General features: G+C 39.7%; 434 protein-coding genes, 16 tRNA genes, 3 rRNA genes, 9 pseudogenes and 8 riboswitches (2 of these 470 cut by a window edge). Of the genes and pseudogenes, 322 read left to right on the forward strand and 140 right to left on the reverse strand.

Annotated features, from left to right (window positions below):
• Positions 1 to 543, forward strand: the 3' portion of a protein-coding gene (locus NYE63_RS03860; RefSeq protein ID WP_342604146.1) for an ABC transporter ATP-binding protein. It extends 1,206 nt beyond the left edge of the window; the window shows 543 of its 1,749 coding nt (coding positions 1,207-1,749); its start codon lies beyond the left edge, outside the window; the stop codon is at positions 541 to 543.
• Between the two features lie 83 nt (positions 544 to 626).
• Here the strand turns inward: NYE63_RS03860 and NYE63_RS03865 are convergent, their stop codons facing one another.
• From NYE63_RS03865 to NYE63_RS03885, 5 genes are all read right to left on the reverse strand, one after another.
• Positions 627 to 1,547 carry a DMT family transporter gene (locus NYE63_RS03865; RefSeq protein ID WP_342604147.1) on the reverse strand — a complete coding sequence of 307 codons (921 nt, stop codon included), beginning with the start codon at positions 1,545 to 1,547 and terminating at the stop codon, positions 627 to 629.
• Positions 1,548 to 1,839: 292 nt separating this feature from the next.
• Positions 1,840 to 2,184, reverse strand: a complete 345-nt coding sequence (locus NYE63_RS03870) for a hypothetical protein (RefSeq protein ID WP_342604148.1) — start codon at positions 2,182 to 2,184, stop codon at positions 1,840 to 1,842.
• Positions 2,185 to 2,197: 13 nt separating this feature from the next.
• The gene (locus NYE63_RS03875) at positions 2,198 to 2,728 is read right to left on the reverse strand and encodes an NAD(P)H-dependent oxidoreductase (protein ID WP_214747539.1); all 531 of its coding nucleotides are present in this window, start codon (positions 2,726 to 2,728) and stop codon (positions 2,198 to 2,200) included.
• Positions 2,729 to 2,746: 18 nt separating this feature from the next.
• Positions 2,747 to 4,366 (reverse strand): DHA2 family efflux MFS transporter permease subunit, encoded by a 1,620-nt coding sequence (locus tag NYE63_RS03880; protein WP_342604149.1) that lies wholly within the window; start codon positions 4,364 to 4,366, stop codon positions 2,747 to 2,749.
• A 40-nt stretch (positions 4,367 to 4,406) separates the two neighbouring features.
• Entirely contained in the window at positions 4,407 to 5,045 is a 639-nt protein-coding gene (locus tag NYE63_RS03885; protein ID WP_342604150.1) for an HlyD family efflux transporter periplasmic adaptor subunit, read from the reverse strand.
• A 323-nt stretch (positions 5,046 to 5,368) separates the two neighbouring features.
• Between NYE63_RS03885 and NYE63_RS03890 the strand changes: the two genes are divergently transcribed.
• The gene (locus NYE63_RS03890; RefSeq protein ID WP_342604151.1) at positions 5,369 to 5,827 is read left to right on the forward strand and encodes a MarR family transcriptional regulator; all 459 of its coding nucleotides are present in this window, start codon (positions 5,369 to 5,371) and stop codon (positions 5,825 to 5,827) included.
• Between the two features lie 59 nt (positions 5,828 to 5,886).
• Here the strand turns inward: NYE63_RS03890 and NYE63_RS03895 are convergent, their stop codons facing one another.
• From NYE63_RS03895 to NYE63_RS03910, 4 genes are all read right to left on the reverse strand, one after another.
• Positions 5,887 to 6,978 (reverse strand): aromatic acid exporter family protein, encoded by a 1,092-nt coding sequence (locus NYE63_RS03895; RefSeq protein ID WP_342604152.1) that lies wholly within the window; start codon positions 6,976 to 6,978, stop codon positions 5,887 to 5,889.
• A 304-nt stretch (positions 6,979 to 7,282) separates the two neighbouring features.
• Positions 7,283 to 11,758, reverse strand: coding sequence for a glutamate synthase-related protein (locus tag NYE63_RS03900; RefSeq protein ID WP_342604153.1), 4,476 nt, complete (start codon positions 11,756 to 11,758; stop codon positions 7,283 to 7,285).
• A 339-nt stretch (positions 11,759 to 12,097) separates the two neighbouring features.
• Entirely contained in the window at positions 12,098 to 13,387 is a 1,290-nt protein-coding gene (locus tag NYE63_RS03905; RefSeq protein ID WP_342604154.1) for a glutamate-1-semialdehyde 2,1-aminomutase, read from the reverse strand.
• Positions 13,388 to 13,531: 144 nt separating this feature from the next.
• On the reverse strand, positions 13,532 to 13,852 hold the full coding sequence (locus NYE63_RS03910; RefSeq protein WP_342604155.1) for a hypothetical protein: 321 nt from the start codon (positions 13,850 to 13,852) through the stop codon (positions 13,532 to 13,534).
• A gap of 150 nt (positions 13,853 to 14,002) precedes the next feature.
• On the opposite strand from NYE63_RS03910, the gene NYE63_RS03915 reads away from it, so the two are divergent.
• From NYE63_RS03915 to NYE63_RS03925, 3 genes are read left to right on the forward strand one after another with little or no spacing between them, the layout of a single operon-like run.
• Entirely contained in the window at positions 14,003 to 15,010 is a 1,008-nt protein-coding gene (locus tag NYE63_RS03915; RefSeq protein ID WP_342604156.1) for an ATP-binding cassette domain-containing protein, read from the forward strand.
• A 47-nt stretch (positions 15,011 to 15,057) separates the two neighbouring features.
• Entirely contained in the window at positions 15,058 to 15,849 is a 792-nt protein-coding gene (locus NYE63_RS03920; protein ID WP_342604157.1) for an ABC-2 family transporter protein, read from the forward strand.
• Between the two features lie 4 nt (positions 15,850 to 15,853).
• Positions 15,854 to 16,639 carry an ABC-2 family transporter protein gene (locus NYE63_RS03925; protein WP_048678294.1) on the forward strand — a complete coding sequence of 262 codons (786 nt, stop codon included), beginning with the start codon at positions 15,854 to 15,856 and terminating at the stop codon, positions 16,637 to 16,639.
• A 44-nt stretch (positions 16,640 to 16,683) separates the two neighbouring features.
• Here the strand turns inward: NYE63_RS03925 and NYE63_RS03930 are convergent, their stop codons facing one another.
• Positions 16,684 to 17,160 (reverse strand): acyl-CoA thioesterase, encoded by a 477-nt coding sequence (locus tag NYE63_RS03930; RefSeq protein WP_342604158.1) that lies wholly within the window; start codon positions 17,158 to 17,160, stop codon positions 16,684 to 16,686.
• The gene (gene metE / locus NYE63_RS03935) at positions 17,157 to 19,463 is read right to left on the reverse strand and encodes a 5-methyltetrahydropteroyltriglutamate--homocysteine S-methyltransferase (RefSeq protein WP_342604159.1); all 2,307 of its coding nucleotides are present in this window, start codon (positions 19,461 to 19,463) and stop codon (positions 17,157 to 17,159) included. The genes NYE63_RS03930 and metE overlap by 4 nt, the downstream gene beginning before the upstream one ends.
• A gap of 144 nt (positions 19,464 to 19,607) precedes the next feature.
• A riboswitch (cobalamin riboswitch) is annotated at positions 19,608 to 19,800 on the reverse strand.
• A gap of 243 nt (positions 19,801 to 20,043) precedes the next feature.
• Here metE and NYE63_RS03940 point away from each other — a divergent pair.
• From NYE63_RS03940 to perR, 5 genes are all read left to right on the forward strand, one after another.
• Complete coding sequence (locus NYE63_RS03940) at positions 20,044 to 20,463, forward strand: potassium channel family protein (protein WP_063234840.1); 420 nt, start codon at positions 20,044 to 20,046, stop codon at positions 20,461 to 20,463.
• Between the two features lie 62 nt (positions 20,464 to 20,525).
• Positions 20,526 to 20,996, forward strand: a complete 471-nt coding sequence (gene bcp, locus NYE63_RS03945) for a thioredoxin-dependent thiol peroxidase (RefSeq protein ID WP_342605675.1) — start codon at positions 20,526 to 20,528, stop codon at positions 20,994 to 20,996.
• Between the two features lie 11 nt (positions 20,997 to 21,007).
• Positions 21,008 to 22,129, forward strand: coding sequence for an aminopeptidase (locus NYE63_RS03950; RefSeq protein WP_342604160.1), 1,122 nt, complete (start codon positions 21,008 to 21,010; stop codon positions 22,127 to 22,129).
• Positions 22,130 to 22,264: 135 nt separating this feature from the next.
• On the forward strand, positions 22,265 to 23,209 hold the full coding sequence (locus NYE63_RS03955) for a D-2-hydroxyacid dehydrogenase (RefSeq protein ID WP_342604161.1): 945 nt from the start codon (positions 22,265 to 22,267) through the stop codon (positions 23,207 to 23,209).
• Positions 23,210 to 23,371: 162 nt separating this feature from the next.
• Positions 23,372 to 23,809 (forward strand): peroxide-responsive transcriptional repressor PerR, encoded by a 438-nt coding sequence (gene perR / locus NYE63_RS03960; protein WP_179086146.1) that lies wholly within the window; start codon positions 23,372 to 23,374, stop codon positions 23,807 to 23,809.
• Between the two features lie 95 nt (positions 23,810 to 23,904).
• Here the strand turns inward: perR and NYE63_RS03965 are convergent, their stop codons facing one another.
• On the reverse strand, positions 23,905 to 24,258 hold the full coding sequence (locus NYE63_RS03965) for a YgzB family protein (protein WP_101225973.1): 354 nt from the start codon (positions 24,256 to 24,258) through the stop codon (positions 23,905 to 23,907).
• Between the two features lie 175 nt (positions 24,259 to 24,433).
• On the opposite strand from NYE63_RS03965, the gene NYE63_RS03970 reads away from it, so the two are divergent.
• The 22 genes from NYE63_RS03970 to NYE63_RS04075 all read left to right on the forward strand — a co-directional run bounded on the left by NYE63_RS03970 (position 24,434) and on the right by NYE63_RS04075 (position 34,095).
• Positions 24,434 to 25,309: a nucleotidyltransferase-like protein gene (locus NYE63_RS03970; RefSeq protein WP_342605676.1), complete on the forward strand. Its 876-nt coding sequence runs from the start codon at positions 24,434 to 24,436 to the stop codon at positions 25,307 to 25,309.
• Positions 25,310 to 25,578: 269 nt separating this feature from the next.
• A 16S ribosomal RNA gene (locus NYE63_RS03975) occupies positions 25,579 to 27,129 on the forward strand.
• A 176-nt stretch (positions 27,130 to 27,305) separates the two neighbouring features.
• Positions 27,306 to 30,238, forward strand: a 23S ribosomal RNA gene (locus NYE63_RS03980).
• A 118-nt stretch (positions 30,239 to 30,356) separates the two neighbouring features.
• Positions 30,357 to 30,472 (forward strand): 5S ribosomal RNA (gene rrf / locus NYE63_RS03985).
• The 16S, 23S and 5S rRNA genes sit together here with 15 tRNA genes alongside, the layout of an rRNA operon.
• 9 nt (positions 30,473 to 30,481) lie before the next feature.
• A tRNA-Asn gene (locus NYE63_RS03990) sits at positions 30,482 to 30,556 on the forward strand.
• A gap of 5 nt (positions 30,557 to 30,561) precedes the next feature.
• Positions 30,562 to 30,653, forward strand: a tRNA-Ser gene (locus NYE63_RS03995).
• A 10-nt stretch (positions 30,654 to 30,663) separates the two neighbouring features.
• A tRNA-Glu gene (locus NYE63_RS04000) sits at positions 30,664 to 30,738 on the forward strand.
• Between the two features lie 15 nt (positions 30,739 to 30,753).
• A tRNA-Val gene (locus NYE63_RS04005) sits at positions 30,754 to 30,829 on the forward strand.
• A 103-nt stretch (positions 30,830 to 30,932) separates the two neighbouring features.
• Positions 30,933 to 31,006, forward strand: a tRNA-Met gene (locus NYE63_RS04010).
• Positions 31,007 to 31,011: 5 nt separating this feature from the next.
• Positions 31,012 to 31,087: transfer RNA gene (locus NYE63_RS04015), tRNA-Asp, on the forward strand.
• Between the two features lie 12 nt (positions 31,088 to 31,099).
• Positions 31,100 to 31,175 (forward strand) — tRNA-Phe (locus tag NYE63_RS04020).
• A gap of 7 nt (positions 31,176 to 31,182) precedes the next feature.
• Positions 31,183 to 31,258, forward strand: a tRNA-Thr gene (locus NYE63_RS04025).
• Positions 31,259 to 31,274: 16 nt separating this feature from the next.
• Positions 31,275 to 31,358, forward strand: a tRNA-Tyr gene (locus tag NYE63_RS04030).
• Positions 31,359 to 31,368: 10 nt separating this feature from the next.
• Positions 31,369 to 31,442 (forward strand) — tRNA-Trp (locus tag NYE63_RS04035).
• Between the two features lie 17 nt (positions 31,443 to 31,459).
• A tRNA-His gene (locus NYE63_RS04040) sits at positions 31,460 to 31,535 on the forward strand.
• A 35-nt stretch (positions 31,536 to 31,570) separates the two neighbouring features.
• Positions 31,571 to 31,645, forward strand: a tRNA-Gln gene (locus tag NYE63_RS04045).
• Positions 31,646 to 31,648: 3 nt separating this feature from the next.
• Positions 31,649 to 31,723 (forward strand) — tRNA-Gly (locus NYE63_RS04050).
• Positions 31,724 to 31,731: 8 nt separating this feature from the next.
• A tRNA-Cys gene (locus NYE63_RS04055) sits at positions 31,732 to 31,805 on the forward strand.
• Between the two features lie 8 nt (positions 31,806 to 31,813).
• Positions 31,814 to 31,894 (forward strand) — tRNA-Leu (locus NYE63_RS04060).
• Positions 31,895 to 32,215: 321 nt separating this feature from the next.
• Positions 32,216 to 32,476: a phage integrase SAM-like domain-containing protein gene (locus tag NYE63_RS04065; protein ID WP_342604162.1), complete on the forward strand. Its 261-nt coding sequence runs from the start codon at positions 32,216 to 32,218 to the stop codon at positions 32,474 to 32,476.
• 63 nt (positions 32,477 to 32,539) lie between these two features.
• Positions 32,540 to 33,019: a site-specific integrase gene (locus tag NYE63_RS04070; protein WP_342604163.1), complete on the forward strand. Its 480-nt coding sequence runs from the start codon at positions 32,540 to 32,542 to the stop codon at positions 33,017 to 33,019.
• A gap of 173 nt (positions 33,020 to 33,192) precedes the next feature.
• Positions 33,193 to 34,095 carry a hypothetical protein gene (locus tag NYE63_RS04075; protein ID WP_342604164.1) on the forward strand — a complete coding sequence of 301 codons (903 nt, stop codon included), beginning with the start codon at positions 33,193 to 33,195 and terminating at the stop codon, positions 34,093 to 34,095.
• Positions 34,096 to 34,477: 382 nt separating this feature from the next.
• Here NYE63_RS04075 and NYE63_RS04080 read toward each other — a convergent pair whose 3' ends face one another.
• Complete coding sequence (locus NYE63_RS04080) at positions 34,478 to 34,759, reverse strand: hypothetical protein (protein WP_342604165.1); 282 nt, start codon at positions 34,757 to 34,759, stop codon at positions 34,478 to 34,480.
• A gap of 1,302 nt (positions 34,760 to 36,061) precedes the next feature.
• On the opposite strand from NYE63_RS04080, the gene NYE63_RS04085 reads away from it, so the two are divergent.
• The 9 genes and pseudogenes from NYE63_RS04085 (at position 36,062) to NYE63_RS04125 (ending at position 48,066) form a co-directional block, all read left to right on the forward strand.
• Positions 36,062 to 36,265: a Bro-N domain-containing protein gene (locus NYE63_RS04085; RefSeq protein ID WP_342604166.1), complete on the forward strand. Its 204-nt coding sequence runs from the start codon at positions 36,062 to 36,064 to the stop codon at positions 36,263 to 36,265.
• Between the two features lie 372 nt (positions 36,266 to 36,637).
• Positions 36,638 to 36,958, forward strand: a complete 321-nt coding sequence (locus tag NYE63_RS04090) for an LPXTG cell wall anchor domain-containing protein (protein ID WP_342604167.1) — start codon at positions 36,638 to 36,640, stop codon at positions 36,956 to 36,958.
• Between the two features lie 58 nt (positions 36,959 to 37,016).
• The gene (locus NYE63_RS04095) at positions 37,017 to 37,637 is read left to right on the forward strand and encodes a class D sortase (RefSeq protein WP_342604168.1); all 621 of its coding nucleotides are present in this window, start codon (positions 37,017 to 37,019) and stop codon (positions 37,635 to 37,637) included.
• Positions 37,638 to 37,748: 111 nt separating this feature from the next.
• The gene (locus tag NYE63_RS04100) at positions 37,749 to 38,426 is read left to right on the forward strand and encodes a response regulator transcription factor (RefSeq protein ID WP_342604169.1); all 678 of its coding nucleotides are present in this window, start codon (positions 37,749 to 37,751) and stop codon (positions 38,424 to 38,426) included.
• A gap of 2 nt (positions 38,427 to 38,428) precedes the next feature.
• Positions 38,429 to 40,228, forward strand: a complete 1,800-nt coding sequence (locus NYE63_RS04105) for an ATP-binding protein (RefSeq protein ID WP_342604170.1) — start codon at positions 38,429 to 38,431, stop codon at positions 40,226 to 40,228.
• Between the two features lie 400 nt (positions 40,229 to 40,628).
• Positions 40,629 to 40,880: pseudogene (locus NYE63_RS04110) on the forward strand (IS4 family transposase); the annotation flags it as partial.
• 496 nt (positions 40,881 to 41,376) lie between these two features.
• On the forward strand, positions 41,377 to 45,456 hold the full coding sequence (locus NYE63_RS04115; protein ID WP_342604171.1) for a S8 family serine peptidase: 4,080 nt from the start codon (positions 41,377 to 41,379) through the stop codon (positions 45,454 to 45,456).
• Positions 45,457 to 45,670: 214 nt separating this feature from the next.
• Positions 45,671 to 46,918, forward strand: a complete 1,248-nt coding sequence (locus NYE63_RS04120) for a transcriptional regulator (RefSeq protein WP_342604172.1) — start codon at positions 45,671 to 45,673, stop codon at positions 46,916 to 46,918.
• A 653-nt stretch (positions 46,919 to 47,571) separates the two neighbouring features.
• Positions 47,572 to 48,066 carry a hypothetical protein gene (locus NYE63_RS04125; protein WP_342604173.1) on the forward strand — a complete coding sequence of 165 codons (495 nt, stop codon included), beginning with the start codon at positions 47,572 to 47,574 and terminating at the stop codon, positions 48,064 to 48,066.
• A 494-nt stretch (positions 48,067 to 48,560) separates the two neighbouring features.
• Here the strand turns inward: NYE63_RS04125 and NYE63_RS04130 are convergent, their stop codons facing one another.
• Together NYE63_RS04130 and NYE63_RS04135 are read right to left on the reverse strand one after the other, a co-directional pair.
• A complete protein-coding gene (locus NYE63_RS04130; RefSeq protein ID WP_342604174.1) occupies positions 48,561 to 48,803 on the reverse strand; it encodes a hypothetical protein in 243 nt (80 codons plus the stop codon).
• Positions 48,804 to 49,016: 213 nt separating this feature from the next.
• Positions 49,017 to 49,145, reverse strand: a complete 129-nt coding sequence (locus NYE63_RS04135; RefSeq protein ID WP_255264169.1) for a hypothetical protein — start codon at positions 49,143 to 49,145, stop codon at positions 49,017 to 49,019.
• Between the two features lie 288 nt (positions 49,146 to 49,433).
• Here NYE63_RS04135 and NYE63_RS04140 point away from each other — a divergent pair, with 288 nt between their 5' ends.
• From NYE63_RS04140 to NYE63_RS04210, 15 genes and pseudogenes are all read left to right on the forward strand, one after another.
• The gene (locus NYE63_RS04140) at positions 49,434 to 49,712 is read left to right on the forward strand and encodes a hypothetical protein (protein ID WP_342604175.1); all 279 of its coding nucleotides are present in this window, start codon (positions 49,434 to 49,436) and stop codon (positions 49,710 to 49,712) included.
• A gap of 90 nt (positions 49,713 to 49,802) precedes the next feature.
• Positions 49,803 to 50,009, forward strand: coding sequence for a hypothetical protein (locus tag NYE63_RS04145; RefSeq protein ID WP_098373663.1), 207 nt, complete (start codon positions 49,803 to 49,805; stop codon positions 50,007 to 50,009).
• Between the two features lie 726 nt (positions 50,010 to 50,735).
• Positions 50,736 to 51,284, forward strand: coding sequence for a signal peptidase I (lepB, locus tag NYE63_RS04150; RefSeq protein WP_342604176.1), 549 nt, complete (start codon positions 50,736 to 50,738; stop codon positions 51,282 to 51,284).
• A 185-nt stretch (positions 51,285 to 51,469) separates the two neighbouring features.
• Positions 51,470 to 52,039, forward strand: a complete 570-nt coding sequence (locus tag NYE63_RS04155) for a hypothetical protein (protein ID WP_342604177.1) — start codon at positions 51,470 to 51,472, stop codon at positions 52,037 to 52,039.
• A 611-nt stretch (positions 52,040 to 52,650) separates the two neighbouring features.
• Positions 52,651 to 53,178 (forward strand): RNA polymerase sigma factor, encoded by a 528-nt coding sequence (locus tag NYE63_RS04160; protein ID WP_191929516.1) that lies wholly within the window; start codon positions 52,651 to 52,653, stop codon positions 53,176 to 53,178.
• Entirely contained in the window at positions 53,162 to 54,313 is a 1,152-nt protein-coding gene (locus NYE63_RS04165) for a DUF4179 domain-containing protein (protein WP_342604178.1), read from the forward strand. Before NYE63_RS04160 ends, NYE63_RS04165 begins: the two co-directional genes overlap by 17 nt.
• Before the next feature lie 140 nt (positions 54,314 to 54,453).
• Positions 54,454 to 54,951 carry a GNAT family N-acetyltransferase gene (locus NYE63_RS04170; protein WP_342604179.1) on the forward strand — a complete coding sequence of 166 codons (498 nt, stop codon included), beginning with the start codon at positions 54,454 to 54,456 and terminating at the stop codon, positions 54,949 to 54,951.
• Positions 54,952 to 55,336: 385 nt separating this feature from the next.
• Entirely contained in the window at positions 55,337 to 55,519 is a 183-nt protein-coding gene (locus tag NYE63_RS04175; RefSeq protein ID WP_342604180.1) for a hypothetical protein, read from the forward strand.
• 222 nt (positions 55,520 to 55,741) lie between these two features.
• Positions 55,742 to 56,110, forward strand: a complete 369-nt coding sequence (locus tag NYE63_RS04180; protein WP_342604181.1) for a hypothetical protein — start codon at positions 55,742 to 55,744, stop codon at positions 56,108 to 56,110.
• Positions 56,111 to 56,391: 281 nt separating this feature from the next.
• The gene (locus NYE63_RS04185) at positions 56,392 to 56,865 is read left to right on the forward strand and encodes a GNAT family N-acetyltransferase (protein WP_342604182.1); all 474 of its coding nucleotides are present in this window, start codon (positions 56,392 to 56,394) and stop codon (positions 56,863 to 56,865) included.
• Positions 56,866 to 57,915: 1,050 nt separating this feature from the next.
• Positions 57,916 to 58,194 (forward strand): hypothetical protein, encoded by a 279-nt coding sequence (locus tag NYE63_RS04190; protein WP_342604183.1) that lies wholly within the window; start codon positions 57,916 to 57,918, stop codon positions 58,192 to 58,194.
• Positions 58,195 to 58,681: 487 nt separating this feature from the next.
• Positions 58,682 to 58,900 carry a hypothetical protein gene (locus tag NYE63_RS04195; protein WP_342604184.1) on the forward strand — a complete coding sequence of 73 codons (219 nt, stop codon included), beginning with the start codon at positions 58,682 to 58,684 and terminating at the stop codon, positions 58,898 to 58,900.
• A 273-nt stretch (positions 58,901 to 59,173) separates the two neighbouring features.
• A complete protein-coding gene (locus tag NYE63_RS04200) occupies positions 59,174 to 61,168 on the forward strand; it encodes a hypothetical protein (RefSeq protein WP_342604185.1) in 1,995 nt (664 codons plus the stop codon).
• Between the two features lies 1 nt (position 61,169).
• Complete coding sequence (locus tag NYE63_RS04205) at positions 61,170 to 61,805, forward strand: putative bacteriocin export ABC transporter (protein WP_056520936.1); 636 nt, start codon at positions 61,170 to 61,172, stop codon at positions 61,803 to 61,805.
• Between the two features lie 180 nt (positions 61,806 to 61,985).
• Positions 61,986 to 62,099 (forward strand): annotated as a pseudogene (locus NYE63_RS04210) (Fe3+ hydroxamate ABC transporter substrate-binding protein); the annotation flags it as partial.
• Positions 62,100 to 62,584: 485 nt separating this feature from the next.
• On the opposite strand, the gene NYE63_RS04215 reads toward NYE63_RS04210, so the two are convergent.
• Together NYE63_RS04215 and NYE63_RS04220 are read right to left on the reverse strand one after the other, a co-directional pair.
• On the reverse strand, positions 62,585 to 62,920 hold the full coding sequence (locus NYE63_RS04215) for a hypothetical protein (protein WP_342604186.1): 336 nt from the start codon (positions 62,918 to 62,920) through the stop codon (positions 62,585 to 62,587).
• Positions 62,921 to 63,036: 116 nt separating this feature from the next.
• Positions 63,037 to 63,165, reverse strand: a complete 129-nt coding sequence (locus NYE63_RS04220; protein ID WP_255264169.1) for a hypothetical protein — start codon at positions 63,163 to 63,165, stop codon at positions 63,037 to 63,039.
• Between the two features lie 273 nt (positions 63,166 to 63,438).
• On the opposite strand from NYE63_RS04220, the gene NYE63_RS04225 reads away from it, so the two are divergent.
• From NYE63_RS04225 to NYE63_RS04330, 22 genes are all read left to right on the forward strand, one after another.
• Complete coding sequence (locus NYE63_RS04225) at positions 63,439 to 63,858, forward strand: UPF0715 family protein (protein ID WP_342604187.1); 420 nt, start codon at positions 63,439 to 63,441, stop codon at positions 63,856 to 63,858.
• Between the two features lie 119 nt (positions 63,859 to 63,977).
• A complete protein-coding gene (locus NYE63_RS04230) occupies positions 63,978 to 64,211 on the forward strand; it encodes a DUF4083 domain-containing protein (RefSeq protein WP_342604188.1) in 234 nt (77 codons plus the stop codon).
• Positions 64,212 to 64,362: 151 nt separating this feature from the next.
• A complete protein-coding gene (locus tag NYE63_RS04235) occupies positions 64,363 to 64,878 on the forward strand; it encodes a hypothetical protein (protein WP_342604189.1) in 516 nt (171 codons plus the stop codon).
• A 157-nt stretch (positions 64,879 to 65,035) separates the two neighbouring features.
• Complete coding sequence (locus tag NYE63_RS04240) at positions 65,036 to 65,542, forward strand: DUF4367 domain-containing protein (protein ID WP_342604190.1); 507 nt, start codon at positions 65,036 to 65,038, stop codon at positions 65,540 to 65,542.
• Positions 65,543 to 65,689: 147 nt separating this feature from the next.
• Positions 65,690 to 66,193, forward strand: coding sequence for a VanZ family protein (locus NYE63_RS04245; protein ID WP_342604191.1), 504 nt, complete (start codon positions 65,690 to 65,692; stop codon positions 66,191 to 66,193).
• Between the two features lie 147 nt (positions 66,194 to 66,340).
• Positions 66,341 to 66,703, forward strand: a complete 363-nt coding sequence (locus NYE63_RS04250) for a DUF4181 domain-containing protein (protein WP_235566100.1) — start codon at positions 66,341 to 66,343, stop codon at positions 66,701 to 66,703.
• A gap of 191 nt (positions 66,704 to 66,894) precedes the next feature.
• On the forward strand, positions 66,895 to 67,089 hold the full coding sequence (locus NYE63_RS04255; protein WP_342604192.1) for a DUF6366 family protein: 195 nt from the start codon (positions 66,895 to 66,897) through the stop codon (positions 67,087 to 67,089).
• A 150-nt stretch (positions 67,090 to 67,239) separates the two neighbouring features.
• A complete protein-coding gene (locus NYE63_RS04260; RefSeq protein WP_342604193.1) occupies positions 67,240 to 67,494 on the forward strand; it encodes a hypothetical protein in 255 nt (84 codons plus the stop codon).
• 220 nt (positions 67,495 to 67,714) lie between these two features.
• Positions 67,715 to 68,065 (forward strand): PadR family transcriptional regulator, encoded by a 351-nt coding sequence (locus NYE63_RS04265; RefSeq protein ID WP_202317114.1) that lies wholly within the window; start codon positions 67,715 to 67,717, stop codon positions 68,063 to 68,065.
• Positions 68,052 to 68,873, forward strand: a complete 822-nt coding sequence (locus NYE63_RS04270) for a permease prefix domain 1-containing protein (RefSeq protein WP_342604194.1) — start codon at positions 68,052 to 68,054, stop codon at positions 68,871 to 68,873. The genes NYE63_RS04265 and NYE63_RS04270 overlap by 14 nt, the downstream gene beginning before the upstream one ends.
• Entirely contained in the window at positions 68,860 to 69,702 is an 843-nt protein-coding gene (locus NYE63_RS04275; protein WP_342604195.1) for a permease prefix domain 1-containing protein, read from the forward strand. The genes NYE63_RS04270 and NYE63_RS04275 overlap by 14 nt, the downstream gene beginning before the upstream one ends.
• Positions 69,703 to 69,839: 137 nt before the next feature.
• The gene (locus tag NYE63_RS04280; RefSeq protein WP_342604196.1) at positions 69,840 to 70,106 is read left to right on the forward strand and encodes a CPCC family cysteine-rich protein; all 267 of its coding nucleotides are present in this window, start codon (positions 69,840 to 69,842) and stop codon (positions 70,104 to 70,106) included.
• 200 nt (positions 70,107 to 70,306) lie between these two features.
• Entirely contained in the window at positions 70,307 to 70,807 is a 501-nt protein-coding gene (locus NYE63_RS04285; RefSeq protein ID WP_340889556.1) for a transcriptional regulator, read from the forward strand.
• On the forward strand, positions 70,797 to 71,177 hold the full coding sequence (locus tag NYE63_RS04290) for a hypothetical protein (protein ID WP_342604197.1): 381 nt from the start codon (positions 70,797 to 70,799) through the stop codon (positions 71,175 to 71,177). Before NYE63_RS04285 ends, NYE63_RS04290 begins: the two co-directional genes overlap by 11 nt.
• A 630-nt stretch (positions 71,178 to 71,807) precedes the next feature.
• Positions 71,808 to 71,996, forward strand: coding sequence for a hypothetical protein (locus tag NYE63_RS04295; RefSeq protein ID WP_342604198.1), 189 nt, complete (start codon positions 71,808 to 71,810; stop codon positions 71,994 to 71,996).
• 362 nt (positions 71,997 to 72,358) lie between these two features.
• Positions 72,359 to 73,504 (forward strand): D-alanyl-D-alanine carboxypeptidase family protein, encoded by a 1,146-nt coding sequence (locus NYE63_RS04300; protein WP_342604199.1) that lies wholly within the window; start codon positions 72,359 to 72,361, stop codon positions 73,502 to 73,504.
• A gap of 372 nt (positions 73,505 to 73,876) precedes the next feature.
• The gene (locus NYE63_RS04305) at positions 73,877 to 74,272 is read left to right on the forward strand and encodes a hypothetical protein (protein WP_342604200.1); all 396 of its coding nucleotides are present in this window, start codon (positions 73,877 to 73,879) and stop codon (positions 74,270 to 74,272) included.
• Positions 74,273 to 74,750: 478 nt separating this feature from the next.
• On the forward strand, positions 74,751 to 75,074 hold the full coding sequence (locus NYE63_RS04310; protein WP_328167720.1) for a hypothetical protein: 324 nt from the start codon (positions 74,751 to 74,753) through the stop codon (positions 75,072 to 75,074).
• 20 nt (positions 75,075 to 75,094) lie between these two features.
• Positions 75,095 to 75,289 (forward strand): hypothetical protein, encoded by a 195-nt coding sequence (locus NYE63_RS04315; RefSeq protein ID WP_328167721.1) that lies wholly within the window; start codon positions 75,095 to 75,097, stop codon positions 75,287 to 75,289.
• A gap of 37 nt (positions 75,290 to 75,326) precedes the next feature.
• Complete coding sequence (locus NYE63_RS04320) at positions 75,327 to 75,572, forward strand: DNA-binding protein (RefSeq protein ID WP_342604201.1); 246 nt, start codon at positions 75,327 to 75,329, stop codon at positions 75,570 to 75,572.
• Between the two features lie 89 nt (positions 75,573 to 75,661).
• Positions 75,662 to 75,868, forward strand: coding sequence for a hypothetical protein (locus NYE63_RS04325; RefSeq protein ID WP_328167724.1), 207 nt, complete (start codon positions 75,662 to 75,664; stop codon positions 75,866 to 75,868).
• A 39-nt stretch (positions 75,869 to 75,907) separates the two neighbouring features.
• Positions 75,908 to 76,219, forward strand: a complete 312-nt coding sequence (locus NYE63_RS04330; RefSeq protein WP_328167725.1) for a hypothetical protein — start codon at positions 75,908 to 75,910, stop codon at positions 76,217 to 76,219.
• 852 nt (positions 76,220 to 77,071) lie between these two features.
• Here NYE63_RS04330 and NYE63_RS04335 read toward each other — a convergent pair.
• The 3 genes from NYE63_RS04335 to NYE63_RS04345 all read right to left on the reverse strand — a co-directional run bounded on the left by NYE63_RS04335 (position 77,072) and on the right by NYE63_RS04345 (position 79,046).
• Positions 77,072 to 77,953, reverse strand: a complete 882-nt coding sequence (locus NYE63_RS04335; RefSeq protein WP_342604202.1) for a hypothetical protein — start codon at positions 77,951 to 77,953, stop codon at positions 77,072 to 77,074.
• Positions 77,954 to 78,126: 173 nt separating this feature from the next.
• Positions 78,127 to 78,417: a hypothetical protein gene (locus NYE63_RS04340; RefSeq protein WP_148357349.1), complete on the reverse strand. Its 291-nt coding sequence runs from the start codon at positions 78,415 to 78,417 to the stop codon at positions 78,127 to 78,129.
• Positions 78,418 to 78,842: 425 nt separating this feature from the next.
• Positions 78,843 to 79,046 (reverse strand): hypothetical protein, encoded by a 204-nt coding sequence (locus tag NYE63_RS04345; protein WP_214795694.1) that lies wholly within the window; start codon positions 79,044 to 79,046, stop codon positions 78,843 to 78,845.
• 462 nt (positions 79,047 to 79,508) lie between these two features.
• Here NYE63_RS04345 and glsA point away from each other — a divergent pair, with 462 nt between their 5' ends.
• Positions 79,509 to 80,459 carry a glutaminase A gene (glsA, locus tag NYE63_RS04350; protein WP_342604203.1) on the forward strand — a complete coding sequence of 317 codons (951 nt, stop codon included), beginning with the start codon at positions 79,509 to 79,511 and terminating at the stop codon, positions 80,457 to 80,459.
• Positions 80,460 to 80,535: 76 nt separating this feature from the next.
• Positions 80,536 to 80,712: a hypothetical protein gene (locus NYE63_RS04355; RefSeq protein ID WP_342604204.1), complete on the forward strand. Its 177-nt coding sequence runs from the start codon at positions 80,536 to 80,538 to the stop codon at positions 80,710 to 80,712.
• Here the strand turns inward: NYE63_RS04355 and NYE63_RS04360 are convergent, their stop codons facing one another.
• Positions 80,713 to 80,907 (reverse strand): hypothetical protein, encoded by a 195-nt coding sequence (locus NYE63_RS04360; protein WP_063235353.1) that lies wholly within the window; start codon positions 80,905 to 80,907, stop codon positions 80,713 to 80,715.
• Positions 80,894 to 81,415: a tyrosine-type recombinase/integrase gene (locus NYE63_RS04365; RefSeq protein ID WP_342605677.1), complete on the reverse strand. Its 522-nt coding sequence runs from the start codon at positions 81,413 to 81,415 to the stop codon at positions 80,894 to 80,896. Before NYE63_RS04365 ends, NYE63_RS04360 begins: the two co-directional genes overlap by 14 nt.
• Before the next feature lie 542 nt (positions 81,416 to 81,957).
• Between NYE63_RS04365 and NYE63_RS04370 the strand changes: the two genes are divergently transcribed.
• The 3 genes from NYE63_RS04370 to clpP all read left to right on the forward strand — a co-directional run bounded on the left by NYE63_RS04370 (position 81,958) and on the right by clpP (position 83,984).
• Positions 81,958 to 82,284, forward strand: coding sequence for a hypothetical protein (locus NYE63_RS04370; protein ID WP_342604205.1), 327 nt, complete (start codon positions 81,958 to 81,960; stop codon positions 82,282 to 82,284).
• 377 nt (positions 82,285 to 82,661) lie between these two features.
• Positions 82,662 to 83,369 carry a sigma-70 family RNA polymerase sigma factor gene (locus tag NYE63_RS04375; protein ID WP_342604206.1) on the forward strand — a complete coding sequence of 236 codons (708 nt, stop codon included), beginning with the start codon at positions 82,662 to 82,664 and terminating at the stop codon, positions 83,367 to 83,369.
• Between the two features lie 30 nt (positions 83,370 to 83,399).
• The gene (gene clpP, locus NYE63_RS04380; RefSeq protein WP_063235356.1) at positions 83,400 to 83,984 is read left to right on the forward strand and encodes an ATP-dependent Clp endopeptidase proteolytic subunit ClpP; all 585 of its coding nucleotides are present in this window, start codon (positions 83,400 to 83,402) and stop codon (positions 83,982 to 83,984) included.
• A gap of 89 nt (positions 83,985 to 84,073) precedes the next feature.
• Here clpP and NYE63_RS04385 read toward each other — a convergent pair whose 3' ends face one another.
• Positions 84,074 to 85,030, reverse strand: a complete 957-nt coding sequence (locus NYE63_RS04385) for an alpha/beta hydrolase (RefSeq protein WP_342604207.1) — start codon at positions 85,028 to 85,030, stop codon at positions 84,074 to 84,076.
• 341 nt (positions 85,031 to 85,371) lie between these two features.
• Here NYE63_RS04385 and NYE63_RS04390 point away from each other — a divergent pair.
• Positions 85,372 to 85,842 (forward strand): annotated as a pseudogene (locus tag NYE63_RS04390) (DUF6241 domain-containing protein).
• A 141-nt stretch (positions 85,843 to 85,983) separates the two neighbouring features.
• On the opposite strand, the gene NYE63_RS04395 reads toward NYE63_RS04390, so the two are convergent.
• Positions 85,984 to 86,877: a TauD/TfdA family dioxygenase gene (locus NYE63_RS04395; RefSeq protein WP_342604208.1), complete on the reverse strand. Its 894-nt coding sequence runs from the start codon at positions 86,875 to 86,877 to the stop codon at positions 85,984 to 85,986.
• Between the two features lie 31 nt (positions 86,878 to 86,908).
• Positions 86,909 to 87,898, reverse strand: coding sequence for an aliphatic sulfonate ABC transporter substrate-binding protein (locus tag NYE63_RS04400; RefSeq protein ID WP_342604209.1), 990 nt, complete (start codon positions 87,896 to 87,898; stop codon positions 86,909 to 86,911).
• A gap of 383 nt (positions 87,899 to 88,281) precedes the next feature.
• On the opposite strand from NYE63_RS04400, the gene NYE63_RS04405 reads away from it, so the two are divergent.
• Both NYE63_RS04405 and NYE63_RS04410 read left to right on the forward strand, forming a co-directional pair.
• Positions 88,282 to 89,049 (forward strand): ABC transporter ATP-binding protein, encoded by a 768-nt coding sequence (locus NYE63_RS04405; protein WP_342604210.1) that lies wholly within the window; start codon positions 88,282 to 88,284, stop codon positions 89,047 to 89,049.
• A gap of 28 nt (positions 89,050 to 89,077) precedes the next feature.
• Positions 89,078 to 89,902, forward strand: a complete 825-nt coding sequence (locus NYE63_RS04410) for an ABC transporter permease (protein WP_342604211.1) — start codon at positions 89,078 to 89,080, stop codon at positions 89,900 to 89,902.
• Between the two features lie 60 nt (positions 89,903 to 89,962).
• On the opposite strand, the gene NYE63_RS04415 is transcribed toward NYE63_RS04410, so the two are convergent.
• Complete coding sequence (locus NYE63_RS04415; RefSeq protein ID WP_342604212.1) at positions 89,963 to 91,189, reverse strand: ATP-binding protein; 1,227 nt, start codon at positions 91,187 to 91,189, stop codon at positions 89,963 to 89,965.
• 670 nt (positions 91,190 to 91,859) lie between these two features.
• On the opposite strand from NYE63_RS04415, the gene NYE63_RS04420 reads away from it, so the two are divergent.
• The 7 genes from NYE63_RS04420 to NYE63_RS04450 all read left to right on the forward strand — a co-directional run bounded on the left by NYE63_RS04420 (position 91,860) and on the right by NYE63_RS04450 (position 100,057).
• Positions 91,860 to 92,780 carry a glycerophosphodiester phosphodiesterase gene (locus tag NYE63_RS04420; protein WP_342604213.1) on the forward strand — a complete coding sequence of 307 codons (921 nt, stop codon included), beginning with the start codon at positions 91,860 to 91,862 and terminating at the stop codon, positions 92,778 to 92,780.
• Positions 92,781 to 92,936: 156 nt separating this feature from the next.
• Positions 92,937 to 94,076, forward strand: coding sequence for a zinc-dependent alcohol dehydrogenase (locus tag NYE63_RS04425; protein WP_342604214.1), 1,140 nt, complete (start codon positions 92,937 to 92,939; stop codon positions 94,074 to 94,076).
• A 368-nt stretch (positions 94,077 to 94,444) separates the two neighbouring features.
• Positions 94,445 to 94,897 carry a hypothetical protein gene (locus NYE63_RS04430; RefSeq protein ID WP_342604215.1) on the forward strand — a complete coding sequence of 151 codons (453 nt, stop codon included), beginning with the start codon at positions 94,445 to 94,447 and terminating at the stop codon, positions 94,895 to 94,897.
• A 234-nt stretch (positions 94,898 to 95,131) separates the two neighbouring features.
• The gene (locus NYE63_RS04435; protein WP_342604216.1) at positions 95,132 to 95,668 is read left to right on the forward strand and encodes a histidine phosphatase family protein; all 537 of its coding nucleotides are present in this window, start codon (positions 95,132 to 95,134) and stop codon (positions 95,666 to 95,668) included.
• 164 nt (positions 95,669 to 95,832) lie between these two features.
• The gene (locus NYE63_RS04440; protein ID WP_342604217.1) at positions 95,833 to 96,621 is read left to right on the forward strand and encodes an HAD family hydrolase; all 789 of its coding nucleotides are present in this window, start codon (positions 95,833 to 95,835) and stop codon (positions 96,619 to 96,621) included.
• A gap of 116 nt (positions 96,622 to 96,737) precedes the next feature.
• Positions 96,738 to 96,852, forward strand: a riboswitch (TPP riboswitch).
• A gap of 135 nt (positions 96,853 to 96,987) precedes the next feature.
• On the forward strand, positions 96,988 to 98,769 hold the full coding sequence (gene thiC / locus NYE63_RS04445; RefSeq protein ID WP_342604218.1) for a phosphomethylpyrimidine synthase ThiC: 1,782 nt from the start codon (positions 96,988 to 96,990) through the stop codon (positions 98,767 to 98,769).
• A 652-nt stretch (positions 98,770 to 99,421) separates the two neighbouring features.
• Positions 99,422 to 100,057, forward strand: a complete 636-nt coding sequence (locus NYE63_RS04450) for a spore coat protein (protein ID WP_342604219.1) — start codon at positions 99,422 to 99,424, stop codon at positions 100,055 to 100,057.
• A 106-nt stretch (positions 100,058 to 100,163) separates the two neighbouring features.
• Here NYE63_RS04450 and NYE63_RS04455 read toward each other — a convergent pair whose 3' ends face one another.
• From NYE63_RS04455 to NYE63_RS04465, 3 genes are all read right to left on the reverse strand, one after another.
• Positions 100,164 to 100,529 (reverse strand): carboxymuconolactone decarboxylase family protein, encoded by a 366-nt coding sequence (locus tag NYE63_RS04455; protein ID WP_342604220.1) that lies wholly within the window; start codon positions 100,527 to 100,529, stop codon positions 100,164 to 100,166.
• Positions 100,530 to 100,641: 112 nt separating this feature from the next.
• The gene (locus tag NYE63_RS04460) at positions 100,642 to 101,424 is read right to left on the reverse strand and encodes a cytochrome c oxidase assembly protein (protein ID WP_342604221.1); all 783 of its coding nucleotides are present in this window, start codon (positions 101,422 to 101,424) and stop codon (positions 100,642 to 100,644) included.
• Positions 101,414 to 101,932, reverse strand: coding sequence for a DUF2243 domain-containing protein (locus NYE63_RS04465; RefSeq protein ID WP_148357338.1), 519 nt, complete (start codon positions 101,930 to 101,932; stop codon positions 101,414 to 101,416). Before NYE63_RS04465 ends, NYE63_RS04460 begins: the two co-directional genes overlap by 11 nt.
• A gap of 131 nt (positions 101,933 to 102,063) precedes the next feature.
• Between NYE63_RS04465 and NYE63_RS04470 the strand changes: the two are divergent.
• From NYE63_RS04470 to NYE63_RS04505, 8 genes and pseudogenes are all read left to right on the forward strand, one after another.
• Positions 102,064 to 102,321 (forward strand): annotated as a pseudogene (locus NYE63_RS04470) (manganese catalase family protein); the annotation flags it as partial.
• A 180-nt stretch (positions 102,322 to 102,501) separates the two neighbouring features.
• Positions 102,502 to 103,482, forward strand: coding sequence for an NAD(P)H-quinone oxidoreductase (locus NYE63_RS04475; protein WP_342604222.1), 981 nt, complete (start codon positions 102,502 to 102,504; stop codon positions 103,480 to 103,482).
• A 204-nt stretch (positions 103,483 to 103,686) separates the two neighbouring features.
• Complete coding sequence (locus tag NYE63_RS04480; protein ID WP_342604223.1) at positions 103,687 to 104,454, forward strand: arylamine N-acetyltransferase; 768 nt, start codon at positions 103,687 to 103,689, stop codon at positions 104,452 to 104,454.
• 177 nt (positions 104,455 to 104,631) lie between these two features.
• Entirely contained in the window at positions 104,632 to 104,868 is a 237-nt protein-coding gene (locus tag NYE63_RS04485; RefSeq protein ID WP_342604224.1) for a hypothetical protein, read from the forward strand.
• 358 nt (positions 104,869 to 105,226) lie between these two features.
• Entirely contained in the window at positions 105,227 to 105,844 is a 618-nt protein-coding gene (locus NYE63_RS04490) for a hypothetical protein (protein ID WP_144480313.1), read from the forward strand.
• 383 nt (positions 105,845 to 106,227) lie between these two features.
• Positions 106,228 to 106,344 carry an anti-repressor SinI family protein gene (locus NYE63_RS04495; protein ID WP_342604225.1) on the forward strand — a complete coding sequence of 39 codons (117 nt, stop codon included), beginning with the start codon at positions 106,228 to 106,230 and terminating at the stop codon, positions 106,342 to 106,344.
• A 166-nt stretch (positions 106,345 to 106,510) separates the two neighbouring features.
• Positions 106,511 to 107,080, forward strand: a complete 570-nt coding sequence (locus NYE63_RS04500) for a YdhK family protein (RefSeq protein WP_342604226.1) — start codon at positions 106,511 to 106,513, stop codon at positions 107,078 to 107,080.
• 269 nt (positions 107,081 to 107,349) lie between these two features.
• The gene (locus NYE63_RS04505; protein ID WP_342604227.1) at positions 107,350 to 107,832 is read left to right on the forward strand and encodes a GNAT family N-acetyltransferase; all 483 of its coding nucleotides are present in this window, start codon (positions 107,350 to 107,352) and stop codon (positions 107,830 to 107,832) included.
• A gap of 668 nt (positions 107,833 to 108,500) precedes the next feature.
• On the opposite strand, the gene NYE63_RS04510 is transcribed toward NYE63_RS04505, so the two are convergent.
• Positions 108,501 to 109,337, reverse strand: coding sequence for an RMD1 family protein (locus NYE63_RS04510; protein ID WP_342604228.1), 837 nt, complete (start codon positions 109,335 to 109,337; stop codon positions 108,501 to 108,503).
• Between the two features lie 531 nt (positions 109,338 to 109,868).
• Between NYE63_RS04510 and NYE63_RS04515 the strand changes: the two genes are divergently transcribed.
• The 6 genes from NYE63_RS04515 to NYE63_RS04540 all read left to right on the forward strand — a co-directional run bounded on the left by NYE63_RS04515 (position 109,869) and on the right by NYE63_RS04540 (position 115,119).
• Positions 109,869 to 111,053, forward strand: a complete 1,185-nt coding sequence (locus NYE63_RS04515) for a glycosyltransferase family 4 protein (RefSeq protein WP_342604229.1) — start codon at positions 109,869 to 109,871, stop codon at positions 111,051 to 111,053.
• Positions 111,054 to 111,073: 20 nt separating this feature from the next.
• Positions 111,074 to 111,397 (forward strand): hypothetical protein, encoded by a 324-nt coding sequence (locus tag NYE63_RS04520; protein WP_342604230.1) that lies wholly within the window; start codon positions 111,074 to 111,076, stop codon positions 111,395 to 111,397.
• Between the two features lie 37 nt (positions 111,398 to 111,434).
• A complete protein-coding gene (locus NYE63_RS04525; protein WP_342604231.1) occupies positions 111,435 to 113,225 on the forward strand; it encodes a hypothetical protein in 1,791 nt (596 codons plus the stop codon).
• Positions 113,226 to 113,564: 339 nt separating this feature from the next.
• A complete protein-coding gene (locus NYE63_RS04530; RefSeq protein ID WP_342604232.1) occupies positions 113,565 to 114,050 on the forward strand; it encodes a PaaI family thioesterase in 486 nt (161 codons plus the stop codon).
• A gap of 197 nt (positions 114,051 to 114,247) precedes the next feature.
• Positions 114,248 to 114,703, forward strand: a complete 456-nt coding sequence (locus NYE63_RS04535; RefSeq protein ID WP_144480299.1) for a LytTR family DNA-binding domain-containing protein — start codon at positions 114,248 to 114,250, stop codon at positions 114,701 to 114,703.
• A complete protein-coding gene (locus NYE63_RS04540; protein WP_342604233.1) occupies positions 114,703 to 115,119 on the forward strand; it encodes a DUF3021 domain-containing protein in 417 nt (138 codons plus the stop codon). The genes NYE63_RS04535 and NYE63_RS04540 overlap by 1 nt, the downstream gene beginning before the upstream one ends.
• Before the next feature lie 216 nt (positions 115,120 to 115,335).
• Here the strand turns inward: NYE63_RS04540 and NYE63_RS04545 are convergent, their stop codons facing one another.
• Both NYE63_RS04545 and NYE63_RS04550 read right to left on the reverse strand, forming a co-directional pair.
• Positions 115,336 to 115,503: a hypothetical protein gene (locus tag NYE63_RS04545; protein WP_155726516.1), complete on the reverse strand. Its 168-nt coding sequence runs from the start codon at positions 115,501 to 115,503 to the stop codon at positions 115,336 to 115,338.
• A 71-nt stretch (positions 115,504 to 115,574) separates the two neighbouring features.
• Entirely contained in the window at positions 115,575 to 117,641 is a 2,067-nt protein-coding gene (locus NYE63_RS04550; protein WP_342604234.1) for a Na+/H+ antiporter, read from the reverse strand.
• A gap of 409 nt (positions 117,642 to 118,050) precedes the next feature.
• Between NYE63_RS04550 and NYE63_RS04555 the strand changes: the two genes are divergently transcribed.
• The 10 genes from NYE63_RS04555 to NYE63_RS04600 all read left to right on the forward strand — a co-directional run bounded on the left by NYE63_RS04555 (position 118,051) and on the right by NYE63_RS04600 (position 127,717).
• Complete coding sequence (locus tag NYE63_RS04555) at positions 118,051 to 119,577, forward strand: spore germination protein (RefSeq protein ID WP_342605678.1); 1,527 nt, start codon at positions 118,051 to 118,053, stop codon at positions 119,575 to 119,577.
• 53 nt (positions 119,578 to 119,630) lie between these two features.
• Entirely contained in the window at positions 119,631 to 120,818 is a 1,188-nt protein-coding gene (locus NYE63_RS04560) for a Ger(x)C family spore germination protein (RefSeq protein ID WP_342604235.1), read from the forward strand.
• Positions 120,815 to 121,036: a hypothetical protein gene (locus NYE63_RS04565; RefSeq protein WP_076367809.1), complete on the forward strand. Its 222-nt coding sequence runs from the start codon at positions 120,815 to 120,817 to the stop codon at positions 121,034 to 121,036. Before NYE63_RS04560 ends, NYE63_RS04565 begins: the two co-directional genes overlap by 4 nt.
• A 57-nt stretch (positions 121,037 to 121,093) precedes the next feature.
• Positions 121,094 to 122,194, forward strand: a complete 1,101-nt coding sequence (locus NYE63_RS04570; protein WP_342604236.1) for an endospore germination permease — start codon at positions 121,094 to 121,096, stop codon at positions 122,192 to 122,194.
• A 171-nt stretch (positions 122,195 to 122,365) separates the two neighbouring features.
• Positions 122,366 to 123,466 carry an endospore germination permease gene (locus tag NYE63_RS04575; RefSeq protein WP_342604237.1) on the forward strand — a complete coding sequence of 367 codons (1,101 nt, stop codon included), beginning with the start codon at positions 122,366 to 122,368 and terminating at the stop codon, positions 123,464 to 123,466.
• A gap of 109 nt (positions 123,467 to 123,575) precedes the next feature.
• Entirely contained in the window at positions 123,576 to 124,682 is a 1,107-nt protein-coding gene (locus NYE63_RS04580) for an endospore germination permease (protein ID WP_342604238.1), read from the forward strand.
• A 412-nt stretch (positions 124,683 to 125,094) separates the two neighbouring features.
• The gene (locus NYE63_RS04585; protein ID WP_342604239.1) at positions 125,095 to 125,868 is read left to right on the forward strand and encodes an extracellular solute-binding protein; all 774 of its coding nucleotides are present in this window, start codon (positions 125,095 to 125,097) and stop codon (positions 125,866 to 125,868) included.
• Positions 125,869 to 125,890: 22 nt separating this feature from the next.
• On the forward strand, positions 125,891 to 126,361 hold the full coding sequence (locus NYE63_RS04590; RefSeq protein WP_342604240.1) for a hypothetical protein: 471 nt from the start codon (positions 125,891 to 125,893) through the stop codon (positions 126,359 to 126,361).
• A 78-nt stretch (positions 126,362 to 126,439) separates the two neighbouring features.
• Positions 126,440 to 126,994 carry a sigma-70 family RNA polymerase sigma factor gene (locus NYE63_RS04595; protein WP_342604241.1) on the forward strand — a complete coding sequence of 185 codons (555 nt, stop codon included), beginning with the start codon at positions 126,440 to 126,442 and terminating at the stop codon, positions 126,992 to 126,994.
• Positions 126,995 to 127,717 (forward strand): anti-sigma factor, encoded by a 723-nt coding sequence (locus NYE63_RS04600; RefSeq protein WP_342604242.1) that lies wholly within the window; start codon positions 126,995 to 126,997, stop codon positions 127,715 to 127,717.
• A gap of 181 nt (positions 127,718 to 127,898) precedes the next feature.
• Here the strand turns inward: NYE63_RS04600 and NYE63_RS04605 are convergent, their stop codons facing one another.
• Positions 127,899 to 129,272, reverse strand: a complete 1,374-nt coding sequence (locus NYE63_RS04605) for a sigma 54-interacting transcriptional regulator (RefSeq protein WP_342604243.1) — start codon at positions 129,270 to 129,272, stop codon at positions 127,899 to 127,901.
• Between the two features lie 280 nt (positions 129,273 to 129,552).
• Between NYE63_RS04605 and NYE63_RS04610 the strand changes: the two genes are divergently transcribed.
• The 10 genes from NYE63_RS04610 to NYE63_RS04655 all read left to right on the forward strand — a co-directional run bounded on the left by NYE63_RS04610 (position 129,553) and on the right by NYE63_RS04655 (position 139,678).
• Entirely contained in the window at positions 129,553 to 130,572 is a 1,020-nt protein-coding gene (locus tag NYE63_RS04610; RefSeq protein WP_342604244.1) for an NAD(P)/FAD-dependent oxidoreductase, read from the forward strand.
• A gap of 23 nt (positions 130,573 to 130,595) precedes the next feature.
• The gene (locus NYE63_RS04615; RefSeq protein WP_342604245.1) at positions 130,596 to 130,844 is read left to right on the forward strand and encodes a ferredoxin; all 249 of its coding nucleotides are present in this window, start codon (positions 130,596 to 130,598) and stop codon (positions 130,842 to 130,844) included.
• An 88-nt stretch (positions 130,845 to 130,932) separates the two neighbouring features.
• Complete coding sequence (locus NYE63_RS04620; protein WP_063235396.1) at positions 130,933 to 132,015, forward strand: ring-hydroxylating oxygenase subunit alpha; 1,083 nt, start codon at positions 130,933 to 130,935, stop codon at positions 132,013 to 132,015.
• Positions 132,008 to 133,459 (forward strand): aldehyde dehydrogenase family protein, encoded by a 1,452-nt coding sequence (locus tag NYE63_RS04625; protein WP_342604246.1) that lies wholly within the window; start codon positions 132,008 to 132,010, stop codon positions 133,457 to 133,459. The genes NYE63_RS04620 and NYE63_RS04625 overlap by 8 nt, the downstream gene beginning before the upstream one ends.
• Positions 133,460 to 133,477: 18 nt before the next feature.
• The gene (locus NYE63_RS04630; RefSeq protein ID WP_342604247.1) at positions 133,478 to 134,560 is read left to right on the forward strand and encodes a tartrate dehydrogenase; all 1,083 of its coding nucleotides are present in this window, start codon (positions 133,478 to 133,480) and stop codon (positions 134,558 to 134,560) included.
• Between the two features lie 105 nt (positions 134,561 to 134,665).
• Positions 134,666 to 134,803, forward strand: coding sequence for a hypothetical protein (locus tag NYE63_RS04635; protein ID WP_342604248.1), 138 nt, complete (start codon positions 134,666 to 134,668; stop codon positions 134,801 to 134,803).
• A complete protein-coding gene (locus NYE63_RS04640; protein WP_342604249.1) occupies positions 134,790 to 136,547 on the forward strand; it encodes a CocE/NonD family hydrolase in 1,758 nt (585 codons plus the stop codon). Before NYE63_RS04635 ends, NYE63_RS04640 begins: the two co-directional genes overlap by 14 nt.
• Positions 136,548 to 137,114: 567 nt before the next feature.
• A complete protein-coding gene (locus NYE63_RS04645; RefSeq protein ID WP_342605679.1) occupies positions 137,115 to 137,288 on the forward strand; it encodes a DUF3311 domain-containing protein in 174 nt (57 codons plus the stop codon).
• Positions 137,285 to 138,769, forward strand: a complete 1,485-nt coding sequence (locus tag NYE63_RS04650) for a sodium:solute symporter (protein ID WP_283900915.1) — start codon at positions 137,285 to 137,287, stop codon at positions 138,767 to 138,769. The genes NYE63_RS04645 and NYE63_RS04650 overlap by 4 nt, the downstream gene beginning before the upstream one ends.
• Before the next feature lie 213 nt (positions 138,770 to 138,982).
• Entirely contained in the window at positions 138,983 to 139,678 is a 696-nt protein-coding gene (locus NYE63_RS04655) for a YjjG family noncanonical pyrimidine nucleotidase (RefSeq protein ID WP_342604250.1), read from the forward strand.
• Positions 139,679 to 139,768: 90 nt separating this feature from the next.
• Here the strand turns inward: NYE63_RS04655 and NYE63_RS04660 are convergent, their stop codons facing one another.
• The gene (locus NYE63_RS04660) at positions 139,769 to 141,067 is read right to left on the reverse strand and encodes an MFS transporter (RefSeq protein WP_342604251.1); all 1,299 of its coding nucleotides are present in this window, start codon (positions 141,065 to 141,067) and stop codon (positions 139,769 to 139,771) included.
• A 451-nt stretch (positions 141,068 to 141,518) separates the two neighbouring features.
• Here NYE63_RS04660 and NYE63_RS04665 point away from each other — a divergent pair, with 451 nt between their 5' ends.
• The 18 genes from NYE63_RS04665 to NYE63_RS04750 all read left to right on the forward strand — a co-directional run bounded on the left by NYE63_RS04665 (position 141,519) and on the right by NYE63_RS04750 (position 158,248).
• Positions 141,519 to 141,698, forward strand: coding sequence for an IDEAL domain-containing protein (locus NYE63_RS04665; RefSeq protein WP_063235405.1), 180 nt, complete (start codon positions 141,519 to 141,521; stop codon positions 141,696 to 141,698).
• A 282-nt stretch (positions 141,699 to 141,980) separates the two neighbouring features.
• Positions 141,981 to 142,109 (forward strand): hypothetical protein, encoded by a 129-nt coding sequence (locus NYE63_RS04670; protein ID WP_260359184.1) that lies wholly within the window; start codon positions 141,981 to 141,983, stop codon positions 142,107 to 142,109.
• A gap of 176 nt (positions 142,110 to 142,285) precedes the next feature.
• Complete coding sequence (locus NYE63_RS04675) at positions 142,286 to 142,606, forward strand: antibiotic biosynthesis monooxygenase (protein ID WP_342604252.1); 321 nt, start codon at positions 142,286 to 142,288, stop codon at positions 142,604 to 142,606.
• A gap of 976 nt (positions 142,607 to 143,582) precedes the next feature.
• Positions 143,583 to 145,052, forward strand: coding sequence for a CoA-acylating methylmalonate-semialdehyde dehydrogenase (locus NYE63_RS04680; protein ID WP_342604253.1), 1,470 nt, complete (start codon positions 143,583 to 143,585; stop codon positions 145,050 to 145,052).
• Between the two features lie 73 nt (positions 145,053 to 145,125).
• On the forward strand, positions 145,126 to 145,941 hold the full coding sequence (gene iolB / locus NYE63_RS04685) for a 5-deoxy-glucuronate isomerase (protein ID WP_342604254.1): 816 nt from the start codon (positions 145,126 to 145,128) through the stop codon (positions 145,939 to 145,941).
• Between the two features lie 22 nt (positions 145,942 to 145,963).
• On the forward strand, positions 145,964 to 146,941 hold the full coding sequence (iolC, locus tag NYE63_RS04690; protein ID WP_342604255.1) for a 5-dehydro-2-deoxygluconokinase: 978 nt from the start codon (positions 145,964 to 145,966) through the stop codon (positions 146,939 to 146,941).
• A gap of 32 nt (positions 146,942 to 146,973) precedes the next feature.
• Positions 146,974 to 148,884, forward strand: a complete 1,911-nt coding sequence (iolD, locus tag NYE63_RS04695; protein WP_342604256.1) for a 3D-(3,5/4)-trihydroxycyclohexane-1,2-dione acylhydrolase (decyclizing) — start codon at positions 146,974 to 146,976, stop codon at positions 148,882 to 148,884.
• Between the two features lie 16 nt (positions 148,885 to 148,900).
• Positions 148,901 to 149,788, forward strand: coding sequence for a myo-inosose-2 dehydratase (gene iolE, locus NYE63_RS04700; protein WP_342604257.1), 888 nt, complete (start codon positions 148,901 to 148,903; stop codon positions 149,786 to 149,788).
• A 16-nt stretch (positions 149,789 to 149,804) separates the two neighbouring features.
• Positions 149,805 to 151,223, forward strand: coding sequence for a sugar porter family MFS transporter (locus NYE63_RS04705; protein ID WP_342605680.1), 1,419 nt, complete (start codon positions 149,805 to 149,807; stop codon positions 151,221 to 151,223).
• A gap of 48 nt (positions 151,224 to 151,271) precedes the next feature.
• Positions 151,272 to 152,303, forward strand: a complete 1,032-nt coding sequence (locus NYE63_RS04710) for a Gfo/Idh/MocA family oxidoreductase (RefSeq protein ID WP_342604258.1) — start codon at positions 151,272 to 151,274, stop codon at positions 152,301 to 152,303.
• Between the two features lie 47 nt (positions 152,304 to 152,350).
• Positions 152,351 to 153,229: a sugar phosphate isomerase/epimerase gene (locus NYE63_RS04715; protein ID WP_053533868.1), complete on the forward strand. Its 879-nt coding sequence runs from the start codon at positions 152,351 to 152,353 to the stop codon at positions 153,227 to 153,229.
• A gap of 4 nt (positions 153,230 to 153,233) precedes the next feature.
• Positions 153,234 to 154,079 carry a 2-keto-myo-inositol isomerase gene (gene iolI, locus NYE63_RS04720; protein ID WP_342604259.1) on the forward strand — a complete coding sequence of 282 codons (846 nt, stop codon included), beginning with the start codon at positions 153,234 to 153,236 and terminating at the stop codon, positions 154,077 to 154,079.
• A gap of 40 nt (positions 154,080 to 154,119) precedes the next feature.
• Positions 154,120 to 154,974: a class II fructose-1,6-bisphosphate aldolase gene (fba, locus tag NYE63_RS04725; RefSeq protein WP_342604260.1), complete on the forward strand. Its 855-nt coding sequence runs from the start codon at positions 154,120 to 154,122 to the stop codon at positions 154,972 to 154,974.
• 111 nt (positions 154,975 to 155,085) lie between these two features.
• Positions 155,086 to 156,279: an MFS transporter gene (locus NYE63_RS04730; protein ID WP_342604261.1), complete on the forward strand. Its 1,194-nt coding sequence runs from the start codon at positions 155,086 to 155,088 to the stop codon at positions 156,277 to 156,279.
• A 121-nt stretch (positions 156,280 to 156,400) separates the two neighbouring features.
• Complete coding sequence (locus NYE63_RS04735) at positions 156,401 to 156,541, forward strand: hypothetical protein (protein ID WP_342604262.1); 141 nt, start codon at positions 156,401 to 156,403, stop codon at positions 156,539 to 156,541.
• A gap of 90 nt (positions 156,542 to 156,631) precedes the next feature.
• Entirely contained in the window at positions 156,632 to 157,645 is a 1,014-nt protein-coding gene (locus tag NYE63_RS04740; RefSeq protein ID WP_342604263.1) for a LacI family DNA-binding transcriptional regulator, read from the forward strand.
• A 332-nt stretch (positions 157,646 to 157,977) separates the two neighbouring features.
• Entirely contained in the window at positions 157,978 to 158,097 is a 120-nt protein-coding gene (locus NYE63_RS04745; RefSeq protein WP_342605681.1) for a hypothetical protein, read from the forward strand.
• Positions 158,078 to 158,248 (forward strand): hypothetical protein, encoded by a 171-nt coding sequence (locus tag NYE63_RS04750; protein ID WP_342604264.1) that lies wholly within the window; start codon positions 158,078 to 158,080, stop codon positions 158,246 to 158,248. Before NYE63_RS04745 ends, NYE63_RS04750 begins: the two co-directional genes overlap by 20 nt.
• 282 nt (positions 158,249 to 158,530) lie before the next feature.
• Here NYE63_RS04750 and NYE63_RS04755 read toward each other — a convergent pair whose 3' ends face one another.
• Entirely contained in the window at positions 158,531 to 159,934 is a 1,404-nt protein-coding gene (locus NYE63_RS04755; RefSeq protein ID WP_342604265.1) for a sigma 54-interacting transcriptional regulator, read from the reverse strand.
• A gap of 316 nt (positions 159,935 to 160,250) precedes the next feature.
• Between NYE63_RS04755 and speB the strand changes: the two genes are divergently transcribed.
• The 8 genes and pseudogenes from speB (at position 160,251) to NYE63_RS04795 (ending at position 169,268) form a co-directional block, all read left to right on the forward strand.
• Positions 160,251 to 161,249: an agmatinase gene (gene speB, locus NYE63_RS04760; protein WP_342604266.1), complete on the forward strand. Its 999-nt coding sequence runs from the start codon at positions 160,251 to 160,253 to the stop codon at positions 161,247 to 161,249.
• Between the two features lie 100 nt (positions 161,250 to 161,349).
• Positions 161,350 to 162,771 (forward strand): sodium:solute symporter, encoded by a 1,422-nt coding sequence (locus tag NYE63_RS04765; protein ID WP_342604267.1) that lies wholly within the window; start codon positions 161,350 to 161,352, stop codon positions 162,769 to 162,771.
• 44 nt (positions 162,772 to 162,815) lie between these two features.
• Positions 162,816 to 163,577 (forward strand): class II aldolase/adducin family protein, encoded by a 762-nt coding sequence (locus NYE63_RS04770; RefSeq protein WP_342604268.1) that lies wholly within the window; start codon positions 162,816 to 162,818, stop codon positions 163,575 to 163,577.
• A gap of 92 nt (positions 163,578 to 163,669) precedes the next feature.
• Positions 163,670 to 164,659 (forward strand): D-2-hydroxyacid dehydrogenase, encoded by a 990-nt coding sequence (locus NYE63_RS04775; RefSeq protein WP_342604269.1) that lies wholly within the window; start codon positions 163,670 to 163,672, stop codon positions 164,657 to 164,659.
• Positions 164,660 to 165,167: 508 nt separating this feature from the next.
• The gene (locus NYE63_RS04780; RefSeq protein ID WP_342604270.1) at positions 165,168 to 165,740 is read left to right on the forward strand and encodes a TetR/AcrR family transcriptional regulator; all 573 of its coding nucleotides are present in this window, start codon (positions 165,168 to 165,170) and stop codon (positions 165,738 to 165,740) included.
• A 60-nt stretch (positions 165,741 to 165,800) separates the two neighbouring features.
• On the forward strand, positions 165,801 to 167,228 hold the full coding sequence (locus NYE63_RS04785; RefSeq protein WP_342604271.1) for an MDR family MFS transporter: 1,428 nt from the start codon (positions 165,801 to 165,803) through the stop codon (positions 167,226 to 167,228).
• A gap of 242 nt (positions 167,229 to 167,470) precedes the next feature.
• Positions 167,471 to 168,517 (forward strand): annotated as a pseudogene (locus NYE63_RS04790) (alkene reductase); the annotation flags it as partial.
• A 229-nt stretch (positions 168,518 to 168,746) separates the two neighbouring features.
• On the forward strand, positions 168,747 to 169,268 hold the full coding sequence (locus NYE63_RS04795) for a topology modulation protein (protein ID WP_342604272.1): 522 nt from the start codon (positions 168,747 to 168,749) through the stop codon (positions 169,266 to 169,268).
• Positions 169,269 to 169,726: 458 nt separating this feature from the next.
• Here NYE63_RS04795 and NYE63_RS04800 read toward each other — a convergent pair whose 3' ends face one another.
• From NYE63_RS04800 to NYE63_RS04810, 3 genes are all read right to left on the reverse strand, one after another.
• On the reverse strand, positions 169,727 to 171,133 hold the full coding sequence (locus NYE63_RS04800; protein WP_342604273.1) for a M20 family metallopeptidase: 1,407 nt from the start codon (positions 171,131 to 171,133) through the stop codon (positions 169,727 to 169,729).
• A gap of 44 nt (positions 171,134 to 171,177) precedes the next feature.
• On the reverse strand, positions 171,178 to 172,437 hold the full coding sequence (locus NYE63_RS04805; RefSeq protein WP_342604274.1) for an amidohydrolase: 1,260 nt from the start codon (positions 172,435 to 172,437) through the stop codon (positions 171,178 to 171,180).
• A gap of 109 nt (positions 172,438 to 172,546) precedes the next feature.
• Positions 172,547 to 174,076, reverse strand: a complete 1,530-nt coding sequence (locus NYE63_RS04810) for an AbgT family transporter (protein WP_076368026.1) — start codon at positions 174,074 to 174,076, stop codon at positions 172,547 to 172,549.
• Between the two features lie 488 nt (positions 174,077 to 174,564).
• Here NYE63_RS04810 and NYE63_RS04815 point away from each other — a divergent pair, with 488 nt between their 5' ends.
• Positions 174,565 to 175,869 carry a hypothetical protein gene (locus NYE63_RS04815; protein WP_342604275.1) on the forward strand — a complete coding sequence of 435 codons (1,305 nt, stop codon included), beginning with the start codon at positions 174,565 to 174,567 and terminating at the stop codon, positions 175,867 to 175,869.
• A gap of 234 nt (positions 175,870 to 176,103) precedes the next feature.
• Here the strand turns inward: NYE63_RS04815 and NYE63_RS04820 are convergent.
• Positions 176,104 to 176,556, reverse strand: a pseudogene (locus NYE63_RS04820) (DDE-type integrase/transposase/recombinase); the annotation flags it as partial.
• A 154-nt stretch (positions 176,557 to 176,710) separates the two neighbouring features.
• Positions 176,711 to 177,943, reverse strand: coding sequence for a MerR family transcriptional regulator (locus NYE63_RS04825; RefSeq protein ID WP_342604276.1), 1,233 nt, complete (start codon positions 177,941 to 177,943; stop codon positions 176,711 to 176,713).
• A gap of 185 nt (positions 177,944 to 178,128) precedes the next feature.
• Between NYE63_RS04825 and NYE63_RS04830 the strand changes: the two genes are divergently transcribed.
• The 5 genes from NYE63_RS04830 (at position 178,129) to NYE63_RS04850 (ending at position 184,402) form a co-directional block, all read left to right on the forward strand.
• Positions 178,129 to 179,415, forward strand: a complete 1,287-nt coding sequence (locus NYE63_RS04830) for an FAD-binding oxidoreductase (protein WP_342604277.1) — start codon at positions 178,129 to 178,131, stop codon at positions 179,413 to 179,415.
• A gap of 13 nt (positions 179,416 to 179,428) precedes the next feature.
• Positions 179,429 to 180,901 (forward strand): aldehyde dehydrogenase family protein, encoded by a 1,473-nt coding sequence (locus NYE63_RS04835; RefSeq protein ID WP_342604278.1) that lies wholly within the window; start codon positions 179,429 to 179,431, stop codon positions 180,899 to 180,901.
• Positions 180,902 to 180,946: 45 nt separating this feature from the next.
• Positions 180,947 to 182,365, forward strand: a complete 1,419-nt coding sequence (locus NYE63_RS04840) for an MATE family efflux transporter (protein WP_342604279.1) — start codon at positions 180,947 to 180,949, stop codon at positions 182,363 to 182,365.
• Between the two features lie 44 nt (positions 182,366 to 182,409).
• A complete protein-coding gene (locus NYE63_RS04845; protein ID WP_342604280.1) occupies positions 182,410 to 182,691 on the forward strand; it encodes a cupin domain-containing protein in 282 nt (93 codons plus the stop codon).
• A 91-nt stretch (positions 182,692 to 182,782) separates the two neighbouring features.
• Positions 182,783 to 184,402: an amidohydrolase gene (locus NYE63_RS04850; RefSeq protein WP_342604281.1), complete on the forward strand. Its 1,620-nt coding sequence runs from the start codon at positions 182,783 to 182,785 to the stop codon at positions 184,400 to 184,402.
• A gap of 267 nt (positions 184,403 to 184,669) precedes the next feature.
• On the opposite strand, the gene NYE63_RS04855 is transcribed toward NYE63_RS04850, so the two are convergent.
• Together NYE63_RS04855 and NYE63_RS04860 are read right to left on the reverse strand one after the other, a co-directional pair.
• Positions 184,670 to 184,816 carry a hypothetical protein gene (locus NYE63_RS04855; protein WP_342604282.1) on the reverse strand — a complete coding sequence of 49 codons (147 nt, stop codon included), beginning with the start codon at positions 184,814 to 184,816 and terminating at the stop codon, positions 184,670 to 184,672.
• Positions 184,817 to 184,996: 180 nt separating this feature from the next.
• Positions 184,997 to 185,254, reverse strand: coding sequence for a hypothetical protein (locus tag NYE63_RS04860; protein WP_342604283.1), 258 nt, complete (start codon positions 185,252 to 185,254; stop codon positions 184,997 to 184,999).
• A 538-nt stretch (positions 185,255 to 185,792) separates the two neighbouring features.
• Between NYE63_RS04860 and NYE63_RS04865 the strand changes: the two genes are divergently transcribed.
• From NYE63_RS04865 to NYE63_RS04880, 4 genes are all read left to right on the forward strand, one after another.
• The gene (locus NYE63_RS04865; protein ID WP_342604284.1) at positions 185,793 to 187,091 is read left to right on the forward strand and encodes a hypothetical protein; all 1,299 of its coding nucleotides are present in this window, start codon (positions 185,793 to 185,795) and stop codon (positions 187,089 to 187,091) included.
• Positions 187,092 to 187,266: 175 nt separating this feature from the next.
• Positions 187,267 to 188,454: a M20 family metallopeptidase gene (locus tag NYE63_RS04870; protein ID WP_342604285.1), complete on the forward strand. Its 1,188-nt coding sequence runs from the start codon at positions 187,267 to 187,269 to the stop codon at positions 188,452 to 188,454.
• 12 nt (positions 188,455 to 188,466) lie between these two features.
• A complete protein-coding gene (locus tag NYE63_RS04875; protein WP_133352138.1) occupies positions 188,467 to 188,667 on the forward strand; it encodes a DUF3311 domain-containing protein in 201 nt (66 codons plus the stop codon).
• Entirely contained in the window at positions 188,664 to 190,187 is a 1,524-nt protein-coding gene (locus NYE63_RS04880; RefSeq protein ID WP_342604286.1) for a sodium:solute symporter, read from the forward strand. Before NYE63_RS04875 ends, NYE63_RS04880 begins: the two co-directional genes overlap by 4 nt.
• 174 nt (positions 190,188 to 190,361) lie before the next feature.
• Here NYE63_RS04880 and NYE63_RS04885 read toward each other — a convergent pair whose 3' ends face one another.
• Both NYE63_RS04885 and NYE63_RS04890 read right to left on the reverse strand, forming a co-directional pair.
• Positions 190,362 to 190,490, reverse strand: a complete 129-nt coding sequence (locus tag NYE63_RS04885; protein WP_342604287.1) for a hypothetical protein — start codon at positions 190,488 to 190,490, stop codon at positions 190,362 to 190,364.
• A 1,351-nt stretch (positions 190,491 to 191,841) separates the two neighbouring features.
• Entirely contained in the window at positions 191,842 to 193,185 is a 1,344-nt protein-coding gene (locus tag NYE63_RS04890; RefSeq protein ID WP_342604288.1) for an alpha/beta hydrolase, read from the reverse strand.
• A gap of 376 nt (positions 193,186 to 193,561) precedes the next feature.
• Positions 193,562 to 193,727: riboswitch (M-box (ykoK) riboswitch) on the forward strand.
• A gap of 283 nt (positions 193,728 to 194,010) precedes the next feature.
• Here NYE63_RS04890 and mgtE point away from each other — a divergent pair.
• The 5 genes from mgtE to NYE63_RS04915 all read left to right on the forward strand — a co-directional run bounded on the left by mgtE (position 194,011) and on the right by NYE63_RS04915 (position 200,042).
• Positions 194,011 to 195,369, forward strand: coding sequence for a magnesium transporter (gene mgtE, locus NYE63_RS04895; protein WP_342604289.1), 1,359 nt, complete (start codon positions 194,011 to 194,013; stop codon positions 195,367 to 195,369).
• Positions 195,370 to 195,854: 485 nt separating this feature from the next.
• Complete coding sequence (locus NYE63_RS04900; RefSeq protein ID WP_342604290.1) at positions 195,855 to 196,883, forward strand: NADP-dependent oxidoreductase; 1,029 nt, start codon at positions 195,855 to 195,857, stop codon at positions 196,881 to 196,883.
• Positions 196,884 to 197,260: 377 nt separating this feature from the next.
• Positions 197,261 to 199,207, forward strand: a complete 1,947-nt coding sequence (locus NYE63_RS04905) for an FUSC family protein (protein ID WP_342604291.1) — start codon at positions 197,261 to 197,263, stop codon at positions 199,205 to 199,207.
• A gap of 161 nt (positions 199,208 to 199,368) precedes the next feature.
• Positions 199,369 to 199,782 carry a YbjN domain-containing protein gene (locus NYE63_RS04910; protein ID WP_342604292.1) on the forward strand — a complete coding sequence of 138 codons (414 nt, stop codon included), beginning with the start codon at positions 199,369 to 199,371 and terminating at the stop codon, positions 199,780 to 199,782.
• A 186-nt stretch (positions 199,783 to 199,968) separates the two neighbouring features.
• Positions 199,969 to 200,042: transfer RNA gene (locus NYE63_RS04915), tRNA-Gly, on the forward strand.
• 424 nt (positions 200,043 to 200,466) lie between these two features.
• On the opposite strand, the gene NYE63_RS04920 is transcribed toward NYE63_RS04915, so the two are convergent.
• Positions 200,467 to 201,135 carry a phenylalanine--tRNA ligase beta subunit-related protein gene (locus NYE63_RS04920; protein ID WP_342604293.1) on the reverse strand — a complete coding sequence of 223 codons (669 nt, stop codon included), beginning with the start codon at positions 201,133 to 201,135 and terminating at the stop codon, positions 200,467 to 200,469.
• 105 nt (positions 201,136 to 201,240) lie between these two features.
• On the opposite strand from NYE63_RS04920, the gene queG reads away from it, so the two are divergent.
• From queG to NYE63_RS04960, 8 genes are all read left to right on the forward strand, one after another.
• Complete coding sequence (queG, locus tag NYE63_RS04925; protein ID WP_342604294.1) at positions 201,241 to 202,380, forward strand: tRNA epoxyqueuosine(34) reductase QueG; 1,140 nt, start codon at positions 201,241 to 201,243, stop codon at positions 202,378 to 202,380.
• 186 nt (positions 202,381 to 202,566) lie between these two features.
• Positions 202,567 to 203,424 carry an amidase domain-containing protein gene (locus tag NYE63_RS04930; protein WP_342604295.1) on the forward strand — a complete coding sequence of 286 codons (858 nt, stop codon included), beginning with the start codon at positions 202,567 to 202,569 and terminating at the stop codon, positions 203,422 to 203,424.
• 67 nt (positions 203,425 to 203,491) lie between these two features.
• Complete coding sequence (gene trmL, locus NYE63_RS04935; protein ID WP_342604296.1) at positions 203,492 to 203,980, forward strand: tRNA (uridine(34)/cytosine(34)/5-carboxymethylaminomethyluridine(34)-2'-O)-methyltransferase TrmL; 489 nt, start codon at positions 203,492 to 203,494, stop codon at positions 203,978 to 203,980.
• Positions 203,981 to 204,066: 86 nt separating this feature from the next.
• On the forward strand, positions 204,067 to 204,816 hold the full coding sequence (nfsA, locus tag NYE63_RS04940; protein ID WP_342604297.1) for an oxygen-insensitive NADPH nitroreductase: 750 nt from the start codon (positions 204,067 to 204,069) through the stop codon (positions 204,814 to 204,816).
• A gap of 303 nt (positions 204,817 to 205,119) precedes the next feature.
• The gene (locus NYE63_RS04945; RefSeq protein WP_342604298.1) at positions 205,120 to 205,968 is read left to right on the forward strand and encodes an ABC transporter ATP-binding protein; all 849 of its coding nucleotides are present in this window, start codon (positions 205,120 to 205,122) and stop codon (positions 205,966 to 205,968) included.
• Entirely contained in the window at positions 205,919 to 206,839 is a 921-nt protein-coding gene (locus tag NYE63_RS04950; RefSeq protein ID WP_342604299.1) for an iron-hydroxamate ABC transporter substrate-binding protein, read from the forward strand. Before NYE63_RS04945 ends, NYE63_RS04950 begins: the two co-directional genes overlap by 50 nt.
• A 66-nt stretch (positions 206,840 to 206,905) precedes the next feature.
• Positions 206,906 to 207,916: an iron ABC transporter permease gene (locus NYE63_RS04955; protein ID WP_342604300.1), complete on the forward strand. Its 1,011-nt coding sequence runs from the start codon at positions 206,906 to 206,908 to the stop codon at positions 207,914 to 207,916.
• Positions 207,913 to 208,920, forward strand: a complete 1,008-nt coding sequence (locus NYE63_RS04960; protein ID WP_342604301.1) for an iron ABC transporter permease — start codon at positions 207,913 to 207,915, stop codon at positions 208,918 to 208,920. Before NYE63_RS04955 ends, NYE63_RS04960 begins: the two co-directional genes overlap by 4 nt.
• Positions 208,921 to 209,002: 82 nt before the next feature.
• Here the strand turns inward: NYE63_RS04960 and NYE63_RS04965 are convergent, their stop codons facing one another.
• Positions 209,003 to 209,950 carry a response regulator gene (locus tag NYE63_RS04965; RefSeq protein WP_342604302.1) on the reverse strand — a complete coding sequence of 316 codons (948 nt, stop codon included), beginning with the start codon at positions 209,948 to 209,950 and terminating at the stop codon, positions 209,003 to 209,005.
• Positions 209,951 to 209,954: 4 nt separating this feature from the next.
• Positions 209,955 to 211,217, reverse strand: a complete 1,263-nt coding sequence (locus NYE63_RS04970) for a sensor histidine kinase (protein ID WP_342605682.1) — start codon at positions 211,215 to 211,217, stop codon at positions 209,955 to 209,957.
• Between the two features lie 435 nt (positions 211,218 to 211,652).
• Here NYE63_RS04970 and NYE63_RS04975 point away from each other — a divergent pair, with 435 nt between their 5' ends.
• The 3 genes from NYE63_RS04975 to NYE63_RS04985 all read left to right on the forward strand — a co-directional run bounded on the left by NYE63_RS04975 (position 211,653) and on the right by NYE63_RS04985 (position 216,881).
• On the forward strand, positions 211,653 to 212,642 hold the full coding sequence (locus NYE63_RS04975; RefSeq protein ID WP_342605683.1) for a glutaminase: 990 nt from the start codon (positions 211,653 to 211,655) through the stop codon (positions 212,640 to 212,642).
• 198 nt (positions 212,643 to 212,840) lie between these two features.
• A complete protein-coding gene (locus NYE63_RS04980) occupies positions 212,841 to 214,475 on the forward strand; it encodes an APC family permease (RefSeq protein ID WP_342604303.1) in 1,635 nt (544 codons plus the stop codon).
• A 510-nt stretch (positions 214,476 to 214,985) separates the two neighbouring features.
• Positions 214,986 to 216,881: a PrkA family serine protein kinase gene (locus NYE63_RS04985; RefSeq protein ID WP_342604304.1), complete on the forward strand. Its 1,896-nt coding sequence runs from the start codon at positions 214,986 to 214,988 to the stop codon at positions 216,879 to 216,881.
• Positions 216,882 to 217,083: 202 nt separating this feature from the next.
• Here NYE63_RS04985 and NYE63_RS04990 read toward each other — a convergent pair whose 3' ends face one another.
• Positions 217,084 to 217,221 (reverse strand): hypothetical protein, encoded by a 138-nt coding sequence (locus tag NYE63_RS04990; protein ID WP_342604305.1) that lies wholly within the window; start codon positions 217,219 to 217,221, stop codon positions 217,084 to 217,086.
• A 189-nt stretch (positions 217,222 to 217,410) separates the two neighbouring features.
• Between NYE63_RS04990 and NYE63_RS04995 the strand changes: the two genes are divergently transcribed.
• The 17 genes from NYE63_RS04995 to NYE63_RS05075 all read left to right on the forward strand — a co-directional run bounded on the left by NYE63_RS04995 (position 217,411) and on the right by NYE63_RS05075 (position 237,129).
• Positions 217,411 to 217,590, forward strand: coding sequence for a hypothetical protein (locus NYE63_RS04995; protein ID WP_063235975.1), 180 nt, complete (start codon positions 217,411 to 217,413; stop codon positions 217,588 to 217,590).
• A gap of 517 nt (positions 217,591 to 218,107) precedes the next feature.
• On the forward strand, positions 218,108 to 219,277 hold the full coding sequence (gene yhbH / locus NYE63_RS05000) for a sporulation protein YhbH (protein ID WP_063235976.1): 1,170 nt from the start codon (positions 218,108 to 218,110) through the stop codon (positions 219,275 to 219,277).
• A gap of 1,060 nt (positions 219,278 to 220,337) precedes the next feature.
• A complete protein-coding gene (locus NYE63_RS05005) occupies positions 220,338 to 220,505 on the forward strand; it encodes a hypothetical protein (RefSeq protein ID WP_342604306.1) in 168 nt (55 codons plus the stop codon).
• 314 nt (positions 220,506 to 220,819) lie between these two features.
• Positions 220,820 to 224,032, forward strand: coding sequence for a toxin Cry1Ac domain D-VI-related protein (locus tag NYE63_RS05010; RefSeq protein WP_342604307.1), 3,213 nt, complete (start codon positions 220,820 to 220,822; stop codon positions 224,030 to 224,032).
• Positions 224,033 to 224,214: 182 nt separating this feature from the next.
• Complete coding sequence (locus NYE63_RS05015) at positions 224,215 to 224,736, forward strand: hypothetical protein (RefSeq protein WP_342604308.1); 522 nt, start codon at positions 224,215 to 224,217, stop codon at positions 224,734 to 224,736.
• A gap of 635 nt (positions 224,737 to 225,371) precedes the next feature.
• Positions 225,372 to 226,709 carry a nucleotide sugar dehydrogenase gene (locus tag NYE63_RS05020; RefSeq protein ID WP_342604309.1) on the forward strand — a complete coding sequence of 446 codons (1,338 nt, stop codon included), beginning with the start codon at positions 225,372 to 225,374 and terminating at the stop codon, positions 226,707 to 226,709.
• Positions 226,710 to 226,766: 57 nt separating this feature from the next.
• Positions 226,767 to 227,450 carry a Wzz/FepE/Etk N-terminal domain-containing protein gene (locus NYE63_RS05025; RefSeq protein WP_342604310.1) on the forward strand — a complete coding sequence of 228 codons (684 nt, stop codon included), beginning with the start codon at positions 226,767 to 226,769 and terminating at the stop codon, positions 227,448 to 227,450.
• A gap of 69 nt (positions 227,451 to 227,519) precedes the next feature.
• Complete coding sequence (locus NYE63_RS05030) at positions 227,520 to 228,194, forward strand: CpsD/CapB family tyrosine-protein kinase (protein WP_342605684.1); 675 nt, start codon at positions 227,520 to 227,522, stop codon at positions 228,192 to 228,194.
• Between the two features lie 66 nt (positions 228,195 to 228,260).
• Positions 228,261 to 228,992, forward strand: coding sequence for a CpsB/CapC family capsule biosynthesis tyrosine phosphatase (locus NYE63_RS05035; protein ID WP_342604311.1), 732 nt, complete (start codon positions 228,261 to 228,263; stop codon positions 228,990 to 228,992).
• A gap of 26 nt (positions 228,993 to 229,018) precedes the next feature.
• Positions 229,019 to 230,830, forward strand: coding sequence for a nucleoside-diphosphate sugar epimerase/dehydratase (locus NYE63_RS05040; protein WP_342604312.1), 1,812 nt, complete (start codon positions 229,019 to 229,021; stop codon positions 230,828 to 230,830).
• Positions 230,831 to 231,075: 245 nt separating this feature from the next.
• The gene (locus NYE63_RS05045) at positions 231,076 to 231,660 is read left to right on the forward strand and encodes a sugar transferase (protein ID WP_342604313.1); all 585 of its coding nucleotides are present in this window, start codon (positions 231,076 to 231,078) and stop codon (positions 231,658 to 231,660) included.
• Positions 231,661 to 231,800: 140 nt separating this feature from the next.
• Entirely contained in the window at positions 231,801 to 232,424 is a 624-nt protein-coding gene (locus NYE63_RS05050; RefSeq protein ID WP_342604314.1) for an acetyltransferase, read from the forward strand.
• A 13-nt stretch (positions 232,425 to 232,437) separates the two neighbouring features.
• Entirely contained in the window at positions 232,438 to 233,598 is a 1,161-nt protein-coding gene (locus tag NYE63_RS05055; RefSeq protein WP_342604315.1) for an aminotransferase class I/II-fold pyridoxal phosphate-dependent enzyme, read from the forward strand.
• Between the two features lie 127 nt (positions 233,599 to 233,725).
• Positions 233,726 to 233,899: a hypothetical protein gene (locus NYE63_RS05060; RefSeq protein WP_342604316.1), complete on the forward strand. Its 174-nt coding sequence runs from the start codon at positions 233,726 to 233,728 to the stop codon at positions 233,897 to 233,899.
• Between the two features lie 84 nt (positions 233,900 to 233,983).
• The gene (locus NYE63_RS05065; RefSeq protein ID WP_342604317.1) at positions 233,984 to 234,181 is read left to right on the forward strand and encodes a hypothetical protein; all 198 of its coding nucleotides are present in this window, start codon (positions 233,984 to 233,986) and stop codon (positions 234,179 to 234,181) included.
• 815 nt (positions 234,182 to 234,996) lie between these two features.
• Positions 234,997 to 236,493, forward strand: a complete 1,497-nt coding sequence (locus NYE63_RS05070) for a helix-turn-helix domain-containing protein (protein WP_342604318.1) — start codon at positions 234,997 to 234,999, stop codon at positions 236,491 to 236,493.
• Positions 236,494 to 236,988: 495 nt separating this feature from the next.
• Positions 236,989 to 237,129 (forward strand): hypothetical protein, encoded by a 141-nt coding sequence (locus tag NYE63_RS05075; RefSeq protein WP_342604319.1) that lies wholly within the window; start codon positions 236,989 to 236,991, stop codon positions 237,127 to 237,129.
• A gap of 16 nt (positions 237,130 to 237,145) precedes the next feature.
• Here NYE63_RS05075 and NYE63_RS05080 read toward each other — a convergent pair whose 3' ends face one another.
• From NYE63_RS05080 to NYE63_RS05095, 4 genes are all read right to left on the reverse strand, one after another.
• A complete protein-coding gene (locus tag NYE63_RS05080; protein ID WP_342605685.1) occupies positions 237,146 to 238,327 on the reverse strand; it encodes an MFS transporter in 1,182 nt (393 codons plus the stop codon).
• A gap of 56 nt (positions 238,328 to 238,383) precedes the next feature.
• Positions 238,384 to 239,061, reverse strand: coding sequence for a FadR/GntR family transcriptional regulator (locus NYE63_RS05085; protein WP_342604320.1), 678 nt, complete (start codon positions 239,059 to 239,061; stop codon positions 238,384 to 238,386).
• A 604-nt stretch (positions 239,062 to 239,665) separates the two neighbouring features.
• Positions 239,666 to 240,997: an amino acid permease gene (locus NYE63_RS05090; RefSeq protein WP_342604321.1), complete on the reverse strand. Its 1,332-nt coding sequence runs from the start codon at positions 240,995 to 240,997 to the stop codon at positions 239,666 to 239,668.
• A gap of 634 nt (positions 240,998 to 241,631) precedes the next feature.
• Positions 241,632 to 241,805 carry a hypothetical protein gene (locus NYE63_RS05095; RefSeq protein WP_342604322.1) on the reverse strand — a complete coding sequence of 58 codons (174 nt, stop codon included), beginning with the start codon at positions 241,803 to 241,805 and terminating at the stop codon, positions 241,632 to 241,634.
• A gap of 78 nt (positions 241,806 to 241,883) precedes the next feature.
• On the opposite strand from NYE63_RS05095, the gene NYE63_RS05100 reads away from it, so the two are divergent.
• Positions 241,884 to 242,129, forward strand: coding sequence for a hypothetical protein (locus tag NYE63_RS05100; RefSeq protein WP_342604323.1), 246 nt, complete (start codon positions 241,884 to 241,886; stop codon positions 242,127 to 242,129).
• A gap of 228 nt (positions 242,130 to 242,357) precedes the next feature.
• Here the strand turns inward: NYE63_RS05100 and NYE63_RS05105 are convergent, their stop codons facing one another.
• The 3 genes from NYE63_RS05105 to galU all read right to left on the reverse strand — a co-directional run bounded on the left by NYE63_RS05105 (position 242,358) and on the right by galU (position 243,963).
• On the reverse strand, positions 242,358 to 242,495 hold the full coding sequence (locus tag NYE63_RS05105) for a hypothetical protein (RefSeq protein WP_342604324.1): 138 nt from the start codon (positions 242,493 to 242,495) through the stop codon (positions 242,358 to 242,360).
• Positions 242,496 to 242,689: 194 nt separating this feature from the next.
• Positions 242,690 to 242,830 carry a bacitracin ABC transporter ATP-binding protein gene (locus NYE63_RS05110; protein ID WP_342604325.1) on the reverse strand — a complete coding sequence of 47 codons (141 nt, stop codon included), beginning with the start codon at positions 242,828 to 242,830 and terminating at the stop codon, positions 242,690 to 242,692.
• Between the two features lie 272 nt (positions 242,831 to 243,102).
• Positions 243,103 to 243,963, reverse strand: coding sequence for a UTP--glucose-1-phosphate uridylyltransferase GalU (gene galU / locus NYE63_RS05115; RefSeq protein WP_342604326.1), 861 nt, complete (start codon positions 243,961 to 243,963; stop codon positions 243,103 to 243,105).
• A gap of 177 nt (positions 243,964 to 244,140) precedes the next feature.
• Here galU and NYE63_RS05120 point away from each other — a divergent pair, with 177 nt between their 5' ends.
• From NYE63_RS05120 to NYE63_RS05145, 6 genes are all read left to right on the forward strand, one after another.
• Positions 244,141 to 245,805 carry a DUF6044 family protein gene (locus NYE63_RS05120; RefSeq protein ID WP_342605686.1) on the forward strand — a complete coding sequence of 555 codons (1,665 nt, stop codon included), beginning with the start codon at positions 244,141 to 244,143 and terminating at the stop codon, positions 245,803 to 245,805.
• 15 nt (positions 245,806 to 245,820) lie between these two features.
• On the forward strand, positions 245,821 to 246,843 hold the full coding sequence (locus tag NYE63_RS05125; protein ID WP_342604327.1) for a glycosyltransferase family 2 protein: 1,023 nt from the start codon (positions 245,821 to 245,823) through the stop codon (positions 246,841 to 246,843).
• Complete coding sequence (locus NYE63_RS05130) at positions 246,803 to 247,258, forward strand: GtrA family protein (RefSeq protein ID WP_063235609.1); 456 nt, start codon at positions 246,803 to 246,805, stop codon at positions 247,256 to 247,258. The genes NYE63_RS05125 and NYE63_RS05130 overlap by 41 nt, the downstream gene beginning before the upstream one ends.
• Positions 247,259 to 247,568: 310 nt before the next feature.
• Positions 247,569 to 247,713, forward strand: a riboswitch (cyclic di-AMP (ydaO/yuaA leader).
• A gap of 138 nt (positions 247,714 to 247,851) precedes the next feature.
• On the forward strand, positions 247,852 to 249,678 hold the full coding sequence (locus tag NYE63_RS05135) for an APC family permease (protein ID WP_342605687.1): 1,827 nt from the start codon (positions 247,852 to 247,854) through the stop codon (positions 249,676 to 249,678).
• Between the two features lie 504 nt (positions 249,679 to 250,182).
• A complete protein-coding gene (locus tag NYE63_RS05140; protein ID WP_342604328.1) occupies positions 250,183 to 251,037 on the forward strand; it encodes a RhaT/GlcU family sugar-proton symporter in 855 nt (284 codons plus the stop codon).
• A gap of 15 nt (positions 251,038 to 251,052) precedes the next feature.
• Positions 251,053 to 251,838: an SDR family oxidoreductase gene (locus NYE63_RS05145; RefSeq protein WP_342604329.1), complete on the forward strand. Its 786-nt coding sequence runs from the start codon at positions 251,053 to 251,055 to the stop codon at positions 251,836 to 251,838.
• A gap of 79 nt (positions 251,839 to 251,917) precedes the next feature.
• On the opposite strand, the gene NYE63_RS05150 is transcribed toward NYE63_RS05145, so the two are convergent.
• On the reverse strand, positions 251,918 to 252,463 hold the full coding sequence (locus NYE63_RS05150; RefSeq protein WP_214751487.1) for an NAD(P)H-dependent oxidoreductase: 546 nt from the start codon (positions 252,461 to 252,463) through the stop codon (positions 251,918 to 251,920).
• 117 nt (positions 252,464 to 252,580) lie between these two features.
• A complete protein-coding gene (locus tag NYE63_RS05155; protein ID WP_342604330.1) occupies positions 252,581 to 253,534 on the reverse strand; it encodes a bile acid:sodium symporter family protein in 954 nt (317 codons plus the stop codon).
• 303 nt (positions 253,535 to 253,837) lie between these two features.
• Here NYE63_RS05155 and NYE63_RS05160 point away from each other — a divergent pair, with 303 nt between their 5' ends.
• The 4 genes from NYE63_RS05160 to cobT all read left to right on the forward strand — a co-directional run bounded on the left by NYE63_RS05160 (position 253,838) and on the right by cobT (position 257,110).
• Entirely contained in the window at positions 253,838 to 254,254 is a 417-nt protein-coding gene (locus tag NYE63_RS05160; protein WP_342604331.1) for an Rrf2 family transcriptional regulator, read from the forward strand.
• 114 nt (positions 254,255 to 254,368) lie between these two features.
• Positions 254,369 to 255,076: a nitroreductase family protein gene (locus NYE63_RS05165; RefSeq protein WP_342604332.1), complete on the forward strand. Its 708-nt coding sequence runs from the start codon at positions 254,369 to 254,371 to the stop codon at positions 255,074 to 255,076.
• 306 nt (positions 255,077 to 255,382) lie between these two features.
• Positions 255,383 to 255,931, forward strand: coding sequence for a signal peptidase I (gene lepB / locus NYE63_RS05170; RefSeq protein ID WP_342604333.1), 549 nt, complete (start codon positions 255,383 to 255,385; stop codon positions 255,929 to 255,931).
• Between the two features lie 132 nt (positions 255,932 to 256,063).
• Complete coding sequence (gene cobT / locus NYE63_RS05175) at positions 256,064 to 257,110, forward strand: nicotinate-nucleotide--dimethylbenzimidazole phosphoribosyltransferase (protein ID WP_342604334.1); 1,047 nt, start codon at positions 256,064 to 256,066, stop codon at positions 257,108 to 257,110.
• A gap of 73 nt (positions 257,111 to 257,183) precedes the next feature.
• Here the strand turns inward: cobT and NYE63_RS05180 are convergent, their stop codons facing one another.
• Entirely contained in the window at positions 257,184 to 258,587 is a 1,404-nt protein-coding gene (locus NYE63_RS05180) for a sigma 54-interacting transcriptional regulator (protein ID WP_342604335.1), read from the reverse strand.
• Positions 258,588 to 258,853: 266 nt separating this feature from the next.
• Between NYE63_RS05180 and NYE63_RS05185 the strand changes: the two genes are divergently transcribed.
• The 3 genes from NYE63_RS05185 to NYE63_RS05195 all read left to right on the forward strand — a co-directional run bounded on the left by NYE63_RS05185 (position 258,854) and on the right by NYE63_RS05195 (position 262,679).
• Positions 258,854 to 260,521, forward strand: a complete 1,668-nt coding sequence (locus NYE63_RS05185) for a thiamine pyrophosphate-binding protein (RefSeq protein ID WP_342604336.1) — start codon at positions 258,854 to 258,856, stop codon at positions 260,519 to 260,521.
• 597 nt (positions 260,522 to 261,118) lie between these two features.
• Entirely contained in the window at positions 261,119 to 261,325 is a 207-nt protein-coding gene (locus tag NYE63_RS05190; protein ID WP_342604337.1) for a hypothetical protein, read from the forward strand.
• Between the two features lie 577 nt (positions 261,326 to 261,902).
• Positions 261,903 to 262,679, forward strand: coding sequence for a hypothetical protein (locus tag NYE63_RS05195; RefSeq protein ID WP_342604338.1), 777 nt, complete (start codon positions 261,903 to 261,905; stop codon positions 262,677 to 262,679).
• 691 nt (positions 262,680 to 263,370) lie between these two features.
• Here the strand turns inward: NYE63_RS05195 and NYE63_RS05200 are convergent.
• From NYE63_RS05200 to NYE63_RS05220, 5 genes are all read right to left on the reverse strand, one after another.
• On the reverse strand, positions 263,371 to 264,552 hold the full coding sequence (locus tag NYE63_RS05200; protein ID WP_342604339.1) for a LysM peptidoglycan-binding domain-containing protein: 1,182 nt from the start codon (positions 264,550 to 264,552) through the stop codon (positions 263,371 to 263,373).
• Between the two features lie 298 nt (positions 264,553 to 264,850).
• Positions 264,851 to 265,687 (reverse strand): TIGR03943 family protein, encoded by an 837-nt coding sequence (locus tag NYE63_RS05205; protein WP_342604340.1) that lies wholly within the window; start codon positions 265,685 to 265,687, stop codon positions 264,851 to 264,853.
• A gap of 14 nt (positions 265,688 to 265,701) precedes the next feature.
• Entirely contained in the window at positions 265,702 to 266,580 is an 879-nt protein-coding gene (locus NYE63_RS05210) for a permease (RefSeq protein WP_342604341.1), read from the reverse strand.
• Positions 266,581 to 266,903: 323 nt separating this feature from the next.
• Positions 266,904 to 267,536 carry a DNA-3-methyladenine glycosylase gene (locus NYE63_RS05215; protein ID WP_342604342.1) on the reverse strand — a complete coding sequence of 211 codons (633 nt, stop codon included), beginning with the start codon at positions 267,534 to 267,536 and terminating at the stop codon, positions 266,904 to 266,906.
• A 110-nt stretch (positions 267,537 to 267,646) separates the two neighbouring features.
• On the reverse strand, positions 267,647 to 269,212 hold the full coding sequence (locus NYE63_RS05220; protein WP_342604343.1) for an MDR family MFS transporter: 1,566 nt from the start codon (positions 269,210 to 269,212) through the stop codon (positions 267,647 to 267,649).
• 275 nt (positions 269,213 to 269,487) lie between these two features.
• Between NYE63_RS05220 and proC the strand changes: the two genes are divergently transcribed.
• Both proC and NYE63_RS05230 read left to right on the forward strand, forming a co-directional pair.
• A complete protein-coding gene (gene proC / locus NYE63_RS05225) occupies positions 269,488 to 270,294 on the forward strand; it encodes a pyrroline-5-carboxylate reductase (protein ID WP_342604344.1) in 807 nt (268 codons plus the stop codon).
• Positions 270,295 to 270,379: 85 nt separating this feature from the next.
• Positions 270,380 to 271,747, forward strand: coding sequence for an FAD-linked oxidase C-terminal domain-containing protein (locus NYE63_RS05230; protein ID WP_342604345.1), 1,368 nt, complete (start codon positions 270,380 to 270,382; stop codon positions 271,745 to 271,747).
• 108 nt (positions 271,748 to 271,855) lie between these two features.
• Here the strand turns inward: NYE63_RS05230 and NYE63_RS05235 are convergent, their stop codons facing one another.
• The 7 genes from NYE63_RS05235 to NYE63_RS05265 all read right to left on the reverse strand — a co-directional run bounded on the left by NYE63_RS05235 (position 271,856) and on the right by NYE63_RS05265 (position 278,579).
• Positions 271,856 to 272,089 carry a hypothetical protein gene (locus NYE63_RS05235; protein WP_342604346.1) on the reverse strand — a complete coding sequence of 78 codons (234 nt, stop codon included), beginning with the start codon at positions 272,087 to 272,089 and terminating at the stop codon, positions 271,856 to 271,858.
• Positions 272,090 to 272,136: 47 nt separating this feature from the next.
• Positions 272,137 to 273,270, reverse strand: coding sequence for an alanine dehydrogenase (ald, locus tag NYE63_RS05240; protein ID WP_076367639.1), 1,134 nt, complete (start codon positions 273,268 to 273,270; stop codon positions 272,137 to 272,139).
• A gap of 171 nt (positions 273,271 to 273,441) precedes the next feature.
• Positions 273,442 to 274,263, reverse strand: a complete 822-nt coding sequence (locus tag NYE63_RS05245) for an EcsC family protein (RefSeq protein WP_342604347.1) — start codon at positions 274,261 to 274,263, stop codon at positions 273,442 to 273,444.
• Between the two features lie 49 nt (positions 274,264 to 274,312).
• The gene (locus NYE63_RS05250; RefSeq protein ID WP_342604348.1) at positions 274,313 to 275,569 is read right to left on the reverse strand and encodes a helix-turn-helix domain-containing protein; all 1,257 of its coding nucleotides are present in this window, start codon (positions 275,567 to 275,569) and stop codon (positions 274,313 to 274,315) included.
• A gap of 137 nt (positions 275,570 to 275,706) precedes the next feature.
• Complete coding sequence (locus NYE63_RS05255) at positions 275,707 to 276,705, reverse strand: inorganic phosphate transporter (protein WP_141993004.1); 999 nt, start codon at positions 276,703 to 276,705, stop codon at positions 275,707 to 275,709.
• A gap of 15 nt (positions 276,706 to 276,720) precedes the next feature.
• Positions 276,721 to 277,341, reverse strand: coding sequence for a DUF47 domain-containing protein (locus NYE63_RS05260; RefSeq protein WP_063235631.1), 621 nt, complete (start codon positions 277,339 to 277,341; stop codon positions 276,721 to 276,723).
• 239 nt (positions 277,342 to 277,580) lie between these two features.
• Positions 277,581 to 278,579 (reverse strand): inorganic phosphate transporter, encoded by a 999-nt coding sequence (locus NYE63_RS05265; RefSeq protein WP_342604349.1) that lies wholly within the window; start codon positions 278,577 to 278,579, stop codon positions 277,581 to 277,583.
• Positions 278,580 to 278,975: 396 nt separating this feature from the next.
• On the opposite strand from NYE63_RS05265, the gene NYE63_RS05270 reads away from it, so the two are divergent.
• Entirely contained in the window at positions 278,976 to 279,806 is an 831-nt protein-coding gene (locus NYE63_RS05270) for an aldo/keto reductase (protein ID WP_342604350.1), read from the forward strand.
• 475 nt (positions 279,807 to 280,281) lie between these two features.
• Positions 280,282 to 280,536 carry a GlsB/YeaQ/YmgE family stress response membrane protein gene (locus NYE63_RS05275; RefSeq protein ID WP_170946860.1) on the forward strand — a complete coding sequence of 85 codons (255 nt, stop codon included), beginning with the start codon at positions 280,282 to 280,284 and terminating at the stop codon, positions 280,534 to 280,536.
• Between the two features lie 265 nt (positions 280,537 to 280,801).
• Here NYE63_RS05275 and NYE63_RS05280 read toward each other — a convergent pair whose 3' ends face one another.
• Entirely contained in the window at positions 280,802 to 281,713 is a 912-nt protein-coding gene (locus tag NYE63_RS05280) for an RluA family pseudouridine synthase (RefSeq protein WP_342604351.1), read from the reverse strand.
• A gap of 232 nt (positions 281,714 to 281,945) precedes the next feature.
• Between NYE63_RS05280 and NYE63_RS05285 the strand changes: the two genes are divergently transcribed.
• Positions 281,946 to 282,365 carry a DUF5365 family protein gene (locus NYE63_RS05285; protein ID WP_342604352.1) on the forward strand — a complete coding sequence of 140 codons (420 nt, stop codon included), beginning with the start codon at positions 281,946 to 281,948 and terminating at the stop codon, positions 282,363 to 282,365.
• Between the two features lie 68 nt (positions 282,366 to 282,433).
• Here NYE63_RS05285 and NYE63_RS05290 read toward each other — a convergent pair whose 3' ends face one another.
• Both NYE63_RS05290 and NYE63_RS05295 read right to left on the reverse strand, forming a co-directional pair.
• The gene (locus NYE63_RS05290) at positions 282,434 to 282,904 is read right to left on the reverse strand and encodes a thioredoxin family protein (protein WP_342604353.1); all 471 of its coding nucleotides are present in this window, start codon (positions 282,902 to 282,904) and stop codon (positions 282,434 to 282,436) included.
• Positions 282,904 to 283,341, reverse strand: coding sequence for a disulfide oxidoreductase (locus NYE63_RS05295; protein ID WP_342604354.1), 438 nt, complete (start codon positions 283,339 to 283,341; stop codon positions 282,904 to 282,906). Before NYE63_RS05295 ends, NYE63_RS05290 begins: the two co-directional genes overlap by 1 nt.
• Before the next feature lie 202 nt (positions 283,342 to 283,543).
• Here NYE63_RS05295 and NYE63_RS05300 point away from each other — a divergent pair, with 202 nt between their 5' ends.
• From NYE63_RS05300 to NYE63_RS05310, 3 genes are all read left to right on the forward strand, one after another.
• The gene (locus tag NYE63_RS05300) at positions 283,544 to 285,091 is read left to right on the forward strand and encodes a GNAT family N-acetyltransferase (RefSeq protein WP_342604355.1); all 1,548 of its coding nucleotides are present in this window, start codon (positions 283,544 to 283,546) and stop codon (positions 285,089 to 285,091) included.
• 152 nt (positions 285,092 to 285,243) lie between these two features.
• Positions 285,244 to 286,974 (forward strand): phospho-sugar mutase, encoded by a 1,731-nt coding sequence (locus NYE63_RS05305; RefSeq protein ID WP_342604356.1) that lies wholly within the window; start codon positions 285,244 to 285,246, stop codon positions 286,972 to 286,974.
• Positions 286,975 to 287,152: 178 nt separating this feature from the next.
• Positions 287,153 to 287,683 carry an NADPH-dependent FMN reductase gene (locus tag NYE63_RS05310; RefSeq protein ID WP_342604357.1) on the forward strand — a complete coding sequence of 177 codons (531 nt, stop codon included), beginning with the start codon at positions 287,153 to 287,155 and terminating at the stop codon, positions 287,681 to 287,683.
• Between the two features lie 127 nt (positions 287,684 to 287,810).
• Here NYE63_RS05310 and NYE63_RS05315 read toward each other — a convergent pair whose 3' ends face one another.
• Complete coding sequence (locus NYE63_RS05315) at positions 287,811 to 288,053, reverse strand: YhdB family protein (RefSeq protein ID WP_048689737.1); 243 nt, start codon at positions 288,051 to 288,053, stop codon at positions 287,811 to 287,813.
• Between the two features lie 133 nt (positions 288,054 to 288,186).
• Here NYE63_RS05315 and NYE63_RS05320 point away from each other — a divergent pair, with 133 nt between their 5' ends.
• The 3 genes from NYE63_RS05320 to NYE63_RS05330 all read left to right on the forward strand — a co-directional run bounded on the left by NYE63_RS05320 (position 288,187) and on the right by NYE63_RS05330 (position 290,648).
• The gene (locus NYE63_RS05320) at positions 288,187 to 289,155 is read left to right on the forward strand and encodes a M14 family zinc carboxypeptidase (RefSeq protein WP_342604358.1); all 969 of its coding nucleotides are present in this window, start codon (positions 288,187 to 288,189) and stop codon (positions 289,153 to 289,155) included.
• A gap of 49 nt (positions 289,156 to 289,204) precedes the next feature.
• Complete coding sequence (locus NYE63_RS05325) at positions 289,205 to 289,525, forward strand: DUF3889 domain-containing protein (RefSeq protein WP_342604359.1); 321 nt, start codon at positions 289,205 to 289,207, stop codon at positions 289,523 to 289,525.
• A 241-nt stretch (positions 289,526 to 289,766) separates the two neighbouring features.
• A complete protein-coding gene (locus NYE63_RS05330) occupies positions 289,767 to 290,648 on the forward strand; it encodes a radical SAM/SPASM domain-containing protein (protein WP_063235641.1) in 882 nt (293 codons plus the stop codon).
• Positions 290,649 to 290,744: 96 nt separating this feature from the next.
• Here NYE63_RS05330 and NYE63_RS05335 read toward each other — a convergent pair whose 3' ends face one another.
• The gene (locus tag NYE63_RS05335) at positions 290,745 to 290,963 is read right to left on the reverse strand and encodes a hypothetical protein (RefSeq protein WP_342604360.1); all 219 of its coding nucleotides are present in this window, start codon (positions 290,961 to 290,963) and stop codon (positions 290,745 to 290,747) included.
• A gap of 236 nt (positions 290,964 to 291,199) precedes the next feature.
• Here NYE63_RS05335 and NYE63_RS05340 point away from each other — a divergent pair, with 236 nt between their 5' ends.
• From NYE63_RS05340 to NYE63_RS05365, 6 genes are all read left to right on the forward strand, one after another.
• Complete coding sequence (locus tag NYE63_RS05340) at positions 291,200 to 292,042, forward strand: MurR/RpiR family transcriptional regulator (protein WP_342604361.1); 843 nt, start codon at positions 291,200 to 291,202, stop codon at positions 292,040 to 292,042.
• Positions 292,043 to 292,105: 63 nt separating this feature from the next.
• Positions 292,106 to 293,260, forward strand: coding sequence for a M20 peptidase aminoacylase family protein (locus NYE63_RS05345; protein ID WP_342604362.1), 1,155 nt, complete (start codon positions 292,106 to 292,108; stop codon positions 293,258 to 293,260).
• Positions 293,253 to 294,047 (forward strand): GNAT family N-acetyltransferase, encoded by a 795-nt coding sequence (locus NYE63_RS05350; RefSeq protein ID WP_342604363.1) that lies wholly within the window; start codon positions 293,253 to 293,255, stop codon positions 294,045 to 294,047. The genes NYE63_RS05345 and NYE63_RS05350 overlap by 8 nt, the downstream gene beginning before the upstream one ends.
• 13 nt (positions 294,048 to 294,060) lie before the next feature.
• Positions 294,061 to 295,170 carry an o-succinylbenzoate synthase gene (gene menC, locus NYE63_RS05355; protein WP_342604364.1) on the forward strand — a complete coding sequence of 370 codons (1,110 nt, stop codon included), beginning with the start codon at positions 294,061 to 294,063 and terminating at the stop codon, positions 295,168 to 295,170.
• A gap of 139 nt (positions 295,171 to 295,309) precedes the next feature.
• Positions 295,310 to 296,389 (forward strand): hypothetical protein, encoded by a 1,080-nt coding sequence (locus NYE63_RS05360; protein ID WP_342604365.1) that lies wholly within the window; start codon positions 295,310 to 295,312, stop codon positions 296,387 to 296,389.
• A 170-nt stretch (positions 296,390 to 296,559) separates the two neighbouring features.
• The gene (locus NYE63_RS05365) at positions 296,560 to 297,975 is read left to right on the forward strand and encodes a SpoVR family protein (protein ID WP_342604366.1); all 1,416 of its coding nucleotides are present in this window, start codon (positions 296,560 to 296,562) and stop codon (positions 297,973 to 297,975) included.
• A gap of 147 nt (positions 297,976 to 298,122) precedes the next feature.
• Here NYE63_RS05365 and NYE63_RS05370 read toward each other — a convergent pair whose 3' ends face one another.
• The gene (locus NYE63_RS05370; protein ID WP_342604367.1) at positions 298,123 to 299,217 is read right to left on the reverse strand and encodes an NADH:flavin oxidoreductase; all 1,095 of its coding nucleotides are present in this window, start codon (positions 299,215 to 299,217) and stop codon (positions 298,123 to 298,125) included.
• A 147-nt stretch (positions 299,218 to 299,364) separates the two neighbouring features.
• Between NYE63_RS05370 and NYE63_RS05375 the strand changes: the two genes are divergently transcribed.
• The 4 genes from NYE63_RS05375 (at position 299,365) to arsC (ending at position 302,622) form a co-directional block, all read left to right on the forward strand.
• Positions 299,365 to 300,216: a LysR family transcriptional regulator gene (locus NYE63_RS05375; protein ID WP_342604368.1), complete on the forward strand. Its 852-nt coding sequence runs from the start codon at positions 299,365 to 299,367 to the stop codon at positions 300,214 to 300,216.
• A 290-nt stretch (positions 300,217 to 300,506) separates the two neighbouring features.
• Positions 300,507 to 300,854: a metalloregulator ArsR/SmtB family transcription factor gene (locus NYE63_RS05380; RefSeq protein ID WP_342604369.1), complete on the forward strand. Its 348-nt coding sequence runs from the start codon at positions 300,507 to 300,509 to the stop codon at positions 300,852 to 300,854.
• A 17-nt stretch (positions 300,855 to 300,871) separates the two neighbouring features.
• A complete protein-coding gene (locus NYE63_RS05385; protein WP_342604370.1) occupies positions 300,872 to 302,170 on the forward strand; it encodes an arsenic transporter in 1,299 nt (432 codons plus the stop codon).
• 32 nt (positions 302,171 to 302,202) lie between these two features.
• Positions 302,203 to 302,622 carry an arsenate reductase (thioredoxin) gene (gene arsC / locus NYE63_RS05390; RefSeq protein WP_342604371.1) on the forward strand — a complete coding sequence of 140 codons (420 nt, stop codon included), beginning with the start codon at positions 302,203 to 302,205 and terminating at the stop codon, positions 302,620 to 302,622.
• A 185-nt stretch (positions 302,623 to 302,807) separates the two neighbouring features.
• Here the strand turns inward: arsC and NYE63_RS05395 are convergent, their stop codons facing one another.
• A complete protein-coding gene (locus tag NYE63_RS05395) occupies positions 302,808 to 303,584 on the reverse strand; it encodes a SurA N-terminal domain-containing protein (RefSeq protein WP_342604372.1) in 777 nt (258 codons plus the stop codon).
• 695 nt (positions 303,585 to 304,279) lie between these two features.
• Here NYE63_RS05395 and NYE63_RS05400 point away from each other — a divergent pair.
• From NYE63_RS05400 to NYE63_RS05465, 14 genes are all read left to right on the forward strand, one after another.
• Complete coding sequence (locus NYE63_RS05400) at positions 304,280 to 305,272, forward strand: alpha/beta hydrolase (protein WP_342604373.1); 993 nt, start codon at positions 304,280 to 304,282, stop codon at positions 305,270 to 305,272.
• 806 nt (positions 305,273 to 306,078) lie between these two features.
• Positions 306,079 to 307,437 carry an aromatic acid/H+ symport family MFS transporter gene (locus NYE63_RS05405; RefSeq protein WP_342604374.1) on the forward strand — a complete coding sequence of 453 codons (1,359 nt, stop codon included), beginning with the start codon at positions 306,079 to 306,081 and terminating at the stop codon, positions 307,435 to 307,437.
• Between the two features lie 63 nt (positions 307,438 to 307,500).
• Complete coding sequence (locus tag NYE63_RS05410) at positions 307,501 to 307,956, forward strand: DUF3237 domain-containing protein (protein WP_342604375.1); 456 nt, start codon at positions 307,501 to 307,503, stop codon at positions 307,954 to 307,956.
• Between the two features lie 78 nt (positions 307,957 to 308,034).
• Complete coding sequence (locus tag NYE63_RS05415) at positions 308,035 to 310,245, forward strand: helix-turn-helix domain-containing protein (RefSeq protein WP_342604376.1); 2,211 nt, start codon at positions 308,035 to 308,037, stop codon at positions 310,243 to 310,245.
• 150 nt (positions 310,246 to 310,395) lie between these two features.
• Entirely contained in the window at positions 310,396 to 311,250 is an 855-nt protein-coding gene (locus tag NYE63_RS05420; RefSeq protein ID WP_342604377.1) for a 3-hydroxyacyl-CoA dehydrogenase NAD-binding domain-containing protein, read from the forward strand.
• Between the two features lie 20 nt (positions 311,251 to 311,270).
• The gene (locus NYE63_RS05425; RefSeq protein ID WP_342604378.1) at positions 311,271 to 312,047 is read left to right on the forward strand and encodes an enoyl-CoA hydratase-related protein; all 777 of its coding nucleotides are present in this window, start codon (positions 311,271 to 311,273) and stop codon (positions 312,045 to 312,047) included.
• Positions 312,048 to 312,209: 162 nt separating this feature from the next.
• Positions 312,210 to 313,385, forward strand: a complete 1,176-nt coding sequence (locus NYE63_RS05430; protein ID WP_342604379.1) for an acetyl-CoA C-acetyltransferase — start codon at positions 312,210 to 312,212, stop codon at positions 313,383 to 313,385.
• 242 nt (positions 313,386 to 313,627) lie between these two features.
• Positions 313,628 to 315,175: a class I adenylate-forming enzyme family protein gene (locus tag NYE63_RS05435; RefSeq protein WP_342604380.1), complete on the forward strand. Its 1,548-nt coding sequence runs from the start codon at positions 313,628 to 313,630 to the stop codon at positions 315,173 to 315,175.
• A 25-nt stretch (positions 315,176 to 315,200) separates the two neighbouring features.
• A complete protein-coding gene (locus NYE63_RS05440) occupies positions 315,201 to 315,620 on the forward strand; it encodes a thioesterase family protein (protein WP_342605688.1) in 420 nt (139 codons plus the stop codon).
• 4 nt (positions 315,621 to 315,624) lie between these two features.
• Positions 315,625 to 317,331: an acyl-CoA dehydrogenase family protein gene (locus NYE63_RS05445; RefSeq protein ID WP_342604381.1), complete on the forward strand. Its 1,707-nt coding sequence runs from the start codon at positions 315,625 to 315,627 to the stop codon at positions 317,329 to 317,331.
• Between the two features lie 161 nt (positions 317,332 to 317,492).
• Complete coding sequence (locus NYE63_RS05450) at positions 317,493 to 318,611, forward strand: cupin domain-containing protein (RefSeq protein WP_342604382.1); 1,119 nt, start codon at positions 317,493 to 317,495, stop codon at positions 318,609 to 318,611.
• 25 nt (positions 318,612 to 318,636) lie between these two features.
• A complete protein-coding gene (locus NYE63_RS05455) occupies positions 318,637 to 319,485 on the forward strand; it encodes a fumarylacetoacetate hydrolase family protein (RefSeq protein ID WP_342604383.1) in 849 nt (282 codons plus the stop codon).
• 88 nt (positions 319,486 to 319,573) lie between these two features.
• Positions 319,574 to 320,803 carry an NAD(P)/FAD-dependent oxidoreductase gene (locus NYE63_RS05460; RefSeq protein ID WP_342604384.1) on the forward strand — a complete coding sequence of 410 codons (1,230 nt, stop codon included), beginning with the start codon at positions 319,574 to 319,576 and terminating at the stop codon, positions 320,801 to 320,803.
• A gap of 69 nt (positions 320,804 to 320,872) precedes the next feature.
• Positions 320,873 to 321,430, forward strand: coding sequence for a hypothetical protein (locus tag NYE63_RS05465; RefSeq protein ID WP_342604385.1), 558 nt, complete (start codon positions 320,873 to 320,875; stop codon positions 321,428 to 321,430).
• Between the two features lie 68 nt (positions 321,431 to 321,498).
• Here NYE63_RS05465 and NYE63_RS05470 read toward each other — a convergent pair whose 3' ends face one another.
• The 3 genes from NYE63_RS05470 to NYE63_RS05480 are packed head-to-tail and all read right to left on the reverse strand — an operon-like array spanning position 321,499 to position 324,098.
• Positions 321,499 to 322,050 (reverse strand): VTT domain-containing protein, encoded by a 552-nt coding sequence (locus NYE63_RS05470; protein ID WP_342604386.1) that lies wholly within the window; start codon positions 322,048 to 322,050, stop codon positions 321,499 to 321,501.
• A 1-nt stretch (position 322,051) separates the two neighbouring features.
• Positions 322,052 to 322,729, reverse strand: coding sequence for a response regulator transcription factor (locus tag NYE63_RS05475; RefSeq protein WP_342604387.1), 678 nt, complete (start codon positions 322,727 to 322,729; stop codon positions 322,052 to 322,054).
• Complete coding sequence (locus tag NYE63_RS05480; protein ID WP_342604388.1) at positions 322,707 to 324,098, reverse strand: HAMP domain-containing sensor histidine kinase; 1,392 nt, start codon at positions 324,096 to 324,098, stop codon at positions 322,707 to 322,709. Before NYE63_RS05480 ends, NYE63_RS05475 begins: the two co-directional genes overlap by 23 nt.
• Positions 324,099 to 325,082: 984 nt before the next feature.
• Between NYE63_RS05480 and NYE63_RS05485 the strand changes: the two genes are divergently transcribed.
• Positions 325,083 to 325,559: an Lrp/AsnC family transcriptional regulator gene (locus NYE63_RS05485; protein WP_342604389.1), complete on the forward strand. Its 477-nt coding sequence runs from the start codon at positions 325,083 to 325,085 to the stop codon at positions 325,557 to 325,559.
• 37 nt (positions 325,560 to 325,596) lie between these two features.
• On the opposite strand, the gene NYE63_RS05490 is transcribed toward NYE63_RS05485, so the two are convergent.
• Both NYE63_RS05490 and NYE63_RS05495 read right to left on the reverse strand, forming a co-directional pair.
• Positions 325,597 to 326,148: a chromate transporter gene (locus NYE63_RS05490; protein ID WP_342604390.1), complete on the reverse strand. Its 552-nt coding sequence runs from the start codon at positions 326,146 to 326,148 to the stop codon at positions 325,597 to 325,599.
• Positions 326,148 to 326,735, reverse strand: coding sequence for a chromate transporter (locus tag NYE63_RS05495; RefSeq protein WP_342604391.1), 588 nt, complete (start codon positions 326,733 to 326,735; stop codon positions 326,148 to 326,150). Before NYE63_RS05495 ends, NYE63_RS05490 begins: the two co-directional genes overlap by 1 nt.
• A 274-nt stretch (positions 326,736 to 327,009) precedes the next feature.
• On the opposite strand from NYE63_RS05495, the pseudogene NYE63_RS05500 reads away from it, so the two are divergent.
• Positions 327,010 to 327,294: pseudogene (locus NYE63_RS05500) on the forward strand (gamma-glutamyltransferase); the annotation flags it as partial.
• An 11-nt stretch (positions 327,295 to 327,305) separates the two neighbouring features.
• Here the strand turns inward: NYE63_RS05500 and NYE63_RS05505 are convergent.
• Positions 327,306 to 327,443 (reverse strand): annotated as a pseudogene (locus NYE63_RS05505) (gamma-glutamyltransferase); the annotation flags it as partial.
• Between NYE63_RS05505 and NYE63_RS05510 the strand changes: the two are divergent.
• Positions 327,434 to 328,132: pseudogene (locus tag NYE63_RS05510) on the forward strand (gamma-glutamyltransferase); the annotation flags it as partial. The pseudogenes NYE63_RS05505 and NYE63_RS05510 sit on opposite strands and share 10 nt — an antisense overlap.
• Before the next feature lie 179 nt (positions 328,133 to 328,311).
• Here NYE63_RS05510 and NYE63_RS05515 read toward each other — a convergent pair.
• Together NYE63_RS05515 and NYE63_RS05520 are read right to left on the reverse strand one after the other, a co-directional pair.
• Positions 328,312 to 329,184, reverse strand: a complete 873-nt coding sequence (locus NYE63_RS05515) for an EamA family transporter (protein ID WP_342604392.1) — start codon at positions 329,182 to 329,184, stop codon at positions 328,312 to 328,314.
• Between the two features lie 640 nt (positions 329,185 to 329,824).
• The gene (locus NYE63_RS05520; RefSeq protein WP_342604393.1) at positions 329,825 to 330,037 is read right to left on the reverse strand and encodes a hypothetical protein; all 213 of its coding nucleotides are present in this window, start codon (positions 330,035 to 330,037) and stop codon (positions 329,825 to 329,827) included.
• A gap of 470 nt (positions 330,038 to 330,507) precedes the next feature.
• Here NYE63_RS05520 and NYE63_RS05525 point away from each other — a divergent pair, with 470 nt between their 5' ends.
• Together NYE63_RS05525 and NYE63_RS05530 are read left to right on the forward strand one after the other, a co-directional pair.
• The gene (locus tag NYE63_RS05525) at positions 330,508 to 331,182 is read left to right on the forward strand and encodes a response regulator transcription factor (RefSeq protein WP_342604394.1); all 675 of its coding nucleotides are present in this window, start codon (positions 330,508 to 330,510) and stop codon (positions 331,180 to 331,182) included.
• Positions 331,179 to 332,177 carry a sensor histidine kinase gene (locus NYE63_RS05530; protein ID WP_342604395.1) on the forward strand — a complete coding sequence of 333 codons (999 nt, stop codon included), beginning with the start codon at positions 331,179 to 331,181 and terminating at the stop codon, positions 332,175 to 332,177. The genes NYE63_RS05525 and NYE63_RS05530 overlap by 4 nt, the downstream gene beginning before the upstream one ends.
• A 22-nt stretch (positions 332,178 to 332,199) precedes the next feature.
• Here the strand turns inward: NYE63_RS05530 and NYE63_RS05535 are convergent, their stop codons facing one another.
• Together NYE63_RS05535 and NYE63_RS05540 are read right to left on the reverse strand one after the other, a co-directional pair.
• Positions 332,200 to 334,164, reverse strand: coding sequence for an ABC transporter permease (locus tag NYE63_RS05535; RefSeq protein WP_342604396.1), 1,965 nt, complete (start codon positions 334,162 to 334,164; stop codon positions 332,200 to 332,202).
• Complete coding sequence (locus tag NYE63_RS05540) at positions 334,161 to 334,907, reverse strand: ABC transporter ATP-binding protein (protein WP_342604397.1); 747 nt, start codon at positions 334,905 to 334,907, stop codon at positions 334,161 to 334,163. The genes NYE63_RS05535 and NYE63_RS05540 overlap by 4 nt, the downstream gene beginning before the upstream one ends.
• Positions 334,908 to 335,321: 414 nt before the next feature.
• On the opposite strand from NYE63_RS05540, the gene NYE63_RS05545 reads away from it, so the two are divergent.
• Entirely contained in the window at positions 335,322 to 335,684 is a 363-nt protein-coding gene (locus NYE63_RS05545; protein ID WP_342604398.1) for a group 1 truncated hemoglobin, read from the forward strand.
• Positions 335,685 to 335,757: 73 nt separating this feature from the next.
• Positions 335,758 to 335,988: an SMI1/KNR4 family protein gene (locus NYE63_RS05550; RefSeq protein ID WP_342604399.1), complete on the forward strand. Its 231-nt coding sequence runs from the start codon at positions 335,758 to 335,760 to the stop codon at positions 335,986 to 335,988.
• Positions 335,989 to 336,160: 172 nt separating this feature from the next.
• Here NYE63_RS05550 and NYE63_RS05555 read toward each other — a convergent pair whose 3' ends face one another.
• From NYE63_RS05555 to NYE63_RS05570, 4 genes are all read right to left on the reverse strand, one after another.
• Positions 336,161 to 336,439 (reverse strand): hypothetical protein, encoded by a 279-nt coding sequence (locus tag NYE63_RS05555; RefSeq protein WP_255264142.1) that lies wholly within the window; start codon positions 336,437 to 336,439, stop codon positions 336,161 to 336,163.
• 5 nt (positions 336,440 to 336,444) lie between these two features.
• The gene (locus NYE63_RS05560; RefSeq protein WP_342602057.1) at positions 336,445 to 337,392 is read right to left on the reverse strand and encodes an IS110 family transposase; all 948 of its coding nucleotides are present in this window, start codon (positions 337,390 to 337,392) and stop codon (positions 336,445 to 336,447) included.
• A gap of 427 nt (positions 337,393 to 337,819) precedes the next feature.
• Positions 337,820 to 338,608 carry a carbon-nitrogen family hydrolase gene (locus NYE63_RS05565; RefSeq protein ID WP_342604400.1) on the reverse strand — a complete coding sequence of 263 codons (789 nt, stop codon included), beginning with the start codon at positions 338,606 to 338,608 and terminating at the stop codon, positions 337,820 to 337,822.
• A 399-nt stretch (positions 338,609 to 339,007) separates the two neighbouring features.
• Positions 339,008 to 339,376, reverse strand: coding sequence for an MFS transporter (locus tag NYE63_RS05570; protein WP_342604401.1), 369 nt, complete (start codon positions 339,374 to 339,376; stop codon positions 339,008 to 339,010).
• A 213-nt stretch (positions 339,377 to 339,589) separates the two neighbouring features.
• Between NYE63_RS05570 and NYE63_RS05575 the strand changes: the two genes are divergently transcribed.
• From NYE63_RS05575 to NYE63_RS05610, 8 genes are all read left to right on the forward strand, one after another.
• The gene (locus tag NYE63_RS05575) at positions 339,590 to 339,772 is read left to right on the forward strand and encodes a hypothetical protein (RefSeq protein WP_342604402.1); all 183 of its coding nucleotides are present in this window, start codon (positions 339,590 to 339,592) and stop codon (positions 339,770 to 339,772) included.
• Between the two features lie 153 nt (positions 339,773 to 339,925).
• The gene (locus NYE63_RS05580; RefSeq protein ID WP_342604403.1) at positions 339,926 to 340,675 is read left to right on the forward strand and encodes a polysaccharide deacetylase family protein; all 750 of its coding nucleotides are present in this window, start codon (positions 339,926 to 339,928) and stop codon (positions 340,673 to 340,675) included.
• A gap of 143 nt (positions 340,676 to 340,818) precedes the next feature.
• Entirely contained in the window at positions 340,819 to 340,968 is a 150-nt protein-coding gene (locus tag NYE63_RS05585; RefSeq protein ID WP_342604404.1) for a hypothetical protein, read from the forward strand.
• A 260-nt stretch (positions 340,969 to 341,228) separates the two neighbouring features.
• Positions 341,229 to 342,569, forward strand: a complete 1,341-nt coding sequence (locus NYE63_RS05590; RefSeq protein ID WP_342604405.1) for an APC family permease — start codon at positions 341,229 to 341,231, stop codon at positions 342,567 to 342,569.
• Between the two features lie 26 nt (positions 342,570 to 342,595).
• A complete protein-coding gene (locus tag NYE63_RS05595; RefSeq protein ID WP_342604406.1) occupies positions 342,596 to 344,221 on the forward strand; it encodes an amidohydrolase in 1,626 nt (541 codons plus the stop codon).
• Positions 344,222 to 344,254: 33 nt separating this feature from the next.
• Positions 344,255 to 345,154: a carbon-nitrogen hydrolase gene (locus NYE63_RS05600; RefSeq protein WP_342604407.1), complete on the forward strand. Its 900-nt coding sequence runs from the start codon at positions 344,255 to 344,257 to the stop codon at positions 345,152 to 345,154.
• Between the two features lie 479 nt (positions 345,155 to 345,633).
• Positions 345,634 to 345,774, forward strand: a complete 141-nt coding sequence (locus NYE63_RS05605) for a hypothetical protein (protein WP_342604408.1) — start codon at positions 345,634 to 345,636, stop codon at positions 345,772 to 345,774.
• Between the two features lie 443 nt (positions 345,775 to 346,217).
• Complete coding sequence (locus NYE63_RS05610) at positions 346,218 to 346,829, forward strand: RraA family protein (protein WP_342604409.1); 612 nt, start codon at positions 346,218 to 346,220, stop codon at positions 346,827 to 346,829.
• Positions 346,830 to 346,906: 77 nt separating this feature from the next.
• Here NYE63_RS05610 and NYE63_RS05615 read toward each other — a convergent pair whose 3' ends face one another.
• The gene (locus NYE63_RS05615) at positions 346,907 to 347,776 is read right to left on the reverse strand and encodes a LysR family transcriptional regulator (RefSeq protein WP_342604410.1); all 870 of its coding nucleotides are present in this window, start codon (positions 347,774 to 347,776) and stop codon (positions 346,907 to 346,909) included.
• A gap of 219 nt (positions 347,777 to 347,995) precedes the next feature.
• Between NYE63_RS05615 and acnA the strand changes: the two genes are divergently transcribed.
• The gene (gene acnA / locus NYE63_RS05620) at positions 347,996 to 350,740 is read left to right on the forward strand and encodes an aconitate hydratase AcnA (RefSeq protein ID WP_342604411.1); all 2,745 of its coding nucleotides are present in this window, start codon (positions 347,996 to 347,998) and stop codon (positions 350,738 to 350,740) included.
• A gap of 155 nt (positions 350,741 to 350,895) precedes the next feature.
• The gene (locus NYE63_RS05625; protein WP_342604412.1) at positions 350,896 to 352,197 is read left to right on the forward strand and encodes a citrate:proton symporter; all 1,302 of its coding nucleotides are present in this window, start codon (positions 350,896 to 350,898) and stop codon (positions 352,195 to 352,197) included.
• Positions 352,198 to 352,400: 203 nt separating this feature from the next.
• Here the strand turns inward: NYE63_RS05625 and uraH are convergent, their stop codons facing one another.
• The 4 genes from uraH to NYE63_RS05645 all read right to left on the reverse strand — a co-directional run bounded on the left by uraH (position 352,401) and on the right by NYE63_RS05645 (position 357,383).
• A complete protein-coding gene (uraH, locus tag NYE63_RS05630) occupies positions 352,401 to 352,760 on the reverse strand; it encodes a hydroxyisourate hydrolase (protein ID WP_342604413.1) in 360 nt (119 codons plus the stop codon).
• A 9-nt stretch (positions 352,761 to 352,769) separates the two neighbouring features.
• Positions 352,770 to 354,263 (reverse strand): factor-independent urate hydroxylase, encoded by a 1,494-nt coding sequence (gene pucL / locus NYE63_RS05635; protein WP_342604414.1) that lies wholly within the window; start codon positions 354,261 to 354,263, stop codon positions 352,770 to 352,772.
• Positions 354,264 to 354,279: 16 nt separating this feature from the next.
• A complete protein-coding gene (locus tag NYE63_RS05640) occupies positions 354,280 to 355,605 on the reverse strand; it encodes a nucleobase:cation symporter-2 family protein (protein WP_342604415.1) in 1,326 nt (441 codons plus the stop codon).
• A 161-nt stretch (positions 355,606 to 355,766) separates the two neighbouring features.
• Positions 355,767 to 357,383: a PucR family transcriptional regulator gene (locus NYE63_RS05645; protein WP_342604416.1), complete on the reverse strand. Its 1,617-nt coding sequence runs from the start codon at positions 357,381 to 357,383 to the stop codon at positions 355,767 to 355,769.
• Positions 357,384 to 357,692: 309 nt separating this feature from the next.
• Between NYE63_RS05645 and NYE63_RS05650 the strand changes: the two genes are divergently transcribed.
• From NYE63_RS05650 to NYE63_RS05665, 4 genes are all read left to right on the forward strand, one after another.
• On the forward strand, positions 357,693 to 358,748 hold the full coding sequence (locus NYE63_RS05650) for a Rieske 2Fe-2S domain-containing protein (RefSeq protein WP_342604417.1): 1,056 nt from the start codon (positions 357,693 to 357,695) through the stop codon (positions 358,746 to 358,748).
• 198 nt (positions 358,749 to 358,946) lie between these two features.
• Positions 358,947 to 360,194 (forward strand): allantoate deiminase, encoded by a 1,248-nt coding sequence (allC, locus tag NYE63_RS05655; protein ID WP_342604418.1) that lies wholly within the window; start codon positions 358,947 to 358,949, stop codon positions 360,192 to 360,194.
• Positions 360,195 to 360,208: 14 nt separating this feature from the next.
• Positions 360,209 to 361,471 (forward strand): alanine--glyoxylate aminotransferase family protein, encoded by a 1,263-nt coding sequence (locus NYE63_RS05660; protein WP_342604419.1) that lies wholly within the window; start codon positions 360,209 to 360,211, stop codon positions 361,469 to 361,471.
• Positions 361,472 to 361,501: 30 nt separating this feature from the next.
• Positions 361,502 to 362,881: an allantoinase gene (locus tag NYE63_RS05665; protein ID WP_342604420.1), complete on the forward strand. Its 1,380-nt coding sequence runs from the start codon at positions 361,502 to 361,504 to the stop codon at positions 362,879 to 362,881.
• A 162-nt stretch (positions 362,882 to 363,043) separates the two neighbouring features.
• Here NYE63_RS05665 and NYE63_RS05670 read toward each other — a convergent pair whose 3' ends face one another.
• Genes NYE63_RS05670 through NYE63_RS05680 form a run of 3 tightly spaced genes read right to left on the reverse strand, consistent with a single transcriptional unit; the run spans position 363,044 to position 365,406 of the window.
• Positions 363,044 to 363,490 (reverse strand): PaaI family thioesterase, encoded by a 447-nt coding sequence (locus NYE63_RS05670; protein WP_342604421.1) that lies wholly within the window; start codon positions 363,488 to 363,490, stop codon positions 363,044 to 363,046.
• A 15-nt stretch (positions 363,491 to 363,505) separates the two neighbouring features.
• Positions 363,506 to 365,056: a cation acetate symporter gene (locus NYE63_RS05675; protein WP_342604422.1), complete on the reverse strand. Its 1,551-nt coding sequence runs from the start codon at positions 365,054 to 365,056 to the stop codon at positions 363,506 to 363,508.
• Complete coding sequence (locus NYE63_RS05680) at positions 365,053 to 365,406, reverse strand: DUF485 domain-containing protein (RefSeq protein ID WP_342604423.1); 354 nt, start codon at positions 365,404 to 365,406, stop codon at positions 365,053 to 365,055. The genes NYE63_RS05675 and NYE63_RS05680 overlap by 4 nt, the downstream gene beginning before the upstream one ends.
• Before the next feature lie 264 nt (positions 365,407 to 365,670).
• On the opposite strand from NYE63_RS05680, the gene NYE63_RS05685 reads away from it, so the two are divergent.
• From NYE63_RS05685 to paaX, 14 genes are all read left to right on the forward strand, one after another.
• On the forward strand, positions 365,671 to 366,999 hold the full coding sequence (locus tag NYE63_RS05685; protein WP_342604424.1) for an AMP-binding protein: 1,329 nt from the start codon (positions 365,671 to 365,673) through the stop codon (positions 366,997 to 366,999).
• A gap of 215 nt (positions 367,000 to 367,214) precedes the next feature.
• A complete protein-coding gene (locus NYE63_RS05690) occupies positions 367,215 to 367,454 on the forward strand; it encodes a ferredoxin (protein ID WP_342604425.1) in 240 nt (79 codons plus the stop codon).
• A 127-nt stretch (positions 367,455 to 367,581) separates the two neighbouring features.
• Positions 367,582 to 368,538, forward strand: a complete 957-nt coding sequence (gene paaA / locus NYE63_RS05695; protein ID WP_342604426.1) for a 1,2-phenylacetyl-CoA epoxidase subunit PaaA — start codon at positions 367,582 to 367,584, stop codon at positions 368,536 to 368,538.
• Positions 368,539 to 368,556: 18 nt separating this feature from the next.
• A complete protein-coding gene (gene paaB, locus NYE63_RS05700; RefSeq protein ID WP_342604427.1) occupies positions 368,557 to 368,916 on the forward strand; it encodes a 1,2-phenylacetyl-CoA epoxidase subunit PaaB in 360 nt (119 codons plus the stop codon).
• Entirely contained in the window at positions 368,906 to 369,706 is an 801-nt protein-coding gene (paaC, locus tag NYE63_RS05705) for a 1,2-phenylacetyl-CoA epoxidase subunit PaaC (RefSeq protein ID WP_342604428.1), read from the forward strand. Before paaB ends, paaC begins: the two co-directional genes overlap by 11 nt.
• 25 nt (positions 369,707 to 369,731) lie before the next feature.
• On the forward strand, positions 369,732 to 370,229 hold the full coding sequence (gene paaD / locus NYE63_RS05710; protein WP_342604429.1) for a 1,2-phenylacetyl-CoA epoxidase subunit PaaD: 498 nt from the start codon (positions 369,732 to 369,734) through the stop codon (positions 370,227 to 370,229).
• Between the two features lie 20 nt (positions 370,230 to 370,249).
• Entirely contained in the window at positions 370,250 to 370,555 is a 306-nt protein-coding gene (locus NYE63_RS05715) for an EthD family reductase (protein WP_342604430.1), read from the forward strand.
• Positions 370,552 to 371,328: an enoyl-CoA hydratase-related protein gene (locus NYE63_RS05720; protein WP_342604431.1), complete on the forward strand. Its 777-nt coding sequence runs from the start codon at positions 370,552 to 370,554 to the stop codon at positions 371,326 to 371,328. Before NYE63_RS05715 ends, NYE63_RS05720 begins: the two co-directional genes overlap by 4 nt.
• Before the next feature lie 10 nt (positions 371,329 to 371,338).
• Positions 371,339 to 372,112: an enoyl-CoA hydratase-related protein gene (locus NYE63_RS05725; RefSeq protein ID WP_342604432.1), complete on the forward strand. Its 774-nt coding sequence runs from the start codon at positions 371,339 to 371,341 to the stop codon at positions 372,110 to 372,112.
• Between the two features lie 23 nt (positions 372,113 to 372,135).
• Positions 372,136 to 373,653, forward strand: a complete 1,518-nt coding sequence (locus NYE63_RS05730; RefSeq protein WP_342604433.1) for an aldehyde dehydrogenase family protein — start codon at positions 372,136 to 372,138, stop codon at positions 373,651 to 373,653.
• Between the two features lie 120 nt (positions 373,654 to 373,773).
• A complete protein-coding gene (locus tag NYE63_RS05735) occupies positions 373,774 to 374,646 on the forward strand; it encodes a 3-hydroxyacyl-CoA dehydrogenase (RefSeq protein WP_148357223.1) in 873 nt (290 codons plus the stop codon).
• Entirely contained in the window at positions 374,643 to 375,851 is a 1,209-nt protein-coding gene (locus tag NYE63_RS05740; protein WP_342604434.1) for an acetyl-CoA C-acyltransferase, read from the forward strand. Before NYE63_RS05735 ends, NYE63_RS05740 begins: the two co-directional genes overlap by 4 nt.
• 68 nt (positions 375,852 to 375,919) lie before the next feature.
• On the forward strand, positions 375,920 to 376,696 hold the full coding sequence (locus NYE63_RS05745; protein WP_342604435.1) for an enoyl-CoA hydratase-related protein: 777 nt from the start codon (positions 375,920 to 375,922) through the stop codon (positions 376,694 to 376,696).
• Positions 376,697 to 376,781: 85 nt separating this feature from the next.
• A complete protein-coding gene (paaX, locus tag NYE63_RS05750) occupies positions 376,782 to 377,663 on the forward strand; it encodes a phenylacetic acid degradation operon negative regulatory protein PaaX (RefSeq protein WP_342605689.1) in 882 nt (293 codons plus the stop codon).
• Positions 377,664 to 377,739: 76 nt separating this feature from the next.
• On the opposite strand, the gene NYE63_RS05755 is transcribed toward paaX, so the two are convergent.
• A complete protein-coding gene (locus NYE63_RS05755; RefSeq protein WP_076367452.1) occupies positions 377,740 to 378,252 on the reverse strand; it encodes a gamma carbonic anhydrase family protein in 513 nt (170 codons plus the stop codon).
• A gap of 80 nt (positions 378,253 to 378,332) precedes the next feature.
• Between NYE63_RS05755 and NYE63_RS05760 the strand changes: the two genes are divergently transcribed.
• A complete protein-coding gene (locus tag NYE63_RS05760; protein WP_342604436.1) occupies positions 378,333 to 379,298 on the forward strand; it encodes a DUF561 domain-containing protein in 966 nt (321 codons plus the stop codon).
• Between the two features lie 185 nt (positions 379,299 to 379,483).
• Here the strand turns inward: NYE63_RS05760 and NYE63_RS05765 are convergent, their stop codons facing one another.
• Entirely contained in the window at positions 379,484 to 379,618 is a 135-nt protein-coding gene (locus NYE63_RS05765) for a YjcZ family sporulation protein (protein WP_063232361.1), read from the reverse strand.
• 216 nt (positions 379,619 to 379,834) lie between these two features.
• Between NYE63_RS05765 and NYE63_RS05770 the strand changes: the two genes are divergently transcribed.
• The 5 genes from NYE63_RS05770 (at position 379,835) to NYE63_RS05790 (ending at position 384,313) form a co-directional block, all read left to right on the forward strand.
• A complete protein-coding gene (locus NYE63_RS05770; protein ID WP_342604437.1) occupies positions 379,835 to 380,578 on the forward strand; it encodes a metallophosphoesterase family protein in 744 nt (247 codons plus the stop codon).
• Positions 380,579 to 380,676: 98 nt separating this feature from the next.
• Complete coding sequence (locus NYE63_RS05775) at positions 380,677 to 380,805, forward strand: hypothetical protein (RefSeq protein ID WP_257790334.1); 129 nt, start codon at positions 380,677 to 380,679, stop codon at positions 380,803 to 380,805.
• Between the two features lie 200 nt (positions 380,806 to 381,005).
• Positions 381,006 to 381,932, forward strand: coding sequence for a cation diffusion facilitator family transporter (locus NYE63_RS05780; protein WP_342604438.1), 927 nt, complete (start codon positions 381,006 to 381,008; stop codon positions 381,930 to 381,932).
• Between the two features lie 271 nt (positions 381,933 to 382,203).
• On the forward strand, positions 382,204 to 382,893 hold the full coding sequence (locus NYE63_RS05785) for a response regulator transcription factor (RefSeq protein ID WP_342604439.1): 690 nt from the start codon (positions 382,204 to 382,206) through the stop codon (positions 382,891 to 382,893).
• Positions 382,883 to 384,313 (forward strand): HAMP domain-containing sensor histidine kinase, encoded by a 1,431-nt coding sequence (locus NYE63_RS05790; protein ID WP_342605690.1) that lies wholly within the window; start codon positions 382,883 to 382,885, stop codon positions 384,311 to 384,313. The genes NYE63_RS05785 and NYE63_RS05790 overlap by 11 nt, the downstream gene beginning before the upstream one ends.
• A gap of 55 nt (positions 384,314 to 384,368) precedes the next feature.
• Here the strand turns inward: NYE63_RS05790 and spx are convergent, their stop codons facing one another.
• The gene (spx, locus tag NYE63_RS05795) at positions 384,369 to 384,764 is read right to left on the reverse strand and encodes a transcriptional regulator Spx (RefSeq protein WP_034314875.1); all 396 of its coding nucleotides are present in this window, start codon (positions 384,762 to 384,764) and stop codon (positions 384,369 to 384,371) included.
• A gap of 247 nt (positions 384,765 to 385,011) precedes the next feature.
• Between spx and modB the strand changes: the two genes are divergently transcribed.
• Positions 385,012 to 385,665, forward strand: coding sequence for a molybdate ABC transporter permease subunit (gene modB / locus NYE63_RS05800; protein ID WP_342604440.1), 654 nt, complete (start codon positions 385,012 to 385,014; stop codon positions 385,663 to 385,665).
• Between the two features lie 44 nt (positions 385,666 to 385,709).
• Here the strand turns inward: modB and NYE63_RS05805 are convergent, their stop codons facing one another.
• Together NYE63_RS05805 and NYE63_RS05810 are read right to left on the reverse strand one after the other, a co-directional pair.
• On the reverse strand, positions 385,710 to 385,889 hold the full coding sequence (locus NYE63_RS05805) for a GNAT family N-acetyltransferase (protein ID WP_342604441.1): 180 nt from the start codon (positions 385,887 to 385,889) through the stop codon (positions 385,710 to 385,712).
• Between the two features lie 50 nt (positions 385,890 to 385,939).
• Positions 385,940 to 386,092, reverse strand: coding sequence for a hypothetical protein (locus tag NYE63_RS05810; protein ID WP_342604442.1), 153 nt, complete (start codon positions 386,090 to 386,092; stop codon positions 385,940 to 385,942).
• Between the two features lie 111 nt (positions 386,093 to 386,203).
• On the opposite strand from NYE63_RS05810, the gene NYE63_RS05815 reads away from it, so the two are divergent.
• Together NYE63_RS05815 and NYE63_RS05820 are read left to right on the forward strand one after the other, a co-directional pair.
• Positions 386,204 to 386,695: a hypothetical protein gene (locus tag NYE63_RS05815; RefSeq protein ID WP_342604443.1), complete on the forward strand. Its 492-nt coding sequence runs from the start codon at positions 386,204 to 386,206 to the stop codon at positions 386,693 to 386,695.
• A gap of 198 nt (positions 386,696 to 386,893) precedes the next feature.
• Entirely contained in the window at positions 386,894 to 387,091 is a 198-nt protein-coding gene (locus tag NYE63_RS05820) for a cold-shock protein (RefSeq protein ID WP_028393295.1), read from the forward strand.
• 40 nt (positions 387,092 to 387,131) lie between these two features.
• Here the strand turns inward: NYE63_RS05820 and NYE63_RS05825 are convergent, their stop codons facing one another.
• The 4 genes from NYE63_RS05825 to NYE63_RS05840 all read right to left on the reverse strand — a co-directional run bounded on the left by NYE63_RS05825 (position 387,132) and on the right by NYE63_RS05840 (position 391,225).
• A complete protein-coding gene (locus NYE63_RS05825; protein WP_323602098.1) occupies positions 387,132 to 387,299 on the reverse strand; it encodes a hypothetical protein in 168 nt (55 codons plus the stop codon).
• Between the two features lie 121 nt (positions 387,300 to 387,420).
• Positions 387,421 to 387,858: a flavodoxin domain-containing protein gene (locus NYE63_RS05830; protein ID WP_307264073.1), complete on the reverse strand. Its 438-nt coding sequence runs from the start codon at positions 387,856 to 387,858 to the stop codon at positions 387,421 to 387,423.
• A complete protein-coding gene (locus tag NYE63_RS05835) occupies positions 387,830 to 388,882 on the reverse strand; it encodes a ribonucleotide-diphosphate reductase subunit beta (RefSeq protein ID WP_323602096.1) in 1,053 nt (350 codons plus the stop codon). The genes NYE63_RS05830 and NYE63_RS05835 overlap by 29 nt, the downstream gene beginning before the upstream one ends.
• Before the next feature lie 45 nt (positions 388,883 to 388,927).
• Positions 388,928 to 391,225 carry a ribonucleoside-diphosphate reductase subunit alpha gene (locus NYE63_RS05840; protein WP_342604444.1) on the reverse strand — a complete coding sequence of 766 codons (2,298 nt, stop codon included), beginning with the start codon at positions 391,223 to 391,225 and terminating at the stop codon, positions 388,928 to 388,930.
• A gap of 138 nt (positions 391,226 to 391,363) precedes the next feature.
• A riboswitch (cobalamin riboswitch) is annotated at positions 391,364 to 391,545 on the reverse strand.
• Positions 391,546 to 391,838: 293 nt separating this feature from the next.
• Between NYE63_RS05840 and NYE63_RS05845 the strand changes: the two genes are divergently transcribed.
• The gene (locus NYE63_RS05845) at positions 391,839 to 392,768 is read left to right on the forward strand and encodes a manganese-dependent inorganic pyrophosphatase (RefSeq protein WP_342604445.1); all 930 of its coding nucleotides are present in this window, start codon (positions 391,839 to 391,841) and stop codon (positions 392,766 to 392,768) included.
• Between the two features lie 99 nt (positions 392,769 to 392,867).
• On the opposite strand, the gene NYE63_RS05850 is transcribed toward NYE63_RS05845, so the two are convergent.
• The 3 genes from NYE63_RS05850 to NYE63_RS05860 all read right to left on the reverse strand — a co-directional run bounded on the left by NYE63_RS05850 (position 392,868) and on the right by NYE63_RS05860 (position 397,140).
• Complete coding sequence (locus tag NYE63_RS05850) at positions 392,868 to 393,014, reverse strand: hypothetical protein (RefSeq protein ID WP_342604446.1); 147 nt, start codon at positions 393,012 to 393,014, stop codon at positions 392,868 to 392,870.
• Positions 393,015 to 393,099: 85 nt separating this feature from the next.
• A complete protein-coding gene (locus tag NYE63_RS05855) occupies positions 393,100 to 394,557 on the reverse strand; it encodes a SulP family inorganic anion transporter (RefSeq protein WP_342604447.1) in 1,458 nt (485 codons plus the stop codon).
• A gap of 1,037 nt (positions 394,558 to 395,594) precedes the next feature.
• Positions 395,595 to 395,684, reverse strand: a riboswitch (cyclic di-GMP riboswitch).
• 244 nt (positions 395,685 to 395,928) lie between these two features.
• Positions 395,929 to 397,140, reverse strand: a complete 1,212-nt coding sequence (locus tag NYE63_RS05860) for an MFS transporter (protein ID WP_144477718.1) — start codon at positions 397,138 to 397,140, stop codon at positions 395,929 to 395,931.
• Positions 397,141 to 397,342: 202 nt separating this feature from the next.
• On the opposite strand from NYE63_RS05860, the gene NYE63_RS05865 reads away from it, so the two are divergent.
• Together NYE63_RS05865 and NYE63_RS05870 are read left to right on the forward strand one after the other, a co-directional pair.
• A complete protein-coding gene (locus NYE63_RS05865) occupies positions 397,343 to 398,650 on the forward strand; it encodes a citrate:proton symporter (protein ID WP_342604448.1) in 1,308 nt (435 codons plus the stop codon).
• A gap of 169 nt (positions 398,651 to 398,819) precedes the next feature.
• Complete coding sequence (locus tag NYE63_RS05870) at positions 398,820 to 399,452, forward strand: superoxide dismutase family protein (protein ID WP_342604449.1); 633 nt, start codon at positions 398,820 to 398,822, stop codon at positions 399,450 to 399,452.
• Between the two features lie 308 nt (positions 399,453 to 399,760).
• Here the strand turns inward: NYE63_RS05870 and NYE63_RS05875 are convergent, their stop codons facing one another.
• A complete protein-coding gene (locus NYE63_RS05875) occupies positions 399,761 to 400,726 on the reverse strand; it encodes a rhodanese-related sulfurtransferase (RefSeq protein WP_342604450.1) in 966 nt (321 codons plus the stop codon).
• A 141-nt stretch (positions 400,727 to 400,867) separates the two neighbouring features.
• Here NYE63_RS05875 and NYE63_RS05880 point away from each other — a divergent pair, with 141 nt between their 5' ends.
• The 3 genes from NYE63_RS05880 to NYE63_RS05890 all read left to right on the forward strand — a co-directional run bounded on the left by NYE63_RS05880 (position 400,868) and on the right by NYE63_RS05890 (position 402,575).
• Positions 400,868 to 401,884: a nitronate monooxygenase gene (locus tag NYE63_RS05880; protein WP_342604451.1), complete on the forward strand. Its 1,017-nt coding sequence runs from the start codon at positions 400,868 to 400,870 to the stop codon at positions 401,882 to 401,884.
• 17 nt (positions 401,885 to 401,901) lie between these two features.
• Positions 401,902 to 402,357, forward strand: a complete 456-nt coding sequence (locus NYE63_RS05885) for a GNAT family N-acetyltransferase (RefSeq protein ID WP_342605691.1) — start codon at positions 401,902 to 401,904, stop codon at positions 402,355 to 402,357.
• A 74-nt stretch (positions 402,358 to 402,431) separates the two neighbouring features.
• Positions 402,432 to 402,575, forward strand: coding sequence for a hypothetical protein (locus tag NYE63_RS05890; RefSeq protein WP_342604452.1), 144 nt, complete (start codon positions 402,432 to 402,434; stop codon positions 402,573 to 402,575).
• A gap of 47 nt (positions 402,576 to 402,622) precedes the next feature.
• Here NYE63_RS05890 and NYE63_RS05895 read toward each other — a convergent pair whose 3' ends face one another.
• The gene (locus NYE63_RS05895) at positions 402,623 to 403,201 is read right to left on the reverse strand and encodes a GNAT family protein (protein ID WP_342604453.1); all 579 of its coding nucleotides are present in this window, start codon (positions 403,199 to 403,201) and stop codon (positions 402,623 to 402,625) included.
• Positions 403,202 to 403,304: 103 nt separating this feature from the next.
• Here NYE63_RS05895 and NYE63_RS05900 point away from each other — a divergent pair, with 103 nt between their 5' ends.
• Positions 403,305 to 404,696, forward strand: coding sequence for a PLP-dependent aminotransferase family protein (locus tag NYE63_RS05900; RefSeq protein WP_342604454.1), 1,392 nt, complete (start codon positions 403,305 to 403,307; stop codon positions 404,694 to 404,696).
• Positions 404,697 to 404,763: 67 nt separating this feature from the next.
• Here the strand turns inward: NYE63_RS05900 and NYE63_RS05905 are convergent, their stop codons facing one another.
• Both NYE63_RS05905 and NYE63_RS05910 read right to left on the reverse strand, forming a co-directional pair.
• Positions 404,764 to 405,183, reverse strand: coding sequence for a MarR family winged helix-turn-helix transcriptional regulator (locus tag NYE63_RS05905; RefSeq protein WP_342604455.1), 420 nt, complete (start codon positions 405,181 to 405,183; stop codon positions 404,764 to 404,766).
• Between the two features lie 370 nt (positions 405,184 to 405,553).
• The gene (locus tag NYE63_RS05910; protein WP_342604456.1) at positions 405,554 to 405,757 is read right to left on the reverse strand and encodes a hypothetical protein; all 204 of its coding nucleotides are present in this window, start codon (positions 405,755 to 405,757) and stop codon (positions 405,554 to 405,556) included.
• A gap of 128 nt (positions 405,758 to 405,885) precedes the next feature.
• Here NYE63_RS05910 and ytvI point away from each other — a divergent pair, with 128 nt between their 5' ends.
• Positions 405,886 to 406,929, forward strand: a complete 1,044-nt coding sequence (gene ytvI / locus NYE63_RS05915; protein ID WP_342604457.1) for a sporulation integral membrane protein YtvI — start codon at positions 405,886 to 405,888, stop codon at positions 406,927 to 406,929.
• A gap of 344 nt (positions 406,930 to 407,273) precedes the next feature.
• Here the strand turns inward: ytvI and NYE63_RS05920 are convergent, their stop codons facing one another.
• The gene (locus tag NYE63_RS05920; protein WP_342604458.1) at positions 407,274 to 408,626 is read right to left on the reverse strand and encodes a hemolysin family protein; all 1,353 of its coding nucleotides are present in this window, start codon (positions 408,624 to 408,626) and stop codon (positions 407,274 to 407,276) included.
• 611 nt (positions 408,627 to 409,237) lie between these two features.
• Here NYE63_RS05920 and NYE63_RS05925 point away from each other — a divergent pair.
• The 4 genes from NYE63_RS05925 to NYE63_RS05940 all read left to right on the forward strand — a co-directional run bounded on the left by NYE63_RS05925 (position 409,238) and on the right by NYE63_RS05940 (position 411,671).
• Positions 409,238 to 409,810, forward strand: a complete 573-nt coding sequence (locus tag NYE63_RS05925; protein WP_342604459.1) for a YitT family protein — start codon at positions 409,238 to 409,240, stop codon at positions 409,808 to 409,810.
• Between the two features lie 94 nt (positions 409,811 to 409,904).
• Positions 409,905 to 410,621 (forward strand): FixH family protein, encoded by a 717-nt coding sequence (locus tag NYE63_RS05930; protein WP_342604460.1) that lies wholly within the window; start codon positions 409,905 to 409,907, stop codon positions 410,619 to 410,621.
• 92 nt (positions 410,622 to 410,713) lie between these two features.
• Complete coding sequence (locus NYE63_RS05935; RefSeq protein ID WP_342604461.1) at positions 410,714 to 410,878, forward strand: hypothetical protein; 165 nt, start codon at positions 410,714 to 410,716, stop codon at positions 410,876 to 410,878.
• 163 nt (positions 410,879 to 411,041) lie between these two features.
• Positions 411,042 to 411,671, forward strand: a complete 630-nt coding sequence (locus NYE63_RS05940) for a DedA family protein (protein WP_342605692.1) — start codon at positions 411,042 to 411,044, stop codon at positions 411,669 to 411,671.
• Positions 411,672 to 411,724: 53 nt separating this feature from the next.
• On the opposite strand, the gene NYE63_RS05945 is transcribed toward NYE63_RS05940, so the two are convergent.
• The 4 genes from NYE63_RS05945 to NYE63_RS05960 form a co-directional block, all read right to left on the reverse strand.
• Positions 411,725 to 413,056, reverse strand: a complete 1,332-nt coding sequence (locus NYE63_RS05945) for a hemolysin family protein (RefSeq protein WP_342604462.1) — start codon at positions 413,054 to 413,056, stop codon at positions 411,725 to 411,727.
• Positions 413,057 to 413,326: 270 nt separating this feature from the next.
• Entirely contained in the window at positions 413,327 to 414,436 is a 1,110-nt protein-coding gene (locus NYE63_RS05950) for a histidine kinase N-terminal domain-containing protein (RefSeq protein WP_342604463.1), read from the reverse strand.
• A gap of 236 nt (positions 414,437 to 414,672) precedes the next feature.
• Positions 414,673 to 415,560: a cation diffusion facilitator family transporter gene (locus NYE63_RS05955; RefSeq protein ID WP_342604464.1), complete on the reverse strand. Its 888-nt coding sequence runs from the start codon at positions 415,558 to 415,560 to the stop codon at positions 414,673 to 414,675.
• Between the two features lie 475 nt (positions 415,561 to 416,035).
• Positions 416,036 to 416,560, reverse strand: a complete 525-nt coding sequence (locus NYE63_RS05960) for a universal stress protein (protein ID WP_342604465.1) — start codon at positions 416,558 to 416,560, stop codon at positions 416,036 to 416,038.
• Positions 416,561 to 416,878: 318 nt separating this feature from the next.
• Between NYE63_RS05960 and NYE63_RS05965 the strand changes: the two genes are divergently transcribed.
• On the forward strand, positions 416,879 to 418,897 hold the full coding sequence (locus tag NYE63_RS05965) for a PBP1A family penicillin-binding protein (RefSeq protein ID WP_342604466.1): 2,019 nt from the start codon (positions 416,879 to 416,881) through the stop codon (positions 418,895 to 418,897).
• A gap of 442 nt (positions 418,898 to 419,339) precedes the next feature.
• Here the strand turns inward: NYE63_RS05965 and NYE63_RS05970 are convergent, their stop codons facing one another.
• A complete protein-coding gene (locus NYE63_RS05970) occupies positions 419,340 to 419,648 on the reverse strand; it encodes a hypothetical protein (RefSeq protein ID WP_342604467.1) in 309 nt (102 codons plus the stop codon).
• 194 nt (positions 419,649 to 419,842) lie between these two features.
• On the opposite strand from NYE63_RS05970, the gene iadA reads away from it, so the two are divergent.
• The 7 genes from iadA to NYE63_RS06005 all read left to right on the forward strand — a co-directional run bounded on the left by iadA (position 419,843) and on the right by NYE63_RS06005 (position 428,538).
• A complete protein-coding gene (iadA, locus tag NYE63_RS05975; RefSeq protein ID WP_342604468.1) occupies positions 419,843 to 421,018 on the forward strand; it encodes a beta-aspartyl-peptidase in 1,176 nt (391 codons plus the stop codon).
• A 274-nt stretch (positions 421,019 to 421,292) separates the two neighbouring features.
• Complete coding sequence (locus tag NYE63_RS05980) at positions 421,293 to 421,526, forward strand: hypothetical protein (protein WP_342604469.1); 234 nt, start codon at positions 421,293 to 421,295, stop codon at positions 421,524 to 421,526.
• A gap of 439 nt (positions 421,527 to 421,965) precedes the next feature.
• Positions 421,966 to 423,078 carry a pyruvate dehydrogenase (acetyl-transferring) E1 component subunit alpha gene (pdhA, locus tag NYE63_RS05985; RefSeq protein ID WP_342604470.1) on the forward strand — a complete coding sequence of 371 codons (1,113 nt, stop codon included), beginning with the start codon at positions 421,966 to 421,968 and terminating at the stop codon, positions 423,076 to 423,078.
• Positions 423,078 to 424,061 carry an alpha-ketoacid dehydrogenase subunit beta gene (locus tag NYE63_RS05990; protein WP_063232322.1) on the forward strand — a complete coding sequence of 328 codons (984 nt, stop codon included), beginning with the start codon at positions 423,078 to 423,080 and terminating at the stop codon, positions 424,059 to 424,061. Before pdhA ends, NYE63_RS05990 begins: the two co-directional genes overlap by 1 nt.
• Before the next feature lie 30 nt (positions 424,062 to 424,091).
• Entirely contained in the window at positions 424,092 to 425,372 is a 1,281-nt protein-coding gene (locus tag NYE63_RS05995) for a dihydrolipoamide acetyltransferase family protein (protein WP_342604471.1), read from the forward strand.
• Entirely contained in the window at positions 425,373 to 426,797 is a 1,425-nt protein-coding gene (gene lpdA, locus NYE63_RS06000; RefSeq protein WP_342604472.1) for a dihydrolipoyl dehydrogenase, read from the forward strand.
• Positions 426,798 to 427,158: 361 nt separating this feature from the next.
• Positions 427,159 to 428,538 carry an amino acid permease gene (locus tag NYE63_RS06005; protein ID WP_342604473.1) on the forward strand — a complete coding sequence of 460 codons (1,380 nt, stop codon included), beginning with the start codon at positions 427,159 to 427,161 and terminating at the stop codon, positions 428,536 to 428,538.
• A gap of 90 nt (positions 428,539 to 428,628) precedes the next feature.
• Here the strand turns inward: NYE63_RS06005 and hisC are convergent, their stop codons facing one another.
• Positions 428,629 to 429,741 carry a histidinol-phosphate transaminase gene (gene hisC, locus NYE63_RS06010; RefSeq protein WP_342604474.1) on the reverse strand — a complete coding sequence of 371 codons (1,113 nt, stop codon included), beginning with the start codon at positions 429,739 to 429,741 and terminating at the stop codon, positions 428,629 to 428,631.
• A 172-nt stretch (positions 429,742 to 429,913) separates the two neighbouring features.
• Between hisC and NYE63_RS06015 the strand changes: the two genes are divergently transcribed.
• Positions 429,914 to 430,381, forward strand: coding sequence for an Lrp/AsnC family transcriptional regulator (locus tag NYE63_RS06015; RefSeq protein ID WP_063232317.1), 468 nt, complete (start codon positions 429,914 to 429,916; stop codon positions 430,379 to 430,381).
• Between the two features lie 117 nt (positions 430,382 to 430,498).
• On the opposite strand, the gene NYE63_RS06020 is transcribed toward NYE63_RS06015, so the two are convergent.
• Positions 430,499 to 430,894 (reverse strand): carboxymuconolactone decarboxylase family protein, encoded by a 396-nt coding sequence (locus NYE63_RS06020; protein WP_207439707.1) that lies wholly within the window; start codon positions 430,892 to 430,894, stop codon positions 430,499 to 430,501.
• A 118-nt stretch (positions 430,895 to 431,012) separates the two neighbouring features.
• Here NYE63_RS06020 and NYE63_RS06025 point away from each other — a divergent pair, with 118 nt between their 5' ends.
• Positions 431,013 to 431,441 (forward strand): Lrp/AsnC family transcriptional regulator, encoded by a 429-nt coding sequence (locus NYE63_RS06025; protein ID WP_342604475.1) that lies wholly within the window; start codon positions 431,013 to 431,015, stop codon positions 431,439 to 431,441.
• A gap of 408 nt (positions 431,442 to 431,849) precedes the next feature.
• Entirely contained in the window at positions 431,850 to 432,782 is a 933-nt protein-coding gene (locus NYE63_RS06030) for a catalase family peroxidase (RefSeq protein ID WP_342604476.1), read from the forward strand.
• A 278-nt stretch (positions 432,783 to 433,060) separates the two neighbouring features.
• Here the strand turns inward: NYE63_RS06030 and NYE63_RS06035 are convergent, their stop codons facing one another.
• A complete protein-coding gene (locus NYE63_RS06035) occupies positions 433,061 to 434,731 on the reverse strand; it encodes an AarF/ABC1/UbiB kinase family protein (protein ID WP_342604477.1) in 1,671 nt (556 codons plus the stop codon).
• A 15-nt stretch (positions 434,732 to 434,746) separates the two neighbouring features.
• Positions 434,747 to 435,049, reverse strand: coding sequence for a hypothetical protein (locus NYE63_RS06040; RefSeq protein WP_289317606.1), 303 nt, complete (start codon positions 435,047 to 435,049; stop codon positions 434,747 to 434,749).
• A gap of 246 nt (positions 435,050 to 435,295) precedes the next feature.
• On the opposite strand from NYE63_RS06040, the gene NYE63_RS06045 reads away from it, so the two are divergent.
• Positions 435,296 to 436,045, forward strand: coding sequence for a glucose 1-dehydrogenase (locus NYE63_RS06045; protein WP_342604478.1), 750 nt, complete (start codon positions 435,296 to 435,298; stop codon positions 436,043 to 436,045).
• A 2-nt stretch (positions 436,046 to 436,047) separates the two neighbouring features.
• Here NYE63_RS06045 and NYE63_RS06050 read toward each other — a convergent pair whose 3' ends face one another.
• Positions 436,048 to 436,254, reverse strand: coding sequence for a hypothetical protein (locus tag NYE63_RS06050; RefSeq protein WP_305162802.1), 207 nt, complete (start codon positions 436,252 to 436,254; stop codon positions 436,048 to 436,050).
• Between the two features lie 88 nt (positions 436,255 to 436,342).
• The gene (locus NYE63_RS06055; RefSeq protein ID WP_144477736.1) at positions 436,343 to 437,134 is read right to left on the reverse strand and encodes a TIGR00266 family protein; all 792 of its coding nucleotides are present in this window, start codon (positions 437,132 to 437,134) and stop codon (positions 436,343 to 436,345) included.
• A 192-nt stretch (positions 437,135 to 437,326) separates the two neighbouring features.
• Between NYE63_RS06055 and glpK the strand changes: the two genes are divergently transcribed.
• Positions 437,327 to 438,817, forward strand: coding sequence for a glycerol kinase GlpK (glpK, locus tag NYE63_RS06060; protein ID WP_342604479.1), 1,491 nt, complete (start codon positions 437,327 to 437,329; stop codon positions 438,815 to 438,817).
• A 68-nt stretch (positions 438,818 to 438,885) separates the two neighbouring features.
• On the forward strand, positions 438,886 to 439,353 hold the full coding sequence (locus tag NYE63_RS06065) for a CBS domain-containing protein (protein ID WP_342604480.1): 468 nt from the start codon (positions 438,886 to 438,888) through the stop codon (positions 439,351 to 439,353).
• A gap of 53 nt (positions 439,354 to 439,406) precedes the next feature.
• On the opposite strand, the gene NYE63_RS06070 is transcribed toward NYE63_RS06065, so the two are convergent.
• The 4 genes from NYE63_RS06070 to NYE63_RS06085 form a co-directional block, all read right to left on the reverse strand.
• Positions 439,407 to 441,521 (reverse strand): penicillin-binding protein 2, encoded by a 2,115-nt coding sequence (locus NYE63_RS06070; RefSeq protein WP_342604481.1) that lies wholly within the window; start codon positions 441,519 to 441,521, stop codon positions 439,407 to 439,409.
• Between the two features lie 381 nt (positions 441,522 to 441,902).
• On the reverse strand, positions 441,903 to 442,256 hold the full coding sequence (locus NYE63_RS06075; RefSeq protein WP_342604482.1) for a hypothetical protein: 354 nt from the start codon (positions 442,254 to 442,256) through the stop codon (positions 441,903 to 441,905).
• Between the two features lie 74 nt (positions 442,257 to 442,330).
• Positions 442,331 to 443,449 carry a DUF2515 family protein gene (locus tag NYE63_RS06080; RefSeq protein WP_342604483.1) on the reverse strand — a complete coding sequence of 373 codons (1,119 nt, stop codon included), beginning with the start codon at positions 443,447 to 443,449 and terminating at the stop codon, positions 442,331 to 442,333.
• 89 nt (positions 443,450 to 443,538) lie between these two features.
• Positions 443,539 to 443,709 carry a hypothetical protein gene (locus NYE63_RS06085; RefSeq protein WP_155726444.1) on the reverse strand — a complete coding sequence of 57 codons (171 nt, stop codon included), beginning with the start codon at positions 443,707 to 443,709 and terminating at the stop codon, positions 443,539 to 443,541.
• Between the two features lie 508 nt (positions 443,710 to 444,217).
• On the opposite strand from NYE63_RS06085, the gene NYE63_RS06090 reads away from it, so the two are divergent.
• The 3 genes from NYE63_RS06090 to NYE63_RS06100 all read left to right on the forward strand — a co-directional run bounded on the left by NYE63_RS06090 (position 444,218) and on the right by NYE63_RS06100 (position 448,365).
• Positions 444,218 to 445,969 carry an ABC transporter transmembrane domain-containing protein gene (locus tag NYE63_RS06090; RefSeq protein ID WP_342604484.1) on the forward strand — a complete coding sequence of 584 codons (1,752 nt, stop codon included), beginning with the start codon at positions 444,218 to 444,220 and terminating at the stop codon, positions 445,967 to 445,969.
• Complete coding sequence (locus tag NYE63_RS06095; RefSeq protein ID WP_063232303.1) at positions 445,966 to 447,984, forward strand: ABC transporter ATP-binding protein; 2,019 nt, start codon at positions 445,966 to 445,968, stop codon at positions 447,982 to 447,984. Before NYE63_RS06090 ends, NYE63_RS06095 begins: the two co-directional genes overlap by 4 nt.
• Positions 447,985 to 448,116: 132 nt before the next feature.
• Entirely contained in the window at positions 448,117 to 448,365 is a 249-nt protein-coding gene (locus tag NYE63_RS06100; protein WP_063232302.1) for a type B 50S ribosomal protein L31, read from the forward strand.
• Between the two features lie 103 nt (positions 448,366 to 448,468).
• Here NYE63_RS06100 and metC read toward each other — a convergent pair whose 3' ends face one another.
• Positions 448,469 to 449,650: a cystathionine beta-lyase gene (metC, locus tag NYE63_RS06105; RefSeq protein ID WP_144477750.1), complete on the reverse strand. Its 1,182-nt coding sequence runs from the start codon at positions 449,648 to 449,650 to the stop codon at positions 448,469 to 448,471.
• Positions 449,647 to 450,759, reverse strand: a complete 1,113-nt coding sequence (locus NYE63_RS06110) for a methionine biosynthesis PLP-dependent protein (protein ID WP_342604485.1) — start codon at positions 450,757 to 450,759, stop codon at positions 449,647 to 449,649. The genes metC and NYE63_RS06110 overlap by 4 nt, the downstream gene beginning before the upstream one ends.
• Positions 450,760 to 450,845: 86 nt before the next feature.
• Positions 450,846 to 450,959: riboswitch (SAM riboswitch) on the reverse strand.
• Positions 450,960 to 451,285: 326 nt separating this feature from the next.
• On the opposite strand from NYE63_RS06110, the gene fumC reads away from it, so the two are divergent.
• Both fumC and NYE63_RS06120 read left to right on the forward strand, forming a co-directional pair.
• On the forward strand, positions 451,286 to 452,668 hold the full coding sequence (fumC, locus tag NYE63_RS06115; RefSeq protein ID WP_342604486.1) for a class II fumarate hydratase: 1,383 nt from the start codon (positions 451,286 to 451,288) through the stop codon (positions 452,666 to 452,668).
• Between the two features lie 109 nt (positions 452,669 to 452,777).
• The gene (locus tag NYE63_RS06120; protein WP_063232298.1) at positions 452,778 to 453,020 is read left to right on the forward strand and encodes a hypothetical protein; all 243 of its coding nucleotides are present in this window, start codon (positions 452,778 to 452,780) and stop codon (positions 453,018 to 453,020) included.
• Positions 453,021 to 453,078: 58 nt separating this feature from the next.
• Here NYE63_RS06120 and ugpC read toward each other — a convergent pair whose 3' ends face one another.
• Together ugpC and NYE63_RS06130 are read right to left on the reverse strand one after the other, a co-directional pair.
• The gene (gene ugpC, locus NYE63_RS06125) at positions 453,079 to 454,224 is read right to left on the reverse strand and encodes a sn-glycerol-3-phosphate ABC transporter ATP-binding protein UgpC (RefSeq protein WP_342604487.1); all 1,146 of its coding nucleotides are present in this window, start codon (positions 454,222 to 454,224) and stop codon (positions 453,079 to 453,081) included.
• A gap of 124 nt (positions 454,225 to 454,348) precedes the next feature.
• A complete protein-coding gene (locus NYE63_RS06130) occupies positions 454,349 to 455,233 on the reverse strand; it encodes a helix-turn-helix domain-containing protein (RefSeq protein ID WP_342605693.1) in 885 nt (294 codons plus the stop codon).
• Positions 455,234 to 455,434: 201 nt separating this feature from the next.
• On the opposite strand from NYE63_RS06130, the gene NYE63_RS06135 reads away from it, so the two are divergent.
• Positions 455,435 to 456,472 (forward strand): NAD-dependent epimerase/dehydratase family protein, encoded by a 1,038-nt coding sequence (locus tag NYE63_RS06135; RefSeq protein ID WP_342604488.1) that lies wholly within the window; start codon positions 455,435 to 455,437, stop codon positions 456,470 to 456,472.
• Positions 456,473 to 456,678: 206 nt separating this feature from the next.
• Here NYE63_RS06135 and NYE63_RS06140 read toward each other — a convergent pair whose 3' ends face one another.
• The 5 genes from NYE63_RS06140 to NYE63_RS06160 all read right to left on the reverse strand — a co-directional run bounded on the left by NYE63_RS06140 (position 456,679) and on the right by NYE63_RS06160 (position 460,577).
• Complete coding sequence (locus NYE63_RS06140) at positions 456,679 to 456,867, reverse strand: hypothetical protein (protein WP_342604489.1); 189 nt, start codon at positions 456,865 to 456,867, stop codon at positions 456,679 to 456,681.
• Positions 456,842 to 457,966, reverse strand: coding sequence for an iron-containing alcohol dehydrogenase family protein (locus NYE63_RS06145; RefSeq protein ID WP_342604490.1), 1,125 nt, complete (start codon positions 457,964 to 457,966; stop codon positions 456,842 to 456,844). The genes NYE63_RS06140 and NYE63_RS06145 overlap by 26 nt, the downstream gene beginning before the upstream one ends.
• Positions 457,967 to 458,028: 62 nt before the next feature.
• Positions 458,029 to 458,850, reverse strand: coding sequence for a MetQ/NlpA family ABC transporter substrate-binding protein (locus NYE63_RS06150; RefSeq protein ID WP_342604491.1), 822 nt, complete (start codon positions 458,848 to 458,850; stop codon positions 458,029 to 458,031).
• Between the two features lie 55 nt (positions 458,851 to 458,905).
• Positions 458,906 to 459,574 carry a methionine ABC transporter permease gene (locus tag NYE63_RS06155; RefSeq protein ID WP_342604492.1) on the reverse strand — a complete coding sequence of 223 codons (669 nt, stop codon included), beginning with the start codon at positions 459,572 to 459,574 and terminating at the stop codon, positions 458,906 to 458,908.
• Positions 459,561 to 460,577, reverse strand: a complete 1,017-nt coding sequence (locus NYE63_RS06160) for a methionine ABC transporter ATP-binding protein (RefSeq protein WP_342604493.1) — start codon at positions 460,575 to 460,577, stop codon at positions 459,561 to 459,563. Before NYE63_RS06160 ends, NYE63_RS06155 begins: the two co-directional genes overlap by 14 nt.
• A gap of 69 nt (positions 460,578 to 460,646) precedes the next feature.
• A riboswitch (SAM riboswitch) is annotated at positions 460,647 to 460,751 on the reverse strand.
• Between the two features lie 307 nt (positions 460,752 to 461,058).
• Between NYE63_RS06160 and NYE63_RS06165 the strand changes: the two genes are divergently transcribed.
• A protein-coding gene (locus NYE63_RS06165; RefSeq protein ID WP_342604494.1) for an MBL fold metallo-hydrolase crosses the window boundary here: on the forward strand, positions 461,059 to 461,373 show its 5' portion. 513 nt of this gene lie beyond the right edge of the window; the window shows 315 of its 828 coding nt (coding positions 1-315); the start codon lies at positions 461,059 to 461,061; its stop codon lies beyond the right edge, outside the window.

Consider the following 461,373-nt stretch of genomic DNA (forward strand, 5'->3'; position numbering starts at 1 on the left):
GATGGGACGGATATCCGTAAATATCAAGTCCGCAGCCTAAGAGATAAAATAGGAATGGTTCTACAGGATAATATCTTATTTAGTGAATCGGTTAAGGCCAACATCCTTATGGGAAGGCCTGATGCAAGTGATGAAGAAGTAGTTGAAGCGGCAAAGGCGGCGAATGCCCATGACTTCATCATGGGTCTAAAAGAAGGATATGAAACAAAAGTCGGGGAGCGGGGAGTTAAATTATCCGGAGGTCAAAAGCAACGGGTGGCCATTGCGAGGGTATTTTTGAAAAACCCGCCAATCCTTGTTCTCGACGAAGCCACATCCGCATTGGATTTGGAAAGTGAACACTATATCCAAGAGGCGCTGGAGATTTTGGCGAAAAACCGGACCACCATCATCGTGGCCCATCGATTATCGACCATCACCCATGCCGATCGGATCGTTCATATCGATAATGGGGAAATAACGGAAATGGGAACACACGAAGAACTTATGAAAAAGCAAGGGCATTATTACAACCTATTTCAAGTACAACAATTGGATTCTTAAGGAGAAAAGGTAAAACAATATACAAAAGAAGACCATTCCGCAAACGGGAATGGTCTTTCTTATTCTTGATCCGTGCATACACGTTATGAAATCCTTTTTTCATGCAGCGTTTTTTTCCTGTCAGGAAGGAATTGCGGAAGATGCTTAATTCCCTCAGGCAAGGCGATGCCGACGATGATCAAGCACATCCCGAACCATTGCAGTGACGTAACCTGTTCATTCAAGAAGATGACGGAAACGACCATCGCTGAAGGCAGCTCCGCTGCACAAAGAATCGTTCCAAGCCCGACACCCACTTTCGGCAAACTGACAGCAAAGAAAAAGAAAGGAACTAAAACACCCAAAGTGCCCAGCAGCAGACCATAGTACCATAGGTTCGTTTGGACAAGATTCGTAACAAGTGTAACGGGGTTAGTTGTGAATACAGCAGTCAGCATACCACCCGTTGCAATGAAAAACAGCCGTTTCATTGAAGATTCCCCAACTGCGAATTGAGAGTTGCAATACATATATAGAGCAAAAAGCACCGCAGACAATAGTCCGAACAATACGCCCTTTAAGCTTAGGGCAGATAGAGGCTGACCAAAAATCGCCCCTGCCAATAATGTCCCGATGAAGAGAACGAAAATGGCAATGAGTTTATTTTTATCCGGGCGTCTTTTATTTATGAAACTTTCAATAAGGACGCCTATCCAGGTAAATTGAAATAAAAAGACAACGGCAATCGAAGCGGGAAGCTCGGATACGGAAACGGCATATGCCTTTCCGACGAAAGTGGACATCATACCTGTGATTAAAAGTAATCCGGCACTCTTCCATGAAACTTTATATTTAAACGAAAAAAGAAATAACACGGAGACAATCAGCCAACCGACGAGGTATTGACTGCCGACCAGTTCTCCAGATGAATGGCCATCCATGAAGCCAAACTTGATCATGGTTGATAGTGTGCCATATGAGATTGAACCGATTAAGACCATTATGGAATACTTCAAAAGTTGCATATTTTTCACCCCTGTAAAAATAAAAATCGCCACCTGCCAAAAAGGCAAGTGACGAACGAAAAAAGGAAATCCTTTTAAAATTCCGTCTCTCAACAAAAGCTGAGTTTAAAAAAATGTTTGTGTTGCACTACCCTAGCTTAAAGTCTTTGTGAATATTTGTCAACCAGAAAAAAAGTTAAAGCCTGCACGTCGATCCCTAGTTTGAAGGTGGTGGCAGAGGTAAGAGAAGATCCTTTCATGGCATATAAAACAAAACCCCAAAAGGCAAATATGCCGAATGGGGGGGCGTGTTTCAATCGCCATTTTGCTGAAAGTCTTCCAATGTACCACGATATTCTTCGTCTTTCATTTTGCGAAGATTAGGCTTTTTTTCTGCAGTTGGCTCATCGTTAGGCTTATGATTGTGAAGCTTGGAAAGAGCCGAACGATAATCCTGATCTTTCATTTTCAATTCATCATTGTGTGTTGGGACGATGATTTCGGTAACGGGATCATCATCCGAAGAAGAAGCGGACTCTCCCGACGAGTTCTCTTTCTCGAGAACTGGCTTATCTTCAGGTGATAAGGCTCTGATATTGAATGTGATCAAGCCCGTAACCGCTAATATGGCAACGATGATAATTAGAATTATGCCCATTGAATCAAGCCTCCTAGAGCTCGTTTATGAATGAACGGGTGACATGGGCTACCCGTTTTCCTAATGCTTCTCCAAGCTGCAAGTCATTTTTGGTGATGTTGTCATCCACACCGGGCGGACAGCTTATCCCTACTCCATAGTAGGAACCATATAAGGCGTTTTCCGGGACAGTGCCGGGTAAGCCCACAATGATCATGCCTTGATGAAGCATAGGGGTGATTAAGTTCAGCATGGTAGCTTCGAGTCCGCCATGTACGGTGGCCGTCGTACAGAATACAGCACCCACTTTATTAATCAGCGCACCTTCCGCCCATAGATACCCAAGTTTATCAATCCATGCTTTCAAGCTCGAACTGATGGTGCCGAAATGACCGGGACAGCCCCAAATGATGGCATCCATTTCCTGAAGCTTATAAACATCCGCTTCGTTTACATGGTCAATGAGAACCTCAGCCCCAGGAACCGCAGCGGCTCCTTGAGCTATTGATTCGGCAAGTGCTTTCGTATGGTTACCTTCACTGTCGTAAACAACATAAATCTTCATTTTTATTCCCCCATTTCATTAAACCGATTTTTTTACAGGTGAAGGAAGCAAAGGTACATCCAAATGTTCTTGTTTAGCTTTTTTCATTGCTTTGTCCTTCCGAACGTCACGCAAAAACAGTGAGAGAACGATACCGGCAATTGCGAAGCCTGTTGCCCAAAAGAATGCATCATTGATTCCCATCACATTTGCTTGACCCTGGATTTGTGAAGAAATCAGCGACATGGCAGTTTCCTGTGCCTGTTCACTAGTTTGATTCATCGAACTCATGACGGATTGTACGATTGTTTGGAAATTCTGAACAAATCCGGGATCACTCGTACTCATTTCCGTTCCTAAAGCTGTTCCATGGAAAGAAGCACGGGTAGTATAAATGGTCGTCACGAAGCTAGTACCAATGGCTCCGGTTACTTGTTTCAGCGTATTGCTCATTGCCGTACCATGTGTATTCAAATGCTTAGGAAGCTGATTCATCCCAGCTGTCATGATCGGCATCATCAGTAAAGACATTCCAAGTGCGCGGATGGCATAGATGATGACCAAAGTCGAATAGGTTGTTTCCGTAGTCAATTTAGCGAATTCGAAGGTTGTGACGGCAGTAATCGCTAAACCAATCAGTGCTAATGGACGAGGTCCGATTTTGTCAAATAACGCTCCTGAAATGGGTGACATCACCATCATCACAAGGGCCCCGGGTAACATCAATAGACCGGATTGAACTGGTGTGAAGCCTCTTAAAGTCTGCAAATATATAGGCAATAAGAATATCCCGGTAAACATGGCCACTGTGACGATGGCGGAAATGATATTCGATAATACGAACATGTCATATTTAAATACACGGAAGTCGAGCATAGGTGTATCGGATTTTAGCTGTTGAACCACAAATAGGGTCAAAAGAATCAGCCCAATGATGATCGTTCCCAGAACGATGGAATCCGTCCAGCTTTTGGAACCTGCTTCACTGACACCGTATAGTAATGAAGCAACACCTAGCAAGGATAGAGAGGCGCCCATCAAATCCAATTTGATTTTCTTTGGTTCTGCTACATTACGCATACTTAAAAAGGCGAGTGTCATGACAATCATGCCTAATGGCACCATTGCGTAGAACATGACGCGCCAGCTATATTCCTGAATCACCCAACCTGATAAAGTCGGGCCGATGGCAGGGGCAAACATAATGGCGAGTCCAAAGATTCCCATTCCTTTCCCGCGCATTTCCGGAGGGAAGATGAAAAGGATGATCGTCATGACCAATGGCTGCAGGATCCCACCGCCAGCAGCCTGGATCAGACGGCCTGTAAGTATGACGGGGAAATTTGGTGCGATGCCGCAGATGAATGTCCCGACGGTGAATAGAAACATGGCAGCAAGGAATAAAATCCGCGTGCCAAACCGTTCTATTAAAAAAGCGGACAGTGGGATCAAGGCTCCATTCACGAGCATGAATCCAGTTGATAGCCATTGAATCGTAGTCGCAGCTACATTGAATTCTGCCATCATCCGCGGCATGGCGACACTAAGCAGGGTTTGATTCAAAATGACCATGAACAAACCTAGCATTAAGATAATTAACATGGGGGCAAACTGTTTCATTCCCTTGTTTTCGTTTACTGAGATGGTTTGAGAAGTCATTTATTGAAAAGCCTCCTTTCTGTATAACTGTGTAGCCGGTTTATTTAGTTGAAATTTTCACTTCTGCGTTCATTCCAGGCAGAACTTTATCGGATGGTGCTTTGATGGAAATTTTAACTGGTACTTTTTGAGTGACTTTCGTATAGTTTCCGCTGCTGTTTTGATTGCCCATCACTGAAAAGACAGACGTTGTGGCATAACCGATCTGTTCCAATGTACCTTCGAAGACAGTATCAGGATCTCCATCGATGATAATATCGACGCTGTCACCTTTTTCGATATCCTTCAATTTATTTTCTTCAATATTAGCCGTTATGGACAAATCATCCATATTGATGGTCTGAGCTAGCGTTTGACCCGCTTGAACAAGCTGCTCATCATGCACTTGTGCTTTAACGATTGTACCTTGTTCTGCGGTTTTTACTGCTTCTTTTCCGTCTAAGGTGGTTACATTGGCAACTTTGTCATCTTTACTAACACTGTCTCCTTCGTGTAAGTCCCAATCTGCTAGTTTACCGGCAGCGGGGGCAACGATTGTATACAGCTCTCCCGACACTTTCGCTTCATCCGTTTTAATGAAATTCGTGCTTTCATAATAGTAATAAGCCCCGCCGGCTAATACCGCTAATATAATAACCAAACCAATGACATTGATTAAAACTAAACGTCCTCTATTCACTTGTTTCGCCTCCAAAAAATATTGATGATGTATTCCCTTTGATTAACGTTCATTAGCTAGAAATGAACCCGCCTCCTATTCTAATGTTTATTTGTTAATTTTAATAAATATTAATTTTTATAAGTATTAATATTATTAAGTAAAGAGTTTACCAGTTTAATTATTTTTTGTCATGTAATTTATTCGGAATATTAGTGGGAAATAAATACAATAAAATGGTAAAAATTCGAATTTTTATAAGTTTTAAGGATATATGGAAAGTAAAGTTGACAATGGAATGTCATTTAATTAAATTTAAGAGGTAGGATTGTCCTATATAAGGAGTGAGAAGGCTGGATTTTAAATGGGAAGTAACTAATAGTATAGAAATGCAGATTTTTCGGATTAGGAAGAAGCTTAGGGCCATCGTAGCAAAAAATCTTCAGCCTTATGGATTAACGTCGCCTCAGTTTTTCATATTATTGATATTGAAAAAAGAGGGGTCGATCAAATCGACCAAGCTGGCTGACTTCTTAACCGTAAAGCCAAGTGCGATTACCGTATTTGTAGATAAGCTGGTCGAAATGGATTATGTGAAACGGCAGCCCTCTGAAAAGGATCGCAGGGTCATCAATCTTGAATTGAAAGAGGCAGGGGAAGCGATTTTGGGGAGAGTCCTTGCGGATCATAACCAATTGATGGGCAAGAACTTCAACTCATTCACAGAAGATGAGCTGCAGGATCTTTTGAAGAAATTGGATACGATTGAAAAGGCTGCTGATAAGAACCTTTTGGATGATTGAAGAGAGGGCATGCTCTAAATAGAGACGAAAAAAGACGGTTCCCGGGGAACCGTCTTTTTTTAATCTTCTTCATACTGGACAGATAATTCGTTATCTTCCTTATGGAAGGACTGAAAGCTGACGATCAGCTTTTCAAGATGTTCCAATTGTTCGTCATATTCTATGACTGCAGAAATCAATGGAACAAGGCGGGCAGATAGATGGCCCAGATTATCATGCATTTCGTCCACTTGATTCTGCTGTTCGAAAAAGTGGGCGAGCAGCTCTTTACGACTTAAACAATCCTGATCCCAATCTTCAATCTCCTCGATGGCCTTGATTTTTTCGATATGCAGTAATATCAACTGTTCATGCTTGCGGATCAAGGAATCAAGCTGCTGTAAGATACTCCGTTGGAAATCTTCAGGCATTTGATAGACTTCATTCTCGAATTTATGGACTCTCTTCAAGGTTTCAAACGCTTTTTTTGTCGTTATGATCATCTGCCGATAAACGACAAGCTTTCTTGCTTTAGCTACACTGTTCTTCTTGAAATATTCCCGTTCCTCTTTGTACATGGAATAGATATGTTCCAGATCGAGTAACTCCGCCTTCAATCGGCTGATGTCTTTTTTCAATAAAGTGTGTTCTGTAGCATGTCTTGTACTGATTCTGATCCATTTCAAGATGTCTTCCGTTACATCTGTAATGCGTGTATAAAGCTTTGCTTCGTACTTTGGAGGAATGAAAACCAGATTCACGATAAATGAAGAAACGATTCCAAGCAAAACGGATGAGAGACGAATAAAGGCAAAATTCAGGAATTCCCCGTCCTGGCTTTCCATGATGGCAATGACCGTCACGATGGAAAGGACAATCGTTTTATCCATTTTCAGTTTTAAATTGATGGTTATGACAACCATTACGGCAAGACCGATTATAAAAATATCATTTCCGAACAACAAAACGAAGGAGACAGCAACCAATGCGCCAATTATATTTCCTTGAATTTGCTCCAACACCGTTTGATATGAACGGTAAATGGTCGGCTGTATTGCAAAAATTGCAGCAATCCCAGAAAGGACAGGAGCAGGAAGGTTAAGCAGTTCCGATAGATAAAGCGCTAAAACAATTGCTATTCCTGTTTTGAGAATGCGGGCACCAAACTTCATATATGGGTTAATCCTTTCTTTGTGTTGTAATGGATCTGGTAAGAAAAGGCTCTATTTATATATAGGCTTTTACTTAAAGTTGTATTCTAACTTATTTGTTAGTACTTTACACTAAAATAAGAAGATGTAAACAAAAAGTAATATACAGGATTTTCCTAAGAGTTACAATAGCTAAAATCAAGTTTAATATATAAAGAAATGATAGGCAATTTCTTGATTGCTTTCAACTGTGATTTCCATCGGTTACTGGAAAAGGCTGATGCTCGAATTGAAGAGCATCAGCCTTTTTAATATATTTTCGGCATCACTCCGTGGAAACAGCAGGATCCGCCTGTTCTTTAACTGGAACGACTTGTATGAAGTGCTCTCCAGGATTTTGAAGCAGTGCCTCTAAGGAGGCCGCTTCTTCAGTTTGGCCATGATCTTTCAAGAGGGACGTGTATTTGCCAAGAAGTTCCGCCACGTCCTGCAGGCCTTTTGCGGATAGGGGCTCAATGGAAATCTTTGCCCCTTTCGCAACCCGATTCTTAATGACTTCTTTGGTTAATCCAGATTCAGGCTGTTGCCGTAAATAAACGACACCGCCTGTCATCCCAGCGCAAATCCACGGACCGGGATCACCGAGAACCAAACCTCTTCCATTTGTCATGTATTCAAAAGCGAATCCCTTAATATTGGAAGTTACCGCAATATTACCGTGTTCCTTTTCTGGAAGCGGTTGTTTCAATAAGCCACCAATGATCATATCCGCTCCGGAAAGCCGGATTCCCGCCCTGGCATCGGCATCACCTTGGGCAATGAGAAGACCATGCTGTGCACCGTAACCAAATCCCTTACCGACAGAGCCATTGTAGAACTTCCCATCTTTTCCAGGAGATTTAAAGATGGCAATATTTCCGCCAATCGATGTTTTGCCAATACCATCTTGGGCACCGCCATTCACGCTGATTGAAATTCCCTCCGTATTGTATGCCCCAAGACCATTACCCGGGATGGAACCATCCTGGTAGGATAAGTGAACGGGAGGAAGTTTTTTGTATGAACCATCCAATCTGCCCCTAACGCGGTGACAGGACACCCTGCTGCCGAGTACACGCTGCTCGGAAGTGATCGAGCTATAGCTACGGGATTGCTGCAGATCATCTACATGCGAATCCAGATATTCAGCGCCAACGGCTACCTGCATGGAGCCTTCATTCAAATATGCCGCCGTTTCTTTATGATGTGAGAACGGTGTTATATCCAGGTTTTTCAATAGATAGGTTAAATCCAATGATTGTTGACCTTTAACTTGCTGTAGCAAATCGGAACGTCCGACGATATCCTGAAGATTCTTCACCCCGAGTGATCCTGTCAAAGATTTGAGTTCTTTTGCAAATGCACTGAACATATTCGTTAATCCCTGAACGGCTAAATCAAACTTTCGTGGAACAAAACGGCGCAGCCCATGTTCTTTCGCCTGCGCTTCCGATTCAATTTGAGTGGCGATGCCCACATGGCAGGTATCAAGGTGACATCCGCGGCATGTTGTACAGCCGACGGCAATCATCGAAAGGGTCCCAAAACCTACACGGTTTGCGCCAAGCAGCATGACCTTCAATACATCCATCGAGCTTTTTAACCCACCATCAGCCCAAATTTCAACATTCTGACGAATACCTGACTCAAGCAGAGCATTATGGGCCGCTTTCACACCTATCTCAACTGGTAGACCGACATGTGCGAGTGCATGGATCCTGGCTGCACCCGTTCCGCCATCAAAACCAGATAGCGTTATGATATCTGCCCCAGCTTTTGCGACGCCGACAGCAATCGTACCAATGTTTGGAACGACCGGTACTTTGACGGCGACTTTTGCTTTGTCATTTGCCGTTTTCAGCTCATGGATCATTTGGGCCAAATCTTCAATCGAGTAAATATCATGGTTATTGGAAGGGGAGATCAAATCGGAACCGATTGTTGCGTTTCGGGCTTCTGCGATTTTCGCTGTGACCTTGGAACCGGGAAGGTGACCGCCTTCGCCAGGTTTTGCCCCTTGCCCAATTTTAATTTCCAATAGATTTGAAGAGTTCAAGAGTTCTGCATTAACACCGAAACGGCCGGAAGCGATTTGCTGTCCGCGGGATTTCGGGTACTTGCCCAGCATATCCTTGATTTCCCCGCCTTCACCATTCATGCTGATCATGCCTAACCTCTCGGCAGCTTCTGCATAGGCCCGGAAAGCAATCTCATTTTGTGAACCAAAAGACATGGAGGCTATGACGAACGGCATTTCCTGTTCGCCGACCGAAAGACTGACTTCTTCAGAAGGGATGGAAGCATCTGAAGTTTTTAATGATGTCAAGTGGCGGATCGCCGTAGGATTGGATTCTTCCTGTTCGGTGATCTTTTCACGATAAGCATCATAGTCCCCAGTTGAAGCAACTTCCCCGATAGACTTCCAAATTCTAGGGAATAAATGGAAGGTCTTTCCCATCCGTTCTTTTTCATTGCCGTAATCTGCTGCACGCTGGATGGCATCTGCCTTGATTTTATCAAAATTATAGTCCACATCATTGGATCCGAAGAAGTTAGCCACATTTAAATATTTCGCGATTTCCTCATGTAAACCGATGCTTGAGAAAAGCCTTCCATAGCCGCGCAGCTCATGAATGCCAATGGTGGAGATGACTTTCTCAAGCCCTTTCGTCAAGGAGTTATATAGATTGGTAACCCCCTTGAGGTCATCGGAAGCTAAGGAAAGGAACATATAATAGGGGCTGATTAAGTTGGCCCCAAGACCATAAGAAACGATGATATCATGCAGTGACCTTAGCGATGCTGAACGTAAAAGGATGGAACAATCACGGCGCTTGCCTGTACGGACCAACGCTTGATCGACGGCTGAAGTGACGAGGTGTGGATCAAGCCAAAGGTTGCCGTTTTGATGGGCAAGGGCATCATCCAAAACGAGGAGCGTTTTTCCTTCATCCACTGCATTGACACTTTCATCCGTAATCCTGGTCAAGGCATCCGTGATGTTTTCATCCTCTTTGAACGTGCTTGAAATGAAGTGCACGAGTTTTTGATCTTGGTTATATTTAATGAACTGATCATAGCTTGGCTGCGATACGATAGATGAACACTCATAACCCGTTGATCCTTCAATCAATAAGGGAGTCAGCAGCTCCGTAACCTTTCCAGCCTTATTCGCTTCGAAAAGGGAAGGACGTTTTCCGATGATCGTTCTTGTCGAGAAGTGCTCGGTTTCCCGGTCCCGGTCGATCGCTGGATTGGTTACAACGGCCACACTTTCCTTGATGAAATCAGCAATGTTGGTCCGTTGGGGGTTAAGTGCCGCCAGTGGCGCATCGTGACCAAGTGAACGAATGGGCTCAGCACCTTTTTCGGCCATCTGTTCCACTAATTGGACATGCTCCCTTTCCCACCCAAAGGCTTTATACTGCCCATTATGAATGGCTTGCGTGTTTGTCATGGAAACAACCTTTTCAAAAACTTGGGGCTGTAAGCGGACTCGGTCATTGGAAAGGACGAATCGATCATTGAAGAGTTCGAATACTTTATCCTGGTAATCCTTGTATGTGTACAATTCAATACGGTCGCCGTTCCATTTCAAACCTATTTTTTCCCCTGGACCCATCGGTTTCGGATCTCCGGTATATTCACTGGAAGGGATGATTCCTGGTTCGGAAGTGAACATATAGGATGATTCCGTTTCAATACTCCATAGTGGGCGCAAGCCTAAAGAGTCGACAGAGAACACGGCTTCATCGCCGAAACGGGAGATGATGCCTGCCGGACCTTGTGCAAAATGTCCCCATGCTTCCCTTAAATACGTATATAAGTCTTGTAAGTGCTCGGGATATTCCTTGATTTCATTGATGATTGGCGGAAACATAAGATCGACAGCTTCAAATAAAGAGTAGCCATGACGGCAGATGAAAGTTTCGATCGTCTTGTTTAAATCCTGTGAGTCGCTTCCATCTTTAGCGATGGGAACTCCGATCATTTTCGCTTCATCACGCAATTTGGCGATGGTATTGATTTCGCCATTATGACCAAGTACACTGAAAGGCTGGACCCGGAAGAAGCTTGATAGAGTATTAGTTGAAAAACGATTATGTCCCAGTGTCATGGTGGAGGCAGCCAAAGGATCGGCAAGATCAAGATAATAGGCAGGGAGCGTATCCCCAGCACCCATCACTTTGTATACCGCATGATGTTGGCTTAAAGATGCAACATGGATGAAATCACTTTTTTCGATGTCGGAAGTCAGCTCAAAAAGAACATTTGAAAGCTCCTGGTTGTTATTGATGGTGGAGGAACAGGCAAATTGCCAGAACACTGGGTCTTCTTGAATGGCAATCGGTCCCAATGCCTCGGAACGGTAGGCTTTATCTGTTTCGAATATCAATGAGAGACCATGTTGGAGCAGTTTCTCCTTAACTTCGATTTTTAAGTCGTTAGCTTCTGTTTTTTTGCTTAAAAATAAGTGGCCGACTATGAAGGAATCTTGATCGACGATGCTTGAATCGACATTTACCGCTTCAAGCTTCTTTTTCCATAGAGCCCGGGGAATATCGATATGGATGCCGGCGCCATCGCCCTCACCATTAATGAAGCCGCAGCGATGGTTCATTTTAACCAGGGCGTCGATACAGGCAAAGATGTTTTCGTTAGTAGGGATCTTCTTTTTTTCGATGCAGGAAACGATTCCGCAGGCATCATGTTCTTCCTTGTGAAATTCTTTGAATGTAGCAGGTGTCCATTGTTGGGCCATATATGTGGCTTGAATAAGGTTACCCTTATTCTCTGCCTTTCACCTCCTGTAGCATGTGTTTAATGGTGGGAATATTAGTAAACCCGAACAATAGTCCGAGTTTTGATAGATTGAAAGAAAGTGTATAAATGTATATAAATGTATCCATATCATATCATTTAAATATTCAGAAATCAATTTTTTATACAATAGGATGGATGCTGTGATTGATGGGATTTTTGTGAGAAGTGGCTTCAAATGCTAATATTAAAGATTTATTACAGGGGAATAAGAAACCCTCAAGATTGATGTACATCCTGAGGGTGTATAAAAAATGCATAATTATGCTGATTCGATTTATTATAATAGGTTTTTGAATGCATGTTCAACCGCTTTTAGAGTATAAGCGATATCATCATCCGTGTGAGCAATTGTCAAGAACCATGCTTCGTATTTGGACGGTGCCAAATTGATTCCCTGATTGAGCATAAGTTTGAAGAACTTAGCGAACATTTCGCCATCCGTATTTTCCGCCTGCTCATAGTTTTCAATTTTTTCTGTCGTGAAATAGATCGTCAATGCCCCTTTAAGGCGATTGATGGTGATCGGGACATTATATTGGCGAGCCGCTTTCAGGATACCTTCTTCAAGGATTTTTCCCAGCCGGTCAAGCTCATCGTACAGACCCTCTTCTTTAAGTACTTCTAAGCAAGCTATCCCGGAAAGCATGGAAGCAGGATTTCCTGCCATCGTACCTGCTTGATAGGCTGGTCCTAGAGGGGCGACTGTTTCCATGATTTCTTTTTTACCGCCATAGGCACCAATAGGAAGCCCGCCCCCGATGATTTTTCCAAGCGCGGTCAAATCGGGTTGAATTCCCAAGAAGTCCTGTGCCCCTCCATACATGAAGCGGAACGCTGTGATGACCTCGTCGAAAATGACGAGTGATCCGGCTTCGTGAGATAATGAAATGACTTCTTCCAAGAAGCCAGGGCTTGGTTCCACGATTCCAAAGTTGCCGACGATCGGTTCAACCAACACACCTGCAATTTCATTGCCCCATTTATCAAGTGCTTCTTTAAATGACTCGATATCATTGAAAGGTACCGTGATGACTTCTTGTGCGATGCTTTTTGGAACACCGGCAGAGTCCGGTGTACCTAGAGTGGACGGGCCGGAACCTGCAGCGACGAGAACAAGGTCGGAGTGTCCATGGTAACAGCCTGCAAACTTGATGATCTTATCGCGTCCTGTGTAAGCACGGGCAACACGGATGGTGGACATGACTGATTCGGTGCCTGAATTGGTGAATCGGACTTTATCCATGGATGGTATGGCTTCCTTCAACATTTTGGCGAATTTCACTTCATGTTTTGTCGGTGTGCCGTATAAAACGCCCGTTTCTGCCGCTTTAACGATAGCATCCGTGATATGTGGATGCGCATGCCCTGTAATGATCGGGCCATATGCAGCTAAATAATCGATATATTTATTGCCATCGACATCCCAGAAATAAGCCCCTTTGGCATGATCCATCGCAACTGGTGAACCGCCGCCTACGGCTTTGTAAGAACGGGATGGGCTGTTAACCCCGCCAACGATATGTTCCAATGCCTCTTTATGTAAAAGCTCCGAATTACTAAAATCCAATCTTAAAACCTCCTATAAATATAAACATATATCCTCTTAATCATAGCACTTTTCCGTCCGTAAATCTGGGGTGGAAGGCTGGTAAATGTGATTCGTCCCCTGATGGAACCGCTGCAGCCCTAGAAGCATCCGGATTCCGGGCCATCATTTTGTTTGGGAAATGGGGCCGCATCCCAAAACTTCGGTTATGAAAGTTAGAATGGCCAAGATGGTGGCAGGGTTTTCGATGTCGAAGGATTGGCGGTTCATTTCGCCCTGGGCTTGGTAATAGATTAGGTGACCGGTTCCTTTTTCTTCATTAATATGAAGGTGGAAACTTATGGGGGTGCTTTCGATCGATCCGCTGGAATCCCTTTGGATGACCTGGCATAACAATTCCCCGTATTCATCTTCATAAAGGAAGTCATATCGGAGGTCGATAACGACCTTTTCGATTTGGGATAGTAATAATCTTTTGATATTCATAGCATACTCGTCTCCTTTATATATGTATCTGGTACAACGATTATTTCTCCCTGAAAATGGTATATGGCATCCAAGCATTTTTATTGTCTAAAAAGGTTAGGTTGGATAAACTAATTCATTAGGACAAGAGATTACGGAGGATGTAACAGGATGAGTGATGCAATTCAAGTGAAACAGCTTCGGAAGGAATTTAAGTCGGCATCAAGCCGTAAAGGGCTAAAGGGTGCCTTCCGGGATTTACTTACCAGAAATTATAAAATCGTCCCTGCCGTCAATGATATCAATTTTACTGTAAAAAAGGGTGAGATGGTAGCTTATATCGGGGAAAATGGTGCAGGGAAATCGACCACGATCAAAATGCTGACAGGGATTTTGGAACCGACAGCAGGTGAAATCACGGTCAATGGCATGAATCCACATAAAGAAAGGGAAAAGTTCACTCAGACAATCGGAGTCGTATTTGGTCAGCGCTCACAGCTTTGGTGGGATATTGCGGTTCAGGAATCCTTTAGGCTGCTAAAAAAGGTCTATAAGGTAACGGATGAACAATATAACGATCATATGGAACATGTCATCAAGACGCTTGATATCGGACCTTTGCTGGACAAACCAGTGCGTAAACTCTCACTTGGTCAGCGAATGCGCTGTGAGCTTGCGGCAGCCTTGATCCACAATCCGCCTTTGCTGTTCCTAGATGAGCCGACGATTGGACTTGATGTACTCGTGAAAATGAAGATTCGTGAGTTCCTGAAAGAAATCAATGAAAAATATAATACGACAATCCTTTTGACTACCCATGATTTAGGAGACATTGAAGCATTATGTGAGCGCGTAATCATGCTTGATGAAGGACAAATCATTTATGATGGTGAATTGCAGAGTTTAAAAGATAACTGGGCTGAGGAAAAACAGATCCATTTTCAATTCCTCGAGCCGATCGAATTGAATGAATTGCAATCATTAGCGCTCCCATTTACCTCTAACTGGGTTTATGATGAGAAAAATCAAACATACATTGCCTTGTTAAAAGAAGAAAGTGATCATATTTCACAGCTTGTTTCGGCTGTCGTATCTCATTTTAAAATAAAGGACATCAAAATCCATGAAACTTCCATTGAAGAGATTGTTCGAAACATTTACGAAGAAGGCACTGTCTGATTTCTTATCATTAAGAAACAACGTGTCTATCAAGAAGGGGGAGGGCCATGGGGAAGTATCTTGCAATGATCCGCATGCGTTTTTTAATGATGCTTGCGTATCGAACGGATTATTATACCGGCATTTTAATTTATAGCATTAATATCGGTGCTTATTATTTCTTATGGAATGCGATATATGGAGAAAAAAGCTCCATCGAAGGACTTTCAGGTATGCAGATGACAACCTATGTCGCGGTTGCATGGATGGCGCGCGCTTTTTATTTCAATAATATTGACCGCGAAATCGCCACTGAAATTAAAGACGGCAAGGTCGCTATTGAAATGATCCGGCCTTATAACTATTTAGGGATGAAAACGATGCAAGGACTTGGGGAAGGGATATTCCGTTTCTTCTTCTTCTCGATTCCAGGAATGCTGCTGGTAGCTTTCATTTTTCCTATCGAATTGCCGCACGAGCCGGCTACGTGGGTGATATTCGGCATTTCCTTGGTGTTCAGCTTCATCATCAATACACAAATTAACTTATTGACGGGAATCACTACCTTTTTCTTATATAATAATGCCGGATTGATCCGGGCTAAAAGGGTTATCGTTGATTTATTTTCCGGTCTGCTGCTGCCTATCAGTTTCTATCCGATATGGGCGCAGGAAGTGATGAAATATTTGCCCTTTCAAGGGATCAGCTATGTACCAAGCATGATATTTACGAACGGGTACAGTTCAGGCGAAATTGGCATGGCGCTTTTACAGCAGTTAATTTGGTGCATCATTCTCATAATACCGATTCAGCTTTTATGGATAGTCGCAAAAAAACAGCTGATTATTCAAGGAGGTTGACGGGATGTTTTATGTATCGATGTTTTTTCAATATGTGAGTCAATATATGAAAACAAGATTGCAATATAGAGCCGATTTCTTCATGGAAATCCTATCTGACCTGCTGAATCAGGTCGTGAATCTGGTATTTATCTTAGTTGTTTTTGGACATACCCAATTTTTAAGCGGCTGGAGCCGTGAAGAAATCATATTCATTTATGGATTCTTCCTTATACCATTCGCCCTTTTTTCTGCCTTTTTCAACATCTGGGATTTTAATGACCGCTATATTGTCAAAGGTGAAATGGACCGGATATTAACAAGACCGATACATAGCCTGTTTCAAGTTATTTTAGAAAGAATCGAGCTAGAAGCGTTATTTGGTGTTGTCACCGGTTTGATCATTATATTCTATTCGGGGATTTCATTAGATCTGCAGCTTGCGTGGTATGACCCGATTCTTTTCATCATTTTTGCAATAGGAGGGGCCCTCGCTTATGCAGCCATTTTCGTTGCGATAGCAAGCATTGGGTTCTGGTCGGATGCGAAAACATCCATCATGCCAATGATGTACAATATCGGGAACTACGGGCGCTATCCTGTTGATATTTATAATAAGGTCATCCGTTTTGTCCTTACATGGGTGCTGCCATTCGCGTTTGTTGGTGTCTATCCGGCATCTTATTTCCTTAGAAAAGAAGAGTGGTATGCATATGCATTTGCCACACCTGTAATTGGGGTTGCCTTTTTCGTGATATCCGTTTTCATATGGAATCAGGGAGTGAAGAGGTACCGCGGGGCAGGGAACTAAAAAAAACCCCTTCAACATCATTCATGTTGAAGGGGTTTTTTTGTTTAGTTCCGTTTTTTCTTTCTTTTAATATATCTTGCTTGTGCTTGAGCATATTGCTGCTTTTCCTCTTCCGTTTCCGGTATGACCTGAGGTACGTTTGTCGGCTTACCGTCTTCATCAATGGCCAGCATCGTTAAAAAAGCGCGTGCCGTAAGCTGTTTTTCACCTGTTAAAAGGTTCTCACGCTCCACTTTTACGAATACCTCCATTGATGTGCGATGAGCACAGGTGACATAAGCTTCAAGGTTGATCGCATCCCCTGTCTTGATGGGGGCCAAAAAATCAAAAGAGTCGCTTGAAGCAGTCACAACGGGTTTTCGACAATGACGCATAGCTGAAATGCAGGCTATTTTATCAACATAGGCCATTACTTTTCCGCCAAAAATGGTATTGTGATGATTTGTATCCGGCGGAAAAACAAGGTCGGTTAAAAAAGTCCGTGACTGCTGTGTTGGATGGGAAACGTTCTTTTCAATCATTTGCCTGTTGGTTTAGCTAAAAGGTTTTCACGGACGATTTTTGCTGCTTCGACCATGTTTTTCAGGGAAGCGACGGTTTCCGGGATACCCCTTGTTTTCAGGCCGCAGTCGGGATTGATCCAAAACTGGTCTTTATCCAATACCTTGATGCCCCGTTCAATCATATCGACCATTTCTTCCACTGCCGGCACACGCGGGCTGTGAATATCATACACACCCAGGCCAATGCCTTTTTCATATGTTTTTTCCTCGAATGCCGAAGCAAGCTCCCCATGACTACGGGATGTTTCGATGGAAATTACATCGGCATCGAGGGAGGAGATGACATCCATGAAACTGTTGAAGTCGCAATAGCACATATGCGTGTGAATTTGGGTTGTATCCTCCACGCTTGATGTGGATATCAAGAATGAATTTACAGCCCAGTTTAAATACTCGTCGCGATCGCTTTTTTTCAATGGCAGACCTTCTCTAAGTGCAGGCTCATCAACCTGAATCATTTTAATTCCTGCGGATTCCAATGCAATGACTTCTTTTTCTAAAGCGAGCGCCAGCTGATAGCAAACATTCTCCCTGGAAATATCATCACGGACAAATGACCAGTTCAAAATTGTAACAGGACCTGTAAGCATTCCCTTTACCGTCTTCTTCGTAAGGGATTGTGCGTATACACTTTCCCTTACTGTCATCGGTTCGATGAAATGGATGTCGCCGTAGATGACTGGTGGTTTCACGCAGCGGGATCCATAGGATTGTACCCAACCCTTTTCTAGAAAGACGAATCCGCCTAACTTATGGCCGAAGTATTCAACCATATCCGTCCGTTCGAATTCTCCGTGAACGAGAACATCCAAACCGATTTCTTCTTGGATTTCGATCCACCTGCCGATTTCTTCGTTAACGAATGTTTCATATTGCGAAGCGGTCCATTCTCCTCTTTTGAATTTCCCGCGTGCTTGTTTAACTTCAAATGTCTGCGGAAAGCTACCGATCGTAGTCGAAGGAAGAAAAGGCAATTTGAAAAATTCCTGTTGTTTTTGGTAACGCTCTTTAAATGGAAGCTGACGGCCGGCGGTCCTGGTTTTAACCTTTTCGACATTGGAATGTACACTCCCATGATTCCGTGCATTTGAACTTGCTAACGTTTGAACCGTAAATTTATTTGCATCGACTTTTTCGGCGATTGCTTCAAAGCCTTGATTATTCCCTTTGACCAAGAGTGTGATTTCCTCAAGTTTCTCATCAGCGAAAGCAAGGGCCTCTTTCACTTCTTTTGAAAGGGCGGTTTCATTACGAACGGTCACTGGTACATGAAGCAGGGAACAAGAGGGCTGAATCCAAATTTGGTCTTCGGCTACCTTTTTCTTAAGTGTCTCGATCAATTGGATTTTTTTCGATAAATCAGATAGCCAAATATTTTTTCCGTCAATCACACCTGCAGCAAGCACTTTGTCCTTCGGGAAACCGAATGCTTCAAGATTACTTAGATTCTTCCCTTTATCATGTACAAAATCAAGACCGATTCCTTGGACTTGTAATTCGATGACTTCTTGATAATGTTCCACGGCATCAAAGTATGTTTGTAGCATGATGTTCAGGTTTGGTGCTGCTTCATTCAGTTTTTCATAGAGGTAAGTAACTGTCTGCATATCATCTTTGGAAATGGATGAAACAAGAGAAGGTTCGTCCATTTGAACCCACTTCACGCCTTCTTGCTCCAACTCCCGCAGGATTTGCGTGTATAGGGGAAGCAGGCTCAGGATGATGCCAGGGATTTCTTGTTTATTGAAGCCTTTGGAAAGGGAGATGAAAGTATAAGGTCCGATCAACACGGGCTTCGTTTCAATCCCTAGCTTTTCCTTGGCTTCCCGATATGCTGCAAGTGGTTTATTTTCTGTTAAAGTCAGCTGTGACAGTTTTAATTCAGGGACGATATAGTGATAGTTCGTATTGAACCATTTCGTCATTTCGGAAGCGACTTCATCATTGTTTCCGCGAGCCATTGAATAATAAACGGAAAGGGGAACGATTCCGCCTTCATAAGCTGAATAACGTTCAGGAACAAGACCGAACATGACGGACATATCCAGCATTTGATCATAGAAAGTGAAGTCGTTGACAGGAATGATATCTATGCCCCGTTTCTTCTGTTTTTGTAAGTTGCCTAAACGGATGGCTTTTAGTTGTGCCGTAAATTCTGCTTCATCGATTTTACCGGACCAGTAAGCTTCTAATGTACGTTTCCATTCACGATCTTCCCCGATTCGGGGGTAACCCAAACTACTGCTTTTCAAAATTCCCATCCTCCTAAATTCATTTGATTGAACAAAAAAAAAGCATCCCTAACCGTCAAAAGAGAAAGTTAGAAATGCTTAAAATAAAGAGGCATTCAGAATGCCCCTTACAATTATAAGGTCCCTAACACCTCCCTATCTCCCGTAGGTTAAAACAGTGTTGTCGAAATAGGCAGGTCTCCTGACTTAGGGAATATCATTAGCGGCGGGCCTTCCCGATCCTTTGATCAGTGGCATATTGGATGGCGCTAACATTCCCATTACAGTGGCGGGACCGTGCCGGAATTACACCGGACTTCCCTTTTAATCCTAATGAAAATTAGGAACCTATTTCCACATATGAAATTTTGCAAAACCTGCCTTGATAACTGTTTGCAGGTCAAAGATTTATAAAATAAAAACTATTATAAAAATTTAGACAATCGTAACATATCCGACCAAAAGGGTCAACATGGAAAAAAGATTCGGGAAAAGTAACCGTTAATTGGAAGTGGGGGAATAAGGATGAGGTCTGTTCCTAAAAAAGAATATATTGTTTGGACAGGGAGTATGTATAAAGAGAGTGGCGTTTTGAAATGGGGCGTGGGGGATGACTTTCTACATCTTGATTGCAGGAATCATTTTTTGTATGGTGATGAGCATTCGTACGTTATTTCTTGTTGAGTCGGGAGGAAAGAAATTTTCTCTGGAGGATATGCTTTGGCTTGGCAATTTATATGCGACGATATTAGTTGGGTTTGCACTGATTTATTTATTATACGAGCTTCAGAATCATTCGGTGATTCTTGATATGGGCAATCGATTGGATGGCACTTTCTATGAACAGTTGAAGACTTCTTTTTATTTTAGTGCGATGACGATGTTTTCTGTAGGGTATGGAGATATAGCCCCAATTGGCATGGGCAGGATGATAGCTACCATTCAGGCTTTCATCGGGTATACACTGCCGGCAGCGTTCGTGATTCGGACGGTGATCGATCTGGAGCAGAAAGATAGGAGGGATAAATGAAAGTTGTTTTTCTTTCGATTATTGGGTACTCTTACCATAATGAAAAAAATGGAGGGTTCAATATGACTGTTAAAATTGGAGAAACAGCACCTGATTTCAAACTCCCTGCAAACAATGGCGAAATGGTATCGCTATCGGATTTTAAGGGGAAATACATTGTTTTATATTTCTATCCAAAAGACATGACGCCAGGCTGCACGACGGAGGCTTGTGATTTCCGGGACCATAATGAGCAATTCGAGGAATTGAACGCGGTCATCATTGGTATCAGCCCAGATCCGGCGGCACGTCATGAAAAATTCATTGAAAAACATGGATTGCCTTTTCTGTTGCTGGCTGACGAAAATCATGAAGCGGCTGAATCATTTGAAGTTTGGCAATTGAAAAAGAACTTCGGCAAGGAGTATATGGGCATTGAACGTTCAACTTTCTTGATTGATAAGTCTGGTAAGGTAGTCAAAGAATGGCGTAAAGTAAAAGTCAAAGGCCACGTCGAAGAAGCGCTTGAAACTCTTCGCGACCTCGAAAAATAAGGGACAGGCAGATGAAGGATGAGCGAATAACGAAGCTTGCAGCCAGGCTGATTCATCATTCGATACAATTACAGCCAAAAGAGAGAATCCTCATACGGGGGCATATCAACACGAAACCATTATTGAAAGAGCTGATTGATGAAATATACAGAGTTGGTGCTTATCCATATGTAGAACTCGAAGACGATGAGATAAGCCGCCACCTGTTACAAGGGAATGTGAAGGAACAACTTGAAATATCTTCGCAATGGGCTTTGAAGAAATATAGGGATATCGATGCGGTCATCATCATCACAGGGGAAGAAAACGATGTGGAAATGAATGATGTTCCCATCGAGAGGCACCGTCTTCAAGGGGAGGCAATGAAATCTCCTACTCTTTTTTATGTAAACAACCGACGTTGGGTCTTACTTAATTATCCCACCAACGCATCGGCGCATAAAGCCGGCATGACCTTCGATAGGTACCAAGACTTCCTTTTGAACGTATGCACCATGGATTACGGGAAAATGGAGGCGTCCTTGAAACCGTTAAAACAATTGATGGAACGAACTGACAAAGTCAGGATCGTTTCACCAGAGACAGATTTGACCTTTTCCATCAAAGGTATGCCTGCCATCATATGTGCCGGAAAAAAGAATTTACCGGATGGGGAAGTTTTTACGGCACCCATAAAAGATAGTCTCAATGGAAGGATAGCCTTCAACACACCCACAACCTATGAAGGAATCACCTTTAGTGACATAGAATTAAACTTTAAAAAGGGAAAAATCATTAGAGCGACATCCAATCGTGACACTGAAATGAACCAAATTCTTAATATTGATGAAGGGTCCCGGTTTATAGGGGAGTTTGCAATTGGAATCAATCCATACATATTGGAACCTATGGACGATATCTTGTTCGATGAGAAAATAAGCGGGAGTCTACACTTGGCTCTTGGACTTGCCTATGAAGAAGCGGATAATGGAAACCGTTCATCGATACATTGGGATATGGTCTTGATCCAGCGTCCCGAATATGGTGGTGGTGACATCTATTTTGACGACGTCCTGATCAGAAGGGATGGCGTTTTCATTTTGCCGGAATTACATGCTTTAAACCCAAATTCTTTAAAATTAAGCCTTTTTTAATAAGGTAAGGCTTTTGTCCAACTCAAAAAGGGGACACCTGAATATGCTTTATTAAGGGAATACCTCCTCAGAGAAAGTTGCGCGGGACACATAGAGCCCGTGTTTTTTTATGTTAATTAAAAGGGAGAGATAAACATGTTAATACTTTCAACTGTCATTCCGAATGAAGTCATCCAAACGAAGATGATGGAAGCTTTTCCTGAATTGAACTTCATTTATCAAAAAGGATGGACGGATGGCCCGCTTCGTGAAGCGGAAATCTTAATTACATATGGTGAAGACTTAACTGAAGAAATCATTGAGAAAGCGGCGAACTTGAAATGGATCATGGTCATGAGTGCAGGGATGGAATTAATGCCACTTAAAGCCATTGAGGAACGTGGCATTCTGGTGACCAATGCAAGAGGCATTCATAAAATCCCAATGGCCGAGTATACGATAGGGATGCTTTTGCAATATGAAAAGAAATTGAAACTGCTAATGAAGAATGAAAAGGAAGAACTGTGGGATAGAAAGATTGAAGTAGGGGAATTGAATGGCAAGACTATGCTCGTTATTGGTGTCGGTGCAATTGGAGGGGAAGTGGCTCGTCTTGGGAAAGCCTTTGGGATGACGACGATGGGAGTGAACCGGAGCGGGAAACCAGTGGAATCCATCGATTACCTTTATACCATGGATAATTTATTGAAAGCCATACCGGGAGCCGATTATATCGTATCAGTCCTGCCGAGTACGGACGAAACGAAGGGCCTTTTGCAAAAAGAACACTTTAACGCAATGAAAGGATCTGCAGTATTCGTGAATATTGGCCGTGGCGACCTGATTAACGATGAAGTGTTGATCGAAGCCCTGGATGCCGGGGAATTGTCTCATGCCATCTTGGATGTATTTGATCCGGAACCATTAGGAAAAGGGCATCCGTTTTGGAAGATGGAGAATGTTACAGTTACACCGCATCTATCAAGTAAAAGCGGAGAATATTTACCAAGAACCTTTGCCATTTTCGAAAAAAACATGCGTGAATACATGAAAGCTGGAAAAGACTTCACCAACGTAATCGACTTATCTAGGGGATACTAAACTCAATGCAAAAATGGGAAAGATTCACTATGTTCATGAATAAACTAAAAAAGAATGGTTAAGCCATTGAATTATTGACAAATTCAACGCATAAAAGGTACACTATTTATAAATATTATAATTTAATAATTCATACTTAATGAGAAAAAGAGGTGGATGACGGTGTCTGAAGTTCAGTTAAAAGAAGCGTTGGATTCCTTAAAAGATACCGGTGTAAGAATAACTCCTCAACGCCATGCGATACTTGAGTATTTGATAAGCTCCATGTCCCACCCTACTGCTGATGATATATATAAAGCGCTGGAAGGTAAGTTTCCGAATATGAGTGTGGCAACGGTTTATAACAACCTACGTGTTTTTCGTGAGGTAGGTTTGGTAAAAGAACTTACGTATGGTGATTCTTCAGCAAGGTTTGATTTCGTGACGACGAATCATTATCACGTAATTTGCCAAACTTGCGGGAAAATTGTGGATTTCGATTATCCTGCATTGGATGAAGTCGAGCATTTCGCAGCACAAGTCACCGGTTTCAATGTTAGTCACCATCGAATGGAAATCTATGGCGACTGTACGGATTGTGCGAAAAAAGAATCGCATTAAAAAAAGTTCCTCCACTTGGTTGGAACTTTTTTTCATGTTATGAAGAAATGATACAATTGTTAAAGACTTCTTTAAAGGGAATTCAGCTAGCCGACCTAGTCATGCAGGCTTTTCCGGTTATATTTTTCGTTGAATTCTTCGCCTTCCAACTTTTTGTCAAGTGTCAATGGTTCTTCACAATGCATGCAAATATCTACACGCCCTAGTATTTTTGTAGGTTTGCCACAGTTAGGGCAGACAACCTGGATCGATTTTGTAGAAAGCATTCCAATCCAAAAATAAACGCCGGTGCTTGCGATTATGAATAAAAGGCCCAGACCCATGAAAATCGTCATGACAACAGGGTGCGTTTTGAAGAATAGCCCAAGGTACATTACGATAAAGCCAATGAAAATCAAACTCAAAGCAAAAGTACGTATTTTATTGATTTTGCTAGAATATTTAGCCATGGATTGTCCCTCCTAAAATATAACTTTAACTATAACATAAACAATGGATGGAACAAAAAAGAAATTAAGGATACATATTACTTTTGAATTGAATTGGTTTGGGGTAAGGGAAATAAGCAGGAAATTGAAGAGTTTTGTCGAAAGTCTAAAAAAAAAGGTTTTGGAGGAATTTATGATGGAAGATATCCTTCGCCCGATTTATCAAGAGCGAGCAAGTTTAAAATCTACACTTGGAATCTTGTTAATAGAAAAAAGAGATGATAATAGCCCGATTACCGATACATTTGACTACATTCTTTTTGTAATAGCAGACGAAGCCGAAGAGGCCGTGTTTTTAAAACATTACACTTACCAGGATAAAAAGGCAGCCTTGCATATCGTAAAGGAAGACCAGTTAAAAGAATGGCTTCTATTAGGGACGAACCGCAAAGTGGTTGACTGGATATATAACGGGAAGGTCCTTTTTGATCGGAATGAATATTTGGACCGTTTGAAAACTGAAATCCGGGAGTTCCCCTTCTATGGAAGGAAGTTAAAGATGGGGATGGAATTCGCAAAGTTAATTCGCAGGTACATGGATGGGAAAAGCTTCTTTGAAAAAGGCCATTATCTTGAGGCATACAACCATATCGTTCATTCACTGCATCACTTGGCCCGTTTGGAAATAATTGAACAAGGCTTTTATCCGGAGGTTACGGTCTGGAACCAAGTGAAGCATATGGAACCCGAAATCTTCAAGTTGTATAAAGAATTGATCAGCAGTGATGAAACTCTCGAAAAAAGATTGGAGCTACTATTCCTTGCTAGTGAATTTCTTATTTATTCGAGGACGAATGCAGGTTCACAGCATTTGGTTGAGATAATGGGGACGAAAGAAGATCCGTGGACGATTGCGGAGCTTATGGATCATCCGGAAGTTAAGTTTTATTCAGTCGACCTAGGTGTTTTATTGGAATATTTGATAGAGAAGAAGGTAATCGAAGTAATCAAAGCGGAGACAAAAGGGCACGAGGTATATCATCGGTTTTATCGGGTGTCAAAAAACTTTTAAAAAAATGCGATTTTATTGTTGACCATTAATAATATAGGTGTTATATTAATACATGTCGCTGCGGGACATCAGCTTTCGCAGCTTCATCAAAACAAAAAAAACTTAAAAAACATGTTGACAACAGAGTTGGAGACATGGTAAGATGTAAAAGTCGCTTACGAAGTAAACGACAACGAAATTGCTCTTTGAAAACTGAACAAAACAAAGCGCCAACGTTAAATTTTAAGTGAGCACACACTATCAAAAAGCAAATGAGCAAGTCAAACATTTCTTCGGAGAGTTTGATCCTGGCTCAGGACGAACGCTGGCGGCGTGCCTAATACATGCAAGTCGAGCGAATCGACGGGAGCTTGCTCCCTGAGATTAGCGGCGGACGGGTGAGTAACACGTGGGCAACCTGCCTATAAGACTGGGATAACTTCGGGAAACCGGAGCTAATACCGGATACGTTCTTTTCTCGCATGAGAGAAGATGGAAAGACGGTTTACGCTGTCACTTATAGATGGGCCCGCGGCGCATTAGCTAGTTGGTGAGGTAATGGCTCACCAAGGCGACGATGCGTAGCCGACCTGAGAGGGTGATCGGCCACACTGGGACTGAGACACGGCCCAGACTCCTACGGGAGGCAGCAGTAGGGAATCTTCCGCAATGGACGAAAGTCTGACGGAGCAACGCCGCGTGAACGAAGAAGGCCTTCGGGTCGTAAAGTTCTGTTGTTAGGGAAGAACAAGTACCAGAGTAACTGCTGGTACCTTGACGGTACCTAACCAGAAAGCCACGGCTAACTACGTGCCAGCAGCCGCGGTAATACGTAGGTGGCAAGCGTTGTCCGGAATTATTGGGCGTAAAGCGCGCGCAGGTGGTTCCTTAAGTCTGATGTGAAAGCCCACGGCTCAACCGTGGAGGGTCATTGGAAACTGGGGAACTTGAGTGCAGAAGAGGAAAGTGGAATTCCAAGTGTAGCGGTGAAATGCGTAGAGATTTGGAGGAACACCAGTGGCGAAGGCGACTTTCTGGTCTGTAACTGACACTGAGGCGCGAAAGCGTGGGGAGCAAACAGGATTAGATACCCTGGTAGTCCACGCCGTAAACGATGAGTGCTAAGTGTTAGAGGGTTTCCGCCCTTTAGTGCTGCAGCTAACGCATTAAGCACTCCGCCTGGGGAGTACGGCCGCAAGGCTGAAACTCAAAGGAATTGACGGGGGCCCGCACAAGCGGTGGAGCATGTGGTTTAATTCGAAGCAACGCGAAGAACCTTACCAGGTCTTGACATCCTCTGACAACCCTAGAGATAGGGCTTTCCCCTTCGGGGGACAGAGTGACAGGTGGTGCATGGTTGTCGTCAGCTCGTGTCGTGAGATGTTGGGTTAAGTCCCGCAACGAGCGCAACCCTTGATCTTAGTTGCCAGCATTCAGTTGGGCACTCTAAGGTGACTGCCGGTGACAAACCGGAGGAAGGTGGGGATGACGTCAAATCATCATGCCCCTTATGACCTGGGCTACACACGTGCTACAATGGATGGTACAAAGGGCTGCAAACCTGCGAAGGTAAGCGAATCCCATAAAGCCATTCTCAGTTCGGATTGTAGGCTGCAACTCGCCTACATGAAGCCGGAATCGCTAGTAATCGCGGATCAGCATGCCGCGGTGAATACGTTCCCGGGCCTTGTACACACCGCCCGTCACACCACGAGAGTTTGTAACACCCGAAGTCGGTGAGGTAACCTTTATGGAGCCAGCCGCCTAAGGTGGGACAGATGATTGGGGTGAAGTCGTAACAAGGTAGCCGTATCGGAAGGTGCGGCTGGATCACCTCCTTTCTAAGGATAATTACGAGAGCGCTTTTGTTTTGTTCAGTTTTGAATGAGTAATTCATTCAAATAAGAAAGACAAGCATCACGATGTGATGGATTCTTTCTGCTTTGTTCCTTGAAAACTAGATAATAGATAGAAGGCAATTAATTTTTTTCAAAGCATCTGTAAGATCTTTTTTAACGGTTAAGTTAGAAAGGGCGCACGGTGGATGCCTTGGCACTAGGAGCCGATGAAGGACGGGACTAACACCGATATGCTTCGGGGAGCTGTAAGTAAGCTTTGATCCGGAGATTTCCGAATGGGGAAACCCACTGTTCGTAATGGAACAGTATCTTTACCTGAATACATAGGGTACTGAAGGCAGACCCGGGGAACTGAAACATCTAAGTACCCGGAGGAAGAGAAAGCAAATGCGATTTCCTGAGTAGCGGCGAGCGAAACGGAATTAGCCCAAACCAAGAGGCTTGCCTCTTGGGGTTGTAGGACACTCAACATGGAGTTACAAAGGAACGGGGTAAATGAAGTGATCTGGAAAGGTCCGTCAAAGAAGGTAAAAACCCTGTAGTTGAAACTTCGTTCCCTCCTGAGTGGATCCTGAGTACGGCGGGACACGAGAAATCCCGTCGGAAGCAGGGAGGACCATCTCCCAAGGCTAAATACTCCCTAGTGACCGATAGTGAACCAGTACCGTGAGGGAAAGGTGAAAAGCACCCCGGAAGGGGAGTGAAATAGATCCTGAAACCGTGTGCCTACAAGTAGTCAAAGCCCGTTAATGGGTAATGGCGTGCCTTTTGTAGAATGAACCGGCGAGTTACGATTTCATGCGAGGTTAAGTTGATAAGACGGAGCCGCAGCGAAAGCGAGTCTGAATAGGGCGAATGAGTATGAGGTCGTAGACCCGAAACCAGGTGATCTACCCATGTCCAGGGTGAAGTTCAGGTAACACTGAATGGAGGCCCGAACCCACGCACGTTGAAAAGTGCGGGGATGAGGTGTGGGTAGCGGAGAAATTCCAATCGAACCTGGAGATAGCTGGTTCTCTCCGAAATAGCTTTAGGGCTAGCCTCAAGATGAGAGTATTGGAGGTAGAGCACTGATTGGACTAGGGGCCCCCAACGGGTTACCGAATTCAGTCAAACTCCGAATGCCAAATACTTATTCTTGGGAGTCAGACTGCGAGTGATAAGATCCGTAGTCGAAAGGGAAACAGCCCAGACCACCAGCTAAGGTCCCAAAGTATACGTTAAGTGGAAAAGGATGTGGAGTTGCTTAGACAACCAGGATGTTGGCTCAGAAGCAGCCACCATTTAAAGAGTGCGTAATAGCTCACTGGTCGAGTGACTCCGCGCCGAAAATGTACCGGGGCTAAACGTATCACCGAAGCTGTGGATTGACACCGTATGGTGTCGATGGTAGGAGAGCGTTCTAAGGGCGTTGAAGTCAGACCGGAAGGACTGGTGGAGCGCTTAGAAGTGAGAATGCCGGTATGAGTAGCGAAAGAAGGGTGAGAATCCCTTCCACCGAATGCCTAAGGTTTCCTGAGGAAGGCTCGTCCGCTCAGGGTTAGTCGGGACCTAAGCCGAGGCCGAAAGGCGTAGGCGATGGACAACAGGTTGATATTCCTGTACCACCTATACATCGTTTGAACGATGGGGGGACGCAGAAGGATAGGGTAAGCGCGCTGTTGGATATGCGCGTCCAAGCAGTTAGGCCGGAAACGAGGCAAATCCCGTTTCCATTAAGGCGGAGCTGTGATGGCGAGGGAAATATAGTACCGAAGTTCCTGATTCCACGCTGCCAAGAAAAGCCTCTAGTGAGATGTAAGGTGCCCGTACCGCAAACCGACACAGGTAGGCGAGGAGAGAATCCTAAGGTGTGCGAGAGAACTCTCGTTAAGGAACTCGGCAAAATGACCCCGTAACTTCGGGAGAAGGGGTGCTTTTTAGGGTGAATAGCCCAGAAAAGCCGCAGTGAATAGGCCCAGGCGACTGTTTAGCAAAAACACAGGTCTCTGCGAAGCCGCAAGGCGAAGTATAGGGGCTGACACCTGCCCGGTGCTGGAAGGTTAAGGGGAGAGGTTAGCGCAAGCGAAGCTTTGAACCGAAGCCCCAGTAAACGGCGGCCGTAACTATAACGGTCCTAAGGTAGCGAAATTCCTTGTCGGGTAAGTTCCGACCCGCACGAAAGGTGTAACGATCTGGGCACTGTCTCAACGAGAGACTCGGTGAAATTATAGTACCTGTGAAGATGCAGGTTACCCGCGACAGGACGGAAAGACCCCGTGGAGCTTTACTGCAGCCTGATATTGAATTTTGGTACAGCTTGTACAGGATAGGTAGGAGCCTGAGAAGCCGGAGCGCTAGCTTCGGTGGAGGCGTTGGTGGGATACTACCCTGGCTGTATTGAAATTCTAACCCGCGCCCCTTATCGGGGTGGGAGACAGTGTCAGGTGGGCAGTTTGACTGGGGCGGTCGCCTCCTAAAGAGTAACGGAGGCGCCCAAAGGTTCCCTCAGAATGGTTGGAAATCATTCGTAGAGTGTAAAGGCACAAGGGAGCTTGACTGCGAGACCTACAAGTCGAGCAGGGACGAAAGTCGGGCTTAGTGATCCGGTGGTTCCGCATGGAAGGGCCATCGCTCAACGGATAAAAGCTACCCCGGGGATAACAGGCTTATCTCCCCCAAGAGTCCACATCGACGGGGAGGTTTGGCACCTCGATGTCGGCTCATCGCATCCTGGGGCTGTAGTCGGTCCCAAGGGTTGGGCTGTTCGCCCATTAAAGCGGTACGCGAGCTGGGTTCAGAACGTCGTGAGACAGTTCGGTCCCTATCCGTCGCGGGCGCAGGAAATTTGAGAGGAGCTGTCCTTAGTACGAGAGGACCGGGATGGACGCACCGCTGGTGTACCAGTTGTCTTGCCAAAGGCATAGCTGGGTAGCTACGTGCGGACGGGATAAGTGCTGAAAGCATCTAAGCATGAAGCCCCCCTCAAGATGAGATTTCCCATGGCGCAAGCTAGTAAGATCCCTGAAAGATGATCAGGTTGATAGGTCAGAGGTGGAAGCGTGGCGACATGTGGAGCTGACTGATACTAATAGATCGAGGACTTAACCAACGCTTTAAAAAAATGAAATACCTTCTTATTATCTAGTTTTGAAGGAATGAAAATTTCTTCTTGCATTTTCTCAAAAAGACGTTATAATAATATATGTCTTGAAAAAATGTAAACATTGTTTGGTGACGATAGCGAAGAGGTCACACCCGTTCCCATTCCGAACACGGCAGTTAAGCTCTTCAGCGCCGATGGTAGTTGGGGGTTTCCCCCTGTGAGAGTAGGACGTCGCCAAGCTGATATTGTTCCGCAGTAGCTCAGTGGTAGAGCATTCGGCTGTTAACCGAACGGTCGTAGGTTCGAGTCCTACCTGCGGAGCCATTATTGGAGAGCTGTCCGAGTGGCCGAAGGAGCACGATTGGAAATCGTGTAGACGGGTAACCCTGTCTCAAGGGTTCAAATCCCTTGCTCTCCGCCATTTTATACCTGGCCCGTTGGTCAAGCGGTTAAGACACCGCCCTTTCACGGCGGTAACACGGGTTCGAATCCCGTACGGGTCACCATTTAGACAACATATTGGAGGATTAGCTCAGCTGGGAGAGCATCTGCCTTACAAGCAGAGGGTCGGCGGTTCGATCCCGTCATCCTCCACCATTTTTCAATAAGATCAGGTTGTTTCTCTTTAACGGATTGATTACTCAACTCATTGAAACGCTCAACACGAAAACTTGATGCATAATAGCAACATTATTACCGTCGCGGGGTGGAGCAGTCCGGTAGCTCGTCGGGCTCATAACCCGAAGGTCGCAGGTTCAAATCCTGTCCCCGCAATCTATGGTCCCGTGGTGTAGCGGTTAACATGCCTGCCTGTCACGCAGGAGATCGCGGGTTCGATTCCCGTCGGGACCGCCATTTTTATTGTTTGGCTCAGTAGCTCAGTCGGTAGAGCAAAGGACTGAAAATCCTTGTGTCGGCGGTTCGATTCCGTCCTGAGCCACCATAGTAGTGCCGGTGTAGCTCAACTGGTAGAGCAACTGACTTGTAATCAGTAGGTTGGGGGTTCAAGTCCTCTTGCCGGCACCATGTTTCATCCATATGCGGAGGGGTAGCGAAGTGGCTAAACGCGGCGGACTGTAAATCCGCTCCTTCGGGTTCGGCAGTTCGAATCTGCCCCCCTCCACCATTTTTCTTACAGGGGTATAGTTTAAAGGTAGAACAGAGGTCTCCAAAACCTCCAGTGTGGGTTCGAGTCCTACTACCCCTGCCAATTTCAATCCTATAATGGCGGTTGTGGCGAAGTGGTTAACGCACCTGATTGTGGTTCAGGCATTCGTGGGTTCGATTCCCATCAGTCGCCCCATTTAATAAAACATGATATAATGATTACAACGTTAATGGGCTATAGCCAAGCGGTAAGGCAACGGATTTTGATTCCGTCATGCGAAGGTTCGATCCCTTCTAGCCCAGCCATATGCGAAAGTAGTTCAGTGGTAGAATACAACCTTGCCAAGGTTGGGGTCGCGGGTTCGAATCCCGTCTTTCGCTCCAAAAACGTTGGCGGCATAGCCAAGCGGTAAGGCAGAGGTCTGCAAAACCTTTACCACCGGTTCGATTCCGGTTGCCGCCTCCAACAAACATGCCGGTGTGGCGGAATTGGCAGACGCGCACGACTCAAAATCGTGTTCCTCTGGAGTGCCGGTTCGACCCCGGCCACCGGTATCAAAAGAAGTTGCCTTAAATTCGGTGACGTCAGCGTTCTCTACTTCGGTAGGGAACGTTTTTTATTTGCGTAAATTACGCGACTCGACGTAAATTATCGTGCGCAGTCAATCGTGTGCGTAGTATCGCTAACTAATCGGAATGAGGCGATATTTATGGCACGTCGTAATAATCAACTTAATCAACGCGAAATGAAAGTTATCCAATCCGAAGTAATCCACGATAGTTTCAACTTTGACGAACTCTTCATGCTATTCCTTCAAGACGGAAATCTGCGTAATTTGCGTCCTCATACATTAACCCTATTACTCTAACAAATTAATGTCGTTTAGAAAGGCGTTAGAAACGCTAGAACTCGGCACAACGCCGGCGAAGATTAAACCGGATCATATTAATCAATTTATTATCTACTCGAAGGATGTTCTGGAGTTAAAGATAGTTTCGATTAATACACGGCTTAGGGCAATAAGAGCGTTCTTTAATTTCGCGTATAAGCACAGCTATATCTCGAAGAATCCCTTCGTTAACATTCAGCTACTTAAAGACCGGCGGACTGTTATAGAAACGTTTACTCGCGAGTAAATACATAAGCTACTTAAATCTACAGACTTAAGGACTTTTACTGGCGTACGAGATTATACGATAATGCTGCTGCTCCTAGAAACAGGCGTCAGGGCATCGGAATTGATTGGTATAGAAACGGATGATATACGGTGGGAAGACTCGATGATCCTTGTTCGGAATACTAAAGGGCATCGTGAGAGATTAGTGCCTTTTCAATCGAAGATGAGGGCTCAGCTAAAGAAGTATCTTTCTATCCGCGTTAAGTGTGAAACGGATGCTCTGCTTGTGACCATGGACAATACTGCGCTTTCTAAACGTCAATTACAAAACAGAATTTCTTATTATGGGGAAAAGTCCAAGATCAAAAATGTGCGTTGCTCTTGTCATACGTTCTGTCATACCTTTGCGAAGATGGCTGTTAAACAAGGTGCTGGCATCTTTGAACTGCAGCAAATTCTAGGACATACCTCTATGCAAATGGTTAGAATATACGTCAATTTATATAGTGATGATGTTAAAGAAAAGCACAAAGAATTTTCACCTTTAAAGTATCTACTATAAAAAAAAAAGAGCGCCGGTTGCTGGTAACAACCGAACGCCCCGCACTGATATTGATTACATATAGTTTACTGAAAAAAATTGCCTTTTACAAGGCTTATTCAGTTATGTCTTTTTTCGGATACTACAATCGCGGGCTTACGTCTCTTTCACACCACGAAAAGGGAGCGGGAATCATGTCGAAAATAACAAACGAAGTAGAACACGCAGGCAATATCGCCTATTACAGATCACTATCTCAATTTGATTCGCTCGAATCATTCAACGAACATTTTCGCAAACTAACGTATACATACGCAGAGCTACTCGACCAAAAGCCGTCCATTAAGGCCGTATTAAGCGCCTTATTTAAACTAGGGGCTAAAACCTTTGGAGTCGCATTCCCTAAGCGTGAAACTCTTGCTAAGAAGGCAGGCGTATCCTTACGAACCGTCGACAACTTTATCAAAGCAGCGAGCAATTTCGGGATCATCGTAGAAAAAGCACTAGGCCGCAAGGATAAAAGATTCGGAGGATATGCGAATAATATTTATGTCTTCTCCCCTTCCGAGGATCGTCTCGAGCTGCCTTCCGAAAAGGTAGAATGCGAGGCGTCTTTGCAAGGCGTCGACATGCCGGAAGCCCTAGAGCCCCAAGCGTTTGAGGCTCCTATTTCGGCTCCGAATCAAGACTCTTTTAAGCAAGTTTCTCCTTCGAAATTAAAAGATTTAAAAGATATATATATAAACCCGGTCGCTAAAGCTTCTATCGTTTCGAATGAATTAAATGAAAATGCGATCGAGATCGTAGCAGCAAAACAAAATATCGATATCCAAGTTTTACAAGCGTTCTCGCCTTATCATCTGGACTATGCAGAATTAAACGAGTTCGTCGTGTCTATTAAGCGGACGGTTAAAAAGCACGGTTGGAATCTAGCGGACTACTCTTTCGAAATCATGCAATCTATTAAAGCAGCGTTCCCAACATACAAAGAATTCGTTCAAGGTAACTTTAAAGGATCCATCATCGGGTACATATGCGGAACCATCAAAAACATAATCACGAACTCTACCGAAGACGCTAACGACCAAAACGACTAAGACGACTCTATCATCGACAGCCCTATCGAGTTCGGATACGCACTAGATACGAAAACTATTACAGCTACGACCTCCCCTTCTTTCAAGAACGTATACGGACAGACTCCGGAGGACTTCTACGGCACTAGCGACGATATGCCTTGGTAAGTAAATGTCGTTATTTGATTAGCGAAAGTCTGTAAAAGTAACGATAAATACTTACTGGATAACCTTGTGAAGTAACATAGATTTTTCGTGTTGTCGTATTGTCTTGTTGTCGACTTTTTCGCACTAAAGCATAAAGTCCGTCGTTACCCCTGTCTTGCTGCGTTGGTAGTACGTGTGTGGCACGTAAAAGTAAGCAAAACAGTATATAACGACGGACTCTCTATCGATTCATATTTTATTTAAGTTTTTTTGAATACTCTTTGAAAAGTTCTAAGTTCATAAAATCATCACTAAACTCTTTTAATCTATAACGTATTTCTTGCGTGGTATGCTTGGACTTACTATTCCGCATTCCGTGTATTACTAATAATTTAAGAATGTCGTATTTCGTATAAAATAGTTGATTACCAACAAGTACAGGTGAAAAGAACTCTTCGAAATCGACTAAACGATCGTGCACTGTTGACTCTGATATTTTACATTTCTTGGCTAATTCTGTTTTTGTATAATAATTCATAATTCCTCCGGTTTAAACGACGAGAGTCCAGAGTACATTGTCATTTTAATTGAATTAAAGCCCGAAAACCATAGATTTTTTTAGTTCCTATTAAAGTGTTGAAATAGCGAAATGACGCGCGTTTAAGATTTGTTTATCCTTTATAAAGGGTTCGCTTGCAACCTAAAGGTATGTCTTTCGAAACACAAGCCGAAAGAGCATTGTTTTACTAACATAAGTAAAGAACGAGTTTACTACTAGTAAAGTCAATGAGGATGAGGTGACTAAGTTTAACTTAGGGGCTAAGGATTCCTTATACCCTTCCGCTGGGGTTGTGCAGAAACTATCCGTTTAACGGACACTTTACGTCGAAATCCTAGCCAAGCGTTAAATAGTTTAGATAGTGACGATGAAAGGCTAAGTTAAACTTAGGGTTAAGAGGTGGGGGAACAAATGTAGTAAACGAATACGTCTTAGTTCCGCATTACTTAATCGATATTGCTTTCCGTATAGTCCATTATGTGGATCGTATCCGAGTATGAACGCTTAATACTTCGCATTACCTTTAGGTTTTCGGTATAAAAAAGCGAAGACGCGTTGCCAAACGTTAATCCGCTTATTATGAACGCTTAATAGTAACACAGGGGTGTATGTTTAATAGACACCCTTTATAATTGCCAGTATTCGGATATTATTCCGACCTCCTTTCGATATCTATGCGCATTTTCCACTTACACTCGGAAAAGTTAGCGATTAGGGGGTGATTCTAGCTATTCGTTTAATGATGCGAAGGTCTTAGTATTCGTCAGCGCTAAAAGGGCTATATCGGTCTTTTACGGGGAAATCTATCGGTTGTCTAAAATAAATTTACGAAAAAGGGATTTCGCATTAATTCGTGTAAACTTCGCATAAACTCGACATAAATTATCTGTATACGCTGAGAACCCTTGCGGCCCTATGCGTGAGAGCTTCGTAGTTTTATTTGTGTCAAGTGTTTTTGCTTTACATCGGTTTGCACGATGAGTGAAATTCGGGGGTTTGTATATCCGTTTGTATGTTGCTTTTGCTCGGATCCGGAGAGGCTACTTTAAACCCACGGGGGTCCGCATTCTAGGCGTGATGAATTGCGAAAGGGATCCGTAGGATTTATCGCATGTGGTACAGATGGAATGAGCGAAGTACGTACGATTATTAAGGATGGTGTCCTAAAATGCGACATCCCCACAAACAGAGGTTTGCATGCAATGAGTGTTATTCCCGAACGTGACATATATCGTTTAGTCATGCGTTCAGTGGGCGAAATACCTATGGAGCTAAACGCAAATGCCACAAGAAGGTACGAAAAAGATGGTTACGGACGGCATAGGTAGAACACAAACTATATCTGTCAAACTGACAGGTATGAACATGAAATTTACGGGAATCAGTGAAGCAGGGTTATACTCGGCAATTTTACGCAGTAGAAAACCCGAGGCCAAAGCGTTCAAACGATGGATAACACACAAGGTCATTCCGCATTATATTTGAAAGTATATTGCGCTAAACGCAGGGAACTCGGGATTTTACCCGGGTTCTTTTTTTGTCTATTAAGGTACACTTTTATGAACAAGAAACTATCCCAAAACAGAAAAGGCGCTATTCTTTCAGTATGGGGATCTAAAACGAAGGGGGAGCTTGGCAAAAAAATATATAATTTTCATAATTTAAAATCTAAGCAAGAAAAATAACGATAACACCTTCTGATTACTTAGTTGCTTAATGTTTAAGATGTTAGTTTAGTTTTTTACATACTAATCTTTAAAAAAACTGCATTTTATCTGCATTTAATCTTTACACAATTGTTATATCCTATGGATGCACCCAAAGAGGTAGTAAAAGATATTTAAGGAGAGAAGCAAAATGAAAAAAGTAATTATACCAATTTGTGCATTAGCATTTTTATCTGTAGGATATTCATCAACAGCAAGTGCATCTACTGGAACAGTAACGAAAGAAGAAGCTCTAAAAGAACAACAGAGTAACGATTTAGCGAAAAAAGAAGCTGCAATCAAACAACAACAAGATAGCGATTTAGCGAAAAAAGAAGCTGCAATTAAACAACAGCAAGGTGAAAAACTACCAAATACCGCATCGAACGGAGTAACAATGATGCTTGTAAGTGCATGCCTTGTAGCATTAGGTTCAGTATTTGGATTTACCCGTCGTAAAATCAAAGCATAAGCTAATAGATTTAAAATGGCAGGGTATTCCTGCCATTTTTTATATGGAGGATTTAAAAATGAAACTTCTGAATCGCTTCGGATACTGTTGTATTATTATAGGTATTTTTATTGGCATATACCATTTTTCCGAATGGTATAAGGGGAAAAGTTCTGCCCAATCCTTAACTATGGAAGAAGTAAAATATTTTGAGAAGATACAACAGAAACATACTTCAAATGAAACAAAAGCCTCTGTTCAGCCACAAGTTCCTTCTTCCCAAATGCAGTATAAAAATGGAGAGAAAGTAGCGACGTTAAATATACCAAAAATAAAAAAAAAGTTTTCTGTATATTGGGGAGCTGATGATACCGTTTTAAAAAAAGGAGTGGGTATGTTTGTCAGTAATGTTACAACAGTTCCTTCTGAACATGGACATACAGTGCTGAGTGGACATCGTGATACTGTATTTACAGAACTAGGAAAGTTGAAAGAAAATGATAACCTTCTTGTGGAATATGATAAAAAGGTTTACACATATCAACTCACGAAAAAATGGATTACGAATGCCGATGATCGCACAGTCATTGTACAAAAAGATGCACCTACAGTAACACTTACAACCTGTTACCCATTTGATTATATAGGCGATGCTCCAAATAGATATATTATAGAAGCTAGGTTAATTTCTACTGATTAAAAACGAAATTACATTATCATACTCTCCATGTCGATTAAGTAAAAAGATACATTATTTTCCCTTATGGTTTTATATTTTTATAGCAATACTGAATATATTGGGGGAGTAAACATGAAAAGAACAATTCTAATCGTTGAAGATGAAGATATTTTACGTGAAATTATTAAAGATTATTTTTTAAATGAAAAATATGAAGTACTCGAAGCAAGAGATGGGAAAGAGGCACTATCCTTATTCGAAGAACAAGAGGTTCACTTAGTTATTCTTGATATTATGTTACCAGAAGTAGATGGTTGGTCTGTTTGTCGGCGAATTCGTAAGACATCTAATGTGCCTATTATTATGTTAACAGCTCGTGTGGATGAAGATGATACATTACTTGGATTTGAGTTAGGTGCGGATGATTATGTAACAAAACCATATAGCCCACCCATTTTATTAGCAAGAGCGAAAAGATTACTTGATAGTCGATATTCTATAAGTGAACAAGCAAGTGATGATAAGTTATTCTGTAATGGTATTCGAGTACATTTTCCTTCACGGACAGTCACAGTAGAAGGAGCGGATATTAATCTAACACATACAGAATTTGAAATCTTAACGTATTTAATGAAAAATCAAGGGATTGTCATTACAAGAGAGCAATTAATTACAAAGGTTTGGGGCTATGAATTCTATGGTGATGATCGCACAGTAAATAGTCATATTCGTAATTTACGAAATAAATTACGAGATAAATCAAAATATATTATAACAGTTGTTCGAGCTGGTTATAAATTTGAGGGTTAAGTATGAAAAAAGGAATTGTACTAAAATTATTTATACTAACAACAGCTTTATGTATGTTGATCTTAGCAACCATTTTCATTGGCCAAACAATATTTTTCAAACAATATTATGCCAATAGGAAAGTGAATGATATTAAAACAAGTATAAAATCTTTTGAAAAAGGTTATTTAAATAGCGGAGGTAACACAGAAGCAATTCAAAAGCTTGAACAAGATTTTTATCGAGAACATAATACTTGGATTACAACATTAGATAGTAATGGGAACTTAAAGCACGCACAAGATTTTTATGTAAAAGTAAAGTTGGATCGTGTTAAAGAAAACAACTTCTCTGATACTACCATCACCGTTCCCTTGTACTATCTTATGCATATAGAGGATGTTGGAAGTCAAAAGTTACCTTTAGCTTTAGGAGTGCGAATTCGTATTTTCGGAATAAAAAAAGATTCTGCAATCGTTCCGTTTGAGGTTCAGATGGAAGAAGGCACTTCGTATTGGGAAAATAAGCAAATTAAGAAAGAATTAGGCGATATTGATTTGAAAGTAAAATATTCAAAAGGACTTAGTGCTGAATCGCATGTGGTTGTAAGAAATGGAACCGTTACTAAGGTGCAACTCCCTCAAGGGAATGGATTAACGAACTTCATGTATACAAACGATTTATTTATTGAAAGAATCAAAGAATTTCAGGTGGATTTGTTGTTAAACAAAGGAAGTAAAAGCTCGCAATTACAAGAGCTTAATTATGAGCAAAATGATATTAAGTATAAATTATTGATACTGCCGATAAAAGAAAAAAATGGTACGACAGCCTATATTTTTTCAATGACATCGTTGCAGCCAGTTGATGAAGCCATACAAATGGTACAGGATTATTATGTATATATTATTGCATTTGTATTGCTGCTTATTTTTCTTGCTTCTTTTTATTATTCCAAACAAATTGCGAGACCTTTATTACAAATAAACAATACAACGAAAAAAATTGCAAATTTAGATTTCTCGGAAAGAATTCCAATTACTTCAAAAGATGAGATTGGTGATTTATCACAAAATATTAATATGCTTTCCAACACACTACATTCACATATTGGCCAACTAAGACAGGACATAGAGAAAGAAAGGAGGTTGGAAAATACACGAAAAGAATTTATTTCAGGTGTATCGCATGAATTAAAAACACCTCTAAGTATTATGAAAAGTTGTATTTCAATTTTAAAAGATGGTGTTGCTAGCCATAAGAAAGAATATTACTTTCAGGCAATGGAAAAAGAAGTAGACAAGATGGATATGTTAATTGTTGATATGCTTGAGCTAGCCAAATTTGAGTCTGGTACATATAAAATGCAAATGGGTGTTTTTTATATTGATCAAATAATTGATAATATATGTGAACAATTATCATTGGAAATAGCTAAAAAGGAACTAAATGTCTACAAACATCTTTCTCAGATTGAAGTAGTTGCCAATCAACATCGCATTGATCAAGTTATCGTAAACTTTATTACCAATGCAATTCGTTATACTCCAGAAAAAGAGGATATTATCATTTCGACAATAGAGGAAAATGATAAAGTAAGGATATGTGTAGAAAATAAAGGTACTCATATCCAGGCGGAACTATTAGATAAAATATGGGAACGCTTTTATCGTATGGACACTTCTCGTCAGCGTTCAAAAGGTGGAACAGGATTAGGTCTAGCCATTTCTAAGAATATTTTAGAACTCCATGGTGTACCGTATGGCGTATCCAATACAGAAGATGGAGTATTATTCTTTTTCTACTTACATAAAAAATTGTAGTAATAAACTTCTACAATTTTTTATTATTCTTTAACATCATCTGTCTCCACCTAAAAGGTGATTTTCTATGTTCTACCATTTTTCTTCTTCTTTCAATTTTATTCATTAGCATCATTTTTCCTTTTTGGGTTGCTATGTATGTTTTTCAACGGTCATTCTTATTTTCAAATAACTGAATAAATCCTGCATCTAGTAGTTTTTTTAATTATATAATGATGCTGGACCAATCGAAACCTCTTGGGGTTCACCCAAGACCCGTTCTATTTTTATACGGATATACTGGAGTTTGTATAGAATGGAACAAAAGACCATCGCCATCAAGCTAAGGTGAATTTGTATAATCATAACGAATAAAACGCTATTCTTTTGTAGAAATATAAAGGAAGGATGGCGTTTTTCTATGAGTTTTTCTGTTTCGAACGAAATGAATCTCTTTTCTAAAGAACTTCAAAACTACTTATCTCCATCTTCTCTTCAACAACTAGCTAAAGAAGTTGGTTTTGTTCAACGTACAAGTAAGTATCAAGAACAAGAATTAATTGCTTTAAGTGTATGGCTTAGTCAACAAGTCGCTAGTACACCACTCACACAATTATTTAGCCGCCTCAAAGCATCTACAGGTGTCCTCATGAACCCCGAAGGGCTTAATCAAGAGGCTTTCTCCTCCTATTGCACAGTTTGTGTCAACTCTACAATAAGTCTTAATGACTAACAGGTGCTTTACTTCAATAAGGGAGGTTGCTGCGGCAACCTTTTTCTTACGGAACTAAAGGGGCAGGTTAGTGCAACAAGAGTCTTTATTTTTGTATCACTCTTCTTCAAGTAATGAGTGCTTTACTTCAATTTTTCAACTCTCTCAATAGAATTCATATTTTCTTATTTTACTAAAGAAAACCCCAATTTATAAAAATGAATTTAAGTCTTTTTCCCCAATTTATAAAAATGAATTTAAGTCTTTTTCCCTAATTTTCGCAAAATAATGATTTTATAGAACATTTAAAAGATAAAAGGAGGTAGAAAGTACTGTAAAATTAACCCAATAGCAATCCAATAGAAAGGCGATTAATATTATTGTATGAATATTTTAAATTTTTAGAAAGGGATATTTTTTCGGAAATCTTCTATTTTACTAAGAAAGTAGGGAACATATGAAAATTCATTCATTCATTAAACGAACAACGGCGATTACGCTGTCAGCTGGCTTGCTGCTATCATCAGCAAACACGCCTTTCATTCCTTATGCAAATGCAGCGAACATAAAGGCAGAAGACGTCTTGGCTTCGTTGACAAGTGAACAACGAAAAGCGTTAAATAAACTTGAAATGACAGATAATGTCGGTTTGCAAGGATTTAAAATGGAAGAGTTAAAAAAGGATAAACAAATCTCGGTCATCGTCCAGTTTAAATCAAAGCCGGGAAAAGTTGCAGTCTTGGATGCAAATGTAAAAGGAAAGAAGCTTTCTAAAAAACAAGCGGATGATCAAGTAGAAAAGGAACATGCTCAGTTTAATAAAGACATTCAATCGATTCTTCCATCTACTAATCTTAGAAGCAAGAAAACAGGTCATAAAATCACTTCTATCTTTAAGACCGTTTATAACGGGGTAGCTATGAAGCTGCCAGCTAATCAGGTAGAGCAGCTTTTACAATCCAAAGTCGTAAAAGCAGTATATAAAGATGTAGAATTTAAGGTCGAACCGATCGCCATGGGAGAGAAATCAGCCCCTGGTACATCCGTTGAAAGTATTCCATATTTAAAAATTGACCAGCTGCACAATGAAGGTATTACAGGAAAAGGAATCAAAGTTGGGGTTCTTGATACAGGGATTGATTACAACCACCCTGATTTGAAGGGTGCCTATAAGGGCGGTTACGATTTAGTTGATCAAGATAATGATCCAATGGAGGCAACGTACAAGGATTGGCAAGCATCGGGGGAACCAGAATTTAGCTGGTCCGGTTCTTCCTATTATACTTCCCATGGAACGCATGTCGCAGGTACCATTGCTGGACAAGGAACGAATGCAGAGGTTTCTGTGAAAGGTGTGGCTCCTGATGTGGATTTATATGCGTATCGGGTTCTTGGCCCATATGGCTCAGGATCATCTGAAGGGGTCATTGCAGGTATAGAAAAAGCTGTACACGATGGCATGGATGTTATCAACCTTTCCCTCGGATCGGACATCAATGATCCTTATGATCCAACGAGTACTGCCATTAATTATGCTGTCCTTAATGATGTAACAGCGGTTGTAGCAGCTGGAAATGCAGGATCTGATGATTATACATTAGGTTCACCTGGCTCTGCAGCACTTGCTTTGACAATCGGGGCGAGTGATGTGCCGATGGCGGTTTCTACTTTCAGTGGGAAAATCGGAAATAAAGATTCGATCGAACTTGTTAGTTTGGCACGCCACTATTCAGACCAATTAAAGGAATGGGAAGGGAAATCCTATGAGGTAGTGGATGTCGGTTTAGGAAATGGCTCTGATTATTCCGGCAAGGATGTAAAAGGAAAAATTGCACTTGTGGCACGTGGAGAATTCGCCTTAGCGGAAAAGGTCAGCAATGCGAAACAAAATGGAGCAGCCGCCGTTCTTCTTTATAACAATGTGGAAGGGCAGATTAATGCAAATCTTGGTGAGTCCGTTGACTTTGTGCCGGCATTTTCTTTAACAAAAGAAGCGGGAGAAAGCATTAAAGCACAGATTCAAGCAGGTGAGGCGAATTTTACTTTCTCCAAATACGCGGATAAACAGACAGAAGGTGACCACTTAGCGGACTTTAGCTCAAGGGGTCCGGCAAGAGAAACATACGATATGAAGCCAGAAGTGACGGCACCGGGAGTAAGTGTTCTCTCAACAGTCCCTTCTTATATGGTGGACGCTGAACATCAAGAAAACTATCAATATGCATATTCCAGATATTCTGGAACATCTATGGCCACTCCTCATACAGCGGGGATAGCAGCACTCATGCTTCAAGCGAATCCGCAATTAGAGCCGGAAGATATTAAAGCCGTTCTAATGAATACGGCAGATCCACTAAACGGAGACTATAGTGTATTTGAAGTGGGAGCAGGAAGAGTTGATCCTTACCAAGCAGTGTATAGTGGAACAAGCTTCATAATTAACGATAAAACATTTATTCCAGGTGCTGAGGAATTAGTCAAGGTAAAAGAATTGACGGGCGGACTTAGCTTTGACGTTCACTATGCAGATAAAAAACTAAATCTAAAAAAATCAATTACTATTGAAAACCATGATAAAGTAAACAAAACATTCAGTGTATCTGTAACTGAATCGAATGGTTCAAACAGCTTGAAGGAAAATGGAGTGGAGCTGGATATTCCAAGCAAAATTTCGGTTAAAAGTGAAGACTTCAAAAAAGTAACATCACGTTTGCTTATTCCTAAGAAAGCAAAGGATGGAATTTACGAAGGCTATATTACATTAACAAACAAGGCGAATTCATCAGAGCAGTATCGGATTCCCTTTAGCTTCCGAACAATGGAAGATGGGTTTAATAAGGTGGAGGTACTAAATCCTGCCTATTCCCCAGGTCATTTAAACCAAGTAAGTTGGGATCCTATGCGCACTCCATTTGTTTTTACTGACTTTAACCTGCGTGCGCCAATGGAAAAAATGGATGTCGTTCTTCAAGATGCTAAAACCGGACAGGACCTCGGGCTTGTAGGAACGATTAATTTAGAAGGCAGATACGACAATGTCGATTATGGTTTGTATGCATTTAATGGATCTTATTATGAGTTTACAGGAAACTCAAAACAGCCAATTTCGGAAGAAGCAAGTTATGTACAGTCGGGGCATTACAAATTGAAATTCATTGGTACAGGAACTTCCGGCAAGGTTACAACTGAAACGAAGCATTTGTTAATCGATCTCGATGGACCGAGCTTCAAAAGTTCACTTGATGGAAAATCACCATTTATTGAATATAAGCCAGGTCAAAAAACATATCCATTCGACATTCAAATCACAGATCCAACTATTGACGAACTAAACAAATTGGGCGTAAATATCGATCAATCATCGAACTCGATGGTGTATTACTGGGGTCAATCGGGTTTCCCTTCTACACCAATTCCAATGGATAAAGAAGGAAAGTTTGTCGAAGAAATCGCCATGGATGAATCCATCCCAGCACTTCCATTCCGCATGAATGGATATGATATGGCAGGAAACAAACCAGCTACAAAGGAATATTTCTTTGTAAAAGATGGTACACCTGTCGCGTATGCTCAAGGCGAAAAGTATGAGGTGAAAACAGGCGATACGGTAAAAGCAACGCTATCATTAGATAACCTTAACGCAGTATCAAAGGCGGAATGGAACTTTAATGGTAACGGAGGCTATGAGAAAGGTTTAGATAGTGTAGAGTTAGTTGATGCCAAGCTTCACAGCGAATTGTCGGACAAAGCCTCTTTAACGATTAAAGACAAGGTCGTTACTGTCCAATTTAATGACGAGAGTAAAGCATTAGACCATGGAAAAGTCGTTGATGTTACGTTAAAGGTTCAGGATGATCAATATACCCTTGGAGCAGCCATTAATCCGATTGTGAGCGTAACGGATGTTAATAATCAGACAAGCAGTGTATTAGAATCTGGTTATAGTTGGAAGGTTAATCCGCAATTCTCAATGGCTAGAGGTTATGTCACCCCGCAAGGATTTAAAAATGAAGATGGTACTGTTACAGAGAAAAGGGATTGGAGCAAGGTTGGCGGTACAGTGAAAATCTTTGATTCAGAAGAAAATGAGTTCGATGCGACATCAACGGTAGAAGATAATGGACAATATGTATTCAACAAGTTGCCGTTAAGCACAAATGCCTTTACGATTGAATTGAAAGTGCCTGGCCACTTTGTCACGAAAGAAAAACTAAATTCTGGTATTGGTTTTGAGTACAATGGTGAGTTATACGGTCAAAATCGCTGGATACCTGCCCTTGATATTACTGCAGGTGATGTAAACCAAGACAATGTCATTGACGTTCTAGATGCGATTGAAATTCAAAATGCATGGAAAACAGGGAAGCGTGCAGCGGATATCAACTTTGATGGAACGGTCGATGCGAAAGATATGAAGTTCGTCCAAACAAACTATCTCAAGCAAAATGAGGATGTTGAGGATGCACCAAAACCAAAGAAAAAGTATAAAGGTAAGACACTAGAGACAATTTTAGTTGAGCTGGGAATACAGCCATAAATATTAAAAAACACGATGAAAGCTTAGCTTCATCGTGTTTTTAGCTTTTATAGTAAGGCAGATTGGGAATTCGTAAAAAAGGGAAACAAGAGTGAATAGAGGGAAGACTATTAAAGTAGCCTTGCGCTTTTCTTAATTTTACTAGAATATATAGATAATATATTCATTTTTATTCTATATATAGTAGATAAAATTATAACCTAGAGGTGAAGCTATGATTGAGGGGAAACTTATCAAGTTTTATCGTGAAAAATCGGGGTTGACTCAGGGGCAGCTTTGTAAAGGAATTTGTTCGGCAACACATCTTAGTAAGATAGAACGAGGGATAACAGAATACTCAGGGGAAATTACTCACTTATTATCCCAAAGATTGAGTATTTGTCTTGATGATGAATTTGGACGGTATCAAAATCTTCAACAGAAACTAAAGTTATGGCACGACACGTTCATTATGCAACAAAGCAAAGAATCAGAAATTTTAAAATACGAAATCGAAAAAGAACCACTGATTCAATTGCCAGATTTTCAAGTTTTCTATCAATTACTCTCTGCAAGGTATTATTTATCTAATTATCAATTAGAAGCAGCATTATTAATTATTCAAAACCTGCAAAAAAATGAATCATCTTTTTCTCCGCAAGACCGCAATATGTTAAAACATGTTCTAGGTATGTATTATTTTCACAACGGACAGTATCGAGATTGTATTCAAATTTTAAAATCGATAGATCAAAGTCAATATAATCAATTTGAATATTATTACCATTTGGCACTAGCCTATCACCTTATTCATTCTAATATAATATCGTATTATTATGCTGAGAAAGTTCTTGATTATTTTCAAAAAACGTTAAATGTCATCCGAATAATTGATACGGAGACGGTCATGTTATTACAATTAAATTCAAAGGAGCTTCATGATTATGAAGAGACGAAAGAACGTTACGAACAATTAATACGTACCTGTGATACCATTAATGAAATAGACCGTAAATCAAAGCTCCTTAATAATCTTGCATTTGAACTTTACAGAAGAAAAAAATACAATGAAGCATCCGAACTATACAAAGAAGCCATGAAACTAATGGGTGAAAAGGTTCCTCATTATTTAACTGCATTAGATGGTTATATCAATACTTGTTATAAAGGAAAATTACTTTCAAACGAGATTTTATTGGAACTCGCACATAAAGGCCTAAGAATAGCAAAATCGACAAAATCGTATAATTGGATTTTTTTTGAATTACACCTTTATCAGCTTAGTAATAAAGAAGACGATTACTATCATTTTATTGAGACTACAGCACTTCCTTTTTTTAAAAATATGGGCTTCACCATGTTAATTGAACACTACGAAAAAAAACTCTTCCACTTCTATAACCGAATTGGTGCCGTTCAAAAAGCATTGGACCTTGCCAACTCTTACATACAAGGCAGAAAGAGCTACTATGATCATGAATAAGCCTTAATAAAAAAATTTGTATAGAGTATTCATAAGTTAACTTCAAAAATATTGCTCTTATTCATCTTTTTTATTTGGTTCTTGGATATGAAGCAATTCAACAAAAACACCAACCATGTCCTGTATTTTAATTCGATTGTCAACAAAATGTTGCAAATTAATCCATTAAAAAGAGCCATGCCTTCCGTCGCTAAAGTTCTAGCATCTAAAGGAGTTCCGACAATACCTTCGTCCTTCATTTTCTGAAGCCTTTCTTTTATCTGAGGTAATTCATTCGAAATCATACATCCTTGAAGAAGCTGGGAGAAGCCTCCTTTTCGTAAGCTTCATTAACCAAAAGCACAGAGTATTCTTTAAATTTATTTAGCAAATCACAATCTTTTTGAGTAAGCGCTTCCTTTAACGTATGCATGGTCAGTGGGTAACTATAGCTCTAGCCTCTATAGTGTGAAATGGGATATGAAATCCTGCGAATAAGTGAGCATTCGAGAGATATTCGCATCAAACTGAGGGAGTTGAAGAAGTGTTTCTGGGTTAAATTGGGATGGACTACAGATAATGAATTGTTCAACAAGAATCGTACGAGTTTAAATGGTAAATTTTGTTAAAATAGTATGCGTAAGGTATCTACAGTCATAAGGGGAAATAGTGAAATGAATAGAAAATTTTATTGTTTATTTATTGTACTGATGTTTATATTATTTGGGTGTTCAAAAGACCAGTCCTTCGATAGTTTCTTTCAGTCAAAAATGAACGAAATGGAGGGTAAAGGAAAATATTCGTTGATTCAAAAAATGGAAAATGAAAATAATGCTCTTGCTGTCTTTACTACCGAAGACAATAAAAAGATATACATAGCTTACATGGAGAAAATAGATAGGAAATGGGAATGGCGAAAAACAAGAGGTACAGAATGGGATACACCCCAAAAGTGGTCAGTAATGGATACAGCTCCATACATTTATTCTGGGGCAATATCAGACCCTTCAATTTCAAAGGTCCTTGTCGGAAATGATGAAGCAGAAATCATTGAAGTAAAGGGTAATAACCGTTTTTGGTACTTTACCGGTAAAACAATGGATGAAAAAGTTACGACTATTAAAGTAGATGGTTCAGAGGAAATATTAAATGAATTTGAGTTTAGTTAAATAAAGTGTTCTTAATGAACTAACGGGTGCGTTAGTTCATTAAGACAAATAAAAAGAGAGCTACCCGAAGGTAGCCCATAGATATTACTTTGTTATATACAGTAGTGAACCAACCAGTAATAGCAGATGCTGTAACACCTGCATCATCAGCATCGACACGAGCTCTCAATTTACCGTCATTGATATGTTTTACGAATGTACCTTTAACACCTTGTGTGTTGGGAGATTACGGAAATAAAATTACGATTTTCTAATAGGAGGTGTTGTGAAATTTTTCTTAATGTGATTTGCTGAAGAAACAAAGGCACAAAAAAGGAAGAGGAACTACAAATGTCCCTCTTCCTTTTTTTACATTATTTTTTTGAAATTTTTCGTAATAAATATAAAGCGTATATGATAGCTGGTATAGCTCCAATCATTAAAATCATGTTTATTAAACCAAAAATAAAATAAGAAGACGATACATTCATTTTAATTCAACCCCATTAAAAATTTTAATCTCTATATGTGTATCTTTGATAAACACGAGCAACTTTACTAGTCTTATTTAAAGAAGTAAGTTGGAGATAACTAGTAAGAACTATATAGCCATTAGAAAGGTTAACATTCAATTTATAAGTTCCTACAGCATTCATATCATAACCTACTTTTTCAGCTTTTGAATCAGAAACTTCACATGAAGCATCTACATCTGACCAAAAAGTACCTTTTGTTCCTGCTACATCACTATATCTCATTTTCAACTCATAATCACCAACAGAATAATGATTACCTAATTTCTTATTAATTACATTAATTAATTAAGTTGATTGTCAGACAATGTATATTCATCATTGAACAAAATCCTGTAAATGAAAGAAAAACTCGTGAAATGCTCCATAGAAGCAGGCGGAAATTAAAAAAAAGCAAAAATAAAAGCCTAACCAAGATTTTTAGTCTCGATTAGGCTTTTATTTTTTGGCTTTTATTTGATTCATTTCTGCCAGAATTTCTTTAGCACGCTGCTCAGCACGTTCATAATTTCTTTCCTCAACTTCGATGAGCTTTCCATCAATTATAAAATTGTAATGGTATTTCATGAACAATTCCTCCTTCTTAGTTGTTCCATAATATAACATATATTTATATGTTTTTTCCTTTGAAAATGTAAAGATTAGATTTTTAAAGTTCACGGTCAAACCGCGTGTTGGGTCCTGTAGTGTGAACGACACTTCACACGAAACTAACGGGTGCGTAAGCTGAAGATCGGAGCTGTCTTTAAGGCAGCTTTTTCTTATGGAACTATCGGGGCAGGTTAGTTGAAGAAGACCCGTGTGCTTTATGGTATAGTTTATTAAATTCACTTTGTAATTTATGGGGGAAATTTAGTGTCAAATAAGTTGAAATATGTAATGGGATTGTTTTTTGAAAAAAGAGAAAGTACTAAACCATTTATACTGATTAGATATTTAATGATAATAGCAATGGGCTTAATTTTAATATTATGTATAATTAATGATTTTAATTTCATAAAAAATATATATCTTTTATTAGGAATTGGTTCAATAATAGATGGATTTGAAAGTTTTTTAAAAAAGGAAAATATGAGGCAGATGTTATTAAATTTTGGTATTGCGTTTATGTGGTTCGTAGTATTTTTAATATAGCATTTATATGGTGGTTCGGAACATTTTTTATGGAACTAACGGGGCAGGTTAGTTGGATTGCCTGCCAAAGAATAGGAGTGGTTTGAATTTATGGCAATAACAAAGAAAAAAAGATTCTTCATTATTTGTATAGTGGGTATCATACTCAAGTATCTTGCAAGCTCTGGTCTGCAATACTTCAGGGGACAAACGATAAATTGGTTAGGGAATTTAGCATACGCATTCTATTTCGTAGCATTTCTTTCACTTTTACTTTGGTTATTTGGAGATTTTGGTAAGAAAAAAGCCGATCATTAATTCAGTGATTGGCTCAGGCTGTTGAGAAACCCTCGACAGCCTTTAATAAACTAACGGGTGCATTAGTTCTAGAAATCGACTTTTAAGATTGGAATTTGTCTTAGTATATATTCCGGATAGGGCGGTATAGCATACTTGATACCATTCGTAAAAGAACATTTGCTCAACGGTGGAGTTTCTTCTCAAAACAACCATTATTCACATTCGTTAAATCGTAACACCAAGATAAGGAGGGTTTTTTATGTCTTCTGCACAACAAATTTTTTTATTAATCATGATAATATTAACCATATTTTTTTCTATTAAAAATGCTAAAAGTGCTCCAAAAAGGTCTAAGTCTAGTATTGCAATACTCTTATTAGTAACTGTTATATTAATATCTAGTATAACTTTTATCATACTTTGAGAGATTAATTTAAAATGAAAAATCAATACAATCCTAATCGACATAACACCTAATTAACGGAAGCTACCAAACGAACAAAACCCTAAATTTGGCCAAAATCGGTCATATTCAGGTTTTTTTGGGTTGGAAAATATGGATTAAAGAGTTCCTGTAATCTAAAATTACGATTCTTAACAAAATCATACATACGTAAAAAAGTACCCATAATTAACTATCGGGGCAGAATAGTTGTATAAGAACTATGAACCAAATTTTGTTAATATCCCTTGATATAGGATAGAATTAATATATTAAAACAAGATTATATTTGGAGGGAAACCATGAAAGAAAGTACAAAAAAAGAAATTTATTCTTGGGTAAAATCCATTGTCTTTGCATTCATCATCGTTTTTATTTGTAGACAGCTTCTTTTTACACCTACAACTGTATTGGGAGCATCAATGTCGCCTACCTTTCAAGACCAAGATAGAGTAGTTGTAAGTAAAACGACTGAAATTCAACGATCTGATGTGATTGTATTCGATGCACCAGATGTTGATGGTAAAGACTATATTAAGAGGGTAATAGGTCTTCCTGGAGATAGTATTGATATGAAAGATGATGTGCTCTATATTAATGGAAAAGCCGTAGAGGAACCGTATTTAAATGCAAATAAAGAAGATAATCCATTTAATAAACTGACAGAGGACTTTTCATTGCAAGAAAAAACTAGAGAGTCCAAAGTGCCTAAAAACATGTTATTTGTGATGGGGGATAATCGTTTAAATAGTAAGGATAGCAGGATTTTCGGATTTATTTCCTACGACTCGATTGTTGGAGAAGTGAAATTTCGATTTTATCCATTACAAGAAATCGGCATACCTAAATAGTTGCCAAGGCAACCTTTTCTTAATGAACTAACGGGTGCGTTAGCTGAAGATCGGAGCTGTCTTTAAGGCAGCTTTTTGTTATGCAACTATCGGGGCAGGTTAGTTGAACAAGGGTTCAGTAAAGAGGTTATTCAAAATAGAAAAAGAATAGATAAGGATATAAGTTTTTAGTCTGGGGGATTCATATGTCATTTGAGCAATGTCATAGCATTACTTCTTTAATGTCAGGATTTAAAAAAACGTGGTTCTTTACAGGTGGCTGGGCAATTGATCTTTTTATCGGTAGAGAAACAAGACAACATCAAGATATAGAGATTGCACTATTTCGAAAAGACCAATTATATCTGAAGGAATATCTTAGAGAATGGGATTTTAAAAAGGTTATTAAAGGTAAATTCTATACTTGGGAAAATGAGTTTTTAGAGTTACCTATTCACGAAATACACGCTTTGAATAAGTCAAATGGAGATAAATTAGAAGTTCTTCTAAATGAAACAAAGGATTATGATTGGAAATTCAGAAGGGATTTAACGATTTCCCATCCACTTAAGTCAGTTTGGAGTTATTCAGATACAGGCATTCCTTATCTAAATCCAGAAATTGTACTTTTATATAAAGTAAAGAACACAAGAAAAAAAGACCATCAAGACTTTATGGCGATATTAGACAAACTAGATAATCAGAGGAAAAAATGGCTTCAGTATGCTATACAATTGCACGAACCAGAACATAAATGGCTTCAATTCTTAACATAATGTATTAATGAACTAACGGGGCAGGTTAGTTTAACAAGAATTATCCTGAAAATATGGTGGTGTATAATAAATTTTAGTTGAGGGGGAGATTGGTATAAATAAAAAGCTAAGTTTAAGCATTTTAGTAAGTATCATTATTCTAATTGGGGTCTTTTGGTTAGATAATTTAAATGTTTCAAGAATCCTTGTGATATTAGGAATTGTTAACTTATTTTTTATTTTAATTGTATTAACCAAAAATAAAAATTAACCGTTATAAAATGTATTACTTTAACAAGATATGTTTTTCTTATTGAGCTAAAGGGTGCGTTAGCTTGAGAACAGGGGCTGCCATTTGGTGGCCTTTTTGCTTAATGAACTAAAGGGGCAGGATAGTTCCATAAGGAATACTAATATTAGATCTAACGAGGAACTTATTTTATGGAGGAAAACATGAGCTTGGAGCATGATTTTCACCTTATTTCTAAGACAACTGATATAAACTTCAGTTCTATAAAAGAACGAAAAAATCTCTAATCTAAACTTTTAGAGATTTTTTAATGTAAAAACACAACTTTTATTTAGTTAATACGTCTAAGTATTGAACATTCAAGAAAAGGAGGGTTGGTAACTTGTCGAAGTACAGAAAAGAAGAAATTGCAGATTGGTATGACCAACATAGTAAATCCATTTTAAGTTTTATTTTATTGATGGTTAAGGATTATCAACAAGCAGAGGATTTGACCCATGATACCTTTGTAAAAGCGTATTTATATCATAATTCATTTAATCAGCATTCCAGTGAAAAAACATGGCTATTCAGTATCGCTCACAATTTAACGGTTGATTTTTTAAGAAAACGCAAACCCAGCAGGTTCTTTAAAGAAGTATTTCTTTTGCAAAAGGACAATAACTCATTGCCTGAAGAAATGATTCAAATAAAAGAGGAATCATTTGAACTATATAAAGCGTTAGGGGAAATCAAAGATACATATCGAAAGGTTATCGTTTTAAGAAAAATCAAAGGTTTTTCTATTGAGGACACAGCAAAGATATTGAGTTGGTCGGAGAGTAAAGTTAAATCGACTCTTTTTAGAGCTATCCCAGCATTAAAAAAACAACTAATAAAGGAGGGGTATTTGGATGAAAAAACAATATGAAGATACTGATTTAGATATCTCCTTAAAGAAGTTAAATGCCGATCTAATGTGGAAAACAAAACAAAAACAAGAACTGAAAAAACGAATCATTTCTGATATTGAAAAGTTGGAGTCCCAAGAGAGAAGTAAAATTCCCCTCCTATCAACTCGTATTAAAAAAGTAAGTTTGATAAGGAAAATAACATACTCTGGAATCGCGTTGATCATATTATTGGGTTTATTTATTGGCTCAGCTTTTATCTCTCCTGTAATGGCAGAGGTTGTATCTAAAGTCTCTTTTATAAATCAAATTGTGCAAAGCTTGAAGGAAACGGATGACAGGAAAGGAAAGATTGATGCTTTATATGATGAGATATCTAAAAAGTTAAACGAGAATAAGGAGTATAAAGGAAAAGTAGAAGTTGGAATGTCATGGCTTTTTTCCTCCGAGCCTCCTTCATTCACTGTTTGGGTAGGGGATGAAGATTTTAAACAAGAACATGAGGATGAAATTAAAGATATTATTTTTAAATGTGCTAAGTCTTATAAAGTTGATGGAGTTGAGATTGTATTAGAAGTACGGGATAAAGTTGAACCAAGTGAAAAAAATAAAGAATTAGAGAAACTTACAGATGAACTACTTACAATAACGCAAGAGGTTGTAGAAGAAAAGGGTTATACCATTTTAGCTAGTGGAGTATCTATGAACCCCAAAAAGGTTTCCATTAAAGTCGGGATTGAAGGAACAGAGCAACATTACAAAGAAGTGAAGAATCAAATAGAAAAACATGTACATGATGTAATATATGAAAAAAAGCATGAGAAGTTTGAAGTTGAAGTCAAAAGAGAAAGTGAAGACGAAATTAAGGGTCAGAATTGGCAGCCTATTTTTACAGCAGTCATGGAAGAAACACATAAAAAGTTTAAAGAAACAAATGGTTTTGCCTACTCCTTTCATCCAAAACCTCTTGAAATCATTTTAAAGACTTCATTATCCGAAGGAGAGGAGACTAAAGAGCAAGCTGCAAGAATTGAAGAGTATGCAAGACAGGTAGTTGAAATAAAAAGGAAGGAATTATCCGTTGAAGCAATACCTTATAAAATCATTATACGTGATAAAGATCATAAGAAATTGTATGAGAAATTGCACAATTAAAATATATTGCTTCTTCAACTAACAGGTACTTTACTTCTCTGTGGGGCTGGAAACAGCTCCATTTCTTATGGAACTAACGGGGCAGGTTAGTTCCATAAGATGTATAATATTGGATATATATATTTATGGAGGGGAATTCAATGTTTATCAGAGAGATAAAACCTGAGGATGCTGAAAGTTTTGATTTGCTAATGAAGCAAGTTGAAACCGAGGCTGATTTTATGCTTATGGAACCAGGAGAAAGAAAAGGTTCTCCTGAACAACAACGCAAATGGTTGGAACGAGTGGACAAAGAGAGTAATTCAACTGTACTTGTTGCAGAACAAGGTGGACAGTTAGTAGGTTATTTAGCAGTCATTGGCGGAGATACAAGAAGAACAAAACATTCAGCCTACCTAGTTATAGGTATTTTAAAAGAATACACAGGGCGTGGTATAGGAACAAATCTATTTCAAAGGTTAGAAGAATGGGCAATAACTCATAATATCTTACGGTTAGAACTTACAGTGGTCATTCAAAATGAAGCAGGAGTATCTCTATATAAGAAAATGGGATTTGAGATAGAAGGAATAAAAAGAAACTCACTAATGATAAATGACACACTTTTCGACCAGTATTTTATGTCAAAATTATTATAGGGACTTATTAAACTAACGGGTGCGTTAGTTGATTAAGGAAGACAAAAATAATCAAGAAGATTAAAAAAGTTGTGTTCGAAAAAGGGGAGGGTATAGATATTGCCTTCCCCTTTGAGTTTACAGATAAATTTATATGACTGTATATAATGTACTCGATTTTGTATCTCAAAACAGTTAGAGATTGAATTGGTGCGGTTTTGAGTGGCTTAATAACTCTATGTACTCAAATTCATGTCCCCAATGTACTTATCTTTGTGTCTTCGTACAAACGGGGCAGAATAGTTCAATAGAGTAATTTTCAAAAAAGGTGTGAAGGAAAGTGGCTTTAGAAGAGGAAAATCAATACTGAAAATAAGATGAGTAAAAAGAGAAGGGGGCTATCTAAATGAAAAATTTAATTATTGGTATCATAGTTTTATTGGTACTTTGGCTACTAATACTTCCGTTATTTAATATAAACTCATCATATTTAATTCCTAATGTAATTGAATGGGCTACAAAGTTCATACTTCCGTGGATAGTATTGTATTGGATTATCAGACTCATTAAAAATTTAGAAAAAATTTAAATAGCCTTTATTGAACTAAAGGGTGCGTTAGCTGAAGAACGGAGCTGTCTTTAAGGCAGCTCTTTCTTTATTGAGGGAGGTTAGTTCATAAAGCATAGTTTATACAAATTGTGCGGTATATAAATGCTGCGTGACCAAAGTATATTATGGAAATTAATACATTAATTAGGTAATATAGTGTAGAGGTGATTTAATATCGGAGAATACACCGGTTTTTTCGTGATGTTGGGAATTATCTTTATAATAGTAATTTCTAATAAGTTTTTATTTTGGTGGGTTAAGTCCGCCATTGTAGCTTATTATTCTATAATTTCTTACGTCTTTATTAGTATTAAAAATAAAATTGATGAAGAATATGACCCTCCTTTACTAGATGCTTACTGGGATAAAAACTCAGCCTGGGTAGATACAATAGCAGGTTATTTTTTCTGGCCTTTGGTGGTAATTTTCCTTTTTCTTTATTTCAAATGGTATACAGACAGACAAAGAAAATCGGATAAAGGGGTAGTTGTACTAAGTTTTATTGCATCAACGGCTGTTTTTTTATTTTTTACTTTTATGTTTGTATTTTCATACGGGTACAGACCATAAGGTTTGTGCTTTTTTATTGCATAGTTTGTGCCAACACTACAATAAGTCTTAATTATCTAACGGGTGCTTTACTTCATAAGGGAATTGGTTTTAACCATCCAGATTGCTATTTTAAGTGGTTGGAACTTGCTGTTTTTGGTGGAGTAAAAAAAAAACGTATTTTTTTACAAAGGTACAATTACAATCAAGGGATTTTTTCTTCAATAACCAGTGCATTACTTTAGGATCGGGAACTGTCAATGCGACAGCTTTATTTTGTTCCACTAATGGGGGAAAGTCATATGCAAATTATTAGCGTTAAAGAACATCCAGAGTATAAAGAAAAAGCAATTAAATATTTTCAGAGTAAATGGGCGAACGAAAACAGTATGAAGGTATATGAGGACTGTATTACACACAGCATAACAACGGACAGTCCGTTTCCTATTTGGTATTTAATGGAGGATTCGGGTAAGATTATTGGCTGTGCAGGTCTTATTAGCAATGATTTTATTAGTCGTATGGATTTATGGCCTTGGATATGTGCACTTTATATTGAAAATAGCTATCGTGGTAGATCTTTAGGTAAAGAGCTACTTTTACGTGCTAAAGCTGATGCCGAAAAAGCAGGATTCAATAAAGTTTTCCTTTGTACTGACCACATTGGATACTATGAAAAATATGGATTCACTTATATAGGTGATGGATACCATCCTTGGGGAAGTAGTTCAAGAATTTATGAGAGCAATAATCAAAATAATCATTTTTCAGCTTAGCGATTTTTTATTCAAGAATCGCTTTTCTTATGGCACTAACGGGGCAGGATAGTTCTAGAAGCGTAGCTTATTCGGACCTTGATTATTGACTACTTTTGTAATAACACCTAAAATTCCAGGATTAATTCTAACTTCTCTTTTCGCAATATTAGTTTTGTTTTTACTAAGAAAACTAGTGCAAACTATTAGACGGTAAAACCGTCTTTTTTATGTCACAGTATGTGTCAACTCTACAATAAGGGAGGTTGCTAAGGCAGCCTTTTTCTTATGGCACTAACGGGGCAGGTTAGTTGGATTGCCTGCCAAAGAATAGGAGTGGTTTGAATTTATGGCAATAACAAAGAAAAAAAGATTCTTCATTATTTGTATAGTGGGTATCATACTCAAGTATCTTGCAAGCTCTGGTCTGCAATACTTCAGGGGACAAACAATAAATTGGTTAGGGAATTTAGCATACGCATTCTATTTCATAGCATTTCTTTTACTTTTACTTTGGTTGTTTGGAGATTTTGGTAAGAAAAAAGCCGATCATTAATTCAGTGATTGGCTCAGGCTGTTGAGAAACCCTCGACAGCCTTTAATGAACTAACGGGTGCTTTACTCTAACAAGGAGTAAAGCACTTTTCTTATTTAAGTAATGACCTGGTTAGCTGAAAGGAGGGATTAATTCCCAATATTTCTGGTGGATTAAATCGATTATTATATAGTATAAATGCATCCTATAATAAAGGCGGTTCAGCTAACTTGAAAAAATGGGAAAATGTAGCTAGAGGCATTTCGTTTATGTTTATAATCATTTCTCTTAATCATCTTGGAAAAATTGGAACATCGTTCTGGCTTTCTACCTTGTATAGTATAATATTATTTTTCGGAGTTTCTTTTATTTTGTCTAAAACCCACTTTCTCCAGAAGCCAGTAACAAATAAAATTGGCTGGTTAACTTTAATTGCATCATTCATCTTCATAGAAGTTTTGTTTTACATATTTTAAAGAACTAATTCAATTGAAGGGTGCATTATTGGAACAAGGGTAATAAGAAAGGGTAATACTATGACTATAATTGGTTTAATAATATATCCCATTATTGCAGGGGTTATAGGTGGTTTTAGCAACAAGAAATTTTTACTTGAAAATTTTATAAAAATGTTTTTATTTGTTTTTGTAGTAGACCTAATCTTTATATCTTTGAATGTAATTTTAAATAAATACGTTGGTAATGAAACTTTAGAAAATTATGGGGTATGGATTTTTGGTGGATTTTTATTACTATATTCGATCTATGTTTCAATAAAAGGTTTTAAAAATAAGAACAAAAACTCTAATCATTAGTTACAAGATTGTGAAAAAATATACTTAAGCTAACGGGTGCGTTAGCTGAAGATTGGAGCTGTCTTTAAGGCAGCTTTTTCTTTATGCAACTAACGGGGCAGGTTAGTTCCTTAAGAAAATAGTAATATTCTTATTACAGAGGCTCTTTTAACGTAGGTTGTTGATCTATAACTTACTAAAAATTGAATATATACAAATATATGTTAAAGTGTTCTAGGGGAGAGGGATCTTATTAGGTTGATATTTAGTTTTTTTTCTTTTGTATGTTTATTTGTATTTTTGTTGATGTTCGGAATTATGATGAGTGATGTTTCTTTAGGTTCTTTTGGTCGGTTCTTTCTAATCATAATGGGATTATTACCTCTGTTGGGGATGATGTTGGCATTATTAGGGAGGAAGCTTAACCTAGCAAAGAAGACTACAATAAGTTAGCTAACGGGTGCATTAGCTACGAAATTCGGAGAAAAAGTCTAAAGGAGTTGAAATAATGAAGGTTCTTTTAAGGTGTTTAACGTTAATTACCATTTTAACAATAGTTTGTGGTTGTCAAAAAAACTATACTGGAGATTATGTACAATGGGGAGATACTGTTGATACTGTTGATACTAAAAAATTAAAGGAAAATGATATCCCATACAAAATAAAGGATAATAAAGTTTATATTCCCGAAGATGCCTCAAAAAAGGCAACATTTTGCTGTACATAATACAATAATTTTTTTCCTTAAGAAACTAATGTTAGAGGTGATTTAGTCGTGTTGTGGGATAAACCCAAATGTACTATTTGTAATAAAGTGATTAAGGAAGATGACGTTGCAAATGCAATGAACAACGATTTGCCCCAACTTTTCAATTCCCTATTTGAATTTAATTTCATTAGTTAACCCAACTCCTTAATTTTTCTCCTAATAAAACATTCTCCATGAGTCAAGTAATTAAGCTAATGATATATATATTATAAGAAGATGGAAGGAATATATATGAAAAAAATATATATAATTTATTTGACTGGTTTAATGATTATATTCTCCTATATCTACACTAACTCTATTTATGAAATCTATGGGCTTAATAATATAGGAGATTCCTCATTAAATGAATATAAAGTAGATTATGAAACAGGTCAAGATTTATTAAAAGTCTATAAAGGACTTATTGAAGAGAACGTAGATTTTCAGATAGTAAAAAATCCAATGTCAGAAGATGGAAAAACCTATTATGATATTTACCATACAGATATAAACTCAGTAAAACAATATGTTGGGATTTCCAATAATGTTTATCGGTATTTTAAAATGACAGAAGATGAGTTTATAGATAGTTCTGGATATTTTAGTGCAAATTTATCCGATAACCAAATGGTAGAACTTTCACTAAGGACTGCAGTAGACATTAAACCAGTAAGTAAGAATAGGTTGTCTTACAATCAAATTATTAATAACAATCTATTACAATTTTTAGTATTAGGTATCACTACCTTTACAATTTTATACACATATACAATATTTAGATTTAAAACAAATGCAGTGAAAAAGTTAAGTGGTTTTTCTCCTACTAAAATAGTTATAACGAATATAAAGGAAACTTTACAAATTCAAGGAATCCTTATAACAATCTTGGTTGTGGGACATTCAGTATTTTATTTAATAACTGATAAATTTTCTTGGACTTATACAATTTTCTTATTTTTATTTTTATCAGTCGTTAGTATGATAATCATTTTGTTATTATTACTATTACAACATTTTGTAAGGAAAACCAATATCGTTGCAGCATTAAAGAATAAAATTTTTTCTAACAGGCTATATATGATTATTAATTTGATTAAGATTATATTAATTCTTTCTGTAACCATTCTAATGAATCTTGTTATTAATTATTACAAAGAGCTAGATGAAGTCTATAAAAAATATGATGACTATAAAATGTTAAATTCCTTGTATTCTTCGCATGGTAGAAATTCAGATGAATATGATAAATTACTCAACAATCCCCAAAGGTTAGAAGAAGTTGCAGACAATGTAAAGAAGATGTACGTCAAAAATATAGATCAAGCGTATGTTATGTTTGATCCAGTTCGTGATAATTTGGATCCAAATTTCCTAGCAAGTCGTGGAATATCGCGAGAAGAAGTAATGAATACTTATGAAAGAAACAATTTAATTTTAAATAAAAATTATATAGAAAACTATACTGACATTAAAATGGATTGGGATTTTAATGAGGATACCCCTACAATTCTTGTTCCTGAAAAATATAGAGATAGTGAAGAGGATATAAAAAAATATTTTATAGAAAGGTATAATACCACATTAAACTATAATACAAGATATGATATTAAAGGTAAGGAAGTTAGTATTGATGATTTACAAATTATTTATATTAACAATGGATATAAATATAAAATATTAAGTTCAATTCCCTATGAAGATGAGGTAGATATCGAACTTACTGATTCTATTATCATGCTTGATAATGGAAGTTTTGGAAGTGGTTTTTATTTCGATATGCTAGGATCTTCCCAGCTGGCTTTTAAGTTAAATGATAGGGAAGAATTTAAAAGTATGTTGATTCAGTATGATTTAGATAATCTATATATGGCACATAACTTGTTGACCCCGTTTGAATCTATTTTCAGTAGTTATGAATTTCTATTTGACCAAGCAAAGCTTTTTGTATTCTTATTTATCATTTTATTAATTTTTATCATTTATATATCAAATTATATAGATATGATTGTAAATGGTAGAAGTTATGCTGCAAGATATATGCAAGGGTATCATTTACTAAAGAATTTAAGGGCTAATTTAGTAATGATTATTTTTATGATCGGTGTTTCGAGTGTTTGGTATATTTTAAATGTAAATATTTTCATTTATTTGTTGTTTATCTTATATGATTTGGCATCTATGCTTTATTTGTATAATAAGCTAATAGTTAAAGACGTATATAAAGTAATGAATGGTGGGAATTAACTTGGAGATAGTAAGATTAGAAAACATATGTCAGGAGTTTAATGGAAATACGGTAATTGAAAACATTAACTTTTCTATAAATGATGGTGAAATGGTAGCAATCATGGGTAAGAGTGGTAAGGGCAAAACTACACTATTAAATATAATGGGATTAATCTCAAAACCATCTGAGGGAGATTTATATTTATTTAATAAAAAGAATGTTGATATCCACTCGAAAGAGGCAATGTTATTAAGACGTAATAAGATTGGTTATTTATTTCAAAATTATGGTTTGGTAGAAGATGAGACAGTAAAATGGAATTTAAATATTGCATTAGAGTACAAAAAGTTGTCTAAAAATGAAAGAGTACAAAAAATTAAAGAAGCACTAAAAATGCTCCATTTAGAGAAACTTATGGATAAACATGTATATAAGCTAAGTGGAGGGGAACAACAGAGAATAGCAATGCTAAAACTATATTTACAAGAAAGCCAACTCATACTAGCAGATGAGCCTACAGGCTCCTTAGATATAGAAAATCGGGATGTCATTATTCAAATGTTAAAGGATTTTAATAACGAGGGTAACACAATTGTTATTGTTACCCATGATAATCATATTGCTCAAACTTGTAGTAGAGTCATTAATATATAAAGAGGGGCACCAACAAAACGCGGAAAACATTTTCTGCGTTTTGTTGGTGGTATCCCTAAAATCATTGTACCATATTGGAAATATGTTCCTGTTTTGAGGCTGTTAATTCCTTTCCTGAGAATTACAGCCTTTTTTATTTAAACAGAGTATAAGACTGCCAGTTAGATTAATAAGCAACAGATCTAAATAAAAATGCGTTATCCAAAGCGAAAAGGTTTTACTGAAATAAAAGCATATTTAAGAAACGAAGGTAAATTCATTTGCGAAGATTGCTTTAATAACAAATCTAACTAAATCTATGGAACTAACGGGTGCGTTAGTTGATTAAGACAAATAAAAAGAGAGCTACCCGAAGGTAGCCCATAGATATTACTTTGTTATATACAGTAGTGAACCAACCAGTAATAGCAGATGCTGTAACACCTGCATCATCAGCATCGACACGAGCTCTCAATTTACCGTCATTGATACGTTTTACGAATGTACCTTTAACACCTTGTGTGTTGGGAGATTACGGAAATAAAATTACGATTTTCTAATAGGAGGTGTTGTGAAATTTTTCTTAATGTGATTTGCTGAAGAAACAAAGGCACAAAAAAGGAAGAGGAACTACAAATGTCCCTCTTCCTTTTTTTACATTATTTTTTTGAAATTTTTCGTAATAAATATAAAGCGTATATGATAGCTGGTATAGCTCCAATCATTAAAATCATGTTTATTAAACCAAAAATAAAATAAGAAGACGATACATTCATTTTAATTCAACCCCATTAAAAATTTTAATCTCTATATGTGTATCTTTGATAAACACGAGCAACTTTACTAGTTTTATTTAAAGAAGTAAGTTGGAGATAACTAGTAAGAACTATATAGCCATTAGAAAGGTTAACATTCAATTTATAAGTTCCTACAGCATTTATATCATAACCTACTTTTTCAGCTTTTGAATCAGAAACTTCACATGAAGCATCTACATCTGACCAAAAAGTACCTTTTGTTCCTGCTACATTACTATATCTCATTTTCAACCCATAATCACCAACAGAATAATGATTACCCAATTTCTTATTAATTACATTAATTAAGTTGATTGTCAGACAATGTATATTCATCATTGAACAAAATCCTGTAAATGAAAGAAAAACCCGTGAAATGTTCCATAGAAGCAGGCGGAAATTAAAAAAAAGCAAAAATAAAAGCCTAACCAAGATTTTTAGTCTCGATTAGGCTTTTATTTTTTTGCTTTTATTTGATTCATTTCTGCCAGAATTTCTTTAGCACGCTGCTCAGCACGTTCATAATTTCTTTCCTCAACTTCGATGAGCTTTCCATCAATTATAAAATTGTAATGGTATTTCATGAACAATTCCTCCTTCTTAGTTGTTCCATAATATAACATATATTTATATGTTTTTTCCTTTGAAAATGTAAAGATTAGATTTTTAAAGTTCACGGTCAAACCGCGTTTTGGGTCCTGTAGTGTGAACGACACTTCACACGAAACTAACGGGTGCGTTAGCTGAAGATAGGAGCTGTCTTTAAGGCAGCTTATGGAACTATCGGGGCAGAATAGTTGAAGAAATGATGTTGTTATGGAATAAATTAACGTGACATTTGGGGAGGTTGAGCAAAATTGGAGATTTGGAAATTAAGTGAAAAAGTATCGAAAATTAGCGATGTAATACCTTATTATTTTTTTAGTCTATTCTTGTCTTGTATCTCTTTTTCTGTTTTTATAATTGTATTTAGTGGAGAACCCTCTTGGTTGCAGTTAATGCCTGTTATTATTTATTCTTTTTATGTTGTTATACCTTATTTACTTTTTGCAGTACCATTGCAAATTATATTTAATAAACGCCCGAGAAAATTTAATGTGTTTTATCTTTTAATTTACACGGTACTTTCTTTTGTAGCAGTATTTTTATTTAATGTAATGTTATTTAGAGTTGAACCTACATATTTAGTTAAAACCCAAATATATTACGGTTTTAGTTTTGCAGCAGCTACTATTTATTGGTTTTGGGATTCTGTCTTCTTACAAAAGAAAAACTGAAATATCCTAGTTCTTCAGCTAACGGGTGCGTTAGCTGAAGATCAGAGCTGCCTTAAAGACAGCTCTTTCTTTATGGAACTATCGGGGCAGGTTAGTTCATTAAGGGTAGTGTTAAAGAATTGCGCATTAAAAAATATGGTACACTAACACCAGTACTTGTAAAGGTAGGAATTAATTTGAATAGTGGCGATATGTTATATCAACTAGTTTTCCTTATTTTTATATTTGGAATATTTTCTGGTGTATTTTTTCTTGTTCGTTCTTTAGTTACTAAACAACCAAGCAAGTCAGAAAATATCGAACAAAAGCTTGATAGAATTATTGATTTACTTGAAAAGGATAAGAAAAATTAATCTTTTTCTCTAACGGGTGCGTTAGCTGAAGATTGGAGCTGTCTTAAAGACAGCTTTTTCTTATGCAACTAACGGGGCAGGTTAGTTAATTAAGGGTAATTCATAATATGTATAGAATATTTAGAGTGTAGGTTCATTTGAAGGAAATGAGGTGGCTATCATAAAGAAAATTCTTAGTTTATTGTTTTTGTTTGTATTGTTTATTGGTGTAGTTGCTTGTAACAAGGATGTGGCCAAGGAAGACGAGGCGAAAGAGGCTGACATAGAAAAATTCGTTAAAGATTACAGTACGGAACGGTATAACGTTAAAGACCCCTCTAATCCTCCGTCTTCAGATGAAATTGCAAACAAGGTTAAAGAATATTTATCAAAAGATGAATATGATGCTCAAATAGCTAACCGTTATTATTCAATACCATCAATGGTAGCCAAGGAAGTTAATAAAAGTATTGAGGTACAAAACCTTAACCTTGAAGAACAAAGTAAAAATGATGATAGTACAATTGATTATAAATACACTATAAAATTTAAGCTTTATGACGAGGAGTCATCTAAAGTTTATGATAAAGAAGGAGAGCTAACTATCTCTACTAAAGATAATGAGTTAAAAATCACTCGTGATTGGAGTAGAGGGGTGAAAATTGACGGTTTAGATGGTGGACTTTAATAAAGAGCTTATAGAACTAACGGGTGCTTTAGCTGAATATCGGAGCTGTCTTTAAGGCAGCTTTTTCTTATGGAACTATCGGGGCAGGTTAGTTTAATAAGAAACATCAAATTGGAAAAACTACCTATGTAAAAACCAAACAGGAAGAGGTAGTAAATTGAAATTACTTTTTATACGTTTATTAGTTGTATTTATTCTATTTCAAAACATTCCACTAATAGTTCAAGCTAAAGAAATCAAATATAATCACGATAGTATAACTATTTCTGAAATCAAGAGGAAAGTTGATTTTAAAGTAGTTGTTCCTCAAAATATCCCTAATGATTGGACGTTAGAAATAAAAACATACCCTTGGGATGAAAAAGATAAAATCACTAATTTTAGCTTGCACTATATGGATAGCGACGATAAATATATGCTAATTCATATTGGGCAAAGTAAGGAATCTTCTAATAAAGAAATGAACATAAATGCAGAGCAAGTAGATATAAACGGTAATAAAGGCTTTTTTGTAGAATGGGGTAATAGTGGTGAGTTAGATAAAAAGGGAGAACTTGTTACTGGTGGTTTACTTCGTTGGATACAAGAAGGAACTTATGTAGAAATGGAGAGCTCACGGGTATCAAGGAATAAAATGTTGGAAGTTGCAAGATCAATGAAATAATTTATAGAACTAACGGGTGCGTTAGCTGTAGATCGGAGCTGTAAGGTAGCTCTTTTCTTATGGAACTAAAGGGGCAGTTTAGTTAAAAAATGGTATAATATTTAAATGTCTCATAGAAAATACAAAAATTAATAACGGGAGAGGAATATGAAAAGATTTATAAAGATTGTTTTAAGCATCAGTTTTATTTTTTATTTATTTGCATTGTTAGTTCTATTATTCTTGGGTACAAGAGGTAATGTATGGGCAGATTTGACTTTGTTGGAATATATAAAGAGTTCTTCGAATTTCGTTCCATTTAAAACGATAAGTACATACACAAATGCAATTTTTAACGGAAGCATGAATATGGATATACCTATAAAAAACCTAGTTGGTAATTTGATTATGTTTTTGCCAATGGGTATCTATCTGCCTTACTTTATAAAAAAAATAAACAAAGTAAGTATATTTTCAATTGCTATGATTATATTGTTATTCGTTATTGAAGTCATACAAATAGTTATAAGAAGAGGAAGTTTTGATATTGACGATTTCATCCTTAATATGTTGGGTGCTTTGATAGGGTTCGGACTTTCGAAAATGAAGTTTGTTCAGAAGTTACTGAAATACAATAGGGGAGATTCTTCATTTGCCGATAAGAGTTTGTGAAGGATTGTACTTAAACAAACGGGTGCGTTAGTTCATTAACAAGGGTTGCTGCGGGCAGCCTTTTTCTTATGGCACTAACGGGGCAGGTTACTTCAACGGTAAATGGAAATTTAATAGTATAATAAAGATAAAAACGGGGGATTTGTTGTGGGATTTTTGTTGTTTATTATGCTTATAATTTTAATACTCTTCTTAGAAAAAATAATAAATAAATTAGTTGGTGTTGAAAAGAAAAAGATTTCGGAAACTTCTGGCAAGAATGTTGACCGATGGGGAAGAGGCATTATCTTAGTTATCTTTTTATGTACTCTACCGTTTGTTATTACAAAGGATACCAATGTTATAAAGTGGTATTGGATACTCTATTTTGTTCTAATATTAGGATTTCAATCTATTCTGGAGTGGAAGTACCTTAAGAACTCAAAACAATATGTTACTACACTTATTCTTCTAATGTTAGGCATAATATTTTTTTATAATATTGAGTATTTGCTGGAGTTAGGTTTCTGAACAAATCAGAAAAAATAAGATATTGTGAAATATTGTACTTAAACTAACGGGTGCGTTAGCTGAAGATCGGAGCTGCCTTTAAGGCAGCTTTTTATTATGGAACTATCGGGGCAGGATAGTTCAACAAGGATAATGGTTATTTGTGGTAAAATCTAAAAGGAATGATTGTTTAATTTACAGGGGGTGTTCAAATGAGTGAAGATAAAGAAACTCCTGAAAGAAGAAGAGAAAAATTAAGACAAGAAGAATTAAAAAGAAATCCTTCTAGCAGTGTTCACGGTGGAGGTCTTGCTGATTTAGTTGGTAGCTTAGGTTGGAAAGGTACGGGAATTCTTATTCTTGTAATCATAATTGGCTTTATTTTTGTATCACTCTTCTTAAAGTAACGGATGCTTTAATTCAATAACAGGGGGTGCTGTGGAAGCCTTTTTTATGGCATTTAAAGAAAACGGAGTATTATTACTTTTATAAATAACCAAAAAAAACGTTAATAGGAATGTTGATTAAAATTTGAAAAATTAAGGTGGCAAGACAATTTGAAAAAATGGGAAAATGTAGCGTTTGGTAGTTCAATTTTTATTGTACTAACTTTCCTTCCTCTGTATCTTGATATATTTGGTATTTCTTTTTGGCTTAAATCAGTATGTATAATTGCTGTACTTTTTGGTGTACTTTTTATTGTATCTAAAATCAAATTCCTTCAGAAACAGGTAACAAAAAAAGTAGGATGGTTGACTTTAATTGCCTTATTTATAATCATAACTGTTTTGTCTGAATTTATTTTAAAATAGACTATTTTTATAGTAACGTTGCTTTATTCAAGTTGAAGTAGAGCCTTTTCTTGTTGAACTAACAGATACTTTACTACAATAAGAGAGTTGCTTTGGCAGCTCTTTTTCTTATGGAACTATCGGGGCAGAATAGTTCATTAAGAACTACCCGTTTTTTTTTTGATGAATACCTTGCATTATATAGTAATATAAAATATATTTATACCAAGAGGTGGATAATTTGGAAATTAATAAGGAAGTCTTAAAAGGGCATATAGACACTCTCATCCTTTCTCTTTTACATAGGAGGGATATGTACGGCTATGAATTAGCCAAAATCGTTCGAGAAAAAAGTGATAACCAATTTGAATTAAAAGAAGGTACACTTTATCTGTCTTTAAAGCGATTAGAGAAGAACGAATGGATTGAATCTTATTGGGGCGATGAACAAGGTCCAGGAGGAAGAAGAAAATATTATAAAATTACTTCAATAGGTATAAACGGATATAAAGAAAAGCGTTTGGAGTGGCAATTTGTGAAAAGAATTATGGATTCGTTTTTACAAGGGGGAGACAAGAATGAAAAAAATTGAATCATTTGTAGATACAGTATATCTAAACGTTGCTGGAAGTCGAAAAGAAATAAAAGAATTAAAAACAGAAATGAAAAGTCACTTGTTAGAAGCTGTACACGAGTTGATGTTAGAAGGTAAGTCAGAACAAGAAGCTATTGAAATCGCTATTGAGCGTTTTGGTGGAGAAATAGAAATGCAATCCATTATTTCAGGGCTATTTCGTGTTCACAAAACATTTGCCAAAAAGATATTTTACACTGCTTTTGCCTTTCTATTAATTGGTATAGTTTCATTTGGAATTATTTATTTTAATGAAGTGAAAAAAGAAAGATTAAGAGAGGATTTAGTTATGTCCACTATCCTTAATCGTTTAGGGGACAATAAAGAGATAAGCAAGAGTGATAAACGGTATATGGCAAAGCTTGTAGAAAAAAGCCCTGCCATATATGAAATTACGCTTATGGACCACGAGAAAATATTTTCTGCTTCTTCTAATGAAGAATTTCAAAAAATCAGACCAGAATTTGAAGTAAGGAAAGATGTATTGACAACTAATCACAATGTTATTGTACAAACAGGGTACAGTCTTGGAAACAAAATTTGGGATGTCAATCTAACTTATATCAGTTATAGACCACTTGCAGATAATATTTTATTTTTAGGTGTTTTAATCTATTGGGTGTTGTTTACTATTTGGGCGATTATTAATGCTAATCACCAGAGGAGATTGAACATTGGTTGGATTATTATATTTGCTTTATTAAATGTTGTAGGGTATCTGTTTTTCCGTTTTATTGGAAAGGGGATAAAAAATGAAACAAATTGAAGAATACGTTCATTCGGTTTACCGAAACGTTGATGGAGATAAAGAAGAAATCCAGGAATTAAAAGAGGAAATGCAATCGCATTTATTAGAGGCTGCCTATGAGTTAAAAGAAAAGGGAGTATCAGAAGAAGAAGCGAGCAGAATGGCTATTGAAAACTTCGGAGATAAAAAACACATGATTAAAGGATTATCAGAATTTTTTAGTGTACAAAAGAGATTTGCTCGTTATATCTTATTATTTTCATTGGTTTCACTTGTGCTAGGAGCTATCATTTTTGTAAATACCTCCTTAGAAATATATAATTTCAAGGAAGAAAGAAGCATCATCATGAGCGATGTGTTAACTATTGTAGGTGATGATGATGTGATTTCTGACTCCAAAAAAGAGGATATTCAAACTCTTTTCGACGAACATAAGGATCATTTGAATTATCTTGCAATATTTAACACAGAAGAGAACGCTCAATTAAAAGATTGGTTGAAAGAATTTAATATAACACAAAAACCTTCTACCACTTACCCCATTGAATATCAGTATGCAACATTTATGATAGAAGATCCGTATGAAATTTTTAATAAAGAAGGAATTGTTAGCGATGATTATGATTTAGGAACAGTGGCGAGTACAAAGGATAATTGGATTGTTCAATATGAATATAAGGATACCTACCAGAATGTTATTGAAGCAAATAATTCATGGGCATTAGGAGATTACATGGCTATTTTTCAGCTGCCGATTTTGTTCTTTGTAGTGTTTGGGGTTCTAATTATTGTTTGGGGATTCTTAAAAAAATATCATAAAACATATTTAAAAGGACTTATAAACTGAATTTCTTAATGAACTAACGGGTGCTTTACTTCAATAACAGGGGTTGCTGCGGCAGCCTTTTTCTTATGGAACTAACGGGGCAGTTTAGTAGAACAAGAAAGCATGGTAAAATTCATAAAAAGTATCGAGGTGATTGTATGAAATATACTTGTCCTTGCTGTGGATATAAAACATTAGATGAAGAACCAACCGATACATATGCAATTTGCAAAATATGCTTTTGGGAAGATGACGGTGTTCAATTTCGAGACCCTGATTACGAAGGCGGGGCTAATGAAGTTTCATTAAGCCAAGCACAAAAAAACTTCTTTAAGTTTGGGGCATGCGAAGAAGGCTGTATTGAGTTTGTAAGAAAGCCAAATGAGAAAGATATAAAAGACCCTAATTGGAAACCGTTTATTTAGAGAAAGTTTTTAAGCTAACGGGTCTTTACTTCAATAAGGGAGGTTGCTGCGGCAGCTTTTTCTTATGGAACTAACGGGGCAGGTTAGTTCAACAAGATTTAATTGAGAAACATTCCTATTTCAAACATATTTAAGGTATTTTTTGTTGAAAAATAATACTTTTAGTGTAAAATTACACTAAAAAGGAGTATTTAGTATATATGGAAAAAGAAGAATTCATCAATTTAATATCAGAAAAAATGAAACTTGTCCGAACAGAACAAAGTTTTTCTCAAGATAAGATGTCTGAAATTCTAGGGATTTCAAAAAAAACACTAGTTCAAATTGAAAAAAGAAGAACAGAAGCCAATTGGACCACCGTTGTTGCATTTTGTGCTTTGTTTAATCATAGCCAATTGTTGATATCATCAATTGGTGACAATCCAGTTGATTTTGTTCAGTTAATTGCTAGCAAAAATGGTGGTACGCCTAAAGAAAAAACAATGGGTGGTAAGGTATGGTGGAAAGAAATCGAGTATAGAGGGGATTTTCGTTTGCAACAAAATTTGATTAGTAACCATTACCGTATATTGGATCAATATGATTATCGTTGGCATAGTTCTTTTAATAAAGAAGAGAGTTTAAGTCGTTTAAATGAATTACAGGCGGTGGGGACTATCGAGATAGACAAAGGTATAGGGATGGGGATATATGAAGAATAAGATTTTAGTTACAGTATTGATAATCAGTATAGGGATTAATTTGTTTTTATTTGGAAGATGGTATTTTTTGGAACAAGCGTATGAACCGTCCGAAAGTGAACAGGCTATTTTAAGTGAAATGGTGCTGAAAACAGTTGAGAGTGAAGATTATAAAAAGATAGCAGAAAAAGAGAATATCATTGCTATTGATAGAAGTATGGATAAAAATAAAGGGGGAATGTTCCCCTACTATTTTGAGGTAAGTGTTCGTACTGATAAGCAGACCTATATTTTCACTTGTAATAATGACCAATGCTCAAAAATGGAAAATGAAACGTGGACTTACTCTATATATAAAGACGAAAGTCCACGACTTCCATTTAAAAAATAGAGAAAAGCCAAAAAATAACTGAAATAAAAGAAAGCCTACTTCCTTAAATAGCAAGGATCGTAGGCTTTCTTTATTCTTATTGGTGTTTAATTTACAATAAAGTCGTACCGATTTGAAAAAAGTTTAACCGTTATTCTTATGGAACTATAGGGGCAGGATAGTTCTATAAGGTGGGAATATTTTCATATATGAAATAGAATTTTTTTCGCTTATGCTGAAAATAAAAAAGAAGGTTAAGATGTATGAATATCACTGATTTACTTGTTTTGTCTGTGTTTTAGGCTTAATTAATGGTTTTATGGACAAGAAATTTAAAAAGAAAAGTTTTTTCAACACGTTTTTAATATTTTTCATATCAGGCCTAATCTTCATCATTACAGGAGATCTATTTTTGAATGATTTATTAGATAAATATCTTCCTAATGAAGAATATGGGATATTGCTATTTGGAGGTTTGTTATTGTTATATCCTATTTATACAACTATTAAAGGATTAAAAAAAAAGGCCACTAATTCACTTCGATAATTATCTATAGGGTGCGAATCTTTCATATTGAAAAAACGGGGCAGATTTGTGAAAGAATGATAGTAAACAGTTTTTTACAGAAAATTGTTATAAGAGGTGATTTAATGGATACTTCAAGTTATATATTTTTAGCAATTTATTGGGTTGGAATTATTATATGGTCGCTTAAAAATAAGGAAAAGGCTAAGAAGGAATTACTTCAAATAAAGAAAAATTGGAAGACAGGAGTATCAATATTGCTAATTGTTTTATTTCCATTTTTAGTTTTGGCTTCAATGATATTTGTATTGTAGTTTGTTTTCATTGATCAGTTAACGTGGCAGGTTAGCAAGATTGTGAAGGTTTGTACTTAAACTAACGGGTGCTTTAGTTCAATAAGGGAGGTTGCTGAAGCAACCTTTTTGTTAAGCAACTAAAGGGGCAGTTTAGTTAAACAAGGTAAATGTTAAAACACACTGATAGTTTGTCTAATACATATAGATAATGAAGTTGAATTTTTTAATGAGGAGGACATTTTTCAATGCATTTATAGATTATATTTACTCTGGTATTTTTAGATTAATTGCAGGAATAGAAAACTACATTGTTAAAAAAAGAGAATATATATTTTGACATTTATTTTTTAAAAATATACCTTAAAGCTGAGGTGTTCTAAATGACAAAACTAAATAAAGTAACGTTAAACAAAAGATTGCTAGCTACCGGTTTTGCTTTCATTATTTTATGTGCAGGTTTAATCGGTTTTAACCATGCAAATATTAAGGTGTTAGAACCAAGTGTAGCCAATGCAGCAACTGTAACCTATACAGCAACTGCTAACCTGAATGTCCGTACAGGTCCTTCTACTGCTAATAAAATTATAGCAAGAGTTAAACAGGGCACAAAGCTAACGGTTACTGGAAAAAATGCGAATGGATGGCTAAAGGTAAGCTTAAATGGTCAAACAGGTTATGTTAGTGGTCAATATGTAAAAATATCAAACTCTTCATCTAGTACAGCAACTGTAACCTATACAGCAACTGCTAACCTGAATGTCCGTACAGGTCCTTCTACTGCTAATAAAATTATAACAACAGTTAAACAGGGCACAAAGCTAACGGTTACTGGAAAAAATGTGAATGGATGGCTAAAGGTAAGCTTAAACGGTCAAACAGGTTATGTTAGTAGCAAATATGTAAAAATATCAAACTCTTCATCTGACGCCGTTCAGGTTGTTGCAAAGCCTGAAAGTATTCCAGTGCTAGTCAATAAAAAAAATAAGCTACCAGAAAACTATGTACCAAAAGACTTAGTGTATACATCGATACCGTTTACTTTTAAAGAAAAGACAGAAAAGAGAAAAATGCGAAGTGAAGCAGCTGCGGCCATTAGCAAATTATTTACGGAATCCAAGAAGCAGGGAGTAAGTCTTCTCGGTGTATCTGCTTACAGATCACATGCTACACAAGTTGCTCTATTTGATTCTTATGTAAAAAGGGATGGTTATGCCAAAGCAATCACATACAGTGCATTACCTGGAACAAGTGAGCATGAAACAGGCCTTGCTATTGATGTGACAGGAGGCAATGGTAAATGCGCGGCACAGGATTGCTTTGGAGGTACTAAAGAAGCAAAATGGCTACAGGCACATGCAGATGATTATGGATTTATTATCCGATACCCTAAAGGAAAAGAATCAGTCACTGGGTATAAATATGAACCATGGCATCTTCGATATGTAGGTAAATCAATAGCTCAAACTATTATGAGCCAAGGAATTACTCTTGAAGAATATTATTATACTAGAGCCGTTCAAAAATAAAGAAATGCTCCTATAGATATATTGGTTCTGGTGCAAAAACATTAATAAACTATACGCAGTGAATAGCCTCAGGAAAAACTTGATGAGGCTATTTATATTTAGGTATACTACCTAGATCTATGATTTATGTAAAAGAGATAGACAAATAATGTGCTTTTCTTAATGAACTAACGGGTGCTTTAGTTCAACAAGACAACGGTGAAGGAATCCTAATAAATGGTGTATTATGTTAGCATTAGAATGTTAAATGGCTATAGAGTTTGGCATTGAAATAAAGTTCGATAATTTATAAAAAAGAACCTAACAAATAAAATATTTAAATAGATTTACATTTTCAATCACCTTGATATAAAAATATCGAGGTGATTTTTTATGTTGCCAACAAAAGAGCAACTAATACAACATTTAACTGACAAAATGACGAACAAAGACATTATAATTTATGAGACAACTTTTCAAAAAATCATCCAATTAATAAAGAAAAATGATCTCAATCCAATTGAATTAAGAAAGGTAAATAAATTTATTGTATATGAACATTGGTACAATGGAAAAGTTGTTTATGTTGGAAGTGGTGTTTGGTATAGATGCAGAAGATATAAAAATAGAAGAAACTCGGAACATGTGCATCTAATGGAATATGGAAAACTTGAATATCGTATAGTGGGTGAATACGAAAAAGTAGAGGATGCAAGGAAGCACGAAGCTAGGCTCATTCAAAAATATAAACAATTAGGACAAGCAAAATTTAATAAGAAAATGCATTGATTCTTGACGATTATAAGAAGTAAAGGCATAATTATCAGTAATCGTGTTACTAAAAAAATGAGTTTTTTCAACAACCGTTGATATTACTGATTATATAGCTTTTATGGAATATAATGGGACTCAAAATCGTGTTCCTCTGGAGTGCCGGTTCGACCCCGGCCACCGGTATCATGAAACAGCCAAGAGTGCTGTTGTATCAAGGTCTTACACTTAATTGTGTAAGGCCTTTTTTCATTTTTCTCACACTACAGATTTGACACTAATAATGTGCGGAGGTCATGTGCGGTGAGTAAACGAAGAACATTGCTTACAGAAGATGAACTAAAAATCGTCACTACGATAAATCCGATAAGCCAAACTTTTAGACCATTCCGAAAGGAATGGTCTTTTTTAGATTGACAGCATAATTATGGTACTTCATACTTCTATAGTAATAGATATAACGGAATATTTAGTTAATTCGAAGGAGGATGAAACTATGAAACCAGAAATATTATCAACAGCAATCGAAACATTAGGAGACTTGTTTTTCCGTAAGAATACAAACACTGATTTCCTAGCCATGAGGACAATGGAGTATTATATCAGCGATTTGGATTTGCTTGGAGATACAACTGCTGTAGCTGTAGAAATTGATAAACAGCGAGCGTGGGCGCTCATTCCAAAGGTTAGGTTTTTTGATAATAGAAAAGCTGATGAAATCGAAGTTGCTTTAAGTGGATTGAGATTTACCGATGCTGAAATTATTGCGAGTGACATAGTATTTGAAGAATGGAAAAAATCACAAAATCACTGCCAATAATTTCAAAAGGAGGCATTGTCATGTGGGGAAAGTACCTATGGAAACTCCGACTCATATTGTTTATGCCATATTTGATATTTGGTACATGGGCATTTTCAGCGAGTAAAGATGATGATTTTCCACTTTACTACTGGATATCATTGGCGGTCTACGTGCTGATTTGTTCAATTATCCTTCATAAAATGGAAAAGAAAGAAAAAAAGGAAAAGGAATGAATGAACAGCGATGTCGCAATGCAAAGGAGGTGATACAATGACTGATTATTACATTATGGAAAAGTTCGACCCGAAGAAATTCGTGATGGATGAAGTTTTGACTTCCACGGAATGTATAGAGCTGCTCGGCATAACTCGTGCCAGGCTCAGCTCGTTAATCAAGACCAAAAAAATAACTCCTATCAAAAAAGCTGGCATTCAATTGTATTTGAAACAGGATATGCTGAAGAAAAAGGCAGAACTTGAAGCGCTTCGAATGAAGTACCGACCTTACGAATATTAGCCATTTCATACCGATGTGAACACCATAAGAAATGAGTGTGAGCAAGCTTTCACACGTACTTCACACATTGATGGAAAGTAGGAAATGCCATGGACAAACTTAAGAGTTTACAAGAAATCTACGATGCCAACCGACCAGAAAATAATGAGCTGTTCCGAGCGATTCAAGCTCATTTGCAATTGAAGTATCCAGACAAAAGAATGACCGCCACGAGAACTTTACAATATATTGTGGCGGATAATCTTGCTTCTGGAGAACTGCTTAATGTTGAAAGCAAGCTTTTATACAGTTCTTGAAGAACCAATTACTTAACATAACAAGGAGGTATGCCACCAATGAAAAAATACATAAACATAACTCAAGCGTTGGGCTTAATCGTGTTGATTATGGCAATGCCCTTCTTCTACACAGCCATATTCTTTGGCAGTTTTTTCTTGGACCCAACGCCACACATAAATCCTCAGCCTGGCCATGAAGATCACAACGCAACAAAAATTTGGGATGGTATGTCAAAAGATGAATACCACAAAATTAAATACGTAGAGGAACAAAAAAATAAATATGAAAATGAAGAGCCTGCATTCAACCCAGATGAATCATCAAGTTTCAACCTATTTGAAGTTGAAAATAAAAACGATGAATATTGAAGGACTCGCTTATTATACGGAGTCCTTTTTTAAAGCCGGTAAAATCATTCTAATTGTTGAAGTAAGATAAAAAGGGAGAGTGTAGGTTATGTCTGAATTTTATAAAATAGCAATTCCAATGATTACATTTTTAATAGGTTTTCTTTAAAGTGTATTTAATAATGGAAAACAAAGAAAATTAGGTAATCGAGAGTTTCCTCATATATTAGAAGCGTATTATCCCATTGATTTGAGCAACGTGAATATTCCAGATAATACTAAACTTTATATGAATGGCGATTACGCCAAGTTGGCTATACAAAAGGAAAAGGGATAAATACAGATGCTGAAATAATTTATATTAGAGTTACCAATTTGGGTCCAGGCCATATGGTTATTTGCAACTTTGATATCATAACAACCATAAACAGATTCCTACTATAACAGAAGAAATGAATAAGATAGAAATAATTACAAAGAAAATTTCGGTAAGGTATATGACACATTCACAAGAAATTATGCAATATAATCAAATTCTAAATCGAGTAAATGGTGATTCTACGTCGATTAGCGATTCACTATTTGTTCAAAAACGGTACGGATGCTCAGAAATATATCGTTATGATGGCAAGAACAGCATGTTTTATTTATTAGATGGTAAAAAGAAAGAAAACAAAAAAAATGAGAAAAGTGAAAAGAAAGACATCCTTCGAGATGTTTTTTATTTGTTCACTAAACCGCACTGCTTGATGTGCTACGGGTAGTAAATGAAAATTGCGGGTAATTCTATAAAAACGAATAGAAACGCACTGAGATACAACTTTTAGTTCAATAATGGAAACAAAAAAGACGCCCTGCTGTGGGACGCCCGATTCATTCACGTGCAAGTTTGACGGTTTTACTCAGTTCCGCAATATTATCTTCACCTTCCGAATATAGCTTCCAAATTACTTCTATATCGTCCGTTTCTTTTGCATCTAAAAAGAAGTTGATTGTTTCGTTCGCCCAATCTTCGAGCGGTTTATTTTTATCTAATTCGGCATAATGCCTTATTTCGAACAAAGCGTCAACTTTGTGCGATTCAATATCGACATAAAGGTTTGCAATAAAAGTTTGGTTCGGAATTTTCTTTCCGTTTTTATCTTCGACATACATTTCGTCGGGTTCAACTTCAAAGTCGCCTTCAAATGAATATTCATTTCCAAAATATTCGGCAATAATTCCCATAATCATTCCTTCACGTTGGTCGGGCGTTACTTCGGGCGGCCTTCCTTCAAATTCTTCGTCCCTTTCATAAGCAGCCGTGACATAATAACCCGTTTTTTTATCGAAGCCGTATCCGTTTTCATATATAACAGCCGATTCCCTTGGGTCGCTATCGTCGTCCATTAAAAAACCTTGATATGCTTTGTCTGTTTTCGGAAGGCGTCCTTCTTTCGGAAGTTCCCATTCCGCCCACCGCTTCCCAATTTCATCATAAGGTGAAGGAAGTTCCGCAATATTATCTTCTTTCGTAATCTCAACGTTTTTTTCTTTTTCAACATTACTCGCTTGAGCTGTCGTTGCTTCCTTTTTCACCGTGGTTTCATTTGTGCTACACCCCGCCAAAAGCAAAGCCGAAGTGACGGTTAATGTACCGATTAAATATGTAAATTTTATGTTGTTTCCCCCTCTGTTACATTCATCCATTTTATCACTAAAACGCTGTAAATGGGGAGCCCATGCGAATACTATGGAAGATACGAAACGATACATGAAGTTTATTGGCCACAGATATTGGGGAGAGTGATAATACATATTCGCTATTAAATAATGTATATTAACAGCAATATTTTAGTGCACGTTTGTCCTTACGATGAAAATAAAAACGAATGGGTCAAAGAGTATTAACTCTACCATTCGTTCCGTAAACAGATTGGCTAATGATTTCAGATTTCAATATTCATAGCACTTAGCTCTGCTTCCGTATAGCCAGAAGAGGATAGTGCGATTTCAATTTCTTCAGCAGCCTTATAATCAAATAATTTAAATTTAGACATTAAAGCGAAAGCATTTTGATTTTCAATTGCCAAGGCAACAGCTTCCACGTCTTGCAGTAACTTCAGGTCTTCAATGTAGAATTGAGCGGTTCTCATCGCTAAATACTCATTCATTGTAGTCGAACTGTAGAAAAGTCTTGTTAAAGTGGCGATTGCGTTAGGAACGAAAATCTTATTCATAATTACCCCTCCACTATTCTTAATATTCTGTCATTTATGCTACTACTAGTATGAGTCACTCTAAAAATGTTGTCAATCTTTATCTTTTGAGCATTTTTACTCACCAGTTGAAAGTAAATCTGTACTCAAATTGAGTAAATAGAAAACAGGAGACTTTTCCAAAGACAAAAATGATTGCACCGAAGCGTACGAAGTAAGCGAAAGACTGAATGTCGCTGAGTTTACGAAACGAACCAAATACATGTGACATGTTGATTCAAGCCCGATTGCTAGGTCTCAGGCCCGATCATAACTAGTTGGATAGAAGAGATACATATTATTTACTTCATTCAACAAATGGGCCGATTTTTTTAGAAACTCTTTCATTGATGAGATCCTTTCTGTGTACGAAAATTTCAAAGGGCTTATGAAACAACAGATTCTTATTAACTGTAAAGAAGGCGGGCTTCCACATTACGCAGCTCTCCAGATGAAACACTATCAGCCACAATTATTTGCAATGTTCTCGTGGCTGTCATTCGTTTGTCTGGATGCTTCAATTGTAGATGCTGTTGTATCGCTCGGAAAAGTTCATTATTTTCTGGACGGTTGGCGTTATAGATTTCTTGTAAACTTTTCGATTTTCCCATGGCTTTTCCTACTTTCCATCAAGTGTGAAATACATATGAAGCTTATGTGACGATAATATTCGTATGGTCTATATTTCCGTCTGAGCGCGTCTAATTCCTTCTTTTTTCAATTAAATCTTCTTTAAAGAACAGTGAAGTTGCTTCTGATTTTTTACTGCTTTGCCGTTGCCGTATATGTTGTTGTTTTTCGTTGTCTTTAACACGACGAAAATAATTCAGAGCCTGTGCATTTAGATTAGACAGAAGGGAAGTATGGTAAGACCTTACAATGGGTGAATTAATATCAGTAAATAATAGACGAAGAAGCATTTTAAAATACCTGGAAAGTAGTTCCTCTAACCTTACTTCTATTTATTATCCGCTTCCTGGTTTTGTAAATAATATCGTTGAAATATGGGATAACTAATAAAACCACTATTTAAGAACACTCCACATGACAAATTTTCTAAGGGGCGGAAAATTGTGAACAATAAGGGATGTCAATGCAGGTCCAATGAAGAATTACAGCGACTGGTCGATAAGGCAAAAAAATATACAAATATGGGAACAGTGGCAGACTATATACCGGCTCTTGAAAAGGCGAATCCTGGGGAGTTGTCTGTTGCTATTTACTATCCTGATGGAAAAGGATATTGTGCGGGGGATGTAAGCGGAAAAATGACGCTGCAAAGCATATCAAAAGTTTTGACACTTGCACTGGTATTAATGGAAAAAGGGGAGGAATATGTCTTTTCCTATGTAGGAAAAGAACCGACTGGCGACCCTTTTAATTCAATTGCCAAGTTAGAGACAAACAAGCCATCAAAGCCGTTAAACCCGATGATCAATGCAGGAGCATTGACTGTGACCCACATGATTGCAGGTGACAGTGTAAATGAGCGATTTCAGCGTATTTTACATTTTATCCGGGAGTTGACGCAAAATCCTACTATCGGCTTTAATGAAGATGTTGCCCGGTCAGAATACAATACAGCAGACTTAAATAGGGCGCTAAGTTATTTTTTGAAGCAGCATAATGTAATAAATGAGGATGTGGAGGAATTAATCGAATTGTATTCGAAGCAGTGTGCCATTGAAATGGACAGTCAGGATTTGGCGAGGATAGGCTGTGTGCTGGCCATGAATGGGAAAGATTTGCTGACGGGAAAGCAAATCATCCCCGGGGACATTGCCCGTATTTGCAAGACATTCATGGTTACTTGCGGCATGTATAACGCATCAGGTGAATTTGCCATTAATGTTGGCATACCGGCTAAAAGCGGTGTGTCAGGGGGAATCATGGGGGCTGTCCCCGGAAAATGTGGGATTGGAATTTATGGTGCAGCGCTGGATGAAAGGGGGAACAGCGTTGCCGGGATAAAAATCTTGGAAATGATGGCGAAAAAATATTCCTTAAGTATGTTTAATTTCTAAAAATTGACATCATTAGTGACGAGTCGATGATATTAATTAAGTTATTTTTTATTCGAATGTTGTCTGGAGTTAAAGATTGTTTGTTTCGTTAGCATATGGCTTAGGAGAGTCAGAAAGGAGGAAGAATGAAGCTGAAATAGAGTTAGGTGGATCAACCAGGAAGAGGAGAGGAGATGCGATTGGTACGGTGGCAGGCATTTACTTTCACGGCAAAAAAAAGACCTCTGCACATAAGGGCAAGGTCTTAAGCTGATTATAACAAGTTGGAGAAAAGAGATACTTTTTTATATAAAGCATTTACCTCTTTATTTCGATGTTCCCCGATTTCATTTCTTAGCTGGCCTTCCATATCTGTCATTAAATCAGCTAATTTCAATGCCTTTTGTCTGTCGGAAATATTGCTGCGAATGATATATTCATATTTTGCATTGTATTCAGTCAGTGACATTTCTTCCGTCCTCCCATAGTACAAAGTCATTTAAGCTGTCATCTGTTCCTTCATCAGCAATCCCAATGTACTTAAGTGTAATTTCAGGGTGTGAATGGTTAAGGATCATTTGTAACTCAGCAAGGTCCTTACTTCGTTTATAGAACCAGTACCCGAATGTTTTCCGCATGGTATGGGTACCGACGCTCTCGATGTCTACCATGTCTGCTGCTTTATTAAGTTGCCTGTAGGCTTGTATCTTACTTATTGGCTTATCGCCTTTGCGTGAGGGGAATAGCCATTCACCATCAATGGTGGCTATATAGGCGGCCAATTCATTGCATACAGTATTAAGCTGAATGATTCTTGGCTTTTTTGTTTTCCCTTCCTTGATGATGATCTCCATCTTGCCTTTGATGTCCTTTATCTTCAGCGATAATAGATCAGACACACGCAAGCCGGTATTGATGCCTAACAAGAACAATATGTAGTCTCTCTCGCTGCAATGTCTTTTCAATGACCATTTCATATCATCTAATTTTTCCAATGATCTGATTGGTTGAACGTCGATTAAATGTTCTTTTGGCAAATGTGATCACCCTTATTTCACGCTAATGGAATCAGTGTTTTGAATGTATACTTTTTTATTAATTTAAGAGTAACACTGAAAAAGGATGGAAGTCAATGTGAGGAGTATATTGATGGCAATGTATTCGGGGTTGTAGGGGGAGGTTAAGATATCGGGAAGAATTGAGATGAAAAAAACGCGGTCTCCTCTTAAAGGAAGGGCCGCGTTTTTAGATAAGTGCAAACTTCACTATTCAAAGTACATTCCCTGGATTTAATGAAGATGGTATAGAGTTCTTCGATATAGTCATGAATGGCCTTGGCTATTCGTATTAAGGTTGAATTTTAAGTGTAGATAGTTATAAAAACTATTGAAACTTGATATAATGATTCAATAGTAATATTTTTCTAAACTAGTGTTATTGATGGAAATTTAATAGAGTTCATTCAGAAAGAATAGGTCTTTTATAATTATTATGCTTTATCAGGATTGGGGAAACCACCATGAAGAGAGTTTTGGTTATATCGAAAAAGTCACTGCCTTTAATGTCAAGGTTGTTTACTATGGCAATTATGATTGCGTTTTTTTATTGTATGTTCTTGTTCGCAGACATGGAGAATGAAAAGGCAGACCGCGAGCGTCATAACGAGCGATCAGTGAATTTTGAAGAGATCAGCGATCAAGAATTGGAAGAGAAGCCAGCAGGTACTATGGTGAACTATTGTAAAGATAGCGCTAATGAGAGTCGCTCCTCCAGTTGGTTTGGTATTGAAGTAAACGAAATGGAACCTAGCGAATACACGGTTGAATGCATTGAACACTTGGAATAGCAGCAGAGTTACTATGGATCACCCGGAAATTTGAAATTCAGGATTCACAACACGGATATCCGGGAGGTCACATCCAAAGATTTGGTTGTGAACGGAGGGGAATGCGCGGAGAATATTAAGTGTTTTTGAAAATAAGGGCTTCGCTGAAATGATTGGTGATGAACCGGGTACACAGCGGGGGAGGCCCTATTTTTTGCATACAGAATAATGACATTAGCCTGTTTGGATCTTAACCAAACAGGTTTTTAGTATGAAAGGAGATCCAAGGGAAAAAATGGAATAGAATATAATGAAGAATGAAGAAAATTTTTCACCCCCATATCTTTTTCTCTTTCAGAAACGTTTATAGGATAGAGGGTGTTGAAGGAGTGAGAAAAATGATAAATAAGTTAAGGGAAGATATTTCTGAAGAAAATGATAACGGTGCGATTTTGAGTGAGGTCTATCCTGAATTGCTTCGGTTTTGCCGATTCCTGACCCAAAATAATTGGGATGGGGATGATTTGGCACAGGAAACGATATTGAAGGCAATGCAGGGCTATGGGAAGAAAACGGAGTTAACAACCGCTTTATTGAAGACGATAGCCCGCCATTCCTGGATTGATACGATTAGAAAAAGAAAAAAAGAATCTTTAGAGGATCTTTTGGATACCGAACAGCAAGGGGCAGATGGGGAAAATGTCTTTGAAACGGTTGAATATATAATGAAATCCCTTACCCCGAAACAAGCTGTAGTGTTCATATTAAAGGAAGGATTCCTCTATCGGTCCAAAGAAATATCGGGTTATTTGAACACCACGGAAACGGCAGTAAAGGCAATCTTGAACCGTGTGAAAAAGCGTTTTGACAATGACATTGATGAGCGTAAGCTGTCTTTCGTGGAAGATTGGCAAGATGAGGAGGAACAGCGGCTCATGTCCCTGATGACACAGGCTTTAAAAGCCCAAAATCCTGATATCCTCATTAAAAGCATCCCATCTTTCAAATCCCTGAACAGTGAATCGTTGGTTCCTAAACTGATGAATCGTTCGAATATTTCCAAATCAAGCTTCACTCCTTCAAACACACTCTCAATGGCTGCATAGCCAATATTATTGTTAGGAGGAAGAAGAGATATGACCACCATACCATATGTAATTGAGCAATCAGGCAAGGGTGAGCGCTCGTACGATATTTATTCCCGACTTCTAAAAGACCGTATCATCATGATTGGGGAAGAAATCACCGATCATTTAGCCAATAGTGTCGTTGCCCAATTGTTATTCTTGGCAGCAGATGCACCTGATAAAGAAATTACCATCTTCATAAACAGTCCGGGGGGATCGACCAGTGCCGGTTTCGCCATTTATGATACGATGCAATATATTAAGCCCGATATCCGGACTGTATGTACGGGGATGGCTGCTTCATTCGGTGCCATGCTTTTATTGGCGGGTACGAAAGGGAAACGGTGCGCTTTGCCAAATAGTGAAATCATGCTTCATCAACCGCTTGGTGGGGCAAGGGGGCAAGCCACGGAAATTGAAATTTCTGCCCGAAGGATTTTGAAACTGAAGGATCATATCAATCAGATCATTTCGGAAAGGACTGGGCAGCCTATCGAAAAGGTGGCGAAGGACACAGATCGTGATTACTTCTTAAGCGCAAATGAGGCTAAGGATTACGGTTTAATCGATGAAATTATCATTAAAGGGAATTAATAAAAAGACCCTGGATAAAAATAAGCTGGATGAAAACGAAAAGAAACTGTCGATATCTATATCAGCAGTTTCTTTTTTATCCTCTTACATTACTCCATATATTTATCCACAAAACCCCATACCTTGTTCCAATACTTTTCTGGATCCACTAACTCAGCTTCACCATGACCGGCACCCGGTATTATCAATTTTTCTTTGTCTACGTTCGCTGCATTGTATACGTCACCCAGCATGGAATAAGGGACGAATGAATCATCTTCCCCATGAATGAATAACATGGGTGTTTTACTTTTTAGCACTTGTTTGACAGCCGATGCTGCAGTTAAATCGTAGCCTGCACGAAGCTTTGTCACCGTGTTGGCTGCATTCATTAATGGGAATTTTGGCAATCCGAACAAATCATCAAGTTGATAGGTGAATACTTCCATTACCGAGGAGTATCCGCAATCCTCTACGATCACTTTAACATTGGAAGGCAGCTTTTCCCCGGAAGTCATCATGACGGTTGCCCCTCCCATGGATATCCCGAATAATGCAATGTTCGCCTGGGGATCTTTATCGGTAATTTGCTTGATCCATAAAAGCATATCTTTCCGGTCATCCCAGCCCATTCCAATGTAATTTCCTCCGCTTTTTCCATGTCCGCGAAGATCAGGTGCCAGCACATTGTATCCATTTCCATGAAAATTGCGAACCCACCGAATCATTTGTGTGTTATTGCCAGTATAACCATGAACGATAATAGCCCATTTATGGTCATGGTTATTATTTTCATAAAGTTTAGCACTAAGTTTTAGTTGATCTGCAGAAACAATGCTCATCTCATCCGGTTGATGCTCTTTGGCAAATTCCGCATCTGCCAATTTACTGGATTCAGCCACTTTACCTGAAACGGCTTCAGACTGAGCAAGATGGGGGTTATCGCTTAAAAAGTCTTTTTCCTTATTTGGATTTAAGGCCATATTGTAAAAATAGTTCCCGGTAAAGCCATACATAACGAGTAGAATTAAAATAATGCATATTGCAGCAATACTGAATTTCTTCATTCAAGACTCCCTCCAAAAAACTAAACCATCATTTTTAAATAATACAATATTTAGGAGTCCTTGTGAAAAAATAGAATGATGCCTAGGGTGATTATTAATATCTGAATGATCTTTGAGTAGGGCAGAGACAAGGATTTTGGATGTCTGCTTTTCTGGATAGTCCATCCATTTAATAAGTTAAAATAAATATTATCTATCATATCAATACTTTGGAGGAAGTTTTATGAAGAAAACGCAAAAGGTTTTTACTCATTAGTGGAATCTCATTTGTTGCATTATCCGGGTTGGGGATTGCTTCCTTTAAAATCATGGAAAACTCCAATGAGTATGAAAAAGCCAAAATGGAAATCAAAGCCAGGGAAACCAAGGAACAAATTGAAAGAGAAAGAGAGGATGTAAAAATCAAAGCCCAAAGGGAAGCGAAAGCTAAAGAGGCGGAACTTGAAGCGAAAACGGCGATATATGATGGGATTGAATTTGAAACAGGACTTGATGAAGACTCAACCGAAACGGAAGTCATGGTTGTCATGCATAAAATGACTCATCAAATGGTTCGATCGCAAGATAAATGGGGAGCTAGACCGATGTCCCCTAAGAGTATAGAAGAAGTTCATAAAATAGTGGATTCAAGTGATTTTCTGCATAGAGATAGATTGCTCGGCATTGCTGCCCGGTGGTGAGACTTAGATTTTAGCACGATCGTTCAGGACCATAACTTCTTTTGGGAAGACAAAGAAGGCACAGTTGGAAAAGCCCATGGCACATTAAGTGCGGCAGAAGAGATTGAATACATTGAAGTGAATTTTAAATGAGGCCTTTTGTATGAAAGTACTTAAATTGCCAAAGAGCGAGTCGGAAGACCTGTTCAATAAAGAAAACACTCAAACTTCCTGCAATAAGACCAGTTCCTCAGGAGGTTTGAGTGTTTTCGAACCTTACACTCTACATGAGTTTTATTTTTTTATAATTAGTCTGCTTGACTCGTTCTCCTTGTTTACGGGAATGTCTTTTCCTACAGTGACCCGGCGAACGACGCGGTGCTGGTCACCGTAATCGGCAATAGCGTAGTGCTGCGTGGCTAGGTTATCCCAAATGACCACGTCCCCTTCACTCCATTGCCAACGCACGGTATTTTCTAAGCGCGTGACGTATGAATCGAAGATACTTAATAATCTTTCAGATTCACTTGTTGTATATCCTTCCACTCTTCCCGCAAAGCCACCTAATAACAAATGCCTTTTTCCGGTTTCTGAGTGCACGTGAACGACTGGGTGCCTTGTTTTATAAATGGTCGATTCGAATATATCACGATATTTCTTTTTAACCTCATCATCGATGTTTTCAGCTGGTTTGAATTGAGCATAATCATATTCATTTGTATGGATCGCCCATAGTCCGTCCGCTAATTCCTTCAATCCATCCGGCAGGTCCTCATATGCTTTATTCGTATTTGCCCAAACTGTATCTCCGCCAACATTAGGGATGGTTACCCCTCTTAAAACAGAGTATTTTGGAACTTCAGGAACGAAAGTGACATCAGTATGCCAATGGTTTGCTTTAGCACCCCGTTCGGAATCAAGTTCGAAAATGTAGTTAGTATTGTCTTTGACCGGTACTGTAGGATGTGCATAAGGCTCACCCAATAGCTTGGCAAATGCTTCTTGGCTGGCATCGTCCAAATGATTTTGACCTTTGAAGAATACGACTTTATGATCGTTTAACGCTTGTTTGATTTCACTGAAAATAGCTAAATCTAAGTCTCCGCTTAATTGGACTCCTTGAATTTCCGCTCCAATCCTTCCTGCTACGGGTACCACTTTTATTTGTTGTGTTTTAGTTTCCGTCATAATCAATCTCCTCCTAATAAGGTATGTTTTTTTATTTTTTAAAGGCTTCATCAATGTATTCATTGTGGATCTGGTTTTTAAAATTAAATGATTTCTTGATATAACCCACACCAGCTAAAGTATCGATAGATTCTTGTTGTGCTTTGATGGCATCTTCGGTAAAGAAGATATTTGGTTCTTCGGCCGTTATTATTGTCTTGACCGTACCCACAGGCAATTTAGTTTCTTTGGAATAAATTTCAGATGCTTCATCTGGATTTTTAATTTGCCAGTCGGCAGCTTTTTTATAAACCTTTAAATAGGCCTCGACAATTTCAGGATGTTCTTTTGCAAATCCCTTACGTGCAATGATTGCACCAGGAGCTAATATTTTTCCTTTTACTTTAAGTGCGACAGCATTCCCTTTTTCAATATTATTAAGGTAATAAGGGTTCCATATCGCCCAGGCGTCCAATTGTTTGGTTTCAAAAGCGGCTTGAGCATCATCTGGTTGTAAGTTTATGAGTTTAATATCATCAGTCGTTAAACCATGGGCTTTCAATGCCTTGATTAAATACACATGACCCGTTGTCCCCGAAGCAACACCGACCGTTTTTCCCTTTAAGTCTTCAATCTGCTTTATGTTACCTTCTGCTTGAGCCAGGATCCGGACAGATGACTCACCTCGACCTGTTTGTGCAATCACTTCGAATGGCAGATTCTTATCAATGCCGGCAATCAGTGCACCATCCCCTAAAAAAGACAGGTCAACCCGATTGGAAGCAAGGGATTCCAAAAGCGGGGGACCACTCGGGAATTCACTCCACTCGATTTGGGCATCCAGTTTAGAAAACTCTTCGTCGAACAATCCCTTTTCCTTTGCAATGACCAACGGCCCCATCTTGCCATTTAAGGCAATATGAACTTTCAGTGGATCACTTTTCCCGGAAGCTTTACCGGCATCGGAATTACAGCCTGCCAATACAGCGATGCTAATGATGGCAAGTAGTATTGCGGTTAACTTGTTACGATGTTCCTTCATGAATTCCCTCCTTTTTCATTACACTTACCACATCTGGATAGTCAGAATAATGACAAAAAGAGATTCAATGAAGAGTATGCCGGGTTACTCTTCATTGAATCTCCGGTAGTCCAGTTGATTCAGATGACCTTTATTTAATTGGCTCCAGTGTGAAGCGGATTTGTGTATGAATGCATCTTAACAGCTGTTAGAATTATCTGTCAATTATTTTTTTACTATTAATCCGATAAATTAAATTGGTATTAGGTGTTGATTATAAATAATCGATAAGTTAATATAAAATGAAATATTGAATCGACTAGTTAACTAGAGATTCAGCAAAGGGACAATATGTGCCTTATTGCTGGATCTCTATTTTTTTTATTTGAGAAAGGGTGAGGATATTGGTTGCGACATTAGAAATTAATCATGTAAGCAAAACATTTAAGAATGAGAATGAAAGTGTCCATGTTTTGGATAATTTAAATCTGACCGTCAACAATGGGGAGTTTGTTACCATCATTGGTCCGAGCGGCTGCGGTAAAAGCACATTATTAAAGTTAATCGCAGGACTTGATTCAGATTTTGACGGTGCGATCATAGCAGGGGATCACCCGGTTAGCGGCCCTTCTAAAGACCGTGGTTTCATTTTTCAGGAGCATCGCTTATTTCCATGGCTAAACGTGGAGCAGAATATTGCGGGTAACCTTCCATTAAAGAAACCGGACATTCGAAAAAGGGTGGATGATTTGATTTCACTTGTTAAACTAAAAGGTTTTGAAAAGGCCTATCCTCGCCAATTATCCGGTGGAATGTCGCAGCGTGTTGCCATTGCCAGGGCATTATTGCGTAATCCTGAAGTTTTATTGCTGGATGAGCCATTCGGTGCATTGGATGCATTCACGCGAACTCATCTTCAAGAGGCTTTACTAGAAATATGGGAGAGGAATAAGACAACGATGGTGCTTGTCACCCATGATATTGATGAATCCATCTTTTTATCGAGGAAAGTGGTCGTCATGGATGCAAAGCCTGGGCGGATTAAAGCTATTGTTCCAATTGATTTACCATACCCAAGAACTCGAACAAGCAAAGCGTTTCAGGAATTCAGGTCCGTCATATTAACCCAACTTGATCATCATCCAGTAGAAGTGGAAGATTGGAGCATTTAAATTTTTGAAAAAAGGAAGGATGAAAATTATGTCTACACAGACCGTTGCTCAAAACAAGCGGCTTGTCATAAGGGAAACGACAAAACAATCCAGACTTGCCAAATCGGCATTGCGGGGTTCGGTCCTTCCCGTTGTCGTGTTGATTGCATGGCAAACATTAGGATCGGTTGGCATCCTGCCTGCCCAATTATTCTCATCACCTTTATTGATCGTCACGACTTTCATTGATCTCGTTCAGTCGGGAGAAATGGGCATGCATTTACAAATCAGTTTAACGCGGGCACTTCTTGGCTTTGCATTAGGTGGTTTTTTAGGCTTATTGTTAGGAGTCATCGTTGGCATGCAAAAAAAATCCGAAGAATATCTAAACCCAAGCATTCAAATGTTACGAACGGTTCCTCTACTTGCGATTACCCCTTTATTCATTATGTGGTTCGGATTTGGTGAACTATCTAAAGTGCTGCTTATTGCTTTAGGTGCTTTTTTTCCTTTATATTTACAAACTTTTTTGGGCCTTCGGAATGTGGATAAAAAACTATACGATGTTGCCCTAATCTTGGAGTTTAGCCGTCGGGAACAAATAACGAAGCTCATGATTCCGGCAGCCTTACCAAACATATTACTTGGTATTCGTTTAGCCTTAAGTGCGGCTTGGATGTGCCTGGTCGTCGCTGAATTGCTAGGTGCGGATAGAGGGGTGGGCTTCATGATCCAGGATGCCCGTTCATTCATGCAAACGGACGTCGTATTCGTAGGCATCATCATTTTTGCCCTGGCTGGTAAAATCTCAGACTCGTTTGTCCGCTTTTTAGAAAATCATTTGCTGAAATGGCAAGATAGTTTTAAAGCCTAATAGAAAAAGGATGACCTCCCGGTGTGAGAGGTCATCCTTTTTCTTATTTGGAATGTATGTTTAATCTATTTCTTTATGTAAGGGCAAATAAATGGTGAAAGATGTTCCTTTGTTCACTTCGCTCTGTACCACGATTTTCCCTTTGTATTTTTGAACGATGGAATAACAAACGGTCAGGCCGATACCGGTTCCCCTATCTTTAAGTGAATAAAATGGGGTACCTAGTATTTCAAGCTGTTCTTTTGAGAGACCTATTCCTGTATCCGTTATTTGTATTTTTGCCATGGTGCGTTCCTGCTCTGTTTCTACCTTGATGAATCCGGGTTTGTTCATTGACTCAATTCCATTTTTCATGATATTGACCAGTATCTGTTTAAGCTCGATGGGATTCATGTTAATGAACAGGTCGTCATGGAAATCCAGGAGAAAGCCTATGTTACGATTATTGGCGAAACTGGTTAATAGATCGGAAATCTTTTGGATTTCATAATTTAAAGGAATGACCTGTACATTATCCGTTTGCGGTTTTGCCAAAGACAAATAGTCATTGATAATCACTTGTGTATATTCAAGTTCTGTAAGCATGGTTTGTACATAAAATTTTTCCGTTTCATTCAGTTCCTTCTCTTGATCTAATAACTGGGCAAATCCTTTCACGACTGTAATCGGATTACGTATCTCGTGTGCAATGGTGGCAGCAAGCTGTCCGACTGAGTTCAATTGCTTGGCCTGCTGTATTTCCTTATGAAATGCATTAGTGGACTCCACTCTATTATTGGTTCCTATGAATACGAATACCAATATGATTTGTATAGCGATGAAATTAAGCGTGTTGCCGAAACTATCCAAAGCGACATATTCATAAGTGTATTGAAGATCCGTTTTTGAAATGATCAAGATGGAAGCGGGACCTAATATGATATTTAAAGTGGCGACAATATAAAACCCGATTTTATCAAAGAGAAAAATGGGAATCAAGGGCGCTATAGCAAATAAAGCCAGCATGATTGCGGTATCTGGGAATATCCAGAATTTGCTATACAAATAAACAGTAATTAAGAAAATGAATAGGGTTTTATAAAAATTGACTTCTGTTTTTAAGAAAAATAACAGAGAAATTATCATCCCCGATATTAAAATGACCTGTAATATCATCTCGTAGGGATTATCTTTCCAACTTATAGGTGATACAGAAATCCCAACTAATAGTAAAAAGGATATCATTGCCATGAATGCTTTCAGTATAAATCGGTGTTTGTTTTGATAATATTGATAATTTTTTAACATAATTCCCCTTAATATTAATATTCTGTTTGTTTGTTTAATAGTAATATGATACTAGTTTTTTGTAAATCAGAAAAAAATAGATTTTGTCACCCCTCTATCTATATTTTAGAAAGGGCTTTTCTCTAGGCAAGGTTCTGGTGAAAATTAGTACCGGAAGGGGTGCAGAATAGGAAACCACTTGTCCAGGCCCACTTCGTAAGAAAACATTAGCACATCTGATCTAATATCTGGAATTTATCGGCTCTAAGTTTGATTTATTATGGATAGGAAGACTATTGAGAGAAGGTGAGATAAAGAATGAGACTAGCGAAATATTTGAAATATATAGTCATGTTCATTTGGGTGATTGTTTTTTTCTACAATTTTAATATGTTCATGCCAAGAAACTTACTATATCTTCTTATTGGTTTACCAGTTTCCATGTTTAGCACTTTTTTTATTTATGATTTTTTTAGAAAAAGAGGCTTTTAGTGGGTTTCTAATCCAAAGAATTAAGCTGTTATTCACCTGTCTGGTCAGGTACAACAAATTAAATGAGTGCACTGCTGGTATTGTATTTGATAGGCTATTTTACCCATTTTGACTAATATATTATTTCTTTACATTATATTCGCTGTAGATTCACATTCCCCTTTTAAAATAATGGTAATAATAGGAGGGAGAGAGGGAAATGAAAATGAATATAAAGAAATTCGGTTTATGTATGATGAGTGCGGCCTTTATATTGCAGGCTACTTCCATGGGGGCTTCAGCAGCTAAAGGAAATCATTCCAATTCATCTATTTATGAGAAGAAAATCGTGAATATCGCACATCGGGGTGCTTCTGGCTATGCACCTGAACATACCATTCCCGCTTATCAATTGGGAGAACAAATGAAAGGCGACTACATAGAAATTGATCTTCAAATGACCAAGGATGGAAGATTGATAGCAATGCATGATGAAAAGGTAGATCGTACAACGAATGGTACTGGTCTGGTGAAGGATTTAACGCTGGCAGAAATCAAGAAACTGGATGCCGGTACATGGTTCAATGAAAAATATCCGCAATTGGCAAAAGAGGTCTATGAAGGGTTAACGGTTCCCACTCTTGAAGAAGTCTTTAAGAAGTTCGGCAAGCAGGCCAATTACTATATCGAAACAAAGTCCCCTGATGTGTATCCAGGAATGGAAGAAGAACTCCTGCAGGTTCTGGAAGAATATAAAATGGTGGATTCCAAAGGCCGTACCAAGAATGTATTAATACAATCGTTCAGTAAAGAAAGCCTTATGAAGGTTCATGACATGAATCCAAAGTTACCGCTTGTGCAACTTTTTTCTTATAAGAACCAAGCAACCATTTCCGATGAAGAATTGGATTCCATTAAGGAATATGCAATTGGCGTTGGCCCGAACTTCAGTAAGGTAGACGGACAATATGTGAAGATGGTTCGCAACCATGACCTTCAATTCCATCCATATACGGTAAATGATAGAGCCGATATGAAAAAGGCTCTTGAATGGGGTGCAACGGGGCTGTTTACGAATTATCCCGATGTATTCAATGAGGTACTAAGAGAGTACAAGCACAATAATATAGGCAATAAATAAAGTACTAAATAAATGGTTTCATAGGTGAGTCCCGGTTTTCCGGGGCTTTTTTGTAATGAAGGACATCTAATTCCTGGGAAAATTAGGTGTTCATAGGCTTTGTAGTCTTTTGGACGGGTATATGAAATGTAATAAGAATATTTTAGGAGATTGATTATGAAGGCTGTAACCTTTCAAGGAGCAAAAGATATACAGGTAAAACAAGTTGAAGATCCGAAACTCCAGCAAAGGGATGATATCATCGTCCGGGTGACTTCAACGGCTATATGCGGGTCCGATCTCCATATATATCAGGGTGCTCTGCCGACGCATAAAGATTATGTCATTGGCCATGAACCGATGGGCATCGTTGAAGAAGTGGGTCCGGAAGTGACGAAGGTGAAAAAAGGGGACAGGGTTGTCCTGCCTTTCAACATTTCTTGTGGGCACTGTTATTATTGTGAACATGATATGGAGAGTCAATGTGATAATTCCAACCCCAATGAAGCAGTGGATACAGGCGGATATTTTGGTTTTACTGAACGATATGGGAACTATCCAGGCGGGAAGGCAGAATATTTAAGGGTCCCATATGGAAACTTCATGCCGTTTGTCATCCCAGAGTCATGTGAACTTGAAGATGAGGCACTATTATTCATGTCCGATGTGCTGCCAACCGCATATTGGAGTGTAGAGAACGCTGGCGTCAAGAAAGATGATACGGTAGTGGTATTGGGCTGTGGGCCGATTGGTTTGATGGCTCAGAAGTTCGCTTGGATGAAAGGAGCAAAAAGGGTCATTGTCATCGACAATCTTCCTTATAGACTCAATAGGGCAAAACAGATGAACAAGGTTGAGCCTTATAACTTCGATGAATATAACGATATGGGCAGCTACATTAAGGAAATCACTTCAGGAGGGGCGGATGTGGTCATAGATTGTGTGGGAATGGATGGCAAGAAATCAACGATCGAGGCGATTGAGCAAAAGTTGAAACTTCAGGGCGGAACGTTAAGTGCGATCGAGATTGCACTTAATGCCGTACGTAAATTCGGCACGATTCAACTGACTGGCGTATACGGATCCAAATATAATATGTTCCCATTAGGCAATTTATTTGAGAGGAACATTAACCTGAAAATGGGGCAAGCACCGGTCATTCACTACATGCCCAAGCTCTTTGATAAAATCACGGCAGGAGAGTTCGACCCCACGGAAATCATATCCCATAAAGTCCCTCTTGAAAAAGCGAGTGAAGCTTATCAAATCTTTAACGATCACGAAGATGAATGTATTAAAGTGGTGTTAAATCCATAATGTGAAGCTTATAAAAAATCCAATGCATGGAGCTGCATTGGATTTTTTTAGTATGTTCACAAATGGATCGAAGTTGATGCTGTATTATGAATCCGTATAAAAGAGGTGTGAAATTTGAATGATAAATTAAGCCCGTGAACTGAAAAAATCAGGATTACATGATTTTTTTGACTATAATCGTGGCTTTCGTTTCAAGGGAATCCGGAAATGTGACGATTGACCCTTCAGATGATGAAGGAGCGTATGGTTTGAAAAAGAAGAGCTGATTAAAAAAAGATGCTGTGCCAAGTGATCTTGAATAAGGGTTTTTGGTAATGAAATGAAGTATTTATATTATATAATGATAGTGACAAAAGGAGGATGTACAGATGGTATATAATTCGGCAGCAGAACTATATGAAGGGTTTGGGTATCCGCCCGTTCACGTTAAATTGACGATAGAGATCATCGATAAGAGATTGGGACCTGTAAAGGCAGAAGCGGAGATTGCCATCAAGCCTGTTAAGTCAAAGGAATATCTAGAAGTATTGGTGGAGGAATTGGAATCGGAGCATATCTTTGCTGATGAAAATGGCAGTATCTATGGCAGCTTCGGCATCGATCAAAGCATCCAGATATATGATGAAGTCCTGACTACCATTCCGTTCGAAGAGTTAATAGGAAATGAAAATTGGAAAGAGACAGTTGAGGAAACCATCACGGTGGATAAGCTAAAGGAACAACTGAGGAAATCCCTCAATGATTATCAATTCAGTGATTTGAGCGGGAAATATAAATTCAGGAAAAGATGTACGATAACAGAACTTCAATTCATAGATTAAACCATGACTGGAGAAGGCGAAATGCTTTCTCTTTTTTCGATGCTATCATAATCAAAGCCTAGCAGTGACACAAACCGTAAAATTTTTTTAAACATACACAATGTCAAGGAGAGCTCAGTAAGGTTTTTACTGGTTTCAGCTTACATTTATTATATAGGTTTACATAGGGTAATATATTGATAATGGCTTTTACAAGAAAGAAACGAATATTTAAAAAGATAAAAAGGAGAATATATGAAAATTGGCTTGGTACGGCATTTTAAGGTGGCACATGAATTTCCTACTGGGAGATCTGTGACGGCGGATGATATGAAGCAATGGTTTGAGGAATATGATGCAGCGGATATTATTTATGGAACGACTTTATTTGGCGTGGAGGAATGGCAGGAATGTTATTGCAGTGATATGTCGAGGGCCGTTAAGACAGCGGAACATATTTATCCAGGTACGGTTCATCGGATGGAGGAGCTGCGGGAAATACCTTCTCCCCCTCTCAAAGGAAGGGTGAAACTGCCGTTCATCCTTTGGGCCATCTGGATTCGCAGCTGCTCGGTGTTCAACAAGCAGACAAGGGCGGAAATTAAGATTGCAGAGCGAAGGATCAATAAAGTATTGGATGAAGTCTTTGCAAAGGGGGAAAGGGATGTTCTGATCGTGAGTCATGCGGCCCTCATGGTATATATAAGAAAGGAGCTGATCCGACGGGGGTTCACAGGTCCAAAATTCAAGATTGCCAGTAATGGAAAGCTTTATGTATTTGAAAGATGCTGAGGGGAAATATAGGGCTTACTACCAGAAAGAGTAAGTGATTTTGCTGATTTTAAGAAAGAGGAAGGCATTTTCCGAATAGTTATTCTTTTTTTATTGGTTGTGGTTTATTATTGTAATAGTGTAATTTTTACGAATTCAATAATAGGGAAAGAGGGGTGGACATTTTGCTTAAGGCAGTTTTTTTTGATTTAGATGATACATTACTATGGGATCAGAAAAGTGTAAAAGAGGCTTTTGTGGCCACATGCGAAGTGGCCAAGGAGAAATATGATCTGAATGTCGACGAGTTTGAAGAAGCGGTGCGAAAGGAAGCGCGTGAGCTTTATTCTTCTTACGATACATATGCATTCACTCAAATGATCGGAATCAACCCATTTGAGGGACTATGGGGGAATTTTCAGGATGATCATGATGAATTCCGGAAGATGGCCGGGATTGCACCGGCTTATCGGAAGGAAGCGTGGACGAGAGGCTTAAAGGCATTAGGGATCGATGACCCGGAATTTGGGCTTGAACTGGCAGAACGTTTTCCGGCCGAGAGACGCAAAAAGCCATTTATCTATGAAGAATCATTCCGTGTTCTGGATGAATTAAAAGGGAAGTACAAATTGCTATTGCTTACGAACGGATCTCCTGAACTGCAAAATACCAAACTTGAAATTACGCCTGAACTGGTTCCTTATTTTGACCAAATCGTGATTTCAGGTGCATTTGGACGAGGTAAACCAGATGCCTCCATTTTTGAGCATGCTTTGGAAATCATGGAGCTTGATAAGGATGAAGTATTGATGGTCGGCGATAATTTAATGACTGATATCCTTGGAGCATCACGGGTAGGCATAAAGTCGGTCTGGATAAATCGCCATGATAAGGAACGAAATGAAGTGCTTCCAACCTATGAAATCAAGCATTTAGAGGAGCTTTTCCCTATCCTTGAGAGCCTGGGGAACTAATTGGCGGTACTCCTCAAAATACCAAATTTTAGAGAGTTGTTAAGGAAATATTAGGTCTTTCAAAGTATTTACAGAATGAAAAGGGTGATATATAGTTACCCTGTAATTAATTAAATTATTCAGACTAGGGGTGTCCAATAAAAGTTGGGCTGAGAGAGAAGCGCTTAAGCTTCTTAACCCTCAGGACCTGATCTGGTTCATACCAGCGTGGGGAAGTTAGAATCTACTAAACAATGACATTTCAATTGGTCATTTTTGTAGTCAAACTAACGTTAGCCGGGTCTTAAATATGAGATCCGGCTTTTTCGTGCGAAATGGATTGGATTTTGTCCTTTTTAAATGAACTTAAAAAGGAGAAATGAAATCATGATGAGTAATTCAGTAAATGACATGAACGTTTCAATTATGTCCAGTTTTGCCGGGAGTAAAAAAGTGTATGTTGAGGGATCCAGACCTGATATTAAAGTACCTATGCGTGAAATTAAGCTAAGTCCGACTACAGGTGCATTCGGTGAAGAGGATAACCCGCCTTTACGAGTATATGACACAAGCGGCTTTTATACGGATTCAGAATATCCCATTGATATTCATAAAGGTCTTGCCCCGATTAGACGCAGTTGGGTTCTGGAACGGGAAGATGTTGAAGAGTATGAAGGCCGTGAAATAAAGCCCGAAGATAACGGGTATAAAAAAGTGGAAGCACAATCCAACGCAGAAGTTTTTCCGGGATTGAAAAGAAAACCATTGCGTGCAGTTAAAGGGCAAAACGTAACCCAGCTCCATTATGCCCGTAAAGGAATCATTACTCCGGAAATGGAGTTCATTTCGATCAGGGAAAATGTGGCCCCTGAGTTTGTAAGAGAAGAGGTAGCTAGCGGGCGTGCGATCATTCCGGCAAATATTAACCATCCTGAAAGTGAGCCCATGATCATCGGACGTAATTTTCACGTGAAAATAAATGCGAATATTGGAAATTCCGCTGTTAGTTCATCGATCGAAGCTGAAGTGGAGAAAATGACTTGGGCTACACGATGGGGTGCAGACAATATAATGGATCTTTCCACCGGAAAGAATATTCACACGACCCGGGAATGGATTATCAGGAATTCACCTGTTCCGGTTGGGACGGTTCCGATATATCAAGCATTGGAAAAAGTGAATGGAGTAGCGGAAGATTTAAATTGGGAAGTTTTCCGGGATACATTAATCGAGCAGGCTGAGCAAGGTGTCGATTACTTCACCATACACGCTGGTGTGCTTTTGCGATACATCCCCATGACAGCAAAGCGAGTTACGGGAATTGTTTCCCGAGGGGGCTCCATCATGGCACAATGGTGCTTGGCCCACCACCAAGAAAGTTTTCTCTATACTCACTTTGAAGAGATTTGTGAAATCATGAAGGCGTATGATGTCTCTTTCTCATTAGGTGACGGCCTCCGTCCGGGATCCATTGCAGATGCAAACGATGAGGCACAATTTGCTGAATTGGAAACACTTGGGGAACTGACGAAGATTGCTTGGAAGCACGATGTTCAAGTCATGGTGGAGGGACCCGGTCACGTACCGATGCATTTGATTAAAGAAAATATGGATAAGCAGCTGGAAGTCTGTCAAGAAGCACCATTCTATACCCTGGGACCATTGACAACGGATATAGCTCCTGGATACGATCATATCACTTCTGCGATTGGTGCTGCCATGATTGGATGGTTTGGAACTGCCATGCTTTGTTATGTGACACCGAAAGAGCATTTGGGACTTCCGAATAAAGAGGATGTTCGAGTAGGGGTCATTACTTATAAAATTGCGGCCCACGCAGCTGACCTTGCTAAAGGCCATCCGCATGCAAGAAAACGGGATGATGCGCTTTCTAAGGCTAGATTCGAATTTCGTTGGAGAGATCAATTCAATCTTTCCCTCGATCCTGAAAGGGCGGTCGAATATCACGATGAAACACTTCCGGCTGAAGGAGCCAAAACAGCCCATTTCTGTTCAATGTGCGGACCAAAATTCTGCAGTATGAGAATCTCTCAGGACATCCGTGATTTGGCGAAGGAAAAGGGTCTGGGTTTTGAGTCGGTGATCGATGAAGGGCTTAAAGAAAAAGCGAATGAATTTAGGAAAACGGACGGGGAAATCTATCAATGATTCCGATGAGAGGGAGAATTCGATGAATCGGGTAATCCAGATAAAAGTTGAAATGAAACAGTTGGAAACTCAATTGGAACAGTTGAAAAGAGAGCTGGACATTTTTCGGGAGAATTGTAATCATGAATTTGTAAAAAATGATTATAGTCAACAATGTACAAAGTGCTACTTAATCGAAAGTCTGCAATGGTAGTGATTCCTTAATCGTCCTTTCATTATCGGAATTAACCCTTTAATCATGTTGGGATTCAATCACGAAGTCAGCGTGATTAAGGGGATATTTTTAAGCTCATCCATTAAAGCAAAGTTGGAAAAATGCCGCTTGATACTTTACCTTTTATTCCTTGCAGCCATTCTTGATAACATTCATCACAGAGCATCTCATTTCTATCCGTGTCAGTAACTTGAAACGTTACAACATGGATTTTTTTCTTCCGTGTCATCAGTACAATAGAAGCATTTATGTGTATCTTGAAATCCTCCCATTCAATAAAAGTGTTTATAGTTTAAAGCGCCACGGCTTTTTTTATACAGAAGATATGATGTAGGCAGCTTAATCGGTCATCTTGGAAGAGTTTAGATTGAATAATCCTGTTGGGTTTTAACATACTAAACTTGTTCGCTTGATTGATAAAACGAGGAGGGAAATACAATGCAAAATCAAAATCAATATCAACAAGGTCAAGTACACCAGAACATGCAAACTGGTGCTATTCCTCCACAAATGAATCATGGAGGTCACGAAGTATTCGATGTGCATGAAGTGTTATCGGGAACGATTGGTACACTAAACACTTATATGCTTTTGCGTCAGCATGTACAGGATCAGGAATTGCTGGATATTTTGGATCGCCAATATCAGTTCATCCAAGATGAATATAATATTACATTGGAGTGCTTTCAAACGGGTCAGGATCCTTCTAAACCGACCCAGAGCTACAAAATGAATCAAGGTAACGATTTTATATATGGATTGACTCCAACACAGCCTAAGAAACCTTTGCAATCCGTCTCGGAAATTACGGATGAATGCATTTCAGGCATGATGCTTGGAGCTGTTAAGTCTGCAGCATCCTTGAAAGCGATGTCAGCGCTTGAAATAACGAATCCTGTGGTTCGCCGTGTATTTGCAGATTCCATTCCGAACTGCATTGAGATGGCATATGAGATTTCGTTATATCAAAACAAGCATCATTACTACCAAGTTCCACAGCTTGCACAGCAGGATATGCAACAAATGATGAATTCGTATGCACCCTCACAAAGAAATAACAACATTAGTCATTAAAAGCAAACATTAAATGACAAGGCTTTTTGGCCATGTATGCTAAATAGATTTTTTTTAAAAGAACATAAAGAAGGGGTAGGACTATAACTGTCCTATCCCTTCTTTATTACTGTTTCATCTGATTTATTTCCTGGATGCATTCCTGGACGAGGGTTACAGCCTGACTCATGGTTGCTCCTCCGCCAAATGCTGCTGTCACACCAATTGCTTCAAGAATTTCTTGTTCGGAACAGCCTTGATCAAGACATCCTTTTGTATGATAGATAATACAGTATTCATCTTGTGAATATAAGCTTATTCCTAGTGCGATAAGCTGTTTTTCTTTCCTGGATAATTGACCTTCTTTAAAGCACTCTTCCGTAAAAGAATTGAATTTCTCAGCAAGATCTGGCATTTTATGCGTAAAGGCACCGATTCCAGCTTTATAATCACGAAGAGCACTTTCAGTAGAATTGTTAGCTTCAAATTCCATTTTCCATTCAGCTCCATCCTAAATTTTTTTCATCAAAAATTAGTATGAGCTAAATGTTGGACGAATAAACAGAAACACAGGAGTTTAAAAAGCAATCATAGAACTGTTCCTGCTACAAGGCAAGGGTGCCTTTAGGACGGGTGGCTTTGAACCATTGATAGCAAAGGATGCAGATAAGTGCTACGTCAATGGCATCACCGGCATAGTACATTAACATTCCGCCATTTTCCGCCTGTTCCTTGGTGACCCCGCTTGGCGGGTGGGCAAAAATATATTTAGAAAGGATATCATGGCCGGCCAGTGAAATTGTAAATACGATAGCTCGAAACATGAAGCTGAACCTGTGGGGAGTCGGGTCCATATAAATTATCGAGGCAGTGAATAGATAGCCCACTATGAACACGTGAAAATGCACCAATGCATGTAGAAGGGCGTCCTGATGCATCACCCCAAATAAACCGGTTGTATAGAGTAACCAAAGCCCTCCAATATTAAGCACGGAGGCAGTGATAGGATTGCTTAAAATGCTCAGCGGCCGACTTTTCAACACCTGTGAAAGGCATCTTGCTGATGGCACATCAAGTGTTCGCAGTGCAAGAGTAATAGGTGCAGCAAACACGAGTAAGATGGGTGCAATCATTCCAAGCAGTAAATGACCAACCATATGCGCCGTGAAGTCCATATGCGCGCGATTGGCTATGGGGCCTGTAATTGCAGAGGCTGCACAGATGGTGCCAAGAATCCAAAAGAAAGTACGGTATAAGGGCCATTTTTTATAGCGGCGGCTCGAAATTACGACAGCTGCGATATAAATCACTATAACAAGCGTGAATAAAATCAATAAAATTGGTTCAAAATCAGCACCATTTTCATGAATATGTCCATTACTGTGCATTGCGGGCGTCTTCTTTCGTTTTAAGTAAGCTGCGTCTTGTTTGAATGACGAGGGTAATGCCAATCAAGATCATGATTGTGGCTGCAATGTTCCAAATCAAGTCGTATGGAAGAATGTCGACATTGTAACGGATTTGATGGAGACGCATGAGCTTGTGCTGGATGATCCCATCATATAACTGAAATGAACCTGCCCCGAGTAAAACTCCTCCTATCCACCTTTTCAGCCATAATCCCTTTCGACGACGAAGGTCAGCAAACATGAATAAAGACCCGACCGTTGCGAACCAGCTTAGTGCGTGAAATAAACCATCCGAGACAAGCCCAATATTGGATGTGGACTTGTCATAGAAATGGTGCCAATGTAATAGTTGATGAAAGATGGCCTCATCGATGAATGCGACCAATCCGATCCCAAATAGAAAACCGGACCATAGATTACGAGCGGAATAAGTATAACGTAATTCTGAAATAGATTGATCTTTTTGATTTCGGGGCTTGAAATCCATTTTCCATCCTCCTTTTAGGTTTCTTTGATATGGATCATTTTCCTATATATGGATCTTTTTACTTTACCCTGTATTGTAAAGTTATAGACAGGTAATTGGACCTTTTATAAATCTTATTTATCGAGCCATAAAATGGCGTTGTCGTTCCCGCTTCATTCCCACCGGAAGCGGAAATGGAATCTCAACCGGAAGCGTACGAATTCTGGAACTTGTCAGAAGGTAATGAATCAGCAGACGGCTTGTGGGCAACAGGAAGCGCCCCAGATGATACGGGAGATTTTGTTTATGTAGCTGAACCAGTTGCAAAAGGGCAGATACCTAACCCTAAGGTACCGGCAGCACAATTGCATCATGACTTGGATAGAAATCAATCGCTTAATAAACGGTAATTGAAACTCTTCAAAAAAGCGCGATGGACCCGAAAGGGACATCGGCTTTTTTTTATTCTCTCATGTTTACCAAAACCTAATTATTTGCTTGTGGATATTTTTTGGAGTAGCATAGTTTCCATCTTCAAGACAAAACATTTTAAAGGATGGTCACGAAATTAATGGTAAGGAGTGGGTCAAATGAAAGCAGTAGTGGTTAAAGAACCGGGTGGAGCAGAACAATTACTATTTAAAGATTTTTCAAAGCCCATGCCGGAAAAAGGGGAAATATTAATTAAGGTGAAAGCCTCTGCGATAAATAGAACGGATATTGTTTCACGAGAAGGGAAATCCGGTTATATGGCCAATCCAATATTGGGGATTGAGGTTTCTGGGGAAGTGGTGGAAACAGGGGAAGGTGCAAATATACAATTAGGGACAAGGGTGATGGGCCTTGTAAACGGCGGCGGTTATGCTCAATATGCCTTGATGCCGGCTGATCGAGCAATGAAAATCCCGGATAACCTGTCATTTGAAGAAGCGGCAGCGATTCCTGAAGTATTCTTGACGGCGTACCAAACCTTGTTTTGGTTAGGTGAATTGAAGGATCAAGATACGGTATTGATTCATGCTGGCGGAAGCGGTGTAGGCACAGCAGCTATCCAACTGGCAAAAAAATTAACAAAAGCGAAGATCATCACTACAGCCGGCTCAAAGGAAAAATTGGATTTCTGTCACTCACTAGGAGCGGATATCTGTATCAACTATAAAGATCAATCTTTTGACGAGGAAGTACTGAAAGCTACAAATAATCAAGGAGTGGATGTTATCCTGGATTTCATCGGTGCCTCTTACTGGGAGAAAAACCTTAAAAGCATAAAAACTGATGGACGATGGGTACTGATAGGCATTCTAGGCGGAACTGTAGTCGAGAAGGTGAACTTGATGGAACTTCTTTTAAAAAGAGTACAATTAAAAGGCACTCTATTAACTCCTCGGAGTGATGAATATAAAAAAGAGTTAACCGAAGAATTTGTTAAAAAGGCGATGCCGTTGTTCCTTCAAAATGAAATCAAGGCAATCGTGGATCATGTCTTCGCTTTTGAAGAGGTACAAAGGGCGCATGAACATATGGAAGCCAATAAGAATTTAGGTAAAATCATCTTACAGGTAAATGAATGATTAAAGAAAACAAAACTGCTTCGAAGAATGAATGGAGGAGGTTGCCCAGAATTAAGACATTATTGGGCGACCTCTTTTCATGTGATAAGGAAAAGGTCGAGCTAATGGCAGATTGATTGAAGAATGAAATATGGACAAAGTATAATGAATATATACAAAGTCAAGATACTCTTCGTCGGTATCTGTCTAAAGGGGGGAATCTTAATGAATGAATTGAATGCATTATTCAGGAAAAGAATAGGGCTCCAGGAAGATGTGAAACTGACATTTGAGAAATTAGATGAAATTCTGGATAAGACAGCGAAAACCATTCCTTTTGAAAACTTATCAATCATGGCATCCCATCTGAGTGATATCAATAAAGAGAATATCATCAACAAAGTCCTCGTGAGGAATGAGGGTGGACTATGTTATGAATTGAATACAGCCCTTTATTTTTTCCTGATGGAAAATGACTTTGATGTATTCTTGGTTCGGGGTGTCATCTATAATCAGGGGTGGATGACCATAGGAAGGACCCATGTCACCATTCTATTGAACCATGAGAGCCAAACCTATTTGATCGATACGGGTTTTGGCGGGAATTTGCCTTTAAAACCAGTTCCGTTGAACGAAGAAACGGTCGTTTCCCAAAATGGTGAATTCAGGATAAAAAAAGAAAGTACCGACCATGGAGATCATATCCTTGAATTAAAACTGAAACATAAAGATCGAGATTGGAGAATAGGGTATGCTTTTGATTCTTCAAAATCCGTAGGAAATGTAGCGGAACTTAATGAGGTCCAAACGATCATTAGGGAAAATCCCCAATCGCCATTTAATAAGCATCCATTAATCACCCGTTTGACAAACAGCGGGAACATCACTTTAACTGATGCATCCTTTACACAGTGGGAAGATGGGAAAGTGACGAAAGAAGAAATAGATGGAACACGATTTAAAGAGTTAATGAAACAGCACTTCGATAGATAAAAAGTCTGAATATCAAAAGCTACCTCACCGATAGACTGTCCATTCTCGACAGTCTTTTTATGAATAGTATGATCATTCCATGGGACGTCATTGATATGAAAGCCGATCTAACTTTACTGAAAGCAGGACAATTGTCATTCCTTGTCGAATGAAGTAGTTGAAAAGAGGCTGATGAAAATGAGTAATGCAAAATATAAATTTTATTATGTGAATGGTGAGACAGAAGAGTTAGAGACGAATGAACAATATTCTGATGAAGCGAATAGTATCCTGAAATTGCAATTAATTCAAAATGCGACGTGGCTGCAAGCCGGTGGCAAACATATCAATTTGGCTAATGTAATCAGTATTGAATATACAGGAGAAAAAGGTAATCATACATCGGAGTCGATAAAGTTCAGACCTAATAAGTAAAACATCCATTATAAATGTTCAGTTTTTCGACAAAAGGGGGTTCGGAATGTCTCATCCCGAACCAATATTAAGACTAGTATATAATTGTATTTTATGAAATTCTCATTGAATTGAAGAAATTTGCGACACTCCTGCCGAATAACTGGCTAGTTGAGATCCCGCAGGCACTTGCTTTGATGAGGCTTGGCAGACAGTCGGCGGAAAGGGAGCGGATTTCTGAAAACACTTGAAACGTTTTTTAAGAAAAAAATTGTAGGCAAATTCGCTTTTCTTAGAATTTGTCTACAGTCTGAAACATCCATTATGGATGTTTTTACTATTTATTCAATAGATTTGAATTCAGTGGGGTGAAAAGGATATGGAGAGGAAGAATCGATTGGTTTTTACTAGATCGAATGCGGCTGCTAAACAAAAATTTGATGAAGCGATCACCATTTTGGAATATAGTGTAATGCTTGTTGAATTCTTTGGATTGGAAGAGTTCAACAATATAATTGCCGGACAGTTAAGGCTGATTCTATGTGAAACGAAAAATACGCGCATAAAGCGGGAAAAGGTCACGATTGACCAATCATTAATAAAGAAAATCAATCCTAACCCGAAATTGTATCCCATTAAAGACTCCATTCAAATGAGCAATGTTCATATTACGGAAGACCTCTTCGATTATACTAAACAGAGGGTTGAGCTTAAGCTTTGGAGAAATCAAATTATCTATAAAACCGATATCGAAGGAAAAATCCAGGAAATTAAAATCATTGATTTTATTAAGGAAACAGCTAATAAGATTGGCGGTGCACAAGCTGAATCAAGTTTCCCTAATAAGTCCATTATTTTGGATGGACATACCAAAATCATATTAATAGGTTTAGCGAAAGGGTTATTCAAATCCATAGGCAGGGATTATAAAAAACGTGCCTCCATGAACCTTTCACATATCATACAAAAAATCGAACAATCAACTTTGGAAGACTAGACATAAGAAGGACTTTTGGCCAAGTCCTTCTTGCTTTGTTTTCAAGCAATCTCCGGCAGGATTGAAAACCTCAAATAACCTCTATCAATAAACCATCTCTTTTTACCTCCGTTATACTACTCTCGATAGATGCTATTCACTTTTATTAATAAATAATTGCGGTTATTAATATAGAAGAATGGGGAATTCCCTGATTACATAACAAATATTGGGGCCTTATATGTAAATGTAAAGACTTCTAAAATTTACACTAAAATGCAGCTATAGATGATTGAGATAATTTATAATGATATTCCGAATATTGCTTTACATCGAAATAGACTGATTATTGCACGTTAAGATTCAGATAAATTAACTAAAAATAAAAAGAAAGAGATGATGATATGAAGGATTTTGATGGAAACCTTCCTGACGAATGGCGGGAATTAGTAACATTGGCAATGAAATCGGATGTTACAAAAGAGCAATTCAAAAAGTTTCTCCAAGAAAAGTCGAACTAACAATAAAAGCAGCGATTGTGGTAGCTAAATAGGATTCTGTTCAGCCAAAGTAAAGAGATGTACATAAAAAATATGAGGCTCCATTTCTTTTGCCACTAGTTACTTCATATTTTCTGCATATTTAATTGGTAAGATGGCTGTAATCATAAGGGAGGTTTTATTCAATATGAAAAAAAGAACAAAATTGCCTATCACTTTATCATTATTAGCGGCCCTGTTTTTAGTCCTTGGCGCATGTTCCAACAACGATGATAAAAACAAAGAAAATAAAGAAGAAAAGGAACATAGTGAAATGGACATGAATCATTCTAGCTCGGGTGATGTTCCAGAAGGATTAAAAGCAGCAGAAAATCCAACTTATGAAGTTGGAAGTCAAGCGATTATCGAATCAGGTCATATGGAAAGCATGAAGGGGGCGGAAGCAACAATAGTTGGTGCCTTTGATACGACTGCTTATGCAATTTCATATACGCCTGCAACTGGCGGAGAAAAAGTGGAAAATCATAAATGGATCATTCACGAAGAAATTAAAGATGCAGGTGAGAAAACGTATAAACCCGGAGCGGAGGTCACAGTAAATGCTTCTCATATGGAAGGGATGGACGGGACAGTCGCTGAAGTTGAATCTGCTGAAAAAACGACCGTTTATATGGTCGATTTCACACCGACTACAGGAGGAGAAAAAGTGAAGAACCATAAATGGGTAACGGAAAGTGAATTATCGGCGTCTGAATGATCTAACATTATGATTTGCAAAACAGAAGAAGAAAAAAGGATTGGAAATTCCTTCAGTTTGTGACGGTTCGGAACGGTCTCATCCCGCACCATATATAAAACAACTCGCTTTTCTTCGAGTTTGTCTACAGTCTGAAGGAATGGTAATCAAAGCCATTCCTTTTTTTTTGTGAATATGTTTTCTTGATAATTATTGTTTGTAGTGGATTGTAAAACTTTAGTATCTGTTATTATGGATTTATCAGAAGTGTAACAAAATGGGGTGCAAGTATGGTGACTGGATTAACTATTAGACCTTTTATGGAAAATGACAATGAGGCGCTGAGCAACTATTGTTTACCTATTGAACAAGCAATCTATACTTCTTTACCTTTGAAAGTTATCGAAGACTTCAGGAAGGATAAATATAACCTCCCCATGGTCATTTATTTAGATGAGGATTTGATTGGTTGTTTTGCCTTATATACGGATAAAGCGGGAAATCAATATACAAGTAATGAGAATGCGATTCTTCTTAAATCATTCTCCTTGGATTTGCGCCATCAAAAAAAGGGGCTAGCTTTTAAGACTTTAAAATTGTTGCCTGATATGATCAAACTAAGTCATCCAGATAAAGATGAGATTATTCTAACAGTGCATCATTCGAATGTTCCGGCGATAAGTTTATATAAAAAAGCTGGATTCATTGACAAGGGATACAGATTTAACGGGGAAGAAGGGGAAGAATTTATCTTCCACTTTGCTCTGAATTAAGGGAGCTATAGATAACTTCAGGAAATATATATATAGAAGTGGAACGTGTTTGAAAATGAAACACCTCGGGGGAGTATGATAGAAGAAAAACAGATCTCCCATGAGACGTTTATCAGAAAAGAAACGATAGGGGATTAATCATTATTAGAGGCATAAAGGAATCTCCCATAGTACTTATTCCCCGATTAGAATGGAATTTAATTAAACTTCCGCATACAGTAACTTAAAAATGAAAGCGTGGTTAAACAATAAGCATCTTAATGATGCCCAGTTTGTCGACAAAATAGGGTTCGAAATGGTCTCATCCAGAATCCCTTTCAGAGCTTTATCGAGGGAATGATTACCATGATTTTTTACTCTTTTATATAGGATGAAACCCTTACTAGATTGAAGAAATTTGCGACACTCCTGCCGAACAATTGGCTGGCCAAGACGCCGCAGACGCTTGCTTTGATGAGGCTTGGCAGACAGTCGGCGGAAAGGGAACGGATTTCTGAAATCAACAGGAACGTTTTTTAAAGAAAAAAACTGTAGGCAAACCCGTTTTTCGAATTTGTCTACAGTCTGAGCATCTAAATGAGTCTTATTTTTTGGAAGGTATACCATCCAACCTATCATGCAGGAAAATTTTCACCATAATTTTAATATGGATACGATATGTTCATAATTCATGGTATCCATCCTACAATTTCTAAAATCGTCAGAACAATCTCAAAGACAATGAGAATCACAATGATCCATTCAACGAATAGTCCCCTGATCGAATGGCTGATTTTAGAAAACCCATCCATAATGTTATATAAAATTTCGGTTTTACTTTTCAAGATTTTATACCGATCATTCAATTCAAAAAAGTCAAGCATTCTGTCATAAAATTCGCCGGCAATACTGCTTGTCCATGTAATATCAGGTTTATCCAGAATCATGATATACGCTAGGGTATTATACTCGTGACGTACGATTTTTGCCGTCGTCCTCGCTAGTTCTTTGTTGCCGATTCTCAGCTTGCCTTTTTCCAGTCGGTCTATCATGGCTTCGAGCTTGTCGTGGATTTTTCCAAGTTGTTCCTCAGTTTTTTCAAGTGCCACCGATTTTGCAAGAATAGTGGAAATTAATTCAGGGTAGAAAAATTCATATTTAGGCACAACAACATATTCGTCTGTCAAATTAATGTTTTCAGTTTCACTGAATTGAAGGCTGTAATCGTCTGTATAACTATCTACATTGACGAGATCAATGTCCGGTTCGAAAGAATGGATAAATGATGAAAATTCCTTTATCTCATCCGCGTGTGAGTAATTAATGAAGACAATGCTGCCAAAGGAAAAAACCAGTACCTGTTGCGATTCATCCACATTTTTTTTAAGGATGGAACTTAGAATATCGCCTTTAAGGATTAAAGGCTCTTCCCAGGTGAATTTTTTAGGAATGCCGCAATGAATGGCGATTTTGTTCAAATCAATTTCATTAGTGATTGCACATGCTTTAAAGGCAATTGGTCCCATCTATATCACTCTCTTCAGCAAATTGGTCTTTTTTCGATTCTATTCTATTCTTACAAAAACATGCTTGAATAATTCTTGAAGGTAGAAAAAAGTTTACTGACTGATAACTAAACTAATAACTTCCATTAAGGTTATAAAAATAATCAAGTCTAATAAAATGGGCTTTATTCTTTACACCCCTAATTCCTTTTAACCGGGGCAACATACTCCAATGGACACAAAAAATAATAGTTTAAATGTAAGAGGGCGATTCCGGTAAAAGGATCGTCCTTCTTTATTTTGCTTGTTTATACGAATACTGATCCCCCCAGTTATGTCATTACTGAAACTTTACAAAAACAAATAAAAGTTCATGAAAACTTTACTTATATTTACAGAATTCTCATATTGATGTCAATATTCAGTAATACATGTTTGTTATAATCGATTGACGGTTTTAAAAGAGATTGGAAAAGGGTCTTCTAAAAATCCTTCATTTACAGATAAGTAGCAGGCTGATTGAAGATGACTGAATAGTAGGAGTGAACAAAAATGGAGGAATCTATAAATCTTTATGAGCTTACATTTAGTGAAAAAGATAGATATGTAATCATTACGAATGCTTATCCACATGAAGATCAATTATATCGGAATGGGTTTATCCACCGAAGAGTCAATGCTTATCTGGATGAGGGTTTGAAGGTTGATGTCTTTGTTTTGCATCCTGCCTACAAAAAAGCAGAAAAGTATACGTATGAAGATGTGCCTGTTTATCGAGGAACTGAACAGCATCTGCGCATTTTCTTAAATCATAAAGTACATAGAAAAGCGCTCATTCATTTTGTTAATCCAAAAATGGTACAAGCGATAAAAGAAACGAACACAGATTTACCAATTATCACCTGGATACATGGATTTGAAACGGAGGCATGGCATAGAAGATGGTTTAATTTTCTTGAAAGCCCTGAAAGCTTGCGGAAGATACTTGAAATGTCGGATGACTATTATGTAGCACAGCTTTCTTTCATGAATTGGTTTTATCAAACGAATGAATTGGATACAACCTTTGTTCATATTTCCAAATGGTTCAAAGAACATATAGCTGAATGTGACGCAAGAGCAGAATCGAAAAATTCAGTAATCATTCCTAATGTAATAGATGACAACCTGTATACCTTTATTGAAAAGCCAGTTGAAATGCGGACAAAAGTCCTTTCAATCAGGCCATACGCTTCACGAAAATATGCCAATGATTTATCGGTGAAAGCAGTGCTGGAACTATCAAAGAGACCATACTTCGATAAGTTGGAATTTGCATTTTATGGTGATGGAAAATTGTTCGATCAAACCGTTGAGCCAATCCGGGATTTTGAGAATGTAACGATTCATAAAGGTTTCCTATCTCAGGAGCAAATCGCTGCATTACATAAGGAGTATGGAGTTTTCCTTTGCCCGACCCGTTTGGATTCTCAAGGGGTTTCTATGTGTGAGGCAATGTCGAGCGGGCTAGTGCCGATTTCAACAGATATTACGGCAATCCCGGAATTCGTCGAACATGACGTTTCTGGCCTTCTAACAAAACCTGAGTCTCCTATCGAAATTGCCGATGCAATAGAGCGCTTATATTACAACTCGGACGTATTTTTAAGAGTGTCAAAACAAGCTTCTCAGTCGATTCGGGAAAAATGCGCGGTAGATGTTGTTATTAAAAGAGAATTGGAGATTATCCAAGGTTAAATGAGGGGAGTTTTTTCAATATGGACGAACGAAACGAATATTGGAAAACTATGTATGAGGAACTTGAATTACAAATGAAAGACATGATGTCCATGACATTGGAGCTCATAAAGAGTAATGGCACTGAAAAACAAAAAATAATTGAGAACGTTACAAAAGAAAATAATATGTTGCGGGAAGAATTAGAAAAAAGTAAGATGGCCCAAAAAGAAAATATTAAGCTTAACAAAGAGATACGAAGACTTAAGTTATTAGAACATAAATTCAACGTTACATATGCAGGGAAATTCACGTTAAAATATCTTGCGCTTAAATCATCTATTAAAGAACAAATAAAAAAATAAAAATTCATATCAGATTTCAGTCATAGGAGTGAAAACTTTGAATTCACATGAACTAGTTGAAAACAGAAAAATGAGGGTACTTCTATTTGGCTTTATTGACATGAATTCAATGGATGGATCTGCAGTATTTTTATCTTCCTTAGCATCGACCATTGCGTTAGATCCTAACATCGAAGTTGACTTACTTTTAGCTAGCCCGGTCAAACGTGATATCTTAATTCAGCCTCTTGAGAAATTTGATAATATAACCATTCTCAATCCTTTTGTTGATCCTTTTTTTGAAGCCAACGATGATGAATGGGTAAAAAAAGGTGTCATTGATTTTGATATAGCTGAAATGATCATTTCTCATTATTGGAGTCAAAAGGGATATGATTGGCTATTTGTTAGAAGCATCGAGACTGTTGAAAAAATAGCAAAGCATAATCATATCATAAAGAATACATTAGTATATGCTACAGGATTGACTCACATAGGTCAGGATGTTAATAAAGAAAAATTTGAGAGCATCAAAAATATATATGATCAGTGTGCGTATTTCTTATGTCAAACAGAAGAGATGTGCGAATTTGTCATTGAGATTCTTAATTTGAATAAAGAAAAAAACAAAGTTTCCCTGCTTACCCCGATGATACCGAACATTGAATCAGCGGAAGGGCAGACCCGGTTAAAAAATAAACTTGTATATACAGGGAAATTCGACCCCGATTGGAAGACCATTCCCATCATTACTGCTTTTAAAGAATTAAAACGCGAGATTCCGAATCTATCACTTGATGTAGCTGGGGATAAATTCAAATGGGTTAAAGATGATTCTCAGTTTAAGGAAGAAGCGGCATACCTCCTTAAAAATACAGATGGGCTTACATGGTACGGGGCACTGACAAGGGAGAATGCCCAACAATTAATCGTGAACAGTGATATTGGGATAACCTGGAGAAGTGAGGAAATGGACAGCAGTCTGGAACTGTCTACAAAGCTATTGGAGTATGGGATTCTAAAGAAGGCTGTAATAATGAATCCAACCAAAATGCATATAAAGCTTTTTGGCGAGGATTACCCGTTATATGCTATAACAGAGAAGGATTTCCGTGACGCTGTCAAATTAGCATTATGTAATAAGGATATTTATGAGTTTGCGGCAAAACGAATGTATCAGGTTAGCAGGCAGTTTCTATTTTCGGAAGCAATAAAAAAACTGCAAGGACTATTATGGAGCAAGCGTATTACAGATTATGTAGATCAGAGCACAAACATGTTTTATATTGATGAGGATGACTTTGATGAACTGAATAAGCATGCACCATCAAAAAAAGTGAAAAAATTGCCTGGAGAGTTTAATGTTGACGAAGTTTTCACCTATATTGTCAAAAACATACCTGAAGAAATAAAACGAGTCGAAAAACTGTTTAAACTGTCTGGGTATGGTCAAATCACTTCAGCAGAAAAAGCTGGATGTTATACATTTCTCCACATCCATAAAAGTTATGGAAACTTTGAACAAAATTTTCAAAATAACATGCCATATTTAATAACGATAGGGTTTGAAACCTATGGCAATCCTAAATTAAAACCAAAAGATGTGGAAATTTCAATGAAAGAACGGGCAATTGTCGATAATAAAAACACTGAAATTAAAGTGAAAAATAAAGAATTAGTAAAAGAAGTAAAGCAATTAAAAAGACTTAATGCAGTTCAACTTAAACAAATCACTAAGCTAGAAAAACAAAACCTAGCACTTGGGCGTAAATACGATTCACTTTCGAAGTCGAAAATGGGTAAAATGACATTCAAGTATTGGGATTTAAGAAAAAGGCTTAACTTTTGATAAGAAGGTAAGCTTGCAACAGAATAGTAGACAATGCAATGGAAGACCCTTCTTAACTATATATTAGTCAAAGGAAAGCTCCTGAATGCTGCTCGCTTACAGGGGCCTTTGTCATTTATATCTAGTAAAGGAGCAGGGATTCTTGCAAACTTTTTATGTATGTTGTCGATTTATACAGTATGTATAAAGCTGCGTCAGTTTACTATTCTATGAAAATTGAAATTGGTATGCTTAACAAAGAATCAAGGAATTACAAAAAAACTAACCTTTCAGCAATTATCCAAATAGACCGATTATCCTTTAATGGTGTTATAATATTCTGAAAAAGGAGGAGAGATGATGGAGGAGAATGTGCTAAAAGCGATTCAAGATGATTATCCAGATGCATTTGCATGGTGTTATGGATGTGGTCGCTTAAACAAAGATGGTCATCATTTTCGAACGGGTTGGCAAGGCGAGCAAACAAGGACAATTTATACACCACGTCCAGAGCATATCGCAATTCCAGGATTTGTTTATGGCGGCTTGATCGCATCTTTAATTGATTGTCATGGAACAGGTTCCGCTGCATTGGCTTTACACCGTAAAAATGGTCATGAAGTTGGAGATGGAGTGGAGCCTCCCAGGTTCGTGACTGCGTCACTGAAAGTGGAGTTCATAAAGCCAACCCCAAATGATGTGCCATTAATAGCCATTGGGACGATTCATGAAATTCATCCTAAGAAATGGAGAATCGAAACAGAGGTATTTGCTATCGATAAACTTTGCGCCCGTGGAGAGGTAACCGCTGTGGTGATGCCAAGTACTTTTACAAGCAAAGAGTGATCTTAATTAATGTAAACGCATTCAAAAGTAGATTTTTCATATCAATGGGCCGTCCAATTACTTGGACGGTTATTTAGTGTATCTGAGTATCCATTTCAAGCATGTTATCACTGTAAAGTTACATATAGCCGGAAATCACAAGTGAATTGTCAAAAATATCAATATACTTACATTATAAGCAAAGGGAGGTCGCAGAGATGAAAATAAACGTAGAGATAGATGAGGAGATCAAGGCGATAGAGGTGCTTATCCGTAATAATGAATGGAATGAGGAAGTGGAGGAACTGATGGAGCGCTTGAAGGAAAAGAAAAGACCGTATTTTGTTGGCAGGAAAGAAGAAATGCAGCACGTATTCCGGGCAGAGGAAATTATCTGTTTGTTCACAGAACAAGATTCCATAATGGTGCGGACGAAACAGGGGACTTTCGAAATGAAAGAAAGATTATATGAACTGGAAAGGGACCTTCCTGGTAATCAATTCGTGCGATTGTCCAAGTCAGTGATTGCCAATTTAGATGAATTAAGCAGATTCGAGGCATCTTTCAACGGGACCTTATGTGTGTATTTCCGATCAGGGGAAAAAGAATATGTTTCTCGTCATTATGTTCAAGGGATCAAGAAAGCATTTCAATGGAAAAGGAAGGGATTATGATGAAAACAATATTATTCCGTAGTTTTGCTGGGATTTGCTTTGGGGCACTCGTGATGGTGCTGACGTGTTTTGGAGTGATCACTTTTGGGGAGGTCACTGCATTAGACAGTGGAATATTTGTAAAAAACGCGATAGGCTGCATATTATGTGGCTGGTTCTTCAGCACGGCAACAATCTTCTTTGAAAATGAAAAATGGAGTTTGTTATCTCAAACCATTCTGCACTTCCTTACTGTCAGCATTCTTTACTTCCTATTATCTTTCTTTGTTGGTTGGATTCCATTCAGCTTAAAAGGATTAGCTATAGGAATTGGGATTTTCATACCATTCTATATAATCATCTGGACCGTATTCTATCTCTACTTTCGTTTCCAAATGAAAATATTGAATGATGGACTTGATAAAAGAAGAAATTGAGGGCGGATTTACACATGGATTGATCAGTTAGAGTAAATTGGAGGGGAGAGCTGTCCCGTAAGAAAAAATAAACCGACAGGAAAGACATTTTCATATACCCCGGCGGCTTTATGATACTTGTATCAACTGAGGTGGGTTCAATTGTAACAACTACTGCTTTTACAATAAAATGGGGAAGCTCTCTTTGAAGATAAAGCTACAAAACGGTGATTTAACTTACCATTGTGACCAAACAAGAACCCCAAAAAGAATAATGGGAACAGATGCCATGAAGATTCCGTACCAACTTAAACTAAAATCTTCTGGATTTCCCATGAAAGCCCTTATACCTGCTCGATCTATAGCAGGTCTTTTCATTTCTTTTTTCCTGAGGTATTTCTCCATTTGTTTGACCCCCTTTTGTTTTAAATAAAGAGACACCGCGCCCTGTTGTATCGATGTCTCTTTATAATTTATCAATTTTGTATCATTAACATTTCATCGTAGATTAAGTTTTGTCTAAGATCAGTTGCCGTTTGCATGGATATTTGCTCATCTTCAACCATTTGCTGAATGATATCACGTTCGATCTGCATCGCATTCAACTGAAAATGACTCAGCATCTCTTCAAAGCGATGTGCTTCTTTTTCACTTAATGTTCCGAATGGATTCAAATAACGATTATATCTTTTAATGACAAGCATGACTTCATGACGGTTTTCAGGTGTAGTTTGTTGTTTGATCAATGAAATGGCTTCCTTTGAAGCTTCTTTTTGTGCTTTACGGAACTCCCGGATCAGGTCCGCATTTTTAACGATGGATTCCTCTAATTTCGCTTCCCATTTCTTATCCCATTTGACATTGATCTTTTTCTTGAAAAGAATGGCCTGCAAATTGATCCAAGCCCTTTTCAGCGAAGATTTTTGCATATAATTTAAGGCTCTTGAAATATACACTTTATAAAGGTCAAAGGCTGTTTCAGATATAGTCCCTTTTTCGGCTAAACCGGAAACGACCTCCAATTCCTTATTGGCCCCTAGCTCCACTAAATCGCGTATTGTCCGATTATCCGGTCTATTCGTTATTCCCCGTTCCAAATCTATCAGTTGTTCATTTAAATCTTCCATTACTTGATGGACAGCTTTCTGATTATCCATGGTTGCTTCTTTGCTCAGCTGATTGATCGTTTTATTTAAAACAATTTTATAAGCCTCCTCAGTGGTTAGGCGTTCATCTTTGAATTCAATCGGTGTCTTTACCAGTAATGGCAAGAGAACCGTAGCCAATGTGACGCTTAACAATATAACGCAAGCTGCGATAAACAAGACTGTATTACGCATCGGGAATAAAGTGTCATCCGGCATGAAATATGGTATGGATAAAGCTGTAGCTAATGTAATGGTTCCATGAATGCCGCTAACGGATGTCAGAAATGCAAATCGTGATCTTGAAACATTCTCCTCACCGGTGCCATTGCTATCTTCTGGGTGAACCCTGGACATAATGAATTGCTCTAATGGATTCACTCTGTTTTTCGTAAAAGTATCATGCAAAATGTATATCCAAATAAAACGAATCACCAATAATAAAAGAACAATCAAAGCACTTATCCCAAAAAGATTACCCCTATTTAAGCCGGACTCTATTTCCTGATAGACACTCGGTAACATGAATCCTAATAAGGCAAATACAAGTCCATTCAAAACATAACCTAATACAGACCATGTATTAGTTGATACAATTTGCAATTTAGTTGTGGAATTCTGAAGGCGATCCCGCTCGATGCCATGAATTACACCTGCGGCAACCACTGCCAAGATTCCGGAAACATGGAATTCTTCAGCTACCATATATATAACAAAAGGCGTAATCAGTTCAATAACAATGGACATGGAGATTTCTTCAAGTCCATGAACCCGTAAAAATAATCGTAATTTAACGATTAAGTAGCCCAATAGGATACCTATAAAGATACCGCCTAAAGCTACAAATATAAAATTAAGCGAAGCATCTTTTATAGAAAATGCTCCAGTTAAGGCAGCTGCCAGGGCAACTTTAAAAGCAACGATTCCAGCAGCATCATTGAAAAGTGATTCACCTTCAAGGATGGGCATCATATTTCCTGGAAATTTCAATCCTTTTGTAATCGATTGAACCGCTACGGCATCCGTAGGGGTAATCGTGGCTGCTAAAGCAAAAGCGATAGCCATCGGCATATCGGGTATTAACCAGTGGATGAAAAACCCTCCTGCAAAAACAGTCACGAATACTAACCCAAAGGCCAATAACAGAATAGGTTTACGCAATTCAAGCATTTCTTTACGGGACGTATTTTTTCCCTCTGTAAAGAGCAGCGGAGCAATGACACAGATCATGAATAATTCTGAATGAAAATCCAACGATAATTGTAATGGCAATAATGAAAGCACTGCTCCCATGGATATCTGATATATCGGCAGTGGAATACGAGTCCATTTGGCATTTAATATTGTAGCGATTATTGTGGAAACTAATAATCCGAGCAATGTGATTAAGAATGACATAGAATCTCCCTCATCTTCTAATGTTTTAGTCTGATTGCCCATGAAACTTCTATAGAAAAAGATAAAAAAGCAGAGGTATTTTAAAGCGAATATCCATCCTTTAAAAAGTATCCCCTACTTTATGGCCTTGCATATCTTGGTCAAAATCCATACTTAAACAGAGACGATATTTTCGACTAATCTGTAGCCTCGGTTTTTGATATACCCCATAGCTATCAAATACAAACAGGATATCACAAATGTTTACGTTTTAATCAAGTTTATGCCGGGATCCGGATTTTCTGTATAAAATACCCTTAATGAAGAAACATAGAAAAATGGAGTTAGAGCGACCTGCAAAAAAATGGGGGTAATCGGCTTGATTCGTAATGTTGGCAAATTGTTAAGAAAAAAGAAAGAAAAAAAATCTCTGGTACAAAATGATTACCTAGATTCCAAGCCTGCAGATTCACTTGATGCGAATTTCAGTCAAAATGTAGAAACACTTCGTTCTGTTTATGATAATTGCTCGGATGTCATGTTCCGCTCGTTCTTACTTTTCGGAAAGACGAGGGCGATGCTCATTTACATCGCGGGACTCTCTGACATCGAGGCGATAGAGCAATATGTGCTATCTCCACTCATGCAAGAGTCATCAAAAGAACCACAACCATTAAATGAGTTTATTGAACATAAAATGCCCGTTCCTAAAGTGGTAAAAGTGAATATGTTGGCGGATTGCATTGAATCGATTTCCTCAGGAAACCCGATTCTTCTATATGAAGGGGAAAGCGATGGGTTTTCTCTAGGATTGTCCAAATGGGAAAAGCGGGCGATTGAAGAACCTGTGGCAGAGGGGGGAGTTAGGGGGTCACGAGAGGGATTTATTGAATCTCTAGAGGTAAATACGTCCCAATTGCGACGTATTATTAGAAGTCCTGCCCTTAAAATACAATCGATGAAGATTGGAACTCTTACCAGGACGAATGTTTCAATTGCTTATATTGATGGACTGGCGGATAAAACACTGATTGAAGAGATTACAACTCGGTTGGAACGAATTAAAATAGACGGTATTTTAGAAAGCGAGTACATCGAGGAAATGATCGAGGACAATCCGTTTTCACCTTTCCCTCAAATCATGTCGACAGAACGGCCGGATGTAGCCTGTGCCAGCTTGCTGGAGGGACGAGCTGTCATTCTTGTAGAAGGAACCCCTTTTACTTTAATTGCACCAATATCCTTCTTTTCCTTGATTCAATCACAAGAGGATTATGCTCAACGTTTTATGGCAGGCACTTTTATCCGTTGGTTACGATATTTTTTTATGGGATTATCTCTTTTGCTTCCTTCACTTTATGTTGCTATTTTAACGTTCCATCATGAGGCGGTCCCAACCGCACTCCTGCTAAGCGTAGCAGCATCCCGGGAATCGGTCCCTTTTCCTGCAATAGTAGAGGCATTGGCTATGGAAATTACGTTTGAAGCACTAAGAGAGGCAGGGGTTCGCTTGCCGAAGCAGGTAGGTTCTGCCGTCAGCATTGTTGGAGCTCTAGTAATTGGTCAAGCTTCCGTACAAGCGGGGTTGGTTTCAGCGCCAATGGTCATTGTGGTTGCGATTACGGGAATCGCTTCTTTTATGATGCCTCGCTATATTGCCGGAATTGCTTTCCGGATGCTGCGTTTCCCAATGATGCTGCTTGCCGGTACATTAGGACTGCTTGGCATCATGATGGGAATCATCGCCATAGTCATTCACTTATGCAGCTTACGTTCCTTCGGCGTTCCATACTTAGCGCCACTGGCACCGTTAAAAGGTAAAGAGCTGAAAGATGTGCTGTGGAGGGCTCCTTGGTGGAAGATGGATACACGCCCGCGCCTCACAGGGGATTCTAATGTATACCGTCAAGCCCCGGAACAGAGACCAAATCCAAAAAGGGGGAGTGAAACGGAGTGAATAATAGCTGGAGGCGAAAAAGGATATTGGAGAAAGGAAAGAGGCGTCATTTCATGAAAAACGTCCTTCTTTTGCTCGTTATTTGTGGAACGACCCCTTTTCTAAGCGGTTGTTGGGATCGAGTAGAAATCACGGATTTGGCGATTGTCACAGCAGCCGCCATCGATAAGAAGGGTAATGATCAAATCGAACTATCCGTCCAAGTCTTTATTCCAAGTTCAATAAGCAGTGGAGGCGGTCAAGGAGGGAGCAGTCAAGGGGGGAGTGGGGTTACGACAATGGTGAGAAATGCAAAAGGCTCCAATATTTCAGATGCATTGTCTAAGCTTCAAAGCAAGCTTCCGCGAAAAGTATTTTGGGGCCATTGTAAAGTATTTGTATTCGGTGAAAAGTTAGCGAAGGAAGGAATACAAGAGCAGCTGGATTTTTTGCTGCGCCATCCGCAGCCAAGAGAGAAAGCAAATGTGTATGTCAGCAAAGGGGAAGCAAAGCCTATCCTTGAATCTTTGCCACCCCTGGAAAACTATTCAGGGGAGGTGCTTAGAGAACTATCTGATTTACATATTGGGATGCAGGTCACACTACAGGATTTAGATGAAATGTTAACAGGTACGCCTCAAGCTGCCGCACTTCCATTCATTAAAATATTGCCTCCGGGGAAAGGGCAAGAGAAATTGCAGGGGATTCCTTACATTTTCGGAACAGCCGTGTTCAAAAAAGATAAAATGACTGGAACGATGACTGAAAAGGAAACTAGAGGGCTATTGTGGTTAAGGGATGAAGTGGAATCATATACCGTGACCATAAAACCCAAAGGAGAGAAAGGGGAGATATCTTTAAGTCCAGTGTCAGCCAAAGTCAAGATCATTCCGCAAATCATCAACGGTGAATGGAAAATGTTGGTGAAGGTAAATACAGACGGAGCTGTTATACAAAATGGAACGAATTTAAACCTTTCAAATCCAAAATCTCTAAAAGCTACAGAACGAGCATATCAAAAAGATATAGAAAAACGCATCGAGATGGCTTTTCTGCATACTCAGGATAAGAAAGCGGACATTTTAGGGTTGGGTAAAGATTTCTATAGGAAATATCCTAAACAGTTTAATAAGGTAGATAACCACTGGGATGAGATATTCGCAGAAATGGAAGTGGAAGTTGATGTTGCGGCCCATATTCGAAGACAGGGCTATATAAACAAACCGGCGGGTTTGTCTGAGAAAGAGGTGAAGGACAAGTGAGATGGGGGGCTTTTATTTGTACTACCGTGATCGTAGCTTTAATCATTTTGTTTGAATGGCCGAAAATGAAACAAAATCCTAAAAAAGATAAAGTGGCATTTCTTACACTGCTCCTCACTGGCTTGGTCCTGTCCATGTTCAATCTCCCACAGATGTCAGGACCCACTCAATGGGTGGAAACTCTTTTCAGGCCATTTGGAGAGTTTATGGAAAAGTGAGTCTATTAGTGGGTGCTGCGGGATTAAATTCATACTATCAAAGAAAGGAGGAAGCAGATGGAGAAAGGGAAAATTTCATCTCTTCAGATGGCATTCATGATGTATCCGACGATTGTGGCAACGGCTATTATCGGGGTTCCCAGCATCACAGCGAAATATGCCAAAACTGATTTATGGCTGTCCCCCATTTTTTCTGCGCTCATAGGGTATCTGACGGTGTATATCGCTTATAAACTGCACCAACTTTATCCAAAACAAACGGTGATCCAATTCACTGAAAAGATCATTGGTCGGATTCCGGGGAAAATCTTCGGTTTTTTACTCTTGTTTTTTTATATCCAGAATACGGGGCTAATCGTTAGAGGCTACGGAGAATTTGTTGTCGGCTCTTTTCTGGTACGTACCCCAATTAGTGTGATCATGGCATCGATGGTGCTTCTGTGTGCGTTCATCGTACGCGGGGGAATAGAAGTTTTGGGGCGAGCTGCTGAATTGTTTGTACCTGTTTTCATTTTTCCAATCTTTATCTTAATCATTTTGGTGAGTCCTGATCTTGAATTCAAGAATATATTCCCGGTATTGGCGGATGGAATGATGCCTCCAATTAAGGGTGCGATTGTACCGGGGGGATGGTTCAGCGAGTATTTCCTGATCATTTTTCTTCTTCCTTTTTTGACAAATATGAAAAAAGGGATGAAATCCGGTATGATGTCTGTGTCTGTCGTGATGATGACGTTAATTGTGGTGAATCTTACGGTTCTTTTTGTACTTGGGTCAACAACATCCACAAAGCTTTACCCCTTGATGAGTGTATCTCGATACATCAGTTTGGCCGACTTTTTTGAACATGTAGAATCCGCCGCCATGGCGGTATGGATAGTGGGGGCGTTTGTGAAAATTTCCGTTTTTTATTATGCATCTGCTTTAGGTACAGCGCAGTGGCTGAATCTCTCCGACTACCGACCTATTGTATGGCCGATAGGGATTTTGATTGTCATATTCAGTTTGTGGTCGTTGCCAAGCTCTGTGGATGTCAGTCGTAATGATATCAACGTCTTCCCACTACAAGGAATTTTGATGCAAACGATTATTCCTCTGTTATTGTTGGTGATTGCTGTTGTAAGGAAAAGAAATCGTAAAGGAACCGAAACCAGCTGACTGGGCATTTTTTAATGCTGAATATCCTATCAAAAGGTGCTATCTATGTTCGTACTCGCGCAGAGGGCAGCACCAACTGAATGGATTGCATCTCTTTTTAGCCGTTTGAAGAGTTTATGAAAAAGTAAGTCTATCAGTGAGCTGCGTGATTTTACAGAAAGGAGGAAGATGATGGAGAAAGGTAAAATTTCAGCTTTACAGATGGCATTCATGATGTATCCGACGATTGTGGCAACGGCTGTTCTCGGTGTTCCAAGCATCACAGCGAAATATGCCAAATCTGACTTATGGCTTTCCCCCATTTTGGCGTCGCTCATCGGGTTTGCGACGGTGTATATCACTTATAAACTGCACAAACTTTATCCGAAACAAACAGTTATCCAATTCAGTGAACAGATCATCGGTCGGATTCCGGGGAAAATTCTCGGTTTTTTATTCTTGTTTTTTTATATCCCGATCACAGGGCAAATCCTAAGAAGTTACGGAGAATTTATTGTCGACTCTTTTCTGGTCAAAACCCCGCTTAGCGTGATCATGACATCGATGGTACTCCTCTGTGCCTTTATCGTACGCGGAGGAATAGAGGTGTTGGGGAGAGCTGCCCAATTGTTGGTTCCTGTTTTTATCTTTCCACTCCTCCTTTTAATCGTCCTACTGGGCCCAGATCTTGAATTTAAGAATATATTCCCGATATTGGGGAATGGAATTATGCCTCCAATCAAGGGTTCGATTGTACCGGGCGGATGGTTCAGCGAGTTTTTTCTGATGATTTTTCTCCTCCCTTATTTAACCGATATGAAAAAAGGGATGAAATCCGGGATGATGTCTGTTTTTGCCGTGATGATGACGTTAATTGTGGTGAATCTTCTGGTTCTTTTTGTACTCGGGTCAACAACAGCCACAAAGAATTATCCCATGATGAATGTATCCCGGTACATCAGTTTGGCCGACTTTTTTGAACATTTGGAGTCCGCCATCATGGCCGTATGGATAGTAGGAGCGTTTGTTAAAATTTCTGTGTTTTATTATGCGGCTGCTTTGGGTACCGCACAGTGGCTAAATCTCTCCGACTATCGTCCTGTGATATGGCCGATAGGAATTTTGATTGTAGAATTCGGCTTTTGGTCATATCCTAGCTCTATGGATGTCAGTCGATATGACATCATCGCCTTCCCATTTCATGGAATTTTGATGCAAACGATTATACCTCTGTTATTGTTGGTGATTGCTGTTGTAAGGAAAAGAAATCGTAAAGGAACCGAAACCAACTGAAGGGATTGCATCTCTTTTTTTAGACGTTTGAAGAGTTTATGAAAAAGTAAATTTATCAGTGGGCTGCGTGATTTTAAATTTACATACGATCACAGAAAGGAGGAAGATGATGGAGAAAGGTAAAATTTCAGCTTTACAGATGGCATTCATGATGTATCCGACGATTGTGGCAACAGCTATTCTCGGGGTTCCCAGCATCACAGCGAAATATGCCAAAACTGATTTATGGCTGTCCCCAATTTTTGCTGCGCTCATAGGGTTTCTGACGGTGTATATCACTTATAAACTGCACCAACTTTATCCAAAACAAACGGTCATCCAATTCAGTGAAAAGATCATTGGTCGGATTCCGGGGAAAATTTTCGGTTTTTTACTCTTGTTTTTTTATATCCAGAACACGGGGCTAATCCTAAGAGCCTACGCAGAATTTGTTGTCGGCTCTTTTCTGGTAAGTACCCCAATTAGTGTGATCATGGCATCGATGGTGCTTCTGTGTGCGTTTATCGTACGCGGCGGGATTGAGGTGTTGGGAAGAGCTGCCGAATTGTTTGTACCTGTTTTCATTATCCCGATCTTTATCTTAATCCTTTTACTGATCCCTGATCTTGAATTTAAGAATATATTTCCGATATTGGGGAATGGAATCATGCCTCCGATCAAGGGTGCGATTGTACCGGGTGGATGGTTCAGCGAGTTTTTCCTGATCATTTTTCTCCTCCCTTTCTTAGCAGATATGAAAAAAGGGATGAAATCCGGGATGATGACTGTGTTTGCCGTAATGATGACGTTAATTGTGGTGAATCTTATAGTTCTTTTTGTACTCGGGTCAACAACATCCACAAAGCTTTACCCCTTGTTGAGTGTATCTCGAAACATCAGTTTGGCCGACTTTTTTGAACATGTGGAGTCCGCCGTCATGGCGGTATGGATAGTGGGGGCGTTTGTGAAAATTTCCGTTTTTTATTATGCATCTGCTTTAGGTACAGCGCAGTGGCTGAATCTCTCCGATTATCGTCATGTTGTATGGCCGATAGGTATTTTGATTGTCATATTCAGTTTGTGGTCAATGCCTAGCTCTATGGAAGTCAATCGTAATAGTATCAACGTCTTCCCCATACAAGGAATTTTGATGCAAACGATCATTCCTCTGTTATTGTTGGTGATTGCCATGATTAGTAAAAGAAATAGACAGAGAAGGGGAAGCAAATCAAGCTAACCTTTTCTTCCACTTGGTTTAAGGAACTTGAAAGAGTATATGCATAAAACCAGGTAGAAGGAGTTCTATTTTAATATTAAAACAAAGTGGATTGGAACGAAGTCTACGAGACTCCTGAGGGAAAGGCGTGACCAAGGGAGGACCGCCCGCGGAAAGCAAGTGCCCTACGTTCCAAAACGTCAAATTTTAAAAGCCAAATAGTAGACAAACACAATTATTATGGAGTTTGTCCACAGTCTGCAACCATTCCGTTTTCGAATGGTTTTTTTGTTGCGAGAAAAAGTAAAAAACTAGAAATCATCAGTGTACTTTGCAGCAAGTTAAAAATAATTAACAATTTTTTTCAAACCGTTTGGAAGTTTGTCCCGTTATCTATAGTACAAAGGCTTTTTAGAAGGGAGAGAAGAAAGACTTGAAAAAGGTCATTTTTGTTGGGTGGATATCATTGATGGCAGTCTTGTTAGGATTTTCACCGGAAATGGGTTCGAATCGGGGGCAAGCTGTCAACGACGTCGTAAAAGTATATGGACCAGGTGGACCTCTTGGACCTATCAAGGAAGTTGCGGAACAATTCACCAAAGAAACGGGGATAAAAGTTGAAGTAACAGCGGGACCCGAAGAAAAATGGATTGATCAAGCCAAACGGGATGCGGATATCATTTACGGAGGGTCCGAATATATGCTAACAGAATTTATGCATGATCATCCGGAGGTCCTTGATGAAAAAAACCGTACAGAATTGTATACACGGTCAGCTGGAATTCTGGTTAGAAAAGGGAACCCAAAGAATATACAGTCATTGGAGGATTTAACGAAGAAGGGCGTAAAGATTGTGGATGTTAATGGAGCCGGGCAACTGGGGCTATGGGAAGATTTGGCTGGAAGAAAAGGACTTATTCCTGGAATTAGCAGGAATATTGACATTTCAGTGAAGTCCAGTGCAGAAGCTATTGATCTATGGAAAGCAAATTCTAAATTAGATGCCTGGATCACATATGAATCCTGGCATTACCGTCTGGCTGATGTGACGGACCTGGTTCAACTCCCTGAGGAAGACAAGCTCTATAGAGGGACCCCGGTAAGCATAACAAGTAAGAGTAAAAATAAGAAAAAGGCAAAACAATTCATTGATTATCTTAAAACGGAGGAATCCCATCAAGTATTTCAAAAATGGGGATGGAAGTAAAATTTATGAGGAGTGAGAGTATATGAAAAAGTGGATGGCATTTTCAGTTTTTATGATGGTCCTAGTTTTGGCGGCATGTGGAAATGAAGCTGATGATTCACCCAAAAGTGACCAAGTGGTTAGTGGTACTGCCGATGAAAAAGCAGTAAGCCTAAAATTATTGGAAAGTGAAACAACAGGCGAATACCTGGCTGATTCGAAGGGAATGACACTTTACTTTTTCAAGAATGATAAATCAGGAAAAAGCAATTGTATGGGTGATTGTCTCAAAAAATGGCCACCGTTCATGGAAAGGGATTTTGCTGCCCCTAAAGGATTTGAGGAAAAAGACTTTGGAACCATTAAAAGGGAAGATACAGGGGAAGAGCAGGTAACGTACAAAGGATTTCCACTCTACTATTTTGTGAATGATAAGGCAGCGGGAGATGTCAATGGCGAAGGTGTGAAAAATGTTTGGTATATTGTAAATAACAAGACAGTTTTTCCAAAATAAGAAAAAGGGGACGATCACTGATGGTCGTTCCTGTTACACGTTTTTTCCAAATTTACTGGTGAGGAGTTGCAGGTGCGATTGAAAGAAAAACTTGATAAGGAATTGATGGCATTAGTAATGAAAAAGCATCGTCCTGCTCTGGAAGAACTTTATGACCGGCATATTAAATTAATCTATGGTTTTATTTTTAAGTTCACAAATGGAAATGCTGAAAAAACTAAAGAGATTGTGCAGTTGGTCTTTTTAAAGCTCTGGACCACAAAAAGCAGTTACAATCCCGAAAAGGGGCACTTTGTAAGCTGGCTTTTGACCGTTACACGAAATGTGTGTGTGGATTATGTCCGTAAAGACAGCGTTCATATCCGGAATAACAAACACATGGACATGATCCATCCAATTGACATAGAAGATCCTAATAATGATATAGAAAATGGGCTATTACACAGTGAAATTGCCAATGCAAAAAGTAAGTTAAGCAAGCCGCAAAAAAGACTGATTGATTTACTGTATTGGAAAGGGTACTCGTTAACGGAAATTGCCAAAATTGAAAATGAACCGGTTGGTACCATCAAGAGCAGACTTCACCAGTCGCTTAAATTATTGAAAAAGCATTTGGAAGTAGGTGGTTTGTAAATGAATAAAGAGTGCACTAACCTGCTTTCATTTTTATCAGGTGAACTGGGAGAAAAAGAAAAAAAAGCATTCGCGGAACACTTAATTCAATGCTCTGAATGCACTAGGGAGTATGAACAAATGACGGAAGCCTGGAATTCATTGAAATGGGATTTCGAAGAAATGGAACCTTCTTCTTCCCTGAAATCAGAGGTTATGAATTTTGTCTTTGAGACTGATGATGAAGTTCCGGTGAGAAGGGAAAAGAATTGGAGTAGTTTTTTCTTTAAGCAGTTTACACCAGTAACTTCAGGTCTCTTGCTGGCCACTCTAGTTTTGGCGTTTGTGCTGTTATATTCCAATATTCAACTAAAAAAAGAACTTGCAGCTATCGATCTGCCAATGGAGGTTAAAACATCGCTATCTTTGCAGCCTGCCGATAAGACCGCTGTAAACATGAATACGGACGGTGCTGCATACATTTTGCAGCAAGGTGAAGAAAGAAGGTTAATCGTTCAGATTCAGAATTTGCCGAGTCTTCAAAAGTCCGAGGTGTATCAGGTATGGTTGCTGAAAGATGGAAAACGGACAAATGCAGGAACTTTCAAGCCTGATGAAGAAGGCACGGGATCATTGACATACAAACTGTCCATTAATGATAAATTCAATCAAATTGGCATCACAAGAGAACCAGATTCTAATAGTAAAAAGCCGAGAGGCGAAAAAATAGTAGGATCTTCTTAAAAATAAGAGACTTTCCCGCAAAGGGGAAGTCTCTTATTTACTGTTAATACCTGAATTTAATAGCTAAGTGATTGATTTAAAATAGAGTTTACCATTTACTATCGATCACTAGCAACGAATGACAAGCATGTCGCTTGGGGGCAAATGGACTTGTTTAAGGTTAGACAAACATTGTATTTCCTTATTTATTCATTAAATCCCCACAGTACTCCCGGATCAATGCTGAGGCTTTCGTTTGGCTGATAGAGAGATCCTTCGCGACTTTTCTTGATGACTTGTATGTTTGGTAAGATTTCCTGATCAATATTCGTTTCGTTTCATCAAGTGCTTTATCGAGAGAAGTGGGGAGATCGATCTGTGTCACCTGTTCAACGTTCTCGGTTATCATTTCAGGCAAGTCTGACATTAGGATAACGGAGTCACTTATTAAGACCAACCTTTCAATCAAGTTTTCGAGCTGGCGTACATTGCCTGGCCATGAATAATGAATTAATAGGTTCAAGCATTCTTCAGAAATGACTTTATTTTCATGATATCTATCATTGAACTTATTTAAAAAATTGTATGTAAGGGGAATGATGTCTTCTTTACGTTCTCGCAATGGAGGCAATTGAATATCAATCACATTCAAACGGTAAAATAAATCTTCACGGAATTTTTTATCATTAACCATTTCTATTAAGTTCTGGTTTGTTGCAGCGATGATGCGGATGTCGACTTTTTTCATTTCATTGCCGCCGACGGGGATGAATTGTTTATCCTGGATTACTTGGAGAAGCTTTGCCTGCAGAGCGAGCGGTATTTCCCCAATTTCATCAAGAAAGACAGTGCCACCATCTGCGGATTCAATCAATCCGAGTTTTCCAGTTTTGTTCGCACCCGTAAATGCACCTTTTGAATAGCCGAATAGTTCGGATTCGAGCAGCTCTTCCGGAATGGCAGCACAGTTGATTGTCAGGAAAGGTTTGCTTTTCCTTTTACTGATCCGGTGGATGAAATGGGCAAGCACTCCTTTTCCGGTTCCAGATTCCCCCTGAATCAAAATAGTCGAATCGGTCGGCGCCACTTTTTCACAAAAAGTGAGGATGCGGTTGATTTTACCGCTATTAGTAATGAATCTCCCCGTTTCATCTTCGTCACGAGTCACTTTTGACTCACCACTAGCTTCATTTGCTTTTAACCTTTTATACGTTTGAGTTTCTGTGGATGTAGTGACGACCAGTTCAATTTCCCCCGCATCATTTAAAATCGGAATCGCTGATGTCATCAATTCAGTCCCAATATACGTTTGTAGTTTCATGTAGCAAGGCTTTTTCCTTTTAAACACTTCAGGCACGATGGAGGGCTTCCAGTACCCTTTTTCAAATAAGTCCACATTATATTTGCCAATGACATCAGTAGGTTTCAACCCATAATGTCGCTCACATGCCTTGTTGACGTATAGAATCCGCTTTTCGCCGTCAAGGACGAAAATCTCATCTGAGGAATGATCAAGAATTTTTAATAGAGTTTGGAGCGTCATCTCGACACTTTCAGTTGAATCCGTACTTTTCATAGGTTGATCCTCTCTTTTCAAAAGGGAATGAGTGAATTCTGAATAAGGTTTCATAAATTTCGAGTTAATTATAACTCGAAATGATAGCGTTTTCAAAGTGAATTCTAAATATTTTGTTTATTAAGGGTGTTTCCCGAGGTTGGCACGCAGATTGCATTATATAAAACTATCAATTGGTGAAATTGACGATTGGCTATGCATGAATTGAAATCTGAGCATAGCAGAATTCTAGAAAATGGAATTATCTTATCTCACGGAAGACATCTAGGGGGGAATGAATTTGGAAGAAAAGTATGAAGTCTCTGATATCACAATTATCGGGGGAGGACCGGTTGGATTGTTCACCGCTTTTTATGCGGGTATGCGCCAAGCTTCAGTGAAAATCATTGAAAGTCTCCCTCAATTGGGAGGGCAGCTATCTGCTTTGTACCCTGAAAAATATATTTATGATATTGCAGGTTTCCCGAAAATACAGGCCCAAGAGCTCATCGATCGATTAATGGAACAAATGGGTCAATTCAAAACGGATATTTGTCTTAATCAATCTGTAGAGACCATTGTTCGTACTTCGGACGGGATGTTTGCCATTACGACATCCAAAGAAACGCATTATACGAAAGCGATAATCATCACTGCTGGAAACGGGGCATTCCAGCCTAGGAAACTAAAAATCGAAGGCGAAGAAAGATTTGAAAATGCCAACCTTCATTATTTCGTCCAGAATATGAGTCAATTCGCTAATAAAAAAGTGGTTGTGTTCGGTGGCGGTGATTCAGCGGTCGACTGGTCGCTAATGCTTGAACCGATAGCGGAAAAAGTGACACTCATTCACCGCAGGGATAAATTTCGTGCCCATGAACACAGTGTGGAGCGTTTGAAACAATCCAAGGTGGAGATCTTGACTCCTTATCTCCCAGCCGGACTGATCGGAAATGAAAAGATAGAAAAAGTGATTGTGACGGATTCGAAGAGTGGGAAACCGATTGAATTGGAAGTCGATGACGTTCTCGTCAATTATGGATTCGTATCATCAATAGGTCCAATAAAGGATTGGGGTCTTGAAATTGAAAACAATTCCATCGTTGTCAATTCTAAAATGGAAACGAATATCAAAGGCATATACGCAGCAGGAGATATTTGCACGTATGAAGGTAAGGTGAAGCTCATTGCTAGCGGGTTCGGTGAAGCGCCAACAGCAGTGAGTAATGCAAAAGTTCATATCGACCCAAGTGCGAAAGTTCAGCCGCTGCACAGCACGAGCACAATGGGGGGAAAAGAGAAAAGCACAACGTCCGTTTAATTATGTAAAAGGGGGGAAACCACATGGCAATATACACAATAGTTGATCAAGAGACATGTATCGCTTGCGGGGCATGTGGAGCGACTGCACCGGAAATTTTCGATTATGACGATGAAGGTATCGCTTTTTCAATCCTGGATGCCAATGCAGGAATAACTGAAGTATCCGAAGATCTGGAGGAGGATTTGGAAGATGCTTTTGATGGTTGTCCGACAGATTCAATTAAGTTGGCGAAGGAACCTTTCGCCAATATACCAGTGCCAGCCGGTTGAAGCGGAAGGTCGGATCAATTAAGAAATAACAATCTTTATATCTAGTATGGCAGAAATGCTTGTAATCATTTTTTAGGGGGAAATAATGATGGCTTATAACAAGGTGGAAAATGTTACAAATCGTACATTTGAAAGAACATTGACATATGACAAATACACGGATCCGAAAGTTCTCGAAAAGGAAATCGATCTAGTATTCTCTAAATCTTGGCAGCTTGTGGGTCATGTCAGCCAATTGGAGAAAGTTGGATCATTCTTTACGACAGAAGTAGCCAACGAGCCGATCATAGTGAACCGCGGCCAGGATGAAGTGATCCGCGCTTTTTATAACGTTTGTCCGCATCGTGCTACTAAGCTTGAAAAAAGTGAATCAGGCAAGAAGAAAATTTTACAATGCAGTTATCATGGTTGGACGTTCAAATTGGATGGGAAATTGAACAAAGCGCCGAATTTTAAAGGAGAAGATGAAGCCTGTGTACAAGATGCCTGTTTACGTTCCGTTCGCATGGAAATATTGGAATCCTTAATTTTTGTAAACTTGGATGATAATGCGAAACCGCTTAGCGAATCATACGGCGATTTCTTTGACCGTTTAAGTAAATACCCGTTTTTAAGTGAGTTAAAAAGAACAAGCCAAAAAACGAGGGTGATTAAAGCAAACTGGAAAGCGTTCATAGATAACTATTTAGAATGTGACCATTGTCATGTAGCACATCCAAGCTTTGTTGCAGCACTGGATATGGATGATTACCAAATCATTACTTGCGATAACTATTCACTGCAGGGTTCGATCGTTAAACCGGATAAAAATTACGGAACGGTCGATTTAAATCAGGCGGAAATGCAGGGTGGATCCTTTTTCTGGCTATGGCCTAACTTGATGTTGACCATTTATCCAGGTCCCGGAAATATGGCAACCATTCAAATGGTTCCGATTGATCACGAAACGACTTTGGCTGTTTACACATATTATTTCCGCGATGAGAATTTGACTCAGGAAGAGAAAGATCTTGTTACGTTTGCCGAACAAGTCCGTCAGGAAGATGTGGAACTTGTAGAGCTGGAACAAATAGGTTTCCGCTCCCGTGCCTTTAACAAAGGTAGATATTCCTCTTCGGAAAAAGCAATTGTTCAATTTCATGAAATGGTATTGGAGGCCCTAAATGAGTAAATTAGCGAATCAATTGAAATCAATGAAGCAATATCTGATGATCAATGGTGAAAAAGTCGAAACGTTAAACTATGCCCCACTATTTTCCCCATATTCCGGGGAAGAAATCGCCCAAATTGCCATGGCGGATAAAGAGCTGACCGAAAAGGCGATTGCAGCTGCCTACAATGCACGCGAAGTCATGGCAAAAATGCCAGCTTATCAAAGGGCGGATATATTGGAGAAGGCCGTCGCGTTATTAATGGAAAATGCGGAAGAAGCGGCAGAAATCATATCTCGTGAATCTGCCAAACCGATCATGTTCGCAAAAGCGGAAGTTGGAAGAACCATCGAAACGTATAAGTTCTCGGCTGAAGAAGCTAAAAGGATTCACGGTGAAACGATTCCTTTTGATGCAGCCATAGGCGGGGTTGGCCGAATTGGTTACACGTTAAGAGAGCCGAACGGGGTCATTGGTGCCATCACCCCGTTTAACTTCCCAATGAACTTAGTGGCGCATAAAGTCGGACCGGCAATAGCTGCAGGGAACACTATTGTGTTGAAGCCAGCTTCGCAAACTCCGCTTTCTGCACTTTTCATCGCAGAAATTTTTGAAAAGGCGGGTCTGCCGGCTGGCGTACTAAATGTAGTGACGGGTCCGGGTAGCACGGTTGGAGAAGCGATTGTAGAAAGCGATCGGGTAAGCATGATCACATTCACAGGCAGCCCAAGCGTAGGAATCGGCATCCGCAACAAAGCGGGTCTGAAAAAGACCACCCTTGAACTTGGCTCGAACTCGGCTTTAATCATTGATAAAGATATAGATATCGATCAAATTATCGATCGTTGCATCATGGGTGCCTTCTCCAATCAGGGGCAAGTCTGTATTTCATTGCAACGTGTATATGCACATGAAGAAGTGTATGAAGAGTTTGTCGAAAAATTCACTGCAGCGGCCAAAAAACTTAGAATTGGCGATCCATTGGATCCGGATACGTATATTTCCGCCTTAATCTCCAAAGGGGAAGCGGCACGTGTATTGGGCTGGATTGAGGAAACTAAAGGCAGTAGGGCAAAGATCGCTGCAGGGGGGAAATTGCAAGGTGACATTCTTGAACCGACAATCATTACAGATGCGGATCATACGCTAAAAGTTTCATGTCAGGAAGCATTTGCTCCGGTTGTCATTGTAAATAAAGTGGGTTCAGTGAAGGAAGCGATTGATCAAGTGAATGATTCCCGCTTTGGCTTGCAGGCCGGGATATACACAAACAATGTGAAAAACGCATTGTACGCATCACGGGAATTGCATGTAGGCGGTGTGATCATCAATGATGTGCCGACCTATCGAGTCGATCAAATGCCATACGGCGGAGTCAAAGAAAGCGGGACTGGTCGTGAAGGCATTAAATACGCTGTAGAAGAAATGACCGAAATGAAATTGGTCGTGTGGAACCAAGACTGAAAATCGAGGAGATCATTTATGAAACAATTCAAAATTGCGGTCATCGCAGGAGATGGCATTGGCCCTGAAGTGATTAATGAAGGCATAAAAGTATTAAAAAAAGTGGCTGAACTGGATTCAGGTTTTCAATTGGATTTCACATACTTCCCATGGGGCTGCGAATTTTATGCCGAAAATGGTAGAATGATGGATGATGATGGGATCGAAAAGCTGAAAGCGTTTGACGCGATTTATTTGGGAGCTGTCGGGTTTCCGGGCGTTCCAGACCATATTTCACTATGGGAGCTATTATTGAAAATCCGTAAAAGTTTTGATCAGTATGTCAATATCCGGCCCGTGACATTATTAAAAGGGGCTCACTTGCCTCTCGTTGATGTAAAACGTGAAGATATTGATATGCTGTTCATCCGCGAAAACAGTGAAGGTGAATATTCAGGCGCAGGAGATTGGCTGTTTAAAGGGCAGGAACATGAAGTTGTTCTGCAAAACGGTGTATTTTCCCGTAAAGGGACGGAAAGGATCATCCGTTATGCTTTTGAAACCGCGAAAAAAGAAGGCAGATCGCTCACAAGCATTTCTAAAGCCAACGCCCTGAATTATTCGATGGTTTTCTGGGATCAAGTATTCGAAGAGGTCAGCAGGGAATATCCCGAAGTCGAAACGGCTTCATATCTTGTCGACGCAGCGGCAATGCTGATGATCAAAGACCCGAAGCGCTTTGAGGTCGTTGTCACTTCGAACTTGTTCGGTGATATTTTAACAGACTTAGGGGCTGCGCTTGCTGGAGGAATCGGCCTTGCTGCCGGTGCCAATATTAATCCTGAAAGGAAATTTCCATCGATGTTCGAACCCATTCACGGCTCAGCTCCGGACATTGCCGGCAAATGTATCGGAAATCCGCTTGCCTCCATTTGGTCAGCAAGCCAAATGCTCGACTTTTTTGGCTATGAATCACATGGTAAGATTGTTCTTGATGCGATTGAGCAACTATTGCTGGAAGCCCGGGTGCTCACGCCCGACATGAATGGCACGGCATCCACTTCCGAAGTGGGGGACCGGGTAACGGATATCATCGAGTCAATCATTTTATCCAAGGTCTGACGTGAATTGATAAAGGATCGTTCAATATGATTGAATGGTCATCTGAATATAATGATGCATCCAAGTGTTAAGCCAATCGTTTATACAAAAAGAAGAGGCCAAGGCTTGGAAAGAAAAGCACTTGGTCTCTTTGTTTTTACGAGCAAGGAAAACGGAACGGGGAAGGGGATCATTAATACACAGTCAATAGTAACTCTAATCAATGGTATAGCTAAGAGGAGCGGACATGATGAAAAAAGTTGAAATAGTCGTCGAAAAAAATGTGCCATGCACGATGAGGGACGGCACCGTACTTTATGCGGATGTATACAGACCTAATTTGACTGGGCATTTTCCGGTGTTATTGACCAGGCTTCCGTACAGTAAGGACCTACCGCATTACTCCCATCGTTATTTGGACACCAATCGTCTTGTTGAAAATGGATTCGTTGTCATCATTCAGGATGTGAGAGGACGCTTTCAGTCAGAAGGGAAATTCCAGCCATTCAGCCAGGAAGCTGATGATGGATACGACACAGTGGAATGGGCGGCTTCACTCTCGTATTCCACGGGGAAAGTGGGCATGTTTGGCCTATCCTACTATGGATACACGCAGCTGCTTGCAGCAGAAAAAAAACCTCCACACTTAATCGCCATTTTTCCAGCAATGACGCTGAATGACCAAAGAAATGGAACGGTTTACCGTAATGGGGCTTTTGCTCTCGGCCTTTTTGAAACGTGGACATTGGAATCGATTGTGCCTGATTTGCTGAAGCGGAAATATGAAAAAAATAAGGAAATGACTTCTGCTTTTCGAAAGCTTGCTGACGCTCTCAACAATATTGAGGAGTTGTATGCATATGCACCTATTAATGATTGGCCGCCATTAAAGGTTCTAGACGATGGTAACTTTTTCTTTGAACATTTGAATCACCCAATCGAAGACGAAACTTATTGGCAGAATTCAAGTATTACTGAGAAATTTGATAGGATACAGCTGCCTGCTTTTCATTTGGGCGGTTGGTATGATTGTTTTATCGGCCCCACTCTGGAAAATTACGTGGAAATGAACAAAGTGAATGGCCAACTAAGCAATACTCAAAAACTAATTGTTGGACCATGGAGTCATGGCCTTTTTTCCTCGGTCCAGGGTGAACGCTCTTTTGGAGTGCACGCGTCCGGGGATTGGATTAACCTTGAAGAAGATATTACCACCCTTCATATTCGCTGGTTTAATCGCTGGCTGAAAGGCATCGATAATGGTATTGAGAAGGAACCGCCCGTGAAAATATTTGTAATGGGGATTAATGAATGGCGTGATGAAATGGAATGGCCGCTTGAACGGACTGAATATACGAGTTATTATTTGCACAGTAAGGGAAAAGCGAATACGAAAACAGGTGATGGGCGCTTAAGCAGAAATGAGCAGGAGGGGGAAAAGACGGATTCATATATATATGATCCCCAAAACCCTGTACCGACAAAGGGTGGAGCTACACTTTTTTCCTGTCCACTTACAATGGGGCCATATGATCAGAGCGAAATCGAAAAGCGGAACGACGTACTTGTTTATACTTCTGAGCCATTGAAAGAAGCACTTGAAGTAACAGGTCCTGTTAAAGTGAAGTTGTTTGCATCAACTGAAGCAGCGGACACTGATTTTACTGCAAAGCTTGTGGATGAATCACCGGATGGCACAGCGATTATTTTAACGGAGGGAATCGTCAACGCAAAATACCGGAACGGCCATCGAGCTGAAAAAGAACTGAATGGGGAAATCATTGAATACGAAATTAACTTGTGGGCTACAAGCAATGTCTTTCTTCCAGGTCATCGAATTTTGCTTGAAATTTCATCAAGCAGTTTCCCACAATATGCCCCTAACCCGAATACAGGGAAATCAATGATTGAAAGCAGTGAAACAAAAATGGCCAGACAAACGATTTATCATAGCCGGGAATTTCCTTCTCACATTCTATTGCCAATCATTCCTACAAGTGAAAAATGATTATAAATGCAGGGAGGAGACTTCCTTATGTTTGGTTTTCAACATTGCCACCTGTTTAATGAGTTAAAAACAGTTCAGGTGAGGTGATTAAAACTCAAGAAACAGATGATCAATATAAAAAAACAAAATTGTAAGGTTAATAAAAGCCATTGGGATTCTTAAATCACTAGCATTAATAGGGTTATAGGGTGAATGGTTATGAATAAAAGCGATTGGCATAACTCTTGCAAATAATAAAAGGAAGGGGGGAAGTCATCCGTTATAATAGATTCTATGCATAAGGAAATGACATAACAGATGAAGCATAATTTTGTCTCTTATGCTATATGTAAGCCAAGGAAAAGGTGATTACCCTGGAAGCAGACCTGCTACCTTAATTAGAGAGAAAATGATAATAGTAGTTTGAAAATTTGTAATATTACTTCTTTTTTCAGGTTAGTAGTGATGCTACTGCCATTGTGAAGGTGGTTAAGGAACAAGTTGCATAACCCATTTTTTTAAGCGCTTTCACATTCGTTTCATTAACAGATTTACTAAGAGGGGGACTTCAATTTGAAGAAAATCATTGTGCTGCTCAGCGTCATACCCGCGATTGGCTCATTATCTGTGATTAACCGTGTGGAGCCATACATATTCGGTTTGCCTTTCATAATCTTTTGGTCTACAGCCTGGCTTATTTTGACATCCATCTGCCTTTATATTAGCAGTGTGATCTGTGATAGACAGGAGGAGAATAAATGAACAGTTCCATATTAATCATCACCATGACTCTTGTTTTGGCTTTTTACTTAGGTATCCGCGCAAAAAAGGGGCGCGAAATGAAGCTTGACCAGTGGGCAGTCGGGGGGAGGAACTTCGGTTCTTTAATCATGTTCGTTCTGATGGCAGGAGAGATGTTTTCGACTTTTGTGTTTCTTGGTGCCAGCGGAGCGGCATACCGTATGGGCGGTCCCACTATCTATATATTTTGCGCTCTTACTTACATCGTTCCTTTCTGGATTTTACCCCCTATTTGGCGATATGCGAAAAAACATAATGTGCTGACGCAATCTGACTTTTTCACAAAAAAGTATAATAGTAAGCCATTGGGACTTCTGGTTGCTGTTATTGGGGTCCTATCAATGATTCCCTATATCGTATTACAATTAAAAGGCTTTCAAATCATCGTTTCCGAAGCATCATATGGATTGATTCCCCCAACGGTTGCTGTTTGGATCGGAATGCTCTGCGTAACTGTTTTTGTATATGTGTCAGGTATTCACGGTTCGGCTTGGACGGCAGTATTGAAAGATATCCTCATTCTTGTCGTAATTGTGTTTTTGGGCATTTATTTGCCAATACATTACTTCGGTGGAATACAACCAATGTTCGAAACTCTTGAAGCAACAAAACCGGGATTCTTATTGCTTCCGGATGAAGGGTTTAGCATCTCTTGGTATATTTCCCTTTGCCTGACCATCGCATTGGGCCAATATATGTGGCCGCATTGCTTTGGAGCGAGTTTATCTTCCCAAAACGAATCGGCTCTCAGGAAAAACTCTGCTATTTTACCTCTGTATCAAATCATTCTGGTTTTCATTCTGTTTATCGGTTTTACGGCGGTTTTGCAGATACCGAATCTACAAGGCGGAGATACCGACCTTGCCTTATTTAAAATCGCGAAAGATGCTTTCCCGCCCTGGATTGTTGGCGTTGTCGGAGCAGCAGGCATGCTTGCAGCCCTTGTACCATGCTCGATGTTAATTTTGACGGCAGCCACGATTTTATCAAAGAATATTTATAAAGCCGTTAAGCCTGACACATCGAATGAACAACTTGCCAAACTAACCCGTATATTTGTTCCAATCGTATCATTGGTCTCCTTAATCTTTACATTCTATGGAGGTAATACGATGATTGCGTTACTGACCATGGCTTACAGTTTTGTCCTGCAGCTTTTCCCTCCTTTAGTATTCAGCTTGCTTAAGAGAAATCCGGTAAGTAAAGCGGGGGCCTCCGCAGGAATGATTTTAGGGGTGGTGTTGGTCGCTTACTTTACTCTGGCCGAGGCAACAATGGCCACTTTATTACCGAAGGCACCACATTTCATACAGGATCTTGATATAGGGATCGTCGCCATTACCTTTAACCTTATTGTCATGCTGGCTGTCAGTGCTTTTACAAGAAAAGACCAACAATTGGTTCAGGAAGAAGAGCCGGTTAAACGAATAATCACTTCTTGATCAATGGAAGCGTTGTATTAGAAACCGTCCTATTCGCCTTTTCTTCTATGATTATCGATAAAGAATTGGGGTGCGTCTTCTATAAAGAACCATACAAAAAAGGATAGCCTTTAAAGCTATCCTTTTTTGTAGTTTTCAACCATTAATTTGCATAATTAATACGTAACTAAAGGAAATGTGTTAAGTTGGACTAAAATGATCATGGAGGCAGCGATGAAATACGAGATTATCTTATTTGATGTTGATGATACATTGCTAGACTTTGGAGTATCGGAAAAAAAGGCACTGCATGAAGTTTTCTTAGAGTTCGGTTTGCCCAGAGGGGCAGAGGATTATGCGGGATGCTATCAAGAAATCAGTGAGGTCTTATGGAGAGATTTGGAACAGGGGCTTATTGATTTAACAAATCTGGGAGTGGAAAGGTTCAAGCGATTGTTCCTGAAGCATGGGCTTGATATTGATGCGGATGCGTTCAGCCGTGCGTACCTAGAACATTTGGGGAAGGAAATACATCTTGTGCCCGGGGCTTTAGAGGTTTGCGAGAAGCTTGGAGGATGCCGACTGGCCATTATAACAAATGGCTTCACGACAGTGCAGACAGCAAGAATCGGGGGGTCACCCCTTTGCAATTCCTTTGAAACTTTGATAGTTTCCCAAGAGGCTGGGTTTCAGAAGCCTGATAGAGGGATTTTTGATTATGCATTTTCCAAGTTAAAGATTACAGATAAATCGAAAGCGTTGATAGTGGGTGACTCCTTGACATCAGATATACAGGGCGGCTTGAATTATGGAATGGATACATGCTGGTACAATCCCCATCAAAAGGATAATAACCTGGGAATAAATCCCACTTATGAAATCCGGACGCTGACTGATCTTTTGGAGATTGTAGGAAGTAAGGAAGGTTAGAGAGGTATATGCGTTCTAAAAAAAACAGAGGCCGCTTGTCCAAGTGAAAGGACGTGCCCTCTGTTTTTATTTATGCAAGGGATTTTAGAATCAGTTCAAATCCAGCTCATGTGGTTTGTGTGTTTGATCCTTTACAATCCTTCTGCTGAAATGCGGTGATAATATACAAAGCGCCAGGGAAATTGCGAGACCTGCCATCATGAATCCGCCAAATACCAAAGGGGATGGGCCATATGATTCCGCCATGGTAGTCCAGATGAGCGGACCGAAACCTGCAATGGCTGCCGCGACCTGATAACCGACAGATAATCCAGTATAACGGACCTTGGCTGGAAAGAGCTCCGAGAATAATGTCCCTTGTGTAGAAAAAATGGCTCCCCAGATGACGCCGAGCACAACTGCCTGCATAAAGTAGAACCAGCCGACCCCACGCCCAATCATTGTGAAATATGGGATGGCCAAGACGAAAAGAAGAATCAGGCCCCCAAAATAGATGATTTTTCGATCGATAAAATCAGAAATGTAACCAATGACAGGAATGGTAATTAGCATTGTAGCGCAGCCAATCGTTAAACCGGTAAGGGCTGAATCTTGGGAATAACCGAAATACAGTGTAGTAAAGACGAGAACATAGGACATGATGAATACATTGAAGAACCCGTCCCCAATTTTTAGTCCGATTACTTGCAGCACACTTCTCCAATCGTGTTTCAACGTTTCAATAATGGGAACTTTCGCAAGATCACCGCTATCTTTCTGCTGTTGAAATTCCGGCGTTTCTTCAATGCCACTCCTCACCCAGATTGCCAATCCGATCAGTACACCGCTTAAGAGGAATGGAATCCGCCAACCCCAAGATAAAAATTGGGCATCGGTTGTCAAGGAACTGATAAGGGTTAGGCTGAACGAACCGGCAACCAAACCGATGGGGACCCCTAGTTGGGGAATGGATCCATATAACCCACGGACACCCTTTGGAGCAGATTCCGTTGCCAATAGGATGGCTCCGCCCCATTCACCTCCCAAGGAAATTCCTTGAATTAACCTCAGCACCACCAAGATGATGGGGGCGGCCAACCCAACCTGGGTATAAGTGGGCAGAACACCGATAAGCATTGAGCTCCCTCCCATACCAATAAGGGTGAACATGAGTGCTGCCTTTCGTCCGATGCGATCACCCATATGACCGAATAGGATACTTCCGATTGGACGGGCTGCGTAACCAGCCCCGAAAGTGACAAAGGCGAGAAGAAGTGAAATCGCAGGATCATGATTGGGAAAGAATAGAGTTGTAAAAACTAGGCCTGTTGCCGTCCCGTATAAATAGAAATCATACCACTCAATAACGGAACCAGCTAAACTAGCGAAAAGAACGCGACTTTTTTTCATGGAAATGCTCCTTTAATGCGTAGTATTTCATCAAAATTGTTTACAGCAATAAATAAAGCTGAAATGAACAAAAATGATGCTTAAGGAATATAAGTAAAAAACTGGATTATTTAGATTATTTTAGAGGGCTTATCCATACCGGTCAATATATTTCTGATTTTTCTGAAAAAAATAAAGCGAATAACATAGCTCTCATCACCTGTATTGGAATATAATTCATTCTAAAGTAATGGAAATAATGATTTAATCTTCCCGGATAAAATGAAAAAGTTTTAACTAATGAGGAGAATTAAATTCAAAACATTCAGTATTTTTTATGTATAGAAGAGTGGCAAAGTGGAAATCATGTGGATAAGGAAATGAAAAAGAGGAAAGGATAAGATTTTAATAAATAATAATAATCTCCAAGTTATTTAGTATAATAGAAAAAAGGTTAAGGAGTTGGTTTCGTATGGAGAAGCAATTGCCAGGAACATCGCTTGAACCTGAAGAGATGGCTGAAATGGTTTTAAAAAAGGCCCTTAGTGATTACCGGAAAGCACAAATTGAAAAAGAAATCGATGACTCATTAAAGAATCGTGATAAGGAAGAGTTCCTACGTTTAACTGAAATATTGAAGGGCATTTCATGAAATTTTAAACACTGTGAACAAGACAAGTATAGGAAGTACACCTAAAAGCCAGCAAGCTTGATAATATAAATATGATGAAGATAAAACTATATTTATCTGGAACATTCTAAGTAAATAGCAATTTTTAGTATTATAATATTTTACATTGTAAGCGCTTTCTTGTATAATCAAATAAAGAAAATGATGGAGAGAAGATATGTAAGTAAGCTAATGGCTGGGCTAACAGGTATTAGTGGCTGAAAAGCTTATGCACCAGGATAAAAACTAAAAGGGGGAAAAGTTATGAAAAAGAATGGAGTGTCGTTAGTTGAATTTGTTCAGGAGGATCGATTCGAACTCAGCTCCTACATTACTTCTTTATTTAACAAACTGAATGACTATGTTCCCAAAAGTCTTAAAGATAAAAGGTGAATGACAATAAAAAATGGATCAGGAAGATCTACATAACTTCCTGATTCATTTTTGTTTTAGGAATTTAGATTTTTAAGTAGTGTCCTTAAGTAAAAACCTCAATAATTGACAATGATAATCGTTATCGACTAAAATGTTTCATTAGTAAGTTAGTATATCGATTGGAGTTGTTCATATTGTTCGTTCAGATGAGAAAAACGGTGGTAAAAGAAGGTAATGCAGAACAAGTAGTAAAACGGTTCAGTGGGGAAGGGATCATTGAAAAGCAGGAAGGTTTCATCGATTTAAGTGTGATGGTGAAAAAAGTGCGACGCGGGGATGAAGAGGTCATCGTTATGATCAATTGGGAGTCGGAGGCGCATTGGAAGCAGTGGGAAAAAAGTGAAGCCCATATCGCAGGCCATAAAGCAAACCTAGGGAAACCAAAGCCTGAATATATCGTCAGTTCGGAAGGATCATTGTATGAAGTGAAAGCTATTAAAAAGGCAGTGAAATAACGGACTTTAAGCTAGCCTGTTTTAAATTCCGTACAATAGAAAAGATATTTCTTAAGTTACTGGGTGGAATATCCCATTTCTCAACTATCGCGGCACAAAGGGATGCGGAATGGTTACCGTTCACATACAATAGCTTACCTTCACTAAAATTCAGGCTCCCATTAGGGGCGCCTTTTTTTTGTTATGTAATTCCTATTCTGTTGATATAGTAAAATATCTTTTATTTTATAAAATTGGTCACATTGATGGAAATGTGAAGTAAAGGAGAGAGCAGGAGGGTCGTTCTGGGTGTTTATATATACAATTTTTAAGGGATGCAGTTCTAAGGATAGCTGCAATTACTACGATAAAGTTTATTAGGCTTAGAAATATTAATATTCAAAAATACCATTAAAGATATCTTTAAAGTAGTGGTTAATTTATATCGGCAAGACCTATCCAAGCTGGGATTTCAATTACGACGAAGAGGTATTCTCCCTGGAAATACTTTTAACTAAATATTCAGGCCCATTTCCATATCTATCAATGATTTGAAGTGTGAAGAAGAGAGAATATTATAAAAAATCCAAAAAAAGTGTTTACAGGGAAAAAAATTCATTGTAGTATTTCCTTATAAAGTAAATGAAATCGATTTCATCCCGGAAGCGATTATGGACAAGCTATACTCAGAAGTCGAAGTGCGAATAGTCATGAACTATTTCATGTTTAAGGATGATTAGATATTCGTTAGCCTGGATTGGTCTTCACCTTTTTTGTTCAGGTGGAACTCCTGAAAGAAATGAAATCGATTTCATTCGCAGCTTTATGATGGCTTGGTATTGGGATTGAGCTAGAAAAACTGAATGATCCTAGAAAGAAACCTGGATGAATTTTCTCCAAAATCAAATGAAATCGATTTCATTTGGTATCGATATCAATACTTTTTAGAAATGGCTTGATGATCTAGCATAATACTTTATTTTAAGGAGGAAAAAACATGTCATCAGTAACACATGAGGTGAAAAAATTAAAAAATTATATAAATGGTGAGTGGATTGAATCCACTTCAAAGGAAACAGAAATCGTGTTCAACCCTGCAACTGGTGAGGCGATTGCCGAGGTGCCACTTTCAACTAGGGAAGATGTGGATCGTGCGGTTCAAGTGGCGGATGAGGCTTTTAAAAAATGGTCGCAGGTCGCTGTCCCGAAACGGGCTCGCATATTGTTCAAATATCAGCAGCTACTTGTGGAAAATTGGGAAGAACTCGCTAAACTGGTCACTATCGAAAATGGTAAAAGCCTATCGGAATCGATTGGTGAAGTACAGCGGGGCATTGAGTGTGTCGAGTTTGCGGCGGGTGCACCTACGCTGATGATGGGCAAGCAGCTTCCGGATATCGCGACAAACATTGAATCGGGTATGTACCGTTACCCAATTGGTGTAATCGGCGGTATCACCCCATTTAACTTTCCGATGATGGTCCCTTGCTGGATGTTCCCGCTTGCAATCGCATGTGGCAATACATTCGTGTTAAAGCCATCTGAACGTACACCTTTGCTTGCAGCACGCATTGTTGAGCTTTTTGAGGAAGCAGGTCTTCCTAAAGGAGTTTTGAACATTGTAAATGGAGCACATGATGTGGTTAATGGGCTTCTGGAGCATAAAGATGTGAAAGCTATCTCCTTCGTCGGTTCACAGCCAGTGGCAGAATATGTATATAAAACAGGCACAGCTAACTTGAAGCGCGTCCAGGCTCTTGCGGGTGCGAAAAATCATTCGATTGTCTTGAAAGATGCCAATCTTGATATGACGGCCAAGGAAATAACAAGTGCGGCTTTTGGGTCTGCCGGTGAGCGTTGCATGGCCGCTGCGGTTGTTGTCGTAGAAGAAAGTGTAGCGGACGAGTTAGTTGAAAAATTGAAACAGGCAGCTGATGCCATTACGATCGGTAATGGTCTGGATGACGGTGTTTTTCTTGGACCGGTGATCCGGGAAGGAGCTAGGAAGAGGACCATCGATTACATCGAATCAGGAATATCTCAAGGTGCGACCCTTGTACGCGATGGCCGTAAAGACGAGGCAGTAAGCGGCAATGGATATTACCTCGGAGCTACGATTTTTGATCATGTGACACAGGAAATGAAAATCTGGCAAGATGAAATTTTTGCACCAGTGCTCTCCGTTGTCCGCGCCAAAGATTTAACGGAAGCCGTTGAGATTGCGAATGCTTCAGCATTGGCAAACGGGGCTTGCCTTTATACGGATAGTGCTGCTGATGTACGTCAATTCCGTGAAACAATCCATGCCGGGATGTTGGGCATAAACGTGGGTGTTCCTGCACCTATGGCATTCTTCCCATTCTCTGGATATAAAGATTCATTCTATGGTGATCTTCATGCAAATGGAACCGACGGTGTGGAGTTCTATACTCGTAAAAAAATGGTGACTGCACGCTACGTGAAATAAGTAAACGCAAAAGATATTGCAAGATGGCCCGTTTGGATACGGGCCGGATTTTTTGAAAAACAAGGAGGTAAATATGAGTAAACTGCTTCAAAAACCGGAAAAACAAGAGGTCGCTGAAGGTGTTACAGTCGTTCAAGCGGTTACGAAAGGAAATTCCCCTTTAGAATTTGTTGAATTCAAAATAGTGGAGTTGACTCCTGGTGCTAAATATTCAGAATCTTTAATCGAGAAAGAATGCTGCATTGTCGCTCTTACGGGAAAAATCAATGTGACTGTAGGTGAAGATGTATACCATGACTTGGGCACACGCGATAGTGTATTTGATAAAGTGCCGACTGATAGCATTTACGTGTCAAATGATAGTGGTTTTGAATTGGAAGCGGTAACCAAGGCCAGAGTGGCGCTGTGTTATTCGCCTTCTGATAAGCAACTTCCGACTAAATGGATTAAAGCGGGAGATGTTGACGTGGAACATAGGGGCATTTTGAGCAATAAGCGGCTGGTGCATAATATATTACCGGATTCAGCTCCGTATGCGAATAGCCTTCTGGTGGTTGAAGTGTATACAGAAAGCGGAAACTGGTCGAGCTATCCTCCGCATAAACATGATCGGGATAACTTACCAAATGAGTCATTATTGGAAGAGTCCTATTATCATGAAATGAACCCGCCTCAAGGATTCGTCTTTCAGCGAGTATATACAGATGACCGTTCGATCGACGAGACCATGTCCGTCGAAAACGGTGATGTCGTTCTTGTACCGGCCGGTTATCATCCGGTAGGGGTGCCTGACGGTTATGAATCTTATTACTTGAATGTCATGGCCGGTCCGACAAGGACATGGAAATTCTACAATGATCCCGATCATGAGTGGATCCTGAATCGTTAAAGGAAAAGGAGCTGTTAACCGGATGAACTATACTTTTAATCTCAATAAGGAATTTGACTTGATTGCCATTGGCCGTGCCTGCATCGATTTGAATGCCAATGAATATAACCGTCCGATGGAAGAGACCATGACATTCACAAAATACGTTGGCGGTTCACCTGCCAATGTTGCCATCGGAAGTGCAAAATTAGGCTTGAAAGTCGGATTCATCGGTAAGCTTGCAGATGATCAGCACGGCCGTTTCATCGAGCGTTATATGCGTGAGGCAGGTGTTGATACATCGAATATGGTAATCGATCAAGAAGGGCATAAAACGGGACTCGCCTTCACGGAAATTAAAAGTCCTGAAGAATGCAGTATCCTGATGTATCGGGATAATGTAGCCGACCTTCATTTAGCACCTTCGGAAGTGGCTGAAGAATATATCAAAAAATCAAAGATCCTATTGGTTTCAGGGACGGCTTTAGCAAAAAGCCCATCACGTGAGGCAGTTTTAAAAGCCGTCAGCCTTGCAAAAAGAAATGATGTAAAAGTCGTATTTGAATTGGATTACCGTCCTTATACATGGAATTCCATTGAAGAAACCTCCGTTTACTATTCGTTAGTCGCAGAGCAATCAGACATTTTGATTGGCACGCGTGATGAATATGATGTAATGGAAAATACCGAAAAAGGCACAAATGAAGAAACCGTCCGTTACTTGTTAAAACATTCCGCAGAACTGGTGGTCATCAAACACGGCGTCGAGGGTTCATATGCCTATGCCAAATCAGGCGACGTTTTTAAAGCGAAGTCCTATAAAACGAAAGTATTGAAAACATTCGGCGCAGGGGATTCATATGCTTCAGCTTTCTTATATGCGTTAGTGAGCGGCAAAGGGATTGAAAGCGCTTTGAAGTTTGGCAGTGCTTCCGCTTCCATAGTAGTAAGCAAGCACAGCTCATCCGAGGCGATGCCCGTTGCAGAAGAAATCGAGGGTTTGATTGCCGAACGCGTGTAAGGAATTTATCTACATTGAGGGGTGAACAGAAGATGGGAACAGTGAGGTTGACGACAGCCCAGGCTTTAATCAGGTTTTTAAATCAGCAGTACATTCATGTTGATGGTGAGGAGTCTCCATTTGTAGAAGGGATATTTAATGTATTCGGCCATGGGAATGTCGTTGGTATTGGTCAGGCACTCGAACAGGACGCTGGCCACTTGAAAGTTATCCAAGGAAAGAATGAGCAAGGGATGGCACACGCAGCAATCGCCTACAGCCGGGAAATGCTACGAAGGAAAATTTATGCCGTCACTACATCTGCCGGTCCAGGCTCGGCAAACTTGATAGCTGCGGCGGGGACTGCACTTGCCAACAATATTCCTGTCCTCTTACTTCCTGCTGATACATTTGCGACACGTCAGCCGGATCCGGTTCTTCAGCAACTTGAGCATGAGCATAGTACGGCCATCACCACAAATGACGCTTTTCTGGCAGTATCAAGATATTGGGATCGCGTCACTCGCCCTGAGCAGCTCATGTCCAGTCTGATCCGGGCCTTCGAGGTGATGACCGATCCCGGGAAAGCCGGGCCAGCGACGATATGCATCTCACAGGATGTAGAAGGGGAAGCATTCGATTTTGATGAACATTTTTTTCAAAAACGAGTCCATTATTTAGATCGGAAAGCTCCGGTTGAACGGGAACTGTTAGGAGCTGCCGATAGAATTAGAGCAAGTAAGAAGCCGATCATCATCGTCGGTGGCGGAGCAAGATATTCCGGAGCTCGGGATATTTTGATGAAGCTGGCGGAAAAGCATAACATTCCACTTGTGGAAACACAGGCCGGTAAATCGACGGTGGAATCATCTTTTCCTAAGAATTTGGGGGGAGTCGGCATTCTCGGTACGATGGCTGCCAATAAGGCTGCCCGCCAGGCAGATCTCGTAATTGGTGTCGGGACCCGCTATACGGACTTTACGACTTCTTCCAAAACTGCATTTGATTTTGAAAGGACAAAGTTTTTGAACATTAACGTCAGCCGCCTTCAAACCTATAAATTAGATGGTTTTCAAGTCGTCGCCGATGCAAAAGTGGCGCTTGAAAAACTTGAAGAGTTACTGGTGGGATATGAAACGGAATATGGAGAGTCGCTTAAGGAATGGAAAGAAGAGTGGCTCATTGAACGTGACCGTTTAAGTAAAGTGACTTTCAGCCGTGAAAATTTCACGCCTGAAATCAAAAGCCAGTTTTCACAGCAAGTTTTGAATGAATACTCGGATGCATTGAAAACTGAATTGGCCCAATCTACTGCGATGATCGCTATAAACGATACGGTCGATCAGGAAAGTGTAGTGGTCGGTTCAGCCGGATCACTTCCGGGTGACTTGCAGCGCCTCTGGCATTCAAGCGTGCCAAATACGTACCATCTTGAATATGGATTCTCCTGCATGGGCTACGAAATTGCAGGAACATTAGGGGCTAAGCTTGCCCATCCAGACCGGGAAGTCTATGCAATGGTTGGGGACGGCAGTTTTCTGATGCTTCATTCGGAATTGATCACAGCCATCCAATATAATCATAAAATCAACATAATATTGTTTGATAATTCAGGCTTCGGCTGCATCAACAATCTGCAAATGGAGAATGGCAGCGGAACATATTGCTGTGAGTTCAGAACACATGATAACCAAATCATGAATATTGATTACGCAAAAGTGGCGGAAGGGTACGGAGCCAAAACTTATCGGGCCAATACAGTCGATGAGCTGAAAGCCGCATTGGAGGATGCAAAGAATCAATCCGCATCTACATTAATAGAAATGAAGGTTCTGCCGAAAACGATGTCGGATGGTTATGACTCCTGGTGGAATGTTGGCGTGGCAGAGGTCTCGGAACGGAAAAGTATACAAATGGCATATGAAGCGAGACAAGAGAAATTAAAAAAGGCCAAACAATATTAAAAGGGGGAAGTCAAAAATGCAGGAGATTTCTTGGGGGATTGCCCCAATTGGCTGGCGGAATGATGACATTCCGGAAATCGGGGCTGAAAACACCTTATCCCACCTTTTAAGCGATATTGTCGTGGCAGGATTTCAGGGGACCGAAGTAGGGGGGTTCTTCCCGGAACCGGCGGTCCTGAATAAAGAGCTGCGGCTTCGGAACTTAAAAATAGCCGGTCAGTGGTTCAGCAGTTTCATAATCCGTGATGGCATCGAAAAAACAGAACGGGATTTCCATGAACACTGCAAATATTTACAGGCTGTCGATGGAGATGTAGCGGTAGTATCCGAACAGACTTACAGTATCCAAGGCGGAAGGTACGATGTATTTAAGGAAAAGCCCCACTTTACTGATGAAGAATGGGGAATATTGTGTACGGGCCTGAATCGGCTAGGGGATATTGCTGGACTTTACAACTTAAAACTGGTGTATCACCACCATATGGGGACAGGGGTCCAGACACTAAGTGAAATAGACCGCCTTATGGAAAATACCGAAAAGAGTGTGCATCTGTTATATGATACTGGACATATTTATGTATCGGATGGCGATTGCATGTCCCTTCTGCAAAAGCATATCGACCGCATTGGGCACGTTCATTTCAAGGATGTAAGGCATGACGTGCTGGAGCAGTGCAGGAAAGAGAAAAAATCATTTCAAGAATCTTTTTTAGTCGGCATGTTCACGGTGCCTGGTGACGGCTGCATTGACTTTGTGGAAGCTTACCATACATTACTGGAAAATCATTATAAAGACTGGATTGTAGTAGAAGCGGAACAAGATCCGTCCGTTGCCCATCCATTGGAATACGCATTAATCGCTCGCAAGTATATAAATGACAGGCTGCTCCTAGTTCAAGATTAAAAACCGGAAAGAAGTGATTAACTTGAGTAATGATGGAAATCAAATGGCATTCTTACGCAAGATTATTATTATCTCGACGTTAGGCGGTCTTTTGTTCGGATATGATACTGGTGTCATTAATGGAGCTTTGCCGTTCATGTCCGAGGCGGATCAACTTAACCTCAATTCACTTACGCAAGGACTTGTTGCCAGTTCACTTCTTTTAGGCGCGGCACTTGGAGCGTTTCTGGGAGGCAGGCTTTCAGATTATGCGGGCCGCCGAAAAAACATTCTTTTTCTTTCGGTGCTTTTTTTCTTTTCCACCCTTGGATGCACGTTTGCACCGAATGTTACGGTCATGATTGCTTGCCGTTTTTTACTCGGCATTGCGGTAGGCGGGGCGTCAGTAACCGTTCCTACTTATTTGGCGGAAATGTCTCCTGCTGAACGACGCGGCCGAATCGTCACCCAAAATGAATTGATGATTGTTAGCGGACAGCTGCTTGCATTCATCTTCAATGCCATTCTAGGGACAACGATGGGTGACAGTTCACATGTTTGGCGTTACATGCTGGCAATAGCATCACTTCCAGCCATACTTCTTTTCTTTGGCATGATCAGGTTGCCTGAAAGTCCAAGGTGGCTTGTGTCCAAGAACAAAAATGAAGAGGCCCTGAAAGTTTTGAAGAGAATACGTAAAATGGATGAGGCAGAATCGGAATTTCAGGGAATCAAAGCGACATTCGATGAGGAGAACCATGTTAAAAAGGCTACATATAAAGATTTGACCGTCCCATGGATACGGAGAATCGTCTTTCTTGGAATCGGGATTGCCATTGTTCAGCAAATAACGGGCGTTAATTCGATCATGTACTATGGTACCCAAATTTTAAAGGATGCGGGGTTTGAGACAAAAGCTGCTTTGATCGGGAATATTGCAAACGGTATCATTTCTGTTTTGGCAACGGTTTTAGGTATCTGGCTGCTTGGTAAAATCGGGCGCCGTCCAATGCTCTTAACCGGTTTGATCGGGACTACGACCACATTGCTTTTGATTGGCGTCTTATCTTCCCTTCTCGAAGGAACGGTTACTCTTCCCTATATCGTTTTGTCCTTGACAGTCACTTTCCTTGCCTTTCAGCAGGGAGCCATTTCACCGGTTACCTGGTTGATGCTTTCAGAGATCTTCCCGCTTCAGGTACGTGGTCTTGGTATGGGTGTCACCGTATTTTTCCTTTGGGGCGTGAACTTTCTAATCGGCTTAACATTCCCGGTTTTATTAGATAAAGTCGGATTGTCTACAACATTCTATATCTTTTTCGCTTTAGGCATCGTCGCTATCATCTTTGTGAAAAAGTGTTTACCGGAAACGAGAGGACTTACACTTGAACAGCTTGAACAAAATTTCCGCAATCATGGAAAAGAACCTGCAAAGGAAATGACACAAATAATTTAAGAATTATAGAGTAATAAACCAGATATGCATAAAAGGAGGAATATGATCATGACATTAAATTTTGGTGTAATAGGAACGGGTGCCATCGGCCGGGAGCATATTAAAAGAATTACGGACAAATTATCCGGAGGGAAAATTGTGGCTGTAACCGATGTGAATGAAGAGGCGGCAAAACAGGTCGTGGAACAATATGGACTTGAGGCACTTGTATATCCGGATGACCAATCACTCGTAAACTCGGAAAATGTCGATGCCGTGCTTGTTACGAGTTGGGGCCCTGCACATGAGCAAAACGTATTGAATGCGATTGAAGCTGGCAAATATGTATTCTGTGAAAAGCCTCTGGCAACAACGGCGGAAGGCTGCAGGAGAATTGCCGAAGCGGAAATGAAACACGGGAAGCGTTTAGTTCAAGTTGGTTTTATGCGGCGTTATGATAGCGGTTACGTACAACTGAAAGAAGCCATCGATAGAAATGAAATTGGCGAGCCGCTCATGGTCCGCTGCGTACACCGCAATCCAGAAGTGGATGAAAAATATACGACGGAAATGGCGGTCGTTGATACATTGATTCATGAGATTGATGTATTGCATTGGTTAATCAGCGATGATTACAAATCAGTTCAAGTCATTTACCCGAAGAAAGCAAGCCGCGCGCATGCTAATTTAAAAGATCCCCAACTCATCATAATGGAAACGAAGAGTGGGATTGTCATTCAAGCTGAAGTATTCGTGAATTGTAAATATGGCTATGATATCCAATGTGAAGTCATTGGTGAGGACGGTGTTGCATATCTTCCTGAACCAGCGAGCATCGTGACAAGGAAAAGCGCAAAACGGAGCACGGATATTTTGGTAGATTGGAAAGATCGTTTTATGGATGCATATGACATAGAATTACAGGATTTCATAGATTCCATTATAAAGACAGGTCAGCCGAATGGTCCGACTTCATGGGACGGATACATTGCTGCTGTAACAGCTGATGCTTGTGTAAAAGCACAAGAGTCAGGACAGAAAGAATCCGTTGATCTAGAAGAGAAGCCCGTTTTTTACACAGGAAAAATCACTGTACAGTAAACGTAACTATGCATCGAAAACTAAAATGAATTATAGGGGGAACGAAAATGAAACTAGCTTTGGATCCTACAATGTATGCCAATTTATCATTAAAAGAAATGGTCGATAAAACGGCGGAACTTGGCTATGAATATATCGAACTGTCACCGAGGGAAGATTTTTGCCCATTCTATAAATATCCTAAAGTGGATAAGGAACAGATTAAAAATTTGAAACGCTGGTGTAGTGACGCAGGTGTGAAGATATCATCTTTGCTTCCGCTATACTACTGGGCCGGTCCGGATGAGGAAAGGCGCCAGGCGGCTGTCCGTAATTGGAAACGTGCCATTGAAGTGGCAGTGGAATTGGATGTTGACTTGATGAATAGTGAATTTAACGGTTCTAAATTCAATGAAGTTATCTGTGAAGAGAAATTCATTAAATCAATGGATGAACTCCTCCCGGTATTTGAAAGGGAAGGTGTTAAACTGAATTTGCAGGCACACCCATTCGATTTCATCGAAACGCATGAGGGAGCGATGGATATGATCCGTGCCCTTGACCGTCCGTGGATAAACCTTGTGTATTCAACCGCACATACATTTTTCTATGATGATGGCAAAGGTGATATTGCCCCTATGTTCGATTCTGCCGGGGATCGCCTGCAGCACGTCTTGTTTGCAGATACATTCAATCATAAAGCATCCAACGGACTCCGTTATATCGTCAATCCTCCAGGCGTCGAGGCAACCGTCCACCAGCATTTAAACATCGGCGAAGCGGAAGTTGACTTTGATACGATCTTCAAAAAACTGAAAGAAATGAATTTTGACGGCATCGCGACAAATGCAGTATTTGCTTGGATCGATAAAGCAGACTGGTCAAGTAAGCTTATGCTTCAAAAAATGAGAGACGGGTTGGGTTTAGCAGAAAGAATTGGAGGCTGACAGAATGAAACTTTGTTTCAACCAAGCGACAACACTTGAAAATTCTAATTTGGTCAAAGATCTCAAAAACTGTGAAAAACATGGTTACGATTATATCGAAATCCGTACCATGGATAAATTGCCTGAGTATTTGGAAGAGCACTCTATTGAAGACCTGTCCGGATTTTTTAACGCAAATCATATTAAACCACTTGCCTTCAACGCCCTCGTATTCTTTAATAACCGAGATGAAGACGGCCATAAGGCGATAATAGCCGAATTTAAAAACATGATGATCATGGCAAAGAAATTGGGTGTGAAATATGTGGTGGCGGTTCCGCTTGTAACGGAAGCGAAAATATTGAAAGAAGATATTAAAAACAGCTGTGTGGAAGTATTGGCTGAGCTATCCGAGATTGCTGAACCGTTTGGCGTTAAAATTGCAGTGGAATTTGTCGGGCATCCGCAATGCACTGTGAATACATTCGGACAGGCATACGATATCGTTGAAACAGTCAACCGTGATAATGTTGGGTTGGTGCTGGACTGTTTTCACTTCCATGCTATGGGTTCCAGTTTGGAAGATTTGAAGAAAGCGGATGGGGAGAAAATCTTCATCTTACACATTGATGATACAGAGGATTTTCCGATCGGCTTTTTGACGGATGAAGATCGGGTATGGCCTGGGCATGGTGCCATAGATTTAGACAGCATATTATCCATCTTGAAGGAAATTGGTTATTCTGACGTTGCCTCTGTGGAATTGTTCCGTCCAGAATATTATGAACTAGATGCTGAAGAAGCCATTAAGACCGCAAAAGAAACGACAATTCAAGTTATTTCGAAGCACTTTGCACTACAGAACTTATAAGTGGATCATGATAATCTCAGGAATAAGGGGGTGATGAATAATGCCTTTAGTATCAATGAGTGAGATGCTTTTAAAAGCAAAAGCAGAAAGGTATGCTGTGGGTCAATATAATATTAATGGTTTGGCATTCGCCCAGTCGTTTTTACAGGCTGCCAATGAGGAACGAGCGCCGATCATACTTGCGGCATCGGACAGGCTTGTTGATTATCTTGGCGGATTTAAAACGATTGCGGCTATGGTAAAAGGCCTTATGGAAGAAATGGACATAACGGTTCCGGTTGCCCTTCATCTTGATCATGGAATGGATGTGGAACGCTGCAAGAAAGCGATCGATGCGGGTTTTACATCGGTCATGATCGATGGCTCCCATCATCCAATAGATGTAAATATTGAAATCACCAAAATGGTTGTCGACTATGCCCAAAAGAGCGGCGTTTCCGTTGAGGCGGAAGTGGGGACAGTCGGAGGGACGGAAGATGGCCTCGTCGGCGGTATTCAATATGCAGATCCCCGTGAATGCAGTAGGATTGTAAAAGAAACGGAAATTGATGCACTAGCGGCTGCTTTGGGTTCCGTTCATGGTCCATATCAAGGAGAACCTAAACTCGGTTTTGAGGAAATGGAATTAATTTCGAACATGACGGATGTGCCCCTCGTCTTACACGGAGGTTCTGGTATTCCACTGCACCAAATCAAAAAAGCAATTGAACTTGGACACGCTAAAATAAATGTCAATACCGAAAGCATACAAGTGTGGGCAAAAACGATTCGGGAAGTATTGGCCGTTGAAGGAAAAGTATACGAGCCTCGCGCCATCGTCACACCAGCGAAAGAAGCTATCATCTCCGTAGTGAAAAGGAAAATGGCAGAGTTCAATACAAGTGGAAAGGCTTAAGAATGAAAAGGTGTTCCCAATTACGTTGCGGGCACCTTTTTGTATATTATTACTTTTTGCATGAGGTGCCATTGGTGAAAAAATAGCTCGCTGGTCAGAGGAAGTGTTGCGATGACTTTGTTACATACCGCACGAAATAGATTTTTATTTTTAGTGCTCTCATTTATTTTTTGGTTTTCAAATTTCATTTATATTCCCATTTTGTCTCCTTACCTTGAGACGATTGGAGGGGATTATACATTTATCGGCCTGGTATTAGGCAGTTATGGGTTGATGCAATTTCTTTTCAGGCTTCCGTTCGGGATTTATTCCGACCTTATAAAAGTAAGAAAACCTTTTATTATCTTTGGAATGGTCGTGAGTACTTTGAGTTGCGTGACATTTGCATGGGCCGATAGTTTAGGCTGGATCCTTTTGGCCCGCTCGTTAGCTGGAGTTGCCGCCGCAACTTGGGTAGCGTTCACCATTTTATTTTCCAGCTATTTTTCAGAACGTGATCTTCACAGAGCGATGGGCAGTATCTCGTTAGCTGTGGTTCTGGCACAGCTGCTTGGAATGGCAATCAGCGGATACATTGTCGATCTATGGGGATGGCACGCGCCTTTTTGGATGGGGGGAATTATCGGTTTCGTTGGTATCGTCCTTTCACTTTTTATTTATGAATCGAACGAAGATTTTCAGAAAGAGCCTATTCAATTGAAAGAACTGGTATCAGTCATGCTTGAACCGGCGCTATTAAAAGTATCATTTCTATCCATTCTTGCACATGGCATCATCTTCACGACAATGTTCGGTTTTACCCCGGCATTTGCTTTAAAGATTGGGCTCCAGACTGATGAAATCAGCATGGTCATCTTTTCATTCATGCTTCCACATGCCATCGCCACCATGCTTAGCGGTAAAATATTCGTACCATTATTCGGACAATGGAGGTTACTGAAACTAGCTTTCGGACTAACTGCCATTTTTACAATATGTATGCCAATGATAGATACAAAAGGAATGCTTTTTCTGATTCAAGGATTGAATGGATTCTCATTAGGCATTCTTTTTCCATTATTTTTAGGAATGGCGGTGGAGTCGATTCCCCTTGAAAAAAGGGCAACGGCCATGGGGGCATATCAAGCAATCTACGCGATTGGTATGTTTGCGGGACCTTTCATTGCAGGATTATTGATTTCATATTTAGGTATTTCTGCAGGATTTTATTTCGCTGGATCATTAGGTGCAACCGCTGTGTTCTTTATGATTGTATGGAGTCGCCTTGAAAGGAAAGCAACAAAACATAATTTGAAATTGAACTAAGCGATGTGAAAGGGATGCTAGTTTAATAAAGGAGGAATACTTATGAAGGTTGGTTAAGTTACTGATATTTTAGGTTACATGCCATTTGAAGAGTTGCAGGATACGTGTGTGGATCAGGAAATTGAGACACTGGAGCTTGGATGCCAATTGGTCGGATGCTCCACATCTCGATCTTGATGGACTTCTTGGCAGTGCCGCAAAACGAAAGCAATTTTTAAATGAATTAAAAATCCATGAATGTTTTGAAAGAAACGTTGCCTAGAGAATTCGATATTTTAACATGAAGTCTAAATTACTTTATAATGAACTTAATGAAAATCATAAAAAGAAATAGGCAGGTGGAGATAATAGTATGAAAATGAGCGATGTGGCTAAATTGGCCAACGTATCTCCTGCAACCGTTTCAAGAGTGCTCAGACAGCCGGACTTAGTCAGCGAGGATACCAAACAAAAGGTGCTGCAGGTGATTGAAGAGATGAATTACAAGCCTCACATGATTGCCAGTCAGTTTAGGACGAAAGAGACGAAGATCATTCTGGTCGTCGTTCCGGATATAACAAGGCCCTTTTTTTCCGAAGTGCTTCGGGGCATTGAGCATACAGCTGTAGAAAATGGCTATCAGGTTATATTGGGAGATACGGAGAACGACATTGAGCGGGAAAAGGAATACATCGATTTGCTATATAAAAAGCAGGCGGATGGAGCGTTACTCCTTACTGCTAGAATGAACAGGGAGAGCCTGGAAAAACTATCGAATCAATTCCCGATTGTACTGGCATGTGAATACGTGGACGGACTGGACATTCCAACTGTATCGATCGACAATGTAAGCAGTGCCAGAAAAGTAACGGAACATTTAATCAAGCTTGGACATACACGGATCGCCCATATAACAGGGCCGATGAACATCATTCTTAGCCGGGATCGCCTAGGGGGGTTCCAGCAGGCAATGAAGAATCATCATTTGAAAGTCAACCCGGAATTCATCCAGGAAGGGGATTATGGCATTGACTCAGGTTATGACCAGATGGTGAAGTTATTATCGCTGGAAAACAAGCCTGAAGCAGTGTTTGTTTTTAATGATGAAATGGCGCTGGGAGCTGTAAAGGCGATCCAGGATCATGGGTTGAGCGTTCCCGAGGATATAGCTGTCGTTGGTTTTGATAATTTGAAAATAGCATCGATTTTTAATCCTCATATAACGACCATTGACCAGCCTAAGTACGAAATAGGGAAAAAGGCAACGAACTTATTGCTGACCTTAATGAAAGGCGGAACCATTGAAAAGAAAAAATTCGTTCTGGAAGATGAGTTGATCATCCGCGAATCTTGCGGTTCCAAATTGGAAAAAAGCTTGAATGCATAAAAAAGTTTGGCAATATTGCTATGTTAGTAAATGGATGGCTTCCTTTTATGGGAGCCTTTTTGCATTTCGACTAAGATGTGAAAAAACCACATTTGGGGTGGCCAAACATACCAGGAGGATTTCTGATAGTATGAATTATTGGGTCTGTAAAGCAGGGGGCAACCGGAACAACGGAAATAAATAGAGCTACTGGATCACCCGGGAAACTGGTACAACTGGAATAATGGGAGCAAACGGAGAAAATGGAGCGACAGGAATAACAGGTGAAACCGGTCCAACAGGAGAAGTGGGGGCAACCGCTTATAAGTAACCAAAATTCAGGGTCATTTTCAGTGAATGGAGGAAACACTACGTTTACCGTTCCGGTTACTGGTCTTTATTATTTGACGTATCAAATAAATACAACCGCTGGACTTCTTTGCTGGTTCGAGGTTGATTCTAAATGTTGCTAAACCTGTTCCCAGCTCCATAATATCACCAGCAGTCGCGATTTCTAATTATAATAATGATGTGATTTTAAATTTATCAGCAGGTGATACAACCTTCCTTCAGATATTTGGTCTAGTGGCTACCGTTGTCTTAACAGATGGGGCAGGAGCGTAACTGACAATCATTCGGTTGAATTAATGTAGGCCTGCAAATCTTTAACCTTAATAATATGGATATGTAAATGATATTTGTGAATCCCATTCATCTTGAATATGGATTTTTTTCCTTGGAATGTATTTAGGGCTTTTTTAATTGGCCGTATTGTGGATAATCATCATAGGTTTCACTTGAATTGCCGGCTTATAAGGTTTCAAAAAGCGCTCTTAGCTTGAATAGCATCTATGACTAAAGGTTAAGGACCATTCAAGGTTTGCAGGGATTCTAGTCCAGATGAATTTACAAATATTTTTTGTATTTCTTTAATTTATAGATGACTGTTGGCTGGCTGATGCCCAAATGTTCTGCCATTTCGTATGTGGTTTTACATTTTTTCCATGCTTTTGCAATCAGTTGCCTTTCAACCTTTTCCAGTGTCTTCTTTAAATCGAAATTCTCTTCACATTCCTGTTCGATAGCCAAGAAGGTGGAGTCTTCAGGCTGTTCTATTTGCCCGGTGATGGACTGCGGAAGGTGTTCGGGAAATATAATTTGTTCTTCGATGGTCAGGATTAACCGTTCAATTAAGTTTTCTAATTCTCGTATATTTCCGGGCCAATGATAATGAGTCAAAACTTCATAAGTCGATGGATGAATTTTTTTGAATTTCTGGTATTTATCACTGATTTTCTGTAAGTAATACTGAATTAAGAGAGGGATATCTTCTTTACGTTCATGTAATGCCGGAATTTGGATGGGAATCACATTCAAACGGTAAAATAAGTCCAATCTAAACTTACCTTGACTTACCATCTCCTTCAAATCTTGATTAGTTGCTGCAACCAGGCGGAAGTTAATATAGTTATCTTTTTTTCCACCGATGCGCTTTATCTTTTTTTCCTGTAATACTTTCAGTAATTTAGCTTGCATGGTAAGTGGAAGTTCCCCGATTTCATCCAAGAAAAGAGTTCCGCTGTCAGCCTGCTCAATCAGGCCCTGCCTTCCTTGTTTATTTGCCCCTGTAAATGATCCCGGCTCATAGCCGAATATTTCTGATTCAAACAAACTATCAGGTATCGTACTGCAATTCACTTCGATAAAAGGTTCTTTCTTTCTGTTGCTTTGGTCATGAACAGCACGGGCAAAAGTGGTTTTCCCTACCCCGGAAGGCCCTAATAAGAGAATCGTGACATCGGTTTTTGCAACATTATGGATCGTTTTTAATATATGCTTCGTTTCATTACTTCTAGCAATCATATAATGGTAATCCAGTTCCCTTTCTCTTAAATCCTCGACTTCCGTTTGATAACCTTTTACTTTTCGTTGTAATTGCTCAAATTGATCCTGCAATTGCAGGATCTCGGTTTGATCCTGACCATAGCTGATTACCCTAACGAGATGTCCTTCCTTATTAAAAATGGGATAACCAGTCGACATGACAACATGACCTGTTTTTGTTTCTTGCATTATGCGCTTCGCTTTCTTTTCTTTTAAAACAATCGCATTGATGGAAGGTGTGAGAAGTCCCTCGCTTTCTAGTTGATAGACAGAGGTACCGATATAAGAGTCACTTTCCATACCATAAATCTCCCAAAGCTTTGGGTTGGAATATAAAATGATTCCATCTTGATCGGTAATGAGAATGTTATTATTCGATGTCTCAATAATCTTATTTAGTTCTTCCTCCAGCATATCGTCGTACATGAGTTCCGCTCCTTTGGGTTTTGGGATGCTATTTAATTAAAATATAAATCAAAAAGTCTAAATAATCAAAAATTAAATTAAAAACCAAGAAAATGATTAAGTTTTTAATCATTTGATGAAACAAAATAATGAAAAGCCTTATATACTGCAGAGAAATAGTTGGCCTGAATCTTGCTTATGTAAAAGGTAAGAAGGGAATTTTCAAGGGTGTTATATATATCCATTCTATTAGAAAAGATGGAAGTTTGTATGGCATCTGCAATTGCAGTGGAGTGAAAAATAATAATAGCAGAATTAGAATTTAGGAGGATGTTACATGATGAAGTATCAACCGAAAGATTCATTCAAATCACCCCGTTTTTGTGGAGTGCGTACGTTTATGCGGCTCCCATTTGTTGAACAGATAGATGAACATATGGATTTTGTCATTACGGGAATTCCTTTTGATTCCGGGCAATCATTTAGAACGGGTGCGAGATTCGGACCAGAAGCCATTCGCGATTTTTCAATCCTTTTACGTCCTTATAACCCAGAACAAGATATTAATATTTTTGACTATATATCAGGAATTGATTATGGGGATATTCCGATTATTCCGGGGTATATTTCTGAAACATATAAAAAGATCGAAGAAGAGCTTACTCCCGTCATTGAAAAGGGGATCATTCCCATTTCATTGGGAGGCGATCATTCCATTACACTAGGGGAGTTACGTGCGATCGTAAAAAAACATGGACCTGTTGCCTTGCTTCAATTCGATGCTCACTCTGATACTTGGGATAGTTATTTCGATCAAAAGTATAATCACGGAACCGTTTTTCGCCGCGCAATAGAAGAGGGTCTCATCGATGTATCGCGATCTCTTCAAATTGGTATGAGGGGTGGTCTGTACGGACCGGAAGATCTTCAGGATGCCCGGGATTTAGGTTTGGGTGTTTATACGACAAACGATTATAAACGTATCGGGGTCGAAAAGATGCTAGGAGTTATTCATGAACGTGTTGCGGATGGTCCGGTGTTTTTATCTTTTGACATTGATTTTTTAGATCCGGTCTATGCTCCAGGAACGGGCACCCCTGAAGTTTCCGGTGCCAGCATTGATGATGCTTTAGCCTTAGTGAGAGGATTGACGAATATAGATTTTGTTGGATTCGATCTTGTTGAGGTTTTACCATCATACGATCACGGGCAAATCACGGCTGCCGCGGCCGCTAATATCGTCTATGAATTCATCACTCTCATCGCTCTCGCAAAAAAAGGGAAACTGGAGAAAAAAGAGAGAGTGGGAGATTTGGAAACGCAGTTTAACAACTAGTTTCCTCATTTAACTATAAAGAAGGAAGGAATCGGTGAAACCCATTCCTTCCCTCTTTACAAAGCGATAAGAAAAAAACAACCCAAAAGGAGATGTGTAAATGCATATTTTGGATATATCGATCATGATTCTATATTTTTCTGTTTTAATCATTGTGGGAGTAATCGGATCCAAACGGGCAAAAACAGCAGATGATTTCATTGTAGCAGGACGTAATCTCGGTCATTTTATGTATTTATCCTGTTTAGCTGCTGTGATATTAGGGGGTGCTTCTACTCTAGGAACAGCAAAGTTAGGTTATCAGTTTGGGATATCCGGTATTTGGCTAGTGGTGATGATCGGGCTCGGCATTATCGCTATCGGGTTGTTTTTAACAAATAAGATATTTGATTTAAAAGTACTGACGATCAGTGAAATGCTTGAGAAGCGTTACAATTCTCAAACGCGATTGGTAAGTGCCTTGGTCTCGGTTATCTATACATTCATGCTGACTGTTACGCAAGTGATCGGGATGGGGACGATATTACATGTTTTGGCTGGTTGGAATTTAACGGTTTCCATGATAGTCGGGGGTGGAATCGTTTTATTCTATACAATATTAGGAGGAATGTGGTCTGTCACCATGACTGATGTCGTGCAATTCGTCATCATGACGGTCGGGATTTTCTTTATCATGCTCCCAATGAGTATCTCTAAGGCAGGAGGGTGGAGCTCGCTTAAAGAAAATCTCCCTGCATCACATTTTGAGTTAGTTAACATTGGCGGAGAGACCATTTTTCAATATTTTTTACTTTTTACTTTAGGGGTAGTTGTTGGCCAAGATATTTGGCAGCGTCTATTTACCGCACGAACCAAAGCGGTCTCCCGGGGCGGAACGGTTGGAGCTGGAATATATAGTGTTTTTTACGCTATTGCAATCAGTATCATTGGAATGTGCGCTTTTATTATTCTTCCTAATTTAGGAGATCCACAAAATGCATTTACTAGTATAGCGATGGAAACTCTACCTGCTGGCCTATTGGGGGTTGTCATTGCAAGTGTGGCCTCAGCCCTAATGTCCACTGCTTCAGGAACATTGCTCGCTTCATCCACTTTAGTTGTTAATGACATCATTAAAAAATATATCGGTCCAGGAATGAGTGAACGACAATTTTTAAAAACATCACGGTATACTACTTTAACGATTGGTGTATTGGCGATAATCGTTTCGATATGGATACAAGATATTTTAGTTGCACTGGATGTAGCTTACGCAATCTTATCAGGCGCTGTGTTCTTTCCGATCATTCTTGGCTTCTTTTGGAAGAGAGTAACGGCTAAAGCTGCATTCTACTCCATTCTAGCTAGCATGATCGTTATTATTGTTGGATTGGTCATTAATGGACCTTCCTCCACTCAACCCATTCTATACGGACTCGCTACTAGTTTTGTCGTCATCACTACCCTTACTTTCCTCAGCCCTAATAATGAGGTAAAGCAAGATGTAAAGGATAATGCGGACATGGACACCATGGCTAATTGATGGTAGGCAAAAAATGAGGAAAAAGAATCGAGGAGGAAAGAAAAATGACAAAGACAATTTCCCTGCAACCCGCAACGTTCAATACGATGGAAGAAGAACGCAATCACCGGAAGGAACGGTTGGCAGCTTCATTCCGCCTTTTTTCAAAGTTTGGTTTCGATGAAGGGATAGCTGGCCATATTACGGTCCGTGATCCTAAATATACAGACCATTTCTGGGTCAATCCGTTTGGGATGCATTTTAGTCAAATTTCCGTTTCGGATCTTATATTGGTTAATCATAAAGGTGATATTGTAGAGGGTGAACATTCAGTGAATGGTGCTGCCTTTGCCATACATTCCGAAATTCATAAAGCACGACCGGACGCCATTGCAGCGGCACATGCTCATTCGGTCTATGGAAAGACATGGTCTTCCTTAGGGAGACTTTTAGATCCGATTACGCAAGATGCCTGCCAATTTTACAATGACCATGCATTATTTGATGATTTTACTGGTGTGGTTTATGCATCAGAAGAAGGGAAACGAATTGCCAGGGCTTTAGGTCAATACAAAGCTGTCATCCTCCGCAACCATGGATTGTTAACGGTGGGCCAGTCTGTAGATTCAGCTGCGTGGTGGTTCATAACGATGGAACGTTCATGTCAAGCACAGATAATGGCTGAATCGGTAGGTAAGCCTATTTTTATAGAAGAAGAGTATGCAAAGTTAACGGCAGAACAAACGGGAACGGAATATGAGGGATGGCTGAGTTTTCAGCCTCTTTGGGACAGAATCAGAAAAGAGCAACCAGATTTCCTGAAGTGATAATAAAGCAGCACGGCATGGTATAATCGCAACGGATTGCCTTCCCATAAAAGAGGGAAAGAGGAATCGTAGGTTCTTGAGGAGGTTTTATAATGTCCGCTTCTAAGAAAACAGCACCTTCACTTTATATCAGGGTCGATATACCGGAAAAATACATCAATGAGTTTAAGGAGATTTGTTCAGAAGTTGTTGTCGAGCCATGGGAATTCGGCGAACCTGAACCACAGCCAACAGTTGATTTATCAAAGTTTGATGTCCTTTATACACTGGGTCTTCATGATAATCTTAACATTATAAAAAAAGCTCCAAAGATTAAATGGGTCCATTCAGACAGTGCTGGAGTGGAGGCCATGCTGAATGAAGATATACAAAACAGCGATGTCATCATCACCAATGTCAAAGGCTGCACATCTGTCCCGATAGCCGAGCATACAATTGCGATGCTATTTTCGTTAGCAAGAGGTGTGCCGACAATGATCCGAAATCAAATGAATAAAAAATGGGTTGAAATTCCTGTGACAGACCTTGAGAATTCGACTGTGGGGATAATTGGGTATGGTGACATTGGCTTTGAGATAGCAAAGCGATGTAAGGCACTTGGAATGACCGTTATTGGCTGTCGCCGAAATCCCGCCAAGAGGAACGAGGAATATGAACCTGCTGATTTGATAATGGGTATGGATCAAGTGGATGCGGTCCTTTCACGATCCGATTTTGTCGTCTTGGCGCTCCCGTTTACGAAAGAGACATCATATTTTTTAAATGAAGAACGATTAAATAAAATGAAACAAGGCAGCTATTTAATTAATGTCGGCCGAGGCAATACGATTGTGGATGAGGATTTAATTGAATCCTTGAGCAACGGGCACATAGCTGGGGCGGCGCTCGATGTGTTTGAAGTAGAGCCTTTACCTGAGGATCACCCTTTCTGGCAGCTTGAAAATGTCATGGTTTCCCCACATAATGCTTACAACTCTTCCAAACACCTTGAGCGTGTGATGGAATTATTCCTGAAAAATTTAAAGCTTTTTTCTGACGGTAAACCCCTAATGAACGTTGTGGAAAAAAAGCTGGGTTATTGACAGTAATCGGTCATTTGAACAGAAAGATTCAACGATCAATGATATGAATGGAGTAGAGGGCAGACCCTGATTGGGTTTGCCTTTTTTTGTTTAAAAGCCACCCTTTCATTTTTTCTTGTATAGGACAATCTCTGATCAGGAAAAGCTGATATAAGGAGGCGATGTATGAATGGGTACTTTCGAAGTTATTTCCCTGATGCTAAGCTTTGGCATGTTTGTAATTGCTATTCTTGATTTCAAAAATCATGACAAGAATCCTTGAAGATAATGAAGGTAGGCCTGTGTAATGGATTAATAATGGAAGCGTTTGAAAATAATACCAGATTCTATATAAAAGGTATTGATTTTTTTAAAAACTTGCAGAGAACACCATTATGAGGTGTTCTTTTTGTTTTCAATGAGTTCAATAGCATATTCCATTCATAGGCTGTCATTTTTGACAAACCAATGATATACAAGTATAGTCTCTAATAGACCGGTTGATATAATTTTAAGGAGTGATCCAGCTATGGCAGAAAAACGAAACTCGAAAGACATTCTAATTGAAGCTGCTTCCCGACTTTTTCGTATACGTGGATATTACGGTGTAGGGCTTAAGGACATTATTGAGGAAAGTGGTATCCCAAAAGGCTCGCTGTATCATTATTTTCCGAAAGGCAAAGAAGAATTGGCGATCGAGGCGATTATTCATACAAAAGAATTCGTGATAGATGAAATTAAACGAGGATTTGATGAAATCGAAGACCCTATCAAAGCCATTCAGGCTCATATTTTTCATTTATCCGAGGTTTTTGGTGATAGTGAAAATCTATTAGGACTGCCAATCGGGACGATTGCGGCGGAAACATATACGACGAGTGAGCAGATAAGAACGGCTTGTCAAGAAGCGATAGAAGATTGGCAATCCATATATGTGAAGAAATTACTCGAGGCGGAATTCAGTGAGAAACGGGCAAAAGAATTGAGTATCGTAATTAATGCTTTAATTGAAGGCGGTATCCTTTTATCTTTAACGGCGAAAAACGGTGAACCTCTCCAAGCCATTGCGGAACAGATACCATTATTGCTGATAAATAAATAAGTCATAGAAAAAATTATCTTAAGCTTAGGTCGAACAGTTAGTGATTGGAGGAATTATTTTATGTCTACAGATGCAACACAGCAACAAAACCCAGTCATTAGAACGACCCCCATTTTAATTGCATTTTTAATTGCAGGCTTCATTGGGTTATTCAGCGAGACGGCATTAAACATGGCGCTGGGGGATCTAATACAAGAATTCAATGTCAGTCCTTCCACCGTGCAATGGCTGACAACGGGTTACCTATTAACATTGGGGATATTGGTTCCCGTTTCGGGACTCTTGATCCAGTGGTTCAACACTCGTCAATTATTCATTGCCTCCATGGTGTTCTCCATCATTGGGACGCTCATTGCAGCAATTGCACCTGGGTTCGGCATCTTGATGCTAGCCCGTGTCATCCAGGCAATCGGAACGGGTCTTTTATTGCCTCTCATGTTCAATACGATTTTATTGATTTTCCCTATTCATAAAAGGGGAGCGACGATGGGATTGATGGGGCTGGTGATCATGTTTGCCCCAGCCATCGGGCCGACAGTATCAGGTTTAATTATTGAAAATCTAAAATGGAATTACATTTTCTGGGTGTCTTTGCCGTTCTTTGTGATCGCTTTACTATTCGGTCTCAAGTATATGCAAAACGTTTCAACAATCACCAAATCTAAAATCGATGTACCTTCCATCATTTTATCGACCATTGGTTTTGGGGGAATTGTTTATGGTTTTAGTATTGTTGGAGAGCAAGGGTGGAGCAATGCGATAGTTCTATCCTCGATCATTGTCGGACTTATAGCGCTATTCCTGTTTGCTGTAAGACAATTCAACATGGATAAACCGATGATTGACTTGCGCGTTTTTAAATACCCGATGTTCACGTTAGGGTTAATAACCGTCTTCATCACCTTCATGATCATCATGTCATCCATGATTCTCTTACCGCTATACCTGCAAACCGGGCTTACATTAGCTGCGTTTTCAGCTGGGCTGGTACTTTTACCGGGTGGAGTGCTTAATGGTATCATGTCTCCGGTTACGGGGCGCATTTTTGATAAGTTCGGGCCAAGAGGGTTAGTGATCCCAGGCTTCATTATTATGATTATCATGTTATGGACTTTGACGAACGTAACGACTGAAACTACGATTATTATGGTAATCGTCATGCATTCTCTCCTTATGATTGGTGTTTCGATGGTCATGATGCCGGCCCAGACAAATGGGCTGAATCAACTGCCGAAAAATCTTTATCCGGATGGAACGGCTCTAATGAATACATTGCAACAAGTATCAGGGGCCATCGGTACAACCGTTGCCATTACAATCATGTCAGCATCACAAAAAAATTATATGGCAAATGCAGAAGATCCGTTCGATCCATCTGCCATAAGCGGTTCATTGACTGCAGGCGTTCAAGATGCCTTCATTTTCGGTCTTGTCCTTGCAATCATTGGTTTGATCGTGTCGTTTTTTATTAGAACAGCACGAGACTAATAAGATATTAATGAAGAAAAATAAATTAGCCAGCAGGGGAAATATATTCTCTGTTTGGCTTTTTTGTTTGGAAAAAACAATAACGTTTTCATTGGTCTTTATTACCATATTTTATCAAAAGTTATAAAAACAGAGTAAATTATTTGAAAATAAACCACTTATCGGATAATCTTACACAGTAATAGTTACTAAAATTTAGCCCAGGTAAAGACGGTTAAGGAGGAATTCAAATGAATACAATAAAAACCAAAATGTTTGAACCTGTAACAATAGGAGCATGGAACTTAAAAACAAGAACGGCAATGGCTCCTATGACTCGGTCGTTTGCCGATAACGAAACCGGTGTTGTGAATGATCTGACCGTAGAATATTACCGAAAACGGGCACAAGATGGAATCGGGCTTATCATTACTGAAGGTGTAGTGATTTCACCAAGAGCAAAGGGCAATCCTGGGGTTCCCGGAATATATACTCAAGAGCAAATCAACGGGTGGAAAAAAGTAACGGAAGCAGTACACGCAGAAGGCGGAACGATTATTGCGCAAATCTGGCATGTGGGCCGTGCAAGCCACCATGAAATTGCAGGAGGACTTCCTCCGCAGGCCCCGTCAGCTATTGCTGCAGAAGGAAAGGTTTCACGATTCGGCAAACCTTTTGACATTCCTGAGGAAATGACGGAGACGGATATTGCAGAAGTTGTGAACCAATATAAACAAGCTGCGAAGAATGCAATGGATGCTGGCTTTGACGGCGTTGAAATTCATGGTGCACACGGCTACTTGATAGACCAGTTCAATTCTAACACTTCCAATAAGAGGACCGATCGGTACGGTGGTGATTTAAAACAGCGCCTGACATTTATGAAGGAAGTGCTAAAAGCAGTTATTGATACGGTTGGAGTGGAACGTACCCTTATTCGTTTCTCGGCTTTGAAAATTGACCAGCCATCTTACATGTGGGAAGACCCTGAAACAGCGATCCAAACATTTATAGAGGCGTTCAATGAAACAGGAGTCAAAATGATTCACCCATCCACGATGGAATTTACCAAACCGATTGCAAGAGGATTGACCATGCATGAATTGGTACGCAGCCACTGGGATGGAATTATAGTCGGTGTGGGCGGGTTTGATCCTGAAACTGCAGAAGCCGCACTGGAAAATGGCATCATTGACGTTGCGGCGATTGGACGTCCGCTTATAGCCAACCCGGATTATCTGGCACGAATTAAGCAGGATGAAAAACTTGTTGATTACGAGGCAAAGAAACATTTAGGGCAACTGATTTAATAGAGATAAAAAATAAGGCAGGCTTGTTCATTGATAGGACAACGCAGTAACCATACTTCCTTTTATATAACTGATGCGATTCTTCATTCAAGAAGGGTCGCCTTTTCTTATGGAACTAAAAGGGAAGGGTAGAGGAAGAGGAAGGGGAAGAGGGATGTTAAAAAGGTTATATATATGTGGTAGACTTACTGGTTATTTCAATAAATAAAGTGAGGAAGCTGGTAAATCAATGGAACGTATCATGGTTATCGGAGTGTCCGCGGGTGTTGGAAAATCTACTTTTGCAAGAAGACTTGGAGATAATTTGAATATCGAAGTGCATCATTTGGATACTTTCTACTGGAGGCCTGGCTGGGTGGAAACTCCTTTAGAGGATTTCATTTCTGCTCAGAAGGAAGTATTGAGTCATGACAAGTGGATAATGGAAGGCAATTATAGTAATTCTTTTAATTTACGTTCGGAGCTTGCCGATACGATTATTTATTTAGAACTTCCTCTCCGTGTTTGCCTTTACCGTGTGATAAAACGTTGGTTGTCTTATCTAGGTAAAACAAGACCTGATATGGGCAAAGGCTGCAATGAAAAATTAGACTGGCAGTTTATTAAATTTATCATGACCACCTACTTTCCTCGCAAAAAAGACATGAAAACCAGATTTGCAGATCTTCAAAAGAGTGACCCTGAAAAGCTAATAGTTATATTAAAAAGCAAGCACGATATTGAAGGATATCTGTTGAATATGAAGGTTTAAGCTTTCTTACCATTAATTTTATGACACTTAGAGATTTACGGGAGTTAATAAAAGCCAAAATGAAAAAGGGACATTCCAATCGAAGATCCCTGAGACTGTAGACAAATTCGAAGAAATCGAGTTTACAACAGTTTTTTTATGGCTTGTACAATTTGGACGTAGATTTCCGATCCAGGCACTCGCTTTCCGCGGGCGGTCCGCGAGCCTCCTCGGCTTGCGCCTGCGGGGTCTCCCTAGACGCGCTTTTCCCGCAGGAGTCTCGCACCTTTCTCTCCAATCAACTTTGTTCTAACATATAGATAAAAACCATACTTGAGGAGTTGAAGGTGTTGGTTTGGGAACATCTTTTGATGAAAGATATGTTTTCCGAACCCCTTTTTATACATAATAAGTTTCCATGAACTAAATTACCATATATCTACGGACAATTGACGATAACAGCAACTCACCAATCTAGTCTATCTTTTAACTAAAGGCTTTACATCTTGCGGAATAGGGGAGATATAGCTTTTCCCTTGTAATCGTTCTTTTAGCTCTGTTTTAGCCCTTTCAATTAATTCAGGATTTTGAAGTACTTCTACTGCAGTTGCCGCAATAACCTTGCCAGCATGAAGCATTCCTTTATGGGCAATAGATGTTGATCCGAGTGTAACCCACTGCCAGCTATGCAAAGGGGAACCAAGAACAAAACAAGCTGTTGTGCATTGGGCAGTAGGAACAATCCAACTAACATCCCCCACATCCGAGGAACCTGTTAATGGCGCTTGGAAGCCTTCAATGGGTTCTAACCAATTTGCCAGAGCATCATCTTGATTATCTTTAAATGGATTGATTGTACTGTTCCTTTCTTGTTCGGTTAAGGTAGCGCGGACTTCTTTGGCAAGCTGTTTTTCCTCATCATTGTGTTGTGGAATACCTAATTCTTGAAAATTCCTATACATGACGGAATCCAACACAGTGTTTTGGATAACATTGGAACAGGCCTTGTCGAAAACAATTTCTACTTCAGTTCCTGTCATAAGGGCAGCCCCTCTAGCAATATTACAAACTCTCAAGTAAATATCTTGAACTTGTGAAACTTCTGGAGCGCGTAATAAATAAAGAACTTCTGCATCTTGTTGGACCACATTAGGCGATAATCCACCTGAATTCGTTATCGCATAATGGACTCTTGCTTCCTGGATAATATGCTCTCTTAAATAATTCACGCCAACATTCATAAGTTCTACAGCATCTAAAGCACTCCGTCCCAAATGTGGTGATGCTGCCGCATGAGAGCTTTTGCCTTTAAATTTATAATACACTTGGAAATTGGAAAGCGAATCCATCGACATCACGCCGTTAACATCCAGAGGATGCCAACAAAATGCAAAATCAACGTCATCGAACAAACCTTCTCTGACCATGAAGGTTTTGCCCGATCCGCCTTCTTCTCCAGGACATCCATAATAACGAACTGTCCCATTTATATGATTCTCTTCCATATAATCCTTCACTGCAACAGCTGCAGCTAAAGAACCCGTACCAAGTAAATTGTGTCCACATCCATGGCCATTTTCACCTTGTACAATTGGCTCTTGTTTAGCTGTAGCTTTTTTTTGACTCATACCTGACAACGCATCAAATTCTCCCATGATTGCAACAACAGGTTTACCGGTTCCGAAGCTGCCAATGAATGCCGTTTCTATGTTTCCAACACCTTTTTCAACAGAAAATCCTTCGCTTTCTAAGGTGCTGCATAGCAATTCAGCAGATTGATATTCTTCAAAACGTGTTTCTGCAAAATTCCATATACAGTCACTGACTTCAATGAATTTTTCTTTTTTTTGTTCAATGATTTCTGATAGTCTATTTACATATGTCATTTCACTCTTTCCTTCCTTTGTTTCATTCGAGTTAAATATGAAAATTATTTTAAAAGCCGTCTTGCAATAAGATTCAAAAGTTCTACACTCCTTGGTAAAACTTCTTCTTGAATATCAAATTTAGGGTGGTGATGTGGAGCGGGAATATCAGTCCCAATAATCATATATGTTCCTTTACCGCCATTATCCTGTACTCTTCGAATCATAAAACTTGCATCTTCACTGCCAGCAGAACCGGATTCCCTGCATGCTTTGATTGTTGAAAAACCATCTACGTTTCGAGCTTCTTCCATGGCCAGTTCTACAAGCTCTTGATCACACTGAATCGTAATTGCTTGACCTATGATTTCAATTTCATGTTTAAGCTCATGCATACCTGCACTGTGAGCCACGATATTTCGAACACGTTTCTCCATTTCAGCATTTGCTTCTTCGGTTACAGATCGGGTTTCAATGATCATTTTTGCATACGCTGGAATAATATTAGCGGCTGTTCCTCCATTAAGAACACCTACATTCACGCGGGTAGAACCTGAACTGAATCTTGGAATAGCGTGAATATTTAATAATGCGGTGGCTGCTCCTAATAAAGCATTTTTTCCTTTTTCAGGAGATGCACCTGCATGAGAAGATACTCCATGAAAATGGGCAGCCATTTTCGTACTTGCTAAAAAGCCGGAAGACCCACCATGAAATTCTCCTAGAGGGGCATCTGTGCCAAGGTGCAGACAATATATATGATCCACATCATCCAAAATTCCTTTTTGTACAATTGAATAGGCACCGCGTACGCCTTCTTCAGCTGGTTGAAAAATAAGCTTAACCGTTCCTGCAAAATCCTGGTCGGCTAATTTTTCAGCAAGCCCTAAGCCAATTGCCGTATGGCCATCGTGTGCACAGGCATGCATATTCCCTTCATATTTGGAACGAAAACCGTTTGTTTGTGGGAAGTGGTCAGAATCATTGCTTTCCGTAACAGGCAATGCATCCATATCAAAGCGGAAAGCGACGGTTGGGCCATCAGTTTTACCTTTTAATATACCTATGACGGCAGTATATCCGCCCTCCATTTCTTGGAGGATTTCTGGATTGGCGCCATCTTGTAATGCTCTATTAAATGTTTCCTCTAATACTTCTCTAGGGGGGACTCCACGGCGAGAATCACCATCTAATGCGTCTTTTCCAAATATCACGTTATATTTCAGAGAAGTTAGTGCTTCTACTACCTTTGAAGCAGTTCGAAATTCGGTAAACCCAACTTCTGGGTGTTGATGAAGATCACGTCTTAAAGAAATAATATCCATTTCGTTTCACTCCTAGTGTTGTTTGAGCGTGTTTTTTTGTGTTCGGACCAAGCATCCCAGCCCCTCAAGTCGGATAAGGGGCATGCGGGGCGCTTGAGATTTTTTCAAATTACGGTAATTTCGGATATACTCCGGGACCAATTGGGAGGCCAAGGAAATACCAAACGACTACCAATAGCGTCCAAATGATGAAGATGATAATCGGATAAGGCAAAATAAGAGAATAATAAGTTCCTAGTTTTGCATCTTTTCGATACTCTTGTAAGAAACTTAAGAATAGTGGGACAAATGGAGATACAGGTGCCAATGGCAGTACAGATGAATCTGCTACCCTGAACAACATTTGGGCGAAGGCAGGATGATAGCCTAATACCATGAACATTGGGACAAAAACGGGTGCCAATATAGACCATATTGCAGATCCGCTAGCAATGAACATGGAAAGAAGTCCAGATAAGAACATTAGCCCAATTAGGACAGGTGCACCTTCTATGTTTAGCTGTTCCAAGAGATCTGTGATGGATAAAGCTAAAAATTTACCCATATTACTCCAGTTAAAGCAAGCGACAAACTGGGAAAGCGGGAAAACCATAATAATAAATCCGGCCATTCCTTTAATTGGGTCCACCAATAATTCCGGAATGTCATTTTGTTTCTTGATCGCTCCCACCTTAACTCCATAAGTAATGGAAACTGTAAAAAAGAAGAGTAAGATGATTGCGACAATTCCAGACATGAATGGAGAGGGGAGAATGGCTCCAGTTTCTGGATTTCGCAATAGAGCTCCTTCTGGAACGACTAAAACGGCCATAACAGCTATAAAAATCAATGCTGAAATTCCTGTAGCCAGGAGTGCTTTGTTTTGTTGCTTCGTTAATTGCTCCAATTTTTTATGCTGGCCGCCACCTTCATACTTTCCTAAGCGCGGCTCGACGAATTTATCTGTAATCAAGGATATAACTACCGTTAGTACGAGAACGGAAGTCGCCATAAAGAACCAGTTATCAGTAACATTAACAGTCAAATTTGCATTCATGCCTTTCGCTACTTCCGAACTAATTCCTGAAAGCAAGACATCAGTTGTGACAATTAATAAGTTGGCAGTGAAACCTGAACCAACCCCAGCGATGGCAGCGAGCAACCCAGCAACAGGGTGACGTCCCACAGCAAGGAAAATTAAAGCGCCAAGGGGAGGCATAATAACAAGCGCAGCATCAGAAGAAACATGACTAAAAAAGGCAACAAATACAACTAAATAACTAGCGTATTTCCCTGAGACTTTTAACGACATTTTCCGAATCAAAACTTCTAACAATCCAACTTTTTCCGCTAATCCTACTCCTAGCATAAGAGCTAAAATAGATCCCAGTGGTAAAAAGCCGGAAAAGTTTTTAATCATATTCGGCAAAATCCATTGGATGCCTTCACGGCTTAAGAGGTTTTGAACTTCCACTTTCTCTCCACTTATCGGGTCCGATGCCGAAACATGGAAGACTGATAAGAGAGCGGTTACAACAAATAAAAAGGCAATCATATAAATAAATAAGATAAAGGGGTGGGGGATCTTATTTCCTATTCGCTCTACTCGATTGAAAAAGCCACCCGTTTTATGATTTTGAAGATTAGTTGTATCTTTCATTACTTTTTGTTCCATTACATTCTCCTCCTAAACCTTCTTCCATTTGTAGTTTGTGCGTTTTGCACCATTCCATTTATAAACTTTTTCTCTAAACATGCCTTAAACTCAAATTACCGTCTTTCATCCTTTGTGAACTTCATTAATTCCTTCCAATATACTGATTTTTATTTAACGAATATTTAACGCTATTTTCGTTAAATGTATTATATAATTAAGAATAATCTATTTCAATAAAATTTTCAGAAAAAAGGGAAAATATTTTCTGGTAATTATTGTTAAATGAACAATAGGATTCGAAACCTTTGAATCAATAAGTCCTGCCACTCTTGAACTCACGAAAGATAAGAAACCATATTAAGCAGCACCGTTTATTTATGTCAAACGGTGCTTTACATGCTTTTATATTTGGATCTCATTTTTTATTCCATGTTAGGGTTGGTTATTTTGATATAATAAAACTAATAGTATTATGTAGGGGTGAAATAAACTTGTATAAAATTGGGGTTGTAGGTCCACTTTCATCTATAAAGAAAATTCGGGATGTTACTAATGAATTTGAACATGAAATAGATTTTATTGATTTTCCATATGAAGATGCACGTGAGGTAACGGACATTATAAAAAATCACCAAAGTACAGTAAATGGTTGGTTTTTCTCTGGACCAGTTCCTTATAGAATAGCAAAAGGAATGTTGGATTCAGAGGCCAATTTTACATATTGTCCTCCTGTAGGATCTAGTTTATATAGATGTTTATTACAAATGTCTGCAGATCAAAAACATTTTTTCGATAAGTTATCCATCGATATGATTCGATTAGAAGACTTTTTTTTGCATGAGTCGCTGCAAGAGCTAGGGATTTCCACCGAACATATTTATGTTAAAACATTTGATGAACAATATGATTATCAAGAAATTGTTCAATTTCATCTTCAGTTGTGGAGGAAAGGGGAGGTAAATGGTGTCCTTACCGTTTTACAATCTGTATATGAGGCATTGAAGAAAGAAAATGTTGCTGTCTACAAAATAAATATGACAAAGATGGAAATTCGGCAAGCGGTCAAGATTTTGATTGAAAAAGCAAAAAGTACTTATTTCAAGGATAGCCAGATTGGTGTAGAAATCATTGAAATTGATCAGTTCGATCAATTTGTTGACGAGGTTAATATTCGTTACCATCTGCAGCATGTGGAGCTTAAGATTAAACAAACATTACTTACATTTTGCGAAAAATTAGATGGCTCCCTCATCGAAAATGGAAACGGCCGCTATCAAATATTTAGTTCACGAAAGGCAATTGAACGGGAAATTGGCAGCTTGCAAAGTACAGTTCAACAACTGGCCCTTGAAATGGATGTCCCGGTTGCAGTTGGTATTGGTTTTGGTGAGACGGCTGCATCGGCAGAAATCAATGCCCGCAAGGCGATCCGTCATTCGAAGAAGCAAGACAGTTCCGGTATTGTCGTTATCCAAGAAGATGGTGTAATGATTGAATCCGTAGGTCAAGAAGAACAATTGGCCTATACCTTCCGTTCTAATGATAAAGAACTGCTAGATAAATTGAATCAGGCTAACATTAGTGTAAAAACGTATAAAAAGATAGAAGCATTGGTTGATCGTATGGGCTGGGACGGCTTCACTTCCTCAGACTTAGCTTCTCATTTATCCATGACCGTTCGAAATGCCCAGAGAATTATGAGTAGTTTGAGTGAAAGTGATTTAGTGGAGTACAAAGGAGAAGAACTTCAATCACCTCGGGGAAGACCTCGTAAAATTTATATGTTAAAGAAGTAACACCTCGACGTTCTTGGTACGTAAAAAAAATATGGTAATGACTAGAATCTGTTGAAATGAACCGGCTAAGACCTTGTAAGTAATCGTGCTATTATATTTATAACAGAACACATAATCTAAGGAGTATTGAAAAGTTCATTTATGTACTTAAAAAAGATGGGTAACAATCTGGAGGTAATTGAAATTCCTAAGCGTAATTCATTATCCTTACATCGAATGAACCTGCTTTTTCATGAGATATTTCACTTGTCTTATTTGGATGCCTAATGGCATCTTTTTTTTCTCAATTCTTCAACTACAATAGGATAAGCTGGATTTTTATTGACTGTCACGAAACGAGGCAAAAAATATGAAAAGACTGCAAAGAATTGCTTTGCAGCCTTGTGGTTTCTTGTTTTGCTTAGGTGAAAATCGATGGTATTTCCATTCGAATCGTACAGGTACACTTTGATTTATGTTTCATCGACTCTCCAAGAGTCATTGGTTTGCTTGAGATGACGACGGATTCGTTTGTCTAATCCAAGACTATACTGATGAACCTAACGCATAATCGTTGTATGAGCAACAGATAAGCCCCGTTCTTTCAACATTTCTACCTAATCACGAAAGCTAAAGTTTCCATCTTACTGTTTGCAAAAAAATATCATGATGATAATGTTTCCACTTGAATAAATTTCGCTTTTCCATTCTGAAGCACCTTATTAGAGTAATAGTATCAGTATGTCCAAAATTTAGAGATTACTTGTAATTATCTCGAAGTTTTCGCACCAGAACTTTTTTTGCTACAAGGGAGCTGTCTTATCCGTCAACTAGCCTACTTTTCGGCCAGCCTCTTTGTGTGCTATTTTTTCATACTGGCCAAATACATTTGCATGTGGAATTTTTCATCTATTACATGATAATCAAAAAAAGGTCCTGGGTCTGTACAGTAACCGATATTTTCACTTTGCGTGATTTGAAATCCGTTGCCTGATAAATTTTCTTCTAAGTATTTTGGATATAAAATATGCTCGTGGGAATTTGGATATAAGGCTGAAATATTTTTCAAGGATTTACCCGAGCTATCATAATAGGAGTACCCGCCGACAATTGTTGAACTGCTATGGAAATAGTTTTTTAGAACATGAATTGGGAACTGCGGATTGAGCAGTGAAAAATCATTTGCTGTAAAACTATCCACAAAAACATCGATACTAAGCGGTTTCAATGGCAGATTTAAATCAGAATTCAAAATATAAAGGACATTTGGCTTCGGATTCATACGCTCAATTCTTTTTCTAACCTTCTTGAGCATCGCAAGCGAATAGCCACTGAATACATAGGATGCGCTCGTTTCAAGAACATCGATATATTTGGGTAGTGACACAAAAGCGTCAACGTTTGTTTCCACGATTAACTTGTTTTTCAAATCTACATTGTGTAGAACTTTTTGAAACCAAAAATTACTTTTTTCAAATAAGTTAATCATATTGGGATTGATCTCTTTAATCGTTTCTTTATCGTAAAAATAAGATGGATAAGGAGATGTCTCGTACAAGTTCCCGGTAATGATAATACCTTCCTCGATAGCTGCCTCGTATCCACAGGTACAAGTTAAACTTCCCGTTTGAATGTAAACTTTTTTAATCGTCACATCTTTCATTTCAAGTGGAATTTGGCACTTCGGACAATAGAGCAAATTTACAAAGGAAAGTGGGACCCCTGTAAAATTCTCTTCTTTGGATGAAGGCGAGTTAGTTTGAACCGCTTTTTCAATCAATTTGATAGTTTTTGATATGTCTTCTTTTTTCTTAATCAGATGGTTCTTTTTATCAATGAGAAAGTTGTTGTAGTAGTCGATATCCTCATGGTCCGAGAAGTTTGTGACACGCTGATACGATAAAATTTGTTGAATTTCTATCAGTGAAAAATGAAATTTTTTCAGCTCAGTAATAAAAGCCATGTCGTCGAGACACAATTGGTTCATTTGATACTGGGTGTTTTTTTTGTCTGGTATTAATAATCCCAGTTCAATGTAATAACGAACGGTATCGGTGGTAACATGAAAAAGCTTTGCAAATGTACCAATTTTCATAGATGCCCCCCAATGAAGAAAGTGGAGTTACACCACTTTTTTATGAAAATGAATTCTAAAAACTCCTAAATGGCTATTGACTTGGAGGAAACTCCAAGTCATATGATGGACTCAATAAGTGTGAATATTGTGAATAAATTTTGACTGTATTATAGCATACATGTCACATAAGGAGAATAACAAGCATGGATAAGATGGATCGAATGGATACGCTATCACTGTGGGCAGTGACTGCAAACAGCTACGAAAAAGGAAAGTTTCTTGAAGGAAATGAAGAGGCGGATGTTGTTATTATTGGCGCAGGTTTCACAGGTCTTTCTTCTGCTTATCATTTGCAAAAATTAGGGAAGAGTGTCATTGTCCTTGAGCAAGAAACGATCGGATATGGTGCCAGCGGCCGTAACGGCGGGATGGTATTGCCAGGCTATAAGCCGACGATGAAGGAGCTTGCCAAAAAGTATGGTGCCGACGAGGCAAGACAGCTTAACGATCTCTCCTTGTTTAGCGTTGAACTGGTTAAAAAAATCATTGACGAGCATCAGATCAACTGTGACTTTAGAAAGACAGGTCACATTGTGGCGGCTTACAAAGCCAAGCATTTTGAAGAATTGAAACATGAAAGTGAATTCTTAAACAAAAATTTTGGGTACGATTCAAGCGTGCTTGATCGAAGTCAGTTGTATCAAGAGATCGATTCCCCACTTTATTATGGCTGCTTAGTCGACAACTCGAGTTACTCGTTCCAGCCACTGAATTATGCAATTGGTTTGGGAGAAGCAGCTAAATCGATCGGTGCAAAAATCTTTGAGCATTCGAAAGCACTATCTATTGAGTACGGTCAAAACAGAGTGAAAGTTGTAACAGAAAAAGGAGCTGTTACAGCGAAAGACATTATTGTCGCTACAGATGGTTACTCCGGAAAAATCCTGAATGAACTGAACAAAGGCGTACTGCCAATTTCGGCACGTATTATTGCTACTGAACAGCTTCCAGAATCACTGGTGAATACCGTCATTCCTAAAGATCGCATGGTTTTTGATACAAGCAATTTCCTTTACTATTTCCGACGTACACCAGATAATCGGATCGTATTCGGCGGTGGCGATATTCGTCCAAACTTAGGCGATGCCGTTTATCAAAGTGTTTACGATGCCATGGTTAAAATTATGCCAAAACTAGCAGGAAGCAAGATTGATTTCAGTTGGGGTGGATTTATCGGGGTTACAATTGATACATTCCCTGTTATCGGCAAATCCAAAGAAGGCGCATATTTCGCAACGGGTTATACGGGCCATGGCGCTTCTCTCTCGACATTGTTTGGCAAGTTATTGGCACAATGGATCGTTACGGGGAGTGCAGGTGGATATCGATTTGAAAAGGAACGCCTCAAATCATTCCCATTCTATAATCAGAAAACCATGCTGGTAAATCTAGCACATATTGGTTTTAAACTGGTGGATATTATTGCTTAAAGGAGAGTTGTTTATGAAAATAAACATGTTCATTGACGGGAATTGGGTAGAAGCATTATCCGGTGATAGACGAAACATTATCAATCCTGCAAACGGAGAGGTGATTGCAACGTCTGCAGATGGATCAGCAGACGATGCGAAGATAGCAATCAAGTCGGCTCGTAAAGCGTTTGACAGCGGGATCTGGTCGAATTTATCAGTTGATGAAAGAGCTGACTATTTCTATAAGATTGCAGACCGTCTTGAGGAGAAGACAGCTGAAATTGCACGTTTGGAAACTGCAAATAACGGTAAAGTTATTCGTGCAACCACCCTGGTGGATATTCCGGTATCGATTCAATGTTTCCGTTATTATGCTGACTTGATCAAAGGCATGAAAAAGGAATCTTACACTCGTGCTGATTCTTCAGATACAATTATTATTCATGAACCGATTGGTGTTTGTGGACTTATTGTACCTTGGAACTTCCCGCTAATGTTAGCTGTTTGGCAAATTGCTCCTGCACTCGCCGCAGGGAATACAATTGTACTTAAGCCTGCTGAGGTCACTCCTGTAAGCGTTTTCAAATTATTTGAAATTATCGAAGAGGTTGGACTTCCGGCCGGAGTGGCAAACTTGGTATTGGGACCTGGATCAACAGTTGGGAATGAGCTTGCCGAGAGCCATGATGTTGACAAGATTGCCTTTACAGGCGGAACAAAAACAGGCCAAAGCATTATGCGCGCAGCTGCGGGAAATATGAAAAAAATTACACTTGAGCTAGGTGGTAAATCTCCACTTATTGTGTTCGACGATGTGGATTTTGAAACTGCAGTCGAGAATGCGATGTTTGGTATTTTCCACAATGCTGGGCAAGTTTGTTCAGCTGCATCTCGTTTGCTTGTACAAGAGACCATTTACGATAAGTTTGTTGAAAGATTAGCCGAGCGTGCAAGCAAAATTGTAGTTGGCAACGGAGAAAGCGAAAACATTGAAATGGGAGCCCTCACAAACGAGCCTCATATGAATGAAGTTTTACATTACATCAAGAGCGGAATCGAAGAGGGTGCAAAATTAGTTTGTGGTGGTAAGCGCTTAACAGAAAATGGACTTGATCGAGGATTTTTTATTGCGCCGACGATCTTTACTGATGTAAATGCGAATATGCGTATTGTTAAGGAAGAGATTTTTGGTCCAGTCCTTGTTGTACAGAAATTTAAAGACGAGGAAGATGCCATCCAAAATGCGAATGATTCCATTTATGGATTAGCTGGTGCTGTATTTACTGAAGATATGGATCGAGCAAAACGTGTCATTAGTAAATTGCGTGCGGGAATTACTTGGATTAATAGTTATCATCTCGCTTATGTTGAAAGTCCTTGGGGAGGATATAAGCAAAGTGGAATCGGCAGAGCGTTAGGTGCTGTTGGGCTGGAGCACTTTATGGAAACGAAGCAAATCAATATACACCAGCATGCCAAGCCTGTAGGTTGGTATGCGAATTAATTGAGCTTAACTTACTACATCTATTATTTATAGGGGGACATGCTCATGAAAATAGCAGACAACCGTCCGTCATCGAAGAAAGAGCAAGTAGAAGTAATGAATAAGCCAGCGCATGATTCAGTGCTGGGAACCAAAAGTATTCCGTTACTATATTTACGATTTGCTTTGGCAGGAATTATGGCTAACGCAATTCTAGGAGTTGCAGCGGTTGTCGATGGCTATTTCGTCAGTGGATTTCAGGAGCTGGAAGTCGAAGGGATTGGAATTGGATTTACGGTCATGGTTATTACCCGTATGCTTGGCGTACTTTTGGGTGTGGGAGCCGGAGCGGTCATTTCACTTCGCCTTGGAAAAGGGAAAGTCGAAGAAGCTAGAGGGATTATGGGACAAACCTTATGGTTTACTCTTTTCTTCTCCACTTTGCTAGCTGTAATTGGAGTGGTCTTTGAAAATCAAATTATGACCTTATTCGGAGCAAGTGATGAAGCGCTTCCATATGCGGTGCAATATAGCCGACTGCTATGGATTTCATTGCCATTAACGATATTGGCCGTTGTATTAAGTGTTTTAACGAATATCGATGAAAAACCTGTATTATCAATGAACAGTTGGTTAGTCGCAGCAGTTGTTGGTGGGATTACAGAATGGATTATGGTAACGAAGTATGACATGGGAATGATGGGTTCCTCATGGGCCAATACGATTTCGCAATCGATCCCTGTTTTCCTGATCTTTTATTTCTGGTTTGGTAAAACAAAACTTAAGCCAAAAATGAAAGATATGATGATTAATCTCAAGACGATCGGTGAAGTGGCTTGGACGGGCTTTGCATCTTTCTCGAGTCTGTTCATGATGTTCATTGCCATTATTTTCTTCAACAACATGCTGCAAAGGTACGGTGGTGGGCTGCACGTTGCCGCTTTCACGATTCAAAACGGTTACATTACAAATATGCTCGCCTTAGCAGCGCTCGGTGGGATGACAGGACTTCAACCGATCATTAGTTATAATTACGGTGCGGGCAACCTTGATCGTGTTAAACAAGCAATTAAGATAGGACTCATTTTTACGGTTGCCTTCTTTGTGATTGTGACAGCCATACTAATCATTTTTGCAGATCCAATTGTGTCATTTTTTTCCGTTGGTAATCCTGAATTGCAGAAACTGGGCATTTGGACGACAGTTGTATTCAATTCTTTATTTACGCTTAATGCAGTCAGCTTGCTTATCTCCGGTTATTTCGAAGCACAAGAGAGAAACTGGTCCGCAACGTTTATTAGTGTTAGCAAAATGCTGTTGTTCATGTTCCCGTTTCTATTTATTTTCCCGAAATTCTGGGGTGTAGAAGGTATATGGTACGCAGGTCCTGCCGCAGAAATTCCAGGCCTTCTCATTGCCATATACTTTATGAAAAAAGAGTTCAAACGTTTAAAAGATACAAATGTTAAGACAGTAAGTATATAAAACCTATTCCATCAAAATTACCTAAAGAAAGAGAGAGGATCATCTTGTTTTTTGCGAAAAAACTTACAGCAGAAGAAGCACAACAACTAGGTGTTGACACGTGGGAACCATGGACGGGCGAACCGAATAAAGGAATGTGGCATTTAGAAGAACAGGAAGTTTTCTATGTGACAGACGGTGAAGTGTTTATTACTGTTGATGGAGAAAAGTATCATATTACAAAGGGCTGGGTCGTTTCCTTGGCTAAGGACCTTGTCTGTGAATGGGAGTGTCCAGTATTTTTGAAAAAGAATTATAAAATGAACCATGAGATCAATCTGAAATAATGTGAAATGGGGAGTGGGCAAATTTTAAGCAGATGAATGCTAAATACTGAATTGATCACTCTAAAAGAGTAATTTCGAAAGGGATGAGTTTATGAAAGCTGATGTTGTATTGATAAATGGAGAAGTTATTACAGTAGACCAAAAGAATACAGTAGTCGAAGCTGTAGCAATAAAAGATAATCGTATCGCAGTTGTTGGTTCAAATCAGGAGGTTAAGAGTTTTATAGGAGAAAAAACGGATGTAATTGACTTGAAAGGAAAAACGCTTCTTCCTGGATTCATTGATTCTCATATTCACCTCATTTTTTATGGGGTGAATCAGTTGGCGGTAAGTTGTAAAGCTGAACATATCGATTCTATCGAGGCTTTGTTAGATGACCTGAAAAAGAAAGCCTTAGTAACTCCTAAAGGTGAATGGATACGTGCTTGGGGCTTTAATGAAACCGGTGTGAAAGAAAAGCGTTATCCAACAATCGCTGAGCTAGATGAAATTTCAGATGAACACCCCATTATTGTATCACGTACTTGCAGCCATATAAGCGTGGTGAACAGCAAAGCATTAGAAATTGCGCAAATTAACGAGAACACCCCGGATCCTAATGGGGGAATTATTGAAAAGAATAAGGCAGGAAGGCTTACAGGAAAATTAATTGAAGCAGTAAATATGAGTATGAACGAGTTTGCAAGTTATACAGAAAGTGAACTGATGAAGGCTGTGAAAATTGCATCAGATCATTTCGTTGCAGCGGGGATAACAAGTATACATGAGGCAGGTGGAAATGGTCCTGAGAGTTACCGTTTACTGCAACAAGCTGTGAAGAGTAAGGATATTCGTGTCCGAATATATGCAATGATATGTCAGGTGAATAACTCCCATGAATTTGTTAATAAAATGGTCGAAGCTGGTGTTGTAACTGGTACCGGAGATGAGAGATTCAAAGTTGGACCAGTTAAATTGTTTACAGATGGAAGTAGCACCGGGCCTACAATTGCAACTCGTGAGTCGTACTCCAGTGACTCTAACAATTATGGCATTCTTTATTATAGTGAGGAAGAAATCTATCGGGTTTTAGGTGAAGCACATAAAAAAGGCTATCAAATCACTGTACATGCACAAGGTGATAAAGCCATTGAAATGTATTTGAATTGTGTGGAAAAGGCGTTGGAGGAATCACCAAGAAAAAACCATCGTCATCGGATTGAGCACGCAGGAATTTCTTCACCAGATTTACAAGAGAGAATGAAAAAACTCGAGATGGTTCCTATTCCAAATCCTCCATTTCCATATGAATTCGGAGAGATATATGTCCAACACTATGGTGATCGTGTTAATCACATGTATGCTGTTCGTGATTTTATTGATCGTGGCATCATGGCAGCAGGTGGATCGGATGCGCCAGTTACAGACTATAATCCTTTATTAGGAATTCATGTTGCTGTCAATAGAAAAAGCCAGTCTGGAATGGAGTTTGGTGCTAATCAATCTATAAACGTAATGGAAGCTATTAAACTATACACCTGGAATGGCGCTTATGCGAGTTTTGAAGAAGAGATAAAAGGAAGCATAGAGGTCGGAAAGTTGGCGGATTTAGTTATATTAAATGACAGCATTTTAAGTGTCAGCCCAAACCAAATTAAAGATTTAAAAGTAGAAACAACTATTATTGATGGTGAAATTATCTATCAAGAAGAACAATCAGTGAAAATTTAATATATTATAGTTTGCAAACCACGTAATACTTGTAATGTTACGTGGTTTTTTATCGAAAAAGGTACCCAAAATTAGTTGAAAGGAAGGTTCTGGTGCCAGAGCTTGCCTCAGCGAGATGCAATCCTGCATGACGAAGGAGCGCATTCCGTGACCGAACCCACCCAGATCTCCAGCTTCTCCTAAGGTGCCCGCCAGTGAAATTTCGCTGATTCCTTTAATGGCAAGTTTGCTTAACGAATGGATCAGCACCTAAACGTTTGTGACATCTTACGTTACTCTTTCGAGTTTGGATGAAGCGTGATCATCATTTTTCCCTAATAACTGTCCCAAGTGAAGTTTATACGCATCATGGGCTTGTTTCGTACCAATTGAACGCTTGGCCAATGCAAGCAGGGAACGGGAATGTCGCTTCATACATACTTTCCACCAGGTTACGATATCTTGAGGCTGTAGGGAACATAATTCAGCTGGGGTAGGAAAGAGTGGTAGGATTGTGATTGCCCCTTTACATGAAACGTCTTTAAACACTTGCCGGAGCTCGGGAAAACAACATCCACCCAGCGATTAATTTGGTTGAGGGATCTTACAAGACACTTAACGATCACATCTCGGTAAGCTATAAGGACACGAAGTTTTTTCTAATGATTCTGAAATGGAACGAACGAAGGTATAGTAGCCATTCTTCACTACATCAGGGATGACAAGGGCATATTTTTTTATTACTTTTGGATTGCGTATTATCACGATTTTCTTTGTTTCTTTTGCATGGTGAGGATTGACCGTGACTACATCAATCTTTTGTTTGAATTGCCACTTTGAAAGGTTCACCCAATAATGACCGGAAGGTTCCATTCCGACTATCGTTGTGTCTATTCATGTGTTTTAGCTCCTTGATCCAGTTTAGTAATCTACAAAACCCCTCTTCGTTATTTTCAAAAGACAAAGGTTTCTCAAACACAATCCCCCCCCCCGATAGTTTACAACATGAGTTTTCCAAAAATAAGTATTTCACCTAAAAATTTTCAATCAGTATCGTTTTATCATAAAAATGGATGATATGTGATGAAATTCAAATTAGGTGGAAAAGTGGTTATGTATCATTTGAATAAGGTATACAATGTGTTTTTCCTTCATGCCGCATGATAAAATGGTACTAAAGGGTTGATGTTGAGGTGTATACAGCTTTATATATCATTTCTATCATTCTTTTCTTTTTGCTGCTGTTATGATCAAAAGTAACAAATCAAACTAAATAAATAGTCCCTAATACAAATTGAGCAAAAGTTAGACAGCAGAAGAATTAGCATTCTGATAATATGACTTACGTTAAACCAGGATATTGTACAAGGAACAATTAAATATATAGATGATAAAGGAAGTCGATTACTGGATGTATAAAATCGGACTAGTCGGTCTAAAAACTTCTATTGAACAAATATTAATCTTGGCAGAAGAATATAAACATGAGTTGGAGTTCATCTCTTTGCCCTATGTAAAGACAGAAGAGGTAGGGAGTATTGTAAAAGAATATAATTCTCACGTACATGCATGGCTCTTTTCTGGTCCACTTCCCTATGAAATTGCGGGAAAAACACTAGGTACTGATAAAATAATGGTTCATGTTCCTGCTACGGAATCAGGTTTTTATAAATCCTTTTTAGAGTTAATCTACGAACAAGGGAAAATCATTGAGCATCTAAGTATCGATACTATGTCCTCAAATAATATTAGCGAAGAAGCTTTGTCACAGTTGAATATAAAAACCAAAAAGATTTATACGAAAGTGTTTGAGACAGAGGTTGATACGGATGAATTGATACATTTTCACTTAGATTTATGGAATACGGGAAAGACAGAAGGTGCTTTTTCTTGTTTTCCGTCCGTGTGTGAAGCTTTAAGGGAGTATGGCATTCCAGCCTACCGTATGTCGATGAGTAAGATGGAAGTGCGGCAAACGCTTCGAATTCTTTCTGAAAAAGTAAAGACTTCCTACTTTAAGGATACACAAATCGGAGTGGAGATCATTGAAGTCGAATACTTTGACAAAGTGGCAGAGGAAATGAAAACTCCTTATCATTTACAGTACTTGGAACTTCGGCTAAAAGAAATGTTGATTCAACTTGGAGAAAAAATAAATGGTTCCTTTTCAGATAAAGGGAATGGGAGGTACATGATTTTTAGTTCTCGCGGCGCAATTGAACGAGAAATCATTACGCTCGAAGATACCATCCAAAAATTGGCGTTTGAAGCTGATACAACCGTTGCCGTTGGAATTGGCTTCGGCGAGACTGCCTATTCGGCGGAAATCAATGCTTTTCGTGCTATTCAACATTCAAAAGAGATGAAGAAGCGAGAAATTGTGATTATTCAAGATGATGGCAAAATTATCGAATCACCAGGCAAAAAAAAGGAACTGCAATATGATACCCGTACCCACAATAAACCCCTTATAGAAAAGTTGAAAAACGGAAATATCAGTGTTAAAACCTATAAGAAGATATCGGCTCTAGTTCAAAGAATGGGCTGGAGTGATTTTACTACAAAGGATTTAGCGACACATCTTGAAATGACAGAGCGTAATGTACGGCGTATTGTTGCGGATATGTGCGAAGTTGATTTGGCACAATGCGTTGGTGAAGAGGCTAACGCCACCCGTGGAAGACCGAGTAAAATTTATCAATTATTATAAATTAAAAGCACCCATAATTTGGGTGCTTTTTTAGTGCAAAAAAACAGTTTGGAATTTTCAAAAAATATTGAAATAAAAACCGAGGGAGATTATACTCTATTTAAGGAATTTTTTCCTTAAACTATCCTAAATTAAGGGCTGTTATGTAAATTGATTGAAAAAGGGGTTGTAGTGGATGTCTCAAACGATAATGATTCATGATTTAATCGAGGCTGTTAAAGATGAAGTGGTTGCTTGGAGAAGATATTTACATAAGTATCCGGAGCTTTCTTTTCAGGAGGAAAAAACAGCACAATTTGTTTATGAAACGCTGCAAACTTTTGGTGAATTGGAAATTTCACGTCCGACAAAGACGAGTATTATGGCTCGTTTGATCGGTCAGCAGCCTGGGAAGGTTATTGCATTGCGGGCAGATATGGATGCGCTTCCAATTGAAGAAGAGAATGATTTTGACTTTGTGTCACAGAATTCTGGAGTTATGCATGCTTGCGGACATGATGGGCATACGGCGATGCTGCTTGGCACAGCAAAAATTCTTACACAGCTAAAGGATCAAGTGAAAGGGGAGGTGCGCTTTTTATTTCAACATGCTGAGGAACTGCCGCCCGGTGGAGCTCAAGAAATGGTGAAAGCCGGTGTGCTTGATGGAGTGGATATGATTATTGGATCCCATCTCTTGTCGACTCTTCCTTTAGGGAAAATTGGTTTGGGCTACGGTGCGGTGATGGCTGGAGCGGATACTTTTAACATTACCGTTGTGGGGAAAGGGGGGCACGCCTCACAGCCTGAACTTACCGTCGATCCCATAGCAATTGGAACACAGGTTGTATCGAATCTCCAGCATATTGTTTCGAGGTATCGGGATGCCCAGGAAGCCCTTGTGATTTCGGTGACCCAGTTCCATGCGGGAAGTGCGATTAATGTCATCCCAAGTAGTGTAAGTATTGGTGGATCGGTTCGAAGCTTCAATCCAGAACTACGGGAAGAAATCCCGAATTTTATCGAGCGCATAGTAAAAGGAATTACGGAAGCGCATGGAGCCACTTATGAATTCGATTATCTGTTTGGTTATGCTCCTACCAATAATGATGAAGAAGTTACCCGATTGATGGACGAAACTGTTTGTGAAGTATTTGGTGAAGAAAGTCGAGAGATTTTAAAGCCGATTATGGGAAGTGAAGACTTCTCTGCTTTTCAAAAAGTGGTTCCGGGATCTTATATAGTAATAGGCGCTCGTAATGAAGAAAAAGGGATTATTCATCCTCACCATCATCCAAAATTCACTTTCGATGAACAGGCTTTACAATATGGGGTGAAGTTATTTGTTCATGGGACTTTGAAAATGTTAAATCTAACATACTAGGGGGTTAAGAGGATGAAAAAAATATATTGGCTCGGAGTTATCCCTTTTCTTGGCTTTATAGTAGGCGCTTTGTTTACAAATAAAGTGACTCCCTATGTTCTGGGAATGCCATTTTTTCATTTTTGGATTGTACTCTGGTCTGTGCTGACCACAGGTATTATGGGGATTATCTATCTACTGGATCCTGCTAATCAGAAGGGAGATTCAAGATGAATATTGCCGTTTTTTTTATCCTGTTTTTTTTCGTCATTTCTGTTTTGATCGGTATCCAGGCTAAAAAAGGGAAAGAAATGAACTTGGAACAATGGTCGGTTGGAGGACGCGGAATGGGGACCCTATTGATTTTCCTCTTGTCCGCTGGTGAAATGTATACTACCTTTACCTTTTTGGGTGCAAGTGGATCTGCTTATGGGGAAGGGGGTTCCATCTTTAGTATCGTATCATATGGCTGCCTGGCTACAGTGATCTCCTATTGGACATTCCCTGCTATCTGGAGGTATGCAAAGAAACACCAATTAGTTTCCCAATCTGATTTTTTTGTAAAAAAATATCAAAGTCCTTATCTTGGTGTGCTTGTTGCGGTTATAGGTGTTGTAGCTTGTACTTGCTACTTAGTGCTGCAATTGAAGGGGTTAGGATATATCGTTTCAGCAACATCCTATGGGGCTATTTCTTCTACAGCTGCCATTTGGGTCGGAGCAATTGGTGTAACCATTTTTGTAATGGTTTCCGGTATTCACGGCTCTGCCAGGACAGCTATTTTGAAGGATATTCTGATTCTTGGCATTGTCGTATTTTTAGGAGTTTATTTCCCTCTTCATTATTATGGCGGTCTTCAACCTATGTATGAGGCAATTGAAAATGCAAAGCCGAACTATACCATACTTCCAGATCAGGGAATGAGCATTTCGTGGTATATATCCACTGTTATATTGAGCTCTATTGGATTTTATATGTGGCCGCACGGTTTTTCTCCCATATATGCTGCCTCTAGTGAAAAAGCTTTACGGAAAAACGCAATCCTAATGCCACTGTACCAATTGATTTTATTGTTTGCCTTTTTTGTTGGATTTGCAGCTATCTTACAGATGCCTGGATTAAAAGGCGGCGAAGCCGATCAAATCTTGCTGCAGCTTTCTAAACAGGATTTTGATCCATGGTTTGTGGGCTTAATTGGTGGAACTGGCGTGTTAGCCGCTTTAGTGCCAAGTTCCATGCTGTTGATGTCAATATCAACATTGCTTGCAAAAAATGTATATAGCGTATTCACTCCATCAGCAACGGAAAATCAGATTGCAAAACTGGTAAAATACTTGGTTCCCCTAATTTCTCTCGTAGGGATTTACTTGACCTTTAAAGGTGGAAATTCGCTCTTTAGTCTCGCTTTAGTCGCCTATAATTTCATTACACAACTTGCTCCTGCCTTTTTCGCAAGTTTGATGAGAAAGAATTTTGTAACCAAACATGGAGCATTTGCCGGGATAATAACAGGAGGAGTGCTAGTCTCTATTATGGAACTGGGGAACATAAAAATCAGTCAACTATTTCCTTATCTTCCTCAAGCAATTAAAGACCTGAATGTAGGAATTATCGCCCTATTTGTCAATATCGTAGTCTTGGTGGTGGTAAGCCTGATGACAAAAAACATTAATTATAATCATCAAGGTACCGATAATTTGGAGACGACAACGGAAGGGCACAAGTTTCCAATACCAAAAGAATCAAATAGCTAACTCAACATGATTAATCATTTCACTTACGATATGATAATGAAAAACGAATGACCTCTTTTCTGGGGGCAGTTTTGCAGGACTCTATTTACAGTTCGGATACGCAGATAATGAATTGGACTTTTTGGCTACAAATGAAACAAACCGGTCTGAATATGACCGGTTTGTTTCATTTAATTACTCTGTATTAGAACTTTGATCTTTATTTCTTTTATTCCCTTTACTGTTGTCCCCACTAACAGGAGCTTGTCCGTGTAATTGCGGTGAATTTTGATTACGGCTTCCTTTATTAAATTTTTTTGTCATGTCTCACATCTCCTTTCTTTTTTCAAATACAGTTTGTCCCTTTTTGGTGAACTTATGTTTTTCACTTGAAAGGAACATCTTTTTTCAATTGATATTCAACCATTATTTCAAAAATAAAAACCGAAAATTGCCTTTATAAGCATATGAAAAAAATATTTTGACGTACAACAAGAACAAAACATGAATCGTGAGATGCAGTGTGGAAACGTTTCTCCACACTGCATCTCACGGCCAGTAAGCGATAGCTCAGTAAGGATGGTGAAAAATTATCATGACCCGTTGAAAAAAGGGGCTCAACTGCATTTCAAATCAGGTTGGTTAGAATAGAGTCACAGGTGCTGAGTCAAATTCTTAAAACGCTGTCAGACCTCCAAGCTTATCGAACTGGAATCAGTAAAGAGAATTTTCATTTCGTTTAGGGATCTTACACAGACAAAGCGTTCAAAAGGGCTGTTTTCACTATTGAAAGTTCTGATTATGGAGATAAAATAAAATAATCGTTAGGGAATGTTGAAACTAGAGGATCTTTTAGCATAAGTTCATTTAAGAGGTTTAAATTACATAAATCGTTACTTTATTTTTAATAAGCTTGAAGTAGTAGTTTGTAGCTCTGAAAAAAAGAACAGTATATACAGATAAATGATTTCAAGGATACATGTGGTATTCTTTTTTAAAGCATGTATAAACATCTTCATAGTGATCTTTCCTTTCTTATGTAATTTCATCAATTATACTAATGATTTTATACAAAATCTTCCTCTTTGTTAGATTACCTACCATTGTTTTTTTGAAAGTAAGATTTTGTTGAAAAAAAGTAGATCACCAATTCCAAACTGGTGAATATCGTCATGTAAATGAAGGAGGGCCATTTTAAGTGGACAATATTTCCGACAATTACCTCGATAGAATATATTTTCCGACCGATTTTTGGAATGACAAAAACTGATTTTGGTATGTACTTTATGAAGGACCAGTCGAATATTTGCTCCACAGTTACTAGCACTTGTACCATTAATTCGAAATGAGGGAGCTTTTCTGGTTGCTGCTTTTTTCTTCTCTTTCAAAAAAGATTATTAGCTTATAATTTAAAAGTGGGACAAAGTATCTTGGAGAAAATATAAAAAACAAAAGGCAGAATTATTCTGCCTTTTGTTTTTTATATTTAACTTCTACATAGTAATTGCTTTTGTTTAGGTAACAAATTGAACATTTCTTCATAGTTATTTTCATTCCAATTAATTGGTGATTTTAAGGACGTAATCTTCATTTTTAATCTCCTTATTTACCATAATACCGGAGGATCGAGGATCATTCGATTGGGGGCTTTGCGAACTCCGGGGAGACACAATTCTCAATTGTCATTTTTATGATTGTCATTACTGGTGATGTTATATTTGTTTATAAATTCAATAATTCCATTCACCAATCCAGGGGATAATGGTAGCTCAGGATCTGTATAGGTTGCTAAATTTCCCTTTCGATCTGCAGGGGCTTCTTTCAATACATGATTCATCTTTTCGAGTATAAGTAATTCAGAATCACTTTTTTCCTTATGTAACGCTTTTGCGTTAGTTGCCGGCACTTGAATGTCTCTATTGCCGTTTACGATTAGAACAGGGATATTCAGTTCCTTTACTGATTTAATCGGGTTATATTGAATCCAAGAAATCATGTAAGGTTGAACAGAAGGACGGAATAAACTTTGCAAATCAGCACTGACAGTCTCGACTTGTTTTCCTTGTTTTAGCTTTGCCAGTATATCTTTGGATTCCGTTAATAACGTCGGTGTCAGTTGCTCTTCAAGCTGTTTAATGAGTACTTGGTCAATAGGTTCGCCTGCACCCGCTAATGAAATGAATATGTCTGTTTCTGTTTTCTTTGCAGCTGCCATTCCAATTAAAGATCCTTCACTATGGCCGATGATGCCGACTTTGGAAAAACGGCCATCCTTTTTGGCAAATTGAACCCAAGCAGCTGCATCATCAATATATTGTTCAAATCTCAGGTCCTTTTCATTTCCTGCCAATTGCATATTTTCACCAATTCCGCGCTTATCATACCTAATGCTTGCGATACCTTTTTCAGCAAGACTCTTGGCTAACATTTTCAAACTATTATTTTTCCCGGGATTTGCAATGGTGTTACCATCCTTATCGGTCGGACCAGAACCAGCAATTATAATCATCACAGGAAAAGACCCTTCATTTTTTGGTGTTTCTAAAAGGCCTTTAATGGTTCCGTTCTTTAAGTCGGCCTGCACGATTTCACCTGATTCTTTATCTTCAACTGCCTGATCGGATTTCTTAAGCAATTCAAAGGGGAACGCTTGCCCATTTTGAACAAATGTTCCTGAAATCCTTTCCTGATCTACTTTCCCATCAAACGTTATTTTCTGATTTTGGATTTCCATATCAAAAAACAAGTCTGATTTACTTAACTTTACACTTCTTAAGGGGAATTCGTTCAACCCTTGTACAGGAATGCTTATCGTTCCATCTTTCTTCGTAAAATGAACAATGATTGGAAGCGGTTGATTTGGAATCTTAATATCTCCCTCCCACCTGCCTTCAATAGCTTTCAACGAGCTCACTTCCTTCGATTTTTCTTCCACCTGTACCGTGTCCTTGGTTCTGCAACCTACCATTAATACAAAAGCACTTATGATAATACATATAATCCCCAAAGGTCTTTTCATTTGAGCCATTTCCTTTCTTTAATTATTAGAGATAAAAAGATATTTTTTATTAGGTAACGTGTTTCTTTGGTTCAGTCATTCATATCCGTTTTCATTATAAGTAAGTATTAATATATAATTCCAATATTTTCCCTTAATGTAGTGTTTATTTTTCCGGTATATCCTTTTAAATATGGTGGCAATTGCGGCTGTGAAGAGGGACGTTTTTTAAAAAATTTCGAAGAGACATTCAATCAGCCCGTCTTAATCGGGAGCGCTTAAGTGCGTGTGGTTCTCATGGTACTCTATTAAAGGTGGGATATTAGTTCAAAATTAGAATTATTTGAATCAAACATTGACATCTAAAAGAAACTCTTTTAGAGTGGATTTGTAAATTAAATATCCTCGTTAGGTGAGGCTCCTGTGTAGGAGATACGCTACTGCCCAAAAATGTCGAAAGACGCCAATGGGTCAACAGAAACCATCGACATAAGGTGGTTTTTAATGTAGCTGGCTTTGTCCTATGCCACACAGTGCTAAAGCTCTACGAATGGAGGAACTGGATTTATGCTTGTATTTGTCATTCAGTCATATACGACTGTTTGTATTTGTCATTCAGACAATGTACGCATATAAACCGTATTTAACACCTTCATTTGTAATGGAGGTGTTTTTATTTTTTTCCTGGAGGTGAGGATAGTGGGGAACTATTCACGACGATATATTCGAAGCTTAATGATAATTGAATGAACACAAAGATTTTGGAAGGGGAATATTAATATTTTTTTACTCTTAATATTTAAGGGAAATATTTTTGGGCTCCCCTAAAAAGGAGTGAGTGACGAAATGATAAAAATCCTGACGGAAGATCAGATAACTTTACAAATCATAAAAGTTTTAAAAGAAGGAAAAAAGAAAGAATTTCAAGCAATATTAGAAGAACTCCAACCATATGACATTGCGCGAATTTTTGAGGGGCTGCCAGAAAAACACCATACACGCTTCTTGTTATTACTTGATTCAGAACAAATCGCTGAACTGATTCAAGAAGTTGAAAAAGTACATCAATTGAAAATCCTTAGTAAATTAGGAATAGAGAAATCCGGCCATGTAATGGATCTAATGGATAATGATGACCTAGCTTCATTGTTAGAGGACCTATCCCCTGGAAAAATTGAAGAACTTCTTTCAGGCATGAAACAAGAAGAATCAAAAATCGTTCAAAATATCATGAATTATCCACCTGAAACGGCCGGGCGAATAATGACAAACCGTTTTGTATGGATACCCCAACACTATACGGTTCGTGAATCTGTTGAAAAGCTGAAAATCTTTGCGGAGTTTTCGGAAACGATCAACTATCTTTATGTAATAGATAATGATAAAAAATTAGTAGGTGTTGTGTCATATCGGGATTTAATAATAAATGATGAATCTGAAAAAATTCAAGATATTATGTATAGCCGGGTTATCTCCGTATCTGCTTATGAAGACCAAGAAGAGGTAGCTCGTGTTATTGAGAGATATGATTTTTTAGCAATTCCTGTAGTTGAAAAAAATAATGAGTTATTAGGAATTGTGACCGTCGATGATATTATTGATGTTGTCATTAAGGAAGCGAATGAAGATATTGAAAAATTATCGGCTTCCGGTAAAGCTATAGACTTTGACACGAAGGCGCACGTGGCCGCATATCGTCGGCTACCATGGCTTATTTTACTTTTGTTTATCGGATTAGTGTCCGGAACTATAATAAGCGGTTTTGAAGAAACATTGTCCAAAGTTGTTGCACTTGCTTTCTTTATGCCGATGATCGCAGGGATGACTGGAAATACAGGTACTCAATCTTTAGCTGTTGTTGTAAGAGGCCTAATCACTAGTGATACGGATAAAGGTGTCGTAACTAGACTTATTATACGGGAACTGAAAGTTGGATTGATAATAGGTTTTACCTGTGGAATATTAATTTCCATCATAGCTTATGTTTGGCAGGGAAATCCCATTCTGGGATTAGTGGTTGGAAGTTCGTTAGTAATGACCCTAATTATCGGGACATTAGCTGGGACCATTATTCCTTTGATATTATATAAATTCAACATCGACCCTGCAGTTGCTTCTGGTCCGCTAATTACAACATTAAATGATATACTTTCGTTACTTATTTACTTTGGAATTGCAACGATGTTTATTTCAAAATTGATGTAGATTATTCATTAAACCAAGTTCACATATGCTTGCAAAGTTTTTTTAAGGGCGCACATAGTCTCAACCGTACAAACTGTCCAGGCTGACGTTTTAAATCGGGTATAAAGAAGAAAAAAAGTAGCTGCTGAGCTTGAACATTTGCCAAGCAGACAGAAAAAATAGTTATTTCAAGCTGCGGCCTTTTCCGGTATCCAAACGGGGAAGGCCGTTAAATTTTCCTGGGAAGCAAACCGTATATGGTAGAAGTCCACGTACATTATTTATTCTTAAAATGAACATTGAAGGTAACAAAGCCAATTCCTGATGACCTTTATATGAATGAAAAACATGGGACATAATAGGTCGTAGCAAGTTTAGGATTTTCAGGAAAGGCTACATAAAAAGTGTTATGGAAGCAATAGCCAATCATATTCTTTGACCTATGAACTTCATCAGTGATACGCTTCTTTTCGAAATTACGTATTCTAAACCAAGGAGGAACAATGATGACACAAACCAAACAACAAATAATCACCCTGGCAAACCGTCCAAAAGGTATGCCTTCGAAAGGCGATTTTAACTTTGTTGAGAGTGAAGTTCCCACACCAAACGATAATGAAATTTTAGTACGTACACTATATTTATCTGTTGATCCCTATATGCGTGGCAGAATGCAAGATACCAAATCATATATTGCTCCATTTGAATTGAATAAGGTCATCACGGGTGGCGTTGTTGCTGAAGTTGTTGAGTCCAAATCGAGTTCTTTCAAACAAGGGGATGTCGTTGTTGGGAATATCGACTGGGCAGAATACACAGTTGTCACCGAAAAGGAAATCCGCGTGATTGATCCCAAGGTGGCTCCGGTCACAACTCATTTAGGGATACTTGGAATGACCGGTTTAACTGCTTACTTTGGTTTGCTTGATATTGGTAAACCTCAAGAAGGTGAAACTGTAGTGGTTTCAGGAGCGGCTGGAGCAGTTGGTTCAGTAGTCGGACAAATTGCTAAGATTAAAGGTGCGAAGGTTGTTGGCATCGCTGGTTCAGATGAAAAACTTGAGTACTTAACGAAAGAGCTCGGATTTGATGGAGCCGTAAATTATAAAAGTGATAGTTTTGCGACAGATTTAGCTAATGCTGTTCCCAATGGAGTGGATGTTTATTTCGATAATGTGGGCGGCGAGGTGTCCGATGCTGTTTTCACACTGTTGAATGCGAATGCCCGAATTCCATTATGCGGAGCGATTTCCTCGTATAATGCAGAAGGGAAAGATCTAGGACCGCGTCTGCAATCGGCTATGATCAAAACGAGTGCACTTATGAAAGGTTTCACAGTTGGAAATTATGCCGCTAGATTCCAAGAGGGTGCGACGGATTTAGGTAAGTGGCTTCAAGAAGGAAAGCTGAAGTATGAAGAAACGATTATTGAAGGGTTCGAAAACACACCTGATGCATTTTTAGGTTTGTTTAAAGGAACGAACCTGGGTAAACAGCTTGTAAAAGTTGCGGAACCTGAATTCGCTCAACTGTAAATTTATGAAAATAAAGCTGACGAAGGTCCTTTGTTGTGATTTTTAAGCCGCTTATAATAAAAGCGGCCTTTTTTCGATATTCAATCGGGGAAAGGCCGTTTTCCTTTTCATAATAAGATATAATTCCTCTACAGTTTTATAAGGTTTGTACAATTTGAACGTTGCCTCCAGGCACGAGCTTTTCCCGCAGGAGTCTCGCACAACCGCTCCAATCTACTTTGTTGTAAAATTTAGATAGAACTCCTTTTGTCTACCAACTGATAATCCTTCATTACCTTTATTGGTATCTTTTTATCCATATGAAGGATATTAATTATTAGAAGTCACCTCATTCACTGCAGAGTGAATAGAATCATTAATGAAAGGATAAATAGAAAATGAGTGAAAGTAAGCACCCTTCCGAATCTCTGAAATTGGATGCGATACATACGACATTTAAACAGGCTTTTGAAATAAAAAAGAATCCATTTCCTTGGATAAAAGCACTAAGTGCAGGCATAGCTGCTGCCTTACCTGTTTTCATTGGTTTATTATTCGGAAATTTAGCTTACGGTTTACTGGCAGGGATAGGAGGTTTCACTTATTTATACGTTTTTAATCAGCCGTATCACCAAAGAGCAAAAAAGATTTTCTTCGTGATGGTGGGTCTTGCTTTATCTGTTGTTTTAGGGACGCTTTTGGCTCCATACCAATTGGGAACAGCCATAATGATGGGAATCATCGGGGCAAGTGTTTTTTTTCTATTTGGTGCATTAAAGATTACCGGTCCTTCGGCGGTTTTCTTCGTCTTGAGTTTTGCACTTGCGACAGGTATGCCCGTAGATCAAAGTCTGGCCCCGTTACGTGGGGGCCTCGTTTTAATGGGTGGGGCACTATCTTGGATAATCTGTATGTTAGGCTGGTTTTTCAACCCTCATGGACCAGAATCGCTTGCGGTGGAAAAGGTGTACAGAGAATTGGGAGTATTTTTTGATTCCATGGGAACCGAGAAATTCAATAAAGCAAGACAGGGAACGGTATTGGCGATGAAACACGCTGAAGATACACTGTTAGCCGGGTTTTCAAACAGGCGAAGTTCAGATGAGTTAAAGCGGTTGTTCTTATTGAATGAACATGCGAATGCCATATTCTTGGAGGCACTGGAAATTTCCTTGAACAAAAATATCGTACTACCGCCAGAATTAGGTCAATCCGTTCGTGCCCTGGCCGGTTCCATTGCATCTAAAACAAAGAATAAAAAAAAGATCCTTCAACCTGATCAAATGACTGAAGAGGTGGAAGAGTTATTCAAGAAGATTTATAATGCAGATGCCATCATGAATGAACCTGTCCAGAAAATTTATCAAGCAGCAACCATCTCAAAGCCTTCTTTAAAAACCATTATTCTTGGGGCGTTCGATAAGAATTCAATTGTCTTCCTCTCTTCCGTTCGATATGGAACAATCCTTACGATTGCTGCCATCATCGCCTATTCCGCCGATTTTAATCGTTCGTACTGGATTCCCTTATCCTGTGCGGCCGTTATGTCGGGTTCGACCATCATTGCCACATTGCATCGGGCGGTCCAAAGGACTTTCGGGACAGTTATCGGACTCCTGCTAGCAAGTTTAATTCTAGCAGCCGTTCATAACGAGTTCATCATCGTTCTGATCATTTTATGTTTAACATTCATTACAGAGCTTTTCATCGTTCGGAATTATGGATTGGCGGCGATGTTTTTTACCCCTTCAGCATTGATCATGGCGGAATATTCATCTCAAAGCTATGATTTCAGTTTTTTTGCGACTGTAAGGATAACCGATATCGTCGTTGGAAGCTTGATAGGTCTTATTGGGTCGCTGTTGCTCGGAAGTCGTTCGGCATCCAGTCTTCTCAATCATTTGATAGCCAAAACGATTCGAAGCCAGGGGCAGTTATTATTGATGGCGTTCTCTGAAAAAGATAATGACCTTGCAATTGATGAAAGCAGCGAAAGGAATAAAATGCAAACAAATATGGTGAATCTATTATCGGTCTACAATGCATCCCTTGGTGAGATATTCAAAAACAAGGCTAGACTGGAATCTCTTTGGCCCGTAATATTTTCGATAGAACAGATGGGCTATTATCTGAATGCCAGCTTAAAATCCTCTGAACGGCCAGTACTATCAGAGAGAAAGCTCGCTCAGCTGCTGTATGTTTTCGAAACCATGGCGATAGCGGCAGATAAAGGTAGATCACATACTAATAAAGAAGTGCCCGAAATTGAAGGATATTCAAAAATCCGCCAGGAAATTTTGGACCTTCAAGAAGCGCTTCGGTTTTGCGGAGGAGCAGCTGGCTAATCCATCTATTGATTCTAATAGGGGAGTTCAGACTCCCATTCATTTAATAAATGATTTCTTCGCCTCTGTTAATAGGATGAAACTGGAAGAATTATAGAAAAGTCTGTAAAAATGCCGGATTTCATTATAAAATGTACTTACAAACAGAAAGGTGATGAACCATGTCAAACGTTGCTAAATTTCGTGATTTTTTAACTAGTGAGAAAATCTATATGAATGAGTTGAATGAAGATGGCACCACCTTCTTTAGAGCTGAGCAAAAGTTAAAGGACGGGTGGAAGGTCCTTTTAGTATTTGCTTTCAATCAAGATGAAAATGTGGCGGACTTATTTTGCTTTAATGTCGCCGAGTTGAAGAATCCTGAAAAGAAACAGGATGTACATACACTGTTGAATGAATATAATGGTAATTTTAGGTATTCCAAGCTCTATGAAGAAAATGGGACCATTTCCATTCGTTATTCATACTCCATTGAGGGGGATATCGTACCGGATCTGGCGTTCAGGAAGTTAATCATGCTACTTGAAACGGCACAGCAGGTTTATCCGCGTTTAATGGAAGTCATTTGGTCTTAAATCATCAGATATGATGAAAAAGTTCTCTGAATCAGGGGACTTTTTAACATCTTTACTAGAGTGAATGAATATATTAACGTAACAATACATTAATTATTAAATTTTTTTAAAAGAACTATTGCATTTTTTCACATTAAACTATATAATTAATTTTGTTGGTGATTCGACAAAGTTCTACAAGGATATGCGGGTGTAGTTTAGTGGTAAAACCTCAGCCTTCCAAGCTGATGATGAGGGTTCGATTCCCTTCACCCGCTCCAATACATACTCATAACGTAGGGTTTCGTTACCTGGAGAACGAAGCTTTGCGTTTAAATATTTTACAAGAATTCTACTGTTTACAGTGGGATTTTTTTATTGTCCAAATGCCATGTTCATCTTGTTCAAAAGTGATTCCCTACATTAGTAGAATCAATTTGAAAAGGTGTTTGCTTTTTTGCTGTCGACTCCGCCATTTTAGTCTTCTTCAGCAGGAAGCCTTAATGCCCCTTTCCGTTTTTGAGTGAATGGGAATCATCATGATGGTTATTCGTATCCCAAGGTATAATAATACTAATTGCTACGATGGCTGCCATGTATTTTATACCGAAAAAAAGCGTCAATCAAAGCTATTCAGCATTACGGAATAAAATCATGAAAAGACCCCTTCCGATTGTGGAAAGGGTTTATTTCCGTTTGATTTTTTTATCCTTCGACAATCGAGTAAGTTCCTTCGCCACCGTGGATTTCAAGGAACATGTCCATCAAGGATTTCGTTAGCTGATGTGCTTCCGTGATTGGAGTATTGGGTTGTAAATAAATGATTTGGATGGCTTTTTTCGTTTCTTCTGTGACTTTTGTGCGTTCTGAATCAACGTAAGGGCTTCCGAATGCGCCCTCATGATCGGCTGATGTAATCATATTTTCCATGGAATTCAAGCGGCCGTTCAAACCGTCATAACCATCTGACCCCTCGCCAATCTTAATCGAGATGTCCCCTGATAATTTTTCCGCATCATAAATGCCGATCGGAACTTCATATAACAGCGAGAAGAAGTTATTCAAATCGATGGCCGAATGGATGGGTGTCAAGTAATTCTGTTTTTTTACGCGGCGGTAAAGGGCTTCCGCGGAGGGGCGATACCGTGACGGGTTTGTGCCTGTAGCTTTGAAAATCTCCCGCCACACTTTAATGCCGGAAAAGTCGGTCAATTCCTTTTCCTCAAGGTCGAAGAAAAGAGCTTCCTGAAATAGTTGAAGTCTTCCTTTCACCATTTGCGGGGAGGGACCTACTTCGATGTTTTCATATGTAATGATCCCAACTTTGAATTGAGGGATTTTACTGCTAAGATTAGCTGATACGGTAATTTCCAAGCGTTTCACCTCCAAAAATGATTGCAATTAGTTTATCATAGATAGCAATGGTTTGAAATGGATTCAAGCTTCAATGGGAATACTGAATGAACGTGGGTGATTAATATGGATATGAACACATTCAAGCAAGAAGTGATTTTATATAGTAAGGAAATCGGCATCGATAAAATCGGCTTTACGTCAGCCACGGCCTTTACCGAATTGAAAGGCCGGCTGATACGTCAACAGGAACTGGATTATCAGTCAGGGTTTGAAGAAGCCGATATAGAAAAAAGGGTCATGCCTGAATTGATATTCGATAAACCGCAATCCATCATTTCGATTGCGCTTGCTTATCCTTCGAAATTGAAGGATGCTCCGCAAAGTACAAAAAGTGAGCGCCGCGGGATCTTTTGCCGGGCTTCTTGGGGAACGGATTATCATACCGTTCTTCGTAGTAAATTGCAGTTACTTGAAGATTTCATTAAAGATAAAGTGCCCGGGGCAGTGACGAAGTCCATGGTTGATACAGGCGAATTATCAGATAGGGCAGTGGCTGAGCGTGCAGGAATTGGCTGGAGTGCGAAAAATAGTATGATCATCACTCCGGAATTCGGGTCTTATGTATACTTGGGCGACATGGTTACCAACCTGCCATTTGAACCGGATCAACCGATGGAAGATCAATGCGGGACATGCAATAAATGTGTTGATGTTTGCCCGACTGGTGCGCTCGTTCAGGGTGGACAGCTAAATTCCAAGCGTTGCATTGCGTTTTTAACACAGACAAAAGGTTTCCTTCCTGATGAGTTCAGGACAAAAATAGGCAATCGTTTGTATGGGTGCGATACATGCCAGACCGTTTGTCCGAAAAACAAAGGAATGGATTTTCATTTTCATGAAGAGATGGAACCCGACCCTGAGCTTGCAAAACCGCTGTTGAAACCACTGCTTACGATTTCAAATCGTGAATTTAAAGAGACATACGGCCATGTATCTGGCTCTTGGCGCGGAAAAAAGCCAATCCAACGAAATGCCATTTTAGCATTGGCCCACTTCAAAGATGAAACGGCATTGCCCCAATTGATACAGGTGATGAAGGATGATCCGCGGCCTGTCATACGGGGAACGGCGGCCTGGGCAGTTGGAAAAATCGGCCGGGAGAAGGCCGTTTCCATTCTGGAAGAAGCACGAATGAAGGAAACGGATGAAGAGGTACTGGCGGAAATTGAGAAAGGGCTTCAGTTTACCTTGGAAACAAAATGATATATAAGATGTAGCCGCTCCGTTAAATATTAACGGGGCGCTTTTTTTGATTTAAATATTCCGGTGCCTTCAAGAAAACCATTATAGTAATTTCTTGAGTGAACCCCCCACTTTTTATGAAGTTGTGTTTTTGTCATGCCCTCATACATACACATTAGCATAGATGGTAAGAAGGAGGGCATGAACTTGAGGGAACAATTGCAACGCCTCTTACAAGAAAGAGTGGAGTTTTATACTTCCGATGATCTGGAACGGAGTGAAAGGAAGTTACATCTGAAAAAGGAATTGATGAGGAACCGCACTGCGGAAATTGTTCGGGTGAATGCGGCAGGCAAGGTTCATTCGAAGAGGAAGGAAGACAGTGATACAGTCCTGACATATCATGTGCACCTGCAATATTTATTGAAACAGGAGGATTCCTTTTATATAGAAGAAGAAATGGAAGAAAGGGAGGCCCGGTTTCGAAATGGGTATATAGTGGATGAACGTGAGCTGATTCCCAGCTTTGAAATCGAAGAGGCACCGCCAAAATGTGATCCAGGCGCAGAGCGTCTCGCATATAAGTATGATCGAATGAAGGCCGTCCAATATGCCGAGCGTTGGTGGAACGAATTCAATCCGGCTTATCATAAATTCACTGATGATTGTACGAATTACATTTCACAATGTTTACATGCGGGAGGAATACCGATGTGGGGGGCGCCAAACAAAAGTAAGGGCTGGTGGATAAGAGGGAAAAGCTGGAGTTACACATGGACGACGGCCCATTCTTTATATCATCTGCTCAGAGCAGGGAATGCCATCAGGACAAAGCAGGTGGAGTCGGCCAAGGAACTGAATTTGGGTGATATCCTCTGCATAGATTTCGAAGGGGACGGACGGTTTGATCATAACTTGATCGTAACGGCGAAGGATCAGGACGGGGTGCCGCTTGTGAATGCACATACGATGAACAGCCGTCACCGGTATTGGACGTATGAGGATTCAACCAGGTATACACCGAACATCGTTTATAAATTCTTTGTGATCTTGGATGGAAGGTGATTGGTTTTTAGTCTTTTTTGTTTAATGCTATAATTAAGGTGAAGTTCAAACTAGAGGTGAAAATGAAGTGTCAATACATGTAGTTTTATATCAACCACAGATTCCAGCAAATACAGGTAATATCGCAAGAACGTGTGCAGGGACGGATACATCTTTACATCTCATTCGCCCGCTCGGTTTCTCAACGGATGACAAACAGCTCAAACGTGCCGGGCTCGATTACTGGGAAAATGTAAAGATCCATTATTATGATTCGTTAGAAGAGTTTTATGAAAGAAATGCCGGAGGTGAATTTTATTACTTAACGAAATTTGGAGAGCAGCCGCATTCCAGCTTCGATTACAGTGATCAAGACAGTGAGATATACTTCATTTTTGGCCGTGAAACCACGGGTCTCCCGAAAGAGCTGATCCAAGAAAATATGAATCGGTGCCTGCGGATTCCAATGACGGATAAGGTACGTTCCCTAAATCTGTCGAACACGGCTGCCATCTTGGTTTATGAAGCACTGAGACAGCAAAATTACCGTGAATTGGATTTGAAAACGAAAGGTTGAGTTTCATCAATGCCATACTGTCATCGGGGATATTCCAGCCCCGATGATGGATACTTTACTTTACATATTCTTTAGGGGTGGGAGCATTGAATAATATTATTGAGAAGATTTTAGATCACCGTTCCATTCGTTCTTTTGAGGACAAGCTATTGTCTGAGGAGCAAATCAATACGATTGTGGAGTGTGCCCAAGCTGCTTCGACTTCAAGCTATATTCAAGCGTATTCAATCATAGGGGTGACCGATCCGGAAAAGAAAGCCAAACTTGCTGAACTTGCCGGACCACAATCTTATGTAGAGAAGAATGGACATCTATTCGTCTTTTGCGCCGATTTATATCGTCAGGATATGGTTTCCGACATGGAAAACACGGACCTGTCTGAATCGATTGAAAGTACCGAGAAATTCATGGTTGCCTGTATTGACGCTGCTCTTGCGGCTCAAAATGCAGCATTGGCAGCAGAATCGATGGATCTTGGCATTTGTTATATAGGCGGGATCCGCAATAATCTCCCGGAAGTGTCAGCGATTTTGAATATACCGCATCGCGTTATACCATTATTCGCTCTAGTGGTCGGATATCCGAAAAACCGTTCGGATAAAAAGCCGCGTTTGCCGCTGTCCAATATCTATCATGAAAATGGATATCAGGAGGATAAGCAGGAGTTCATCGGACAACTTGAAGAGTATAATGAAACGATTTCCAGTTATTACGAGCGTCGTACTAAAGGTAAGCGAAAAGACACCTGGACTGAGCAAATGGCTGGAATGCTTGGAAAGAAAAGCAGGTTGTATATGAAAGATTACGTTGAGAAACAAGGATTTAAGAAACATTGATTGATGAAAATGGCCTATTAGGAATATTCTTGCCTTTCCCATCTGGGACATTTTTCAAAGTCCTGAGTATGAGCCAAACAGTAAAGATCCCGGAAATGTTTCCGGGATTTTTACTGTTTTCTTTTGTCAGTTGGTAAATACGGGTAGGCTCAAGAAACCTTGGCAGAATTTCTTCTTATATACCCATGAAATTACTATTGACAATCTATTTATATAGAATTATAGTAATTAAGTAATGGATAATGATAATCATTTTCATTTGAGTTTTTACTTGCCTATTTTTCAGTAAATGGAGGTTGAAAAATGGTTCGCCTATATACAGAGAATTTAAATATTGGTTATGGTGAACGTTTAATTGTAAAAGATCTCAGTGTGGAAATTCCAGATAAAAAAATCACAACGATCATCGGTTCAAATGGATGTGGGAAATCGACACTTTTGAAAGCGATCACCAGGATTATTCCGAATCAATCAGGTACGGTTGTTTTAGATGGGGTGAATATCTCAAAGGAAAGCACTAAGATCCTTGCAAGAAAAATGGCCATTCTTCCGCAGACACCCGAGAGTGCAAGCGGATTGACAGTTGGGGAGCTCGTATCATATGGACGCTTTCCCTATCAAAAAGGTTTTGGGCGCCTGACCCAAAAAGACTATGATGTGATTGATTGGGCACTTGAAGTGACCGGCACGAAAGACTTCAAGTTCCGTCCGGTGGATGCTCTTTCAGGAGGTCAGCGCCAGCGTGTTTGGATTGCCATGGCCCTTGCCCAAGAAACGGAAATCATCTTCCTTGATGAGCCGACCACCTATTTGGATATGGCGCATCAGCTGGAGGTTCTGGAATTATTACAGAGGCTGAATGTAGAACAGGGACGTACCATCGTCATGGTTCTTCATGATTTAAACCAGGCTGCTCGCTTTGCCGACTATATCATTGCCTTAAAGGACGGGGAAATAGTCAAAGCGGGAAATTGTGAAGAAGTCATCACACATAAAGTGCTTAAGGAAGTATTTCATATTGATGCGGTTATCGGACGAGATCAACGAACGAACAAACCAATGTGCAGCACATACAATTTATTAAAAGGAGATTTGACAACAAATGAAAAAGATAATGATCCCGTTTATACTGCTGTTAGTGTTAATTATTAGTGCTTGTGGTAACGAGTCAACCGAAAAAGAAAAAAGCACCGCTTCAAAAAAGGAAAAATCAGGTACAATCACATATCAATCTGAAAATGGTCCTGTTGAAGTTCCGGCAGATCCTCAGCGTGTTTTAGTACTATCTTCTTTCGCAGGTAACGTAATGGCATTGGATGTTAACCTTGTAGGGGTTGATTCGTGGTCTAAAATGAACCCGAACTTTAAAGAGTTAAAAGATGTCGAGGAAGTGACGGACGAAAACCTGGAAAAAATCATCGAGTTGGATCCGGATTTAATCATTGGTTTATCAACGATTAAAAATGTCGATAAATTAAAGGAAATTGCTCCAACTGTAACGTATACATACGGAAAAGTGGACTATTTAACACAACATGTAGAAATTGGTAAACTTTTGAATAAAGAAAAAGAAGCCCAAGCTTGGGTGGATGATTTCAAAAAACGGGCAAAAACAACCGGTGATGAAATTAAGGCTAAAATTGGAGAAGATGCTACCGTTTCCGTTTTCGAAAAGTTTGACAAACAGTTCTATGTATACGGCGATAATTGGGGCCGTGGAACGGAAATCCTTTATCAAGAAATGAAATTGGGCATGCCTGAAAAGGTAAAAGAAACGGCATTGAAAGATGGTTACTTTGCCTTATCATTAGAAGTCCTGAAAGACTATGCCGGTGATTATGTGATTTTGAGCAATAACAAAGATCAGGACAATTCATTCCAACAAACAGATACGTTTAAAAACATACCTGCCGTTAAAAACAATCAACTATATGAAGCTGATGCAAAAAAATTCTACTTCAATGATCCAATAACATTAGAATACCAATTAGACTTCTTTTCCAAAAGTTTTCTTGGAAAATAATACAGCGAGGGAGAGGGATTCCAATTCCTCTCCTTTTATTCTATAAAAAAGAGATGAGAGAGACAGATGACTAATGAAAATCAACGTTTCATCCCATTTATATATAAACTGATCATAGGGATCGCTCTATTCATAGCCATGTTCATTATTTCAATGGCATTTGGTGCGGCGGATGTTACTGTAAAAGATGTCTGGCAAGCTCTGACATCAGATGCTACTGGTGAAAAGATTTCAATCATTCGGGAAATCCGATTCCCTCGTGAAGTTGGGGCAATCTTTGTTGGTGCAGCACTTGCCGTTTCTGGTGCCATCATGCAGGGAATGACCAGGAATCCACTTGCCGATCCGGGGCTGCTTGGGTTGACGGCAGGAGCCAATGCAGGTCTGGCCATTACTTTGGCATTTATTCCAGCAGCTAATAACTTAGGGATTATGACTGCGTGTTTTATAGGTGCCGCTGTGGGGGCAACCATGGTTTTTGGCATTGCTGCGATGAAGAAGGGTGGTTTTTCTCCTTTACGGATCGTATTGGCTGGTGCTGCAGTCTCTGCATTCCTATTTGCCGTTTCGCAAGGGGTCGGCATTTATTTCAAAGTATCAAAAGATGTATCGATGTGGACTGCAGGCGGGAATATCGGAACATCATGGGGTCAGCTTCGTGTAATCGTCCCGTTCATTTTAATAGGCATCCTGATCTCCCTTATCTTTTCCAGACAGCTCACCATACTTAGCTTAAGTGAAGAAGTGGCGGTAGGATTAGGTCAAAAGACAACACAAATAAAGGCTGTTCTCTTCGTAGTCATCATTCTTCTGGCAGGAGCTGCCGTTGCGCTTGTTGGAAATATGGTATTCATCGGGTTAATGGTCCCCCATATTGTTCGGGCTGTCGTAGGTACGGATTATCGATTCATCCTGCCCATGTCCGCAATTTTAGGAGCCACTTTCATGCTTTTGGCCGATACGATCGGCCGGACGATCAATTCTCCATATGAAACACCTGTGGTAGCGGTTGTTGCGATGATAGGTTTACCTTTCTTCCTCCTAATCGTCCGTAAAGGAGGGAAAGCATTTTCATGATCCAGTCAGCTTTAGTCAAAAAACAGCGATGGCTAATCGGTGCCTTAACCGTACTCATCATCATTACCATCATTATCGGGACATGTTTAGGATATTCGAATCTTTCAATAGGGCGGCTGATTCCCACGCTTTTCGGGCAAGGGACGTTTAAAGAGGAATTCATATTATTTTCCGTCCGATTACCACGAATCATCATTACCCTTTTAGCAGGCATGGCCCTTGCACTGTCGGGAGCCATTCTACAAGGAATCACACGCAATGATTTAGCCGATCCCGGAATCATCGGTATCAACTCAGGAGCTGGTGTTGCCATTGCCGCTTTCTTTCTGTTTTTCCCGATTGACGCTGGTTCGTTTGTTTATATGATTCCGCTTGTCGGTTTTATCGGTGCGTTATTGACGGCCTGTTTAATATATATCCTCTCATTCAAGAGAGAGGGGGGCCTTGAACCCGTTCGGTTAGTATTGATCGGCGTTGGTTTTTCAATGGCGCTTTCAGGTCTGATGATTGTCCTCATCTCATCAGCGGAACGAGCAAAAGTCGATTTCATCGCAAAATGGTTAGCGGGAAATATATGGGGCACGGATTGGCCTTTCATTTGGGCAGTTCTTCCATGGTTAATCATCCTCATTCCATTCACTTTATATAAAGCAAATCGTTTGAACCTGCTTGGTTTAAGTGAACCGGTCGCAATTGGGGTGGGTGTATCGATTGAAAAGGAGCGGATCGTATTGCTAATCACTGCTGTAGCACTGGCCGCGGCTGCCGTTTCTGTTACAGGCGGAATTGCATTCATTGGTCTCATGGCCCCGCATATAGCAAAATCTTTGGTAGGACCTCGAAATCAACTATTCATTCCGGTCGCCATTTTAATCGGTGGATGGCTATTGTTGCTTGCCGATACGATAGGCCGTAATATAGTTGAACCCGAGGGGATTCCTGCAGGTATCATGGTTGCATTGATCGGTGCTCCTTATTTCATGTATTTATTGTTGAAAAAATAAGAACATGCTAAAATCCCTTGAAATCTTTCAGGGGATTTTATGTTTTTTTAATGCTTCTGTAGTTTTTTGTTTTAATCATTGATCATCTATATCTAATTATTTCATCAGGATTCAATCGTTTCGCTTCGAAATAAAATACTTGAATAAACTTTTTTGTATTTACCCGGGTAGGGGTAAGAACTATTGTTGAATCATTTTGCAGTTCTTTCATCTTTTGGCGAACGACAGTGAAATCAAAAAATTTAGAAGCGTAATTTTCAAACTTCGGATTTGAAAAATCCGTTAAACCGAGCGAAGCAAAATGATTTAACGAATGGTTAATCGTTCTTCGTATTCGCTGTTCGGCAGCTTTTATTTCCCGGTTGATATCAACCTGTAAAGCTGATGTGCCGAGCTTTTTTTTGGTGATTTCTACAAAGATATCTTTAAGGGTCGGGAAATGCTTTCCAAAAGTAAAAGTCCGTTCATACATAAATAAATATTGAAGCATTTCCATTAGATCTTTTGCACCATTTTCTCCCACGATCCCTAATTCCGATAAAAGAAATTCACCCACCTCCCTTATACTTTTTTCATGAAAATTATTGGATTTATCAACTTTGGGCTGTTCAAAATTTAATACACTATTTAAAGAGGCTTGGATATTTGTGATCGATCTTTCTAAATGAATACGTTCCATAACTTTTCGGATGACTGTTAATATTTCAATACGATTGATTGGTTTAGTAATATAATAATCGATTCCAAGTGAGTATGCCTCACCAATCAGCTCCTTTGATTCAACCTGCGAAATCATTATTATTTTCCCGTTAAATGTACTTTTTATATGACGAAGTGTCTCAATGCCATCCCGGATGGGCATTAATAAATCAATAAATAATATATCAATTTGTTTTAAATTCAAAATATGCCCTTCTAATAGAATTCCATCCTCGGCTTCCTCCACGACTTCTCCTAAATCTTCGTTCTCTATAATTTGGCTTAAGTTTGAACGTATGGCACAATCATCATCTGTTATAAAAAAACGCATGGAATCATCCTTTCTGGATCAACTTATGAATGGGTAATTTTATTAAAAAAACGGCGCCGTTAAAACTATTCTCAAACAGTATATCGCCTCCCAGTTCTTTTACGACTTCTTTAACATATGAGAGACCAATCCCAGTTGAAGGTGTCCCTAAATGATCATATTTTGAAGTGAATCCAGGTTTGAATATGACAGTTTGATATTTTTGAGGGATTCCAGGTCCAGTATCAGCCACTTTAAATTCTACATTGTCGCCAATTTCACACAAACTTAAACGGACGATTCCCTTTTCTTTAATTGCTTCCACTGCATTGGTTACTAAATTATTGAAAAGTGATAACACGGTATATACATGATAATGTGAATCGTTATTTCCATCCAATGAATATTCAAATTGAATATCCTTTCCAAGTGATATGGCATATTTTTCATTAATTCGGATGATTAAATGAAAAAGTTCAGCAGCATTCATATAATCTTTAAAACTTTCATTAGAGATTAATTTGGAGAGACCAGCAAAAATTCGTTGATTATCTTTCTTGACTTCATGCATTTCACCCGCGATGCGCAATGCTTTTTGACTATATGGCTCTGCAAGAACATGAAGCTGATTTTCCCGTTTTTCCAGTGCTTTTAATTCGCGATATAAATCATACGATTTCTTTGTAATATTCTCTGCATTTTTTAATGTTTTTTTTAAATGAATCGTTTCCTCGTATAAATTGGAAATGAGCATGAGCATATGTTCATTTTGTTTTCTGATTTGCCTTTCCCTTGATTGTGCTTCATATAGTTTCATCATATTAAAAAAGCTTAAAACGATAAAACTGTGGGCGAAAGCGATCATGATCATCTCGTTTAGTGATGCTAACGTAATTGTTGTTTCTAATACAATATATTGAAAGATTAATTCTACAGAGTCGGACAATATTTCGATAATGAGGCCAATAAATCCAATAATCAAAGATCGGTTTTGAAAGCGGTTGATTTTCACTAAATGAAAAAGAAAGGAATAGGTGAAATAAAAGAAAAAACTAGGATAATGAATTTCAAAAGCGGATGTCAAGGAAAAACTATCCTGCATGAAAAAATCTATTAAAATACGAAACGCCACAACCACTGTTCCTGTCAGGAAGCCCGAAAAAATGGCAGGTGTTTTCTGTAATAATAGTAAAAAGAAGAAAAGTACAGGCGGACCAAAACTTACCCGGAACGTTTCATTTAAAGGATAAAAACTCAATTCGCCTGCTAAGGGCACCGTTAACAACATCAAAGCAAGGATATTGACCTCTTTTTTCATTAACGTACTGAGATTCAAGTCGTCACCTCCCCATTTGTTTAAAAAATCAGTATACAGTTTCATCGGCTTCAATACAACGCTTACTTTGTTCCTGTATAGAACGGCTTATAACCAATTATGGCAAAACCAATCTGTTTTTCTATCCACAAAAAATGGTAACGGAACATGTAAGATGATCACGTTTTTTTAGAGGATTTTTATTTTTTAGATTTTGTAGGTTTTCGTATGATTATGTAGTTCCCAATTTAAAATTAACGGTAGATAGAAAGTTTTGAAAGCGCTTAACAATATTTAGAATATTCATTATGTTTTCATCGAATCTTTACAAGTAAGCTTGATGGCATTCGGTAAAACGCTCATATTGAAAAAATGATGATACAACAACTGAAGAGGTGGAAGAATGTGATTGAAGAATTGTCAAAAGAGTATGGCATTCACGTTAATACTCAAAAGCAAGCCGACTTAGATGGTTGGGTAGCACAGTACAGACCCTATGCTACTGAGGGGCAAACTGCCAATTATATACCGGCATTGAGAAATGCACACTTATCGCAATTGGGCATTTGCATACTGGAGCCTGGTGGAACGATGATCAAGTCAGGAGATTGGGAAGTCCCATTCACGCTGCAAAGTATTTCAAAAGTGCTCAGCTTTATAGCCGCATGTTTGGGTTGCGGCATTTCTTATGTGTTGGAGAGGGTCGATGTGGAACCAACCGGGGATGCTTTCAATTCAATTATTCGTTTAGAAATGCATAAGCCGGGAAAGCCGTTTAATCCTATGATAAATGCTGGAGCAATAACCATAGCTTCGCTTCTCCCAGGGGATTCTTCACAAAGGAAATTGGAATTTCTCTATGAGCTATTTGAAAATTTGTTAGGGAAGCGTCCGATCATCAATGAGGAAGTGTATCAATCTGAATGGCAAACTTCCCATAGAAATAGAGCTTTAGCTCACTATTTAAAAGAGACGAATTATTTAGAATCCGATGTAGAGGAAGCTTTAGAGGTTTACCTCATGCAATGTTCCATAGAAGTAACCACAGAAGACATAGCCCTGCTTGGACTGATTCTTGCACAAGATGGATACCACCCCATCCGTAAAGAACAAGTACTCCCTAAAAAAGTGGCTAAGCTGGCCAAAGCATTAATGCTTACTTGTGGTATGTACAATGCTTCTGGTAAATTTGCGGCTTTTGTAGGGGTGCCGGCCAAAAGTGGGGTATCTGGCGGGATTATGGCGCTTGTTCCTCCAAGTGCCAGAAGCGGGCTTCCTTTTCAAGAAGGATGCGGCATTGGTATATACGGACCTGCCATTGATGAATATGGGAATAGCTTAACAGGTGGAATGCTATTGAAACAAATGGCACAAGAATGGGATCTAAGTATTTTCTAAAAAAGAGAAAATTTCTTCATATAAAAAATGCAATATAGGGACATCCATATATTTGCCTTATCAATTTACTAAACTTTATCAAGAGGTGATGTAAATGCAGCAATTACTTTAAGATGTAATTGGACGCACTAGTGCAAATCATTAATCCAGTTACTTTTAAACGTAAGGAATAATTTTGGAAAGCATGGTGATGAACATATGAATAATATGCAGCGAAAGATGGGAACATTTTCGTTAACGATGGTAGGACTCGGGTCTATTATTGGCTCAGGTTGGTTATTCGGAGCTTGGAGAGCGGCACAGATTGCAGGACCAGCTGCCATTATCTCTTGGATTATCGGGATGGTTGTTATTTTATTTATCGCACTTTCTTACAGTGAATTAGGGTCTATGTTTCCTGAAGCTGGAGGAATGGTAAAATACACGCAGTACTCTCATGGTTCGTTTTTAGGGTTTCTTGCAGGTTGGGCAAACTGGATTGCAATTGTTTCTGTAATTCCAGTCGAAGCGATTGCTTCGGTTCAATATATGAGCTCATGGCCATGGAAATGGGCACAGTGGACACATGGTCTGGTGGAAAACGGGAGTCTTACTGGGGGAGGCTTGGCAATTGCCTCTGCATTATTGGTCGTCTACTTTTTATTAAATTACTGGACAGTTAGTTTGTTTTCAAAAGCAAACTCATTTATTACAGTCTTTAAGGTTATTATACCTGGACTTACGATTGGTTCACTTTTATTTGCTGGTTTTCATGGGTCCAATTTTACGTCTGCAGGAAGTATCGCTCCTAATGGTTGGGCAAGTGTACTTACTGCTGTTGCAACTTCTGGTATCATCTTTGCATTTAACGGTTTTCAAAGTCCAATTAATATGGCAGGTGAGGCAAAGAATCCTGGACGTTCGATCCCAATTGCAGTAATTGGCTCGATCTTAATTGCAACGGTTATCTACGTTTTATTACAGGTTGCGTTTATTGGAGCCGTTGATCCGTCCATGATTGTGAACGGATGGCAACATTTGAATTTCAATTCACCGTTTGCTGACTTAGCAATTGTTCTAGGCATAAACTGGTTGGTTATTTTACTATACGTTGATGCTTTTATTTCTCCTTCCGGGACGGGAATAACATACACGGCGACAACGTCACGAATGCTTTATGGAATGGAAAAGAATAAATATTTACCAAGCGTTTTTGGAAAACTGCATCCACTTTATGGTATCCCTCGTCAAGCCATGTTTTTTAATCTGGGTGTATCTTTCTTATTTTTATTCATGTTTAGAGGCTGGGGTGTTTTGGCAGAGGTAATTTCGGTTGCGACATTAGTCTCTTATATTACAGGTCCAGTTACTGTTATGACATTAAGGCGCACAGGTCAGGATTTGTACAGACCATTACGTCTAAAAGGATTAAGCATCATTGCACCACTTGGCTTTGTTTTTGCTTCTTTGGTTCTATATTGGGCAAGATGGCCACTGACAGGACAAGTATTATTTATCATTATGATTGGTCTTCCTGTTTATTTCTATTATCAATCAAAAATAAAATGGAAGGGATTCCGACAAAACTTCTCGGCAGGGCTTTGGATGGTTGTTTACTTACTCTGTATGATGACCATTTCATACTTAGGCAGTGAAAAGTTTGGTGGACTAAACATAATCCCATTTGGTTGGGATATGGTCATCATTACATGTTTTTCTCTAGGGTTTTATAGTTGGGCAATTAAGAGTGGATTCCAAACAGAATATTTGGAACAAGGACAAAAAGTAAATGAAGACTTGAGATCGATGGAGAATAACATTGCATCTCAAACGGATAAAAAGAACGCTGTATAAATGATGAAGCCACTTCATTGATTGGCATGCTCCAATAAGCTATTACATTCGTTGAATGACTTCGGAAGTGCTTCTTTCTATTTATATTGATGAGGGAGCAAAAAAGGGGGACGGCAAATTTAATTTGCTGTCCCTCTTTTTGGAGTTTAAGAAAAGGCTGTTATTTTTATTTCACACCTGGTTTATCGTCATACCCGGCAGTGAAGATAGCGGCTAAAAATGTAATAGCAACTCCAACGATAATAACTGTGCCCATGTTGTGACCTCCCTTTACCCATATTGTCCCACTTAAGTATAGGCTTAGTATACCCTAGTTTTTAGCAGGAGTGCACACAAATTTTCTTGTCGGCAAATTTGTCATCAATTCTTCAATGATTATGCCTTTTTCGATACATGGAGAGTCAGGGGGGGATCGAAACAATGCCCGCCACTTTTTAAAGTCTGACATGTTTGTCAGACTTGGAGCATAGATTTAAGTATTCTCTGAAAGTGACAGGGGGAGGTTCCTTAATGGATATTTTAAAGAAAATCGAAAAATTTAGAGAAGATGAACAGAAGCTGAAGTGGGAAGGCACCTTCGCAGAGTACTTAGAAATATTGAAAGAAACGCCTTTAGTTGCTCAATCTGCTCATTCACGTGTATACAACATGATCAGAGATGCAGGGATAGAGGAAGTAAATGGGTCAAAGAAATACAATTTTTTCAGCGGTCAGTTGTTTGGTCTTGAAGATTCACTGGAAAGGCTTATCGAGGAATATTTCCATCCGGCGGCCAAGCGGCTCGATGTCCGTAAGCGGATATTGCTTCTCATGGGTCCGGTGTCAGGCGGGAAGTCCACACTCGTTTCTTTACTGAAGCGTGGACTTGAAAATTATTCGTTAAAAGACACTGGTGCGATTTATGCAATAAAAGGATGCCCGATGCATGAAGATCCACTGCATCTCATTCCGCAATATTTACGGAATGATTTTTTTGAAGAATATGGCATCCGGATTGAAGGAAACCTATCGCCTCTGAATGTAATGAGGTTAGAACAGGAGTATGGAAGCAGGATTGAAGATGTGTTGGTCGAGCGTATTTTCCTTTCAGAGGATAAGCGTGTTGGAATTGGAACATTCAGTCCTTCTGACCCTAAGTCACAGGATATAGCTGATTTGACGGGCAGCATCGATTTTTCGACCATTGCCGAATACGGATCTGAATCAGATCCGCGTGCCTATCGCTTTGATGGCGAGCTGAACAAGGCGAACCGCGGGATGATGGAGTTCCAGGAGATGCTGAAATGTGATGAGAAGTTCTTATGGCATTTGCTATCATTGACACAAGAGGGGAATTTTAAAGCAGGACGTTTTGCATTGATCAGTGCAGATGAACTCATTGTGGCTCATACGAATGAAACGGAGTATAAAGCGTTCATTTCGAATAAGAAAAATGAAGCATTGCATTCCCGTATCATTGTCATGCCTATTCCATATAATCTAAAGGTTACCGAGGAAGAAAAGATTTATGAAAAAATGATCCGTGAAAGTGATGTCTCGGATGTTCATATAGCCCCGCATACATTAAGGGTGGCGGCAATCTTCAGCATCATGACCCGCCTGAAGGATCCTAAAAAGGGCGATATCGATTTAGTGAAAAAGATGAGGCTTTATGATGGGGAAAATGTCGAAGGATTTAATTCCGCAGACATCAATGAATTGAAAAAGGAATATCAGGACGAAGGCATGAGCGGAATCGATCCGCGTTACGTGATTAACCGAATTTCCTCTACGATCATTCGTAAGGAAAATCCATCCATTAATGCATTGGATGTACTTATGTCATTAAAAGCAGGTCTTGACCAGCATCCGTCCATTACGAACGAACTTCGGGAGAGGTATTTGAATTTCATTTCACTGGCACGTAAAGAATATGATGCCATTGCAAAAAATGAAGTGCAAAAGGCATTTGTTTATTCATATGAAGAGTCGGCGAAGATCCTCATGGATAATTATCTGGATAATGTGGAAGCATACTGCAATAAATCAAGGCTACGCGATCCATTGACTGGGGAAGAAATCAACCCTGATGAAAAATTGATGCGCTCGATAGAAGAGCAAATTGGAATTTCCGAGAATGCAAAAAAAGCATTCCGCGAAGAAATATTGATTCGCATTTCTGCATATGCGCGTAAAGGTAAGCGATTCGATTATAATTCCCATGATCGTTTACGGGAAGCGATCCAGAAAAAACTATTCGCGGATTTGAAGGATGTCGTTAAGATCACTACTTCAACGAAGACACCAGACGAAAGGCAACTGAAGAAAGTGAACGAGGTCATCACGAGACTTATTGACGAGCACGGATATAATTCGACTTCAGCCAATGATTTGCTGCGCTATGTGGGCAGCTTGTTAAATAGGTAATCCATACTTTTTTGCCCCTGCCCCATATCGGGCGGGGGTTTAAAATAAGAGGAATCCAATCAATTCGCTTCAACTTCTGTATCCCTATTGAAATCATACATCTTTTGAAGGTGTTAAAGGGTGCTTTGACAAGGAATGAGAAATAATATACTAACAAAGCACCGGGCCCTTCTGAATGGGGGGAGCCCGGTGCTTTTGATTTCTATTTAGTTACATTCAAGCCATACTGTTCAATAAGTGTAATAAGTTGATTCGGTGATAGTTTGTCTTCGCTATGATCGATTTTAATTTCTCCATCGTCAACATCGATGATCGCACGTTCCACACCTTCCGTTTTCAAAAGTATGGACTCCAGATTTAAAATCGGGCCTTCTGACGTTGCTTCCTTTACATAAAGGGTATTTGTTGCATACTTCTGGCACCTCCTTACATTTGCTCATAATGACTTATCTATACCCCATATTTCGATTAGATATGTTACGTTTTGGATTTGGAAATATTGGGTATCAATAAGTAGAGGTGATGGAAAATGAGTAAAGAGGAATTGAAAAAAGAACATGTTCCGGAAAATAGCTCGATGGCTAAGGACTATGAAGAGATGAAAGAACTTGGAAAGCAGATGGAAAATCAAAGGACGAATGAAGAATTGAAAGAGTGGGATAAACGCCCAGGTACAGTTCAACATGAAATAGAGGAAGATAAAGATTGACGAATATCACAACCAGAATCATTCTATCTGTGTAAAAGGGGTGTCCAGAAAAACTACTGGGGCACCCTTTTTGTTGTGTTTCATTGCTTTTTAATGATATGTCCATGGAAGTCTCTGTTTTGCAGATCAATAATGTGGCTAAGTTCAAAAAGATATTTAAAATTATCCTATAATCCGACAAATGAAACCTGCTTAGAAAACGAACAGACCTGATGATCATCAGGTCTGTTCGTTTTCTTGGAATACTTATTTTGCAGTAACATTTAGAAAAAAAACCTTGAAGGGCGTTTAATGCCCATGTCAGGACTTGTCTAGTTCGTAGGCAAACATCCATTATTGAATTTTTTTGTAAATTATCCTGCATCGCTGCATAAGATAGAGTAATACTTTTCTTTTAATCCGTTTTTTCGCACTGTATTTTTTATTGGAAAACCGGAATGATGTGGGCATTCCCACACTAATTTATAATATGAAGGAATGATGAAAAGCGTGCAAACATTTTTAAGGGGGGAAGAGAATGTCGGAAGAGAGTAATCAACAGTATGTTATCTCACAGGAAAATTGGTCCCTCCATCGGAAAGGGTATGATGATCAACAACGTCATCAGGAAAAGGTGCAGGAAGCGATCAAGAATAATTTGCCTGATCTAATTTCAGAAGAAAGCATCGTAATGTCCAATGGCCGGGATGTTATCAAGATTCCCATTCGCTCCTTGGATGAATACAAAATTCGTTATAACTATGATAAAAACAAACATGTAGGGCAAGGCGATGGAGACAGTAAAGTGGGGGATGTGGTCGCAAGGGATGGCTCACCGTCCGATGCTGGAGCCGGTAAGGGCCAAGGTGCAGGTGACAAGGCCGGCGAGGACTATTATGAAGCAGAAGTGTCGATGATGGAATTGGAGGAAGCCCTGTTCAGTCAATTGGAACTCCCTAATCTTCAGAAGAAAGAACACGCGGAGCACACGCTTGAACACATCGAATTCAACGATATCCGCAAGACAGGCTTAATGGGAAATATCGATAAAAAGAAAACGATGATATCGGCTTTCAAACGGAACGCATTAAGGGGGGACCCAGGTTTTCATCCTATTTATAAGGAAGACTTTAAATTCAAAACCTGGAATGAGATTCAGAAACCTGATTCCAAAGCAGTTGTACTGGCAATGATGGATACTTCCGGAAGTATGGGGTTATGGGAAAAATATATGGCTCGAAGCTTCTTCTTTTGGATGAACCGTTTCTTGCGGACAAAATATGAAACGGTGGAAATCGAGTTCATTGCCCATCATACCGAAGCGAAAGTTGTTCCGGAGGAGGATTTCTTTTCAAAAGGGGAAAGCGGCGGTACGATTTGTTCGTCCGTATACAGAAAAGCATTAGAACTTATTGATCATAAATATGACCCCGTGAAGTTTAATATCTATCCGTTTCACTTTTCCGATGGTGATAACCTTACATCAGATAACGTCCGATGCGTTAAGCTTGTTGAAGAACTCATGAAGGTTTCCAACATGTTCGGGTATGGGGAAGTCAATCAATACAACCGTCATTCGACATTGATGACAGCTTATAAGAACATCGATAATGAAAAATTCAGGTACTATATTCTTAAGCAAAAGGCTGACGTTTTCCATGCGATGAAGAGCTTTTTTAAAGACGAAGAAAATAAGAAGTATGCATAAAGAAACGAGTTAGTTTGTTCTTGGTTGTAGGGAAAGCGTCGTTCTCTCTACAATCTTTTTTTATTTATCGTTCAATTGATTTAAAAATATTCAGTTCCACAAATTTTTCCGACTATATTAGTTTGCAAAGCTAATCGTTGAACAAATCTGTCCAATGAGGCAGATGAATAGCATTAACCGATTCAAGATATAATGTTTTGTTTTCGTTCACGACACTCCGTTTTGAGCCTTTTTTACCGGCTTGATGATTTCTTAAGGGAGACACAATAAAAAAATGGTTTATATCATTTCATTTTTGAAACGATATGATTTTGCAAATATTATAAAATAAAGTAGCAGTGAGGAAACTTCCCTAAAACCCCATTGTAAAAGAAGACCCATTCACTGAGCGGTTCCAAAACATTGTGCCTTGGATAAACACTCAGGCTGCCTGTTCCCTATGTTCCTAGGGGGCAGGCTGTTTTAATTGCCCTGAATTATGAATGATGTTTTTAATCCTTTAAGAAATAAAAAGTTCATGTGGATTGAATATGAGGAGGTCTGTTTCCCGGTAGCTATTCGATTTTATTTGCGATGCCCACTCATCCTTTTTATCCCTATACCATTTCATCCAAACTTAGTTATTCCGAATTAAAATCAGTCGCTCTCTGATCTGTACCAACATTTTTAAAATCCAATGAAAAATCAAACAGAGCAAGGTTCCATTTATGAAAAGTGAACTGCATTTCATTTCTGAACGAATGATTTTACTTTATGAAATACCGACACTTATCTATTTGTATATAATGATGCCAGAATATAAATCTAGATAATATCAACATCATGATAAAGGAGAATTTGATGTCGAAGCATTTTAATTTTTTATTACTATGGGTGTCACAAACTTGGTCCACCCTATTCAAATATAGGATCTATTTTATTCAAGCCTTTTTAGTCTTATTTTTGATGTATCTTTTATTAAATGAACAAGAAATAAATACGCTGAAAATCACCCTCATTTTAATTACCTCACTATCCTTTCTTAAAAGTGCTCATAGAAAAAAAGGGTGAATAAAAGTAAATGTGGTATGTAAGAGGATTAGGGGGCGAAGGTCTATGGATGCGTACCGACTCGGCACTTATGCGCTGGGTGATATATTTTCATGTAATGCCGACGGAACGTTATGAAAATGTGCTACAAGATAAACACTCTTCAGGGAATGAAAATAATAACCAAATAGGAAAATAATCCCAATGTGAAATGTGATAAGAGGGAACCAATGGTTCCTCTTATCACATTTTTAGTTATGTAATCCATAAATGAAGCTTTGGATTTTATTTTATTTAAACGCTGGATTTGATAAGAAGATATGCTTTTATAACTGCAGGGTTGTTTAAACCCATAACTATAATTGAAAATAATCACATTAAAATTGACGTTTAATGCCCTAATGTGGTTCCTAAAATGATTTTTTATGAATCATTATTGGAACGAGGTATTTGTCGAATAAAAGTATTATTAATCTTGTAAGTAAAATTAATATTTAGAGGAGCGTTTCATTTATGAAGAAAAGTAAAATGCTAAAACCTATTAACGTTATGACAACATCATTTCTTTTAGCAAGTTCTCTATTAATGCCAAGTGCAGGATTTGCGGAAGAACTATCCACACCAAAGAATAAGGATAGTTCGAATGCACAAACATCGGAGGTGAAAACTCAAGAAGCGCGTACACAAACAACTGAAACACAATCACCAGTGAAAGCAGTTTCAAAAATGATGGCAAACGAAACGGTCGTTAACAATTTTCAGGAGCTAAAAGTTGCTTTAGAGGCAGATAACGGAATAACGGCGATTCATCTAGGGAGAGATATAGACATAAGCGGAGCGATTAAAATTCACCCGGCAAAATCAAAAATTGTGATTGATGGAAATTACCATACAGTAATGGAGACAGGAGCGACAGGAGCATCAGGTGGTATCTATGCCAACGGAAATATATTAAGCAGTGTCCATGTTAAGAACCTGCACATTTCTGGAAAGAACTATTATGGTTTCATTACAATACATGATGTAACAAAAAATGTAGAGCAAATATACGAAAATGTAAATTACCATGGACCTCAATTTATTTGGAACCGTAACGGGAACGCAATTTTCAAAGGAGTAAACGACATTTATATTCAGGATAATGCAGTACCAGGCTCATCAATAACGCACGAGATGGCGGAAACTGGAAGTGTGGAAATTGATGGTGAAACTAATATTAGCCATAATAGTGGACATGCTCTTGTTTGGTCGATTTCAAAAGAACCTCAATTTAAGATCGCACCAAATGCGAATGTGAAAATTTTTACAAATAAGAGCGGGTATGGAATATTTTATGCAACAGGCGGTGATGTAGATTTTTCCATTGGAGCTAATGCAAAGGTAGAGATTGATGGAAAAAAAGGAGTTACCAGCTCTGGAAAGTTTAAGTCATTTAACGTGGATGCCGGTGCAGATGTACAGATGAATAGATCTGGTACGGATTCAAACCCAATGATCTCGCTTTATGGACCAGCACAGATCAATAATCAAGCTAATCTCCATGTCACTACAGAAGACGGTCACGCTTTGGAAGTGGAAAATAAACCATCCACAATTGATTTTAACAACCCAAACAATGTTGTATTGTCATCAATTAAGAAACAAGCGATAAATAATTTAAGTACCTCCCTAACGATGAGTATGGTTACAAGTATGGCAAAGTTTTGGACAAGCGCGACAGGCGATCCTGCAAATAGCTATGTGGGCAAATCCGGTGGCAATCTTACTTGGAAAGCTATGTATCGTTATAACGTAGCTCAATCAATTAGTAGTAATAATCCAGAGAATTTCATTATTCAATTTACTAAAACAAAAAAGGTTGAATTAGGAAAAAATGATGGTGGGCAAGCAGAAAAAGACCTAGCAGATGCGAAGAACAAAGTGGAGGATCTATTCACGGATGATAAGTTCGACACATTGAAAGGAAGTACCGATCAAGGAGAGATTGATAACGCAAAAGATGCAGTCAGCAAATTGCCAGCCGGCCCTGAAAAAGAGCGCCTGGAAGATTTACTGAACAAAGCCCAAGATCTATTGAACAAGAAAGAGCAAGCAGAAAAAGAACTGAACGATGCGAAGAACAAAGTGGAAGATCTATTCACGGATGATAAGTTCGACACATTGAAAGGAAGTACCGATCAAGGAGAGATTGATAACGCAAAAGATGCAGTCAGCAAATTGCCAGCCGGCCCTGAAAAAGAGCGCCTGGAAGATTTACTGAACAAAGCCCAAGATCTATTGAACAAGGAAGAGCAAGCAGAAAAAGAACTGAACGATGCGAAGAACAAAGTGGAAGATCTATTCACGGATGATAAGTTCGACGCATTGAAAGGAAGTACCGATCAAGGAGAGATTGATAACGCAAAAGATGCGGTCAGCAAATTGCCAGCCGGCCCTGAAAAAGAGCGCCTGGAAGATTTACTGAACAAAGCCCAAGATCTATTGAATAAGAAAGAACAAGCAGAAAAAGACTTATCCGATGCGAAGAACAAAGTAGAAGATCTGTTCACGGACGGTAAGTTCGATACATTGGAAGGAATGACGGATCAAGGGGCGATTGACGAAGCCCAAGAAGCGGTCAATAAGCTTCCTGAGAGTGCAGAAAAAGACCGTTTGCAAGATTTACTGAACAAAGCCCAAGATCTATTGAACAAGAAAGAGCAAGCAGAAAAAGAACTGAACGATGCGAAGAATAAAGTGGAAGATCTATTCACGGATAACAAGTACGACACTTTGAAAGGAAGTACGAATCAAGCAGCGGTTGATGAAGCTCAAACAGCGGTCGACAAGTTACCAGCCGGCCCTGAAAAAAATCGTTTACAAGATTTAGTAGACAAAGCTGAAGAATTATTGAACAAGGATGTAACGCCTCCGGAAGCACCTAAATTAAATACAGTTACAACAGCAAGTAAAGAGGTCACGGGAACTGGTGAAGCGGGCGCAAAAGTGACAGTCACCATTGATGGGAAAACGTATACAGGGGTTGTAGGACCAGATGGAATATTTGCGGTTGGGATTCCAAATCAACCAGTTCATGCGGTTATTACTGTTACCCTTACCGACGCAGCAGGGAATGTCAGCAATAGTTCAACTGTTAGAGTAGTTCAATTTATGCCGAGCGAACCAGTCAAGATTGATACTGTGTACCTGGATGCCGAGACGGTAACTGGAAAGGCTCCTGAAGGGGCAACTATCGTTCGCTTATTGGTAAATGGCGAAGCCCTTCGTACGGCACCTGTCAATGAAGATGGAACATTCAGTATTTACAGCAAATATATAGGGGTAGATGAGAATGGAAAAAATAAAACCTTGCAACCGGGCGATATCGTAACGGTTGACTACGGTGTTCGGACTCCATCGAACTTACAGGCTCATACTACGGTAATCAAGCAACAGGAGAAACTGCAGGTGAATCCAGTTGCCCCTAATGCGGATTATGTTACGGGTAAGGCACCGGAGGGAACTAAGAGTCTCCGTTTGCTAGTGAATGGAATAGCACAGAGAACGGTTTCCCTTACTCAAACGGGATCAGGAGTCATTAATACGGATGGAAGTTACCAAATTTACAGCCGGTTTATTATGGATGAAAATGGGGTTACTCGAAGATTGCAAGCAGGAGATGTCATTGAAGTTGACAATGGATCTCTAGTAGTTGGAGGAGATATAGGAAAAACAATTATCAAATAATCAAAGTGATAATGATGTAAGAAGGCCTCTCCTATAGGAAGTGGGTCCTTCTTACATGTTTGAAAAGGCTTCTTAAAGTGGTTGAGTATTTTTTCGTTTCAAGGAAATGAAGATCCATTTTATGAATGAGTACTGAAGAATCTCTCTTTAAGAAGATTTATATTTTTTAAAGGGGTGAAATAATGATATTAAAGAGAAGATTCAGAAGTATGGGGATCTGTATATTAACACTAAGTATATTTTTGACAGGCTGCATGTCAGGAGAAAAGGAAATTAAGGATGAACCGAAAATAATGCAAAAGCAAACGGATTCTACCGCTAAAGGTGATATAGGACAGGAGAAAGCCGTATCTGGCGTAAGTATTGGGATTGAAAATGCATTGCAGCTCGAACATCCAGATCAAAAAGGGAAACAGGTTTTACAGTTACAACTGAAAGCAACTAATAAAACGGCAGAAGAAAGATTTGTAGACGTTTTTGAAATGTCGGTATGGAATCAAGAGAATAAAAAACTAAGGATCTATCCGGGAGATAATCTGGGGACAAAACTGGCACCCGGAAAAAGTGTAAAAGGAAATGGGTACTATGTGATAGAAGGAAAGGGACCATTCAAGGTGCGGTATGAAAATACTGAAACGAAAGAAAAGCAGGAATGGATAATTAACAAAGTGACGGACATGACAGAGGACACTTCTAAAAAGTAGTATGTGTTATTAGTAAATTAGATAATGTTGGAATTCCCCCGAGAAATGGCACCGCGGTAAAGGCCATTCAATCGGGGGATTTGTATTTCCTAAACGATAAGAAGTAATGAGTATCAAATAGAAAAAGTCTGTGGTCATTTTTGTAAGCTGCTTGCTCGTTTTTTGGAGAGGCGAGTCCAATATAAATGTAAAAATGCGAAGGATAAAGTTCTGATCAAAATTAGAATATTTTTTATGGAGATATGCGTGTTGGCTAAAGACAGGCTTACTTTTACCCTAACCCTGCAGCTCGTATGTGACTTATACCTCACACCGAAAAACCTGGTGATTCTGGTTTTACAAGGTAGATGATTCAAAAACAGAACGATTCATTCGAAATCTGGAACTGGCTTCAAAAGTAATTATGTTAATTTATTAATGCTAACAAAAAATAATGGAACAAACAAAGCGGATGTTGAAATTCTAGAAAGTGAATCGGCCATAAATGTAAATTTCTGAGTTGCTGACTTAGATCAATAGTATTGGAAGATTGCTATTTTATATTGTGTATTGGTATGTTCCGGTGAGTTTCCATTTTGGCTTGTTAGTTTTAAATACCGTTATGTTTTTTATAAGTGGAATGGAGGAGTTGAATCATGATAACAGCGATAACTCAAGAAAGAGCTCAATACTCGCTGCAATCTGCTCTGCAAAGAGAATTAAAGAACAAGACGGCTAAGGTCGGAGTAATAGGATTGGGGTATGTGGGACTCCCAACAGCTTGTCATTATGCATCTATGGGTTATAAGGTGACCGGATTCGATGTTTCCGTGACTAAGGTGGAAAGTTTAATGTGCGGAATCAATTATATCAATGATGTAGATAATGACGAGCTTACCGAATTGATTAACAAAAAGCGATTTACAGCGACGACGGATATGAAGCAGCTTGGAGAGATGCATGTCCTTTTGATTTGTGTCCCAACCCCAGTTAATAAGTTGAAGGAACCTGATATCTCGTATGTGAGAGATGTAGGGAAGATTGTGGCTGAACATGTGAATGAAGGTACAATGGTTATTTTGGAAAGTACAACATATCCAGGAACGACAGAAGAATATATCTGTACCCCTTTAACGGAAAGGGGGTATGTGATTGGGGAGAACCTTTTTGTAGCTTATTCCCCGGAAAGAATAGATCCAGGAAATAAAAGGTTTAATTTAAGCAACACGCCAAAGATTGTCGGGGGGATGACGGAAACCTGTACAGATCTAGCGTGCAAGTTCATCGGACCGACAGCCCAGCGTGTTAATGGGATCCGTGTTGCAGAATTAAGCAAAATCTTTGAGAACACTTTCCGATGGATTAACATGGCTTTGGTCAATGAAATGACGGTCCTATGCAATGAATTGGAAATTGATATATGGGAAACGATCAATGCGGCTTCCTCAAAGCCATACGGGTTCATGAAATTCACCCCAGGCATTGGTGTCGGGGGGCATTGCATACCGGTCGATCCATACTACTTGCTCTATAAAGCAAAAGAACACGGTCATCGGACAAAAATGATTGAATTGGCTGGGGATATTAATGACGGAATGGTTCACTATTCTTATACGCGCATTCTTGAACTGCTTGCAGCCAATGACAAGTTCATGAAACACTCACATGTTGTGGTTTTAGGTGCAACTTACAAAAGTGATATTGGCGATTTAAGGGAAAGCCCGGTCGTCCGCTTACTTGAAATATTACAAAACAAGGTCCAGAATCTAACCGTCATCGAACCCTATGCAACAGAAATCCAAATCAATGAACTGATTCTACCGGTGGGAAAATACGATGCTGACATTCTTCAAAATGCCGATTTAGTTGTCATTGGAACACCGCACAATTGTTTTGACTGGAAAAGTGTCCATGATAATGCTTCATTAATATTCGATTCCAAAAATGTGATGGAGGAAAATGGACTGCTTTCTGATAAGGTCGCAAAATTATAGGAAACAGAAAAAAGAAAGGATAAACGGAAAGTATTTTAGTGGATTGGAGTTGATTGAATGAGGGAGACAATCAATATAAAAGATCTTTTTCAAATGGTAAAAAAACGCATCGTGCTCATTATTATCATTACAACCCTTATAACGGCAATGACGGGAATCGTTAGCTTTTTCATTCTTTCACCTGTTTACCAAGCTTCTACACAAATCTTAGTCAATCAATCCAAAGAAAAGTCAGAACTTTACAATGTAGGTGAGATTCAAACCAATATCCAATTGATCGAAACGTACAGCGAAATCATAAAAAGTCCGATGATGTTGGAAAAAGTCAAAGAACGACTGAATCTTGATATTTCATATTCAGCATTATCGGAACAAATCAAAATCGTCAGTAATGGGAATTCACAGATATTTACCATTAAAGTTGAGGGTGCTGACCCTGAATTTGCCGTTAGTGTCGCAAGTGCAATAACGGACATATTCCAAGATGAAATAAAAGCGCTTATGAATGTGGACAATGTCAATGTCTTATCTAAAGCAACTATAGGAAATAATTCATCACCTATAAAACCGAATCCGATCTCAAATACGATCATTGCATGTTTTGCAGGGGTGATCATAAGTTTAGTTCTTACATTCATGATCGAATTTTTCGACAAAACAATCAAGGTTGAGTCTGATATTGAAGAACAGTTAAAGATACCGATGCTAGGTATCGTTAACTTAATGGAAAATAAAAAATAAAACGGAATTATAAATCTGTAATCACAACCTCAAGAGGTGAAAAGCTTGACACGCAATGAACGGCATAAAATGACGGAGATTAAAAAAAGAAGCAGTATTTCTATGTTGAAATCGAAGTCACCGGTTGTGGAACAATATAGGACGATTCGAACGAATCTTCAATTTTCCGCTGTGGAAAAAGACATAAGGTCGATGATTTTCACCTCTGCAAATGCAGGTGAAGGAAAATCAACCACTTCAATCAATGTTGCAGCAGTTTTTGCACAGCAAGGGAAACGCATTCTCATCATAGATGCAGATTTGAGAAAGCCGAGTGTTCATACCAACTTTAATATGGAGAACTACTTGGGGTTAACGAATATCATATCGAAGCAAAATCAATTACTTGATGCTGTACAACCTACCATTTATCCCAATTTAGATGTGTTGACAAGTGGACCCATCCCTCCAAATCCATCGGAGTTGCTTGGGTCAAATGGAATGGTAGCAGTATTGGATGAAGCAAAGCAGAATTATGATTTAGTAATTCTGGACACACCGCCTGTTAATGCAGTTACAGATGCTCAAGTACTAGCGAATATGACAGACGGCGTTGTTTTGGTGGTCAGCAGCGGAAGCACTGAAATACAGCAAGCAAAAAGAGCGAAGGAATTACTTGAAAAGGCAAATGCAAAGCTTTTGGGTGCAATCTTAAATAAGAAAAAACAAAAGCATCCTGACGAATATTACTACTACGGTAAATGAAAATAAGTAGTTTGGAAGTTTTATAAATTTTTTTGGATTCGTAGTTAGGCTGAAGAGGGGATAACAATGATTGATATTCATAGTCATATTTTACCGAAGATGGATGATGGTGCTGGAGATATCCAGGAAAGTATAGAAATGGCGAGAAAAGCTGTAGATCAAGGAATTTCAAATATCATAGCAACCCCTCATTATAATAAGGGGATATATGAAAATGATAAGGAAAAAGTCTTGAATGAAACTGCAAAATTAAACCTAGTGCTAGATGATCTGGATATCCCGCTAAAAGTATGGCCTGGACAGGAAATAAGGATATCCGATGAACTTTCAGATGATTATGATAATAATGAAATCATGAGCTTGAATGGTTCGCAGTACATCCTTCTCGAACTGCCTTCAAACCATGTGCCAAGGTATACGGAACGATTAATTTATGATCTGCAAATGAAAAGGATGACACCGATCATTGCTCATCCAGAGCGGAATTTGGAAATAATAAAAAATCCGCAACTTCTAAAAGAACTAATTTGGAAGGGTGCGTATTCACAAATAACAGCAGGGAGCATCACGGGTAAATTCGGATGGAGAACAAAAAGGTTTTCCAAATATTTAGTTCAATCAGGTCTTACTCATTTTATTGCTTCAGATGCTCATAATGTTGGAAACAGAGGTTTTCAGATCAGGGAAGCGCATAAGTTGATTGAAAAGAACTTCGGACATGAAATAGTCGACGCCTTTAATGAGAATGCCGAGAATGTTTTGTACGGGTTGAAAGTTAAGGAACGCTTGTTTGACTAAAAATATTAATATGGGGAGAAGTAGATTTGACATATTATAACCGGCTTTTCACATTAGTCGTACTGGACGCCATGATTGTTGTGACAGCTGTATTTTTAAGTTACTGGTTATTACATCCATATGATGAACTTCCGGCATTTACACTGACGATTACGTTTTTTTTGCTTATGTGTCATTATTTCTTTACTGCTTATTTGAAACAGTATAAAAAGGCTTGGGAATACGCCAGCATCGGGGAAATGTTCAATGTCTTTAAAGTGACGGCCTTTTCTATTACTATTACTACCGTCTTTCAGCTATACTTTACCCATTTTCTATATATAAGAGAACTATTGATTACATGGATTCTATATATGGCCATGATTGGGTGCTCACGATTTGCATGGAGAATCTATTTTGAACGATACATTAAGCAATCACCAAATAAAAAAAGAACGTTGATCGTTGGAGCAGGGTCTGCAGGGACGATGATAACGAGTCAGTTGTTAAAATCCAGCAAGATAGAATTAGTCCCAGTTGCATTCGTTGATGATGATAAAACGAAGCTAAGTTTAGAAATCTTCAACATACCAGTAGTAGCAGCAACAAAACATATTTCACAAGTGGTTGAGCAATACAAGATCGAACATATCGTGATTGCGATTCCTTCTTTGAAAAGAGAGGAAATAAATGCTATTTTTTCGGAATGCACCAAAACTTGCAAAAAGACTCAAATTGTCCCTAGCCTAGAGGCGATTGTTCAAGGCAAGGTTCCAATTAATGAATTGCAAGATATCCAGATGGAAGACTTATTGGGGCGATTACCCGTACAACTTGATGATAAAGGGATTTCAGAACAGATTATTGATGGCACTATTTTAGTAACAGGTGCGGGCGGTTCAATTGGATCAGAAATCTGTCGTCAAATCATGAAGTATAATCCAGCTAAAATTGTATTGCTTGGACATGGTGAAAACAGCATTTATGCGATCGAGTTGGAATTGCGGGAGGCTTATGCAGATAAAATTGAGATCGTGACCGAAATTGCAGACATTCAGGACCGCATGAGGATGTTTCAGGTAATCGACCATCATCGTCCTAATATCGTCTATCATGCAGCCGCTCATAAACATGTACCGCTTATGGAGTCAAACCCTAAAGAAGCGGTGAAAAATAACATGATTGGCACGATGAATGTTGCGGAGGCATCGGAGGCTGGCAGGGTGAATATTTTTGTCATGGTATCGTCAGATAAAGCCGTAAATCCGACAAGTATAATGGGTGCTTCTAAATGTTTAGCCGAGATGATGATCCAGTATAAGAGTTTGTCGAGTCATACTAAATTTGTAACGGTCAGATTTGGGAATGTCCTTGGCAGTAATGGCAGCGTCATCCCACTCTTTAAAAAACAAATAAAAAAAGGGGGACCTTTGACAGTCACTCATCCGGATATGATTCGCTATTTCATGACGATTACGGAAGCTTCAAGATTAGTCATTCAGGCAGGAGCTCTGGCCAAAGGCGGAGAGGTATTCGTACTTGATATGGGTGAACCTGTCAAAATTGTCGATTTCGCTAAAAAGCTTATCCAACTGTCAGGCTACAACGTTGAAGACATTGGGATAACCTATACTGGAATTCGGCCAGGAGAAAAATTATACGAAGAATTACTTGGTGAAGATGAAGTTTACTTAAATCAGATCTATCCGAAAATCCATATTGGAAAACCAAGAGAAGTAAATTGGAATGCAATAAAAGATATTATCACGACATATGATGTCTTGAGCGAAGAAACATTAAAAGATAGAATGTTGAATTTGGCGAATTACAGGAAGAATAACAAAATTCCCATAGCGTGACAATGCTTCATATCCGGGTGATGATAGCAATCACCAGAAAAGGTAAAGCAAGTGTTACACATACAAGTAAAATCGATATTTAAACGAAATTGGGAATGTATTCAATTTCTTGAAAGTGTTAAAGAGAAGTAAGAAAAATAGATGCGATGAAATTTTTAATTAATTACTAAGAATTCTGTAAAGCTATCTGAAGAATTCCTTCGTTTTCTTGATAACGATAGACAAAGATGATTTGGGAGGAAAAAATGAAACGGGCTTTTGAATTATTGATATCTTGTTTGGCGCTCATATCCAGTTCACTTCTTATGCTGCTTATCGTCATCCTCATCCGTTTGAAATTAGGTTCACCTGTCATTTTTAAGCAGGAGCGCCCAGGCCTTAATGGCAAACCATTTTATTTGTTTAAGTTCAGAACGATGACGGATGAAAAAGATGAAAAAGGGGATTTGGTTCCTGATGAGAAGAGATTAACCGATTTTGGGAAATTACTTAGAAAATTAAGTTTAGATGAATTACCTCAATTATTTAATGTCATGAAAGGCGATGTGAGTTTTGTAGGCCCACGGCCATTATTAATGGAATATCTCCCATTATATACTTCCGAACAAGCAAGGAGGCATGATGTCCGTCCAGGAATGACGGGGTGGGCACAAGTTAATGGACGCAATGCAATCTCGTGGGAGAAAAAATTTGAGCTTGATGTCTGGTACGTAGATAATCAATCCTTTTTATTGGATATGAAGATCATATACCTTACCTTGATTAAGGTATATAAACAAGAAGCCATTACCCAAGAAGGACATGTAACAACCCAAAAATTTATTGGATAATAGGATGAATGATATTGATTGATGATTTACAAAAACTCAAATGAAATTGAACCTGGAGGAAACAGCTAGAAAATCTCCAGGTTCTGTAGATATTTATCTTATAGAAAATCAAAATTTGATGATGTGAGAAGTGATTTGAATTGAAGAAAATCGTTATTATCGGTGCAGGGGGGCACTCAAAAGTTGTTCAAGATATTGTTGAAGCAATGGTTGATTATCAGCTCATGGCTATTTTAGATGATCAATATGAAGTGCTGAAAAGAAAGGGAAATGTATATTTTGGCCCCATCTTAAGCTATAGAAGCTTGTTTATTCATTTTGAATGTAAGGTAATTATTGCGATAGGCAGGAACGATTTAAGACTAAAAATCGTAAACGAGCTGAATTTAGATGTAACGGATTATGAGACAGTCATTCATCCCACTGCTATAGTGGGAAAAAATGTCTCGATAGGTAAAGGAACGGTCATTATGCCTAATGTCGTCTTGAACGCTGGCGCGAGAGTGGGGAATCACGTCATTGTTAACACGTCTTCAGTCATTGAGCATGATACCCATCTTGATGACTTTATCCATATAGCACCAAGTGCAACCCTGACAGGAGCTGTCAAGGTTGGAACAGGTACCTTGATAGGAGCTGGATCTACGGTCATACCGAGGATAACGATAGGGGAATGGTGTAAGGTTGGGGCCGGGTCAACCGTTATTAAAGACATTCCTTACGCATCTACGGCTGTGGGGTCCCCTGCCAGGATAATAAAATAAGGAGTGTTGTGGGATGGAGAATAAAAGATTGTATCTTTCGCCTCCTCATATGAGTGGGAATGAACAAATGTACATTAGCCAAGCGTTCGAGACAAATTGGATAGCGCCACTAGGACCGAACGTAAAAGCTTTGGAAGAAGAATTTGCCAAATATGCTGGCACTAATGGGGCATTGGCAGTAAGTTCAGGAACTGCAGCCATTCATTTGGCATTGCAAGTATTGGGAGTCACCACTGGTGATACAGTATTCTGTTCTTCATTAACTTTTATAGCCAGTGCAAATCCTATCATCTATCAAGGGGCGAAGCCTGTTTTCATAGATTCCGAATCTGATACATGGAATATGTCACCTAAGGCATTGGAACTGGCTTTGGAATACGCTAGGAAAAAGCGGGAAATTCCAAAAGCTGTCATTTTGGTCCATCTATTTGGACAGAGTGCAAAGGTAGATGAGATCAAGAGCATTTGTGGGAAATATAAGGTTGCTTTAATAGAGGATGCAGCAGAATCCCTTGGTGGCACATACAAGGGGAAGCAAACAGGAGCTTTTGGTGATATAGGGATTTATTCGTTTAATGGAAATAAAATCATAACAACTTCAGGTGGGGGCATGCTGGTTTCGAATAACGAGGAATTTTTATCTAAGGCTCTCTTTCTATCTACACAAGCACGTGATCCAGCGCTTCACTATCAGCATAGCTCGATTGGATATAACTATCGTTTAAGCAATATTCTAGCTGGAATCGGTCGTGCCCAATTAGAAGTATTGGATGAGCGTGTAAAAGTTCGGAGAGAAATTTTTGATCGGTATAAAAAATCGTTGGGAAACATACCTGGCATTACCTTCATGCCTGAGTTAAAAGATACGATGGGGAATCGTTGGCTTACCGCTTTAACAATAGACGACAAAATCACTGAAGTACGACACAGTGACTTGATTAATGCGTTAGAAGCAGGAAATATTGAGTCAAGACCAGTATGGAAACCATTACATTTACAGCCTGTCTTTAAAGATGCAGCATTTTTTACAGAAAGCGGCGATAAAAGCGTTTCAAGTATGTTATTTGAACAAGGTATATGTTTGCCGTCCGGTTCGGGCATGACATTTGAAGATCAAGAGCGGGTCGTGGAAATTGTAAAGGATGTACTTAAACCGTCCAAAATAGCACGATGATTCTTTCGTCGTGTGATACGAGTCAAATCATCAAAGGAACTGTTGCAGGCAGTTACATTGAGAAGATAAACTAAAGCCCGCCTTAAAAGTAACCTTCCTTACAATGAAAAGGAGGCAAACCAAAAATATGAGAATTACATTTAAACAGATTTATCAAGATATCGATAATCTAGTATGTTTATCCAATAAACGAAATGGTTTGAATTTCAGAGAGATTGAGCTTACAAGAAAAAGACTGGTTGAAAATATAAAAGCGATAGAGCTGCATACCATTATTTGCAATAAGGGAGATTCTGAATAAATATCCCCTGATCATCTTTTCCTTCTGAAAAATGATTTCATTTTTGGAAGCCTTTTTAAATCTACAATAGAAATGAGCGTGCTTATGAAGATTGGTGATAAAGTGATTTATAAATCAAGAGAATATAAAATTATTTACATCTATAGAAATGATGTTAACGTCGAGCTTCTTTCCTTTGATGCTAAGCATGATAAATTCGAATTAGCACATATATCTCATTTGATAAAGACTAACCCGGCTTATGTAGAGAATCCACAAAAGGGGTCCCATTATGAAATTTGATTAGTAAGGGTTGTATTTTTTTCTTGTTATTGAATAGAATGGCAGATGAATCACCACCCTGGAGGTAGGTCAGGCTGTCAAGAAATTCAACACAGTCTTTTTCTTTCCTTTGGTTTATATCTATTCACTGTCTTAATTAGACATACTCCTATGCTCGGGCTTATCACATCAACTATAGAGTCATAAAAAGCCAATTTATCTTACGATATTCTATTGAATCTTGTTGGGGAATGTATTAAACCTATGAACAATTTGTTCTCCTCAATAGAAGAATTCTGTAAATTTTTAACTAGACCACTTTACCATTTTTACATGGAGTACTGCCTTTGTGGCGTTGCTTAATCAAATAGTAGGCACTGCATTCTTTTAAGATGTATTCTCTTTAATTCCTCTATAAAAGAATGAGGTGTTTTTTTTTGTCAAAAACAAATGAATGCTGTAAAGAAATCCATTGTTGCTTAACGATTGATAATACAAAAGTAATTCTAAAATGAAATGCTTCATTGCTAATTTGGGATTTATTACGAACTATTTTTATCTTTTTTAAATCTTACAACCATACATAGCATGTTGAGAGTAATCGATGGTCATGCTATTACATCAAAAATAAGTTTCAAAAATTGATTTCCCCGTACCGCATTTGAAACGACTCTGAAATAAAATTATGATAAATTTGGGTAGTAAGTATTATGTATTTTCTGTTACTTTTAATAAAAGTGTGTGAAGGCTATGAATGTTAGGTATTAATGCTTAATCATGGGTATTAATAGTTTCAATAAGAAGATATGAAAATCAATAAAGTTAAAGGTGATTGTATGAATCGATTTAATGATCGTTATTCAAAACTGCTGTATCATTTATTTTATGAAGATAATTGGTGCAGTTTAACAGAACTATCAAAAAAAACAGGTTATTCGAAAAGCACATTATGGCGGGATATATTACATATGAGTTCAAATCTTCCACCTGAATGGAAAATCGAAAAGAATGAAGTTCAGGGCGTAAGATTATTGAAACCTAAAAACGGCACCTTGGAAGAACTTTGGTTTCATCTTAAAAGTGAAAATACCTATTTTCAAACCTTGGAATTAATTCTTTTTAACGATGGAGTAACGATAAAATATATTACTCAAAAAGTACATATTAGTCGCTCCACAGTATATCGACAGTTAGAGAAAATAGAAGAAGTATTAAAAAATGCCGAAGTTCAATTATCGAATAGTCCATTTAAAATTGTTGGGGATGAAAAAAAAGTAAGGCGATTCATCATGCAGTATGTAGAGTATATGTCAGGCAATTTAAATGACTTCATTACATCATTTAATCTAAAAGACTTTCAAGACACTCTACTGGAGCTATTGAAGGAACATACAACTTCTTTACATATGGGTGCCATACAAAGACTAGCGATAATCCTTCATATCTCTAACATTCGAATAACCCATAATTGTTTTGTGACAATCCCGAAAGTGGTTATAGATGAAAATGAAACTTCCAAAGCATTTGAAATATCTAAGAAACTATTCAAGTTCATGGTGAAATGTCCAAATAGGGAGAAACAGATACGGGAAATTTTATTTTTTTCCTTATATTTAATGAGCGAAGAAATGTCTTTAAATCGTACCCAAGAGCTTCGTTACATTCGTTCCAAACTTAATTCGGATAGCGGTAAGCCTTTAAGTCAATTTTTAAGTAATTTATCAAAGAAAATTGGGTTGGATGTTTCTCAAGATGATATTTTCATGTACGAATTTGCGCAAACTCTTCGTGGGATATCGTTTGACTTTCAGTTAATAACGGATACGAGAATAAATAATATTTTACAATTCGTTCCTTATTTTGAAAATAATCTGTTATTCGGGATTATTGAAGAAATAGCACAATATATATCAAATGAATTTACTATTTCTTTTGAAAATATAGAAATATTAGAAATATTCATGTTGGTCCAAGCTTCAATTTTAAGAAAACAAAACCAAATGGTTATAGAGACTGCATTAATTTGTCGTTCATATGTAGAGAAAGATTATATTCGTGAGGTATTAAAACATCATTTCGGAAACAAGCTAAATATTTATGTAATGGATTTTTCCGATATAGATTCACTTTTCAGAAAAAATGGGTTTGATATCTTAATAACCACAGATTTAGGGCAGTTAATTAATATTGAACACATTCCTGTATATAAAGTTTCTTCATTTCCGACTCCTTCCGAATTAAAAGAAATTAGGATGTTCACTCGAAAGAATTTCATTGATAGGTATGGTTTAAACCCAAATATTTTATATCCATTTGAAGAAGACATCGATTGAGATCATCTTAAGGCATTTATTCACTTTGTACTTTAACCACCTGATATGAGCAGTAATATGCAGCTAATAAACTACCTCGTCATTAAGCCTAGGTCATTTCCTTTTTCTCCAAAGGGAGAAGGTGAAACGCATTACTTATCTGACAGAGTTTAAGGTTGATAAATTACAATAGATAAGGGAGCCCCCCAAAAGACCAAAGCGAGAACGCCATACGTTCACTTCTCAACTTAAACCACAGATCAATCTCTTAAATTTAAAAACACGAAATGATGCCTTTTAAAAGCGATATCTAAAATCGGTTAGAATATAGTTAGCGAAGTAAAAACATTTACCTACTTCCGATCTCGAATTTTGGAAACGATGTTAGATGTTTTTTATAGCTCCATATGAATGGGAAACTATGTGCTGCAATAGTCGGACCGAAACGGGATCTAAGTGCATCAACCATAGTAATTTTGGATGAATACAGGGTGCCGTTGAAGGGAGGGTAACTTTTTGGGGTGGAGTCACCTTAAGGATTTGGCAGATCATGAACCTGTCGTACAGCTATCAGTGGCTGCTAAGAAAATGGCCCCGGTACAATACCGGGGCCATGGCTGTTTAGAACCTTTCATACCGTTCATAGCTCTCTTATAGTTGGTTGTGAGTGGCTTTATTTAGTTACATATTCATTATTTCCTGCACGCATTCCAACAATGAAAATAAGTGCAGATATTACGGCCAACATCAGTAAGGGAACTGTCCAGCTATGTGTAATGTCATGAAGCAATCCGAATAATACTGGTCCAATGGCAGCTAAGAGGTACCCGAATGATTGAGCCATTCCTGATAATTCCGTCGCCTCATGGGTGCTTTGTGTTCGAAGACTAAAGAACATCATGGATAAACTGAATATGGTTCCGACTCCAATCCCGATCAATATCATGCATACTGGTATGAAGAGAGTGCTTCCATATAATATGCCGAATATCCCTGTAATAAGGAAAACGACAGGCGGGACCACTAACAGACGCTGACTTTGTAAGCGTCCAGCTAAAATGGGCACAAGGAATGTTATGGGAATGACGGCAAGCTGCATGATGGATAGCATCCAGCCAGCCTCATCAGCATTCAGGCCCTTTTGCTCTAGGATTTCCGGCATCCAGGTAATTACTGTATAGAAAATAAACGATTGCAATCCCATGAAGAAAGTGATCTGCCAAGCTAAACCGGAACGCCATAAGTTAATCTTTTTATCCTTTTGAGCCGTTTGTACATCCTTACCTGACCTGAATGGCCGTCTTAATTGCGGCATCCATAAGAAAACTGTAATAAGTGATAAAATTCCCCAACATCCAAGGGCACCAGCCCATCCCAATCCGGATGAAGAAGCAAGGGGAATGCTGATCCCGGAACCTATTGCGCCACATAAATTCATGGAAACAGCATAGGTTCCTGTCATCAGACCGATATTCCTTGCAAAGTTATGCTTTATCAGACTGGGTAACAATACATTGCCGATTGCGATGGCTAACCCGATTAAAATGGTTCCTATGAACAATGTCGGCACACCGCCAACTGAGCGTATCCCAATCCCGATCGTTAATAATATCAAGGAAAGGAAAAGGGTTAGCTCCATTCCAAACCGCCGTGCTAGCCTAGGTGCAAATGGTGATAATAAAGCGAAAGAAAGCAAAGGCAATGTCGTTAATGAACCTGATAATGTATTGGATATCCCCAAGTTATCACGGATCGAAGTGACAAGGGGGCCAACCGATGTTAAGGGGGCCCTTAGATTTGCTCCAAGAAGAATGATCCCAATGATGAGTAGTCCAACTCTGGGTTTAATATCCATTTTTGTTTGTTCTAGTTGATTTGCCGCTTGATGAATGCCCATAATCTCCTCCTTACTTACTCTAAAGATTTTTTGAATTGTGCAATGTATTCATTGACTGCTTCGGTTGCCCGGTTCACATCTTGTTCGATGATGGCATCTACAAGACTGCAATGAATGTTCAAATGAAAGTTAACATCAGAACTCATCTCAACTATCTGATGGATGGATTCATGCAGGGAGTGTTCCATATGTTCGTACAAATCAATCAATAAATCATTATGTGATGAACCCATAATCGATTTATGTAACTGTATATCCGCTTCTTCGTAAGCCTTAATATCCCTTGCTTCGGCAGCTTTACTGCATGCTGTTATATGAAACCGCAATCGTTCTACATCTTCTTGATTACGTCTTAATGCCGCTAACTGAGCTCCCTCTCTTTCAAGGGCATGACGGACCTCTAACGTTTCTAATAAACTTGACTGTTGGATCCTTCTTTCAAATGCAGCCCCCAAGGCACTTGATGACCTTACGAATGTCCCCTTTCCTTGTTTCGTTACTAAAAGACCTGCATAAACAAGTGATCGTACAGCTTCCCTTAATGTATTTCTGCTTACATCGAACTGTTGGATCAAATCCATTTCAGGGGGGATTTGATTTCCAATTTTCCATTCACCTGATTCGATTAACGATTCTATTTGGGAAACCACTTGCTCTACAAGTGATAATCGATTTGTTTTAGATATGGTCAATATGCACACCTCAAATTTGTAGGATGATTGGTTCATTGGTTATTTTAACATATGTATGTTGAAAATATAAATAAGAATGTTGAAGTACACGGAGTATTTGTAAAACAAAGTTTCTTAGAAAGAAAAAAAGAGTTCCAATTGATTTCAGAAATCCGCTCCCTTGCCGCCGACTATCTGCCAAGCTTCCTGCCATAAGCATCTAGCAGGGTCTCGGCTAGCCAGTTATTTGGCAGGAGTGTCGCAAATTTCTTCGATCCAGTGAGGGATTCGTCCATATAAAAAGGTGAAAAACATGAAGGATAACCGGGTCTTCTTTTAAAACTTGGTTCGGGGTGAGACCAAACGAACCTAATTTTTTTACGAATTAGAAGGTTTGCCTACAGTTTTTTCTTTGAAATACGTTCCAGTTGATTGGAACGGAGGGTACAAGACTCCTGCGGAAAAAGTGTGTCCAAGGGAGACCCCATATGCGCAAAGAGCGCCTGGAGTTCGAATCAACGTTCAATTTGTAGTAATACTAAAAAACTGTAGGCAAACTCGACTTTCATCGAGTTTGCCTACAGTCTGAAATCCCTGGTATTAAAATTTAGGGAGGATAATATTTCTATTTTTTTTGTTTGACAATGAAAGAGAGAAGGATCAATATTACCAATGTGACAAGACATACTGTGGTCCCAATGATGTTTTGCTTATTAAAGATAAATGCCAAAAAGATAATGCTTAAAGCCGTGATGGCTAATATAGTTGTATATGGGTACCATTTTACCCGGAAACCTGGTTTACCATTGTATTGATTACGCAGCTTCAATTGCGCGGAACAAATACTGATCCATAATAATAAAATTGTGAATCCAGGAATGGCCATAAGGTAGCTTAAAATCAGGTCGGGAGTCAAATAGGATAAAAACACACCAGTCAATATACATAATGTAGTTAAAAATATACCATTAAGCGGGATACCCTTTTTGGTTGTTTTTAAAAATGCCTTAGGAGCCTCCCCGTTCTGGGAAAGAGTGAACAATGTCCTTGAGGTAGCATATATCCCTGAATTTGCAGCTGATAAGACAGCGGTTAAAAGGACGAAATTCATAATATCGGCAGCTCCGGGAAGACCTGATAAGCTGAAAACCTGAACGAATGGACTTACTTCAGTGCTTACTTGGTTCCAAGGTATTACCCCACAAATAATAAGTATCGGCAAGACATAGAAAAGAATCACCCGCCATACTGTTCCTTTAATGATTTTTGGTATGACGCGCTGACTATCTTTTGTTTCCGTGACGGCTACACCAATTAATTCTGCACCCCCATATGAAAACATTACCACTAAAAGTGCACTTAACATTCCGTCAATTCCTTTTGGGAAAAAACCACCATGTTCCGTGTAATTAGAAAATGAAGCCGAACTAGGAAGAAGTCCCAGCATGATCAAAGCTCCTAAAATAATAAAGGCAATCAAGGTTATTATTTTAATTCCTGCGAACCAAAACTCGAGTTCTCCATAGTATTTTACTTGAAACAAATTTATTCCTATAATTACTGAGGCGCAAAGGATACTTAAAAGCCATAATGGTACTGAAGGAAACCAATATTGTAGAAAACTGCCGGCTGCGACTATTTCCACAATGATCACGATGATCCAGTTAAACCAATAGAGCCATCCGACTATGAAGGATAGTTGAAACCCAAAAGCTTTATTAATGAGATGTTGTACGTTCAAATTAGGAAAAGCGGTTGCCATCTCTCCTAATGCCGCCATTACAATAAATAACAATAGCCCTCCTATTAAATAGGCTATCACAACACTTGGACCTGCCATATTTAATGTATCAGAACTCCCCTTAAAAATCCCTGTTCCTATCATTCCGGCTAAAGCGATGAACTGGACATGCCTCGGCAATAGGCCCTTTTTTAAATCTTGATGAGTCTTCTCCATTTTATTCATGCCTTTCATTCATTATTTTAATAAAATAGTCTATAAATAAAATTAAAAAGTTCTTCTATTATTTAATGCTTTTACGTACTAAAGTAACTATATTAATATATCATGATTCGGAAAAATGTCAATTAGGCAGGTGAACTGGAAATTATTCCTTTAACAGTAGAGGAATCAATTCTCCTTATTATGTTAAAATATTTGAATTTTATGAAATGGAAAGCAAACTGATAATTGATTTATATGGATGGAATCGAATTTAATTTAACAAAATGGCACAAGGCAATTCTGCATCATTGAGTTAAATACATATTGAAAAAGGGAAGAGAGCAAAAAATTTCTGTCTAACTTCATTATTACTTACATATTGTTTGTAGTGAATAAAATGATGTAATTAGTTCAAGTCCTTCCATAAAACAAATAAGTAGATGTCCATATTTGTCAGTTGTGATGGTGGCTTTGGATTTGGCGGTTATAGTCGTTTTGTATCCTTTTAGTGATTGTTGGAGCTGGCATATGCGGCGGTGGGGGCACCGAGGGTTATGGAACATACTGCTGAATAACAAAAAACCAACCATTCAAGGTTGGTTTTTTTTCTTCAATATACGGTTTGGAGTGGGAAAAGCTGACGAAACTATCCGTTCACATATATAAAGGGGAGAGGGGGCGGCTGTTGGTTTTCGGTTTCTTGTATCGGTTCAATTTCGCTTAGAAATTCCAAATAACCGGTATATACCTGCGAGGCCATCCCTAAATAGTGCAATTCAGTGTGGATGATTCCCTTCCGTGGTGAATGGAGCATGTACATTTTTTCATCCCTCCTTTCTAAAAGAATAGGCTAGTCTGTTATAGGAGTTAATCGAAATAATATGAAAGTTATGTTTATATGAAATCATTCTTATTACTTCAAAAATTGGATGCCCGAGGTTCGAAGGCTGAAGGCATGCAGGCTTTTCAGAAAGTGTTCAGCATGGAATTCAAGGAGGTGTATGAAATTGTTGGGAAACCGCTGGAAACAGCTTTAAGAATAACAGTCAAAAGGATGAGAAAGATTTCCTGTATTCCATTATGGGTACCGACTAAAATCAACCGTGAATTTAAAAAGGCGATACAAAGACTTGATCCATTGTGATATCAATCATATCCTTGGCGTATTGGCTAATATGAGTCTTTTTGAAATCGGGTTGGATAAGCCTTCTCTGTCGCATATGAAAGTCTTTTTTGCTTGTAAGTAGACCTTCACCGATAAGCGGTTTTAAAACATTGAAGTCCTTGGATTTGACGAAGGATTTTTGTTTTGTTACTAGAATTTGTATTATTAAATCAGGATTTAAAACGTGATAAACATTTTGGAATGGTCCTAAACGAATTTGGAGACTTCACCGTATTCCTTGGCCAAACGGGTCAGAAAGCCAATGGGATCTGTTTGAAACCCGGAAATCAGCCTTCCTTTTGGAACCTTTGGAGAAGTGCGGAAGACATCATCAGCGTGGCTCAATGTAGTTATTCCCCTTTCTTAAAATAATTACATGTAATCATTCTATGAGGATATGCTAAATCGGTTTGGACAAGTCGTTAAAGAAAGGGCGGATAATTCTATGAAAGAAATAAAGTTACATATGTTAGCAAAAAAAAACTCTGGATGAATAGAGCCAGAGTCGTTCATGAAGCTTTAGATTAATGATGTAGGAGTCAAGTTCTTTCTTCATCGTCCCCATGTAGGAAACGATCATTTTTTTCATTTATGGGCCCGCCAAATTGTGCATTGATTTCCTTAACCACTTGATCTAAAAATTCATCGGATATTATTGGATTATTAGTTTTTTTGTGCATGTGTTTCTCTACAATCCTTTCTGGATATCGTTGTTTGGATCAATAATGAAGGATACGTTATCAACATAACCTCACTTATAATAAATTATTCTTTTTCTGTCCAACATTTTCACTCGCTCTTGCATTTCACGGTAGCGTTTATAATAAACAGTAATATTTTGCTTAGAAAATATGGTACGGGGATATGTTAGTGAAACAACCAAAGGGATTAATTCGATGTGGAAATAGCCCAATCACCTCTAAGTGATTGGGCGTGGAATATATTGACTTCATTAAGGGAACAGCTGCCTTAAATATGTTATTAGCTGATCACGAAGTTCAGGTCGTTTCATGGCGAAATCTAATGAAGCTTGGAGGAAGCCGAATTTATCGCCGACGTCATATCGATTTCCTTCGATGATATACGAATATAATGGTTCCTTTTCTAACAAAAGGTCTAAAGCTTCGGTAAGCTGGATCTCCCCCTTCCGATCGGGCTGTACGGTTTCAAGGATTTCAAAAATCGCAGGTGACAAAATATATCGGCCAATAATCGCCTGTGTTGATGGTGCATCCTCCGCTTTTGGCTTTTCCACTAAGTTTCTTACCAGAAATAAATCCTCATATCGTTCTTGGAAATTTACAATTCCATACTTGGAGACATCGGCAGGTGACACTTCCTTACATCCGATAATGCTCGCTCGAACCTTGTTATACTGTTCCATTAACTGCTTCAAAGCTGGAACCTGGCTATCCACGATATCATCCCCTAACAGGACGGCAAAAGGTTCGTCTCCGATAAAAGTTTTGGCACATAAAACTGCATGCCCCAGACCTAGAGGTTCCTTTTGTCTTACATAATGGATATCCACCATGTTGGAAATGTTCTCCACGATCTTAAGCAGCTCATTTTGACCTTTCATTTGCAGAAGCATTTCAAGTTCAATGGATTTATCGAAATGATCTTCGATGGCACGTTTGTTTTTACCCGTAACGATGATAATATCTGTAATCCCTGATTGAACCGCTTCCTCGATAATATATTGAATGGTCGGCTTATCGACAATCGGCAGCATTTCCTTTGGTTGGGCTTTCGTAGCAGGTAAAAATCGTGTTCCTAAACCGGCTGCTGGAATCACCGCTTTCTTTATCATAGCCCTGCCCCTTTTTAAGGTTCTTTTATATGCTTTTTGTTCTACCGTTCATTTTATGTGGTCATTGGTTGACCTATATCAAAAACGGATAAAATAAATCCCTGAAAAAGAATAGATTTACCTCCGAAGCAAATATTATGGATATATGAATTTGGTCAAGAGGTGTATATTTTGCCAATTGAAAATCAAGAGAGAAAACAAATCCTTTTTGCCTTTCTCGTCATTGTTTTATATCTTTCTCCTTTATTCATCCTTGGAGAAAATGCGCATATTCGCGTACATGATAATTTGGATTCCAACCTTGCCTGGTATAAAGTCCTTTCAGAAAGCGGTGAGTTATTCGGTGCTATTGACGCCAAAATTCCCCAGATTATGAACGGGCTGCCCCGAAATGCTTTTGGCAGTGAGTTCAGTATTATCGTGTGGCTTTATGCTCTTTTTCCGACAATGGTTGCATATGCAATAAGCCAGGCATTAACAAGGTTTATTGCATTCTTTGGTATGTATATCCTATTAAAGAAACACTTGGTTACAGGAAGCCAATCAGGTTGGATTAGGGTTGGAACATCCTTAGCCTTTGCCCTTACCCCATTTTGGCCATCGGGAATGCTCAGTACACTTGGGATGCCGCTAGCACTTTGGGCTTTTTTGAATATTCGCAACAAGGACCATTCTTGGAAGAATTATTTGGTCCTTACACTTTTACCGCTTTATTCAAGCATCGTGCTTGGCTTTTTCTTTTTCCTTGTTGCAATGGGCTTTCTTTGGCTTACGGATGTGATCAGGAGAAAAGGATGGAATATAACGTTTCTTCTTTCGATCGTGTATATGACCGTCATTTTTGGTTTGGTGGAATATCGTTTGGTCGCTTCATTCATTTTTGATTCGGATCCAAACAGCAGAGATGAATATTTTCACGCAAGGCTGCCGCTCGATTGGGTCATAAAGCTTACTTTCAAAAATTTCGTTCTTGGACATACGCATGTCATGACAGTACATGCACTTATCATCCTGCCGATTACAGTATTTGCCCTTTATATTATTTTGACCAAAAAAATGTGGAGACAGGAAAAGGTTTATGTTTTTTTATTCGGCTTGAATTTTATGCTCTCAGCGTGGTACGCATTTTGGTTTTATAAAGGCTGGCTTCCTTTAACGGAAAGGATTCATACCCTGGATACCTTTAATTTTGCCAGATTTCACTTTTTAAGGCCGATGGTGATTTACTTGGGGTTTGCCCTAGCGATAAAAATCATTTGGGAACATAGCGTTTATGCTAAGAAAACCCTTTCTATTTTCATCGCCATTCAAATTATGATTTTAATGGGTTTCAATGAAGAAATCACTCACAATAAAAAACCATCTTTTAAACAGTTCTATTCAGAAAGCCTTTTTCAGGAAATAAAAGATCATATTGACCTTCCACAGGAAGAATATCGTGTTGCTAGCATTGGGCTGCACCCCGCAATTGCACAATTTAATGGATTTTACACGCTCGATAGCTATAACAATTTCTATCCGCTTACTTACAAACATCACTTTCGTCAAATAATTGAAAACGAATTGGCTAAGAATAAAAACATCAGAATCTACTTTGATGAATGGGGAGGACGTTGTTACCTATTTACCGATGAGCTTGGGAAGCATTATATGTTCAAGAAAGGCTCGAAGAAAGAGCTGGAAAATTTGGACCTTAATATGGATGCGTTTAAAGGATTAGGTGGCAAGTATATATTTTCTGCCATACCAATCAACAACGCGAAGGAAAACGGATTGGTACTAGATAGGATTTTCACAAAAAAAGGAAGCGTATGGAAAATACATTTATACAGAGTCATGTGAAAAGGGGGGAATAGAGTGAATTCACCGATACTAACGATTGTTGTACCTTGTTATAACGAAGAAAGCGTATTGCAGGATACCATTTCCCAGCTTTGTGGATTGGTGAGGGGGTTAGTCGAAGAAAACATTGTTTCCGGTCAAAGTAAAATCCTATTGGTTGATGATGGAAGCAAAGATCAAACATGGAAGATCATTTATAAGGAAACGATTAATAATGAATTTGTTCGCGGGCTAAAGCTTTCCCGGAATGCAGGACATCAAAATGCACTCCTGGCAGGATTGTTTACAGCCAAGGAAGCATCGGATTGTGTAATATCCGTTGATGCAGATTTACAGGATGATATTCAAGTCATCCCTGAATTCATTCGGAAATTCAATGAAGGATGTGAAATTGTGTATGGTGTCCGCCAGAAAAGGGACCTTGATTCATTTTTTAAACGAACATCTGCAACTGGTTTTTATAAATTGATGAACAAGATGGGGGTTAACCTTGTCTATAATCATGCCGATTTCCGGCTAATGAGTAAAAGGGCGATCGCGGAGTTGGAACGATTTGATGAAACGAATCTTTTTTTACGGGGGATCGTACCGCTCATTGGGTTTAAGACGGACTCTGTTTATTATGACCGAAAAGAAAGATTGGCTGGGGAAACGAAGTATCCATTTAAGAAGATGGTTGGGTTTGCGCTTGATGGCATTACTTCCTTTTCAGTTACACCGATCCGGCTTGTATTATGGCTAGGATGTCTTTCCTTTTTCATTAGCTTACTCTTTGGGTCTTACTTTTTATGGTTAAAGTTTTATGGGCAGACCGAAACTGGTTGGACCTCATTAATCACCTCCATATGGTTGATCGGTGGACTACAGTTGATCGCTGTCGGCTTGATTGGGGAATATATAGGTAAAATCTATAATGAATCCAAACGCCGGCCTAAATATATTGTTGATTTGGATTTATTTAATCCGCTCGATTTAAAAAAACGGGAGCAACTAGACAATGAACGGAACAGTATTGAAAAACTATCTAAAACACACTAACTCCTTTATCCGCTTTTTATTGGTTGGAATAGTCAATACAGCGGTTGGACTTTCCATCATGCTTTTTCTCATGAATGTTCTTGAATTATCTTACTGGATCTCCACCTTTTTCGGCAATGGTACGGGAGCTGTAACGAGTTTTCTTTTGAACAGGACTTTTACCTTTAAAAGCGATATAGAATGGCGGAGAGGAGTTGCCCGTTTCTTTTGCGTCATCCTGATCTGTTATTCCGCAGCTTATTCTTTAGGCCAAGCTATAGCAGAATCAATGGAAGGATCCGTTCACTTATCCATACAACAAAATGTGGCGGTGCTGATAGGAGCAATTTTTTACACAGTTCTTAACTATATTGGCCAGAAATACTTTGTCTTTAAAAAAAGCAATTTGAGACCAATTCAAGAAGGAAGGAACTAATTAGGGTGGATCATTGCCCCCGATTGGACGGGAATTAAAGTGGATTCGGAAAGCGAAATTAAATGCAAGTTTAATGACTATCCAAGCTGGGGCAGATCTGTTTAATTTCGTCCTTTACGTTCTCCATGTGGCGATCATTTTCTTTTTGACTTTTTTATTTATCTCCTTTCCTCCCTTCGAATAGTGTGTTTGCATGACTTATGTTATATACGTCAAGAACAAAACTACACCTACAAAGATTATTCTATTAATGTGCAAAATTTTCATTTACTTTTTCATTTCACGGGAGTATGATAATCAACAGTTTCATATTTCTAAATCGCTTAAACCTTATGGTGCGGGGGACCCGTTATAGGGATTGTTACTACAATCCAAGGGGTGAATCCTTTCAAGGTAGGGCTACTCTTAGGTCCGAATCCGACAGCTAACCTCGTAAGCGTTATATGAGAAGGAAGGTGGAGCTTGTTAGACAAAAAAATTAATGTCTACAGGTCTATTTAGCTATGACTTGTAGGCATTTTTCTATTTCGTCTTGTTTTTTGCTACAGCTGGGTAACATAAACTTATAAATTAAATATGGTGGTGAATTCTTGATGTTATCTTCTATAAAGAGGTTCTTGATTGGGAGACCTTTAAAATCAAATGCACTTGGTGAACAAAAGCTTAACAAAACAAAGGCTTTGGCGATATTATCTTCTGATGCTTTGTCTTCGGTTGCTTATGGACCGGAGCAAATATTAATCGTCCTGATCACGGTCGGTGCTGCGGCATTCTGGTATTCCATCCCTATCGCGATTGGGGTATTGATCCTGTTAACTGCTTTGATTTTGTCCTATAGACAAATCATTTTCGCTTATCCACATGGCGGGGGGGCCTATGTGGTTTCAAAAAACAATTTAGGTGTCAATCCAGGGTTGATAGCTGGAGGATCCTTATTGGTCGATTATATATTAACTGTCGCTGTAAGTGTTTCTGCAGGTACGGATGCCATCACGTCCGCTTTTCCTGGCCTGCATTCATATAATGTCATCATAGCCATCATTTTCGTCATTCTACTTACAATCCTGAACCTTCGGGGGGTTACGGAGTCGGCCTCTGTTTTGGCTTATCCGGTGTACCTATTCGTTTTAGCATTGTTCATCTTGATTGGTGTTGGCATTTACAAGATTTTGACGGGTGGGGTTTCACCGGAATTGCATACGTCCATCGGGACTCCGGTAGCGGGCATCAGTTTATTTATACTGCTAAGAGCATTCGCATCAGGAAGCTCCGCATTGACAGGAGTCGAAGCGATTTCCAATGCAATCCCGAACTTTAAAGATCCAGCCCCAAATAATGCTGCGAAAACTTTAATAGCGATGGGTTCCTTACTAGCGGTATTATTTTCGGGAATCGTATACTTAGCCTATTATTTAAGTATTGTTCCAAGCGCGGAGGTAACGGTCGTCTCCCAGATTGCTGAAGAGATCTTTGGACGGAATTTCATGTATTTCTTCATTCAAGGTACGACTGCATTGATCTTGATACTGGCGGCCAATACTGGCTATTCGGCTTTCCCTCTGCTTGCGGTAAATCTTGCGAAGGATAAATTCATACCAAGGGCGTTTACGGTAAGAGGGGACCGATTAGGGTATTCCAATGGAATTATCATACTGGGGCTTGCATCCATCATCTTAATAGTCGCATTTGAAGGACATACAGAAAATCTCATTCCGCTTTATGCGGTAGGGGTATTCATTCCATTTACGTTGTCCCAGACCGGGATGATTGTTAAATGGATTCGCGAAAAGCCAAAAGGCTGGATGATGAAACTAACCATTAATTCAATTGGTGCCATGATTAGCTTTATCGTCACGATGATATTCTTTTTAACCAAATTTACTCAGGTTTGGCCTGTTTTGATTTTTTTACCTATCATCATTTTAATTTTTCATCGAATTAGAAAGCATTATGAAGCAGTTGGTGACCAACTAAGGATTACAACATGTGAGCCAATCTTACCAATTGAAGGGAATATCATCATTGTACCTGTGGCGGGAATAACTCATGTGGTTGAGAACTCTTTAAATTATGCAAAATCTCTATCAGCAAATCAGGTTATTGCGGTTTATGTTGCTTTTGAAAGAGAAGATGAAAAGAAATTCGGAGAAAAATGGAAAAAGTGGCAGCCGGATGTCAGACTCGTTACGCTGAATTCTTACTATAGAAGTATCATTCAGCCACTAACTAAATTTGTGGATACAGTTGAACATAAGGCTAGGGAATCCAATTATAAAGTTACGGTGATCATCCCCCAATTCATTCCGAAGAAGGGCTGGCACAATATACTTCATAACCAATCAAGTTTACTGATTCGCGCCTACTTACTTTATAGAAGAAATGTGGTTATTACGACTGTGCCATATCATTTGAAGAAGTGAGTTCCATTATCTAAGAAAAGAAGCAAACCTACATAAGGTTTGCTTTTTTTATAACCTTTATAAAAAAGACAGCAGTAACTTACGCTGCCGATATTTGAGTATGAACATTCATAACCCACTCATAAATTCACAGTAACTATGAAGCCCGTACAATAAAAAGGATTTGCAGTAAGATGTGGGGATACTTCCTCTTTTAAAGCTTTAATTAATGTTAATATAAAACTTTCTCCATCATTATTATCCGCACCACGGCTGTTTGGGAAAGTAATTATTTCAAAGTCGCAGATGATTTGGAAATGGACATGCAACATCATTAACATGGTGGCTAGCATCAATCAGTATCATTAAAAAGGGCTGCGTCTGCAGCCCTTTTTGTGTTGAACACTACTTTAGGGGAAGCACTTCATAAAATTACCAAGGGTCATTTCAAATAATGCGAACATATTAAGAAGACATAAGGAAATTTACTGCTTAGTTTTGAACTTACATAAATGGGGGTTGAAAATGGATATATTATTAGCTCTCTTGCCGGCATTATTCTGGGGAAGCATCGTTTTATTTAATGTGAAACTCGGGGGTGGACCCTATAGTCAAACACTAGGTACAACGATTGGTGCCTTGATTTTTTCAATTGGTGTTTATATTTTTGCCGATATTAAGTTGTCACTTCTGGTGTTTGGAGTCGGAGTCGTATCTGGATTGTTTTGGGCTCTTGGACAAGCTAATCAGCTTAAGAGCATTGATTTAATGGGAGTATCCAAAACGATGCCGATATCAACTGGATTGCAGCTCATTTCAACCACATTATTCGGGGTCATAGTTTTTCACGAATGGTCTACAATGAAAGCGATTATTTTAGGGGTTTTGGCATTAGTCTTCATTATTATAGGAATCGTCTTGACCTCATTGGAAGATAAAGAATCAAAAGAGGGCAAGTCGGGAAACTTGAAGAAAGGAATTGTTATTCTCCTCATCTCGACATTCGGTTATTTGGTTTATGTGGTCGTGGCGCGTTTATTTGATGTTGATGGCTGGTCAGCGTTGTTCCCTCAAGCTATCGGGATGGTGATAGGTGGTCTGTTATTGACTTTTAAACATAAACCATTTAACAAATATACGATTCGCAATATCATTCCGGGATTGATATGGGCTGCAGGGAACATGTTTTTATTCATATCCCAGCCCCGTGTGGGAGTGGCTACTAGTTTTTCCCTTTCGCAAATGGGCATAGTCATTTCAACTCTCGGCGGGATCATCATTTTGCGTGAAAAGAAAACGAAGCGTCAACTAATTGGAATTGGAATTGGAATCATCTTGATCATCATTGCTGGGATTATGCTCGGATTGGCAAAAAGTTAATTGGAGGGTGATTATATGTATACAGATTTAGAAGGTAAAGTCGTTGTTATAACGGGTTCATCCACTGGTTTAGGAAAAGCGATGGCCATTCGCTTTGCTAAGGAAAAGGCAAAGGTCGTGGTTAATTATCGCACTAAATCAGAGGAAGCGGATAGTGTAATGGAAGAAATCCAAACAAATGGTGGGGAAGCTATTGCAGTAAAAGGAGATGTCACTGTTGAAGAAGATGTGATTAACCTTGTCCAATCAGCTATAAAGAATTTCGGGAAACTCGATATATTCATCAATAATGCAGGAATTGAAAATCCGGTTCCATCCCACGAGATGTCGTTAAGTGACTGGAATAGGGTAATCAATACGAACTTAACCGGAAATTTCTTAGGATGCCGTGAAGCAATCAAGTATTTTGTCGAGAACGACATTAAAGGGAATGTGATAAACATGTCCAGTGTACATGAGAAGATTCCCTGGCCTTTATTCGTTCACTATGCGGCAAGCAAGGGCGGGGTGAAGCTGCTTACGGAAACCCTGGCTCTTGAATATGCACCAAAAGGGATCCGTGTGAACAGCATTGGTCCTGGAGCCATCGCCACGCCAATAAATGCCGACAAGCTTGAAGATCCCGAAAAGAAAAAGGATCTTGAAAGCATGATTCCGATGGGGTATATCGGAAAGCCTGAAGAAATTGCTGCAGTTGCTGTATGGCTGGCATCTTCAGAGTCCAGTTATGTAACGGGCATCACTTTATTCGCTGACGGAGGAATGACAAAATACCCTGCATTCCAAGCGGGAAGAGGATGAATGTTGTTTAATTCCCTCTTTTATGATGCAACAAGAATCCCAGCAGGATCAAACCTGCTGGGATTCTTGTTAAAAAGCATTAACGAGTATGGTGATTATACCAGCTAATGAAGTTATCGACGACAGTATCGATAAACTGGACAGTTGACTCGTGTGTAAGCCTGCCTTCGTTATCGATTTTGTCATGCACTGCACCAACATATACTTCATTCCCGGGAAGGAGTGGGGAGGAGATGCCTATTGCGAATAAGATTTCACGCAAATGCAATTGAGCTTTAACCGTTCCTAATTGTCCCATTGACGCACCCATGATCCATGATGGTTTACCGATCAAGACTTTATCTACACGTGATAACCAATCGATTGCATTGCCTAATACGCCTGGAATCGTACCATTGTATTCAGGTGTTACCCATAAGACTGCATCTGCTTCGGCCACTTTGCTTTTAAATTCTTTTACAACTAATGGAGGGTCATTTTCAATATCTTGATCATAAAAAGGTAAATCCCGAATGTTTAAGATTTCGAGATCAAACCGATCTTGATATCTAGTTTGAATATATTTGGCAAGCTTAAGGTTGTAAGACTCTTTACGGATACTTCCCACTATTGCAACAACTTTCATCTTCATACCTCCAAGGATTTGTAATGGATAATCATGTAAATGTGTTCCACTCACCTATTATAATTGGAATATTAATGAAAGGGAAAATGGATGCCTGGGAAATAATCATACGGCGGATCACCCTTCATTCACACCACGATGAAAATGCTTTTCCATGACATAGCCAAAAAAGGAGGCAAGCATTTGTTGAAACAGCATGCCAAGTACAACGGGTACCGCGACGGCAGCAGGGAAATAGGTAGTTGCTAGAACGGCTCCTGCACTTATGTTCCGCATACCGCCTGTAAATGTCAAGGTGATGATATCCGCCTCTTCCCATTTTAAACATGCGCCGACCATCCAAGAAATGGCATACCCTGAAGCAGCTATGAACAAAACCAAGAACGACATGATCATTAATTTCTTATCGAAATGGGTTAAGTATGGCGCAATTTTTGAACTGTTCAATATGACTACGATTCCAACGCTTATCTTGGAAAAAGGAGCTAAGCGGGGGGAGAGTGTATTTTGTATCTTCCCTTTTGTAGCCTGGTTCAAGAACATGGCAAGCATGGAGGGAAGAACGACCATTCCAATTAATCCTTTCACCATCGACCCTAAATCCATTTCGATCGAACCGCCTCCAAAAAGGGAAACACTGTAAGGAACGATGAATGGCGAGAGAAGGGTATCGATTAAGATGATGGTTAGGGCAAGTACGGCATTCCCGTTATAAATGGATACCCAGATCATACTGGTGACACCGGTTGGAATCACTACAGCCAGGACTAGGCCGGTAATTGTGAAAGCATCGCCATGAAACACTAAATGGCCGAGACCAAAAGCCCAAATAGGCATAAGCATATGTAGGATGATCAATACGATTAATACAGGTAAAGGGTGGGTGACTGCCTTTTGCAGAGATTTAAAGTTAGAGCCTAAACTTCCGGAAAATGTAATGAAGGCAAATATCCATGGAACAAGAAAGGTGTAATCCATTAGATGTTCGGCCAATAATACCCCAATAACCACGCTTATCGGCGTGATGAGAGGCATAACTTTATCCATTTGTTCATTTATTGTTTTCAGCATCATTCATCCACTTTCTGAGCAAAGTAAATTCTATTAATCAAGTTTACCATATTCCAATAAATATAATTTGTAAGACAAGAAATTTGTCTATTTATTTTTAAAAATAGTGAAAAGCATGTATTGGAAGGATAGAACTGGTGAGGGATTCATCGTTCCTATTACTATCACTGTCCTGGAACTCCCAGCATTCCAAAAAGGGTTTTCCCGATGATGTTCATTAAATAGAGATTTTGGCAAGATTGTTCGATGCATCGTTGTATATTCATTGAAAAATAGTTTAAAGTAGAGGAAGAGGTGAAAGAAATGTCAGAAAAGGTTTCCAGTATAATGTGGTTTAGTCTTGCAGTACAAGCCCTGCTTGTTCTTGCTGATCATGATGGATTATGTAATAGTAATAAATTGGCCGATAAGCTTGATTCGGAGTCAGGCTTTCTTAGAAAAATATTAAGTAATTTAGTGAAGGCAGGGCTGATTCAAGCGAAGGAAGGCAGGGATGGGGGATATTCACTTGCCAAAAATCCCGAACAAATCATTCTTGCAGATATATACTCTGCAATTAAATCCGAACCATTTTCAAAAGGCTTTCTTGATGTGAATGATAAAAAATGCTTTCAACCATCTTCCCGTGAAGCTTTATGCGGTTTGAAAAACGAGATGGAGAGCTGGATAATGCAGGGCTTGGAAAAGAAGACGATTGCTGATTTACTATCAAAATCTTAATGTGGGAAACGAAACTGATATGGTTTCGTTTTTTTTTAACTGTATTTGACAAAGGAACAGTATACGTTATATACTGTTCCTGTATTAATTACAGTTAAATGGAGGTCATTATAAATGACAAAAAATATAATGAGTAAAGAAGAGTACCTAAATAAATCGAAAGAATTGAATATTCCGCATGAAATGCCGAAGGTCCTTACTGATACGGACTTCATTACGGTAGCAAAAGAACGGAGATCTGTTCGCCAGTACGATGCTGAATACGTGATGACTGAAGAGGAAATTCGTGAAATCCTGGAGATTGCGATTCAAGCACCGTCTTCTTCCAACTTACAACCATGGAGATTCCTTGTGATTCAAGATAAGCAAACCCAGCAAGAGTTGCTCCCCATCGCCAATAACCAACAACAAATCGTCGATGCATCTGCTGTCATTGCCGTTTTAGCTGATATAGAAGGTTACAAAAATGCAGAGCGGATCTATGGTGAATTAGTCAATAAAGGAATCATGAAGAATGAAATCAAAGAGCCATATGTAGCCTCTATTCTGCATAATTACGGTAACTTTTCCGCTGAGAAAGCTCTAAGTGTAGCCATGATTGACGGTGGCCTGGTTTCCATGCAGATCATGTTAGCTGCAAAAGCAAAAGGATACGATACAGTCCCAATGGGAGGGTTCGATGAAGCCAAATTTGTGGATGCATTCAATGTACCGGAAAACTTTAAACCTGTCATGTTAATTTCCCTTGGAAAAGGAACTAAAGCAGGGTTTGAAAAAGTCCGTTTGCCACTCGATACTATATTGACTTGGGATAAATACTAAGGTTTTAATAAAAGGTTTTTGAACAATATTTGTACTAAGTAAAAGGATAGCTAAAATTTTGCTATCCTTTTTTTCATGGTTTGAGATTTGCTCTGCACTCCAAAAAAAAGATTTATACTCGCAAGCTATAAATGGATATGTTACAATTTTTCCAGATATTTCTTTTGGAATATCACCTCTAAAAATCACCGACCGGCAAAACCAGGCATTAAGGGATAAACAGAGCTGAAGAATGTTTTGGCGCTGCAACAATAATTCAGCAATTATCGTTGGTTTAGCCGTTCACAATGGATGGGGGGAGTCCTTATGAAGAATGATATGAAAAGTGAAGTGTTTTCGTGGTTGAAATCTATTTTATTCGCTTTAATCATCGTGTTCATTTGCCAACAGTTTTTATTTACGCCAGTCACAGTCAAAGGTGAATCAATGGAGCCGACTTATGAAAATGATGACCGGATCATGGTAGCTAAAATCGGAAAGCCGGAGCGCTTCGATATGGTCGTATTTTATGCTCCGGACGCGGAAGAGAATTATATAAAAAGGGTGATTGGTTTACCAGGTGACAGTGTCGAAATGAAAGATGATGTCTTATATATCAATGGAAAAAAGTATACAGAACCATATTTGAAAACAAAAAAAAGGGAAATTTCACCTGAAGAAAATCTGACGGAGAATTTCACCCTTAGTGATTTACTTGGGAAATCCAAGGTGCCTGTTGGTCATTTATTTGTCATGGGGGATAATCGAAGGAACAGTTGGGATGGAAGAAGATTTGGTTTTATTTCTGAGGAATCACTTGTGGGCAAAGTGAAATTTCGAATCTACCCATTAAATGAAATGGGTATGCCGAAGTAAATGGATCACAGTGAATACAAGTGAGAGCCAAAAGGATAATTATATGGACTAAGTTGTATTTATAGCAGATGATGGTTAAGAACCTTTTCCGATGGTTAAGGTTTTTCATTTTGGATTGTGGGGGGTATTAATATGACGAATGGGTTAGCTGCCATCTCCATCCCGATGCTGGATGAAGAAATGGGACGGCAGGTTAAAGGCCATGTCGATTCGCTGACGGTTCCTCAGGGAAGCCTAGGACGGCTTGAAGAATGGATAATCGAACTGGCCAAGATGACAGGAGAGGCATTTCCGGACATTTCGAAACCGGGGGTGATTGTGTTTGCAGCCGATCATGGAATTACGGAAGAAGGGGTTTCGGCTTATCCAAAAGAAGTGACGGAACAAATGGCACTCAATTTCCTGAATGACGGTGCTGCCATCAATGTATTAAGCCGCGCGATAGATGCTTACTTGGACATTGTCGATATAGGGATCGATGCAGATATTGAAGCACCGGGATTAACTTCGAGAAAAGTCCGCAATGGGACTAGAAACTTTTATAAGGAAGAGGCGATGACAAAGGAAGAAGTAATTCAAGCGCTCGAAATTGGATATGACCGTGCACAGAAAATGATTGCCCGTGGAGCGAACTGCCTGATTCTTGGTGAAATGGGAATCGGGAATACGACTTCCAGTACCGCCATCATCTCCATCGTAAGCGGGAAAAGCGTCGAATCACTAGTGGGGCAGGGAACAGGATTGAAGTCAGAAGGCATTTTACATAAGCGAAGAATAATTGAAGAAGCGATATCATTAAGAAATCCTAATCCTGATGATCCAATCAATATTTTGATGAATATCGGTGGCTTCGAAATTGCAGGTATGGCAGGGGCCATGCTTGCTGCAGCCAATAACCGTATACCGATTCTTGTTGATGGTTTCATTACAACCACGGCTGCTGTATTGGCAAACTTGATTTCCGGACGTGCAGCCGATTATATGTTTGTTGGACATCGGTCTGCGGAACCAGGGCATAAAACCGCCATAGAACTGCTTGGCAAAGAGCCGATCCTCGACCTGGGAATGAGAATCGGGGAAGGAACAGGGGCCGCATTGTCATACCCCATCCTTAAGGCAGCGACATTGGTCATTAAAGAAATGGCAACATTTGAATCTGCAGGTGTGTCAAATAAGTAAGAAATAGGAGACCTTCATGTGAAGGTCTCCTATTTTTACATTACTCAAAAGGGGAGATTTCAGTAAAATATTCTTACTTAATGGGTAGTTGACCTTTATATTTCTTCATTTTCCTGACGACGGAAGGCTGGCTGATCCCTAAGAATTTGGCCATTTCATATGTGGACTTACATTGTTTACTCGCTTTCATCATCATCCATTTTTCCACTTGTTCGAGCGCAGTATTGAGATCACGATCATCAACCATCATATCGTCGATCATTAAGGTATCATCTATTTTCTCTAAAGATTCCTGTCCATGGAAATGGGAGGGGAGAAAGCCAGGGAAAATGATGGAGTCTTCCGAGGTCAAAATGAGCCGTTCAATCAGGTTTTCCAATTCACGCACGTTTCCTGACCATTTATGTTGAATCAGTATTTCGTAAGTGGAGGGGTGCAATTTCTTATCTGATTTGTATTTCTTGTTGATGATTTCGAGATTATGATTGATTAAGATGGCAATATCTTCTTTTCTTTCTCGTAATGGCGGTATTTGGATGGGAATCACATTTAAGCGGTAATACAAATCGAGCCTGAATGTTCCTTTTTCCACCATTTCCTCAAGGTTTTGATTGGTTGCCGTTACAAGCCGAAAATCTATCTTATGCTCTTTTTTTCCACCCACTCTTTTAAAAGTCTTCTCTTGCAGGACATTTAATAATTTCACTTGCATATCCAGGGGAAGCTCTCCAATTTCATCGAGAAATAAGGTTCCGTTATCTGCTTGTTCTACCAGCCCTTGCTTCCCCTGTTTTTGCGCACCGGTGAAGGACCCCGCTTCGTATCCAAACATTTCAGATTCAAAGAGACTTTCTGGGATGGTACTGCAGTTGACTTCGATGAATGGTTCTTTGCTGCGGTAACTCTGATTATGTAGCCTGCGGGCGAAGACGCTTTTTCCCACACCGGATTCCCCAAGGAGCATGACGGTTGCATCCGTTTTGGAAACACGGTGTATCGTTTTAGCGATTTGCCGCATTTCCTTGCTGCGATAGATCAGCTCCTCCTGTTCCCTAAGTTCCTCGACCTCCGATTGGTATTCTTGAATCTTTTTCTCCAATTGACCGTACTGATCCTGGAGGTTCCTGATTTCAGTTTGATCTTGGGCATAACTGACGACACGAATCAATTCACCATCATCATCAAATATGGGATAGGCAGTCGACATGACGATTTTTCCCGTCTTCGTATGCTGCATGATCTGGACAGGTGTTTTCTCTTTCAATACCATGGCGGAAATCGAAGGTGAAAGGATTCCTTCCGTTTCGAGCTGGTAAACGGATTTCCCCAGATAATGGTCTGGCTCGATTCCATATATCCACCAATGGTTAGGATTCGTGAATAAAATGAATCCTTTTTCATCGGTCACGGTAATATTGTTATTGGATGTGTTGATGATGCATTCCAAAACTCTTTTGACATTGTTATCACTCATCATTTTCCCCCTTATCCACTGTTCCGGTGATTCAAATATAAATCAATAATAGAGGTGAAATCAAGAATTTTCAGATATTTTGATTTATATTTGAATCATTTTTAATAAGATTCCATGCCTGGGATTAAGACACTCACTTCATTCATCAAAGCTAATACTAGAGTAATAGAGTGGCTAAACCCATTAAGTATCTGGATACTTATACGATTAACCAACTTATGTTTGGGTATAAATAAAGTAGAGAGTAATCGAATGAAGGAGTGATTGATTTGGCTGGAAACAGAACCTTGGGACAATATTTATACGACTGCTTAAAGGCAGAAGGCATTACAGAGATTTTTGGTGTACCCGGAGACTATAATTTCTCATTGCTAGATACTTTGGAAGATTACGATGGGATTGAGTTTATTAATGGACGAAATGAACTAAATGCTGGATACGCAGCGGATGCTTATGCCCGGGTGAAGGGCATGTCGGCACTCATCACCACCTTTGGTGTCGGTGAAATGAGTGCATGTAATGCAATCGCTGGCGCGTACAGTGAAAATGTGCCGCTCATACATATTGTCGGCTCGCCAAAGTCCATGATGCAACAGGAGAAGGAGCTTGCACATCATACGTTAATGGACGGAGATTTTGATGTTTTCCGTAAGGTTTATGAGCATATCACCAGTTATACTGCGATTCTTACACCAGAAAACGCAGCTAGGGAGATACCGGCTGCAATCAGAATCGCTAAAGAAAAGAAAAAGCCCGTTTATTTGGTAGTGGCTATCGATCTTGTTGAAAAACCGTTGCTTTCTAAAAGTGAGACTTCTGAAAATGTGCCTAAAACGAATATTGATGCATTGCAGTCAGCAGTGAAGCATATAAAAGGGATGTTAGAACATGTAAACAAAGCGGTTCTGCTTGTCGATGTGAAAACACTTCGTTATAACTTGCAGAAACCCGTAATGCAGCTCGCTGAGAGGTTAAATGTTCCAGTTGCTTCGTTAATGCAGGGAAAAAGCGGGTTTGATGAGAGCCATCCCCAGTATATTGGTGTATATGGCGGAGCTTTCGGAAGTAAGGATGTAACTCAAACTGTTGAAGAAGCGGATTTCATCATAGCTGTTGGAGCTGTTTGGTCAGACGTCAATACATCCAAAAGTACAGCAAAGCTTAACCCTTTGAAAATGGTGGAAATTCAACCTGACACATTAAAAGTCGGAGAAGCCAGTTATATGAATGTCAGGGCGGAGGAAATTCTAAATGCCCTCCAGGACATTGGCTACCGGCAGAACGAATCTGTTGGAAACATCTCATTTCCATATGACACAATGGGGGAAGACCCATCAGCACGACTGAAGGCGGCTTCCTATTATCCTCGAATTCAGCAAATGTTGAAAGAAAATGACATTGTGGTCACGGAAACAGGGACATTCTCTTATGGCATGACACAGGTCAGGTTGCCGAAAGGGGCGACCTACATAGCTCAAGGAGGCTGGCAAAGCATCGGATATGCCACGCCCGCAGCTTTCGGTGCGTGTATAGCGGATAGAAACCGGCGTGTTCTTTTGTTTACCGGGGACGGCTCGATACAGCTGACGGCACAGGAAATAAGCTCAATGCTGGAGAACGGCTGCAAGCCTATCGTGTTTATTCTCAACAATAACGGGTACACGATAGAAAAATTCTTGAACGTAAAAGTCGATATAGAAAAACAGAAATACAACGAGATACCAGAGTGGGATTATACAAAACTGGCTGAAGTGTTTGGTCAAGAGGCATTTACTGCAAAAGTCGAGACGAATGGTGAACTGGATGATGCCATTACAAATGCTCAGAACGCCGATAAACTTTGCCTTATAGAAATGGTCGTGAAAGATCAAATGGATGCCCCGGAATATTTGCAAAAAATGAGGCAGTATCTTGAAAAGCAAGAGAAACTAAAGTAATGCCATGTTCGAAATGCTCTCACGCCGAACCATGTTTTAAAAGAAAACTGGTTATCCTTCATGATTTTTTGAGGGTTTGTTAAGGATTCGGAACGGTCTCATCCCGAACACTGATTTTAAAACAATACTTATTATATACTTTATGGTTTTTTACTGTAATCCTTATTGGATTGAAGAATTATGCGACACTCCTACCGAATAACTGGCTAGCCAAGACCCCCACAGGCGCTTGCGCTGAGGAGGCTTGGCAGACAGTCGGCGGAAAGGGAACGGATTTCTGAAATCAAGCTGGAACAATTTTTAAGGAAAGGTCTTCTGTTATGAAGGCCTTTTTTTGTTGGTATAGATACTGTACTTACTATAAATCTATACGGCCCGATCAAGGACAAGAATGGCAAGTTGAAAAAGTAATCAGGATATATCCAGAATGATAATACCAATATTGGTCACTGTCATTTCAAAATTGAAACCGAGAATTTTTAAATTAAGAGTAATATGAAAATATCAAGAAGTAATGGGGAAAATATCTATTTTTCCAAAGTAGAGAAAACCATTCTTTTTACGGTTGGCTATTTCTGTAGATAAGGAGGCATAAAAATGCGAAAAAAAAATGTATCATTGGCGCGGTTAATAGAGTCGAATAAAGAAAACCTCAACAATAATCAGCTGTTCTTAGATCTTATTGAAGAAAAAGTTCATAAAAAGCAAGTGGAAATGCAGGAAAGACAATTAACAATACAGGCAGGTGATGATGATGTTATTAAGAAAAGCCTGGTATTTACAACAAACGATTGTCTATCATAGAAAAAAGAAGGATGAAATAGCCCAACGAAAGGAATTATCAAGCTTTGAAGGAGTCATTGTCAGTAATCAACTGAATTACGCGATTGTGGAGATGCAAAGGTTAATGCGCGAGTGAGGATGGAAGCTGCTTCTGTAGCATACATCAAAATTATATTTTTATTGCTCTTTGACATATCAAATCACCTCTGCCATATCACACGACATATCAATCAAGAATTCTTTTATAATTGTCTAAGTTTCTTTAATTACTCATAATTTCTGCTCTTTTATCGAAATCTTTTCTGGAGACATTTCTGAAACTTCACATCTTTCACTGTATTTTCGTTATGTAACCACTCAGAAGAACTTCCAATAAGCTATATGTAAACTAGATACTACTATCCCCCCTTTTTCATGTACTAAAGCTACAAGTTAGTTGAGTAAGGGAAGTGTATAAAATAGTTATTAAACCTGGTGTAATACTTGCGTTAAATAAAATGGGATTTTTGGAAAATAAAATAATATTTAGTGAAATTAGTAATTATATAATAATATTTTCCTGGATTTTTAATTTTAAATTTTAGAAGAGGTGCCAATTGTGAAAAAACAATTAAAAAATTTTGTAATCGCAAGTCTAGTAACTCTAGGTTCATTAACACCATTAAATGTAAATGCTTCAGAAGATAAAATATACACGATTAACAGTGTAACTGAACTTAAGGAAGAAATAGCAAGTATGGACATTAATTCTGGTGATCTTGACCAAAATCGCGAAAAGTTACTCTACGATACTGACCCAAAAGTATTGGAAGAATATCAAAAAGAAGTTTCTATTGAAGTTACAAAAACAATTGAGGATTTAGCTGACGAAACTAATTTAGAAATTAATACTGAGAGTAACTCAGGTATGACAAAGCATGAAACGATTCAACTAGAAGATGGAAGTGTATTAGAAGTAATTGTTTCAGATGTTCCGGTTATAGAAAAGACAATGATGAGAGCTAGTGCAACTTATAATTATGGCTCAAGAAGCTATTCTGTGAAAACCAGAGTAAAACATTTTCTTTATCCAGATGGCTGGACAGGTTTGGTAACTTACTATAAGATTGGTAAATCTGGTTTGACAGCAGAAAGTTCATCTACTGTGGGAACAACAGGTGTTTTCCCTCTGCAAATCTCCAAAAGTAGTAAATTGACAGATAAACGTGCAGAGAAAGTAGGATATGATATTAATGCACAAGGAGATTACACATTAACTTGGGCAGGATATAATGGGATCGGTTTAGTCTCTTACGATAGAACGATTATAAGTTCAGTAAAATTAACAAAATTAACGAGCACCAATGCTACTGTGAGCACTTCTTATAAACAATAAGATTAAGTGTGGTGAAAATATTTGCAATCAATTAGTGCTTTTATTCCTATAACTATGATAATTGTTGTAGCAATTTTTATAGGGATAATAATTGGTTTGGTAAAAAAAATTAAAAAATAGCTAGAGACTTAGGTTTTAAAAAGAGAATTAGTCTATAAGCAAAAACAGCATACCAACTTGATATGCTGTTTTTGAATTATATTGGGGAATGATAACAAATAACTTAATTATCTGGACTTTACTAGTCTGACATGTTAATAATTCTAGTAAATTTAAAAATGATACAGACAAATAAAAAAGCCATTCCCATATGTAAAGGTTGCGCCGTTAATGGAAATGAATTTCACCCTGTTCACAACTTTAGAGATAATTTCAACTCTAATGAATATTTTGTAATAATAAATAGCACCTCCAAATGTTAGGTGATGTTTAACAATTAGGGTGCGGTTCAAAAGCAGGCCTTTTTCTTTTGCCTTTTGGAAAGGAAGAACAGTTATGTTAATAAAAACATGACCGTTTTCTATCCAATGGAAGGGAGAATGGTTAAAAGCCATAACACCAGTTGACGCTATTTGACATTATAATACGCAAAAAAGCGTGTATGATAGTTTATCAATCACGCTTTTTTGCTCTTTTATCAAGGTCTATAGAGTTAATTTTTTAGCCAGCATTCGGTTATTGCCATCAATATTTAGTTAAGTACACGAACTGCCTTTACAAAGCTAGGTCCCCAGTAAGAATTGTTAATGTTAGCGTAGGATACACCTTTAGATGTAGAAGCATTCAGCATTTGACCATTACCGGCATAAATTCCTACATGATTGATTACACCATCATTATTGGTATCAAAAAATACTAAATCCCCTTTTTGGAGGGATTTTGAAGATACTGCTGTACCCACGTGTGATTGTGCCACTGAATTTCGTGGCAAGGAAACACCTGCACTTTGGAATGCCCTTAATGTGAATGAAGAGCAATCAAATACGTCAGTGCGTGTAGTGCTAGCACCGTAAACATACTTGGCTCCCATGTATTTAGCGCCAGCTGCCAAAACTTGATCAGCTTTGTTCGATTTGGACGGCTTATTAATTGCAGATGCTGAAGCTTGTCCGGAAACCCGGATGGATTGGCCGATACGAATACGATTTGAATTGGAAATAGTAGGGTTCATTTTAAGTAAGGCACTAAGGGAAAGGTTATATTTTTTAGCGATTGTTGATAAAGAATCCCCTAATTTAACCACATAAACTTCTGATGTATTTTTACTATTATTCGTATTCGTATAGTTGTTAAGGGTATTAACCTTCAAGGCCTGGCCGGGAAAAATAAGGTTACTAGTCAAATGGTTTTTAGACTTTAATTGTTTGACAGTCATATTATTGACTCTAGCAATTTTATCCAGGGTGTCACCGGATTTGACCCTATATGTAGCATTAGAAGGGCTGTTTTTAGCCGTAGAGCTGGATGCAGGGGCTTTTCCGGAAACTCGGATGGATTGGCCAATATAAATGCGATCCGAATTAGAAATATCAGTGTTTAATTTAAGCAGTGCACTAAGGGAAAGGTTATATTTTTTAGCTATTTTTGATAAAGAATCCCCCAGTTTAACCACATATTTTTCGGTTTTATCTATATTTTTATCTGTATGGTTGTTAAGGTTATTAACCTTCAAGACTTGGCCGGAAAAAATAAGGTTACTAGTCAAATGGTTTTGAGATTTTAATGCTTGGACAGTTGTATGATTAGCTTTAGAGATTCCATCAAGGGTGTCCCCTGATTTAACTTGATAAGAACCAGCATAAGCGGAAGTGCCTGCCACTAGGGTACCTATAATAGTACCTGCAAGAATGAAAGAGTTTTTAGAATTGTTCATTTAGGAAAGTTCCTCCTGATGTGGTAAAAAAATATGTAGCATTTATATTATAAGGGTATGGAATATAAAAAACATGACCCATATAAATAAAATTCAACTTTTTCGTCATTTTTCAGGTTATTTTGTAAATCTTTCACATCGAGTGGATTCATTGGAGTGTAAGAGGTCCAAAACTTGGAATTTGGCATAAAAGGATAACTAGTATACTTAAAGAGCATTTCATAAAAGGGAAATTTTGAGGTAATAAAAAAGAAAGGAAAGAATAATATAATATCCTTACCTTTACATGATGAATTTTTTAATATTGTCTATAAACGTAGGGATCATCTGGTTCAGCGATTTTACTATGTGATGATACCTTGAGCAGGGGAATGGTTTTCTTGAAGGGCTGATAATAAATGGATTCCAATTCACCTGTCACGGAATACCACTCATCATTTTTTGGATGCATTCCTTCAGGAAATTCGATTAGCATACCGAATACCCCAGAGTCTGCTACACAGTGAATGACCCCAAAACGAAACAGGAATACCTGGTTTTTGCCTAGCTCATCTGAATTGTACGAAAATCCGGTTAACGTTATTTGCTTGCCAGTGAACTTTCCAGGAGAGTAATAGATGGCTTCTAAATCGTTTAGATAGTTTTCATCGGTTAATTGAAGACTATCACGATCAACCAAGCCTTTGAGAGAGTTATCCATTAAAGTTAAATAGTCATCCTTGCCATAATAAAGACTCGTATCCGGCTGCAGAAATTGATGCTGGCTATATTCATCTGAGTCTTCATATACCGGGAAATGAAATCCTTTTTTTTCTACAATATTGGAGTCCATAGTGGCAACAGGCAAAAAGAGACCGGTTAAAATGGGAATGAAGTAAAGGAAGTAAGTAAGGTTCCTCTTCCATTTCTTATTTTCCTGGGAGTGATCATGTCCGCACTGACAATCAACACATTCTTCTTGATTATCTTCCTTAAAATATAAGTAAGATCCCATTAACGTGAATATTGCCAGTATATAGATGGCAATCTGTGAAACATATGAATATTCCATATTAATGTATTTCGATATATTCCCTGAGGCGTGTAAGTGCATGAATAAAAAAGTAAGTCCAAGTAATATGAATAATCTTCCCATATAAAACACCCTCTTTAAGAAATAAACAATAAAGTTAGGCCTAAGACGGAAATAAATATATAGGCCATCAAACATAAAACGAATTTTGTTTTGAAGGTACCTAAAAGCATGATCGTATTTTTAATATCAAACATGGCCCCAAATACAAGAAAAGCAACTAGTGAAGAGGGCGAGAAGGTACTTCTAAAAGAACTGGCAACAAAGGCGTCCGCTTGGGAACACAATGACATGACATAGGACAAAGCCATCATGACTGCATTCCCGGATAGTTTTCCTTGCCCAATTTCAAGCAATAGGGATGTTTTCAAAAAGGTTTGAATGGCAGCTGCCAGCAGTGCACCAATGATTAAGTATTTTCCAACAGAAAAGAACTCTTCAATCGAGTGTTTAAACATCCCCGTTATTTTGTCTTTAAATGTAAGTTTATGGTGATGTATATGTTTGATATGTTCCTGTTTAAGCTGATTTGTCTTAAATTGAAAAGATAGGAGGCATGCAATGATCAGGACGACCACGAATGCAATTCCGCCACGATAGAAAACCATGCTCCAGCTATTACCAAACGCAATATAGGTGGAAAACAGGACGATCGGATTGAGAATGGGTGCAGAAAGCATAAATGCAATGGCCGCTGAAAGAGGAACCCCTTTAGCGATCAAACGGCGGGTAATCGGGACGATCCCGCACTCGCAGGCAAGAAAAAAGACTCCTGCACCTATTGCGGATAGAACAGATAAGATCGGATTTTTCGGTATAATTTTTGCAATCATCTCTTCTGACACAAACATTTGGATGATTCCAGATATAAGGACTCCCAGTAAAATGAAGGGAAGGGATTCAATTAGGATACTAATAAAAATTGTATTCATTTGCAAAAGGGCCTGAACGTTCATGATAAACCACCTTCCATATTGCTGACTTAACTATATTAGGATCGTAATAGAAGGAAGTCAATTTATTATTACTGGGGTAATAGGATGGAAGTTGAATGGGTAAGGAAATTGAATTATGGGATATTGAGGGGATTTGAATAAGTTTGGCAGAAATTAAGTATTACTTCAATTTAAGCCTTGTTCCTTTTGGGCTATGCCAAGCTATTTTCTAATCCTTTCATTCAAGACTTTTGATATTTCGGGATGCTTACGGACAAAGTAAAATCCCCTCAAAGTTGTGCAACATCAAAAGAATTTACACTGTTCACTTAGAGGGGATAAAATCATGGTTTATTTTTCGATACAACTTTATTAATTAGGTTTTTACGGGATATAAACGGATTGTCAGTAACCCAGAAACGCCAAGGATAATCTTTTGCTACCCCGGAGTTTTCGATTCCGACTCGGGGCCCGCTGGATATGTGTTCAGGCTTTTTTCCGGCAGCAAGATATAGCGGGGGATCCGTAAAAGCTCGACCATAATCATCCATGGTGATGCCTAGTGCCTTTGTTAGCTTCCCAGGTCCATCGGTCCATTTACGAATATCGGCAATTCCGCGTCTTTCATGCATTAACTCAAGCCCGGAATAGGGTTCAACCGCCCGGATTAAAATGGCCTCCGGATTTTCAGGTCCTCCGCTTACGACATTGACAAGTGTATGTGTGTGCATGACGTATGTATATATCAATCCGGAATTACCGAACATCACTTCCGTCCGTTTTGTCCTTCTATTTCCAAAACTATGTGCGGCCCTGTCCACAGGTCCAATATAGGCCTCTGTTTCAACAATGAATCCAGAAGCGGTTCCATCCGCTGTTTCTTTTACAATGAGGCAGCCAAGAAGGGATTTTGCCAGTTCAAGCGTGGGCTGCTGATAAAAATCCGCAGGTAAAATTGAATGGTTTATCTTGTTCATAGTATCACTCCATTTAGTCTCATACAGGTAAAATTCCCTTATCAATGAAAAAGAAACATGAAGGGATTAAAAAGGCCGGCTGATTATATCAGCCGGTCCCGAGCATATTTTTAGCCTAATTCTTTTTCAGTTTCTTGATCTCTTTTGATTCGGCCTGAACCCACGGAAAGTGCCACTAATATCCCCGCGGAAACAAAAAAGATACCGGTGATGAAAACACTGGAGAATGCATCGATCCAAGCATTTTCAATCGTTTTTACAAGGATATTGCTGACTTCTGCCGGCATTTTAAGGTTTTCCGGATAAAGCATGATGTTGAATAACGCATCCGTTTTATCGGCTAATGCTTTCAGTGCCTCATGCAATATAGGGTCCTTTTGGCTTACGACCGCATCATCCATATTTTGCTGGAGATTGTGATTCATGACAGCGTTCAAAATCGTGATGCCCATCGTTCCTCCTATAGATCGGAAGAATGTCGAAGCCGCTGTAACCGACCCAAGCTGGGATTTTGGAAATTCGTTTTGAACGGCAATCATCAATGTCGGCATAACAAGACCCATACCTATTCCAAGGATGGCCATGAATGAGTACGCAGTGAATATAGTCGTGCTGCCGTCCATCATGCTCATTAGGAAGAAGCCAAGCGTTGCAAAGGCCATTCCAAAGGTAAGCACGGTACGAAAACGGAATTTCAATAGTAACCGGCCGCCAATGATGCTGGAAAGAATCATACCGATCATCATCGGAGTCATGGTCGACCCCGCTTTTGTTGGTGAAACTCCCAGTACGCCTTGCATGAACAGCGGGACGAACATGATTGCCCCGAACATGCCAAGTCCCAGCAGGAAACCCAAAATATTCGTAGTGGAAAAAACTCTATTTTTAAAAAGGGATAAATCAAGGATCGGTTCGACTGCTCTTCTTTCAAAAATGATGAATAGGGCAATGAAGACAAGGGTACTGCCGAAAATCAAGAGAGATTCTAGTGATAACCATTCGAATTTATCACCACCGAAGGTCAAGCCCAGCAGTAACAGGACAATACCAGGAATCAGGGTGAAAATCCCCAGATAATCGATATTTACTTTCTCTGTTTTCCTTATGGCTTCATGCTTCAATCCTACATAAATCAAAATGGCAGATAGTAAGCCCGTCGGTACATTGATCAGAAAGATCCAATGCCAGCTGATATGGTCAACGATCAGGCCGCCCAGAAAAGGGCCGATGACGGAACTTAAACCAAAAAGGGCTCCAAATACACCCTGCCATTTGGCTCTTTGTTCGGCAGAGAATATATCGCCGATTATTGTTTGGGATAAAGGCATGATCATTCCGCCGCCTATTCCCTGCAGCCCTCTATAGATGATCAATTGCTCCATCGAAGTAGCTGTGGCACATAAAAACGAACCAATCGTAAAAATGATTGTACCAAGCAGATAAAGGGAACGTCTGCCATATAAATCAGATAGCTTTCCAACAATGGGTACAACAGTCGTTGAGGCTATTAAATAGGCAGTCGTCACCCATGCAAAGATGGTAAAACCATTCAATTCCCCGATAATTGTCGGCATGGCCGTACCGACGATCGTCTGTTCCAATGAACTGAAAAACATTCCAATGATCAATCCTGTTAAGACTAGCTTGGTATTGACCGCTTTTTTTTCCATTTGCATAGCGATTTCTCCATTCCTAGAACTGTATTCCTTATTCGTTTGTGACTGATAGGTCAAAATTATAAATCTGAAATGACCATTTAGTCAACGGTTTTTTCGCTGAAAATTTCAATTGCATGAAGGTGGATATAAAGATTCATCCATAACATTTAAGTAATTCGACCAGAAACCACCAATTCCTTCCTGATTAATATCTCCAACGTGTTTCCATTTATCAAATCCGATATAATCAATAAGAAGGAATATAGATGAACTTATGATTGGAAGTGTAAGATATGAATAAAAAAATCGGGTTTATTGGATGCGGTAAAATGGGTGAGGCAATGCTTGAGGGCATGTTGCTTGCAGAGGTTATTTCACCAAAAGGTATCATGGTCAGTACTGCGAGTGTGGAAACCAAAACTAAAATCACCACGAAATACAAGGTTAAAGGCACTTTGGATAATAAAGAGGTTGCCGTTTTTGCCGATTTTCTCTTTTTAGGGATCCAACCTGCCATGCATAAGCAAGTGCTGGAAGAAGTGAAGAATCATGTGAAAGAAGACGCTGTGATCATCACTATGGCAGCGGGGATCACTATATCTTTAGTTGAGAGCATCTTTGAAAAAAAAGTGAAGGTTGTCCGGACGATGCCAAACACTCCTTCGCTTGTCGGTGAAGGCATGACGGCCATGAGCATTAATGATGAAATTACCGATGCTGATATAGAGGATGTGACTGCACTGCTGAATAGTTTCGGTAAAACGGAAATCCTCCATGAAGATTTGATGGACGCAGTACCGGCCATCAGCGGTTCGTCGCCTGCTTATGTATACATGTTCATCGAGGCGCTGGCTGATGGAGGGGTCCGTGATGGCATTCCACGGAAACAAGCATACCGAATGGCAGCACAAGCTGTAATGGGAGCTGCAAAAATGGTACTCGAAACAGAAAGGCATCCTGCCGCTTTAAAAGATGATGTCTGCACACCGGGCGGTTCAACGATAGCTGCGGTAGCATCTTTAGAAGAGAATCAGCTAAGATCCAGCATTCTACAAGCAATGAAGGCCTGCACGGATAAAACGAAAGGTTTCAGTAAGTGAAGAAAGATGGATTGCCTATTAGCGGGCAATCTCATTTTGTTTGATATTTTCAGAATGTTTGGTAAAAACAAGAGGAGGCAGCATAATGAATGGTTATATAGAGGAATTAAGGAAGATACTGACGGAAGAACAAGTAACGGTGAATGAAACTTTATTGGAACAGCACAGCCATGATGAATCTTACCACACTCCGCATTTACCGGATATGGTCATATACCCAAGGGATACTGCGGAAGTCAGTGCAGTCATGCGGTATGCGAATGAGCATGAAATTCCGGTCATCCCTTTTGGATTAGGATCAAGTTTGGAGGGGCATGTCGTTCCAGTCAAAGGGGGAATTTCCCTCGATTTGTCCTTGATGAATCAAATTTTGGAAATTAGGGAAAATGATTTCCTTGTGAAGGTCCAACCAGGTGTGACAAGGACGCAACTCAATAAAGAATTAAAAAAATACGGTTTGTTCTTTTCCGTCGATCCTGGTGCCGATGCTACATTGGGAGGGATGGCAGCTACAAATGCAAGTGGGACGACCTCGGTCAAATATGGGATAATGCGTGATCAAGTCAGGGATTTGGAAGTGGTTTTAGCAAACGGTGAAGTGATTCATTCCGGAAGTTTAGCGACAAAATCATCTTCAGGCATTCACTTGAATGGCTTGTTTGTCGGCTCTGAAGGTACGCTAGGTGTATTTACTGAATTGACTTTAAAGGTATACGGCATTCCTGAAGTCACAATGGCTGGGAGAGCTTCATTTCAAACCGTCGAACAGGCAGTATCTGCGGTTAATGGAATCATGCTTGCTGGAATCCCGATTGCACGAATTGAATTGGTTGATGCCGAGTCCATAAAAAAAGTTAATCAATTCATGGACAAATCCTATGATGTCCAACCAACTTTATTCCTCGAGTTTCATGGGAATTTTGCCGGACTGGAACAGGACGTCAAATTTGCCAAGGAAATCGTAAGTGATTTTGGCTGTGGGGATATCCAGTTTGAAACCGATTCAAAAGCACGGAATGCCTTATGGGAAGCGCGCCATAATCTCGCGTACGCATTCATTCACAGCGCACCTGGAAAGAAGCTGATGGTGACCGATGTAAGTGTGCCCCTTCATGAATTATCGAATGCCATACTGGATACAAGGAAGAAAGTCGAACAATCCAAAGTGGAGGGTGCGATTGTAGGACATGTAGGTGACGGGAATTATCACGTATTGTTCATGATCGATCTGAAAAATCCTGAAGAAGTTAAAGAAGCGAAGAGGTTAAATGAAGGAATCGTCGAATATGCACTAACCAAAGGCGGTACATGTACGGGTGAACATGGGGTAGGGCTTGGAAAATCGAAGTATCAGCGAAGGGAGCATGGAGGAGCTTACGAAGTGATGAAAACGATCAAACAGGCATTGGATCCGAAAGGAATAATGAATCCAGGGAAAATTTTCGTAGATTAAGAGAAATATTTCATTTTGTTAGATTAGTAATGAACACGACTTGATCCCATATAAAATGTAGTGGCATAACGTTGCCTATTATATTGGAACCAAGTCAAAAAATGCCAATTACAAATCACGTGATTTAAACATATAATCGTATAAAAGTGATTTTCGTCTTAATTCGAGCTTTAATCGGAAAAATTGCCCGTCCGTGCTGATAATCCGAATGATATCGGGATAAATCGCCTTTTCCGTCCAGATAATTCGACCTATATCCGGATAATCCGACCGTTTGCGAGATAATCCGGTCTTTCCAGATATTGTTCGAGGAAGTACAGCTTTTACGAGGTTCTCTTCCAAAAAAAATAAGACTCCAGACAAGATTATGTCTGGAGTCTTATTTTTTATTAAGCGTTAATGTTATTTGAGTTTAAGGCGTTTTCAACACTTACATAGTTGTAGCCAAGGTCTGTGGCAACTGCTTCGAACGTGATTTCACCGTTCGCTACATTGACGCCTTTTGCAAGTGCATCATTTTCAAGGATCGCTTTGATGGCACCTTTGTTTGCAATTTGAAGTGCAAATGGTACTGTTACGTTAGTTAAAGCAACTGTAGAAGTTTGAGGCACTGCTCCTGGCATATTCGCCACTGCATAGTGCACTACTCCATGTTTAACATAAGTAGGGTTATCATGTGTAGTTATGTGGTCGACCGTTTCAAAGATACCGCCTTGGTCGATTGCAACATCGACAATGACTGAACCTGGAGACATCGATTTAACCATTTCTTCAGTAACGAGCTTAGGAGCTTTAGCACCTGGAATCAATACAGCACCGATTACTAAGTCGGCATCTTTGACTGCTTCTGCAATATTATAAGGGTTGGAGATAAGTGTAGTCAGTTCATTTCCGAAAATATCATCAAGTTGACGAAGGCGGTCAGGGCTTAAGTCAAGAATTGTAACATCTGCGCCTAATCCAATAGCGATTTTAGCAGCATTCGTTCCAACCATACCTCCGCCGACAACAGCGACTTTACCACGCTTAACTCCAGGAACTCCGCTTAAGAGAATTCCTTTGCCGCCGTTATTTTTTTCAAGGAACTGAGCACCGATTTGAGCAGCCATGCGTCCTGCAACTTCACTCATTGGTGTCAATAAAGGAAGTGTGCGGTTTACTGCAACCGTTTCATAAGCAATGGCCAAGACACCGCTTTCTTTTAGGGCCTGAGCTAGTGCCGGTTCAGCAGCAAGATGTAAATATGTGAAAAGGATTAAATCTTTTCGGAAATATTTATATTCAGATGAGATAGGTTCTTTTACTTTCATGATCATTTCTGTGCTTGACCAAACGCTAGCAGCGTCCTCGACTATAACAGCACCAGCTTCTTGATATGATTCATTTGTAAAACTGCTTCCTAGACCTGCGTTCATTTCGATTAATACTTCGTGCCCTGCATTGACTAATGCTACAACCCCAGCTGGAGTGATAGCTACACGGTTTTCATTGTTTTTGATCTCTTTTGGAATTCCTATTCTCATCTTAATCCCTCCAATAATATGTTTTACTATTTGTATCACAAGTATAGTTGGAAAAAGAAACAGTTAGTATGTGGAAATCAGAAAAATGAAAAAGGTGTATTTGTGGAATTCCACAAACGCAGCTTCAAAAAACATGGACTCGCCAGGATCAAGATCCTTTTAAAGCTGAATTCAATTCTTTGCAATAGGTTCTTGAATGCGCTCTAAAATCCTTCTTTTTTTATAAAGCATGATTCCCGTATCGGCTATATCGGCAATCATGGAACGATTTGTAAGGGCGCCAAATATTATTCCGGCAACAGGAACCATTTGCAAAAGCTTTTTCCAGCCAAACTGATCACGGTATGTATAAACAACTTCTCGCCATCCTTGCAGTTCAGATGCAATTTCCCTTTTTGATTGGGAATCAGTCTGGTTCATTTTCGACAATTCATTTAATAGAGCCTTTTTTCCGACAACATCCGATGTTGTGAATTGCAGACATTTGACGATGAAAATACGTTCTTGGCGGTCTCTAGGATTGAAGCCATATGTGATGGCGATATCCTGAAGGGTTTTGATCGACATGCCGAGAAGAAGGGGGATGTCGATGGCCAAGGTGAAGATTCCGCCAATCCCTGTAGTGGCACCTTGAACCGTTGCCAATTTGCTGCCTGAATTTTTAATACCCTGACTCACGCTATCCATGATATGGAGGGGTATACTTGAAACATCTTCCAGGTCATTAATATTCAACTCGGGAACCTTGGCTTGCAGCTGACTTAGAATATGAGCTTCTTTCGTTAAATATTTTCCGCCATTCTGAATGTAGCTGCCGATTTCATCAAGCATGACGCCTAATTTTTTCTGGATGAAATCCGGTGTCAACTTATCCAATAGCTTGAATGGAATCCGCCCAATCCGTTCCCAAAACCATAGTCCTTTCTGATCTTTCTCCCATTTTTCAATGATTTTTAATTCTTTTTCAAGTTCTTCTTTTGTTTCAAATATCATATGATCAACCTTTCTACACTTCTAGTATTCCATATCAGGGAATATATCATTAATTTTTATTGAAAAATTCATCATATTGATTAAGTTTAATATTAAGAAAGAGGGACATTTTTTGAATCGGGTCTTTTAACCGGATATTTCCCACTTCCGAGATCCTTTTTAATCGGTAATTCAATGTATTCACATGGATATGAAGATTTTTTGATGCTTCATTAGGGTTGCAGTCTTTCTCTAGATACACAGTGAGTGTTTGCAGCAATTCCGTCTGGTTTTTCATGTCGTATGCTTTTAGCTTAAGGATGGAAGGATGAACACGACGCTGTTTGTTGCTTGCGAGTGTTTCGATCATTTGAAACATGCCAAGCTCTTCATAATGTAAAATGAGTTTCATGTCATCTGGGAAAATATTCTTCATTTTTAGGGTGTATTGAGCTTCTTCGTAACTTGATTTAACATCCATTAAGTTTTTATACATATTGCCAGCCGTTCCAAGGATATGCTCAACACCGAAACGCCGTTTCATCTCCAGAATGAAAAAAGGAATGAACTCATAAATCGATGAAGTGAAAGATGGGCTGTTTTCCTGGTTGGCTCCCGCGAAAAGAATGAGCTTGTTATGGTCAATGGCAAATAAGGAACTGTTTATCTTTTGGGTGGTCGTTAACATGTATGAAATGTAGCGCTCCACTTCGCGATTGATCTCTTTAGGAAATTCGAATACCAATATGGCAAAAACCACTGGAACATGGATGGAGAATTTCGTGTAATTTTCAATTATTTCCGATTCTTCTTGGTAGTGCCCGGTCAACATGCGCCAAAGGAACTCTTGATGACCTGCTTCTTTCCTTTTCTTTTTCAATTGCAATTGCTGTAACTGGTTCTTCGCCTCCTTGGCAGCGAATTGCAGAAATTTCATATCTTCTTCGGAGAAAGGTTCATTTACTTCCAAAGCCCAAATGAATCCAAGTACTTCGTTATTTTTCCGTATGGAAACCGCAACCCTGTTACCGAGACCGACATCATTGATGGCCCCGATTTTAATGGGGGCATCTTCTTTCAGTAACGCGGGGATGAAGCCATCTTTCCACAAACTGTTGATGACCTTTTCAGGGACACGTCTTCCTATTATGGTCATGATACGAGCCTGATCCGTAGTATCATCGTGTGTGCTATAAGCAAGTAAGCGGTGGTTACCGTCCTCGATTGTAATGGGGCAACCTAAAACAGAACTGATTCTATCGGCAAACTCCATCATATCTCCATAAAGGTCTTTAAAAATATCTCTATTTTTTTCGAATTCCTTCATTTTTATTTTGCCCCTCGCTAAAATAAATTCCTTCTCCTTGAATTTTAAACGATTTCCTATTAATAAGCATAGATAAATCCTTTGTTAAAACAGAAAATCCCTGCCGATGGAAACCGGAAGGGACTTGATTTTTCATTTTAGAATAGGAAGTTAATCAAAAGATAGAGCAACCCTGCTAATGTTGCCGAGATGGGAATGGTAATGAACCAAGTGATGATCATTCTTTTTGCCGTTCCCCATTTTACGCCCTTGACACGATGCGCTGATCCAACACCAAGGATTGAAGACGAAATAACATGGGTTGTACTGACAGGCATGTGTATTACAGTCGCGCCGAAAATGATGAAGGCTCCGGTTAAATCCGCTGCAACACCATTGACCGGACGGATTTTCATGATTTTGCCGCCAACGGTTTTGATGATTTTCCATCCGCCGACAGAAGTTCCAAGTCCCATTGCTAGCGCACAGGAGAATTGAACCCAGAAGGGGATATCGGTACTTGATGCATAACCATTTGCAATAAGGGCCATCGTGATGATACCCATCGCTTTTTGAGCGTCGTTCGTTCCGTGGGTATACGATTGAAGCGCTGCCGTAGCAATCTGTATAGTACGGAATTTTTGGTTTGTTTTTGTCAGGTTATTGTTTTTAAAGACTACTTTAAAGATACTGTATACGATAAACCCGATTGCAAAAGCAATTAGCGGGGAGAAGATCAAAGCTTGAAGAATTTTCATGAACCCTTCCCATTTAATGCCTGCGAAGCCAGCTGCTGCAATGGCGGCACCTGCAATCGAACCAATCAATGCGTGGGAGGAACTGCTTGGTATTCCGTAATACCAGGTAAGAAGGTTCCATATGATAGCGGCAAGCAGAGCAGCCATGATTACATATGAACCATTCGGAAGCGTGAACGGATCCACGATATCCTTCGTTATGGTTTTCGCTACTCCAGTAAATGTCATAGCTCCGACGAAATTCATGATGGCTGCCATGATGATGGCATGCCTAGGCTTCATGGCCTTTGTTGAAACAGCAGTCGCTATTGCATTGGCTGTATCATGAAAACCATTGATGAAGTCAAATGCTAAAGCAAAGAAAACGATTAATATTGTTAAAATTAATAAAGTATCCATTTATTGGGGTACTCCTTAGGCGTTTTTCATTATGATTGTTTCAAGTGTATTGGCCACTGCTTGACAGTGATCGGCGATCTCTTCAAGGCTTTCGTATATTTCTTTATATTGAATGATCCTGATTGGATCTTTTTCAACTGTAAACAAGTTTTTGATTGATTGACGTTGGATTCCGTCACAAACGGATTCAAGATCTTTAATTTTGATTGCATTTTCACGGATCATTGGCAATTTTTTAGTGGATAGTGTATCGACAGCATTTTCAATCTCATACGTACACTGTTTGATTGCATCCACAAACTTAAGCATATACTCGTCTGCATTGACAATTGAGTACATTTCGAATAATGCCGCACAGTGTTCCAAACCGTCTATGACATCATCCATTCTCATGGTTAATTCAAGGATATCCTCCCGTTCGATAGGAGTGATGAAGGCATTGTTCAGCTCTTTAATCACATTATGAACCATTGAATCGCCTTTATGCTCATAGTCTTTCATCGTATCTGAAAATACTTTTAGATCGGAGATGTTTTTGAGTTTATAATCCGCGAAATAGTCAGCACCTTCTTTAAGGTTTTGAGCGATGTTAAAAAGCATTACTGCGAATTTGTCTTTTTTTGATTTAAAAGCCATGTTAAAGCCTCCCAATTAGTCATGCAAATTTACGCACCTTAGTCGTACGCTTAGTATTAACAAATTGATTGTAACGAATTCATGTAGTATCCGGGAAGGTTTTTCGACGAAAATTTACAAAATCTTAATAAAACTTTACATAAAAAAACAAGGAAAATTAAAAATTGGGAAAAAACATTCGCTTATAAAGGAAAAATCTGTAGAAAAAAAGCCTTTCCGATATGGAAAGGCAAAAGGTTCTATAAAAATAAAGCAATCAAATAGTAAATGATTCCAGCTAAGGAAGCGGAAATTGGCAATGTAATGAACCAAGTGATCAACATGCTTTTTGCGGTTCCCCATTTTACCCCTTTGATGCGGTGTGCAGAACCGACCCCAAGTATTGAAGAAGAAATGACATGTGTCGTGCTGACCGGCATATGCAGGAAGGTTGCACCGAAAATGATGGCCGCTCCAGTCATATCGGCAGCCACACCATTAACCGGCCGGATTTTCATGATTTTACCGCCAACGGTTTTGATGATCTTCCAACCTCCGATTGATGTACCAAGCGCCATGGCTATTGCGCAGGATAATTGTACCCAGAAAGGAACTTCAGATGTAGAGGCATATCCGTTAGCGATTAAAGCCATCGTGATGATACCCATGGATTTTTGAGCATCATTCGTTCCATGTGTATAAGACTGGATGGCCGCCGTGAGAATTTGTATTCTCCTGAATCGCTTATTGGTTTTTCCTAAATTATTATTTTTGAATACGACCTTGAAGATACTGTATACAATGAATCCAAGCGTAAAGGCAAGGATAGGTGATAGAATCAATGCTTGTACAATTTTAGTGAATCCATTCCATTTAATCGCATCGAATCCACTAGCCACGATGGCAGCTCCCGCTATTGAACCAATGATCGCATGGGAGGAACTGCTTGGAATGCCAAAATACCAAGTGATTAAATTCCATATTATTGCCGAAAGCAGGGCAGCAAGGATTACATAAGAACCATTGTTCAATGTGAAAGGATCAACGATATCCTTAGTAATGGTATGGGCTACACCGGTAAAGGTCAGTGCTCCTAATAAATTCATGACCGCAGCCATGATGATTGCATGACGTGGTTTAAGCGCCTTGGTTGATACTGCTGTAGCGATGGCGTTAGCCGTATCATGGAAACCATTGATAAAGTCAAAGACCAAAGCAAAAATAATAATTAGCGCGGTTAAGATGAGTATGCTATTCATACATGGAGGACTCCCTTGATTTCAAGTATGTAAAGTGTACATGGATTGTGGCCAATGAATGGGCTCAGGACTGTTTGCAACTCCCCAATATTTAGAATGGGAGTTTTTCATTTGATTATTCTTTAAAGATGGCACCTTCTTTTTTACTTGGTTTAAGGTCGAACTATACAATTGTAACGAATTACATACCTATAAGGATAGATGTTTCGTCATTTTTTTACAAAATATTTAACTTAGTGAATGATTAAAAAGGTAAAATGTGCCCTTTAATATATATAAATGGTATTCAAGGGTGTGTTTTCGCTTAAGGGACTCTATAAATCCCGAGGCTTATGGTTAGAAATAGAAGGTGGAGGGATGTATAATTGGTAAATAAAAGTAAGGGGGAATGATGGAATGATTTCAAATATTGGGGAAACGATCACCTTACATAATGGTGTTAAAATGCCGCAGTTGGGTTTCGGTGTATTTAAAGTGAAAAACGGCAATGAAACGGTTGAGTCCGTCAAGAAAGCGATTGAAGTTGGTTATCGTGCGATTGATACGGCGGCCATTTATGAAAATGAAGAAGGCGTTGGTCAGGCGATTCGGGAATGCGGAGTGCCTCGTGAAGAATTGTTCATTACATCTAAAGTGTGGAATACAGAGCAAGGATACGAAACGACGCTCCAGGCTTTTGATGATAGTTTAAACCGCCTTGGTTTGGAATACCTGGATTTATACCTGATCCACTGGCCGGGAAAAGATAAATATCTGGAAACCTGGAGGGCATTGGAAAAGGTTTATAAGGATGGTAAGGTGAAATCAATCGGTGTAAGTAATTTCCATGTTCATCATTTGGAAAATTTACTTGCAAACAGTGAAGTGAAACCGGTCGTCAATCAAATTGAATTGCATCCACTTTTGACTCAAGTCGATATTCGTGATTACTGTGCAAAACATGAAATAAAGGTAGAATCTTGGAGCCCGCTAGGCAGAGGGAACCTATTGGAAGAGCCGACAATTAATCATATAGCGAAGAAGCATGGGAAAAGTTCAGCACAAGTGCTGATTAGGTGGCACCTGCAAAATGATCTAGTTGTAATTCCTAAATCGATTACGCCATCCCGTATCGAGGAAAATGCACAGGTATTTGACTTTACATTAAGCCTGAATGAAATGAATCAAATAGATGCTTTAAACAAAAATGAACGGTTCGGTAGCAATCCCGATGAACTTTTGTTCTAAAAAGAATACTGCAAATGATAGGAGGGTGTCCCGATAAGGGGGCATCCTTTTTCTTTTTCCTTTGTGAACATAATTGAAACAGTTACTGCTTATACTAACTATGTGACAAAGTAAAGCCTATGGTATACCCGTTTAATATGTCTGATAATCCTGTTTTCGTTGCCAAATATTTTTAAAAAAAATTAGGTTTTAGATTGATTAAACGGGGAAAATAATGAGTACAGCGGCAAACAAAAAGAAAAAATTCACTAACATGAGGATTGTCCAGTCAGTTACTCAAGGGCTATAGCTAGCTAACTCTACCCAATAACTAAAACATTCACATTCATTAGATATTGTGCGAATCGGCATCATACCATTTGAATGTAAAAGTTAAAAGAACTGAAAACAGGCATGACAAAATGGAAGTGATTGGTTTTCTTGGAGTCTGCTGCAGGAATTAAAAAATTAACTAATTTGAAGGAGGAAATATATTATGGGATTTTTATGGTCATTAATTATCGGAGGTATCATTGGTTGGTTAGCAGGTATGATCGTTGGACGTGACGTACCATTTGGAATTATCGGTAACATTATCGCTGGTTTTGTTGGAGCTTGGTTAGGTTCATTAATTCTTGGGAACTGGGGACCTTCAGTAGCAGATTTTGCAATAATTCCAGCATTGATTGGTGCAATCGTATTTGTCTTCATCTTAAGCCTTATCTTAAAAGGCATGAGAAAAGCGTCATAAATACAAAAATAAAGCTGGCCCAAGTGGCCAGCTATTTTTTTTGTGTCAAAATGAACTGGTTTCGTTCCAACATGCGTATATTCCAACCGTAGAGTGTGAAAATTCGAACCAACATGCGGATAATCCGGCCGTAAAGGATTTTTATTATCCGTCCAACATAGTCCGTCCGTTGGTTAAGCAAAAAAATATAAGCAACAATTCCGGAATAATATTAATGAAGAAATAAGACCACCGTTCCGAAATGGAACGGTGGTTTCTGTTTGTATTATATGTGCTCGTCGAATATTTCAGGTCTATCAATGAAAGGAGCTTCAATGATCATTTTTAGTTCTGAAATGGGGTGGATGAATTCAATTTTCCTTGCATGCAGGGCTTGACGATGAAATGTCTTTTTTCCACCATATAAGGTATCTCCGGCCAAGGGGTGATTCAAATGACTGAAATGCACCCTGATCTGGTGGGTTCGGCCGCTTTCCAGGGTGCAGCTGACGAGCGTCAAGTTTTTCTTGGAATCGCGATTGATCACCCGAAAATGGGTAACTGCCGTCTGGCCTGTAGAGGAAACCCTTCGTCTCGTGGCATGGTGGCGGTCACGGCCAATTTTTTCTTTGATATCTCCTTCATCTTTTTTAATGTTTCCTTCGACTAATGCTAGATAAGTCCGTTTGATTTCCCTTTCTTCCAACATTCTATCCAGCATGGATCCAATGAGGCGGTTTTTGGCAAAAAGGACCGCACCGGTGGTATCTTTATCAAGCCTATGAATATGCTTGATCATACAGGTCTGGCCGGTTTTTTGAAGATGGTGCGCAACTCCATTGATGAGGGAGTGTGCTTCACCCGGTTGAGAAGGGTGAGTATCCATTCCAGCCGGTTTATTGGCTATCAACAAAAGGTCATCTTCATATAAGATGGAAATTCCTAAATTTTCAGCTTTAATTGTTTCATTTTCTGCTTGATCCAATAATGGAATGTTGATTGTATCTCCTTCGTTAAGGATAGTCGACCATGTGACGGAATTCCCGTTCACTGTCACCTCTTTACTCATCCTCCATTCATGCACTAGCTTCTTTGGGGCCTTCCAACGCTCCTTAAAAAGCTTTTCCAATGTTAATCCATTCCAACTTTGGAGAACTTCTATTATTAAATGTTGGTTAGTTATTTTGAAATTTTCCAATTTAACTCCTACTTTCGACTCGTTTGGTTGTGCTTAAATGAAAAAAATATATAATAATTACGGATATGTTGTAAAAAAGTAACCTTGGGCCTATTGCTAAGATTTTTGGTGGTGGAAATTACCACATATTTTTTACAATTTTTATGTTATTCTATGGGGAAAGAAATCGCTTGTCCTAGAATATACATATAATAGATAGGTCTAACGGATCTGAAAAAAGGTGGTTTTTTTAGTGAAGACGGTCTTTTCTTCAACGGAAGAACAAGAGCAGGAAATAGCGAGTCTCGTTTCTCGTTTCTACGAATCTGTATTTCCAAAATACTTTACGGAAAGTGAAATCCTTCACTTCCGCGAGATTGGCGTTTTAAAGCCCAATCAAAGTTCCTTTACTTACTTGGCAACATTAAGAGACGCATTTCAAGTCATGACATGTCTTCAAGTCCTCATGTCGATATTAGACAAACAGAAGGAAGAAGATTCTATAGTGATGGAATCTAAATCTGAAGAATTGTTCCAACACAACATCACTCTATTGAATGAATACGGAATATTCTTCCCTTTTTATTATGACCATTTTTCAAGTATAAACCATGAAGAGAGTAATGATATGCAGATGTTGGACATCCAGGTGGCGAATCAATATTTAGTATAAGGCAAAAAAAATGAGCCGGCTATAACGGGAGAAGCATTTCCGTTAGGGCCGGCTCATTTTTTCCATCCTTAATTAATATCATGGTCCTCGAACCATTTCTCGAACGTTTCCTCGTCTTTATAGCCAACGATCCGTTCTTGTTCTTTGCCATTTTTATAGTGGACGATGGTCGGTGTCTGTTTGATGCCATAATCGCTCCATCCTTGTTCAAACTCCAAAAGGTTGTATTGAACTAGGTCGATTCCCAACTTTTCTGCCAAAGGAGCTACGATTGGCGTGGTTTTTTGACAGTGCGGGCAATCAGGACTATAGAAATAAACGGTCATATCTTTGTTATCCTGGAGGTCCTGCTCCAATTCTTCCGGCAGGATCAAGTTTTGGTAATTGGGGTCATCCAACTGATCGACCGTAGCGGGTTTAAGCTTATCCTTGCCGTATGGATTTCCTTTTGTTTTTTCTTCTTTTTTCATGTTTGTAAAAACGCCCACCAGGACAAATATCGCGACGATTATCACTAAAAATATAGCCATTTTCTTCATTAAGCTGCAACCTCCTTGGATCTTGTCCATATGATGTAACTGCAAATGAAAATAATGATGAATGCAGTCAAGGCTAGGAACGGGATGGTGATGAAACCAAATACGTTTATATATTGTCCTGTACACGGAACCCTTCCGCATGCAAGGGTGTGGTCAGAAAAGAATGAAACCTTTTGTATCAAATAATGGTATGTGGAAATGAATGCACCGATAGCGGATAATATCATGGTATAAAAGCTGATCCAATAATCTTTTCGAATGATTGCAATTCCTAATATGATTGTAAAAGGATACATGATGATCCGCTGGTACCAACATAGTGCACAAGGTTCATATTGCTTAATTTCAGAAAAATATAAGCTTCCAAACATAGCAATGATGGAAGCAGCCCAGGCAACAAATAATAAGTTATCCACACTGCGTTTTGTATTGTTCATGGTTCCTCTTCCCCATCTCTTTTTGCTCTCATGAAAAGTATAGTATGTATGGATGGGGTCTGTAAAATATATATTCTTTTTAAGGGACATTAAGAATGGATTTTATCAATGTAATTTTGAAAACCTTGGGTAGGCTCGTCTGTTTTAATTTTTGAATAAGGGGTATAATTCTTATGGAAGAGATTAAAGGAGTCTGAGGAAAATGCCTAATTTGGACCTGCATAAATATGAAAAAATAATGGAAATACGTAATATGAGGCTAGGAGACATAGATGAAATAATTGCTTTGCAATCGAGTTGCTTTCCAGGAATGGTTCCTTGGAAGCGAGATCAGCTTGAGAGCCATCTGGCAATTTTTCCAGAAGGACAGTTCGTGGCTGAATATGATGGAAAAGTGATTGGCTCATGTTCCAGTCTCATTATTAATTTTGACGAATATGATGATCGCCATACATGGGACGATGTAACAGATGGTGGGTACATCACTAACCATAATCCGGACGGTTATAATTTATATGGGATCGAGGTCATGGTCCATCCTAAATTCCGCAGGATGAAAATTGGTCAAAGACTATATGATTCAAGGAAAGAACTTGTTGCCCATTTGAATTTAAAAAGCATCATTATCGGCGGCAGGATCCCCAATTACCATAAACATGCGGATGAACTGTTACCAAGGGAATATGTGAAAGAAGTGCAATTGCATAAAATATATGATCCGGTTCTATCATTCCAGCTTTTAAATGGGTTCACGCTCATGAGGATCAATCCGAATTACTTGCCGGATGATCTGCAATCCAATAAGTATGCTACGCTCATGGAGTGGAATAACGTCGATTATCAGCCGAAAACAAAACGTTATTATAAAACATCCGAACCGGTAAGGATCTGCGTCGTGCAATACATGCTGCGTAAAATAGATTCATTCGAAGACTTCGCTAATCAAGTCGAGTATTTCACCGACGTTGCTTCGGATGCTAATGCGGATTTCGCCGTGTTCCCGGAATTGTTCACTACCCAGCTGATGTCTTTCTTGAATGAAAGGTCACCAAGCTTGGCTGTAAGGAAACTGTCGGACTTCACGGAGCAGTATATTGAGTTGTTTACCACTTTAGCTGTAAGGTATAACGTCAATATCATCGGCGGTTCCCATTTCGTAAAAGAAGATGATGACAATATCTATAATATTGCTTATTTATTCCGTCGTGATGGGACGATTGAAAAGCAATATAAAATTCATATCACACCGAATGAAAGAAAATGGTGGGGTATTAACGCAGGTGACCGCGTTCGTGTCTTTGATACGGATTGTGGAAAAATCGCCATACAAATTTGTTATGATATTGAGTTTCCGGAACTCGCCCGGATCGCTACCGACATGGGAGCCAAAATCATATTCACTCCATTTTGTACAGAAGACAGGCAAGGCTATCTGCGCGTTCGTTATTGTGCCCAGGCCCGTGCTGTGGAAAACCAAATTTATACCGTCATTTCCGGAACGGTCGGGAATCTTCCGCAAACGGAAAATATGGATATCCAATATGCACAATCTGGAATCTTCGCTCCATCGGATTTCGAATTTGCGCGTGACGGCATAGTCGGGGAAACCAGCCCAAACCTTGAGATGGTCCTGATTGGTGATGTTGATTTGGAAATCTTAAGGCGGGAGCGTCAGTCTGGTACTGTAAGGCAATTGAAAGATCGCCGCCATGATATTTATAATCTGCATTACAAAGATGGCGATAAATAAAGAAGGAAAAGGGCTCGTGATGGGAAGAACGCAAATTTGGTTCTTTTCATTACGAGCCTTTACTTCATTTATTGGGATAAATGTGATAATTTTGTATATGTAGGCAGATACATAAAAATTACAAATAAGGCGTTTGGGAGGAGATGTTGGAGATGGAATGGAAATCTTTATACACCACTTGGGCAGGGTACCAGAATTTAAATGGGGAATTACGTGTCCTCCTTGAGGAAATGCAGCGAGATGAAGCACAACTCGAAGATGCCTTTTATAAAAATTTAGAATTTGGAACAGGCGGAATGCGTGGGGAAATCGGAGCGGGAACGAACCGGATGAATCTTTATACTGTAAGGAAGGCAACGGTTGGGTTAGCTCAATATATCTCTTCGTTTGGGGAAGAGGCAAAAGGAAGAGGGGCTGTGATTGCTTATGATTCGAGACATAAGTCTCCGGAATTTGCACTCGAAGCAGCTAAAACCTTGGCAACATTTGGGGTGAAGGCTTATTTATTCGATGAATTGCGTCCGACACCAGAATTATCATTTGCGGTTCGCGAGCTGAATGCTTTTGCTGGAATCGTAATCACGGCAAGCCACAATCCGCCTGAATATAATGGATACAAGGTTTATGGGCCAGATGGGGCACAATTGCCACCGGAAGCAGCGGATCAAGTGATCAGCTATGTGAATGCCATTGAAAGTGAGCTTGAAATTCAAATTGAAGAAGCTGAAGTCCTTAAAGGACAGGGCCTAATTGAAATGATTGGGGAGGAATTGGATGCGGCATATAACCGTGAGTTGCTCACAGTTCCCGAGAATCCGCAGCTTGCCGAGGAAATAGATGTGTCAATCGTCTTTACGCCGCTTCATGGTACGGCAAATAAATCAGTCAGACGGGCACTGAAAAGCTTAGGGTATCAAAATTTGCATATCGTTAAGGAACAAGAACTGCCAGATCCAGATTTTTCAACAGTGAAGTCTCCAAATCCAGAGGAACCAGCAGCGTTTGAAATGGCGATCGAGCTTGGAAACAAAGTAGAAGCGGACTTATTGATAGCAACGGACCCGGATGCCGATCGGCTTGGAATTGCCGTGAAAAACGAGATGGGTCAATATGTTGTCCTAACTGGAAATCAAACAGGTGCACTTTTCCTGGATTATTTACTATCCCAGAAAAAAGAAAAAGGGAAGCTCCCTCAAAATGGAGTCGTCTTAAAAACCATCGTCACTTCTGAAATCGGGCGGACGATTGCGGAGTCATATGGTTTGAAGACGGTTGATGTACTTACCGGGTTTAAGTTCATCGCCGAGAAAATAAATCAGTATCATGAAAGCGGAGAAAATAGCTTTTTGTTCGGATATGAAGAAAGCTACGGTTATCTGATTAAAGACTTTGCACGTGATAAGGATGCCATTCAAGCGGCAGTGCTGGCTGTTGAAGTCTGTGCTCATTATAAAAAGCAGGGATTGACACTATATGAAGGGTTGCTGAATGTATTTGAAAAGTACGGTTTTTACTTGGAAGGATTGCGTTCATTGACTTTAAAGGGCATTGAGGGAGCGAAACAGATTCAAGGAATATTGAATCAATTCCGTCAAAGTCCTCCTGCCCGAATAGCTGGCATTCAGGTAGTCGCTGAAGAAGATTATCAAAGCGGCAAAAAACGTACATTACTTTCAAATGGTGAAGAATTAATCGAGCTTCCGAAATCAAATGTATTGAAGTATTTCCTTGAAGATGGTACATGGGTTTGCCTCCGTCCTTCAGGCACTGAACCGAAAATAAAATTCTACTTCGGTGTCCAAGGTAAATCAATGCCGGAAGCTGAGTCCAAGTTATCGGGAGTCATGGAAGATTTCATGAGCAAGATTGAAGCATTAGTTTAAATGTATGAAAGCTAAACGAAAGACTTCTTTGGTCTTTCGTTTTTTTATATAAAAGTTGACTCTGGCAAATTTTTAGTAGCATGAATTATCAAAATTCTAGGAAATTCCGCTTCGGTTTTGGTATACTGTATTGGCGACTGATCTCGGAAAACATCGGGAATAATGGAGGTATATATTCATGAAATTAGTAATCATTAATGGTTCACCACGTAAACAAGGGCGGACTGGGATAGCTTCACGCTACATATCCAAGAAATACGGAGCGGAACTTATTGATTTAAGCAATAGTGAAATCCCTTTATATTCAGGTGAAGGTGAGCAATATCAATTGGAAGTCATTCAAGGTCTTCGGAAAAGCATAGAAGAAGCTGATGGCGTGATTCTGACAACTCCGGAATATCATGGCTCCATGAGCGGTGCATTGAAAAATGCCTTGGATTTTCTAAGCAGTGAACAATTCACGCATAAACCAGTAGCATTATTGGCTGTATCCGGCGGAGGAAAAGGCGGGATCAATGCCTTGAATTCCATGAGGACGGTGGGGCGAAGCCTTTATGCAAATGTGATCGCAAAACAATTGGTTCTGGATCCACATTGCTTTGATTACGAAAATGATGGTTTATTTGAAGAGTCTGCCGTACTTGTAGAAGGTATGATTGAAGAGCTTAAAATGTATGCAACTGCATATGCTACAATGAAAAAAAAATGAAATGAGGGTCAGGTATTTAATACCTGACCCTTCCTTGTTTTTATAGGGTTTCACCAGCCAAAGTTATATCCCCGATAATCAATCCACTTGTATAAATTTTCCCGTTTTGCAAAAACTATAGTTGATTTTAGCTTGGAAGTTCACTTAAATAATCACTTGTTTTTTCTGCAGCATGATCCAGATAACGCAGCAGTGCATACAACTGGGATTGAACAATTTGATAATCATGCTCAAACCTGTAAGCGTGCAAAAAATGTTCTATTTTTTTTGAAAGAAAGTGATCTTTCGTTCGAACCATCAATACTAACAAGCTGTCCCAATCAGAACGGTGTGTGTGAAACAATGCCTGATCATAATCCGCAATCCTCATGTTCTTCTCCCCCTTAATAAGGAGCTATTTGTATTTTGTTCAGATATGACAGAAACATTTCCTTACAATAAGTGGCGATGTATTTGGACCGCGGTTGTTGCTTTTTACCTGAATAAAAATAAAAGGTGAGTACATGAGAAAAATAATGCTAATTGGAATATTGGTGCTGCTTTTTTTCCCTGAACCATCGCTGGCGGCAGAAGTGTATTCCCCTGAACAGATGGAAATGGATCTGCAAGGAATCCAAAAGCAGTATGAACTGAACGTTCAAATAATCGGGAAAACTGAAAAGGGGAAGAATATAAAGGCAGTCAAGTTAGGAAAAGGAAAAAGATCGATTTTGCTAGTGGGATCACATCATGGACGGGAATGGCTTAGCTCCATACTTTTAATGCGCATGCTTGAAGAGTATGCAGCCGCCTATCGATCGGGCAAACCTGTTGGAGAATATCGGACGGAATCATTGGATGAAGTGAGCATCTGGTTCATTCCGATGCTGAATCCAGATGGAGTCAGCATCCAGCAAGGAGATTTATCCCACTTAAATGTTCTCGAAAAGGCTGCAGTATGGAAAATGAACCGATATAGCAGGGATTGGTCCCGGTGGAAAGCCAACGCAAAAGGTATTGATTTAAATAGGCAATATCCGGCTGGATGGAAAGAAGTCATGAGTCATGAAACGAAACCAACGTATCAATTTTATAAAGGCGGAAAACCATTAGAAGCAGCTGAAGTAAAAGCGCTTACCGATTTCACGAAGGAAATCGATCCCCTTATTGCTGTTTCCTATCATACCTCAGGAAGGGAAATCTTTTGGCATTACAAAAATAAACGGAAAAATATGGCAAGGGATTATGGGATTGCCAAAAAGACTGCCGAATTGACTGGATATGAACTGACCTTTCCGGAAAAAGAAGCGGTAGGAAGCGGGTTTACGGATTGGTTCATAACTGAATTCCACCGCCCGGGAATGACGATCGAACTTAGTTATTTAGTGGATGAAACCAATCCGCCGTTGACTGTGTTTCCTGAGGAATGGAAGAGGAATCGATTAGTTGGAATCATGCTTGTAAAAGAAGCGAAGCAGCTGCATAACAACTGAACAATTTTACATAATAATACTAAGAGGAAAGTATGAGGAGGAAAACAATTTGAAAAAGGTCATCGTGATGTTAATGGGGATTTTTTTGATTATACAATCAGGGGCGATTTCAGCACAGGCCCAAAAACCCGATTACGAAAAATACGGAAAGATTGCGATTGCTGTAGTGCAGGCGGATTATCCTGAAGTTGAGATTACCGATTACGATTATAAAGGCAGAAAAACTGCAGCGAAAAATCTAGTCGAAGACGATTTCAGATTTTTAATCAAGGATAAAGGAAATGAGTTTAATGTCATCGTGACTGTACAACATGATTTGAAAAATGAAAAATTACTTAGTTTGAAGGTCACAGAGCAAAAAGGAAAGTGAGATCAGAACAAACGGGAAATTTAAGGTATGCATCTTACCGAACATCTTCATCTAGAGAAGATGTTTTTTTCTGATTGCATTTAAATGTTTTCCGGAAAATAAACGATATTGGTTAGTTGCCAATGGGAAGTGATGCCTGTCAAACTAGCTGCCATGAAGTTTTCATTGCATTTATGAGCAGCTAACCAGTATAGTTAGTATCAGATTGAAACAATAAGCTTGATTGTAGGGGTATTAGAAAATGAGAAAGTTTAAGAAAGTTTATGTGGAAATTACGAATATATGTAATTTGAAGTGTAATTTTTGTCCAAGCTCCAGCTTGCAAAGGACCCTGAAATTCATGGATCCTGAAGGGTTTACGGATGTAATCAAGAAAATCAAACCACACACCGATCATATCTATTTCCATCTGATGGGTGAACCATTTTTAAATAAAAATTTGGGTACATTCCTGGATATCAGTGCTGAAAATGACCTGAAGGTTAATATTACAACGAACGGTACTTTGATTCAAAAGGTAAAAGACAAGCTGCTCTCCAAAAAAGCCCTTCGGCAGGTGAATATTTCACTTCATAGCTTTGAGGCAAACGATACGAGCAATAGTCTTGACTCTTATGTCAGTAATATTGCTGATTTCATAAATGAAGCAAATGAAAAAAGTGAAGTGATTTGTGCCATTCGTTTATGGAATATGGATACGGATGAATTAAAAGCGAGTAATGGCCTTAACGACGATATTCTTAGCATGTTGGAGGAGAAGCTTTCATTGGACATTCGCTTGAGTGAAGCTCTTCAGCAAAAGAATAATATTAAGTTGAAGGACCGGGTATATATAAATATGGCCGAAAAATTTGAGTGGCCAGAATTGGACCGTGACATTATCGATGAAAATATTTTTTGCTATGCTCTTAGAGATCAGTTAGGCATCTTGGTGGATGGTACAGTCGTACCATGTTGCTTGGACAGTGAAGGGAAAATACCGCTGGGAAATATATTCGAAACATCACTTGAAGACATTTTAAATGGTGAACGGGCGAAAAATATGTACGATGGTTTTTCAAGAAGATGTGCAGTTGAAGAATTATGTAAACGCTGTGGCTATGCAAAGCGTCATAAAAAATAAGATTAAGAAAATACCACGGAGTCCATCTTCGTGGTTTCAGACTGCAGGCAAACTCGATCAAAACTCAGTTTGCCTGCAGTTTTTTATTTGAAAAGTTCAGTTGATTTCAGAAATCCGCTCCCTTTCCGCCGACTGTCTGCCAAGCCTCCTCGGCACAAGCGCCTTTGGTGTCTCGGCTAGCCAGTAATTCGGCAGGAGTGTCGCAAATTTCTTCAATCCAATGAGACTTACAGTAAAAAACCATAAAGACCGGAGCACTTTATTCGACTTACCCTGCACATTATTCGACCGTTCACGAATTTTTTTGACCTTCACCTCACTATTCGGACTCCGAACATCATTTTGTCGCTAAACTGAAACCACGAAGTCCATCTTCGTGGTTTTTTTGTGATTGAAGCATCGCACCTTCTTTTTGTATTAAAAATTCAGAATATTATTGTTTTATTAATATTCCCGTGATAAAATACTCTCTATTATTGATGAAGTCAAAACTTCATATTGTCATATTAAAAGTTTTGGATTCATATCTTGCTTTAGAGGGGATGTTTTTTATGGATTTACAGCAAAAAGTTAAAGAAGTATTCCCTGATTTATCTACTGGCCAAAAAAAGGTAGCAAAATACTTGTTAGTGCATTCACATACATTTGCAGTCACTTCAGCTCAGAATCTCGGGAAAAATATAGGAGTAAGTGAAACGACCATCATTCGCTTTTGCTATTCACTGGGGTTAAGTGGATATGCGGAACTTCAAAAACTTATACGCAATCAGTTGATATACGAGAGCAGCAGTTTGAATGAATATCATTCTTCAAAACTTGAAGCCGCGAATCAGCCAAACTTCATGGCTCAAGTGATGGGGCAGGATATCATAAGTATCGAAAAGACAATGAAAAATCTATCAAATGAGGATTTCTCCAAAACAGTTGATAAATTGGCGGCAGCTGACAATGTTTTGATATCCGGACACCGGTTATCATTTTCGGCAGCACATTGGTTAACCTTTACGCTGAGGCTTGTTAGGGAAGAGGTCCATTTATATAGGCCTGATACAGATGATATTTTTTTACTGTTGGATAAAATGACTGAAAATTCCGTTTTTGTAGCCGTTTCATTTCACCGTTATGTTAAAGAGACTGTGAAAATCACGGAAATGGCCAAAAAAGCGGGTGCATTTGTAATTGGGGTCACGGATTCTGAACTGGCTCCAATTGCTGAATACACTGACATTTTATTGCCCATTTCTACACCTAGGACTTCCACTATCGATACGGCACCGGTGTTATTCTCCTTATTGAATAGTTTAGTAGCCGGTGTATCGATTAAAGACGAACAGGGTTTCAAAGAAAGAAAAGCTATATATGATGCGTTCAATCAAGACGATTATTTCTTTTGAGATAAAACTTCCATCAGTTTGGTGAAAAAGCCGATTAAACCAGGATACAAGGGGGAGACAGAAATGGATATCAAACAAACTATCGAAAAATTAAGGCCTCGAATACTCGATATCTTTGACCATTTACACGCACATCCTGAAACGAGTTGGAATGAAGTGAATACGACAGCTTTCATTTCAAATATTTTAACGAAAAATCAATGTAAGGTGAAAACATTCGAGGACTGTACAGGGGTGATTGGGGAAATCGGAAAAGGGAATTTCACAGTCGGATTACGATCGGATATCGATGCACTTTGGCAGGAGGTGAATGGGACGTTTCAGGCCAATCATTCCTGTGGACACGATGGGCATATGTCCTTGGCACTTGGAGTATTCCTGGTATTGAAGGAAATGGACTTTCGACCAAGAGGCAAGCTGAAATTCATTTTTCAACCTGCTGAAGAAAAAGGTACGGGCGCCTTGAAGATGATTGAAGAAAAAGTTTTGGATGATGTCGATTTCCTGTATGGTGTGCACTTAAGACCGGTTGAGGAAGTGAAGGATGGGCAAGCGGCACCAGCCATTGTCCATGGAGCCGCTCAGTTCATTAAAGGAGAAATAGCGGGGACGGATGCACATGGAGCAAGACCGCATCAAGGGCAAAATGCCATCGAGATAGGAGCAGCATTCATCACTTTATTAAATGGTATCCATCTTAATCCATCCATTCCTTATTCGGTAAAAATGACGCAGTTTTTTGCTGGAGGCGAAAGTTCCAATATCATTCCAGGGAGAGCCACTTTCTCATTGGATTTACGGGCACAGGATAATGCTGTGATGGATGAGCTCACCAAAAAGGTGGAAAAGGTTGCAGAATCTTTGGCCATTGTCCATGGAGTCGATGTGAAACTCGAACCGGGAACCAATGTTGCTGCAGCTATTGTGAACGATCAAGCACAGGAAATAATGTCTGAAGCGATAGCCGATACACTCGGGGAAGAGAATCTGGTAGCACCTGTCATTACAACAGGAGGAGAGGATTTTCATTTTTATACGTTGAAAAGACCTGAACTCAAGGCGACGATGCTTGGATTGGGCTGTGATTTAGCACCAGGGCTCCATCATCCGAACATGACGTTCAATAAAGAAGCTTTGTTATCGGGAATTGAAATCCTGACCAAAGCCATCATACTGACTTTCGAGAAATATGGAGAGGGGGGCCACTTACATGACTGATGAATTAATCATTCAATCCCTATCAAAACTAGAGGATTTACAAGAAGTGCAGCGATTGGAAGTCCTTGTATGGGGCATGGATTGCGTTCCCACCCATCAGACGATTACGGCAGTCAAAAACGGCGGGCTTGTTTTAGGCGGCTACATCAATGGCCAGTTAGTCGGGTTTCAATACAGTTTCCCGGGATTCAAGGACGGAAGGGGGTATCTTTGTTCACATATGTTAGCCATCCATCCGGCTCATCAAAAGAAGGGATACGGCAGGTTACTTAAACTTGCACAAAAAGAAGAAGCACTCAAAAAAGGCTACGACTTGATCACATGGACGTATGACCCATTGGAAAGTGTGAATGCAAACTTGAATATCGGTAAGCTAAAAGCTGTTTGCTCTACATATGTGGAAGATTGTTATGGAAATATGAATGATACCCTCAATGAAGGATTGTCCACTGATCGGTTCATGGTGGAATGGAATATACGGCAGGAGGCAAAGGGAGAAACCTCACCTTCTGATAAAGCCATACACATCGTAACGACAGGCATGAATGACCAAGGCTTTCCTTACATCAAGGATTATCATTTCGAAACCAATGCCGAGGTGATCGCCATACCCATTCCGACGGATATTCAAAAAATCAAAAAAGGTGATCTCCGCCTTGCGATTGATTGGCGGTTAAAAACGAGTGAATTATTCAAAACGCTTTTTGCCAAAGGATATGTTGCAGTCGGAATCGAACGGGAACAAGGTGAAAACATTCAAAACTATTTATTAAAAAAACAAGAATAAGAGGGGAATCGGGATGAAAATAACTGAAGTGCGTTTACGTCATTTAAATATGGATTTGGTAGCTCCCTTTACAACAAGCTTTGGAACGTTTGTAGATAAGGAGTTCATTCTTGTGGAAGTGAAAAATGGAAAGGGGCTTTCAGGTTGGGCTGAATCAGTGGCTTTTTCAGCACCTTGGTATAACGAAGAAACAATAAAAACCAATTGGACCATGCTGGAGGATTTTCTGATTCCGCTTGTATTGGATAAAGAAATAGAGCATCCTCGTGATGTATCGGATATGTTCTCGCACATTCGTAAAAATAATATGGCAAAATCGGCTATCGAAGGAGCCATCTGGGATCTATATGCAAAAGAAAAGAATATCCCATTAAGTATGGCTTTAGGCGGGGAACTGGAAAAAATCGATGTTGGGATCAGTATCGGCATCCAAAAAACGGTACCTGAATTACTGGCGAAGATAGAAGCTGGATTGAAGGATGGGTATAAAAGAATCAAAATGAAAATTCAACCAGGTTGGGATGTAGATGTAATCAGGGAAGTACGCAATCGATATCCCGATGTTCCGATCATGGCAGATGCAAACTCCGCTTACCGTCTGAAAGACATCGAATTATTGAAGCAGCTTGATCAATTTGATTTAATGATGATCGAGCAGCCCTTGTCATCGGATGATATTGTCGATCATGCCACATTACAAGCAGAAATCAAAACGCCGATTTGCTTGGATGAAAGTATACATTCCGTGGATGATGCAAGAAAAGCCCTTGAATTGGGAAGCTGTAAAATCATTAATATTAAGATCGGCAGGGTTGGCGGTTTAACGGAAGCAATGAAAATTCATGAATTATGTAAAGAAAGGAATGTACCGGTTTGGTGCGGAGGCATGTTGGAATCTGGTGTGGGACGTGCCCATAATATCGCATTGACAACACTTGATAACTTCACGATGCCTGGTGATACCGCAGCATCAGCGAATTATTGGCATAAAGACATCATCCAACCAGAGGTTACAGTGAATGATGGGGTCATAACCGTTCCAAAGGCGGCAGGCATTGGCTATGATGTCGATTACGCTGCGGTCGATGAATTCACTTCCTATAGTAAAAGATATACCAAATGATATGTAAATAAGAGTTGGAATTAAAGAACCTCCCAGCTTCGCTGGGAGACTATTGAATAACAGGATTATGATGGAAAGGGAGGGTATTTCTTTTAACTTAAATTGTCAGAATAATCATATAATTAGGGTGGTATTTGATATGAAAAACAGTATAAATCTTGCAGGAGCATATATTGGAATCATCATTGGAGCAGGTTTCGCTTCAGGACAAGAAGTATTACAGTTCTTCACGAGTTTTGGAATTTACAGTGTATTGGGAATTGTAGTGGCGACGGCTTTATTCGCGTTTTTAGGCATGCAAGTTACCCAATTGGGGAGCACTCTCCAAACACGCTCCCATAAAAGCATCATCGATCATATTTGCGGCCGCTATATTGGCAGGGTGGTCGATATTATTATCACATTTTTCTTATTTGGCGTAACAGTCATCATGATTGCTGGTTCCGGAACGATTTTTGAAGAACAATTCGGGATTCCAAGTATAGTTGGTGCAATCGTCATGACGGTGCTCACGATTGGTACGCTTTTACTTAATGTAAATAAAATAATGTCCATCATTAGTGCCGTCACACCGTTTTTATTTGTTATCATGATCATTATTTCAGGTTATTCATTTTTCACATCCGATCTAAGTTTCAATCAAATCATTTCATCTTCAAGTAAAGGAACGGCTGCAACCGGAAATTGGATGATGGGTTCATTACTTTATGTTTCATATAATATGACTGCCGGAATTGCCATGCTGGCCGTAATGGGAGGGACCTTTAAGAATAAGAAAGAGGCCGGTATGGGAGGCATTCTAGGAGGTATCGGATTGGGGATCTTGCTATTCTTGATCAATTTGGGGATGATGTCCGACTTGAATGGCATAGAAGGCTCAGGAATGCCTACCCTTCATTTAGCGAATCAGATTTCTCCATGGTTGGGATATATCCTTTCAATCATCCTTTTAGGAATGATTTATAATACCGCTGTCGGGATGCTGTATGCATTCACCGCCAGGTTGGTGCCTGCCGAAACGAAACGCTTTAAAATATCCGTGATTATGGTCGGGATCTTCGCTTTTCTCGCTAGTTTCGTTGGTTTTATTAAATTGGTTGGAACGGTATACCCAGTCACGGGATACTTAGGTTTTGTCATTATTGCAGCGCTCATCATTACCTGGATCCGTTCAAAAACAAAAAAAGAGGCTGTGAATACGGAATTCGCGAAATTTTAATATTAAAGGGAAAATTAAGATTGAGTGCAGAATGCATGAATCATTTCACCTGACATCTTCTTCATGGAGGTGTTTTTTTCTGTTATCGAGGACCTTTACTCATGATCACGGCATTTTTCCTCCTTTTTTTCATACATTAGTTTAAAGGCGGAAGACAAGGGGGATATCGGATGAATGGAGCGGAGCAAAAGGCTCTGGAATATGCCATTAGTGAAATTACGGAAATAGCAACTGGGTTCGGGTTGGATTTTTACCCGATGCGTTATGAAATATGCCCTTCAGAAATCATTTATACATTTGGTGCCTATGGGATGCCGACCCGTTTTTCTCATTGGAGCTTTGGGAAGCAATTTCATAAAATGAAGCTGCAGTACGACTTTGGATTGAGTAAGATCTATGAACTGGTCATTAACTCTGATCCTTGTTACGCTTTTCTGCTGGACTCCAATTCACTTGTGCAAAATAAATTGATTGTTGCCCACGTTTTGGCGCATTGTGATTTCTTTAAGAATAATGTACGTTTCAATAATACTAAGAGAGATATGGTAGAAAGTATGTCGGCAACGGCAGAAAGAATTCGTGAATATGAAATCCTGCATGGCAAAAAGGAAGTGGAAACCTTCCTTGATGCACTTTTAGCGATTGAAGAACATATCGATCCGTCGCTGATGAGACCGAAGCTTGCCTGGACGATGGAAGATGAGGAAGAAGAAGAGGAAATAAAACCGACAGCCACACAATACGATGATTTATGGAACCTTGATAATAAGGATAAACCGAAGGAATCCAACATTAAAAAAAGAAAAAAATTCCCGCCTAGGCCTGAAAAGGATATTATGCTTTTCATAGAACAGTACAGCAGGGATTTAACCGATTGGCAACGGGATATCATGACGATGATCAGGGAAGAGATGCTGTATTTCTGGCCGCAGCTGGAAACGAAAATCATGAATGAAGGCTGGGCATCCTACTGGCATCAGCGCATAATCCGTGAATTGGATTTATCCTCAGGGGAAGCCATTGAATTTGCAAAACTGAACGCAGGTGTCGTTCAGCCATCACGGACCAGCATTAACCCTTATTATCTTGGATTGAAAGTGCTTGAAGATATTGAAGAACGCTATGATAATCCAACCGAAGAAATGATAAGGCTGGGCGTCAAGCCTGGATCTGGCCGGGAAAAGATGTTCGAAGTCAGGGAAATCGAATCGGATATTTCCTTTATCCGCAATTATTTGACGAAAGACCTCGTCATGCGGGAGGATATGTATTTATTCCAAAAGCAGGGCAAGGATTATAAAATCGTCGATAAGGCATGGGAACAGGTTCGCGATCAACTCGTCAGTATGAGGGTTAATGGCGGTTTCCCCTATATAACAGTTAACGATGGGGACTTCATGCGTAATGGGGAACTTTATCTAAAGCATTGGTATGAAGGTATTGAACTGGATCTGAAATATCTCGAAAAAGTCATGCCATATATCCATCAGCTCTGGGGCCGCTCCGTGCATATGGAATCAGTCATGGAAGGAAAAGAAGTCCTGTTTTCCTATGATGGAAAAGGTATTCACCGGAAATATTTATAAAGCAGAAAAAACTGCCGATAACTCGGCAGTTTTCTTGTTTCGTCTGATAAAGCCCCAGGCTGGTCTTTTAATAAGGATAATCTTTATTTCAAGATGCAGTATTAAATTCCAATTGGAAAGGCGTTGTTAAACATTTTATTTTTTCATCTACAATTCGAAATCTTTAATAACAGCAGTTGGGTGTAATACTTTTTCCGAATCGAACGCTTCTAAAGGTTCTTCATTTTGAACTTTCTTTACCCAGTCGTGATTAGCCAATGCTCCTTTACCTAAAGTTATAATATCAGCATGACCATTATTTATCATTTCAGAAGCTCTTTCTGGCTTCTCTAACTGTCCATTTGCGATTATAGGTAATTGACTATACTCTTTGGCAAGTGCTACAAGTGAAGCTTTTCCTGTTTCAAATGCTGGCTGCCACGCTTTAAATTCTGTTACATGAATATAATCAATACCTGCGTTACCTAATGCTCCAAAGATAATCGCGGCGTCCTGCTCTTTGCCTGACCAATGATAGGAGTAATCGTTCACTTTTGATTGTGAAATTCTAATACCAATAGTAAAGTCTTCTCCTACCGATTTTCTAACTTCATGAATTATTTCTACTAATAACCTAACTCTGTTTTCTGTTGTGCCACCATATTCATCAGTACGTTGGTTAGTATACTCCGTTAGAAACGCATCTAATAAATAACCATTTGCTCCATGTAGTTCTATCCCATCAAAGCCAACAGATTTAGCACGTTTTGCAGCTTCAACAAAACTGTTTTTAACATCGGCTATTTCTTCTTTTGTTATTTCTCTAGGTAATTGAAAGGGTCCTTCACCTAAGTAAAATTTTAGTTGTTCTCCTTTTGGTTGAACAGAAGAAGGAGCTAATGTTTCATAAGTGAAACGATTTCCCTGAGATAATGGCCCAGTATGTTGTAACTGCATAAAGATTGTTGATCCTGCTGAATGAACGGCATTGACAACTCTTTTCCACTCTTGTGCTTGCTCATCAAATGCAATACCTGGCTGAAAATCGTAAGTTTGACTATACTTATCATCAATATAAGTTCCTTCTGTAATAATAAGCCCAAACCCGCCTTCAGCAAAGGAACTATAATACTTAAGCATTTTATCTGTTACAAAACCTTTTTCAGTAGCACTAATACGCGTCATTGGTGCTACGCCTACTCGGTTATTTAACGTAATTGTTCCTATATTGAATGGTTCAAATAATGAATTTATATCCCACATGATGTTTGCCTCCTGTTTTTGCAATCTGATTAGTATTTGATTTAACAACTGTTTGATATTAGTTTAAATCTTCTATTTGGTTTAGTAAAATAGATATATTCGATAATTTAATTCAAAAAAATTGAACATAAGGAGATTTAATTATAAATGGAACTCCGTCAACTGATTACTTTTAAAACGATAGTAGAAAAAGGTGGGTTTAATAAGGCGGCAGAACATCTTGGTTATGCACAATCCTCCATTACTACTCACATCAAAGAACTGGAGAAAGAATTAGGTAGACCAGTATTTGATCGCTTAGGAAAGAAAGTCATGTTAACTCACTATGGAAATGAATTTTTGTCCTATGCTATCAAAATCATTGAACTATATAATCAGTCATTAAATATTGACAAAGAGCCACAAGGAGCTTTAACTTTAGGGATTTCCGAATCTTTAACTATTTGTAGAATTCCGTCGCTTCTTCTCGAATATAAAACGAAATATCCTAAAGTAAAGCTTTCATTGAAATCACTTGAAAATTATGATGTTACAAAAAGTCTTCAAAATGGGGAAATTGACATAGCCTTATTATTAGAAAAAGATGGTTGGAGACAAGAAGAACTTTACTCTGAAAAACTTATAAGAGAAAGAATGGTTTTAATCAGCCCTCTAGATGTTAAAGATATATCTCAAACAGCACTGTACTCCGAATCTAGATGTAGTTATAAATCTGTTTTTGATGAATATATTCGCAATCAGAATATGAACGTAACAGAAAGTTTAGAGTTTCAAAGTATAGAAGCAATAAAACAATGCGTTAAAAGTGGTTTAGGTATATCACTAGTTCCTTACTTTTCGGTCAAAGAAGAATTAGAAAGCAATAAACTAAAAGGAGAAATTATTCCACAACACCATTCCTCCATATCAACATATTTGACTTATCATAAGGATAAATGGCTTTCTCCTTCTATAATTCGTATGATTGAACTTATACAAAACCACGCTGAAAATTGGTAATTCATTAATAGAGAAGCTGACTTAATAAGCGTCTCTTTAATTTTTATTAAGCTAACCTGCCCCCCTTAGTTCATAAAGAAATCAACAACACCTTTTAACAGCGCGTTTGGATAAGATTTCCCCTCGCTAGTCTTGGGGGGGGACAGGCTAAGTTCTCCTTAGGCGGAGATATTTTAAAATTATTTTGTTGAAAATTTAATGCTTGATTATATAAGAATATGCTTATACACTAATATTGAATCATCGTATAAGCATATTCTTATTTGTTCGATTGTGCCAGGAGGGATAAAATGCAAACGAATGAATCGTTGGATTTAGAAACCACGGCAAACATTCTTAAATTACTAGGTGATAAAACTCGGTTGACCATGGTTAAGATCATGGCTGAGCATGAATGCTGTGTCTGTGAATTTGTGGACCTTTTCGAGATGAGCCAGCCTGCTATCAGCCAACATTTACGAAAGTTGAAAGATAGCGGAATCGTGAATGAAGCGAGAAGGGGACAATGGATATTTTACTCGTTAAATTCGTCTTCTTCCTATTACTCATTTATTCAGACGGTCATCAAGGACTTATCAAGTCAAAACTTTAAATTAGAAGAATTAACAGCACAAGGAAAAAGGATTTGCTGTGACTAACTAGGAGGAGAACATCAGTGGGTACAGTTATATTAGCTAGTATCATCTTTTTGCTGACGTTGACATTCGTCATCTGGCAACCCAAGGGATTGTCAATCGGCTGGTCAGCATGTGGGGGAGCGGTACTTGCCTTACTAGTTGGAGTTGTTGACTTCAACGATGTAATTACCGTTACGGGTATTGTATGGAACGCGACGTTGGCGTTCATTGCTATTATCATTATTTCTTTGATTTTAGATGAAATTGGTTTCTTTGAATGGGCAGCTCTACATATGGCAAGAGCTGCCAAGGGAAATGGAGTAAGGATGTTTGTGTATGTGAGCATTCTCGGAGCCCTAGTCGCTGCGTTCTTCGCAAATGATGGAGCCGCTCTCATCTTAACTCCGATTGTATTGGCAATGGTTCGGAACCTGAAGTTGGAAGAGAGAATGATTTTCCCATTTATCATCGCGAGTGGGTTTATTGCGGACACTACATCCTTACCACTTGTGGTAAGTAATCTGGTCAACATTGTTTCTGCAGACTTTTTTGATATCGGGTTTATTGAGTTCGCCTCTAGAATGATAGTACCAAACCTCTTTTCATTAGCAGCAAGCATCCTGGTATTATATTTGTACTTCAGAAAGAGCATTCCGAAGAATTATGATATGGCTCAATTGAAGAAGCCAGTCGAAGCCATTCGTGATGTGAAAATGTTTCGCCTGTCTGGGATTGTTTTAGGTGTTTTGTTGGTAGGATATTTTATCAGTGAATTTTTCAGCATTCCTGTATCCATCATTGCAGGTGTTATTGCCATTTTCTTCTTGTTTATGGCAAGGCGAAGTCCAGCTGTAAATACAAAGACAGTTTTAAAAGGCGCACCATGGGCAATTGTGTTCTTCTCAATTGGAATGTATGTCGTGGTGTATGGATTAAGAAACGTTGGATTGACAAACATTTTAGCTGACCTTATACAAGTGACGGCTGATCAAGGATTATTCGCCGCAACGCTGGGAATGGGCTTCATCGCCGCCATTCTGTCATCACTTATGAATAACTTGCCAACCGTTATGATTGATGCCCTTGCCATTTCCGACACCCATACAACAGGCGCAATCAGGGAGGCCCTGATTTATGCAAATGTCATCGGTTCGGACTTGGGCCCGAAAATCACTCCGATCGGTTCATTGGCTACGTTATTGTGGCTGCATGTCCTTTCATTAAAGGGCGTTAAAATTTCATGGGGAACCTACTTTAAAACGGGAATCATCTTAACTATCCCAACATTGATCATCACATTAGTTGGCTTATATATATGGTTACAAATTATTCATTAAACACTAACTTACTGTCAGAGGAGGGAAACTACATGGCTAAAAAAACACTCTACTTCTTATGTACTGGTAACTCATGCAGAAGCCAAATGGCAGAGGCATGGGGGAAGATATATTTAGGTAACGAATGGCAAGTGCTTAGTGCAGGAATTGAAGCACATGGGTTAAATCCTAACGCTGTACAAGCAATGAATGAAGTTGGAATGGACATCTCCAATCAAACATCGGATATCATCGACCCAGACATATTGAATAATGCCGATTTTGTCGTTACATTATGTGGCGATGCGGCAGACAAATGTCCAATGACGCCACCGAATGTTAAACGTGAACACTGGGGTTTTGATGACCCGGCAAAAGCGGAAGGAACAGATGAAGAAAAATGGGCTACCTTCCAACGTGTTCGAGATGAAATTGGCGACAGAATTGCACGTTTCTCTAAAACGGGGGAATAAATGAAATTGAAAGCCCGTGAGTGAGTGCTTCAGCAGTTGTTGTCAAAAAATCGCACGGTTGTTTATAATCAGCAATAAAGAGCGACATTGAACCCTGTATGGGATGTTAAACGCGTTAATGCATTTAGTAGGCGGACCAAAGGCCATAAAGAAAGAGCTGCCAATTTTGGCAGCTCTTTTCAACATTAAATCTTAATATCGACCTTAGCATTTTTCTGAAGTTCTTCCACATGTTTCACAAGTTTTTCCTGTTTTTTTTGCTGCTCTAGTTGTTCCTTGATTTGCGGCTTCATTTCTTCGAGCTTCTGTACCTTTTGCCCGCTTGTTTTAGCTTGCTCCGCAACCTGATCGTAATACTTTTGGATTTCTTCATCAGTTGCTTCTTCCACTTTAATCTCTTTTTCAACGTACTTCGTATATGGGATGTTCTCTGCGATCTGAGCATTCAGCATTTCCGAATTCAGACCTGCTTGTTTCATCGCTTCCTTGAATTTCTCTTCACTCTCATATTGCTTTTTGATTGCGGCAAGTTCCTTTTCAATTTCGGCTTTGGAAGCTGTGTAGCCCTTTTTATCAGCAGCTTGAAGCAGCAATTTTTGCCCCACTAAAGAGTTGAGCGTTTGCTCTTTAATTTGTTTGGCTCCCTCTTTGGTTGTTGGATCTTGTCCGAATTGCTGCATTTGCATTTGTGTGGTAGACAACACGGTATTATATTCCGCACCTGAAATTTTTTCGTCATTGACGATGGCCACCGTTTTCTTTTCATCCACCTTTTGCTTTTCTAGTTTCTTCTGCATTTCTTCCATCTGTTTTTGCTGTTCCTCAGTTGCTTTAGCCGTTTCTTTCTCGGTTGTTTTAGTTTCTTTCTCGTCATTTTTCTTATCAGCTTCATCGTTCGAACCACAAGCCGTTAGAACAACTGCCAATAATCCAATGATGATTGGGTACAATAGTTTCTTCATATTCAGTCTCCTCTCGAAATTCAGTGCTAAAAAATCATCTAATGCGCATTATAAAGGAATTGCCCATTAAAACACAATATTTTCATTCTTTTTTCCAGAAAACAGGAAGATAGTATAGGCATTATCTCATTATATAAGTGTATCATTCATGTGAAATGAACCGATTTACCCTTCGCCATGCAATAAGCTTAAAAGGAATGCGAAGGCTGACACCGGGCGCAGGCAGAAACTTGTAATTTATCTCTTAATAACAAAATATTGCTTAGTAACTATTGCAAAATAAATCGGTTTAGTAAAAGAAAGACTCGTCAGAAAGTTCTTGGATACTCTTCTAGGAATCAATCGGTTTAAACAACTTATAAATCAAAGAAGGAGATATGTCCTCTTCCAGGTTAGTATCCAAAACATACAAAAACACATTTCCTTTTTCCTACAAAAAGCGGCTAACAATTTTACACACAAGTTATTAATATAATAACAAGGAAAAAATTTCAATTTAACAAGAGACTACATGATAAATGTTGGCGCTTCCATTATATTTTAGGTCCTAATAAAGGAGGATACAATTCATGAACGTGGTTGAGTAAAAGTGTAGATTATTTCAGTATATGTAAGCGCTCAAATAACTCTATAAATCAAGATCCTAATGGGTTATTATCATTAATCCTTAAAATATTTTCTAGGAGGTTAATTAAATGAAAATAAAAAAGGCTCCCTTTCTTTCTTTACTAATGGTTGGTATTCTTGCTGTTGCTGCTCCACTTGCTAGTGCAGCTGACAACAAAGCAAAGATGTTAGAAATCCCTATTAAGGAACCTTCTGTTAATTTGATTTCAGATGTTGTTTACTCTCAGCAACCTATTTATGGTTATTCCAATGTTCCACTAGAAATGGATATATTACAGCCTGAAGGTAAAAAACCACTTCCTGCAGTTGTATTTGTCCCAGGAGGTGGATTCATGTCAGCTAATAACGATAAGTCTGTACAACAAAGAATGTCCATTTCGGAGGCAGGTTACGTTGTCGCTAGTATTGAATATCGGGTTACGCCTCAGAGTACCTTCCCTTCACCACTTGAAGATGTTAAAGCGTCCATTCGCTACCTGCGTGCCAATGCTGAAAAATTTAATATCGACCCTGAGAATATCGTTGTAATGGGTAGTTCAGCTGGCGGATATCTTGCTGCGTTTGCTGGCTTAACAAATGGTTTGGCGGACTTTGACAAAGGGGAAAATTTAGATCAAAGCAGTGATGTGAAAGCAGTTATCGATTTATATGGGCTTTCTGACTTAACGAGAGTTGGATATGGTTTTTCAGAAGAAGTTCAGGCCCTTCACAAATCGCCTTCCGCACCAGAAGGTATGTGGGTAAATGGACCTTCCGTAATGAGCCCTGGTGGTTCGATTTTTGATAATCTTGATAAAGCAGCCAAAGCAAATCCTATTACGTATATCACTAAGGATGCACCTCCATTCTTAATCATGCACGGAGATAAAGATGCACTAGTTTCACCAAATCAAACTGAAATATTACACGAAAATTTAATTAACAAAGGGGTTGATTCCACTTATTATATTGTAAAAGGTGCTGGCCATGGTGGAACTCATTGGGTGCAACCAAAAGTCACGAAAATATTGATTAACTTCTTAGATAAACACGTAAAAGGTAAAGAAAATAAAAATAACTAAAGATAAAAAAATAAATTATGGCCAAGCCTTCCGTGAATCATACGGAAGGCTTTCTTAGTGAATCCTGCACTGAGAGGGACATTTCACTACACCTCTGCAAAATAGGTAAAAATCTATTCTAACAGTTGTCAATCCGCAGAATCCTGACGCTTTCTATAATGAACAGACCCTTACTGGGTTTACACTATATTCAATTCCTGATATATAGTAGCAGCTAAACCCCTTGTAATTTCTTCAATTTCCCTGATTGTAATTTTTTGAGAATAACAAACAAGCAATTTTCAAATGAACAATAGACTTGGTAGAAGATACTGATAAGGTCATAACAAATAAGGTTAGTAGCCATAGGGTTAAATGAGAAGTCTACATAATATCCTTCTTACTATTAGTTTATGGCTCGCCCCAAATAAATTGTTTTGGAATCGGAAGAGATTAGGATCAAGGGAGATTTGAAAACGGAGTTCCTTACTTTTCAAAAACACTATATATATTAGTCGAATGATTCAAATCTAAGAAGAAAACTGTACATATTAAATTAGCGAACTTCTTCTTTTTTATATACCACTCAGCTGTTGTACTAGTTAGGATAGGTTGCACTATCGAATAGACTACATAATAACTGAAAAAAACTTCTTTTTTCCTACATTAAGTGGCTAACAATCTTAACCTCCAGCTAATAAAATTAGATTACGGAAAATTCGGACATTAAAAAGGAGGGAACAAAGGTTATTAAAAAATGAAAGCGTTTCCTGTTGGTGTGGGATACGATTTGTTAAATGAAATCTAAATTTAAGGGGGGCAATAATATGAAGTTGATTAACCCAATGAAAGTAATTGACGGAAGCCGCATTCATTCATTTCATATTTGGCTTGTTTTCTGGCTTTTTCTTGTCATTTTGTTTGATGGATATGATGTTGTCATTTACGGGGCTGTCGTTCCATCTCTTATTAAGGAGTGGGGAATATCGGATGTGACAGCAGGTGCAATTGGTAGTTATACGGTAATGGGTACAGCAGCCGGCGCAATTGTATTTGGGTTACTTGCAGACAAATTGGGCAGAAAGAAAATTATCTTGTTGACCATTTTCCTCTTCAGCTTTTTCACAATGCTATCTGGGTTCGCCAATGGACCGACAATGTTTATAATTTTTCGTGTCATCGCTGGTATTGGCCTAGGGGGAGTCATGCCAAATGTTATTGCCTTGACCACTGAATTTGCACCTAAGCACATCCGTTCTGCTCTCGTGTCATTCGTTTTTTGTGGTTATTCGGTTGGAGCGATAGCAGCAGCGCTTACAAGCCGGTCACTTCTGCCGACGGCTGGCTGGGAGCCCGTTTTCTGGCTCGCGGGAATCCCTCTCTTGTTCTTTCCATTTTTAATCAAAATCATACCGGAATCTGTTAGCTTCCTAATTCAAACTGGTAAAGTGGAAGAAGCCAAGAAAGTTCTTGCCAAGATTGATCCAACAATAAACGTGAAAGAAGCAATAGAACTTAAAAAACCTGATGAGAGAGCACCAGGCTCACCTGTTATAAAATTGTTCGAAAAAAAACGTGCACTAAGCACCGTGATGTTCTGGATTTCCTGCTTCAGCGCATTTATTTTGATTTACTCGATGAATACATGGCTTCCACGCCTTATGATGCAGGCTGGCTATGACCTTAAATCAAGCCTCACATTTATTGCGGTCATGCAAATCGGAGCTATTGTAGGTACCATCGTATTTGGGCGGTTGGTGGATAAACTGGGCTTTAAGAAAGTACTTGTTCCCCTGTTCTTCTGTGGTGCGATTGCCCTGTCGCTCATCGGATTCACGAACAGTCCATTTATCGCATACGCCTTGATTTCAGTAATAGGTGCTGCATCGGTGGGTGTACAGAATATGTCAAATGCATTTGTTTCCCAGTATTATCCTACTGAAATGCGTTCCACTGCACTGGGCAGTACCATGGCTTTTGGACGTATGGGGGGGATAGTGGCTCCGACATTCGTAGGTATTCTTCTTACAATGAACTTGCAGCCCCAGTATAACTTCGCAGCAATTGCAAGCGCAGCTGTGCTAGGGGGATTCTCGCTGTTGTTCGTTCAAGAGAAATACGGTAATTATAATAAGGGAGCGGACCAACCCGAATCGGCAGAAGATCGTTTGAATGCCGCTAAATAATATTAAGAAATCCCGATGAGATACTCTCTTCGGGATTTACGACTGAGAAGAAGGGGAGAGGACATGGGCATTGACCTGAAGCATATTTTTACGGCGAACATACATGTGGACGCCCCTATTGAAGTAGGGGATGTAGGAACTGGTATAAGAAGAGTCATTCCTATAACGGGTGGAACGTTTTCCGGGCCAGGGTTAAAAGGTATTGTTTTACCGGGAGGTGCGGATTACCAGATGATTCGATATGACGGTATGACGGAAGCACTTGCCCATTATACGATTCAAACAGAGGAGGGCGTGCCTATTTATGTTGTGAACAAAGGGTACCGGCATGGCCCCAAAGAAATTATTGACCGTATCATCCAAGGAGAAGAAGTTCCAATTGGATCATATTATTTTAAAACTTCTCCCTTGTTTGAGACGGGCAGTGAAAAATATGGTTTTTTAAACCGGAATATATTTGTAGGAGAAGGTATCAGAAGACCGTCTGATGTGCAGATGAAATTTTATCAGGTACTATGATTTTTGATTTTCTTTCTTTCATTATGAGTTTCTTCATTTACAATAGGATTAGGGAGAATTCCGGAGGAGGGATGGATTTTGTCTGACAGCAAAAGAGAGAAATTAATGAGAAAAGTAGATAACCATTTGCGAAAGACATCGCGTTATCTGATTAAGATTGACACCGAAGAAGAGGCACTGCAGTACTTGACTGATTCCTTTCAATCTGAGCTATATTGCGATTTTGTTGGTGTCGTGTTAGACGAGGGTGGGCAGCTGTTGCCAAAAGCGTGGAGCGGCAACATACCTTCTGTAACTGAGGCCTTTCCATTTTCCACAGATGACTGTTCCTCCAAACTATTCCATCAAAGTATGACGTATAAAACAGCGGAAGAGCCTGAAGATTGCCGTATGGCAAGAATATTGAAGAGGGCAAACATTAAAACATGGTTTACTGTCCCCCTCAAAGACGACATTCACCATTTTGGCTTTTGCATAGTTGGTTTCTTAAGCTTCGTGCCGCTTTTGGATATGGAAATTCACTTCGAGGAATTTGGAAAGGATATGGCAGTTGCCATGGCAATGGCGAGGCAAAAGGAAACACAGCTGAAAAAAATAGAAGGCATTGAATGGATTAGCAAAAACCTTTCACTCGATGCACCTCTTGAACACCATATCGCCGAACTGACGTCTAGGGCAGGAAAAGGGACCAATGCGGATTTTGCGTGTATTTATTTATATAATGAAAAAGAAAACTGTTTAGTATTCCAACAACCTGCTTACGGGAAGTTGGAATACGCACACAAAATCATGATCCAAGACAATTATATGCTGAAAGACCACTTTCCCTTTCTAGAAGCACCTGGTGGGAACCAGCTGACGATTCCCCTCTTCATTGACCTGAAACCGATAGGGGTCCTTCATATTGAGAACGAAGGGACGGGTGTATTTTCAGAAGATGATTTGAGATTGTTGGAACTTTTGTCCAAACATGTTGCCGCATTGCTTGAAAATGCACGTTTATATAATAGCGAAAAAGACCATAAACACAGGCTTCAGTTTCTTTTGGATTCTCAGCAGTCACTTGTGAAAGAAACGGTGGAGGTTGACAATTTTGATGGAATTACAAAAATGCTCGGCGGATTATTTCGAAGTTCGGTCATCTTGTTTGACCGCTTTATGCGGGCGTTATCATTCATCGACTATGAACATGAAGATAGCCCGTTATATATAGAGCAATTGGCTGAAAGAGCAAGGGAAGAAATCAGTAATGAAAAAGGTAACGAGCTTATCACCATGCAAGATCCCAATAATCCAGACTATAATTTTTCATTATGGACAGTTAGTGGTGGTGGCAATTTGCTTGGCTACCTAGCCATTCGCAGGTCTAGTGTGGAAATGGACGAGTTTGACCGTTTGACGGTCGATTTAGCACGGAATATTTGCTCAATCCAATTTATTAAGCAAAAGCTCGTCCTAGATGGAAAAGAACAGGCTAAGGATAGCTTCATTAGCAAATTACTGATGGAAAAAATAGATAATGAAGAAAGCATTCTCCAATATGCAAACTTATTTCAATGGGACCTGTTCAGCAGCCATCGGTTGGCTGTATTGTCCATAGAACTTGATGCAAGTGAAATAGAAGGAAGCAATCTCCTTGAACAGCAGACGAAAAAAACGCTTATTTGGGATTCGGTTAAATCTTATCTGTCGGAACTTGATAGTCCCTTTATATCTGCATCACATGACGAAAAGTTTGTTCTCATTGTTTCAACTGAAAGGGAAGGCGCTAAGCCGAAAAAGTATTGGGCCACGCTTTTTGAAAGTATTCAGCAATGGGCCGCGAAGGGACCTATCGAATGTCGAGTACTTATGGGGATCGGGAGTGAAACGGAGAATATCCAGGACTATTATGTGAGCTATCAGCAGGCTGTTCAGGCATTGAATATAGTAAGCAGTCGGTTCGAGAACACTGGTTATTCACTTTTTAAAGACCTCGGTTCCTATACCATTCTCCATCACTTGGATCATTCAACTGCCATTGATTTATTTGTGAAGAGTCAACTAGGGCCTCTCATCAAGTATTCGGAAGGGAAAAACATCGATCTGTACAATACTCTACATGTTTTCCTTCAAAATAACGGAAATGTAAAAGGCACGGCTGAAGAACTCTATATTCATCGAAGTTCCCTCTTATACCGGCTTGAAAGGATCGAACTGCTTCTGGATGCCGAATTAAATGACGCTGAAGTCCGCTTCAATTTGATGATGGCATTAAAGCTTTATGATATGAATGGTGGACTTACCTAGAACAGCCTTTATAGGCTGTTTTTTTATCCCTCAAAATAGATGAAAAAATTATAGATTTTTCCCTCATTTTGTAGGTACAAACCCAAGATTACCAAGGTTATAATTAATTTACAGAATATTGATAATTTTACAAAGTGGGGAGATGGAGAGATGGCATTTCAAACAATCGGGGTAGTTGGTGCAGGTTCAATGGGTTCAGGTATTGCGAATCTAGCGGCAATGAATGGGTTTACCGTAATCTTGTGTGACATTGAAGACAGCTATTTGGAAAATGCAATAAAAGGTATTGGAAAGTTTATGGATAAAAGTGTTGCAAGGGGAAAAATGACCGAAAATCAAAAACAGGAAACGCTCGGACGCATCCAAATCACGACGAGCCTCGAGGATATGAAAGACGCGGACGTCGTAATTGAAGCCGTTCTTGAAAACCTTAATCTGAAAAAGGAAGTGTTCTCTGCACTCGACCAAATCGTTCGTGAAGGTGTGATTCTGGCGACAAACACATCATCGATGTCGATTACAGAAATTGCAGCCGCGACACAACGTCCGGAACGGGTGGCTGGTATGCATTTCTTTAACCCGGCACAACTAATGAAACTTGTAGAAGTGGTTCGTGGATATCAGACAAGCGATGGGACTGTGGAGGAATTGAAAGCGCTCTCTAAGCAGCTGTCCAAAGAACCGGTAGAGGTTAAAAAAGATACGCCGGGATTCATTGTAAACCGGATCATGATTCCACAGTTTATCGAGGCGATCAAGCTGCTTGAAGAAGGTGTGGCGTCTGCTGAAGATATTGATAAGGCCGTTACACTAGGACTGAACTATCCTATGGGTCCATTCACACTGCAGGACTTTGCGGGCGTGGATATTGGGTACCACGTGATGGAGTATTTCAAAGAGGAGTTCAACGATGATCATTTTGCTCCCCCTCTTCTTCTGAAACAGCTAGTCAGGGCGGGCAGAAACGGTAAGAAGACAGGCGCTGGGTTTTATGACTACGAATAATTAGAATGGGGTTGGAATGAATGTATAAATTTTTATTATGTGAAATCGAAGATAAAGTTGCAGTTGTAACAATTAACCGGCCGCCAGTCAATCCATTGAATACACAGGTATTCCAAGAACTTTCAATCGTATTTGACGAGCTTGAAGCCAATGAAGATGTTCGAGCAATTGTCCTTACTGGAAGCGGGGAGAAAGCGTTCGTCGCAGGGGCTGACATCAATGAAATGGCAAGTCTTGATCTTGTCGGTATCAATTTGATGAACAAGACATCTAGAACGGTATTTTCGAAAATTGAGAATGTGACGAAGCCGGTCATTGCCGCCTTGAATGGAATGGCGCTGGGGGGAGGGCTCGAACTCGCGCTTGCCTGTGACATGCGTATAAGTTCGGAGCGGGCGAAGTTTGCCTTCCCGGAAGTTGGCCTCGGTATCATTCCAGGGGGAGGCGGTACCCAGCGGCTACAGAAGATTGTCGGACAGGGTGTGGCCAAAGAACTGCTTTATTTCGGCGATATGATCGATGCGAAACGGGCACTGGACTTGCATATAGTCAATAAATTGGTGGCAGTTGGAGAGGTGCTGGAGACAGCTAAGGAATGGGCCGGAAAATTGGCGAAAAAACCACCCGTTGCTCTTCAAATGGTGAAGACAGCAGTCAATGTCGGAGGCAATACTGACCTCGAATCGGGTTTGATTATCGAAAGCGTTTGCTTTGGTAATGCATTTTCAACGGAAGATCGGAAAGAAGGACTGAAGGCCTTCGTTGAAAAAAGAGAACCAATTTATTCAGGAAGATAAGCAGTGAAGCAACAATAGATAAGTAAAACCAATAAACGTAGATATGAAGGCAATTAGAGAGGGTATTCAACTGTAGATTCCAGGACATTTAATGGTGGTAGCTAAGGACATAAGGCTGAATGATACGCCAAGTTTTAAAAAAAATTAAATGAGGTGAATGAAGTGAAGGAAATCTTTTTGTTAGAAGGAGCAAGGACGCCATTTGCTGAAATTTCCGGATCGTTCCGTGATATCACAGCAACGGACTTAGGCGTCTTTGCCGCAAAAGAAGCAATACGAAGAGCCAACATTTCAGTAGAAGATATCGATCAAGTTGTATTCGGGAATGTGCAGCAATCAAGCAAAGATGCACATTTGCTGGCAAGACATATTGGGTTAAAAGCTGGTACCCCGATTCACGTCCCTGCATTGACCATTAATAGACTGTGCGGAACGGGGGTTGAATCTATTTTAACAGCAGCGCGTTACATTTTAACAGGAGAAGCGAATGTCGTGTTAGCAGGAGGAACTGAAAGCATGAGTCAGGTACCGCATGTAATTCGCGGTATGAGATGGGGAAGTCAACTCGGGGCGCCTGTTGTAGAAGACTGGGTATGGGATGGCCTATACGATACCTATGGAGAATGTACAATGGGTGAAACCGCTGAAAATTTGGCAGCCAAATATAATCTGTCCAGGGAAGAGGTAGATCAGCACGCTCTCGCAAGCCATGAACGTGCCCTTTCTGCAAGAGAAAAAGGCTATTTAAATGAAGAAATTGTATCTGTGACCGTAAAAGGTAGAAAAGGCGATAAAGTCATTGAAGACGATGAACATATTCGGAAAACCAGCATGGCGCAGCTTGGGAAACTGAAGGCGAGATTTGTTGAAAACGGGGTAGTTACACCAGGAAATGCGAGTGGCATGGTTGACGGAGCGGCGGCAGTCATTGTCGCCTCAAGTGACTATGCTGAAGTAAAAGGACTGAAGCCGATTGCTCGTCTTGTTTCCTGGGACGTAGTCGGAGTAGAGCCAAAGTACATGGGGATTGGACCTGTTCCGGCCATTCAAAGTGCATTAAAAAAAGCAAACTTAACAATCGCAGACTTAGATCTGATTGAAATCAATGAAGCATTCTCAGCTCAGTATCTTGCTTGTCAAAAAGAATTAGGCTTTGACGTTGAAATAGGAAATGTAAACGGTGGGGCAGTCGCAATGGGGCATCCGCTAGCGGCAAGCGGAACAAGAATCGTAACGGCACTCATTTATGAATTGAGAAGACGCAAAAAAAGATATGGGGCATCAGCTGTTTGCATTGGCGGAGGTCAGGGAATTGCGGCAATTTGGGAAGCGTTATAAAGTTGTGATTCATAGAAACGTATAATCAAAGTTTTTAGGCAGTCCTATTTCAAGGATTGAAAGGGTTTACACAAAACGGACTATGATTCCATATCGAGACGGTTATGCTGAAAACAGAAGTTATGGTAGGATAATCAAAAATATGTTTCAGTGAAAAGGGAAAACAAGTTTCTGGCTAAAAAATCACATTTAGAGGCAGGAAAAAGAAAGATTTTTAGAACCATACGGGAGCGAGTGAGTATATGGAAAAGGATCAGAATCTTTTGACAGTTTACGGATTATTAGAGCGTGCTGTTTCAGCCAATGAGGATAAAGAAGCGATATATGATTTGAAGAGACGGGTTTCCTACCATGAAATGAAAAAGGATGTGGAACGGTTGGCCGTGACACTCTACAATCTGGGTATAAAAAAAATGGACCGGATTGCTGTGTCATTGCCCAATTGGTATGAAACAGCAGTTATATTTTTTGCTGTAGCCAAAATTGGGGCGGTGCTTGTCCCCTTTAACTATAAATATAAAACACATGAAGTCGAATACATTTTAAAGAATTCCGAGCCGAAAGCGTTGATAGTGACTGAAGAATTTGATCAAAACTTTGGGTTAAAAGAAGCTCAGTCGCTTGTGCCGTTATTGATCTCTGTAAGGTTCACACAGGATGGTCTCCATTCCTATGAGGACCACATAGATGGTGATGTCATGGAAGCTGAAATTGATGTAAATAACGATCTATTTTGTATTTTGTATACATCCGGGACAACCGGCGTGCCAAAAGGCGTTATGATCACACACAGAGGTGTGGTACAATCCGCCAATACATTAGCAGGTGAACTTAGATGTACGGAAAAAGACGTTTTTGTTATATCAGCACCGCTGTTTCATATCTTTGGCATGGCATGCAACTTGTTTTGCGGTGTATCCGCCGGGGCACGGATGGTGTTACAGGAGAAATATCATCCCCGTGAAACTCTTCAACTGATCGAACAAGAAAAAGTCACGATAAAGATGGGTGTTCCGACAATGTTCATTAAAGAAATAGGACTGGAGGATTTTGATAGTTACGACCTGTCGACATTGCGAACAGGAATGGTGGGATCTGCTCCAATTCCACCAAGTAAAGTCAAGGAAATACGAGACCGCTTGGGTATAAAACTTTGTCAATCATATGGAATAACGGAAACTGTTACGGTCACAATGACACCTTATGATGATGATGAACAGAAAATAACTAAGACTCTCGGGAAACCGATTCCTGGGGTTGAGTTGAAAATTGTTGATGAAAACCGGCTTGATATCCATTCAGGCGAAACAGGGGAGATTGCCCTCAAGAGCTTTGGAATGATGAAAGGCTATTACAAAATGCAAGAACATACTGAAGATGTTCTTGATCGAGAAGGCTGGTTCTATACTGGTGATCTAGGTGTGCAGGATGAAGAAGGATATTTGCATTTTGTAGGCAGGAAAAAAGAAATGATAATCCGTGGAGGCTATAACATTTATCCTCAGGAAATTGAAAGTGTGCTGACTAAACATCCAAATATCATGGTTGCTTCTGTCGTGGGCATTCCAGATGAAGTGCTTGGTGAAGTGGTGTGCGCCTTCATTCAACTAAAAAAAGGAACAGAAATTACAGAAGAAGAAATTAAATCCTATGTAAAGAATCAAATAGCAAATTATAAAGTCCCGGGGAAAGTCTTGTTCGTCGAGGACTTTCCAATGACGGCTAGCGGAAAAATCCAAAAATCGAGACTTCTTGATCAGTTGGATGCGAATGTTAGTCGTCCAGTCTGAAATTGAAAGGAGCATATCTAACATGATAGCAAAATACTCGTTCCAGGTAAGATGGGGTGACACGGACGCAGCTGGAATAGTGTTTTATCCTAACTATTATAAATGGATGGATGAAGCCACTCATGAATATTTGTCAGCACTAGGGTATCCATCCTCCAAACTTTATGCAGAGAAGCAAATTGGCGTACCTTTATTAGAGGCTAATTGTATTTTCAAAGGTCCTCTTTTCTTTGAGGATAACGTTATTGTGCAAAGTGCAGTTGAAGAATTACAAAACAAAGTATTTAAATTACGACATGCTTTTATTAGAGGCGAACTAATAGTAGCTGAGGGGTACGAATTACGAGCCTGGACATCATTTGAGGGGAAACCGAAGGCGTTACCGATTCCTGATGATATCCGGAAAAAAATGATGCCGAAAACCCACCAGTCTATGATGAGGTGAATACATGTTTACGGTAAAAAAGGAACTCAAGCATTTTTTGAATACCGACATCCTTCCTGACGAAATTTTCACACCCGAAGACTTTAATGATGAACATATTATGCTGGAAGAGATGACTGAGAAGTTTGTGAAAAACAGAGTTTACCCTGCATTAGGAAACATAGAAAATCAGGAGTTTGATGAAACTGTCCGTCTTATCAAAGAGGCAGGTGAACTCGGGCTGATCAGCGCAGATATTCCAGAGCAAGATGGTGGGCTAGAGTTTGGCAAAGTCAGTGCGTCTATCATATCTGAAAAAATGGCGCTTGGCCGTTCGTTTGCCATTACATTTGGAGGGCAGACTGGGATTGGAGCGTTGCCTATTGCCTATTTTGGTACTGAGAAACAAAAGGAGAAGTACCTCCCAAAAATGTTATCGGGTGAGACTATTGCAGCATATGCATTAACAGAACCTTCATCCGGTACGGATGCCATGAGTGTAAAGACGACAGCGGTATTATCAAAATGCGGGACTTATTACATCTTAAATGGAGAAAAACAATGGATTTCCAACTCTTCTATCGCTGCCATATTTATTGTGTATGCAAAAGTGAAGGGTGAAAAGTTTACTGCATTCATTATTGAAAAAGGTTACGAAGGAGTTTCCATTAGTCCCGAAGAAAAGAAAATGGGGTTGCGGGGGTCTTCCACGTGTTCTCTCATTTTGGATAATGTAAGAGTACCATCTGAAAATGTTATTGGTGAAGTAGGCCGTGGCCATATAATTGCGTTTAACGTATTGAATATCGGCCGCCATAAGATTTCAGCCACTTCGCTTGGAACTGCAAAGAGATCGATTGAGCTAGCAGTTAGCTATGCCAATGAAAGGAAGCAATTTGGCAAGCCTATTTCCAGCTTCAACTTAATCAAAAATAAACTAGCAGATATGGTTATAAAAACGTACGCTAATGAAAGTTCCGTATATAGAACTGCTGGCGCCATGCAAGAAGGGTTTGAAAATATGAAACAGATTGGCTCCGCTGACTTTGGTGAAACTACAGCCCGTTATGCTTTAGCATGCTCGATCAACAAAGTTATGTCCACAGAAGTTCTTGACTTTATTGTCGATGAAGCATTGCAGATCCACGGTGGCTATGGATATATGGAAGAATATGAGATAGAGACACTATATCGTGATTCCAGGATTAATCGGATATTTGAAGGTACGAATGAAATTAATAGAACGCTCATTGCTTCAACATTGCTGAAAGCCTATGAATTGCCTAGTAAGAAAGGTAATGTCGACGAAGGGACGTTGCTACGTGAAAAACAGACACTCCAGCTGATGAAAAACCTTTATCATTCTACAATAGAGGCTGTTCGGAAGAACGGCCTAACAAATCTAAATCAAGAACAGGAAACAGCTGCATTTATCGCGGACCTCGTTATCGGAATTTATTCGGGGGAAAGCTCCATTTTACGAACGGAAAAAGCAGTACAGGTAACAGGGGAAGATAAAAACAGCCAAAAAATTGCTTATACGAAAGTATTTATACATGAAACATCCCAAAGCGTCGCTATCAGAGCCTTGAACATACTAAACCATCTCGGTGACGATGAAGTATTTTCGCGGATTGCTGGCCGTCTTATCATGAGTAGCCCGGAAAATATTGTGGAAGTGAAGCGTAGAATTGCAGATGTAATTATCGGAGCTGAAAAATATGTTTCTTAGTTATTAAGCAGACCTGATCAGCTACCGCGATATTCGGGAGTGATAAATAAAGTTCTATTATTGGGATTTTTGAGAATCTATCGAGATAACTAAGTTACCTATTTTGCCTAACTATGGAATCGCTTTCAAGTCAGGGGTTTATTTTATAAGGAGTGAATTGAATGGCTAAAAGTGAAGTTTATACGCAGGAAAAGCTAGATCAGTATTATGAAAGAATGAAGAAAAGAAATCTTGGCCCTCTATGGTACGATCTTGGCCATATGGTAACCAAAGAGCCGGTACATGATGTAGAGCCGTATTTATGGAAGTGGAAATCCATCCGTGAATTTGTGCTGACTGCAGGGGATTTGCTGGAGCCAGGGAAAGACGCGGAGCGCCGTGTAGTGTATCTTCAAAATCCGAGCCTGCTGAAGCGAGGCCTTGTTGGCTATGGGACACATACTTTATATGCTGGCATTCAGCTACTGTTACCTGGTGAGAGCGCCCCGTCCCATCATCACTCACAATCTGCTATCCGTTTTGTTATTGAAGGGGACGGGGCATACACGGCGGTTAATGGAGAGAAAACGTATATGGAACGTGGAGACATGATTTTGACGCCGGCCTGGACTTGGCATGAGCACAAGCATGAAGGGACAGAGCCGATGTTTTGGATGGATGGGCTAGATGTCGGTCTCGTCCGCACGATGGCTGCATCGTTTTTTGAGCCATATGAGGAAGAGTCTTACCCGATGGAAGCACCAGAAAACTATGCTAATCAGCAATTTACAATGGGAGCGTTTAAAAAGATAAATGAAAAATCAGCTACTGATTATCCATCACCAATTTTCGGTTACAAGTTCGATCGTGTTAAATATTTGCTTAATCAGATGACAGAAGAAGATTTTGACCCGTTTGACGGCTATGCGATTGAATATATTAACCCAACCACAGGTGGCTCTGCTGATTCTCGTATTGGCACAATGATGCAAAAGCTGAAACCAGGTCAGCAAACGAAAACGCACAGACATGTTCACAGTGCAATTTTTCATGTTCTTGAAGGTACAGGCTATACGGTCATTGATGGTCAGAAGTTTGAATGGGAAAAAGGAGATTTCTTTATTCTACCGCCATGGAGTAATCATGAGCATGTGAACACGGGATCAGAAGATGTGTTCCTATTCTCATTCAATGACAAACCTGTCATGGAAAAATTAGAACTTGAATTCAGCGAGGGATACCAAGAAAATGATGGACACCAGGTAGTGGAAAAAGTCTTTATTCCTGAAGGAACAGTTTGAAAAGAGAAGAGAAGGGGGAGGCATTGTGAAGATTGCTATTTTTAATGACGATCTACTTGGAGTAGTGATGGGAGACCGTGTAACAGATGTATCAAAAGTAGCAGGGTGGGATAAAGCTGACCCGAATGCTTCTTTCCTCAAGCTCGTTGAAAATTTTAATGAACTAAAAGAGGAAATGAATCGGGAAGCGGAAACAGGAACTTCTTATTCATTGAACGAGGTGACATTGAAATCCCCTGTACCAAGTACACGGAAAATTTGGGCTGCACCTGTGAACTATCGAAAACATCAAGAAGAAATGAATAAAATATTCAACAACGCACCTAGGACAATCGAAGAAATTGCCTTGTTTCTGAAATCACCTGAGTCCTTATCTGGCCCCTCTGATCCTATTTTACTTCCTTATAAGGATCGTCGTACGGACCATGAGGCTGAGCTTGGATATGTAGTCGGTAAACAGGCGAAAAATGTAAAGGTGGAAGAGGCAAAAGATTATATCTTTGGTTACTTTGCCTTATTGGATATTTCCATTCGGGGCAATGAAGAGCGGACCTGGCGAAAGTCGTTTGATTCATTTACTCCAATTGGACCATGGATTGTGACTGCCGATGAAATCGAAGATCCAAATGATTTGGCCATGACATTATGGGTGAACGATGAAGTACGACAGGATGGAAGTACAAAACATCTCATTTATGATTGTTACAAATGTTTTGAAATGGCATGCGATAATATGACGCTCCTTCCTGGAGATATTGTGGCAACGGGTACCCCTGAAGGAGTTGGTCCGATTGAAGAGGGGGATTGTCTCCGCATTAAAATTGACCAAATAGGTGAATTCACCGTAGAGGTTAAACTGGCCGGAGAAGTTTAAGGAATTGTAAAACTGAAAATAGTCTATTTTGCCATAAAAATTCTAACCACAAATAATCATAAAATATTAAATAAGGAGAATCTCATCTATGGAAAAAATAAATAAATGCGATGTAATAGTTGTTGGTGCTGGCCCGGTTGGTTTAGTTGCAGGTCTTGCATTGAAGCAAAAAGGAATTTCTTCTGTAGTAATAGAAGCGGATCCGCACGGACGTCCTCGACCGGGTAGCCGGGCGATCTATATGCACAGTGCGACTCTAAAACTTTTGGAAGAAATTTCGGAAGGACTTGGGTTCACACTGGGGCGCAATGGAATCATTTGGCCTGTTAAGCGAACGCTTTATAAAGGAAAAGAAGTATATGTCCGTAATTATGGATTTACGGATAATACCGATCAAAATAATTTACCCCATTTCACGGCATTGCACCAAGATGATATCGAAAAGCACATTTATGATGCCTGTCTTGACGCTGGTGTTGAGTTCGTTTGGGATTCACCAGTGAAAAAATTGGATATTACCGGTGCTGGAGTGAGATTGACTACAAAATCTGGTGAAGTGTGGGAAGCACAATACATTATTGGCTGTGACGGATCACATTCTGTTGTAAGAGAACAGGCTGGTTTAAAATTTGAAGGACCGCGTACGGCAGATACATTCCTTGTAGTTGATGTAAAAGAAGATGAGGAAAATCCTCTGCCGCTTGAGCGTACATTTCATTATCAACATCCAGCAATGGGAAGAAGGAATGTAATGTTTGTTCCGTTTAAAGGTGGCTGGCGGGTGGACCTTCAGCTTTTAGAAGGGGACAATCCGGATGACTATACAAATATCGAGGGCGTCAAAAAGTGGCTTCCAAAAGTGATGGATGCTAAATATGCTGAGCGTATTACATGGGTATCTACATACCGTTTCCATCAGGTCGTTGCGAATTCCTTTACAGATGAAAAAAGGCGAGTTCTTCTCGCCGGTGAAGCAGCCCATTTATTTGCACCTTTTGGTGCCCGTGGATTGAATTCCGGAGTACCAGATGCAATTATTTCTGTACGGGGGATTGAGAAAGCGCTTCAATCTAACTCTGAAGCGGAGCGAAAAGAGGCAATTGATGCAGTAGCCACTGAAAGACGTATTGCCGCAAAGTGGAACAGAGACGGTTCAACTACTGCATTGCATCACCTTCAAGGGGATGCCCCTGAAATGAACCTTAAGCGTGAACTTGCAGCATCCCTCGTATCCATAGTTCCAAGACTGGGACGCTGGCTCGATGAAGGACCATATGGCCCGAAATTTGGTCCTCCAGAACTGACAACAAAATATTAACAGACATTGGTCGGCAGGGAAATCCCAGTCGGCCTGATAAAACGGAAGATATGAAAGGAGCGGACTAATATGGCTTTAGCCGGAATAATCAATGAAGAAAAGTACGGTATGGACGCACGGTCTGCCAATGAAATGATTGAGCGACTTACATCTATAGAATGGTATTCACAAGTCGGGGTAAAGTGTAATGAAGCAGAGAAAAAAGTAAATCAGTTTATGAGCGCAATTTGCGTCAGTGAATATAAAATAAAGTGGATTTCGGCAGCCCAGGTTTCAGAAACAATCAACTGTCTTTCGTTTGAAAGAAGTATGCTTTGGGAAGTTCTGAAACAATTACCGGATCAACTTAAGGAAAAGATCGATGCCGCTGGAAATGAAAAACTACTTGCAGATATCGTGGACAAAGTGCCGGATGCCGTTTTTCATGGAGCATATAAACAAGCATTCAATACATTTAGGGATGAAAAGGCAATCAAGTTTCTCGTAGGACATGCCATGTATATAAGTATTCTTGCTTGTACAGCCGAGCTTGCCGGTGAAGAAAACCCATTTTCATTTATTGTAGAATTGCTTGCAGATGGACATTTGCCGCTCGGTCCTGAAGGGAATACATTTTATCTTCTATAATTTAGGAAGCAAACATTATAGTGATGTTTGCTTTCTAATATTACCCATAAAGTAGAGAAGCTTTTTTCCTACATTCCTTTTTTCTTATTTCTATTAAAGTAATAAACGACTGCGATTACCAGAATCAACAGTACCAAAACAATCCTTACATCGTCCGATGCCTTCAATACTTGTGTTACCGAATACGCTTCGACAAGGAGGGCAGGCAGTTTTCCGATGGATGTCGCGAGGAAGAAAATCATCATTCCCATCTTGCTTAATGCTGCTGTAAGGTTGATCACGCCGGAAGGTATAAAAGGAAGGAGCCTAAGCATCAGGATCATCCAAAAAGCATGAAACCCTTGTGAATTTTGAAGCTTCATGACCCACCTGTTCTTCATGATCTTGGGCTTGAATGTTTGAAAGCCCTTTCGATATAACCAAAAGCTGACCACTGCTCCGGCAATTTCTCCCATGTAAGAAAGGATCAACCCCTTTTCAAAACCAAATACGGTGATATTGGCAGCCGTGATGAATACGCTTGGAATAAAACCAAGAACGCTAATCAATATATTGAATACTAAACTTACAGCAATGGAAAAAGGGCCACTGGATAGTAATGCCTCAGAAATGAAATTCATATCAATCCACAGAACTCCATTTATATCCGATGCCCCAGACCGTTTTCAAATGTTGATTTGCTGGAAAACCGGCATGACGCAATTTCTCTCTAATATTTCGAATATGGGAATCGATTGTCCGATCTTCCGTATCCGTTTTAAATCCCCATATGGTCGAAAGCAGGTGGTCTCTGGAATACACTTGATCTGGGGATTTTAAAAACAAGTACAACAGTGAGAACTCTTTTGGTGTTAATGGGATTGTTTTGGTATCATAATGTGCTTCATAAGCGGATTCAGTTAATTTTAGCCCCCTAAAGATCACATGATCATCCTGGTTTTGCATTCGCCGCGTCACCGCTTCGATTCTGGCAAGTAAAACATCTTCATTAAAGGGTTTCGTAATATAATCGTCTGCGCCCTTTTTCAACCCTTTCACCATTTCTTGTGCAGCATCCCGGGCGGTGAGCATGATTATGGGAATATTGGAAAACGCACGGATCCTTTCGCACGTGTCCCACCCATCCATCTCAGGCATCATTATATCAAGAAGTACAATGTCCGCATGTTTATGCTCTAAGAACTGTAAGGCTTCATGTCCAGATTTCATCTTCATGCATGTATATCCGTGAGGTACAATGTATAGCTCTAATAGATCAAGCATTCTCTGTTCATCATCAACCAGAACTACTGTCTTCATTTGTTACCTCCTTAAATGTGATGGTGAAGCACGTTCCTTGCTCCAAGTTGCTTTTAACCGAAATGCTTCCTCCTTGTATTTCCACTAATTGCTTGACGATGGAGAGCCCCAACCCGAATCCACCGGTATCTCTGGCGCGTGATTTCTCAACACGATATAAACGATCAAAGATATGGGGAATATCTTCAGGGGGAATGCCAACCCCTTGATCGATTATGGAGATGGAAATCCTGCCATTGCATTCAGTGGCTTTTATGGTGGTGACTGTATATTCGTTCGAGTACTTCAGTGCATTATCCAGCAGGTTAAGAATGACTTGTTCAAACCGTGAGGGATCTATATCTATAAATAAATAATCCTTACATTCCAGATTCAATTGAATTCTTTCATTTGCAAAAGCCGGTAACACTTTTTCATGAATGGTTTGCAGGATTGAAGAGAGCTTGACGGTTTCTTTTGATATGGTGAATGTATTTACATCCATTCTAGCCATATTGAATAGTTCGTCCAATAATCTGTTTAATTGTTCGGATTCATCATGGATGATCTCTAAGTATTGTGTTCTTTTGGATACATCCAAATCTTTCCGGCGGGCAATATCAGCGTATCCCTTGATATAAGTTAGCGGCGTGCGCAGTTCATGAGAGATACTTGCTAAAAATTCATTGCGTTCCTTCGTTAAATAATTCAATTCATTAGCCAAGCTTTGAATGGATTGGGCAAGCTCCCCAAGTTCATCATGAGATCGTACTGGCACAGCTACTGAAAAATTCCCTTTGCTGAGTTTGGTTGTCGCTTCCTTCATGGCAATAAGCGGTCTAGTCAAAGCTGTTGATAGAAAATAAATGGTGATAAGCATGAAGAAAAGGAGCAATACAGTCGCAAGAAGGAAATGCCTATTCAATTGTGCGATTAAATCCTCAACATCTCTAGTATCTTTGAACATATAAACATAGCCTTTGTTTTCTTTATCACTGATAAATGGAGTAACGGTGGCTATATATCTGTCATCCTTCCAACTTGATTGTATGACCAGGCCTTTTCGGGGTAATTGTGGGATGTTTTTTGCTAAGATTTTTTCCATTCCCCCATTTACCTTTTCGGAAGATATCAGAATATCTCCTCTTGTGTTCGTAATCACGACGTCTGTATCGGTATGTGATTCCATCAGGCCGATATGCTGAAGTGTTGAGTCGGAATACGTGATTTCCAACACATCACGATGACTATTGCCACGGGCCTTCAGTGATTCCAATTCTTGATTGATACGGGAATGGATTACTTTATTATGTAAGTAAATCATGGAAACGGTTTCCATCAAAAAAATGCAAACAAATATAGATAGTCCGAGCTTAAAGGAGATTTTCAATGCATTCACCTTCTTATAGAATAAAGTCAGTTTAGCGAAAAAGTATGAAGAAAGTATGCAGTTTTTTCAATTTCTTCGCATCTTCTTATACAACGATAATCCGAATGATCACTTGTTGCAAGAAGGACAACATTGTAATGGACCCAAACTGCATTTTTTCAGGCTTGGTTATATGGTAATCGGAAATCAGGTTGTATTTTGACACTTACTCCAAATATACATAATCATTGCTAAACAGCACAAAAATCAATTGAGAATTACATAACGATTTGGGTTAGTGGCTGACTTTTACCTTCATTTTTTTGATTTAGTCTATTCGAAATGTTTTGCGTAGAGGAAACATTTTGTCATAAATGAATACTATGTAAAAAAGGAGCTGATCCAAATGAATTGTACAAACCGTACGCAAAAAAAAATAATGGCTTATTCCGCATTATTCAAAAAAATGGGCATTCTCAATGATGAGGAATACAAAAATATCGCAAAGACCTTTCAAACAAAGGATTGAGGAAGTGTCCATTGGATATTCATAAACTTTTATCCTGCATTAAACGGTCTGTAAAACCCCCGCCTTCCATTTTTTTGAATAAGGAGGGGGACTGCAGTCTGGTAGGAACTCATTTGCTCCCATTAATTACAGAGGAGGATGATGGTTTCCCTTGTGGTCTCTTCAGAGGGTGTCTCCGATGCGGTTAATTTGTCCGGTTCTGATTCCTATCGGATTTCATCTTTTTGACGGCTTCACTTATAGCCATACAGCTGGACGGAATATGTATCCTAAGTTTGAAAAACTACATATATAATGGACGTTCATGTGCAAATTGGAGGTTGATTATTGAAAATGGGCAGGCCATTATATATTTGGCCATTGCCTAATTTCTCCGTTTTTAATGGAGGTTAAAAAGTGAAAAGGAAGATTGTTGTGATCCGATGGTGTTCTCTGCGATAATGTTTAATAAAGAAATCGAAAAGGAGTTACATAGGATGGCAGAGGACTTTAAGATTCCCAGCTTGAAAGTTGATGAGATCGATAAGAAAATCATATCGATTTTACATGAAGATGCGCGAATTTCATATACCGACTTAGCGAAGAAAGTGGAGCTCTCCAGGGTTGCGGTTCAAATGAGAATTAATCATCTTGTTGAAAACGGTGTGATCGAGAGGTTTACCGCAGTCATAAATCCAGCAAAGGTAGGCATCCATGTTTCGGCTTTCTTTAACGTTGAGGTTGAGCCTAAATATCTGGAATCGGTAGCGCAGCAATTAGAAAGTGAACCGGCAGTAACGAGCTTATACCATATGACCGGTCCGAGTAAACTCCATATGCACGGAATCTTTACTGATAATCAGGAGATGGAACGCTTTCTCAATGAGAAGCTGTATGCGGTCGTCGGTGTTGTCAGCGTTGATTGCCAAATTCTAATTAAACGTTATAAAAGCCGGATGGGCATGAAGCTTTAAATGAAAAAATCCCCCTATATAGGTGGATTTTTTATTATCATGTGAGCGGTATGATAAAGCCGCCATACGCAAATGCAAGAATGATTACGAATGCAGGGTGAATCTTGAATTTACCTAAAGCCAGGAAGGCCAATCCAGCGATGACGATTGAATGGATGTAGCCGATGGAACCGACGGCATCAGCAGCCATATTCCAGGTGAGCAATAACATCATGATCGCGATCACGGGCTGCACAAGCAGGGACATGCCTTTTACGATAGGTGATTGCTTGAATTTTCGCAGGATTTTTAATAAATATATCAAAGCCACGGCTGAAGGGATGATCGTACCCGCCAATGCAGCTATAAATCCTGGCCAGCCATATACATCATATCCGACATATGCGGCTATTTTGGTGGCAATCGGACCTGGGAGTGAATTTCCTAACGCAAGCATTTGTGAGAACTCGGTATTATCAAGCCAGCCGTAACGGGTGACGATTTGATCATACATAAGCGGAATCGAGGCTGGACCACCGCCGTATCCAAGAATATTGGCTATGAAAAACGCTAGAAAAACAGCAACTCCAATAGGGATGATTAAACCCATTAGGCGGATTCCTCCTTCCTATTAACCTTTTTATTTTTCAATCTATCCTTTAATTTAAAATGGAATGCCCCATATAAAAGGAAAATCATAATGACGATACCCGGATGCAGGGAAATGATCTGCAGGAGGAAAAAGGAAATCGCAAAAAAGGTGATTCCGATCACCTTTCCTAAACCTTTTACCGCCTTTTCGCCAAACTCATAAGCCATTTGACCAAGCATGACGGCAACAACTGGCATGACAGCAGCAATCATATTACTGATCATCGCTGAATTACTTAATACATTAATAAACGCAATCAAGAAAACCATCGCAAAGCATGAAGGTAAAACGTGTGCGGCCACACTTACGAGGGCTCCCGGCCAGCCTTTTAATTTATAACCAAGATATGCTGCCATCTTCGTGGCAATCGGTCCTGGGAGTGTATTGGCAATCGCCAAAGTGTCCCCGAATTCATCATCGTCGAGCCAATGATAGCGGGAAACTGCTTCATGGCGGATGAGCGGGATGACAGATGGCCCGCCGCCGAAACCTAAAATGCCCGTTCTCATCATCCCAACCGTTAATTCCTTATACGGATTTTTCAAAAACGATTCCTCCTTTGTTTTAATTTTAGAGTTCATTTCCATGATTATGAATTAATGATAACAAAAATGATTTCGAAATGTACATAAAATTCAATTGATAATTACGTAATGAATGTATAAATGGTATTTATTAATTAAATAGACTGATGAGAATGAAAAAAACCAACTTTTTGTCATAAAGATGAAATTGGATTTCCAAAAAAAACCAAACGAGTTATAATACAATTTTCATAAATTTTTTGAAAAATCAAATAATTAGAGAAGGAGTGAATTTATGACCCAATCGATAATTGGAACGAAAAGTATGGTGGTAAGTCCACACTATTTAGCATCGATGGCAGGAAATAAAATTCTTGAAAAAGGGGGGAATGCTTTTGATGCGGCAGTGGCAGTCAGTGCCTGTTTGGGTGTAGTTTATCCACAAATGACCGGACTTGGTGGAGATGCTTTCTGGCTTACATATGAAAGGGAGGACGGGAAAATTCGTGCTTTCAATGGAAGCGGACGCTCAGGAAGCAATGTCAATCGCGATGCATATAAAGGGGAAAAGAAGATTCCTACTTGATTTTTCGTAATCGGAAAGCCCTTTTCTGCATACTCGATTGCCGAATCAAGGACTTCAGCTAACGTGAGTTTCCCGCATTCTCTCAATATCTCATCCCAACTGTCTACCATCCCAGGAACTTTAATTGCGCTTCTCATCCCTCGAAACAGACCCTGAATTCTTTGATATTCCAATAGATAAATTGCTAGATAAGCAATATGCAGCGAAGCTAGCATCAGCAATTCAGACAAATGCCGAGAAAGTTACGAGTCCTTAAATGGGAAATGACACGGCCTATGCCGCAGTGGTCGATAAAGATGGAAACTCAGTTTCCTTTATTTAAAGCCTTTATTTTGAGTTTGGATCTGGTGTCACTGCTGGTCAAACAGGGGTCATGTTACAAAATAGAGGATCGTTTTTCTCGCTTGATTCCAATCATGTCAACTCACTCGAACCTAACAAGCGCTCATTCCATACATTGATGCCGGCAATTGCCTGCAAAGATGGAAAACCCAGCATTTTATATGGTACTCAGGGTGGGGAAGGACAGCCGCAAACACAGACTGCTATCATTACCAGGATGATAGATTACGGAATGGACCCACAAGCTGCAATCAATGAACCGCGATTCGTCTGGGGAAGAACCTGGGGTGAAGATAGCGAGTCGTTGAAAATCGAAAGCCGTGTCAAAAAGGAGGCGGTAGATGAACTGAAAGAAAGGGGACATCATGTCGAAGTGGTGGAAGAATTCGATGGGGTGATGGGCCATGCACAAGCAATTCGAATTGATGAGCATAACTTCCTCAAAGGCGCGGTCGACCCGCGTGGGGACGGTGCGGCGGTCGGTTCTTGAAGGTTTCTCCTTCTTATTAAGACAAAGAGGAATAATGAAAAAAAATTACAAACAAAAAACAACTTTTCCCCAATCTCCCTTTTTTAACACAAAAAGTACCCTATAGGCAGACCTTTTTAAAGTGACTGCTCTATAGGGTACTTTTTAAAATATAACTCTAACAAACTTTTTAATGTGGGTTATTCTTCCCGAATGACTAATAACACACCAATAAAAATTAATATTGTACCTATCCAAAAAGACAAGCCTATTTGTTCACCTAGTATTAACCAACCTAAAAAAGTACCCACTATAGGTTGTAAAAAGAAAAATAATCCCCCACTTGATGCGGTAAGCATTTGCAGTCCGCGATTCCACAGTAAAAAGGCACATGCTGTGGAAATAACGCCCAAGTATAAAAGGCCGCCCCATATGGATGGATGCATGATTGCTTGAAAATCAAGCTCATCTAATCGACTAATCGTAACAGGTGTTAAAAAGACAATTGCCACAAGCACTGCATATGTCGTTATAACAATTTGTGAATATTGCCGAGGTACACGTTTAATTAGAACAGACATAAGTGCCCAAGTTAATGCAGCAATAAGCAGTGATACGCCCCCAAGTTGGTAAGATGAGCCAATATGGGCATTTCCGACAATGATACCGACACCGATCGTCGCTAAAATAACAGAAATTGATTTTTTAAAAGTAATCTTTTCTTTTAAAACGATACGTGCAAATATCACCATAAATGCAGGTGTTGTCGAAGTAATGATGGCTCCCATTTGTGCAGTGGATAGTAGCGTACCGACTTCCTGGGTTACAATAGAAATTGTGTTTCCAACAAGTCCTATAATGAAAACCAAAAGCCAGTCTCGTTTTTCAATCCGCCAAGATTGTTTTGTTATAAAACCAATTGTCAGCAATGCTAAAATCGCAATTACATATCGTAAAAATACTAATTCAAGTGGTGGAACAACCTCTACCACAACTTTTACCACAACATACATCCCGCCCCAAATGCTAGCAGCGAGTGATAAATATAAAGAACCTAATATAGTGTTTTTCATTTTGTACCCTCCGTTTTAACTAAATATTTCCAGTCCCTAACGGAGATGCAAGTTTTCTACCGTTAAGGAAGAATAACTGCAGGTACATCATTTTCGAATAGCGGTGACCACAACATCAGCTTTCAGCTCTCTTTCAAAAATATTTATTTTATCATACAATGATTATAGTTAAATGTGTATAAAGTTGTTCGAGATTCTACTAATCATTCATTTCAAAAATTTGCAAAAAATAACTACATACTCATTTGAATAAACAAGATTTTAGTATAAAATAACAAATAATAGTCTTAGACCTAGCGTACATTAGAAAAAAAGCAAGAGGAATGTACATTCTAATTTGCAATCTTACCATAAAATAAATGCAAAAGGTCATTCGTCAATCAGGATGAATACTAAAACTTAAAACACATGATAAGACCCCACCTGTTCCTATTAACAACTGGTGGGGTTTCTATTTGGCTTAATGGATTCTATTTGGAATGAAAAGAGGGATTTATAAGGGAAGGGAAGGAACAAATGGTACAGTCATAATGTTAGTCAGCTGGAAAGAAAACGTGGATTAGGAATAAACGGCTCCCTTAGGGAGTTTAATCCTAATCCACCGTTAAGTAATATTTAGTGCTCGATCTTTCCAGAAACATCACAATTCGTTATATTTTCTTTCAATTTTCCTGAACTCGTCTGATAGTTCAAATAGGGTGTGTAATACGGCTGTTTGAATATATAGATTCATATAATTATCATTGCTTTTCTTTTGAAAAGATAGATCATGTTTTTCATTAATTTTCCGAGTTATACATGCATTAATTTCACTCCACATTTCTTTCTTTCCTTCTTTAATTTTAGTCTCCATAATCTCCCACTCCTTTTTTATTAGTTTATCCATTCTATTACATTCTTATACTCATTTTTTGGCCAAGCTGGAACTTTTTTTCTCCTAAAATTAATTTCTGCTGTTCAATTTTATTTTCATAAACTGAAGTTTAATATTGGGTTCAGCAATAAAATCAGTGCATGATTCTTTGCGTAGGAAAAGGAGAGCGAAGCGAATATAGTGTTAGTCCACATATTTTGTTGTAGTAATTAATAACCTCTAATGGATGATGACTTCTCCTTATTTTTAGAGTTTGCTTTCATACAGCAGAATACCTAAGGGGGATTTCGGGAGAGTCACTATCACATCTCTTCTTTAATGTTTCTTTAATTGGGCCATATTCTGGAGTGTCGTATTGTACAAATGACAGGAGTTTGGAATAATTAACATTATGAAATTAAAGAAAAATTTAAACCTTTATCGATTCAGTCCATGAATAGGAGATTGTTATGTTTAAAATTATGATAATTGAAGATGATGAAAAAATTAGAAAAATAGTAGCAGATACCCTAACAAAGTGGAAATATGAAGTTGTGGAGGTTATGGAGTTTGACCACGTTTTAGATGATTTTGAGAAATCCCAGCCTGATTTAGTTCTGTTGGATATAAACCTGCCAACCTTTGATGGCTTTTATTGGTGTCAGCAAATTCGTGCAATCTCAAGTGTGCCCATACTGTTCCTTTCCTCTAGAAATCAAAACATGGACATCATCATGGCCATTAATATGGGAGGGGATGATTTTATCCAGAAGCCATTTGATTTAGATGTTCTTGTAGCAAAAATCAGTGCATTGTTACGCCGGAATTATACTTATCAAAATGGACATAACTTAAAATTGACGCATCGGAACTTGTCTTTGTATGTAACAAACTCAACTATCCAATTTGAGGAACAGTCCATTGAACTTTCACGTAATGAGTTTATCATATTGCAATTGATGATGCGCAAAATAGGGAAAATTGTATCCAGAGATGACTTGATGCAAGCTCTTTGGAATGATGAACAGTTTGTCGATGATAATACTCTGACTGTTAATGTAAATCGATTAAGGCGTAAGATCTCTGGAATTGGATTAGAAGACTTTATTGTGACACGTAAAGGAATGGGGTATCTGATCGAATGAGGTTCATACAATTTTTAAAATACGAGAAGCCTTATATCGTTTTATTTGTTTTTATCTTTTGTATGGTTTCTGCCGTGTTTTACACGGACCCCAATATGACATGGAGCTGGAACACTTTTCTATATGCTTGGGTATTGACTCTTTTCGTAATAATTATTTTCTTTTTGTATCGGTATCAGCAAAATTTACGCGCAATCCGAGCAAGAGGTGACGAAGATCATGAGAACCTTTCTTTAGAGGCAGCCTCTTTACAGCATTTGTTTGAAGAGAAGGAAAGGGAACATATAAGGTCTCTCAATCAGATTCATGAGAAACAAAACGAGTATTATGATTTTATTGTATCGTGGTTTCATGAAATTAAAACACCCATCTCAGTGCTGCGATTGATGCAGCAGACTGAGATCGATGTCAAGAGTTTTCATGATGAGGTATCAAGGATAGAGCATTATGTGGATCAGGCACTTTATTATGCAAAGTTGGATAACTTCAATCAAGACTATGACATTAAGAATTGTGATTTGGACCAATTGGTGAAAGAGGTTATAAAAACTCATTCTAAAACATTCATTTCCAAGAAAATCCGCCTTCGGTTACAGATTGAACCAACCACCATCCAAAGTGACCCCAAGTGGCTGCAATTTATCTTGAATCAATTAATTTCAAATTGCTTGAAGTATACGCAAGAAGAAGGGGAAATAAAGATTGAGACAGGTTCTGATTTAAAAGAAAGGCAGCTGATTATTAGAGATAATGGAATTGGTATAGAAAAGAGTGATTTACCACGGATATTCAATAGGGGTTTTACAGGATCCAACGGGCGTACCTACACAAAATCTACAGGGATGGGGTTATATTTAGCACAGCAGTTATCCAATAAACTTGGTCACTATATCACTTGCACCTCTGAAACAGGTTTGTACACCGAATTTGTCATGCACTTCCCCAAAAATGTTGATCCCTATTTCATTATGCAAAAAAACGCAATGAGACCTTGATAAAGGCCATTGCGTTTTTTAATTAATATTTTTGATTTACGATTTTGTAGTAGAGATTCGCAGAAGACAGATAAAACAATACATAAATCACAAAGTATATAGCAAAGATGAACCATAGCATCGAAGTAAGCTGTGGAAAATCTTGTACAGAATCCAGGATATAGTATTTTAAAATGAGCAAGCTGTGCAAAATGCCTAGAACTAGCGGAGGGAAGAAAACAAAGAGAAGTTGTTTACGAATCACGCTTTTCAATTCACGGTCTGCGGTACCTATCTTTCGTAGAATGGAATACTGTCTCTGTTCTTCCGTTGCTTCCCGCAATTGTTTAAAGTAAATAACGCTAGCCAATGCAAACAGTGCAATGACAGCCAGGAAAGCAGCTGCAAATAACATTAAAGATGAACCTTCTATTTGCTTTGAATATACATCAGCAAACGAAGAATAGTATGTGTCGGGCTTCTTCGTAACAATGGCATGTATATCACTTGACAGGGATTCAGCCTGCTTCTCATTTTCGATTTCATAAATTTCAAAAGGGATCGATTTGGCTTTGCTTTTTAAGTTTTGATAAGCATCATCTGAAATAATCAGGACTGCGGGCTTTAATATCATAGATTGAACAGGGTCGCTGGCCCAGCCTAATAAAGCGTAATCTTTCTTTTCTACTAGTTTTAGAGTGATATCTTCATTTACATTCACTTTAAAACGTGGCAGCTGATCGGAGGGGAAGGATTTTGGGGAATCTGTTCCTTGTGACAGAGACATAGCTTCCATATCATTTAAATGAATTTCCTCCTGATTTCCACGCAATGAGATGATTTCGTTATATGCTTTTTCTGGAAAAAGAAAAACGTCCTTTGAAAAATACTCAGGATTCTCAAAAGCAAGGTCCATGCTTGTATTTGGCTTTCCTACTAAGGCTTCCAAAGTTTTGTGATATTCGATTGAGTGGTCGGAATTTTTAATTTTAGCGTCAATTTTATCGTTTGTTTCCTTATCCAAAGATTGGAACGCAATATCGTTCGGTAAATTCCTGCCGACAGCTTCAAACTGGACAGCGTAATTGATCGAAACGAATCCAATCAAGAAAATAATGGTCGCACTGAACAACGAGATGAAGGTAAGGTTTAACGTATTCGACCTTATTTGGAAGCGTAATGACGAGATCCACAATACCCGATTGCCTTCATGGAAATTATGCTTCTGGCTTATTTTTTGCAGCAGCCAGCCAGAGAACTGGCGGAAGAACAAATACGTTCCACCGATCATGCCGACTGTGACAGCAATCATGGCAAAAGTTGCGTGTTCTTGCCATATGCTTGATTCTTTGCCCCGGCTGATCAGAAAAAATTCCGTTACTAATAACACTAACGACAAAGCCGCCATAATGAACGAAGAAGGTATCGGTTTTTCCATTTTTTCTTTGGCATGAAACAACTCCACGAGTTGGACGCGACTGATCATGAAGAAACTTTGGATACTTACGATGATGGCTAACAAAAGAAACAGGATAATTGTTGAACCGATCGCTTGAAAAGGAAAATTTAGCGTAATGACATTATCGTATTGCATTAAGTTCATTAAAGCCATACCGAATAACTTGGACAGCAGACCTCCAAGAAGTATTCCTATTACAAGCGAGAATGATCCAATGATCAAGTTTTCAACGAAAACCATTCGTGTAATCTGGCTTTCTTTCAAACCTAAAAGCAAATAGAGTCCAAATTCCTTTTTTCTTTGCTTCATAAAGAAAGAGTTGGCATAAAGAATAAAGAAAATGATAAAGAGGAAGATGACCACTGAGGCAATCGATACCCCCGTTTGAAAACTCTCCTTATTATTGAGTACATCCAATATATCTTGGTTATACATCAGTGATGAGAAGGTGAAATGGATCATGACACCTGTAATCATGGCAAACAGATAAATCGTATACACACGGAAATTACGCTGTACGTTCCGGAACGTCATATTCAGTAAGTTCACCTTTGATTCCCTCCCATGGCACTCTGGATGTGAAGGATTCGATCAAAGAAGTCGCTTTGACTTTGGTCACCTTTATAAAGCTCGTTTACGATTCCTCCATCACGCAAGAAGATAACTCGTTTACAAAAGCTTGCTGCATAGGAGTCGTGTGTAATCATAAGAATAGTCGTTTGAAACGTTTCATTTAAACTCGCTAACTGTTCCAATAATTGTGTTGCTGATCTGGAATCAAGAGCTCCTGTAGGTTCATCTGCAAAGACAATCGCAGGATTTGTAATAATGGCGCGCGCAGATGAGGCCCGTTGTTTCTGACCACCAGAAACTTCTGTGGGGTATTTATCCTGAATTTCTTCAATATTCAATGCCTGAATGACTGGTCTCAGCCGTCTTTCCATCTCATCCGTAGAAAATTTCCTTAATGAAAGGGGCAAAAGAATGTTCTCTTTAATCGTTAAAGTATCAAGCAAGTTGTAATCTTGAAAGATGAACCCCATTCGTTCTTGGCGAAATGTGCGCAATGCTTTTTTGTTTAAATCCAACAGGGCCTGCTCTTCAAGCCAGACTTCCCCGCCAGAAAATTTATCAATTGTTGATAGCACATTCATAAGTGTTGTTTTTCCTGAACCGGAAGGCCCCATAATAGCCGTAAATTCACCCGAAGTTATGGTCAGGTCAATATTTTTTAAAATCTGTGCCTTTCCATAGGATTTAGATAAGTTCTTAGTTTGTAATACTTTTTTCAACGTAAATCTCCTCCTCATGTTACATACTATAAAATTCATCCCTTTCCTCACCATAGATGTAACAGGAAGTAAGATTACAATTTTGTCACATTACAATTTAAATATGTAAAAAAAGTGTGAGCAGTGAACGTAATAAATGGAATTCCCTAAATCAATTATGCATTTTCAGCAACTTAGTAGCAACAAGTTGAAATAAAGAGGGATAAATGGATAACAATCATTATTAACGGGTTCTTTACTTCATTTAGGAAGGTTTCTTTGGCAGCACAATTATGGAGTTAAAATAGTTGCATAAGATCATAAGGTACTGGAGTGGCTTGTTTTTCAATTAAAGGGATTTGATGATAGATAAGGAATAAAAACGTTAGTATCTACAGAGAATACTTCTATTAATTACAAAATAGGAGTGTATATATGGAACAAACACTTTATGAAAAAGTCGGCGGAGAAGAAGCGATAGCAAAAGTTGTGGACTATTTTTACTCTGAGTTGGTTCTTAAGGATGAGACGGTTAATCATTTTTTTGAAAAGACGGATATGGAAAAACAACACCGTCATCAAACAAAATTTATTAGTTTTGCATTAGGTGGTCCAAAACAATATTCTGGACAATCCATGGCAAAAGCTCATCAAGGATTGAATCTGCAACCTGCCCATTTTAATGCCATTGTAAAGCATCTTAACGATGCACTTGCTCACTTTGGAGTGAATGAAGCTGACATAGATACAGCTTTAACTAAAGTTGCTTCACTAAAAGATGATATATTGTATAAATAAATATAGTGAGTTAACAGATGCTTTACCAGGAGTTGCTTTGCAGCTCCTTTTCTTATGCAACTAAAAAGGGTTTTTGAAGAAAAATCAAGATGTGAGGGATGAAGGCATGGCAGCGGACCTAATATCTATTGGTGAAGATGGTACAGGGGACAAATTATGTTTTCGGATTGTTGATACGGTAATGGATGGTAAAATTTATATTTGGTATCATGAAACCGAGGAATTAGAAGAGTTAGCTTCTAACTTAAAAGAATTTATTGCATCGAATTCTGAATTTGAAGATGATATTGATGAGGATGAATAAATAATAAGCTAATCTTGTTGAACTAACGGGTACATTAGCTTAAGATCGTAGGCTGTCATTAAGGCGGCTTTTTTGTATGAAAACATATTCGTGAAAGGCCATACTAAAATAAGCCCACCATATTCTAATTTTTTTGAAGGACGTAAATGTACTATGTCGTTATTTTAACTGGTTATGCAGTTTGTTGTTCAGATGGAGCGATTGTATAGCCTTTCTTTTTTAGGTATTCGATCATTTTTAATTCTTTGTTCATTTGTTTTTCTTCAAGGTAATTTGAGCCTAGTTCTTGATAGGGTTCCCCTGTTTTTAAGATGTTGTAAGCAATCGTTAATAGTAAATGAGCAGAAGCGATTCGTCCCTTCATTTTTCCCTGCCGTTTGGTAATCCTTTTTCGATGTGAAGCAATTCGATTATTTTGCCTTGATGTCGCTAGTACACACTCTACAGCCATCGTTTTTAAAGCTTTGTTACCTTGTGTGGTTTTACTCGTTTTTTTTTACCAGCACTTTCGTAATTTCCGGGACTCACACCAGCCCAAGAGGCAAGGTGTTTAGCTGACTTAAATACGGACATATCAACGCCCATCTCTGCAATAAAAGTAGCTGCGGCAGCTTTGTTCACACCAGGTATTCCATCCAATAATTCTACTTCTTTACGATAGGGGGACAGGAGTTGATCGATTTGTTTTTCCAATTCTTCTATGGCTTTTTCTAAATAACTCATATGCTCCCAATGGTAACGCAACATATCACGATGATGACGGCGAATACGACCATTAATTGCACTGGCAATGTCAGTAATACTTGCTTTTGTTCGCCAATCCACCATTTTTCGAAGACCATCGGTCTCTATTTTTTCACCGTTTAGAATCGCTTCAAGGATACGGCGTCCCGATACACCAAAAATGTCTGATAGTACGGATGTTAGCTTGATATTAGCATCTTGAAGAATTTTGTGAATGCGATTCTGCTCTGAGGTGCGATGATGAATCAATTTTTTTCGATAACGAGTAAGATCTCGTAAATCACGAATATCCTCCGGTGGAACAAAATTGCTTTCAATAAGTCCGCATCTTAGAAGCTTGGCAAGCCATTCGGCATCTTTCACATCAGTTTTACGCCCTGGAACATTTTTGACATGTCTGGCATTGGCAAGAACAAGGTGAAAAGAATCTTCGAGTATATTCCATATTGGTTTCCAGTAGACTCCAGTACTTTCCATCACAACATCGGATACCCGAAGGGTAGTTAACCAATCACTTAAAGCCAAGAGTCCTGTTGTTGTAGTTGAAAAAGTTTCAATAGAGGTATTTGGCTTTTTATCTAATGGACCAAATAATACACAGGCTACTACTGTTTCTTGGTGTACATCTAGGCCAGCACACCGTTCAATCATTGCTTCCATAGGAGAATCACCTCAATAAAAGATTAACAATACATATGACAGGAGATTTGTTACAAAAATTTTTGTATACGTACTTGTAGTACACTAAATGGTTCTTCAATACTGTCACAACCAGTTTCTTATACAGGGTATCTTCCTTAAGATCCACCAAAAAAGGTTCAGCCTGGTTGTATTGTTATCATCCATTATCGTCAAGGAGTTAAAGGGTTAGACTCTATTTTGAGTTTAGATTTTCGTAGTAGATGGTGGCGGCGAGAATCGCCGCCATTGAAGTTTCTTATGGAACTAAACGGGCAGTTTAGTTCCATAAGAAATTATCTAAATATATCCTTATCTGAATTTTCTATGTTAAACTTATGCTTTGTTATACCAAAAGAATTAAACCTAAAAAGCTACTCCAGATTGTATCTCTGGAGTAGCTTCTACTTTATAACTTTCTATACTTTTCCGGTACTCTGGAATCGAATATGGGAACATCTTTCCTTATTTGAGGTACTTTTTCTAAATCTAAAGTTGCCTTTAATTCACCAACTTCTTGATCTAATTTTTGAACAATGTCTCCCCATGGATCTACAATTTGTGAGCAACCTGCGAATTCCACTCCTAACTTTGTTCCCGTTACATTTGATGCAACAACATACATTTGGTTCTCAATTGCGCGCGCACGAAGTAACGTATTCCAATGTGTCTCCCTTGCGAGTGGCCATTCTGCTACGATATGTAACACTTGAATACCTTGTAATGCTAAGTCACGAATAATTTCAGGGAATCGTAAATCGTAACAAATAATAATCCCCATTGTCACACCTTCAAGTTCAAATACTTCAACTTGATTATGACCGCCTGTTAAAAACTTGGGTTCATCTAACATCGGAACAAGGTGCATCTTGTCATATGTATGAACAATCTCACCCATTCGATTTACAATAACTGCACGATTAAAGATATCCTTACCTTCTAGTACGGCAATCGAGCCACCCACCAAGTTTACATTAAACTTCTTAGCCAGTGATTGTAAAAATTCAATTGATTGATTACCATCCACTTTACAGATTTCTTTCAATTCTTCTAACACATAACCCGTAGACCACATTTCAGGAAGTACTACAACGTCCAAATCATCACTGTAGTTAGCTTCTAACCAGCGTTCAATGATTTGCCTATTCTCTTCTGGCTTCCCAACTTCTAAATCCATTTGAAATACCAAATAATTCACATTATTCACTCCTCAATATTATTTAGTAATGAAGTATCCGGTTTTAAACCTGATATAGCTAAAGAGGACCTAGATATTTGTTTTGAAAAACCATTACGTACTAAGTAGTCAGAAAGGATACCACCAGTCATTACAGTTATCGGTATTGCTAACCAAGGTAGGCTTGCAGCAAATCCCATTTTACTTAATGAGAATCCTCTATCTTCTAGTAGATAGGTAGGTAACCAAACTAAAAAGAAAGTAATAATTTATAAAACAACAAAATATTGCAATCCTAACGCCTAAAATCTATAGCTTTTCAGAAAAGTATTCCATGGTGCTCTAACTTTGGCAGTATCAACAATTTCTCTGTCTTCAAGTATATATTCTTTTTCTTGTTTATTCACTAATTTGTGAATTTCAGGATAGTCTCGGGCTAAAACGTACCATACACCCGCTATGATTATTCCTATTAATCCAAAAAATATAAAATACAGCTTGCCAACCAAAATATTGATATATATAAACCGTAACGATTGGGGCTATAACTTGTCCAAAATATGAACCTGCCAATAAAGCAATAGATGCTCTGGCCTTTTTATCTCTTCTAAACCAGTTTGTATTAAATACGGCGTTAGCTGGAAACACCGGGCCTTCACCTATTCCAAATAAGAATCTCACCATATACAATAGACCGTGAGATTTAACTACATCCGTCAATCCCGTAAATACTGACCACCATACTAGAGCAAAAGTGATCATTTTTCTTGGACCAAACTTTTCTGCCATAAGTCCTGCTGGAATTTAAACTAACGCGTAACCTAATGAGAATAATGATGCAAGCATACCAAACTGAACTTTATCTAAGTCTAAATCATCCATCATTGTTTTTTTTATTATTGAAATATTTGACCTATCCATGTAAACGATTACGCCGATTGTGAAGAAAAAGAATGCTAGTCCCCATCTAACTTTTGTAGGAACTATACTGAAGAGGGTCGCTTGATTAAAGTAGAAGTACCCGACACTGAGAACCAGATAGAAGAAATAAAAGAGGAGATAAATAAAGTTATCCAAAGTGAAGAATTAGATTCCTACAAAATTGAAAGCGATAAAATTAACTTGAAAATTAGGGAACAAGAATTTTCATATAGAGCTAATGTGGCAGTTAGTCCGATTCCTTAGTGTTTTAAGAAATTAGTTTTTCATTTGGGATTATCAAAGTCACCATTGATCAATGGGAGATAGAATCAAATATGGGAGAAATCATAATAGAATCAGGCTTTTGAGGCACCATAAAATGAAAAGAAATAAAAAGGATGCAAAGCGAGGAATTTTATGAAAAAAAATGTTGTAATGTTTTTCCTATGTCTTCTTATCTTAATTCTTCCACCACAAGTTTTTGCTCAACGAAAAGTACCTATTTTAATTTATCATTCGATTGACGAGTTTACTGGGCAGGGTTCTAAGGAGCTATATGTAACTCCTGATAATTTCCAGAAACAAATGATTTATTTAAAAGACCATGGCTACACATTATTAACTTTTGATCGTTGGCAAGACATTTATAAAGAAAATAAACCCATTTTCATTACCTTTGATGACGGATACAAAAACAATCTGAATGCATTTGCTATCTTTCAAAAACTTGAAAACGAACGTTTTAAACCAAGTGGTACCATTTTTGTTATTTCTGACTTTATCGGTCGTTCAAACCGATTATCGAAATCGGATTTAAAAATGATGGCTGATTCGGGTATAATCTCAATCCAGTCTCATACTGCTACACATCCTGATTTGACGGAAATAAAAAATTATGAATATGAACTGAAGGGGTCCAAAGATAAAATTCAAAAAATAACAGGCAAACCAGTTAATGCTCTTGCGTATCCATACGGAAATTTCAATGACAAAGTCGTAGAAGAAACGAAGAAATATTATTTGTTTGGACTTACGACAACTCCTGAACTATTTTCTGAGAAGGGCATTAAAGACGAACTTTATCTTTTACCACGAATTTATATCAAGTATTCAACTACTCTTGATGACTTTGCAAAGATAGTTGAAGGCGGTTCCTATACCAGGTAATCGCTTTTTCTTTTGGAACCAAGGGAAAAGTACTTAATATTGTTTATAAGCAAATGGTACGGAAAATAAGGAAAACATCAAATATAACTCAAAAGTTTAAGGAGATAGATATTGAACTATTGAACTAATTGGGTGATTTATGATTGAAGTTCTTTAAAAACAATGGAGTTGATGAATACCACCTTCGTGTGTCACCAAGTAACAAGCAAGCAATAGCTTTTTTAAAAAAATCAATGCTAGAACTTAAATCTGAGTTAGGTGTGAAAGTAATTAGAATGAAAGGTACAATTTAACTTCCGAATAGTGAGCGCCGAGGATTGGCTACAGGATTAGAAAAGTTTTAAATATGGTTGCAATATCCCGTCTCTAACGACTAATTATGCAATCCTAAATAATTGATGTAAGATTGCATAAAACTAATTCACCTTTTAAATAATCTGTATATTTCCATTGTTGGGAAAACAACGTTGGTTCAATCGCTAAATAATCAAACCACACTTGGTATGGTATTTGCATATTATTTAATTAATCACGATTAAGGGTGGAGTGATACATGGAGAATGGAAAATTAAGACGTTCGTTAACAGTATTTCCTTTAGTGCTATTCGGATTGGCTTATATGGCACCTACAACAGTTTTTTCTACTTATGGGGTTGTTGCGGAAATAACGAAAGGGATGGTACCTGCTGCTTATATCATAGCCTTAGTTGGTATGTTATTTACAGCCTATAGTTATGGTCAAATGGTTAAGGCCTACCCTGTTGCTGGTTCTGCATATACATTTACTCAAAAGGCTTTTAATCCTCATCTTGGATTCCTGGTAGGCTGGGTTATACTATTAGACTATTTATTTTTGCCAATGATTAATGGATTACTAATCGCTATTTACTTAAACGCATATTTTCCCTCCGTTCCTTTTTCCGTCTGGTTAATCGCCTTTGTAATTTTAATCACCACTGTAAATATAATCGGAGTGAAAATTGCAACAAAGATAAATCTTTTATTAGTTGCCTGTCAATTCTTAATAATAGTTATTTTTGCATTCCTCTCAATTAAAGGGTTACTTAACGGAATGGGTTCAGGAACATTATTCATGAGTTCTCCATTTGTGAATGGAGATATACCACTATCGTTAGTATTGGCAGGTTCCTCTATTCTATGTTTATCTTTTTTAGGATTTGATGCTGTTACTACATTTTCAGAGGAGACCATTGATCCTAAAAAAATAATACCAAAGGCTATTTTCCTGGTCGCATTAATAGGAGGAGGTCTGTTTGTCACCATCTCATACATCAGTCACCTTGTTTACCCAAATTTCCAAGCCTTTACAGATCCAGACTCCGCTGCCTTGGAAATTGCTATGTACATCGGGGGTAATTTATTTCAATCTATTTTTCTAGCAGGATATATTACCGGGGGGCTAGCATCTGGTATATCAGCTCATGCAAGTGTTTCGCGACTTTTGTATGCGATGGGGAGAGATGGAGTTCTTCCAAAGAAAATATTTGGTCATATTCATCCAAAATTTCAAACTCCAACACACAATATTATCTTAGTGGGTATTTTTGCTTTATCCGCTTTATTTATTGATTTAGTGACAGCATCATCCTTTATTAACTTTGGGGCGCTCGTTGCATTTACATTTGTTAATCTAGCGGTTATTTCTCATTATTTTATTAGAGAGAAACAGCGAAACGGAATTAACACAATAAGATACCTTATAATGCCGCTGATTGGTACTAGTTTCACAATTTGGTTATGGACTAGTCTTGATTCAAAGGCACTTTTACTCGGTTTAGGTTGGTTTGGGATTGGTTTCATCATGCACCTTACCAATACGAAAATGTTTAGTAAACGGCCACCGGAGCTTTCTATTGATAATGCGCAAACATAAAAGCTAGATTACCAAGGAGGATAAAAATGGTTAAGGCGGACATCGTTCTTTCTGGTCAACATGTTTTTACTGGGCTACTAGATGAGCCAATAAAAGCAACCATCGCGATTAAAGATAATAAAATTATTAAAATCGGTTCTAAAGAAGAGATATTGTCATTCATTGGGGATCAAACAAAAGTGTTTGACTTGGAAGAGGAACTAATTATTCCGGGATTTCATGATTTTCATATGCACATAATGATGGGAAGCATTTTGCAGAAGGATAGTGCCAAATTATTTGATGCTGCTTCTGAAGAAGAGGTAGCTAAAATAGTTGGTGAATTTGCAGAAACGAGACCAAATGATGAGTGGATATTTGGTGTCGGTTGGGATCATACCAATTGGAAAAATAAAGTGCTGCCACATAGAACAACACTAGATAAATACATTAGTGATCGTCCTGTTTTATTATTCAATGCAGAAGTGCATTACGCATGGATCAATAGTAAAGCGATAGAAATGATTCAATTATCGAAGGATACTCCAGATCCTGATTATGGAGAAATTGGAAAAGATGAAAATGGTGAACTGACAGGCCTTCTATTTGAACAAGCAATTGGGTATGCATCAGAACATGCATACAAATTACCGAAAGAAAAACGTGTAAAACTATTCCAAGGTTTTCTCAATGAAACAAAAAGATTGGGAATCACATCCGTTAATGATTTATACGGAGCTAAAATTGCACCAAACCCATTAGACGATCTTGAAATTTTTAAGGAATTTGATAGAGCAGGGTTACTTACAACTAGAATCCACTTTTCGCCAGAATTAAAAATGAATTTAGATGCAGCAAAGGAATTACAAACAAATTATCAGTCAGACAAGCTTACCTTTTCTGGATTAAAACAATTTATAGATGGTGTTGTGACAAGTCATACCGCTTTTTTATTGGATCACTACAAAGACCGTCCAGAAACAAGAGGTGGAACCACTTATCCATCAGAAACAATTAAACAATTAGTAAAAAAGGCAGATAAGGAAAAATTTCAAATTCGTTTCCATGCTATTGGTAACGGTGCTGTCCGCTTAGCATTGGATGCATTTGAAGAAGCAAGAAACGCAAATGGTGAAAGAGATGCCAGACATGTCATTGAACATGTGGAGGTATTGCATCCGGACGATGTTCATCGTTTTAAGGAATTAGGGGTAATCGCATCCTTTCAACCCAAACATATCGAATTAATGGAAAGTGCTGCATATACAGCCAGAATCAGTGAAAAACAACAACCTCTCTATTATCCTATCAAAACAATAGTAGATACAGGTGCTAAAATTGCCTTTGGTACAGATTTTCCTGTAGTACCCCTAAATCCTATGATGGGTATTTATCAGGCAATCACCAGAAAAGATTTAACCGGGAAGGCGTGGCAAGAGTCGGAAGGAGTTACATTAGCACAAGCGTTAAAATACTACACGGCTACACCTGCATTCGGGTCTTTTAGAGAAAAAGAAATAGGCACATTGGAAGCAGGAAAGATAGCGGATATCGCAGTATTAAATAAAAATTTATTTAGCATATCAACAGAGGAAATTCTTGAAACAGAAGTGAAAATGACGATTATGGATGGAAAGATAATATATGAAAACCAGGTCGTCCCAACTGTATAAGATAAAAAAATAAAAAAGTCAGGTAGTGAGAAAATGTCAAAAGTAAAAGTTGGTCTTATTCAAATTCATTGTGGAGAATTTATTGAGCAAAATATTCAAAAAACGATAGGGAAAATAAAAGAAACAGTAAATAAAGGTGCACAAATCGTTTGCTTACAGGAACTATTTTCTTCGCAATATTTTCCGCAAACGGTTAATGTGGAAAATTATGATTTAGCTGAAGATGTAGATAGCGGTGCATTAGCCGAAATGGGTGAATTAGCAAAGGAATTAGCAATTGTCTTGATTGTTCCCTTTTACGAAAGAGCAGGTGCTGGAATTTATTTTAATAGTGCAGCTGTGTTTGATGCAGATGGAGAATGTTTAGGCATAACAAGAAAAAACCATATTCCAGATGGTCCCCAGTATCATGAAAAATATTATTTCGTTCCAGGCAATACTGGGTATCCTGTCTATGAAACGGCATATGGAAAAATAGGAGTTGGGATTTGTTGGGACGAGTGGTTTCCAGAAGTTGCCCGAATTTTGAGCTTACAAGGTGCAGAGATATTATTCTATCCTTCAGCTATTGGTTCAGAGCCAGATCATCCTGAACTATCAACAAGGTCATCATGGGAAAAGGCAATTTCTGCTCATGGCATTTCTAATGGTGTATTCGTTGCTGCGACAAATCGAGTGGGCCAGGAAAAGGACATGAATTTTTACGGTGGTTCATTCATTAGCGATACATTAGGGAATATTTTAGCTTCACTTGATGATGAAGAAGGAATTATTGTACAAGAGGTTGATTTAAAAGAAATAGAAGAGACTAGAAAAGTTCTGCAATTCTTTAGAGACCGTCGTGTCGATACATACGACCCTATATTGCAAAAAGAAATACTTCCCACCCCATCCCCTTCAAAAAAGGGAACAAACAAAGCGCTGTTTAGTTAATCATTAAAAGGAATAGCAGGTGGGATTACCTCTCAGACTGGAGTAAATTTGATAATCATTGAGTTAACCCTTTGCGGCGAGGAGGCTTGGCAGACAGTCGGTGGAAAGGGAGCGGATTTCTGAAATCACCTGGAATTTTTTTTGAGGGTTTTAAAATTTGAGATAAGCTATAGTTGAAAAGAAAAAACCAATTTTCCTTTATATGGAGAGTTGGTTTTTTACGCTTTCGAAAAGTCGTTTATGTAAACATGCATTCTTTTTCCTGCTTTTATAGAAATAACGGGTTAATTAGCTTTTTATCGAGCTGTTGCTAAGGAGGCTTTTTCTTTATACGACGGTTAGCGAAGAACAATGTGGGAAATACTAAGAGAATGAAAATATTACCGAATTTTCAGAAAAATACATTGACGGGAAAATACAGTTGTTATATATTATTAATAAGTTAAATTTATTGTTATATAACAGAAGGAGGAGTCAAGATGATGAACATTCATGATAAAGCCTATGAAAGTTATTTAAAGATTTGTGAAAGGTATGAAATCGAGTCGATAAACTTCGACCACTTCATCAAAAATCTAACCAAAGACCAGTTGGATGAATACAGTAAATTAGCCGTTTAAATGAAAGGGCGTGATTGCACAAGATGGACCTCCCGGTTGATGTAGATGTAGAAGCCAGTTAGAAACCCCACCAGTTGCTATGGGAACAGGTGGGGTTTTGTCATGTGTTTATTTTCTTTTTTGGGATGGCACAGGATTGTGTCACATTAAGTTATAATTGTGTTTTTTCAAGTGCTATTTTGCACGTATATTCTTACAAAAGAGCAGTGTAGGTGCTTTTGATTCGAGCTACAATATACGTAGGAATTCGATCGATCATTAAAAAGGCAATATGACATTGAGTAAGGGAACTCTCTTGTTGTTTGAAACTAATGAATAGGATGAGGCATTTAACCATTCGAATTTTAAATAGATTGATATGAAAAATTAGAATTATTTATTTATCGCTTTTATTAATATAATGAAATTGAGTCATGTTAAGTTGATAGAGAGGTGTGTTTGTATTGTGTATTATTGAAAGGTTTTCTGAAATTCCTACAACATGTATATCTGATACTATGAGTGGACTTAATAACTTATCCCCCACTATTAAGCCAGTTAAAGATGAGTATCGAGTTGCAGGGAGAGCTTATACAGTAAAAATGCCTGTAGGTGATAACCTTGTTGTCTTAAAAGCAATTCGTGAGGCTAAACAAGGTGATGTTTTGGTTATTGATGCAAAAGGAGATACGTATCGAGCAATAGCAGGTGATTTTATTGTTGGTATGGCTCAAACATTGGGGATTAATGGGATTATTGTAGATGGAGTAGTTCGCGACCTTGAGGGTATTAAGGCTTTGAACTATCCAGTGTTTTGCAAGGGAACAACTATTGCTGCAAGTGGAAAAGCGGGGATGGGTGAAATTAATGTCCCCATTTCTTGCGGTGGGACAACGATACATCCAGGAGATATTGTTGTTGGTGATATTGATGGAGTAGTCGTAATTCCTAAACAGTTAGAAGAAAAAGTTTTAGATCAATCATTAGAAAAATTAGAAAAAGATAATAAGCGAGCAGAGAAAGTTTCAGGTAATCGAGAAGAAATAAGAAAATATCTGGATGAGTTTATCAAATAAATAGTCTTTTTTTAAAAGTAAACATTTGAAGGAATAGAAGGTAACACTCTATCCTTTCAAATGTTTTTTTATGAAATTTAAAGTGAATATACATTTAAGGTTTTTACAAAATCTACAAATGCCCTGACAACATTCATATCTACTGATTCTTTATAATAAAACATCCAAGTTTTTTGGGTTAATTTATTTCCTATCTTATCTTTTAAGTCAATTTTATGAATATCTTTAATGCCATCTAAAAAAAGAGAAGGCATAATTGCATAGCCCAATCCGTTCAAAACCATTTCCTTACAAGTATCACCTTGATCAACTGACATCGCAATGTATGGAGGCTGAGAATAATGTTCTGCCCACCAATTTTCAATGATTTGCTTATAGAGTTGATCTGTTCGGTAGTCAATTCTAGGGAGATTGGGAAGATCAGACAGGTTTATTTCATTTCTAGATACAATACAAAGCTCTTCTTCAAATAATAAATGCTTTTCATCAGGCCAACTATAATCTCCGCGGATAAATCCGACATGAGAAACTTGATTATAAACTAAATTGAAAATATCTTTGCTATAGCCTGTGTCTATTTGAAACTCAACATCAGGAAATTGTTCTTTAAACAACTTTAATAAGAGTGGTAACTTATATTTGCTAATAAAATTGGAAACACCCAATCTTAACGTTCCAGATACACTATGGTTAAAATTTTCTAAATCTTCTTTAATTTCACGGAAAGAATCGAGCATTTCTTCGGCACGCTTTGCTAAATATTCCCCTTCTGGAGTGAACCGCACTCCTTTTATTCCCCTATCAACAATTTTAACCCCAAATTCTGTTTCAATTTGCTTAAGGCGTTTTGTAAGCGTTGGTTGGGCAATAAATAGGCTTTGTCCAGCTTTTGTAATGCTTTTTTCATTAAATAATGTATGTAATATAAGCCAGTCACGATCATCCATTTGCTTTAACTCCCTTAAATTAATCTTTATTTTCAAATTGTGTAACTATTCATGCAATTACACTAGAACAATAACATAAACAGTAGAATTTGAAAAATGGCCGATGATTTAATATATAAAAGTTTCATATCAACCTATGAAATATTGATATTATTCGCATAATGAAATTTAAAATAGAATGAAGTTAATTAGTACATTACCAAAGGGGTTGAACGAAACTTGTTTAGTGGAATTGAAGAACGATTTAATGTTCGGTCAGAGCTTTACATTAATGAAAAGATATATGGTTATTATCGAATTAAAACATTAGAGGAAAATGGATTAGGGAATATTTCTCAATTACCTTACTCAATAAAAGTATTATTAGAGGCTGCCATCAGAAATTATGACGGTGTAAGTGTAACTGAAGGGCATGTGAGTACATTAGCAAATTGGTCAATCAAACGAGAACTAAATCAGGAGGTTCCTTTTAAACCTGCTCGTGTTCTTCTTCATGATACAACTGGATTACCAGCAATCGTTGATTTAGCTGCGATGCGTGAAACAATGAATCGCATCGGTGGGAACGTAACGGATATTAATCCATTAATACCTGTAGATCTTGTAGTTGACCACTCCGTAACTGTTGACTATTTCGGCAGACAGGATGCGATGCAGCTAAATGAAAAGCTTAATTTTGAGAGAAACATGGAACGTTTTCGTTTTCTCCGGTGGGCTCAAGGCTCCTTTAATAATTTTTCTGTAGTTCCTCCAGCAACGGGGATTATGCATCAAATTAATATGGAGTATCTATCTTCAGTGGCAGCCACAAAGGAGGAATGTGGTTCAACATTAGTGTATCCCGATTCACTTGTAGGAACAGATTCACATACAACAATGGTAAATGGACTAGGTGTAGTGGCTTGGGGAGTTGGAGGAATTGAAGCAGAAGCGGCGATGTTAGGTCAGCCAGTCTATTTTGTTATTCCTGAAGTAGTTGGGCTCAAATTAACAGGATCACTCCCGGAAGGTGCAACTGCAACAGATGTTGCACTAACAGTTACCAGTCTCCTTAGAAAAAAAGGGGTTGTAGGTAAGTTCGTAGAATTTTTTGGACCTGGAGTAGGGGAAATGAGTATAGCTGACCGTGCAACTGTTGCCAACATGGCACCAGAGTATGGAGCGACAATGGGCTTTTTTCCTGTAGATCAGGAAACTTTGAACTATTTGAGGTTAATTGGCCGCAGTGAAGAGCAAATAGCGTTAGTTGAGGCTTATTATAAAGCCCAGGGGATGTTTATGGACAAAAATAACTCTGAACCCGTTTATTCTGATTTAGTTGAACTCAATTTATCTACGATAAAACCATGCCTTGCAGGACCTAAACGCCCTCAGGATAAAGTTGAATTGACTGAGATGAAACAAAATTTTAATGAAGTTGCCCGTTCACCGATTGAAAAAGGTGGCTATGGATTGAATGAACTTGATTTAACAAAAGAGGTCCAAATTGAGCATGTTGTTGATGAAAAATCTGTAATTAAAAATGGATCAGTTGTTCTGGCTGCTATTACAAGCTGTACAAATACATCAAATCCGTCTGTATTGATCATGGCAGGTCTTGTGGCCAAAAAAGCTGTGGAAAAGGGGCTGCAGATACCCGCTTTTGTGAAAACCTCGTTGACACCAGGATCACGTGTTGTAACAGACTACTTAGCAGAATCAGGGCTTTTAAGTCATCTTGAAACACTTGGCTTCCATATAGCAGGGTACGGTTGTGCAACTTGTATAGGTAATTCGGGACCGCTTCTTCCTGAAGTCAGCAAAGCAATTGTGGATCACGATTTAGTTGTAGCAGGTGTACTGTCAGGTAATAGAAACTTTGAAGGCCGCGTCCACCCTCAGATTAAAGCAAATTATTTGGCATCACCTCCATTAGTTATTGCATATGCACTTGCAGGGACGGTTGATATTGATTTCTCAAGTCAACCCATTGGTTATAATCAAGCAAACCAGCCTGTTTATTTACGAGACATTTGGCCAACTTCAATAGAAATTGGGGAATTGTTAAATAATGCTGTTCGACCTGAATTATTCAGAGAAAGATATAAAAAAGTATACGATGGTAATGTAAATTGGAACTCGATTAATATTTCTGAAGGGAATTTATATGAGTGGGATCAATCTTCAACATACATTCAAGAGCCACCGTTCTTTAAAGATCTTCCAGTACAGCCTGCCGATATTAAGGAAATTAAAGGTGCCCGTCTAATTGCAAAGCTTGGTGATTCAGTAACTACTGATCATTTATCTCCTTCTGGAGCAATAAAGCCGGATAGTTCTTCAGGAATCTATTTACAACAGAAAGGAGTAAAAATTAAAGATTTCAACTCTTATCCATCGCGTCGTGGGAATCATGAGGTTATGAATCGAGCTGCATTAGCTAATATAAGAATTCGTAATCTATTAGTCCCTGGATCTGAGGGAGGCGTTACTAGGTACTTTCAAACGAATGAAATTATGTCCATCCATGAAGCTTCCTTAAAGTATCAGGAAAATGGTACACCATTATTTATTATTGCTGGTAAAGAATACGGTACTGGAAGTTCTCGTGACTGGGCTGCAAAAGGACCATATCTTCTTGGGGTAAAAGCAGTTATTGCTGAAAGTTTTGAGCGTATTCATCGGAATAACTTAGTTGGAATGGGTGTTCTTCCTCTACAATTTTTAGAAGGTCAAAATGCCTCATCACTTAATATTATTGGAAATGAAACCTTTGAGACTGTTGGTTTGAGCAATAAAATTAAACCAGGTCAATTGATAAAAATAAAAGTGATTCGTGAAGATAGCAGTTCCTTTGAATTTGAAGTTATTGTTCGACTTGATAGTTCGATAGATATTCTTTACTACTATAATGGAGGGATTATGCAAACTGTTATACGCCAATTGGTTAAAAAGGAAGAAGGTAGTTTAGAACCAGAAGTCTAATTCTAATGCTGTTTTTATGATATGGAAATTTATTTTTTAATGGAGATTCGAGAAGTTATTTTAGTCTTGAATTTCCCATGTTTATAATAATGTATTTTTATTAATTGTAGATTAAATTGGATTGTAAGCGATTTCAACTGATCAGGGGGGATTTGGTGATTGCTTTATTGGGCTTTTTAATGATGATGTGTTTTATCTTTTTTATAGTGACAAGAAGAATGTCTGCTTTGATTGCATTGATTATTATTCCACTATTCTTTGCTATAGTCGGAGGATTTGGAAAAGATTTGGGTCCTATGGTATTAGAAGGATTAATGGGTGTTGCTCCTACAGGAATTATGCTAATGTTTGCAGTCATGTATTTTGGAATAATGATTGAAGCTGGATTGTTTGACCCACTAATATCTAAAATTCTTTCTATAGTCAAAGGTGATCCTTTGAAAGTAGTGATCGGAACAGCAGTTCTTTCAAGTCTAGTTGCTTTAGATGGAGATGGTACGACAACCTATATAATAACAGTTTCAGCGATGTTACCTCTTTATATCCGTTTAGGTATTAACCCACTCATCTTAACATGTGTATCAATGATGGCCTTTGGGGTAATGAACATTCTTCCATGGGGAGGACCTACTGCAAGAGCAATTAGTGCACTGAAACTTGACGCCAATGAAGTTTTTCTTCCTCTTGTACCAGTAATGATAGGTGGTTTTCTATGGGTATTATTCACAGCATATATTTTGGGCAAAAAAGAACGTAAAAGATTAGGGATTCTTGATCTTGATTTGTCACAGCATTTTCTAGAAAATCAAGAGCATGCCTCGGCGGTGGAAATAGATTTAAAGCGGCCAAAATTAATATGGTTCAATCTATTGTTAACGCTTTCACTCATTGTTGCTCTTGTCCTAGGCGTCCTGCCTCTACCAGTATTGTTTATCATGGCATTCTCACTGGCTTTATTATTTAATTACCCTAATTTGGAAGTGCAAAAGAAAGTGCTTTCTTCTCACGCTGACAGTGTAGTAATAGTGGTTGCTTTAATCTTTGCCTCGGGTGTTTTTACAGGAATTCTCTCGGGAACACACATGGTTGATGAAATGGCTAACAGTTTAATTTCCATAATTCCTGAGCAACTGGGTTCTTCTTTTGCGCTCATTACAGCAATTACAAGTCTTCCTCTAACATACGTAATGGCAAATGATCCTTATTATTTTGGAGTAGTGCCGATAATCGCTAAAACTGCAGCGGCATATGGAGTAGATCCAGTTGAAATTGCACGGGCTTCTGTACTTGGGCAACCGATACATGCGATGAGTCCGTTAATTGCTTCGACTCATTTATTGGTTGGGATGGCAAAGGTGGATTTTGGTAAACATCAAAAATTTATATTGAAATGGGCTGTGGGAACATCTCTAGTCATGATTATTATTGCGTTACTTACAGGAGCTATTTCTTTATAGAAAGACTTTTGAAATACGTATGGGGGTTAATCAAAGAATTTTTTTTACTAAACGTAAGAAAATACTATTTTTTCAAACCGATCATGATTTATAGTTTGGGTGAACAGATATAACCTATTCTTTTTTTAGTTTTGTCGATCTTGAATGTAATCAATCAAACAAGAAACTGCCGGAGAAGGAAGTCATCTTCTCCGGCAGTTTCTTTAACTTCCCCGATAAACTTGATAGCCCCATGGGGAAACGAGCAGTGGCACATGATAATGAGAGGATGGGGAAGATAGTCCGAAACGGACGGGTACCTGATCCAAAAAGGGCGGATCAGGAAGCTCGATGGACTTATTCCGGAAGTAATCCCCGATATGAAAAACGATTTCGTAGTTTCCCATTTTAGTGTTTTCTTCGTTCAGCAGCGGGGCATCGAGCCTCCCGTCTGTATTTGTGACAGCTGACTGGAGCAGCTGCCAGTCAGCTGTGGATGATTCGGAAAAGTATAATTCAATCGTCACGTTTTCGGCCGGCTTGCCATGCGTTAAATCCAATATATGTGTTGTTATACCAGGCATAAATACTCCTTAACCGATGTTTTCTTCAGCAGCAGCCAGGATTGTATTGTTTTCGAGATTTTCTTTTTTAACGGTGAAGACTTGAAAGCCATATGGCGGGCGCGGCTCTGTATATACTTTTCCTTTGGATTCCGGGATTTCGGAAACGACTGTATCCCATGTGTGGTTTTGGGATTCGAATGTAACTTCAAGAAGCTGGGGGAATCTAGTTAAAATACGGCAGCCGATTTCATAAATCAGATTTTGGATTGAAGGAGTCTCCATTTCATGGAAAATGGATGTGGCAATATCGATTACCTGTTCAGCAGCTACGTATTTAGAGGGATCTACGCCGAATGCATCCTTTTGATCCTCATAGACCCAATGGAGATTCAAATAGATGAAAAGCGGACGATTTCCATCTTCGGGAAGCGTTGTATACTCATCACGGACAAAACCGACAAAAGAGTTCCCGCTTACTTTGATTAATTGAAGGTCGAGGATGGAGCTGCTTTGCTGAACGATTTCGCTGCCGTTTTCCCCGCGGATGATTTCGACGGACGCATTGGCCCGTTCGTTGCGGGACTTTTTGAATACTAGGTCGCTCGGTTTCAATTGAAGATCCGTCGCTTCTGTAACAGCTTTGAAAGGGATATCTTCGGCAATCAATTTAACATTATCGATTTGAGGATATTTGTTCAGGAAGGCTTCTGATACATATGAAGCAAACCCTTCTAATGTTGCCCCTTTGAATGTTGCTAAATGCTGTTGGATGAAGTTTTTCATCGAATCTGTCGCGACGACCATGGAATTGTCTCCTTCCGTGAAGGAGGGAAGAAAAGAGGAGCCGCCAACGGAAACTTTTACATTGGTGCCAAAAATGATATGATCTCTGCCTGAAAAAGTGGATTCTGGTATTTGTTTGATTCCGGTTAAAGGATTTGAATAGGTCCTATAGGCAAAAACATTCCCTTTTCCATAGCTGAGTGTTTGTGCGGCTGATTTATTTTTCATTGGATTCTCTCCTTCAATTTTGATTTTATCCTGTAAACGAAATAGGGCAATTTTATAAATTTCAGATAGGGCCTTATCGAACTCGGCTGTTTCGGAATGGTGAATCCTTGTTTTCATCGATTGATATATGTCATTTTTATCTTTGCCGCGTACTGCCAGGATAAATGGAAAGCCGAATTTTTTCATATATTGTCGGTTCAATGTTATGAAATTTTCATATTCATCGACAGTAAGGTCCTTTAAACCGGCGCCATGCTGTTCCTTAATCGAATCCTCACTCATTTTAACTTTGTCCCCAAGGTTCGGATGCTTCCTGATTAACGTTAACTTTTCTTCCTTTGACGAATTGCTTACAATGTCCACCATGCATCGATGCAGGTTGATTATTGATGAAAAGGGCCTATTGGCTGCCGATTTTTCTGCAATCCAAGGTGAATGTTCGAAGGTATCACCAAGGAACTTCTTGAACTCCTTTTCGCTTAGTGCATTTAGTGACTTAAGAGTAATCATTCTAAAGGCTCCTTCTTTATATACTTTTTGCCATTAACTGATCTGTATCAGGAATGGTACTATCTGCTGCCTTTTTCCTTCGCGGAGTCAAGATCACATTCAGGATGATGGCAGTCAGGCTTCCTGTGATGATTCCATCGCCGACAACGATACGGATTGCTTCCGGCAGACTTGAGAATAACTCGGGAACGACGGTGGCGCCTAGTCCGAGTGAGACTGAACAAGCAATGATCAATAAATTAGCATTATCCGAGAAATCGACGTCATTCAACATTTTAATTCCTGATGAAACGACCATTCCGAACATTACGACGGTAGCACCCCCGAGGACGGCAGTAGGAATCAGTGTAGCGAGTGCTGCGATTTTCGGTACAAGTCCAAGCCCGATTAAAATGAAGCCGGCTACAATGGTGATCGTTCTTTTTTTCACACCGGATAATTGAACGAGGCCTACATTCTGGGCGAATGTACTATAAGGAAAGGCATTGAAAATCCCGCCTAAAGTGAATGCAAGGCCTTCTGCCCGGTAGCCCTTGACAATATCTTTTTCACTCAATTCCCTACCGGTTATTTTTCCAAGAGCAAGGAATGCGCCAGTGGATTCGACGAGGATGACTGTGCCAACCAACATCATCGTAAGTATGGGTGCTATTTCAAAGCTGGGTGTACCAAAGTACAAAGGAGCAGGGATATGGAACCAAGAAGCCTCGGCAACAGTTGAAAAGTCCATTTTTCCAAAAAATGTTGAAGCGATCGTTCCTGCTATGATGCCGATCAGAACGGAAATGGATCGAATGAATCCAGTGAAGCAGCGATTGAAAATCAGAATAACAGCGAGGACCCCTAAAGAAAGCATCAAGTTCTCGGCTGAGCCAAAGTCTTTGCTGCCGGAACCGCCAGCCATATTCTTTATGCCGGTGGGTACTAAGGATAATCCGATGATGATGACGACGGTCCCGGTCACGACAGGCGGGAATAATTTAAGAAGTTTACCAAATATGTTGGAGAAAAAAATGATGAATAATCCAGCGGCGATAATTGATCCATAGATAGCGGAAATGCCATAATTACTGCCGATGGATATCATGGGGGTGACTGCGACGAAAGAAGTTCCCAAAACTATCGGGAGGCCAATACCAAAGTATTTATTTTTCCAAGATTGCAATAATGTAGCGATTCCGCAGGTCAATAGATCAATGGCAATAAGGTAGGCGAGCTGTTGGGAATTGAATCCCAATGCCCCGCCGACGATGATCGGTACCAAGATGGCACCAGCATACATGGCAAGAACGTGCTGAAGACCTAATGAGAAGGCCTTGGACTTGTTAATTCTTTCATTCATAAAAAAACTCCCTTCTCTAATGTCATGTCATTTTATATCACGTGATTTTGTTATGATTAATATCATCATAATAAAAAATCAGAAAATTGTCATTAGTTAGATTAGACAATTTTTGGTTGTGGATATAGACAACTTGCATAAAGTGAAGGGAGACTTGTGTTTTATATATGGAGTAAGGATTTAATGCGAAGGGCAAGGCGTATCTGGAGTGTGGTCTCTGAATCTTTTAAGCTCTTGCCGAGTAGCTCTTCGCATTTCTCCAGTCTGTATACAACGGTGTTCCGATGAACGAATAATCTTTTGGCAGTTTCGGATATTTGGCAATGCGTTTCGAGATAGACGGATAATGTCTGTAATAAGGTTTGTTCCTCCTCGGTGAAAATCTTTGAAAACCCCTGTAGTGCAAAATGGTGAAAATTCATTAGGTCTTCTTCAGGTATGATTCTCAATAACTCCATAATATCCTTCGTCCGGAATATTTGGATGTATTCGGTCCTTTTCGAAAGACCTCCTTCGATAAGGGAGTCGTTCGCTTCTTTGTAAGAGTTCTTGGTCTGTAAAAAACTCGGGCTCATATGGCTCACTCCGAAAGAAATCGTGCAGTCGAACTGACTGGCTGTTATCCTTTGCAATGATCTTAGCGAGGTTTCGACAGTTTGGAGAACATCTGCAGAGACCTCATTCACTTCGTATAAAAGAATGCATTTCTTGCCTTTTGTAAAGAGGTGAATGGGATCAGGTGATAGGTGAAGTTCATCTTCCAAAAACTCGTATATCGAATCAGCCCTTCGTTGCAGCTGTGTGTAACTTATGTCCGAGTCGGATTCATCGATCTTACCCACTGCGCATATATAGGTTTGTTCATTGTGTAAGGAAAACTCTTTTGCCCGGTTTATGATTTCCTCCTGTGAGGAGAAACTGCCATCCAGAAAATGAAGGAAGAAATCATTTCGGATATTCCGATCATGCTGTTTAAGGGCGTGCTCTTTCATCAGGGCGAAAGAAATGACATTAGTTGCCTGTTCTATCGTCAATGTTATAAGGTTATCGCTAGTCTTGATTTCTCCTGATATCGTCAAATAACCAAATTTTTCTTCATTCATATAGATGGGGAATACGGTATAGGGCTGTTTGTTGGAAAGGGATGAAAATGAAAAGAATGAAGTTTTGGTTTTATGGAATCGGAATCCCTCTTCGCTCATTTTTTTGATTATTGGAATAATTCCGGATGTTGAGATTGTATGGAATATCGGTTTTAGGTACTGGTCAACTAATATGATGGGGTATCCAATCATATCCGATAAATGATCAAGCAGCTTTTGAATCCCTTTCCCCCGCATGATTAAGTTTGTGAATTGCTTATGTGTTTCCATGGCGAAAGTCAATTCTGCTGCACGTTGATCCAAAATCCCCCGTAATGTATGGTTAATGATTTCCCCGAGTGACAATTCTGCTGGGAGTTCAATGATTGGAAAGGATAAATCATTGGCAAGAACCAGTGCGTCCTCGGGTATTTCTTTGAGGTACCTCCTTGTCTTTATCCCTAGGACTGCACAGCCTTGATTTGCCATCGCTTCGACGAGTGAGGACAAGAGTTGTGGTTTGTCCTTTATGTGATAAGCCGTGGTTACAAGGAATTCATTTGGTTTTAAAAAGTTGATGATATCTGGAGCGTCCATCATATTGACTGTGCGGACTTCCCGTTCGATCCCTGTTCCTCCGGCAATTAAATGCATGCCGGCTAATGCTGGCAAAGTTAAAAGCTCGCTTACCTTCATCTGAAACACCTCATTTTGGAAAATTAGAGTATTGAGTGTGATTTTATACATACAGGGGAATTGGATCCGTTTTAATAGTGCGTGTTACTGATATTTATCTGAATCCCTCCGTTTAATAGAGTGTTTTGTGGATTTTCATTATCATATCATACAAACCCTTTGGCATATCCTACAAATTTCAATGTTTGGATTATCAGGATAAATAAAAAAGTGTTTTTATGTTAGGTTTTATAACATTGTTGGTGACATATTATCTGAATTTTGTTAATATTTATAAAAAATTAACGTGAGGATAAGGGAGACGATAAAATGAGCGAGGGCACAGTTGCTTCAAGTAAGAAAAAAAGAGTAACGCCGTTTCCAAAAGATTGCACATTCAGCAAAGAGGACTGGGATGTATTATCGCAATATTGGTTTCCTGTGGCTGCAGTCGAGGAAGTATCGGAAAAACCGATAGGCATTAAACTTCTGGATGTACACCTTGTCCTTTATCGGGCCAATGGGAAGATTATCGTTGCAAGGGACCTTTGTCTGCATCGCGGTGTGCCATTAAGCATGGGGTGGGTGGAAGGTGATGATATCGTATGCCCTTATCACGGTTTTAGATATGGCCCGGAAGGGAATTGTACTGGAATACCTGCTCATCCCAATGCTAAAATATCCCCGCGTCTTTGCATTAATATTTATCTCACAGTAGAACGCTACGGTTTGATTTGGACATCGATTGCGAGCGACAAAGAGGATATTCCGAAGTTACCGGCCTGGGATGATGAGGAATATTTGAACATCCTGCCGCCATCCATAGACATTAACGGTTCAGCTGGTCGGCAGATGGAAGGTTTTTTGGATGTGTCCCACTTTGCTTGGGTTCATTCGGAAAGCTTCGCTGATCGCAACAATCCTATCGTTCCTAGTTATAAGGTGGAAAAAACGGAGTATGGCCTGCATGTGGAATACTTAAGTTCCGTCAGTAATTATGGAAAAGGTATGCGGCATTTAGAACCTGCCAACTTTGAGTGGCTGCGTGTTTTTGATATCTATCCGCCGCTTGCGGCCAGGCTTACTGTCCATTTCCCGGAGGATGGAAAACTTCATATCCTGAACTGTGCCAGTCCAGTTTCTGCACGAAAGACAAGAATGTTTTCGCCGATGGCCCGTAACTTTGATTTAGATGCCCCGATTGAAGATACCTATGAATTCAACTTGCAGATTTTCAATGAAGATAAGGTAATGGTGGAAAATCAAAAGCCGGAGGAGCTGCCTCTCGATTTGCAAGCGGAAGCACATATCGCGGCAGATAAGACGTCGATCGCTTATCGTCAGCTATTGAGGGAATTGGGCTTAGGTTCGAATTATACAAGTTGAGAAAAAGAGGGTGTCCCTGTTAAATGGGCACTCTCTTCTTTTATTGGTTTGCTTTCAGTTGGTTATTTTGCACAAAAAAACCCCGAAATACTAACAGAATTGTCAATGAAGTTAGATACGAAAGCAAGTAAAATAATAGATAACATAAATTTGTGAATATTCATAACATGAATGGATATTGAGAAGGGAAGCGATGTGATGGGCATTCAAATCGAAAAATTCATAGATGAAAAGGATGATGTTGCGTCGATGATTGAATGGTTAGCATCTTTCGGGGCAACGGAGAGTAATGGGGTGACCCGGTTATTATATTCCAAGGAATGGATGAGCGCTCAGCAAGCAATGAAGGCTGAGATGAAAAAAGAAAACCTTATTACATATTTTGATAGTGTAGGCAACTTGTTTGGTAGGCTTGAGGGAACAGACCCCTCCGGTGGAACCATTCTGACCGGTTCTCATATAGACACGGTCAAGGATGGAGGGAAATATGACGGCGCATATGGGGTCATCGCCAGTTTCCTCGCAGTTAAGAGGTTGTATAAAGCCTATGGGGCTCCGCGAAAGACGATTGAAGTCGTTTCCTTTTGTGAGGAGGAAGGAAGCAGATTTCCTTTAACGTTTTGGGGTTCGAGGAATATTAAAGGAGTCTATGATCTTGAGCATGTCAGGGATTTAAAAGATACAGAAGGAATTCCTTTTTTGGAAGCCATGAAAAAATCAGGGTTTGAACCTGAAGCCTATATAACCCCGGTCCGAGATGATATTGACCGGTTCGTCGAAATTCATATAGAACAGGGAATGGTGCTTGAAAAGAATGAGAATACAATTGGGGTCGTCAGCCATATTGTCGGGCAGCGCCGTTATACGGTAAAAATCACTGGTGAGAGTAATCATGCGGGCACCACTCCCATGTCATATAGGAAGGATGCAGTAGGTCTTGCTTCGGAATTCATCTCTTTTTTAACGAAAAAAGCTAAGGGTATGGACCCGGATTTAGTTGCGACGGTTGGCAGAATGGATGTTAAACCTAATGTTCCGAATGTCATTGCTGGTGAAGTGGAGTTCAGTCTCGATATCAGGCACCACGAGGAAGTTGTTCTTGAAGGGTTTTGTAAGGAAATCTTTTCGACTTTCGATTCCTTGGCAAAAGAAGCTGAAATGAAGCTGGAGGTTTCACAATGGATGGATGTCAAACCTGTTGCGATGGATCGGGAAATGAATCGCCTTGTCCGAAAGATAGCTGGAGATAAAAATATACCTTACCAAGATATGGTCAGCGGAGCCGGGCATGATGCACAGGTGTTCGGTTCGTTTTGTCCGACTTGCCTGCTGTTCGTTCCGAGCGAGGGTGGGATCAGCCATTCTCCTAAGGAATTTACGAGTGTTGGGGATATGGAAAAGGGAATCGATGTTTTAAGTGAAATACTATATAAATTAGCCTATTAAAGGAGTTGGGTAAAATGGCATATTCAGAATTGAATGCACCGATGAGAACGATTATGACACCAGGCCCGGTCGAAGTGGACCCGCGTGTTTTAAGAGCGATGAGCACACCGATATTAGGGCAATTCGATCCTGCATTCACTACTATCATGAATGAAGTGATGGAAATGCTGCGTTTGGTTTTTCAAACGAAAAATAAATGGGCGTTCCCGATAGATGGCACCTCAAGATCGGGTAATGAAGCGATTCTATGCAGCATCATTGAGCCGGGAGATAAGGTTCTGGTTCCCATATTCGGAAGGTTCGGGCATTTGTTGGTGGAAATTTGTGAGCGATACGGAGCTGAAGTCCATACGATAGAATGTCCTTGGGGAGAGGTGTTCGAACCGCAAGCTGTCATCGCGGAAATCAAGAAAGTCTCCCCTAAAATAACAGCAATCGTCCATGGGGAAACTTCCACTGGTTGTATGCAGCCTTTGAAGGAAATCGGGTTGGCCTGCCGTGAATTGGGTGTCCTGCTTGTGGTGGATGCGGTTGCCTCCATCGGGGGCACCGATGTTAAGGTGGATGAATGGTGTATTGATGGATTGATAGGAGGGACACAAAAATGCTTGTCCGTTCCTTCAGGTATGGCACCGATTACGTATAATGAGCGAATAGAAGAAATCATCCAGTCCCGCAAAAAAGTGGAACGTGGTATTGCGACGGATGAAGACAACCAAAAGGTTTCGACCCGCCGTCCGATCACCAGTAATTATTTCGATTTAAGCATGCTGCAGGATTATTGGGGACCGCGCCGCTTGAATCACCATACAGAAGCGACTTCCATGATTTATGCGTTACGTGAAGGATTGCGCCTGGTGCTTGAAGAAGGTCTGGAAACGCGCTTTGCCCGTCATGAACTCCACGAAGCTGCTCTCGTTGAAGGGATCAAGGCGATGGGACTAACGTTATTCGGGGACGGGAAAAACAAACTTCCGTGTGTAACTTGCATCGAAATTCCAAAAGGAATCGACGGTGAAGCTGTAAGAGCGATGCTGTTGAATGAATTCGGTATCGAGATTGCGTCCTCGTTTGGTCCACTTCACGGGAAAATCTGGAGAATTGGGACAATGGGATTCAGTTGTAGGAAAGAAAACATCCTCTTTGTATTGGCCTCCTTGGAAGCTGTCCTTTTGCGCCAGGGATTCCAAGTTAATCGGGGAGAGGCTTTGCAGGCTGCACTGGATGTGTATATGGGAAAGACGGAGAAAGTGGTAGCACCAAAGGGATCTTTTTGATTAAAAAACTATTTTTGGGGAGTGGTCCGTATGTCAATATATGATCTGATTATCCGCAATGGATATGTAGTTTTTCCTGATGAAGTGAAGAAAGCTGATCTTGCCATCCAAGATGGGGTGATTGTTAAGATTGGGGAACGTCTGGATGGTAAAGCGAATGTAGAGTATGAAGCAGGTGGCCAGCATATCTTTCCTGGTATGATTGATGTCCATGTACATTTTAGCGAACCTGGCCGCGCTCATTGGGAAGGCTTTGAAACAGGATCGCAAATGATGGCAGCGGGAGGTTGCACCACATATTTCGATATGCCATTGAATGGAATCCCTTCAACCATCGATCGAAAGGCTCTCCTTGAAAAGGGCAAGATCGGTGAGATGAAGTCGGTTATAGACTTTGGATTATGGGGAGGACTGGTCCCGGGAAATATCGATGATTTAGAGGATCTCGCCAAATCCGGAGTCATTGGATTTAAAGCTTTTCTCTCAGCGACGGGAAATGAGGAGTTTGAACGAGCGGATGATTTTACCCTTTTAAACGGAATGAAGAAAATTGCAGAAATGGGCAAGGTCTTGGCCCTTCATGCGGAAAGTGATCCGATCACTCAGTGGTTTAAGCAGGAAAAAGAGAAGAATGGATTATTCAGTGCGAATGATTATGCAGCTACAAGACCTGTGCAAGCGGAAGCAGAGGCTGTGGGACGTGCCATTACATATGCAGAGTTAACAGGGTGTCCGCTGCACTTTGTCCATATTAGCAGTGTCTTGGCCATCGAAAAAATTGAATCGGCCAAACAAAAGGGGCTGGATGTGACGGTTGAGACGTGTCCGCATTATTTATTATTCAATCAGGATGATTTAATGGAAAAAGGCGCGGTTGCAAAATGTGCTCCCCCACTAAGGGAAAGAGAAGAACAAGAAAGATTGATTACCTGTTTAATGGAAGGGAAATTCGATATGATTTCTTCCGACCACTCACCATGCCCATATGAGCTGAAAGATCCTGCCATACATAATATTTTTGAAGCGTGGGGCGGAATAAGCGGGGGGCAATTTTCACTGATGTCGATGATAGAATTGGCTGTTTTACACGGTATCCCGCTTCATAAAGTCGCTAAGTGGACTGCTTCAGCCCCGGCTGAAAGATTCGGTCTCTCTTCTAGAAAAGGACAAATTAAGGAAGGGAAGGATGCAGACCTTGCTATCGTTTCCCTTAATGGTACGCATGAAGCTTCGGAAACGAATTTTTTCGCGAAACATAAGCAAAGCGTTTATATGGGCCATACCTTTCCTTGCCAAATCACGGCTACCATTAATAGAGGGAAAATAGTTTATCAGACTGATGTAATAAGTGAAAGGGAGCGTGGGGAGTGGTTAAAAGTGATAGATTCCTGTATCGCGGTCAATAACTAGGAAGAGGACTTTGCAAATAAGGTTCGGGGCGATTTAATTCATAAAAAGGGGGGATTCCAAATCGGGAATCCCCCTTTTTATCAGCTTTGCGTATGTATCATGGGCAAAAACAAAGGGAAAAGAAACCGGGCAAGTGGATTGCTTGTCCGGTTAAAACGTTACTTATTCAACTTGGTCGACGAAATATTGATTTTTCCTGAATACCATCGCTTCCATGGTTGCAATCAATTCCCTTTCATTTAACACATCTATTTTATACCATGCAAGTTTATGGTTTTTCTTTATCTCTTTCGCTCTAGCGGTTAATGGCTCACCCCGTTTGCCAGCTGATAAGAAGTTTATGTTGTTTGAAACGCCAACCGCTATTTTGCCATATGAATTGCTGGCTGCTGCGAACACGTAATCAGCAAGCGAAAAAATAATGGCACCGTGAACTGTTCCGTGTGCATTTAGCATGTGGTCACTTGGAATCAATTCTGCTTCCGCTGTGCCGGGACCAAGTTTCGTCAACCTCATCCCGAGAAAAGACGCATATGGTTCGTCTACCAGTACTTGTTTGATTTGGTCGTAATGCAATTCGTGAATATCCTGATCTAAATGTGTGGTCATGGAAATCCCCCTTCTTTAATGGTCTTTTGCTGAACTTATCCCATATCCGGTGTTAGATTTGAACAGTACTTCAGGAAAACTGTTTTCTTCATCTTTTGCCTTTGACAAGATAGTACCTAAATAGGCTCCAATGAAGCCGAGCGGTACGGTGAAAATGGTCGGGTTGCTCATCGTGAAGAGGGGATTGCCTGTGAAAATACCTATTCCAGGTTCCGGATTCCATACATTAGGACTGAGCATGACCAGTATGATGGAGCTGAGTAACCCGAATAACATTCCTGTGATCGCTCCGGTTGCGTTGAAGCGTTTCCAGTATATTGTGCAAAGGATGATCGGTAAATTGGCACTCGCAGCAATTCCAAGCGCAAGGACTGAAAGAAAAGCGACATTCATTGATTGAGCAAATAAAGCAAGTAAAATCGAAATGACCGCTACGCCGACCGAAGCCATTCGGGCAACGAGTATTTGCTGTTTTTCGGTAATATTTCCTTCCTTGATGATTTCACCGTATATATCATGTGCAAAAGCGGATGCCGACGTTAAAACAAGACCGGATACAACCGCTAAAATCGTGGCAAATGCCACAGCAGAAACGAATGCGAATAAAAATTCACCGCCCATGGTTAATGCAAGAAGGGGTGCGGCCATGTTTCCAGCCGAGTTTGCTTCGACGATCCGCTCAAAACCGACGAAAGATGCAGCGCCGAACCCAAGGAAAATCGTCATGATGAAAAATATCCCTATAAACCATGTGGAATATACGACGGATTTCCTTGCGGTAGCTGCGTCCTTTACTGTAAAGAAGCGGACGAGTAAATGCGGAAGGCCCGCCGCGCCAAGGACAAGCGACATATTAAATGAAATCATGTCAAGTCCATCGGTGTATTTATTTCCGGGATTCAAAAAATCCTTTCCGAGCGGTGTTGCAGTTTGGACATGATGGAACATCTCTGAAATGTTGAAATTAAAACGGGAAAATACGATGAACGTCAACACAGCGGAACCTCCTAGTAAAAGAACAGCTTTGGTGATCTGCACCCAGCTTGTCGCTCTCATCCCGCCGAAAATTACATAAATCGTCATCAGTACACCGACAAGAAGAACGGATAGCCAATAATCGATGCCGAGCAGCAGTTTAATTAATCCTCCTGCACCAACAAGTTGTGCAATCATGTAAAAGATTGAAATGACAAGTGTGTTAGCCGCAGCTATCCCTCGCACTTTTTTTGATTTGTAGCGTGCTGAAATCATGTCTGCCAGCGTAAACTTACCTAAATTGCGAAGTGGTTCCGATACAAGATACAATAAGACAAGAAAGGCAACAAGGTTCCCGATGCTCATGTAAAAGCCATCAAAACCAATCAGTGCGATTGCACCTGTAATTCCCAGGAAGGAAGCGGCTGACATAAAGTCACCGGCTACGGCCAATCCATTTTGCCATGCTGTCAATCCGCCGCCGGCAGTATAAAAATCACTGGCATTTTTCGTTTTCTTAGAAGAGTAATAGGTTATTGTAAGCGTTAACAAAATGATGCCCAAAAAAAGCGTGAGTGATAAAATGCTCATTCGCCAAGCTCCTTCTCATATTTATTCAAGATGTTTTTAGCCATCTTGTCGTACTTCGCTGCTTTTTTGATATAGACAATTCCCCCTAACCATACGACAACGAATTGGAGAAGTGCATATACCCAAGCCCAAGTAATATTGAAAAAGGCTTCACCTTTCAATAATTCGCTATAAGCAGCTAAAATAGGCAGAACAAAATAAAAAGCAAGAAAGAAGAGAGTGACAGGTACGATGAAAGCTTTTTTCTTTTGAAGTAAATACTTGAATTCTTCCGTTTCAATTAATTGACGATACTTATTTTCCTTGTCATGACCTGATGGTGAATGCCCAGTTTTAGCTGGTGATTCCATAGTAAGCCCCCTTTTTAGTGTAGTACGTTTTTGAAACGCTTGTTTGGTAAAGTGATATATCATTGTTAAAATTAACATAGTCTGAAAATTTAGTAAATTGATATTTTGTTTATTCGGTCATTTTTCTGAATTGAAAAAACATTGTTGACAACGTACAAATGACGTATTAATCTTGAAATAAATCATAACAATAATTTAATATCCGTTTCTTTACCGTTATGTATGTTTGAGGGGACAATAGTAAAATTGAGGGGGACTGAAACAATGTACAATCCGGAAGTTGAAACGGCTACGCGTGCTGAAATGGAAAATTTACAAATGGCACGCCTTAAAAAAACGGTAAGCCATGTATATGAAAATGTACCTTATTACAGAGAAAAGTTTATAGAGATGGGCCTGGAACCAGAAGATATTCAAACTCTAAACGATGTGATAAAGCTTCCATTTACAAAAAAACAAACACTTCGTGATCAGTATCCATTCGGTTTATTCGCCGTTCCAATGGAGGATGTAACGCGTATTCATGGTTCATCCGGAACAAGCGGAAAGCCTACAATTGTCGGATATACGAAAAATGATTTGGAAAACTGGGCAACGATCGTCGCACGTGGAATTGTAGCTGCAGGAGGTCGCAAGTCAGATATTTTCCATAACGCATATGGATATGGTCTGTTTACAGGGGGCCTGGGTTTGCATTGCGGTGCAGAAAAGCTAGGAGTTGCGACAGTGCCAATTTCAGGAGGGAATACCGATCGGCAGATTACGATCATCAATGATTTTAAACCGCGCGGCATTTGTGGAACCCCTACTTATATTTTGAATATCGCTGAAAAGATGGAAGAGATGGGAATTGATCCTGCTGATAATGGGCTGGAGTATGGGATTTTCGGAGCAGAGCCATGGTCAGAGGCAATGAGGGCAACACTTGAAAGGAAACTGAAATTGAAAGCCATCGATATTTACGGACTAAGTGAAATCATGGGGCCAGGAGTTGCGATAGAATGCCATGAAGCACAGGATGGACTGCATATCGCAGAAGACCATTTTCTTGTCGAGGTCATTAACCCGGACACGCTTGAACCAGTTGAGGATGGCGAAGATGGGGAACTTGTCTTTACCAGCCTTACAAAGGAAGCGCTGCCAATCATTCGTTATCGTACAGGTGATATCGCCTCAATTACCCATGAACCGTGTAAATGCGGGCGTACCACAACTAGAATGTCCCGTGTTAAAGGCAGAACGGATGATATGATCATAGTCAGGGGAGTGAATGTATTTCCATCTGAAATAGAGCGTGTGTTATTACAAATGGACGGAATTGTGCCACATTATCAGATTCATCTCGTTAAGAAGGGAAAAATGGACGGTGTTGAACTGCACATTGAAATTGAAAGCGGTTTCTACAGGGAGATTGAAGAAGACTTAACGCATGGAAATGTAGAGATATTAAGGAAAACGATACAGCATCATTTGAAATCCGCATGTCTTGTCACGATGGATATTGTTGTCAATATCCCAAAAAGCATTCCTCGTTCAGAAGGAAAAGCCATTCGTGTCGTTGATAAGCGGAAGGATGAAGTCATAAGTTTATAAATTCCGTGCTCATGAACATAGCGTGGAAACAGTACGATTCTGTCGTTCAGTATTTGCCTGCTTATGTACCGGTTGAAATATGCGGAGCTGAAGGAAATCGATCGAGCGGTTAAATCGCGATACATAAAGTGGATGCAGTCTTGGTTAACTATGGGTTTATCTCTTAATGAAAGAGAAGATGAACCAATCATGAAATAGAGAAGGAGGAGGGCATCTTGGCTAAATATACAGTTGTGGATCAAGAAACTTGCATTGCTTGCGGTGCATGCGGTGCCGCTGCACCGGAAATCTTTGATTACAATGATGAGGGAGTGGCATTTGTCATCCTGGATGAAAATGAAGGGAGTGCAGAGGTCGCGGAAGAATTATTTGATGATCTGGATGATGCAGTGGAAGGCTGTCCGACAGATTCAATTAAAGTGGAAACTTCGCCCTTTAAAGTTTTAGTTGATTAAAAGAATCGTGAAATCCCTTGTTAGTTTCCTTTTATTTTGAAAAAAGACAGAATAGTCTTGCATTAAATATAACAGTAAAATATAATAACGTTATATAAACGTTATATTATAAAAAGAGGTGATTTGGATGAACGTTCTTTTAAATGATATGGCAGGAGAAGAAAAGCTAAATCAATTCATTGCCAGAATCGAAGCAGGAGAAAAGATAGAAGCGGATGATTGGATGCCGGAAGAATACCGGGGCACTTTAATCAAGTTAATATCGATGCATGGAATCAGTGAGATCATGGGGGCGCTTCCAGAAAAGGAATGGGTACCTAAAGCCCCGACTTTAAATAGAAAACTTGGAATCATGGCAAAGGTCCAGGATGAAATGGGGCATGGGCAATTATTGCTTCGAGTCGCCGAGGATTTGTTAAAGCCGTACAGTAAAAAACGAGATGACCTAATGCAAGATTTGTTTAATGGAGATTTAAAGTTTCATAATGTTTTCCATATGGAAGCCAAATCCTGGGGCGATGCTGGATTGATTGGCTGGCTGGTTGATGGTGCAGCTATAATTTCCCAGACAAACATGCTTGGCGCCTCATACGGACCTTATGCCCGAGCATTACAGAGGATTTGTGCGGAAGAAGTCTTTCACGCCCAGCATGGTGAAGCGATAATCATGGCTTTGGCTGAAGGGACGGAAGAACAAAGGAAATTGGTTCAGGACTCCATCAATTATTGGTGGGAATCTTTATTACTTTTCTTTGGACCTCCCAGTAAGAATGAAGTGGGCACATCCAAACAGGATATAACGATTAAGTACAGAATCAGAACCAGTACGAACGAAGAACTTCGACAAGCCTTTTTTTCTAAATATGTGAAGCGGATCCTTTCACTCGGCTTCAGCATTCCCGATAAAACGCTTAGGTTTGACAAAGAGTCTGAAACTTGGATTTACCAACAACCCGATTGGGGAAAATTGAAGGTGTTCGCAAGGAATGAAGGTCCCCGTTCGCAGGATCGCTTAAGTCTTCGAAGAATTTCTTATGAAAATAATAAATGGGTACGTGAGGCTTTGGCGCCAAAGGTCATCTAAGGGAGGGGGAAGGACGATATGGAAACTAGACAAGGAAGTTACTTTGAAGAATTTGAAGTATTTAGCCGTAAAACGCAATCATCACCCGTTCAATACCACTTCAGCCTGCTGGCCCCTAATGAGGATATTGCCATCATGATGGCACAAGAAAACTTCATGAGACGTGAAGCGGTTGATGATATCTGGGTCGTCAAAAGACAGAATATAAGGAAAATGACGGTCGAGGAAAAGAAAACGCTTCAACGTATTGATAATAAAGATTACAGGACCACAAAAGGGTACGGGTATTTAAAGAAAAAATGGCGGAAGTATGAGCAGGGTATGCTCGATGAAAAAGAGATAATGTCTTGGGCTGGAGGTGTGAAAAATGAAGAATGAATCATTGAAGAACATCGCAATCAAGGAATTGCTGCTTCAACTGGCGGACGATGACTTCATCCATTCATACCGTGGTGCAGAATGGCTTGGACTCGCACCGCATATCGAAGAAGATGTTGCATCTGCTTCGATATCTCAAGACACGATGGGGCATGCAGCCATATATTATAAGTTACTGGATGAACTCGGTGAAGGCGATGCTGATAAGCTTGCTCACGACCGTCCCGCCAAGGAACGGCGCAATGCGATCATTCTCGAATTGGTCAATGGTCCTGGTTACTATATGAAAGACCCCGATTATGATTGGGCGTTTGCGGTAGTGCGGAATTATTTTTATACCCAAGCCAAAGCGATTAAGGTTCAATCCCTTCATTCATGTTCATATGAACCGCTTGCTGAAGTGGCACAAAAGGTACAAATGGAACTTTACTATCATTTGATGCACTGGAAAACATGGTTCGTCCAATTGCTGGGATCTGGTCATTTGGAAGCGATTTCAAGAATGGAAGCGGCGATAGGGAAAACAATGCCGGATTTTGCTGGCGTATTTTCACTGGGACAATATGGAGAGGAAATGGTTGAGCTCGGCTTGATAGAGGGCGAAGCTGACTTGCAGAAAAAATGGATCGAGGCTATCACCCCAATTTTTGAAAGTGTTGGCTTGGCAACAACTATTGAAATAGGCATGGCAAGTGGTGATGGTCGTAATGGCCAGCATACGGAAGATTTGGAAATGGCGCTAGAAACGTTAAGTGAAGTGTACGCAGCCGATAAAGCAGCTTCATGGTGAATCAATAGAAAGGGGAGGGGTACCAATGTCGACCGTACAGTTAAACACAGAAGAAATATATAAGCTCCTGGAAGACGTTAAAGATCCCGAAATCGATACAGTAAGTATTCTGGATTTAGGGATGGTTGAAGACGTGACGGTTTCGGGCCATGACGTTTCGGTAAAAATGCTGCCAACTTTTCTTGGGTGCCCGGCATTGTCGATCATTCAAAAAAATGTGGAAACAGCCCTTCGACAGCTGTCTGCCATAAAAAATGTAAGTGTGGAATTTTTACGTTCCCCTTCCTGGACATCCGATCGAATTACGGAAAAGGGGAAAGCTGGATTGAAGGTTTTCGGAATCTCCCCTCCTCCTCGACAAATGAAAAGTGATGGATCATGGCATGTGGATTGCCCGTATTGTGAATCAACATATGTCACGATGGAAAATATCTTCGGCCCAACGGCTTGCCGCAGCATTTTATATTGCAAATCGTGTAAAAATCCGTTCGAAGCGATGAAACCGATGATAAAAATGATCTAATAAAATGGAGGTTTTCTAAAATGGTAAAACTAATCGCCCTATATAAACAACCTGAAAATAAGGAAGAATTCGATGAGCACTACTTCAATGTACATGGTCCGATAACGGAAAAAATTCCTGGTCTTCAAAAAATGGAGGTCACTAAAATAGTCGGGACACCGATGGGCAAAGACTCTGAGTATTACATTCTATGTGAAATGTATTATGCAGACCATGATGCACTGCAACAAGGAATGCGTTCCCCGGAAGGAAAAGCATCAGGGAAAGACCTAATGGGCTTTGCGGGGAAACTTGTAACGATGATGATCGGCGAAGAAATAAAATGAATGCGCTTCAATTCATTGAAACGTCAATCGAGGCCGGCGTTGGTTATATCTCTTTAAATAGGCCGAAGCAACTGAATGCCCTTAACAGGAAAATGGTTAGGGAAATAGTTTCAACCATGGAAGAATTCGACCGGGACCCACAAGTGAAGGTGATCTTGCTATCGGGCAATGGTAAAGCATTTTCTGCTGGAGCTGATATTGACGAAATGGTTAACGACAATCCAATCAATCTGGAGTTAACGAACCAATTTGCCGATTGGGATCGAATAAGCTTAGTTAAGAAGCCTGTGATTGGTGCGGTGAAAAGTTTTGTATTCGGTGGTGGTTTTGAACTTGCTTTATCCTGCGATTTTTTGATTGCCGCCAGCGACACCCAGTTTTCCTTTCCGGAAGTGACTCTAGGAGTCATGCCTGGTGCAGGCGGAACGCAGAGGCTGACGAAATTGGTAGGCAAAATGAAGGCACTCGAATGGATATTGACGGCTGAAAGGATCAATGCTAAGACAGCTCTGCAATATGGTTTCATCAATAAAATCGTTGCTCCTGAATTGCTAATGGAAGAATCGGTTGATTTTGCTAGAAAGATAGCAAAGCAACCTCCGTTGGCTGTAAGGTTGATTAAAGAATCCGTCAATAAAGCCGTTGATCTTTCCTTATATGAGGGCATGCAATTTGAACGGAAGAACTTCTATATTCTTTTTGCATCAGAGGACCAAAAAGAAGGAATGAAAGCATTTGTTGAAAAAAGAAAGCCTAAATTCACAGGCGGATAAGGAGTGCTCTATGTACGAAACGATCACTTATAGGGTTGAAAACGGAGTGGCTTGGCTTACTTTGAACCGTCCTGATAAACTTAATGCCTTTACGTCCCAAATGAATAAAGAAATACAAAAGGCGATCAAAACATCTGCGGGGTCCGATGAAGTGCGGGCCATTATCATCACAGGGGAAGGCAGGGCCTTTTGTTCGGGACAAGATTTATCGGATTTGGATGATAGCATGAATTTAGGTCAATTGCTGCGTGAAAATTACGGTCCCATGATGCAGCAAATAGCAAACTGTGAAAAACCGATCATTGCAGCAGTCAATGGAGTGGCTGCAGGGGCTGGTTTCAGCCTAGCGCTGGCATGCGATTTCCGGCTTGTTTCTGAAAAAGCAAGTTTTTTAAATGCTTTTGTCAATATCGGGTTGATACCTGATTCGGGAAATTTGTATTACCTTTCGCGGATCGTTGGTCATGCGAAGGCCTTGGAATTATCATTATTGGGGGAAAAGGTTCCTGCAGCCGAGGCGAAAAATATCGGGCTCGCTACAAAAGTGATCGAAGTGGAGGAATGGAACGAGCAATTGAAAGCCTTTGCAGAGAATATCGCAAACAAACCAACGAAAGCAATCGGTTTAATCAAAAGATACTTAGAAGCGTCCTATCACCTTTCATTGGAAGAATACTTAAAAGAAGAAGCTGAGGGTCAGCGAATTGCTGGCTTAACGAAGGATTATGCAGAAGGTGTGGCAGCATTCACGGAAAAAAGGAAAGCTCAATTCATAGGCAAGTAATATAAAAAAGGGAGTGGGATTACATGGTTAAAGTTCAAGAGTCAGCATTTGAAAAAGCGGAAACGAAACGTGATTATTACCACCTGATCATTAATGGAGAAAGAGTGGAAAGCTCTAATGGATCCACTATTGATGCGTACAATCCTGCGACTGGTGAAATCATTGCCAAGGTTGCAAAAGCCACTAAGGAAGATGCAGAAAGAGCTGTTCAAGCTGCTCGTGAAGCATTTGATAATGGTAAATGGAAGAAAACTCCGATCAATAAACGGTCTCGTGTATTGAACAAGATTGCTGCAATCATGCGTTCACGCTTCAATGAATTGGTTGAATTGGAAGTCCTGAACAGCGGCAAATCCATTTCTGCAGCGCAAGGTCAAGTCATGCAGGCAATTGAAGATTTCGAGTTTTATGCAGGCGCTTTAGTTGCACACCGCGGATCTGTCAATAATGTTCCTGGTCAATTCCATAACTATACGGAAAAAGAGCCAGTAGGTGTTTGTGCTCAAATCATCCCTTGGAATTACCCTATGATGATGGCAGCGTGGAAAATTGCACCTGCAATCGCAGTTGGCTGTTCAGTCATTGTCAAGCCAGCTTCGTTAACGCCGCTGACTGCCATTGTATTAGGGGAAATCTGTTTAGAAGCCGGTGTTCCTTCAGGCGTGGTCAATATCATTCCAGGTCCTGGATCGGACGTAGGGAATTATCTTGTCGAGCATCCGAAAGTGAATAAGGTGGCCTTCACGGGCTCTACGCCAATTGGCAGGGATCTCATGGGCAAAGCATCACAGACATTAAAAAGGGTGACATTGGAGCTTGGCGGTAAGTCACCTAATATTGTCTTCGAGGATGCGGATCTTGAAGCAGCTATCGATGGATCATTATATGGCATTTTCTACAATACTGGACAGTCTTGCGAAGCTAGATCCCGTTTATACGTTCACGAAGACATATATGATGAGTTCGTTGCCAGATTCGTAGAAAAAACGAAAAAATTGAAATTGGGCAATCCTCTCGACAAAGAAACACACGTCGGTGCAGTCATAGATCAAGGGCAATTGGATGTAATCGACAATTATGTACAATCTGCCATTACTGACGGAGCGAAAATCCTGACAGGAGGAAAGCCAGCGGTAATTGAAGGTTTCGAAAACGGTTATTGGTATGAGCCGACGGTGATAGCGAATGTCAATCATGAAATGGATGTAGTGAAAGAGGAAATATTCGGACCGGTTGTTGTCATAATGAAATTCAAAGATGAAAAAGAAGCTGTGAGACTCGCAAATGATACGGAATTCGGTTTAGGTTCAGCTCTATGGACAAAAGATGGCGGGCGTGCGACTAGAGTGGCCAATCAAATAGAAGCGGGAATCGTCATGGTGAATTGCCCATTCTCCGCATTTCCTGGAACACCTTTCGGAGGGTATAAACAGTCAGGGTTCGGCCGGGAACTTTGTATTGAGACACTTGATCTTTATACAGAAACGAAAAGCATCATTTCCTATCATGGAAGCCGTCCCTTAAATCCCTTTGGAATTTAATAAAACATAAAATAGGCGGCTGGCTGAACGGTATGTCGGAAAAGTAATTCAGGTATGGATGAATGCTGATCTGGTTCATCGTAGCCAGCCCCTATTTATTTTTGAAGGAGGAATGAAAGAATGATTAGAAATTTAGTGATTGTCGGATCTGGTGTCATGGGCAGGGGGATAGCTTATGTAGGAGCCACAGGCGGCTTTAATGTAGTACTGGTGGATGTGAATCAGGATGCTTTGGAAAGTGCAAGAAAAGAGATCGATGCCATTTTTGAGAAGGGTGTGCGTTACCAAAAAATCACCCAGGAAGAAGCGGCAGCCGCAAAAAGCAGATTTTCCTATTCTTCCAATTTGAAAGAATCAGCAGCATATGCCGACTTGATCATAGAGGCAGTTCCGGAAAAGGCGGAAATTAAGAGGGCAGTCTTCGAAACGATTGAAGTCCATGCAAAAGAAGACTGTTACTTTGCAACCAATACTTCCACGATGAGCCCTACGGAAATTGGTTCTTATGGAAAGCGTCCCGAAAGAACGATTGCCATGCATTTTTTCAATCCTGTACAAAAGATGCCACTCGTTGAAATTGTACGTGGTCTAGAAACCAGCGATGAAACGGCAGCCATAATAAAAGAGGTAGCCGGAAAAATGGGAAAAGAAACCGTGGTCATAAATGAATTCCCTGGGTTTGTTACCAGCAGGATCAGCTGTTTGGTAGGTAATGAAGCGTTCTATATGCTTCAAGAAGGTTTAGGAACACCAGAAGAAATCGATAAGGCAATAAAGTTAGGGCTGAATTACCCAATGGGACCATTTGAGCTAGGTGATTTGGTGGGATTGGATGCCCGCTTGAATAATTTAAAATATTTACATAGTAAACTTGGTGAGAAATACCGCCCGGCCCCGCTCCTTGAACAGTATGTTAAAGCTGGCAGGCTCGGCAGAAAGTCAGGTAAAGGTGTGTACGATTATACAAAAGATGGCGAGCTGGTGAGGAAATGAAGGATGTTGTGATTATCGATGCTGTGAGAACACCAATCGGAAGATATAAAGGCGCTTTGAAAAGCGTTCGCCCGGATGACCTCGGTGCAATTGTAATCAAGGCGCTGACCGATCGCAATCCAGAGCTGCCGCCAGATCAAATTGAAGATGTTATATTCGGGAATGCAAATCAAGCAGGGGAGGATAATCGCGATGTGGCCCGGATGTCCGCCCTTTTAGCTGGTCTTCCGGTAAACGTAGCTGGAACGACAATAAATCGTTTGTGTGGATCCGGACTGGATGCCGTCATGTATGCTGCACGCTCCATTGCTGTAGGTGAAGGCGATATTTATATCGCAGGCGGTACTGAAAGCATGACAAGGGCGCCGTACGTCATGGCCAAACCTGAGAGTGATTTTCCGCGGGGTTCAATGGAGCTTCAGGATACAACGATCGGATGGCGTTTCACGAATGAGAAACTTAAAGAAATGTATGGCACGGATTCCATGCCTCAAACGGCTGAAAACGTCGCACTGCGGTTTTCCGTTTCAAGGGAGGACCAAGATCAATTCGCGTATCAAAGCCAGCAAAGAGCGAAAAACGCAGTGGAAAATGAGCGTTTCATTAATGAAATCGTACCTGTTCGATTTACGGATCGTAAAGGGAATGAGGTCATTTTCGATAAAGATGAACACCCTCGTCCTGACACGACCATCGAAAAGTTGGAAAAACTCAAACCGATCTTTAAAGGCGGCACAGTAACGGCCGGTAATGCTTCAGGTGTAAATGATGGAGCCTCGGCATTACTTTTGATGAGTGCAGAAAAAGCACGGGAGCTTGGATTGAAACCTCTTGCCAAATATGTTGTAGGGGCGGTAGCGGGTTTAGAACCATCCATTATGGGCCTTGGTCCGGTTCATGCCACTAAAAAGGCATTGGAGAGGGCTAGTTTGACGATTGAAGACATCGGGCTAGTGGAATTGAATGAAGCATTCGCCTCCCAATCCTTGGAGTGCATCCGCCAATTGAAATTGGATCAGGAGAAAGTGAATGTCAACGGCGGGGCAATAGCGTTTGGCCATCCGCTTGGTGCAAGTGGGGCGCGTATTTTAACAACACTTGTCCACGAAATGAAAAAGCGGAAAGTACGCTATGGTCTTGCGACGATGTGTGTAGGCGTTGGCCAAGGCATATCCGCCATTATAGAAAATATTGAAAAAGATTGATGATGTGGCCGACCCTTATTAGTTTTATCTGCAAAAAGGGTCATTTTTTTTAAAAGGGGAGGAGACTCATGTCCAAGGTTATTTATAAAGTGATAAATCAAATCGGCTATGTAACAGTGAATCGGCCCGACGTATTGAATTGCTTCGACTTTGAGACACTTTGTGAACTGCAGGAAGTCATCGATGCAGTTTATTATGACGGCGATATCCGTGTCGTCATTTTCACCGGTGCAGGGGAAAAAGCATTCAGCGCGGGCGCGGATTTGAAAGAAAGGAAGTCTTTGAATGAAGCGGAAGTAAGAAGGAACGTTAAAGCGATTCGCGATGTTTTTAATAGTATCGCAGGGCTTCCGCAGCCAACCATAGCTGCCGTCAATGGATATGCATTGGGCGGAGGATTTGAATGGCTGCTTTCATGTGACTTTGCAATTGCTGCGGAAGGTGTTTCTTTGGGGCTCACTGAAACTAGCTGGGCCATTATTCCTGGGGCAGGCGGTACACAGCGGCTGCCGAGATTGATTGGGGAAATGAAAGCGAAGGAATTAATCTTCACCGCTAAAAAATTGACTGCAGAAGAGGCATGTCAATTAGGGATCCTTTTAAAGGTCGTATCAAGGGATCAACTTATGTCAGCTTGTGAAGAATTGGCAGCCAATATCATGAAAAATGGGCCGATTGCAGTCAAACAAGCCAAATATGCGATTGACCAAGGAATGAATACGGACTTGCAAACCGGAATGGCCATAGAAGGAAAAGCCTATGAATTGACCATCCCGACTCAAGACAGATTGGAAGCACTCCTAGCATTTAGTGAACGGAGAAAAGCACGATTTACTGGTGAATGATATTGCGCTTTCTTATTAAAAAGATATAATAATTATTATGTCTTCCGTGTGAAAATAGTAACAATGTAAGGGCGAGGTGAGAAAGATAGGAACTAACACTCAATCCATGATTTTTACGATATACGGCGATTATATCCGTAACTATGGAAGTAAAATCTGGATAGGCAGTTTAATTCGTTTATTGAAGGAATTCGGCCATAATGAGCAGGGCGTACGTGTTGCCGTTTCACGAATGGTCAAGCAAGGATGGATTCAGTCAGAAAAGCAGGGAAATAAGAGCTATTACTTTTTGACTGATCGCGGTGTGCAGAGAATGGATGAAGCGGCAAATCGCATATATAAGATGAAACCGAATGAATGGGACGGTAAGTGGCGTATCTTAATGTACACGATCCCTGAAGATAAGCGGCAATTACGGGATGATCTCCGTAAAGAATTATTATGGAGCGGGTTTGGCAGTTTTTCAAGTGGTTGCTGGATTTCCCCTAATGATTTGGAGAAACAAATCAATCGCTTGATCGAGAAATATGACATTAAAGAATATGTTGATTTTTTCATTTCGGAGTACAAAGGTCCAAAAGAAAACCAATCGCTTGTAGAGAAAAGCTGGCCTTTGGAAGAGATTGAAAATAAATATGAAGAATTCATCGAGAAATACAGCAAACAATTCATCGTTCATCAAAGCATCATTAACAGGGGCGAAATGTCCGATGCCGATTGTTTTGTGGAACGAACGAACTTGGTGCATGAATACCGTAAATTTTTATTTATCGATCCGGGCCTGCCAAAGGAACTTCTGCCTTCAAAGTGGAATGGGAATCATGCTGCTCTTTTATTTAGCCAGTATTATCAAGTCTTGGCTGAACCAGCAAGCCGTTTCTTTGAAAGCGTATTTCAGGAAAACAATGATTTATGCCGGAAAGACGAAACCTATGATGCCAAGGATCATCCACTTATCATTAAGTGAAAAAGAGCTTCAGCCAGTCGCTAATGACGACTTGCAGAAGCTCTTTTCACATTATCATTTTCGACTTCTGCAATAATTAATCAAGTATCCCTTTGAAGTCTTTACCTTTTTGAACATATGTATCGATCGAAAGTTGGATCAATTCAAGATCTTTATTATTCAATCTGCGAACCACTTTCCCCGGGGAACCGATAACCAGTGAACGTGGAGGTATGATTTTTCCAGAGGAAATCAATGTGTTCGCTCCGATGATGCATTCTTCGCCGATCTCTACATTATCCAATATCGTTGAACCCATTCCAATAATGGAGCGTTTGCCTATTTTACAACCATGCAGGATAACATTGTGACCAACCGTCACTTCGTCTTCAATGACAACTGGGCATCCTTCAAATAAATGAATGGTGGAGTTATCTTGTATACTGCATTTTTCTCCTATTGTAATTGAATCTTCATCACCGCGCAGTACGGCATTAAACCAAATGGTAGAGTCTTTCCCAATCGAAATATCACCGATTAAATGAGCGCCAGGTGCCACGAAAACAGTATCATCAATGGATGGTTTTTTATTATTATACGGAATAATCATAGTCTCGCTCCTTTTGAAAAAGTCAGAATTGTTTTTCTAATGAATATAGTATAACATTAAATTGACATGGAGGGATGAAAGTGAAATATATTTGTGAGCTTTTTGCGATAAAATATCCTATTATACAAGGCGGCATGGGGAATATAAGCAATGCAAGTCTTGCGGCTGCAGTATCCAATGCAGGGGGACTAGGGACAATAGGGTGCGGTACCATGAATCCTGAACAGGTAGAAGCGATCATTCTCGAAACCAAAGATAAAACCAATAACAATTTTGCGTTGAACATTCCAATAAACGTTAGTCCATATACTGATGAGTTAGTGAATCTTGTCCTGAAGCATGATATACCTGTAGTTTCCTTATCAGCAGGAAATCCTGCCCCTTTCATTCCACTATTACAAAAAAAGAATGTAAAAGTGATCGCCATCGTTGCGTCGGTCAAGCACGCGCAAAAAGCGCAAGCTGCAGGGGCTGATGTGTTGGTCGCAGAAGGGTTTGAAGCTGCCGGCATCAATTCGAACCTGGAAATGACGACCTTTACACTCATTCCGCAAATCAGCAAGCATGTGACGCTTCCAGTTTTGGCCGCTGGCGGAATAGGCAATGGACAGGGTTTGGCAGCTGCATTGATGCTGGGGGCTTCAGGAGTCCAATTAGGAACCAGGCTGATCGCTACACAAGAAGCACCGTTCCATCCGTCATATAAACAGAAACTCATCGAAGCGATGGGCAATGATACCGTAATTTTGGGCAGATCATTTGGCCAGGTCAGAAGGGTATTGAAGGACCCATATACCGAGAAAGTACTGGATTTGGAAAAGCAGGGACTGTCTCCTATCAATTATCGTGAAATGACCTCTGAAGTCCATCATATTAATGGGGCAATGAACGGGGATGTTAACAATGGTTTTATGAACAGCGGCCAGATTGCCGGATTGATTGACGATATACCCACAGTAAAGGAATTACTTGATGGCATGATGAAAGATGCGAAAAAACAAATGGAGGATGGATTGAGCAGGCTCTCTGCCCCTTTTATGATTTGAGAACGAAGACTACCGAGAGTCTTGTCTGCCAGAGGTTATTCCCTTGGTTAACAGCTAAAATTAATGAATCATATGTAATAACCTTGAAAAGGGAAAATTCTATGGAAAAACAAAGACGAACACTAATAGTCGATTCATAACAAAGAAGGCGCCTTGATCAGGCGCCTTTTTGATTTATGTCATTATTAGCAGCATCCACCGAAGCCGCCGCCGAATCCCCAACTGCATCCAATGATGATCAACAAGATGAATAATACGATCAGCAATGCAAATCCGTTATCGAAACCGCCGCCACAACAATCGTTACCATTTCCACCCATTTGATTTCCTCCTCATACATATTATGAATAACATACCTAGCAAAACATCTTTACCGGGAATACTTCATACTATGTATTCTAGGCCGAAGTGTTTGCTTATTCTTAAAAAATGGGCATGGGTAGATCAGGGGGAATAAGCCCGAATATTTTTTTGATTTCGTTTTAAATGTTATAATATACCATGTGGATTGTGGGGGAAGGGAGCTGAATTAAGTCATGAAAGTTGCCATTATAACGGATGTGCATGGTAATGCATCAGCGTTAAAAGCCGTTCTTAGGGATATTGATCAAAGGGAAGATATAGATCGTCTCTATTGTTTGGGAGATATGGTTGGGATTGGCCCGGATACAAATGAAGTCCTTGAACTTTTATTTTCAAGAAATGATTTATCGATGATAACTGGAAATCATGATGAAGCTGTCCTGGCCATCATTAACGGGGAGCCGCATCCGGCCGGTCATATTCATGTAAAGGAGCATCATGAATGGATAGCAGATAGGATGCATCGGAAATTCATAACAAAATTGGGGAAATTACCTCGTACCATACATCATATCATTAATGATCACTCTGTTTACTTCACCCATTATCACATGGAATCGAAGAAATTGGATGAGCACATAAGTCAAAATCCATTTAGTAAAATCGTTGAACCGAATTTAAATAACTTAGAAATGCTATTCAGAAATCAGCATCACGATTTAATAGGGTTTGGTCATCATCACCCTATCCATCTTTTTAAAAATGACCGAACGATATTCCTGAACCCTGGTTCTCTTGGATGTAATGGTGAACCAGTTGCTCCTTATGCCATTGTTACGATTAGAAATACCGGTATTCAGGTAAATCTTGAAAAAGTAGCCTATGATAATACATCGTTCCTGTTATCGTATAAAAGCTTACAAGTTCCTGAGCATGAATTCATTATACGTGCCTTCCATGGTGGGCAGCGGGCCTAATACGTTTATAATTGATGAAGTATGGGGAAATGTTGAGCATAAAGGTACATGCCTGTGGATACGATAATAGGCAAACATCATGATGCTGGAGGTAGGTTATGAAGGAAAAGGAACAGGTAAGTCAAGAGCAGGAAGAGATGGAACGGCACAGTCTTGTCTGCAATGATGAATTGTTTAATAAGGATCTGCACGCCATTGTCGATGATACAATGCAAGAGGAAAGATAAAACGGGAAAAACGCTGCAGGAATTGTCTGTAGCGTTTATTTTTACTTTGAAATGGAATATTGGTTTTTCGTAAAAAATCACGCCCTGCCTGTTTTCATCACTCTTTTTACAGCCAGTGAATCGTGGAAGTGAATCATTTGAAACCATTCTGGATTTATCCCATACTATATATAAGTTTCAAATCCGAGAGGAGGGATGGCATGGGGCATCATCATGGTCACTCCCATGATCATGGGCACGGACACCACCATCATTCTAATAATAAAAAAGCATTGTTGGCTTCTTTCTTATTAATCTCCACATTTATGATAGTAGAGGTAATTGGTGGATTCTTGACAAATAGTCTGGCTTTACTGTCGGATGCAGGCCACATGCTTAGCGATGCTGCAGCTTTAGGACTTAGTTATACAGCGATAAGGTTGGGGGAAAGGAAAGCGACATCATCCAAATCGTTTGGGTATAAACGTTTTGAAATCATTGCTGCTTGTTTGAATGGATTGACCTTGATCGTCATATCCGTATTTATTTTCGTAGAGGCAATTAAGAGGTTCCTGGATCCTCCTGAGGTGCAAAGCATTGGAATGCTAATGATTTCAATCATCGGCTTACTTGTTAATATCATTGCGGCCTGGATTTTAATGAGCGGAGATAAGGAAGACAATCTGAATGTACGGAGTGCTTTTTTACATGTTATTGGTGATATGCTTGGATCTGTGGGTGCCATCGCGGCCGCACTCTTTATTTATTTTTTCGATTGGGGAATAGCAGATCCGATTGCAAGCGTCATAGTAGCGATTTTAATTATTATAAGCGGTTTTAGGGTAGTGAGGGATTCTTTCCATATCTTGATGGAGGGTACACCGGACCAAGTCGATATGGATGAAGTGAAAGCATCCTTGACGGAATTGGTTGGTGTATCCGAAGTCCATGATCTCCATATCTGGACGATCACCTCTGGTTTTTTGACAATGAGCTGCCATGTTGTCATAGATGCGAGCGGTAATCACGATTCAGTTTTAGCAGAAGCGCAAAAACTACTTCATGATCAGTTTGGAATCGAACATAGCACGATTCAAGTGGAAAGACAGGAAGCAGGCTGTCCGAATCCACACGAGACATGTAATTGAAAAGGGCTGGCTCAGTTTAGAGCCAGCCTCTTAAGAGTGTAATAAGAGTTTCAAGCAATTTTATATCCATTTCGACCATATAGTACATTCCTGTTAAAATGAACCCAGATCACTTGCACAAAATGACTAAGTGAAAACATCGGTTTTAATTTTACTGCGAACATAATCCTGACACATAAAAAGGGTAAAATTGAGGGAAAAAGCCTGGTGTTTTTAATAGTTAGCATATACAACATGATTCCACTATAATTCAGGAAGGAGGATTCCATAAATGAAGAAAATTCTAGTAGTAGAAGATGAAATTGCCATATCTATGGTATTGAAAGCATATTTGGAGCGGGAGGGTTTTGATGTAGTCCAAGTTTACGATGGGCTAAAGGCCATTCCTGTGTTTGAAGAAACGAAGCCAGACCTTGTCCTGCTTGATGTCATGCTGCCGGGTAAGGAAGGCTGGGATATATTGAAGGAAATTCGGGAAGACGATACATGTCCGGTCATTATGTTGACTGCACTGACAGATGTCGATTACAGATTATCGGGATTTAAGTCAGGTGCGGATGATTACATCTCCAAACCCTTCGTTGCCGAAGAAGTCGTGGCCCGGGTACATGCCGTTTTAAGAAGATCCTCATCGGTAGTTACGGAAGATGGTCATGTACATGAGTTTGGGAGTTTAACCATCGATGATCTGTCTTATATGGTGCATTTGAATGGAGAAGAGATAAACTTGACGCCGCGTGATTTGTCGCTGCTCGTTTTTTTCGCTAAGCACCCTAATCAAATTTTCACGAGAGAACAGCTGCTCGACCAAGTGTGGGGCTTGGATTATGACGGTAGTGACCGTGCGGTGGACCTGGCGATCAAACGAATCAGGAAGGCGATAGATGCATGGCCTGTAACTGAGGGGGAAATAAAAACATTGCGTGGATTGGGGTATCAATTGAGTGTCTATGAAAACTAAAAAAAGAACCACTTTACAACGCTATTGGACTAAGAGATACGTATTGACCCTGATTTCCGGTTTGATATTATTGTCTGTTTTTTCCTTATGGTGGATGGAAAAAACGGCTTTGGAATATAGGCTTAGCCTTCTTAAGTACTTAGCTGATGAAACATCCGATCGGGCGATTAAGGAAAATGGTCAGATTGTCATTGGCCCGATCCTTTCTGAAATTGTTGAGGAAAGGGAGAAAATCCTCCATCTGAACCAACAGCCAATCATCTATATCGTCGATCCCGATGCCACCATCATTTATACGATGCCACAATTATATATAGATCCGGATGAAAATAAACTCCCGGACGTCATCATGAAAAATACGGAGTTAATCCAGAAGGTCAAGATTTCCGACAACAAAGTATATGTCGTCAAATCCCCCATTACGTTTAATGATGAGACGAGAGGCTGGGTGGTCATTGCACAGGAAGAAGGGGCATTGAAGGAAATCAACCAAGATCATGGCTTGTTGGCGATCATGATTGGAGGCCTTCTGATTCTGGGAACGGGAGTCATTTATTTTCTTTCCAGGCAGATTTCGCGGCCCATTCAAGACGTAGCTAACGCCGCTGTCCAGGTTCGCGAAGGCAACTATGATATCCATTTCAAAGAGGAAGAGGAAATCAAGGAAGAAGAAATTTATGAACTGATAGAATCCTTTAAGGAAATGACCAACCGATTGAAGGTCATGGAGAAGTTGCGGGCGGAATTGCTTGCAGGCGTAACCCATGATTTGAAAACGCCAGTTACTTCCATTAGCGGACTGATACAAGCGGTTAAGGATGATGTCGTTAAGGGAGAGCAAAGTAAGGAGTTCCTCGATATTTCCTTAAAGGAAACTCAACGTTTACAAGGGATGATAGAGGATTTACTCAATTATAATGCCATATCTGCAGGCGCTTTTAAAATTCGGGTGCAAAAAGAGAATATCAATATATTCATCAAGGAAATCGCCCATCGCTGGCAGGTGACCCAGGATGATGATCAATCGTTCGCTTTTGAGATAAAAGTTCCTGATGAACCGGTGTTTGGTCAAATCGATTCATTACGGATGCAGCAAATCGTCATTAACCTTTTGAATAATGCCAGACATGCACTTGATGGCAAAGGGAAAATAGCGATTCACCTTTATGAAAAGGATGAAGAACGAATCTGCATTGATGTACTGGACAGTGGCCGGGGGATCCCGGAACATGAACAACAATATGTGTTCGAACCATTTTATCGAGGTGAAAACAAAAAGTTGAAGGTACGTGGTTTAGGTTTGGGGCTGCCATTCAGTAGAATGCTCGCTAAAGCGCAAAAGGGAGATCTTGTGCTTAAGGATAGCGATGAACAAGGAACTACCTTCACGATTATCATAGAGAAAGCAGAACAGATATAAAAAAGGGTTGTCCAATGTAATGGACAACCCTCTTATTATGCAGAATGCTAACTAATTAAGCCAATTGGCTGATTGCACGCCATAATTGTACATGACGGACCTTCCTTGGAAGGAAGCGTCCCATTTCTTCTTCATTATATCCTGCATGCAAGTTCTTATGGTCGAAAATGATTGGCCGGCGAAGTAAATCCGGGTTATCTTGAATAAGCTTGCAAAGATCATTAAGTGGTGTATTATTTATATCGATATTCAGACTTTTAAATTTTTTGGAACGGGTTGAGATGATTTCATCTGTCCCGCCTTCCGTTTTACGTAAAATCTCTTTTATTTCTTCTATAGAAAGAGGTTGGGAATATAGGTTACGTTCATTAAAGGAAATTTCGTTCTTCTTAAGCCAAGCTTTTGCTTTACGACAGGCTAAACTGCTTGGAGTAGTATAAATTGTTACCATTAAAATCGACTCCTTCAAAGTTTTCAAGTTTATTGGAATGAAATTATTTTTATATTTGTGATACTCTTACTTTAACGTTTCTTTGTGTCAGCAAGATGTCAAGAAAAATAAACTTAAATGTTATTTTAAAAAGAAAGGGAGAAACTGAAATGAAGTCTGCCTTTAATGAAAAAGAAACTGTTTGGGTAAGGATGCCGAACAAGGACCTGCATAGGCCGATATTTAACAGTGATGTGCGGATAGTATCATGACAGGGGATTTTTGGTCACCAGTCAGGCTATCGATACAAGTAGCGGGACTATCGGGTATCCTTGTTTTCATTTTAGGAATTATCCTAGCGCGAATGATGGCTAAAAAGCAATTCAGAGGAAGAGTCCTGTTGGAAACAGCGTTTTTATTGCCGCTAGTTTTGCCGCCTTCCGTCGTTGGTTTTTTATTGATTGTGATTTTTGGCAAGAGTGGAATTCCGGGACAATTCATTGAAAGGATGTTTGATCAGCCCCTGATGTTCACGTGGTGGGCGGCGGTCATTGCATCTACCGTGGTAGCGTTTCCGCTTATGTATCAATCTGCTAAAACGGGCTTTGAAGGTATAGATGAAGAAATCGAAAATGCAGCAAGGGTAGACGGGGCCGGCGAGTGGAGATTGTTCCTGTTTGTATCCCTTCCATTGGCGGTCAAATCGATCGTCACAGGTGCCATCTTGAGTTCTGCTCGTGCGTTGGGGGAATTCGGGGCCACACTCATGTTTGCCGGAAACATTCCAGGACAGACACAAACCATACCGACTGCGATTTATGTCGCCATGGACTCCGGGAATATGACATTAGCCTGGCTATGGGTTGCCGTAATCATTGTCATTTCATTCATTATGCTTTTTATCGTGACATACATAAAATGAATGCTGTTTCTCGTATATGCTTATGAATAAGAGAGGTGCGACTTCTACGTCCTTTTATGGGTGAAGCCGTTTTTTTCGTAAAGGTTCCGTGCAGGCAGGTTCATTTTACCGGTCGAAACGGATATCTTTTCCCAGTCGTCGTGTAATTGAAGAGCATGCAACAGTGCATCCGCGATACCCTGCCGAAAATAATCAGGGCGGACGACCATTCGGCAAATCAGCATTTGATCATTCTCTTTTGTATAAGATATTGCACCCGCTAAGGCATCACCCTTTAAATAGCATAAAACGTTTCATGACAATGAATGAATTGTTCCAATAGAGGTATATTGGTAAAACCGATCATTTCCGCTTCCACCTTATAGGTATCTTTCTGAAGTTTAAAAAGCTGCTGGCCATAATCGGAGTCTAGGTCCCGAATTTTCATGATCAAATCCTATCACTTCCTTTCATTACAATGGAAGAGGGAGATTATTGTTTCTAATCAGTCTGTGTTATAATCGACAAACAATATGAACTAATGAAATGAGGAAGAAATTTGTTAACATTTGAAGAAAAATTGAGCATCATTGAAACTTTTCCGGAATTACAGCGAAAAGATGTTTCATTGGGGCGTGTGAACTTCCATTATCCAGATAGTGTCCAGGAGAAAAAGATCGTCGTTCAGCACTTGCATCCCAATGGAAATGGATTCGTTTACGCAGGGCATATGAGAAAAAAAGACACTGACCGTAAAGGGTTTATCAATATACGTGACTATAATGAAGCGGAATTAAAAGAATTGATCCAAAAAAGCGTGGATTACCTATCTGAACCTCCTGTTGAATTCGAAGAAGAGGAAAACGAGTTCGCTAGGTTGGAAGGGAAATGGATTGGCCCTGAAAAGCAAGAGCTTACACTTGAAAGGGAAGACCTGCTTTGGAATGTGTATTCAGGGTCGAATCTTGAGGAGTGTTTCGAGAGTCCAGTAGAGGCGGAGCGCTACTTATTGGACGAAGGCTTCCGACAAAGCAAGAAGAGGAATATGTAGAATTTTAGGATAATTTGTCGGTTGATTTACTGCGATAATCTTGTTTTTTTAGGATTTCCCATGATATAATATAAGTAATTATTTTTGTTCGGAATAAGTTTGATAGAAGGATTTACTGTAATAGGATTCCTCTTGAAACATTATCCAGAACCAAAAATAGTAATAAAATGGATTTTTCCAAACACAGGAGGAACTATCATGGTACAAGGTAAAGTAAAATGGTTTAACGCAGAAAAAGGTTTCGGTTTCATCGAAGTTGAAGGCCAAGACGATGTATTCGTACATTTCTCAGCTATCCAAGGCGAAGGCTTCAAAACGCTTGAAGAAGGCCAAGAAGTTTCTTTCGAAATCGAGCAAGGCGCTCGTGGACCACAAGCAGCTAACGTTCAAAAATAATTGAACGCATATAAAAAAAGACTCCGATTTTGGAGTCTTTTTATTTTTCTTTTTTTTCGGCCATTTCCTTTAATACTTTGTCCAATTTTTCTTCGATCCGTTTAGAACGATTAAAATGCCCTGACAGGAAAAACACGATGAATATAACGAATACGACAAGCACTAGCATAAAAAGGATAGGCAGGAACTGGGTTATATTTTCAGTCATTGGATATTATCTCCTTTTTGTTCCATTATACTTCATGCTTACCGCTGCTATGATAGAGGGAGCCAAGTTTTTTTAAAAAAACACTGAAAGGGGATATGCAAAAACGCATATCCCCTTTCAGTCAGTTCTGGAATAGCGAGGCGAACTTTTGAAGTCTGGGCAAGTCTGACTCTTGATACATCTGTTCTATCTTCAATGTCACCAATAACTGGCTCTTGGCAAATAACATGTCCCGAAAATGATCAACTGCCCCACAAAAATGATTATAGTTGGTTTCACCAGTGCCGAAGACTCCCGTTTTCAGATGAGCAATTGGCAACTGTTCCAGTTCTTTATAAAGGGCTGCTGATTTAGCAGGAAGCTCCCCATTGCCCCATGTATAGGTGCCGATAATCAATGCATCGTAATCCGGCAATGTACGTAAATCGAATTCATTCATTCGATATAGTCCAGCTTCAGGTAAAAGGGAAGCAAGGGCTTCAGCAAGCGCTTTTGTATTGCCGCCGGCAGAATGATAGACTATGGCAACTTTACAGCTCATCGAACCCATTGCTGGCATTTACTTGACTGTATGTCCTTGACTTCTGTTCGAAGAAATCGGTTTTGGTAAGTCCGATGGATTCATCATCGAACGTTTTGATCCATGGCATCGGGTTCTCGCCATACTCTTTATACAAATTATCAAGGCCTAGCATACGTAGCCGTTTGTTGGCGATATATTCGATGTACTCATTGAATTCTTCCAAATCGAGATCGGCTTTGGTTTGGATATCTTCGAGCATATATTCAGACCATTCCTTTTCGAGTTCGACTGCTTTTTCAATCGTTGTATAGATGAACTTAGTGTTTTCTTCATTATTTAACTCAGGGTATTCATACATCAAGATTTGAACGAGCATTCCAATGAAATCGAAATGGACCATTTCATCGCGATGAATATAGGATATCATCGTAGCGGAACCGGTCATTAAATTTTGGCGTCCTAAATTATAATAAAAGGCGAAAGCCAGATAGAAATAAATCCCTTCAAGGTTCGTTGAATGGATCAGTGCCTCGAATAAATGCTGAGGGCTGGGATCATCCACGAACGTTTGATAAGCATCAACGATCGGTTGGTTACGCTTAATCACTTCAGGATGTTCTTTAATGCGGTCGAAAAGCTGTTTTTGCTTGCCTACCGGAATCAAGGAAGCAAGGATATAGGAATAAGATTCATTATGGATCGATTCCTGCTGGGCCATGTTGGCCAGGATAGCTTTTGCCGCCGGATCTTTGATGTACCGAAGGATTTCTACTAAAGTGGGCGTTTGAAGACTGTCCATTCCAGCAATCATCGTAAGGATATCGAGAAAAGCGTCCTGGATATCTTCGTCCAATTCGCCCCACTGCTTTTTATCCTGAATCATGTTCACGCTCGAAGGCTTCCAAAAGTTATTGATGAGCTGTGTATAGGTATCATAGAATTTTTCATACTGAATATCGTTCCAAAGGAGGAAGCCTGAAGCTTCTCCTTTGAAAACACCGGTTGCCTTGGTTGGATGCGTTGGTTCCAGCATCCGAATCTTTTTGATATGATTGGTCATTCGTGAAAACTCCTTTAAGAATAGATTACTGGGTTATGATTGTCGTTAACTTGAACAGCTTTCGCAGGCATTTTCATATTCGGAAGAAGTCGAACGAACATAATACGTTGATTTCAACCCGCTTTCCCATGCCGTTAAATGGATATCCAATAGGACCTTCGCTTTGATTGTATTGTGTACATACAGATTAAAGCTGATTGCTTGGTCAATATGGCGTTGGCGGGCAGCATTTTGCCTGATGCTTTCCAGTTGGTCCAAATTAAATCGCGTCTTTTTATAATATTCATACGTATTTGGCGTCAAGCCTGGTGCGGTCACCTTGAATTTGAAGTTTTTCTTTTCTTCGTAAAATTCAATTTCATACAAAGGATCGATTCCATCCGTGGAATTACCGATTTTAGCGGTCGATGAATTGGGTGCAATGGCCATTAAATATCCATTACGGGTCCCGTGTTCCTGCACGTCTGCTTTTAAATCCATCCATTTTTGATCTGTATAGTCACGCAGTTCGAAATAGCTCCCTGTATGCCAATCCGATCCTTCAAAATATGGGTATGATCCTTTTTCTTTGGCTAATTCGTTGGATGCCTTGATTGTTAAGTAAGCGATCTTTTCGTATAAAGCATCGGCATAGTGAACAGCCTCATCGGATTCCCAATAAATATTCTGTGTGGCAAGTAAATGATGCCATCCAAACGTTCCTAAACCAATTGCCCGGTAACGTTTGTTCGAGATGGATGCTTGTTTGACAGGAAGATTATTCACATCAATGACATTATCCAGCATACGGATCTGAATGGGAATCAATCTTTCTAAAACATCGCTGCCCACCGCTCGGGGCAAGTTAATGGAAGAAAGGTTGCAGACAACGAAATCGCCGCTTTTACGAACCACAACAACATCTCCATCTTCTGTTTCATATTCATCCGTGATCGTCGAAGGGCTTAGGTTTTGGGCAATCTCCGTGCAAAGGTTAGAACAATAAATCATACCTTTATGTTTATTGGGATTCTTCCGATTCACTTCATCGCGGTAGAACATATATGGTACGCCTTCTTCCAATTGAGAAATCATGATGCTTTTCATGATGTCCATCGCATTGATTTTTTCAAAGCTGTAGTTTGGAAGCGTGCCATTTTCTGCGGCCTCGACAGCAAGTGCATAATGATTTCTGAAGCTTCCTTCACCTTTCTTCTCGTCATAAAGATCTTCAAGTGAAAATCCAAGGGTTTGCTTAATGGTATGCGGATCGAAAAGATACCACTCTTTTCTGTCGCGTACAGCCTCCATGAATAAATCAGGAATGCATACACCTGTAAAAATATCATGGGCTTTTAATCTGTCATCCCCGTTTTGTGTCTTCAAATCGAGGAAGCTCATGATATCTTTATGCCAAGCATCCAAGTAAATCGCGATGGCACCTTTACGTTGACCCAATTGATCGACACTTACAGCTGTCTGGTTGAATAGTCGAATCCAGGGAGTCGTGCCGGAACTGTTTCCAGAGAAACCTCGGATATCAGAACCAAGAGAGCGAATCTTACCAACGTAAAGACCGACACCGCCACCGAATTTAGATACTTTTGCTGCATCGTAGTTAGATAGGTAGATACCGTCAATGGAATCTTCAATTGCGTCGATAAAGCAAGAGCTTAACTGTCCATGTGTTTTACCTGCATTGGAGAGTGTAGGAGTTGCAACGGTCATATAAAGATTGGACATGGCCCAGTATGCTTCTTTTATAAGTTGCAGGCGGTGCTCCGTTTTTTCCAATCGCATGATTTCCATCGCGATGATCATGAAGCGTTCTTGTGGCAATTCGTAGACCTTGTCCTTTTTTGGGCGGGCTAGGTAGCGATCGTTTAATAAGTAGATGCCTATGTAAGAGAATAATTTATCTTTTTCCGGGTCGATCACCGAACCCAATTCCTCAATTTCCGCTTTTGTATATGAAGATAGCAGTTCTGATTTATAAATGGGATAACGCTGACCTTCTGAAAGCTGGGAGAGTTCCGTGATCAGTTCATAGAATGGGCCATAACTCATGCCTTCATAACCTCGATTAGCTTGTGCATCCCTATACATTGTATTCAATAGTTCTGCTGCAGCAACAAACGTCCAATCTGGAGCATCAATATCCACACCTTCAAGAGCGAGTTGTATCAGTTTTCTTGATGCCTGTTCTTCGGTTGAGTCACTTTTGCGATCAAGCCATTTTGTAAAACGCTTTTTGAACTTTTCCATATCGAGACGGCCTTCGAATTCCTTCGATAACATCTCAAGCTGGATGGATTTCGTTTTTGTGTCATTTTCACTTATGGTAGAGTTATATGTTTGAGTCATTAATAATCCTCCTTGTTAACTTCCGCTAAAATAAAAAAAACCGCCCAATGAATTGAGCGGATCAAACGATAGAATAAAAGAGCCATGAAAAAATAGCCATTATACTATCGTTTCATCATCTCAATCCCCGAAGAATAAGAAACGTGAAAAATTCAAGGCAGGTCTCCTGACTCATGATCATCCTACTTTGAGTCCTTCCCGTATAGAGAGCTATACAGTGGGTTTCTCATTTCGTCACATTTACAGTTGCGGGGACAGTTCCGGGTTTACACCGGATTCCCTTTTCAGCCATCACTGGCACCTTGGATTATAAAAAATTCTATATATAGTTATTATTATTGTTTGTGTAATCAATATCTAGTATTTATGCTTATATTATCGTAAGCCATATACGATGATAATTCAACTAATATATTTGAAAAAAACCAGACCTTATCTATTGACAAAGTGCGGGTAGAAGGTAAAGGAATGAAAGTTTTTATTGGGGAATGGGTAATTCAAGCGCTGATTTTACGGGGTTTTGTGTTAAAATAAATTGTCTAGTAAAGGTGGCTCTTCCTTATTACGATGAGGGGATTCGCGGAAAAATATTTATGAAAAAGGGGATATAATCTTGGAAAAAGTATTAGTTTTTGGACATAAAAACCCGGATACAGACACAATCTGTTCAGCAATCGCTTATGCAGATCTGAAAAAGCAGTTAGGTATCAACGCTGAACCAGTTCGTCTCGGTGAAGTGAATGGTGAAACTCAATATGCATTGGACCAATTCAAATTCGATGCTCCCCGTCTTGTGGAAAAAGTTGCAGGGGAAGCTGATGGCGTAATCCTGGTGGATCATAACGAACGCCAGCAAAGTGCTGAAGATATTGACCAAGTCCGTGTGTTGGAAGTTATCGACCATCACCGTATCGCTAACTTTGAAACAAGCGATCCTTTATATTACCGTGCGGAACCAGTTGGCTGTACGGCAACCATTTTAAATAAAATTTATAAAGAAAACGGCATTGAAGTCCCTAAAGCAATTGCAGGTCTTATGCTGTCTGCCATCATTTCCGATTCTTTATTGTTCAAATCACCGACCTGCACGGAGCAAGACGTTGCAGCAGCAATGGAACTGGCTGCCATTGCGGGAGTCGACGCTGAAACATACGGATTGGAAATGTTGAAAGCTGGAGCTGACTTGAGCGATAAAACGATTGCCCAGCTTATCACTCTTGATGCAAAAGAATTTTCCATGGGAATGGCTAAAGTGGAGATAGCACAGGTCAATGCTGTAGATCCGAATGAAGTCCTTGCTAAGCAAGCAGAATTGGAAGCGGCGATTGAAGCGGTCATTGCTGAGAAGGAATTGGACTTATTCCTATTCGTCGTAACGGATATCTTGACTAATGATTCTGTTGCCTTAGCTCTTGGTAAAGCAGCTTATGCAGTGGAAAAAGCATACGACGTTTCATTAAACAATAACATCGCCGTCTTAGAAGGCGTTGTATCACGTAAAAAACAAATCGTGCCGGTCTTAACGGACGTATTCAGCAAATAATACAGAAAAAGGGGGTGCTCATTAAAAACATGGGCATCCTTTTTCTGTACATGCAAAAAAAGACTCAAACATCCATTAAGGGTGTTTGAGTCTTTTTTCTTAATTCAAAGATTCCTTTTCTTTTTCATAGGCGATGACAATCAATTCTTTATTGGCTTCCTCGCCAAGTTTGCTTTCAAAGCTTTTCAGTTCATTCAATAAATCCGGTGACAGATTTGCTGCCGAATAATCCTGCATGGGTGTCATGCTTTTCGCTCCTTTCAAAAGAAAATAATTCATGTTATCTATTTTGTCGGTTTGAAAAGTTTCTATTCAGCAGAATTTTTCTTCTTCAAGATATTTTACTTTCTGAGGTGGCGAGTTTTTCAAGCAATAACGAACTTTCGTCATCGAGTCCTTGCACTTGGACAGGTATTCCCAGAAGCTGATATTTAAGGACAACCGTATCAACAGCACCGACTGCTGACGCATCCCAAATTTTAGAATGGGAAAAGTCGATGACGATTGCATCGGCTTTTTCCTTGAAATCGAACTTCGAAACAAAGTCCTGGACAGAAGCGAAAAATATTTGTCCGTTGATACGATAAATGATTTTCTTAGCCTGGATGTCTTCCGTTTTCTCTACAATCACTTTAGAAATTTTAGCCGAGAAGAAAATCATGCTCAATAGCACTCCAGCAAATACCCCTTTTGATAAGTCATGAGTATAAAGGACAATGAGGACCGTCACGATCATCACGGTAGCATCTGACCTTGGAGCTATAGTGAGCCTCTTTAGGGAAGACCAGTCAAAGGTCCCGATTGAAACCATGATCATGACTGCGACAAGTGCAGCCATCGGTATTTTAATAAGGACATCATTCAATACCACGATTAATACCATAAGGAATGCGCCAGCTACAAAAGTGGAGAGCCGTCCCCTTCCTCCCGATTTAATGTTGATACCGGATTGGCCGATCATCGCACATCCAGCCATTCCGCCAAAACATCCGGCAATGATGTTCGAAATCCCCTGGCCTTTGGCTTCCTTATTTTTATTACTGTCCGTGTCAGTCATCTCATCGACTATTTGAGCTGTCAATAACGATTCAAGCAACCCCACAAACGCAAGGGCTATGGAATAAGGGAAAATGATCACCAAAGTTCCGAAGGTCAAAGGGATGTCTGGAAGCATGAACATCGGAAACGCTTCGGTCAATTGCCCCATATCCCCTACAGTCCGCACCGTAGCCCCCGTTGTAACTGCAACGATCGTCATGAATATGATGGCGACAAGTGGTGAAGGTATGATTTTCGTGATCATCGGAAAAAGATAAATGATAGCTAATGAAACGGCTGTCATGACATACATGATCCATGTTTCGCCCACGAAATGGGTGAGCTGTGCCGTGAAAATCAAGATGGCTAAAGAATTCACAAAACCAGTCATGACCGGCTTCGGAATGAACTTCATTAATTTCCCGATTTTTAAAACTCCTAGTAAAATTTGGAGCAAACCAGTCAATATTGTTGCAGCAAGTAAATAGTTCAGTCCATGATCTTTAACAAGGTCGACCATGACGAGTGCCATTGCGCCAGTGGCAGCCGATATCATTCCCGGCCTTCCGCCGACAAAAGAGATGACGATGGCAATACAGAATGAGGCATATAGACCAACCATTGGGTCAACGCCAGCAATGATTGAAAAGGCAATCGCCTCCGGAATCAATGCCAAGGCAACGACAATTCCCGATAGGACATCTCCTCTAATGTTGCCGAACCATTCCTGTTTGTATGCAGATGTATTCAAAGATACACTCCTTCTTTCTTTTATATATGTGTGTTGAATTCTTTTTTAAACGCACTAAATTATAGCATGAGCCCTTCTTTCTATCTATATGGATAATATAAACGACAAGAGGGTCATTCATTTCTTATCGAATGAGGTAAAATGCTTTAAGAGAGAAGAATTGGTTAAAAAGGTGCTTGAGCTATCATATGAGGGAATTCGATTATCTTATGGGGGGAAGGCAGTATCACTAGAAAGCTGGATCATTTATTATGCCTGCATACAGGCCATGCTTGTAATAATGTCAGTCGAAATGGATTTCCGAATAATGGCTTGGCCATTTTTGACGTAATGGTTCCTACAGGCTTTTGTAAAATTCCCGCTAAAGGGGAGTGGAGTAAAACGGTAGGGATCTATTTCATAATTGAAAATCAAAAAAACCATGGATTTCCTTTACCTACTCGCTTTGCGCACCGATTGGAACCGATTTTTGACATTCTAGAAATGGGTTTTAGAAGGTAGTGAAACGCGATAGAATTTAATGATTACTTATAAACCACATGATTTATATCAATCGAGCCAGTTATAGGCAGATCGTACATTTACTATTCATATAATGAAAAAAGATAGTGCTTTTACTGTGTCAGTATAAGTGGGCAAGAGGTAAGAGAGTTTTTTTACCGGAACGATATTTTCCGTTTTTACAATATATGGAAGTGGTGAGGGTGAAAAGGCCAGCTCTATCAAAGTTTGGGAGTAGGAACCCTCCTGATGTTAAGAGGCTATTCCTTATCAATAATACTGGATTTACATAAAGTACATGTCACTTCTTTATAATGCTTGAACCTGATCTTTCGAAGGTCGCTTCTGGACAACATTGCGAATACATTATATCTTTTGCCGCATGCACAAGTATTTTTATCTTTAACTATGTGTCTCTCATCCGTAGTAGCTGAATAAATGGTTGGATAGAACATATATAACCCTCCTTGTTTTAATTTTAGGCAAATTAAAAAGGGGCAAGAAATTGATAATAAAGTGATCCATTCAAGAAATATCATGACAGCCCGGCTGCCATGACAACTAGTTGTTGGTTTAGGCCCGTAGCTTTGCGTCTTTTACTTTCATAAAATTTGCCTAAAATAATCTTAACATAAAATTTAATGCGTGATGAAGTGCAGAAAAAATACTTATCAGTTTATGGGTGGGTTCTAAGGATTGATGGAATTTACGGATAGGCATGAAAGTGACCCGTTCGAATATTCCTCGATTTCCTTTCGATACCTCTTATTTACAATAATTTCTAGAAATATCTAGCACTACAGCTGTATGAGCATTGAACATGGGAAAGCCTGCTTCCATCTGGAAGCAGGCTTTCTTGCCAAAGTGTGATCAATGTGATCTGGCCAACTCCGGATTGCGGTGCATCGCGAAATAGAGGACAAGTCCGGCTATGAGGAGTAACGTGCTGGTCGTGATGAAAACGGCGGAGAATCCGTAGAAACCAGCAACCATTCCGCCCATTGCGGGTCCGATGATATTGCCTAAGAAGCGCAGGCTCGTATTGTACCCAAGTACTTCCCCCTGCATGGCAACAGGAGCTTCTTGGCGAATGTAGGCAATCCTTACAGGGATGATGCCGCCTATTGCCATGCCTAGAATGAAACGTACCAAAACTAGCTGCCAAAAATGATTGATGAAGGCACCAGGCAAGTAGACTGTAGCAGTCAGAAAAAGAAGCAGAACAAGAATCTTCACATGTCCATGCCGGTCACCTATCTTGCCCCAGTGACGCGCCATCAATAAATTCCCCAGGCCTGCTGCAGAAAAGGCGATACCTGAATAAAATCCAAGATTGGAAGTTCCATGCAGCTCGCCGACGTATAAAGAAAGAATGGGCTGAATGCTGAAGTGGGCAACTTGAACAAGAGTCGAAATGAGCATGACATTGACCAGGATGGGATTCCTTAAGATATGCGAGAGAACCTCCCTGCTTGTATAGCTCGACTTCGTTCCCTTTTGCCGTTCCATTTGGTACTCCTTGGTTGCAAAAACAAGAAGTCCAGAGATGAAAATGGTGATGGAGGTGAATTTAAAGGCGGTTGAATAGCCGAGTGTGTCTGCAAGCAGGCCGCCAAGTAATGGTCCGAAAAGGGAACCGGTTATATTTCCCGTTTGTAAGGTTCCCAGTACGCGTCCGGCAATTTCTTTTGGGGTCTGCGTTGATATGAAGGCCTGTGACATGGAAATGAAGCCAGTGAATATTCCCGTGAACATCCTTAAGACGAATAGCTGCCAAACATTTTCAACGAATCCCATCAGGAAAATGGACAGCCCCATCCCAAAGGCACAGGCAATCAAGATTTTCTTTCTGCCGTACCGATCACCAATTCGTCCCCAAATGGGAGAGAATAAAAAGGCAGTCACAAACGTGATTCCAAATGTCCATCCGGACCAATGTTGGATATATTGAGTCGAATAATCCCCGAATGTACCAATGTATAAGGATATGAATGGGAGAACCATCGTCATGCTCCCGCCTATGAAGAAATTGGCGAACCACATGATGAAAAGATTGCGTTTAGCTATTTTATGAGCATTCATTTTACATACAACACTTCTTTCCTCCGAAAAAAACTTCGGGTTCCTAAATAATAGTATACATAATTTAACTAATTTATTAAACGAATTTGTTTTACCGGTTTTTTAATGAATGTGCAAATGGTATAATGTGAAAATATTGATTTTTCAGAAAAATTAAACAAAACGAAAGGTATTCACTTTTCCATTTAAAGGAGTTTTTAACATGTTGACGATTTTAGGATTTTGCATGATTTTAACGTTTCTGGTCTTAGTCATCACAAAGCGTTTATCAGTGGTTGTCGCTTTTATCTTCACGGCGATAGCTTTTGGTCTGATTGGTGGCTTTGCCTCGGAAATGGGAGATATGATGTTGGCAGGTATTTTAAAGGTTACACCGACAGCAGTCATGATCGTTTTTGCTATTCTATACTTTGGTTTAATGATTGACGTTGGTCTATTCGAGCCCATGATCGCTAAAATACTCAGTTTTGTAAAAGGAGATCCGCTAAAGGTTGTCATGGCAACCGCCGTTATAACCATGTTGGTAGGTTTGGACGGAGACGGTTCTTCCACATTCATGATCACCGTTTCAGCCATGCTGCCGCTTTATATCAAATTAGGGATGAACAGGCTAGTATTGGCCTGCGTCGTTGGTTTAGCCGCTGGGGTCATGAATATGATTCCTTGGGGAGGTCCTTTGGTCAGGGCGGCCGCGAGTCTTCAGGTTGAAGTATCGGAGTTATTCATTCCCCTCATTCCGGTCATGATTTGCGGTCTTTTATGGACGCTTTTTTCGGCATATGTACTTGGCAAAAAGGAAAGGGAGAGATTAGGAGTCAGCTCCCTGGAGACGAAGATGCAACCTGGTATGGGCGAACAGGCTGCAGCTGTTGAAACCGCACCTAAAGGAACATCCAAGCTTTTTTGGTTTAATTGGTTCTTGACGATTTTACTGATGGTGTTGCTGGTGATGGAAGTGCTGCCGATCCAAATCTTATTTGCCGCCGCTTTTGCGATTGCACTATTCGTTAACTTTCCGAACCCAAAAGAACAGCAGGAAAGGATTTTAAGTCATGCCAATAGTTTCGTGATGATCTGTACACTCATTTTCGCAGCAGGGATTTTTACGGGTGTATTCACAGAAACAAAGATGATGGACTCGATGGCTGCTTCAATCGTAACTGTCATTCCGGAGTGGCTCGGGGCACATTTACCACTGGTGGTAGCGCTGACGAGCATTCCGATGGGGTTCATTTTTTCACCTGATGCCTATTACTTTGGCATTCTACCAATAATAAGTGAAACGGCATCGAACTTCGGTATTGCTCCAGTAGAAATCGGAAGGGCGGCTTTATTAGGCCATTCGACCGCAGGGTTCCCATTATCGCCATTAGTGCCTGCAACATTCATATTGATTGGCCTTGTAGGCGTGGATTTTGGGGATCACCAAAAATTCCTGTTTAAATGGGCGTTTGGGACAACCATCATCATGACGATCGCAGCTATTACTTTCGGGGTCATCACTTTGTAAAATGTGAGCCCATTAAGCTATATTGTGAAATCCTTGTCTGTGAAATTAGTAAGGTGTTCACTCTCACTGGTGTAATCTATTTTCCTATTTATCCCTCTTTCTGTTTATTCTTCCATAATAGTGGAAAGTAATAAGAGGAAATACATATAAGAGAGTGAGGGAATTTATCATGAACTATAAACAAAAACTTATACTGCCTATGTGTACTGCCTTTTTACTGTATGGATGTAATTCAGCGGATGATTCAAATCAGGCGGACAAAAATGCCGAGGACATTAATACAGTGGGACAAGGAACAGATACAGAGGGCGACCCGCAGGTGAAGGCGGAAGTTAAAGATTTAGAAGGTAAAACACTTGGGACGGTAAACTTTACCGCTGAAGAGAATTCTGTAGTGATCGAGACCGCTTTGGAGGGTCTTGAGCCAGGCTATCATGGATTCCATGTTCATGAAAACGCAGCATGTGAGCCGGATGCTAAGGATGGCCCTTTCACTACAGCGGGAGGACACTTCAATCCAACTGATGAAACGCACTCTAAACATGCAGGGGATATGCCCCCTCTATATGTAAAAGAAGATGGGACAGCCAAATATACGGCAACATTGGATAACATGACAATAGACCAACTTAAGAAAGAAGAGTTAGCTGTAATCGTTCATGGGAATCCAGACAACTTTGCCAATATTCCTGACCGTTATGAAGCCAATGGAAAAAAAGGACCGGATGAAGATACCTTGAAAACTGGTGATGCAGGCGATAGGCAAGCTTGCGGGATTGTTGTAAGTGCAGAGGAAAAATAAATGAATGAAGCTAGAGCGATTCTTCTAAAGAGGAATCGCTCTTTTCATTGTAGGTAAAACAGCTGACCGCTAAAATCTTAAGGTTGAATTCATTCTTTTTACGTTTTAAGAAGGCTTTTTCTATTGTGATATAGAAGTAAAAGAGTAAGTAATATTGCATTAGCCGGCATATGGTATTAAAGGATCATAGTTAATTCTTACAGTGGGATGAAGTCCAAGCATAGGTTTAATATAGGAAAATAAGTTTTGGTTTGAATGGATAAAAAAACCCGAATAGGGATCATGTCCACTGATTCGGGTTTGCATTATCATTTTGCTGTAATGGTTTCTTCGATTAGCTGTAGTCTCTCAGCCACTTCTTCTTCAGAAAGGTTATGCTCGACTACATAGCGGTTACGCGGATGCACTCGGCATTCATGAGTACAGCTGCGCAAGTGTTTGTGCTCGTTCTCTTCACTGCAAAGGATTTTCTTGTTGCATTCAGGGTTAGCGCAATTGACATAGCGTTCACAAGGTTCGCCGGAATAAATATCGCGTCCGACAATGACATGTTCCTTTTGATTGATAGGTACGGCAATCCTTTCATCGAATACATACATTTGGCCATCCCAAAGCTCACCTTGGACTTCGGGATCCTTCCCGTATGTTGCGATGCCGCCATGCAACTGGCTTACATCTTCAAAGCCTTCTTCGACAAGCCAGCCTGAGAATTTCTCACAGCGGATACCGCCGGTGCAATACGTAAGGATTTTTTTGCCTTCAAACATTTGTCTATTTTCCTGAACCCAATCCGGAAGTTCACGGAAATTCGTGATTTCTGGCTTGATTGCACCCCTGAAATGTCCTAAATCATATTCATAGTCATTTCTGGCATCAAGGACGATAGTATTTTCATCTTGCATTTGCTCGAAGAATTCCTTCGGGCTCAAGTATTGGCCTGTCGTCCGGTTTGGGTTGATGTCTTCTTCCAAACGAAGCGTTACAAGTTCATTACGTGGACGAACATGCATTTTTTTGAAAGCATGGCCGTCAGCTTCATCTATTTTAAACACGATATCGGCAAAGCGGGAATCGCTTTTCATCATGTCCATATATTGGTTAGTTTGTTCGATCGTACCTGAAACGGTTCCGTTGATGCCTTCTGATGCCACTAAGATACGGCCTTTCAATTCAAGGACCTTACATGCCGCAAGATGCTCGGCTGCGAATTCTTCGTGATTCTCGATGGGTACATACAAATAATAAAGTAATACTCTATATGGTTTTGTTTCCATTTTTTATTTACCACCTATGTTTTATATTTGCAAGATATAAAGGGTGATCATTTAGACACTTTTCTCTTACAGATAATCATTATACCAAGAAAACGTAAAAATGATAAGAGCATGAAGAAAAATCAAAAGGAGTTGTATGGAATGTTGAAAGAGTTAATGAGATATCCAATCATTCAAGCACCTATGGCAGGAGGAGCTTCCACTCCGAAGCTTGCGGCTTCAGTATCCAATGCAGGAGGATTGGGCTTCCTCGCAGCTGGGTATAAGACTGCAGAAGAGATGAAGGACGAGATAGGGCAGACCCGTCAGTTAACTGAGCGGCCTTTTGGCGTGAATGTATTTGTGCCGGGTAACGAGGTTGTGGATGAGAATATATTATCCGCCTATCGTGAAAAGATCGAAAAAAAGGCCGAAAGCGTTGGGGCTGAGATTGGAAAAGCCGTTCGTGATGACGATGATTGGGGAAATAAACTACGTGTATTGAAGGAGGCTGGGGTCGCTGTCGTCAGTTTTACGTTTGGTTGTCCAACGGAAGATGTAATAAGGGAGCTCCAAGATGTCGGTTCCCTTATAGCCGTGACAGTAACCAATCTTCCAGAAGCGAAAAGGGCGGCGGAAGCAGGCGCGGATGTTCTATGTTTACAGGGGTTTGAAGCAGGGGGTCACCGAGCCAGCTTTGAAAACCGCACAGAAGATGATTACGGTCTTTTAATATTGATACGGATGATAAAAGGTGAGCTGAACTTACCGATCATTGCGGCGGGAGGACTGATGCATGGAAAGGATATCGCGGCTGTGCTCAAAGCGGGAGCAGAAGCGGCACAATTGGGAACTGCTTTCCTTCGCTGTCCCGAAAGCGGGGCAAGTCCCGTCCATAAAGCAGCTTTAGGAAATCCCCGATTTACTCAGACCGCTGTTACCCGAGCCTTCAGCGGCCGGCGGGCACGCGGGTTGGTGAATCACTTTTTAACGGAATATGATAGTGTTGCACCAGTCGCCTATCCTTATGTCCATCACATGACAAAGCAAATGCGAAAAGCGGCTGGACAAAAAAACAATCCTGAATTGATGGCTTTGTGGGCAGGTCAGGGGTATAAGCTGAGCAGGGAACTTCCTGCTTCAGAATTGGTTGAACTTCTTGTAGAAGAACTAAACTGAGAAGGGTTTGGATGGAGATGGAGATAAGGGAATTATTCATGGATGAGCCACCACCGATGCATTTATTGCTTTTGGCAGATCCTTCAAGTGAATTGGTCGAGGGATACTTGGGAAGCGGAATGTGCTTTGTTGCCGTGAGTGATAAGCGAATGATCGGTGTTTATGTTTTACTGCAAAAAGGTCCAAAGCTGATAGAGATAATGAACATTGCGGTGGATGAACGGCAACATGGAAGAGGAATCGGAAGGCAATTGATTGAACACGCCATAGGCCATGCAAGGGAACAGGGATATAAAACGATTGAGATCGGCACGGGAAATTCGGGAATAGGGCAGCTTGCCCTTTACCAAAAATGCGGTTTTAGAATAACTGGGGTCGATCGTGATTTTTTTAATAGAAACTATTCCGAGGCCATTTATGAAAATGGGATTCAGTGCCAGGATATGATTCGCTTGTCACAAAGTTTAGACTAAGTAATGATCATCCGAGTTTGAAGGAACAGCTTTACAGACAAAAGTGCGCGTCGCATTGCTTAGGGGGAATGACCTTGTTCTTTGGAGATATGATTTATCTTCTTTTTGCTTTACTAATGCCGCTTTTATTTGCGATTGGCGTTTTCATATTCATTCGATCAACGAATAGGCAAAAGGATTCTTTATCGAAAATTCATAAAGACTCACATGAAAAATAGCAGCAAGAGAAAAAGAGTGCAAAACAACGGCACTCTTTTTCTCATCTTCACCTTTCCAAAAAGGCTTCCAAATTCCTTTTCACACTAGGCCATTCATGCTCGAGAATACTGTAGACCACCGTGTTCCTTATCCTTCCATCTTGCAGTTTTTTCTCCATCCTCAAAATGCCTTCTTCAAGGGCGCCGAGCCTGGTTATTGCTGCACGCGATCTTTTGTTGAATTCGTCCGTCCTGAATTCGACCCGTTTCATTTGCCACTTTTCAAAAGCATGTTGCAATAGCAGGTACTTACATTCTGTGTTAATGGCTGTTCGCCATTTGTCTGGATGATACCAGGTCGCACCGATTTCCAGGGATTGATTATGAAATTGAATATTTCTTAAGCTCGTGCTGCCAACTATCGTATCATCAATCTGATCGATAACGACAAATGGATGATGAAGTTCCTGTTCCCTTGCTCGAATTCCTTCCTTTACATAGGAAATCGCCTCTTCATATGACAAAATTTTTGTGGCGCTCCATTCCCATATTTCAGATGGCAGGGAAGCAGCGTAAAGCGGTTCGATATGATGATCCATCATCGGGGCGAGTATCACGTGTTTCCCGAATAATTCGATATGCTCCATAGTCTCCTCCTATTGATTGATATCTCCATTATAAAAATATTCTGGTTCTGCAATAAGGACCAATACTGATATAATTTATGGAACCAGTTTGAAGGAGGACCAAATGTTTGAAATCACTCTAACCTTAGATAAAACGAATAATGAAGCTTTATATGTCCAATTGTATAAATACTTTATAAAGGAAATCCAGAATGGACAAATAAAGGCCGGAATGAAACTGCCTTCTAAACGAAAACTAGCTGTGCATTTAGGGATAGGCCTGAATACAGTGGATACGGCTTATCAGCAGTTGATTGCAGAAGGATATGTGGAAAGTCAATTAAGGAAAGGTTATTACGTAGCCGATTTAGAACCGATCTCACCTTTAAATGAGCCATTGCCTTTAACAGAAGGGAGGATGGGCCCTCCGAATGAAAGAAATGAAATAGATTACAATCATGCAAGGGTGGATGTGGATTCTTTCCCGCATGCAGTGTGGAAAAAATGCTTGAACAATACGTTATATCTACAGGAAAGGGAAATGTTCATGAGCGGTGATCCTCAAGGAGAATGGGGGCTCCGGGCTGAAATCTCATCCTATCTATTTCAATCGAGAGGAGTTCGCTGTGGGGCTGATCAAATCATCATTGGGGCAGGTACCCAGTATTTCATCCATCTGCTGCGGTTACTTCTTGGAAATGAGCGGATATTTGGGTTGGAAGACCCTGGCTTTCATAGAGTAAGGGAGGTACTGATGTTAGAGGGAGCGGATATGGCATTCATACCCTTAGATGAAAGTGGAATGAGTGTGGACTCCTTGAAAAAGAGTGCAGCGAATGTTGCCTATGTCACCCCTTCCCATCAATTTCCTTCCGGTATGATCATGCCGATAACTAGAAGGGTTGAATTACTGAATTGGTCAGTGGAAAAAAAGGGTTATATTATTGAAGATGATTATGACGGGGAATTCCGACATGCAGGCAAACCGATTCCGTCCTTGCAGGGGTTGGACACAAATGGAAAGGTCATCTACCTAGGCACGTTTTCAAAGTCGTTCATTCCATCAATCAGGGTGGGATTCATGGTGTTACCCACGGAGATGGCTAGCTGTTATCAGCAGAAGTTAATTGGATATAAACAGACCGTTTCCAAACTGATTCAGGAAACGCTCTGTCTTTTTATGAAAAATGGACATTGGGAACGCCATCTGAATAAAATGCGAACGATTTATCGTAAAAAGAATAAGGTGCTGCTAAATGCAATTGAAGAGAGCTTCCATGATCGTGTAGCCGTAATCGGTGAAAAGTCAGGATTGCACGTTCTTTTAAAAGTGAAAAACGGCAGCAGTGAGGCAGAGCTCATTCAAAAGGCTGCCAGTGTTGGGGTTAAAGTCCACCCAACTTCGGTTTATCATTCAAAGAATGTGAAAGATCCGACTATTTTGATTGGGTACGGTTGTTTAACCGAAAGGGAAATCGAAGCAGGAATCCGACTTTTAAAAATGGCATGGCTATAGCTTGGTGCGAAAGAATAAGGAAAAGGCCTTGATTCACACTTATTCCTCAATGATATAAGATACCCATTCAGTTTCTTATATTATTGAGGATTTTAAGGACCGTTTGGAAAAATATTTCCTGTTCTTCTTCAGTAATTCCTTCCAGGGCTTTTCCCTCGATTTTTTCTGCAATCTTAAGACATTTTGTATGTACCTCTTTACCCCGGGAGGTCAGTTCGATTCGTTTTTCCTGTTCATCTTTTCCAGGAACTTGTTTAATCATATTATTCTGTTCCATGCTGTTGACCGAACGTGTGATGATAACATTATCTACATCCAAGTAACTGCAAATATCGGGGATTGTGGAATATCCACAGTTCTTTAAATAATTCAGGATTGTCCACTGATTATGGTAAATTTCAAGGGCTGTAATTTGTTCATTCATTTTGCTGACTAATGATCTCGATACTTGTAAATATTGATGAAATAATTGAGTAGGGTTCGTCATATGATTCTCCTTTATAATGGTCGACCAATCCATTATATTCTTTAATTCTTAAAAGTCTATTGTAAAGAATCATTTATTTCAGTCAATGTTTATTTTTGGAAGCGGAGCAGGGAAGGGGGGATTCTGGAAATATGAATGGATTGAGAGAGAGTCCAGTACTCCTAAATCATTTAAAAACAATGAAAGAAGCATATATAAATTGACAAGAGGGCACTTAATATATGATGGCAAATATTTATTTTTTCCTTCAAATGGTCTATTAGCAAGAATCAAAGGACCCCCTTAAAAACCATTACGGCAACTTACCTTGAAGCTGAATGCGATATATCCTGTAAACAAAAACCCAGCCTCTAATGTGGCTGGGTTTTGTTTATAACCTCTCGCTGGTGGAGCGGTGTTTTGTTTCTTTTTTATTACGTTCTTCTTGTCGTTCATATTTAATTTCATCAATTGGTAAATCATCAATGGGCATGACTACTTGATCACGTTCCAGCTGTTTTTCCTGATTTTTCTTGAATGCCTTGGACTTATCATTACGCTCCTCAAGATACTTTGCTTTATCTTTATTGTCCAATGTCAATCCCTCCATCTCTTATTATCTCTTTTTCCCCTTATTGAGAAAATAAAACGTATAAGCGAAATATATGTGACCCCATTTCATAAATATAAGGAGAACAAGAAAGTGCAAGGAGGGTTTGTTCAGTGAATGTCGCTGTCTTTTTTCGCTGGTTTTGGAGGGGTATTCTCCTTTTAGGCATATTAATCGTCATTCCCTATTCATGGGCTTTGATTTTAGCATTGCTCACCGCCATTCTTTTGGATGGATTGATCCGAATGATTGGTGAAACGGCAAAGCTACATAGGTTTTGGGCAGTATTGATTTCATTTGTTATATATGTAGGCGGGCTAATGAGCATCACTTATTTTTCCTTTTCGGTATTAATCAAGAAGGTCATTGTCTATTCGGAAGAATTTCCTGGTTTCATACGTGAAGTGTATTTGACGGCTATATTGCCAGTCATTAGGCAATGGGAACGGTATTCCCAAACGTTGCCGCCAAATCTCATTCAATCAATAGAACAAACGATGGAAAAGGGAGTCAGGGCTTTAGAGGGGTTCACAGAGGGCTTTGTTCAGGATATGGTTCAGTTCGTTACACTCATTCCCGGATTTTTCATTGACTTTTTAATTTATTTAATCGCTCTATTCTTAATTAGTCTTGAATTGCCAAAGTTAAGAAAAAAGGCGGTCCTTTATTTAAAGACATCCACTTATCAAAAGATTTCGCTAGTTTATCAAGATTTAAGTATGGCAGCCGTAGGCTTCATCAAGGCACAAATCCTATTGAGTTTAATCACATTCATCATGGCTTATGGAGGACTATGGTTGTTAAATGTGAAGTATACGATTCCATTGGCCCTGTTAATAGTAGTTGTAGACATTCTACCTATCTTGGGGACGGGATCTGTACTGGTTCCTTGGGCAGCAATAGTTTGGGCTCAAGGAAACCATCATCTAGGAGTTGGCCTAATCATCCTATTCCTTGTCATTACCATCATAAGAAGGACCATCGAACCCAAAATCTATTCAGCAAATATGGGATTGAGTCCATTGGCATCGTTGGTCAGCCTTTATTTAGGATTTAAAATGCTTGGTTTCCTTGGACTTTTCCTTGGACCTTCGATACTGATTGTTTATGATACGTTAAAGAGGGCAGGTGTCATCAAATCCAACTTCAAAATATGAAAGATTATTAGATGTTTTTTGCCTGATTTCTTAGATTTGACATATCTTTTACCGCTTTACCTTGACCGTTACAATGATTGCAGTCCCGGGAAAAGAATTGCAGATAACGGGTTTTCCCTTTCCCTTTGCAGTGTTGGCAAATGGTTATGAGTTTCATGTTTCCTCACTCCTTCAAAAAGTATCGCTTTTCTAACAGTATGAAACAATAAAGGTAGAACTATACTTCATGTAATCATTCAATGTTAAATGCAGCAGGCTTTATATAATATGTGTTTACTTTATTTCATGTACCAGTTGGAAAAAAATAACCCCCGCTCCTAGTTTTTTAGGAACGGGGGTCATTATCATGACACGATTTCGGTTTGTGATATTATCGGGAATTCTTTCACTTCGCTTACGACTTTTGCTGGTTTGTATATTTCAATATAACGAATATGGTGATCTTCCATTTCTTTTATCCTAAAGTTATAGGGACCATAGGCCAGGATATCACCTTGTTTGGCCTCGTAATCTTCGGTAAGGATCCATCCGCCCATCGTATCAATATCTTCATCATTGATATCCAATCCAAGTAAATCATTCACTTCACTGACTAATACCTTGGCATCGATGATATAGTGATCTTCTTTTAATTTACGTACATCCGGCACTTCATCCAGGTCGAACTCATCTCGGATATCACCAACGATTTCTTCAAGTATATCTTCAACGGTCACCAAACCTGACGTACCGCCATACTCATCCATGAGGATAGCCATGTGGATCCGTTCCTTTTGCATTTTTAAAAGTAAATCGTGAATCGGGATACTGTCAATGACACGGATGATCGGACGAACATATCGGTCGATCGTTGACGCTGCCTGATTGTTCTTGTCTATCATTTCAGTGAATAGCTCTTTGATATTGACCATTCCGATAACATGATCTTTATCACCATCAATGACAGGATATCGTGTAAAGTTCTCCTCCGCCATAACTGTGAAAAACTGCTGGATCGTATCATCTTTGGATACCGTAGCAATTTCTGTACGTGGAACCATGATTTCTTTTGCAATCCGATCATCAAATTCAAAAATTTTATTCACATATTTAAACTCTGATTGGTTAATTTCGCCACTTTTGTAGCTTTCGGAAACAATGATACGCAGCTCTTCTTCTGTGTGAGCCAAATCATGTTCGGAAACTGCTTTTAATCCTAGCATTCTTGTAAGCGTCCTTGCAGAGCCATTCAGTACCCAGATGAATGGATACATGATTTTGTTAAAAGCAATTAAAGGTTTGGAAACCAATAAAGTTACTTGCTCCGCTTTTTGAATTGCCAATGTTTTTGGTGCCAATTCCCCAACAACCACATGTATGAAGGTAATTAAAGAAAAGGCAATTGCAACTGAGAGTGCATGTGAAGCTGAATTTGGAAGACTCAATTGATTCAAGAGTGGGTGCAAAATGTTTTCAACTGTCGGTTCTCCAAGCACCCCTAGCCCTAGAGCGGTAACGGTAATTCCGAGCTGGCATGTTGAGAGGTATTCATCTAAGTTAGATATGACCTTTTTTGCTGAAAGAGCATTCGGCTTTCCCTCTTCAATTAATTGATCGACCCTCGTGCTTCTCACTTTAACAATCGCAAACTCCGTAGCTACAAAAAATGCTGTTAAAGCAATTAAAATGGCAATAAGAACCAAGTTTATTATGTCCAAATAGTCTCCCTTAACTCGCCTTCGAGACGAATAAGGAGTACACCTCCTACATTTTTAAAATATACAAGTATATTTTTTTTTGCCGTGCTGAATAATTTTCGGGATTCATTCAAAATGGCTGTGGTAATAGCTATGCAGCCGCTTGAACTCCCATTTCCTTTAGTGATGAAGAGAATAATAGTATATGCTGATTAGCGATGCGTAGACGGGAAATAGAAGAATTTCTGTCTGAAGGAGTGCAGCCATTTTTCAAGAGGATGCACATATCCGTTACGCAAAGCAGCGTCCGTCCGTCAAAACGAACATTCTTTAATGCCCCATCAAATCACCTCAATCTAATTAATTTAAATACTTTCATTATAAAAAGAGTTAATCATTCAGTCAAACAGCTTACAGCACCTTAAATCCGGTAAATTGCTTGTAAAGGATCAGTTTGAGCTAATAATTAGCTGTTTTTGACTGTTTTCTCTACTTTATTGCATCATATTATAGAATATTCAGAAAACTAAGGACCGTTTCATAAAAATTGGTCCGTTTCATTATTTTTTGGATGGTTTAAACATATTCTATAGAAAACAAGACAAGTTTTAAATTTAAAGGGGGTGACAGCCATGAAAATCATGGAAAGAATGGCAGCAATCATTGCCGGCAGCATGCTTGTAGGCGTGGGAATCAATTTTTTCCTGATACCTTTTCATTTATTGGATGGTGGCATGATAGGGATTGGGCTGATTTTTCATTACTATATAGGACTTCCGACAGGACTGGGTGTGATTTTGAGCAGCATTCCATTATATATATATGCTTGGTACTTTGAAAAAAAACTATTTTTTAACAGCTTGCATGGCTTGCTTTTTTCCTCTTTATGCATCGATATTTTTTCCGACGCTGTCACCGGATGGAATATTCCAATCTATGTAAGTGCGATAATCGGGGGAGGGTTGATTGGACTTGGAATCGGCTTGATGCTTCGGTATGGGACCTCTACAGGCGGAACGGATATGTTGGCACAGATTCTTTCCAGGAAGAGCGGACTCAATGTAGGTTTGCTGATTTTTTTCATTGATGGATGCGTACTGCTTTTCGGACTGAGCGTTGTGGGGCCTTCAATCTTTTTATATTCATTTTTAACGATTATCGCGGTAGCCATGCTGACTTCAGTCACAGTTATGCGAACCATTTAATGTTAAATTATGTATAAAAATCTGAAAAAAGGAAAGGATGGGCAATATGAAAAGGACAGATTTCTAGTCTAATAAATAGTAAAGGAAAGTTCTTATGAAAAAACTCTATATGTGTACTGCGTTGTTGTTAGTTATGCTGGCTGGGTGTCAAGAGTCTGAAATGCCGGAGGATAAAGAAGTGAACAGTGCTGTTCCAGAATCCATGGATGCATCAATTGTCATTAAAGGGAAATTAGAGCCTGGAAAAGAAGTCATTCTTGAAACGACCGTGAAACAGGGAAGCCAATTGGTGAATGAAGCTGATGAGGTACTGTTTGAAGTGAGAAAGTCCGGACAGGATAAACGCGAAATGCTTGAAGCAAAAAATACTGGAAGTGGCATGTATCAAGTGATGCATACTTTTGAAGAACAAGGCAAATATATTGTAGTCTCCCATGTAACGGCCAAAGGCCTTCATGTGATGCCTGAAAAAGAAGTTGTCGTTCCAGAACATGAAAGTGAAGGTGCATCGGTTCACCCTAGTACGGATGTATCCATAGAGTTTCAAAGTAACCCTATAAAGGCAGGAAACAGTTCGAACTTTGAAGCGACAGTTGAATTGAATGGGAAGCCACTGACAAATGCAGATGTGAATTTCGAAGTGTGGAAGGAAGGCAGCGAAGAGAGTCATTTCACCAAAGCTGAAGAAGATGGAAATGGAACATATCTAAATAAGGTATCTTTCGAAGAATCGGGAACCTATAAGGTGCAGGTACATGTCGAAAAAGACGAAGTGCATGAACACCAATTGCAAACCATTCAAGTCAATTAATTGTTTTTTGAATCGAATTGTTTAAACAGGTTTTATCCTTTCGTTAAATGGGAAGTTAAAGGATAACGGTACAGCAGAAAGGGAGGGTAAGAATGAATAATCAAATAATCAACAAGTATAAAGATCTCGGGATTCATATTGAAAAAACGAAATCACGCCAGGAGATTTTTACTAATGTTTCACAAAATGATTCATCCTTACTCACCATAGCTGCTTTTACTCAATTTCCCCAAAAACGGGAGCTAAAAGAATATTGATCCAATGAGACCGGAGCACATATCAGCTGGTCTTTTTTTGTGCATTCTTAAATGTGAGACACTGTGAAGCTGGATAGGAAAAATCGAATAGAACGTTATAAGCTGCAATAGGATAGAAGGACAAACAATTTGAAATTAGCGGTAAGGGGAGTCCGATAGCATGATATCACAGCTTATGATGACGATATTGAATTGGTTTGCGGAAATGGGTTATATGGGGATTTTATTGGGGCTGATGGTTGAAATCCTCCCGAGTGAGCTTGTTCTCGGATACGGTGGTTATGTGGTCGGCCTGGGGAAAATGAATTTTTGGGGAGCTGTTCTTGCAGGTGTGGCAGGCGGGACGATGGCACAACTATTTCTCTATTGGGCTGGTTATTATGGAGGAAGGCCCTTTCTCTTGAAGTATGGAAAATATATTTTAATTAAAGAAAATCATATTGTAAATGCTGAAGAGTGGTTTCAACGGTATGGCGTAGGCGTGATTTTTACGGCTCGATTCATTCCAGTGGTTCGTCATGCCATTTCCATCCCTGCCGGAATTGCGAGAATGTCCGTATGGAAGTTTATATTTTATACGGTTGCGGCTGTCATACCTTGGACAATATTGTTCCTGACCTTAGGAAGGATCCTCGGCGAGAATTGGCAGCAAATCCGGGAAATAACTGAACCTTATCTAATTCCGGCTGCTGGTTTTTCCTTTATCTTAATCTTGCTTTATATTTTATGGAAAAAAAAGAGTACACCTCCAATCGTAACGGTCAAAAAAATGGGACGGTTTCACGATAAATGAACAAATCAAAAAAAGCCACGTAAAATCACTTTTTACGTGGCTTTTTTTAATCATTATCCTTGGGGAAGGTCTTCTTCCAGAGAAAGCTGTACGACCTTTTTTGTCACCTCGATAGAACGAATGGCATGATCTTCCATTTCAATCACTTTAAAGCAGAATCCGTCTTTTTCCATGATGTCCCCTACATTCACATCATAATTTTCCGTAAGGACCCATCCGCCTATAGTATCGACATCATCTTCTTCTAAATGAATGCCAAGTAAATCATTCACTTCCTTAACAAGAAGCTTAGAGTCCAAAATATAATGTCCATCTTTAATTTTCCTGATCGAGGCAACCTCATCGATATCGAATTCATCACGGATTTCCCCAACGATTTCCTCGAGGATATCCTCGACCGTGACAAGTCCGGAAGTTCCGCCGTATTCATCCATCAAAATAGCCATATGAATGCGTTCTTTTTGCATTTTTAGCAGCAAATCATGAATTGGTATATTTTCCATTACCCGAATAATCGGACGAGCGTAATTTTCAATCGCTTTGATATGGATTTCCCGATCTTTAATAAGATCTGAGAAAACTTCCTTTAAGTTCACTAATCCGATGACATGGTCTTTATCACCTTCGACAACAGGATATCGAGTGTATTTTTCCAATTTGGCCACATCGACGAATTCCTGTACCGTCTCATCTTTGGATATGGTCATGATTTCTGTCCTTGGAACCATGATTTCTTTGGCAACACGATCATCGAATTCAAAGATGTTGTTTACATATTTAAATTCCGACTGGTTAATCTCTCCGCTTTTATAGCTATCTGATAGGATGAAGCGCAATTCTTCTTCCGTATGGGCTATTTCGCTTTCGGATGCTGGCTTGAAGCCAAATAATCCAACAACGAATCGAGAAGAATGATTCAAGGCCCAGATGAAGGGAAAGGCAATCTTATGGAAAAAAATCAGCGGGCCGGCAATTGCCAAGGCCACTTGTTCGGCCTTTTGGATGGCAACCGTCTTTGGAGCCAATTCACCTACAACCACATTCAGGAACGTAATCAGGGAAAATGAAATGACAAATGTGAGAATGCTTGTGATTTCTTGAGGGATATTCAAGGCATTGAATAAAGGCCCAATCAATTTGAGGATGGTCGGCTGTCCCAGCCACCCCAATCCAAGGGCAGTAACGGTAATACCTAGCTGTGTCGCGGATAGGTACTCATCAAGATCGGATGTAATCTTCTTTGCCGCAATGGCTTTTTTGTTTCCCTCTTCAATCAATTGATCGATCCTAGAGCTACGAACCCTTATGATCGAAAATTCCGAAGCTACAAAAAAGGCAGTTAAAGCGATTAAAATAATGATTAATAAAAAACTTAATATGTCCAATTAGTGTGGGACTTAATTGAATCGCCAGATGTACCGAACGACTTAATTATCCCAGTCACCTCCCAAAACCAATAATGAATGAAATGATATTAGTGTATAAAATGTTAGATGAAAAATAAGTCTCGTCTATCCTGTATGAATTATGCTGGCTATTATTTTCAATCTATTGGATCATTCACCTCGATTAGTAGTGGAACCTTCCTATTAGTATAAGTAACTGGACGTCAATCAGTCAAAAATTTCACACTAAAAACCTAAGGATTTTAACCATTATTTAGTTTTTAATTGTATGGAAAAGGTCGTTAGGAAATCGGTAGAGTGACAAGATAAGGTTCCTTGATGTTTTAAAACGATTTCTTTACAAACGAATAATCCCAATCCCGTGCCTCTTTTTTTTGTGGTGATGAATGGTTCAAAAATATTCGGCAGGACGTCGTCAGGTATCTTCGGTCCATTGTTCGATATATTTAAGGTTAGTATGCCGGGCGGTGATTCAGAGCCTGAAATGTAAATGGATGGGGAAGGCATCCCTGCAACCACATCAAGAGCATTTAAAATAATATTAAGTAAAACTTGCCGGAATTCTTCTTTAGAACCGGAAATGACGGCATCATCGGCAATATTACATGTAATGGAAGCATTTACTTCCAAAATGCTGGGATATAAAAATTCAATCACCTCATTCACAAGTTGAGCAATGGAAAATAGATCAGGTGGTGATGCTGAAGTTTCCTTTTTGGAAATATTAAGAAATTGTGTAATCCGGTAATTGAGCTGATCCAATTCCTTTGAAATGATATCAAGGTATTTTATCTCAGGTTGTTCTGCCTGTAACAATTGTATGAATCCCATGATGGAAGTCAGTGGATTTCTGAATTCATGGACAAAGCTTGAAGTCATTTGGCCAAGGAGCGTCAAACGGTCTTTATGGTTTGGGCTTATGAATTGATAGCGTTCTTCAAGTTCCATCGTTTTCAATTCGGTATAATGGGATAATGCAAAATGAATGAGTTTATCGAAGTAAACGTTTATTTGCTTAATTAGATCCGATATTTCTTCTTTGGGTGCTTCGGAATTCAAAACATGCTCTATGTTGATGGATCTCCCGATGGTTGCAGTGGAAAAGAAATTTTCCATATCCAATTGCTTATTAACTCGATCAGACGCAATTTTTTCCCCAACGACCTTCAGTACATCGTCTATTTCAGTATCCGATTTTCCAAGCTGATCCATTAGCAGATTAAAAATATTTTCTACTTCTCCTTTAAAATACCCCAGATATCCGTCCGGTAAATGCAGCAACTCATCTTTCCATTTGGAAATGATACTGCTTTTTTGAGAAGATAAAAAGTGAATGGTCATTTCTCGATTAGATACCATTTTGCCCTCCATACTGTAGGAAAATGAATTTACTTTTGACCCAGAAAGTGCTTTATTTGAATAAAATTACAAAATATCAAAATAATTACATCTTGTTTTCATGATAACAGATTACTGTTCTTTTAACATGTGTCAATTGGATAAATATTCGGCAATCAATCAATAAATACCTTTTTTTGACACAGTTTTATTACAGTAATTACAGGAATTAATAACAAAAAAAGGTATCCGTAAAGTTAATGACGGTTACCTTTTTTATGAAATGCATATGGTTCGATGTGAACGATCACATGCTGGATATTATATTCCTTCAAAAGATTTTCTTCGATTTTAACCGTAATATCATGACCTTGAATGACGGTCAAAAGAGGGTTAACATGAACGGTGGATTCGAGCAGGATTTCACTTCCGTGCATCCGGGCTTTAATTTCACTCATATCTTTAACACCTTCTGTCAATATAATGGTTTGTCCGATCTTTTGCAGGAGCTGCTCGTCGAAACCATCGGTTAAAGAGATGGAGGCATCACGAAAGATATCCCAGGCCGTTTTACATATGATGACCCCCACAACTGCTGCAGCTATCGCATCCAGCCAAGGGATTCCCAGCTTAGTACCGATGATTCCAATGAAAGCACCAACACTGACAAGGGCATCGGAACGATTATCCTGTGCAACTGCATAGATGGAAGAGCTGTTGATCTTTTTACTTAATGATAAGTTATAACGGTAGATTCCGTACATGAAGATTGCAGAGAATAGAGCGACATAACCGGTCAGCATACTGGGAACGGTTGTTGAATCTTGGTGAAAGAAGGATTCAATGGCACTGAATACAACCTGAAGGCCCACGGAGATCATGATGAGGGCAGCTACCAACGAGGCTACGGTTTCCGCCCGTAAATGACCATATGAATGATTATCATCAGGAGGTCTCTTTGAAATTTTTAAACCAATCAATACGGCTATGGAAGCGATGATGTCGGTTGTATTATTTAAACCATCAGCCCAAAGCCCTTTAGAATCACCGAAATAACCAAATGACAATTTAAGAGCAGACAAGAATATGTAAGCGGCAATGCTTATGTAAGCGCCTTTTTCAGCTGAAATCGAATGTTTATCCATGTCCATTCCCTCCCCAATGTAAATTAGGCTTAATAAAGATACCAAATCAAACCTTAGTGAGTCTATAGAAAAATTGTCATATATAGCCATCTAACTTGGTTAATAGCAGGTGTATTGAAGGTCTGTAAAGAAGTTGGATAAATGAAAGGATATTGCCATAAAGTGGGAATGGCTAGTTTTGATGACATGTACATTTTCTTTAATTGTATTCTAACCGATGATCGAAAATTAAATACTTCCACAAGGGGGCCAAAAAGGATGAGAGTGAACGGTTCTAGTTCAGGCACCTTGACCTGATAGTTAGCACTGGTATAGGGATGTGGTTTTGGGCAGCCATTAGCGCCTGGTGTTTTTTCGGCTGCTTCAAATGCATTCCTGAGAAATCCTATAAACAAAAAGGCCGGATTCTATAAGAATCCGGCCTTTTTTCGGAGAATTCCCTACTCGAGCCATTCAGGGCGAACCTGCTCAATCTTCATTTTGCAATGAATACCGAACAGGGTGCGTTTTTCGCAATGGAACTACTTGTACTTCCAAGGAAGAATTTTTCCAAACCGCTTTTAGCACTATTGCCGACAACGATAAGGTCAGCTGAAGTTCTTGCTGCAAAGTCACATACGCTATCTGGCGCATATCCTTCCAATATTTCGAATTTCCCCTTGACTTGACATTCACTTAACAATTTCAATGTATTATTTTCTGCGTTCTGAATACTATTCTCGACGGCGGAAGGGGTGTCATTTACCTTTTGATGTCCTGGCTGATTAACTTCAACAACGGGGTGTGTCTGGACTGGATCCACATAAAATCCGGCAGCAGGTACGAACCCCGGAGCCGAGGCGTTTCCCATGATACGCTGTTCAACCTTATCATTTAGGACATGAACTACGGTCAACTCGGCTTTTGGAAAGGCTTTTTTCAATGTTGCTCCATATTCCACGGCCCGTTTACTCTCTTCATTTCCATCAAAAGCGACGACAATATGTTTTAAGTCTTTCATTAATATCATTCTCCCCTTTATAAGACCTTAAAGTGTTATACCCAATTTTAAATGGATTCACGCCTTTAATCGGTATATAGATTGCCTTTTAGGGGCAAAGGATAGATACGAGCATAGTTAAAATGGTAGGATGAAATCCGGTCCTTCATTTAGTTTGTATGCTCAGACGATGAAGGGATATCATCGGTAAGGATTCCGATTCGCGAGTATAGTGCTACAAGAAAAGGGCGCCTTTTATTCAATCGACGAGTTTTCTTTAATAAAAAGGGTAAAATATTTTTAATGAAACATGTCGCAGATGGGAAAATGGGGGTACAAATGAGAGGGTTAGTGAAATTAGGTCTAATTATAATATTGGCGATTGTAGTTTTAGGCGCCGGTTCACTATTGTATTTCAGGCATGGTGCAGATATAAGCCATCTTGAAAATATTCTTCAGCAACCGACAGGAATCTATGATCTGAATGGCAATCTTGCCAGTACGATCACGGCAAATAAATCCGAAGGTGTTGCGATAGATGAAATACCGGAACACATGAAACAAGCGGTGGTTTCCATTGAGGATCACCGTTTTTATGAACATCACGGCATAGATTATCAAGGGATTTTGCGGGCTTTGGTTAAAAATGCGAAGGCTGGAAGTGTTGTTGAAGGCGGGAGCACGCTCACCCAGCAGCTTGTGAAAATCACGATGCTTGAATCGGATCGAACACTGAAGAGGAAGATAGAAGAGTTTTTTCTAGCCCAGGAAGTTGAAAATGAATATACAAAAGATGAGATTCTGGAAATGTATTTGAATCAAGTTTATTTTGGCCATGGGGCATGGGGAATCAAAAAGGCTGCAAATATTTATTTTTCCAAAGAGGTCTCTGAATTGACCGTTGCCGAGGGAGCTTTGCTGGCGGGTGTCATTAACTTGCCATCCAAACTTGATCCATACAAGAATTTAGACGGGGCAGTCAAGCGGCGTGATTTGGTTCTTTCGAGAATGGCGGAACATGGTTATTTGACGAAAGATGAAGAAGCAACTGCAAAAAAAGATTCGGTGACACTTCTTATGGGGGAGAAGGAAACCGATCCATTGAGAGGTAAGTATCCTTATTATGTCGATCATGTTTTATCGGAAGCATCGAGTAAATATGGAATTAAGCTTGAAGAGCTGCTTTCAAAAGGATATAAAATTTACACGACTCTGGACCAATTCATGCAGCAGGCTACAGAAACCGTGTATGAGAATGCAGCCAATTTTCCAGTTGGAACGAGTACAGAAGAACTGGTTCAAAGCGGGTCTGTCCTCCTTGATCCTGAAACCGGCGGCATAAAAGCACTTGTCGGCGGGAGAGGTGAACATCAATTCATGGGATATAATCGGGCAACCCAGCTGACAAGGTCTCCTGGTTCATCCATTAAACCGCTTGTCGTTTACACGCCAGCTGTTGAAGAGGGATATGATATCACTGCCCCTTTAAAGGATGAAAAAATGAGCTTCGGTGAATATGAGCCAACAAATCTGAGTGGTGAATATAAAGGAGAAGTGCCCATGTATGAAGCGGTGATGAATTCCTTGAATGTACCTACGGTTTGGCTATTGAATGAGATTGGTATCGATAAGGGGCTTGATTCACTTAAGCGGTTTGGGATTCCATATGAAAAGGATGATCGAAACCTGTCGATCGCTTTAGGAGGAATGAAAAAAGGTGTTTCCCCGCTGCAGATGGCAGGAGCCTTTTCAGCTTTCGCCAACGAAGGGGAACGGATGGAAACCCATGCCATTGTAAGAATAGAAAATGCCGATGGAAAAGAAGTAGCCGCATGGAAAGAGAAAAGCACCAAAGTGACCTCTGTAGGCGCCGTGGATAAAATGAATGCCATGCTGCTTGGAACAGTGGAATATGGCACAGCGAAAAACGCGGCAGTTTCCGGTCATGAAATAGCAGGTAAAACAGGTTCCACACAAGTTCCCATCGAAGGAATATCAGGGGTTAAAGATCAATGGTTCATCGGTTATTCACCTTCGCTGGTCGGTGCTGTATGGGCTGGATATGATAAGACGGACGAAAATCATTATCTAACGACACACAGCAGTCAGGGAAGTGCACTCATCTTCCAAAAAATAATGGCGCAAGCCTTACAGAATCAAGCCGCCCAATCTTTTAAAGCTCAAGATATCGGTCCGCTTATAGCTAAACAAGAGGCAAATATAGCTGAACAAGAGGCAAATATAGCTAAACAACAGGAAAAGGAAGAAGAGGAGAAAAGAAGACAATATTGGATTGATAAAGGAAATGAAATACGGGAAGGTTTGAATAAATGGAGGGACTGGGAGGTTCCGTGGTGATTCTCAGGAAAGGGAAGTATGGCCACGCTCTTTAAATAATATTAACAAGCTGAGACTGTCAAACATTTGACAGTCTCAGCTTGTCGGCAAAAGGGGGGAATGGTCTCATCCCTAACCATGATTTTAAAACAAAACTAGGTGCCCTTAATGGTTTTTTATGAAATCCTCATTAAAATGAAGAAATTTGCGACACTCCTGCCGAATAACTGCAGACAGTCTGCGGAGAGGGAGCGGATTTCTGAAAACTGAAACTTTTTTTAAAAAGAAAAAAACAGCAGGCAAACTCGCGTTTGCCTGCTGTTTGAAACTGTCATTCATTGAAAGTCTTTCGTCGTTCTTAAAAAATGAAATTAACTATTATGCCGATAACGACGATTGCTCCTATTACCATTAAAATGGTTCTCATTTCTAAACACCCTCTTCATACCGTAGTTTGAATCATTTAAATATTAACGATTTGGTTCGATTGGAAACCGTATGCACTTTCATCATTTTCTTTACAAATATCCTGTACTTTTTCAAGCATGGCATGTACATTCACACCTTCAAGGATGACTTTCATCGTGGCACACTCATGAAGAATGAGCAAAAATGATACGAAAGTCGAAAGTTTCTTGGCATCAACCAATTTATGGTTGCAGATAAAATATATATTCCCTTTAAATTCTTTTGTAACTTGATATAGGTTCATGATTTGTCTCATGGATAATCTTTTATTTGTTTTAATGTCGGAAGAAATCACTTTATTCATGTCGTTTACTCCTTTTGTTTTTATACTTTTGGAAAAGCATAATCAAGATGTCAATTCAGCTACAATCTTTAAAAATGAACAAGTAATGTTTGGTCTTTTTTATGTAATTGTTAGCGTGTCATATTGTATATTTACCCGTGTAAAAGCTTTTGAAACCTATTTGAAAATTTTCAACTTTTGAAGGAGAAGGAACAATGCTCACACTTATTAAAAATGGGGAGCTTTTTGGTCCGGAATATATGGGCCAAAAAGATATCCTCTTGGTTGGAAAGCAAATTGGCTTCATCGAGGACAAGATTGATGTACCTGCCAATTTCGTTGAATTGGAAGTGATTGATGCGAGTGGCCAAATCGTGGCTCCAGGTTTTATAGATGCACACGTACATATTATCGGCGGCGGTGGGGAAGGGGGCTTTAAAACGAGGACTCCTGAAATCCAATTAACAGATGCCACTTTAGCGGGTATAACGACATTGGTAGGGGTCATCGGAACAGATGGAACGACAAGGACGATGCCAGCACTGCTTGCTAAAGCGAGAGCGCTTGAAGAAGAAGGAATTAGCTGCTTCGTTCAGACTGGTTCCTATCAAGTTCCAGTCAAGACGTTAACCGGTAAGATCGAGGATGATTTGATTCTTGTGGATAAAATAATCGGTGTTGGCGAAATAGCCATTGCCGATCATCGTTCTTCGCAGCCGACGGCAGCTGAACTGGCAAAACTGGCCTCTCAGGCGCGTAATGGAGGTCTGTTGTCCGGGAAAAGCGGTATCGTCAACATTCATGTCGGCGACAGTCTAGATCATTTGGATGTAATTGAAGAAGTTGTCGAGACAACAGAAATACCGATCACTCAGTTCTACCCTACACATATAAACCGAAATCCGCATTTATTCAATGCAGGGGTGGAATATGCAAAAAAAGGGGGGTATATCGATTTTACGACAAGTACGATCCAGAAGTTCCTTGAAGAAGGGGAGGTCAAAGCAAGTACAGCAATAAAAAGGGCACTAGAAGAAGGTGTTGAAATCGGGCAGATCACGATAACTTCAGATGGCCAAGCCAGCCTGCCTGACTTCGATGGCAGCGGAAACCTGCGTGGTTTGAACATTGGTACATGCATGTCTTTATATGACTGTGTTGTCGATGCGGTCCTCGAGGATGGAGTGACAATTGCCGATGCCATAAGAGTTGTGACGGAAAATCCGGCAAACATTTTAAAACTTTCTGCAAAGGGACAGCTTGCGGTAGGTAAGGACGCCGATATCATCATGATGAAGAAACAAACTTTAGAAATAGATAGTGTGATCGCGATGGGGCAGATCATGGTCAAAGATGGTGAAGCAGTCGTAAAGGGAACATTTGAAAAATAGATTTTTCTAATATTGTGAACCTGAAATGTTAATATGGCAGGTCTATTTCGGGTGCGTGTAATAACCCCATCAATCATGAAATGCAAAAAAGACCCATAATTATATAATGGGTCTCAGTTTGTCGACAAAAAGTAGTTCGATTGCTGTAATCCCAAACCATTATTTTATAAGTAAACTTGGATTTGAATGAAACCCTCATCGGAATGAAGAAATTTGCGACACTCCTGCCGAATAACTGGCTAGCCGAGACCCCACAGGCGCTTGTCGAGGAGGCTTGGCAGACAGTCGGCGGAAAGGGAGCGGATTTCCGAAATCAACTGTAACATTTTTAAAGATAAAAACGGCAGGCAAACTGGCTCTTTATGTTTTTTGGTTATATGAAACCCTCATCGGAATGAAGAAATTTGCGACACTCCTGCCGAATAACTGGCTAGCCGAGACCCCACAGGCGCTCGTCGAGGAGGCTTGGCAGACAGTCGGCGGAAAGGGAGCGGATTTCCGAAATTAACTGTAACATTTTTAAAGATAAAAACGACAGGAAGCAGGCTTTTCTTCGAGTTTGTCTACAGTCTAAGACCCATTTATTATTTAATGGGTCTTTTTTTTGTGCTGGATACTTTTTGGATAGGTCTTGAATCGATCGAGCATATCAACAATTTGTTGGTAATCAATATGAAATTTCCCCATTAATGGTTCTTATTTTCAAAATGAAGGTAAGGTATCAGAAAACATATTCTAAATAAAGGTAAACTGTGAAAAATTCATTCTATTTAACATATTATTAAAAACATGGATGTATTATCCTTTTATATAAGGAAATGTAGTTTATGAAACAGCATTTAATCACAGACATAAAGACCAATAAATATATTTTGGGCTGTTATTTCATGACTGTTCAAAACCTTGGTAAGTTTGCGAAACAAATCTATCTTAAGGGGAGAAATGATATGGAAAAGACGGGAAACCCAATAATGAAAGCGTATTCAAATGAAGATGAGCCGGAAATGTTTCGAGTATTGACTCCTGATGGGGAAATCATTGAAACGATTGATGGAAAAATCGATAGATCATTGATGTTAAAAATGTATGAGAGCATGCTCCTGCTCAGAACATTTGACCGAAAATCAATTAATCTCCAGCGCCAAGGCAGGATTGGAACCTATGCACCTTTCGAAGGACAGGAGGCATCCCAGGTAGGAAGCGCTTTAGCGTTGTCGGCAGGGGATTGGATGTTTCCCACATACCGTGATCATGGAGCGGCAATCATCCATGGGCAGGAATTATACCGTGTTTTCCTATACTGGATGGCGCATTTTGATGGCTCAATTTGTCCAGAAGGAAAAAGGATATTGCCTCCAAGTGTTCCCATTGCCACTCAAATGGTCCATGCAGTTGGAACGGCTTGGGCAAGTAAGATTAAAGGCGAAAAGAATGTTAGCATTGCTTATTTTGGTGATGGAGCCACTTCTGAAGGGGACTTTCATGAGGCACTGAATTTTGCTGGCGTTTATAAAACCCCAACAATCTTTTTCTGCCAAAATAATGGCTATGCGATCAGTGTGCCTTTTGAAAAACAATCGGCATCCAAAACAATATCCCAGCGGGCTGCTGCTTATGACATCCATGGGGTCCGAGTGGATGGAAATGATATTTTCGCAGTATGGCTGACTGTAAAGGAGGCTGTCGAAAGAGCGCTTAAAGGGGAAGGACCTACATTAATCGAAGCCATTACCTTTCGCTATGGAGCCCATACTACTGCAGACAATCCGAACATATATCGCGATCAGGACGAAGTTTCAACGTTCTGGAGGGAAAACCGGGATCCCATTACACGTCTTAGAAAGTATTTGAATAAAGAGGGTCACTGGAATGAAGAGCAGGAGGAATTGGTGTTAAAACAATTCAACGAATTGATTGATGCTCACCTTCAAAAAGCCGAAGGGTATCCGAAATCTGACCCACTCGAAATGTTTAACCATGTATATGCCGGGGAGTCATGGCATCTAAAGGAACAGAAGCAGGAATTGAACCAAATCTTAAGGAAAGGCGGGAAGAAATAATGGGCAAAAATTTAACGATGCTCCAGGCTATTACGGAAGCGCTGGACCAAATGCTGGGTCATGATGATCGCGTGATGATCTTGGGTGAGGATATTGGAGTGAATGGCGGAGTTTTCCGATCGACTGAAGGGCTTTATGAGAAGTATGGAAAAGATCGAGTTGTGGATACACCATTAGCTGAATCCGGAATCATCGGCTCTGCCATTGGTTTAGCCCTTAACGGAATGCTTCCCATAGTGGAGATCCAGTTTCTCGCCTTTATTTATCCGGGGTTCGAGCAACTAGTTTCCCATGCTGCCCGTATGAGGTATCGTACTCGTGGGCAATTTGGGGTGCCCCTCGTAATCCGCACGCCATATGGTGCCGGAATCAGGGGTCCTGAACTTCATTCCGAAAGTGTTGAAACCTTCTTTGCCCATACTCCGGGTTTAAAGGTGGTTGCACCCAGTAATCCATATGACGCAAAAGGGTTGCTCATTTCTGCGCTCGAAGATCCTGATCCGGTGATTTTTTTGGAACCGACTAAATTGTATCGGGCTTTTAAGGAAGAAGTTCCCGAAGAAATGTACCGAATACCAATCGGTCAAGCAAAAGTGGTCAAGGAAGGAAGCGACCTGACCATTTTTGCATGGGGGGCCATGTTAAGAGAAGCAATGAATGCCGCGAAAAAGATTGAAGCAGAAAAAGGCTGGAAGTGTGAAGTAGTCGATCTTCGAACATTATACCCTTTAGATAGGGATACGATCGTGCAATCCATTAAAAAGACAGGTCGTGCATTAATCGTCCATGAAGCCCATAAGACTGCCGGATTAGGTGCGGAGATTATCTCCATCATTAATGATGAAGCTCTTATTTACCTGAAAGCGCCGATTAAGCGTGTAACAGGATTTGATGTACCGGTTCCGCCTTTTACAATAGAAGATCATTATTTACCGACTGTTGACCGTGTAAAACAAGGTATAGTCGAAACGATATCATTTTAATTGATGATTAAGGGAGAAGGAGGAAGTCGCATGTTGGAATTTAAACTTCCTGATGTAGGGGAAGGGATGCATGAAGGGGAAATTATCCAATGGCTCATCAAAGAAGGGGATGCGGTAAAACAAGACCAACCCATTGTTGAAGTGCAAACGGATAAAGTCAATGCGGAATTGACTGCTCCCGCAGCGGGAGTGGTCAGGAAAATATTTTATTCCGAAGGGGATATCGTGGAAGTGGGAACCACTATATTTACAATTCAGGAAGAGAACGATGTGTCAGTTCCGGATAAAGGCATGATTGACGAAGAAATCCAAGTCGTGCGGTCTGATGATGTAAAAGTAAATGCAAAGCATATTACGACTAAACCGCATCATGAGGCAGTGCGTGCGTTGGCAACGCCATTCGTGCGTCAAATGGCGAGGGAAATGAAGCTTGATATCGAGAAGGTTAAAGGCTCCGGTCCGGCTGGGCGAATTACCGAAAGTGACTTGAAGCAGTTTAAAGAAAATAACTCGATTACACGGGGAAATGCCAATCAGCATGATGACAAGATTGTTCAAGAGATGGCCCCGATGAAGGATGCCATCCAGGCAAAAGGAGTGGAAAATGAGTGGGAAGAACGGATCCCGCTTAAGGGCATTCGTAAAAAAATCGCTGAACATATGGTAAAGTCTGTTTCGACCATTCCTCATGTAACCCATGTAGATGAATTGGAAATGGACGGATTGAAGGAATTTAAAAATCAATTAAAGGAGTACTCCGATGATAAGGATATTAAATTGACTTTTTTGCCATTTTTCGTAAAAGCCATTGTCATCGCCTTAAAGGAGTTCAAAACATTAAACGCTTCAATTGATGAAAAGACCAATGAAATCATCCTGAAGAATTATTATCATATTGGGATTGCGACGAATACAAAAGAGGGTCTCATAGTTCCAGTCATAAAACATGCCGATCAAAAGACCATTTTCCAACTGGCTGATGAAATCAGGCAATTGGCAGCCCAAGCCCGTGAAGGGAAGTTGAGCATAGATCAAATCACAGGCAGTACATTTACCATCAGCAATGTAGGACCGATCGGAGGGATGCACGCGACTCCGATCATTAACTATCCGGAAGCGGCCATACTAGCTTTGCATAAAATGGAACATCGCATGGTCGTTCGCGATTTGGAAGGTGTTATCCGTTTAATGATGAATATGTCTCTTTCTTTCGATCATCGTTTGATTGATGGGGTAACAGCGGTGCATTTTACCAATAGAATCAAGGAATTGCTGGAAAATCCAATTCGTTTAGTTGTGGAGATGAGATAAATGGTAGTAGGGGAAGTTGCTGTAGAGACGGATGTTATCATCATTGGAGGAGGTCCGGGAGGATATGCTGCGGCTATCCGTCTCGGACAGTTAGGAAAATCGGTCGTGCTGGTTGAAAAGGATAAGCTGGGCGGGGTTTGCCTTAATCGGGGCTGTATACCTTCAAAGGCATTAATTCACACAGCTGATCAATACCAAAGGCTTAACGATTTAGGGAAAATGGGAATCCGGCTATCCCAGGAAAGAACCACTATGGACTTGGGAGTTTGGCAGGATTGGAAAGCGGGCATCACATCTCAGTTGAGGCAAGGTATTGCCCATTTGTGTAAGGAAAATGGAGTGACGGTGGTCAAGGGTCAAGCAGCCTTTTTATCTGATGACCGTATTGGGGTTGAAACCGATGGCGATTTTGAAACCTACAAGTTTGAACAGGCAATTATTGCAACGGGGTCCAGGCCTTTCATTCCATCCTTTATTAAAGTCGATGGAGAATATATATTGGATTCAACATCATCTTTACAGCTGCAGGAAGTTCCATCAAGTTTGTCGATCATTGGCGGTGGATATATCGGAATCGAATTGGGTATGGCATTTGCAAAGCTAGGTACTAAAGTGACCATCATTGAAATGGCCAATCGCATACTCCCCCAAATTGCTGAAAACCTGGTAAAGGAAGTCACCCGGAATGCCAAGAAGCTTGGGGTGAATATCAAAACATCCACGAGAGTAGAAAAGGCGAGTGTAGTGGATGGCCATGTACACCTTCATGTATCCTCAGAAGAACAGGGGACGGAAGTGGTCGTGAGTGAAAAGAGCTTGGTTACAATTGGCAGGATACCTAACACTGAAGAAATTGGCCTGAATCGGGCTGGAGTTACAGTTGGTGAAAAAGGGCATATAGCAGTGGATATGGAATGCCGTACAAATGTGCCGCACATCTTTGCCATCGGTGACACTACACCTGGTCCGGCTCTTGCCCATCGCGCGACCAAGCAGGGAATCGTGGCAGCTGAAGTGATAGGGGGGTTGCCAAGTGCCGTTGACTCACCTAATGTTCCCTATGTAATCTTCTCAGACCCACAAATAGCTGGGGTTGGTTTAAGCCGTGAAGAAGCTGAACAACAGGGATACAGCGTCAAAATCGGCAAATTTCCGTTCAGTGCCAACGGAAGGGCGCTTGCAACGAATGAAACAGAGGGATTTGCTGAAGTGATCGTGGATGCTAATAGCCACATATTGCTCGGAATGCATATGGTAGGTGCTGATGCTTCCAACCTTATAGGTGAAGGGGTCCTTGCACTGGAGCTGGCGGCTCGGGTAGAAGATATAGCCCTCAGCATGCATCCACATCCAACTTTGACTGAAGGGTGGATGGAAGCGGCTGAGGCAGTTTTGGGACATGCGATTCACATCGTAAATAATTAAGGTAAAAATGTAAAGACATGGGGATTACCAATGTAGTCCCCGATTAGAGTGTGGTCAGAAACCTGTTATTGGCCCCGATAAGGCAAGGCTTTCAGCAAATTCACTCCATTTCGAAGATCAGACCCGGCGTTTGACCAAACAGGCGCGATTTTAGCCTGCAATGATTCCTCTTGTAAAACTAACGGCATATTGATATCATTTTTACTTTGGTGGTATGAGAAGATTTTTCAAGAAGGCTTTGCATCCTTCCACTCCTAAACCGTAACGGTTGATGAGATAACTTATCTATTCGCCATTCAATGATTGAAATGGGTTTGATTTTTTTATACGAAAAAAATATGGAATGAAGGAGGCAAATGTAATGGAATCAAATGGTGGGTCACTGCAAAAGAAATTATTGCCGCGGCATATTAGCATGATGGCAATGGGAGGGGCAATAGGTACTGGGATTTTTAAAGGAAGTGCCGAAACCATATCGTTAGCAGGGCCAGGAGTCATATTCACTTATATTTTTGCAGGATTATTACTGCTTGTAGTCATGGGTGCCATAGCAGAAATGGCAATTGTCTATCCCAATACGAATATGAAAGGTTTCGTTCAAAAAGCATTCGGTAAACGCTTTTCCTTCATCATAGGCTGGATGTATTGTTTCATGTGGCTGTCCGTATGTGTCATTGAGGTAGTGGTGGCAGGAAGCTTCTTGCAGTATTGGCTCCCAGCAATCCCGCTATGGATATTAAGTTTAGGGTGTGCGGCTTTCATCATTGGGATTAACATGATGAATGTCAAAAATTATGGTGAATTCGAATTTTGGTTTGCTGGCATTAAAATTACAATGATCATCTTATTCATTATATTGGGAGCCTGTATTTTATTTGGAGTCATCCCAAGCAGCGGATCTAATTATCTACAAAACTTCACAGGGCATGGAGGGTTTTTCCCAAATGGGTGGATGTCCATCTTTTCGGCATTACTGATCGTAATGTTCTCGTATGGCGGTTCCGAGTTAATAGGAGTAACGGTAACGGAAGCAAAGGATGCGGAACGGATTTTACCGAAGGTCATTAAAAACTATATTTGGAGAGTCGTATTATTTTTCACCTTACCGATACTTGTAATCTGCGGTTTGATTCCTTGGAACGAAATTGGCGACCAGGCAAGTCCGTTTGTACAAGTTTTGTCAATGTCCGGTTTTCAGGGATCTGCACATATCATGAATTTTATTTTGATTACGGCCGTCTTATCTGCTGCTAACTCTGGAATATATGGGTGTACTCGAATGCTTCATTCTTTAGCTGCAGAAGGGGAAGCTCCCAAGTCGTTCTCTTATGTATCAAAAAATGGCGTTCCCTTATATAGTTTGATACTAAGTGCATTTGTATTGGTCGTCGGCTCCATGATTACTTTCGTTGCACAGGACAAGGCATTTACTTTATTAATGGCGTTTCCGGGTTTTGTAGTATCACTTGTATGGATCAGCATCTGTTTAGCGCAGCTAAAACTTCGCAATTCATATCCCAAAGCTCCGAGTTTTAAAGTATGGGGCTTTCCATATGTAACCTTGTTTGCCGTAATAACCTTAAGCATCATTTGTGTCTCGTTCGTGTTCAGTGAACAGAATCGGATCAGTATCATTGCTTGCCTGATTGTGTTGGCTGCCTTAATCTCGATTTCGATTTTTAAATTTAAAAGTGTGGATGAACAGGAAACAACTATAGTAGAAAAGGATATTGCTAAATAAATCCACGGAAAAGATACGGCATGGGCAAAGGCGTCCATGTCGTATCTTTCATTAATAATCATCGATATACTGGAACTTCATTTCGATCGTTCATGTACCTGACGTTTTATTGATTATATGTTGTAAGGAGGTTATGAACCTCTCATTTTCAAGTGGTGTGCCGATGGTCACGCGGATAGTATTTTCATAGCCTAGCAAATGACCGGAACGGATGATGACACCTTGAATTAATAACTTCTCAAAAATATCCCTGCCAGGCTGGTTCAGTTTGACCATTAAGAAGTTGGCATGTGAAGGGAAGAATGTTAAACCCATCTTGCTTAGTTCGTTTTCTAAATATCCTCTTCCTTCTCCATTCTTACGAACACAGTTCTCAACAAATGGATGGTCGTCGAGGGAAGCGAATGCCGCAGCTTGTGCTAAACGATTGGTATTGAAGGGTTCCTTCACTTTAACTAGCTCTTGTATGATGGAAGCATCCATTAAACCGTATCCAATCCTTAATGCAGCAAGTCCATAAATCTTAGAAAAAGTGCGTAAGATAACCAGATTTGAATGCATATCAAGAAGTGATAAGGTTTCTAAATATTCTGCATTATTGACATATTCATAGTATGCTTCATCAACGATCAGTAAAATATGTTTCGGCACCTTCTCGATAAAAGAGCGTAACTTTTCTTTTTGAACGATCGTTCCTGTCGGATTATTGGGATTACAGACAAATATCATTCTTGTTTTTTCTGTTATGGCATCATACATCCCCTGCAGGTCATGTACACCATTAATAAGAGGTATCTTTACAGGGGTGCCACCGTCAATCAATACATTCGTTTCATACCGTGGAAATGTCACATCAGCCATGATGACTTCATCATTTTGTTGGATATAGGTTCTTGTTAACAAACGTATCACTTCATCAGATCCATTGCCTAAAATGATTTGATCTTTATTGATATTCAATTTCTTTGCCAGCTTTTCAGCTAATGCAGGTGCCATACCTTCAGGATAAAAGGAGGTTTGCTCCATTTCGGTAAGCATGGCTTCCTTTGCTAGAGTTGAGCATCCGAATGGATTCTCATTGGATGCCAATTTAACGATCGTTTCAAGACCAAGTTCACGTTGCACTTCTTCAATTGGCTTGCCGGAAACATATGGGCTAATGCTTTCAATGTTTTGTCGAACCGGGATTTTCGTAAAGGTCAATGCAGGTTCCTCCCTTGATAAATTCTGAATTTTCTTTTTCTATTTGATTATTTTAATGATAGAATATTAACTGTTAAAATTACATACAAAAAAGAATGTATTTTTCGCTATCCATACAACATTTTAAAGAAATATAAGCTTATATTCCTTCATTATGAAAGGCGGTTGCTTCATGGATGAAATAGATGTCAGTTTACTGGAACTTTTACAAATGGATGGACGCATTACGATTAGTGAACTATCGAAAAAATTGGCTCTCAGTCGACCAAGCATCTCTGAACGTATGTATCGCCTGCAAGAAAAAGGGATCATTGAAGGGTTCAGTGCGAGGGTTTCACCTCTGGCAATAGGACGGGGTGTACTTGTGTTCATTCAGGTTAGTGAACTTAAGGTTCCTGTTTCCGATTTTGAGCAATTGGTGAAAAATGATTTAGATATTATCGAGTGCCATCGTGTAACAGGAACAGTTGGATATTTTTTAAAAGCCGCTCTGGCTGATATGGACAGCATGAGAATACTAATAGATCGATTAATACCCTATGGACATCTGAATACATCCGTGGTTTTGACTTCCCCGGTACCTTCCCGCTCCATTCTTCCAAGGATCAATGAAATGGAGGATCATGGTGCGAAATCCTAGGTGGTGATCAACTGATGCTCGTAAATGGGTTCGGGGTCCGTTCAAAATAATGAAGGTTAGAATTTAGGTTTTTACAGAAAGGAACGAGGCGGGGTGCCTGTTCCTTTTTTGGTGTTATTATAAATCCATCAAAGCCCCGAAATATTGCTGGGCCGTTGTAAAACAAATGAATGCCAATAGTTCAGAAATCTCTTCATCACTGAATGCCTCCTTCAATACTTGGAAAAACTTTTCCTCCGTTTTTTCACGTTGCAAGAGGAATACTTCCGCAAATGCGATTGCATAGCTTTCTTTCATATCTTCCGGCTTTAGTGGTATCCCTTTTGCCTGACAGTATGAGCAGCCATTACCGTATGCCAGCACCCTTCTGACATTTTCCTTTAACTTCTTTGAAAGTTTTCCATCTGCAGATATGCAATCTGACAGGTCCGACCATTTATGCGAAATATCTTCAGAATGAAATAATCTTTGAAATGGACTGGATCCCTGCGATGATTTTTTTACTCTTGTCATGAACATCTCCCCTTTGAGATAATCCTAATATAAAAATCGAGGAATTTTAATTCCGTTTGTAAAGTATTTCGGTTCAATAATGAATAAATGTAATGAAAAGAAGGGGAATAATTGTAAAGTGAAAATAGATGAAAAAGACCAGAGCATCCTTGCTGAATTAACGATGAATAGCCGAATTTCCATGAGGGAATTGGCAAAAAAAGTAAACCTTTCCGCCCCAACCGTTGCCGAACGGGTACGGCAAATGGAGTCGTTCGGGATCATTAAAGGGTTTGTTGCCGAGATTGATCATAAAAAGATCGGTTTCCCTATTGAGTGTATCGTGGAAGCAACGATAAAAAATGGGGAATATGAGAAATTCAAAAAGTATATCTCCAAGGTGCCGAATGTTGACTTTTGTTACCGAATTGCCGGGCAGGCTTGCTTTATGCTGAAAATCCACTGTGAGAGCCTTGAAGAAGTGGAGGAATTCATCAATCGGACGATTCCTTTTGCGGCAACTGTTACCCATGTCATCCTTTCACAGGTAGAGCGGGAACAGGAATGAGTATTTATGTTTATCGCTTTCGGATAATAGTGTTTGGGGTTTCATCGACCATCTTCTCTATTGCCTTTTGTCAGACCTCTTTCATACTAGTGAAATCATTGCTTATGGCACTGCTGTTGATGTTGAATGAAAGAAAGTTTAGTTTTGGCAATAAAACGGAATTTCACAACGTTTCTAAATTACCGTGATGGAAATGTCGTTTAGCGTTAGAGTCGGTCGAAGCTCCCTTCGAAATGGAAAGTGATATAGAAAAACTTTTATGACATGATTTGTGCAGCGCCTGGATATTTCCAGGTGTTTTTTTAGCGATCAATGCTTTCTGGATGCATGTAAGAACTTGAATAAGCTAATGGAATAAGGGGTACATGTAATAATGGATTCGAATCTGAAAAGGTGGGGTGAGGTATCATGGAGGGAACTGACGATTTTAAACCTGAACTAGCCAGAGAAGCAGTTAATGTGATTGAAAATGTAGCTGGAACACATCTAGGTTATCGGCGTGCGCATGCAAGGGGATATGTTTATGAGGGTGTTTTTACCCCAAATGGAAAAGCGTCCCCATTAACGGTGGCTTCGCATCTTCAGGATGAAGCCGTACCGGTGATCATTCGGTTTTCAAATAGCTCGCCGATTCCAAGCCATCCTGATGCCATTTCCCCTGTAAAGGGAATGGCCGTCAAGTTTCAATTGCCGAATGGAGAGGTGTCAGATCTTATTACTGTGACCATTCCGCTATTCTTTGCGAAAACACCAGAAGCGTTTGTTGATATTGCTGGCTTTGTCAAATCTGCAAAAGATGGATTCCCCAATCTAAAAGAACTTGCAAAAATCCTGTGGAAATACCCTGAAAGCAAGGCGAGCCTGCAAATGCTTAAAGAAATGCGTTCTCCAGCCAGTTTCTCAACGTGTCAATATTACTCCATTCATGCATTCTATTTCATTAACGCGGAAGGAAGGCGGCAGGCCATTAAGTATGAGTGGGTACCTGATGCCGGCCTTAGTATGCTAGAAAAAAAGGAGGTAGCCAAGCATTCACCAGAGTATCTGGATGAAGAAATGGAAGAGAGGCTCAAGCAAGGTCCGGTGGGCTTTAAATTGAACATACAAATAGGAGGGGAAAATGACCCGACTGACGATCCGACCACAGCTTGGTCGGAAGATAAACAGGTAATCACGATTGGGCATTTAAAGGTCTCCAAAAAATCGGAAGTGTTTAAAGATCATTTATTGTTTGATCCAACCAATATACCTGAAGGAATCGAGTGCTCGGAAGACCGAATCTTGCATTTTCGCCATAGTGCGTATGCTGTTTCATATGAACGTCGGATAAATAACCAATGAATGAAAACAAAAAAGGGAAACTCCTTATTAAAGGGGTTTCCCTTCAGACTGTAGGCAAACTTGCTTTTGGAAATCCGTTCCCTTTCCGCTGACTGTCCACCAAGCCTCCTCGCTGCAAGCATCTAGCGGGGTCTTGACTAGCCAGTTATTCGGCAGGAGTGATCGCAAATTTCCTCATTCCAGTGAGGGTTACAATAAAAAAACTTTAAGGATAATCTAGTCTTGTTTAAATTCATGGTTCGGGATGAGACCAATCCGAACCCCTTTATTCGTAAAGTTTACATTTTTCCGGATCTAAAAATGGTGTAGAGCATAAGTAAGAACATCAGGGTTGCAACGACAAATCCAATCTCGATAACCGGTATTTTCCATAGGATCAAGGTTTCCCCGCCTAATGCAGAGCCGATAATGAGACCGACCATGATTATGCTGAATGCAAGCAGGATAATACTGAAAGACAGCCGGTTCGAGATTTGGTCAAGCTTATGTAAAAAAACTTGAAGTTCGGGAATATTGATATCGAGCCGCAATTTCCCTTTTTTAATGATACCTGTCACTTCCCTGATATCCTTGGGCAGTTCGGCAATGGCTTCAGCAGACTCGATGAATTGATTCCAGGCGTTCTTCGCAATGTTTTTTGGATTGTAGCGTTCCTTAAAAAGCCTTTCCCCAAAAGGCTCAGCTGCCTTCATAATGCTGAAATTCGGATCTAACCCTTCGACAATGGCCTCCATGGTGAGCAGTGCCTTGCCGAGCATCGTGAATTCGGGAGGGATTTGGACCTGGTGCCGATTGGCAACCGTGAACAGGTCATTGACTGCTCCGCCTAAGCTGAGTTGACTCAATGGGATATCATAGTATTTATTTCGCAGTTCATCGATATCCCCCCTTAATGGTGCCATATCGATTTCGTCAGTCAGAAGGCCCATATCTGAAAGCGTCTTGATCAATCCATTGGTGCTTCCGCGTTTCAGATTGATGACAAGCGAGGCGAACTGATACTTCGTTTCTTCCTCCAGACGTCCCACCATTCCGAAATCCATGAGTGCGACGACATTCCCAGGCAAAATGATGATATTGCCTGGGTGGGGATCGCCGTGGTAAAAGCCATCGATCAATATTTGCTGTAACATGGAGTTCGCTAATCTTTCCGCGATTTGCCGGCGATTATACCCTTCATCATCAAGCTGTTTATAATGATTGATCTTAATTCCTTGAATGAAATCCATAGTCAGGACCCTTTTTGTGGAATACTCCCAATGGATCTTTGGTACCTTAAACCCTTGATCATCGATGAATTGCTTGGCTATTCTTTCCCCGTTCCGACCCTCGGAGTTATAATCGAGTTCTGCGCGGAGTGATTTAGCGAATTCATCAATCATTTTTCTGATTTGGTAGCGTCTTGCCCAAGATATCCGTGCTTCCATAAGTCTTGCCAAATCGTCGAGAATTTCCAAATCCGTTTCCACAGTCGGCAGAATATCGGGCCGCTGCACTTTGATTGCTACAACTTCCTGAGAAGGAAGCCGTGCCGTATGGACCTGCCCAATCGAAGCGGTTGCTAGTGGTTTTTCATGGAATTCAAGAAAAATGTTTTCCAAAGAATCACCCAATTCGGCTTCGACAATTTTGCGAACCCTATCAAATGGAAAGGGGGTGACCTGGTCCTGTAGCTTTTCAAGTTCGCGGACGATTTCGTCCGGAACGAAATCACGCCTCGTACTGGCAATCTGACCAAGTTTAATGAATGTAGGTCCCAAGCTTTGTAATATCGTGTGCAGCCGCTCTCCGATTGAGCGGAGGTTCAGGTTTTCATCGGGTTGGAGTTTCGATGCCGCTTTGTTCTCGGATAATCCCAGGCGATAGATGAAGTAACCAAAACCATTTTTCAAGAAGGCATTAATGATTTCTTGGTAACGATGTGCGTGTTTCAGTCGCTTGCGAAACATTCAAGTACCTCCTGATCACGATTGTATGTTTTGGTTCTGTTTCTCCAAAATTACGATACGTCGCTCCAATTCCTGAACTTCTTCTTTAGTTGCCAAGTTTAGGCCGTTGAGCGCTTGATTGACTTTGGCCTTGACGGAATCATCCAGCTGCTTTTGGGCTTGTTCCCCTTTTTCGACCCATTGCTTAATAAGGACTTTGGAGTCTTCTTTGCTGATATCGCCTTTTTTCACAAGAGAGTCCACTGCTTTTTCAATTTGCTCTTTTGTTGCAGCGGCAGCACCTAATCCTAAAGAAAACACATTTTTTAATAAGTCCATTTTTACATTCCTCCAATATAAATTTTCACACTGTAAGAAAGATAATAGCGGATGCCTTTCACCCTGGTTCAATCTTGTTGTTACTATCTATCATACATCAATTTATGGTAGCTACAAAAATATAAGGGTCCTGCTGATTATTGATGATAAGGAAAAGGATTTGTTGATCAGTCAAGGAAATGTTTGAAGTGAAGCGAATTGGATATTATGATAGGGAAAAGTAAGCTCTGAAAGTGGGGATGGAATATGGGTTTCACTAATAAAACGGTGATTGTAACAGGCGCTTCGAATGGTATAGGGAGAGGCGTGGCAAAAGGATATGCAGAAAACGGCGCTTCAGTCGTTCTCGCAGATTTGGACGAGCGGGAAGGTCTTCTGTATGTGGAAGAGCTAAAAAGTAATGGTCATGAAGCCATGTTCGTTAAAACGGATGTTCGTAAAGAATCTGACATTCAACATTTGATGGATGTAACTCTAAAAACATATAAGACCATTGATATATTAATTAATAATGCAGGAAAGGCATTATTCAAATCGCTTTATGATCTGACGATTGAGGAATGGGATGATATGATGAATACGAATTTGCGCAGTGTTTTCCTTTGTTCCAGGGCCGCTGCTGCATCGATGCGGAAAAATGAAACGGGAGGTGCAATCATCAATTTAGCATCAACTAGAGCGATAATGTCTGAGCCGGATTCAGAATCCTATGCAGCGACAAAGGGAGGGATCAGAGCACTGACACATGCACTTGCTGCTTCTTTAGGCAACGAGAAAATTACGGTCAATTCGATTTCTCCGGGGTGGATTGAAACGGGTGATTATGAATCGCTGAGGGATAAAGATCATCAACAGCATTTTTCCAATCGGGTTGGCAAACCGGAAGATATTGCAAGGGCCTGTCTTTATTTGACGGCAACGGAAAATGATTTCGTTACGGGTGCGGATCTTATCGTCGATGGAGGCATGACAAGAAAAATGATATACGAGGAGTAACTTCATTTTTTTCGATAAAGATATTGCAGTTCAGTTCCGAGCTCACGGTTGAGCAGCTGTTCCATTTCTTCAAGCTCTTTTATGCCGATAGGTGCATCGGCGGCTGTCCAGTGAATGGTATAAACAAAATAGTAATCTCTTATTTTTCGGAAAATAACAGGCGAATTCGGGAATTGATCAAAAATTGCCCTGATATTATAGCGTCTCATGTAGGACCACTTAACAAGCTGCATGTAGCTACCCATCCTTTTCAAAAGAGATCAATGACTGCCATGATGGCAGCCATTGGTCCGTTTCTTATTTATCGTTGAATAAATTGAATAAGCCTCTAGCTACGCTGCCTTCTTCGGATGATCCTCCATTTTGCGGCGCTGCAGCAAATACACGGCTGGCAAGCCGGCTGAATGGCAAAGATTGCACCCAAACGGTTCCGGGTCCCTTTAATGTTGCAAAGAATAAACCTTCGCCTCCGAATAAAGCGGTTTTCACGCCTTTTACAGTTTCAATATTATAATCTACCCCGCTAGTCATTGCCACTAAACATCCTGTATCAACGCGTAAGACTTCTCCTGCTGCCAATTCTTTTTTATGGATCGTGCCGCCGGCATGAACGAAGGTCATTCCATCTCCTTCAAGTTTTTGCATGATGAAGCCTTCGCCGCCAAAGAAGCCTGCCCCTATTTTTCTCTGAAACTCTATTCCGACCGAAACGCCTTTTGCTGCAGCCAGGAAGGCATCTTTTTGACAAATGATTTTCCCGCCGAGCTCGCTTAAATCCATCGGAATGATTTTACCTGGATAAGGCGAGGCGAATGAAACGTGTTTTTTATCTCGCCCTTCATTCGTAAAAGCCGTCATGAAAAGACTCTCACCTGTAAGAAGCCGTTTCCCGGCACCGAATAGCTTACCCATCATTCCGCTGTCACCATTTGAAGACCCATCACCAAAGATGGTTTCCATCTTGATTTGATCTTCCATCATCATTAAACTTCCAGCTTCGGCAATCACCGTTTCCTGAGGGTCCAATTCCACTTCAACAAACTGCATGTCATCTCCATATAACTTAAAATCTATTTCATGATTATTCAATTTCCATTCCTCCTATCGAACTTATTTTCATTGTAAAAGATAAACTCTTAACCTGCCAATATTTTTCAATTTTTCAGCCGTAATTTATATATTTTTTGTTTTCAGGGGTATATCTTGTAAAATGAAGAAAGAAAAAACAGCATGACACTTAAGCGGAAATGAACCTTTTCTTAAGTGTAGGAGGAGACAACCATGGAAACTTACATATTATCATTGGACCAGGGAACGACAAGTTCCCGGGCGATTTTATTTAATAAAAGCGGGGAAGTTTTACATATTGCCCAAAAGGAATTCACCCAATATTTCCCGAATCCTGGATGGGTGGAGCACAATGCCAATGAAATTTGGGGTTCCATTTTATCGGTAATAGCTTCCTGTCTATCGGAAATGAATGTAAAACCGGAACAGATTGCTGGAATTGGCATCACGAATCAACGGGAGACGACCGTGGTATGGGAAAAGGAAACAGGTCAGCCGATCCATCATGCCATCGTTTGGCAATCCCGGCAGACAAGCGAAATCTGCGCGCAATTGAAGGATGAGGGTCTCGATGAATTGTTTTTGCAGAAAACCGGTTTGTTGATTGATGCTTATTTTTCCGGCACAAAGGTGAAATGGATTCTCGACAATGTAGATGGGGCACGGGAAAAGGCTGAAAACGGAGACTTATTGTTTGGTACGATCGATACGTGGCTGATATGGAAACTTTCGGGTGGTAAAGCACATGTAACCGATTATTCGAATGCTTCAAGGACGCTGATGTATAACATTCATGACCTGAAGTGGGACGAAGAGCTGCTGGAAATCCTGCAAGTGCCTCAATCGATGCTCCCGGATGTTCGCTCTTCATCAGAGATATACGGGAAAACAGCGCCACACCATTTCTTTGGACACGAAATCCCGATTGCCGGAGCTGCTGGAGATCAACAGGCAGCTTTGTTCGGCCAAGAATGCTTTGAAAAAGGAATGGCCAAGAATACGTATGGCACCGGATGCTTTATGCTGATGAATACAGGAGAAAAGGCAGTAAAATCAGAGCATGGCCTGTTGACCACGATTGCATGGGGGCTGAATGGAAAAGTCGAATATGCTTTGGAAGGCAGTATTTTTGTCGCAGGTTCGGCCATACAATGGTTAAGGGATGGGCTGAAACTCTTGCATGATCCGAAAGACAGTGAAAAGTATGCTTTGCGGGTCACTTCAGCCGATGGAGTCTATGTAGTCCCCGCATTCGTTGGATTAGGTACCCCTTATTGGGATAGTGATGTCAGGGGAGCTGTATTCGGACTGACAAGGGGGACCTCGAAGGAGCATTTCGTCCGGGCAACATTGGAAGCGTTGGCCTACCAGACAAAAGATGTCCTTAGCGCCATGGAAGTCGATTCAGGGATTAACCTAAAGGCATTGAGGGTCGATGGCGGGGTTGTCAAAAACAACTTCTTGATGGAATTTCAAAGCGGCCTTCTGAATGTACCAGTCGAAAGACCGGTTATTAGTGAAACGACAGCGTTAGGCGCAGCGTATTTGGCTGGACTCGCTGTCGGATATTGGGAAAGTCAGGAAGAGATTTCAAAACTATGGGCAGTCGATAAGAAATTCGAACCTGAGATGGAAGAACAGGAACGGAAGGATTTATATACTGGCTGGAAAAAGGCAGTTCAGGCGGCAAGGGTTTTTAAATAGAATAAGTAAGGGTATTAATAGGGGAGAGATGAATAACAGACGTCCAAACTAAAAAAAGGGGTGGTAATATGTTAGTCAAGGATTTCATGATAAGGGAAGTCTACGTAGCCCGTCCTGATTTTACATTAAAGGAAATTCTTCGAATCTTAATCGAAAATAAAGTGGGCGGGGTCCCCGTTGTGGATGAACATGATAAGCTATTGGGAATGGTGACGGACGGGGATATCCTTCGTTACTTGAAACCTGCAGAGGAAGCCATCATGGGGTATTTCACATACATTACGGTTCTTCCCGGTGAGGAATTGGATGAAAAGGTTACATCCAAAATGCATGATAAAGTCTCACAAATCATTAAAAATAAAAGGATAACAAAGCTTTCCCCCGATGATCCGTTAGATGAATTGATAAAGGTCCTTTCCAAGCATCATTTCAAGAAAATCCCCGTCGTGGACAAAAATGATAAAGTCGTTGGCATCATCAGCAGGGGAGATGCACTTAGGGCTCTATATAAGGAATTCGTTCAAAAGCTGGAATAAATGGAGCATCAAAAAAGGTCTGCTCGTAATCGAGCAGGCCTTTTTTGTAATTATCATTGAGTGCTTTCTGCTGCCTTATCTGCATCAGATTCACCTTTTGCTCTTTTTTCCTTCAATTTAAAGTAGGCGTCCATTACGTCCCGCCCGATACGTTTGTTAATATCATCAGAGGGCTTGCCTTGATACACCCATGGCACGACGACAGAGAATGCCACTTCCGGATTATTGTGAGGTGCATAACCTACAAGTGTCAGATTGATAGTCGGCACTGGCGCGCTATATTGATTCCTCCGCGGTCCGTCGTAAAAGGCCTCTGCAGTACCCGTTTTCGCTGCCGCATGGTAGGACTTACCCCCGAAATATTTATATGCCGTCCCGCCTGGCTCCTGGGCAACCTGCCTGAATCCTTCCTGGACACGCTGAATCCAAACGTCTTTCCCGCCCAAATCATTTAACACTTTGGGACTCATTGTTTTAAAGACGCTGCCCAATTCATTATGTTCGTTTGATGGATTCCTGATTTCCTTGACCATATGTGGCTCAAGCCTTTTTCCGCCATTTGCAATCGTCGAAACGTACTGTGCCAATTGCATTGGAGTATATGTATCATACTGGCCAATCGATAAATCCAGCAGCAATCCATCTGTAGACATGTCGACGCCTTTAAACCCTACGGATTCATTAGGCAGGTCGATGCCTGTGCGGACACCCAAGCCGAATTGGGCATAATGATTCCGCATGATGGCATAAGCTTCCCGGTTGATTCCTAACGGCCGGTGAGGGATATAATGACCGCCGGCAATTTTGATTGCCGTCATGAACATATAGACATTCGACGATTTCTTTAACGCGGAGACATCGGTTACATAACCCAAATCACTATAAGATCCTTTCTCAGGAGCCCCTGCTAAAAGGAGTTTCCTGTCAAAAAAAGCTGACCCTGGTGCGATGGCCCCAGTCTGAAAGCCCGTGTAGACCGTTGCCCCTTTAACAGATGACCCCATCGTATAGGAGGTCGTAATGTTTCCAAGGGCGAAATCTTTCATTTCGGTCAATCCGGTTTCACTGTTGCGGCCGTATTGCCTGCCAGCCATCGTAAGCACCTCGCCTGTATTCGGGTCCATTAAAACGACGAAGGCACGATCCAATAAGTAGGTATTTCCCCTAGCCTTAGTTCTGTACAATTCTCTCTCAATGATTTTTTCAACCTGTTGCTGCAGCTCCATATCAATTGTAAGGATCAAGTCTTTTCCGCTTTGCCCTTCAGTGAGGGTATTCGTATTGATGACCTCCCCTTTGCTCAGCACATTTTCAATCCGCGTCTTTTGACCGCGCAGGACATCTTCATATTGTTTTTCGATATAACTTTTTCCGACCCGGTCATTCCTGGTATAGTCACGTGCCAGATAATAGTCAATATTTTCACTGGGAATGCCTTCTTCGGAAGAAGAGACCTTGCCAAGAACCGAGCGGAGGGTCTCATCATACTTATAGGTCCTTTCCCAATCCGTCGTTACGTCCACGCCTGGCATTTCATCCAAATGTTCACTAACCCTGGCGAATTCCTTAGTGGTGACATCTTTATTCTTCACGATCGACGGTGCGAGGGCATAGCCACTATTGAATTCCCGGAAGATGGCGATCACTTCCAATTCATCCTTGGAGAATTCCTTGATATTTTCATCGGTTACCCGTTCCATTTGAAGTTTGTATAAATCTTTTTGCTCTAGTTTTTTTTCGATTACTTTCTTCTTCTCAGCCTTGGTAATCAAGGCATCGGCTTCTTTCGGATGTTTTAAAATCCAAAAGTCCTTTTTATCTGGCAGGGTTACCTTTTTAGTTTCTTTTTCTATCAAGGTAGCAAGGACCTCTGCCGTCTTCACCATATCTGCCGTTTTTGTATTCGGGTATTTCGTATAAGTGATGGCATTACGTGGCTCATTATCAACGACCGGATTCAAGTTGCGGTCATACATCTTACCACGGGGAACGGGGGTATTGGCCACATCGTTTTCCGTTCGGTCGACTTCGCGGAGGTAATCATCCCCATACACGATCTGTACGATGCCAAGCCGGATTATTAAGCTTGAAAATAAAATGAATATTAAAAAGAACAAAAAGTTCAGTCGGAAAGGAATTGGGGTTTTTTTCTTTTTTTCTTTGGCCATCATTAACATTCCTTTCTAGTAAAAGTAAAAAATAAGAAAATTCCTATCTCCAATGATATATAAAATTAACTTATTTTTCTATGCTTTATCCGTAAATTTATCTATATTTCCAAAAGATTGTTTTGAAGTTATATAATTCCTAGTAATCTTATAATTTAGAAAATTGATATAAATATAATGGTCAATAAGTCCGAAGGGGTTTTAAGAGATAAAGAGAGGGCGAAGCGGCACAGCGACAATCATGAGGAGGGATGGGTCGCTCATGTGAAAAAGGGAAGCATAAACCATAAGTACTTGAAAAGATGGTCTTGTAAAAAAAGAACATTTAATGACTTTAGAATCCAGTCAAAACGACTTAAGTACCATGATTTTATTTAAGCATTAATTTGCTTCATATTTCCTAACGGGAGTTTGAGTGGCGACACTGATAATTTCTTTGAAATATCCGCATAGCTCAAGCCATTTTTCAGGGTAGATATAGATGAACCGTTCGATCGTTTCTGGAGAGTGAAGCACAAGGCAATCGATTTGATCCGTTTTTCTATTTTGTAAATTGAATAGAAGCTCATGCGGAATGGTGTAATAAAGATGGATTTGATACGGATTCAGTATGATTGGGGAAATATTCTTCTCTTCCATATACTTGTCCGTCACAATCTTTTGGATTGCAAAGCTCTCATTCGTATGTAAATCCCCGATTTTGTAATTTGGATTCAATAGTACAATGCCTCTCATTTGATTCACCCATTCTTTTTGCTAACCATTCTTGCCAAATGGAGGATGGGATATTCAAAGTAAGAGGCTTGATGCTAGAAAATGGCTTTCATTCCGTTAAGAGTTTTGAGCTGATTGACATTTTCGAGCACCTTGTTGGTCAGGTCCGCCTTTTTAATGATCGGTGTGCTACGTAAATCTTCTATAAAGCTTTCATTCGTGAACCAATCAATGGAATGGGGAGGAAAGAATAGTTGATCTGCCCATGCATCATGAAGAGTGGGGCTGTACACTTTATCATCTTTTGACGTGGATGCATCAGATGTATATATGCTTCCCCAGTAATCCTTTCTGGACCCCGTGTGTGGAACCTCTTTTGTAAATTGGCTAACACCGCGAAAAACAACTGGATGCTGAAAAAGAAGCTCATATAATGATTTTCCCGTTTCAATACGCTGTTTCGGGTCGGCAAAGCGTTCAACGGTCAGGCCTGTCAAGGAATGAAGACCGTTTTGCTTGTTTGCATAAGGAAAGATCACTTTCATGAAGCCTAAGTATTCCTGAAGCAGAAAATCAAGCCTTCGGAGGATTTCACCATGACGGGTGCGTTTTAATATCCTTTCCTGAAGCATTCTTTGTTCATTAATGATAAGGGCCGTTGTCAAAAGGGGTGAATGGGGCTCTTCGATGAAAGATTCCCAAATCGGGGCCATGAATCTTGAAATGCGGAAAACTGGTAAATACCTTCTTAGCGGAAGTTCTTTTTGTTTAGAATGTTCATATAAAAGAAGCTGGGGGAATGCATCTGCAAATATGGCTGAATTGGCGCGCTCAAGGAACAGGAAAAATTTCTGCCGTTCCGCTTTGTCAAGGAGATGGGTCATGGATGAACTTTTCAAGTCAGTCATATGGTATCCTCCATTCCTCGAAACCATATGTGCTAAAAAGGCCCAATGGACCTCTGGATTACGATTGTAAAAGGCAAGATATGCTTGTGTTCTTGTGATATTGTTCCGGTTCAAGGCAACCGTCTCGGTTCGAATGCTTTTTATCAGAGCGGTTTCCTCAGGAAAGAAAGCCTTTGACCCTTCAAAAGGCTGAAAAAGCTCTTTTTGTAAATGGGATCTTAGCGTGTCATATTTTTCAGTATCGATGATGGGTTTTGTTTTGACAGGGTGTTTGCCCATCAGCTTTTGCAAATATTGGGAGAACATACAATCACCACAAATGTTTTTCGATCATTATATGCAGAGCCGTCAAGAAAGGGGCGTTGCATTTGCAACGCCCTGTATTTCTTTTGTCATCAGTTATTTTTCTTCTTCTTTTCCAGGTACAATAAAATATAATAAACTATCCAGAAAAGAAACACAGGAATGAAGGATAACATTCTATATTTTTCCGGTACGGCAAATAAGATGAAAATGGATGAAAATAAAAAGGGAACCGCCAGGAGTATATATTTTCTCCATTGCATATGCTGAACCTCCTTAGGTTACGTCATTCTTATAAGAATAAAGGATTATCCATCAATAATCTAGAAAAGTCACAATTGACAAAAATAGGCACACGTAGTAATCTTTAAACATAAGTTAAAAATTACCATTAATTAATAGAAAAGGAGGCGAACGTCATGACTAAATCAGTTAAGCACATGGATGTCACAACCGAATATCATACGTCCGCCTGCCCTGAAACCTTGTCGTTCTAGACAAAGGATTCGACGTGTTCATTGATCATTTTAAAGCGCAGGTTGTGGAATTTTCGCGGCCTGCGCTTTTATATGTGTTATTACGCATCTAAAAAAGCTTCCGCTAATTGGCGGGGGCTTTTTGGCATTTGGGATATAGGTGCATTAGCAACTTTTCCATATAAAAGATAGGAGGAATTTTAAATGAGACAAAAGACATTGGAAATCTTATTGCAACCCGGAGATCCAGAAAGCGGTTAGCGAGTGAGGGTTTGACCAAAAGGGAGGGGAATTCATGTTTGCGATTTTTAAAAAGCTGTCCTGGTTCTTTAAAGAACAGTGGCAGCGCTATACTTTGGCGATTTTATTTCTATGTCTAGTGAATATCTTGGAGGTTATCCCGCCAAAACTTGTCGGGAATGCCATCGATGAAATGAACAATGGCAGCATGACGCAGGAAGGGGTCATGAAATACGTTATTTATTTGCTCATGGTACTGAGCGGCAGTTACCTATTTGGTTACTTATGGAGTTATCTGTTATTTGGCGGCGGAAACTTGGTCGAACGAAAACTAAGGTCTGGATTTATGGGCCATTTGCTGAAAATGACGCCGACTTTTTATGAAAAAAACCGTACAGGGGATTTAATGGCAAGGGCAACCAATGATTTAAAGGCAATATCCCTCACTGCTGGTTTCGGAATATTGACCCTCGTCGACTCGGTGCTGTTCACCATTACGGTTGTAGTCATGATGGGAGCCACGATCAGCTGGCAGTTGACGATTGCGGCGGTGCTGCCACTTCCGATCATGGCAGTGATGATGCAAATTTACGTGAAGAAAATTTACAAACGTTTTACGGATGCACAAGCAGCTTTTGGTACTTTAAATGACAAGGTCCTGGAATCCATTTCAGGTGTCCGTGTTATCCGGGCCTATGTCCAGGAACGGGAAGATGAAAAGCGATTTGATGAAATGACAGAGGATGTATATCGCAAAAATCTAGCCGTGGCAAGAATCGATGCCCTCTTTGATCCGACAATCAGCATTATCATCGGCATCAGTTATTTAATCGGGTTGGGTTACGGGGCTTATCTTGTGTTTCAACAGGCCATAACGCTTGGCGGACTTGTTTCGTTCAATGTGTACCTAGGCATGTTAATTTGGCCGATGATCGCGGTGGGGGAACTGATCAATGTCATGCAAAGGGGAAATGCTTCACTAGATCGTGTTCAGGATACCCTTTCATATGAAGCGGATGTGAAAAATTCATTGGGTCTGGAAAGTATTCCAAAACCGGGAAATATCCAATTCAATTCAGTGTATTTTACATACCCTTCCTCAACGGTTGTGAATCTATCCAATATTTCCGTTCAGCTTGAGCGCGGTCAAACATTGGGGATAGTGGGGAAAACAGGAAGCGGAAAAACGACATTCGTAAAGCAATTGCTGCGGGAATATCCTTTAGGAACAGGTGAAATCGCTTTTGCAGGCATGCCTCTGGAGCAACTGAACCTTGAAGATATTCGTAAATGGATCGGCTACGTTCCACAGGACCATTTTTTATTCTCGAAGTCTGTTAGGGAAAATATCTTATTCGGTAAAATGGATGCAACGGAAGATGAACTGGCTGAAGCTATCCGGCTTGCGGATTTTGAGAAGGACTTAATGATGCTGCCAAATCGTCTTGAGACACTCGTCGGTGAAAAGGGTGTAGCTCTATCTGGAGGGCAAAAGCAGAGGATCTCGATTGCCAGGGCACTGATCAAAAATCCGGAAATCCTTATATTGGATGATTCCTTATCCGCTGTAGATGCAAAAACTGAAACGACGATCATCGAAAATATCCAAAATGAACGGGCGGGGAAAACGACCATCATCACAACCCATCGCTTATCAGCCGTTCAGCACGCGGACAGAATTATCGTGTTGGACAGCGGAGAGATCATCGAAGAGGGGACTCATGCGGACTTACTGCAGAATGCTGGCTGGTATAGGGAACAATATGAACGACAGCAGGTTGACGAAGGGACGGAGGTGAAGGCATGAAGGTCGTAAAGAAACTTTTTAATTATGCTGCCCTTTATAAAAAACTGATCATTGGCGCTCTGATCATGCTGGCACTTTCGGTAGCGGCCGATTTAACAGGTCCTTTCGTTGCCAAGAAAATCATCGATTCACATATACTTGGCATCGAATCTACCTGGTATGAAGCGGGTAAAGGAAAGGATGCTGTTAAGTATGATGGAAATTGGTATAAACGGGCTGATTACTTTGCAAAAGGTGAGAAGAAAGGCAGGGAAGTCCATGTTCTGCAGGTTGGCAATCAATTTGTCTTCGTAAATGAAGCTGTCCCTATCGATGGGCGCAGAACCTTGGAGAGCCAATCGTTGATCATCAAGAAAGACGGGAAAGAGCAACGTGCGCAAGCAGTGAAATTGACGAGTCAGGAAGTGATGCGGTTTTACCAACCGGAAATCCCGCGGATCATTAAGCTTGTGACTTTTTATTTTAGTCTTGTCATCCTTTCCTCCATTTTTCAATATGGGCAGAGCTTTTATTTACAGAAAGCGGCTAACCGAATCATACAGAAGATGCGAAATGATATTTTCACACATATTTCCCGTCTGCCGATACGTTATTTCGATAATATGCCAGCGGGGAAAATCGTTGCCAGGGTCACTAATGATACGGAAGCGATCCGGGAATTATATGTAACCGTGCTAGCCAACTTCTTCTCGAGTACAATTAATATCTTAGGCGTTCTAATTGCTTTGTATATTCTGGATCCACGAGTCGGTACCATTGGCCTTTTACTTATTCCGATCATCGTTATCTGGACGATGGTATATCGTAAATTCGCCTCGAAATATAATCACATCATTCGGGAAAGGGTCAGCGATATTAATGGGATGATCAATGAATCCATTTCTGGAATGAGCATCATTCAGGCATTTGGACGTGAAAAGGAGACGAAGCAATCTTTTGAAAATCTGAACCGGGAGCATTATTCCTATCAAAATAAAATGCTCCATTTGAATTCGTTGACGGGTGGAAACTTGATTGGTGTCATTAAGGTTTTGGCGCTAATGGCATTCGTCTGGTATTTCGGTGGGATTTCCCTTACAGCGAGTTCGGCCATTTCCTTAGGGATGATGTATGCAATTGTTGATTTGATCAGCCGCCTTCTACATCCGCTTCATGGAATCGTCAATCAGTTCGCTAATCTTGAACAGGCACTTGTTGCAGGGGAGCGGGCGTTCAGTTTATTGGATGAGCAGGGATTGGCAGTCAGTGATGAAAACATATCTAGATACAAAGGGAACGTGCAATTCGAAAATGTTTCTTTTGGTTATAAGGATAATGAATATGTGTTAAGGGACATTTCCTTCTCTGCTAAACAAGGGGAAACGGTCGCTTTAGTTGGCCATACTGGGTCAGGAAAAAGTTCCATAATGAATTTATTGTTCCGTTTTTATGACAGTAGTGAAGGGCAAATTAAAATCGACGGAAGGAATATATTGGATATTCCTCATCAGACGCTTAGGGAACATATGGGAATCGTCCTTCAGGATCCCTATTTATTTACTGGCACCATCGCATCCAATATCAGTCTGAATCATAAAGGCATCACAAGGGAAATGGTTGAAAAATCATTAAGAGATGTTGGGGGGGACAAAGTGCTTAAGCATCTTCCTTTAGGGCTGGACGAACCCGTGATCGAAAAAGGAGGAACGCTGTCTTCTGGACAGCGGCAGCTAATCTCTTTTGCCCGTGCTCTTGCATTCAATCCTGCAATATTGATTTTGGATGAAGCGACAGCAAGCATCGACACCGAAACCGAGGCAATTATCCAGGAGGGAATGGAAGTGCTGAAAAAAGGGAGAACGACCTTCATCATTGCACATAGACTTTCCACGATAAAAAATGCCGACCAAATTCTTGTACTGGATAAAGGCCGGATTGCTGAGCAAGGTACACATGAAGAATTAATGGAATTAAAAGGGAAGTACTATCAAATGTATGAACTGCAGGCAGGTCCGCATAAGGACATGGCTGGCTGACCACGATTGTATAAGGTTGGATAATCAAGATAAAAATATAATGAGGGTGCCGTTATTGGTACCTTCAAGCATAATTGTTGATAATAGTAATCATTACGTTTAACATAAACCTATACTGACGAGGTGATAATAGTGAAACAAGAAATTCATCCCGATTATCAACAAGTAGTATTCATGGATACCAACAGTGGTTATAAATTTTTGACAGGCTCCACGAAAACGTCCAATGAAACGGTCGTGTGGGAAGACGGCAACACGTATCCATTATTAAAAGTGGAAATCAGTTCAGATACGCATCCTTTTTATACTGGAAAGCAGAAGTTTGCTGAAAAAGGTGGACGGGTGGATCGCTTCCTGGATAAATATAAAATGAAGAAATGAGAGTAAGGCCAATGGGAAATCATAGCCTTTTTATTATGAAAAAGAATAAAAATGATGCAAACAAAAAAGGGTGCCCATAATATATGGCGCACCCTTCCTTTAATCATTTTGCAGCAATTGCTTCCCCTTTTGCAATATTTACGAGGGCCGCATCGAAGTCCTTGATTAAATCGTCTGGATTTTCAAGTCCGACAGAGAGACGGAGCAAGCTGTTCGTGATGCCTCGCTTTTCCCTTTCATCGGCAGGCATTGCAGCATGGGACATTTTGGCCGGGTAGGATAATATAGATTCGACCGCTCCAAGGCTTACGGCAAAAACAGGGAGTTCGACAGTGTTAACGAAAGAACGGAAGACTTCCTCACTTTCCAATTCAAATGATAGGACCGCCCCTGCTCCAAGTGACTGGCCTTTCTGGATGGCGTGCTGTGGATGATCAGCTAGGCCGGGATAATACACTTTTTTCACCAAGGGCTGCTCCTTTAAGTAGGCTGCAATCTTTTCTGCCCCTTTTTGTGAATGTTCCATTCTAACTGACAAGGTTTTCAGACCTCTCATTACAAGCCAGGCGTCCTGGACACCAAGAACCGCTCCAAAGGAGTTTTGAAGGGAACCGAGTCTTACTGCTAATTCCGGATCTTTTACGACCGCAAGCCCAGCTACCACATCACTGTGTCCGGATAAAAACTTCGTCGCGCTATGAAGGACAACATCAGCGCCCAGATTCAGTGGTTTTTGCAATGCTGGCGTCAAGAATGTATTATCAACAAAACTTAAGGCGCCGGCTTTTTTTGCGATATCACATACGGCTTGAATATCGGTCACTTTAAGTAACGGATTTGAAGGCGTTTCGATGTATATGGCCCTGGTATTTGGCTGAACTGCCGCTTTGACGCTTTCAAGGTCCGTCATGTCAACGAAGGTATGCTCAATATTGAAACGCGACAATACGCTTGTGACCATCCTGAACGTTCCGCCATAAACATCTTCGGAAATGACGATATGATCCCCGGCAGACAATAGCAGGAAAGCTGTAGAAATGGCAGCCATTCCTGATGAAAAAGCAAAGCCATGGGTGCCGTCCTCAAGTTCGGCAATGATGTCTTCAAGTGCCTCGCGAGTTGGGTTCCCGCTTCTGCTGTAATCATATTTGCCGAATTGATCGATATCGGATTGATGGAAAGTCGATGCGTGCTGAATGGGGACGCTCACGCCGCCCGTTGCCGGATCGAATTTATGTTGATTATGAAGTAATTTGGTTTCAAAGCTAAAATCATGATCTGTCATCGTAGTGCCTCCCTTTTTACCTGTGCGAATGCTTGCTGTAAGTCACCAATCAAATCATCGCTATCCTCGATGCCAACGGAGAAGCGGAGCAGGCGATTACAAACACCATTTGCCGTTCTGACTTCAAGCGGAATATCGGCATGTGTTTGTGTGGCAGGATAGGTGATGAAGCTTTCAACCCCTCCAAGGCTTTCTGCAAAAGAGATTAATGAGAGCGATTGTAAAAATGGGTTGACCGCCGCTTCATTAATGATACGGAATGAAATCATGCCGCCTCTGCCGGGATACAATACGTCCGTAACACAATCATGCTCCGATAAGTAATCTACAAGTATCTTGGCATTCTTTTCATGACGCTCCATCCGCAACGCCAGGGTTTTCATTCCGCGCATCAACAGCCAAGAATCAAATGGGCTCAAGACAGCTCCGGTACCATTGTGATGGAAGGCAAGTGCATCACATAATTCAGCGCCGCTAGCAACGATCAGTCCGGCGAGCACATCATTATGACCACCGAGATACTTGGTTGCACTGTGAATCACAATATCCGCTCCAAGCAGGATGGGTTGTTGAATTAGAGGCGTGTAAAAAGTGTTATCAACGATTAACAATAAATTATATCGTTTGGCCAATGCGGCAACGGCGCTAATGTCCGTTTGCTGCATAAGAGGGTTAGTGGGAGTTTCGATGAAGATGGCTTTCGTGTGAGGAGTGATGGCTTTTTCGATATCCTCCAAACAACAAGTGTTTACATAGTCACACTGCAACCCCCATTTTTTAAAACCTTGTTCTAACAGACGATATGTACCGCCATAAAGATCTTCGCTGACAATCCATGCATCACCAGATTTAAAAAGGGCGAGTATAGTGGAAATGGCGGCCATTCCTGAACTGCAGGCATAACCTTGGTCGCCTTTTTCCAGATCGGCGATGGATCGCTCCAATAGTTGGCGTGTAGGATTACCTGTCCTTGTGTAGTCGAATCCCGTCGATTGGCCAATTCCTTCGTGACGAAAAGCTGTTGAAAAGTATACCGGCGGATTGACTGTTCCTGTCGCCGTTTCGCTGCGATTTCCTAATTGAGCAAGATATGTTTCAGTTTTGTACATGGTTTTCACTGCTCCTTTGCGTTATATAAAATAAAAAAAAGTCTTCTTTAAGAAGAAGACTTTGATTAAGTAGGGACGAGTCATTCTTCTTATCTTCCAAGTTCACAAACTTGTGGAATTAGCACCTTTTCATTGGTTTGAAACAAATGAAGGTTGCTGAGGTGTCATCGGGCCATTCCCTCTACCTCTCTCGATAAGAGTTTAGATTATTCGATTTCTTTTGAATTTACTATATATACAAAATACTGTCAAGAACATTTTGGGTGGATAATGCTTTGATGTTCATGACTAGGTCAATTGGAGCCTAGCGGTGTCAACACTTTATGTGTCTAAAAAAAATATCCGGATTTTCATATAAACAGGAAGGATTATGGATTTTTTCAGAAAAATGGGAAGGGTCAGCCGGATATTTTTGCTTTAAAATAATAAAGTTTGTACAATGTATGGAGAGAAAGAATAATACGACATTATTCATTTCATATGCAAAAGGTCTTCAATGAATAGTGCAAACATAGGAGGAGAACACATGGAATACAGAATCGAACGAGATACGATGGGTGAAGTGAAAGTTCCTGCTGATAAATATTGGGGAGCACAAACTGAGAGAAGCCGTAACAATTTCAAAATCGGTAACGAAAAAATGCCGATTGAATTAGTTCGTGCATTTGCATACGTTAAACAAGCTGCGGCAAAGGTGAACTATGATCTTGGTGATCTTTCGGAAGTCAAAAAGAATGCCATCGTCAAGATTTGCGGCGAAATCCTTGAAGGCACACTTGATGAACATTTCCCGCTTGTAGTTTGGCAAACGGGAAGCGGCACGCAGAGTAATATGAACGTGAATGAAGTGGTCGCTAACAAAGGGAATGAATGGTTGAAAGAAAATGGTGAATCGGAAACCCTTCATCCGAATGATGATGTTAACAAGGCACAAAGCTCCAATGATACTTTCCCGACCGCCATGCATATTGCTGCCTTTATGGAAGTCGCTGAAAAATTGGTCCCTGCCATCAAAGCTCTTCGTGATACATTCGATACAAAAGAAAAAGAATTTTGGGATGTCGTGAAAATTGGCCGGACACATCTTCAAGATGCTACACCATTAACATTAGGACAAGAAATTTCCGGTTGGAAAGCGATGCTCGACAAAGATCTAGTGATGATTGAGGAAAGCAGCCAAAAATTATTGAACCTTGCACTAGGCGGAACGGCTGTAGGAACCGGAATCAATACAAAAAAAGAATTCCCGGGACTTTCTGCCAAACAAATTGCAGCGGATACAGGATATCCTTTTGTCACATCTGATAATAAGTTCCATGCATTGACAAGCCATAACGAAATCGTCTACGCACATGGTGCTTTAAAAGCATTGGCAGCCGATTTAATGAAAATTGCGAACGATGTCAGATGGCTGGCAAGTGGTCCTAGAAGCGGAATCGGCGAAATAGCCATTCCGGAAAACGAGCCAGGCAGCTCCATCATGCCAGGTAAAGTCAATCCAACACAAAGTGAAGCGCTTACCATGATTGCAACACAAATCGTGGGTAACGATGCTACAATTGGCTTTGCAGCTAGCCAAGGTAACTTTGAATTGAATGTATTTAAACCAGTCATCATCTATAACTTCCTGCAAACGGTCAAATTATTGACGGAAGGCATTCATTCATTCAACAATAATTGTGCGGTTGGCATCACTGCAAATGAAGATAAAATCAAAGAAAATGTAGAACGTTCCCTTATGTTGGTAACAGCCTTGAACCCGCATATTGGTTATGAAAAAGCAGCCAAGATCGCAAAAACAGCATTCAAGGACAACTCTACGTTAAAAGAAGCGGCGTTGAAATTGGAATTCCTGACGGAAGATGAATTCAAAGCATGGGTAGATCCTGCTAACATGGTTAATAAATAATTGCATAGAAGTGCCCTCCCTCTGGTATTAGGGAGGGTGTTTCCATGTGTTAAAATAATGGAATCAACAAATACTGAGATCATAAGTATCGGGAACAGGAGGAAAAATAATGTCTTTATGCCCGCTTTGCAACGGTCTAAGAAAAATTCATGTGAATTGCCCGGAATGCGGCAGTGATCTTGATGATAAAGGGAAATTCATGGACTACGCTGATGATTACAGTGCTTACATGGATATCGACATACTTAAAGAAAACGACGGATATCCTCAATCCCTTCAAAAAGGCCAATGCCCGCATCTCATGAAATGCTCTGAATGCGGACATGATGAAGTGGTATTGGTCCAGGAATAAATCTACCCCTTATTTGAATAAACGAAAAAGACCCATTCATGAACGGGTCTTTTTACGTTTAATTGGCAGGTAACTTCATGTTTTCCTGCATCTGTTCATCTTCTTCAACTAAAATGCGATGTTCAGTCCCTTTATCAAAAAAGTGTGCTTTATTCATGTCGAGGGCAAGTTCTATGTTTTCGCCTGCCTGGATAATATTCTTGGCATCGACTCGTGCGACGAAGTCCTGCCCCTCTAACGTGGAGTAGAGCATGATCTCCGCGCCCATGAGTTCGGCTACATCAATTTGGGTCGTGAATGTAGTGTTAGGGGACTCCGTGAAGCTAGTTCCTTCATTATGGAAATCCTCCGGACGGATGCCAAGGATTAAATCCTTTCCGATATATCCTTGATCACGCAGCATTTTCATCTTCAATTCAGGTATTTCAAGCGTTTGTTCGCCTATTTTAATTGTGCCTTCTTTTAATGTTCCGGAAAAGAAGTTCATGGCAGGCGATCCGATAAAACCGCCGACAAAGACGTTTATGGGTTTCTCGTATACGTCTTTTGGGGCACCGACCTGTTGGATGATTCCATCTTTCATTACAACAAGACGTGTCGCCATGGTCATTGCCTCTGTTTGGTCATGCGTGACATATATTGTCGTGGTGTCGAGCCGTTTATGTAGTTTAGCGATTTCTGCGCGCATTTGAACCCGTAGCTTTGCATCGAGATTGGATAATGGCTCATCCATCAAGAAAACCTTTGCGTCCCTTACAATTGCACGGCCAAGTGCCACACGCTGGCGCTGACCTCCTGAAAGGGCTTTAGGTTTCCTGTTTAGCAGCTCTTCAAGTCCGAGAATCCTTGCCGCTTCATTGACCCTTTGCTTGATTTCCGCTTTTGGCGTTTTCCTGAGCTTTAAGCCAAATGCCATATTGTCATATACGGACATATGAGGATATAAGGCATAGTTCTGGAAAACCATCGCAATATCACGATCTTTAGGGGGGACATCATTGACTCGCTTCCCGTCAATGTATAAATCCCCTTGGGAAATGTCTTCCAGTCCGGCAATCATCCTTAATGTCGTCGATTTGCCGCAACCAGAAGGTCCCACAAAGACTATGAATTCCTTATCGGCAACACGAAGGTTGAAGTCTTTAACAGCCGTAACCTTTTTATCATAAATCTTAAATATATGATCTAACACTAACTCTGCCATGAAAAATCCCCCTTTTAAACTCCTGATTACTTGTACCAATTAGCTATAGTCTAAGCTATCGGTTTAGAAAAAAGTATGGGCACATTGCACAAAAAAGGATGATATTACCTGTGTGTATGGGAAATTAATCATTCAGTAAAAAAATCAAGTACGCAGTAAGGGCATGACGGAAGTTTCTAATATCGAGACCAGTTCTTTCAGAGAATTTATCGATTCGGTATTGTAAGCTGTTCCGATGTATATAAAGCTGTTTGGCGGCATGGGTGGCATTGGAATTACATTCGATATACGTTTTAATCGTTTTGATAAGTTCAGTATCCTGCTTGGTCTTGCCAAGAATCTCATTGATATACCATTTTGCATTCTTAACGGATGGATCATTAATTAATGAGTGAGGAATGATGTCTGCCAAATCAGCGACCTTAAGATCCGGCAGGTGCACCTGTGCCAAATCAAAACACTTTTTCTCCTGAGTCCAGTGATGATGAAGGTCTTGATTTACAGGGTGAAAGCGCCCGGTGAACATACGGGTCTTAACATAAAAGTCACTTTCAAGTGTGGAAGAAATGGCGATTAGTTCTTTATTTGATAATGGTTCATCCTTGTCCGTTTCAATTAAGACACCTGCCGTTTCATTTTCCCAGACCAATGCTGCGTCAGATGGAACGAAAGCGAGGAAGGCCTCTTCAAAATCGGAGTTGGAAAAATCAGCATGAGTCAGCTTAAAATGAAGAAATCGAACATTCTCCCAGCTCGTTAATGGCAATGGTGCATTCGGTTCGGATAAAAAAGTTTTCCATGATGAATCTGGATGTACATTGAGGTAATTAGGGTTTATGGAAGGAGCAAAAAGCAGTTCCAATAAACGGATTTCTTCGGCTGTGATTTCTGAACGGGGAATGCCAAGTATACTTCTTGAGTCTTCGAACCAAACATAGTCAGAAATATCTTCAATATCCTTGTTATTGGTAAGAGCATTCGGGAATTTTTGTTTGAGATTTTCAAGCATCGTTTCCACCTTCTTTCTCCTTTTCCATATCATTATAGCGAAAAAGAATAAAGTTCAAAAGAATAGGATATTGTCAGTTTTCCCGAGAATGGAAATTCATGGTTCAAAAAGAGAGTTCAAAAAAAAGTTGCAAGTAATATTAATTTTAGGAAAGGGTATTGCGTATGCTTAATGGAATATCGTTAAAGAGGAGGAGATCTTATGAACATTTTAATATTGGGTGGTACACGGTTTTTAGGCCGATATTTAGCAAAAGCTGCGATAGAGAAAGGGCATGATGTCACACTTTTTAATCGTGGAAGTGATCCTTATGTTTTTCCCGAAATAGAACAGTTAAGAGGGGACCGCGACGGAGATCTGGAAATGTTGAAAGGAAGACAGTGGGATGCAGTCATTGACACATCGGGTTTTATCCCTCGAACTGTATCGAAATCTTGCAGAATGCTTAATCAAGTTAAACATTATACATATATTTCAAGTATCTCAGTGTATAGTGATCCAACCGAACCAGGTATTGATGAAAATGGAGAGGTTCAAACACTAAATGAAGATGAAGCAGAAGAGATCACCCGCGGAACTGCTGGACCGATATACGGTGAATATTATGGACCGTTAAAATCATTAAGCGAAAAAGCAGCAGAAAAAGAACTGCCGGGGAAAGTCTTGTCAATTCGTGCCGGGCAAATAGTAGGTCCATATGATTACACTGACCGATTGCCGTACTGGCTTAAAAGAATAGCGGAAGGGGGAGAAATTTTATCTCCTGGACGCCCTGGACGTCCAATACAAGTTATCGATGCAAGGGACATGGCTCAATGGGTAATACAAATGATAGAAAAAAATATGACAGGTACATATAATGCCGTTGGACCAGATTACACACTAACTATGGGGCAATTACTTGAAGGCTGCAAAAAGGTAACAAGAAGTAATGCTGATTTTACATGGGTATCTGAAAAGTTTTTAAATGACAATAAAGTAGAGCCATGGGGAGAGATGCCTTTATGGATACCAGAAGAGTTCCCTTTACCGGGAGCTAAGAAACCTTTGAATGGGTTTTTGGCTGTCGATAACAATAAAGCCATCAATAATGGACTAACATTCCGTCCCCTTTCAGAAACTCTCGAAGATATATGGAATTGGGAAAAGGGACGTCCGGAATCTGCCGATAGAAAAGCAGGTATCCACAGACAACATGAAAGTGATCTTCTTGGGTTATGGAAACAGACAGTAGGTTGAAACCTTCTTTTATTATACTGAAGTATTGATGGCACTTTATGTTTGCTTGGTGAAAAGGATGATTAAAACAAACAAGGTTATGATTCAATCCCTTTACTTCCCAAAGGGTAGTAAAAAAGCGATGGGGTAAAAACTCCATCGCTTCAGACTGTAGACAAATTCGAAGAAGACGAGTTTATCTAAAGTTATTTAATAAAATGTTCCTGTTACTTCAGAAATCCGCTCCCTTTCCGCAGATTGTCTGCAAGCCTCATCAAAGCAAGCTCCTGTGGTGTCTCGGCTAGCCAGTTATTCGGCAGGAGTGACGCAAATTTCTTCAATCCAATGAGGGTTTCATAAAACAGAAAAAAGCCAAAGTGTAACCTAGTCTTAATCAAGGTTCGAAATGAGACCATTCCGAACCCCCTTCTTGTTTGTGAGGATTTCAAGGTTTTCCATGGCGGCCGCCACTTTTTCCTTGTTGATATCAGGGAAAAGAAGATGGATGTCTTCACCTTCTTTGACAGAGTGGGCTGCAATCTGTTGAAGTTCCGCCTTATGTTCAACAGTCAGGCCAATATCAAGCAATGTCATCGGCAGTTTAAGCACCTGGTAGATTGGCAGCAATTGTTTGATTTCCGAGAATTTCCCTTCTAAAACAAGCTGGACTAAAATGCCATATGCGACTTTTTCCCCGTGAAGTAAATGATGCGTTTGCGTGATGGTAGTCATGCCATTATGAATGGAGTGGGCGCCGGCAACGCGCAGGTACTGGTCACCAAAGCCGCCAACTAGACCACTGGTGATGATGTTCGTTTCAATTACACGCTGCAGCGAGTCCGTCCATTTACCATTTTCCAAATCACCTAGTGCTTCCTCGCCATATGTCAATAAAACTTCCTGGCATTGCCTTGCGGCTAAATGGGCCAATTCAATACACACGGACTTGGTGGCAAGCTTTTCGGCCAGTGCATTGCCCTCGTACCATTTCGCCAATGTATCGCCGATTCCAGCCCGTAAATAGTTAATAGGTGAATTCAGAAGAATACCTGGTTCGATAAATAACATCCAAGCGTTTTTTTCATGAATATCATAGCGGACATATGAACCATTATCATCATAAATGACACTCAACGGAGTCCAGGCAGCGCAGGTGGAAGCTAGGGTAGGAATGAGGATGATTTCCTTTTGAAGCGAGTTTCCGGCTGATTTGGCGAGGTCGAGCAGCTTACCTCCGCCAATGCCGATTAATGCATCCACACCTTGTTCAAGAACAGACTTCTTGACGCGTTCAATTTCCGTGTCACTACATTCCCCGCCGTATGTGAAAAAGATCGGCTCAATATTTTCTAAGGAAGGAAAAAAGGGTTCAGCAACTTCCCATGATTTTCTTCCATGAATAACGAGCACTTTACGAATGTTCCCTTTACTCAGTTTTGCTTCTAGGTTTTCAAGGACATTAGCTTTACAGGCGTAATAAGCGGGGCCGCTGCGGACCTCCAGTAAGTTATTCATATTCGTTCTCCTTAATGAAAGGCCTGCTCCCTGTAAAGGGGAAGCAGGCCTCGATTATTTGATCACTTCATCCAGTCTGGTTTTCCGAATCCGGCAAATTTGTCATCGATCACTTTTTCAAACTGGTCGGATTCTACTACTGATTTAATATCCTTTGCAAATTGAGCGTCTTCATCTTTTGTATTCACTGCAACAACGTTTCGATACATATCCGGCATTTTTTCTAAAACAAGGGCATTCTTTAGGTCCATTTTCGCTGCAAGAGCGAAGTTGCCAGGGACTGCTGATAGATCAACACTGTCTGTTGCACGGGGCAATTGAGCGGATTCCAATGGTTTGAGTTGGATGTTTTTTGGATTTTTCGTTACATCCTTTTCAGATATTTTTAAAGGGTCGACATCTGGATCGACTTCGATCAACCCTTCATCCACCAGCACTTTAAGTGCACGTGCGAGGTTAACCGGATCATTGGGCACTGCAAGTGATGTACCGTCTTTAATTTCTTTCAATGATTTATACTTGTTCGAATATATGCCCATTGGTGCTGTTGGAACAATGATAAGGTCGGAAAGCTTTAAATCATTTTCTTTAGCGAAGTTATCCATGTACACTTTATGCTGGAATAGGTTGGCGTCGATCGAATGGTTGCCAAGCGACTTATTCGGCTGGATATAGTCGGTGAATTCGACGATCTCTATTTTGTAACCGAGATCTTCAAGACCTGGTTTGATGGCCTCTTTAACCATATCGGCGTAGGGCCCGGTAGTCGCCCCGATCTTCAATTCCTTTTTGTCTTCAGTTTTTTGGGATGCATCATCGCTCCCGCAAGCTGCCAAGCCAAGGGCAAGTGCACAGACTGATAATAACGAAGCTATTTTCTTCATTTGAAATTCCTCCTGAGTAATGAAATGTATTGAATCATTGAAAAAATGACTGATCCTATCGTTTGTTAACTATGTATGAGGCTTTGTCACCAACCATTTGAATGATTTGCACAAGGCAGATCAGCACGACGATCGTCGTGATCATGACTGTGTTGTCATAACGGTAATATCCGTACCGGATGGCCAGGTCGCCAATTCCGCCTCCGCCGATTGTCCCTGCCATTGCGGAGTAACCGATAAGCGAAATGGTCGTTAATGTAAGTCCTTGAATGATTCCCGGTTTTGCCTCTGGAAGAAGTACATCCTTAATGATCATCCATGGAGTGGCACCTACGGCAATTGCAGCTTCAATCACTCCTCTGTCTATTTCACGTAATGCAGATTCAACGATCCTTGCAAAAAAAGGTATAGCGGATACGGACAGGGAAACAGATGCCGCTCTTGGTCCTATCGTCGATCCCGTAAGAAGTTCTGTTAAAGGAAGGAGGGCGACCAATAGAATGATGAACGGGATTGAACGTACAATATTAACTGCGAAACCGAGAGATCGATTCACGATGCTATTTTCAAAAAATAAATTCCTGGTTGTCGTAAACAGCAATACTCCAAGCGGTAAACCGATCAGCAGAGCTACAGCAAGGGAAACGCCGACCATATAAATCGTTTCAAGAAAGGCTTTATTAAGATCAGGTAAAATATTGACGATGGGATCAAGCAGTGACATGTTTTAACACCTCCACAGAACTGGAACGATTTTTTATATATTCCAATGCCGAATGAATTTGGGCGGCATCGCCAATTAACTCGATGATCAAAATGCCTAAAGGGACATCCTGGATATACTCAATTTTACCGTGTAAAATATTACCTTTTACTGAATGGGATTGGAGAGTATCCGAAAGAATCGACTCACCGGCGGTATGCCCTTCGAATTGAATTTTAATAATCGTACCTTTACTTTCTTCAATCAAGTGCGAAGGGAGTTCGAAATCCAGTACACTGCTAATGAATTGCTTCGTTAATTCCTGCTTAGGCTGTGAAAATATTTCATAAACGGGACCTTCTTCAATTACCCGGCCATCCTGCATGACGGCGACTCGGTGGCATAGTTCTTTGACCACTTCCATTTCATGTGTAATCAACACGATGGTGATACCAAGCTCACTACTTATCTTTTTCAATAACTGTAAAATCGCTTTTGTAGTTGTTGGATCAAGGGCTGAAGTCGCTTCATCACATAATAGTACAGTGGGGTCATTTGCTAATGCGCGAGCTATGCCGACCCGCTGCTTCTGTCCACCGCTAAGCTGTGCCGGATAGACATCTTTCTTATCGCTGAGCCCTACGATTTCCAACAATTCCAATACACGTAACTTGATGGCGTCCTTCGATCGATGCGCGGCCTTTAAGGCGAAAGCGACATTTTCATAAACGGTTTTTGAACTGACCAAGGAAAAGTGCTGGAATATCATTCCGATTTTTTGTCGTTGTTTACGAAGCTCTTTACTTGATAAAGATGTTAAATCAATGCCGTCGATGATGATATTTCCACCTGTCGGACGTTCAAGTAAATTCAAGCAGCGGAGTAATGAGCTTTTTCCAGCTCCACTGTAGCCGACAATTCCATACACTTCGCCTGTTTTAATGGTCAAAGAAACGTTATCCACTCCGATAACTCGGTTTTTCTTCGAGACGTATTCCTTTCGGACTGAACGGATTTCAATCATGAGCCTTCCCCCTTAAACATTAAAAAAGCTGTCTCTATCATTCAGAAAGAGGCAGCGAAATTATATCTCGTCTTATCTTTCAGAATGCAATCATTCTGCAGGAAGTGGCACCGTTCCCTAAGGGCGGTTGCCGGACATCACAGGGCCTGATCCCTCCGTCACTCTTGATAAGTAAATTATTATTTTAGAATATTTCAAGTTTTATAATATAATCTATATTATTTGTAAAATTCGACAATGTCAATCGTTTCTGTGATTTTGGGATGATTTTTTTATCGTTAAATTTGGTACGGTCCGTTAAAAAGATTCGTGGAAAAAGGGCTCTTATGCAATAATCCAACATTTTCATCTAGGTTAATTATTCCAATATTTCCTTGTCAAAAAGGTAAAGTGGTACTACATTTATTATGGTAAAGTTAAAAAAAGGAAGATGAAAAGGAAAATAAAACTATTTTTATACAATGATGGGGGAGGTAAATGAATGATAGAGCTTAAGACGATAAATGATGTGGTTTGTGTGCACGGGACTCCTGGCGTGAACAAGTCGGGGATGAGTGTTTATGTCTTTTTAACGGATGGCCTATTGATAGATACTGGAGCAGAGATTTTATTGGATGAACTTATTCCATTCTATGAGTCCGCAGACTTCGACTCAGTGGCCCTGACCCACTATCATGAAGACCATACGGGGGGCGCTGCATGGATACAGGAACATAAAAAGGTCCCGCTTTTCATTCACCCGATGTCGGTTGAGGTTTGTGCAAAGGATGCTGTATATCCTGAATATCGCAAAAAT

The sequence above is a fragment of the Peribacillus sp. FSL E2-0159 genome (assembly GCF_038643155.1).
GTDB classification, from domain to species: Bacteria; Bacillota; Bacilli; order Bacillales; family DSM-1321; genus Peribacillus; species Peribacillus simplex.

Bases quoted from the DNA above. Each gene is read 5' to 3' on its own strand.
- NYE63_RS03865 (WP_342604147.1), bottom strand. From the start codon at position 1,547: ATGCAACTTTTGAAGTATTCCATAATGGTCTTAATCGGTTCAATCTCA.
- NYE63_RS03870 (WP_342604148.1), bottom strand. From the start codon at position 2,184: ATGGGCATAATTCTAATTATCATCGTTGCCATATTAGCGGTTACGGGC.
- NYE63_RS03875 (WP_214747539.1), bottom strand. From the start codon at position 2,728: ATGAAGATTTATGTTGTTTACGACAGTGAAGGTAACCATACGAAAGCA.
- NYE63_RS03880 (WP_342604149.1), bottom strand. From the start codon at position 4,366: ATGACTTCTCAAACCATCTCAGTAAACGAAAACAAGGGAATGAAACAG.
- NYE63_RS03895 (WP_342604152.1), bottom strand. From the start codon at position 6,978: ATGAAGTTTGGTGCCCGCATTCTCAAAACAGGAATAGCAATTGTTTTA.
- NYE63_RS03900 (WP_342604153.1), bottom strand. From the start codon at position 11,758: ATGGCCCAACAATGGACACCTGCTACATTCAAAGAATTTCACAAGGAA.
- NYE63_RS03910 (WP_342604155.1), bottom strand. From the start codon at position 13,852: ATGAATATCAAAAGATTATTACTATCCCAAATCGAAAAGGTCGTTATC.
- NYE63_RS03915 (WP_342604156.1), top strand. From the start codon at position 14,003: ATGAGTGATGCAATTCAAGTGAAACAGCTTCGGAAGGAATTTAAGTCG.
- NYE63_RS03920 (WP_342604157.1), top strand. From the start codon at position 15,058: ATGGGGAAGTATCTTGCAATGATCCGCATGCGTTTTTTAATGATGCTT.
- NYE63_RS03925 (WP_048678294.1), top strand. From the start codon at position 15,854: ATGTTTTATGTATCGATGTTTTTTCAATATGTGAGTCAATATATGAAA.
- NYE63_RS03930 (WP_342604158.1), bottom strand. From the start codon at position 17,160: ATGATTGAAAAGAACGTTTCCCATCCAACACAGCAGTCACGGACTTTT.
- metE (WP_342604159.1), bottom strand. From the start codon at position 19,463: ATGGGAATTTTGAAAAGCAGTAGTTTGGGTTACCCCCGAATCGGGGAA.
- NYE63_RS03940 (WP_063234840.1), top strand. From the start codon at position 20,044: ATGACTTTCTACATCTTGATTGCAGGAATCATTTTTTGTATGGTGATG.
- bcp (WP_342605675.1), top strand. From the start codon at position 20,526: ATGACTGTTAAAATTGGAGAAACAGCACCTGATTTCAAACTCCCTGCA.
- NYE63_RS03950 (WP_342604160.1), top strand. From the start codon at position 21,008: ATGAAGGATGAGCGAATAACGAAGCTTGCAGCCAGGCTGATTCATCAT.
- NYE63_RS03955 (WP_342604161.1), top strand. From the start codon at position 22,265: ATGTTAATACTTTCAACTGTCATTCCGAATGAAGTCATCCAAACGAAG.
- NYE63_RS03965 (WP_101225973.1), bottom strand. From the start codon at position 24,258: ATGGCTAAATATTCTAGCAAAATCAATAAAATACGTACTTTTGCTTTG.
- NYE63_RS03970 (WP_342605676.1), top strand. From the start codon at position 24,434: ATGGAAGATATCCTTCGCCCGATTTATCAAGAGCGAGCAAGTTTAAAA.
- NYE63_RS04065 (WP_342604162.1), top strand. From the start codon at position 32,216: ATGTCGTTTAGAAAGGCGTTAGAAACGCTAGAACTCGGCACAACGCCG.
- NYE63_RS04070 (WP_342604163.1), top strand. From the start codon at position 32,540: ATGCTGCTGCTCCTAGAAACAGGCGTCAGGGCATCGGAATTGATTGGT.
- NYE63_RS04075 (WP_342604164.1), top strand. From the start codon at position 33,193: ATGTCGAAAATAACAAACGAAGTAGAACACGCAGGCAATATCGCCTAT.
- NYE63_RS04080 (WP_342604165.1), bottom strand. From the start codon at position 34,759: ATGAATTATTATACAAAAACAGAATTAGCCAAGAAATGTAAAATATCA.
- NYE63_RS04085 (WP_342604166.1), top strand. From the start codon at position 36,062: ATGCCACAAGAAGGTACGAAAAAGATGGTTACGGACGGCATAGGTAGA.
- NYE63_RS04090 (WP_342604167.1), top strand. From the start codon at position 36,638: ATGAAAAAAGTAATTATACCAATTTGTGCATTAGCATTTTTATCTGTA.
- NYE63_RS04095 (WP_342604168.1), top strand. From the start codon at position 37,017: ATGAAACTTCTGAATCGCTTCGGATACTGTTGTATTATTATAGGTATT.
- NYE63_RS04100 (WP_342604169.1), top strand. From the start codon at position 37,749: ATGAAAAGAACAATTCTAATCGTTGAAGATGAAGATATTTTACGTGAA.
- NYE63_RS04105 (WP_342604170.1), top strand. From the start codon at position 38,429: ATGAAAAAAGGAATTGTACTAAAATTATTTATACTAACAACAGCTTTA.
- NYE63_RS04115 (WP_342604171.1), top strand. From the start codon at position 41,377: ATGAAAATTCATTCATTCATTAAACGAACAACGGCGATTACGCTGTCA.
- NYE63_RS04120 (WP_342604172.1), top strand. From the start codon at position 45,671: ATGATTGAGGGGAAACTTATCAAGTTTTATCGTGAAAAATCGGGGTTG.
- NYE63_RS04125 (WP_342604173.1), top strand. From the start codon at position 47,572: ATGAATAGAAAATTTTATTGTTTATTTATTGTACTGATGTTTATATTA.
- NYE63_RS04130 (WP_342604174.1), bottom strand. From the start codon at position 48,803: ATGAGATATAGTGATGTAGCAGGAACAAAAGGTACTTTTTGGTCAGAT.
- NYE63_RS04135 (WP_255264169.1), bottom strand. From the start codon at position 49,145: ATGAAATACCATTACAATTTTATAATTGATGGAAAGCTCATCGAAGTT.
- NYE63_RS04145 (WP_098373663.1), top strand. From the start codon at position 49,803: ATGGCAATAACAAAGAAAAAAAGATTCTTCATTATTTGTATAGTGGGT.
- lepB (WP_342604176.1), top strand. From the start codon at position 50,736: ATGAAAGAAAGTACAAAAAAAGAAATTTATTCTTGGGTAAAATCCATT.
- NYE63_RS04155 (WP_342604177.1), top strand. From the start codon at position 51,470: ATGTCATTTGAGCAATGTCATAGCATTACTTCTTTAATGTCAGGATTT.
- NYE63_RS04165 (WP_342604178.1), top strand. From the start codon at position 53,162: ATGAAAAAACAATATGAAGATACTGATTTAGATATCTCCTTAAAGAAG.
- NYE63_RS04170 (WP_342604179.1), top strand. From the start codon at position 54,454: ATGTTTATCAGAGAGATAAAACCTGAGGATGCTGAAAGTTTTGATTTG.
- NYE63_RS04175 (WP_342604180.1), top strand. From the start codon at position 55,337: ATGAAAAATTTAATTATTGGTATCATAGTTTTATTGGTACTTTGGCTA.
- NYE63_RS04180 (WP_342604181.1), top strand. From the start codon at position 55,742: ATGTTGGGAATTATCTTTATAATAGTAATTTCTAATAAGTTTTTATTT.
- NYE63_RS04185 (WP_342604182.1), top strand. From the start codon at position 56,392: ATGCAAATTATTAGCGTTAAAGAACATCCAGAGTATAAAGAAAAAGCA.
- NYE63_RS04190 (WP_342604183.1), top strand. From the start codon at position 57,916: ATGACTATAATTGGTTTAATAATATATCCCATTATTGCAGGGGTTATA.
- NYE63_RS04195 (WP_342604184.1), top strand. From the start codon at position 58,682: ATGAAGGTTCTTTTAAGGTGTTTAACGTTAATTACCATTTTAACAATA.
- NYE63_RS04200 (WP_342604185.1), top strand. From the start codon at position 59,174: ATGAAAAAAATATATATAATTTATTTGACTGGTTTAATGATTATATTC.
- NYE63_RS04215 (WP_342604186.1), bottom strand. From the start codon at position 62,920: ATGATGAATATACATTGTCTGACAATCAACTTAATTAATGTAATTAAT.
- NYE63_RS04220 (WP_255264169.1), bottom strand. From the start codon at position 63,165: ATGAAATACCATTACAATTTTATAATTGATGGAAAGCTCATCGAAGTT.
- NYE63_RS04245 (WP_342604191.1), top strand. From the start codon at position 65,690: ATGAAAAGATTTATAAAGATTGTTTTAAGCATCAGTTTTATTTTTTAT.
- NYE63_RS04255 (WP_342604192.1), top strand. From the start codon at position 66,895: ATGAGTGAAGATAAAGAAACTCCTGAAAGAAGAAGAGAAAAATTAAGA.
- NYE63_RS04270 (WP_342604194.1), top strand. From the start codon at position 68,052: ATGAAAAAAATTGAATCATTTGTAGATACAGTATATCTAAACGTTGCT.
- NYE63_RS04275 (WP_342604195.1), top strand. From the start codon at position 68,860: ATGAAACAAATTGAAGAATACGTTCATTCGGTTTACCGAAACGTTGAT.
- NYE63_RS04280 (WP_342604196.1), top strand. From the start codon at position 69,840: ATGAAATATACTTGTCCTTGCTGTGGATATAAAACATTAGATGAAGAA.
- NYE63_RS04285 (WP_340889556.1), top strand. From the start codon at position 70,307: ATGGAAAAAGAAGAATTCATCAATTTAATATCAGAAAAAATGAAACTT.
- NYE63_RS04290 (WP_342604197.1), top strand. From the start codon at position 70,797: ATGAAGAATAAGATTTTAGTTACAGTATTGATAATCAGTATAGGGATT.
- NYE63_RS04295 (WP_342604198.1), top strand. From the start codon at position 71,808: ATGGATACTTCAAGTTATATATTTTTAGCAATTTATTGGGTTGGAATT.
- NYE63_RS04300 (WP_342604199.1), top strand. From the start codon at position 72,359: ATGACAAAACTAAATAAAGTAACGTTAAACAAAAGATTGCTAGCTACC.
- NYE63_RS04305 (WP_342604200.1), top strand. From the start codon at position 73,877: ATGTTGCCAACAAAAGAGCAACTAATACAACATTTAACTGACAAAATG.
- NYE63_RS04310 (WP_328167720.1), top strand. From the start codon at position 74,751: ATGAAACCAGAAATATTATCAACAGCAATCGAAACATTAGGAGACTTG.
- NYE63_RS04315 (WP_328167721.1), top strand. From the start codon at position 75,095: ATGTGGGGAAAGTACCTATGGAAACTCCGACTCATATTGTTTATGCCA.
- NYE63_RS04320 (WP_342604201.1), top strand. From the start codon at position 75,327: ATGACTGATTATTACATTATGGAAAAGTTCGACCCGAAGAAATTCGTG.
- NYE63_RS04325 (WP_328167724.1), top strand. From the start codon at position 75,662: ATGGACAAACTTAAGAGTTTACAAGAAATCTACGATGCCAACCGACCA.
- NYE63_RS04330 (WP_328167725.1), top strand. From the start codon at position 75,908: ATGAAAAAATACATAAACATAACTCAAGCGTTGGGCTTAATCGTGTTG.
- NYE63_RS04335 (WP_342604202.1), bottom strand. From the start codon at position 77,953: ATGTATCGTTTCGTATCTTCCATAGTATTCGCATGGGCTCCCCATTTA.
- NYE63_RS04340 (WP_148357349.1), bottom strand. From the start codon at position 78,417: ATGAATAAGATTTTCGTTCCTAACGCAATCGCCACTTTAACAAGACTT.
- NYE63_RS04345 (WP_214795694.1), bottom strand. From the start codon at position 79,046: ATGGGAAAATCGAAAAGTTTACAAGAAATCTATAACGCCAACCGTCCA.
- NYE63_RS04360 (WP_063235353.1), bottom strand. From the start codon at position 80,907: ATGTCACTGACTGAATACAATGCAAAATATGAATATATCATTCGCAGC.
- NYE63_RS04365 (WP_342605677.1), bottom strand. From the start codon at position 81,415: ATGAAATGGTCATTGAAAAGACATTGCAGCGAGAGAGACTACATATTG.
- NYE63_RS04370 (WP_342604205.1), top strand. From the start codon at position 81,958: ATGAAGAGAGTTTTGGTTATATCGAAAAAGTCACTGCCTTTAATGTCA.
- NYE63_RS04375 (WP_342604206.1), top strand. From the start codon at position 82,662: ATGATAAATAAGTTAAGGGAAGATATTTCTGAAGAAAATGATAACGGT.
- clpP (WP_063235356.1), top strand. From the start codon at position 83,400: ATGACCACCATACCATATGTAATTGAGCAATCAGGCAAGGGTGAGCGC.
- NYE63_RS04385 (WP_342604207.1), bottom strand. From the start codon at position 85,030: ATGAAGAAATTCAGTATTGCTGCAATATGCATTATTTTAATTCTACTC.
- NYE63_RS04395 (WP_342604208.1), bottom strand. From the start codon at position 86,877: ATGACGGAAACTAAAACACAACAAATAAAAGTGGTACCCGTAGCAGGA.
- NYE63_RS04400 (WP_342604209.1), bottom strand. From the start codon at position 87,898: ATGAAGGAACATCGTAACAAGTTAACCGCAATACTACTTGCCATCATT.
- NYE63_RS04410 (WP_342604211.1), top strand. From the start codon at position 89,078: ATGTCTACACAGACCGTTGCTCAAAACAAGCGGCTTGTCATAAGGGAA.
- NYE63_RS04415 (WP_342604212.1), bottom strand. From the start codon at position 91,189: ATGTTAAAAAATTATCAATATTATCAAAACAAACACCGATTTATACTG.
- NYE63_RS04420 (WP_342604213.1), top strand. From the start codon at position 91,860: ATGAAAATGAATATAAAGAAATTCGGTTTATGTATGATGAGTGCGGCC.
- NYE63_RS04425 (WP_342604214.1), top strand. From the start codon at position 92,937: ATGAAGGCTGTAACCTTTCAAGGAGCAAAAGATATACAGGTAAAACAA.
- NYE63_RS04430 (WP_342604215.1), top strand. From the start codon at position 94,445: ATGGTATATAATTCGGCAGCAGAACTATATGAAGGGTTTGGGTATCCG.
- NYE63_RS04435 (WP_342604216.1), top strand. From the start codon at position 95,132: ATGAAAATTGGCTTGGTACGGCATTTTAAGGTGGCACATGAATTTCCT.
- thiC (WP_342604218.1), top strand. From the start codon at position 96,988: ATGATGAGTAATTCAGTAAATGACATGAACGTTTCAATTATGTCCAGT.
- NYE63_RS04450 (WP_342604219.1), top strand. From the start codon at position 99,422: ATGCAAAATCAAAATCAATATCAACAAGGTCAAGTACACCAGAACATG.
- NYE63_RS04455 (WP_342604220.1), bottom strand. From the start codon at position 100,529: ATGGAATTTGAAGCTAACAATTCTACTGAAAGTGCTCTTCGTGATTAT.
- NYE63_RS04460 (WP_342604221.1), bottom strand. From the start codon at position 101,424: ATGCACAGTAATGGACATATTCATGAAAATGGTGCTGATTTTGAACCA.
- NYE63_RS04465 (WP_148357338.1), bottom strand. From the start codon at position 101,932: ATGGATTTCAAGCCCCGAAATCAAAAAGATCAATCTATTTCAGAATTA.
- NYE63_RS04475 (WP_342604222.1), top strand. From the start codon at position 102,502: ATGAAAGCAGTAGTGGTTAAAGAACCGGGTGGAGCAGAACAATTACTA.
- NYE63_RS04480 (WP_342604223.1), top strand. From the start codon at position 103,687: ATGAATGAATTGAATGCATTATTCAGGAAAAGAATAGGGCTCCAGGAA.
- NYE63_RS04485 (WP_342604224.1), top strand. From the start codon at position 104,632: ATGAGTAATGCAAAATATAAATTTTATTATGTGAATGGTGAGACAGAA.
- NYE63_RS04490 (WP_144480313.1), top strand. From the start codon at position 105,227: ATGGAGAGGAAGAATCGATTGGTTTTTACTAGATCGAATGCGGCTGCT.
- NYE63_RS04495 (WP_342604225.1), top strand. From the start codon at position 106,228: ATGAAGGATTTTGATGGAAACCTTCCTGACGAATGGCGGGAATTAGTA.
- NYE63_RS04500 (WP_342604226.1), top strand. From the start codon at position 106,511: ATGAAAAAAAGAACAAAATTGCCTATCACTTTATCATTATTAGCGGCC.
- NYE63_RS04505 (WP_342604227.1), top strand. From the start codon at position 107,350: ATGGTGACTGGATTAACTATTAGACCTTTTATGGAAAATGACAATGAG.
- NYE63_RS04510 (WP_342604228.1), bottom strand. From the start codon at position 109,337: ATGGGACCAATTGCCTTTAAAGCATGTGCAATCACTAATGAAATTGAT.
- NYE63_RS04515 (WP_342604229.1), top strand. From the start codon at position 109,869: ATGGAGGAATCTATAAATCTTTATGAGCTTACATTTAGTGAAAAAGAT.
- NYE63_RS04520 (WP_342604230.1), top strand. From the start codon at position 111,074: ATGGACGAACGAAACGAATATTGGAAAACTATGTATGAGGAACTTGAA.
- NYE63_RS04530 (WP_342604232.1), top strand. From the start codon at position 113,565: ATGGAGGAGAATGTGCTAAAAGCGATTCAAGATGATTATCCAGATGCA.
- NYE63_RS04535 (WP_144480299.1), top strand. From the start codon at position 114,248: ATGAAAATAAACGTAGAGATAGATGAGGAGATCAAGGCGATAGAGGTG.
- NYE63_RS04540 (WP_342604233.1), top strand. From the start codon at position 114,703: ATGAAAACAATATTATTCCGTAGTTTTGCTGGGATTTGCTTTGGGGCA.
- NYE63_RS04545 (WP_155726516.1), bottom strand. From the start codon at position 115,503: ATGGAGAAATACCTCAGGAAAAAAGAAATGAAAAGACCTGCTATAGAT.
- NYE63_RS04550 (WP_342604234.1), bottom strand. From the start codon at position 117,641: ATGTCATTCTTAATCACATTGCTCGGATTATTAGTTTCCACAATAATC.
- NYE63_RS04560 (WP_342604235.1), top strand. From the start codon at position 119,631: ATGAAAAACGTCCTTCTTTTGCTCGTTATTTGTGGAACGACCCCTTTT.
- NYE63_RS04570 (WP_342604236.1), top strand. From the start codon at position 121,094: ATGGAGAAAGGGAAAATTTCATCTCTTCAGATGGCATTCATGATGTAT.
- NYE63_RS04575 (WP_342604237.1), top strand. From the start codon at position 122,366: ATGGAGAAAGGTAAAATTTCAGCTTTACAGATGGCATTCATGATGTAT.
- NYE63_RS04580 (WP_342604238.1), top strand. From the start codon at position 123,576: ATGGAGAAAGGTAAAATTTCAGCTTTACAGATGGCATTCATGATGTAT.
- NYE63_RS04590 (WP_342604240.1), top strand. From the start codon at position 125,891: ATGAAAAAGTGGATGGCATTTTCAGTTTTTATGATGGTCCTAGTTTTG.
- NYE63_RS04600 (WP_342604242.1), top strand. From the start codon at position 126,995: ATGAATAAAGAGTGCACTAACCTGCTTTCATTTTTATCAGGTGAACTG.
- NYE63_RS04605 (WP_342604243.1), bottom strand. From the start codon at position 129,272: ATGAAAAGTACGGATTCAACTGAAAGTGTCGAGATGACGCTCCAAACT.
- NYE63_RS04615 (WP_342604245.1), top strand. From the start codon at position 130,596: ATGGCAATATACACAATAGTTGATCAAGAGACATGTATCGCTTGCGGG.
- NYE63_RS04620 (WP_063235396.1), top strand. From the start codon at position 130,933: ATGGCTTATAACAAGGTGGAAAATGTTACAAATCGTACATTTGAAAGA.
- NYE63_RS04625 (WP_342604246.1), top strand. From the start codon at position 132,008: ATGAGTAAATTAGCGAATCAATTGAAATCAATGAAGCAATATCTGATG.
- NYE63_RS04630 (WP_342604247.1), top strand. From the start codon at position 133,478: ATGAAACAATTCAAAATTGCGGTCATCGCAGGAGATGGCATTGGCCCT.
- NYE63_RS04640 (WP_342604249.1), top strand. From the start codon at position 134,790: ATGAAAAAAGTTGAAATAGTCGTCGAAAAAAATGTGCCATGCACGATG.
- NYE63_RS04650 (WP_283900915.1), top strand. From the start codon at position 137,285: ATGAACAGTTCCATATTAATCATCACCATGACTCTTGTTTTGGCTTTT.
- NYE63_RS04655 (WP_342604250.1), top strand. From the start codon at position 138,983: ATGAAATACGAGATTATCTTATTTGATGTTGATGATACATTGCTAGAC.
- NYE63_RS04660 (WP_342604251.1), bottom strand. From the start codon at position 141,067: ATGAAAAAAAGTCGCGTTCTTTTCGCTAGTTTAGCTGGTTCCGTTATT.
- NYE63_RS04665 (WP_063235405.1), top strand. From the start codon at position 141,519: ATGGAGAAGCAATTGCCAGGAACATCGCTTGAACCTGAAGAGATGGCT.
- NYE63_RS04670 (WP_260359184.1), top strand. From the start codon at position 141,981: ATGAAAAAGAATGGAGTGTCGTTAGTTGAATTTGTTCAGGAGGATCGA.
- NYE63_RS04680 (WP_342604253.1), top strand. From the start codon at position 143,583: ATGTCATCAGTAACACATGAGGTGAAAAAATTAAAAAATTATATAAAT.
- iolB (WP_342604254.1), top strand. From the start codon at position 145,126: ATGAGTAAACTGCTTCAAAAACCGGAAAAACAAGAGGTCGCTGAAGGT.
- iolC (WP_342604255.1), top strand. From the start codon at position 145,964: ATGAACTATACTTTTAATCTCAATAAGGAATTTGACTTGATTGCCATT.
- iolD (WP_342604256.1), top strand. From the start codon at position 146,974: ATGGGAACAGTGAGGTTGACGACAGCCCAGGCTTTAATCAGGTTTTTA.
- iolE (WP_342604257.1), top strand. From the start codon at position 148,901: ATGCAGGAGATTTCTTGGGGGATTGCCCCAATTGGCTGGCGGAATGAT.
- NYE63_RS04710 (WP_342604258.1), top strand. From the start codon at position 151,272: ATGACATTAAATTTTGGTGTAATAGGAACGGGTGCCATCGGCCGGGAG.
- NYE63_RS04715 (WP_053533868.1), top strand. From the start codon at position 152,351: ATGAAACTAGCTTTGGATCCTACAATGTATGCCAATTTATCATTAAAA.
- iolI (WP_342604259.1), top strand. From the start codon at position 153,234: ATGAAACTTTGTTTCAACCAAGCGACAACACTTGAAAATTCTAATTTG.
- fba (WP_342604260.1), top strand. From the start codon at position 154,120: ATGCCTTTAGTATCAATGAGTGAGATGCTTTTAAAAGCAAAAGCAGAA.
- NYE63_RS04730 (WP_342604261.1), top strand. From the start codon at position 155,086: ATGACTTTGTTACATACCGCACGAAATAGATTTTTATTTTTAGTGCTC.
- NYE63_RS04740 (WP_342604263.1), top strand. From the start codon at position 156,632: ATGAAAATGAGCGATGTGGCTAAATTGGCCAACGTATCTCCTGCAACC.
- NYE63_RS04755 (WP_342604265.1), bottom strand. From the start codon at position 159,934: ATGTACGACGATATGCTGGAGGAAGAACTAAATAAGATTATTGAGACA.
- speB (WP_342604266.1), top strand. From the start codon at position 160,251: ATGATGAAGTATCAACCGAAAGATTCATTCAAATCACCCCGTTTTTGT.
- NYE63_RS04765 (WP_342604267.1), top strand. From the start codon at position 161,350: ATGCATATTTTGGATATATCGATCATGATTCTATATTTTTCTGTTTTA.
- NYE63_RS04770 (WP_342604268.1), top strand. From the start codon at position 162,816: ATGACAAAGACAATTTCCCTGCAACCCGCAACGTTCAATACGATGGAA.
- NYE63_RS04775 (WP_342604269.1), top strand. From the start codon at position 163,670: ATGTCCGCTTCTAAGAAAACAGCACCTTCACTTTATATCAGGGTCGAT.
- NYE63_RS04780 (WP_342604270.1), top strand. From the start codon at position 165,168: ATGGCAGAAAAACGAAACTCGAAAGACATTCTAATTGAAGCTGCTTCC.
- NYE63_RS04785 (WP_342604271.1), top strand. From the start codon at position 165,801: ATGTCTACAGATGCAACACAGCAACAAAACCCAGTCATTAGAACGACC.
- NYE63_RS04795 (WP_342604272.1), top strand. From the start codon at position 168,747: ATGGAACGTATCATGGTTATCGGAGTGTCCGCGGGTGTTGGAAAATCT.
- NYE63_RS04800 (WP_342604273.1), bottom strand. From the start codon at position 171,133: ATGACATATGTAAATAGACTATCAGAAATCATTGAACAAAAAAAAGAA.
- NYE63_RS04805 (WP_342604274.1), bottom strand. From the start codon at position 172,437: ATGGATATTATTTCTTTAAGACGTGATCTTCATCAACACCCAGAAGTT.
- NYE63_RS04810 (WP_076368026.1), bottom strand. From the start codon at position 174,076: ATGAAAGATACAACTAATCTTCAAAATCATAAAACGGGTGGCTTTTTC.
- NYE63_RS04825 (WP_342604276.1), bottom strand. From the start codon at position 177,943: ATGAAAATTGGTACATTTGCAAAGCTTTTTCATGTTACCACCGATACC.
- NYE63_RS04830 (WP_342604277.1), top strand. From the start codon at position 178,129: ATGGATAAGATGGATCGAATGGATACGCTATCACTGTGGGCAGTGACT.
- NYE63_RS04835 (WP_342604278.1), top strand. From the start codon at position 179,429: ATGAAAATAAACATGTTCATTGACGGGAATTGGGTAGAAGCATTATCC.
- NYE63_RS04840 (WP_342604279.1), top strand. From the start codon at position 180,947: ATGAAAATAGCAGACAACCGTCCGTCATCGAAGAAAGAGCAAGTAGAA.
- NYE63_RS04850 (WP_342604281.1), top strand. From the start codon at position 182,783: ATGAAAGCTGATGTTGTATTGATAAATGGAGAAGTTATTACAGTAGAC.
- NYE63_RS04855 (WP_342604282.1), bottom strand. From the start codon at position 184,816: ATGAAGCGACATTCCCGTTCCCTGCTTGCATTGGCCAAGCGTTCAATT.
- NYE63_RS04860 (WP_342604283.1), bottom strand. From the start codon at position 185,254: ATGGAACCTTCCGGTCATTATTGGGTGAACCTTTCAAAGTGGCAATTC.
- NYE63_RS04865 (WP_342604284.1), top strand. From the start codon at position 185,793: ATGTATAAAATCGGACTAGTCGGTCTAAAAACTTCTATTGAACAAATA.
- NYE63_RS04870 (WP_342604285.1), top strand. From the start codon at position 187,267: ATGTCTCAAACGATAATGATTCATGATTTAATCGAGGCTGTTAAAGAT.
- NYE63_RS04875 (WP_133352138.1), top strand. From the start codon at position 188,467: ATGAAAAAAATATATTGGCTCGGAGTTATCCCTTTTCTTGGCTTTATA.
- NYE63_RS04880 (WP_342604286.1), top strand. From the start codon at position 188,664: ATGAATATTGCCGTTTTTTTTATCCTGTTTTTTTTCGTCATTTCTGTT.
- NYE63_RS04885 (WP_342604287.1), bottom strand. From the start codon at position 190,490: ATGACAAAAAAATTTAATAAAGGAAGCCGTAATCAAAATTCACCGCAA.
- NYE63_RS04890 (WP_342604288.1), bottom strand. From the start codon at position 193,185: ATGAAAAGACCTTTGGGGATTATATGTATTATCATAAGTGCTTTTGTA.
- mgtE (WP_342604289.1), top strand. From the start codon at position 194,011: ATGATAAAAATCCTGACGGAAGATCAGATAACTTTACAAATCATAAAA.
- NYE63_RS04900 (WP_342604290.1), top strand. From the start codon at position 195,855: ATGACACAAACCAAACAACAAATAATCACCCTGGCAAACCGTCCAAAA.
- NYE63_RS04905 (WP_342604291.1), top strand. From the start codon at position 197,261: ATGAGTGAAAGTAAGCACCCTTCCGAATCTCTGAAATTGGATGCGATA.
- NYE63_RS04910 (WP_342604292.1), top strand. From the start codon at position 199,369: ATGTCAAACGTTGCTAAATTTCGTGATTTTTTAACTAGTGAGAAAATC.
- queG (WP_342604294.1), top strand. From the start codon at position 201,241: ATGGATATGAACACATTCAAGCAAGAAGTGATTTTATATAGTAAGGAA.
- NYE63_RS04945 (WP_342604298.1), top strand. From the start codon at position 205,120: ATGGTTCGCCTATATACAGAGAATTTAAATATTGGTTATGGTGAACGT.
- NYE63_RS04950 (WP_342604299.1), top strand. From the start codon at position 205,919: ATGAAAAAGATAATGATCCCGTTTATACTGCTGTTAGTGTTAATTATT.
- NYE63_RS04955 (WP_342604300.1), top strand. From the start codon at position 206,906: ATGACTAATGAAAATCAACGTTTCATCCCATTTATATATAAACTGATC.
- NYE63_RS04960 (WP_342604301.1), top strand. From the start codon at position 207,913: ATGATCCAGTCAGCTTTAGTCAAAAAACAGCGATGGCTAATCGGTGCC.
- NYE63_RS04965 (WP_342604302.1), bottom strand. From the start codon at position 209,950: ATGCGTTTTTTTATAACAGATGATGATTGTGCCATACGTTCAAACTTA.
- NYE63_RS04970 (WP_342605682.1), bottom strand. From the start codon at position 211,217: ATGTTGTTAACGGTGCCCTTAGCAGGCGAATTGAGTTTTTATCCTTTA.
- NYE63_RS04980 (WP_342604303.1), top strand. From the start codon at position 212,841: ATGAATAATATGCAGCGAAAGATGGGAACATTTTCGTTAACGATGGTA.
- NYE63_RS04985 (WP_342604304.1), top strand. From the start codon at position 214,986: ATGGATATTTTAAAGAAAATCGAAAAATTTAGAGAAGATGAACAGAAG.
- NYE63_RS04995 (WP_063235975.1), top strand. From the start codon at position 217,411: ATGAGTAAAGAGGAATTGAAAAAAGAACATGTTCCGGAAAATAGCTCG.
- yhbH (WP_063235976.1), top strand. From the start codon at position 218,108: ATGTCGGAAGAGAGTAATCAACAGTATGTTATCTCACAGGAAAATTGG.
- NYE63_RS05005 (WP_342604306.1), top strand. From the start codon at position 220,338: ATGTGGTATGTAAGAGGATTAGGGGGCGAAGGTCTATGGATGCGTACC.
- NYE63_RS05010 (WP_342604307.1), top strand. From the start codon at position 220,820: ATGAAGAAAAGTAAAATGCTAAAACCTATTAACGTTATGACAACATCA.
- NYE63_RS05015 (WP_342604308.1), top strand. From the start codon at position 224,215: ATGATATTAAAGAGAAGATTCAGAAGTATGGGGATCTGTATATTAACA.
- NYE63_RS05020 (WP_342604309.1), top strand. From the start codon at position 225,372: ATGATAACAGCGATAACTCAAGAAAGAGCTCAATACTCGCTGCAATCT.
- NYE63_RS05025 (WP_342604310.1), top strand. From the start codon at position 226,767: ATGAGGGAGACAATCAATATAAAAGATCTTTTTCAAATGGTAAAAAAA.
- NYE63_RS05030 (WP_342605684.1), top strand. From the start codon at position 227,520: ATGACGGAGATTAAAAAAAGAAGCAGTATTTCTATGTTGAAATCGAAG.
- NYE63_RS05035 (WP_342604311.1), top strand. From the start codon at position 228,261: ATGATTGATATTCATAGTCATATTTTACCGAAGATGGATGATGGTGCT.
- NYE63_RS05045 (WP_342604313.1), top strand. From the start codon at position 231,076: ATGAAACGGGCTTTTGAATTATTGATATCTTGTTTGGCGCTCATATCC.
- NYE63_RS05055 (WP_342604315.1), top strand. From the start codon at position 232,438: ATGGAGAATAAAAGATTGTATCTTTCGCCTCCTCATATGAGTGGGAAT.
- NYE63_RS05060 (WP_342604316.1), top strand. From the start codon at position 233,726: ATGAGAATTACATTTAAACAGATTTATCAAGATATCGATAATCTAGTA.
- NYE63_RS05065 (WP_342604317.1), top strand. From the start codon at position 233,984: ATGAAGATTGGTGATAAAGTGATTTATAAATCAAGAGAATATAAAATT.
- NYE63_RS05070 (WP_342604318.1), top strand. From the start codon at position 234,997: ATGAATCGATTTAATGATCGTTATTCAAAACTGCTGTATCATTTATTT.
- NYE63_RS05080 (WP_342605685.1), bottom strand. From the start codon at position 238,327: ATGGATATTAAACCCAGAGTTGGACTACTCATCATTGGGATCATTCTT.
- NYE63_RS05090 (WP_342604321.1), bottom strand. From the start codon at position 240,997: ATGGAGAAGACTCATCAAGATTTAAAAAAGGGCCTATTGCCGAGGCAT.
- NYE63_RS05095 (WP_342604322.1), bottom strand. From the start codon at position 241,805: ATGTACATGCTCCATTCACCACGGAAGGGAATCATCCACACTGAATTG.
- NYE63_RS05100 (WP_342604323.1), top strand. From the start codon at position 241,884: ATGAAATCATTCTTATTACTTCAAAAATTGGATGCCCGAGGTTCGAAG.
- NYE63_RS05110 (WP_342604325.1), bottom strand. From the start codon at position 242,830: ATGCACAAAAAAACTAATAATCCAATAATATCCGATGAATTTTTAGAT.
- galU (WP_342604326.1), bottom strand. From the start codon at position 243,963: ATGATAAAGAAAGCGGTGATTCCAGCAGCCGGTTTAGGAACACGATTT.
- NYE63_RS05130 (WP_063235609.1), top strand. From the start codon at position 246,803: ATGAACGGAACAGTATTGAAAAACTATCTAAAACACACTAACTCCTTT.
- NYE63_RS05135 (WP_342605687.1), top strand. From the start codon at position 247,852: ATGTTATCTTCTATAAAGAGGTTCTTGATTGGGAGACCTTTAAAATCA.
- NYE63_RS05140 (WP_342604328.1), top strand. From the start codon at position 250,183: ATGGATATATTATTAGCTCTCTTGCCGGCATTATTCTGGGGAAGCATC.
- NYE63_RS05145 (WP_342604329.1), top strand. From the start codon at position 251,053: ATGTATACAGATTTAGAAGGTAAAGTCGTTGTTATAACGGGTTCATCC.
- NYE63_RS05150 (WP_214751487.1), bottom strand. From the start codon at position 252,463: ATGAAAGTTGTTGCAATAGTGGGAAGTATCCGTAAAGAGTCTTACAAC.
- NYE63_RS05155 (WP_342604330.1), bottom strand. From the start codon at position 253,534: ATGCTGAAAACAATAAATGAACAAATGGATAAAGTTATGCCTCTCATC.
- NYE63_RS05160 (WP_342604331.1), top strand. From the start codon at position 253,838: ATGTCAGAAAAGGTTTCCAGTATAATGTGGTTTAGTCTTGCAGTACAA.
- NYE63_RS05165 (WP_342604332.1), top strand. From the start codon at position 254,369: ATGACAAAAAATATAATGAGTAAAGAAGAGTACCTAAATAAATCGAAA.
- lepB (WP_342604333.1), top strand. From the start codon at position 255,383: ATGAAGAATGATATGAAAAGTGAAGTGTTTTCGTGGTTGAAATCTATT.
- cobT (WP_342604334.1), top strand. From the start codon at position 256,064: ATGACGAATGGGTTAGCTGCCATCTCCATCCCGATGCTGGATGAAGAA.
- NYE63_RS05180 (WP_342604335.1), bottom strand. From the start codon at position 258,587: ATGATGAGTGATAACAATGTCAAAAGAGTTTTGGAATGCATCATCAAC.
- NYE63_RS05190 (WP_342604337.1), top strand. From the start codon at position 261,119: ATGCGAAAAAAAAATGTATCATTGGCGCGGTTAATAGAGTCGAATAAA.
- NYE63_RS05200 (WP_342604339.1), bottom strand. From the start codon at position 264,552: ATGAACAATTCTAAAAACTCTTTCATTCTTGCAGGTACTATTATAGGT.
- NYE63_RS05205 (WP_342604340.1), bottom strand. From the start codon at position 265,687: ATGGGAAGATTATTCATATTACTTGGACTTACTTTTTTATTCATGCAC.
- NYE63_RS05210 (WP_342604341.1), bottom strand. From the start codon at position 266,580: ATGAACGTTCAGGCCCTTTTGCAAATGAATACAATTTTTATTAGTATC.
- NYE63_RS05215 (WP_342604342.1), bottom strand. From the start codon at position 267,536: ATGAACAAGATAAACCATTCAATTTTACCTGCGGATTTTTATCAGCAG.
- NYE63_RS05220 (WP_342604343.1), bottom strand. From the start codon at position 269,212: ATGCAAATGGAAAAAAAAGCGGTCAATACCAAGCTAGTCTTAACAGGA.
- proC (WP_342604344.1), top strand. From the start codon at position 269,488: ATGAATAAAAAAATCGGGTTTATTGGATGCGGTAAAATGGGTGAGGCA.
- NYE63_RS05230 (WP_342604345.1), top strand. From the start codon at position 270,380: ATGAATGGTTATATAGAGGAATTAAGGAAGATACTGACGGAAGAACAA.
- ald (WP_076367639.1), bottom strand. From the start codon at position 273,270: ATGAGAATAGGAATTCCAAAAGAGATCAAAAACAATGAAAACCGTGTA.
- NYE63_RS05245 (WP_342604347.1), bottom strand. From the start codon at position 274,263: ATGATATTTGAAACAAAAGAAGAACTTGAAAAAGAATTAAAAATCATT.
- NYE63_RS05250 (WP_342604348.1), bottom strand. From the start codon at position 275,569: ATGAAGGAATTCGAAAAAAATAGAGATATTTTTAAAGACCTTTATGGA.
- NYE63_RS05255 (WP_141993004.1), bottom strand. From the start codon at position 276,705: ATGGATACTTTATTAATTTTAACAATATTAATCGTTTTCTTTGCTTTA.
- NYE63_RS05260 (WP_063235631.1), bottom strand. From the start codon at position 277,341: ATGGCTTTTAAATCAAAAAAAGACAAATTCGCAGTAATGCTTTTTAAC.
- NYE63_RS05265 (WP_342604349.1), bottom strand. From the start codon at position 278,579: ATGAATAGCATACTCATCTTAACCGCGCTAATTATTATTTTTGCTTTG.
- NYE63_RS05270 (WP_342604350.1), top strand. From the start codon at position 278,976: ATGATTTCAAATATTGGGGAAACGATCACCTTACATAATGGTGTTAAA.
- NYE63_RS05275 (WP_170946860.1), top strand. From the start codon at position 280,282: ATGGGATTTTTATGGTCATTAATTATCGGAGGTATCATTGGTTGGTTA.
- NYE63_RS05290 (WP_342604353.1), bottom strand. From the start codon at position 282,904: ATGAAGAAAATGGCTATATTTTTAGTGATAATCGTCGCGATATTTGTC.
- NYE63_RS05295 (WP_342604354.1), bottom strand. From the start codon at position 283,341: ATGAACAATACAAAACGCAGTGTGGATAACTTATTATTTGTTGCCTGG.
- NYE63_RS05300 (WP_342604355.1), top strand. From the start codon at position 283,544: ATGCCTAATTTGGACCTGCATAAATATGAAAAAATAATGGAAATACGT.
- NYE63_RS05305 (WP_342604356.1), top strand. From the start codon at position 285,244: ATGGAATGGAAATCTTTATACACCACTTGGGCAGGGTACCAGAATTTA.
- NYE63_RS05310 (WP_342604357.1), top strand. From the start codon at position 287,153: ATGAAATTAGTAATCATTAATGGTTCACCACGTAAACAAGGGCGGACT.
- NYE63_RS05315 (WP_048689737.1), bottom strand. From the start codon at position 288,053: ATGAGGATTGCGGATTATGATCAGGCATTGTTTCACACACACCGTTCT.
- NYE63_RS05320 (WP_342604358.1), top strand. From the start codon at position 288,187: ATGAGAAAAATAATGCTAATTGGAATATTGGTGCTGCTTTTTTTCCCT.
- NYE63_RS05330 (WP_063235641.1), top strand. From the start codon at position 289,767: ATGAGAAAGTTTAAGAAAGTTTATGTGGAAATTACGAATATATGTAAT.
- NYE63_RS05340 (WP_342604361.1), top strand. From the start codon at position 291,200: ATGGATTTACAGCAAAAAGTTAAAGAAGTATTCCCTGATTTATCTACT.
- NYE63_RS05345 (WP_342604362.1), top strand. From the start codon at position 292,106: ATGGATATCAAACAAACTATCGAAAAATTAAGGCCTCGAATACTCGAT.
- NYE63_RS05350 (WP_342604363.1), top strand. From the start codon at position 293,253: ATGACTGATGAATTAATCATTCAATCCCTATCAAAACTAGAGGATTTA.
- menC (WP_342604364.1), top strand. From the start codon at position 294,061: ATGAAAATAACTGAAGTGCGTTTACGTCATTTAAATATGGATTTGGTA.
- NYE63_RS05360 (WP_342604365.1), top strand. From the start codon at position 295,310: ATGAAAAACAGTATAAATCTTGCAGGAGCATATATTGGAATCATCATT.
- NYE63_RS05365 (WP_342604366.1), top strand. From the start codon at position 296,560: ATGAATGGAGCGGAGCAAAAGGCTCTGGAATATGCCATTAGTGAAATT.
- NYE63_RS05370 (WP_342604367.1), bottom strand. From the start codon at position 299,217: ATGTGGGATATAAATTCATTATTTGAACCATTCAATATAGGAACAATT.
- NYE63_RS05375 (WP_342604368.1), top strand. From the start codon at position 299,365: ATGGAACTCCGTCAACTGATTACTTTTAAAACGATAGTAGAAAAAGGT.
- NYE63_RS05380 (WP_342604369.1), top strand. From the start codon at position 300,507: ATGCAAACGAATGAATCGTTGGATTTAGAAACCACGGCAAACATTCTT.
- arsC (WP_342604371.1), top strand. From the start codon at position 302,203: ATGGCTAAAAAAACACTCTACTTCTTATGTACTGGTAACTCATGCAGA.
- NYE63_RS05395 (WP_342604372.1), bottom strand. From the start codon at position 303,584: ATGAAGAAACTATTGTACCCAATCATCATTGGATTATTGGCAGTTGTT.
- NYE63_RS05400 (WP_342604373.1), top strand. From the start codon at position 304,280: ATGAAAATAAAAAAGGCTCCCTTTCTTTCTTTACTAATGGTTGGTATT.
- NYE63_RS05405 (WP_342604374.1), top strand. From the start codon at position 306,079: ATGAAGTTGATTAACCCAATGAAAGTAATTGACGGAAGCCGCATTCAT.
- NYE63_RS05410 (WP_342604375.1), top strand. From the start codon at position 307,501: ATGGGCATTGACCTGAAGCATATTTTTACGGCGAACATACATGTGGAC.
- NYE63_RS05420 (WP_342604377.1), top strand. From the start codon at position 310,396: ATGGCATTTCAAACAATCGGGGTAGTTGGTGCAGGTTCAATGGGTTCA.
- NYE63_RS05425 (WP_342604378.1), top strand. From the start codon at position 311,271: ATGTATAAATTTTTATTATGTGAAATCGAAGATAAAGTTGCAGTTGTA.
- NYE63_RS05435 (WP_342604380.1), top strand. From the start codon at position 313,628: ATGGAAAAGGATCAGAATCTTTTGACAGTTTACGGATTATTAGAGCGT.
- NYE63_RS05445 (WP_342604381.1), top strand. From the start codon at position 315,625: ATGTTTACGGTAAAAAAGGAACTCAAGCATTTTTTGAATACCGACATC.
- NYE63_RS05450 (WP_342604382.1), top strand. From the start codon at position 317,493: ATGGCTAAAAGTGAAGTTTATACGCAGGAAAAGCTAGATCAGTATTAT.
- NYE63_RS05460 (WP_342604384.1), top strand. From the start codon at position 319,574: ATGGAAAAAATAAATAAATGCGATGTAATAGTTGTTGGTGCTGGCCCG.
- NYE63_RS05465 (WP_342604385.1), top strand. From the start codon at position 320,873: ATGGCTTTAGCCGGAATAATCAATGAAGAAAAGTACGGTATGGACGCA.
- NYE63_RS05470 (WP_342604386.1), bottom strand. From the start codon at position 322,050: ATGAATTTCATTTCTGAGGCATTACTATCCAGTGGCCCTTTTTCCATT.
- NYE63_RS05475 (WP_342604387.1), bottom strand. From the start codon at position 322,729: ATGAAGACAGTAGTTCTGGTTGATGATGAACAGAGAATGCTTGATCTA.
- NYE63_RS05485 (WP_342604389.1), top strand. From the start codon at position 325,083: ATGGCAGAGGACTTTAAGATTCCCAGCTTGAAAGTTGATGAGATCGAT.
- NYE63_RS05490 (WP_342604390.1), bottom strand. From the start codon at position 326,148: ATGGGTTTAATCATCCCTATTGGAGTTGCTGTTTTTCTAGCGTTTTTC.
- NYE63_RS05515 (WP_342604392.1), bottom strand. From the start codon at position 329,184: ATGAAAAACACTATATTAGGTTCTTTATATTTATCACTCGCTGCTAGC.
- NYE63_RS05520 (WP_342604393.1), bottom strand. From the start codon at position 330,037: ATGGAGACTAAAATTAAAGAAGGAAAGAAAGAAATGTGGAGTGAAATT.
- NYE63_RS05525 (WP_342604394.1), top strand. From the start codon at position 330,508: ATGTTTAAAATTATGATAATTGAAGATGATGAAAAAATTAGAAAAATA.
- NYE63_RS05530 (WP_342604395.1), top strand. From the start codon at position 331,179: ATGAGGTTCATACAATTTTTAAAATACGAGAAGCCTTATATCGTTTTA.
- NYE63_RS05545 (WP_342604398.1), top strand. From the start codon at position 335,322: ATGGAACAAACACTTTATGAAAAAGTCGGCGGAGAAGAAGCGATAGCA.
- NYE63_RS05555 (WP_255264142.1), bottom strand. From the start codon at position 336,439: ATGGCTGTAGAGTGTGTACTAGCGACATCAAGGCAAAATAATCGAATT.
- NYE63_RS05560 (WP_342602057.1), bottom strand. From the start codon at position 337,392: ATGGAAGCAATGATTGAACGGTGTGCTGGCCTAGATGTACACCAAGAA.
- NYE63_RS05570 (WP_342604401.1), bottom strand. From the start codon at position 339,376: ATGGCAGAAAAGTTTGGTCCAAGAAAAATGATCACTTTTGCTCTAGTA.
- NYE63_RS05580 (WP_342604403.1), top strand. From the start codon at position 339,926: ATGAAAAAAAATGTTGTAATGTTTTTCCTATGTCTTCTTATCTTAATT.
- NYE63_RS05590 (WP_342604405.1), top strand. From the start codon at position 341,229: ATGGAGAATGGAAAATTAAGACGTTCGTTAACAGTATTTCCTTTAGTG.
- NYE63_RS05595 (WP_342604406.1), top strand. From the start codon at position 342,596: ATGGTTAAGGCGGACATCGTTCTTTCTGGTCAACATGTTTTTACTGGG.
- NYE63_RS05600 (WP_342604407.1), top strand. From the start codon at position 344,255: ATGTCAAAAGTAAAAGTTGGTCTTATTCAAATTCATTGTGGAGAATTT.
- NYE63_RS05605 (WP_342604408.1), top strand. From the start codon at position 345,634: ATGATGAACATTCATGATAAAGCCTATGAAAGTTATTTAAAGATTTGT.
- NYE63_RS05615 (WP_342604410.1), bottom strand. From the start codon at position 347,776: ATGGATGATCGTGACTGGCTTATATTACATACATTATTTAATGAAAAA.
- uraH (WP_342604413.1), bottom strand. From the start codon at position 352,760: ATGCCTGGTATAACAACACATATATTGGATTTAACGCATGGCAAGCCG.
- pucL (WP_342604414.1), bottom strand. From the start codon at position 354,263: ATGATTACTCTTAAGTCACTAAATGCACTAAGCGAAAAGGAGTTCAAG.
- NYE63_RS05640 (WP_342604415.1), bottom strand. From the start codon at position 355,605: ATGAATGAAAGAATTAACAAGTCCAAGGCCTTCTCATTAGGTCTTCAG.
- NYE63_RS05645 (WP_342604416.1), bottom strand. From the start codon at position 357,383: ATGAAGGTAAGCGAGCTTTTAACTTTGCCAGCATTAGCCGGCATGCAT.
- NYE63_RS05650 (WP_342604417.1), top strand. From the start codon at position 357,693: ATGAGCGAGGGCACAGTTGCTTCAAGTAAGAAAAAAAGAGTAACGCCG.
- allC (WP_342604418.1), top strand. From the start codon at position 358,947: ATGGGCATTCAAATCGAAAAATTCATAGATGAAAAGGATGATGTTGCG.
- NYE63_RS05660 (WP_342604419.1), top strand. From the start codon at position 360,209: ATGGCATATTCAGAATTGAATGCACCGATGAGAACGATTATGACACCA.
- NYE63_RS05665 (WP_342604420.1), top strand. From the start codon at position 361,502: ATGTCAATATATGATCTGATTATCCGCAATGGATATGTAGTTTTTCCT.
- NYE63_RS05670 (WP_342604421.1), bottom strand. From the start codon at position 363,490: ATGACCACACATTTAGATCAGGATATTCACGAATTGCATTACGACCAA.
- NYE63_RS05675 (WP_342604422.1), bottom strand. From the start codon at position 365,056: ATGAGCATTTTATCACTCACGCTTTTTTTGGGCATCATTTTGTTAACG.
- NYE63_RS05680 (WP_342604423.1), bottom strand. From the start codon at position 365,406: ATGGAATCACCAGCTAAAACTGGGCATTCACCATCAGGTCATGACAAG.
- NYE63_RS05685 (WP_342604424.1), top strand. From the start codon at position 365,671: ATGTACAATCCGGAAGTTGAAACGGCTACGCGTGCTGAAATGGAAAAT.
- paaA (WP_342604426.1), top strand. From the start codon at position 367,582: ATGAACGTTCTTTTAAATGATATGGCAGGAGAAGAAAAGCTAAATCAA.
- paaB (WP_342604427.1), top strand. From the start codon at position 368,557: ATGGAAACTAGACAAGGAAGTTACTTTGAAGAATTTGAAGTATTTAGC.
- paaC (WP_342604428.1), top strand. From the start codon at position 368,906: ATGAAGAATGAATCATTGAAGAACATCGCAATCAAGGAATTGCTGCTT.
- paaD (WP_342604429.1), top strand. From the start codon at position 369,732: ATGTCGACCGTACAGTTAAACACAGAAGAAATATATAAGCTCCTGGAA.
- NYE63_RS05715 (WP_342604430.1), top strand. From the start codon at position 370,250: ATGGTAAAACTAATCGCCCTATATAAACAACCTGAAAATAAGGAAGAA.
- NYE63_RS05720 (WP_342604431.1), top strand. From the start codon at position 370,552: ATGAATGCGCTTCAATTCATTGAAACGTCAATCGAGGCCGGCGTTGGT.
- NYE63_RS05725 (WP_342604432.1), top strand. From the start codon at position 371,339: ATGTACGAAACGATCACTTATAGGGTTGAAAACGGAGTGGCTTGGCTT.
- NYE63_RS05730 (WP_342604433.1), top strand. From the start codon at position 372,136: ATGGTTAAAGTTCAAGAGTCAGCATTTGAAAAAGCGGAAACGAAACGT.
- NYE63_RS05735 (WP_148357223.1), top strand. From the start codon at position 373,774: ATGATTAGAAATTTAGTGATTGTCGGATCTGGTGTCATGGGCAGGGGG.
- NYE63_RS05740 (WP_342604434.1), top strand. From the start codon at position 374,643: ATGAAGGATGTTGTGATTATCGATGCTGTGAGAACACCAATCGGAAGA.
- NYE63_RS05745 (WP_342604435.1), top strand. From the start codon at position 375,920: ATGTCCAAGGTTATTTATAAAGTGATAAATCAAATCGGCTATGTAACA.
- NYE63_RS05755 (WP_076367452.1), bottom strand. From the start codon at position 378,252: ATGATTATTCCGTATAATAATAAAAAACCATCCATTGATGATACTGTT.
- NYE63_RS05765 (WP_063232361.1), bottom strand. From the start codon at position 379,618: ATGGGTGGAAATGGTAACGATTGTTGTGGCGGCGGTTTCGATAACGGA.
- NYE63_RS05770 (WP_342604437.1), top strand. From the start codon at position 379,835: ATGAAAGTTGCCATTATAACGGATGTGCATGGTAATGCATCAGCGTTA.
- NYE63_RS05775 (WP_257790334.1), top strand. From the start codon at position 380,677: ATGAAGGAAAAGGAACAGGTAAGTCAAGAGCAGGAAGAGATGGAACGG.
- NYE63_RS05780 (WP_342604438.1), top strand. From the start codon at position 381,006: ATGGGGCATCATCATGGTCACTCCCATGATCATGGGCACGGACACCAC.
- NYE63_RS05785 (WP_342604439.1), top strand. From the start codon at position 382,204: ATGAAGAAAATTCTAGTAGTAGAAGATGAAATTGCCATATCTATGGTA.
- NYE63_RS05790 (WP_342605690.1), top strand. From the start codon at position 382,883: ATGAAAACTAAAAAAAGAACCACTTTACAACGCTATTGGACTAAGAGA.
- spx (WP_034314875.1), bottom strand. From the start codon at position 384,764: ATGGTAACAATTTATACTACTCCAAGCAGTTTAGCCTGTCGTAAAGCA.
- modB (WP_342604440.1), top strand. From the start codon at position 385,012: ATGACAGGGGATTTTTGGTCACCAGTCAGGCTATCGATACAAGTAGCG.
- NYE63_RS05805 (WP_342604441.1), bottom strand. From the start codon at position 385,889: ATGCTGATTTGCCGAATGGTCGTCCGCCCTGATTATTTTCGGCAGGGT.
- NYE63_RS05810 (WP_342604442.1), bottom strand. From the start codon at position 386,092: ATGAAAATTCGGGACCTAGACTCCGATTATGGCCAGCAGCTTTTTAAA.
- NYE63_RS05820 (WP_028393295.1), top strand. From the start codon at position 386,894: ATGGTACAAGGTAAAGTAAAATGGTTTAACGCAGAAAAAGGTTTCGGT.
- NYE63_RS05825 (WP_323602098.1), bottom strand. From the start codon at position 387,299: ATGACTGAAAATATAACCCAGTTCCTGCCTATCCTTTTTATGCTAGTG.
- NYE63_RS05830 (WP_307264073.1), bottom strand. From the start codon at position 387,858: ATGCCAGCAATGGGTTCGATGAGCTGTAAAGTTGCCATAGTCTATCAT.
- NYE63_RS05835 (WP_323602096.1), bottom strand. From the start codon at position 388,882: ATGACCAATCATATCAAAAAGATTCGGATGCTGGAACCAACGCATCCA.
- NYE63_RS05840 (WP_342604444.1), bottom strand. From the start codon at position 391,225: ATGACTCAAACATATAACTCTACCATAAGTGAAAATGACACAAAAACG.
- NYE63_RS05850 (WP_342604446.1), bottom strand. From the start codon at position 393,014: ATGACACCCATGCAGGATTATTCGGCAGCAAATCTGTCACCGGATTTA.
- NYE63_RS05860 (WP_144477718.1), bottom strand. From the start codon at position 397,140: ATGAATGCTCATAAAATAGCTAAACGCAATCTTTTCATCATGTGGTTC.
- NYE63_RS05865 (WP_342604448.1), top strand. From the start codon at position 397,343: ATGTTGACGATTTTAGGATTTTGCATGATTTTAACGTTTCTGGTCTTA.
- NYE63_RS05870 (WP_342604449.1), top strand. From the start codon at position 398,820: ATGAACTATAAACAAAAACTTATACTGCCTATGTGTACTGCCTTTTTA.
- NYE63_RS05875 (WP_342604450.1), bottom strand. From the start codon at position 400,726: ATGGAAACAAAACCATATAGAGTATTACTTTATTATTTGTATGTACCC.
- NYE63_RS05880 (WP_342604451.1), top strand. From the start codon at position 400,868: ATGTTGAAAGAGTTAATGAGATATCCAATCATTCAAGCACCTATGGCA.
- NYE63_RS05885 (WP_342605691.1), top strand. From the start codon at position 401,902: ATGGAGATAAGGGAATTATTCATGGATGAGCCACCACCGATGCATTTA.
- NYE63_RS05895 (WP_342604453.1), bottom strand. From the start codon at position 403,201: ATGGAGCATATCGAATTATTCGGGAAACACGTGATACTCGCCCCGATG.
- NYE63_RS05900 (WP_342604454.1), top strand. From the start codon at position 403,305: ATGTTTGAAATCACTCTAACCTTAGATAAAACGAATAATGAAGCTTTA.
- NYE63_RS05905 (WP_342604455.1), bottom strand. From the start codon at position 405,183: ATGACGAACCCTACTCAATTATTTCATCAATATTTACAAGTATCGAGA.
- NYE63_RS05925 (WP_342604459.1), top strand. From the start codon at position 409,238: ATGAAAATCATGGAAAGAATGGCAGCAATCATTGCCGGCAGCATGCTT.
- NYE63_RS05930 (WP_342604460.1), top strand. From the start codon at position 409,905: ATGAAAAAACTCTATATGTGTACTGCGTTGTTGTTAGTTATGCTGGCT.
- NYE63_RS05935 (WP_342604461.1), top strand. From the start codon at position 410,714: ATGAATAATCAAATAATCAACAAGTATAAAGATCTCGGGATTCATATT.
- NYE63_RS05950 (WP_342604463.1), bottom strand. From the start codon at position 414,436: ATGGTATCTAATCGAGAAATGACCATTCACTTTTTATCTTCTCAAAAA.
- NYE63_RS05955 (WP_342604464.1), bottom strand. From the start codon at position 415,560: ATGGATAAACATTCGATTTCAGCTGAAAAAGGCGCTTACATAAGCATT.
- NYE63_RS05960 (WP_342604465.1), bottom strand. From the start codon at position 416,560: ATGAAAGACTTAAAACATATTGTCGTCGCTTTTGATGGAAATGAAGAG.
- NYE63_RS05965 (WP_342604466.1), top strand. From the start codon at position 416,879: ATGAGAGGGTTAGTGAAATTAGGTCTAATTATAATATTGGCGATTGTA.
- NYE63_RS05970 (WP_342604467.1), bottom strand. From the start codon at position 419,648: ATGAATAAAGTGATTTCTTCCGACATTAAAACAAATAAAAGATTATCC.
- iadA (WP_342604468.1), top strand. From the start codon at position 419,843: ATGCTCACACTTATTAAAAATGGGGAGCTTTTTGGTCCGGAATATATG.
- pdhA (WP_342604470.1), top strand. From the start codon at position 421,966: ATGGAAAAGACGGGAAACCCAATAATGAAAGCGTATTCAAATGAAGAT.
- NYE63_RS05990 (WP_063232322.1), top strand. From the start codon at position 423,078: ATGGGCAAAAATTTAACGATGCTCCAGGCTATTACGGAAGCGCTGGAC.
- NYE63_RS05995 (WP_342604471.1), top strand. From the start codon at position 424,092: ATGTTGGAATTTAAACTTCCTGATGTAGGGGAAGGGATGCATGAAGGG.
- lpdA (WP_342604472.1), top strand. From the start codon at position 425,373: ATGGTAGTAGGGGAAGTTGCTGTAGAGACGGATGTTATCATCATTGGA.
- NYE63_RS06005 (WP_342604473.1), top strand. From the start codon at position 427,159: ATGGAATCAAATGGTGGGTCACTGCAAAAGAAATTATTGCCGCGGCAT.
- NYE63_RS06015 (WP_063232317.1), top strand. From the start codon at position 429,914: ATGGATGAAATAGATGTCAGTTTACTGGAACTTTTACAAATGGATGGA.
- NYE63_RS06020 (WP_207439707.1), bottom strand. From the start codon at position 430,894: ATGACAAGAGTAAAAAAATCATCGCAGGGATCCAGTCCATTTCAAAGA.
- NYE63_RS06030 (WP_342604476.1), top strand. From the start codon at position 431,850: ATGGAGGGAACTGACGATTTTAAACCTGAACTAGCCAGAGAAGCAGTT.
- NYE63_RS06035 (WP_342604477.1), bottom strand. From the start codon at position 434,731: ATGTTTCGCAAGCGACTGAAACACGCACATCGTTACCAAGAAATCATT.
- NYE63_RS06040 (WP_289317606.1), bottom strand. From the start codon at position 435,049: ATGGACTTATTAAAAAATGTGTTTTCTTTAGGATTAGGTGCTGCCGCT.
- NYE63_RS06045 (WP_342604478.1), top strand. From the start codon at position 435,296: ATGGGTTTCACTAATAAAACGGTGATTGTAACAGGCGCTTCGAATGGT.
- NYE63_RS06050 (WP_305162802.1), bottom strand. From the start codon at position 436,254: ATGAGACGCTATAATATCAGGGCAATTTTTGATCAATTCCCGAATTCG.
- glpK (WP_342604479.1), top strand. From the start codon at position 437,327: ATGGAAACTTACATATTATCATTGGACCAGGGAACGACAAGTTCCCGG.
- NYE63_RS06065 (WP_342604480.1), top strand. From the start codon at position 438,886: ATGTTAGTCAAGGATTTCATGATAAGGGAAGTCTACGTAGCCCGTCCT.
- NYE63_RS06070 (WP_342604481.1), bottom strand. From the start codon at position 441,521: ATGGCCAAAGAAAAAAAGAAAAAAACCCCAATTCCTTTCCGACTGAAC.
- NYE63_RS06075 (WP_342604482.1), bottom strand. From the start codon at position 442,256: ATGAGAGGCATTGTACTATTGAATCCAAATTACAAAATCGGGGATTTA.
- NYE63_RS06080 (WP_342604483.1), bottom strand. From the start codon at position 443,449: ATGTTCTCCCAATATTTGCAAAAGCTGATGGGCAAACACCCTGTCAAA.
- NYE63_RS06085 (WP_155726444.1), bottom strand. From the start codon at position 443,709: ATGCAATGGAGAAAATATATACTCCTGGCGGTTCCCTTTTTATTTTCA.
- NYE63_RS06090 (WP_342604484.1), top strand. From the start codon at position 444,218: ATGTTTGCGATTTTTAAAAAGCTGTCCTGGTTCTTTAAAGAACAGTGG.
- NYE63_RS06095 (WP_063232303.1), top strand. From the start codon at position 445,966: ATGAAGGTCGTAAAGAAACTTTTTAATTATGCTGCCCTTTATAAAAAA.
- metC (WP_144477750.1), bottom strand. From the start codon at position 449,650: ATGACAGATCATGATTTTAGCTTTGAAACCAAATTACTTCATAATCAA.
- NYE63_RS06110 (WP_342604485.1), bottom strand. From the start codon at position 450,759: ATGTACAAAACTGAAACATATCTTGCTCAATTAGGAAATCGCAGCGAA.
- fumC (WP_342604486.1), top strand. From the start codon at position 451,286: ATGGAATACAGAATCGAACGAGATACGATGGGTGAAGTGAAAGTTCCT.
- NYE63_RS06120 (WP_063232298.1), top strand. From the start codon at position 452,778: ATGTCTTTATGCCCGCTTTGCAACGGTCTAAGAAAAATTCATGTGAAT.
- ugpC (WP_342604487.1), bottom strand. From the start codon at position 454,224: ATGGCAGAGTTAGTGTTAGATCATATATTTAAGATTTATGATAAAAAG.
- NYE63_RS06130 (WP_342605693.1), bottom strand. From the start codon at position 455,233: ATGCTTGAAAATCTCAAACAAAAATTCCCGAATGCTCTTACCAATAAC.
- NYE63_RS06135 (WP_342604488.1), top strand. From the start codon at position 455,435: ATGAACATTTTAATATTGGGTGGTACACGGTTTTTAGGCCGATATTTA.
- NYE63_RS06140 (WP_342604489.1), bottom strand. From the start codon at position 456,867: ATGGTCTCATTTCGAACCTTGATTAAGACTAGGTTACACTTTGGCTTT.
- NYE63_RS06145 (WP_342604490.1), bottom strand. From the start codon at position 457,966: ATGAATAACTTACTGGAGGTCCGCAGCGGCCCCGCTTATTACGCCTGT.
- NYE63_RS06150 (WP_342604491.1), bottom strand. From the start codon at position 458,850: ATGAAGAAAATAGCTTCGTTATTATCAGTCTGTGCACTTGCCCTTGGC.
- NYE63_RS06155 (WP_342604492.1), bottom strand. From the start codon at position 459,574: ATGTCACTGCTTGATCCCATCGTCAATATTTTACCTGATCTTAATAAA.
- NYE63_RS06160 (WP_342604493.1), bottom strand. From the start codon at position 460,577: ATGATTGAAATCCGTTCAGTCCGAAAGGAATACGTCTCGAAGAAAAAC.